This is a genomic window from Rhodanobacter koreensis, assembly GCF_054782855.1.
Genome location: NZ_BAAGRR010000012.1, coordinates 54,822 through 516,194 on the forward strand (window position 1 = coordinate 54,822; position 461,373 = coordinate 516,194).

A 461,373-nucleotide genomic window follows, 5' to 3' on the forward strand; every position below is an offset into this window, starting at 1 on the left:
CGGAAGTCTAGCTTGTCGCCACGGGCCGGCACGCGTGTGCGCAGCAGGCATAATGTGCCGGGCAATCACAGATGGATATCACGGCGCCATGCATTACAACCAGGACTGGATGGGCTACGGCATCGTCGGTGGTATCGAAGCCGGTGTGATTTCCGCGCTGGCGGGCCTGCTGCTGTTCGTCGTGTTCCACTGGCTGGGCCGCCGTAATGGCTGGGGCTACGGTCCGCAGATCGGCTGGTCGTTCCTGCTGGCCACCCTGCTCACGGCCAGCGGCGACCTGTCGGACCTGTTCTATTTCAACTACGCACCACTGCAGTCGCTGCCGCTGCTCAAGTTGAAGCTGGCACAGGTGCATGACCCGGACAGCATCGGCATGCGCGTGTTGTGCGAATTGCTCGGCGTGGCGCTGGGGATCTATGTCGGCTGGGTGGTGTGCAGCGGCAATGGGCGTCGAAGTTCCGGCGATCAGGGCAAGCCCGGCTGAGTTTTGCCCCTTCGCGGATAAAGTCTCAGCGTGGTGCCGATGCCATCGGTAGCCGATGCGAGAACATCCACGGCCACAGTTCCGGGGTGGCGTAGGCCGCCGGCCACGCGGCGTGGCCGACGCCGGGAAATTCGGTATAACGCACATCGTCGCCACGCGCCTGCAACGCGGCGTGCATGCGGTGCGATTCTGCCGGCGGCACCACGTCGTCGATGGCGCCGTTGAAGATCCACACCGGCAGCTTGCCGATGTGCCCGGCGACCCAGGCATAGGGATCGGTCACGCCGGCGGGAATGCCTTCCACATGCAAGTCGTCGTCGTTGGGGCGGCCGATGCCGCCGCAGATGATCGCGGCGGCGGCGAACATGCCGGGGTGATCCAGCGCGATCTGCCACGCACCGTAGCCGCCCATCGACAGGCCAGTGAGGTAGAGCCGCTGGCGGTCGCCATGGTAGGCCTTGACGCTGTCGTCCAGCGCCTGCAGAGCCATCTGTTCGATCTCGCCGTTCCAGGCGGTATCGTCCGGCGCCTGCGGGATCACCACCACGGCGTGGAAATCCTTGCCATGCTCCTTGAGCCATGGTGGCAGGCCCTGGCTGAGCTGATTGTGGTCGTCGCCGCCACGCTCGCCGCTGCCGTGCAGGAACAGCACCACCGGCCATGCCTGTTTGGCCGTCCAGCCGTCTGGAACGAATACCTGGTAGCGATAAGTCTTGCCGTGCAGGTCCAGCGAGCGTTCCACGAACGGTGGCGATGCACTGGCGTAGCCGGTGACGCTGGCGATCATCAGGCAGAGCAGCAGGGTGAGACGGCGCATGGTGGCATTCCTCGGCGGTGTTCCGGTTCGCGATGATGCATTGGACGCAGCAGGTCGCCGCGCAACGGGTACGCCCCAGCTTTGCCTACAGCAGCGGGTCGAACAATCGTGCCACATGCATCGCCACCCGGCGCAGATAGGGCGCGTCGAGGTATTCGCGTTCGTCGATGGCATGGGCGCGGCCGAAGTCGGCAGTCAGCATGGTCTCCACTTCGCCGGCAAACGCACGGTCGACGATCAGCGCACCGATCTCGAAATTGAGCCGGAACGAGCGGCTGTCCAGGTTCATGCTGCCGATCGCCGCGCTGTCGTGGTCGATCAGCAACGCCTTCTGGTGCAGGAAGCCGGGCTGGTAGCGGAACATGCGAATGCCGGTGCGTACCGCGTGGTGGGCATGCAGGGTGGAGGCGAGGAACACGGTACGGTGATCCGGACGAGCCGGGATCAGTACGCGTACGTCGACCCCGCGCAGCACCGCCAGCTGCAGTGCCGCACGCACCGAGTGGTCCGGCACGAAGTACGGCGTGCTCAGCCATACCCGTTCGCGCGCGGCGTTGATCGCCGCGGTGAAGAACAGCGAGCCGGTTTCCAGCTCGTCGGCCGGTCCGCTGGCCACCACCAGTGCACTGGCATCGCCATCGCCGGGTAGCGGCGACGGCATCGGTGGCAGGCTGCCGGTGATCCATTGCCAGTCGTCGGCAAAGCGTCGCTGCAGGTCGGCCACCACCGCGCCACGCAATTCCAGCTGGGTGTCCCGCCACGGCGCCAGCGGCGGCTTCAGGCCGAGGTATTCGTCGCCCACGTTGAGGCCGCCGACAAAAGCGCAGGTACCGTCCACCACCACGATCTTGCGGTGGTTGCGGAAATTCAGCTGGAAGCGGTTGCGCCAGCGGTGGGTAGCGAACGGGTGGATCGCCACGCCGCCCGCGCGCAGGGTGTCGACGTACTGCTGCGGCAGGTCATGGCTGCCGACGCCGTCGTAGAGCACGCAGACGTGCACGCCGGCGGCGGCACGCTGCAACAGCAGCTGTTGCAGGCGCCGGCCGAGGCCGTCGTCGTGGATGATGAAGAACTGCACCAGCAGACAGTTTTCCGCAGCGGCCATCGCGGCCAGCATGGCGTCGAATGCGGCGTCGCCATCGATCAGCAGGCGCAGCCGGTGACCGCCGCGGAACGGTTGTCTCTGCAGGGCGCTGATCGCGGCGAAGCGGGCACAGCCCGGATCGATGGCATGTCCGTCGGTGCTGGCCGAAGGCAGTGGCGCCGGTCGCCGCCTGCGCCCCGTGCGATAGCCCAGGAAACGGCTGGAACCGAGATACAGGTAAGGCAGCAAGGTGACATAGGGCAGCAGAAGCAGGCCGAGCGCCCAGCCGATCGCACCCTGCGGAGTGCGCGTGTACATCACGGCATGCATTGCCGCGAAAACGCCCAGCAGGTGCAGCAGCAGGATCCCGGCGGTAAGCATGCTGAGGGTCATGGCAGGCTGTACAGGCCGACTAGTCGCCCAGCAAGTGATCGGCGAGATTGCGGGCCTGCTGGCGGATCTCCGGCATGGCTGTGGACTCCCACAGCGTACCGCGTAGCAAGCTGCCGATGGCAAACAGATGCGGCCAGTGGCTGTCGCCATGGCGCAGGCGGCCCGCGCCATCGGCCTGCGCGCCGAGACCGAGCGGGTCTGCCGTGATGTGCGTGTTGGTCTGCAGTTGCCGTACCAGTCGATGCCGGGTGCGGCGCACGTCGGTATCCAGGCCGACGGTCTGGATCACCAGGTCGGCGCACAGCGTGCGTGTCTCGCCCGCGTGGCCCAGGGTCAGCTGCAGGACATCGTCGACCAGCTGCACCGATTGCACCCGGCCGCATTGGCGCTGCAGCTGGCCGGACTGTTCCAGTGTGGTGATCGACTCGAGTACCTGCGGCGGCATGCGGTGCCTGACGCGCTCCCAGATCCAGCGCGCATGGCGCAGGAAGCGTGCACGCTGTTCCAGTGGCAGCTCCTGCCACAGGCCGGAAGTATGCGGCCGCAGGCTGTCGATGACCGGGCGCCAGTCCGTCTCCTGTGCACACGCTTCGCGCAGCAGGTGCATCCAGCGATGGATTTCCGGCGCATCTCGCATCGCGGCGATCAGCTCGGCGCTGTCATCGGCCGGCGCGGCGGCCTTGTGCAGATGTGCCTCAGGCAGCAGGCCGTGGCGCGAGACCGCGATGAATTCGGTCTGCGGCCATTGCGCGGCAAGCTCGAGCAGCACGTCGACCGCGGTCAGTCCCAGTCCGATCAAAACCACCTTGCGCGGCGACGGTGAGATGCCCGGAGCACCGGCCAGCAGTGGCCATGGGTCCACCACATAACGGCCGCTGTCGAGTGCGGCGGCACTGACACCGCCCAGAGGCTGTGGCGGCAACGCGCCAAGCGCCAGTACGGCAGCATCCGCGTGGTGACTTTCCTCGCCGTGGATCAGTGTGACACCGTCGCTTTCGGGCACCAGTGCATCGATGGCGAACGGGATGATGTTGACGTCATGCCGATGGTTCTTGCCCTGCTGCAACGCGCGCGCCACCTCGGCTTCCAGATAGTCGCCATAACGGCGGCGCGGCAGGAAGTCGGTGCCGGTAATCGCCGGATCGTCGCGCTGCACGAAATCCAGGAAACCGCGCGGCTTGCCGGCAAACATGCTCATCGAGGCCGCACGCACGTTCAGCAGGTGGCGATCCGAGGTGGTGCCGTAGGCAACGCCGCGCGCCGGTGCGCCGGCAGCACCGGTATACCAGTCAAGATGCAGCGGCTGCGCCGGTTGGCGCTCCAGCAGTTCGCCGAGCAACGTAGCTGCCGCGGCACCGCCGCCGATGATGGCGACCCGTCGAAACATGGCATTCCCTGTGCGTTTGGTGTCGTGCAATCAGCCGCGCAGGCGGCCGGCAATGCTGCTGCGTTGTGGCTGCGCGATCCAGCCGCCGGCGGAGTCGGCCTGTTCGTAGGCAAAGAATTGCGCGAGATCACCGCCGTAGACATGCAGCGTCAGTGCCGTATCGTGCTGCGACAGGTTGCGGCAGCGATGGACGTGGGTATCGCTACCCTCGAACCAGGTGCCATCGCCAGGGCCGAGCCAGTCGCGGCCCAGCATGCGCAGGTCACCCGAGGCAGGGTCGCGCGTATAGGACTGCACCTCCAGCGCTCCGGCGAGGGCCACTTCCAGACCCCACAAGCCGGCGTGGTCGTGCACCGGGGTGAGATGGTTCGGTGGCCACGCCATTACCAGCACGCTGAGCGCAGGCTTGCTGCGCTCGGCCAGCAGCCAGCGCTCGAAGCCGCGCTGGCGCGCGCGCAAGGGGGCCAGGCGGTTGGCCAGCACGACTGCATGCTGATGTACCACGCAGCCCAGTTCGCGCGCCATCAAGGCCAGATCCGGTTGCTCGCTGCTGCCGTACTCGAGCGCGATGTTGCGCAGGGTTTTCAGGGTGCGGCTGTGCTTGCCCATGCATGAAACTCGACAGGGTGTGGAGATCAGTGGAGCATGGCTGCCGTTAAAGGCGTGTAAGACGCCGGCGGCTTTTTGCCATGACTTTTGCACCATGCGTCGGGCGCGTGCGACCTCCATGCTGGAGCTGCGCCGGCGGCCTGATCCACTTTCATGGTGGTGGTCAAGGCCGTTGCGCAAAGGCTGCGACGCGGCGCGTAGGTGCGTCGGCTCACGAGGTCGGGCTTGTGGTTGCCGTGGAAGGGCCCGGTCGGGCATGCGTTGCCGGCCGGGCCTTCCGTTTGCCGAGATCGTGAACAGGCTCTTGGCCTATTGTCCCTGCAGGGTGAAGCTCACCGGGACCTGTGCCCAGGCGCGCACTGCCTGACCGCTCACGATCGCCGGGTGAAAACGCCAGCCGGCCAGCACTTGCTCGCGTGCGCTGCGATCGAGCAGGGCATAGCCGCTGCTGCGTTCCACCTGCACATCCACCGGCTTGCCGGTTTCATCTACCAGCACGCGCAGCAGCACGGTGCCTTGCATGTGCTGGCGCAATGCCTGAACCGGAAACTGCAAGGGTGCCGAGAGATAGGCCAGGCTGGCTTCGATCGGCGGCGCGGTCACCACGGTACCGGGCAGGCTGCTGGCAGGGGCCAGGGTCGGCGTGGTGACCGGTGGCGCGGCGACGTCTCCCTCCGTGCTGGGCATCACTACTGGTGGCGCAGTCACCGGCATCGGTCGCACATGGACCTGTGGCAGGGCTGGCGGTTTTGGCAGTGGTTTCAGCTCCACCGGTGGCGGTGGCGGCAACACGGCCGGGGGATCGATGAAGCGGATCAGCTGCACCGGCGCCAGTTGATTGACTACGGCGAGCTGTGCGGAGGTGATCGGTCGAGAGGCGATCACGATGACGGCAAGGTTGAGCGCAATCGCGGCACTGAGCGCAGCGATGCGTGTACGGTCGGGACGTGGGCGACGAGCAACAGCCAGGCTTGCGGACGACATAAGCGACCTCCTGACGGTAGTTTGGGTTGTAGCGTCCGTCACGCTGCGCACAGGCAGGGGGATCGTGCGGCCGCGATGGCAGCGTATGCCTGTTGCGCGCCATGGCGCAAGTGGACGGCCGGACGTCCATATGCGGTCCGTACCAAGGTGGTATCGAGTGCAAGGTGATGCCGGTACGCCGGCATCAGGCTGTACGGATCGGCAAAAAAATGCCCCGCGGGGAGCGGGGCGGAACGCGGATGACAGGGGGGATGGATTGCATCCGCTCCGGCAGTTTCACTCCGGGCGCATGGGGTCAGCGTGCAATTGAAGTGAAAGAGGGTTTCACGCCGGGTCTTGCCCATGGGCGTGGCTTTCGGTGCCTTCGTCATCGAGTAATGCGGTCCATGGCAGCAGATGACCATGCACCGCGATATGCAATCGTGGGTACGCCGGGTAAGGTAGGGAACGTTGCACGCCACCGTTACTTCGTCAGGAGTCACCCATGTCCGCCACATCCGGCGCGGCCATCCCGCGCTACAGCTTCGGCGACGAACTGGCCAGCAGCGTCATTCATGGTATCGGCATCGTCCTCAGCATCGCGGGACTGGCTATGCTGGTGGCGTTTGCGGCGCTGCACGGCAACGCGCTCGCGGTGGTCGCCTGCGCCGTCTTCGGTACCTCGCTGGTGCTGCTGTATACCGCATCCACGTTGTACCACTCGATCTCCGTGGCGAAGGCCAAGCCGGCGCTGCGTGTGCTCGACCACATCGCGATCTATCTGCTGATTGCCGGCACCTATACTCCGTTCACCCTGATCGCACTTCCCGGCTCTTGGGGCCTGAGCTTGTTTGCCGCCGTGTGGACGCTGGCGCTGGCCGGCATCGCGCTGGAGCTCGGCTTGTTCAGGCGCTACCACAAGCTGGCCGTGCTGCTGTACGTGGGCATGGGCTGGATCGGCATGATCGCGTTCAAGCCGCTCAGCGCGCATCTGCAGACCGGCGGCATGCTGCTGCTGATCGGCGGCGGCGTGGCCTATACGCTGGGCGTGCCGTTTTACCTGTGGCGGCGATTGCCATATCACCACGCGCTGTGGCACATGTTCGTGCTGGCGGGCAGCGTGCTGCATTTCCTTGCCGTGCTGCTGTACGTGATTCCCGATACGGCGGCCTGAGCGTGCCGGCCGCGCTGGACGCTATGCGTCGTGACCTCGAGGACGCGGCCACCCATCTGGGCAGGCCGCACGACCTGCGCTTCAAGCCGATGTTCGGCGGTCTGATGGCGTATCTGGATGAAAAACCCTGCGCCTGGCTGACGATGGGAGGACTGGCCCTGAAGCTGGCGCCGGCCGACCAGTCCGCGCTGCTGCGGCTCGACGGCACTTCGCGGTTGATTGCAAAACCGGGCGCGGCGCCGAGCCGGCATTACATCGTGCTGCCGGCATCGCTGCACCACGACACGGCAGGCTTGGCCACATGGCTGGCAAGGAGCGCGGCGGGTGCAGCCTGCAACGTGCGCAGGTCCCGCCATTGAGCTGATGCTTCGCTCATGCGATGGCTGTGGGAAGCGCAGCCGTTCACCCGAAGAACAGCATGGCGACGCCGAACAGGCCGACCATCACGAACGAGAGCACAAGCTTGACCAGGGTGCCGAACAGCAGCCCCAGCCAGGTGCCGATGCCGACATGGGCCGAGCGCAGCACGCTGGTGCCGGAGGCGAGTTCGCCAGCGAGCGCGCCGAGGAACGGCCCGAACAGCAGGCCGGGGATGCCGAAGAACATCCCGACCAGGGTGCCCAGGCTGGCTCCCCATAGTGCCCGCTTGCTGGCGCCGACGCGTTTGGCACCGAGCGTGCTGGCGACGAAATCGACGATCACCCCGATGCCGCCCAGCGTGCCGATGATCAACAGCCACCACAGGCCGAGATGGCGATAGTCATCCACCGCGGCGACCAGCCAGATGCCGCCGAAGATCATCGGGATGCCGGGCAATGATGGCAGCACCGAACCGGCCAGGCCGCCGACGATCAGCAGCGCGGCGAGCGCATACAACGCGATATCCATCATCAGTGGTGTTCCGTCGCTACAGTCATGCCGGCATTGGAGCAGAAGCGGATGGGGAGGAGTGAGAAATGAACGGGAAAGCATCAAAGGCGCGATGCCTGCCTTGTTCCCCACTTTTCTCTACGTGTTCCTCGCAGGCTATTTCTCGACGAAGGCCCGCTCGATCACGTAGTCGCCCGGCTCGCGCGTGCGCGGCGAGGCCTGGAAGCCACGGCCGTCGAGCAGGGCGCACAGGTCGTCGAGCATCACCGGGCTGCCGCACAGCATCACGCGATCGGTTTCGGGGTTCAGCGAAGGCAGGCCGGTGACCTCGCTCATCACGCCGTCGGCGATCGCGTCGGTGATGCGGCCGCGGTTGCGGAAGGGCTCGCGCGTCACCGTGGGGTAGTAGATCAGCTTCTCGCGCACCAGCTCGCCGAGGTATTCGTGCCGCGGCAGTTCGCGCTCCAGGTAGTCCGCGTAGGCGAGGTCGTTGATGTGGCGCACGCCATGGGCAAGCACGATCCGGTCGAAGCGTTCGTAGGTTTCCGGGTCGCGGATGATGCTCAGGAATGGCGCCAGCCCGGTGCCGGTGCCGAGCAGGTACAGGTGCCTGCCGGGTTTCAGGTCATTCAATACCAGGGTGCCGGTGGGCTTGCGCGTGACGATCAGCGGATCGCCCCGTTTCAGGTGCTGCAGGCGCGAGGTGAGCGGGCCGTTGGCGACCTTGATCGAGAAGAACTCAAGGTGTTCCTCCCAGCTGGCGCTGGCGATCGAGTACGCGCGCATCAGCGGGCGTCCGTCCGCTTCCAGTCCGATCATCACGAACTGGCCGCTGTCGAAGCGAAAGCCGGGATCACGCGTGGTACGGAAGCTGAAGAGCGTGTCGTTCCAATGCTGCACGTCGATCACGTGCTCGGTTGCCATGGCCACCATGTCGGGTTGTCTCGTGTTGTTGCTGTTGCAGGGGTGATGTTCAGCCATATGCGGGCGATGGGGCTCTTTCGAGGAAAGAGCGGGCCGCATGCCTTGGCTCGTACCGGGATGATCGCGGCAATCGTGGCAAGGGTACGCGATTCGGCAGGGTTGCGCCCGTGTCGGCAGTCAGCGCAGGGTCATGACGATTCTTTTTTACTGCTGCACTGCCTGCGCCTAGTGCAAAGGCAATCCGCCGGCTGGCTACTTCGATATTCGGCCGGGTCGGTGTCATCATGGCGGCTCGGCGTGCCGGGTTCGCGTTGGTATTGCACATTATCGAAGCGGGAAGCCAAGTGTCCGCTCCGATTTTCCGAATTGAAAATCCATCAAGGATGTTTCGCATGCGGAATCTGGAAAGCACCAAGATCGCCATCGTCGGCCTGGGTTATGTCGGTTTGCCGCTGGCGGTGGAGTTCGGCAAGCATTACGACACGGTCGGTTTCGACATCAATGCGACACGCATCGACGAGTTGCGCGCCGGTCGTGACAATACGCTGGAAGTCGATGCCGACGAGCTGGCCACGGCGACGCGCCTGCGCTTCAGCGCCAGTCTCGACGACCTGCGCAGTTGCAACGTCTACATCGTCACCGTGCCGACGCCGATCGATTCCGCCAAGCGGCCGGACCTGACCCCGCTGATCAAGGCCAGCGAAACCCTCGGCAAGGTCCTCAAGCCGGGTGACACGGTGGTGTACGAATCGACGGTGTATCCGGGCTGCACCGAAGAAGTGTGCATGCCGATTCTCGAAAGAGTCTCCGGGTTGACCTATAACCACGACTTCTTTGCCGGCTACAGCCCCGAGCGGATCAATCCCGGTGACAAGCAGCATCGCGTCACCACCATTCTCAAGGTGACCTCCGGCTCTACCCCCGAGGTGGCGGACTTCGTCGATCGCCTGTACGGCTCGATCATCACCGCGGGCACGCACAAGGCCAGCTGCATCAAGGTGGCCGAGGCGGCCAAGGTGATCGAGAACACCCAGCGCGATCTCAACATTGCCCTGGTCAACGACCTGGCCATTCTGTTCAACAAGCTGGGCATCGATACGCTGGAGGTGTTGCAGGCGGCCGGTACCAAGTGGAATTTCCTGCCGTTCCGCCCCGGTCTGGTCGGCGGCCACTGCATCAGCGTGGACCCGTACTACCTGACCCACAAGGCGCAGGAAGTCGGCCACCATCCGGACGTGATCCTGGCCGGGCGCCGTACCAACGACGGCATGGGCCCGTATATCGCCAACGAAGTGATCCGGCTGATGGTATGCAAGGGCATCAATCCGGTGCACGCGCGCATCCTGCTGCTGGGCCTGGCGTTCAAGGAGAACTGTCCGGACCTGCGCAACACCCGGGTGGTCGACATCGTGGAGGCCTTGCACGGCTACGGTACCGAGGTCGACATTCACGACCCGTGGGTGAATGTGGCCGAGGCCGAGCATGAGTATGGCGTCCGCCCGGTGGCGCAGCCGCAGCCAGGCAGTTACGACGCGGTGATCATCGCGGTTGGTCACAGGCAGTTCGTCGCGATGGGCGTCGAGGGCATCCGTGCCTTCGGCAAGCCGGCGGCGGTGATCTACGACGTGAAATATGTGCTGCCGCGTGAAGCGGTGGACGGGAGGCTGTGATGGCCATTGCCGAAGTCGCATTGCCGCCGGCGCTGCAGGCGCGCGTACAGGGTGAGTCGTTGCCGTGGCTGGTCACCGGTGCGGCCGGGTTCATCGGCTCCAACCTGGTCGAGACGCTGCTCAGGTTGGGTCAGCAGGTCGTCGGGCTGGACAATTTCGCCACCGGTTATCAGCGCAATCTCGACGAGGTGCAGCAACTCGTCGGTGCGCAGGCATGGTCGCGGTTCCGCTTCATCAGGGGCGATATCCAGAACCTCGAGGATTGCCGCGCGGCCTGTGCGGGCGTGGGCCATGTGCTGCATCAGGCCGCACTGGGCTCGGTGCCGCGTTCGATCGAGGATCCGCTGGCCACACACGGGGCCAATGCCACCGGTTTCCTCAACATGCTGGTGGCTGCGCGTGATGCGGGTGTGGCCAGCTTCACCTATGCGGCGTCCAGTTCCACCTATGGCGACGAGCCCACCTTGCCGAAGGTCGAGGACAAGATCGGCCGGTCGCTGTCGCCTTACGCGGCGACCAAGCTGCTCAATGAAATCTATGCCGAGGTATTTGCGCGTTGCTACGGCTTCAAGGCCATCGGCCTGCGTTACTTCAACGTGTTCGGTCGTCGCCAGGATCCGGACGGTGCCTATGCGGCGGTGATCCCGCAGTGGATCGCGACGATGATTCGCGGCGAAGACGTGTTCATCAATGGTGACGGCGAGACCACCCGCGACTTCTGTTTCGTCGCCAATGCGGTGCAGGCGAACCTGCTCGCCGCGCTGTCTGCCGAGGAGCATCGTGACCTGGTCTACAACGTGGCCGTGGGCCAGCGCACCAGCCTGAACGAGCTGTTCGACGCGCTTGTCGCGCAGCTGGCGATGGAAGGTCGGCAGTATGCGCGCAAACCGGTCTATCGCGATTTCCGCGCAGGCGACGTGCGCCATTCACTGGCCGATATCGGCCGCGCCAATTCCCGCCTGGGTTACGAGCCCACGCACACGCTGCCGACGGGCCTGCGCGAGGCGATGCCATGGTATCTGGACTTCATCGCGCGGCACGATCACGCGTAAGTCCGGCGCAATCCCGGCGGTCCGATGAGCAGCCATGACATCGCGATGAATGACTTCGCACAGGTAGTGTCGGGCATCCTCGCGCGCACCGGTTTTGCTGCACCGGGTATCGGCGAGGCCTGTGTGCTGGTGGTCGACACTTCCGCGCTGGCAACGTACGCGGCGGTGGCAGAACGTATGCTCGATGCCGACGAACGCCATCGTGCCGCACGATTCCATTTCGAGCGCGACCGTTCGGTCTACCTGCTGGCGCATGCATTGTGGCGCATGGTGCTGGGGGTCTGCCTGGGTATGGAGGCGTCCGCAGTACCGCTGGTGCGGGCGCCGTGGGGTCAGCCGCAACTGCCGGATACGCCGCTTGCCACCAGTCTCAGCCACAGCGGTAACTGGGTGGCGATCGCCGTGGGCCATGCCGTTACCGTGGGCGTCGATATCGAGTGTTCGCCGGCGCGGATCGCGCTGAGTGATCTGTCGACGACAATCTGCACGCCGGTCGAAGCGGCGGACATGCAGGAACTGCCCGTGACGGTGCGTGAAGCAGCCCTGCTGGCGCTGTGGACACGCAAGGAGGCGTTGCTCAAGGCATTCGGTACGGGTCTGCTGGAATCTCCCTCGACGCTGCCGGCAGCCACAAGCGCGCCGGTGGCTCCGCCATCGAATTCTGCGCATCCACCGTGCCGGGTGTGCGAGCTGGATCTGCCGACGGGAGTGGCAGGAGCATTCGCGGCGCCGGTCACTGTTGGCCTATGCCGTTTGTACGTGCCGGCCGGTATAGGCGGCACGAATCATGCTTGTCACGAAATCAGCATGGATGAGCCGCCCTCAAACCCTTGATTGGCGCGGCTTGGCACAAGACGTGTATGGCTGTACGCGAGTCATGCTGTGAAACCCCGGCACCGGACATCCGCGATAAGGCGTAGACGTTCTGGATGCATGGACACCGTGCCGGAGCAGGCGATAACCTCGAAATCCACCTGCACGAGGGGCAGACGATTCGACGCGTGTGAGCGGAAGACGAGTTGAACGGGGGAGTGTCATGTACAAGTTCATGAGCAAGCACGCCACGCGCTGGCTCCTGTTGCTGGGCCTGGGCGAGTTCCTGTTGCTGGCGATTTCGCTGAATGTCGCGATGTACCTGCGCTATTTCCGGCATGCGGACGAACTGACGGAGTTTTCGCGGCATCTGCCCGAACGCTCGCTGATCTTCGGAGGCGTCCTCCTGCTCGGCCTGGCTGCACTGGGTCAATACCAGGCGCATATGCGTACCAGCTGGTTTGGCCTGCTGGCGCGCCAGGCCGTGGGCTTTGTCCTCGGTGGTTTCGGGCTCGTCGTGGCGTATTACGTCGTTCCCCAAGCCTATGTTGGCCGTGGTGTATTGAGTATTGCACTGGGGCTGGGTTTTGTTGCGGTAACCGGCTTCCGCGCGCTGTTTCTGCGTCTTGTGGACGTCGATGTATTCAAGCGACGCATACTGATACTCGGTGCCGGGACACGTGCCGCGCAGATCCACAACCACATGCGTCGACGCTCGGATCGACGTGGCTTCATCGTGGCGGGCTTCGTGCCACGGCCGGGCGAGAAAATTGTCGTACCAACCGAGCAGGTATGGGCTTCGGACACGCCCCTGCATGTCCTAGCCCAGCGTGAGCAGGTCGATGAGATCGTGGTCGGTGTCGACGATCGTCGCGGCGGTTTGCCGATCGAGGATTTGCTCGAATGTCGGCAGCTGGGCATTGATGTCACCGACATGACCACGTTTTTCGAACGCGAGGCGGGCCGCTTGCAGCTGCCGTTTACTGATCCATCCTGGTTCGTCTTCTCGGGCGGCTTCAATGCCACGCCGGTGCGTCTGCTCAGCAAGCGCTGTTTCGATCTGGGTGTCGCCTTACTGGTATTGCTGTTGACGTGGCCGCTGATGCTGCTGGTGGTGTTGGCGATTCGCATCGAATCAGGTGCCGGCCAACCCATTCTCTATCGCCAGGAACGCGTTGGCGCGCACGGCAGGACGTTCCATCTGATCAAATTCCGCAGCATGCGCACCGATGCCGAACTGGACGGCGTGGCGCGCTGGGCCAGCAAGAACGACGATCGCGTCACCCATGTCGGCCGGTTCATCCGCAAGGTGCGGCTGGACGAACTGCCGCAGTTGTGGAACGTGCTCAAGGGTGAAATGAGCTTCATCGGTCCGCGTCCCGAGCGTCCGCAGTTTGTTGCCGATCTGGCGCAGAAAATCCGTTACTACGATCTGCGCCACTGCCTGAAGCCGGGTCTGGCAGGGTGGGCACAGCTGCGGTTTCCCTATGGCGCCTCCGAAGACGATGCGGCCGAGAAACTCAAGTACGACCTGTATTACGTCAAAAACCAGAACCTGCTGTTCGACGTGCTGATCCTGATTCAGACGGTCGAGGTCGTGCTGTTCAGGCGTGGCGCGCGCTGATTGCCGAAAGGCTGATGCCGCTCGTTTCCAGCTCAGTCGCGCGTGTGCGCTGGATGCGCGGTGGCTGTCCTGAGCGGGTTCAGCGGCGAGCTGTACCAGTCCACGACTTTGCCGTTTTCGAAACGAATCCATGACGGCCCGTATTCCCAATGATCTGCGCCGCTGATCACGGGGTCACCCTGGATGGCGCGCACGGTACCGGTGTCCATGCCGAGTTCGAGCATGGAAGGCGCCGCCGCAGCTACCCGTTCACCAGAGGTGCCGTTCGCCGAGGCAAGCGGTTGAGATACGGTCGTGAATGGTCCGGATTCGCTATTCCATGGGAGCCATGCGGAATCCCACAGCAGCCACACGAGACCGGCTGCCACTGCCAATACAACCACCAGCCGGCGCGAGTGGCGTGGCGCAGGGGTAAGCGAACGCTGAGGTGAGGGCGGCTGGACGACAGTGTCTTGAGGCTGTCGCACATGCATGGCGCCCGGAAGGCGCCCGTGCCGACGCTGGAATTCCATCGCTGCACCGTATAGTGCGGTGAGCTGCTGCAGTCTCTCCGCCGCAATGACGTTATTGCGACCCCCGCCGTTTCGACGATCGGGATGCAGCACGGACACGCGGCGGCGATAAGCCTTTTTGAACTCGGCCAAATCGCAGCCGGGGTTCAATCCCAGGATCTTGTACAGATCGAGAAAATCGGTCTCGCGGGCCACGTCTCTCCCCCTGACACGCGGTGAATTGGATAGGTCGCGGCCTGACTCGCGGCCGCAGTCCACAGCATGCCGCATTTCCGGCCGGAAATTTCAACCAGGTTGGCCGGGATGTCAGTTCGCATCCCAGCTGCCGACGGGCCAGGTACTGGAATCGCCCACATCGTCGATGCTGACTGGCGCCAGCCGTGCAATGCGCACCGCGAGCGCACCATGGCGACGGGGTTCCCGCTCGAGTGTCGAGAGGATGTTGCCAAGGCCGGTCAGGTAGGCCTTCTTCGCCATGCGTTTGAGGCCGCGCAGGCCGGCAACAGGCGGGCAAATCTCATTGACGTAGCCGGACCAGTTCGAAGCATCGAACATGTTCTGGCAAATGGATATCGATGGTGTGAGAGCGCGTGCGGCATGCCACCAGCGGGAAGGGACGAAAACCATGTCGCCGGGGCGCAGCACGGTATGGTACTGGGTGGCCTTGGCGAATAAAGGAAATCGTTCGGGATCGGGGTGCTGCACATCCGGAATCAGCGATTGATTGGGTATGCCTGATTTCGGATACACATAGGCGGAATCCTCCGGAGGATAAAGAATGAATTCCTTGTCCCCGTAGATCTCGGTGATCGTTGCGTGCCCATTCTCGCCGTCATAGTGCAATATCGGGAAGTGGCCGCCGGTGCCGCCAATCAACAACTTGAGATAGCCGTCCGGCCGTCTCCATGGCCGCAGCATCAACGGGCTGGCCAGTCGCCGCGGAAATGCATAGGGATTCTGCGGTTCGAGATCGGGCAGCAGCTCCGGCAGATGCGGGCCGATGAACAGCCGGTACATGTAGGGTCCGGGGGCATCCTCGCGTGAGGCCAGTACGGCATCGATGAAGGCATCGAACGTCATCCGCTGGCTGTGGCTGACATTGACCTGCTTCGCACCGAACTGGTGCTTGAAGAATTCAGGGGTCCACTTGCCCATGGCCGGACATGCCCGCATCGCGTTTTCCACTACGACCGGCCGGTTCGTGGCCACGTATTCGCGCACGAAAGACGCATAGGGCAAGTCATCGGCACGAAGACGTTCCACCGCGACCCGGGTCTGCACCGAGGCAGCGCGAGCATCCGGATGGATGGCTGCGGTATTCAGCGGAGTGGCTCCTGCACGCCAAGCCGGGAGGGTCGCCAGATGGCCGACCGACTGATGCAACGTATCAATCGCGAATGACGCTACGCGGGCTTTTTTGCAGTGTCAATTCAGCAAATTCATGCGTCGAAAGTTGTCATGCAGGAGCATCGAAAGATCATGCGGAAAGCATTTTGTCGGGACTTTTCTGGTAGCGGCGCGGACGTCGAGCAGAGTCAATCAGCTCGACGCTGATCCGCATGACGAGGATCTGTTTCGATGTCGTCTCGCGCGATCGTGTCGCGGCCGACCCGGATGCCGCATGTCCTGCATGCACATGGATGGCGAGCGCGGTGTAGGCCATGCGCGAGATACCTGCCCGTCTCGCATCCTGACAAAATGGAACGCGCATCGACCCGACAAACCGACAAGGGGCTGCCTCATGCGCAATGATTCCGGGCGTCATGCTGCAAGACATCGCAACCTCCGCGAAGCCGTGGCTGCCGCGCTGCTGGCCACGGTGATTGGTGGCGCCCATGGCACGCCTTCCACCGATGCGCCGCTGCCGGCACTGGCTCCCGCATTGGGTGCGCATGCCTTGCTCGTGCAGACGGAGGGAAAGGGAAGCAGTCCGGCGGTCAGCAAGCCGATCGAGACCGCGGCAAGCGGCAGTTCGCTACTGGTTCTGGTCAGCAGCTATGCGAGCAATTCGGATGATCCGACCGACAGTTACTCGAATACGTGGAAGCAGCTGGGTCCCAGCGTCACCTACAACGGCTATGACGGCAAGTTCAACGCCCGGGCCTATGTGGCGCTTTCGGCCAGGGGTGGCGCCAACCACACGGTCAGCGTCACGAAGAGCGGTGATGCGGCGGGGGAGATCTCGGTGCCCATCATCGAGATCAGGCATGCCGGCGTACTGAAGGATGTCGCGCAGAATTACCCGGTCCCCGGGACCGTCGGCAGGGCTGCCAACAAGCTGGCGCGCGTCTGGCACGATGTCGCCGGCGACCCCTCGGTTTCCAGCACTGCGCTGACCAGCGGCAGCGTCACCACGACCGGACCGGCGACCCTGATCGCGGTGTGGTGGGGCGATGCCACCGTCTATTCGATGACGGCCGTGCCCGACAACGGGTTCAAGGTGATTGACAGCTTCCTGGAGTTGCCGCCGAACAGTGGCACGCAGTGTGCCGTGGCATTCAGGCAGGTGAAGGCGGCCGGCACCTACAGCGTCACCTGGACAGGCAGTCCGGCCCAGGGGGCGATCCTGTGGTTGTTCGCGTTCCAGTCCGGCGAATAGCCACTGCCGCTGGAGCGTAGGGCGAAACATCACATGGCGCGGTGCACGCCCAAGGATTCGGGTGCGTGCGCGTGAGGCAGGCTGCCGCGATGTGCCTCATGGCCTATCCCGGAGGGATTACCACATTTACCGCTTTGAATAGTGACACGGCCGTCACAGAAGCGGAAACTAACGGTCTCCGCAAAGGGATGGGGGGCGGAAATCATGAATGCCAGGGCCACTGGGCTCATCGATGCCGATTGGGCCGCGTTCGATCCATGGCGGCCCCAGGCGGTGCGGCATCGGTTGATGGAGCATCCATTGCTGCAGCCCGGCCAGCTGGTGGAGTTCGGCCGGCGCCTTGAGCGGGCGGCCCAGCTCTACTCGTTCAGCAACGACGCCACCGCAGCCGCGAATTTCAACGAGGTGGGAAGCACCCATCCGAACCGGAAGTCCGCGCAGGAAACCCTGCAGGACATCAGCCACGCCAAGGCATGGATGCTGCTCCGCCACGTGCAGGCTGATCCTGCCTATCGTGCGCTCGTCGACTCCGTACTCGATGAGGTCAAGCCGCAGATCGAGCACAAAGACCCCGGCATGTGCTACCGGGCCGGCTGGATTTTCGTGTCCTCGCCGCACACGGTCACGCCGTTCCACATCGACCGCAACCACGGCATCCTGCTGCAAGTGCGCGGCACCAAGACCGTCTATGTGTGGGACCCCGACGATGCCACGGTGGTCAGCGATCGCGCGCGTGACTGGTTCCATGGTCATCGCGAACTTGCCCTGGTGAAGTGGAACGAGGAGTTCCGCGCCCGCGCGCACGTATTCCACCTGCGGCCCGGCATGGGCGTGTACATGCCATTGACCAGCCCGCACATGGTCGAGACCAGTGACGAGCCATCCATCACCTTGAGCCTCAGCTACAACACCCAGGCCTCGCGTCGCAACGCGTTGCTGCACGTCGTGCGCGACCGCATGCGCGGGATCGGGATCGGGCTGCCCCCGGTCGGCCAGCGACCGTTGTTCGATGCATGGATGCATGCAGGTGCCCGCACTGCAGACGATTTGCGCAGATCCACCCGCCGCTGGTTCGGGCGGCCAACACGTTCCGATGGAGTGCCCTACGCCTCCGATGATTGAGTCCGATGGCCGGTTGGTCATCCCGATCGTCGGCAGGCACACAAGCAAGTTCGATGAGTATCCAGATCATGGCGCATGGCGATATGCAAAACATGGGGCTGCTCGATGTGCTGCCAAGCCAGTCCACGGGTGTGGGCGACGCGTGGCAGCATCGGCAGTACACGCTTGATGCTGCGTTGGCCACCGCGCTGGTTGACGCTGTGCGCCGACGTTCGATTGGTCCCGCACAACTGCTGAGTGCGGCCCTGGTGTTGGTCGAATCGCGCCTGACCGGTGCCGACTCAGTACTTGCGACAGCATGGGGAATGCATGGCGCCGCGCAGCGTTCCATTGAGACGCCGCGCAAGGGATCGCGCGATGCATGGCTCGAAATCAGTACGCGTCCGTTCGGCGAGCCGACAGATGCGCCGGCGCACAGTGCATGGTTCGTTCATGACGACGAAGCACTACTCGCTTCCAGTCAAGTGTCGGCACAACTGGCATGGCGACTGCACCTGGCGGGCGGAGCGCTGCTGCATGTCGATTTTCGCGGATCGCTGGATGAGGCGTCCGCTGACCTGCTTGCCGGCTGCGTCCTGCGCACCCTGGGTGCATTCGGGGTACCGCAGGATTGCGCGCTGGAATCGATCGACATTCTCGATCCGGCCGAACGCCATCGGCTCCTGGTCGAATGGAATGCCACCAACGTACCGCGGCGCGCCGAGGATACGGTGCATGGCCTGTTCGCGGCCGTTGCCGGGAAACATGCGGACAAGATCGCGGTGGTCGATGACCAGGACAGCCTCACCTATGCGCAGCTGGACCGGCGCTCGGACGGGCTGGCGGCGCGTCTGCGTGATGCCGGCGTTGCACCGGGTGCGATCGTGGGCGTGATGCTGGATCGCTCGGTCGACGCAGTAAGCGCGATTCTCGGCGTGTTGAAAGCGGGGGCGGCCTACCTGCCGCTCGACATGGCTTATCCGGAAGAGCGCGTGGCGTTCATGCTGGACGACGCCGGGGTGCGCGTCGTGGTGACTCCGCGCGTCGACCGGGTGTTGCCGCTCGCCGGCTCGATCATGCGTGTGGCCGTCGCGGGCGCGTCCGAGGAGGACATCGACGCAGCCTGCGCGCCCGTCGTGCTGGATGGCGACGCGCTGGCCTATGTAATGTACACCTCCGGCTCGACCGGTACGCCCAAGGGCGTGGAGATCCGGCATCGCTCGATCATTCGCCTGGTGTGCGGAGTCGACTACATCACGCTGGGTTCCGACACGCGGTTGTTGCATGCCGCTCCGTTGGGCTTTGATGCCTCGACGCTGGAGATCTGGGGTGCGCTGCTCAATGGCGGCTGCGTCATCGTGCATGACGAGGCCATCCCCACCGGCACCGGTCTCGCGCGCACCATTGCGCGGCACAAGGTCAGTACGGCATTCCTCACCACCGCGCTGTTCAATGCCATTGTCGATGTCGATCCGCGCCACCTGGCCGGATTGGATGAATTGTTCACCGGTGGCGAGAAGGTATCCGTCCGGCATGTGCGGCGGGCGCTGGATGCGTTGCCGGAAACGACCATCATTCATCCCTACGGCCCGACCGAATGCACGACGTTCACCACCACCTATCGCGTGCCGCGCGATCTCGCGCCTGATGCGCCCACGATTCCGATCGGCCGTCCCATCGCCGACACCCAGCTATATGTGCTCAATCAACGCATGGAGCTGCTGCCGATCGGCGTTGTCGGGGAGTTGTTCGTGGGTGGCGTCGGAGTCGCGCGCGGGTACCTGCGACGCCCCGAGCTGAGCGCCGAGCGCTTCGTTCCCGATCCGTTCGGCAATGAGGGCGAGCGCTTGTATCGCACCGGCGATCTGGTGCGCTATCTGTCGGACGGATGCATCGAATTCGTCGGTCGCATGGATGGCCAGGTCAAGATTCGCGGCTATCGCATCGAAACCGGGGAGATCGAGGCAGCGCTGGCACGCCATCGCTCCATCGGTGCCTGTGCCGTGATGGCGCGCGAGGATCAGCCCGGCCGCAAGCGCCTGGTGGCGTATTACGTGTGCATCCGCGGCAAGGTGACGGCACAGGCGCTGCGTGGTCATCTGGGCGTGAGCCTGCCTGAATTCATGGTGCCGGCGTGCTACGTGCGGCTTGACGCGCTGCCATTGACCGCCAATGGCAAGATCGACCGCCGCGCGCTGCCCGTGCCGGATTCCAGCCGGCCCCAGCTTGCCGTGCCGTACATGGATCCTGTCGGGTCCATGGAGCAGCAGGCATGCACCGTATTCGGCGAACTGCTCGGACTGGATCGCGTGGGTCGCGACGATAATTTCTTCGACCTCGGCGGCGACTCGCTGTCAGCCGTTCGTGCCGTCAATCAACTCAACAAGCTGGCGGCGCATGAATTGACCATGCTGGCGTTTTTCCAGAATCCCACGCCCGCGGCGCTGGTGGTGGCGATGGAGGGAAGGACGCAGGGCACGCCCATCACGCATCACATGTCACGCGGCGAGGGTGGTACCGATGCCGAGCCGGTCGCCATCATCGCGATGGCCGGGCGTTTCCCGGGCGCGGGTGACGTCGAGGCGTTCTGGCGCAACCTGTGCGAGGGCCGGGAATCGATCACGTTCTTTGGCGCCGACGAGCTCGACCCGAGCATCCCGCCGGAACAGCGTCGCGACCCGGCCTATGTGGCCGCACGCGGGATCATCGACGGCGTGGAGAACTTTGACGCCGCGTTCTTCGGCATCCCGCCGCGCGAGGCGGAGCTGATGGACCCGCAGCAGCGGATCTTCCTCGAGCTGTGCTGGGAATGCCTCGAGCGCGCCGGCCACGTGCCGGATGCGCACACGGCACCGGTCGGCGTGTTTGGCGGCATGTACCACGCCACCTATTTCCAGCGGCACCTCAGCACGCGACCGGATCTGATCGACAAGCTCGGCGACTTCCAGGTCATGCTGGCGAACGAGAAGGACTTCATTGCCACCCGTGTCGCCCACCGGCTCAACCTGACTGGTCCGGCGATCAGCATGAATACCGCCTGCTCCACGTCGCTGGTGGCGATCTGCCAGGCCTTCGACGCACTGCGCGCAGGTCGTTGTGCGATGGCCCTGGCCGGCGGTGCATCGATCACCTGTCCGCCACGCAGCGGCTATCTCTCCCAGGAAGGCACCATGCTTTCGCCGGATGGGCATACGCGCAGCTTCGATGCGGATGCGCGCGGCACCGTGTTCAGCGACGGCGCCGCGGTGGTGTTGCTCAAGCGGCTGTCGGATGCGATCGCCGACGGCAACCCGATCTATGCGCTGATCCGCGGCGGCGCGGTCAACAACGACGGCGCGACCAAGGCCAGTTTCATGGCGCCAAGCAGTGCCGGACAGGCGGCGGTGATCGCGATGGCCCACGCCGATGCCGGCGTCGAGGCGCGCAGCATTTCCTATGTGGAGGCGCATGGCACGGCCACGCCGATCGGCGATCCGATCGAGATCGAGGGCCTCACCAGCGCCTTCCGGCGCAGCACCAGCGACATCGGTTTCTGTCATGTCGGATCGGTCAAGAGCAATGTCGGCCACATGGTGATTGCCGCCGGCGCGGCAGGCGTGATCAAGACGGCATTCGCGCTGGCCGAGCAGCGGATTCCGCCGACCGTGCATTTCCAGTCGCCCAACCCGGGCATCGATTTCGCCGGCTCCCCGTTCGTGGTCAATCATCAATTGCAGGAGTGGCGGCCCGATGGCGCACCCTTGCGTGCGGGCGTCAGCTCGTTCGGTGTCGGTGGCACCAATGCACATGTGGTGATGGAGCAGGCGCCGCCGCAGCCGCCTTCCGATGCCGCGAGCGGGCCGCAACTGCTGCTGCTGTCGGCACGCACGGCCAGCGCGCTCGGCGCGGCGGTGACGCGGTTGACGGATCACCTGATCGCCCGGCCCGGGATCAACCTCGCCGATGTTGCATGGACATTGGCCGTGGGTCGCAAGGCCTTTGCGCATCGTGCAGTGGTGGTGGCCGAGGACATCGACACCGCCGTTGCCCGGCTTCGCAGTCCGGAAACCGCCGCCGCGGTGGCCCGCAGTCATCCGGCCCGCCCCAGCGACGTGGTGTTCCTGTTCCCCGGCCAGGGTGCGCAATACGCTGGCATGGGGCGCGAGCTGTATGCCAGCGAGCCGGCTTTCCGCAGTGCCTTCGATGCCTGCGCCGAAGCCTTGCTTGGAGAGCTAGGTTTTGATCTGCGCGAACGGGTCTTCGCCGACGATGCCGAGGCCTTGTTGCCCACGGCGGTCATGCAGCCGGCCACGTTCGCGATCGAATACGCGCTGGCCCAGTTGTGGATGAGCCTGGGCATCACGCCGGCGGCGATGGTCGGCCACAGCGTGGGCGAGTTCGTCGCTGCGACCCTGGCTGGCGTATTCGGACTGCATGATGCGCTGCATCTGGTCGCACGTCGCGGTGCGCTGATGCAGGCGCAACCGGAAGGCGGCATGTTGTCGGTGCGCCTGCCGCTGGCGGCGCTGCAGGCGCGCTTGCCGACCGATCTTTCACTGGCGGCGGAGAATGCCCCTGGCCTGTGCGTGGTCGCCGGGCCGCATGACGCGATCGCGCGGTTCCAGGCTGCGCTGGATGCCGACGGCGTTGCCTGTCGTCTGTTGAAGACCTCGCATGCGTTCCACTCGGCGATGATGGATCCGGTGCTGGCGCCATTCCGCGCCGAGGTGGCCAAGGCGGTACGCGGTGCACCCCGGTTGCCGATGGTGTCGACGGCGACGGGCGACTGGCTTGGCGCAGATCAGGCCAGCTCGGTTGAGTACTGGACGGATCACCTGCGCCGGCCGGTACGCTTTTCCACAGCGCTCGGTCGCGTGCTCGATGCACCTGCGCGGGTGCTGCTGGAAGTCGGGCCACGCGCCACGCTGAGCACCTTGGCGCGCCAGCATCTCGGCGCGCAGCGCAGCCAGGTGGTGGCCTTGTCGACCTTGGCCGACACGCCGGTGGCAGAGGTGGCGGCCTTCCGTCTTGCGGTCGGCCAGCTCTGGTGTCGCGGCGTGGCGATCGATCCGGCGCAGCTCGACCGGCGCGGGACACGCCATCGGGTGTTGTTGCCGTCCTATCCGTTTGAACCTCAGCGCTGCTGGGTCGAGGCCGTCGCGGCCAGTGCCCCAATGGCCGCCGGAGCCATGCCGGCGGCTGCCGCGGCGCCCACGCCTATCGAGGAACTCCCGATGTCGATTGCTCCAGCAGCACAGGCAGTACCCGCTGCCAATCGTCGGCCGCGCCTGATCGCGCAATTGAAGGCAGCCTTCGAGGATGTGGCCGGCATCGACCTGGCCGATACCGATGACGCGACCCATTTCATCGAGCTCGGTCTCGACAGCCTGATGCTGACGCAGATGGCGCTGCATCTTTCCAAGATGTTCCCGGTCACCATCACGTTCCGCCAGTTGATGACCGATTATTCGAGCATCGACCAGCTCGCCAGCCTGATCGACGAGCAGTTGCCCGCCGAGGCAGCGCCATCGCCGGCTGTGGCGCCGGTGTTGGCCGCCACCCCGGGACCAGTGCTGCCGGCACGGCCGGCGCAGGGGACAGCCATGAACAACGACTACGTGCAGCAGGTGATCGAGCAGCAGATGCAGCTGATGGCGCAGCAGCTGGCGCTGCTGGCCGGCCATGTCGGCGCTGCGGCTCCACTCGCGCCAGCCGCTCCGGTGCCTGCCGCCGTGGTCGCCGTGCCGGCCGTGGCCCCAGCACCGGCTGCCGCCACGCCTCCCGGTGACGAGGAAGCCGCACTCGCGCACACCAGGTACGACGTGAAGAAGGCTTTCGGCGCGATCGCCCGCATCGACACCGCCGGCAAGCTCGAATTGTCCGCGCGCCAGCAGGGTCGCCTCGACCAGTTCATCCAGCGCTATGTGACGCGGACGCGGAAATCCAGGGACTACACCGAGACCCACCGCCCGCACATGGCCGATCCGCGGGTGGTCAACGGCTTCCGGCCGCTGCTCAAGGAAATCGTCTACCAGATCGTGATCGGCCGCTCCAAGGGTTCCCATATGTGGGACCTGGATGGCAACGAGTACGTCGACGCGCTCAACGGCTTCGGCATGAGCCTGTTCGGCTGGCAGCCCGATTTCATCGTCGATGCCGTGCGCCGCCAGCTCGATCTCGGTTACGAGATCGGCCCGCAGCATCCGTTGTCCGGCGAGGTGGCTCGCCTGGTCTGCGAGATCACCGGGCACGATCGCGCGGCACTGTGCAATACCGGGTCGGAGGCAGTCCTGGGTGCGTTGCGCATCGCGCGCACGGTGACCGGTCGCAGCACGGTGGCGCTGTTCACGGGTTCGTACCACGGCATCATCGACGAGGTCATCGTGCGCGGCACGAAGAAGCTGCGTGCGGTACCGGCGGCGCCGGGCATCATGCGCAACACCGCCGAGAACGTGCTGGTGCTCGACTACGGCACGCCGGAATCGCTGGAAATCATCCGCACCCGCGCGCACGAACTGGCGGCAGTGCTGATCGAACCGGTGCAGAGCCGACGTCCCGACTTCCAGCCGGTCGAATTCCTCAAGGAAGTCCGCGCGATCACGGCAGCGTCGGGCACGCTGTGCATTTTCGACGAGATCGTCACCGGCTTCCGTGCGCATCCGGGCGGCACCCAGGCCCTGTTCGGCATCAAGGCCGACATCGCCACCTACGGCAAGGTCGTCGGCGGCGGTTATCCGATCGGCGTCATCGCCGGCAAGCGTGAATACATGGATGCGCTCGACGGCGGGGCGTGGCAGTTCGGCGACGATTCGGTGCCGACCGTGGGGGTTACCTATTTCGCCGGTACCTTCGTGCGCCATCCGCTCGCACTGGCGGCGGCCAAGGCGGTTTTGGAACACATGAAGGAGGCTGGTCCCGCGCTGCAGGAGCGCGTCAACGCACGCACGACGGCACTGGCCGACGAACTCAATGCCTTCTGCAGCGAAGTGGGTGCGCCGATCGCGATCAAGCAGTTTGCCTCGGTGTGGAAGACCCAGTTCCTGGAGGATCACCCGCTGCAGGATCTGCTGTTCGCGATGATGCGCAGCCGCGGCATCCACATCCTGGACAATTTCCCGTGCTTTTTCACCAGCGCGCATAGCGAGGAAGACTTCCAGCGCATCATCCAGGCCTACAAGGATTCGGTGATCGAACTGCAGGAGGCCGAGTTCCTGCCGCGGCGCACCGCGACCATCCACACGGTCATGGATGCGAATGCGCCGCCGCTGCCGGGTGCGCGACTCGGGCGCGACCTCGACGGCCGTCCGTGCTGGTTCGTGCCCAATCCCGATCAGGCCGGCAAGTTCATGAAGGTGGGCGGATGAACACGGCGAGCGAGTCCGCGCGGGTCGCGCTGACCGCCGTCGACTACGATCCGTTTGGTGCGGTCCCGCTGCTGCGCGTGGTGCCCAGCACCGAATCGCAGCGCGAGATCTGGCTGGCCGCGAAACTCGGTCCGGAAGCTTCGCTGGCCTACAACGAGTCGGTCACGCTGCGTCTGCGCGGCGCGCTCGATCGCGAGGCCCTGCACGCGGCACTGCAGGAGCTGGTCGACCGCCACGATGCATTGCGGGCGACGTTCGGCCCGGATGGCGAGACATTCTGCGTGCTCGAACGGCTCGCACTGGCGCTGCCGGAAACCGATCTGACCCCGCTGGCCGGCGAGGCACGCGACAGCGCGCTCGCCGAACACAAGCGCGGTGCCGTGGAAACGCCGTTCGTGCTCGAGCAGGGACCGCTGTTCCGTGCCGAACTGGTGTGCTGCGGCGCCGACGACCATGTGCTGATACTGACGGCGCATCACATCATCTGCGATGGCTGGTCGTGGTGGGTGATCGTGCGCGAGCTCGCCGCCCTGTATGCCGGGCGTCACGGGACATGGGTGGAAACGCCCCCGGCCACCGATTCGTTTGCCGATTTCGCGCTGGCCCAGGCAGCGCATCCGGACATCCGCGCGCTGGCCGCCGACGAGGCGTACTGGCTGGCACGTTATGCCGACGGTGCGCCGGTACTCGAGCTGCCGACCGACCGTCCGCGACCGCCGCGCCGCACGTTTGCCTCGGCGCGCGAGGATTACGTGCTCGATGCCGCCCTGCTCACGGCGATCAAGCAGCTCGGCGCGCATCGCGGGGCCAGTCTGTTCGCCACCTTGCTCGGCAGTTTTGCCGCGGTGCTGGCGCGGGTGGCCGGGCAAGCCGACGTGGTGATCGGCATTCCTGCCGCGGCACAGGCCCTCAATGGCCACCAGGACCTGGTCGGACACGGCGTGAACCTGCTGCCGCTGCGCTTCACGCCAGATCCGGCGATACCCTTTGCACAACTGCTCAAGGCGAACCAGGCCACGCTGCTGGATGCACTCGATCACCAGCAGTACACCTTCGGCACCTTGTTGAAGAAGCTCGGCATGGGCCGCGACCCGAGCCGGCTGCCGCTGGTCAGTGTGCTGTTCAACATCGACCAGGCACTCGACCACGAGGCGACCGCGTTCCCGGGGCTGGCGATGGAGTTCTCCAGTACCGCGCGCAGCTTCGAGAACTTCGAGCTGTTCATCAATGCGGTGCAGGAGCATGGCCAGCTGCGGCTGGAATGCCAGTACAACCGCGACCTGTTCGACGCCGCCACGGTGCGCCGCTGGCTGGCCGCCTACGAAACCCTGCTGCGCGCGGCCGTCGAGCGACCCGAGGCGATGCTTGGCGCGCTGCCGCTAGTGAGCGAATCCGCGCGTGGTGAACTGCTGGCACTGCAGCCGACGGCCACGCCATTCGACGTGGAGCGGCGTGCACACGAATTCTTCGAGGCGCAGTGCGACCGCACGCCCGATCGCGTGGCGGTGCGCGCGGGCACCACCGCGCTGAGTTATGCCGAACTCGAGCTGCGCGCCAACCGCATCGCCCATCTGCTGCGGGCGAACGGCGTGCGCCGTGGCGCGCTGGTCGGCATTGCGCTGGATCGTGGCATCGACATGGTGGCGGCCTTGCTCGGCGTCCTGAAGGCGGGTGCCGGCTACGTGCCGCTCGATCCGGGGTTCCCGCTGGAGCGCCTGAATTACATGGTCAGTGACGCGGGTCTCGCCGCCCTGGTCACGCAGAGCGAACACGCGGCGCGTTTCGATCTGCGCGGGCGACCGGTACTGGCGCTGGACCAGCTGGCCGCGGAACTGCAGCAGGCGGCGACCGCGCGTATCGGACGCGACACGGATGCAAGCACGCCGGAATCCGTGGCCTACGTGATCTACACCTCCGGTTCCACCGGCAATCCGAAGGGCGTGCTGGTGCCGCATCGGGCGACCGCCAATTTCCTCACCGCGATGCAGCAGGCACCGGGCATCGAGGCTGACGACCGGCTGGTGGCGGTGACCACGCTGTCGTTCGACATCGCCTTCATGGAACTGATGCTGCCGCTGGCCGTCGGCGCCCAGGTGATCGTGGCGAGCCGCGAGCAGGTTCGCGACGGCACCGCGTTGCGCACGCTCATCGAAACCAGTGAAGCGAACTACCTGCAGGCCACGCCGGCCGGCTGGCGCCTGCTGCTCGAAGCCGGCTGGCAGGGACACCCGCGCTTCAAGGCGGTGTCCGGCGGCGAGCCGCTGTCGCTGACGCTGGCCGATGCACTGCTCGCGCGTTGCGGCGAGGTGTGGAATGGCTACGGTCCGACCGAGGCCACGGTGTATTCGACCTTCTGGAAAGTCGAGAACCCGCGCGCCGGCATCGTGATCGGACGCCCGGTCGCGAATACCACGGTGTGGGTGCTGGACGAACAGCACCAGCTGTGTCCGATCGGCGTGCCCGGCGAACTCTGGATCGGCGGTGCCAGTGTCGCGCTCGGTTATCTCGAGCGGCCGGAACTGACGGCCGAACGTTTTGTCGCCGATCCGTATACCGATCGATCCGATGCGCGGCTCTACCGCACCGGCGACCGCGGCCGCTGGCTCGCCAACGGCACGATCGAGCATCTGGGCCGGATCGATTTCCAGGTCAAGCTGCGCGGCTTCCGCATCGAACCGGGCGAGATCGAAGCGAACCTCGCCGGCCAGCCCGGGGTGGCCCACGTGGTGGTCATCGTGCGCGAGGATGTGCCCGGCGATGCGCGGCTGGTGGCGTACCTGGTGGCTGCACCCGGGGCCGGCGTGAACGAGACCGCGTTGCGCGCGCACCTGCGGGACGTGTTGCCCGAATACATGATCCCGCAGCATTTCATCGTGCTCGATGCGATCCCGCTGTTGCCCAACGGCAAGATCGACCGCAAGCGCCTGCCGGCACCGTCGGCCGTCGCCGGCATGACTGCCGAACGTCTTGCTCCGCGCGACGAGCTCGAGCAGCGGGTGGCGGATGCCATGGCCAGCGCGCTCGGCAGCGGCCCGCTCGGCGTGGACGACAATTTCTTCGAGCACGGCGGCCACTCATTGCTGGTTGCCCAGCTCACGGCGCGGCTCAACCGCGACCTGAAGCTGGCGCTGCCCTTGCGCACCGTGTTCGAAGCCCCCACCGTGGCACGCCTTGCGGCAGCCATTCGCATGAACGATGGCGTTGGAGCATCCATGCCGCAACGATCGATCCCCCGCCTGCCGGATCGGCGGCGCGCACCGCTGTCGTCGATGCAGCAGCGGCTGTGGTATCTCGAACAGCTGCATCCGGGGCGCGTGGTCTACAACACGCCTTCCGCGCATCGCCTGCGCGGTCCGATGAACGAAGTCGCCTTCGAGCGTGCGTTGTGCGAGACGGTGCGACGCCAACCGGTGCTGCGCACGTCGATCGAGTCGAACGAGACATCGACGATGCAGCGCATCCACGACGATGTCGTGGTCAGCCTGCTGCCGGTGGAGGATCTGTCGGGCTTGCCGGAAGGGGCACGAGAGCCTGAATTGCAACGCCGTCTCGATGCGCTGATCGCCGAGCCGTTCGATCTGACCACCGCGCCGCTGTTTCGCGCACGGCTGTTCCGGCTCGGCGAGCAGGATCATGTGTTCTTCTTCATGACCCACCACATCATCTGGGATGGCTGGTCGTTCGATCTGCTGTATGAGGACCTGTCGCGTGCCTACGTCGCCTTCTGCGCCGATCAGCCGACGCCGCTGGCGCCCCTGGCGGTCGAATACGGCGACTTTGCCGCCTGGCACCGCGACTGGATGTGCGGCGACGAACTTGCCCGCCAGCTGGCTCACTGGCTGCAGCGCCTGAGCGGAACGCTGGAGCCGCTCGAACTGCCTGCCGATCGGCCACGGCCGGCACGCATGTCGGGTGCCGGCGCCACCGAATGGATCCGGCTGCCTGCCGAGAATCTCGCGGCCATTCATGCGCTGGGCCAGCGCGTGGAGGCGACGTCCTTCATGGTGCTGCTGTCCGCGTACTACGTTCTCCTGCATCGACTCAGTGGCCAGCGCGGCCTGATCGTCGGCACGCCGGTGCGCGGTCGCGACGCCGTCGACCTCGAGCCGGTGATGGGTCTGTTCGTCAATGCGCTGCCGTTGCGTGTGGAGCTTGATCCGCAGTCATCGTTCCTGGATGTCCTGCGCGCCGTACGCGGCGTGGTGCTGGATGCGTTCACTTGCCCCGACGTGCCGTTCGAGCATCTGGTGTCGTCGCTCAAGCTGCCGCGCGACGAAAGCCGGCCGCCGGTCTACCAGGCGATGTTCTCGTTCCAGGATGTGCGCCAACGCATCGGCACGTGGGGTGATCTCCGGCATGAGCACCTGCCGGTGTTCCAGCGCGGCGCGGCCGACGATCTGGGCCTGTGGTTCATCGAACAGGAGCAGAGCCTGCTGGGTGGCATCACCTACAACACCGATCTTTTCAATGCCGAGACGGCGGCGCGCTTCCGTGAATGCTACGAGACGCTGCTGGCGTCGGCGCTGCTGGATCCACAGCGGCCGGTTTCCCAGCTGGCCTTGTTGTCTGCTCATGAGCAGGACCGGCTGCAGCACTGGAATGCGACGTCCGTCGTGGTTGCGGATCGGTGCATGCATACGCTGGTCGAGGCGCAATGTGATCGTACTCCCGACCGCATGGCCATGCGCTGCGCCGACCATGCGTTGAGCTATGCCGAACTGGATGCGCGCGCCAATCGCATCGCACATGTGCTGCGCGCGCGCGGCGCCGCCAACGGGACCTTGGTCGGCATCGCGTTGGACCGCAGCATCGACATGGTGGCCACGGTGCTGGGCGTGCTCAAGACGGGTGCCGGCTACGTGCCACTCGATCCCGATTTCCCCGGCGAGCGTCTGGACTACATGGTCGAGGATGCAAACCTGGCTGCCCTGGTCACCCAGAATGGGCACGCGTCGCGGTTCGATCTGCGCGGACGTCCGGTGCTCGTGCTCGATCGCGATGTCGCGGAACTGGATGCGGCTCCGACGACGCGAATCGGTCACGATGCCGGCGCGGCGACGGCGGATTCGATCGCTTACGTGATCTATACCTCCGGTTCCACCGGACGACCCAAGGGTGTGGGAATCCCGCATCGTGCGGTGGCGAACTTCCTTGCCGGAATGATCGAACGACCGGGACTGCGCGCGGACGACCGACTGGTGGCGGTGACCACGCTGTCATTCGATATCGCGGTGCTGGAGTTGTTCGGCCCGCTCAGCGTGGGCGCCGAAGTGGTGCTGGCCCGGCGCGAGGATGCGCTGGACGGCGAAACACTCAGGAACTTGCTCGCGGCGAGCCGGGCCACGCTGATGCAGGCGACGCCGGTTACCTGGCGTGTGTTGCTGCAGTCCGGCTGGTCGGGGTCGCCTGGTTTTCGCGCCCTGTGCGGAGGCGAGGCACTGGCGCCGGACCTGGCCTCACAGTTGCTGGCCGGCTGCAGTGAGGTGTGGAATCTCTACGGGCCCACCGAAACCACGGTGTGGTCCACCTGCTGGCGAGTCGAGCGTCCCGAACAGGGCATCTCGATCGGTACGCCGATCGCCAACACCCAGGTATGGATACTCGACGCGCAGCACCAGCGCTGTCCGATCGGCGTGCCCGGTGAAATCTGGATCGGCGGAGCGGGTGTCGCTCTCGGTTACCGCCACCGGCCGGAGCTGACCCAGGAGCGTTTTGTCGCCGATCCGTTCTCGGATCAACCGGGTGCGCGCCTGTACCGAACCGGAGATCGTGGCCGCTGGTTGGCCAATGGCACGCTGGAGCATCTTGGGCGACTCGATTTCCAGGTGAAACTGCGTGGTTTCCGCATCGAGCTTGGCGAGATCGAGGCGGTGGCGCGCGAGGAGTCGGCGGTCAGCGACTGTGTCGCCGTGGCTCACGATGTCAGCGAACATGATCGTCGCCTGGTCTTGTATGTGGCCTCGGAGGATGCCGAAGAGGCGTTGCTGCCGCGGCTGCGGGCGCGGCTGGCGGCGCAGTTGCCCGGCTATATGCAGCCGCAGCACCTGGTTCGGCTGGCGACATTGCCGCAGACACCGAACGGCAAGATCGATCGCAAGGCATTGCCGCTGCCCGTGTGGAAGACCGGATCGTTCGCTGATGCCGAAGCGGCACCCATCGAGGATCCGCGCCAACGCTATCTGGCGACCGTCTGGTGCGAGCTCATCGGTGTGGAGCGAGTGCGGCCAAGCGACAATTTCTTCGATATAGGCGGTCACTCGTTGCTGGCGATGGAACTGGTCGCCCGTGTGCGGCGCGAGACCAAGGTGCGCTTGAACCTGCTCGATGTCGCCACCGGCACCATGGCCTCGCTGGCCATGGAACTGCCCGATGTCACCAGCGCGGAACCGAAAACCAGCTCGCTGGGTGCACGCCTGCGCCAGCTGCTGGGATTCCACTGACATGCATGCAACTCACCCGTTCGTTACCCGGGCACATGCTGCCCTCACCCGCAATCGGAGACTGCACTCGTGGTGATCAACGAAGATGACGTTCAGCCTGCGGGTATCCGTGGACGCCTGGGTGAGCTGTGCTATGCCAGCGGCTTGTTGCGGCCGTTGCAGCATGCACGTTTATACATGCGCCAGGATTTGCGCATTCTTGCCTATCACCGTGTGCTGACCTTGCCGGATTCGCGGGGGTTCGACTTCGACCTGGCCCTGATCAGCGCCTCGGTCGAACTTTTCCGCGAACAGATGCTGCTGCTGAAGCGGCGCTTCCGCCCGATGCGATTGAGCGATGTGGTCGCCGCGCTGGATTCGGGATCACGCCTGCCTGCGAATGCCGTGGTGGTGACGTTCGACGATGGCTATGACGACAACTACCACGTGGCGTATCCGATCCTGCGCGAGCTGGGCATACCGGCCACCTTTTTCGTGTCCACCGGACATATCGACAGCGGCCAGCCCTTCGCCTACGACTGGCTGGTGCACATGCTGCTGCGCACGTCGGCACAACAACTGGTGCTGCCGGAACTGGAGCTCGATGTGCCGATACCAGCCGAGCGTACGGCCCGTCGCGAACTTGGCGCCAGCGTGCTGCGGCACATGAAGCTGTTCGACGATGCTGCCCAGCAAGCGGCCATCGCGCGCATGGAATGCGAATGGCAGATGCCACGCGAGGCGGCACGGCCATCCGAGTGTCGGCCGATGAACTGGGACCAGCTGCGCGAAATGCATGCGGCGGGTTTCGAGATCGGTTCGCACGGCGTGCATCATCGGATGCTGGCGAAACTGCCACAGGATCAGATGGAAGAAGAGCTGATGGAGTCGAAGGCCTCGCTGGAGCGCGAGATCGGCGTGTCGGCCATGCTGCTTTCGTACCCGGTGGGTGGCGACCTGGCGTTTGATGATGGGGTAATCAAGGCGACCGCGGCGGCCGGCTATCGTGCCGCCTGCAGCTATATCTGCGGCACCAACCTGCACTCGGCGACGAACCGCTATGCGCTGTTCCGTTTGCCGGTCGAGCGTACGATGGGAATGGGCTGGTTCGCCGCGATGCTGACCTTGCCCGAGCTGATGGGGTATCCCACGGCAAGTCGCGCGGGCATCGCTGGACCGGTGCAAGCATGTTCCTGTTGAGTCTGCTCTATCTGGTGCTCACGATCATCCGGCCTCAGGACTACCTGCCTGGGCTGACAGGCGTGCCGGTGCTGCCGGTGGTGCTGGTGCTGGCATTCCTGGTCTGGCTGGGCTCCGCTGGCAAGACCTTCGCCGCGCCACAGTTCCTGATACTGCCGGTGTTCCTGCTGGTGCTGATGGTTTCCCAGGTCGTCAATGGCTGGACTGGTGGTGCGCTGGACGAACTGGCGAAGTTCGGGCCGACTGTGGTGGCCTTCTTCGTGCTTGCCACGTGCTGCACCAGTCAGCATCGGGTGACGGTCGCCATGTCGGTATTCGTGCTGTGCGCGGTCGTGCTCGCGCTGCATGGCGTGGAGCAGGCCGATACCGGCGTCGGCTGGACGGGCATACCGATCGGCGAGGATGGGCGCATCCAGTACGTGGGCATCTTCAATGATCCGAACGACCTCGGCTTGCTGTTCGCGGCGACCATGCCGATGGCGGTTTTCCTCAGCCGTCGCGGCGGTTTTTTCGGGCGCATCTTCTGGCTTGCCGCGACGGTACTGCTGCTCTACGGCACCTATCTCACCAATTCACGCGGTGCCATGCTCTCGGTGCTGGTCGTGGCCGGCATCTATATCTGGCGTCGCCGCGGCATGGTGACGGCGGGGGTGCTCGGCGTCATCGGACTGGCATGCATGCAGTTGCTGTCGTCACGCATGCAGGATCTCGATGTCGACGACGAATCGGCCTATGGGCGCGTGGATGCCTGGTATTCCGGGCTGCACATGTTCATGTCACATCCGGTGTTTGGCGTGGGCGCCGGAAATTTCACCGAGTACAACGACCTAACCGCGCACAACTCGTTTGTGCTGGTGCTGGCCGAGACCGGCTTCGTCGGATACATCCTGTGGCTGGCCTTCGTCAGCTATGCTTTCCTGATGATGCTTGCGGTGCTGCGCTACAAGCCGGGGACGGTCGCGGGTCCGGAGCAGACGGCCGATTGGCGTGGCGAGTGCGGGATCGCGTTTACTCTGCTGCTGTCGCTATGCGGCTTGTTCACCTCGGCGTTCTTCCTGAGTCGCAGTTATACGGTCGTGATGTATTTGCTGACCGCCGTAGTGGTCGGTTACTACATGGGGCTTCGGCAGCGCTTTCCGGAGCTTCCGGCCTTCAGGTTGTCCGAGAGCTGGTGGCGTTGGGTGCCGGCGGCTGTGGGAAGCATCGCCGTGATGTTCGTGGTGGTTGCCGTGTTGCTGCGCAGCGTATGACCGAGGCCGCCATGACGGTCATCATCGGAACGTCAGGTCTCCTCGTGACGCAGGTGATGGCGAGGTGCTGGTCGGGAAACGGGATGCCCGACGCAGGCGTGGAGAGGCATTCATGATCAGCAGTTGGTACGAGCCGGCTTTCCGTCGGGTGCTCTATCCGGTCTACGAGACCGGATTGCGCCGCCGTCGCACGCTGGCCTACCTCAACGAATATCAGCGCAATCAGTGGCTGGCTCCGGAACAGATTGCCGCGCTGCAATGGAGGCGGCTCAAGCTTCTGCTCGAACACTGCCAGCGCGAGGTGCCTTACTACCGCCAGCGCTGGCGCGAGCTTGGGATCACGGTGGCGGGTATCCGCAATCTCGACGACTACGCGCGCCTGCCGCTACTGACCAAGGCCGATATCCGCAACCACTTCGACGAGCTCAAGGCAGACTCCTGGCGCGAGCGCCTGCTGTATAAGGCCACCGGCGGCTCGACCGGCGAGCCCATGCGCTTCGGCTATACCCGCGAAAGCAACGATCGCCGCACGGCGGTGATGTGGCGCGGCTACGATTGGGCCGGATCGCGCATGGGGCGGCGCACCCTGTTCCTGTGGGGAGGGGCGGTGGGTGAGCCGACCCGCAGCCATCAGTTCAAGGATCGCCTGTACAACGCTGTGTTCGCGCGGCGCGTACTCAACAGCTTCCACATGACCGAGGCCAACATGGCGGAGTATGCCGACGCCATCGACAGCTACCGTCCCGACATCATCGTGGCCTATGTCGGACCGCTGCTGCGACTTGCGCAGTGGCTCGTCGCCAGCGGGAGAAAGATCTGGCGGCCGCAGGCGATCATCGGCGCAGCGGAAGCGCTGCACGAATTCCAGCGCCAGACCATCGAGCAGGCGTTCGGCTGCCCGGCCTACAACACCTATGGATGCCGCGAATTCATGCTGATTGCGTCGGAGTGCGAGCAGCGCCATGGCCTGCATGTGAATGCCGATCACCTGGTGGTCGAACTGCGCAAGCCACAAAACGCGCCGATGGATGCGCAGGCCGGCGAGGTGGTGATCACCGACCTGTTCAACTACGGCATGCCGTTCGTGCGCTACGCCAATGGCGACATGGCGACGGCATCGGCCGCCCGCTGTTCTTGTGGTCGCGGCCTGCCGTTGCTGGATCGGGTCGATGGCCGCGTGCTCGACACGATCCGCACGCCGGCCGGCCATGTGCTGCCCGGCGAATTCTTTCCGCACATGCTGAAGGACGTGAACGGGCTGGAGCGCTTCCAGCTGGTGCAGCGCCGGCTCGATCGACTCGACCTTGCGATCGTGCGCGGTGCCGGCTTCGACGATGCTTCGCTGGCCTATATCCGCCGCGAAGTCGCCAAGGTGCTGGGCGGCAGCGTCGAGCTGCATTGCCATTTCGTCGACGACATCCCATTGACGCGCAGCGGCAAGTTGCGCGTCACGGTTTCCGAATTGTCGCCGTGAACATCACCCACTTCGTCGAAAACCTGAATCGCGGCGGCCTGGAGCGCATGGTGCTGGAGCTGGTCAAGACCCAGCAACGGCAAGGGCATCGCTGCCAGGTCGTATGCCTGTTCGAGCGTGGTGCGCAGGCAGATGAACTGGACGCACCGGGTGTGCCGGTCAACGCGTGCGACAAGCGCCAGGGCCTGGACCTGCGGGCACTGGCACGGGCACGGCGCCTGCTGCGTGCCCATGCTACCGAGGTACTGCATACGCACAATGCGGTGGCGCATTACCAGGCGGTGCTGGCCAGTTGCGGCCTTGGCGTGCGCCACGTGATCAATACGCGGCACGGCATGGGTGGCAATCCGCGATCCGGGCGGCGCGAATGGTTTTATCGCCAGGCGCTGGCGCGCACGGATGCGGTGGTCACCGTTTGCGAGGCGGCGCGTCGCGATGCCATCGCACGTGGCATCGTGCCGCAACAGAAGGCGAGGGTGGTGCCGAACGGTATCCGGGTGGAATTGTTCTGGCGGGCTTCCGACGGCATGCGCCAACGCTTGCGGCAGACGCTGGGACTGCCGGCGCAGACGCAGCTGGTCGGCTCGGTGGGGCGGCTCAACTGGGCCAAGGACCAGGCCGGTCTGATCCGTGCATTTCACCAACTGCACGACCAGCAACCCGATACCGCGCTGGTGCTGATCGGTGACGGCGAGCTGCGTGCGGAGCTGCAGCGGCGTGCCATCGTCGAAGGTGTGGCGGGTCGCGTGCACTTTCTCGGTGATCGCAACGACGTGCATGAACTGTTGCAGGGGCTTGACCTGTTCGTGCTGTCGTCGCTGAGCGAAGGCTATTCGATGGCCTTGCTGGAAGCCTGTGCAGTGGGGCTGCCGATCGTGGCCACCGACGTCGGCGGCAACGGGGAAATCATCCGCGATGGCAGTACCGGCCGGCTGGTGCCGGCAAGTGATCCTGCGGCGCTGGCAACAGCCATGCTGACGCTGCTGCAGGAGCCCGGGCAGGCGGCTGCACTGGGCGATGCGGCGCGCCTGTGGGTCGAGCAGCATGGCTCGCTGGAGGCAATGGCGGAGCGTTATGCCGAGCTTTATCAGGGTCCAACGGACTGAATCATGCGATTGAAGATCCTGGTGCTGACCAACCTGTTTCCGACTCCTTGGGATCCGCTGCGCGGCGCGTTCAATCGCCAGCAGTTCGAGCGCCTGGGGCAGCGCCACGATGTCGATGTGCTCACGGCGGTGGATTTCCGCGAACGCCTGGCCGGTGTGCGCGGCGAGGTGAAGGTGCCGGGCTTGCGCACGGATCATTTTGTATTCGTGTATCCGCCGCGCATCGGCCGCTCGCTGCATGCGCTGTGCTGGCTGCTTTCGCTGCTGTGGCAACGCGGCAGCCGCCTGCGCGCCGCGCATTACGATTGCCTGCTGGTCAGCTGGGCCTATCCCGATGCTGCTGCCGCTGGCTGGTTGGCGCGGCGCCTCGGCATTCCCTATGTGGTCAAGGTGCATGGCAGCGATCTCAACGTGCAGGCCAACCATGCGTTGCGTCGACGCCAGATCCGCTCGGCCTTGCGCGGCGCCGCCGCGGTGATTGCGGTAAGCCGTGCACTCGCCGACAAGGCGGTGGCGATCGGCGCGGATGCGGCCAAGGTGCACGTGCTCTACAACGGCGTCGACAGCGAGCTGTTTTCGCCCGGTTCGCGCAGCGATGCGCGCGCACGGTTGCAGCTCGCGGCCGAGTCGCCATTGCTGCTGTACGTCGGCAATCTCAAGTCGAGCAAGGGCTGCCTCGATCTGCTGCAAGCGCTTCCTGCCCTATTGGCAGCACGGCCACAGGCACGCTTGGTTTATGTAGGAAATGGACCGTGCCGCACGGAATTGCTTGGGCGCGCCGCGGCGCTTGGTTGTGCCGGGCGGGTGGCGTTGGTCGGCGCCGTCGCGCATGCGTCGCTAGGCGACTGGTTCCGTGCCGCTGACCTGTTGTGCCTGCCGAGTCACAACGAGGGTGTGCCGAACGTGGTGCTTGAGGCGATGGCCTGCGGCACGCCGGTGGTGGCCACCCGCGTAGGCGGCATTCCGGAAGTCGTGCCCGAGTTTGCCGGAATCCTGGTGCCGGTGCGCGAGCGTAAAATCTTGTCGACGGCACTGATCGATGCCTGCGGGCGAATCTGGGACAACGCCGGCATCGCGGCACACGCCAGCCGCTTTCGTTGGGGAGATAATGTGGAAGAGCTCGACCGTATTCTGCAGGGCGCCGCCGGATCTCCCATCACCCTCGATTCGACTGCATGAACCTCAAGCCGAAAAAACAGCAATTGCTGAGCCTGTTGCCGGATGCGCTGGTACAGACGCATGGGCCACGCCATGGCAATGCCCGCTATCTCAGTTTCGATGATGGCCCGCATCCGGAGTACACGCCGCGGCTGCTGGATCTGCTGGGCGAATCCGGCGCTCACGCCAGCTTTTTTGTGGTGGGACGCAAGGCCGAGCTCTATCCGGCGGTGGTCGAGCGCATCGTGGCCGAGGGGCACCTGCTCGGCAATCACTCGTTCTGGCACCAACGGTTCGCGCAGATGTCGCTGCGTGAGCAAGTGGTCGAGCTTGACCGCACGGATGAGGTGCTTGCCGCGTTCGACCGGCGCGCCTGCCATCGCATACGACCGCCACAAGGTTGCCTGACGTTGCCCCTGCTGCTGCATCTGGCGCGCCGGCGCCGCAGCGTTGCCTACTGGTCCTACGACAGCCTCGACTATCAGCATCAGTCAGGCGCAGAACTGGCCGCGCGGATGCGTAACCAGCCACCGGCTGCCGGCGACATCGTGTTGATGCACGACGACAGTGACTGTGCGGGTGAGGCATTGAGCACGTTGTTGCCCCAATGGCGGGCCAGCGGACACGAATTCCGCGCGCTGTCGCCGGATGCTGCATGAGGATTCTCTATCATCACCGTACGCGTGGACGGCATGTCGAAGGCGTGCACATTCGCGGCATCGTCCATGCCTTGCGCGAACTCGGTCACGAGGTCACGGTGATGTCGTTCCCGGGCGCCGATCCCGAGCATGAGCCGGCTGCGCAGGCGGCCTCTGGCCGGGGTCGATTGGCCGGCGCAATTGCCCGGTTGCCCGGCGTGCTGTTCGAGATGCTCGAGCTCGGCTACAACCTGGTGACCTTGTTGCGCATGAGCGCAGCGATTCGCCGGTTGCGGCCACAACTGATCTACGAGCGTTACTCGCTGTTCCTGTTTGCCAGTGTCTGGCTGGCGCGGCGTCGGGGAATTCCGCTGGTCCTCGAGATCAACGACTCGGCCCTGGTCGAACGTGTGCGGCCGTTGCGCCTGCGGGGGTTGGCGCGACGCATCGAAGGCTGGTGTCTGTGCAACTGCACTGGCCTGGTATTCATTTCCACCTATTTCCGTGCGCAGGCCGAGGCGGCTTACGGAACGATTGCGCCGTCGGTAATTTCTCCCAACGCCGCCGACCTTGCGCGTTTCGATCCCGACCGATTCGATCGTGTACGCATGCGCGCCGAGCATGGCCTGGCTGATCGCGTGGTGTGCGGTCACATCGGCGTATTCGCGCACTGGCATGGTGTCGATGCGTTTGTCGATGCGATTGCCAAACGCCTGGCCGAGGCTCCGCAGCTGTCTCTGGTGCTCGTCGGCGACGGCCGCACCTTGCCGGTGGTGCGTGCGCTCGTGGCCGAGCGCGGGCTTGCCGACCGTGTGCTGCTGCCGGGCCGGGTGGCGCACGATGAAATTGCCGCCTGGATTGCCTGCATGGACTATGCGGTGCTCCCGGATTCGAACCAGTACGGCTCGCCGATGAAGCTGTTCGAGTTCATGGCCATGGGCGTGGCGGTGGTGGCACCCGATTACGCGCCCGTGGCGGAAGTGATCCGCGATGGACAGACCGGCTGGCTGTTTCCGCGCCGGGAGACTGGCATGTGTGTCCAGCGCGTGCTGGATCTGGCCGCGCGGGAAGACGAGCGGCATCGCGTCGGTGCCGCCGCGCGGGATTACATCGCACGCGAGCGCCAGTGGCGCAACAACGCCGAGCAATTGCTGACCTTGCTGCCCTCGGGAGCATCCAGTTGATGATGGCCATCGTCCTGCTGGTTCTCGTCCTGCTTTTCGTGCTGGCTGCGCTGGTGCTGCTGTGGGCCATTCGCGCACGCAATATGCAGATCTGGCTCGCCAGCTATCTGCGCCGCCGGCCGCCGTCGCCGCCTGCCAGCGGCCCGGTGCACGTGATGTTCTGCTTCGTCGACCACTTCGAGCCGGCCTGGGGGCGGGTCGATCTGGCCACCCAGCGCGAACGGGTCGATCGCTGGTGCCGCGACTACCGGCTGCTCGCCGCCGCCCATCGCGATGCAGACGGTCGGCCGCCACAGCACAGCTTCTTCTATCCCGAAGAGGAGTACCTCGAGGAGCACCTGCAGAAAATCGCTGCGCTGTGTGCGGAAGGTTACGGCGAGATCGAGATCCACCTGCATCACGATGACGATACCGCGGAAAACTTCAACGCGACGATCAGCCGTTTCAACGAGCTGTTGCACGAGCGCCACGGCGCATTGCCGCGCGATCCGCGCAGCGGCCAGCTGCGCTTCGGTTTCATCCACGGCAACTGGAGCCTGGACAACTCGCGCGCGGACGGGCGCTGGTGCGGTCTCAACAACGAGCTGATCCTGCTGCGCGAGCTGGGCTGCTATGCCGACTTCACCTTGCCGTCGGCCCCGAGCGATACGCAGACGCGCATGGTCAATGCGATCTACTACGCCACCGATGATCCGCTGCGGCCGAAGTCGCACAACACCGGTGAGCCGGTGCGGGTGGGCGGCAAGGCCAGCGGCGACCTGATGATCGTGCAGGGGCCGCTTGGGCTGAACTGGCGCGAGCGCCGCTACGGGATCATTCCGCGCATCGAGAATGCCGATGTGCGCCGTGCCTGTCCGCCGACCCCGGCGCGGGTGGACGCCTGGGTGCGCACCGGCGTGCATGTCGAGGGACGCCCCGAATGGGTCTTCGTCAAGGTGCATACCCATGGAACCCAGGAGCGCGACATGGATACGCTGCTGGGCGACGCGGCGCATCGCATGCACAACCATCTCGAGCAGGCCTATAACGACGGCACGAACCATGTGCTGCACTACGTCACCGCGCGCGAGGTGTACAACATCATCAAGGCGGCGGAAGCGGGTCATGCAGGCAATCCCGATGACTATCGCGACTACGAGTTGCCGCCACCGCCGGGCATAGCCGCCGCACGCGCCATGCGGAGCGCATGAGGGGACAGACAGTGAGCGGTGACCTGGTCAGCGTGATCATGCCGGTTTACAACGCTGCCGCGTGGCTGCGCCGGGCAGTCGACTCGGTGCTGGCGCAGAGTCATGCCAACGTGGAGCTGGTTGCAGTCGACGATGACTCACGGGACGAATCGCTGGCGATCCTCGAGACCTATGCGCGCGCAGATGCACGTGTGCGCATACAACGGCAACCGACCAACAGTGGCGTGGCATCAGCCCGCAACGCTGGCATTGCTGCGGCGCGTGGTGACTTCATCGCCTTCCTGGATGCGGACGACTGGTGGCATCCGGCCAAGCTGGAGCGGCAGCTGGCCGGCATGCACGAAAGCGGTGCTCTGATCAGCTATGCGGCGTACTGGCGGGTCGCCGAGGATGGCCGGGTGCTGGGGCAGGTGACGCCGCCGGCACGGGTCGATTGGCGCGACATGCTGGCCAGCAACTTCATCGGCAACCTGACCGGCATGTACGCACGCAGCCTGGGCGACGTGCCGTTCCGACGCATCGGTCACGAGGACTATGTGTTCTGGCTGGAGCAGGTGCGTCGCGCCGGGGTGGCGGTGCGTGTCGAGTCTGTCGAGCCGCTGGCCTGGTACCTGGTGCGCGAACATTCGCTGTCGGCCAACAAGCTGCGAGCCGCCGCATGGCAATGGGCGATCTATCGCCAGGTGGAGAAACTCGGCATGACGCGCTCGGTGGTGTGCATGTTCCGCTATGCATGGCATGCCCTGGCCAAGCGCAGGGGCACGTAACCGCCAGCGTGAGTGGGGGCTGTCCTGTCAGTCGTCTTTCTTCGACACGATCCACGCATCCGTGGTGGCCAGCACCTCTGGCGATTTCATCCGGAAGCGCTCGTCGATCTTCAGACTGTGGCTGCCAAGCAGCTCGCGTGATGGCAGGTGCGTCGTGGGTTCGGTGGCCAGGATCTGCTGCCCCGCCGACTCGAACAGGTTTACGAAGTCATCGTGGCGCAGCCGGTTCATGTACATGTAGCGGTTGCCGGCGTACCTGTCCCATTCGGCGTCGGAATACTGCAGGAAATTGACCGGGGAGATGCTGCCGTCCGAGTGCGAGAAGTGATCGGAATAATCGATGCGGTGAACAAACAGGCCGCCATCGCGGATGATCCGGCTTCCTTCCGCGAGGATCTTTTCCAGGATCGCCGGCGGGATATGCTCGAAGACGTTGAACGAGGTATGGAAGTCGATGCTGCCGGGGGGTAGTCCAGTTTGCGCGGCATCGCCCGGGGCGATGTACCGGATGTTGCACAATTCAAGCATGGCATCGATGTCGAAGCCGGCCTGCCGGTGCAGCTTCAGCAGCTCATCCAGCCGTTTCTGATCGAGCAAGGGGCCGAACAGGCGCTGCATGTCCGCACGGTTGTCCGCCATGTACTGCAGGCCTTCCATGACCAGCTCGGGCCTCACGTACGGATTCAGGTCGATGGTTATCGTGCCCTTCGCACCCATCAGCCAATACGCGAGGGGGGTGATGGGTGCGCGCCCCGTGCCGACTTCGAAGAAGGTTTTTCCGGTCGAGTCGTGGCCCAGTTTCCTGATCTGCTGCCAGGTCTCGATGCCGGCAGTCAGGCGGGAAACCGGATTCATCCTGCGCAACCCGCCGAAGTGCCGCTGGATCCAGAAATAGGCGGCATACGAGGATTGGGACGGGAGCAGCGAGACTGCGTTTTGGATACGGGCTTTCAGTTTCCAGTGCATCATCAGTCCCCTGAAAACTTCTTCGCCGCGGTGGCGCGCGATTTACGTTGCAGCCAGCGCAGGCAACGATAGGCCCAGCGCAGCGGCGTGATCATCTGGAAGCATATGCGCGGACCGATGCCGCGGATGACATGCAGGGAGCCACACGGGTTGTTCTGATCGGCGAGCACGCGCTTGTACTGGTTGTCGCCGTAGCCGAAGTCGATCGACTCGCCAGGATAACGCTCAAGGAGATCCTGGATCGCCTGGAAGACCAGGGCCGAGCCCACGCCAAGCTGGGCGAATTCCTCATCGTAACCCGTGTCATCGAGCAGGTAGCGGCCGCCAAGGCGATAACCATGCACATATGCAATCGGGCGCGTGCCGAGCATCAACACATGCCCGATCATGTGCCGATGGCGCGCCAGTTGCTGAAACAGTGCACGGCGCGCGGGCAGCTCCCAGTCGATGGCCAGTGCAGCCGCGTGCCAGCTGCGCGCGTATACCTGGTTCATCAGCCGGCAGTAGTCGTCAATCTGTTCCGGTGCATCGAAGATGCGCAGCTGCGCCTCCGTGCCGAGCTTCTTGTACACATTGCGCAGCCGGCGTGTCAGGTCATTGCGGCGCTTGGATCCAAGCTTGGTGAGGTACGCGGCGAGCGACTCTTGGGGCTGGATCGTCCAGTTCAGTTGATCGAGCAGGTTCGAGCGGATGCTGGCGAAGCGTTGCCGGCCTTGCGACAACGCGGTTGCCAGGCTATTCGGCAGCGCGGTCTCCTGGATATGAATGACGCGAACGGTTGGATCGCGCTGGAGTTCGGCAGCGATCGTGCTCTCGGCGCTCGCGCGGTCACGCGATACCGCGACGACGCCGGCTCCGAGCAGGCGCAGCAGGCGGCCCCGGTAGATCGGAAGCTGGTGTGCGCCGAATGCAACCCGGGTGATGCCTTGCCTGACGACAAATGGTGCATAGCCGATGATCCGGCCATGGTCGTCCCGGGCCAGCACGAGATGAAGCGAGGCCGTGCTGCCACGGCTCTCCAGTTCGAACAGCAGCCAGTCCGGATGCTGCACGATGCTGGACGCAGCGCCCGGCATTTCCGCCAGGCATGCAAGTTCGTCGCGCAGGCCGCGTAGTGCTGTCACGCTGTCAATGGTTGCCCACGGCAGCTGATCGTTCCCCAGAGCCGTCATGGCAGTGTCTTGCTCCATGGTCGGTGCAGGCCATTCAACAGGCGCATCAGCATCCTGCCGGGCAGGCCAAGACGGCTGGTGATCGTCGTCATCAGCCGATAGTCATCATCGGTCCAGTAGTGCACCAGGATGCTTGCCGGGACATACACGGCGACAAAGGCGCCGGCGCCTGCGATGAAGCCGTAATGGCTGGGCAGCAGTGCCGTGACCAGCCATGCCGCTGCGGTCGCGACAATGCCGACGCAGAACAGCCGTGCCATCGGGACCACCGGGATGCCGCCGGTAGTGGCGCGTCGCAGATAGAAGATGGCGAGTCCGAGTTCCGTGATGCGTGTACCGGCGTAGGTCAGCACGGCGCCCACCAGCCCGAAGTGCGGGATCAGGCTGATACCCAACACGGCATTGGCCACCAGGGCGATGATCGTGATGCGGATGCGGTCGTCCTGGCGATCGACCACCGTCTGGAATGCCGAGATGCTGTTGACGATAAGCAGCAAGCCGCCCAGGACCAGGATGGCCTCGATCGCCGGTATCGCGTGGACGTAGCGGTTGCCGTACATCAGGGTGACGATCTCGGGTGTCGTCACCAGGCCGAGACCGGCGATTGCAATGCCGACGGCCCAGTAGAAGCGGGTGGCCTCGGCGAGGAAGTGCGCGGCATGTTCCTGTCCATGCTGTCCGAACGACTTGGCCATGTATGGCAGCAGCGTGGAGGTGAGCCCCACCGAGAAAAGCTGTACCGCGCCACGGGTCAGGGTGAGGGCGATCGCAAAAAAACCGACCGCTGTCGTGGTGGCGAACGTATTGAGCAGGAACACCTCGATCGTGCTGCCCTTGAACGAGCCAAACAGGACCAGCACGGCGGTCAGGCGCAGATGGCGGTAGAGACGCGTGCCGGTGTCCTTCGGAATGGGGCCGCTCGCGTAGGGCCGGCAATATTTCCGATAGGCCAGACGGTTGAGCAGATTGAGGATCAGGCAGGCGATCGCGAAGATGGCGATGAAGGCGAGCAGCCCTGCATGCATGGTGGCGGCACCGATCACCAGTGCCACGCCAATCGCACCGCCAATCACGGTGGCGATGGCCTCCGGTTCGAAATGCTCCTGCCCCTTTTCGATCGCGACCAGCATGGCGTAGTTGGCCTTGGCCGCCACCGCCACGACCACCAGCACCGTTACCGGAAGCAGGAACTGGTTCCATTCGGTAGGCCTGACGATGATTGTCGCCAGCACGAACAGCGCCAGCACGATGAACGAGCTGGCATGCTGGAGCTGGCCGAGGCGGTGCGAGATGTGCGAGGCGATGCCCGGTTCACCGGCACCGTCGGCCTCGGCGATGAACTTGGTCGACGACGTCGTCAAGGCATTGTTGCTGCAGGTGATCAGCCAGCCGCACAGCCACACCGTGAAGGCGTAACGGCCGAAGTCGGCCGGCCCCAGCGCGCGCGCGATCCAGATGCTGACGACGAGACCGAGCGCGTACTCGATATAGGTCGAGACCGAGACGATGGTGACGCTGCGAAGTACGGCGAGGCGCTGGTTCATGCCGGTGACACCACGCAACAGGGCAGTGCTCCGGCCGACCTGCGACAGGGATCGCGAAAATGCGTGTGCAGCCGTATCCCGGATTGCTTCATGGCGTTGCATGTTCCGGTGTGGGCTGCGGCTCGCCACTGCCCGCGGGTTGACGGATCAGCCACTGGGCCACACCGCTGCCGCGATTGTTCCAGTTGAATCGCCGCAGCGTTTTGCTGCTGGCTGCACAGGCGATGTTGTAGGAAGGGGCGAGTTCGTCGAACCGCCGCTTCAGCGCCGCGCTTTGCTTCGGGTCGCGTTCGAAGTAGTAGGCCGCAGCGATGGGCAGCGCGAGTTCCACGTTGTGCGTATCGCTGTACCAGCCTTCGGAGTCCTGGATGGCTTCCAGCGCCTTGGTCGTTGCGTGCGCCGATGACCAGTACCAGGCGATCAGCCCGTTGGGCCCTGAGCAGGGGTCGCGCCAGTCGTGCGGCGTCACGAGGAGGTCCGGGCTGATCCATCCGTAATGCTCCAGGTAGCGGCCGAATCCGGTGATCATCTTCGGTATGCGCTTGTCACCGGTGACCAGCCACGCGTGCCACAGGCCGTCGATGATGTTTTCCGTCATCCACGGCGATGCTCCGCGCACGTCGGTTTCGGGGTTCCACGAGTCGTTTTCATGCAGGTTCCAGCTGTTGCGCCATGAGCCGTCGTTGCCGAGGCCATCCGGATTGTTCTGCTGGTGCGCGTAAAGCCAATCGAGGCGTTCGTTGATGCGGGCGAGATCGCGTGCTTCGCCGGTGAGCTCGTAGGCGCTCACGGTCTCCAGCAGGCCGAGGCCCACCAGACGTTCCGTGAAGTACTGCCCGGCATTGGTGTAAGGCCCGGGTTCGCCGCTCCAGCCGCCGTTCGCCCACAGCGTTGCCATGTCGTCGACCGTGTGGGCATCGTGTGCGCTGTCGTCCCCGGTCAGGGCGAGCGAAAGCAGGATCGGTTCCACATAGACATATTTCACGTCGCAGGGTTTGCCTCCGTACGACCATCCGCCGGCGCAGGACGGGCTCATCGGCAATCCATCGCGGCGAATGTATTTCATGTAGAAGTGATAGCTGAGGATGGCGGCTTGCAGATAGTCGAATCGACCCGTTCGAATATAGGCCTTGTACAAGGTGGTGGGGCGATCGAACAACCACGCCGTCGAGTCCTTGACGGGCAATTCGCGGGCCCACTCGAATTGCGTGGAAACATAATTGGCGTAGGGCTCATTCGAGGCGGCCGGCTGCTGGGGGCCGGCGATCAGCGACTGGCATAGCCATTGGGGCGTCAGGGTGGCCACGACCGTGGGCACCAACAGGTTCTGATCGCCGGCGACGAGGCCCTTGGCATACGGCCAGCCCGCAAGATCGAGCATGCGGGGCTTGCCGAGCGCGAAATAGAACGTGGACTCGTCCGTCCCCAGGTCGGCGTGGAATTGCACGCGCACGGCACGTACGCTGCCGTCCTTGAAGTGCCACTTCAGGGTTGTCTGGACGGCAGCGGGCACTTCCGTGCCACGGGCGTCGAGTATCCGCAGCATGCGGGGGTCACTGAGAACGCCGGGTGCGAACGGGATGCCGACGGACACCAGGACCGCCTTGTCGGCGCCGGCGTTCCGGTGCAGGACGATGCGCTGATTCCGCTGCGCATCGGGCGGCGTTGGACCACGGGCGGCATCAGTGTGACTGCCTGCAGGAGTGCCGGCCGCAACGGCTGGGTGGTGTCGGGCCCATGCGCTGGAATTCGCCGGCAGGGCGATGTACAGCGCCATCGCACTCAGGGCCAGCATCGCTGATCGCAGCATGCGCACGGTCACTTCTCCGCGAAACCACTATTGCGGAGCGCACGGGCCTGGATGCCAGGCGCGCCGCTGCGCTCGCCATGCCGACTCCTGTGCCGGACATGGCTGCCGATGACGAGGATAGTGTTCATCCCGAAGCACCCGCAGGGAGGTTGCGATGGAGCCAGTCTTCGATGAGGCCAAGCAGGTGGGTGCGGTCGACCGCGAGGACATAGGTATGGTCGGCCTCCTTTAGAAAACTCACGCTGACGTTCGGGTGAGTGCCTACACGGCCAAAGCATTCGCCGAATTGACGAAGATGGTTGAAGTATTTGCTTGCGCCACCGCTATAGATGAAGCACAGCTTCAGGCCGCGCTTCAGCATGTCTTCCAGGTCATCACGTACCTGCGCTGCCGGCGGAAAATCGACACCGAAAACCGGTGCGTCAACTTGCTGTGCTGCGCGCAGGCGGCGCGTGAGGAAGCGGGTGACACGGGCCGGGCTCAACAGTCGCGGCAAGTAATGGCGCACTCGGTAGCCAAGAGTGCGGTAGGCATAGCCATCGAGAAAGATCGCGCCGATGACCCTGGCATCGGTGCACGCCACCCGATGCGCGTTCACGGCGCCCGAGCATAATCCGATCAGCACGAAACGCGTGCAGCCGGCTTGTTCGTTCAGCAACGCCATGGCGTTGGCCACATCGGCGCGAACCTGCTGCTCGCGCGATTGCGACTCGCTGCTTGCGCCGCTGTCGCCCAGCGTGGACAGATCAAAACGCAATGTCGGATAGCCGCAGGCATTCAGGCGACGGGTCAACTCCACATGTAGCCGGAACGGTCCAATTCGATGCACCAGGCCGGCATTGAGCACGATCACGCCGATATTGCCGTGGAGCGATGCGGGCAGGCCCACCATGCCGATCAAATGCCGGGCACGACCGAATCGGTAGGCATGTTCCTGCATCAGCATGTACCCCGAAGGTGGTTGCACACGGTCTGGATCAGCTCATGCGAAAGGATCGCCAGTTCCAGGCGATCGAGGTCGTCCCAGGGTGTCGGGGGCTGCAGCGGTATCGCCGTCACGTTGGTTGCGGCAAGGCGAGTCCAGTCATGCGCCGATATGGCAGGCGAGGAGTCCAGCAACAGTGTCGGTATGGCTGGCGGTTCCGGGTGAAGCTCGATCAGTTGCTGGCGCAAACGGGCACCGACGGCAAAGCCGAGCCACTGGCCCGCGATATCCGCACTGGTCCGTGGCTTGATGAAACGTGTCGTGTCGCATTGCAACGCAACCTGCAGCGCATCGAGTCGAGCGACGTAGGCGGCGCCGTCGAGCACCGGGTCCCACATGACGAGTTCGACAAGATGTGCGGCTGTTGCAGCCGCGAGGGCGATACTGCCCCCGAGCCGGGCGCCGAAGGCGACGATACGGTCACATCGACTGAGTGTGCGCAATTGGTCGGCGGCGGCCAGGGTATCGTCGACGCATCGGGTCCAGTCGACATCCGCGCTGCTGCCGGCCGAATCGCCGCTGCCGTAATAGTCAAAACGCAGCACCGCGACACCTTCCGCGACGAGCGCGTGAGCCAGCTGCCGATAGAGTCGATGGCTGCGGACCAGATCCTGGCCGAATGGCGGGCACAACAAGACAGCTTTGGTGGCGGGGGCAGCGGCAGGATGGTAGATGCCGAACAACTCGTCGTTCGATCCGAAGTGGCATGGCAGTTCTGCTTCGGCCTGTGCCATTACCGTTTGTACACGATGCCGGCGTAGATTTCGCTTTCCCGATAACTCTGGTCCAGCGAATTGCTGTTGCGCCGTTGATGACTCAGTGAGACACGCCAGCTCCAGTGTGGTGTCCATTGTTCGGTCAGGTTGAGCCCGTAGCTGATGGTGTTGTCGCGCCTGTCGAGGGTCTGGTATTTCGTGCTTTCCTGAATGGCAAATGCCGACAGGGTGAGCGTTGGCCGGAGTCGATAGTCGATGGAGAAATTGCCGCCGTGGCCGCTCTGGTTGAAAGTCGGGCCGTTGAGGTAACTCAATTTGGTGTAGGACGGGGCCACGGAAACCGTGAATCGGTCGGCACGATAGGCATAGCCCAGTTCGACACTCCGCTCCAGATACACCTGTGAATTGATCGCAGTGTCGCCGGTGCTGATGCCACCCGTGGTCGGGACGACGATCTGGCCGATGCCGGGTTGCACCATCATGCTCTGTGCCGCATCGGAATATTGGCGAGCGGCAGCAACCGTGAAAGTGCTGCGCTCCGTGAAGCGCCAGTCCAGAGACACCCGCGCCAGCGGGCTCGACGCGGTCTGCGTACCTGCGCCGTCGAAATCAATCTGCGACCAGCCGAGTACGGCGTCGAGATCGAAGTGCGCCAGCTTGCTCACATATTCGCCATATAGCTCGTTGCGGGTGTAATCGGGACCGCCGCCACTATTGGAGAAAGCAATGCGCTGGCTCTCGATGTTGAGCGACAACACATCGGTGGGGTCGATATCCTTGAAGACGCGCAGTGCCGCCTGCCCGCGCTGCGAATTGAATTCATCGGTCTTCTGCGCGTAACTGTTGATATAGGTCAACTCTGCCTGCCCGCGCAGCGTGCCGCCGAGCTGGAAGTGCAGCGTGGGACCGAGCGCGAACACGTTCGTCTGCTGCTGGTTGTTCGGTGCATTGCTGACCAGCGAGTCGATCGGCTGGATTCCCGCGAAATCCTGCACGGTAAAATCCAGGCGTTGCGGTGACACGGTCCAGTTGGCCTGGCCGGCAAGCTGGACCTGTGTCTGGTTGTTGAATGTGTTGCCGAGAAAATCACGGTACTCGAGGTCGCCGGCGACATTGGCCTGGATGGTTGAACCCTGTTGCGTGTACGCGAAATTCAGGCCAGGGATCAATATGTTCTGGCTGATCGGGTCGGTCGTGCTCAGGGTGATGTTATTGCTGTGCTCGATGCCTGTATACAGCGTGTAGTCGAGTTGTCCGGCGAAGGCCGCGCCTGAGGCAGCGGCGAGCGCCAGCGTGGTGGTGCAGGCAAGCTTGATGGACGCTGGCATGTTCCCTCTCCCCCATGGATGCATCTGTGGCGGGTGTTTGGTGACGCAGCACTGCAGTAGTCGAATTCGGAGAGTCCCTTGTGCCTTGTCAGCACACCCCGGTTGCCATGTAGCCTTGCCCCTGTTGCATCGGCTGGGCGACTTCGTGGCTGCCTGACGACAGCCATGCGTGATCGGTGTTCAAGACTCCTGTCAGGGAGCGTGGTTGAACACCACTCCAGCAAGCTTGCTTGTATCGAAATGGGCGACGGCCTGACTGATCGTCGCCGGTGTGTCATGACCGTAACCTGCCACCACGACCACGAAGTCGGCCAGTTCGGACAGGATCCGTGCATCCGGTGATCCCTTGATCGCCGGTCCATCGAGAAAAAGATAGCGATCCGAGTAACGGCAGCGCAGCGAGTCGACTACTGCGCGCATGCGGAACGAGGAAAAATATTCGGCCACGTTTTCACGCAGCTTGCCAGCCGGCATCAGGCGAAGACGCGGGATACCGGTGTGGTAAAGCACCGATTTGATGCCATGCGCCGGATGTTCCAGATAGTCGATCAGGCCGCCGCTGACGGGGTTCACGCCCAGCGCCTCGTGCTGAACCGGATAGCGCAGGTTGCAGTCGATCAACAGGCTGGTTTTGGACTCGTCAAAGGCAAACGCGGTAGCGAGGTTGCGTGCGACGAAACTGCCCCCCGAACGCGGGCTTACCGATACCACCAGGGTCACGAAATTCTGTGCCCCGCCGAGCCAGAGCAGGCGCGTACGAATTTCGCGAAAGGCATCGGACTGTTTGCGGACGGATGCCTCGCGATGGATAAGCCGACGCTGCTCGAGCTGCAGCGGCGCCAGCGCGGCACTTTCCTGCATCTGCGCGATCGAATGACCGGCTGCATCGTGCGGGGCATGACTGCCGCTCGTGGCCTCCAGTTCGGGATCGCCGGGGAAGGCGAGCAGCTTGTCGTCATCTCTGCTGTTCATGCCATCCCCCTGAGCTTGAGTCCGAACAGAAGCAGGTAGGCCAGGACGACTACCAGAACGATTGCGACCAGAGACATGTTCCGCATGTGCTGGCGGCGGCGGTCCTGCGGCGTGGAGTAGAACGGGACCGCTGCCAGCACCATCAACCCGGTGGAGCGCTCCAGTTGCTCGACCGAGCGTACTCTCGGGTCGAATCGTGCAATGGCGAACAGCAGGCCGAACGGGATCGCCAGCGCGAGGACGATTCCCGCAATGGCGAAATGCATGAAGCGCAGGCCCGACGGGGTGAGTGGCATCACGGCGGGGTTCTGGATGAGGAACGTGAGGCCGCGCTGTTCGGCATCGAGGTTCATCGAGACGCGCGCGTTCTCGCGACGCTTGAGCAGATCCTGATAGACGTCGCGGTTAACGTTGTAATCGCGGGTCAGTTCGGAGGTCACGTTTTCCGAGTTGGCGATGCGGTTGCTGCGTTCCAGTTCGGACTGCAGCATGGCTTCGCTTGCGCTCATGCGCGCACTGGTCGCTGCAATGTCACTGCGGGTTGCCGAAACCTGGCTCTTCAGCTGCTGATAGAGCGGATTGAATTGCACGCCGTTGTCGAGTGTCGTCGGCGTACCCGCGAGGCGGGCGTTCTGCTTGCGCTGATCGGATTGGGCAAGCTGCTGCTGCAGATCCTGCATCTGGTGCCGGATACGGATCACGTCGGGGTACTCGGCGGTATAGGTCAGCAGCAGCTTGTCGAGCTGGGTCTGCAATTCGGCTAGCTGGGTTTGATAGATACCCTGGGTGGTCTGCACCGCGCTGACTTCGGATTCGCCGGACAGCTGCGCATTCAACGAGGCCTCCTGCGAGCGTTTTTCCATCAAGTCCATGCGCGTGTTTTCGATCTGGCTGCGCAGCTGGCTGATCCGCGAATTGGTATCGGCTTCGCTGCCGGGGCGTGCATCGGCGTTGGCATCCCGGTATGCCTTGAGCTTGTCCTCGGCGTCGGTCAGCTTCTTCCGGTAGGCCTCGACCTGGCTGTTGATGAATTCGTAGGCGTCGCGGCTCTCGCGTTGCTTGGAGGCCAGGCTCTCGCTGATGAACAGCTGGGCAAACCGCCGGGTGACGTCATAGGCCCGCTTGGGATCGGAGTCGTAGTAACTGATCGTGATCAGGTTGTCCTGTGACATCTGGACCCTGGTGCGGGCCTTGATGCCCTCGATGATGCGATCCTGCTCGATCGGCGCCGGATGGGCGGTCATCCAGCCGCCGGTGATCAGGACCTGGTCCATGACCTTGCGGCTGAAGATCACGTCGCGCGCGATGCCGGCGCGGTTCTTGTTGCCGGTGGTCGAGGCCGCTCCCTCCATCAGCGGGGTGATGATGCTGCTTTCCTGCGCAAGAATGGTGGTGGAGGCATCGTATTTCTTCGGCCATAGCACCCCAATTACCAGCGCGGCCAGTGCGATTGCCGCAAAAGTCAGGCCCATCGCAATCCGATGCCGCCGCGCTTCGCTCAGCAACACGGGCAGCATGCTTTCGAAAGGTACGAGTTCTCCGCTCATTCCATCCCCCTGGTCCCTTCAATCCCCGCGGTTTCAGAAAGCGCGTTGCTGCACGGTGATGACGTCGCCTGGCTGCAACGGATAATTGGTCGTCAAGTCGCCCTGCTGCAGGACCTTGTCGAGACGCACGGCGTAGGGCGTGGTGACGCCACCCTTGCTCTCGCGATAAAGCTCGGTGCGGTCGGGGGCGGCGAATTCGGTGGGGCCACCGGCCGCCAGCACGGCATCAAGAACGGTCATGCCCTGCCGGTACGGCACTGATACCGGCGTGCGCACCGCGCCGGTCACACGGACTCGCGACAGGTATTCATGGCTGCGCAATTCGGTCAGGATCACCGCGACCTGCGGGTCACGCACGAAGGCCTGGAGCTTGCCCTTGATCACGGTGGCCACTTCCTCGGGCGTGTGACCACCAGCCTTGACGTCACCGATCAGCGGCACGGTGATCATGCCGTCCGGGCGTACCGGGACGCTCACACTCAGTTCCGGGTTTTGCCAGACCGAAATCTGCAGCTGGTCATCCACGCCGATGTGATAGGAGGCCACGGCCTGGACGTCGGGATCGAGTGGCGGAGCCTTGTCCGACCCGGACACCGTGGCGCAGGCAGCCAGCATCGAAACGAGAAGCAACGCGAGGAGGCGGCAGAGACTCTTCATGGAGGTTTGACCATAGTCTGAGTTCACAAACGCTATCATAAGTCAATTGACGTGCGTCACGTTTATGGAAATTGATCTAGACAGTTTGGCCAGCATCGCGCCGGGTTGCTATCCGCTCTTCAAGCTGTGGATAACGTTCGTATGGATTGCATGGCTGTCTACCCGGGCCGCCGTCCGGGCGTGCACTTGCCGCAGGAAAGAGGGGGCAAGGTGGCGGCATGTCTTTCAGGCGCAACAGGACAACACGAGGGTTTTCGGCGAACATAGCTCCATGTTCGCCACCACTTCCCCCTGGACTATCCCCGCTGCACGGCGCGTTGACTGGCGCGTCTGTGTTGCCCCGATGATGGACTGGACCGACCGGCATTGCCGTTATTTCCACCGGCTGCTGTCACCGCGGGCGCGGCTGTATACCGAGATGGTGACGAGTGCGGCGCTGGTGCGTGGCAGGCAGCTGCGCCTGCTTGAGCACAGCCAGCAGGAACATCCGCTGGCGCTGCAGCTGGGCGGCAGCGAGCCGCGCGAGCTGGCGCAGGCGGCGCGTTTCGGTGCCGAGGCGGGTTATGACGAGATCAACCTCAACGTGGGCTGCCCGTCCGACCGGGTGCAGTCGGGCCGCTTCGGCGCCTGCCTGATGCGCGAGCCGGTGCTGGTCGGAGACTGTGTAAAGGCGATGCGCGATGCCGTCAGCATTCCAGTGACGGTGAAGTGCCGCATCGGCGTGGATGATCAGGATGACTATGCTGACCTGCAGCATTTCACCGAGGTCATGCTGCAGGCCGGTGTCGAGGTGCTGGCAGTGCATGCGCGCAAGGCCTGGCTGCAGGGCTTGTCGCCGAAGGAGAACCGCGAGGTTCCACCGCTCGACTACGAGCGGGTGTACCAGCTCAAGCGCGAGTTCCCGCAACTGGTTGTCGTCATCAACGGCGGCATTACCACGGTAGAGCAGGTGCAGGCGCACCTGACACGGCTGGATGGCGTGATGCTGGGCCGTGCGGCGTATCACGATCCGTACCTTCTGGCACAAGTCGAGGCGGCGTTGTACGGCGAGCCCTTGCCGCCACGTGATGACGTGCTGCGCCACCTGCGCCCCTACATCGAGGCCGAGCTGGCACGCGGCACCGCGTTCAAACACATCAGTCGGCATCTGCTGGGCTTGTACCAGGGTGAGCCGGGTGCCCGCGCGTTCCGACGCACCCTCAGCGAGGGTGCGCATCTGCCGGGTGCCGGCTGGGCCCTGCTTGAACAGGCGTTGGCGCCGTGCGCGGTGGCGGCGTGACAGCCGGCGGCCATCCGGTCAGTATTCAGCCGTGATTGCCTACGCTGGACGCTCCGGTTTGTGCCGGGCGGGATCTACACGCATGACGACGCACAAAAACTTCATCCTTGCTCTGTTCATATCGATACTGCCCGGCGTGGCGGCGACGGCCTCGGCCCAGTCGGGCGTGCCGACGGTGACCCTGGATCAGGCCGTGCTCAAGGTGCAGCAGGAGACCGGTGGCAAGGTGCTTTCGGCCGAGCAGCGCGGAGTTGGGCGCCGGCAGGAATACCGCATCAAGGTACTCACGCCGGATGGGCATGTGCGGGTGATGGCGGTTTCGTCCGAGGCGAGCAAGAATCCGGTAATGACACCATCAACCAAGAATCCGCCCGCCAAGAGCGCGGGCAGCAAGGAGAAACACTGATGCGCATCCTGTTGGTGGAGGACGAGGCGCCGTTGCGCGAGACGCTGGCGGCACGCCTGAAGCGGGACGGCTTTGCGGTCGATGCGGCGCAGGATGGCGAGGAGGGCATCTACCTCGGTCGCGAGGTGCCGTTCGACCTGGCGATCATCGACCTGGGCCTGCCGAAGATGTCCGGCATGGATCTGGTCAAGGCGCTGCGCGAGGCCGGCCAGCGTTACCCGATCCTGATCCTGACCGCGCGCGGCAGCTGGCAGGACAAGGTCGAAGGGCTGAAGTACGGTGCCGACGACTATCTGGTCAAACCATTCCATGTCGAGGAACTGCTGGCGCGCATCAATGCGCTGGTACGCCGCGCCAGCGGCTGGTCCAAGCCGATCCTGGCTTGCGGCATGATCAAGCTGGACACCACCGCGCAGACGGTGACGGTGGAAGGCAAGCTGGTCGACCTGACCAGCTACGAATACAAGGTGCTGGAATACCTGATGCTGCATGCCGGCGAGCTGGTCTCCAAGGCCGACCTCACCGAACACATCTACCAGCAGGATTTCGACCGCGATTCCAACGTGCTTGAAGTATTCATTGGCCGCCTGCGACGCAAGCTCGATCCGGAAGGCACCCTCAAACCCATCGAGACGGTACGTGGACGCGGATACCGCTTTGCCATCCCGCGCACCGACGGCGACGACGAATGAGCCGGAGTCGCCGCGTCAGCCGCTGTCACTGGCGGCTCGCGCGGCGATTGCCACGGGTTTCGTGCTGGCCGGCTTTCTCGGGCTGGTCGGGCTGACCCTGTCGCAGGCGAACAAGGAGCGCGCGCTGAGCGCGCTGCATGACCGGCTGCAGAATTACGTCATCGCGTACATCACCAATACCGACGTCAACCGCTACGGCAAGCTGCTGCCGCCATCGGCGGACACCTTGCCTGATCCGAATTTCCTGCGGCCCGGTTCCGGGCTGTACGCGGTGGCCGTGGGTGACCATGGATTCCACTGGGAGTCGTCGTCGTCGATCGGTCGCGACTTCAGTTTCCTGAAGCCGCTGGAGCCGGGCGAAAGCCAGTTCGTCGGTCCGATCGAGACGCGCATGGGCCGGCTCTACTACTACAGCTACGGCGTGGCGTGGGATACCGACGAGAAGAAATCGGTACGGCTCACCATGACGGTGGCGCAGACCGAGGAGCAGTTCGAGGGCGAAAATGCGGCGTACCAGCGCACGCTGGTGATCTGGCTGTCGATACTGGGCGTGATGCTGATCGTGCTGCAGCTGCTGCTGCTGCGCTGGAGCCTGACCCCGCTGCGCAAGGTGGCCAGCGACATGAGTCGGGTCGAACGCGGCGACAGCGAGCAGCTGGATAGTCAGTACCCGATGGAGTTGACCGGTCTGACCGAACGCATCAATGCCTTCATCACCAACGAACGCGAGCAGCGTACCCGCTATCGGCACACCCTGGCCGATCTGGCGCACAGCCTGAAGACGCCGTTGGCCGTGATCCGCTCGCAGCTGGAGTCGGCCACGGGTGACGATGCGTCGCGACGCAATGGCGTGCTGACGCAGGTGCGGCGGATGGACGAGCTGGTCGCCTACCAGTTGTCGCGCGCCGCCACGTCCGGCCGGCAGACCTTCGCCAGCGCCGTGCCGATCGCCGGTCATGCCGAGGATCTGGTGCAGAGCCTGGAGAAGGTCTATGCGGCGAAGAATGTCCTGTGCGAGTTCGATATCGATGACGACGCGGTGTTCTACGGGGAGCAGGGCGATCTGCTGGAGCTGATGGGCAACCTGCTGGAGAACGCCTTCAAGTGGGCAGGCCATCGCGTGCTGCTGGTGGTAAAGACACAATCGGCTCCCGGTCGCCAGCGCACGGGCCTGCGGTTGAGCGTGGAAGACGATGGCCCGGGCATCGCCGCGGACAAGATCGACAAGGTGTTGCAGCGCGGAGTGCGCGGTGACGAACGCGTGCAGGGGCACGGCATCGGCCTGTCCATCGTGCAGGACATCGTGCACGCCTATAACGGCGGACTGGTGGTGGATCGTTCGCCGGAGTTCGGTGGCGCACGTTTCACGGTGACCCTGGCGGCGAGTTGATGCGATGTTGCCGGGGCTCAGCGCGGGTGGCAAAAGCCTGGCGGCTCGCAGCCTTCGGCCGGCGAACGGCCGTAAAACGCCTCCAGCAATGCGGCGATGGCCGGTTCCACCTGCCGTAACAGTGCCGGCTGCGAGTAGTGCAGCTCGCTGACCACGGCGAAATATTCGCTCGCACTTTCCGTCGCGTAGTGATCGATCGGGCTGTCGTGACTGTCCGGTGGCATCTTGGCCAGGCGATCGTAGGCGAGCTGGAACTGCTCGATCCAGCGTCGCCGCGGGATCTCCACCAGTGGCGGTACGCCGTCGGGCGGTCCATCAAGCATGTCCAGCTTGTGCGCCATCTCGTGCACGACCACGTTGTAGCCGTCCCACGGCTGTTCCAGATCCAGCTGCACATCGGCCAGCGACAGCACCAGCGGGCCACGTTCCCACGCCTCGCCGATCTGCACCCCGTCACCCTCGGCAACCACGCCAGCGCGCTCGTCGTGATGATTGCGGCGCACCTTGAACTCGCCCGGATAGATCAGTACCTCACGCCAGCCGCGCAGGCTGGCAGACCCCTGCTGCAGCGCAGGCAGACAGGCCTGCATGGCAATCAGCAGGCGCCAGTAATCGTCCAGCACGGCGCCGGCCAGTGCATGAAAACGCTTGCGGGCGAGGAACAATGCGGCCAGTCGACGCAGTTGATGCTGCCGCTCTGGGTCCAGCCTGCGCGCCAGCGGGCAGGCTGCCAGCGCGCGCCGCCACAGCGGGTCGGCAATCGGTGTGGGTTCGAAGCGTGCCCGCAGTGATGACCACCAACGACCCGGCATGACGCCTGGCGCTACTGGATGGACCCGGGCAGCAGCGATTGCCAGCCGAGATGCGACCGGTGTGAAGGTGCGGGCACGGATGGTGCGCTGCCGGAGTGCTCGTTGCTGTTGCCAGGGGTGTTGCCGGAGGTGTCATTGCCGGTGTTGCGCGAGGGGGTGTCACGGGGCAATCCAAACACATCACCGCTGCTGCCGCTATCGCGTGAACTGGCGTTGTCGGTAGCCGTGTGCTGGGCGCTGTCCTGCTCCTGGGTGTCCAGGTTCGTTGCAACGGCATTCCCGATGCCGGCAAGGCACAAAGTGCAACCGATAAGCCAATGAATGGCGCGCATGGCGATCAAACTCCCTGACCCGCAAGCGAAGACCCCGGATCGTCTCAGAAACGTCGTTGTCGTGCCAGTGCTGCCGGCCGCATTCGGGCAGATTGGGGCGAGCGCGCCGGATACTGCGTCGAACCGCCCGGGCTAGAATCCGTGCATGTGCCTACTGCCCAGTTTCTTCACCCTTCGCGGCCGCCGGCCGGTTGCCATGTCCATGGGCGAGGTCGTCTGATGCAACCTGCGCAGTTGCTGGCCCTGCTTGCAGCAGGCGAGCCGGTCTCCGGCGCCGGCCTGGCCGAGCAGATCGGGGTGACCCGTGCGGCTGTCTGGAAGCAGATCGAGAGCTTGCGCGCGCGTGGCGTGCCGATCGAGGCACACGGCGCGGCCGGCTATCAGCTGCCGTGGCCGCTGCAGATGCTGGATGCCAAGCAAATCCGTGCGGCCATGCCGTCATCACTGCTACGCGAGCTGGGCGTGCTGGAAGTGCACTGGGAGCTGGACTCGACTTCCAGCGAATTGCAACGACGTGGAATTGCGGCGGAGGATCTCAGCGTGCTGCTGGCGGAAACCCAGACCGCCGGGCGCGGCCGACGTGGACGTACATGGTTGTCGCCGCCTGGGCTGAACTTGTATCTGTCCTGCCTCAAGCGCTTCGATGCGGGTTTTGCCGCATTGAGCGGCCTGTCACTGGCGATCGGGGTGATCGTGCTGCGCGCGCTGGAGCAACTGGGCATAGCCGGGGCCGGCCTGAAATGGCCGAACGACCTGCTGGCGATCTCCACTGGACAGCAGCGCGGCAAGCTGGGCGGCATCCTGGTCGAGCTGAGCGGCGAATATCAGGGGCCGTGTGCCGCGGTCATCGGTATCGGCCTCAATCTGCGCCTGACTCCGGCGCTGCATGCTCAGGCCGGGCAACCAGCCTGCGATCTGGCCACGCTGGCCGATGGCTCGCCGCCGGACCGCAATCGCATGGCCGCGGCGCTGATCGCCACGCTGGTGGAAGGTCTGCGGCAATTCGAGCGTGACGGTTTCGCCGGTTTCGTCGCCGACTATGCACGGCACGACCTGCTGCACGGCCAGCCGCTGCAGCTGAGTGGTGCGCTCGGGGTGTTCGAAGGCATCGGTGCGGGCGTGGATGCCCGTGGTGCGCTGCAGGTGCGTCTGGCCGACGGCAGTCTGCGCCGGATCGACAGCGCGGATGTCACGGTGCGCCGCGCATGAAGCTGCTGCTCGATCTGGGCAATACACGGCTGAAGTGGGCGCTGCAATCGCGGCCCGATACATGGCTTGCGCAAGGCGCGGTGGATTGGCATCCGGATATTGCCTCGGCGCTCGACCTGGCGTGGGCCGGCTTGCCGCGACCCGGCATGGTGGCGGCGGGCTCGGTGGTCGACGATCGGCGCGAGGCGCAGGTGAGTGCCAGCGTGGCGAGGCTCTTCGACCGCGTGCCGGACTGGTTGCGTACGCCAGCCAGCGCTTGCGGGGTACGCAACGCCTATGCCGAACCGGAGCGACTGGGCGTGGATCGCTTCCTGGCCATGGTGGCGGCACATGCCGACGGTTGCTCGCCGTGCGTGCTGGCGAGCGTGGGGACGGCGCTCACGCTCGATGCGCTGGCTGCCGACGGCCAGCATCTGGGTGGACTGATCGCGCCGGGGCCGCAGCTGATGCAACAGTCCCTGCGGGATGCGACCGCGCGGGTGCGGCCGGAACGGCCCGGCGAGATTCTGGAACTGGCCGACAACACCGCCGATGCAGTGGCCTCGGGTTGCTGGCAAGCGGCAGCGGCACTGATCGAACGTTTCACCTCGCGCATGACGAAGCGGCTGGGTGATGCGCCGACGCTGGTGCTGGGCGGCGGTGACGCTGCTGCCTTGCTGCCGCTGCTATCGTTGCCGGTGCGGTTGAGCCACGATGCTGTGCTGCGTGGCCTGGCAGTGTGGGCGGATACGCAGGTGGCGGCAGCAGGGCCCCGCTAGAATGACGGTTGTTGCCGGTGATGGGGGTTCGATGTTCCTGCGTCTGCTGTTTGTCCTGCTGAGCGCGCTCAATATCGCGGTGGGTGCCTGGCTGCTGCTGGGTCAGCCATATGCCCGCGGTGGCAACCCCACCGATCCCGGCGTGATGGAATTGCGTCTGCTCTCGGAATTGCCGGCGACACCTGCGAATGCGACCTCGGCGCCCGCTCCAGCGATCGCTCCGGCAGCAGGCACTTCGTCGCAGGCGATCAGCTACAGCTGCCTCGCGCTGGGCCCGTTCGCCACGCCACAGGATCTGCGCAATGCACGGCAGGCACTGGCCACCCAGGCCACGCGCATGCGTTCACGCCAGGAACAGGCCAGCCAGACCAGCGGCTGGTGGGTGTATCTGCCGGCAGCCGGCAGCCGGCAGCAGGCGCTGGAGCAGGCGCGCCAGCTTGGCGCGCACAACTTCAACGACTACTTTGTGGTCAGCTCGGGTGATCAACCCAATACCATTTCGCTGGGCGTCTTCAAGGACCCGGCCAATGCGCGCAAGCGCCGCGACGAGGTGATTGCCGCCGGCTTTCCGGCCCGCATGAGCGAACGCGGCGACAGCGTGCCCGAATACTGGCTCGATCTGGTGGTGGCCGATGGCAGCCATTTCGACTGGCACAGCCGCGTCGGCGTCAGCGGGATCGGTTCGCACAGCACCGGCTGCTTTTGAGCACGGACGGTGGAGCCTGCTAGAATCCCGGACCTTCGCCGGCATAGCTCAGTTGGTAGAGCAACTGATTTGTAATCAGTAGGTCCCCAGTTCGAATCCGGGTGCCGGCACCAAGAAGACCAGAGGCTTGCAGCGATGCAGGCCTTTTTGCTGGGCGAAATTCCGGAAATAGCCGGATTTCCAGTTCGGGTCTGCTCAGCGGTCATGCCGTACCAGGGTACCGCGTACACAGATTTGCTCCCACGCCAGTCACCGATGACCGACTCGGGTGTAGACACAGGCCGATGACAGCATGGCCAAAGATCGGACATAGAAAAGCCCGCCGGAGCGGGCTTGGCCATCTATGCCGGGGGAACGGCTTGGGATTACGCGCCTCACGGCGACAACAGCTACAGAGGTGACACAGTTCACATTTACTCATGTTGTGTGGCGTGACTTTGTGATTTTCATCACAAACTGAGTCTGGTGGCCTATGAGGCCTTTTGACCTTTCCATTCCCTGCGGATGATCACGGCAAGGCCATGGATATCGCTCGTGTTCAGTGCTTGGTGGCTGGTGCAGGCACAAGTCCGGTGGGTGATGCGACTGCCGGAGCCGTCGTTGCGGGCATGTTGCTCATGGGGTCGTTTGCCATCGACTTGGTGGCCTGGTCCATGGCCTTGTCACGTGCATCGGGTACAGCGGCCAGTTGTTGAGCGAGCTGCAGGTGGTTTTGGAGCGCGGGTAGCGTGGCCTGCACGAACTGGTGCAAGTCCGTGTCTTTCGTCTGCTTGCTTTCCTGAGTGAACAACTTCATCGCGGCCTGATGATTCTTGACCATGGCCTTCGACCAGGCCCGATCAAAGGCACTGCCGTTCTTCGTTTGCAGATTCCCGGTTTCTTTCAGCGTGTCTGGTGGAGCAGCCGTGGGCAGTGTTACCTGTTTGTTCTGGGCCAGTGCTTTCAGTTGGCCATTGGCCTTGGTGTCGTCGTCGACGATGCGTTGTGCCAATTGTCTGACCTGTGCATCGGAGGATTTGTTCAGCGCCATCTGACCCATCTGTACTTCGGCCAGGCCGTCGGCCGCGGCGTGCTGCAAGAATGTGCTGTCCTTGGCGCTGGTTGAACCCTTCATGCCGGATGAGTCATCGGGCTGGGCCATGGCTGCGCAACCCACACTCAGAAGCAACGCGCTGACGAACACCTGATGCAAATGCCGCGAGGTCATGCCTCTCTCCAATGACTGGAAAACCCAATAAGAGCGGATGGACCGAAAAGGGTTCGTGACGGTGGCCGATACCCAGGCTGAACGTTCCACGCACCCTTAACGGCTTCGTCGCGGATCGTGCACTTTGGCGTCGGCACGCTCTGGCAGACGCCAGCAAAGAGAGTCGGATCATGGAAACACTTTACGTAGTGCAGAGTTTTTACGAAGTGGATGGTGCCGTCCTGCCCGAAAAACCGGTACTGCACGGCATGGAGGAGTTCGCGCGTCGACGCGGTGAGCAGCTGGCTACGCAATGCGAGGGTGTGCTGGTATATGCACAGGAGGCGGACACGGATCGCGGCGAGTATTCGGATCCGGTCATCCTGGCGAAATACGGGCGTGTGCCGGACCCGCAGCAACAGAGTTTATGCGGCTATTTTTGAGCTGGAATTATTGACTCTGCCCAAAGGGATGCAGGCCATCAGCTAGAAGTCTTCGTTTGCTCGCTGGCGGTGCTGGCCATCCGAAGCCGTCCGGCGATGCCCGGGCCGCTTGTGTCAGGGCGTTGCGGCATGAAGAAAATGCGCACGAAGCGTAAAAACTTGCTAGGATCGATCGACGGTTGCACAGGGGCAGCCGGGGACAATCTATATGCATACGCTTCTCGCGCACTCCGCTTTCTGGCGTGCGGTGTCGCCGCTTGCAGGGATGCTGTCGGGGAAAATTGCAAAGGATACGAGGCCCGCGGCTGCGGGTACTGCAACCTGCTATGAACTTGTGACCTGGAGTCCGGGCGCGCGGTCGCGCCGCGAGGACGAACTGGCGCGAAGTCGCCAGGCTGGATCCAGCTGAGACCTGCCGCAGCTATCCGGCACGACCGTACTGGGCGGTCTCATCACCAACGCGGGGAAAATCGCCTGATCCAGGCGTGCGTGGCCATGCCGTCTTGAATGTGTCCCTGGCATGGAGTGATGGGTCTCTGGCTGCTTGATCCGGCGCGTGCATTGGCGACAGAGGCGCAGCAAGTCATCTGCGTACAGGTTGCGGTATTTCCGGGAGTTGCGCGGTGCCCGTTCCTGTATGGCTTCAGGGCGGGCCGTTCGATTCTTCGCATTCCGGTAAACTCCTGTCAGCTCCCGCCGGACCATGTCGCGGGTGCTTCTTCACGGGGCGATGGAGTTTGTCCTGAGGCAATGGCGCGTAGCCGTGCTTCACGAACCGTCGTCACCATATCGATGCCGGTGGTGCGCGATGGCGCCGACCTGCGCCATCCGGATGCTACAAGCGGACATACAAGCTGATGAACAAGCAGACCGTTTCATTGATCGGCGTACCGACCGATATCGGTGCGGGACATCGCGGTGCGGCCATGGGACCGGAAGCACTGCGGGTGGCCAATCTGGCGGCCAGGCTGGAGCGCCGCGGACTTGCGGTGGTTGATCGCGGCAACCTGCAGGGGCCACTCAATCCCTGGCAGCCACCTGCGCACGGTTATCGTCATCTGGATGAGGTGGTGGCCTGGAATACGGCCGTCTATGCGGCTGTTCATCAGGAACTGCAGTCCGGACGATTGCCGATCATGCTGGGCGGTGATCATTGCCTGGCGATTGGCTCGATCTCGGCAGTGGCTCGTCATTGCCATGACGAAGGCAAGCGGTTGTGTGTGTTGTGGCTGGACGCACATACCGATTTCAATACCGCACAGGCCACGCCGTCGGGCAACATCCATGGCATGCCGGTGGCCTGCCTGTGCGGCACCGGCCCGTCTGAACTCACCGGGCTCAGTGGCATCACGCCGGCCACCACGCCGGACTCGTTCCGTTACATCGGTATCCGTTCAGTGGACGAGGGCGAGAAGCAGCTGGTGCGCGAAGCGCGCATGAGTGTGTTCGACATGCGCCGCATCGACGAGATCGGCATGAAGGGCGTGATGGAAGAGGCGCTGGCCGGCGTCGACGGGAATACCCATCTGCATGTGAGCTTCGACGTGGATTTCCTCGATCCGAGCATCGCTCCTGGCGTGGGTACCACGGTACGTGGTGGTCCGGATTACCGCGAGGCGCAGTTGTGCATGGAGATGATCGCCGATACCGGGCGCATGGCGTCGCTGGACATCGTCGAGCTGAATCCGGCCTACGACAAACGCAACCAAACCGCAAAGCTGGCGGTGGACCTGGTCGAGTCACTGTTCGGCAAGTCCACCTTGCTCCGCTGAAGCGACAAGGAGCCGCCTGCATCCGGGCAGCTCTGGTCGGCGGGATGACGTAAACTGGGTTTTTACTTGCGCAACGCAACATGCAGACTCGAGTCCTCACCGGCATCACCACCACCGGCACCCCGCATCTGGGCAATTATGTGGGCGCTATCCGCCCGGCCATCGAAGCGAGCCGACGCGACAATGTCGATGCGTTCTTCTTCATGGCGGATTATCACGCGCTGATCAAGAGCGAGGATGCAGGACGGATCGAGCGTTCGCGGCTGGAGATCGCCGCCAGCTGGCTGGCTGCCGGCCTGGACCCGCAGCGGGTCACGTTCTACCGGCAGTCGGATATCCCGGAAATTCCCGAGCTGACCTGGTTCCTCACCTGCATCACCGCCAAGGGCATGCTCAACCGTGCGCATGCGTACAAGGCCGCAGTGGACCGCAATGCCGAGACCGGCGAGGACGCCGATGCCGGCATCACTGCCGGTCTCTACATGTACCCGGTGCTGATGGCGGCCGACATCCTCGCCTTCGATGCACACAAGGTGCCGGTCGGTCGCGACCAGATCCAGCACATCGAGATGGCACGCGACATCGGCCAGCGCTTCAATCACCTGCACGGCCGTGAGTTCTTCGTGTTGCCGGAGGCGCTGATCGAGGAGCACGTGGCAACCCTGCCGGGCCTGGATGGCCGCAAGATGTCGAAGAGCTACGACAACACGATCCCGCTGTTCGCCGGCGGCACGAAGCAGTTGCGTGAGGCGATCATGCGCATCGTCACCGATTCGCGCCTGCCCGGTGAACCGAAGGATCCGGACAGCTGCGCGCTGTTCACCATCTTCCGCGCGTTCGCCAGCGAAGCGGAGACCGCCGCGTTCCGGCAGGCCCTGCTGGAGGGAATCGGCTGGGGCGATGCTAAGCAGGTGCTGTACGAGCGCATCGAGACGGATGTGGCGCCGATGCGCGAACGCTATGAGGCGTTCATGGCCGACCCGGCGGCGATCGAGACGATCCTGCAGCAAGGCGCGCAGAAGGCGCGCGCAATCGCCACACCGAAGATTGCCGCCTTGCGTGATGCATTGGGGCTGCGTTCGGCCAGCACCGCCGTCGCGGTCACGCGACAGCCGAAGGCAGCGCCCAGACAGGACAAAATGCCGCGCTTCGCCAGTTTCCGCGACACCGATGGTAACTTCCGCTTTCGCCTGTTCTCCTCGGAAGGCGAGGAGCTGCTGCTGTCGATGCCGTTCGCCGATCCCAAGGCGGCCGGCGCGCTGCAGAAACGCCTCAAGACGCTGGGTGCAGCCAGTGCCGTGCTGCAGGTCGAATCGCAGGGGCTGACCCTGGAGCTCGATGGTCGCGTCGTGGCCAGCACACCTGATTATCGCGACGAGCCATCGCGTGACGCGGCAACGGCGCAGTTGCGCCACGCGCTGGACCAACTCGCCGCGCAGGACTGAGTGCCGCGCGGCAAGTGGAAGGAGTATTGATCGTGCGTTACCTGGCCATCCTGTTGCTTGCGCCGTGGCTGCTGATCCTGTGCTGGGCCTACTGGGCCTACCCGAAGAGCCTGCCGCGTCCGTCGGGTCGACGCATCTTCGATTTCGTGGCCTTGCTGCTGGCGGTCATCGCAGCGGTGCAATGTGCCTTGCTGGGTTTCGACATGGCTGAGTTGCCGACGATCGACCAGTTCGGTCGCGCCAGCGGCGGAATCTGGCAGCAGGTGCTGCCTGCGTTGTATGGCTACGGCGCCTTCGCTGCGGTATTGGGTCTGGCGATGTTCCTGCGACATGCGCGCTGGGGGCGTCGTCGCTAAGCCCTCCTGCGCTCCCGCGCGTTGCCGGCCATCAATCCCAGCGGTTCAAGTGTGGCCCGAACACTTTTCGTTGCGCCCGCACCACACAGAAGCGATGACCGCTGGGTGCCTCCATCACCCACCAGCGCTCGCGCACGAAAGCCACGCGTCGCGCTCCCAGCTTTTCCAGCCGACTGGCTTCCGCTTCCAGATCGTCGGTCTCGATGTCCAAGTGGACGCGACTGGCGTGCTCCACCTTCTGCAACAGGATGATCGGTTCGTCCTCCGCGGTCTGCAGCTCGGCGTACCTGCCGTCGCCATCCTGGTCCGGGCTGGCGACCGGCTTGCCCAGCGCCTGGCTCCAGAACGTGGTGGACGCGGCGAGATCGCCATTGCCGCAGTCGAGAACGAGGGTGCTGAGTCGGCTGTGGTGCATGATGGTTCCCGATGCAATGGAGTGACTGTTCTAGGCCCCTGCGCGTGAAACCGACGCAGTGCGACAATACATTCCATGATGCCGCTCAAATATCTCCAGGCGTACCCCACTACCTTGCAGGACAAGGTACGCCAGCTGATTGCGCAGCAGCGTCTCGGCGAGCATCTGGCCAAATACTATCCGGACCGCCATGCCGTGCAGAGCGACAAGTCGCTGTATGCCTACACGATGGACCTGAAACAGCAATATCTGAAGAATGCGCCGGGCATCGACAAGGTGCTGTACGACAGCAAGCTCGATGTGATCCAGCGGGCGCTGGGCCTGCATACCGCGATCTCGCGCGTACAGGGCGGCAAGCTCAAGGCGAAGAAGGAAATCCGTATCGCCGCCTTGTTCAAGGCCGCCGCGCCGGAGTTCCTGCAGATGATCGTGGTGCACGAGCTGGCACACCTGAAGGAAGTCGATCACAACAAGGCGTTCTACCAGCTGTGCCAGTACATGCTGCCGGACTACCACCAGCGGGAGTTCGACCTGCGCATGTATCTGACCTGGCGCGATCTTCCGGCGCCTGCCGATACTAGAACCGAGGACGAGCATGGATAGTGCGGCGTTACAGAAATACCTGCTGCGCCTGTTCGAGCGTCACGATGTCGAACTGGACGCGGACGAAGATGGCTGGCTGGTCACCGACGACGATTTCCCGGCGATCCGCGCCGAGTGGCACGAGGGCCTGGTCGGTGAGCCGGGTCGCCTCGATGTCGACGTGGTGCTGAGCGAGGAGCGCCGCATCGAGGAAAGTTTCGCCGGCGTCGGTGGCGGCGAAGACGGCTGTCGTGACGCCCTGCAGACGTTTGAACAGAACGCGTTCCACCTGCTGCTGGCCGCCTGCTGGTACGTCACCGACGACCGCAAGATGCAGATTGCCGCGTGGGACATCGGCGTGCGCACCTGGGACGTGTTCATCGGCCCGTTCAGCGTGCGCGGCGTGGCCGACGCGAGCATGCCGGCCGAGGCGCTGGTATCGATCGAGGCCGCATTGAAGCGCGAGGCGCTGACGCCGGAACTGCACTGGCTGCGACTGGTGCACAGTCATGCAGAGCAGGGCGATTCGCGTTCCGAGGTGCTGCTCGACAATGAGCTGTGGACGGCCGGAACGCTGGCGCTGACCGCGGTGGCGTGGCCGCGAGGCGGCGACTACAGCGCGCGTTGTTTCATGCTGCTGGACGTCCGCGACTATTGAAGGTCGTCATCGATCGCGTCGCCCGACGTCCTTGATGGTTCTCGTCGTTGTCCGCGGGGTGTCCGCGTGATGTAGTTGACTTAGTCAACTAATTGGATGCAGAGTGACCACTCACGCCGATGAGACATGTCATGCCTCCAAAAAAGCTGTTGAACGATCAAGTTGCGGCTGTTCGCGACTTCAACCGGTTCTACACCCGCCAGATCGGCGTACTCGATGAAGGACTGCTGGCCAGTCCTTATCCGCTGACGCAGGCACGGGTGCTGTTTGAACTGGGTACCCGCAAGGCCGTAACGGCGGCCGAGATCGGCGACGTGCTGGGCCTGGATGCCGGCTATCTCAGTCGCATCGTGCAGAACTTCGTCGCACAGGGATTCATCCGGCGCGAGCCTTCGAGCCGGGACGGCCGGCAGATGCTGCTCTCGCTCTCGGCGGAAGGAAAAAGAGCCTTTCGAGAGCTCGACCGGAAGTCGCATGACGTCACCGCCGCGCATCTGTCCGGGTTGTCGGCGTCGCGTCGCGAACGGCTACTGGCGTCGATGCGGGAGTTGCGGTGCACACTGTCGACGGACAACGACGCGGGCAAGCTGGTGATCCGCACGCATCGTGTCGGCGACATCGGCTGGGCGATCGAGCGCCACGGCCAGCTCTATGCCGATGAATTCGGCTGGAACGGTGACTTCGAGGCGCTGGTGGCCACGCTGTTTGCGCAGTTCGCCAGCCAGCATGATCCGGCGGTGGAGCGTTGCTGGATCGCCGAAGTGGATGGCGAGCGAATCGGCTGCGTGTTCGTGGTGCGCAACGCGGAAGACCCGAGCATCGCGCAGCTGCGCTGCCTGCTGGTCGATCCGAGGGGGCGCGGTCTGGGCGTCGGCAGGCGTCTCGTGGGCGAATGCCTGGCGTTCGCGAAAGTCGCCGGCTACGCCAGGATGCTGTTGTGGACCAACGATGTGCTGGTGTCGGCCCGTCGCATCTACGAGGCGGCGGGGTTTGCGCTCGTGTCGGAAGAACACCACCACAGTTTCGGTCATGACCTGGTCGGGCAGGTCTGGATGCGGGATCTTTGATGGAGCCTGTTCGAGGCAAGGCACGTGCAGCCCATGCGTTGTCCTCCGCTGGAACGGGTGGAGCTGAAGCTGCTGGCCGATGCGTGGAAGGGCGCCTGGTACAACTGATCGAGGGCGCGGGCGTCATTCCCACCGGCGACTGAATCGCGATCCGCCAAACAGACAGGGCGCCCACGGGCGCCCTGTCTGTTTCCGATGTTGCGTTGACTCAGTTCGGCAACGCGAGATCGTCCAGCATTGCCTTGAGGAAGCGCGCGGCCTCGCCACCGGTGGCGGCGCGGTGGTCGAAGGTCAGCGACAGCGGCATGCGGCGGTGCACTTCGATGCCGCCGATCACGGCGACCACGTCGTGGCTGAGCTTGCCGGCGCCGACGATCGCGACGGTCGGCGGCACCACCACCGGCGTCGCGTAGCGACCGGCGAACATGCCGAAGTTCGACAGGCTGATGGTGTAGCCCGACAACTCCGACGCCGGGATCGAGCGATCCTCGACCTGTGTGCGCAGGCGCTTGATGGCACCGCGAACGCCGGCACCGTCGAGCATGTCGGCATTGCGCAGCGCCGGCACGAACAGGCCGTCGTCGGTATCCACCGCGATGCCGATGTCCACGTGCGGATGCAGGGTGCGGGTCAGGTTCTTGCCGTCGAACCAGGCGTTCAGCGCCGGCACGGTCTTGCAGGCAAACACGATGGCGCGGATCAGGCGGGCGGTGATGTCCTGCTTGCCGATCCAGGCATGCAGGTCGGCATCGTCGACCAGGGTGGTCGGCACGACCTGGGCATGGGCGTCGGCCATCACGCGGGCCATGTTGCGACGCACGCCCTTCAACTGTTCCGGCTGGCCGCTGGCTTGTACCGACGGTGGTGCGGTACGCACCGGCTTGCCGGCGAGCGAGGTGGTGGTGCGTGCCGGCTCCGGCTGCGGCAGTTCGGGAGCCAGATGACGACCAGCGGACGCCGGTACGGCACCGAGTGCAGCTGAACCATTCGCGGCGGCGTCCTTCACGTCCTTCATCGTCACTACGCCGTCGGCACCACTCGGGCGCACGCGGGCGAGGTCGACCTTGAGCTTCTTCGCCAGCGCGCGTACGGCGGGTACGGCTTTCACGCCGCCGATACTGGCGGCCTGCTCGACATGCACATGACTGCCGCTGACCATGGCGCCGACCACGGTGCCTTCGTCTTCGCGATCGGCCTTCTTGTCGTTGCTCTCGATTTCGCCGCCGTCATCGGAGGCAACCACCTTGTGGCTTGCGTCCGCGGCCGGGCTGCCGACGCTCTTCTTCGGGCCGTGGTGGTGGCCGGTCGATTCGGCCTCGGCACGCTGCTTCGCGTTCGGGTCCGGTTCGAACTCGGCCAGTGCGGCACCGGTCTCGATGATGTCGCCGGGCGCGCCATGCAGCTTCGTGACCTTGCCAGTGTAGGGCGAGGGCACGTCGACGACCGCCTTGGCGGTTTCCATCGAGCATAGCGGCGCGTCGAGCTTGATGTTGTCGCCCACTTTGACATGCCATTCGACGACGGTGGCGTCGGGCAGGCCTTCGCCGAGGTCGGGCAGGTAGAACGTCTTGATATCAGCCATGGGATCGTGTCCGTTGAAGGTTAGCTGGCGGCCAGGGTGCGCTTGGCGGCGTCGACGACGCGCTCCACGCTCGGCAGGTATTTCATTTCCAGGCGGAACAGCGGGATGTGCGTGTCGAAGCCGGTGACGCGCTCGACCGGCGCGAGCAGGTCGTACAGGCACTCCTCGGACACGCGCGCGGCGATCTCGGCGCCGAAGCCGGCAGTCTTGGGGGCTTCGTGCACGATCACGCAGCGGCCCGTCTTTTGTACGGACTCAGCAATCGTGTCGAAGTCCAGCGGGGTCAGCGTGGCGACGTCGATCACCTCGGCGCTAATGCCCTGCGCGGCCAGTTCGTCGGCCGCTTCCAGCGCTTCCTTCACCTGCGCACCCCAAGTCACCAGGGTCACGTCGGTGCCGTCGCGCAACACGAAGCATACGTCCAGCGGCAAGGCCTCGCCGTCGTCCGGCACTTCTTCCTTGTACTGGCGGTAGATGCGCTTGGGTTCGAAGAACATCACCGGATCGGGATCGCGGATCGCGGCGAGCAAGAGGCCGTAGGCACGCGCCGGCGACGACGGCATCACCACGCGCAGACCGGGGATATTGGTGAACAGATGCTCGTTTGCTTCGGAGTGGTGCTCCGGTGCGCGGATGCCGCCGCCCCACGGCGCGCGCCACACGGCCGGCACGGTGAGACGACCGCGGGTGCGGTTGCGCATGCGTGCGGCGTGGCAGGCGATCTGCTCCATCATCGGATAGATGAAGCCCTCGAATTGCGCTTCGGCAACCGGCTTCATGCCCTGCACGGCGAGACCCACCGTGACACCGGCAATCGTGGTTTCGTCCAGTGGTGTATCGAGCACGCGCAGTTCGCCGAATTTTTCCTGCAGGCCCTGGGTGGCGCGGAACACGCCGCCGTTGACGCCGACGTCCTCGCCCAGCACCACGACGCTGTCGTCGTGGGCCATTTCGTAGGCGAGCGCCTGGGTGACCGCTTCGATGAGAGTGATTTGTGCCATGACTCAATGACCCCGGCTGCTATTGGGCGTGGTTTCAAGCGAGAGGACGTAATCGCGCTGCTTGGCGAGATCGGCGGGGACTTCGGCGAAGATGTAGTCGAACATCGCCGTGACCGGCTGCGTCTTGGTTTCGAGATACGCATTGACCTCGTTGTCCATCCACTCGTCGCACTCGGCCTTCCAGGCTTCTTCCTTCGCGTCGTCCCACACTTTCTTGGCCACCAGCCAATTGCGCAGGCGCTTCATCGGCTCCTTTTCCCAACCGTCCTTCACTTCCTGCTCGCCGCGGTAACGACGGGCATCGTCCGCGGTGGTGTGATCGCCCAGGCGATAGGTCACCAGCTCGAGCACACTGCCACCCTCGCCGTTGCGTGCGCGTTCCAGGGCGTCTTCCATCGCCTTGCGCACGGCGATGATGTCGTTGCCGTCCACCTGGATCGAGAACAGCCCGGCCGCGATGCCTTTCTGTGCCAGCGTCGGCGCGCCGGACTGGATCTTGCGCGGCACCGAAATCGCCCACTGGTTGTTGACGATCACCGCGACCAGCGGCAGGTTCTGCGCGCCGGCGATGTTGATCGCGCCGTAGAAGTCGCCCTTGGACGAACCGCCGTCGCCGATCGTGCAGACCGCCACGCGCTTCTCGCCGCGGATCTTGAACGCCAACGCCGAGCCGGCAGCGTGCAGGCATTGCGTGGCGATCGGCACCGACCAGGCGAAATCGTGGCGTGCCGGTTCCTTCTGGTAGTCGTTGCCGCGCTCGTCGCCGCCCCAGTACATGTACACCTCGCGCGGCTGCACGCCGCGATACAGCTGGGCGCCATATTCACGGTAGCTCGGTGCGTAGACGTCCTCGGGCTTCATGGCGCTGCCGATGCCGACATGCGCGGCCTCGTGGCCCAGGCACGAAGCATAGGTGCCCAACTTGCCGGTACGCTGCAAGGCGATCGACTTGGCGTCGAACACGCGGGTGGACAGCATCAGCTTGTACAGCTCGACCATGTGGCCGAGGTCCTTCGCGAACTCGGGCAGATCGTCACGGACCTGCCTGCCCTCGGCGTCGAGGTATTGCAGGTATTCGATTTCAAACTTGGCGGCGATGGTCACGACTCGCTCCGGAGTGAGGAAAGGGGATTGGGGGTGGCCGCATGCACCGGGATCGAGGCATGCAAACGACCGCACAAGACCGCACTTGATAACAGGCGGGCATGTTGCGCTGCAAGGTACGGCGCAGCATTCGTGCGCGTACGGAATGGCTGCCGCTGGCGGTCCGCAAGCTGTTTCCATGCCCGGCAACGAGCCGGCGAGCGAGGTGCCGGGCAGCCCTGCGTGGCGTGATTTCCTGCCGCACATCAAGACCGCATGGCGTGGCAACCGTTACCATGAACCTTTCGGGAGCACACGGAACACCATGGGCGACAACCAGCGCGACCTCGAGGCCGGCATCCAGACGGATCTGAACGGGCAGATGACCTACGGCGGCTACCTGCACCTGGACACCCTGCTGTCCGCGCAGCAGCCGTTGAGCCAGCCGCCGCATCACGACGAGATGCTGTTCATCGTGCAGCACCATGTTTCCGAGTTGTGGATGAAGCTGCTGATCCATGAGCTGAAGGCGGCGGTGGCGCATCTGCAGATTGACGACGTCGATGCCTGCCTGAAGATCCTGGCGCGGGTGAAGCAGGTCCAGCGTCAGCTGTTCGAGCAATGGGCGGTGCTGGAGACGCTGACCCCGTCGGAGTATCTGGAGTTCCGCGGCGTGCTGGGGCCGTCGTCCGGCTTCCAGTCGCTGCAATACCGGCAGATCGAGTTCCTGCTCGGCAACAAGAATGCGGCGATGCTGAAGGTGTTCGCGCACGATCCGGCGGCGCAGGCCATGCTGCGTGACGTGCTGGAGGCGCCCAGCCTGTACGACGAATTCCTGCGCTATCTGGCGCGGCGCGGCCACGCCGTGCCTTCGGCCCTGCTGCAACGCGACTGGACCCAGCCCTATCAGCGCAACGAGGCGTTGTTGCCCACGCTCAGGCGCATCTATGAGGAACGTGCGGATTTCTGGCCGGAATATCACTTGTGCGAGCAGCTGGTGGACGTGGAGGAGAGTTTCCAGCTCTGGCGTTTCCGCCACATGAAAACGGTGGAGCGGATCATTGGTCACCGTCGTGGCACCGGTGGTTCGTCCGGCGTGTCGTTCCTGAAGAAGGCGCTCGAACTGGAGTTTTTCCCCGAGCTTCTGGACGTGCGCACCATCCTCGGCAGCTGACTCCGCGGCGGTGCATTTGACGGCGTCGTGAGTGCCGGTTACATCTGCACGATCCACACCGTGGCAAACCAATTAGATCTGTTGGAAGCCATCCATCATTGACGATCGCCGGAATCGACGGCGACGAGCCAGGGAACCGCATGAGCCAGACCCTCGACGCCGGTAACGGCGACGCACCCGACTATCCGCAGCTGCTCGGCCATCCACGTCCGTTGTGGATGCTGTTCATGACCGAGTTCTGGGAGCGCTTCGCGTTCTACAGCGTGAGCTGGGCGCTGGCGCTGTATATCGTGGCGCAGTTCTTCCACGGCGATTCTTCGGGTCAGAGTTGGGCCAGCGGCATCTTTGGCGCCTACACGGCGCTGATTTATGGCACCGGCATCTTCGGCGGCTGGGTGGCGGACAAGCTGATCGGCTACCAACGCACGATCCTGCTCGGCGCGGCGGTGATGGCGGCGGGTCTGTTCACGCTGATGCTGCCGGAGCGGACGATGCTGCTGCTGGGGCTGGCGCTGGTGATCGTGGGCGACGGCCTGTTCAAGCCGAACATTTCCTCGATGGTGGGCCAGCTGTATGGCCGCGACGACCCGCGCCGCGACCGTGGCTTCACGCTGTTTTACATGGGTATCAATGCCGGCGCGTTCGTGGCGCCGTTGTTCACCGGCTGGCTGGCCAGTCATTTCACCGATACGCCGATGCAGCAGAACTACCGAGTGGTCTTCCTCGCCGCGGGCGTGGGCATGCTGCTGAGCCTGCTGTGGTTCTGGTTCGGTCGACGCCAGCTCAAGGGCGTGGGCCGGCCGGCGGCGGGCGCTGAAGGTCGGTTGCGCGTGTTGTGGGTGCTGCTGGGCGTGATCGTGACGGTGCCGGCGGTGTATTACCTGCTGTCCGGCGTGGGACCCGGTGGGCTGCAGTGGCTGCTGGGCCTGTTGTTCCTGGCAGTGGCGGCGATGCTGCTGATGGAGGCGGTGCGGCATGGCCGCGTGCAGACGCATCGCGTGCTGGCGATGCTGATCATCTTTGCCTTCAACGTGCTGTTCTGGATGTTCTATTACCAGCTCGGCACCTCGTTCAATTTCCTGGCGGAGAATCTGGTCGATCGCAAAATGTTCGGCGGCTGGGTGTTTCCGGTTGGCTGGTTTCAGTCGGTCAGTCCGCTCGCAATCATCGTGCTGGCGCCGCTGGTGACACTGGTGTGGGCGTGGCTCGCCAAGCGACGCCACGAGCCGTCGATCCCGCGCAAGTTCGGCCTCGGCCTGATCTTCAACGCACTGGGTTTCGCGGTGCTGGTGTACGCGCTGGCACGCCTGCTGAGCCCCGTCGGGTTGCTTCCGTTCTGGCCGCTGGCCATGTGCTACGTGATGCAGACCGCGGGCGAGTTGTGCCTGTCTCCGATCGGCCTGTCGATGGTGACCAAGCTGGCGCCGCCGCGACTGGTCGGTGTGGCGATGGGCGGCTGGTTCATGTCGTTGGCGGTGGGCGGCAACCTGTCCGGGCTGGTGGCCAGCCGCATCAGTGGAGAGAGCGGCATGACCGCGGCTTCGGCGCTCTCCGGCTTCACCTTCAGCTTCTGGTTGCTGGCTGGCGCCGGTGTGCTGCTGTTGCTGGTCTCGCCGCTGATCAACCGGTTGATGCATGGCGTGAAGTAGGTGGAGCGCACCTTGTGCATTCTCGTGTGCCCAAGTTGAGGGGCGAGACGCCGGTCTGGTTCGCTGCAGACGGCGGCCATTTGCGCGCCTTATCTCTTTTTGCTTGACCGCGGAGGCGACCCCAACTCGATGGGCCGACGCACTGCTGCCATGTCAATCGCCATGGAGGGTAATTACATGGATTGTGCGGGCGGGGGATGAGGCGAGATGAAGAATGTCGTCCTCTCCCTGCACGCGGGGGGAGGCATGCGGCATTTAAGGATTGGGCGGCATCAGCTTGTCTAGGATGCGCCGCAGCCATATGCGCTCCTCGTCATCGAGCTTCGCCAGTACCTCGCGCTCTCTCGCGCGCGCCATCGGTGCCACCTCGTCGTGCATGGTCCAGCCCGTTTCGGTCAGGCTCAGTACCGAGCGGCGCTTGTCACCGTCATGGATGCTGCGATTGACCCGCCCGGCCTCGACCAGCCGGGCCAGTGCCCGGCTTACTGCCACCTTGTCCATCGCGGTGCGCTCGGCCACCTCGCGTGCGGACAGGCCGTCGAAGCGCGCCAGCACCGCCATCACCCGCCATTCGGTCATCGAGATGTCGTAACGGCGCTGGTAATCGTCCGCGATCGCCTGGCTGATCGTGTTGGACAGGATCGACAGCCGATATGGCAGGAACTGCTCCAGTTGCAGCGGGGCGTGCTCGGCGGTGGCAGGGGCAGGCTTGCGCTTGACGGGCATTGCGGCGGTGTTCCTTGCAAATGGTTTCATATGTAACTATAACGTAGAGATTATCCCGATGGTGGCACGCTCCCGTGCCTGACATCGTGCACCGACAGACAGGAGAGCGCCATGAACGCCCAGCCGAATCTTGGCATGCAGGTCACCACATTCGAGAACCCGATGGGGATCGACGGTTTCGAATTCGTCGAATTTGCCGCACCGGCCGGGCGCGCCAACGAGCTGCACGACCTGTTCAAACGCATGGGCTTTACCGCGGTGCTGAAGCACACCTTGCGGCCGATCACGGTATACCGCCAGAATGGCGTGAACTTCCTGATCAACGAAGATCCGGATTCCTTCGCGGCGGACTTTGCCGGAAAGCATGGTCCCAGTGCCTGCGGTTTCGCGATTCGTTTCAAGAAGCCGTCGGCCGATGTGCTTGCCACCGTGCTCGGCAACGGTGGTGAGGCGATCGACCACAAGGAAGCGAGCAAGGCGGTCAACGCTCCGGTGGTGAAGGGCATCGGCGACTGCATGCTGTACCTGGTCGACCGTTATGGCAGCGCCGGCAGCATCTACGACGGCGACTACGCGCCGATCGACGGCGCCGATCAAAATCCGGCGGGCTTCGGCCTCACCTTCATAGACCATCTCACGCACAACCTCTATTTCGGCAACATGCAGAAGTGGTCGGACTACTACGAGCAGTTGTTCAACTTCCGCGAGATCCGCTACTTCGACATCAAGGGTGCCAAGACCGGCCTGGTATCCAAGGCGATGACCGCACCGGACGGCATCGTGCGCATTCCGCTGAACGAGTCGAGTGATCCGAAGAGCCAGATCAACGAATACCTCGACGCCTATCATGGCGAGGGCATCCAGCACATTGCCTGCTTCACCGACGACATCTATGGCACGGTCGAGAAGATGCGCGCCGCCGGCGTCGAATTTCTCGATACGCCGGATGCCTATTTCGAGGTGATCGATGTGCGCGTGCCCAACCATGGCGAAGACGTGCCGCGGCTGGCGAAGAACAAGATCCTGATCGATGCGGACCTGGAAACCAAGCGGCGCAAGCTGCTGCAGATATTCACCCAGAACGTGATCGGCCCGATCTTTTTCGAGATCATCCAGCGCAAGGGCAATGAAGGCTTTGGCGAAGGCAACTTCCAGGCGCTGTTCGAATCGATCGAACGCGATCAGATGAAGCGCGGCGTGCTGTAAGGGAGCAGCCTCCATGGAGACGATGGTCAGTAACGGATACCAATCCGGCTTCGGCAACGAATTTGCCAGCGAGGCGATCGCTGGAGTGCTGCCGCAGGGGCAGAACTCGCCGCAGCGAGTGGCGCATGGCCTGTATGCGGAGCAGTTGTCAGGTACCGCTTTCAGCGCGCCGCGTCATGCGAACCGGCGCAGCTGGCTGTACCGGATCCGTCCGGCTGCCGTGCACCAGCCATTCCAGCTGCTGGCGCATGCCACGCTCCACAACCGCTTTGACGAGGTGCCGGCGACGCCCAACCAGCTGCGCTGGAATCCGCTGCCGCTTGCGGGTACGCCGACCGATTTCGTCGATGGCCTGGTAACGCTTGCGGGCAACGGCGGCCCGGGCGAACAGGCGGGTGTGGGTATCCACGTCTATACGGCCAATCGTTCGATGCAGGGGCGGTTTTTCTACGATGCCGACGGTGAGCTGCTGATCGTGCCGCAACTGGGTCGCCTGCGACTGGCCACCGAGCTGGGCGTGCTGGAGATCGAGCCGCAGGAGATCGCGGTGATTCCGCGCGGCGTGCGTTTTCGCGTGGAGTTGCTGGATGACCAGGCCCGCGGTTACGTCTGCGAGAATTTCGGCGCGCTGCTGCGACTGCCGGATCTCGGTCCGATCGGCTCCAACTGCCTGGCCAACGCGCGTGATTTCCTCACCCCGCACGCGGCGTACGAGGACATCGACGGCGCGTTCGAACTGATCGCCAAGTTCCAGGGTGCGTTGTGGTCGGCGAAGATCGATCATTCGCCGCTGGACGTGGTCGCCTGGCACGGCAATTACACGCCGTACAAGTACGACCTGCGTCGCTTCAACACGATCGGCTCGATCAGCTACGACCATCCCGATCCGTCTATCTTCACGGTGCTGACCTCCCCCAGCGATAGCGCGGGTACCGCGAACGTCGATTTCGCGATCTTCCCGCCGCGCTGGCTGGTGGCACAGCACACGTTCCGCCCGCCGTGGTTCCACCGCAACGTCGCCAGCGAGTTCATGGGCCTGATCACCGGCGTGTACGACGCTAAGGCCGAGGGCTTTCTGCCCGGCGGCGCCTCGCTGCACAACTGCATGAGTGGGCATGGCCCGGATGCTGCCACGTTCGAGAAGGCATCAAACGCCGACCTGTCAAAACCGGACGTGATCGGTGGCACCATGGCCTTCATGTTCGAGACGCGCAAGGTGATCCATCCCACGCGGCAGGCGCTCGATGCACCCCAGCTGCAGCACGACTATCACGAGTGCTGGCAGGGTATCCGCAAGCATTTCAATCCGGAGCGCACATGAAGCAGGCAACCGTCGCGTTGGCATGTGTGCTCGCGTTGACAGCCTGTTCCAGTGAGCCGCCGCCGGGCCCGGCAGCAGTTCAGGGCAGGCCAAAATCGACCATGACGGCCGCGGAAGTGAAGGCGCTGCAGGCCCAGGACACACTGGGAAGTTACACTGGCTACGGCACCGCGCGCTTCGGCATGAATGAAGACGCGTTTCGCGCCGCGTGGCGGGCGGATCTGAACGGTGCGGTCGATCCGGGTGGCGACTGCTCCCTGCTGCAGCCGACGTGGAACACGGCATTGAGCGATTTCGATTTCATGTTCGATCATGGCCGTTTCGTGCGCTACGACGTGGGCACGCCGAAAGAGCTCGCGCCGGGTGGCGGCAAGGTCGGCATGAGCGTGGCGCAGATCCGCGCGCTTTACGGTTCCGGCCTGCAGGTGCTGCCGCACAAGTACCAGCAGAATGAGCAATACCTTCGCATCGCGGACGGCAAGGGCGATGTGCTGATTTTCGAAACGGATACCGGCGGGAAGGTGAGCCGGTGGCGTGTCGGCGTTCCACCGCAGATCGACAACGAAGACGGTTGCATGTGATGAGCGCAATCCCGGGAGCAAAGGCATGAAACTTGGCAGTCTCAAGGAAGGCGGCCGCGATGGCACGCTGATCGTGGTCAGTCGCGACCTCGGCCGCGCCGTGAAGGCGGGCGGCATTGCGCCGACGCTGCAGGCGGCGCTGGACGACTGGTCGAATGCCGCGCCGCGACTCAACGCGCTGTCGGACGCATTGAACGCGGGCAGCGCTGCCGACGCGTTCGCACTGGACATGACGGCACTCGCCTCGCCGTTGCCGCGTGCCTACGAGTTCGTCGACGGTTCGGCCTACCTGCCGCACGTCGAACGCGTACGCCGCGCACGCGGCGCCGAGGTGCCGAAGTCGTTCTACACCGATCCGCTGATGTACCAGGCGACCAGCGCCGGCTTTCTCGGCCCGCGCGATCCGGTGGTGGTGCCGAGCGAGGATTACGGCATCGACCTGGAAGCCGAGGTGATCGTGATCACCGACGACGTACCGATGGCGGTGACGCCGGCACAGGCGTCGGAACATATCCAGCTGGTTGGCCTGGTCAACGACGTGAGCCTGCGTGGGCTGATTCCGGGCGAGCTGGCCAAGGGTTTCGGTTTCCTGCAGAGCAAGCCGCGTTCGGCGCTGTCGCCGGTGCTGGTGACGCCGGATGAACTGGGCGACGCCTGGCAGGGCGACAAGCTGCACCTGCCGATGCGCACCTGGTTGAACGGCGCCTGGTTCGGCGAGGCCGAGTGCGGCGTGGACATGCAGTTCAGCTTTGCCGAGCTGGTCGCCCATGTGGCGAAGACGCGGCCGCTGATCGCCGGCACCATCGTCGGCTCCGGCACCATCGCCAACGAGGACACTAGCAAGGGCGCGTCATGCCTGGCCGAGCAGCGCACGGTGGAAACGCTGCGCGATGGCAAACCGAGTACGCCATTCCTGAAGTTCGGTGATAGCCTGTGCATCGATATCACCGATGCGACTGGTCACAGCATTTTCGGCGCGATCGAGCAGCGTATCGCACCGTTGCGGCCCTGATCCGTTCGTAGCCATGGATGCAGCTCCTGCCGACGCGGTATCCTGATCGCCCCACGCGACGCAGTGGGTTCATGCCCTGCGTCGTGGTGTTCCTCCCAACTCCGCCTGCAAAGGAACTCCCATGTCCCAAGTTACGCTCAAGGGTAATCCCATTACCGTTGATGGTGCATTCCCTGCCGTAGGCAACAAGGCCCCCGATTTCAAGCTAGTTGGCAAGGATCTCGCCGATGTTTCGTTGGCCCATTTCGCGGGCAAGCGCAAGGTGTTGAACATTTTCCCCAGCGTCGACACGCCGACTTGCGCGATGTCGGTACGCCATTTCAACGAGTCAGCTAGTCAGCTCGACAACACCGTGGTGCTATGCATCTCGGCCGACCTGCCGTTCGCACAGGCACGCTTCTGCGGTGCCGAGGGTTTGGATCAGGTGATCAACCTGTCGTTGATGCGTGGACACCAGTTCCTCAACGATTACGGTGTGGCGATTGCAAGTGGTCCGCTGACCGGTCTCGCCGCACGCGCGGTGGTGGTGGTGGACGAGCACGACGAAGTGATCCATACCGAGCTAGTAGGCGAGATTGCGCATGAACCGGATTACGATGCGGCCTTGAAAGTGCTTGGCTGAATCGTCGATTTATTTATCGAGAGAAACCCGGCTCTGACGGGGGAACTCAAAATTCGAGAGCTCGAAAATTTTGTTTTGCTCAAAATTACTTTGAGCTCTTGATCTCCGTCGATTACGAATAGGCTCCTTTGAAGGGCGATCGTAAGGATTCCGGCTTTGCCGCGAATACTTACTTGCTCAGCCTGTAGCGATTGTCGTCGAACATCACCGGCACCCAGGCGTAGCGCGGATTATCGTTTTCCACATCATTCACTGAATTGACTCGATATCCTGCGGCTATATAACTCAATGCTTTTCCCAGATGCGGATCAGGAATAGAATCCAGAACCAAGGCTTTCTGTGCTGATCCATCAGGTTTGAAAACGATCAGAAATTCAACGAAGCCAGCCCTGGGTGAGAGGTCAGCGAATTTCGAATTACCCGTTTCGGGCATATATTGACGCTGACGCTCGCTCGACGAAACCGGGTAGATGTCAGTGCCCGAATCGCGCATTTGCGCTGTCTTTATTCCTGCATTGATAGCGTTGTCGTAGTTAGCGATAAAAATGTTTACATTTTTGACTACGTCTGGAAGCTTTGCGCGATCAAATTTTTCGTCGATGCGTTCAATGAGCTCTGCTGTATATCCTGGAGATGGCCGCAATTTCTGAGGCAATAACGCTGCGTAGTGGCCGAAGATCTGCGCCCAGTTCATCGCTTCCAGATAATTATCGGTACTCAATTCTATCTCAGCCATCTTGGCCATGGCCAAGATTTCCCCATGTGTCGCGGCATTGCTCAGATAAAGTTGAGCTTTGACCACATCGCGCTTTACAGGTGATGCTGGCAGCTGTTGTCCTATGCGATATATAGAGCCCACTATATATTGCGATGGCGTATCTCCATCATTAGCTAATTTTTCAAAGGCAGAAAAAATATTTTGGCGTTCGTTGATTGGCGTATTGATATCTAACAGTAGAGCGGGATCAGGCCTTTTCGACACGTCAGATGGAACGGCCTTCAACATATCAGCGGCGTTCAACGATGCCGATTTGGTTGTTTCCGTTTTTGATGTTTGCGACTGGGTCACCGCGATCGTACCGAACGGAATCAATAGCGACGCGAGAAAGAAACCAGCCATTTTTTTCATATACGTTCCAAATGATTGCGTATAGTCAGAAAAGGCCGGCTTATTTGGCCGCGACGACCCGCACCATCTCCAGGCACTTGTTCGAGTAGCCCCATTCGTTGTCGTACCAGCTCACAAGCTTGACGAAGGTGCTGTCCAGCGCGATGCCGGCATCGGCGTCGAACACCGAGGTGCAGGTCTCGCCGCGGAAGTCGGTGGCGACCACCTTGTCCTCGGTATAGCCCAGCACGCCCTTCAGCGCGCCCTGCGACTGCGCCTTCATCTCGGCGCAGATTTCCGCATAGGTGGCAGGCTTTTCCAGCTCGCAGGTGAGGTCGACTACGGACACGTCCGAGGTCGGCACGCGGAAGCTCATGCCGGTGAGCTTCTTGTTGAGCTCGGGAATCACCACGCCGACAGCCTTGGCCGCGCCGGTGGACGACGGAATGATGTTCTCCAGGATGCCGCGGCCGCCGCGCCAGTCCTTGTTGCTCGGGCCGTCGACGGTCTTCTGGGTGGCGGTGGCGGCGTGCACGGTGGTCATCAGGCCGCGCTTGATGCCCCACTTGTCGTGCATCACCTTGGCGATCGGTGCCAGGCAATTGGTGGTGCAGCTGGCGTTGGAGATGATCGCCTCGCCCTTGTAGGTCTTGTCGTTCACGCCGTAGACGAACATCGGCGTGTCGTCCTTCGACGGTGCGGACAGGATCACCTTCTTCGCGCCGGCATCCAGATGCTTCTGTGCGGTGACCTTGTCGAGGAACAGGCCGGTGGATTCGATCACCACGTCGGCGTTCACCTCATTCCACTTCAGCGCGGCCGGATCGCGCTCCTGGGTCAGGCGGATGGTCTTGCCGTTGACCACCAGCTGGCCGCCTTCCATCTTCACGTCGCCCTTGAAGCGGCCGTGCACGGAGTCGTAGCGCAGCATGTACGCGAGGTAATCCGGTTCGAGCAGGTCGTTGATCGCCACGATCTCGATGTCGTTGCCGAAGTTCTGCACGGCGGCGCGAAGCACGTTGCGACCGATGCGGCCGAAGCCGTTGATACCGACCTTGATGGTCATGAGGGAGCGTCCTCCTGAGGCGATGATGGGCGGGCAACCGCAGGCCGCGGAGCCGGGGTTTCAGCCACAAATCATACAATGAAAGCAGTCAGGCTCGATCATCAGCTGTGGCAGACTTGGGGTTTTCAACCGGACGATCCCATGACCTCGTTACGCCGCTCCCTCGTCATCGCACTGGCCATGTTCGTGGTAGCGCCGCTGGCGCAGGCTTGGGGACCACTCGGCCACAGTGTCGTGGCGGAGCTGGCGCAGAGGCACCTGAGCCCGGCTGCTGAGGCCGAGGTCGAGCGCCTGCTGGCGCCGGAACACACCACCTCGCTGGCCGACATTGCCAGCTGGCCAGACCAGATCCAGGACGATCCGGCCCAGGCGGTGCTGTGGAAACAGACCCGCGGCCTGCACTACATCGATTTCGTCCATGGCGATTGCAACTATGTGCCGCCGCGCGATTGCAGGGACGGCCGATGCGTGGTTGCGGGGCTGCAGCACTACGTGGCCGTGCTGGGTGATCGCAGCCAGCCGGATGCAGCGCGTCGCGAGGCGCTGAAATTCGTGGTGCATTTTGTCGGCGACATCCATCAGCCGTTGCATGCCGGTTCGCGGGATGACAAGGGCGGCAACACCTACCAGGTGCAGTTCGATGGCAAGGGCAGCAACCTGCACAAGGTATGGGACTCGGGCATGCTGAAAACCCGTGGCCTCGACGTGCAGGTGTATGCGCAAACCCTGGATGCGCGTGGCCCGGTGGAGCTGCCCTTGCCGATCGCACCGCTCGACAACCCCTATGCACAATGGGCGGAGGAATCCTGCAGCATCACGGCGGGAGCCGGGTTCTATCCAGCCAGCCACAAGATCGATCAGGCCTATGTCGCTGCCGAATTGCCGGTGGCCGAGTTGCGCCTGCGCGAGGCTGGCCGACGGCTGGCCGAGGTGCTCAACCTCACGCTGGGCCATTGAGCGAAAGCGGCATTCGCTGGCCGCTGCGGATGAACCGGGTTCTGTTAGGCTCTGACGACAACTGCCAATTCCGTGAAGCAATGACTACCGATAGCCAAATGCGCCGTACCAAGATCGTCGCCACCCTGGGCCCTGCCACCGATGCTCCCGGCATGCTCGAGAAATTGATCGCCGAAGGCGTCGACGTGGTTCGCCTGAACCTGTCGCATGGCATTCCGGATGATCATCGTGCACGCGCCAACGCGGTGCGGGCGGCTTCCGCGGCAGCCGGGCGCGAGGTCGGTGTGCTGGCCGACCTGCAGGGGCCGAAGATCCGCGTCGAGACATTTGCGAATGGTCCGGTGGAGCTTGTCGATGGCGCCCCGTTCGTGCTGGATTGCCGTCCCGACGCACCGGCCGGCGATGCCGCGCGGGTCGGTGTCAGCTATTACGAATTGCCGCAGGACGTGCATGCCGGTGACGTCTTGCTGCTGGACGACGGACTGATTGCACTGACCGTGCTGGAGGTGGTCGGTGCCGAGGTGCGTTGCCGCGTGTTGATCGGCGGCAAGTTGTCCAATCGCAAGGGCCTCAACCGGCAGGGCGGCGGCCTCTCGGTCACCGCGCTGTCGGACAAGGACAAGGCCGATATCAAGCTGGCGGCAGAGATTGGCGCGGACTTTCTCGCCGTGTCCTTCGTGCGTTCGGCCGCGGACATGCACCAGGCGCGCCGGCTGTTGCACGAAGCCGGCGGCAGTGCGGCGCTGGTGGCCAAGATCGAGCGCGCCGATGCGATCCCGGTATTGGGCGAGATCATCGATGCCTCCGACGTGGTGATGGTGGCGCGCGGCGACCTCGGCGTGGAAATCGGTGATGCCGAACTGCCTGGCCTGCAGAAGAAGATCATCCGCGAATCGGTGCAGCGCAATCGCGCGGTGATCACCGCCACGCAGATGCTGCAGTCGATGGTGCGCTCGCCGATTCCGACGCGTGCCGAGGTGCTGGATGTCGCCAATGCGGTGATCGACGGCACCGATGCGGTGATGCTGTCGGAGGAAACCGCAGCAGGTGTACATCCGGACAAGGCGGTGGCGGCGATGCGCCGGATCTGCCTCGGTGCCGAACGCCAGTTCGAGCCGAAGGAGGATCTGGCCGGCGCCAGCCACCAGATGAACCGTACCGATCAGGCGATTGCCCTGGCCGCAATGGTGCTGGCCGGCCAGCTGGGTGTGCGGGCGATCGTGGCCCTGACCGAATCCGGTGCTACCGCGCAGTGGCTGTCGCGCTACCGCAGCGCGGTGCCGATCTACGGCATGTCGCCGTTCGCGGCCGCGCGTCGGCGCATGCAGGTGTTGCGCGACGTGCAGCCGGTGGAGTTCAGCCACGGCGAGAGGCAGAGCATGGCCTCCTCCACGCGCGCTGCGGTGCAGCTGCTGTTCGAGAAGGGCAAGCTGGCCGAGGGCGACAGCGTGGTGATCACCTACGGTGACCGTGTCGGCCACGTCGGCGGTACCAACACGCTGAAACTGCTCTCGGTCGGCGCCGACGGCATGGTCGAGAGCCTGCGCGACCTGTAAGGCTTGCCCGCGGCTGTCCGGCGTGCGGTCGCCGACCGCTGACGGACGCCGGGGCAGTTACACTCTGGGCCGACCGCAGCTTGTACTGGAGATCGCCATGAAAACGTCGTTTCGTCCGTTTGGCCAGGGCCTGTTGCTGGCGCTGGCGTTGGGTTTCGTGGCGCCGGTACTGGCGCAGCAGGCTCACAGGGTCGACCAGCAGAATCTCTATCGTTACTGGATCCTGATCAGCACCAAGGTGCAGATGGATGCGCCGAACAGTGGCCTTAACCTGGACAAGCCCGGTTGCGCCACAGTGACCTACACGATCGGCTCCGACGGCGTGCCGATGGACGTGCAGGTGGTCAAGGTGGTGCCCAAGAGCGATCTGGGTCCGGCCGCGCGCAGCGCGGTATCCAATTTCCGCTACGGTCCGTCGCTGACCAATCGCACCGGCGAACCGGTCGCCACCTATTACGTCGTGCCGTTCAATGCGCCTGCGGACCCGGCACAGCGCCAGCAGCTGATGGATGCCTGCAAGCTGCCCGGCTACGCACCGTAAGCCAGAGCGAGTGCCGACTCCCGGCCGCTTTTGGCAAACTGGCCTATAATTGCCGTTTTTAACCATGCCGCTTCGCCTGTGAGGCGGTTTCTATCTTGTGCGGGCGAACATCGCCCTCGCTACCGGAGTCGTCATGAGTATTGAAGATCTCGAAAGCATCGCCCTGGCGATGGTCGCGCCCGGCAAGGGCATCATCGCCATCGACGAGTCGACCAACACCATCAAGAAGCGCTTCGAGGCCGTCGGCATCGAGAACACCGAGGAAAATCGTCGCGCCTATCGTGAGCTGCTGCTGACCACGCCGGGCCTGAACGAGCACATCTCCGGCGCGATCCTGTACGACGAGACGATCCGCCAGTCGACCAAGGACGGCGTGCCGTTCACCCAGTTGATGAAGAAGCTCGGCATCATCCCGGGCATCAAGGTCGACAAGGGCCCCGTGCCGCTGGCCGGCTTCCCCGGCGACGTGGTCACCGAAGGCCTCGACGGCCTGCGCGAGCGCCTGCAGGAATACGCCAAGCTCGGTGCGCAGTTCGCCAAGTGGCGTGCCGTGATCAACATCAGCGAAGACAACCCCAGTTCCACCGCGATCGAGGCGAACTGCCATGTGCTGGCCCGCTACGCCGCGCTGTGCCAGGAAGCGGGCATCGTGCCGATGGTCGAGCCCGAAGTGATCATGGACGGCGACCACAGCATCGAAGTCAGCTACGAAGTGCACGAGGCGGTGCTGCGCAGCCTGTTCAATGCGCTGTACGAGCAGAACGTGATGCTGGAAGGCACCATCCTGAAGGTCAGCATGGTCATTCCGGGCAAGGAATCGGACGAGCAGGTCGATGTCGAGGAAGTGGCCGAGGCCACCGTGCGCGTGCTCAAGACCACCGTGCCGGCGTCACTGCCGGGCATCGTGTTCCTTTCCGGTGGCCAGACCGACCAGCAGTCCACCGCGCATCTGAATGCGATGAACCAGATCGGTCCGCACCCGTGGCCGCTGTCGTTCTCCTACGGGCGCGCCATGCAGCAGGCGGCGCTGAAGCTGTGGGCGAAGGACATGAAGGCGAACTACGCCGAAGCGCAGAAGACCGTGCACGCCCGCGCGCGCGACAACGGCCTGGCCGCGCTGGGCCAGTGGAACGGCTGATCGAACGAAAGCGCATCCAGCGAGCCGTCCAGGCGCGCTGAGGTACAAAAAAACGGGCGCCTCGCGGCGCCCGTTTTCGTTGCAGACCATGGATCAATCGATCAGAAGCGGTATTCCGCGCTGGCCGAGACCATGTCGGTGCTCAGGTCGACGTTGTGCTTCTTGGCGTCGAAGTAGTCGTAGTTCAGACCCACGCTGAGGTTGCTGGTGATGTTGTAGCCCACACCGGCGCCACCGTACCAGCTGTTGTCGCTCAGGCCCTTGTTGACCGGGTTGACGTCATTGCTGAGGCCGTGGCCCGTCCAGCTGTAGAGGCCGGCACGGCCGCTGATGTACCAGTTCGGGCTGAGGTTGAGGTGTGCATTGGCACCGGCGGTCCAGCCGTGCAGCTGGGATTTGCCCGGGGCAATCACCGGCTGGCTGTTGAAGACGTTCTTCGCGTGGATATTGCCCAGGTCGTTGTAACCCACTTCGGCGCCCAGCGAGAAGTTCGGCGCCAGCGACCAGCGGTAGCCACCATTGAGCGCATAGCCGGTGTCGTGGCCGTTGTCGTACGGACCCTGATTGATGGCGGTACGGCCGACATTGCCGTTGATGAACCAGCCACCGTTGTCGGCGGGCGCGCTCTGCGCAAAGGCGGCGGGAATGGTGAGGGTGCCGGCTGCAGCAAGAGCGAGGGCAAGTAGTGTCTTTTTCATGGAGAGTCTCCTTGTTATGACAAAAACGGTCGCCGGCCGGTTGGGGAAATGGGCGCGGCGCCGGATGTGGCCAAGCCGAAGCTTGGCAAGCACCGAACAGTTAGATGGAGCCGTTCGGGAAAGATTCAATACTTGTCAGTATAGTATTAAGGTTAAATTAAGTTTTACGTCGAAGATGCATCGGATGCGAAAGAAAACGGGCACCGGAGCGCCCGTTTCGTAGCACCACAGGCGGTAACGCCAGCGATCAGAAGCGGTATTCCGTGCTGACCGTATAGGCGCTCGTCTGCAACTCGACGTTCCTGCCCGTGCCGTTGTAATAGTCGTAGTTCAGGCCCAGGCTCCACTGCGGCGTGATGTTGTAGCCCACGCCGGCGCCGGCGTAGTACTGCGTGCGGTTGAACTGGGTGAACGTGGGGTTCGCGGTGTCGGTGAGGCCTTCGCCCTGCGCGTAGAACGCACCGCCGCGCAATTCGCCATACCAGCTCGGGCTGAGGTTGTAGCGCAGGTCGAGACCGGCGGTGGTCCCGCGCAGCTTCGACTTGACGGAGTCGTCACCGGCCTGACCACGGGCGCTGACGCGACCCAGATACTGGTAGCCGACTTCCACGCCGAGCGAGGTTTCCGGGTTGATTGCGAAGCGGTAGCCCCCCTTCACGCCACCGTCGGGTGCGCCGTTGTCATACGGGCCCTTGCTGAGGTCGGAGTAACCGGCGTTGGCGCCGACATACCAGCCTTGCTGGGCGGTGGGAGTGGTGCTCTGGGCTTGGGCGGCGGGGATGGCCACCAGGCCGGCGGCTGTGAAGGCAATGGCAAGTAGCGTCTTGTTCATGGGGGTATTCCTCTTGTTCTGGGTCCAGGCCGCGGGGCCTCGGGGAAAGGTGTGGCCGCGGCTTTGGCAGCTGCATGGGATTGCAGTGCCGGGCGATTAGATCGTGACGTGCCTGAAGGGTTTCAATACCGGATGGTTCAGAATTAAGCGCGAGTTAATGTCAAGCCACTGGGCGAGGACAAATCGACGCGCCCTCCGGCTGAAGTGCGGGCGACATATTCCCAGTGATCGGCGACAATGCCCGCTTTTCGCCGACGCCAGCCCGGAGAACGACCTGATGACCACCCGCCGCGAACTCGCCAACGCCGTGCGCGCCCTTGCCATGGACGCCGTGGAGGCGGCCAATTCCGGCCATCCGGGCATGCCGATGGGTATGGCGGATATCGCCGAAGTGCTGTGGAACGACTTCCTGCAGTTCAACCCGGCCAATCCGAAGTGGCCGAATCGGGATCGTTTCGTGCTTTCCAACGGCCACGGCTCGATGCTGCAGTACGCCTTGCTGCACCTGACCGGCTTCGACCTGCCGATCGAGCAGCTTAAGCGCTTCCGCCAGCTGCATTCGAAGACCGCCGGCCATCCGGAAGCCAGCGAAACTCCGGGCGTGGAAACCACCACCGGCCCGCTCGGCCAGGGTCTGGCCAATGCGGTGGGTTTTGCACTGGCCGAGAAGGTGCTGGCAGCGCATTTCAACCGTCCGGGCCACGACGTCGTCGATCACCACACTTATGTCTTCCTCGGCGACGGTTGCCTGATGGAGGGCATTTCGCACGAGGTCGCCTCGCTGGCCGGCACCTGGCAACTGGGCAAGCTGGTTGCGATCTACGATGACAACGGCATCTCGATCGACGGCGAAGTGCACGGCTGGTTCACCGACGACACCCCGGCACGCTTCGAGGCGTATGGCTGGAATGTGGTCCGTGGCGTCGACGGGCACGATGCCGAGGCCGTGAAGAAGGCGATTGCCGCCGCTACCGCGCAGGGCGACAAGCCCACCCTGATCTGCGCCAAGACCATCATTGGTTTCGGTGCGCCGAACAAGCAGGGCAAGGAAGAGAGCCACGGCGCCGCGCTGGGCAAGAACGAGATCGCTGCGGCCCGCGCACAACTGGGCTGGAACTACGCCCCGTTCGAGATTCCGGCCGAGATCTACGCCGGTTGGGATGCCAAGGCTGCCGGCAGCAAGCGCGAGCAGAGCTGGAACGATGCCTTTGCAAACTACGCCACTGCGCATCCGGAACTCGCCGCGGAGCTCAAGCGCCGTCTCGCCGGCGAGCTGCCGGCCGACTGGGCTGAGAAGTCGCAAGCCTATGTCGCCAAGCTGCAAGCCGAAGGCCCGGAAGTAGCGAGCCGCAAGGCCTCGCAGATGACGCTGGATGCGTTCGGTCCGCTGCTGCCGGAACTGATCGGCGGTTCGGCCGACCTGGCCGGCTCCAACCTCACCAAATGGAAGGGCAGCCTCGATGCCGCCACCGGCAACAGCTCGGACGGCAAGGGCAACTACATCTACTACGGCGTGCGCGAGTTCGGCATGAGTGCGATCGCCAATGGCGTGGCTCTGCACGGCGGCTTCATTCCGTACGACGCCACCTTCCTGGTGTTCTCCGACTATGCGCGCAATGCGGTGCGCATGAGCGCGCTGATCCCGGCGCATGCGATCCACGTCTATACGCATGACTCGATCGGTCTGGGCGAGGACGGTCCGACCCATCAGCCGGTCGAGCATCTGGCCTCGCTGCGCTACATCCCGAACAACCAGCTGTGGCGTCCGTGTGACGCGGTGGAATCGGCCGCATCGTGGAAGGCCGCGATCGAGCGCAAGGGCGCGCCGGCCTGCCTGGTCTTCTCGCGGCAGAATCTGAAGCATCAGCAGCGCAGCGCGCAGCAGGTCGCCGACATCATGCGCGGTGGCTACGTGCTATCCGATCCGCTGGACACGAAGTTCCAGGCGATCCTGATCGCCACCGGTTCGGAAGTGGAACTGGCGATGGAGGCGGCACGCACGCTGGCGCAGCAGAACGTGGCGGTGCGCGTGGTGTCGATGCCATGCACCGAGGTGTTCGACGTGCAGCCGCTGGAATACCGCGAAGGTGTGCTGCCCGGCTGGTGCCGTGCCCGCGTCGCGGTGGAAGCGGCGACGGCCGACTTCTGGTGCAAGTATGTGGGCCTGGACGGCGAGGTGGTCGGTATGACCACGTTCGGTGCCTCCGCGCCGGCGCCGCAGCTGTTCGAGCATTTCGGCTTCAGCGTGGCGCATGTGGTGGATGCGGTGAAACGCGTCATCCGCTGATCGCATCGTCGCAGAATGCAGAAAAGCCGCGGCGTGCCGCGGCTTTCTTGTGGCCTGGAAGGCGATCAGATTGTCAGCATATTGGCCAGTTCGTCCGGAGTGGCGGCAATCGCGTGAGCGCCTGCCTGTTCCAGTTCCGTGCGTGTGCCGAAACCCCACAACACACCAATGCCGCGAACATCATTGGCCAGAGCGCCTTTGATGTCGAAGCGGCGGTCGCCGATCATCACGGCGTCGATCGGCCTGACATCGAAGTCGCTCAGTGCCGTGGCGATCATCGAGGCCTTCTCGCTGTGAGCACTTCCGGGATCCGGGCCGTACAGGCGCAGGAAGGCATCGCCGAAGGGAAGATGGGCAACGATGGGTGCCGCGTGCTGGTGCGGCTTGCTGGTCACCACGGCCAGCCGGTGGCCGGCGGCAAGCAGTCGCTCGATCAGCGATTCGATGCCTGGATAGATCTCGTGCTCGCGCCAACCGTGCGTATCGAAACGTTCGTGGTAATACGCAACGGCGGCCTCGATCCGTTCGGCATCGTGGTCCAGCAACGGCGCGAAGCTGTGCCGCAACGGCGGCCCGATCCAGCCACGCAGTTCCTCATGCGTCGGCGCTGGAACGGCCAGCCGTGCCAGCGCATGTTTCACGCATGCCGTGATGCCATGCTCGGAATCGATCAGGGTGCCGTCGAGGTCGAACAGGCAGAGCATTACTTCGTGGCTCGCGCCTTCAGCGCGGTGACGGCCGGCAATTCCTTGCCTTCGAGGAATTCGAGGAAGGCGCCGCCACCGGTGGAGATGTACGACACCTGGTCGGCGATGCCGTACTTGTCGACCGCCGCGAGCGTGTCGCCGCCGCCAGCGATCGAAAATGCCTTGGAGTCGGCGATCGCGCGCGCCAGCGTCTCGGTGCCCTTGCCGAACGCGTCGAATTCGAACACGCCGACCGGGCCGTTCCATACTACGGTGCCGGCTTTGGCGATCAGCTCGGCGTAACGGGCTGCGGTCTGCGGCCCGATGTCGAGGATCAGCTCACCGTCGTTGACCTGGTCGACCGGTTTCACCGTGGCCGGCGCCTGCGCGGAAAACGCCGGCGCCACCACCACGTCGACCGGCATCGGCACTTCGACGCCGCGGCGCTTCGCATCGGCGAGCACCTTCTTCGCGGCGTCGATCAGGTCCGGCTCGTACAGCGAGTTGCCGATCGAATGACCCATCGCGGCGATGAAGGTATTCGCGATGCCGCCGCCGACGATCAGCTGGTCGACCTTGCCGATCAGATTGTCCAGCAGGGTCAGTTTGGTGGATACCTTGGAGCCGGCGACGATCGCCAGCAGCGGATGCGCCGGGTGTTCCAGCGCCTTGCCCAGCGCGTCCAGTTCCGCCGACAGCAGCGGACCGGCGGCGGCGATCGGGGCGAACCGGATCACGCCATGGGTGGAGGCCTGGGCGCGGTGTGCGGTGCCGAAGGCGTCCATCACGAAGATGTCGCACAGTGCGGCGTATTTCTTCGCCAGCGTCTCGTCGTCCTTGCCCTCGCCGATGTTCATGCGGCAGTTTTCCAGCAGCACCACTTCACCTGCAGCCACCTCGACACCGTCGAGGTAGTCGGCCAGCAGCCGCACCGGCGTGCCGAGCCTGTCGCCCAGCCACTGCGCCACCGGCGCCAGCGAGGATTCGGCATCGAACCGGCCTTCTTTCGGGCGGCCCAGATGCGACAGCACCAGCACCTTCGCACCGGCATCGCGAGCGGCCTTGATCGTGGGCAGGGCCGCATCGAGGCGCTGGGCCGACGTGATCTGGCCGTGATCGTCGATCGGCACATTCAGATCCTCGCGGATCAGGACGCGCTGGTCGCGCAAATCAAGGTCACTCATGCGGATGACTGACACGGCAGAACTCCAGTGATGGTTTGAAATCGCCACCGAGAGGCGGCAACCGGCTATTGTCCGGTGGCCCACGCGTCGATGCAAACGGCCATAGGCCAAAGCGGCAATTGTCGCCAGCCATCCGCGTGGCCCAAACTGGGGCTAGACTGCCACTTCCGTGCAAGGGGGCGAAGCATGACTACCGGTTTGGTGCTCTACGGCTACTGGCGTTCCAGCGCGGCCTATCGCGTACGCATCGCGCTGAATCTCAAGGGTTTGAGTTACGAAACGCGGCCGGTGCACCTGTTGCGCGACGGCGGCGAGCAGCATGCGGATGACTATCGCACGCTCAATCCGCAGGAGCTGATTCCCTGTCTGCTCGATGGCGACCGGGTACTGACCCAGTCGCTGGCGATCATGGAATATCTCGACGAGATGTATCCCGAGCCGGAAACGGCGCTGCTGCCGGTCGATGCGCGGGGGCGGGCGCAGGTGCGCGCGTTGGCCATGACGGTGGCCTGCGACATCCATCCACTGGGCAATCTGCGTGTGCTGAACCGGCTCGAATCACAGCTCGGTGCCGACGAGGCGCAACGTGCGGAATGGTCGCGGCACTGGATCGCCACGGGCTTCAAGGCGATGGAGGCGATGCTGGCCGACAATGCGGCAACCGGCCGTTACTGCCGCGGCGAGACTCCGGGCATGGCCGACGCCTGTCTGGTGCCGCAGTTCTACAACGCGCTGCGCTGGAAATTGCCGCTGGACGACTACCCGACCTTGCGGCGCATTCATCAGGCCTGCAGTGAACTGGATGCGTTCCGGCGGGCCGTGCCGGAAGCGCAGCCGGATGCGCCACCAGGCTAGAAGCCCATGCCGTACGGATCGTTGCCGGCCAATTCCTGATTGCTGCTGCCGCCTTCCGCGAGCCGGATCTTCAGCGCCAGGCCGTCGCGCGAATCGGACTTGTTGAGCGCCTCCTCCAGTTCCACGCGGCCTTCCTTGTACAACCGGTACAGCGACTGGTCGAAGGTCTGCATGCCTTCCTGCAGGCTGCGGTCCATCGCTTCCTTGATTTCGTGGATCTGACCGCGGCGGATCATGTCGCGGATCAGCGGGGTATTCAGCAGCACCTCGGCAGCCGGAATGCGGCGACCGTCCTTGCCGATCACCAGGCGCTGGCTGATCACCGCGCGCAGGTTCAGCGCCAGGTTCATCAACACGTTCTTGTGCGCCGATTCCGGGAAGAAGTTGAGGATGCGCTCCAGCGTCTGGTCGGCATTGTTGGAGTGCAATGTGGCAAGGCACAGGTGGCCGGTTTCGGAGAACGCGATGGCCGCTTCCATCGTATCGGTGTCGCGGATTTCGCCGATCATGATCACGTCCGGCGCCTCGCGCATCGCGTTCTTCAGCGCCTCGTGGTAGCTGTGCGTATCCAGCCCGACCTCGCGCTGGTTGACGATCGACTTCTTGTGCCGGTGCAGATACTCGATCGGATCCTCGATGGTGAGGATGTGGCCGGACGAGTTGGTGTTGCGCTGGTCGATCATCGCCGCCAGCGTGGTCGACTTGCCCGAACCGGTGGCGCCGACCACCAGGATCAGCCCACGCGGCTCCATGATCAGTTCGCGAAAGATCGACGGCAGCTGCAACTGGTCGATGCTGGGGATCTCGCTCTTGATCGCGCGGATCACCATGCCCACCTCGCCGCGCTGCTTGAACACGTTGATGCGGAAGCGGCCGGCTTCCTTCACCGCCAGTGCCATGTTGAGTTCGAGGTTGCGCTCGAACTGCGGCACCTGGCCCTCGTCCATCAGCGAATAGGCGATCTTCTTGACCATGCCGCCGGGCAGGCCGGTGTTGCCCAGTGGATAGAGTTTTCCCTCGACCTTGATGTTCACCGGGGCGCCCGTCGTCAGGAACATGTCCGACGCGCCCTTGTCTACCATAAGCTTGAGGAAGTAACCGATATCCACAAAAGTCCCCTGTTTCTGAAATGCGCGTTGCAATGATGGATTATGCCTGCCCACAATACGCTGCGACACACTACGAGGAATGTGACGGTGCACATCTTTTCCCTGCCGGCCGGGTCCCCCCGCCGCATCCGCGCGACTACGGTCGCCCTGGCGCTGACCCTGGCGCTGGCCGGCTGTGCCACGGTGCCCCCGCCGGATGATTCGATGAACATGGCGCAGACGCAGCTGCAGGCGGCGCGCGATGCCGGCGCGGCCGATTACGCGCCGGTCGATCTGGGTTTTGCGCAGGACAAGTTCCAGCAAGCCCAGGCGGCCATGGCCGAGCGCAAATATGTCGACGCGGCTGCGCTGGCCGAGGAGTCCCGTGCGGATGCCGACCTGGCTCGAGCCAAGGCGCGGTTGGGCGCGACCCGCGCGCAGATCCAGAGCAAGGTCCAGGAGAATTCCCGCCTGCGCGCCCAGGGCGAGCAGGCCGAGGCCGAGGCCCAGCAGCAGGAGGCGGCACCGGCCGCTGCCGGGTCTTCCAGTCCGGCACCGACCGAGGACATGCCGGCACCGGCTTCGTCCGTGCTGTCCGCACCACCTCCGGGTAGCGGTTTCCAGACCGTGCCCACCGACAACCAGCCGCCAGCCTCAAGCTCCAGCACCCAGGGAGGCCAGCCATGAAACGGTTCACCATCACGCTTGCCGCGATCGCACTGGTACTGGCGACCATGGGAGCCGCCCATGCCCGGCAGGACGACATCGACATCAGTCGCCTGACCAGCAGTCTTGACCAGCTGGCCAATGACCCCAGCCTGGGCAACTACGCCCAGGCCGAACAAGCGCGCGCGCGCGATGCGATCAACCGGCTCGCGCAAGCCGGTCGGCACGATCGGGCCCATGCGTTGTATCTGGCGGAACGGCGAGTGGATCTGGCCAAGACGGCCGCCCAGCTGCAGGACGCCCAGACCAAGTTGACCCAGCTCGACCGCGAGCACGACCAGATCATGCTCGACAACAGCCGGCGCGAGACGGAAATCGCGCGCCGCGAGCTGGAGCGCCAGCGCCTGCAGTCCCAGCTGGCCCAGGAAGAAGCCGCACGCCTGCAGGAGCAGGGGCAGGCCTATTCGCAGGCGGCCGATCAGGCGCGTGCGGAAGCCGACCAGGCGAAGAAGCTGGCAGCGGCGCAAGCCAAGGTAGCCAGGGCAGCCCGTCACGAAGCCGCGCTGGCGGCTGAGGCGGCGAAGGCGATGCGTTCGCAGATGCAGGATGGCAGCACGACGGACACCCCGGCGACCGCGCCGAAAAAGCACCCCAAGAAGTCCGACGGCCAGCCTTGAGCGGTAGTGCTCAAGGCTCCTGAGCCCCTATGGTCACTGGTTCGCGGGTGGCCGGCGGCTGGCTTGCCCGGGGCTTTAGTTACGTCAATGTAAAATATTGTTTTGACAGGTTTTTCGTCCTGATCAAGGCGATCGCCCGAACCTGTCTGCGAGGCTTGCACCACCCGGATCGGGGGAGTAGGGTCGGAGTCCCATGGGGCATTCCTGCCGCATGGGTCACTGACCTGAACCATGCATGCATTCCACGTTTTCCTCCCCTCCCGCTGACCGGTATTCCGGCACGGGACGTGGTTGCGCGCATGTGTTCAATTGTCTGCGGATGCCTCTGTCCGGGCACCGCATACCCACTCGTGAGGAGGTCGGACTATGTTTGAAAACCAGCAGCGTGAGGATGTCGAGGCATTGATGAAAGCCGATGCCGAGTTCCGCCGGCTCTACCAGCATCACAGACAACTTGACAGCAAGGTGCACGACGCCGACATCGGCGTACTTCCGATTGACGATGTCACCCTGGCCAGCATGAAGAAGGAGAAGCTGCTCGCCAAGGCACGACTCGAACGCATGTGGGCGGATCGGGCACACCTCATCCACTGAATCTGCGGTTTTACGCGAAGCGCGGCCCCGGGCTTTCCCAGATGTACAGGGAAAACGCCGGGGCCGCAGCGTTTCCGGTGTGTGTCTGGGGCGTGTGCTTGGGCGGCTCGGTTATCATGGCGGTCTTGCCGGGTCGACACGCTGCCTGCGTGACCGGCGTTCCTGAGCTGCGGAGCCCCCATGACGGTCCACCAGAGTGTCCTCGAACTGATTGGACGTACCCCGATGGTGCGCGCGCAGCGCCTGGACACCGGGCCGTGCGAGCTGTTCCTCAAGCTCGAGAGCGCCAATCCTGGTGGTTCGATCAAGGACCGCATCGGCCTGTCGATGATCGAGGGCGCCGAGAAGACTGGCCGGATCAAACCGGGCGATACCCTGGTCGAAGGCACGGCCGGCAATACCGGGCTGGGTCTGGCACTGGTGGCACAGCAGAAAGGCTACCGCCTGATCCTGGTGGTGCCGGACAAGATGAGCCGCGAGAAGATCTTCAATCTCAAGGCGATGGGCGCCGAGGTCGTGCTGACCCGTTCGGATGTGGCCAAGGGTCATCCGGAGTATTACCAGGACATGGCCGAACGCATCGCGCGCGAAACGCCGGGTGCGTACTTCATCAACCAGTTTGGCAACCCGGACAATCCAGCGGCGCACATCCAGACCACTGGCCCGGAAATCCTCGAGCAGATGGATGGCAAAGTCGATGCGGTAGTGCTGGGCTGCGGTTCGTCCGGCACCCTGAGCGGCCTGTCCAAATTCTTCGCCGAGCACTCGCCACAGACGGAAATGATCCTGGCCGATCCGGTCGGCTCGATCCTGGCGCAGTACATCAACGAAGGTACGCTCTCGACCAAGTCGGCAAGCTGGATGGTTGAAGGTATTGGCGAGGACTTTCTGCCCAGCATCAGTGATTTCACCCGGGTAAAGAAAGCCTATGCGATCTCCGACAAGGAGAGCTTCCTCACTGCGCGCGAATTGCTGGCCAAGGAAGGCATGCTGGGCGGCTCGTCCACCGGCACCCTGGTGGCTGCGGCGTTGAAATACTGCCGCGAGCAGGTCAGCTCGAAGCGGGTGGTGACCCTGGTCTGCGACACCGGCAACAAGTACTTGTCGAAGATGTACAACGACTACTGGATGCTCGACAACGGCTTCCTCGAACGCAAACAGCACGGTGACCTGCGCGACCTGCTGCTGCGCCCGTTTGCGCAGCGCGACACTGTGGTGATCGGTCCGAACGAACTGCTGATCACCGCCTATACCCGCATGAAGTTGTACGACGTGTCGCAGCTGCCGGTGATGGACGGCCACAGGCTGGTCGGCATCGTCGACGAATCGGATGTACTGATGCATGTGCATGCCGACGAGACGCGCTTCCGCGACCCGGTTTCCACCGCGATGATGACCAACCTGCAGATGCTCGCGGTGAGCGAGCCGATCGAGGCGCTGCTGCCGGTGTTCGAGCGTGGGCACGTGGCGATCGTGGTGGACGGCGAGCAGTTCCTGGGCCTGATCACCCGTATCGACCTGTTGAACTATCTGCGCCGGAAAGTGAACTAAGCCAATTGATGCGATGAAACATGCCGCGATGGATTGGCGTGTGTCACGAAAGCTGGCAGTAATGCAGCCTCGCCAGAATGGTTGTCTGTGACGGGGCCCGAAGCCTCGCCCCCATCATGAGGAGGATTCGCCCATGTGCGGAATTGTTGCTGCCACTGCCCAGCGCGACGTCGCGCCACTGCTGATCGTCGGCCTCAAGGCGCTGGAATACCGCGGTTATGATTCTTCCGGCGTGGCTGTGCTCGGCCAGGGCGAGATTCGCCGCGTGCGGGCCAAGGGCAAGGTGCGCGAGATGGAATCGCAGTATCTGGCCAATCCGTTCCCCGGGGGCACCGGCATCGCGCACACCCGTTGGGCCACGCATGGCGTGCCGAACGAGGCGAATGCGCATCCACATGTGGCCGGTCGCGTGGCGATCGTGCACAACGGCATCATCGAGAATTACGCGAACCTGCGTGCCGAGTTGCAGACGCGCGGCCACGTGTTCGGCTCGGACACCGATACCGAGGTGATGGCGGCGCTGATCGATGAACGCATCGGCCAGGGATTGAACCTGCGCGAGGCAGTGCTGGCCACCGTGCGCGAGCTGGAAGGTGCCTACGCGATCGCCGTCATCAGCCGCGACGAACCGGGCCGGGTAGTCGGCGCCCGCCGCGGCGCACCGCTGCTGGTCGGCGTGGGCATCGGCGAGAACTTCCTCGGCTCGGACGCGCAGGCGCTGATTCAGGTCACCAACAAGATGTTGTATCTCGACGAGGGCGACGTGGTGGAGATCACCCGCAACTCGGTGCAGATCTACGGTCTCGACGGGCACTCGGTCGAGCGCACGGTGCACGAGAGCGAACTGTCCACCGACGCAGTGGAACGCGGAGAGTATCGCCACTACATGCAGAAGGAGATTTTCGAGCAGCCGCACGCCGTGGCCAACACGCTGGAAGCGCGCCTTGGCCCGCACGGTGTGCTGCCGAACATCTTTGGCATCGACAGCGACGCACTGTTGCAGCGCACCCGCGGTCTGCACATCATCGCCTGTGGCACCAGCTATCACGCTGGCCTGGTCGCCAAATACTGGATCGAGGAATACGCAAGACTGCCGGTGAACGTGGAGGTGGCCAGCGAGTACCGCTACCGCGAGGCGGTGGTGTCGGCGGATACCTTGTTCGTCGCCATCTCGCAGTCCGGCGAAACCGCCGACACGCTGGCGGCGCTGCGCGAATCGCGCCGGCGCGGCTACCTCGGCACGCTGGCGATCTGCAACGTGCCCGAATCTTCGCTGGTGCGCGAGGCCGATCTGAAACTGATGACTCGCGCCGGTCCCGAGATCGGCGTCGCCTCGACCAAGGCCTTTACCACCCAGCTCGCTGGTCTGGCGCTGCTAGCGCTGGAACTGGCCCAGCGCAATGGCCTCGATCCGCAGCGTTACGCCGCGCTATGTGCGGAACTGCAGCACTTGCCGCGTGCGCTCGAGAATGCACTGAAACTGGAACCGGCGATCATCGAGCTGTCGGCCGAATTCATGCATCGCCAGCATGCGCTGTTCCTTGGTCGCGGCGTGCAGTATCCAGTGGCGATGGAGGGCGCGCTGAAGCTCAAGGAAATTTCCTACATCCATGCCGAAGCCTATGCCGCCGGCGAACTCAAGCACGGCCCGCTCGCGCTGGTCGACGAGAACATGCCGGTGGTGGCGGTGGCGCCGAATGGCCCGTTGCTGGACAAGCTCAAGTCCAACCTGCAGGAAGTGCGCGCCCGCGGCGGCCGCCTGATCGTGTTCGCCGACGGCAACGCCGGCATGGATGACATGGCCGGTCACGGTGCGATGTTGCGTGTGGAATCCGGTGGCAGCTTCATCGCACCGGCGGTGTTCACCGTGCCACTGCAGCTGCTGGCCTACCACGTCGCCGTGCTGCGCGGCACCGATGTCGATCAGCCACGCAATCTGGCCAAGTCGGTGACGGTGGAGTAACTCCAACGGGGCTGGTTTTAAACGCCGAAGATTTGCGTGATTCCAACGCGCACGGGGAATTGCACTCGGACTCTGAAGCGGCACCTATTTCGATCTACGCCGGCGCGTGATCCTCGTGGCGAGATTGCGGAGGCTGGTTGGGCGAATCACTGCGTAGACACCCGTGCATGCTGCGGCTGTGGTCAGCCAAAGCAGCCTGTTTGCAGCGGGGAGAGCTTGCCTGGATGCGATCTCGGCGAGATTCGCGGCTACTGCCAACAATAGTTGAACAGCTAGCATCACTCCGCACCAATTCAATTTCTTCAATAGCCGCGAAATGATCGCGGAAAGCCTGTCTATCTCCTTGATCGCCAATCCGTACTGCGTATCAAGACCTGCCATGTAGGCCACACGCTCACTGAAAGCCCCCATGAACTCATGCATGGCGTGAGGTGATGGCGACTGATTGGCCAGCGGTTGCTGCAATTGTTCGCTCAATCGCAGTGCCTGATCGACGAGGTTCGGATTGGTTCGCGGGTCCGCCGTGTGGAAGTCGGCGGGAACGTTCGAACTGTTGATGCGGTTGGTCAGTGGCTCGACGCACGCGGACATGAAGGGTTCGTCCAGGAATTCGAGTACGCCGCGGATGGCCCATTCAGGTCGGTGCACCAAATCGTCGTAGCGCAGTCTGTGGATGATTTGCGCGCCCAGCGCCTGCTCTGCCTGTACGCAAGCCTGCACGGTGCGCAACCAGTACTCGTAGGCCTGCTGCTCTGTCTCCACAAATGCAAGATCGTCGTCTGGCCTGAAATTCAGCAGTGAATCCACCACCGCTCTCACGTCGCGCACGATATGCACGAACTTCGCATTCGGAAAGAGCTTCTTGAGGCCGCAAATATAGAGAGAGTATTCGGGTGTTCCGTCGACCCAGCGCGACTTCGGCTCGGTTCTTGATCGCGATACATTGAAGGCGGAATGGATCTGCAGCGGGTTCTGTTTGGCGCTGCGCAGGCTGTTTTGTTCCAGGTGGTTACGGTGACGCAGTATCAGATCGTTGATGCTGTCACCGAACATGCTGAAAAATTCGTCGCGATCGACATTCAAGGCACCCAGCTGCGAGCGTTCTCCGCGCTTGCGTCCCATCTGGTACTGAACGCCGACATTCATCGCGAATTTGCCCATCCATACCGACTCTTCCTGCGGGAGGATGTTCGCGTGCTGACCGAGACACCAAGTGAGTATGCTCGTCCCGGATCGTGGCGAGCCGACCACGAAAATCGGCCCTTTGCCGTGCTTTGCATGGAAATCAGGCACGTGCGATCACCCCCTTGGCTATTCGGAATCAACGGGGAATTTCGCACACTTTGATGTATTTTGCGAAATCCTCGTGTCGATCCGATCGAGCTTCGCGGTCCTGTTCTTTTATGGAATCGGCTCAGGCACGACCATACACATCGTCAAAGCGCACGATGTCGTCCTCGCCAAGATAGCTGCCGGACTGCACCTCGATCAGCTCCAGCGACACCTTGCCGGGGTTGCGCAGACGATGCACGCTGCCGAGTGGGATGTAGGTGCTCTGGTTCTCACCGAGCAGGAATATCTTGTCGTCGCAAGTCACTTCAGCGGTACCGGAAACAACAATCCAGTGTTCGGCGCGATGATGATGCTTCTGCAGGCTCAGGCTGGCACCGGGCTTGACGACGATACGCTTGACCTGGAAGCGACTGCCGGCTTCAAGCGAATCGTAGCTGCCCCATGGGCGATGTACGACACGATGCAGCGAATGCTCGCTGCGACCGGAGGCCTTGAGCTGGTCAACGATGCGTTTCACATCCTGCGCGGCGTCGCGATGGGCAACCAGTGTGGCATCCGGCGTGGTCACCACAATCAGGTCGTCAATACCAACGGTGGCCACCAGGTGGCGGTCGTGCGATCGGAGCAGTGAGTTGCGGGTATCGATGCTGAGCGTATCGCCTTCGCGCAAGTTGCCTTGCGCGTCCTTGTCGCCAGTCAGCCACAGTGCCGACCATGAACCGATATCGCTCCAGGCGCAGCTGACCGGGATCACCGCGGCATGGCGGGTCTTTTCCATCACGGCGTAATCGATCGAATTGTCCGGCACCAGCGCAAACGCTTCGCGATCGATTCGCACGAAGTCGAGATCCACGGACGCCTTGGCGTGTGCGTTGCGCACGGCAGCCAGCATCGCCGGTGCGTGTGCGGCGAGTTCCTCCAGATAGCGTGTGGCCTTGAACAGGAACATGCCGGAATTCCAGTCATAACCGCCATCGGCGAGATAGGATTCGGCGGTGGCCTGGTCGGGTTTCTCGACGAACTGTTCCACCCGGTAACCGTCACTGCCGATGGCCTCGGCGCGACGGATATAGCCAAAGCCGGTTTCCGGGCGATCCGGGCGGATGCCGAACGTCACCAGCCAACCCTTTTCGGCCAGCGGCAACGCCTGTTTCACCGCTGCGACGAACCCGGCAGTGTCGCCGATCAGGTGATCGGCCGGCAGCACCAGCAGCAAGGCATCGGCATTGCGTTGCATTGCTTGCAATGCACCAAGCGCGATCGCCGGGGCGGTATTACGCGCCAGTGGCTCCAGTACGATGGTGGCGTTATCGATACCGGCTTCCAGCAACTGATCGGCAGCGAGGAACCGGTGATCCTCGCTGGCCACCACGATCGGCGCGCTCAAATCGGGCAACTGTTGAGTCCGTGCGATGGTCTGCTGGAACAGCGTGCCCTTGCCGGCCAGTGCGAGGAACTGTTTGGGCAGATTCTTGCGTGATATCGGCCACAAGCGGGTGCCGCTACCGCCGCTGAGGATGAGTGGTATCAACATGGCTCAGGATCCTGAAGTGGCCAACTGGCGGATAACTTCCCGCAGGCCGTGCTGCCAATCGGGCAGCAGAAAGTCAAAATGCTGCTGGAAGCTGCGATTGTCCAGCAGCGACCACGCCGGGCGCGAGGCAGGCGTTGGGAATTCGGCGCTGCTGATCGGAATGATCTGCGGTTGCCGCGTGATCAGGCCCTGCGCCCTGGCCTGCTCGAAGATGGCGCTGGCAAAGCCATGCCAGGTTGTGGCGCCGCTGGCGACCAGATGATGCGTGCCGCCGAGCTGTCGATGTTGTGCGGCGTCGGCGTGTCGCCAGCGGTCGAGTGCCGCCAGGCTGGCGTTGACGATCAGCATGGTGTCGGTCGGTGCGCCGTGCTGGTCGGCCACTACGCGCAGCTCGTCACGCTCGGCGCCCAAGCGCAGCATGGTGCGTAGAAAATTGTGGCCGTGCGCGGCATACACCCATGCAGTGCGAAACGTCAGATGGTTGGCGCCGCTGTCGCGCAAGGCGTGTTCGCCAGCCAACTTGCTGCGGCCGTAGGCACCCAGTGGGCCGGTCGGCGCATCGACGGCGTATGACTGCGGCTGATGACCGTCGAATACGTAGTCGGTTGAATAATGAATCACCAGCGCGCCGTGCGCCGCGGCCCAAGTGCCAAGAACACCCACGGATTCACCGTTGACACGGGTGGCTGGCGCTTCTTCCTGCTCGGCCCGATCGACCGCCGTATAGGCGGCAGTGTTGACGATCACATCAGGCCGCAGGCGATCAAGCAGAACGGGCAGTGACTCCGGAATGGACAGATCGGCAATCTCGCCGTGGCCGCCATGAGTCAGCACGCCGTCGCGGCTGGCGACGACGAGCTCACCGCGGGAAGCCAAGCCACCGTGATCGAGAAACGTGCGGCCAAGCTGGCCGTTGGCGCCAAGCAACAGCGTCTTCACGGCACGAAAACCGGCAATCGCTCGGGTGCGACATCCTTCAGCAACGGTGTCTTGCCGTCTTTCTCGGACAGCAATGGCTCGCTCAGCGGCCAGTCGATGCCAAGCCCGGCATCGTTCCAGCGGATGCCGGCATCGGCCTTGGCGTCGTACAGCGCCGTGCATTGATAAGTGAACGTGGCGAATTCGGACAGTACACAGAAGCCATGCGCAAAACCTTCGGGTACCCAGAAGTGGCGATGGTTATCGGCGGTCAGCATCACGCCAACGGATTGCCCGAACGTGGGCGAGCCGCGACGAATGTCCACCGCCACGTCGTACACTTCACCCTCGAGCACGCTGACCAGCTTGCCCTGCGGGTTGGGCCACTGGTAGTGCAGGCCACGCAGTACACCACGGGCGGAGCGCGAGACGTTGGATTGCACGAAGCGGTGGTCCACACCGGCCGCGCGGTACTTCGCCTCGTTGTAGCTTTCGTAGAAGAAGCCACGGGCATCGCCGAACACTTGCGGTTCCAGTATCAGCGCGCCGGGCAGGGTGGTTTCAATCACTTTCATCGTACGGGGCCTTGCTTGGTCAGTTGCTGCAGGTACTGGCCGTAACCGGTTTTGGCCAGTGGCGCGGCCAGTGCCAGCAATTGTTCCGTGTCGATCCAGCCGTTGAGGTAGGCGATTTCTTCCGGACAGCACACCTTGAGGCCTTGGCGATTCTCAATCGTCTCGATGTAGTTGCCGGCCTCCATCAACGATTCATGGGTCCCCGTATCGAGCCACGCAAAGCCTCGACCGAGCTGTTCCAGATGCAGCGAGTCGTCGTCGAGGTAGCAGCGGTTGAGATCGGTGATCTCCAGTTCACCGCGCGGCGAGGGCTTCAATGCCGCCGCGTAATCGCACACACGGCTGTCGTAGAAGTACAGGCCGGTGACCGCGTAGTGGGACTTCGGTTGGGGTGGCTTTTCCTCCAGCCCGATGACTTTGCCGGCGGCGTCGAACTCGGCCACGCCGTAGCGCTCGGGATCCTTCACCCAGTAGCCGAACACGGTGGCACCGTGGTCGCGCGCGGCGGCGCGCTTGAGACGCTCGGTGAAACCGTGGCCGTAGAAGATGTTGTCGCCCAGGACCAGGCAACTTGGCTTGCCGTCGATAAAGTCACGGCCAATGGTGAACGCCTGCGCCAATCCGTCCGGCGATGGTTGCACGGTGTAGCGGATGTCGATGCCCCATTGCGAACCATCGCCGAGCAGGCGCTGGAACATCGCCTGCTCGTGCGGGGTGTTGATTACTAGGACTTCGCGGATGCCGGCCAGCATCAAGGTGGCCAGGGGGTAATAGATCATCGGCTTGTCGTACACCGGCAGCAGCTGCTTGCTGACCGCGCGGGTGATCGGGTGCAGCCGGGTGCCGGAACCACCGGCGAGGATGATGCCTTTCTGGGTATGGCTCATGAGCCGAGACGCTCCATGCGATAGCTGCCGTCGAGTACGCGCTGTACCCATGGCTGGTTCGAGAGATACCAGTCCACCGTCTGAGCGATGCCGGTTTCAAACGTTTGCGACGGTCGCCAGCCCAGTTCGGTCTGCAGCTTGCTGGAGTCGATCGCGTAGCGGCGGTCGTGGCCGGGGCGGTCCCTGACATAGGTGATCAGCGACTCGCGCGGTCGGCCGTCGGTCAGGGGGGCTCGCGTGTCGAGCAGGGCACAGATCGTTTTCACCACCGCGATGTTCTCGCGTTCCGCATTGCCGCCCACGTTGTAGGTCTCGCCCACCCGGCCGGCCTCCAGTACGCGGTGGATCGCGCTGCAGTGGTCGCCCACGAACAGCCAGTCGCGGATGTTCCTGCCGTCGCCGTAGACCGGCAACGGCTCACCCGCCAGCGCTTTCTGGATCACCAACGGGATGAGCTTCTCCGGGAATTGGTATGGCCCGTAGTTGTTCGAGCAGTTGGTGGTCAGCACCGGCAGGCCATAGGTATGGTGGAACGCGCGTACCAGGTGATCGGAGGCGGCCTTGGAGGCAGAGTACGGCGAGTTCGGCGCGTACGGAGTGGTTTCGGTGAATTTGCCCTCGACACCGAGCGAGCCGTACACCTCATCGGTGGACACGTGCAGGAAGCGGAATTCATCGCGGGCTGCGCCTTCCAGGCCGCGCCAGTAGTCGCGCACACACTCCAGCAGGCCAAGCGTGCCGACCACATTGGTCTGCACAAACTCGGCCGGCCCGTCGATCGAGCGATCGACGTGCGATTCGGCCGCGAAGTTGACAATGGCGGCGGGGCGGTGTTCGGCCAGCAGCTTCGCCACCAGCGCCCGGTCGCCGATATCGCCTTGCACGAACGTGTGCCGGTTGTTGCCTTGCAATGTCGCCAAGGTATCTGGATTGCCGGCGTAGGTGAGCTTGTCCAGATTGACGACCCGCAGGCCACCAGCTACCGCCTGCAGTACGAAATTGGCACCGATGAAGCCTGCGCCGCCAGTAACGAGCAGCAATTCGGTGTGATGTGATGGGCTGTTCATCGAACTCTCTTTGGTGTCATATGGGCAACATTCGGACGCGGATGGTTCCGTCAATAGCAGATATCGTTGAACCGGTGGGCCGATATGCATGTATGCGGCAAACCGGTGAATAGTTTGCCATTAATTGGGGGTGAAGATTGAGAAACTGGCCGATGGTGGGTAACCGAAGTCCGGCGCTGCTTCAGCGTTGTGCAGTTTTTAGGCGAGGTGCAGGGTAAGAATGGAAACGGCAAGAATGTCGCTGTCGAGGCGCATCTGGACAAGACGTGACGTATTTTGGGAGCTTACCAAGCGCGATGTGTCCGCGCGCTATAGCGGATCTTTCTTCGGGCTGCTCTGGTCATTCTTCAATCCGCTGTTGATGCTGGCTGTCTATACGCTTGCGTTTCGCGTATTCCTCGGCATGCGGTGGCCGAACATGGAGTCTGGTGCTGATTTTTCGCTGATGATCTTCTGCGGCATGATCAACCACTCGCTGCTGGCCGAATGCATCATGCGTGCACCGGGCGTCATCGTCTCGCAGAGCAATCTGGTGAAGCGGGTGGTGTTTCCACTGACCATCCTGCCTTGCGTCATGGTGGCCTCGACGCTGTTCAATGCGCTTCTGAGCATGCTGGTGCTGCTGATCTTCGTGTTGATCTCGCAGCACACGCTCCATGCGACTGTGCTGTATCTGCCCCTGCTGTATGCGCCCTATGTGTTGTTGCTGTGCGGGGTGAGCTGGCTGATGGCGTCACTAGGCGTGTTCGTCCGCGATGTCACCCAGGTTGCCGGTGTGATCTCGTCCATATTGATGTTCCTGAGCCCGGTGTTCTATCCCGCATCGAGCCTGCATGAACCGTATCGCGGCTGGATTGCTCTCAACCCACTGACCCTGATGATTGAACAGACACGCCAGCTGGTGTTGTTCGGACAGTCGCCGGATTGGCATGCACTTGGCGTCTACAGCATGGTTGCGGTGGCTATATTGCTGCTCGGATATGTCTGGTTCCAGCGCACACGGGATGGATTTGCCGATGTCCTCTGAACCTGCTCTGGAGACATCGTCCGGCGAAGTGGTTATCGAGGCCCGTGCGCTGGGCAAGTGCTACCAGCTCTACGACAAGCCAGTGCATCGAATGCTGCAGAGCCTGATCGGTGGCAGGCAACGGTTCTATCGTGAATTCTGGGCACTGCGTGAAATCGATTTTGAGGTGCGGCGTGGCGAGACACTCGGCATCATCGGGCGCAATGGGGCCGGGAAATCGACCCTGTTGCAGCTGATCGCCGGCACGCTCAAGCCCACCGAGGGAAGTGCCGCCATTCATGGTCGTGTGGCTGCGTTGCTGGAACTGGGTAGTGGTTTCAATCCCGAATTCACTGGCCGTCAGAACGTGTATCTGAATGCGTCCATCCTTGGTTTGAGTCGCAGCGAAGTCGATGCCCGCATCGAGGACATCCTGGCCTATGCCGACATCGGCGAATTCGTCGACCAACCAGTACGCAACTACTCCACGGGCATGGTGATGCGGCTGGCATTCGCCGTGGTGACGCACGTGGATGCTGACATCCTGATCATCGATGAGGCGTTGGCGGTCGGCGATGCTTTCTTCATGCAGAAATGCATGCGTTATCTGCGCGAGTTCCGCAAGCGAGGCACCATGCTATTCGTCAGTCATGACGGTGGCGCGGTGACCAGCCTTTGCGACCGCGCGATCTGGCTGGAGCATGGTCGGGTGCAGTGTATTGGTGATGCCCGCAATGTCATGGAGGCCTATCTGGAAGCTTCCATTGTCGAACGTCAGGGCGGAGCGGGCGGGCGTGACTCCAGACCGAATGGTCGCGCCTACTTGGCGCCGGCGGAGCAGGTTGATTTCCGCCAAGAGCTGATGGATCGATCAGTCCTGCGTAATGACCTGCAAATCTTTCCCTTCAAGCCGGATGCTGATGGTTTCGGGGAATGCAAGGCGCATATTGTCCATGTCGCTTTTCGCAACGAGGCTGATGAGGTGCTGGCCATGGTGGTGGCTGGCGAAGGCGTGACTCTGGAAGTCAAACTGCAGGCAGAGAATGCGATTGACAACGTGATCGTAGGATTTTACGTGAAGGACCGGCTAGGCCAGCTGCTGTTCGGTGACAACACCGTGCTCAGCCATGAGGGTGACTTCGCCGTGAGTGGTGGCCAGGCCTTTCAGGCAAGTTTCCGTTTTGTCATGCCTCGACTGGTTCCGGGGGAGTACTTCATCACCGTAGGCGTGGCCGAGGGAACCCAGGAGCAATATGTAATCCAGCACTGGCTGCACGAGGCTTTGCGCTTCATGGCCACCGGCGGCACGCTGTCGTCCGGACTGATCGGCATACCGATGCTCGACGTACGATTGGAACGAATAACCCATGAGTCCTGATTTTCGCCTCGAAGAGCATCCACTGGTACTGATGAAGCCACGCATCGTGCCGCCTTACGGTTGGGTCGGACACATTCCGTTCGCCTATCTCGCCGTCGATCTCCTGCGGCCGCGTACCCTGGTCGAGCTGGGTACCCATTCGGGCAACTCCTATCTGGCGTTTTGCCAGGCGGTGCATGCTCTAGATCTGTCCTGTCGCTGTACAGCGGTGGATACCTGGCAAGGTGACGAGCATGCATTGCATTACGGCGAGCAGGTGTACCAGTCGTTACGGGCGCGGCATGACCCGCTGTACGAAGATTTCTCGCGGCTGCTACGTTCCCGCTTCGATGATGCAGCGGCAGAATTCGAGGACGGCAGCATCGATCTGCTGCATATCGACGGGCTACATACTTACGAAGCGGTACGACATGATTTCGAGACATGGCTGCCGAAGCTGAGTGATCGCGCGGTTGTGCTGTTACACGACACGGCCCAGCAAGATCGCGGATTCGGCGTCGGGCAATTCCTCGAAGAATTGTCGACCAGCTATCCATGCTTCAGTTTCAGGCATAACCACGGCTTGGGTATAGTTGCTGTGGGTTCGCAAGTACCTACAACATTCGTCGCGTTCATGCGGCATGCCGAAGCTTCGCCCGATTCGGTACGCAGCTTCTTCGAGGCCTTGGCAGGCACCTTGGTCGATGCCCATGGCTACCCGACGTCGGCTGCCGTGATCGAGCCGCAGCACGTGGTCTGTCATCTTTTCTACCGCCATCATGACGAGGCTTACGACGAAAGTCGCATGATTTCACAACCGGTCGATGTGTCCGATGACATCGTGGATCTGCAATTCCGGCTGCCTGCCGGCATTTGCCCGGATTACCTCAGACTTGATCCCGCCGATTTGCCAGGTGTCTACGGACTGAAGCGGGTCATGTTGCGGCAAACAGGCGATGTGGAAGGAAGGCTCCTGGATCAGTTGCCGGGCCGGCTAGGCCACATCAACGGAGAATTGCTCCCGGCCAACAATATGCACTCTCTTCGCATAGTCAGTTTCGATGGCGATCCGAACGTTGAATTCGAGGTTGGCAGTGCTCTCGTAGCAGGATCAGGCGATGAATCGCTGGAGGTGACCGTTCGGGTTGAATATGAGGTAGTGGTTTGCGATCCCGTTCTGCACTACTTGCTGGAACGGCAGGCGATGACCAGCATGCTCCAGCTCTCGCGTGCACGGGTGGACATACAGAACCTGTCCCGTGCGTTCTCGCGACAGGGAATGGAGACTCAGGCGGCTCTTGCCAGCAACCATGCAACTACGCAAGTTGCCTTGCAGAAGCTGCAGCAGGGTATCGATGAGCTTGCAAGGCGCGGCTTGTGGTCCCGGGTAAGAAGGGTCATCAAGGGTGGTCAGTAGGCAGAGTGACCTGAGCATGACGTCCACGTATCGAACATTGGGGAACCACTTGCGCGGCATCCTGCGGCGCTTGCGCAGACGATTGCATGGCATGGAGCTTGCGCTGCACCCGCTTGAGCAACTGGAGGCGGTGGCGGGCAAGCCGGGGCTATGGCAGGCCAGCGGCAACGATCCGAAGTTTGCCTGTGTGGCTGATGGTTTCCCGCTGATAGCCGGCTGGTACCGTCTTTCTGTCGAGCTGGAGGGCATGGAGGATGACCGGCTGGAGCCGATGCTGTATTTCGATTACGGCTATGGCATGCATGAGACCTGGTCGCTGTATCTGGGTTTCATTCGGTTTGGTGCGAGACGTCATGCAGGCGTCGTTCTGCTTCCGTCCGATGTGCAGCGATTGCGTTTCGATCCAGCCAATGTTCCATGCAAGTTCCGCGTGCAACACCTCGTGCTCAGACGGCTCAGTCGTGCCGGTGCGGCCTGGCACATGTTGTGCGCGGTCGCGAGGAGTCAGGGCGTACACGGTTCCGGCCGCGGCAGGCTGATGCTTGACCTCCTGCGAAAACTGGGGGAGCCCGGTGGGCAGCACGCTTTTGCGACATCGTTGCATGCGCTTTATGTCGGGCATGGAAGCATCAAGGCGCCCACCTACGAACGTTGGCTGAAGCTTTACGATCAGCCCGTCGCACCGATGCGGGCCATGTCTGGATTGCTGGTCTCGGTCCTGCTGCCCACCTTCAATACGCCGGAAATCTGGTTGCGGCGTTGTCTGGATAGCGTGCTGGCGCAGTCTTATCCGCACTGGGAGCTGTGCGTGGCCGACGATGCCTCCACTGAGCCTCAGGTCCGGACGGTGCTGGAAGAATACGCTGATCGCGCTCCCGACCGAATAAGGATCATCTGGCGCGAATGCAATGGCCATATTTCCGTAGCGTCAAACAGTGCACTGACCTTGGCACGGGGCGATTACGTGGCGCTCCTCGATCACGATGACGAGCTGCATCCCGATGCGCTGGCCACGATCGTCGAAGCGTTGCAGCGCAACCCGCAGTGGCAATTCGTCTATTCGGACGAGGACAAGATTGATGCTGACGGTCGTCGTTATGATCCCTACTTCAAGCCAGACTGGAATCCGGATCTTCTGCACGGGCAGAACTGCGTCAGCCATCTGGGCATTTATTCGCGTGAGTTGATGATTGAGCTGGGGGGATTCCGCGAAGGGCTGGAAGGCAGTCAGGACTGGGATCTGGCGCTGCGCTGCAGTGAGCGGCTGAGGCCGGAACAGATCGGCCATGTTCCCGTGGTGCTCTATCATTGGCGGGCGATCGCCGGATCGACTGCGCAAGGCGTGGATCAGAAAAACTATGCCCACGAGGCTGGTCGGCGCGCCTTGGGTGAACACTTCGAGCGTATCGGCATAGCAGCCAAGGTCATGGAGATTGACGGTATGCGGGGTGCCTTTCGTGTACGTCATCCGCTGCCCGACCCGTTGCCGCTTATCAGCATCATTGTGCCCACCCGGGATCGGTTGGATCTGTTGCGCCAATGCATGGAGTCGATCCTGGTGCGGACAACCTATCCGCATTACGAAGTTGTCATAGTCGACAACCAATCCGTCGAGGCGGAGTCGCTTGCCTATTTCGCCAGTTTCACCGATCACCCTCGGGTGCGTGTATGGCGGTACGACCAGCCTTTCAATTATTCGAGCATCAACAATGACGCCCTGCATGAGTGCCAGGGTGATCTGATCTGTCTGCTCAACAATGACATCGAGGTCATCACGCCGGATTGGCTCGAGGAACTGGCCAGCCATGCAATCCGTCCGCATGTGGGTGCGGTGGGGGCGATGCTGTACTACCCCAACGACACCATCCAGCATGCCGGGGTGATGACGGGAGTGCATGGCGTGGCGGCGCACCCTTACTGTGGTATGCCTAGAGGCCATTCAGGTCAGATGGCACGGGCGAAGCTGACTCAGACGATGAGTGCAGTTACCGCAGCCTGCCTGATGGTGCGACGGGGCGTCTATCAACAGGCGGGTGGTCTGGATACGTCCCTGCCAGTGGCTTTCAATGACATCGATTTTTGTCTGAGATTGCGCCAGCTGGGTTATGCCAATGTGTGGACGCCTTTTGCGGAGCTTTACCACCACGAATCCGCTTCGCGTGGACACGAAGATACGGCGGAAAAGCGGGCGCGTTTCATGAGCGAAGTGGAGTTCATGAAGCGACGCTGGGGCAACCAGCTGGAATGTGATCCGGCATACAACCCCAACCTCACACTCGCTGGCGAACCGTTCACGCTGGCTTTTCCGCCACGTGAATGGCGGCATGCGGAGACGAGGCCTGTATCTGTGGGAGCAGGGAGATTGAATGTGCCGCAACAAATCCGGATGTCGGCAGGCTGATGTCCTGGCTGACAAACCGGCGACCACGCATGTCCAGCCCTCTGTTGTGCATTGGCCACAGCCACGTGGCTTGTGTGGCGCGGGCCGCCGAGGCCGCGGGTACCTCCCTGCAGGCGTTGAATTTCTGGGAAATGCCTGGCGCCATCCAGCATGAAAACGGAACGTCGCGGCTGTCGGTGTTGCTCGAACAACGATTGAAGAAGCACACCGGGCCGGTTTTTTCAATGATCGGCGGCGCGGCGCATGGGGTGCTTGGCATGCTCGTGCATCCGCGGCGCTTCGATTTTGTGCTGCCTGCAGAACCGGCATTGCCGCTGGATCCTGCTGCCGAGGTGCTTCCGGCACTCGCAGTGCGGCACATATTGGAGTCGTTGATGGTCGACTACCTCACCATGATGTCGCAGGTTCATCGGCTTTGTGCCGGCCGACTGTTTCATCTCGAATCGCCGCCACCACTTGCCGATGCCCAGCGCATGCAGGCGGACATTCCATGGGGCATGTATCCAGGCATGTGCCACGAAATTTCACCGGCGCATTTCCGCTACAAGTTGTGGCGCCTTCATTCGCAGATCGTGGGCGACTGGTGCGCCAGGGCCGGGGCAACGTTTGTGCCTTGTCCGCCGCAGTCTGTTGACGAAAACGGCTTCATGCGCGAGTCGTATTATGGTGACGGTGCTCATGCCAATACGGCCTATGGCGAGCTGGTGCTGGAGCAGATGAGGCAGCTGGCATGAGCCATCCCTACCTGGACATTCCCGATCTACAGCGGTGGAGCCGGGCAATGGCAGGTCGCGCCGACGAGAGCATCGATCCCGTTTCCCCACCGCCATTCAAGATAGGGGTCGACAGTCGGGTGGTTACTGCGGGCAGCTGCTTCGCGCAGCACCTGGCACGTCATCTGCGCGAACAGGGCCATGCCTGTTTCGAAACCGAACCACCGCATCCGTTGCTGGCTCCTGCGTTGGCAGAAACCTTCAATTACGGCATCTATTCAGCGCGCTACGGCAACATCTACACCGCACGCCAGCTGCTTCAGCTATGGCAGCGTGCGACGGGGGCATTCGTGCCAGTGGACGACATCTGGGCAGGGGAGGCCGGGTGGTACGACCCTTTCCGCCCCGGCATCCAGCCCGACGGATTCAGCTCGGTACGCGAATATCAAGAGGATCGTCGCCAGCATTTCGCCGCGGTACGTCGGGCCTTTGGCGAGATGGACGTGTTCGTATTCACGCTCGGGCTCACCGAGTGCTGGGCCTCGCGCGAGGACGGTGCCGTCTACCCGCTGTGCCCCGGCGTGGCAGCTGGCAATTACAGCGCCGACCGGCATGTCCTGCTCAATCTTTCGGTCGACGAAGTGGTGGCTGATCTGCGTGCCTTCGTCGACGAGGTGCGTCGGGTGAATCCGCATATGCGGATGATCCTGACGGTGTCACCGGTGCCACTGGCGGCCACGGCCGAGCCACGGCACGTCTTGGCCGCTACCACTTATTCCAAGGCGGTGTTGCGGGTTGCAGCGGAGCAACTGTGCCGGTTGCCGGACGTGTATTACTTTCCGGCCTACGAAATCGTCAGCGCGGCAGGGCCGGCTTACTTTGCCGGGGACCGCCGCACACTGCATGAGCATGGTGTGCGTCAGGTGATGTCGCTGTTTTTCCGGCATGTGCTGGAGGCATTCCCGTCGATACCCGTCGTGGCTGCACATGACGACTTCTTGCAGCATGGGCAGGTGGTCGTCGATACGCTGTGCGATGAACAGCGACTGGATCCATCGCAAGGGGAAGCGGGCCGGCGGGAGAGTGGTGATGATCGAGCGTGACCGGCTGGAGGATGGATTCACGCATGCACGGGAACTGATGCAGTGCCAGCAGTTTGTCGAGGCGATTGCATGGTTGAACGCCTGTCATCGGCAGCAGCCCGAGGCGCGCTACGAAAGATTGCTGGCAGAGTGCCGCTACAAGGCATATCTGATTCAGCCACCGCAAACTGCCGTGAGGGGTCCATGGCCCTTGCCGGTAGTTGATCCTTTTGCCGATATCCATGGCGTGCCGGAGATTGATGCCAGTCAACTGAATGCCATCACGCTCGCTGCCGGCATTCGCTGCCATGGTGCGCTGCTGGTGCGTGGCTTGTTGCAGGAGTCGAAGGCATTGCAACTGGCAACCGGTGTGCAGCAGGCGCTGGCGGATTGTGCAGCATGGCACCGCAATGGCATGGGGCCATCCGACTCGCCATGGTATTCACGGCTGGCATTGCCCGACGACTGCGAGATTGAGCCAGCCCGTATCTGGGTAGAGGAAGCGAATGGCGTATGGACGGTCGATTCGCCGCGCATGCTGTTCGAGCTCGCCGAACTGTTCGCTTCGAGCGGAGCGGGTGCGGCCATCGCCGGTTACTTCGGCGAACGGCCGATGCTGTCGGTGGGCAAGTCGACCTTGCGTCGGGTGCCCGGCACGATCCGCACGGCTGATTGGCATCAGGACGGGGCATTCATGGGCAGCGACATCCGCAGCGTGAACGTCTGGCTCAGCCTTTCGCATTGCGGCGAGGACGCCTCGGGACTGGAGATCCTGCCACGGCGACTGTCCCAGGTGCTGCCGACCGGTAGTCATGGCGCATATTTCGACTGGTCGGTCGGGCCGGGCATGGTCGAAGAGGCTGCCGAAGGCATCGCTACGGTCAGCCCGATTTTCGCCCCAGGCGATGCATTGCTGTTCGACCACTTCTTTCTGCACCGTACCGGCATACCGGCGGCTATCGCAAAAGATCGTTACGCCATCGAATCATGGTTCTTTGCACCTTCGGCGTATCCGGCCCAGCAGGTTCCATTGTGGCTCTGAGTGGCACGCTGCGACGCTGTGTCACGCTGTCGCAGCATGGTTCCGGATCGACTGCTCCAGTTCCTCCAGTCGTTGCCGCTGTGCCTCGATCACCTCGCGGGCACGCTGCAGCGCATCGGTACGCCGACTGAGGCAAGTCTCGGTCTGGGACAGGATCGCGCGCAGATGCATGCCATCGGCTTCCAGCGCCAGGCAGGCTTCGAGCATGTTGTCGGCGCTGAAGAAACTGTCGATCAATGCCTGCAATGCGGAGGTCATCCGCGCCGCCGGTACCAGGATGCCAAGCCCGTTGAAGAACGGCAGCGTGCGGAAGGTGAATTCGGTGCCTGCGCTGGCGATATAATCCTCGATCGCAGTAAGCACCCCATTGCGCGGGCCGCCTTCGTGCAACGCGTTGGCCAGCACGCCATTCATCCCGTGCTCGACCAGTTCGGCTACGCCTGGCAGCATGCCGCGATAAGCGTAAGGGTGCTTCTGCGACGCTTCCAGATCGTCCGGGTTGTAGTACATGTCGCGCCTTGCATAAGGCCACGCGACATCGTGCGAGATCACGATCGGTGGCGCTTGGCCGGTCTGCTCGGCACGCGCATGCAGCTGGTTCAGTTCACTGTAGACGGTGGCCCAGTTGTGATCGCCGTCGATCAGCGCGACATCCGGTGTTTCCAGCTGGGGGATCGCCGCCACGCTCTTCAGCGGCAGGTAGCGGTATTCGGCCGGGCCGAATTGAGCCAGTACCTCATGCAGGCTGGCTCGCGGCGCTGGATCAATGATGTCGGCATGTGTGCCGGTGGCGCGGCAGTAGGCGAGGATGTTGACGGTGTTCCAGCCACGGTCCGCACCGATTTCCATGATTTTCCGCGGTTGCGCGGTTTCAATCAGCGGGCGGATGTAGCGTTGCCAGAAACGGTTCATTGCAGGTTCTCCGGAAGGGGCGGCTGGTCCGGTGCGATCATGTCCAGCGAGGCATCGTAGTTGGCAGCGGTGCAGGAGTCGCCCACCTTGCGCAGGTAGCCTGACGGGCAGGTGCTGATCAATTGCCGAGTCCAGCTGCGGTCGATCACGAACGGCGAATGGCCACCGGTGAATTCGCGAATGGCCTCCAGATGCTGATGCGTCGAATAGCCGAGCCATGGTTGCCCGAAAAGGGTACCCAGGCAGATCAGGTACGAACGGTACGAGACGAGCGCACCGTAATCGTGCAGCGTCGACAGCGAAAAATTCCCGGTCGGCCCCGTCGCCAGCAGCACCAGCACGGTTTCGGCGCTGCCGACCCAGTGGCGTGCCGTGGCGAGGACGTGCGGATCGCCTGGCAACCCCTGCAGGGCGGTGGCACGTGCCGGCCATGCCGGCATGGCCGAAGGCGGGTTGACATGCAGGATCCGCGACGCGGTGGCGTCGATCATGCCCAACATGCTGTCGATGAAGGCAACCAGCCCCGCTTCCGCACCTGCGACAATGACGGCGTCGGGACGGACCTGATGAATGATTTCCTGCAGGCTGACCAGATCGGCCGGTGCCACGCCAGCCGGCTGGCCGAGCCATCTGACCTCGCGTTGCAAGGCGCATTCGGCGTATACCGATTGCAGATGGGCTTGTGCGCCCTCGTCGAAATGTAGGGCCAGTTGCCCGGACCGAACCTGTTCGGTGATCCCCAGATGCATCGGCAACAATGTGCGCTGCCGCACGCCGGTGGCGAATTCCGAAGGCATGCGACCGCGAAAACTCAGGCGGGAACGGTGGACACCGGCAAAATCTTCGCCGCGAAGCGCGCGATAGGCGTTGGCATAGGCGCGCACGCGCGAATCCTTCTCCGCGTCGTCCACATTCGTGGTGGTGCCCCCATGGAACTGGTGGAAACTTGCTTCACCCAGCAGCGATACCAACGGGCCAGTCGTGGTATCGCTGGCGCGTCGCCACAAATCGAGGTTGGCAAAGCCACCGCCGGCCTGGTCGAATGCCTCGTCGAAGCCGCCGATGCGATCGTAGAGCGTGGTCGGCAGCATCAGGCAATTGCTTTCGCTGAGACCATCGAACCATGGTTCGGGATTTTCACCGATCGGGGCGCCGATGCGGAACAGCTCGTAGCCGTCGGCCGGCCAGCGGATCCGCTCGAACAACCGGTCCTCCTGTTCGCGGGTGTAGCCGGTCATGGCCAGCCAGCGCTGGTCGCCGCCGATAAACCAGTGCCGCAGGGCGACCACCGCGTCGGGATGCTCCTGCCAAGTCTGCCGTGCTTCATGGAATACGCCCGGGCTGAGCAGATGGGCGCCGTCGATCATCAGCGCCAGATAATCGCCGCGTGCCTGCAGCGCAGCCTCATTCAGTGCGGCGCATGGCGAGGTCAGCTGGCGGCTGGGACGCACCAACCGGAACTGGGGGCCGAAACCCGCGATCCAGTCTGGGTCCAGTGGTGGGTTGGAACCGTTGTCGATGCACAGCACCTCGTAACTGAGATCATCCGCACCGCGTTGATAATCCCGACCGAGCGAGGTCAACGTGCGTTCCGCCTCGCGCTGCATGTTGTAGAAGTTGACGATTACCGAAAGATCCACCTTGTCGGTCACGGCCCCGCGCTGCAGCGGCAGGACACCATGTGTTCGCGGCGCAGCAAGTGCTGCCCCACGGATGCGGAACGGCGACTCCAGCACCGGCACACCGGCACCAGCGATGCGAAGTTCCAGCACATGCAGTTGGCCGTTGCCGAGCGCTTCCGGCAGCGGCAGGTCGAACCCGCAGCAACCGTCACCCTGTTGCAGTTCGGCGATGTCGGCGCGCCATTGATTGGCCTCGAAGCGCAGCAGCTCATGATCACCTTCATGCAGGGACAGGGTCGGCGAGCCATTTGTCCCATCGAGCCAGCGGACCCATCCGCGGATACGAGTGGGTCCGCATTGATCCAGTGAGCCATGCAGGCGCGGAGTACCTATCGGCAGAGGCAGCACATCGATGATCTGGTCTGCGGACCACGACATCAGTGGTGCGGGAACCGTGAACGGACTGCCCGCGAGTTCCAGATCCGTGTCTCCGCCGGCGGCCGTGATCGTCAGGACGGTGCCGGGTGCAGGTCGTGGGTCGAGTGCGATGGCGAAGGCGCAATGGCCGTCGCGCTTGCCGGCCATGGCAAGGTCGGCGCGGAAGATTGCAGCGTCGGTGCTGCCCAGCAGCACGCCCGCTGCACGAACCTCAACTCGGAGATACGGCTGTTCCGGTCGGGTATCCCATGCCCAGCCGTGCAGCAGGCCGCCCCTCAAGCCGTCCACGACACCTTCTATCGTGGCGGATGGCATGGGATTGCGCTGGGTAGGGGTCATGAACACATCTCGCTGGTCGACAGCCGGGCTGACAGAGTGCCGTGGGCATGTCGCGCGCACTGCGGGAAGCGCTAAAGATCGCGTTTTCGGATGTGATACGCAATACGCCAGCGCATGTGCGAGGCAGGTCACGGTGCGCGGAGTGTACGAAACGCTGCAGTTCCAGACCGAAAGGTGTATCTGACTGAATGGATGAGCCATCCGCGGTTCAGCAAAGGCCCGTGTGCCTAGTAAGATAGGCGCTTTGCCCCTACGCCCTTTCACCGGATGCCATGACAGCCATGAAAAACCGCAGCAAGCCTGATGCACTCGGTCTGGGCACCCGCGCCATCCATGCCGGTCAGCACCCCGATCCCAGCACCGGCGCGATCATGACGCCGATCTACGCCACCTCGACCTATGTGCAGGAGAGCCCGGGCAAGCACAAGGGCTATGAGTACTCGCGCACGCAGAACCCCACCCGGATGGCATATGAGCGTTGCGTGGCGGATCTGGAAGGTGGCGTGGCCGGCTTCGCGTTTGCCTCGGGTCTGGCGGCTGCCGCAACGGTGCTCGATCTGCTCGATTCGGGCAGTCACGTCATCGCGATGGATGACCTTTACGGTGGAACTTACCGGCTGTTCGAAAAGGTGCGGCGGCGTTCGGCCGGGCTGGATTTCAGTTTTATTGACCTTAACGACGCCGGCGCCATGAAGGCGGCACTCAAGCCGAACACGCGGATGATCTGGGCGGAGACGCCGACCAACCCGATGCTGAAGCTGGTCGATCTGGCCAAGGTCGCTGCGTTCGCGAAGAAGCACGACCTGATCCTGGTGGTCGACAACACGTTCTGCTCGCCGATGATCCAGCGCCCGCTGGAATACGGCGCGGACCTGGTGCTGCATTCGGCCACCAAGTACCTCAACGGTCATTCCGACATGGTCGGCGGCATCGTGGTGGCCCGCAGCAAGGATCTGGCCGAGCAGATGGGTTTCCTGCAGAACTCGGTGGGCGCGGTGGCCGGACCGTTCGACTCCTTTCTTGCGATGCGCGGCCTGAAGACCCTGCATCTGCGCATGAAGGCGCATTGCGAGAGCGCGGGGGAACTGGCGAAGTGGCTGGAAAAGCATCCGGCTGTGGAGCGGGTGATCTATCCCGGTCTCAAGAGCCATCCGCAACATGCTCTTGCAAAACGCCAGATGGATGGCTTCGGCGGCATCATCTCGATCGAGGTGAAGGGTGGCCTGAAAAAGGCCCGACGTATGCTGGAGCGCTGCGAGCTGTTCGCGCTAGCCGAATCGCTGGGCGGTGTCGAGAGTCTGATCGAACACCCCGCCATCATGACGCACGCCTCGGTACCGGCTGCCAACCGCAAGCGGCTGGGCATCAGCGATGGGCTGATCCGGCTGTCGGTGGGCGTGGAAGATGTGATCGATTTGCGCGATGAGCTGACGCTGGCGCTGGATTGACGAACCTCGCATACGCTTACTCACATCATCATCGCGCAGTTTCAAAAGGCGGCTGTGCAGAGTGCCTTGTCAATCACCGTTCGTAGCCGGTCAACCATTGATCGAGTAGGGTAATTCAAACCTATGATTTCAGCTTACCGCCTCTTTGAACCTGTAGCACCTTATCGTGCTTTGGTTCGCCACTTTGCGTTGATTGTCCAAATGGCGCGGCGCGATATCGTGGGGCGCTATCGCGGATCATTCATCGGGTTGTTCTGGTCGTTCTTCAACCCGTTGTTGATGCTTTTCATCTACACATTCGTGTTCGGCGTGATTTTCAAGTCGCGTTGGAATGCTCAGGTGGGTGGGCATTTTCAGTTCGCCATCATTCTGTTTTCGGGATTGAACATCAATTCCATGTTTGCCGAATGCGCCAATCGTGCACCGATGCTGATCGTGGAGAACACCAACTTCGTCAAGAAGGTCGTTTTCCCTTTGGAAATACTTTCCTGGAGCACACTCGGTTCGGCGCTTTTTCATCTTTTTGTTTCTACGATCGTGCTATTGATCATCTCGTTGTGCGCCAACGGTAACGTCCCCTGGACGATCGTTCTGTTTCCCATTGTCGTTGCATGTTTTCTGCCATTCGTGGCTGGCACCATCTGGCTGCTGGCATCCCTTGGCGTCTTTCTGCGCGATCTCAAACAGGCGATTGGCATCATCACAACGGCGCTGATGTTCCTTGCGCCCATCCTGTATCCGAGGGAACTCATCCCTGAGCCGTATCGCGTCTGGATGAACCTGAATCCGCTGACGGTTATCGTGGAAGCCTCTCAGAATGTTCTTGTCTGGGGAAAGCCGCCGGTCTGGAGCCATTTGGGACTGTACGCCCTGGTGTCCTGCCTTTTTGCGTGGTTTGCCTTTGTATGGTTCGAGCGCAGCAGGAAGGGGTTTGCCGATGTCCTCTGACCAATTGAGCATCAGTGTCAATGGACTCAGCAAGCGCTATGAGATTTATGCGCAACCGGCCGATCGACTCAAGCAGATGATCCTGCCTCGTATCAGCCGGCTGGTCGGCAAGGAGCAGTTTGCCTATTTCAAGGAGTTCTGGGCCCTGCGCGACGTCAGCTTCGATGTGCGGCGTGGCGAGACCATAGGCATTATCGGGCGCAACGGCTCCGGAAAGTCGACGCTGTTGCAGATGGTGTGCGGCACGCTGCATCCGACGGCAGGTGCGGTGAACGTTTCCGGCCGCATTGCTGCCCTGCTGGAACTGGGTGCGGGGTTCAATCCCGAATTCACCGGCAGGGAAAACGTCTACTTGAGCGGCCTGCTCTACGGCATCTCCGAGGGAGAGTTGCGCAAGCGGTTCCAGTCGATCCTGGATTTTGCGGACATCGGCGATTTCATCGATCAGCCGGTGAAGACCTATTCCAGCGGCATGTATGTGCGGCTTGCTTTCGCCATTGCGGCTCACGTGGATGCGGATACGCTGGTGATCGACGAGGCGTTGAGCGTCGGTGACGTACGTTTCACACAGAAATGCATGCGCTTCCTGCGCGATTTCCAGCGCCGTGGTTCTCTGTTGTTCGTCAGCCATGACGTCACTGCCGTCACCAGCCTATGCAGTCGTGCAATCTGGCTTGATCACGGGCAACTCATGATGGATGGATCTGCTCGTGAAGTGGTGGAGCGTTATCTCGCCGAACAGCATGCTGCCGATCGCGCGTCATCAGGTGACCAAGTCGTTGTGCATGAGCACAGCGCTCCCGCGATTGGAGTCAGGGTTCAACTGGCGCCGAGCGGCGACATGCCCGCAGACGTGATCGATCCGCGCCAGGCGCTGCTGAATGGCCCGTCGGGTCGCAATCTAGTGGAGATTTTCGAGTTCGACCCGGATCAGGTGAGCAGCGAATTTGGTGCCGGAGCGGCGCGTATCGCGGACGTTCGGTTGCTTGATGCCGCCGGCGAGCCGCATCGCCTGATAACAAGTGGTGCGGTCGCCGAGCTGGCGATCGATGTGGAGGTGTTGAAGCCGCTCAGTGGTCCGATCTTCGGTTTCTATGTCAAGGACCGACTTGGTCAGCGCCTGTTCGGCGACAACACCTTCATCACCTATCATGACCGCCCATTGCAGGCGGCTCCCGGCACACGGTTGCGCGCCACCTTTCGCTTCCGCATGCCGATATTGCCCAATGGCGACTACTCCATCGATGCGGCGTTGGCGTCCGGCACACAGGGTGACCACACCCAGCAACACTGGGTTCATGACGCGCTGACCTTCAAGGCTAGCGAGAGCACAATGCGGTACGGACTTGTGGGAATTCCGATGCATGCCATCCAGATCGAACCGGTGGAGCGTGATCGATGAAGTTCACTGGCGAGCGCTACGTACCGACCGAGGCGGGTGAAATCCGCCACGAACACCTGCACCGTTATGCCTGGTGCCGGCTGCTGGCCGAAGGTCGGGACGTGCTTGATATCGCCTGTGGTGAGGGCTACGGCAGCGCCATGCTGGCGGCACATGCGAAATCGGTATGCGGTGTGGATATTTCCCCCGAGGCCGTTGCACATGCGACCGCCGCTTATGCCGGCATCGAGGGGCTGCGGTTCATCCCTGGCGACGCGGCAGCGATCCCGCTTCCGGATAACAGCATCGATCTGGTCGTTTCCTTTGAGACGATCGAGCACCATGATCGTCATGAGGAAATGCTTGCCGAAATTCGACGGGTGTTGCGTCCCGACGGCATTTTGATCATCTCTTCGCCCAACCGCGTGGTGTATTCCGAGCTTGCCGGCTATCACAACGAGTTTCACGTCAAGGAGCTCGATTTCGCCGAGTTCGACGCGGTCCTCAAGGCGCAATTCCCGACGGTGGAGTATTTCGGTCAACGCCTGGCGGTTGGTTCATCCATCTTCACGCTGGAGCCTGACAGCCACACAGTCACCGTCGACGCATTCACCGACACCGGTAGCGAGGTTGTCGAGCGTGCCGCCTCGCTCAATGACCCGATCTACTTCATTGCTGTTGCCGGCATGTCGGCTGAACAGTTGCAGCAAGAACTGCATCCGTCCGTACTGTTCTCCGAAGCGGAGGATCTCTATACGCATCATCGTGAGGTCGCCCGCTGGGCCGCCGGACTGGATGCGGAGACAGCCGAGCTGCGCGGTGCCCACGCGAATACCGTTGCGGATCACGAGAAGACCGTGAGCTGGGCCAGGAGCCTCGATATCGAGTTGACCGAATTGCGCAATGCGCATGCCCTGACCGTGGCTGAGCATGAAAAGGTTGCGGCCTGGGCGGGGCAGCTGGATGCGCAGCTGGCAACAGCCCATCAAACAATGGATGAGCGTACCCGTCAGCGGGATGTATTGACAGCGCAACTCAGCGACCTCAGCGAACTGCATGCGCTGCAGTCCAGGACATGTGATCAGCTGTCGTCGCAGAACCAGTCGCTACGGGTTGACCTTGCTTCCGCACGTGCCCAGTTGGACGAAATCAGGCAGTCCCGTTCGTGGAGAATCACGGCACCGTTGCGGCGTCTTGGATACATGGCCCGCGAAAGCCGGTCCACCATGCGAGCGGCGCAACGCGCCAAGTCGCGTGCAATCACCGCAGCTGCCGGCAAGTCAATCGCCGCCGTGGCGCCGCCTGCCGTCATCGACATTGCCGAGTTGCGGTTTCCGGTATTTGCCCAACCACTGGTCAGCATCGTCATTCCGACCTATGGACAGCTTGCCTACACCGTGGCCTGCCTGCGCTCCATTGCCGCACATCCGCCGAAAATACCGTTCGAGGTGCTGGTGATCGAGGACGCCTCCGGTGACGATTCGATGCGGATGCTCGCTGCGGTGTCCGGTCTGCGCTACGAGGAGAACCCGCAGAACCTGGGTTTCCTACGCTCCTGCAATCGCGCTGCCACGCTGATCCGTGGCCAGTACCTGTACCTGCTGAACAACGATACCGAAGTCACCCAGGGTTGGCTCGACGCCATGCTGGATGTGTTCAAGCGATTCCCTGATTGCGGCATGGTCGGCTCCAAGCTGGTGTACCCGGATGGCCGCTTGCAGGAGGCCGGTGGCATCATCTGGAGCGACGGGTCGGGCTGGAATTACGGCAGACTGCAGGATGCCGATGCGCCCGAATACAACTACGTGCGTGAGGTGGATTACTGTTCCGGCGCGTCGCTGTTGCTGCCGCGCACATTGTTCGAGCAGCTTGGTCGCTTCGACGAGCGTTACGTGCCGGCCTATTACGAGGATACCGATCTCGCGTTCAAGGTGAGGGAGGCTGGAAAGCGCGTGTATTACACCCCGCTTTCCACGGTGATACATCACGAAGGCGTGTCGCATGGCACGGACGAAAACGTGGGTATCAAGGCATATCAGGCGGAAAACAAGGAGCGATTCCATGCGCGCTGGGCCGCTACGCTGGAGCAAGCCCACTCCCCCAATGCGCAGAACGTCATCCGCGCACGCGAGCGGAATGCCCCGACCGGCACCATCCTGATCATCGACCATTACGTACCGCAGCCGGATCGGGACGCGGGCTCACGTGTGATGATGGAATTCATGCGCCAGTTCATCGACATGGGCATGAAGGTCATCTTCTGGCCGGACAATTTGTGGCGCATGCCCGTCTATACGGAGCAACTGCAGGCGATGGGGGTTGAGGTGATATACGGCAACCGCTGGGTGGGAGCCTTTGACAGCTTTATTGCCGACCGTGGCGGTGATATCGACCATGTACTGCTAAGCCGCCCCCATATTGCGGTCAACTATATCGATACATTGCGCAAGCACACGCAAGCCCGACTGAGCTATTTCGGTCACGATCTGCACTTCATGCGCCTGCGTCGCCAGCAGCAAACCACGGGAGATGGCCGGTTCGGCGTGGAAGCTGACGCCATCGAGCAGGTAGAGAGAGATCTATGGGGGCGTTGTGATGTGGTCATATACCCTTCAGAAGAAGAGGCCGCCGAGGTGCGTTCCCTGGCTCCCGGCGTCAAGGCCATGGCAGTACCGCTGTTCTGCTTTGATCAAGCTGCGGGTAGCGTGGAATCTGATCTGAGTGCGCGCCAGGGACTGCTGTTTGTGGCTGGTTTCGGACACCCGCCTAATGTGGACGCGGCATGCTGGCTGGTCGAGCAGATCCTGCCGCGGATCCGTGAGCGCTTTCCGGAGGTGTCGTTGCGGTTGGTCGGATCGAATCCCACAGCGGAAGTTGAAGCGCTTGTGTGCGATGGTATACAGGTCACGGGTTATGTCGATGACGCTACCTTGTTGTCGCTCTATCAGTCATCCCGCGTCGTGGTGGCGCCGTTGCGTTTTGGTGCCGGTGTCAAGCTGAAGGTACTCGAGGCCATGGCACACGGGGTGCCGATCGTGACGACGTCAGTGGGTGCCCAGGGATTGCCGGGCCTAGATGAGGTAATCCCCGTCACAGACGATCCGCAGAGGATCGCGGACGCGGTCGTCGCCCTGCTGGTCGATGACGATCACTGGTCCACCGTGTCGAAGGCAGCTAGAGATTACATAAGCAGCCGTTTCTCTGTCGAAGCGATGACGGTGGCCTTGAAAAGAATGCTCAATGAAGCCTGAGCCGCGGCGAACAGATGCCGCTGTCGTTGTCACTTGCAAGATTGAGATGTACAGGGGATATCGCAGCTCGTTGTGAACTGAGGGCAGGGCGGACACGCGTCAGCCGGTCATATCGTGCCCTGTTCGCCGCGCATGACTCATTGATCGTGCGGTGATGTCAATGCGATCGATTCATGGAAATAATAAGATTCTTCGACTCGTCCGGAAATTTTTTCGGCGGGTCGCAGGGTTCGGGGGCCAATGCAGGCATTTTGCCGCTGGCTGAAATAGGAGACGTTGTGTGAGAAAGTTCCTGAATGCCTGCGCCACGCCATTGACGCTGCTTGCCACTGGCGTAGCGATCTATCTTTTGACAAGCATGTATTTCCACGGTGCTGCGGTCATTTTCGGGCCGGACGCTGAAAACATTCTGGCGCCCTTGTTCTACGACATCAGCCGGTCCATTCATCAGCATGGGTTATTGGCTGGAATGTACGTCCCCGGCCAGTTCGCTGGCTTGTCATTGTGGAACACGCCATATTTTCACCCCCTGTATCCGTTCTATTTCAATTGGCTGGGGACGGACACCAGCATTTTTGACACCGTGGCCAGGCTAAGGCAGGTCAACTTCATCCACCTCTCCATCTATGGCGCAGGCTGTTATCTGCTTTGTCGGGAGATAGGTGTCCGGCAATGGCTTTCAGTGGCGATAGGTCTGGCGAGCCCATGGTTTCCGGCGGTGCAGAGCATGCTCCCATGGCCACAACTCCTCGCATCGTTTGCCTGGATACCATGGCTGCTGGCCTGCCAGATGCGCTTGTACAAGAACCCGGGAATTCTTTCCAGAAGCGCGGCGATCCTGGGGCTGGCCGTGACGTTTTCCCTGCTCGTCTATGCCCAGCCCGCACAGAACATGGTTCTGGCGGTGGTTGGGTCAGCAGCAATGTGGATATACATGACGGTCTCGACGTTACGAACCCAGCAGAAAAATGAGTGGAAGTTATTCCTCGGGACGACTTTCTCGTTGCTGATCGCTGCCGTGGTTATGTTCCTGCTGTGCGGCGAATATCTGTTGGGTGTGGTTACGTATCTTGGCAGGGCGATTCGATGGGTGAGTGGCGGCGTCATTATCGGTAGCCAAAGAGTTCCATTGGCGTCATTCAAGGAATATGCGCTGAAGGTCAGTGACGTTACCGCTCTGATGATTTACCACAGAGGTGACCCGACAACGCCCGGCAATCTTTATGTCGGTGCGGTCGTGACGCTGGGCGCCGTCATGGGATTTATCGCCAAGGGGCGCTATCGGACAGCCGGCGCCTTGTTTTTTTCTGCGGCTATAGCAGTGTTGTTTTGCTTCTTCATCTTCACGCCTGTTCTTCAATGGATCCCGATTGCAAACAAGGTGCGTGAGGTGAACTGGTGGACGTGTTATGCCGCAGCCGTCATGCTCCCGTTGGGCGGCTATGGGTTGCAGCAGTTGCTCGAATCGCAGACCACCGATGCGTTCAGCAGATATTTCAAGTGGTCGCCGATCCGAATGGTTGCTGCAGGATTTTTCCTGACGTTGTTGCTGATACTTGTATCGCACCCAGGATCAAGAGCGTTTGAAACCTTGCTGCTGTGCATCGGTTTCGGTGCGTTGATAGCATGCCTGGCACGCCCGGTCCTGACGCGTCGATTTCATCAGCCGCTGGCGATGGCGCTCGTCGTGATGAGCGCCATCGTGCCGCTTTCATCCTATGGCCGACTTTCGCCAAATGGACTGCTCCTGCTGCGGCTGGATCATGTCGAGACGCAGAATGAAGCAAGACAGATTGCGTCGAAAATATCGGATGGTGATGAATTCAGGTTCGGGGTAAGCCCGGATATTCCGAATTTCAAGAACTTCACAGTGACCTTGTCGAATCTTGGCTTGCGGGGAATCCGTGGCGATGAAAGCCCGCAACCGTACGACAAGTTTCGGCTCCTGTTCTTTCCAACGCCGGCCGTTTCCAGCCTGTACGGTGTGAAGTACCTGATCGTTCCGGGTTCGGTTCACGGTGCTGGCGATGTGCCGATTGACGCATCGATTTCGCTGCATACCAACCCTCACGCTCTTCCGCGCCTTTTCTTTGTGCAAGGTGGAGTGAAAGCAGTGGATTCACCGGTGGATGCCCTGTTGAATGTCAAGAATGATGGTGCATGGCATTTCTTCGTGCGATTGGGGGATCTGCCTGCCGGATTCGATCTTTCACCCTACGCTTCCGGCAATGCCAGTGTGTATTTCCCGGAGGTTTCTCGCAGCAGCGCAGTGGACACCGAGGCATCCATGGTTTCCAATGGCAGCGGACTGCTGGTGCTGAATGAAGATCCTGCGGGCCGCTGGCGGGGAACGATTGACGGCAAGATCGTCAAGCCATTCCGCATCAACGGATTCCAGACGGCGTTTCCCGTCACCGGGGCGGGCCGACATCAGTTTGTGATCACGCGCCCCGCACACCTTTTGTGAATGCATTTCACCGCCCACCACTTGCGGCAAATCAGAGGTCATGAAGTTTGACTCAGACAATGCGCAGTCGTCCCGTTTCAGGCCAGCACGCTGCTCGCGTGTTGGCCTGGTTGTTTGTCGTTCTGGCGGCACTCAATGCATTGCATTTTGTGTTGCGTGCGTCTAATCCGGTGATCGAGGCAGATGCCTGGTATTTTCTGGACGTGTTCCTGCGCAAGGCGATCAACGGCAGCCTTGTGCTTGCCGATTTTTTCGTCAAACGGAGCGCTGACGATCATGCACAGCCGTTGTTCAAACTGCTGCTGCTGTTCAACTGGCGTTATTTCGATCTGGATTTTGTCCTAGACGCGGTCGTCGGGCTGCTGGCAGCGGTTGCCTGCGCTTTGATCTACCATCGACTGGTGATTTCGGAGCGAATGCAGGGTCGCAGCGACAAGATGCGCTACCTGGCCTGGGTGACGATCTGCATACTACTGTTCTCGCTCAACAGCATCGGTGTGTGGACGTGGCCATTGGTTGCACTTGAAAACGTCACGACCTTGATCGTTTTGCTGTTCGTTCTGGCGGCCTGGCATGCTCATCGAAGCCAGCGTTACGTGGCGCTCGTGATTGCCACCCTGTTGCTTGGCATCAGCAGCGATGACAGTGCTCTGATCGCCGTGCTTGCCACGGGGCTGGCGCTGTTACTGGCCCAACTGAGCGATACGGCACAGCGGCATCGGTCCAGCTGGAAGACCTTTGCGGCGATCGGGCTATGTATGGCGTTGGTGCGAATCGGTTATGCGTGCTTGTCCACTTCGCACGGCTCAATGATATCCACTCTTCTCGATCCGCTCTATGAGCGTTTTCGGGAGGGTGGCTGGTGGCAGTGGATATTCCTGCCACTGGTTCTTCCGGTGTACTACCAGAATCCGTTGGGACCGGCGCATGCCCATGTCTGGATCGCCGTACAGGCGGTCATTGGCACACTGCTGTTTGCCGCGCACGTCCTGTTCTGGCGGCGGGCGTTGTGCTGCAAATACAACCTGGGTGTCTTCACTGCGGTCAGCACGATGCTGCTTACGTATGGCTGGGTGGCGGGAATCATCCTTTGGCGAGTTTCCCAGTTTGGCAACGAGTACCTTGAACAGCCGCGATATGTATTGCTGTATTCGGGGCACTTGATTGCGCTGCTTCTGATGTGGGCTTGCTCCACGGATCCGCGGCAGCGATCGTCCATCGGGTGGCAGCGGGCCAGTACGTGGATCCCGGTGGCAGGTTGCTTCTTCCTGCTGGCAGTACAGTTGCCACAGTCATTCGCCGCATGGCACATGCGTAAATACGAATGGGCTTATTACGCGGCGATGGCTCACCAGATCGACAACCTCACCAAGGACCCTGCACATGCCACTGACTGTGCGCAAGTACAGCCAGCCTGCGGTTTGTTGCCGGAGGCTCGCGGCAGCCTTACACAGTTGCTGAGCGAGAATCGACTCAATGTCTACTCGCCAAAAGTGCAACGGTGGCACAAGTATCTTCCGCCATTGTCACCAGTGCCGCACGAGGGGGTGGCAACAGCTCCGGATGTCGAAAGCACCACCGTGAAAAAGCTGTACTGATCATGCCTGCAGGTGTCAAGGCGACGATCGGCACGTTGAGTCGCCGATGCTGGTAAATGCAGGAAATGGAAATATCGAGTATCCGAAACGGAGTCGTATCCATGCAAGACGATCGCGGCATCAAACGAATCTTCACGTTCTCGTGGGCCTACAATCTTTTTCAAGACCTTGTCGGCGCCACGAAGGCGCGCAGATGGGTCAGTGAGCGTTTCTGGCAGGCCGAGGCGGGCCAGAAGATCGTGGATATCGGCTGTGGTCCGGGCAGCATCGTGCACATGCTGCCGACAGGCGTGAAGTATGTCGGCTTCGACATCAGCGACGAATATATCTCGAGCGCCCGCGCGAAGTTCGCAGGCGATCCGGACAAAATGTTCCTGGTAGGGGTGGCCGAAGACTATGTCGATCATCTCCCGGCGCCGATGCAGGGGGCTGATCTGGTCATCATCAATGGACTGCTGCACCATCTCGATGACAATGAAGCCCTGACGGCACTGAGGCTTGCGCGTGCCTCAATGGCACCGAATGGCAGGCTGGTTTGCCTGGAGGCCAGTTTCCTGATCAGCCAGGCTCCGATGGCGCGCTGGGTACTCAGCCAGGATCGAGGGAAGAACGTGCGCACCGAGCCGGAATGGAAAGCCTTGGTCGCCAAGGTATTCGAGAAGTCGGAAAGCTACATTCTCACGGGACTTCTGCGTATTCCCTATACGCTGATCGTCATTGAGGCGCGGCGCTAGGGCCGCCAGGCGACACGCCTGCGTTCGATGCCATCCGGATCGAATGGCTTGCGGGGCACGCGCTGCATTCGTCAGCTGTGAGGCTGACCGGCAATACCGTGAACGACATACTGTGCGCCAAACGGTATCCAGCCCATGGCTGGCTCGAGTGGGCGCAGGAAGCCGAGCAGGTGTGGAAAGAACACAATGTACCGGCAGCGGACATTGTCGAATGCCGCGTGCTTCACCAGGCCGAGCAATTCCGAACGTGGCAGAAGAATCGCGTCATCATCGAAGGAGCAATCCCGCACGGTCTTCAAGGTCAACGGATTGAGCATGTTGTGCTCGAAGACGAAAACGTGGCCGCCTGGCTTCAGCACTCGCCTGATCTCGCTCATCCAGTGGGTACGCTCGGCGGGCGGTATGTGATGGAAAACGCAGGCTGCCATGACGATGTCGAAGCTTTCGTCCTCATACGGGAGACGGGCGTTTTCGATGGTGCGGAACGTTGCTTCTTGGACATGGGATTCGGTGGCAAGCCGGATGCTTTCGCCTGACAGATCGGCACCATGCAGCGACGCCGTCGGAAATCCCTGGCGCAGATGCGTAATGGTATTGCCGACGCCGCAACCGAAGTCGAGAATGGACAGCGACTTCGTTCGAGCATCGTCCCCGAGCCATGCGGCCATGTATCCGGCCTTGTACGCCGCAAAAAACGCTGGGTCCTCACCGCTGACTCGTATGCTGGCTCGATGAAGATCCGTGTATTCCTCGGCGTACTGATCGAACTCGGGTTTGACTGACTTGTTCATGGTGATTCCGTCAAGGTATTGAGCATTGCTCAATTCGTGCGAATGATGGTTCGTGATGCCAGGAACGTCGCCGGTATCGTGAGCACAGCGACGGCGAGTGGTGCGAATCGCTGTGGCATATGCATCATTTCGACCAGGATCTTGAGCAGGACTAGGCCGAGCAGGAACTGCAGGAGGTAGACCAATGGATAACGCAACGCGGAACGCCACCGAATGGGTTGTCGAAACACGTAGAGCGCGCTGAATACATACGACACGATAATGCCGAGTACATATGCGATCGCATATGCCACTTCGTAGCGGAACCAGTGCAGCAATATCAGATAGCTGCCATAGCCAACGACGACATTCAATACTCCCCCAACCAGGAAGCGCAGCATTTCGCCTGCCCATGCACGATTCATGGATGGTCGACGAAGGCTGGCTAGGATCATTTTCAGCGAGTGGCGAGGCATTTCAACGGAGGGTCTTGGATGAAGTGTCGGAGATGATGGAGTTCAATGACCCCGTTTTTGGGCTGCTCGTCTCGCGGTCCACGACATATACTGGTCGCCGGAACGTCGCGCCCATCAGCCGGCCCACGTATTCGCCGACCACGCCGAGTATCAGCAACTGGATGCCGCATGCGAACAGCACTACGGACATCAGCGAGGCGTAGCCGGGATCGGTGATGCTGCCGCTCAGCCGGCCGTAGATCACGTAGAGCAGATAAAGGAAGCTGAGGCTGGCCAGTGCGGCACCGCCGAACGTCGCGATGCGCAGCGGCAGGTAGGAGAAAGTGACAAAAATATTGGCCGCATGCGAGAGCAGTTTGCGCATGGTATAGGTGCTTTCACCGTGCTGCCGCTGCTCGTGCGGCACACTGACGCTGCGTGTCGACGAGGTTAGCCAAGACAGCATGCCATCGATGTAGGGGCGGTTGAGGCCGAAACGATCGAGCTGCTTGGCCAGCGGCGCGTGGATCGCGCGGAACGAACAGTAATCTTCGTTGAGATCGGGGAACGCGCGCTTGAGCATGCGGCGCATCAGTTCCGAGCTCAGGTTGCGATAGGCAGCGTGGGTGCGCTTCGCGAAGACACCATAGACCAGCGGGTAGTCGTCGCCACCGGCCGCAAGCAGGGCGGGTACAGACTCGGGCGGATGCTCGAGATCGTCGTCCATCGTGACAATCCACTCACCACGAGCATGCGCGATGCCGCAGATGGTGGCCGCGTGCTGGCCGAAATTCCGGCCAAGGCGCAGTCCGCGCACGCGCGGGTATTGTGCGGCGACCGTGCAGATCACGCCCCAGGCTTCGGCTTGGCCGCGATCGTCGACCAGGATTACTTCATGATCGAGTCCCGCCGATTGCATGACCTGGTCGAGTCGGCGACACAGTTCGGGCAGGGCGGCGCTGCCACCGTAGACCGGTACCACGATGGATACGTCCACGGCGGTATCAGTAATCCTCTGGCTTGCGGAGTTGTCGTTCATCATGAAGTCGGTCATGTGCTGCGTGCCAAGGTGGGTGAGGCATCGCGAATGTTACGTCCTCGGTCGGCGGCATAATACTTGTCTATGACACGTTCGATGTAGCCATCACCCAAGTCGATGCCCAGCTCGGCGCTCAGGCTTTCGACCATGGCGGTGTCGATGACCATGGGCGTACCTTTCTCGACGTACGAGCAATTCGCGGTTCTGCCCAATACGCGTTCGAAGATTCCGACGATCTCGGGCATCCGCAGCGATCGGGTGGCGGCGATGGAAACGGCGGTCGCTTCGGTGGGCAGCTCGGCGGCCAGCATGACACCGATCTTGACGATGTCGTCGATGTCGATCAGGTTGCGCTCGGCATGTGCCCAGACTGTGAAGTGCTCACCGGACACGATGTGATCCCGCAGGAAATTGGTCAAGGTATGGTGGTTTTCCGTCCTGCCCACCACCTGCGGCAGACGGAGCACCAGCCCGTGTGGCGCGCAAAGCACCAGCGACTCCATCGAGCGCTTGTGCCGCATGTAGGGGGTGAGTTCCGACTCTACGGCGATGACGCCGCAGCTGCTGAAATAGATGAATCGCCTCACCTCGTTGTCCAGCCACTGGCGCAGCAGGGTCGCTTCGCGCGCGAATTCGCCGGGGTGCGTCTCAAGAGAATTGGACACCCCGGACGCAAAGACGATCACGTCGGAGCTCTCCCCGAAATGCGGCTCGAAGGCGCACGCCAGAAGTCCCTTGCCGACAATCATGGATGGAATCTCAGGGAGGCGATGTCGTTCATGGCCGTCCTCGTCGGACGAATCTGACGGGCGGGACGGTCATCCATGCGTGGCGTGGCGGTTCGGTTCGATTCGGTGGCATCGTGCGTCCCGATGGGATCCTGATGATTGGCTGTTGCGCGCCGCGTATTGATCTCATGCTAGCAGGGACGAAATTTCCGCCGTCTTCTCACGCATTAGCCCGGCATTGCCGCGCGATTCGATATTGAGGCGCAGCAGCGGTTCGGTATTGGAACTGCGCAGGTTGAACCTCCACTCGGGAAACTCGGCACTTACGCCATCGGTGAAATCGAGTGATGGATTGAGGGTGGCATATCGCGACATGACGCGCTCGGTGGCCTGCCGGGGGTCAGTCACGCGGAAATTGATTTCCCCGCTGCAGGGAAAGGCGTTCATCTGATCCTCCACCATTTCCGCCAGCGAGCAGCCAGTTTGCGACACCAGTTCGGCGGTCAACAGCCACGGAATCATCCCGGAGTCGCAATAAGCGAAGTCACGAAAATAGTGATGTGCACTCATCTCGCCGCCGTAGATGGCGTTCTCCGTGCGCATCCGCTCCTTGATGAAGGCATGGCCGGTTTTGCTTTGCACTGGAACGCCCCCGGCTTGTCGCACCATTTCGATGGTGTTCCAGGTAAGCCTGGGATCATGAATGACCTTGCCACCGGGATACTTCGCCAGTAATGCCTTGGCCAGCAATCCGACCAGGTAATAGCCCTCGATGAAACGGCCGTCTCCATCGAAGAAGAAGCAACGGTCAAAGTCACCGTCCCAGGCGATGCCGAAATCGGCGCCGTGAGCCCGTACCGCTTCAGCAGTTGCGCTGCGATTTTCCGGAAGCAGGGGGTTCGGGATGCCGTTCGGAAAATGCCCATCGGGCTCGTGCTGCAAACGAATGAATTCGAAAGGCAGGTGCGGCGCGAGCTGATCGATTACCGCACCGGCGCCGCCGTTACCCGCATTGGTCACGATCTTGAGTGGCTTGAGCGCCGTCTTGTCGACGTAACCGAGCAGATGCTGGATATAGGCGACCTTTGCCGGGGCTGCGGTATTTTTCCCACAGGTAAGTGCTTCGGCAAGGGTGCCATTGGCAGCCTTGTCGCGAATGGTGAACAGCCCGGTATCACCACTGATCGGGCGAGCGCCCTCGCGAACCAGTTTCAGACCGTTGTAATCCATGGGGTTGTGGCTGGCGGTGACCATGATGCCGCCGGCAGCATTTGAATGCTGGGTCTGGAAATAGACTTCCTCGGTACCGCATAGTCCGATGTCGATGACGTCACGGCCGCTGGCATTGATGCCTGCGGCCAACGCGTGCTGCAGTGCCGGGCTGCTCAGACGTATGTCGCGCCCGATGATCACCGGGCCCGGGCGGAGCATTTGCGCCGTGGCGTTGCCGATGCGGCGGGCAAGGTCTTCGTTCAGTTCGTCAGGAACCCGGCCGCGAATGTCATAGGCCTTGAAGCAATTCAAATCCATGGGCGTTCCGGGCGACCATCGCATGGTCATGTGCGAATGCGCGCTTGTCTAGGGCAGATCATCACAGCGGTTGCACGCACCACTTCATCGGATGACAAGTGTCGTGCGGTCGCCGATCGATAATAATATCAGTATTCTCAAAGCAGTTGGGCGACGATGACTCGATTCACTCCAGGGCGGGCCCGCGGCAGAATATGATCATGCTACACAAACTGTAGTGCCTTGACGACAACTTGAGGAGCGTTATGCCAACGCTTCTCGTGCAGGAAGGTCTTCGTGCTCGTTGGTGCTGAGCGTCAAGTTTCCGCCAGCCCGTGTGCCGAATCGAAGTATGGGCCTCAGGACTTCACCTGGCAGGTTGGGCCGCTTACGCGTACTTCATCAAGTGTTTCATTGCCGGCTTTGTTTTTGAGGATGAAGCTGGTGCCTGGGCGCGTCCATGGGCCTGTCTTGGCTTCGCCGCTGGCGCCGCCTTCAGTGAACAACCGGACATTAATGCCATCGTCGACATATACATCGACTGTATTGGCATCAGGATGCGTGCCGTGGAGATCCCATTTCACGGTGGCTTCGCTGGCGGGATCGCAGGACGCCATGGTGCCGGGCACTACGTTGATGAACCCGGCACTTCCGATCGCCGACTTGCCGGAGTCCACCGAGGCTGGCGGTGGCGGATTCGCTGCGGGCGATGGGCTCGGAGGAGGCGACGTGTTGGCGGGTTCTTGCTGACAGGCTGCGAGGGAGAAAATCAGGGGAACGAGCAACAGGAAGGGATGAATACGACGGATCATGGCTGTCTCTGCCGGGTGATGAGTCAAGGCTGCAGTATGCCATGCCGTGTTGTGTCGCAATGTGCGGGATCGGCAACTTCCCCGGCGGTCATGTTGCGCCGGATCAGTTCTGGTTGACCATCGTACAGACGCGTATCGTGGCAGGTAACCTTGCAGTGCTGGTCGACCGCTGCTGTTGCCTTGCTTGGATTTGATGCCGTTACTCGACGTCCCCGACGGCAAGTCTGAGTACCTGCTGGGCATGTTTGTAGAGATCAAGGTCAAGCGCATTGATGGCCATGAATTCGTCGTACAAGGACCCGCCGAGCAACAGGCGAATTCGATTGATCTGATCCTCCGCGGTGCCCTGCACGAGCTTTGTCGAATTTTCATGCAAATGCCTGAATTCAAGTCCAGGCAGGAGTGGTCCATACTTTTTCTGGAATACCTCTGCTGAGAGCGCGTACGACTCGACAATGCCGACGACTCCCCATGCCGTGAGCAAATTGCATGCTTGCTCCAGATCGTGTGGGCCGGCTTGTGCATCAAGAATATTTTCATCGCGCCAGGATGCGTCCGACAGATGAATTACCTGATAGTTGCGAATCACGACGCTGCCGCGCTCGTTGCGCAGAGCCCAGCGAATATAGTCCGCAAATCCCGCATCACGGGCGACATCACCGTATGGCTGGGACGAATCCTTGCGGGTGAACTCGTACACAGAGTGCGCGCGCAACAGCGGATGGCGCAAAAAAACTACCGGCAGGCAGCTGGCCCACGGTAGCGGCGGCCGTGCCAGGTGGCTTGATACGGCGACAAGGTGTTTATTGGCGGCCAGGAAATGCGATAGCTGGGTTGACGATTGGATGTCGTGAGCATGTGAACCTTCAAACTCGGCCCAAGCAGTACCGAATGAAGCTTTCAGACAGGCATCGACGCTACTTCCGGCGTTTTTGAAGATATGGTAGTGGACCAGAATGGTTCGGCTTGTCATTAGTTCTGGTGTCTGAAGATGAATGCACTGGCGACGCCTTCGAGGAACCTTGAATAACCCGTTTTGCCGTCATCCTGGCGTTCACCAGATGACGGCTTGGGGAATAATCCTCCGAGGTTCCCTTCAGTCGGCAGGCTTCAGTTCAGCGCCTGCTCCAGCTCCGGGATGATCTTGAACAGATCGCCCACCAGACCGAAGTCGGCGACTTCGAAGATTGGTGCCTCGCCATCCTTGTTGATCGCGACGATCGTGCCGGCGTCCTTGATGCCGGTAAGGTGCTGGATTGCACCGGAAATGCCGATCGCCATGTACAGCTCGGGGGCGATGATCTTGCCGGTCTGGCCGACCTGCAGGTCGCTGGGTACGTAGCCAGCGTCGACCGCGGCGCGCGAGGCGCCGACGGCGGCGCCGATCCGGTCGGCGAACTTGAAGATGATGTCGAAGTTCTCCTTCGAGCCCACACCGCGGCCGCCGGAAACGACCTTGCTGGCGCTCTGCAGATCCGGACGATCGCTGCTGCCCTGTTTGAGCTCGACGAAACGGGTATGCGTGGGCAATGTCGCGTCGATGGCCAGTGCCTCGATCGGCGCGCTGCTTGCACCGTTGCCCGCAGCCGGCCATGAAGCGGAACGGATCGTGGCAACCACGGTGTGGCTGGCATCGGCCTCGACCGTGATGATCGCGTTGCCGGCATAGATCGGGCGCTTGAAGGTGTGCGCGGCTTCCACGCTCATCACGTCGCTGACCTGGGCCACGCCGAGCAGGGCGGCAACGCGCGGGGCGACGTCCTTGCCGAACGTGGTGGATGGCACGAACACATGGCTGTAGCCGGCGGCTGCCTTGACGATCTGCGGCGCCAGTACGGCAGCCAGCGCATGCGCGTTTTCAGGCTTGGCGACGGTGAGCACGCGGCTGACGCCGTCGATCTTTGCCGCTTCGGCGGCGATCGCGTCGGGTGCGTCGGACAGCACCAGTACGTCGATAGCATCGGGCTTCACAGCTGCGGCGGCGCTCACGGCACGCGCGGTGGAAGAGTTGAGTTTGCCGCCCAGATGTTCGGCGATGACCAGAATCTTGCTCATGGAAGTTCCCTCAAATTTGGGACGCGGGGGCTTTTATTTGAATGTCCAACCATGGGTGGCTGGGGTTTGATCAGGGACGATCACAAGAGACCTTTCTGCTTCAGCGCCGCGACCAGTTCGGCGGCATCCTTCACCATCACGCCCTTGCTGCGCTTGGCCGGCGCCGCGTAGTGCGTGGTCTTCAGATGATCATGCGCCTCGACTCCGAGCGAGCCGAACTCGATCGTGTCGATCGGTTTGGATTTCGCCTTCATGATGTCCGGCAGCTTGATGAAGCGAGGTTCGTTGAGGCGCAGATCGGTGGTGATCACGGCGGGCAGTTCGGCCTCGATAACTTCCAGGCCGGCGTCGACTTCGCGGGTTACCGTGGCTTTGCCATCGCTGCCGTTATCCAGCGCGATCTCGACCTTGCTGGCGAACGTGGCCTGCGGGCGATCCCACAGCGCGGCCAGCATCTGGCCGGTCTGGTTGGCGTCGTCGTCGATCGCCTGCTTGCCCAGGATGACCAGCCCCGGTTGCTCCTTCTCGATCAGTTTGAGGAAGACGCGGGCGGCAGTCAGCGGCTGCACGGTGTCGGTGGTGGTGACATGGATGGCTCGGTTCGCCCCCATCGCCAGACCGTTGCGCAGATGCGCGGTTAGGTCGGCTGGGCCGATGCCGACCACCACGACTTCCGTGGCAACCCCCTTTTCGCGCAGGCGCAGCGCCTCTTCCAGCGCAATGTCGTCAAACGGGTTGGCGGACAGTTTCACACCGTCGGTAACCACACCGGTGCCGTCAGGTTTGACCTGGATGCGTACGTTGTAGTCCACGACGCGCTTGTAGCCGACCAGAATTTTCATCTGCGATTTCCTGCTTGTGAGCTGCCCTTGTCGGGGCGCGAATTGGCCATTCTACCCGGCATCAAACAATCGTATGAAGAGCAGGTTTTCCGAGTGTCGCGCGTCGTGGCGGATATCAGCCGCTGCGCCGCGCATACGGATACGCCCCGGTCGCGGTTTCGGGAAGCCCGGTCAAGCTGGCTGCGCTGGCCGTATTGAAGCCGCTGGCGCTCGCAGTCAGGCTGAACACACGCTCGATCGCATGCGCCAGGGTACCGTCGAGCTGGCCTGTCTCGGCCTCGAAATCCGCCACGTCAAGATGGGCGTCCAGCAGCAGGCGCAGTGCTGTCGGGCGCAACCAGAACATGCTGCCGGCAATGAAACTGTCGTGCTCGACCTGCGGCGCCGAAATGCCGAGACGGCGGGTGAGGTAGTCGACGTTGGCCTGGTTGGCGCCCCAGTAATAATCCAGTGGCTGCAGGTGGCCTTCGGCATGCACCAGGCCCAGCGTGGCATCGTCACGGAATGTCGCCAGGATGCGACCGGCTCGTTCGGGTGCGAGCAGCTTGTCGAGCAGCTCGCGGCGCCAGATCTCGCCGTCCTGGCGATGGGTGGAGCGTTTGCTGTGCAGCTTCAATACCGCCGTCACGCCTTCATCGAGCAAGCGGTTGGCTACGTGCAGGAACGGCAGGATATCGCGGCCGCGGTTTTCGAACACATCGATCTCGGCATCGAGATCCAGCTGCGCCACGCGTTCGCGCACCTGCTGTTCGCGCTCCTCGCTGGTGGTGAGGACTATGCGCCAGTCGATGCCGCTGGCGCGCAGCGCCGCAACCATCTCGTCCAGCAGGTCGGGATACCAGATGTGGATAACCGCGCACGGGCGCGTGTCTGCAGCAGGCACCGGATGTAACGCTGCGCGGGTGGCTTCCAGCCATGCATGGCCGAGTCGGGTATCCGGCTCCAGCACGGCGCCTTCGGCCCATTCATTCCATGCGTTGACGAATACCAGCGGCTGCGCGGGGAAGCGTCGCCTTGCCGTGGTGGTCGCGTGCCGCAGCCAGTCGCGGTAATCGCGCGGCGAAGCGTGCGCGAACACACGACCGCTACCGCTGCGTCGTGGTTCGTTGTCCCAGCCCGGATTGACGCCGGGGTAGCGTGGATACGCGGGATCGGGCTGTGCCATGGACTGACGCGCCAGCTCGCGCCAGTCGTGCACGTCGCCGCGGTACTCCGGATTGAGCAATTGCTGACGTGCGGTGATCGGTGCGAGTGTGGTGTTGTTCGGTGGAAATTCCACGGCTGTGTCGAAGCCGATGTCACGCGGATCGACGCGGTCGAAGCTCTGCACATAGGCGAGCTGGATTTCGCCGATGCCGTTCGCAAGACACCATGTGCGCCAGCGTGTGGCGGTGGCTTTTGGATCGGGCAGCAAGCCCGGGCGGTAGACCAGCAACAACGGTTTGCCATCCACGCGCAGGTAGCGCGGATCGGCCAGGTAATGCGCTACGTGCTCTATGAAGGCGAGATCATCGGCGGGGCTGTGGCGCTGGCCGATCAGGATGTCGTCGGCGCGGCCGTTCCAGCGGCGCGACCAGTTCTCGTTGGCCCAGCACAGACATAGCGGCAGGTCGAGCGTGGGATCGGCCAGCCATTGCTGCAGCGGCTGTTCCAGCAACGTCTTGCCACCGAACCAGTAGAAGTAGCTGCAGAACGCGCCGATGCCATATTCATGCGCCAGCAGCATCTGCTGGCGCATGACCTCGGGCTGGCGCAGGTCGTAGAACCCCAGTTCACCGGGTAACCGTGGCTGCGCTTGCCCTTCGAACTGCGGCAGCGCACGTGTCACGTTATGCCATTCGGTGAAGCCTTCGCCCCACCATGCATTGTTCTCCGGAATCGGATGGAACTGCGGCAGATAGAACGCCACCAGGGTGGCGGGCAGCGGCGTCGGCAGCTTGCCGCTGCGCCGGGGCATGTAGCCGATCGCGCGACCGGCGGCATGGGTCCGCAGGCGGCGCTCGGCCTGCGGCGAGGCCGCGAGCTGGCCGCGTGGTCCCGGTGGCAGCAGATCCATGTACCGATCCAGAAAGCGCTGGCGCAGCCGGTCACGCATGGCAACCGGCATCGGGGTCAACCGGAAGGTGGTGCGCAGTACGGAGAACAGACAGCGTTTGGCGAAGTCGCGGGAGGACATGACGGCCTATCGGTAGTGGTGTCCGAGCATCGCGGTTGGCACGACCGTGGTCAATCCAGCGCGCGATGCAGGGTGGCCGCAGCGGCGGCTGCGGAAAAGTGCTGCCGCACGTTGTCCAGGCCATGTTCGGACAGTTGTCGCCAGAGTGCCTCGTCGTGCTGCAGTCGCTGGACGGCGTTGACGTAGTCGCTGGCGTCGTCGGCCACCAGTACGTTGGTGCCGTCGGTCAATTGCATGCCTTCCACCGCGATCGTGGTCGCGATCACCGGCACGCCATGGCTCATCGCCATGTTGATCTTGCCCTTCACGCCGGCGCCGAAGCGCAGCGGCGCCAGCGAGGCCAGGCAGCTGTCCAGCCAGGGTGCCAGGTCGGCCACACGGCCGTGCAATTCGAGGCCCGGCGTAGCGAGTTCGCGTCGCGCGGTGTCTGGCAGGTCGCCGAATACATGCAGGCGGATGTCGGGCAGCGCTTCGCGCAGTCGCGGCAGGATCTCGCCGGCGATCCAGCGGATCGCATCGCTGTTCGGCGGATGACCGTAGCCGCCGATGAAGACCAGGTCCTTGCGCCCCGCATGCGGATGCCGGCAGCCGTGGACGTCGTGGATGTTGGACAGCAATTCCACCCGTGCCTGCGGCAGCATCTGCGCCAGCAGAGCCTGTTCGTGCGGGCTGACCACGAAGGTGACGTCGCATTGTTCGATCAGGGCCAGCTCGCTGCGCCGCGAAGCCTCCGCCTGACGACTCATGGTGGAGCTGCTGCTCAGTTCGGCGGCACGCTGCTCACGCAGGAAGTGCAGATCCACCGTGTCGAACAGCAACTTTGCCTGCGGTGCGTGCTTGCGCACCAGGTCGGTGTACTGGCCGGCCACGGTGTGCCGGCACAGGATCACCGCGTAGAGTTCGCTGCCGTGTTCGTTCAGCCAGCGCGGCAGGTCCGCGACCCACGGCCTGCACAGCACCTCGATGCCAAGAGCGCCGAGTGCATGGATCTCCTGCACGCTGGCGCGACCATCGTCGGGCAAAAAGCTGGTGGACCAGCCTTGTTCGTCAAGCAGATGCAGGATTGCGGACAGCCGAAGCGATCCGGAATCGCGCGCCGGTTCCGGTGTCATCGTGTCCACGACCAGGATGCGGCCACGCGCACGCCAGCGGACCGCGCGTTCCAATGGCGTGCCGATGGGTGGTTGTGCAGCAAGCACGGCCTTCCATTTATCGACGAACCTGCTCTGGTTGATCACCTGATGACGCTTGATGCCGCTGGCGAGGTCGGTGCCCGAGCTGATGCCTTCGCAATGGATGACCGTGCTGGCCGGTTCGTAATACACGCGCAGGCCGAGCTGGCGTACCGCGAACGCGAGATCGGTGTCCTCGTAATAAGCCGGTGCGTAACGGGCATCGAAACCGCCGATGTGCTGGAACACCTCGCGGCGAATCATCAGCGAGGCACCGGAAACGTAATCGGTCTCGCGGCGGTAGCGGAACGCCGGCGCATCGCGTGGTTCGAAGCGGCCGGTGGTCCAGCAACTGCCATCGGCGAACACCAATCCGCCCGCTTCCTGCAGGCGACCGTCCGGATAGACCAGCCGGCTGCCGGCGATGCCGCAGTCGGCGTGTTCGGTGAAGCAACGCAGCAAGGCATCCAGCCATCCGGATGTGACCTGGGTGTCGTTGTTGAGGAACAACAGGAACTTGCCGCGCGCCATTGCAGCGCCGGCATTGCAACTGCCAATGAAGCCGAAGTTGTGTGGATTGCGCAGCAACCGCAGGCCAGCGACCTTCGCCAGCACGCTGGCGCTGTCGTCGAGCGAAGCGTCATCCACCACGATCACCTCGAACGGTGCTTGTGCTCCGTGTCGTGCCAGCGAGCGCAGGCAGGCGAGGGTGTAGGCGAGCTTGCCGTGGATCGGGATGATGACGGAAACGTGCGGTTCTTCAGCTATCGGCAGCGCAAACGGTACAAATGCTTCGCCCAGCGGCAGCAGTGACAGGTCTTCGTCGAGCTCGGGTCGCGACTGGAACTCCTGGCGCATGCGGGCCAACGTGCCGCGCCAGCCACGCAGGGCAAAGCTGCCACGGGTACGTTGCAACAGATAATTGAGGCGCTTCAGTCGCCATGACAGATTGCCGATCAGCGGATTGCCCTCGACCGTTCAGAGATTCTGGTAATTCGGCCCCGAGCCACCTTCCGGCGTGACCCAGGTGATGATCTCGTACGGGTCCTTGATATCGCAGGTCTTGCAGTGCACGCAGTTGGCTGCGTTGATCTGCAGGCGCTTGCCGGCCTCGTCTTGCACGATCTCGTAGACATTGGCGGGGCAGAAGCGGGTGCAGGGGTTGCCGTATTCGGTGGTGCACTGGTCGATGCAGATGCTGGTGTCGGCGACGTGCAGGTGGATCGGCTGGTCCTCGTCGTGCTCGGTGGCGGCGAAGTAGACGCCGGCGAGGCGGTCACGCGGAGCGAGCGTGCGCTGCACGTAGTCACGCTTGGGTTCCTCTTGCGCGCCCAGCTTGTGCAGCGAGGACCAGTCGGTCTTGTTCTTCATCGTCCACGGCGAGATGCCGCCGGTGACGGTTTCCCAGGCGGCGTTGAACATGCCGAACCACAGGCCCTTCTTGAAGGCGGGCTTGATGTTGCGCACCTTCTTCAATTCGGCCATCACGTCCGAGCCGCGCAGCTTCGCGTCGAAGCCGGCCGGGTTCAGTTCGTTCGCGACCAGATGTTCGGCGGCGAGCATGCCGCTCTTGATCGCCTGATGCGTACCCTTGATCTTGGGCACATTGAGCAGGCCAGCGGTGTCGCCGATCAACAGTGCGCCGGGCATGTCGCATTTCGGCAGCGACTGGTAGCCGCCAGTGACGATCGCGCGGGCGCCAGCCGAGAGAATCGTGCCGCCTTCCAGCAACGATTTCATCATCGGGTGATTCTTCCACTGCTGGAACGCTTCCCACGGCTGGTAGTTCGGGTCGCTGTAGTCGAGCCCGCTGACGTAGCCGAGCGCGATGCGATCCTTGTCCAGGTGGTACAGGAAGCTGCCGCCATAAGTATGCGTGTCGGCCGGCCAGCCGAAGCTGTGCACGATCTTGCCGGGCGTGACGCGGCCGGCCGGCACCTGCCACAGTTCCTTGATGCCGATCGAGTAGCCCTGCGGATCGCTGTCCGCATCGAGCTTGAAGCGCTTGATCAGCTGCTTGGTCAGGCTGCCGCGGGCGCCTTCGGCGAGCACGGTGACCCTGGCCTTGATGTCGATGCCTTCGGTGTAGCCGGGCTTGTGTGTACCGTCCTTCGCCACGCCCATGTCGCCGATGCGCACGCCCGCGACCGAACCGTCCTCGTTATGGATGGTGTCGGCGGCAGCAAAGCCGGGGAACACGTCCACGCCCAGTGCCTCGGCCTGCGGCGCCAGCCAGGCGCACATCGCGCCGAGCGAGACGATGAAGTTGCCATGGTTCTTCATGCCCGGTGGCACCGGCAGCTTGCGGCCGCTGTCCTTGCTGAGCAGCCAGAACTCGTCCTCACCGGCCGGCACACAGATCGGCGGCGGGCTGTCGCGCCAGCCGGGCAGCAGCGCATCCAGCGGCTGGGGTTCGATCACCGCGCCGGACAGGATCTGCGCGCCGATGGTCGAGGCTTTCTCGATCACGCACACGTTCACGTCGGGCTTCAGCTGTTTGAGGCGGATCGCGAACGACAGGCCGGCCGGGCCGGCGCCGACGACAACGACGTCGTATTCCATGGTTTCGCGTTCGCTCATGGCGGGCTCCGTGATGCTGAGGCAGGTGCAGGCGGTTGCCGTGCGTGGCGGTGTGGATCAGACCGCCATTGTCCGGTTTCGCGCGCGATGCGGCAACGCGTGCTGCGCCACGGCTTGCAATCGTTTAACCGGGCGCGGCGATAATCGACGTATATAGAGAAGGAGCCTCCATGAATTCGATGCCGCCGATCGCCGATCTCGACCTTCGTCGGGCCTCGCTGTGCCAGCTGCTTCATTGGCTGGCGGCGGGGCGCGTACAGCCGCAGGCGCTGGCCGATGCCTACCAGCAGGCGATCGAGCGGATCAATCCCGATCTCAATGCCTATGTCGATCAGCGCTCGGGCCTGCTGCAGGAGCAGGCGCATATGGCCGATCGCCGTCGTCGTGACGGTGTGATCGGCCGGCTCGACGGCATTCCCCTGGCGCTGAAGGACAATTTCGACATGGCCGGCTGGCCGACCCGTGCCGGCCTGCCGGGGCGCGAGCGCCCGGTACAGGATGACGCGCATGTGGTGGCGCGGCTGCGTGCCTCCGGTGCGGTACTGGTCGGCAAGACCAATATGGATGAAGGTGCGCTGGGTGCGGTGACCGACAATCCGCATTTCGGCGCAACCCACAATCCGCATCGGCACGGTTACAGCGCCGGCGGCTCCTCTGGCGGGGCCGCCGCCGCGGTGGCGGCGGGGCTGGCGGTGGCAGCAGTCGGCTCGGACAGTCTCGGTTCGATCCGCATCCCGGCCAGCTATTGCGGTGTCTACGCGCTCAAGCCGACCCATGGTGAAATTTCCGCGCGTGGTCTGGTGCCGGCAGCGCGACGGCTCGATGCGGTCGGCCTGCTGGCGCGCAGTGCCGATGACCTCACGGTGTTGCTGCAGGTGCTGGCCGGTTATGACGCCGACGATGCACGCTCGCGCCGGCGCCGGGTCGCGTTTGCGTTGCCGGATTGGGAGCCGGGCAACCTGCGCGCGGGACTGTTGCCGAATCTGGCAGCGGTCGGCGTGCAGCCGGCCGTGATCGAAGTGTTCGAGGCGGCGCTGGCAAAATTGCCGCATGCCCTGGGCGACCGGCGCCGTGTGGATTTCGCCGATTGGGACTTTGCGCGCACACGTCGCGCCGGCCTGCTACTGATGGAGGCTGAGATGCTCGGTACCTTCGCCCCTGATCTGGCGAATACCGAACGCCCGGTGTCCACGCGCTTCCGCCACCTGCTCGGCTACGCGGCGAACAAGAGCGCTGCCGACTATGCCGTGGCCGATCGGGTGCTTGATGCGGCGACCCTGAAAATGCGCCGGTTGTTCGCCCAGGTCGACGTGCTGGTGTTGCCGACCACCCCGCAGGGCGCGTTTCCGCTGGATGGCCTGGTCCCCGATTCGCAGGCTGATCTGACCAGCTTCGCCAGCCTGGCTGGCTGCCCGGCGGTCAGCCTGCCGATGGGTACGTTGCCGGACGGCATGCCGATCGGCCTGCAGCTGGTCGGTGCACGCGGTTCCGACCTGCGCCTGCTGGAACTGGCCTCGGTGTGTGCGGCGACGCTGGATGTCGAGCCGACGTATCCGGTGATTGCCTGATCGATCGAGCGGTGCGCTGCCGGCATCGCTTGGATTGCCCGGGTTCGGCGGCGATAATGCAGGCCTTTCCCTGCAAGGCACGCCCGCGATGACCGAGAAGACCGTACTCAACGCCACCCATCGCGCGCATGGCGCGCGCATGGTCGATTTCGGCGGCTGGGACATGCCGATCAATTACGGCTCGCAGATCGAGGAACATCATGCGGTGCGCCGCGATGCCGGCATGTTCGACGTCTCGCACATGACGGTGATCGACCTGCACGGATCTCGTACACGCGAGTTCCTTCGCCACCTGCTGGCCAACAGCGTCGACAAGCTGAAGCACACCGGCAAGGCGCTGTACTCGTGCATGCTGAACGAGCAGGGCGGTGTGATCGACGACCTGATCGTCTATTTCTTCGACGAGGCGCACTTCCGCCTGGTGGTGAATGCATCCACACGACAGAAGGACCTGGCGTGGATCGAACAGCAGGCGCAGACATTCGGGGTGGAAGTGAAGGAGCGCCCTGACTTCGCGATGATCGCGGTGCAGGGGCCGCAGGCGCGCACGAAGGTACTTGGCCTGCTGCATGACGTCGATCGCCCACGCATCGAGAAGCTCGGCAAGTTTGCCGCTGCGGCCGCGCAGGGCCCCCACGGGATGCCGCTGTTCGTCGCGCGCACCGGTTACACCGGCGAGGATGGTTTCGAGATCATCGTGCCGAACGAGCATGCGGTCGCCCTGTGGGAGGCGCTTGCCGCCAGTGGCGTTGCGCCGGCTGGTCTTGGCGCGCGCGACACGTTGCGGCTGGAGGCGGGCATGAACCTGTACGGTCAGGACATGGACGAGACGGTTTCGCCGTGGGAGGCCAACCTGGGTTGGACGATCGCACTGGACGAAGGTCGCGCGTTCATCGGCCGCGCCGCGCTGGAGCAGCAGAAAGCTGCTGGCGTGCCGCGCGTGATGGTCGGGCTGGTGCTGGACGACAAGGGCGTGCTGCGCCACGGCCAGAAGGTGCTGACCGCGAATGGAGAGGGCGAGATCCTTTCCGGCAGTTTTGCACCGACCCTCAACAAGGCGGTGGCGTTTGCACGCATTCCGGCGGGCGCCGCCGGCGATGTGCGCGTCGACATCCGTGGCCGTGAAATACCGGTGCGGCTGGTCAAGTACCCGTTCGTGCGTGACGGCAAGCCCTGCGAAGGGATCTGAAGGGCCTGGCGCCGTCTATCATCCATGGCACGTTTTTCCCCGCGGCGGATGTGGCTAGAATCGCCGCTTGCACCTTCATCTGAACACAACGACTGGACCCGATCATGAGCGAGATTCCTGGCGATCTGAAATTCCTCAAGTCCCACGAGTGGGCCCGCGCCGAAGACGACGGCCTGGTTCGCGTGGGTATTTCCGACCATGCGCAAGGCCAGCTCGGTGACCTGGTCTATGTCGAGTTGCCGGAAATCGGCTCGGCCGTGAAGGCAGGCGCCGGCGCCGCCGTGGTGGAGTCGGTGAAGGCTGCCTCGGACATCTATGCACCGGTGTCCGGTGAGGTGGTCGAGGTTAACGAGCTGCTCAACGACAAGCCGGAAACCATCAACGAAGATGCCTACGGTGCCGGCTGGATCTTTCTGGTGCGCCCGAGTGATCGGGCAGAACTCGATGAACTGCTCGATGCGAACGAATACGAGGAACTGGTCGAGAACGACGACCACTGAGCATTCCGCCACCGCGTTGCCAAGTTGCCGGCCGCCCTGTGCGGCCGGCACTGTTTCCGGCGTACGTATCGATGCATGCAGCGGTCGATCATGTGAATTTGATTTGCATGCGCCGACTGATTTTTGCCGTGTCGTTTTTCAGGCAATCGGATGATGTTCTACGCGACGCGTGCGACCTCATCGGGACGTGCGTGAAGGAGAACTTCGATGAGAATTTTCGTGTGACCGGAGATCGCTCCGGCGGCGCATGGGTGTCTTCAGAGGGTATCTGCCGCGCCGGCCGGCGAATTTTTTCAACGCCTGGAAGGTCGATTTATCGACCCCAGTCGAGCCCCGTTCATCTGACATATTCGGCCCCAAGGGATATGAAAAAATGTCGTCGCGTGAACAGTGCATGCGAAGTGTTGTTTTCGTGCAATGGAATGCGATAAGCCTTGAAAGCCTTGCTGCATAAGGGTTTCGCCAAGTGTGTTGTTTTTGACGATATTTTTGTACGGACGTATGGACGTCCATACGAATGTACTCATGTGGCACCCGGAATCGTTGCTGTGACGGGCTTCATGGCGGCATGAGGGGTGGGTGAAGTGGTTTGATTTCATGGATAAAATCAATTGACAGCCGAAATATTCAGGGATAGCTTTCGCAACAGATCACGGGGAACGCGCGTTATGGCAACAGCAAAATTCATCAAGCCTTATGTCGAGCACGGTGAAAAGGCCAATGCAGTACGCAAGATCACTGTCTCGATTCCGCTACATGTCCTGCGGCGGCTTTCTGATTTGCGCACCCACCGCCAAGTGAACAATCTTCGGCACGCCACCAACAGCGACTTGTTGGTCGAGGCGTTCCTGCACGCTTTTACTGGGCAACCACTGCCAACTGATGAGGAGCTGAGACGAACTATGGCCACTGCCAAGAAATCCGCTGCAAAGAAACCGGCCGCCAAGAAGGCCGCCAAGAAATCCACCGTGAAGAAGGTTGCCAAGAAGCCGGCGGCCAAGAAAGCTGCCGTGAAGAAGGTTGCCAAGAAGCCGGCGGCCAAGAAAGCTGCTGCCAAGAAGCCGGCGGCCGCCAAGAAAGCTGCTGTGAGGAAGGTTGCCAAGAAGCCGGCAGCCAAGAAAGCTGCTGCCAAGAAGCCGGCGGCTGCCAAGGTGATGAAAGCCACCAAGACCGCCAAGGCCAAGAAGTAAGCAACACAGCTACACGCAATACCCAACAAGAAACGCAATCGACTTCTCTCCCCGCGGTGCCCAGCGCGGGGAGAGCACTTCGAGAAGCCTTCGTCCCGGCCTGGCCGGGACGCTTCGTTTCCGGGGTCGCCGATTCCGCCGTGGCTGCGGCCACCGCTTCCAGCCACCCCGGCCGATTGCTTCGATCCGAAGTCTTTCCGCCCCGTCGCGCTACATCAGCCCCTGCCGCAGATTTTTGCACCGTGCCGTGAAATCACGCACGATTTGCCGTGTTGCGCCATTGGAGTTACCTTTCCCACATCCGCGCCGCGGCGAGTCCGGGGGACTCGTCGCTCCTGGATCGACAGGGGGAAAAAGCGCGGGTATCTGTCGACACTCAGCGAGAGACCATGGATACCCGATACATACTCAATATGCGCCGGCATGCGCGAGGTGCCATCAGGCCCCTGTTCATTGCCATCATCGCCATCATTGCACTGCTTGCCGTGGGTGCCTGGTTCCTGATCATCAAGCCGCATCAGGAACTGATCATGGCGGATTCGGGCGGTCATCCGTCGACTCCGGTGTCCACGGCAACACGGGCTGCACCGCCACCGCCGGCGGACGTGGCCGCGATGGACGTCAACCAGTTGCTGACCGAAGCGCGCACGGCGATGAACGAGCAGCGCTACCTGGCGCCGACCGGGAACAATGCCTTCGAGTTCTATCTGCGTGTGCTGGTGAAGGATCCTGGAAACAAGGTGGCCTCCGACGCATTGCGCGAGACGTTCCCGTTTGCCGCAAACTCGGCCGAGCAGGCGATCAACTCGCGTGACTTCAATGAGGCGCAGCGTCAGATCGACCTGCTGGCCAAGGCCGATCCGACCAACTTCACGCTGACCATCCTGCGCTCCAAGCTGGACGCCCAGCGCAAGACGCTGGACAAGCAACAGCAGCAGGAGCTTGATCAGCAGAAGGCGCAACAATTGGCGGCGCAGAAGGCGGCGGCGGACAAGCAGGCTGCAGACCAGCTGGCCGAGCAGCAGAAGGCGCAGCTGGCCGAACAGCAAAAGGAGAAGCCGACGCATGCTGCACAACCGGCGAGCCAGTCGGCAGCGGCAGCCAAGCCGGCAGCCGGCGAGGCGACTGCCGAGGCTGCTGGTGGCACGACAGGTGGCGAGACCGCCGACGCGGTGCTTTTGAAGGGAGCTGACCCGACCTATCCGCCGTCGGCACTTCGTTCGCACCAGAGCGGCTGGGTCATGTTGTCGTTCTCGATCGGGCCCGATGGTCGAACCGATGACATACGCGTGGTCGATTCGCAGCCCAGGCATGTGTTCGATCGTGCGGCAACCGATGCGGTACACCGCTACCGCTTCAAGCCGGCGATGAAGGATGGTGTGGCGGTGTCCGCCACGCGCCAGCTGAAGATCGAGTTCAATCTCTGATCCCATGGCACTGACGGAAACGGCGCATGCATGCATGCGCCGTTTCCGTGTCGGGTATCGTGCCGCGCTCTGAGCGTGCTGCTTAGTGCTGGGCAGTTCGGCGTTTCTTCCTGGGAACACTCTTGCGAGGAGCGGCTTTGCGTGATGGGGTCGCGCTTTCGATGCCGGCCCAGTCCACGTGCGGCAGGCCGAGCAGGTCATCGAACACCATCGGCATCAATCCGCTCGGGGTCGGGCCGGTTGAATTCCACAATGTGACCACACCGGCGTTGTACTTCGGGAAGAAGCCGATCATGGTGCGATAGCCGGCTACTGCGCCGGCGTGAAAGATCAGGGTTTCGCCGCCGTACTGGTATACCCGCCAACCCAGCGCATAGTGCGCGTCGGTCAGCCTTGCGCTACGCCATGGCGTGGCACGCAGTTCGCTCGGCGTGGCGATTTCCGGCGTGTGCAGCACGTCGAGCAGTGATGTCGGCAGCACGTCCTGGCGGCCGCCCATCTGTGCGACCAGCCACTTTTCCATGTCATGCAGGCTGGCGTTGACACCGGCGGCGGGGGCCACGCGGTAATAGGTCTCACTTGGCTCGAACGGTATCCAGCCATGTGCGGAAGGGCGATGCGGACGTGCCCAGCTCGTGCTGGACTCGAGTGCGGCGCGGCCGTAACTCGCGGTGGTCATGCCCAGCGGATAGAAGATGCGCTTGTCGACCAGGCGGTAGAAGAAATCGCCGGTGCGTGCGAGCACCACGTCACCGATCATGCCGAACGCGACGTTCTGGTAGCCGTAGCACTGGCCTACACCGCAGACCAGGTCGACCTCGTCCAGCTTGCGCACCAGCTCCTCGTAGGAAATATCACCTTCGAGCATGTTGTCGTAGGTATTGTGCGGCAGGCCCAGTCGCTGCCCCAGGATGTCGGCTACGGTGGCCTCCGAGGCGGCCTGCATGTCCTTGAGCTTGAAGTACGGCAGCACGTCGACCAGCTTGGTGTCCCAGCTCAGCTTGCCGTCGTCCACCAGCAGGCCGGTGATCGCGGTCGCGAAGGCCTTGGACAGTGAGGCGAGCCGGAACACGGTGTCGGGCGTCACCGGTTCTTTGGTGGCTGCATCGGCGTAACCGACGGTGCGTTCGAAGACCACCTTGTCGTTGATCACCACGGCCGTGGCCAGACCGGCGACCGCATTGCGCTCGGCGAGCCGGTCCAGCCAGCGCTGATAGTCGGCGAGCGTGTTCTGGACACGCGCAGTTGGCAGCGTCTCCGTCGCGGCATGCGCATGGACCGGAATCGCCTGCGGCACAGCGCCGACCGTGGACGCACAGAGCGGCACGCAGGTCAGCCCGAGCGCAGTCGCGATCAACAGGAAAAACTTGCGAAACTGCATGGTAGTCTGGCGTGGTTCCGGCGTGGGGATGCGCCATTGGGTGGAGAGCGTGACGATGGGCCTGATCATTTTTCTGATTGTTGTCGTTCTGATTGTCTTGTACTTCGTGGGGATCTACAACGGACTGGTCACCTCGCGCAACGGCTACAAGAACGCCTTTGCGCAGATCGATGTGCAGCTGACCCGCCGGCACGACCTGATTCCCAACCTGGTGGAAACGGCGAAGGGTTATCTCGCCCATGAGCGCGGCACGCTCGAGGCGGTGATACAGGCACGCAATGCGGCGGTCAGCGGACTGGCAGGTGCCAAGGCCAACCCCGGCGACCCGACCGCGATGCAGCAACTTTCCGGCAGCGAAAATGCTTTGACACAAAGTCTGGGGCGTTTGTTCGCGCTCAGCGAGGCATATCCGGACCTGAAGGCCAACCAGACCATGATGCAGCTCTCCGAAGAGCTGACATCGACCGAGAACCGGGTCGCGTTCGCACGGCAGGCTTATAACGATTCCGTGCTGACCTACAACAACAAGCGCGAAGTGTTTCCCGCCTCGTTCGTGGCGAACAGCTTCGGTTTCGCCGCGGCCGAACCGTTGAAGGTCGAGGACCCGGCCGTGCGCGACGTGCCGAAAGTTTCCTTTACCTGATCGCTGCCATCGCGACGCGGGTCGCGGTGGTCACCCGGCGGGAGACCCGATGGATTTCTTTGCGCAACAGGCGCGCGTCCGCGGCAGCAGCCGGCGACTGGTCGCGCTGTTCGTGCTGGCGGTGGTCGCGATCGTGGCGACGATCGATGCGGTGGTGTGGCTCAGCATGGGCCACCACCCGATCGACGGCGAACCCGCAGCATCGAATCTGCCGCTGCTGTTCACCAGCAGCATCGTGGTGCTGGCCGGGATCGGGTTCAGTTCCCTGTTCCGCATCATGAGCCTGTCAGGCGGCGGCAAGTCGGTGGCGGAAAGCGTCGGCGCCGTGCCGGTGCCGCCGGATACGCGCGACCCGCAACTGCGTCAGTTGCGCAATGTGATCGAGGAAGTGGCGATCGCTGCCGGCGTACCGGTGCCGGATGTCTACCTGATGCAGGAAGAGCCGGGCATCAACGCGTTTGCCGCCGGTTACTCGGCATCCGACGCCGCGGTGTGCGTAACCCGGGGTTGTCTCGACAACCTCAGTCGCGACGAACTGCAAGGTGTCATCGCGCACGAGTTCAGCCATGTGCTGAACGGCGACATGCGACTCAACATCCGCCTGATGGGTCTGCTGTTCGGCATCATGGTGCTGGCGATCGCGGGGCGCCAGGTGGTGTGGTTCGGCGGCGGACGCGGCAACCGCAGGGGCGGCGGCGGTCAGGTCTGGATGATCGGGCTGGCGCTGATCGTGGTCGGCTATATCGGGTATTTCTTCGGGCGGCTGATCCAGGCGGCGGTGGCGCGTTCGCGCGAGTCGCTGGCCGATGCCTCGGCAGTGCAGTTCACCCGGCAGACCGACGGCATCGCCGGTGCGTTGAAGAAGATCGCGATCCTCAGCGAAGGGTCCGAACTGCAGGCGGCCAACAAGCAGGAAGTGGCGCACATGTTGTTCGGCGAGGCCGGCACGTTCAATGCGCTGTTTGCCACCCACCCGCCACTACTGGAGCGTATTCGCGCACTGGAACCCGGCTTTCGCGAAGAGGAACTGGTGCAACTGGCAACCTCGTTGCAGAAAACCGCGGTTGCGCCACCCATAGCATCCGCGATCAGCGAGGCAGCCAGCCCACTGGATATGCCGGGCTTCACCGTGCCGCCACCACTGCCGGCTGCATTGGCCGGTGCTGTTGCCGCGCGGGATGCCGGCGTGCCGAGCTTCGTGCATGCCGGCGTGGTGCATCGGAGCATACCGTCCAGCCTGATGGCTGCCGTGCAGCAGCCGGAATCGGCGTTGTCGGTGGTGCTGGCCCTGGCGACGTCGGCGCAGCCGGACCTGCAGGCGCGTCAGCGGCGGTTGATTGCCGACGGTTTTGGTGACGATGTGCAGCAGGCCGTGACGACGGTCTTCGCAGACGTCGAGGCGCTGGCGGCGGAGTTGCGCCTGCCGCTGGCGGCACTGGCGTTTCCCGCACTGAAACGATTGTCCGAGGGGCGCCGGCAGACCTTGTCGAGCACACTGGACGCCTTGGTACGGCTGGACGGCCGGGTCGATCTGGACGAGTACTGCCTGACTCGCCTGCTGCGTGTGCAGTTGTTCGAAGCGCAGCAGCCACGTCGGACACCACTGGACGGGCTGAAGAAATTGCCGGCCTGTCGCGACAGTGCCGCCCTGGTCTGTGCCGTAGTCGCTGCTTATGGAAGCGTGGATGAAGCATCGGCGCGTCGCGCGTGGCTGCTGGCGATGCAGCAGATATTCCCCGGCGCGACGATGCCGTGGCAGGCACCGCCGGCCGTCTGGCAGACGCCCTTCGAGCACGCGCTGGATGATCTGGATGGACTGATGCCAGCAGCCAAGGATCTGCTGATCCAGGGGCTGGCCTGCGCCATCCACGCCGATGGCGTGGTCAGCGTGGAAGAGGCGGAGCTGCTGCGGGTGATTTGTGCCAGCCTGCATTGCCCGCTGCCGTTGCAGACCGACACCTAGGCGCGCAGCTCAGCCTTTGCCGAGGATCAATGCGCTTGCCCGTTCGGCGATCATGATGGCGGGCGCGTTGTGTTGCCGGTAGGCAGGCTCGGCCTCATCGAAGCGTCGACCACGCGCAGGCCCGCCACGCCACGTACGCGCAGCTCGCTGTCGACCACGGCGCGATTATCCTTGCCCATGTTGCAGGTACCGACTGGGTGGTAGATGGTTTCCGCCCTGCGGCGGATGAAATCGGTGTACTCGGCGTCACTGTCGATGGGGCGTTCGGGGAAAACCGGCTCGCCGCGATAGGCATCGAGCGCAGGCTGAACGAGGATCTCGCGTGACACTCGCGCCGCTTCGATCATCCGGCTGCGCCGGATCGGCCGAGTGCAGGCGCAGGCGACCGTGCTCGCCGAGCAGGGCGGGCACGAAGTGGAACGGCAGATCGCAGCGCGCGTCCTCGGCAAGCCGGCTGCGCATGAAGCCGCGAGCTTCGGCGACATTGGAGCTGCCCAGGGCCTTGCCGCGCGGCCACCACAGGTGGCGCTGGTTGAGTGCGGGTTCCAATCCGGTGCACTGGCGTCCAGCAGCAGTACCTGCTTGCCAGGCTGTGCGCTGACCGGTTGGCCAGCACGCAGCCGGCCGAACCGGCACCGACGATCACGCAGTCGCAGCGGTCCATGGAACTCCGGCTTCATTGGATGATCGCGGGCACATGCTAGTCTTGCCGCGCCCCACGCTGGATGTGCCCGTGAGTTTGCCCCGCCAAACCGTTGTGGAACAAGCCGCCGCGCCGACACTGTCCGCGCTGGCGTTTTTTTTCGTGATGACCTCGTACTACATCATCCGGCCAGTCATGGGCCAGCTGAGCGGTGCGGTCGGCTCGCAGTCGCTGCCGCTGTTCTACGGCACGGTGTTCGTGGTGATGCTGCTGCTGACCCCGGTGTTCGGCATGCTGGTTGCGCGCTTCCGACGCAGGCAATTGCTTGGCTGGAGCTACAGTTTCTTCATCCTCTGCCTGCTCGCGTTCGTGCCTGCATTTGTGGCGCAGGATCGCATCGGTGCGCGCGAGTTGGGCGTGCTGTTCTTCGTCTGGGCCAGCGTGTTCAACCTGTTCGTGGTGTCGCTGTTCTGGAGCTTCATGGCCGACATCTTCAACAGCGGCAACGCGCGCCAAGTGTTTTCGCTTATCGCGCTCGGCGGCATGGCAGGCGCGATCTTCGGGCCGCTGGTGACCAAGCTTCTGGTGCAGCTGATCGGTGTGGCGCCGCTGTTGCTGGTGTCGGCGTTGGCGTTGGGCGTGGCGATGATGCTGCTACTGCAGCTTTCGGCGGAACATGATCGGCGAGCTGGCAGCCACGGCGGCGAGGCGATCGGCGGCTCGCTGTGGGCCGGCATCAGGGAGTTGTGGTCGCGGCCGTTCCTGCGCTACATGGCCTTGCTGATGCTGTTCGGCGATGGCATCGGCACGCTGGCCTATGCGCTGGTGGCCGACTACGCCAAGGCGCATTTCACCAGCACGGTGGCGCGCACGTCGTTCTACAACGACCTGGATCTTGCGACCAATCTGCTCGGCGCCGCACTGCAACTGAGCGTGACACCTTGGTTGCTGACGCGCCGCGGCGCCGGCTGGGGGCTGGTGGTGCCGTCGCTGGTGAATCTGGCACTTCTGGCTGGAATGGCGCTGGTCGGTGGCGGCAGCATTGTGCTTTTCAGTTACAGCGTGCCGTTGCTGGCGGCGATGCAGGTGATTACCCGTGGCTTCGCCTACGGCATGACCAAGCCGGCGGTGGATGCGCTGTATACGCGGGTACCGCGCGAGACGCGCTACAAGGGCAAGAACTTCGTCGAGACGGCCGTGTGGCGTTTTGGCGATGTGGTGGTGACCAGCGCCGTCAGCGGCCTGCGCCTGCTGGGCTGGGGCGTCGGTGGCCTTGCCCTGCTGGGTGCCGGCGTTGCGGCCCTGGCCACCGTGGTAGCCCGTCGTGCCGGATGGTCGCCCGATCTGGCGCCGGAAGGGCATCAGCAAATCGGCAAGTGAAGAGACATCGTCAAGCCGACTGGGCTTTCGTGTTGAGCCCCGGGATCTTCGTGCGTAAACCCCGATTCATGGCTCGGCTACAGGCTCAACTCGTGATGTAACGCTGCAGGTGCTCGATCTGCTCGGCCTGCGCGTCGATCACCGCCTTGACCAGATCGCCGATCGAGATCACGCCGACCACGGCGTTGCGCTGCACGACCGGCAGATGGCGGATGCGGCTGTCGGTGCACAGGCGCATGCAGTCAAATACATCGGTATCCGGGCCGACAGTCACCGGCTCGCTGCTCATGATGTCGGACACGGCGGTCTGCGAGGACGACCGGCCTTGCAGGATTACTTTGCGTGCGTAGTCGCGCTCCGACACCACACCAACCAGTTGCTCGCCGCGCATCACCAGCAAGGCGCCGACCCTGTGCTCGGCCATGCGCTTGATGGCTTCGAGTACCGGTGCTTCCGGTGTGATGCTGAAGATCGTGCTGCCCTTGCTTTCCAGCAGATGCTTGACCTGGCTCATGCTTGGACCTCCCGCCGGCCCCCGGGCGGGCCGTCTGCGGCGAGTCTAGCGCGGGCATCGGTCCGACGTGTAGTAAAGCCGTGAAGCCACGTCGTGGGCACGGTCGTCAGCGCGATTCGCGCGGCAGGCGTTGTTCCTCGATGAAGTACAACGGGCGGCGCTTGCTCTCGGCATAATTGCGTCCCAGGTATTCGCCAATCACGCCCAGCGCCAGCAGCTGCACACCACCAAGGAACAGGATCACCAGCATCAGGGTGGGATAGCCGCGTACCGGGTCGCCGTAGAGCAGGGCCTTGAGCAGCACAAGGGTGCCATAGACAAAGGCCAGCCCGGCGGCGGCCAGCCCGACCCAGGTAGCCAGTCGCAGCGGTGCGGTGGAGAACGAGGTGATGCCTTCGATCGCCAGTTGGCCCAGTCGCCAGTAGTTCCATTTGGTCGTGCCGGCCAGGCGTGGGTCGCGCAGGTACTGCACGGAAGTCTGCCGATAGCCGATCCAGCTGAACAGGCCTTTCATGAAACGCTGGCGTTCGCGCAGCTGGCCCAGGGCATCCAATGCGCGTCGCGAAAGCAGCCGGAAATCGCCGGTATCGCGTGGTATTGCCGTATCGGACAGTCGCTCCATGCTGCGATAGAAGGCGGCAGCGGTGAAGCGTTTCAAGCGGCTCTCGCCCTGGCGCGCACTGCGAGTGGCGTACACCACGTCGTACCCGGCCTGCCATTGCTCGACCAGGGCGGGGATCAGCTCGGGCGGGTCCTGCAGATCGGCATCGATCACCACCGCCGCGTCGGCGGTGACGGCATCGAGGCCGGCGGTCAGCGCGGCCTCCTTGCCGAAGTTGCGCGAGAGTTTGAGTGCGCCGGTGCGCGGATCGGCGGCGGTCAGCGATTCGATGATCGACCAGGTGTCGTCGCGGCTGCCGTCGTCGACATAGAGCACGCTGGCGTCGAGCGGCAACGCGTCGAGTACGTTCCACAGCCGCTGATGGAACAGCACCAGCACGGCCGACTCGTTATAGGCGGGAACGACAATAGTGAGTTGCGGCATGGGCAGGGCCAGCGAGAGAGGACTTCATGCTAACCAACTGCCCGCGCTCGGGCGAGGGTGTCGTTCAATGCGGCCGGCGTGGCGGCGCGTGGCCTTCGATGTAAGCCGGCCCACCGAGCTGATTCATTTGCTGCTGGATCCAGGCGGCACGTCGCAACACGTAGGCACTGGGGCGATCCGCACGCAAGCGGCGCGGATTGGGCAGCACCGCAGCCAGCCGCGCCGCCTGCGCCGGATCGAGCCGTGCAGGCGCGCCATGGAAGTAAACGTCGCTGGCCGCACCCACACCGTAGATGCCGTTGCCCAGCTCGGCGATGTTCATGTACACCTCGAGGATGCGCTGTTTCGGCCAGGTCAGTTCGATCAGTACGGTGAAATACGCTTCCAGGCCCTTGCGCACGAAGCTGCGGCCGTTCCACAGGAACAGGTTCTTGGCGGTCTGCTGGCTGATCGTGCTGGCACCACGCAGGCGCTTGCCGTCGTCGGCAGCGTCGATCGCATCGTGGATGGAATCGAAGTCGAAGCCATGATGATACGGAAACTTCTGATCCTCGCCGGCCACCATCGCCAGGGGTACCCAGGGCGAAACCCGGTTCCACGGTACCCAGTGCTGGCGTAGCTGGAAGTCCTTCTCGCCACGCACCCACGCGCCGAGCTGGCGCTCCAGCATCATTGCGGAGGTCCACGGCGGCACGAATCGCAGTACCAGCACCAGCAACCAGCTCAGCGCCAGCCATGCCAGGGCGAGCAGTGCCAGTGCGCGCAGCAGGCGGATCAGCAGGGGGCGGCGCAACAGAGTGGGCATGGCGATACGCAAGGGAGGGTCCGGGCAGTATAAAGGCGTTGTTCCAGTCGCCTTGCGCCCCCATTTGTGGCGCTTGACCTCAAGAGAGCACTGTTGTGGAAAACCTGCCCGTCGACGATGTGCTGCACCGCTTTCTGCTGGAACGTGCCGGTGTGCGCGGTGCGCTGGTACGGCTGGGGCCGGCCTGGCGCGAAGTGGCTGGACGTGCGGACTATCCGCCGGATGTGCATGCCGTGCTTGGCGAGGTACTGGCAGCCAGTGCGCTGCTGACCGGCAATATCAAGCTGGACGGCGCACTGTCGGTCGAGTTGAAAAGCACGGGTGCGTTGCGCCTGCTGTTTGCCGAGTGCACCGATCACGGCCGCCTGCGTGGTCTGGCGCGCTGGAATGAGCCGCTGCCCGAGCCGCTGGCGTTGAATGCGCTGCCCGATGCGGGTATGGCGATCACCATCGGCAACGTGGAGCGCGGCCAGCGCTACCAGGGTTTGGTCGACCTGCAGCATGCCGGCGTGTCCGAGGCACTGGAAAACTATTTCATCCAGTCCGAGCAGCTACCCGCACGCATCCTGCTGGCCACCAACGATGCGTATGCGGTCGGGCTGATGCTGCAGAAAATGCCGGACGAGGGTGGTCACCATGCCGCGCAGGATGACGATGCGTGGAACCGCATCGTGCACATCACCGCCACCCTGGGCATGGGGGAATTGCTGGCGACGGCACCGGAGCAATTGCTGTACCGGCTCTACCACGAGGAGTCGGTGCGTCTGTTCGAGCCGCGCGTGCTGGCGTTCGGCTGCAGCTGCAGCCGCGAACGGGTCAGCGGGATGCTGCGCTCGCTCGGTCGCGACGAAGTCGAGGCAGCCCTGGCAGCGCACGGCGACGAGATCGAGGTGATTTGCGAATTCTGCGCTCAGCGTTATCACTTCGATCGCATCGATGCCGAACTTCTGCTCAGCAACAACGTGGCTCCTGCCGCGCCGGATACCACGCAGTGAATCTGTCGGGCTGGGTCAACCGGGTTTGCCGTCGCTCAGACCCGCAGTAAGAGGTTGTCCTTGTTCAGCCAGGTTCTGGCTGGCTGGGGCGCCGCGAACAGGAAGCCCTGGCCATAGCGGCAGCCGACCCGAAGCAGGGCCTGTCGTTGCGATTCTTCCTCGATGCCCTCGGCAATCACCTTCATCTGCAGCGAGTCGGCGAGTACCTGGATCGCGCGTACCAGCGCGAGTCCCTGGGTTTCATCGTCACCTTGCGGCAGTTCGGTGATGAAGGAGCGATCGATCTTCAGTGTCTCGAACGGGTACTGGTGCAGGTAGCTGAGCGAGGAATAGCCGGTGCCGAAATCGTCCAGCGCGATGCCGATGCCGTGGCTGCGCAGGTTCTTCAGCATCTGCTTGACCTGGTTCGGGTTCTCCAGCAGCGCGTGCTCGGTGACCTCGATGCGGATGCAATGCGTGGGTACGGCATACTGCTCGAACAGCGCCAGCAGCCGCTGGTCGAGGTCGGCGGAACGGAAATGCCGACCGGAGACGTTGATGCTGATGAAGCCTTCGGTGCCGATCAACCGCACGGCCTGGGTGCAGACCTGTTCGAAGATCTGCCAGTCGATCGCCTCGGCGCAGCCGCATTCCTCGGCGATCAGCAGGAAGTCGTGTGGCGCCAGCAGGCCGCGCTCCGGATGATGCCAGCGCAGCAGTGCCTCGTAGCCGACGACGCGGCGGTCGTCGAGTTCGACGATAGGCTGGTAGAACGGCTCGAATTCGTTGCGGCTGAGCGCGTGGCGCAGGTCGCTTTCCATGTCCAGCAGCGACAGCGCCTCGCGCCGCAGGCGGTCGTCGAACAGCGCCGCGCGATGGCGTCCGCCGTCTTTCGCGTTGTACATCGCCGCATCGGCATCGCGCAGCAGTTCCTCCGGCTGCCGGTAGTGCGGACTGGACAGCGCAATGCCGATCGAGGCGGAGGTGAAGATCTCCTTGGTGCCAAGCCGGAACGGCGTCTGCAGTTCGTTGATGATGCGCTCGGCAATCAGCGTGGCCTTGCCGGTGTCGCTGATGCCCTCCAGCAGCACCGCGAATTCGTCGCCGCCCAGACGCGCGACCACATCGCGGGTTTTCAGGCAGGCGCGGATGCGGCCGCCGACCTGGAACAGCAGGTCGTCGCCGACCAGGTGTCCCACCGAATCGTTGATCACCTTGAAACGGTCCAGATCGATGAACAGCACGGCGAACTGCTCGCCCGGATTCGCGGCGCCACGCTGCATGGCTTGTTCCAGCCGTTGCAGCAGCAGGGTGCGGTTGGGCAACCCGGTCAGCGAGTCGTGCAGCGTTTCGTATTTCAGCCGGCGTTCGACCCGCTCGCGTTCGGCGATCTGTTCGCGCAGGTCGCGATTGGCCAGCGCCAGCGCGCGGGTGCGCTCCGTGACGCGGCGCTCCAGCCCGGCATAGGCCTGCCGCAACGATGAGGCTGCCTGCTTGCGCTGCAGTGCATTTGCGATGTGGTAACTGACGAAGGTCAGCAACTCCTGGTCGCGCTCGCTGTAGGTATGCTCGGGCGAATAGCTTTGCAAGGCCAGCACGCCCATCGCCTTGCCGCCCCATACCAGCGGCACGCCCAGCCAGCACACCGAGGGCGAGCCGAAATGGCTGATCTCGCCTGTCGCCACCAGACGGGCAATGTCCTGCGGGTGGGCCAGCAAGGGCTTGGCATGGCGCAGCACATACTCGGTTGCGCCACGACCGTGCGCGCGCGGTGGGCGCACGCTGTCGACGTCATCCACGGAGTAGGGGAAGGTCAGTTGCCCGCTCTCCTCATCGAGCAGGGCGATATAGAAGTTGCGCGCATACAGCAGGCCGCTGATCACCTGGTGCATGGTCGCATAGAATTTTTCCAGGCTCTCCGAGGTATTGGCCAGCTCGGCAATGCGGAACAGTGCTGCCTGCAGCCGCTCGCCGCGCTGGCGTTGCAGCACCTGCTGGCGCAGTACGCGGTTGGCCTCGCGCAGTGCGGCAGTGCGGTCGGTCACCCGGCGTCCCAGTTCGATATGCGCCTCACGCCGTTCCAGTGCGGTCTGCACATGCTGGGCCACGTAGTTCAGCAGCTCCAGATCCTGCTGCGAATAATGGGTATCGGCGCGGTAGCTTTGCACGACGATGCCACCGACCACGTTGCCGCCGCGCAACAACGGTACGCCCAGCCAGTGTTCGCAGCTCGGTCCGACCAGCATGAAATGATCGCCGAGCTGTTGTCTCAGCTCGTCGATCGAGCCCAACAGCGGCCGGCCCTCCTGCAGTAGGTTCCAGGTCAGGCTGTGCAGCACGTCACGCAGCGGCAGATCCTGATCGGGTGGTGGCGGGTCGGTGTCGGCGATGTCGACGTAATAGGGAAAGCGGATGGTATCGGTGGCCGTGTCGTACAGCACGATGTAGAAATTTTCGGCGTACATCAGGCTGCTGACGATGGCGTGCAGCGAATGCATCATCTCGGGCGTGTCATGCCCGGCACCGGCCTGTTCGGCGATCGCATAGAGCGCACGCTGCAGGCGTTCGGCCAGCGCAAGGCGCGTAATGGCTTCGTAGAGGCGGCTGGTTTCGGCCAGCTGGCGCAGTCGGGTATCGGCCAGTCGCCCCAGCCAGGACAGCGGGCCGCGCAGGCTGTCGGGCAGCGGCAGCTCGCTGGCTCCCAGTGTGAGCATCCGCGGGCCCTGGGGATCCTCTGCCAAGTCGAGTTGACCACTGCCTGACAGGTGACCAGTTTGCTCATCCATGCGGCGCCAGCGCAGCCGGCCGTGGATGCCGAGTTTGCCGAGTATCTGCTCGCAGATTTCCATCACGCTGGCAGCGTCGGCTGCCTCGAACAATTGTTCGACTGCCCCGTACAAGGCCGCAAGATCCCGCGCCACTGAAGGAGGCTGGGATGGGCGTATCGTCGGAGTGGCGCTCATCAGTGGAGTGGTCGTTTCCGGGACGATCCGGCAGGATCGACGTCAAGCGCCTTTATAGCGTGTAAGTCGGCCCTGTCGCCAGCGATCCGGTGTCCGGAACCCGCGCAAGGTCGGGCTGGTCGAAGCACCAAACCAGCATGTTTTTGTGCGTTTGGACCGGTTTGAGGGGGTGTTAGCAAAATGTAAAACGAGATATACTCGATCCCGGTTTCAGTTCTTGAATGAGTGGCTCACCCAAGTCATGCGTCGCCTCTGCGCCCTGCTGATCTGCCTGTTGCCGTTTGTCGCGGCCGGGCAGTCTGTGGGCGGTGATAACGTCATGGCTCAGCAGTTGCTGGCGCAGCCACCGGCTCAGACGGCCCAGACCGGACCCGGCGTGGTGCCGCTGTGGCGTGGCACCGATGGTCGCCTGCTGGCACTCAAGGCTGATCGCAGCATCGGCGCCGATGCCCAGCTTCAAAATGCACCGTTGGCGCTGCGAGCGTTCGACGCGACCACGGTCACGTCGACGGGGGTGCAGTACGGACTGGGTCCGAATCTGCAGGCTCATGCCGAGGTCAGCGAACACTCGTGGGTCAACCAGCCGTTGCGGGTCATCGGCAGCGAAGTCGGCGCCACCTATGCGGCAGGGCGCTACAGCCTCGGCGTAAGCGTCGGTACCAACAGTACGCCCGACAACAGCAGTGCACTATTGCCGAGGGTGCTGCCAGGTGTCGTTCCAGGTGTCGATGGCCTTACCGGTTTTGACAGCAGCTCACAGCTCAATGCGCGTGGCCGGCTTGCCCTGAGCAGCACCAGCGGGATCGATCTGGGCGCCAGCGTCGGTCGCATCCATCTGTTGCCAGGCAACCTGCTCGGCGTCAATACGCTGGATCAGAAGGCGTTGAGCTTTGGTGTGGATCACGGCTCGCTGAGTGGCGTCCTGATTGGCCGCACCATGCAACCGGATGCAAGTATTCCCGGCGGGCTGAATGCGGATCGACGCTGGAACAGCATCGATCTGGGCGTGACCTGGCACCTGCCGTGGCGTGGCTCACTGAGCGTCGGTGCGCAGAATCTGTGGTCCTCCGGCAGTCCCGCGAATACGCCTGCAGGCCCCGAGCCGGATCAGTCGCGTACACCGTATGTGCAGTATCACCAGGATCTTTGATTCCAACCTTGCGTGTGTCCGTTCACGCCCCCTGTTGACGCCGTCGCTCATCGACGGCGTTTTCGTTTGCAATGTGCTTGAACAGGTCGTTAGCTAGTCCTGTTTGTTAATGCGCAGATCGCCACTGAAGGTTTCGACGTTGATCGTGCCGCGACCATCGCCGAGGCGTGCATCCAGACTGCTGCCGGGGCCGTGCTCGGGTTTTTTCGGGGTACCGAAATCGCTGCGCAGATCACCGCTGAAACTGCTGGCGTGCAGGCTGCCTGAGGTGTTTGCGGGCAGTTGCAGCTGTACGTTGCCGCTCATGCTGTCGATGCCCAGACTACCGTCAGCAGCCAGGGGGCCGGTCAGCTGCACGTTGCCGGATACCGTGCTGAGCGTGAGTTTCTTCCACGGTCCTCCATCGGCCTGGATGCGCCCGGAAATGGTCTGCAGCTTCGCGTCGCTACCGAGTGCCGGCGCGAGGATGTCGCCGCTGACGGTCTGCAGGTCGGCCTGTTCGGCATGTCCGGCCAGCTCGATACCACCGCTGACGCTGTCGACTTTCAGTGCCGGCGTGCGTGCATTGATGCGCGCCCTGCCGCTGACGGTGTTGACCTTGATCGTGCCGCCGTCGATGCCGTCGATCACCAGCGGTGCGCTGATCACGCCGATGTCGAGCGAGGCGGCCCTGGGTACATGCAATTCCAGGTTAGTGGGTGCCATCCGATTGTCGCCGCTCCAGTTGAACCAGCCAGAACCACCTTGCGGCTCGACCTTGATGGTGAGGTTTTCGTTGCTGCCGGTGATCGCCAGCGGCTTGGCGCCTTCGCCGAGCTGACCGCCAACCTGCACTTCATTGCGATCCCATGCGGTCACGGTCACCGTGCCGGCGATATTGCTGACACTGACTTGGACGTTCGGTGTGGCTTCGTGGTTCAGTTGGATCGGCGTGCCGGCCAGAGCGTGGCCAACGCAGAGGCAGAGCAGCAGGGGAGTGAAGCGGACGGTTTTCATGATCATTCCTGGGGTTCAGCCGGCCTGGCCGGGCAGTTGGCGCAGTTGCATCTGCTGGTGTTCGGTACGGCTGAGCAGGCGCTGCAATGCGGGCGAGTCGGGGGCTTCCTGGATCGCCAGCTGCAGTTCCATGCGGGCGGCATCCAGCTCGACCGCGGCGCCTGCAAGACGCGGGTCAGCGGGCTTCCACGGTGTCGTTCCAGCGCTGGTCAGCGGGGTGGTGGTCGGTGCATGTCGCAGGTGCCAGCCGATGCCGCCGGCCAGCAGCACCGACGCGGCAAGACTGGCAGCCACCAGCCAGTGCGCTGGGTGTGCGCGTGGGTGTATGGGTGTGGCGGGTGGGCGGGCAGCATCGACATCGTCCAGCGCAGTCTCGATCGCGGCCCACAGGTCGCGTTGCGGCGCGAGCGGCTGTCGCAGGTCGCGCAATTGCCGATGCCATTCGAATTCGTTCATGACCCTTCTCCCAATGCCTTGCGCAACAGACCGCGGGCGCGGTGCAGTTGCGCTTTCGACGTGCCGACCGCCATGTCCAGTTCGCTGCCGATATCTTCGTGCCGCCAGCCCTCGATGTCGTGCAGCACCAGCACGGCGCGCGCGCGCGGCGGCAGCCGGCTGATCGCACGCTCCAGTTCCTCGCGCTCGGCGGCGCAGAACGGGGTCTCGCCGGGGTCGGGCAGCTGTTCGTTGTCGAGCATGCTGACCGGGTCGGCGCCGCGTGCACGGATGTCCATCAGCGCCACGTTCACCGCGAGCCGGTACAGCCACGTGCCGAACGCGCTCTCGTGACGAAAGCCCGGCAGCTTCTGCCACGCACGGATGAAGGCGTCCTGGGTCAGGTCTTCGGCGCGGGCGTGGTCGTAACCGGCCAGCCGGTAGACCGCACCATGCACACGACCGACATGCAGCCGGTACAGTCGCTGGAACGCGTTGCGATCACCAGTCGCTGCAGCGTGCACGTCATCGGTGTCGTTGGCTCCCGGCGGGGCAGGCGACATGGGGCTTCCAATGGCAGGGCAGGCAGCGATCATCTTGCCAGCTTGGATGCGCCGTTGCGCAAAAGGGTTTGCATCGTGGCCACGGCGCCGGTGGCATCACGCCGGCACGTGCGGGTCGCGGGAACCCGCACGTGCCGGCGTTCGATCAGGAGGCTGCGGTTTCGCGCTGCGGCTGCACGTCGTTGGCGAGCGCACTGGCCACGCGCTGCTGCTCCTTGCGCAGGCGCTCGGGCAGCTGCGGCGTGAAGCTGTCGAGGTAGTCGCCGATGGCGGCGAGTTCGAGCTGCCAGCCGGTATTGTCCACATCGAGCAATTCGCCGAGGTGGGCGCGATCGAGCGTGACGCCGTCCAGCTTCAGTTCGGCAGCGGCCGGCAGGATGCCGATCGGTGTTTCGACGCCGGCCACGCGACCCTCGACGCGGTTGATCATCCACTCCAGCACGCGCAGGTTGTCGCCGAAACCGGGCCACAGGAACTTGCCGTCCTTGCCCTTGCGGAACCAGTTGACGTGGAACACCTTCGGCAGCTTCGCCCCGGGCTGGTCGAACGACAGCCAGTGCGCGAAGTAATCGCCGTAGTGGTAGCCGCAGAACGGCTTCATCGCCATCGAGTCGCGGCGCAGCACGCCGACCGCACCGGTGGCGGCGGCGGTGGTTTCGGAGCCCATGGCGGCGCCCATCAGCACGCCATGCGTCCAGTCGCGGGCCTCCATCACCAGTGGCAGCAGCGACGGCCGGCGGCCGCCGAACACGATCGCGCTGATCGGCACGCCCTGCGGTGCTTCGGCCTTTTCCGACCAGGTCGGGCATTGCTTCGCGCTGACGGTGAAGCGTGAGTTCGGATGCGCGGCCGGGCCGTTGGCGGGATCGTAAGGACGCCCCTGCCAGTCGGTGACCGGCGTGCCGGGCAGGCCTTCCCACCACGGCTGGTTGTCGGCGGTGACGGCGACGTTGGTGAAGATGGTGTCGTGCGAGATGCTCTTCAGCGCATTGGGATTGGTGCTGTTGCTGGTGCCGGGTGCGACGCCGAAGAAACCGGCTTCCGGATTGATTGCATACAGACGTCCATCCGCACCCGGGCGCATCCAGCAGATGTCGTCGCCGACCGTCCAGACCTTCCAGCCATCCTGACGATAACCTTCGGGTGGAATCAGCATGGCGAGGTTGGTCTTGCCGCAGGCAGACGGGAAGGCGGCGGCGATGTAATGCGTTTCGCCTTGCGGGTTCTCGATGCCGACGATCAGCATGTGTTCGGCCAGCCAGCCTTCGCTGCGGGCCTGGTGGCTGGCGATGCGCAATGCATGGCATTTCTTGCCCAGCAGCGCGTTGCCGCCGTAACCGGAGCCGTAGGACTTGATCGACAGCTCGGCCGGGAAGTGCATGATCCAGCGACGCTCGGGGTCGAGTTCTCCCTTGGAATGCAGGCCCTTGATGAAGCGCCCTTCGCGCTCGATGCGCGCCTGCGCGGCGGCGCCCATGCGGGTCATGATCTTCATGTTGGCGACCACGTACGGGCTGTCGGTGATCTCCACGCCGCAGCGGGCCAGCGGCGAATCGATCGGGCCCATGCAATACGGGATCACATACATCGTGCGGCCTTCCATGCAGCCGTCGAACAAGGCATCGATTTTCGCGTGCGCTTCGGCCGGGTCCATCCAGTGGTTGTTCGGGCCGGCGTCTTCCTGCTGCGGGTGGCAGACCAGGGTGAGATGTTCGACGCGGGCCACGTCGGTGGGGTGGGAGCGATGCAGATAGCAGCCCGGATGGGTCTGCTGGTTCAGCTCGATCAGGGTGCCGTCGGCCAGCATCTGCTGCACGAGCGACCGGTATTCGGCATTCGAGCCATCGCACCAATGGATCTCTCTGGGGCGGGTTAGTGCCGCCGCCTCATTCACCCAGTGCTCGAGTGCTTCCAGCTTGCTCGCCATCGTGTCCCTCTAAGGTCTTAAGAAAAAAAAGAGTTGAAACGGTAGTTTACGCGAACTGGTATTGCAAGGTTCCGCGCAGCAAAAAACGGCGCCAGATGGCGCCGTGTGGGTACAGTCGTGGGGTGTATCAGGCCGGGATCAGGGTCGCGATCATGTGTTCGACGTAGGCGTCGAATTCCTCGTGATTGATCCGCGGCAGCCCCAGCGTGAAGTTCAGCTGCAGGAAACCGACGTAGGCGGCGTAGGTCAACCGTGCCCGGTTCAGTGCCTGGGTCGCAGGCAAGCCAGCCTCACGGTAGGCGGTGTTCAGAAACTCCATGCGCCGTTGCGACACGCGTGCCATCACCGGCACCACCTGCGGATGATCCAGCGCCTTCAACAACGCGGCATAGACGCGATGCGGCTGCAGTTCGTGCGCGACGCGGCGAAACAGCTCGGGCAGGCGCTTGCGCGGGTCGGCGATCTGTTCGATCTGGCCGAGTACCTCGCGTTCGCCGTATTGCTCCCAGCGCTCCAGCGCGGCTTGCAGCAGGGCTTCGCGGGTGCGGAAATGCCAGTAGAAGCTGCCCTTGGTCACACCCAGCTGGCGCGCCAGGGCCTCCACGGCCAAGGCGCCGACACCTTGTTCGGCGATCAGGTGCAGGGCGGCGAGTTCCCAATCCTCGGCCGACAGGCGGGTACGTTCTGGCTTGCTGCTGACATTCATTTGCGTATGGTAGCGATACCCTGCGGGTTTGTAATCTGCACGAAGCAAGGTGTTTGAATTGCCTGGATATTTGCCGCAGGCAAGGCGGTCGCGATGCGCATGTATTGACGGCGCTTGCCGGGGCAATCCATACTCATCCGTATGGTTAACCCGACTCACGCCTCGGCTGTGCACAGCCGTTTCCCTGCTGCCGACCTGAATCTGGCGGTGGAGACGTATCGCCCGGACGGTAGTCCGACGCTGCTGTTCGCGCATGGTTTCGGCCAGACCCGTGGTGCCTGGAATGGTGCGGCCACGGCGCTGGCGGCCGCGGGCTGCCGCTGCGTGACATTCGACAGCCGCGGCCATGGTGAAAGCGACCGTGTGCCCGGTGGCAACTATCACATGGATCAGTTTGCCGACGACCTGCAACGACTGGCCGCGGCGCAGCCGGAGCCGCCGATCCTGGTGGGGGCCTCGATGGGTGGCCTGCTCGGAATCGTGATCGCCGGCGAGGTGCGTCCGGCACCCTTCCGCGCGATGGTACTGGTCGACATTACGCCGCGCTGGGAAACGGCCGGAGTGGAACGCATCCTCGCCTTCATGCAGGCGCATCCGGACGGCTTTGCCAATTACACCGAGGCCTCCGAACAGATTGCCGCCTATCTGCCGCAGCGGCGCGAACGCAAGAGCGAGGAACAGCTACGCCCGCTGCTGCGCGAAGGTGCCGATGGCCGCTTGCGCTGGCACTGGGATCCGGCCTTGCTGGCCGGCGATCTGGTGCAGGAGAGTGAACGTTACCAGCCACTCCTGCAGGCGGCGGCGGCGAAGATCGATGTGCCCGTGCTGCTGCTGTCGGGTGCGCGCAGCGATGTGGTGTCGCGCACCACCGTCGACGAATTCCTGCAACTGGTGCCGCATGCGCAGCATGTGGAACTGTCGCATGCCACCCATATGGTGGCGGGCGACGCGAATGATGCGTTCACGCGCGAAGTCGTGCACTTCGTGCAAAGCCTGGATCCATCAGCTGACCGGTTGCGTGCCGGCGCTGTTCAACCGTGATGAGGTGCTGAGATGTCCGTGATACTGACCTTGCTGGCGGCGCTGATAGCCACCGGCGCCTGTGCCTACCATCGCAGCAGTCTGCGCATCTGGGCTATCGCCACACTGGCCACCACGCTGGTGGTCGGTCTGCTGGCCGGAGCGATATGGACAATGATCATCCTGTTGATCATCGAGGCGGCGATTGCCGTACCGCTGCTGCTGCCGGATTTCCGTCGCCGTCAGATCAGCGCGCCCCTTCTGAAGATGTTTGCCAAGGTCACGCCGAAGCTGTCGGAAACCGAGCAGACTGCACTGGAGGCGGGCACGGTCGGTTTCGAGGGCGAACTGTTCTCCGGCAAGCCGGACTGGCATGAGCTGCTCAAGCAGCCGAAGCCCGAACTGAGCGTGGAGGAGCAGGCCTTCCTCGATGGTCCGGTGGAAGAGCTGTGCGGGATGATCGACGACTGGCAGATCACCCACGAGCTGGCCGACCTGCCGCCGAACGTGTGGGAGTTCATCAAGAAGAACCGCTTCTTCGGCATGATCATCCCGAAGCAGTACGGCGGCCTGCAGTTCTCCGCGCTGGCGCACTCGGCGGTGCTGCAGAAACTCAACAGCATGTCGGCCACGGTAGCCTCGACGGTGGCGGTGCCGAACTCGCTCGGGCCGGCCGAGCTGCTGCTGCACTACGGCAGCGACGAGCAGAAGAACCACTACCTGCCGCGCCTGGCAGTGGGCGAGGAGATTCCCTGCTTCGCGCTGACTGGCCCGTACGCCGGCTCCGACGCCACCTCGATTCCCGACATCGGAATCGTCTGCAAGCAGGTCGTCGATGGCGTCGAGACGCTCGGCATCCGGCTCACCTTCGACAAGCGCTATATCACGCTGGCGCCGGTCGCCACGGTAGTCGGGCTGGCCTTCCGCATGTATGACCCCGAGCACCTGCTCGGCGACAAGGAGGATCTCGGCATCACCCTGGCACTGCTGCCACGGTCCACACCGGGGCTGCAGATCGGCCGTCGCCATTTCCCGCTGAACATCCCGTTCCAGAACGGCCCGATCCACGGCAAGGACATCTTCGCGCCGCTGTCGGTGCTGATCGGCGGCCCGCAGATGGCCGGCCACGGCTGGCGCATGCTGGTCGAGTGCCTGTCGGTGGGTCGTGCGATCTCGCTGCCGTCCAACGCCACCGGCGGCATGCGTGCCTCGGCGCTGGCCACCGGCGCGTATGCGCGCATGCGCAAGCAGTTCGGCTTGGCGGTGGCCCGCTTCGAGGGTGTCGAGGAGGCGCTGGCGCGTATCGGCGGTCTGACTTATGCCACCGCGGCGCTGTCGCGCGCCACTGCGGCGGCGGTCGACCGCGGCGAGAAGCCGGCGGTGCCGTCGGCGATCGCCAAGTACCACGCCACCGAGTGGGCGCGGCAGATCGCCAGCGACACCATGGACGTGCATGGCGGCAAGGCGGTGCAGCTGGGGCCGAAGAACTACGCCGGCCGCGGCTGGTCCAGCGTGCCGATCGCGATCACGGTGGAAGGCGCGAACATCATGACGCGCAGCCTGATGATCTTCGGCCAGGGGGCGATCCGCTGCCATCCGTACGTGCTGAAGGAAATGCAGGCGCTGTCGATCACCGACCGCGGCGAGCAGCTGAAGACGTTCGACCGCCTGCTGTTCGGCCATATCGGTTTCGGCATCTCCAACGCGGTGCGCAGTCTCGCGATGGGCCTGACCGGTGCACGCATCGGCGAGACAGCCGGCGACGCCTATACCCGCCGCTACTACCGCAAGCTCGACCGCTATTCCGCCGCACTGGCGTTGTGCGCCGACGTGTTCATGGGCGTGCTCGGCGGCAAGTTGAAGTTCAAGGAGAAGTTGTCGGCGCGCCTGGGTGATGTGCTGAGCTACCTGTATATCGCCAGCAGCATGCTCAAGCGCTACGAGGATACCGGCCGGCCGGAAGCGGATCGTCCGTTCCTGGCCTGGGGCTTCCACGAGTGCATGTGGCTGATCCAGAACGCGCTGGACGGGGCCATCCGCAACTTCCCGGTGCGTCCGGTGGCGTGGCTGCTGCGCGCGCTGGTGTTCCCGCTGGGTCGTCGTGAAGTGCCGCCGTCCGACCGTCTGGGCCGACGTGTCGCCGCGCTGCTCACCGCGCCGAACGACGCGCTCGATCGTCTCACCGACTGGGTCTACACCACGCCGACGGCGAACAATACGGTCGGCCGCATGAAGGCGCTGTTGCCCGACGTGATCGCCGCCGAGCCGGTCGACCGCAAGTTCGGCAAGGCGCTGAAATCCGGCCAGTTCAAGTCGCACGACTACATCGAGCAGCTCGCCGAGGCGCAGCAGGCAGGAGTGATTTCCGCGGCCGAGGCCGACCTGCTCAGGCGCGTGCGCGAGGGTGTGTTCGAGTTCATCTCGGTGGACGATTTCGACACCGATGAGCTGCGTGCGTTCAAGACACGAGCCGATGCGAAAGGCCCGGCCAGCGCCGCGTAAATCGAACTGAGCGATCCGGCCCGTCCCGCGGGCCGGTTTTTTTTCGGGAGCGGGTCGATGAGTGCATCCGTGTTGTCGCTGTACCGCCGCATCACGCGCTGGCCGGCGGGCCACTGGATCTTCTCGCGCCTGATCTGCCTGAAGGCGCCGTACTTCGGCACCATCGCGCCGCGCTTCGTGGCACTGGAGCCGGGCCGTTGCGGGGTGCGCATCCGTGATCGCCGCCGCGTGCACAATCACATCGGCACCGTGCATGCGATCGCGTTGTGCAACCTGGCCGAGCTCAGTGCCGGCGTGATGACCGACGCGACGATCCCGCCAGACATGCGCTGGATTCCCAAGGGTATGAGTGTCGAGTATCTGAAAAAGGCAGCAGGTACCCTGCATGGAGTCGCCATGCCGGAGGTCGCGGCACGAACTTCGAACGACGGTTATGAATGGCCGGTCACCGTGCAGGTCACCGATGCCGTCGGCGAGGCGGTTTTCCGGGCGCGCGTCATGATGTGGGTATCACCGCGCAAACACGCTTGAGCATGCTGGCAGGCTGCAGAGTGATGCTCAGCCTGCCAGCACACAGCGGTTCTTGCCGGCGCGCTTGGCCTCGTACATGGCGCGGTCGGCGCTCTGGATCAGCTGCTCGTCGGCATCGGGACGATCGTCGGGCAGATAAGGCGCGATGCCGATGCTGGCGCCAATCCGGACATCGATCGAACGGCCATTGACGCGCAATGCGTAGGGCTCGCCGAGCGCCGAGCACAGTTTCTGGCATAGCTGCATGGCTCGCTGAGGATCGTCGATCTCTTCCAGGATCAGCACGAATTCGTCACCGCCCACCCGGGCCACCGTGTCGTTGCCGCGCAGGTGCGCCGACAGCCGTGTGGCGATTTCCTGCAGCAGCGCGTCGCCGGCAGGATGGCCATGGGTATCGTTGACGCCCTTGAAGCCATCGATGTCGATGCAGGCCAGCGCAAAGCGGTCGTGGTGGCGGTGCGCACGCTGGATCGCGCCGAGCAGCCGGTCGTGGAACAGCATGCGGTTGGGCAGGCCGGTCAGCATGTCATGACTGGCCTGATGGCGGACCATCGCCTCGATCCGTTCGCGTTCGGCAATTTCCCGGGTCAACTGCTGGTTGCGCTCGGCCAGCTCAGCCATGGTCTGTTGCAGTTCGGCGCGTGCCGCATACAGCTCCAGGAACACGCGCACCTTGGACTGCAGGATCACATCGTTGATCGGCTTGGCGATGTAATCCACCGCGCCTGAGCGGTAGCCCTTGAGCCGGTTCAGGTCGTCGGCATAGGCGGCGGTGACGAAGATGATCGGCGTCTCGCGCAGTTGCTCGGCCTCGCCGAGCAGGGAGGCGACCTCGAAGCCGTCCATGTCGGGCATGTTGATGTCGAGCAGGATCAGCGCGAATTGATGGTCCAGGCACAGCGCCAGCGCCTCATTGCCGCTGCGTGCCTCGAAGAGCTGCGCACCGCTCTGCGCGAGCAGGCGGCGCATCGCGACCAGATTGGCGTGCGTATCGTCGACGACCAGGATTTTCGGCAGCATCACGTTCATGTCAGGCAAAGGCGGTTGAGCAGCGGAGCAATCTGCTCCAGTGGCAGGCAATGGTCGGCACCGGCGATGTCCAGCGCGGCCTGTGGCATCGCTGCCGCTTCGGCACTGGCAGGCGTCTGCACCACGGCGATGCCGCCGTTGGTGCGGATCTGCGCCAGGCCATCGGCACCGTCGCGGTTGGCACCAGTTAGCACCACGCCGATCAATCCCGCGTGATAGACGTCGGCAGCGGAACTGAACAGCACGTCGATGGATGGCCGTGAAAAACACACCGGCTCGTCCACCGACAGCGCGAAGTGCCGATCGTGCTCCAGCAGCAGGTGATAGCCACCCGGCGCCACATGCACGATGCCGCCAGCGGCCAGCTGCCGCTCGGCCGCTTCGATGACGGGCAGCGCCGAATGGCTGGCAAGCAGCCCGGACAGTACGCCGGCACCACTGGCGGTATGGCAGCACACCAGCAGGGTTTGTGGCAGCCGCGGATCCAGTGCGGCCAGCAGGAGCTTGAGCGCGTTGAAACCGCCTTGCGAGCAGCCGATCGCGATCGCCTCAGGTCGCTCCATCATGCGCCTCCGGGGTAGGTCGTGCTGCGCCGATACAGTCGCAGGTTTGCATCGACGGCGCTGAAATCGACTGCCACCGAGGCGAAGTCCAGCGATTCGCGCAGCCCCAGGCAGAGATGGCCGCCGCGCACCAGGCTGTCGCGGAAAAGTCCCAGCGTGCGATTCTGCAGCGGATTGGAAAAATAGATCAGCACATTGCGGCAGAGCACCAGATGCGCTTCGCAGAACACCTTGTCGGTCACCAGATTGTGATTGGCGAACGTGATGTGGCGACGCAGTCGCTGGTTCAACTTGATGAAGTCGTAGCGGGCGCTGTAATAACTGGCCAGTGACTGGTTGCCGCCGGCCAGCAGGTAATTGCGCGACCACTGTTGCGCATCCCTGGCCGGATAGATGCCTTCCTGGGCACGTTGCAAGGCATCGGGATTGAAGTCGGTGGCGAAGATGTGACTGCGTTCGTACAGGCCGGCTTCCTCCAGCAGGATCGCCAGCGAGTAGACCTCCTGCCCGTGTGCACAGCCGGCCTGCCAGATGGTGATCTGCGGATACGAAGCCAGTACCGGCAGCACGTGCTCGCGCAAGGCGAGAAATACCTGCGGATCGCGGAACATCTCCGACACCGGCACCGAGAGCCCCTGGATCACCAGGGGCAGGAAATCCGGCTCGTGCAGCAGGCGCGCGGTGAGCCCACTGATGCTGCCGCAGCGATGGGTATGCACCAGCTGGCGCACGCGCCGCGTCAGCGATGCCGAGGCGTACTGACTGAAGTCGTGGCCGTGCCGGCGTTTGAGCGCCTCCACGAACAGGTCCAGTTCGATCTGTTCCAGTTCGGCATCGTGGGGCGGCACCGGCATGGCGATCAGCGATGCAGCCAGACGCGCATCATCGACCCGAGCTTGTCGATGTCGATCGGCTTGGACAGGTAATCGCTGGCGCCCATCTCCAGGCACTTCTCGCGGTCGCCACGCATCGCCTTGGCGGTCAGCGCGATGATCGGCAGTGTGGCGAAACGTGCCTGTGCGCGGATCGCCCGGATCGTCTCGTAGCCGTCCATCGCCGGCATCATGATGTCCATCAGCACCAGTTCCGGCGACTCGTCATCCGCCAGCGCCTTCAGCGCCTTCTGGCCGTCCTGCGCCATGCTCACCACCAACCCCCAGCCGCGCAGCACCTTGGACAGCGCAAACAGGTTGCGCATGTCGTCATCCACCAGCAGCACTCTGCGGCCGGTCAGTTCGGCAGTCGCGGGTGATGGCTTGCTGCCGCCGCTGCGCCGTGGCGCATGCTGGATGCTGTGCAGGAACAGGCTGACTTCGTCGAGCAGGCGTTCCGGCGAACGCGCGCCCTTGACCACGATCGAATCGGTGTACTGGCGCAGCAGCAGGTTTTCCTCGCGGCTCAGATCGCGGCCGGAGTACACCACCACCGGCGGCACGCCGCCGGGTTCCTTCGAAAGTCGCTCAAGCAACTCCAGGCCGGACATGCCGGGCAGGCCGAGATCGAGCACGATGCAGTCGTAGCGGATGTGTGCGGTCTTCTGCAATGCGTCCTCGGCTGTGCCCACCTCGTCGATCAGCACGTTGTCGGCGGCCAGCATGGTGCGCACCGCGGTGCGCGAGTCGGGCTCGTCATCGACGATCAGCAGATGACGCTGATGACCCTCGGCGGAATGCAGCAGGCGCTTGAACGCGGTATCGATCGCGGCCCGGCTGACCGGCTTGGTCAGGAAGCCGACCGCGCCGTGGCCGAGTCCGCGCGTGGCATCGTCGGTGGCGGAGATGAAATGCACCGGAATCGTCCGCGTGGACTCGTCCGCCTTGAGCTGGTCGATCACCGCCCAGCCGTCCATCGTCGGCAGCATCACATCGAGCAGGATGCCAGTGGGATGGTGCTCGCGTGCCAGCTGCAGGCCGGCCTCGCCATCGCCTGCCGCCAGTGCGCGGTAGCCCTTGCGATGGATCATGTCGATCAGGATGCGTGCGAAGGCGGGGTCGTCCTCGATCACCAGGATCGTGGTCTGGCCCGGTAGCAGCGAGCCGCGATCGTCGTCGACGGCATCTGGCAGCAAGTACGGCGATGCCGGCCGTGCCAGTGGTTTTGGCCGGGTGGACGGTGCGCTTTCGCCAGCACCGAGCGATGGCTCGGGCGGCGCTTCCGGCAGCAGCACGGTAAAGCGGCTGCCGCGGCCGCTTTCGCTATGCAAGGTGATGTCGCCGCCCAGCAGCGTGGCCATCCGCCGCGAAATCGCCAGGCCGAGCCCGGTACCGCCGAACTGCCGGCTGGTGCCGGCATCGACCTGCTCGAACGCATTGAAGATGCGCTGGAACTTGTCGGCCGGGATGCCGATGCCGGTATCGCTGATCGTCAGCGCGATCAGCGGCTGCTCCTGCAGCGCGAGGGGCACCATGATTTCGCTGGTGGGGCGGCCGATGTGCACGCCGACGCTGCCGTGCGCGGTGAACTTGAACGCGTTGCTGAGCAGGTTGTTGGCGATCTGCTCGAGCTTGGTGCCGTCGGTCCGCAGCATGGCCGGCAGGCCGGGCTCGATATCCAGCGTGAAGCCGAGCCCCTTTTCCTCGGCGACGTGCGCAAACGTGCGCCTGAGCCGCTGCTCCAGGCTGGCCAGCGGCAGTTCGTCGATGACCAGCTCCATCTTGCCTGCCTCGATCTTCGACAGGTCGAGAATGTCGTTGATCAGGTGCAGCAGGCTGGTGCCGGCATCGTGGATGATATGCGCCGATTCGATCTGCTCCTCGTCGAGATTGCCGCTGTCGTTGTCGGCCAGGCTGCGCGAGAGGATCAGCAGGCTGTTCAGTGGCGTACGCAGTTCGTGCGACATGTTGGCGAGAAATTCGGACTTGTACTGGCTGGCCCGCGCGAGCTCGGCAGCCTTGTCCGCGGTCTCCTGCTGCAGATCCTCCAGCACGTGCTTCTGCCGGTTGAGGCTGTCGGTCTTCTCGCGCAGTTCCTCGTTGGAGGCCTGCAGTTCCTCGGCCTGCAGACGCAGTTCTTCCTCCGAGGCGATCAGCCGTTCGGACTGCTCCTCCAGCTCCGCGGTCTTGGCCTGCAGGGCCTCGTTGTTGTCGCGCAGCACTTCCTTCTGCTGCCGCATCACCAGTTCCGACACGCGCAGTTCGTCAGCCTGCTCCTGGGTCTGCAGCAGGAGGTCATGCGTGCTGATGGCGCGGTTGAGGTTCTCCAGCGCCAGCCCGACGATCGGCAGCAGTTCCTCCAGCAGCTTCAGCTGCAGCGGCGCGAACGCCGTGAAGCTGGCCAGCTCCAGTACGCCGATCAATGTGTCCCGATAGAGCACGGGCAGGATCGCGACGTGGCGGGGCAGCGCGTCGCCGGTAGCGGAGTCGATGTGCAGATAATTTTCCGGTACGTCGTCGAGCATGATCGGCTTGCGTTCGATCGCACATTGGCCCACCAGCCCCTCGCCAGGCAGGTAGTGGTCGGCGGTACGGTTGCTCAGGCGCAGACCGTAGCTGCCCAGCAGGTCGAGCCGGTGGCGCGCATCGTCGAACGAGTAGAACAGCCCGACCCCGGCCTTGCACAACGGCACCAGCTCGCTGGTCAGCCACTGTGCGAATTCCTTGTGGGTGGTGGCCTGCTGCAGCACATGGGAAATGCCCGATACCTGCGACTTGATCCAGGTCTGTGCCCCGGTATCCAGCACCATCTGCTTGAATACCTGCAGCGCGCGGGCGATTTCGCCAACCTCGTCACGGCGGTCGAGCCGGCCGATTTCGAACTCGTGGTCGTGATTGGCCAGCCGGGTCATCTGGTCGGTCAGTCGCCGCAGTGGCCGCGTGACCAGGCGCGCGGTCAGGTTGATCACCATGATCCCGAGCAGGATGCCCAGCAGGGCTGCGATGGCGCTGATGGCCTGGGTTCTGCTCAGCGTACTGTTCAGCGCCTGGCTGCGCGTGGCGAGCAGCTGGCTCTCCTCGCCGATCATCTGGTTGACGGCGTCGTTCAGATCCTCGACGCGAACCGTGCGATGTTCCAGGTAGTTCGACTGGATGTTCCGAAGCTCCTGCGCCACTGCCACCGGGTCGGCAGTCTTCAGCTGGGCAATCGGATTGATCGCATTTGCAGTGACCTCACGCCGCCACTGTGCGGCCAGCGTCTCCAGGTTATCGATGCGCGACTGTTGCAGCGCGTTGTCAGCGGTCAGTTGGCGCAGATGGGCGATGCGGTTGTGCAGATCGTCCGCGCCGCTGTTGAACATGGCCAGCTGGTCCGCGTGCTGCATCAGCATGTAGCCGCGTGCGCCGATCTGGCTGGTCTGCAAGGCGTGCTGTACCTGATTCAGCTCAAGCAACACCTGATAAGTGTGGACGGTCCAGTAGCGGTTGCTCTCCTGTTGGCGCAGCGAGTGCAGCGTCACCACGCTGGTCAGCAGGAACAGGCCCAGCAGCAGCGCGACCGCGAACAGGATCTTGCGTTGCAGCGGTTGATCGGCAAGCCAGGAGAATTTCGATTGGGTCGGTTTCATGCACGGGCCATCGCGGTTCAAGGGGCAACCTGTCACGGGACCACTGGAAGTGATCCTGTCCTTGACAGGGTAGCCGGTGCAACCGCCAGGCCATAGCCGGTTGCCGCGTAGCCGGGTCAGCGGTGGCCGGACCCGTGCAGCCAGCGCTGCCAGGGTTTGCATGGCAGTATCGAGCCCCGGCGCCATGCCACGACCAGCAGGGCCGCCGTGAGCAGCGAGCAGACGGCAAGTGCGACCACCGAGGCCTCCGCACCGAACACGCCGCCGCTCAGCCAGTCCGGTCCGGTGCGATGGGAGATCAGCCAGCCCTTGCTGGCCCCACCCGAAACGGGGATGCCGTAGACCGTGCCCTGCATGATGTTCCACGCCGCGTGCAGGCCGATACAGGCCCAGAGCGAACGGGTGACGTGGTAGATCATGGCCAGCAGCAGGCCGGCCTCGATCGCGATAGCCGCCGAGCTCCACAGCGTGGCGCCGGGGTTGAAGATGTGGGCGGCGCCGAAGAACAGCGCGGAAATCGCCAGCGCCCACCAGGTACCGAGCCCTTCCTCGACAATGCGGAAGATCACGCCGCGGGCGATGATCTCCTCGCCGATGCCGGCACCCATGCCGGCCACCAGCACACCCGGCAGCCAGTCCACCTGCGGATCCGTGCCGGTGACGTGGTAGCTGCCTGCGAGCCACAACACGCCGACCACCACGCTGAACAGCACGGCGCCCGTGACGAGGCCGGCGAGGCCCCAGCTCGGGATGGCGCGTGGCGACAGTTCGCACATCGGCCGCCGTTCGATCAGGCGAACCAGGATCGCGTAGCCGAGCAGCGGCGGCAGCAGTTGCATGCTCAGGGTTGCCAGCGCGTGGTGCAGCGGATCGGCGGTTTTCAGGGTCCAGCCCAACGCGACCACGGCCGCATGCGTGATCATGCCGAAGCCGATCAGCATCGCCGCAAAGAAGATGATCCGCGCGATAGGCGAGAGCACCAGCCAGCGCTGCCAGCCCGGTACGTTCGATGGTGTGGCGAAGGCGAGCTGTCCGGTCTGCATGCGTCGATCCGCGCGAGGTGAGGTGGACAGGCTAACAGTGCTGTAGCTCCGGCCCCAATGGCACAAGTCACATGCCGGGCGCTCGGGGGGCTAGAGCTCTACCGACGCCGCATGTTCGCGTGTATTGGAGAAGCGCACCTGCGGCCAGCGCTCCTGCGCCAGCTGCAGGTTCACCCGGGTTGGGGCGATGTAGACCAGCTCGCCGGCACCGTCGATGGCCAGGTTCATCGCATTCTTCTCGCGGAACTCGGCCATCTTCTTCTCGTCGTCGCAGTGCACCCAGCGCGCGGTGGTCACCGTCACCGGCTCGAAGCTGGCATCGACGTTGTATTCGTCCTTGAGCCGGTAGGCCACCACGTCGAACTGCAGCACGCCGACCGCACCGAGGATCAGGTCGTTGCTCATCAGTGGCCGGAAGAACTGGGTGGCGCCTTCCTCGGACAGCTGGGCCAGGCCCTTCTGCAGTGCCTTCATCTTCAGCGGGTCGCGCAGCCGCGCACGACGGAACAATTCCGGTGCGAAGTTCGGGATGCCGGTGAAATTGATCGCCTCGCCTTCGGTGAAGGTGTCGCCGATGGTGATGGTGCCGTGGTTGTGCAGGCCGATCACGTCACCCGGGTAGGCGGTCTCCACGATCTCGCGATCGCTGGCCATGAAGGTCAGCGCGTTGGCAATGCGGATGTCCTTGCCGGTACGTGTCTGCACCATCTTCATGCCGGCACTATAGGTGCCCGAGCACACGCGCATGAACGCCACGCGGTCGCGGTGCGCCGGGTCCATGTTCGCCTGGATCTTGAACACGAAGCCGGTCAGTTTCTCTTCCTCCGGCTGCACCTCACGCCCGAGCGTGCCGCGTGGGCGCGGCGAGGGCGCATGCTCGACGAAGAAATCCAGCAGCAGCTGCACGCCGAAGTTGTTCACCGCCGAACCGAAGAACACCGGTGTCTGTTTGCCGGCGAGATATTCGTCCATGTCGAATGCGGGCGCGGCGCCCTGCACCAGTTCCAGTTCCTCACGCAGTTCGCGCATCGCCTCGTCGCCGACCTTCTCCAGCAGGCCGGGCGCATCGAGGCCCTTGAAGATGGTCGAATCCTGCCGCGTGAAGTTCTTGCCCGGCTCGAAGATGTGCACTTCGTCCAGCAGCAGGTGATACACGCCCTTCAGCCGCTTGCCCATGCCGATCGGCCAGGTCACCGGCGCGCAGGCGATGCCGAGCACCGACTCCACCTCGTCCAGCAGTTCGATCGGCGAACGGCCCTCGCGGTCGAGCTTGTTGATGAAGGTCATGATCGGCGTGTCGCGCAGACGGCATACCTCCATCAGCTTGATCGTGCGTTCCTCCACGCCCTTGGCACAGTCGATCACCATCAGCGCCGAATCCACCGCGGTCAGCACGCGATAGGTGTCCTCGGAGAAGTCCGCATGTCCCGGCGTATCGAGCAGGTTGACGATCTTGCCCTCGTACGGGAACTGCATCACCGACGAGGTCACCGAGATGCCGCGCTCCTTCTCCAGCGCCATCCAGTCCGAGGTCGCATGGCGAGCTGCCTTGCGACCCTTCACCGAGCCGGCCATCTGGATCGCACCACCGAACAGCAGCAGCTTTTCGGTCAGCGTGGTCTTGCCCGCGTCAGGGTGACTGACGATGGCGAAGGTGCGGCGACGGCGGGTTTCTTGGAGATGCGGGGACATGGAGGGCAGGTCGGCTGGAACGCGAACCGTCAATTGTAGCTTGGATCGCCCGGCCGGACCCCGTGCAGTCACCCGGCACGTCGTCGCAGACTGGCTGAGGGTAGCGGTGCCCAGCATGGCCGCAGGATGAGTCTCGGATGTTGGGGGCGCTGGCACTTCCCCCAACCTGCGCACTCCATGGCGATGGTTCCAGGCGGCTAGTGATGATGGTTCGCGTCGTCATCGCCGGCGGGGTTTCCGCCCATGCCCAGGCCGCCTGATCCACCGCCACCAGCCATGCCCTTCGTGCCGCCACCTTTTGCACTGTCTTTCGCAGCGCTGTCGCCCTTGCCACGTGGGCTGAGCACCCGGGTAGGGCCCTGCCTCGGAATGGACAGGTGTGCCGGTACCGGTTCCAGATCCAGAACCCGGCGGATGAAGTCGCGCAGCGAAATGACCAGCTCGGCCGTGTGCGTAGGCCGGCCCGCGGCAAGTTCCGTGGCAGCCCTTGCGGCGAGTTCCACCTGTTCCTCCGTGCCCAGGAGGATGATGTCGGACAGCGCGGCCTCGACCGCATCGCGGATCCGTCGTGAGCGTTCGACGCTTGGCCATTCGCTTGCAGACGGCAGATCAGAGGTCGCGCGTACCCGGTCTTCCGCCTTGGCGTCGACGACCGGTTCACTCCTGCGCCGCAGATCGCGCAGGTGGGTAGGGTCGACCACGAGATTGCCGGTGAAGGATCCGCCCAACGTCTTGTACGCGGCAATGAGCGTGCGCAGGCGTTCGTTGATCTGCCGATTCTCGCGCTCGCGCCGCTGCTGGATCACCTGCATCGCCAGCAGGCGTATGCCAACGCCGATCAGGGTGATCACCGACAGCCCGAGCAGCGTCGAGAGAAGCGTATGCCAGGAACTGAAGTCCAGATTGCGCATGCTGTGTTTCCAGAGACCTGGTGACCAAATCCATGGTCGGGAACCGATTCCTGCTCGCGCTGCCGCCGGGCGCAGCCGACCGGACGAAAGGGCGATGCCTTATTTCGCCAGCCTCGTCAGCAGGCTGTGCCAGAAATCCAGCGCTGCCGGTATCTCGGACGCCAGCAGCTTCTCGTTGAGGCCGTGGGCGAAACTGTCGTTGGGTTTGGCGAAGGTGGGGTCGACGCCGTAGCTGGGCACGCCGGCATTGCGGAAGTACATGCTGTCCGAGGCGCCGGCGGACATCCCCGGTACCACGTCCAGTCCCGGGTAGCGCTCGTGGATGGTGGCGGTGACGGCAGCCATCACGTCGGGACGCAGCGGAGAGGCCGGGCTTTCCACCGGCGGAGGTGGCTGCACGGTGATCTTCACGGTCGGGTCCGCAATCACCTTGGTGAGCGCGGCCTGGACCGTGGCGATGCTTACACCGGGGAAGATGCGGCAATTGATATTGGCGGTGGCGCGCTGCGGCAGCGCGTTGAGGGCGTGGCCGCCATCCAGCATGGTGGCTACGCAGGTGGTGCGCAGCTGGCCGACATAGGCAGGATCGGCCGAGATGGTGGCGGCGGCCTTGGCATCGTCCGGGTGAGTGGCGAACTGCCTCATGGCCTGGGCGAGCGGGCCGCTGGTATGTGCGCCGATGGCTTTCAGCGAGGCGAGGGTGATCTCGTTGTGCTGCACCGGGAATGCATAGGCCGCGACATGGTCGAGCGCCCTGGCCAGCCGGTAGATCGCGTTGTCCGGTGTCGGCTCGCTGGAATGACCGCCGGGCGAGGTGACCGTGAGCTCGAAGTCCGCATAGGACTTCTCGGCGGCCTGCACTTCGTAGACCACCGGCTTGAGGTGGGCATCGTAGGTGCCGCCGCCGGCATCCGCGTTGAGCAGGAATTCGGCATCGTGGTAACGCTTCGCGAGTTCGCGGGTGGAGGCCATTTCGGTCTCCTCATCGCCGGAGAACACCAGGACCATTTCACGGTCGGGCACGAAGCCCTCGCGCTTGAAGCGCATCATCGTCTCCACCAGCGCGATGACATTGGTCTTCATGTCGGCGGTGCCGCGGCCGTAGATGTAGCCGTTCTCCTCGATCAGCTTGAACGGATCGCGGGTCCAGTCGGCCGGATTGGCCGCGACCACGTCCATGTGCCCGGAGAGCAGGATCGGCTTGCCCTTGCCGCTGCCGCGGTAATGCGCCACCAACGCGGCGGTGTGGCCGACCGGGATGATCTCGATGTCGGTCTTGGCGAAGCCGGCCGACTCCAGTTTGGCAGCGAGATAGTTGGCAAATGCGGGTACCTGATCCTTGCCTTCCTCGGTTCGCGTGGCGATGGCATGGCGCAGCATGTCCATGGTTTCCGGCATGACTTGCGCGGTGGTTTCAGCGGCGGCCCGGGGCATGTGGGCGATCGCCAGCGCAAGACAGGCGGTCAGGCAGGTATGACGCATCGACATGAAGGTATTCCCCGGGGCAGTGGTGGTAGTCCCGGAGTATCGGCCAATGGATGCGAGCGGGCCAGCGGCATGCGCCGTTCCCGGATCGCGAGCTGACGAGCCTCGTCCGCCGCGCCGGAAGAGCCTGTTCAAGCCGCCATCGTCATTCCGGTTTGGCCAGCCATTCGGCTGTGGAAGCCGCCGGATTGACGGCTCTTCAATCCTGCGAGGCCTCTCGCATCACCTGGGTCACCGCATCGGCGACGACTTGTGGCTGATCGAGCTGGATGTCGTGCGATGAGGATGGCACCAGCCTCAGTTCGCCACGTTTCGACGTGGCGACGATCGCCTCCTGGGTCTTGTCGCGCGCAGCTTCCAGCATTTTCCGATCGGAATCGTTCGCCGGCATGTCTGCGTAGGTGTTCGCCGCCTTCAGCACGATCAAGGGCAGCGAACCGTGCGATTCCTTCGGCGATACCGGCTGCCTGAAGACGCTGACGTTTTCCTGCAACTCGGAGATCAGGGTGCGCCAGTAGACCGGGCGCAGCTTGTAATTGCGCATTGCGGCGTTAACAGCTGGGCTTGCCCAGCTGGTGGGGCCGCCCAGGCAGTGTTCCAGTGCCGGTGGCGGCGTGGCCAGCGTGCCGTCCACGGCGCCCTTCAGACATTGTGCGAGAAAGGCGAATCGTCGGGTGGCCAAGTCGTCGTCCGCCTTGACCCACGCCGGCGAGAACGCAGCGATGTGCTGGGCTGGCGGATCGAGCAGGACCATGCCGCTGACATCGGCGGGATTCAACTCGGCATAACGTCGGACGATATTGCTGCCCAGTGAATGCCCGACCAGGATCACCGGCGTGCTGATGCCGGCCGCATGGATCAATGCGTGGAGGTCGGCAACATCGGCGTCGAGGCCACGCGGCAACGGACCTTCATCGCTGAATCCGTAGCCGGCGCGGTCGTAGGAGCACACCCTGACCAAGGGGGCCAGCAGTGGTTGCAGCCGGAACCAGGTCACCGAGTCGGCATGCGCTCCGGCCTCCAGCAAGACGGTTTGCGATCCATGGCCGGAGCAGCGCAGGTTGAGCTGCCTGTTGCCGCCGATGGAAACCAGGTTTCCCGCCCGCGCATAGCTGTCCGGCGTCCGCTCCGGCTGGGCGGTGGCCGCTGCCTGCGAGACCGTGGCGGTCGTCAACGACAACGCCATTCCTGTGGCGAGCCTTTTCCACAATGATTTTCGATTCACGAGATCACTCCCTCCCTAGACGGGTCATCGCTTGATGGTTCGCGTGGATGGTTGGAGCTTGCGTGCCGGGCGCAAGTTCCCGTCGACCGGCATGGTTCGCACCGCCTCGCCCATATCGGCATACTGGCCTCCGACTCCCGGGCCGTCGGGGAGTGCCGTCGAAAAGGTGTCGAGATGCGCCTGGTTCGTCGGCGGCGGCGCGAGGGCACGAAATGGGAAGGCAGCGGATTGCCGACGATGTGCGGCGACCCGCTCATGGTCATGTCATCGGCAGCGGGGCGGGATCTGCGAATGAAACATCTATTTCTGTCGTTCCATGGACGCATGTCGCGTTCGAGCTTCTGGTTGTGCGCGCTGTTGGCATGGGCGGTTTTCGTCACCTTGTTCGTCGGGATTGACGGCATGTTCGGGCACCGCACTACGCTGCTGCTCTACCCACCGTTCTTCTGGGTCCTGCTCGCACTGATGACCAAGCGCCTGCATGATCGCAACAAGCGCGGCGCGTGGATCCTTCTGGTGGCGATACCGATCTTCGGACCGCTGGTGTTGATCACGGAACTGGGCTTTCTGCGTGGAAGCATGGGCGACAATCGTTTTGGCGCCGACCCGGTGGAATCCTTTCCTGACTATCAGACGGTCAAGTGAAGAAGATGACGCCCATGACCGAATCCCGGCAGATCATCAACGATGTCACCGGCCTCAATCCCGTGCCGGTCTGGGCGGTGGTCACACCTACCAGCATCGAGGAAGTGCAGTCGGCGATCCGGCGCACCACCGGCCCCATCTGCATCGGTGGTGGCCGCTTCAGCATGGGTGGGCAGATTGCTAGCCCCGGCAGTCTGCACATCGACATGCGCAAGATGTGCGGCGTGGTGAGCTTCTCGCTGATGCAGCGCACGGTGCGCGTCCAGGCCGGTGCGCGCTGGTGCGATCTGCAGCGCTTTCTGGATCCGCATGACCTGTCGATCAAGATCATGCAGAGCTATGCCAATTTCACCGTGGGCGGTTCGCTCAGCGTCAACGTGCACGGCCGCTACGTGGGACAGGGGCCGTTGATTCTGGCGGTGCGCAGCATCACGATCGTGCTGGCTGGCGGCGAGTGCGTGCACGCCTCGCCTGCCGACAATGCGGAAATCTTTTACGGCGCCATCGGCGGCTATGGCGGACTCGGTGTGATCGTCGAGGCGGAGCTCGACCTGGCGCAGAACACACGCGTGGAGCGGGTGGCGCAGAAGCTGCCGGCACATCATTATCTCGGCCATTTCAACGAGCACGTGCGCAACGCGCCCGGGACGGTATTCCACAACGCGGACCTCTATCCGCCGCAGTTCAAGCGCGCGCGCTCGGTGAGCTGGGTGGAGACCGGCAACCCGGTCACCGTGCCGTTCCGGCTGGTGCAGACGCGGACCGCCTATCCGTTGCAGAGCTACTTCATCTGGGCCGTTTCCGAGACGCCGCTGGGCAAGTGGCGCAAGGAGTTCCTGATCGATCCGCTGCTGTACCTGCGCAAGCCGGTGCACTGGCGCAACTACGAGGCCGGTGCCGATGTCGCCGAGCTGGAACCACGCTCGCGCAGGTTCCGGACCTTCGTGCTGCAGGAATACTTCGTGCCGGTCGAGCGCTACGAGGCTTTCGTGGCAGCGATGGCCGAGATCCTCTGCCGGCACCGGGTCAACGCGCTCAACGTCTCGGTGCGCCATGCGATGCCCGACCCCGGTTCGCTGCTGGCCTGGGCGCGCGGGGAAAGCTTCGCTTTCGTGCTGTACTACAAGCAACGCACCCGCGCCAATGCGAAGAATCGGGTGGCCGTGTGGACGCGCGAGCTGATTGATGCCGCGATCCGCTGCAACGGCAGCTACTACCTGCCGTACCAGGTGCATGCGACGCCTGAGCAATTCCATCGAGCCTATCCACGGGCGCAGGATTTCTTCGCGCTCAAGCGCAGGCTCGATCCCGATTTCCGTTGGCGTAACGTGATCTGGGATACCTACTACGCACCGACCCTCATGGAGGAGACACCCATGGCGCCGCCGCCCGGCGGCGAGTTCCATCGCGTGTTTGGCGATGTCGGCTACCACGACGGGTTCTACCGCTTCCTGCAGAACGTGTACCACCTCTATCCGGAGGACCGCTTCCACGCGCTGATCAGGCAGGCCTGCGTCGAGCACGGCACGGACGAAGCGGTCTACCGCGCCATACAGCGCGGCTTGCCGGGCATCAAGCCGGTGCTGTCCGAACTGACGTTCGCGGTGCCCGCCCTGCTCAAGCAGAAGCGCGAAATGGCCCGGCAGACGCTGCAACTGCTGGGGCCGCGCCGCGAGATCGACGGCTACGCCGAGATCGGCACCACCGGGCGCTACATCAGCCAGCTGCGCAAGCAGGCAAACGTGCATGGCGATGTCGTGCTGATCAACGACGTCGCGCCGACGATGTCGCCGGTGGACATTCTGGAACGCGGTGGCATCCGCGCACTGGGGCGTTTCGTGCCGATGAACGACTACGCACCGATTCCGGACGAGTCCGTGGCCGATGCCAGCCTGGATGTGGTGACCTGCTACATCGGGCTGCACCATGCGCCGCCGCAGGCGCTCCCCGCGTTCATCCGGTCGATCTGGCGGGTGTTGCGGCCGGGCGGTGTGTTCATCCTGCGCGACCACGACGTCACCTCGGCAGCGATGGATGACTTCGTCTCTCTCGCGCATACGGTCTTCAATGCGGGGCTGGGGCTGGCCTGGGAAGCAAACCAGGCCGAGCCGAGGTATTTCGAATCGGTCGCCACATGGGTCGAACGTCTCACCTGCGAGGGGTTTGTCGACAGCGGCGAGCGTCTGCTGCAGGCCAATGATCCCTCGGACAATGTGCTGATGGCGTTCACCAAGCCCGCCCGTGAGGTCACGCCATGAAGCCGGGGTGCATGCCGCCGTGGATCAAGGTCGTCGTTGCGGGCTTGGGACTATGGATGCTGGCGCTCGGCGTCTGTGCCATGCCAGGCGCGCCTGGCGACGTGACGCCGCCGGAGCATCGGCGCGGGGCCGAGCAAACCTTTCTGACCTACCCCGAATGGTTCCTGGTGTTCAGCCCGGCCGAGTACGCCGACTTCGTCCGCGATCACGATCCCAGCGACTTCCCCTTCCTCGGGCATATCGGCGAGTTCTGGCAAGCCTACGGCGCGGTTTATCGCGCGACGCGCGACCGTTATCCGATGAACTGGGGCTATCACGCGATGATCATGGTCATCGGCACCAGCACCACGGTCGAGTACGGGATCCGTTCGGCCTACGAGACCCTGGTGGGCCGGCTGACCGAGCTGACGCGCACCCACGGCCCCGCTGAGGAGGATCGTTACGCCGCACGCGTGGCGCAGGAGTACGTCGACTTCATCCGCGTCGAGCCCTGGTACAAGTTCGATTTCGCGGGAAAGCTGAAGGGCCTGTGGGTGGACACCGCGCTCTGGGGTCCCGACGCCTTGCGCAAGTGGGAGCGCAAGTACGCATTGACGACGGAGTACGGAGTAAAGGCCGGTTACGGCTGGCTGATCGGCAAGCTCACCGCCGAAGCCTACGACGCGCCGCTCCCGGTCACCGCCGTGATGCTGGATCGCATGCCACGGGACGACCGTCGCGCGATGCCCCGGTTGCAGGTGCTGGCGAGGGAAGCCGACGGTAGCGTGCTCGCCACGGTACCGCGTTACCAGGCCTTCACCGACTATGCGCTTGTCCTCGCGAATCAGGGCGTGCGGGTCACCGAAGTGGCCGGCAACCGGGGGCCGATCCTGGTCAGTCTGATCGTGCCGACGTCGTGGTCGCCCCATGTTTCGCTGGGCAGTGTGCTGTTCACCCAGCCGGTTCTGACGCGGCCAGGTCGCCGTCGCCTGGTGCTGACGCCGCCGGTGGGCTCATTGACGGCCTTGCTTCGCGCTGCGCAGGATGCCGGACTGCTCGTCGAGCACATCTACGACTACTAGTGCCGGAGCGGTTCACCCGGCAAGCGGCCAGGCTGCGGAATAAAAAATGTCAACTATCAAGCTTTTCGCGCGCATCACGCGAAGCTTGAAACCTTTGGTAGCACAATAGGTTAGCTCGACTTCTGACCGCCTTCGGAGACTGAGGCGTGGTTAGCTGGGAGCTACATAGAAGCGTTGACAAAGAAAGCCAAGGCGAACTGTAGGGGCAGCTTGCCGGCAAACGGCAGGCTTGCTCAATCATGAGTAGCTCACCCTCCATCCTGTCCAGAACGAAGAACGTATGGCGTTTGGCTGTGTGACGAAACCTTCGGCAAAGATGGAATGTGAGGTGTTCGAGGGAGTAATGCCAACCAGGTTTCAGGGGACGTGACCGTGTTCGTGCTCTGCTTCTTGAGCTTTCATGGCTCGCGCGATGGCCAGGAAGTCCGCTTGGTTGATTCCGAAGTCCCGCGATCACTGAACATTTCGCTGTAAGTTCGGGGGCTAAATACGCCGTGGTATGGCCTCCGCAAAAAAGTCGGTGACCCGTCGCACACGCGCCGGTACAAACCGGCGTCTCGGCCAGACGAGGCTTATGTCTCTGGCGTCGCCTATAAATTCGTCGAGAACGGTGATGACGTCTGGATGCCGGAGATCATCGGCAAGAGAGATCTTGGCAAACCGGCCGATTCCCACGCCAGCTAGAACACCAGCCCTGATCGTTTCGACACTGTTGGACGTGAGATTTCCGCGGACGGACACGCTAACCAGACCTTCTGGTCCTACAAAAGACCAATGCGTTGACTCCGCCGAGCCGCGATATAGAAGGCAATTGTGATCGACGAGTTCGGTGGGATTCTTTGGCATTCCGCGTTGCTCGAAGTAGCGACGGGATCCAACGCATACGAGGGGCGTGCTGGCCACGCGTCTGGCAATCGCGTCGGGATCGTTGACGGGCCCCACCCGGATCGCCAGATCAATTCCATCTTCCACCATGTCTCGCACGAAGTCCGAGAGAATGAGATCGACCTGAAGGCCAGGGTTGAGCGATAACAGGTCGGGGATAAGCGGCAAAATATGAAGACGGCCGAAAGTACCTGATGCAGCGATCCTGATCAGACCCGAGACATTGTGCGTGCTGCTGGTCAGTTCGCTGTCGGCGTCATCCATCTCGTCAAGCAGCGGTTTTGCCCGGTCGTAGTATCTCTGTCCTTGATCCGTCAGGGTCACGCTGCGCGTACTTCGGTTAAATAACGCCACCCCGAGGCGTCTCTCGAGCGCGCCGATAGCCTTGCTGATGGCCGACTGTGAGTCGCCGGTTCGACGTGCGGCGGCGGTAAAACCGCCTGCTTCAACCACGGCTATGAAGGCGTTCAATTCGTGGAATCGATCCATATTAATTCCTCCTTGGAATTAATGTTATGGCAATTCAAGCCATTATCAGTGGTTCCGACATCACCCACAATCCAGCTTTCTCCACATGTTGAAGGACTGGTGTCATGAATATCGATCTCACTGGACGCAAGGCCGTCGTTACCGGGTCAACGGCGGGTATCGGCCGAGCCATTGCAGAAGGGTTGGGGCGCGCAGGCGCCGCGGTCGTGATCAACGGCCGCACAGAGAAGCGCGTCTCCACGGCGCTTCGGGAGCTTCGCGAACTCTTGCCAAAGACGGAGTTTGCCGGCGTCATCGCCGATCTTGCGACCCCGGAAGGCGCGGCGGAGTTGTTCGCTCAGGCGCCGGATGCGGACATTCTCGTCAACAATGTGGGTACTGGGCGTCCGAAGTCCTTCTTCGAAATTGAGGACAGCGAGTGGATCGATCTCTTCGAACTTAACGTCATGAGCGGCATTCGCGCCTCCCGCCACTATGTGCCGAACATGACGAAGCGCGGCTGGGGGCGCGTCGTCTTCATCAGCAGCGAGTCCGCGCTTGCCATCCCCAAGGACATGATCGACTACGCCACGACCAAGACCGCCCAACTCGCCATTGCGAGGGGCTTGGCCGAGGTGGTCGGCGGAACGGGCGTCACCGTTAATTCGGTTCTTCCGGGTCCGACGAATTCGGAGATCATGGGTGGTTGGGCGCAGGCGAACGCAGATGCGCAAGGCATTACGCGTGAGGAAGCCGAGCAGCAGTTCCTGAAAACGCATCGCCCGACCACGCTCCTCAATCGCTTCGCGACAACCGAAGAAGTCGCAAACCTGGTCGTCTATGTCTGCTCGGAGCAGGCGTCGGCGACAACAGGCACTTCCTTGCGTGTCGACGGCGGTGTCGTTCGGACAATTGCATAGGGCGCACGCTTTTTCACTCGCTCATCCCGGAGTTCGACGGCCTGCGCCTGGGATTGTGCCGCATCGACAACGGACTTGGTGAGTTCGATCTTAGCCATGACGACTCCTCGGAAAGACCCGATTCCCAGGAGCCTGATAGGGGCCAAGAGCAGGAAAGCCAGGTCGAGTTTCGGAAAGCACCGACATAGATTGAACTCATCTAAGTTATTGATAAATCTTCTGTATTTTGCTTTGTCGTAGTCCAGCAAAGTACGGTGCTGGAGTCATCCTGAAATAAAAAAGCCCGGAGATTGTTCTCCGGGCCTTTTTATTCCGCAGCCTGCCGCAAGGCTGACGCTGACGTGAAAACAAAACTTACCGCGCCTCCTTCTCCATCAGCTTCTCGACCATGCTGGCCGGCACTTCCTCGTAATGATCGAAGATCATCGAGAAGTTGCCGCGGCCGCTGGTGGCCGAACGCAGGAAGTTGATGTAGCCGAACATCTCGGACAGCGGCACGAAACCCTGCACGAAGGCCGACGTACCCTTCTGGCCCTGGTCGGAGATGCTGCCGCGGCGGCGGTTGATGTCGCCGATGACGTCGCCGAGATAGGTGGCCTCGGTGACCACTTCCAGGCTCATGATCGGTTCCAGCAGCTTGGGCTTGGACAGCTTCTGCGCTTCGCGGAAGCAGGCGCGGCCAGCGATCTCGAAGGCCAGTGCCGAGGAGTCGACGTCGTGGTACTTGCCGTCGATCAGGCGCGCCTTGAAATCCACCACTTCGTAACCGGCGATCTGACCTTGCAGCGATTCAACCTTGATCGCGTGCTCGACTGCCGGGATGTATTCGCGCGGCACGCGGCCACCGACGACCTCATCGGAGAACACCACGCCGCTGCCGGATTCGCCCGGCTCGAAGATCATCTTCACTTCGGCGAACTGGCCCGAACCGCCGGACTGCTTCTTGTGCGTGTAGGTGTGCTCGACGGTCTGGCCGAAGGCTTCGCGGAAGCTGACCTTGGGCTTGCCCATGTTGGCTTCCACGCCCAGCTCGGTGCGCATGCGGTCGATGGTGATTTCCAGGTGCAGCTCGCCCATGCCCTTGAGCACGGTCTGGCCGGTTTCCTGGTCCACTTCCATGCGCAGCGACGGATCGGCCTTGACCATCTTGTAGAGCGCGGTCGACATCTTGTCGACGTCGCCGCGGGTCTTCGGCTCGACCGAGACGCTGATCACCGGGTCGGGGAAGCGCATGCGCTCCAGCAGGGCGGGATGCGCCGGATCGGACAGCGAATCGCCTGTCTCGGTGTCCTTCATCGAGACGAACGCGCAGATGTCGCCTGCGCGCACCTCGTCGATTTCCTTGGTCGCGTTGGCCTGCACTTCCACGATGCGGCCCACGCGCTCCTTCTTGCCGCGGGTGACGTTCTGCAGCGTGTCGCCCTTCTTGATGACGCCCGAATAGATGCGGCAGAAGGTCAGCGTGCCGAACTGGTCGTTGATGACCTTGAACGCCAGCGCGCGCGCCGGTGCGTCGTCGCGCACTTCCTGCTCGCCGATGACATTGCCGTCCTCATCGACGATCGAGATGCCGCCGTTCTCGCCCGGGTACGGCATGTAGTCGACCACGGCGTCGAGCAGCTGCTGCACGCCCTTGTTCTTGTACGACGAGCCGCAGAACACCGGCACCAGCTTGCCGGTGACGCAGCCCTTGCGGATGCATTCCTTCAGCTTCGCCGGATCGTGCTCGCCGGTCTCGATCAGATGCCCGAAAGCGTCGTCGTCCATCGCCAGCGCGGTCTCCAGCATTTCCTCGCGCAGCTTCGGCAGCTGGTCGATCCAGTCGTTGTCGACGGTGGAACCGAACTTAAGACGGTTCCTCGCTTCCTCGAAAGACACGGTTTCCCAGGTGCTGTCCTTGTCGTCCGACGCCCAGATGTAGGCCACGTTGGCGACCAGGTCGGCCATGCCGCAGAACTCGTCGCTGCTACCCAGCGGAACCTGGCACAGCAGGGCCGGCGCATTCAGGCGCTCGCGGATGCCCTTCACGCAATGCGCGAAGCTGGCGCCGATGCGGTCCATCTTGTTGATGTAGCACACGCGCGGCACGTTGTACTGGTCGGCCAGGCGCCAGTTGGTTTCGGTCTGCGGTTCCACGCCGGCCACGCCGTCGAACACTACCACCGCGCCGTCGAGCACGCGCAGCGAACGGTTCACCTCGATGGTGAAGTCCACGTGTCCCGGGGTGTCGATCACGTTGATCTGGTGACCCTTCCACTCGGCCGTCACCGCCGCCGACTGGATGGTGATGCCGCGCTTGCGCTCCTGCTCCATGTAGTCGGTGGTGGTCGAGCCCTTGCCATCCTTGGTGTCGTGCACGTCGACGATCTGGTGCTTCTTGCCGGTGTAATACAGCACGCGCTCGGTGGTCGTGGTCTTGCCTGCATCGATGTGCGCGATGATGCCGATGTTGCGGTAGAGGTTCAGGGGTTTTTGACGGGCCACAGTCTGGATTCCGGAAAGTTGTTGTGTGGGGCAAGCGTGAGGAGGACAGCGACATGCTGTCCGTGAAGGTGCTTTTCAATGTGCCAGCGACCGGGAACGGAATGACGCCAGTCCTGGCAGGCAGGGCGCGAGAGGCACGACACGATAACCGATGGGGCCGCCACACTCACGTGATTGGCTCGGATGATGGGCCGCGGATACGCGTCATCGGCTTGCACAGCCTTCGACATGGCCATCGCCGGTCTCGCGCTGATGCCTCGTTTCCCCAGGGCGGCTTTCGCAGCGGGATCGACCCTCCGGGCGTTGCGCCCGGTTTCCGGGTGGTCGGTGCCCGGCTCAGCCCGGATCGGCGTTGAAGTGGGTGTCGTTCCAGGCCGGGCTGCCCAGCTGGCTCAGCAGGATGGCGGTGCGCACGGTGAAGTTGTTCCAGCTCGGCAGTGCGGCAATCTCCAGCCAGTCGGCCCACTCGGGTTCCGTGGACTGCCGGGCCCGGTCCGAAGCCTGCTTCCGGCCGGCAACGATCGCATCCCTCACCTCGGGCATGATCCCGAGGAAGTGGCGCAGCGTGGCTTTCTCGGCTTCGGAGAGGCGGCTTTCCGGTGATTCGACCAGCCACATGCAGGCCATTTCCATTTCCCACTCGTACTCGGAGGCCAGGAACCAGGTGAACGCATCGCCTTCCGCCCTGCCGGAGGCGATGGCGCTGGCGTGTTCGTGAAACGTCCGCAAGGTGGATGCAAAGCGGTCCGCTGCCTTGTGCGGGATCTCTGTATTCGCCAGCATGTGCCAACCCTCCGCAGAATGCGCCGAATGACGCGACGGCATGGATATGCCTCGGGGTGCACCCACCCGCTGCCCTGTCCAATGAAAGTTCGAGCAAGAGCGATGCCAGCTGCCCGGCATATTGCGCCGGATGCCCAACTTGCCGGCTGAAATGGTGAGACTGCAGGGCTTATCCGGCCATCGCCGATCGGAGTCCGGTCGAGTCGTCCATCCGCACAGGGGCGTCATGCGGACTCGTGGCGTCACATTCTGCCGGAAGATGACGTCAGTCCATGTTGCCGAAATTCAACATAAACCTCATAAATGCGCCGAGGGGTTCGCTCGGATGCGCGATCTGGATCTCCAGGATCCACGGCCCGCTGGATGGGGATCCATCCAGATCACCGAGGTCACCGGGTTTTTTTCGCAGGCGTACCGCGTCTGGGTTTCGTCTTGTCGTGGATAGGCCGCGAAAAGCAGCCGATGACGACGGTGCGATCAGACACCATCAGTGCGTAGCAGATCGCAAAGAGTCCGGCGCTGCATGAAATCATGCCCGGGCAAGGCGACTGGTTACAGCTCGCCCATGCGAAAGATCAGGTGGCAAGCAGGTCGGTCAGAGCCTCGGTCAACTGCCTTGTGTCGTAGGGCTTCTGCAAGGTCTTTTCGTTGCGCCAGACTTCGGGCAGGTCCCCCTCGCCGTAACCGGAGGAAAATACAAATGGAATGCCGCGACGACGCAGCACCATGGCCACGGGGTAACTGGCTTCGCCGGCCAGGTTGATGTCGAGAATGGCCAGGTCGATCGGCGCAGACTCGGCCAGCTCCAGGCATTTGGCCAGGCGCGCAGCCTTGAGCACGCGGTAGCCCGAGGCATTCAGGCGATCCTCCAGCATCATCGCCAGCATCATCTCGTCTTCGGCGAGCAGGATGCAGGGCAGGTTGCTGTCTGTGGTCATCAGGAAACTACCTCGAGTGGTACATCGATGGTGCAGGTCACACCGCTGGGGGGAAATGCGAGCGTCACCTCACCATCCAGTTCATACGGCACGCCTTCATCGATCAGGCGTGAACCGAAGCCACGGTGTGTGGGTGGCTTGACGGCCGGGCCGCCGGTTTCCGTCCACTGCAGCAGCAACCATGGACGTTGCCCCTTCATGCGTATCGACCAGGTGACGGTCACCAGACCTTCGGGCACCGACAGCGAGCCGTACTTGCCGGCGTTGGTGGCCAGTTCGTGCAAGGCCATGCTCAGCGCCAGCGCCGGCTTGGGCAACAGGTGGATGTCTTCACCGTGCAGATGCACGCGTGCGTCGTCCCCGCGTGCGTCGCTGTCATGTCGGTAGGGCGCCAGTTCATTGTTGATCATTCCAGCCAGCGACGCGCCGAGCCATGCATCCTGTGCCAGCAGGTTGTGCGTGTGCGACAGCGCCAGCAGCCGCGACAGGAAGCTTTCCGTGAAAGTGGGCAGATCCGGCGCGTTGACGATGGTCTGCTGGGCAATTGCCTGCACCGTGGCGAGGGTGTTCTTCACCCGATGGTTGAGTTCGGCCATCATCATTTCCGTGTGCCGTTCCGCGCGCATGCGCTCGGTCACATCGCGTGCGATCAGCTTGCCGGCGAACATCATGCCGTCCTGGTCGCATACCGGCGAGTAGCTGATCGCCAGCGGTACCGACGTACCGTCCGGCCGCACCCAGGTCATGTCGAACTCGGCCAGCCGTGTCGGCCGCTCGTGGCTGATGAAAAACTTCCTGGTTTCCTCGGAAGGTTCCGGCGGCAGCAACATGTTCAACGGCTGGCCGACCGCCTGCTCGGCCGACAGCCCGAAGATGCGTTCGGCGCTGGCGTTCCAGCTGCTGATCCGTTCGTCCAGCGAAAAGCCGAAGATCGCGTCGCGCGAGGAGTTCACGATCGCCGCCAGTCGGGCGTGCTCGCTGTTCAGCTGCTGGCTCTCGGTGATGTCGACGAAGGTCAGCACCACCCCGTCGACGACATTGTCGACCGTCAGGTAGGGGCGCATGCGCAACAGGAAGGTCGGCGCCTCGTCGACGCCGCGCAACATGCGTTCGGTCACCGCCAGGTCGTGCAGCACCTGCGCCACGTCGCTTTTCAGTTCCGGATAGTTGATGCGCGGCGAGATCTCGGTGATCGGGCGCCCTTTGTCGCCGTCACGCAGGTGGAACAGCTCGGTCATCATCGGCGTGTAGCTGCGGATGCGCAGCTCGCGGTCGAGGAAGATCGTTGCGATGTGCGTGCTGTCGAGCAGGTTACGGATGTCGTTGTTGAGCCGGTTCAGCGCCTCGTTCTTGCTGTTGAGCTCGGCGTTGACGGTCTGCAGCTCCTCGTTGATCGATTGCATCTCCTCGGTCGAGGTTTCCAGCTCCTCATTGGCGGACTGCAGTTCCTCGTTGACCGACTGGTATTCCTCGTTCGCCGATTTCAGTTCTTCGCTGGCCGTTTCGTGCAGGTCGACGGCGGCATGCAATTGCATGCGCGTGCCGCGCAATTCGTCCTCCAGTGCCTGGATGCGCGTGAGCTCGCTGCCGGGGTTACCATCCGCCGTCGGCTCGGTCGAGTGCGGCGCAGGTTCGAGCTCATGAAAGGCAACCACGCACATCTCGACCTTGCCGTCATCACGGAGCTCATCCTGGCCCAGCGGCTCCACGATCAGCCGCAACGATCGCTTATGTCCATTGAGCAGGAGAGTCAGCCCATCGTGGATCACCTGCTTGCCGCTGGCAAAGGCCTGCAGCGCTGCCGCGCGCACGGCGCCGCGCAACGGCTTGTCGAGCAGCTGGAACAGGTTGAGGCTGGCCGCGCCGGTCGATGGTGCCAGGTAACGCCCCGTGTCACCGCCGAAGCGCAGCACGTCGTGACTGGCGTTGATCACCACATAGGCCGGCGACCACGGCTCCAGCGCCTGGCGCGCCTGCTGAGCGATCGGATCTTCCACATGTCGCGGCGTGGGATGCTCGGTACTGCTGAAGTGGCGCGGATGCATGCTGACGAAATCTCGTGGGCGTGTATGTGCGTCATCGCGGCGCACGTACAGCCGCTGCTTCTTGTCCAGCTCGGTGAACAGGCGCGCGTTCCGTGCCAATCGTTCCGACGGACCAAGCAGCAAGAAGCCGCCGGGTCGCAGCGCATAGTGGAACGACTGCACCAGCCGCTCCTGCAGATCGTTGTTGAGATAGATCAGCAAATTGCGGCAGGAGACCAGGTCCATCCGCGAGAACGGCGGATCCTTGATCACGCTGTGCGGCGAGAAGATGCACATCTCGCGGATCTGCTTGACCACGCAATAGTCCTCGCGATCCTGGGTGAACCAGCGCTCGAGGCGCTCGGGCGAAATGCCGTTCAGCGGTGCCCGGTAACGGCCGGCGCGGGCGCGGTCGATCGCCTGATCGTCGATGTCGGTGGCGAAGATCTTCACTTTCAGGCCGCGCTGCGAGCCCATCGCCTCGCGCAGCAGGATGGCGATGGAGTAGGCCTCCTCGCCGGTGGCGCAGCCGGGAACCCAGACCCGCAGTACATCGTCGCTGGTCTTGCCCGCCAGCAGCGATGGGATCGCGATGTTGCGCAGTGCGTCGAACGCGATCGGGTCGCGGAAGAACTCGGTCACTCCGATCAGGAACTCGCGGAACAACAGCTCGTGTTCGTTCGGATGCCCGCGCAGGTGCTCGATGTAATCCATCACCGTCTCGGCCTGCACTACGAGCATGCGCCGTTGGATCCGCCGCATCAGGGTCTTTTCCTTGTACTGGCTGAAGTCGTGGCCGACTTCGGCGTGCAGCAGTCCGCAGATGGTTTTCAGGTGCGCCGCCACGTCGCCGCGAACACCGTCGGCTCCCTTCTTCTGCTGCGCGGCATGCATCTGCTTCTGATAGGCGAGCAGCCGTGCCGGCATGTCGGATACCGGCATGACGGCGTCAACCAGCCCGGTAGCCACCGCATTGGCGGGCATGCCGATCATCGCTTCGTGGTCGAAACCGGATTGCGCCAGCGCCAGTCCGCCGTGATCCTTCACCGCACGCAGTCCCTGCGCACCATCACTGCCGGTGCCGGCCAGCACCACGCACACCGCGCAATCGCCCTGATCCTCGGCCAGCGACGTGAAGAACGTATTGATCGGCCAGCGATGCTCGCGCGGCGGCGCGGGCTTGCTCACCTGCAGCACGCCGTCGGCAATGGTCAGGGTGGCGTTCGGCGGAATCACATAGACGTGCCGCGCCTCGACACGCATGCCGTGGGTCGCTTCGAGCACCGGCATGGTGGTGCTGCGACCGATCAGTTCGGCCAGCAGGCTGTTGTGATCGGGCGCCAGATGCTGCACCAGCACGAAGGCCAGTTCGACATTCGCCGGCATGTGCGTGAAGAACGCCTTGAACGCCTCCAGTCCGCCCGCCGAAGCACCGATGCCGACGATCATGGTGCCGGTCGGTGGCGACTTGCGGTTTTTTGCCGTCAGCGCGCCCTTGCCGGCGATCGCGGCGGGAGGGGGTACTGGCTTCAGATACGACGGCATGCGGTACAGCCTGAACTCCAGGCAACGCCTGGGTGAGGCTGCAGCATAGCGCGCATGGCGTTCACCCCGGGTGATTGCAGTGCGGGTGTGCAGCTGTTGTGCGCGCACGGATCAGCGTGTCAGCAGATCCTCGTAGAACGCACCGAACGGCTCGCCCGGATGCGCGATCTGGATTTCCAGGATCCACAGTCCGCTGGATGGCGATGCTTCCAGATCACCGAGGTCACCGCCCTTGTGGATCGCATGCGGAAAGTCGCTGACCCGGTGACCCTTGACCGCGTGGTTGAACCGCCAACCCATCGCCGCGGCACGCTCGCCGGCAAACGCATACAGCGCCTGGCCGCCCAGTCCCTGCGTGCGCCACGCGTCAGCCACTTCGCCGAACAGCGCACGCGCTGCATCCGCGCAAGCCTGTCGCTCCGGTGCGTGACCCACCACAAACGTATCGCCCACATCACCCTCGTGTCCGTCGAATACCAGTCCGAGGTCGATGAAGTAGCTGTCGTTCTCGCCCAGTCGCACGCTGGGGTCCGAGCGCTGTCGATAAGTCTTGGTGGTGTTCGGTCCGATGCGGATCAGCACCGGATGCCACAGTCGCTCGAAGCCGAGTTCGCGGAACACCTCGGTTGCTTCGAGCTTTGCTTCGTCCTCGCTGATACCTGGCTGCATGCGCTCACGGATACCGTGCAGCGCAGCCCAGGTTTTTTCGCGGGCGCGTTGCATCAGGTCGTGATCGAAGCGTTGTCCGACAGCTTCGCGAGAGGGAGTCGTCATGAGTGTCTGTTCGGTCAGGCCAGTTGGACGAGTACCAGTCCGATCGCAGCCGGCAATGCCTGTATCCACAGAATCTTCCGGCCCGCGGTCAATCCGCCGAAGATGCCGGCGACCAATACACATGCGAGGAAGAATGCTTTCACGCCGAGGCCGGCGCTGCCGAGGTAGAGGCCCCAGGCCAGCCCCGCGGCCAGGAAGCCGTTGTAGAGACCCTGGTTGGCGGCGAGTGCTTTCGACTGCTCGGCGAATTCCGCGGTGATGCCAAAGGCGCGACGACCCGCGGGCCTGGTCCACAGGAACATTTCCAGGATCAGGAACCACAGGTGCAGCAGCGCGATGACGGCGATCACGATGTTTGCGGCGATGGACATGGCACTCCCCTTGAGTGGTTGATCGCGGCGTTCCATGGCTGGTCCGCCGTGGCGGCAGTGTCGCAGCCGGACCGGCTCATCGCAAACCTGCAATACGACAGGGGCAGGCTAGGTCAATGCGGGCAGTAGATTGAAATCCGCAATAAAAAACGGATCCATGGAAACCATGAATCCGTTTGCAAGGGCACGGCAAGAAAGCCGTGCCCTTGGTCAATCAGCTTCAGTGCTGCTGGTGGACGATGCTGGTGATCGCGCCGGTGCTTTCGTCCACCAGCAGGTAGTCACCATTGTCACCACGTACCCAATGGGATCCTTCCGTGGGTTCGTTCAAATGCTCGGTCTGCCACTTCTCAACGACATAGTTGTTGCCGCGATATTCGGTAGGTACCACGCCGCCTTCCTTGTACCAGGTGGTGTTGGCGCCGTGGACATGCTGCACGGTCGTGGTGACCGTTTTGGTGGTTTGAACCGTGCCGGCGCTTGGATCGTCGGACTGCGCTGCCATTGCTGCACCGGATGCCAGCAGGGCTGCACACATGGCCAAGACAAGTTTCGTTTTCATGAAATGCGTCCTTTATGGAATGCCAAGCTTGTGGCGGAGCCACAGGTCAAGGACAGCGGCAAATGTCAGCGCACGCACCTGACGGAGGTGAAACCGTACCGAAGGCATGGCTACTGCGGATGCAGCATCGCAAGCCGCAGGCTCTTTGCATGTGAATTTCGCGGCAGTGCGCCGTTCACGCGCGGACGATAGTCGCGCATGCGCTGGATCTTTCCATGGGCGCGTGGAATGCGTGGCTCAGGTCTGCGGGAGCGAGTTGGATTCCAGTATGGATACTGGAGCGTTGGCTGTCACGATGACCGGCCGGCCCAGTTGCCGCAGCCAGCGATAGTGCGACGCGATGCCGGCAGCGAACGTGCGATGCTCGCGATAGGTCACGCCGTATTCGCGGCAGGCGTCTTCCACCACGCGCGCAACCCGCGGGTAGTGCACGTGCGAGATGCGCGGAAACAGGTGGTGCTCCACCTGGAAATTCAGGCCGCCGATCAGCCAGCCGAGGATGCGGTTGCCGCGTGCGAAATCCACCGTGGTTTCCAGCTGATGGATCGCCCATGGCGTATCCATTTGCTGGCCGCCTTCCCTGGGCACGGGAAACGCGGCCTCTTCCACCACATGCGCCATCTGGAACACCAGCGCCAGCAACACGCCGGCGACGGCGGCGGTCACCGTGTAGAACAGCAGCACGGCGCCGATCGAATGGGAGGCCAGCGGCAGTCCGAACGCAAGGATGAAGAACGCCAGCTTGCCGACCACGAACACGGTCAGATCCCAGCCGCGCGGCCGCGCGAACGGACGTTCGCCAACGGTGCCAGTGATCATGTCGCGGAAATCCCCGTACAGATGCCAGCGGATGGCAGTGACGCCGTACAGCACCCACAGGTAGAAGTGCTGCCAGCGATGCCACGGCCGCCGCGGCTGCAGCGGCGACAGGCGTCCCAGCACGCCGAGGTCGATGTCGCTGTCATGGCCGGCAATGTTGACCCAGGTGTGGTGGAAGCGTGCGTGCTTCCACTGCCAGATGTACGAGCTGCCGCCCACGACATCCAGCGTCATCGCCATCAGCCGGTTGATCCAGCGGCGCTCGGAATACGCCTGATGGCCGCCGTCATGCATGATGTTGAAGCCGATCCCGGCGGTCGCGATGCCGAGCACGATGCTCAGCAACAGGCCCTGCCATACGCTTGTCGCAAAGAGCACGAGTGCCACATAGGCGAGCGCGAACACACCCAGAATGATCGCGGTCTTCAAATACATCTGTGCGCTGTCGCGCTGGCGGCCGCCGCTGTGCTTGAACTCGGCGTCGACACGTCGGCGCAGTTCGCGATGGAAAGAGTTGTCACCGCTGAACTTCAGCCGCTCCTCGATGGCATGGCGTGGCAAAGGGGATGCAGCATTGTCCCTGCGATGAGATGAATCGAGGGACATGGATCTACCTTGTGAATAATGATGTGGCCTGCATCATGACAGGTGTGACGTAACGCGGATGTTGATGGCCGTTCCAGCAAATTCGCGGCTTGCGCGGGGTATGCCGTGCGTGCCCTCCATCATCTGACGATGTCGTAACAATTACAGCGATGAGTGGGCGGTTATGCGGAGGCCCTGAACGTCACCACCAGCACATCGCGATGGGCTGGCTGCGCCGGATCGAGCGGCGTTACCGCGGTGACGCCGTGGCAGACGCGGGCGTCGTCGACCAGCGCGGCATCCAGTGCATGGGTGAGCGTGAAGCTGCCCAGCAGGCTGCCGTCATGGGCATGGATGGTGGTGGTGCCGCTCTCGATGTTGCTGCGGTCGACCAGCAGCACCAGCACGTAGTCGACGCCGTCGCGGTGCACGCCTTCCGGCGTCGGTTCAGCCGCTTCGCCGGCGCGTGCCTCGATGCGGAACTGATGTACCTCGATATGCCAGTGGCGTGTTGCCGGCGCCAGTGCGCCGAACAGTTCCCGGCTGAAGGCGAGGATGCGGCGCAGGCTGGCCCCGTCGGCGATGGTCGGCAGCACCGGTTCGAACCAGCGCTGGATGTCACCTTGCAAGGAGTTGTGGGCGAGGCTCTGGTAATGCGGCTGGTGTGGCTCGCGACGGATCTCGCCGGTTGCGTCGGCAGCGAAAACGGCATGCCGGCGGCGGCGGTGGCGGCCGCGCGTGGCGAGATAGGTGTCGGGCGCCAGGTCATTCCAGCTGGCGGCGAAGGCGATCCAGTCACCCAGCGCCCGGGCCTGCAGCAGGTCGCGCATGCGGTCGGCGGTGGCGAAGGCAAAGCCATCGCGTTGCAACTGGTTGTGCAGGAGGGACACATCGGGGGAGGGGGTCATGTGGATACGTTAGCAGGGCCGGGATGAAGCAGCGCTGGCCCAGCAGGGCAGGGATGGGCCGAGTCTGCCCGCAAGACGGGTAGCCGGGTATTGCGGCCGTCGAATTTGTTTATGGGCGGTGCGAAACCGGCCCTGCAAGCAAGGGCGAGGTTCTCCGGACATGAGTGGCTCCTTGCCCGTGGTTACCGGCATGGCCGTGGAAATGGACGAGTCGCCGGCAAAGCCGGGACGGTGCCGCGAGGTTCCGGACCCGTGGAACTGCCCCGAATGATGACTGAAAGGCCGGAAGGCTGCTGTTTAAGCCCTATGGGCTACTCATATGACAAACGAGCATATATACGTTTAGATGTTTAGACGTCTATTGACACAAGAAAACAAGACGTTCAATATCCGCCCTACTCATCGAGACCGGCTGAGGGACAGGCCCTTTGAAGCCGGGGCAACCTGCGGAGCGTTTCCGCCACGGTGCCAACTCCTGCGGAGGTGCTTCGGCACCGACCGGTAGATGGGCGTCATCCGTATCGCAGCGATCCGCTGCCGATTCCGGGCAGGCGACCTTTCCGGTACCGCGCAGGACGATGCCTACCGGAGAGCGAGATGACCTTCCTGCCCGAAACACGCCATGTCGAGACCAGCCACGCCGCGTTTGCCGAAGGCCTAGAGCCGTCGCGGCACGCGCGCCCGCAGCTGACCGCCCAGCGCAGCACGCGGCGGCTGCAGCTCACTCCGAAATACGGCAGCGGCCCGCGCGAGGTTGAGGTGCGCTACCTGTGGTGCGGCGCGCCGGATGCACCGACGCTGATCGTGCAGGGCGGCATCTCGGCCAGCCGCGATGTCACCGCGCTGGATGGCGACAGTGCTCCGGGCTGGTGGCAGGCACTGGTCGGCGCCGGGGCGGCGATCGACCTGGATCGCTGGCGCGTACTGGCGATCGACTGGCTGACCCCGGCCGAGCTGGGCGTCGACTCGGTATCCAGCGAGGATCAGGCCGCCGCGCTGGCCGCCTTGCTGCAGGCGCTGGCGATCCCGCAGGCGCATGCCTTCGTCGGCTCCTCCTACGGCGCGATGGTGGCGCTGGCCTTCGCGGCGCGCCATCCGCGCTGCGTCGATCGGCTGCTGTTGCTGGCCGGCGCGCACCGGCCGCACCCGCTGGCCACCGCGCAGCGCAGCGTGCAGCGCGGCATCGTGCGGCTCGGCCAGTCGACCGGGCGGGTCGACGAAGCGTTGGCATTGGCGCGCCAGCTGGCGATCACCACCTACCGCGGCAGCGGTGAATTCGGCCGGCGCTTTGCCGGCGGCCCGGAATGGCGCGACGAGCGCTTCCATTTCCCGGTCGAGGACTATCTGGAGCATCAGGGTCGCCGCTTCGTCGAGCGCTTCGATGCGGATCGTTTCCTCGCCCTGTCCGAATCGATCGACCTGCATGACGTGACGCCGGAGCAGATCCCCACGCCGGCCACGCTGATCGGTTTCCCGTCCGACCGGCTGGTACCGCTGGCCGATCTGTGCGAACTGCAGCGCCGCTTGCATGGCCCGGCCACGCTGGAAGTGGTCGAGTCGCCATACGGCCACGATGCCTTCCTGAAGGAACCCGAGCAGCTCGCGCCGCTGTTGCGCGAAGCGCTGGCCTGATTCACGACCTCATTCATTGCGAGCAAGACCCGGAGATCCATCATGAGCGAGCCCACTCCCTGTACCCGCGCCGTGCGCGCCGGCATCGAAAGCGACACCCAGCACGGCGCCGTGGTGCCGCCCTTGCACCTGTCGACCAACTACAGCTTTCAAGGCCTGGGCGGCAAGCGACCGTACGATTATTCGCGCAGCGGCAACCCCACCCGCGACCTGCTCGGCAATGCGCTGGCGGAACTGGAGCAGGGCGCCGGCGCGGTGGTGACCTCCAGCGGCATGTCGGCGGTGGCGCTGGCGCTGGAGCTGGTGCCGGCCGGCGCGAAGGTGCTGGCGGCGCACGATTGCTACGGCGGCACCTGGCGCCTGCTGGATGCGTGGGCGAAGAAGGGTCGTTTCAGCGTCGAGTTCGCCGACCTGACCGACAGCGTGTCGCTCGCCGCGGGTCTGGCGCAGAAACCGGCGTTGGTCTGGGTGGAGACGCCGTCCAATCCCTTGCTGCGGATCACCGACATCCGCCACGTGGCGCAGGCCGCGCACGCGGTCGGCGCGCTGGTGGTGGTCGACAACACCTTCCTGTCCCCCGCCCTGCAGCAGCCGCTGCTGCTCGGCGCGGACGTGGTGGTGCACTCCACCACCAAGTACATCAACGGCCATAGTGACGTGGTCGGCGGCGCAGTGGTGGCGCGTGAGCCGGCGGTGTTCGAGCAGCTGAAGTGGTGGGCCAACTGCAACGGCCTCACCGGCGCGCCCTTCGACAGCTATCTCACCCTGCGTGGCCTGCGCACGCTCAATGTGCGGTTGCGTCAGCACCAGGAAAATGCCGAGCGTATCGCCGCGCAGCTGGATGTCCACCCGGCCGTGCGCAAGGTGTATTACCCCGGCCTCGCCAGCCATGCAGGCCATGCCCTGGCCGCGCGTCAGCAGCAGGGTTTCGGCGCCATGCTCAGCTTCGAGCTGGAAGGCGACGTGACCCAGATCGAGGCCTTCGTCGACGGCTTGCAGTATTTCTCGCTGGCCGAGTCGCTGGGCGGGGTGGAGAGCCTGATCGCGCATCCGGCATCGATGACGCACTCGTCGATGGCGGTAGAGGCGCGCCATGCCGCGGGTATCGCCGACAGCCTGCTGCGGCTGTCGGTGGGCATCGAGGATGGCGACGACCTGCTGCGCGATCTTGACGCAGCATTGCTGCGCGCCAGCGCCGTGGATAAATCGAAACGCCGGGTGATTGCATGAGCGCGGTACTCGATCCGGTAGCTATTGCGGGAACGGCTTCAGCCGTGACTTCCCCGCGCACCGTCATCGGGGCTGAAACCACGCGCACAAGCGCTGCTTCCGCCATTGCGATCGTGTTGCTGGGCACCGGCGTGGTCGGTGGCGCGCTGCTGAAGTTGCTCAATACACCTGCTGCTGCTGGTGTGCGACTGGTCGGCGCGGCCAATTCGCGTCGCCAGCAGACTGCTGTCGCCAGCCTCGCCAACCGCAACCTGCGCGAGCAATTGAACAACAGCCAGGGCGACGCGCGCGACAACGCCAGCCTGCTGGCGGCGCTCGATGCCAGCGGCGCGACGGCGAAGGTCATCGTCGATGCTACCGCCAGTGCCCCGCTGGCATTGCGGCACGCCGAGTGGCTGGCGCGCGGCTACCACGTGGTCACCGCGAACAAGGCGCTGGCCGGCGGCGAATTGTCCGGCTGGCGCGCGCTGCAGGCGGCAACGATCCAGGGCGGCCGCTACGGCGACTCGGCTACCGTCGGTGCCGGCTTGCCGGTGCTGTCCACCCTGCGTCGCCTGCGCAACTGCGGCGATGCGCTGCTCACGCTGGAAGGCGTATTCTCCGGCTCGCTGTCATGGCTGTTCAATCAGTACGACGGCAGCCGTCCGTTCTCCGAACTGCTGCACGAAGCGCGCAGGCTCGGCTACACCGAGCCTGATCCGCGCTCGGATCTTTCCGGCGAGGACGTGGCGCGCAAGCTGCTGATCATTGCGCGCAACGCCGGCTTCTCGCTCGGCACCGACGAAGTGGATGTACAGGGCCTGGTGCCCGAACCGCTGCGTGCGCTGGATACCGAAGCCTTCCTCGCCCGGCTGGAGGAACTGGACGAACCACTCGCGCGGCTGCATGCCGAGGCGAAGTCCCGCGGCAACGTGCTGCGCTTCCTCGCCCGGCTCAATCAGCGTGGTCGTGCTCGTGTCGGGCTGGTGGAAGTGCCGCTCACTCATCCCGCCGCTCGCCTCTATGGCACCGACAACCAGTTTGCACTCACCACCACCCGCTACAACACCCAGCCATTGGTGATCCAGGGGCCGGGCGCAGGACCGGAGGTGACGGCACAGGCGCTGCTGGGGGATGTGCTGGCCCTGATCTGAGGTCGCGCCGGGTGCAACTATGCCAGCCCAGGGAAATACCGTGCTGCTGATGCTCGGGTAGTCGCCATGGAGTGCATTCATGGCTGTTGCTTTGGACTTACGGGCTGACGGACACCGGTCCGCCAAGATGCAGCGCTCCGGCCACCTCGCTCGCGACCCTCCAGGCATTCCCTTGCGGCTCGCTCGCATAGTGCTGGCTGCCGTGGTTCCACGTATTGCCCATCGCATACCAGTCGAGCCGAATCGCGGGCCGACCGGTGCGCAACGCCGTGTCGAGCGAGGCGAAGTAGCGCTTCCAGCGCGGCAGGTAATAGTCGCGGATAAGCCCGGCCCAGTCCTTGTTGCCGTAGTCGTGGAGATCGGCGCCCTCGCTGGCCTTGCGCTCGCCCCAGGTGGTCAGGATCGAGCGCGCGTCATGGTCGAGTCGCGCCAGCTCATCCGCGCTGGACGCCCACATCGGCACCCGCGCCAGCCAGCCGCCGAGCAGGAACCATCGATTGCTGGCCAGCAACTGGTCCTCCAATTGCATCAGCTGGAGCCAGCGCGCGGTCAGCGCCTCGAAGCGTTGCCGATCCTTGCTGTCGTAGGCGGTCTTGATCTGCGGCAGCAGGATGCGGCTTTCGTTGGCCAGGGTCTGGCGGGCGATATCGACCAGGTCGTACTGGTAGGTCTCGCTGCTGCGCAGTGCGGGTGCCACCTGCAGCATCTCGGGCAGCGCGCGGGCGAAGGCCTGCGGATCGTAGCGCATCGCCTCGGGCGACCAGTGCGATGCGCGGTTGGTGGTCAGGCTGGGCTGGGCGTCGAACAGCGATTCCTGCGCCGCATCGCGCTCGCTGTTGAATTCGACCTTGTCGATGCGGATGTCGTAGGCGGTATCGAGCAGGATCTTCCATGCAGCCAGCGCATGCGGATCGGCCGCACCGTAGCGGCGGCGCACGTAGTCGGCGGTCCACTGGCTCAGGTCGACCGGCGCGCTGCGCCAGGCCATCTCGGTGAACAGATCGAAGGCGAACGGGTTGGTGTTCATGCCCTCGGTGAACAGCGCGGTGCCGACCATGTTCGGGTTGGTTCGTCTGATCCGCTGCAGGCGTATGGTGATGTTGCGGGTATCGGCGCCCAGGGTGGTGCGGCCGCCGAATTCCCACAGGCCGCCGAACAGGAACGGGGCATCCTGGAAATCCCTCTCGCGGTCGTCGCGCGGCATGCGGTCATGATCGATGTCGATGACGAACAGATGTTTGCGGTCGACTCCGGCCAGCAGATCCTGGCGCGGGTTGCCCTGCCAGGCCAGCATCATCCAGTAGGCGCCCGGATGCGCTTTTTGCAATGCCGCCTGCACGTCGCGCGCGGCCTCGGGTACCGGCACGTCGCCAGAGCTGCCGCCTTCCTGGAATACCTCCATGTCGTAGATGCTGCTGTCGCCGAACAGCTCGTGCTGGTGGCGGTAGTACGACGCAGCAATCTTCGCGAACATGGGGTCGCGCGGATCGAGCCAGCCGGGCCGGGTGAAACCGGCCCATTCGCCCTGCGGCAGCACATGCGCGGCGGGGAATTTTTTCTCGAAGTCGGCCGGCACGATGCCGTAGAAGCCCGGCAGCACCGGGGTGATGCCCAGCTCGCGCAGGCGCGCGATGATCTGCCGTGCCGACTTCACCCGCTTCGTCATCAGCGCTTGGCTGATCGGTCCGTCGAAGCAGCACAGGTTGCCCATCAGCTGCCAGTTCTGGTGTGCCGGCTGGGTGATCCAGGCGCGGATATCGCGGTCGGAATAGCCGAAATCGCGGAAGGTTTCATACAGCACGGTATCGCTGCCACGCTCGACGATCATCGCGTTGATCCCCGACAGCGCCAGCACGTCGATCTCGCGCTGCCAGCGCGGCCAGTCCCAGTACGCCATGGTGTAGCCGTCGGTGTTCTGGTTCAGCGCGTAGCGGTAGCGGTACGGCGTTTCTTGCTCGATCGTCACCGGCGGCAGCGGCAGCCTGCGCGGCAGGCCGAGCCGGTCCCCGTTCGGCGAGAGCTGCACTTGCGCCACATATTTCAGATACCAGTTGACGCCGAACAGCAGTGCGCTGGTGCTGCTGCCCTCGACCTTGACGCGGCCGTCCGCGTTGGCGATGCGGAATCGCTCGTGGCCGTCCTTCGGCGCGAGGGCTCCCAGCTCGATCTGGGCAGCTTCATCCGGCAACAGCCGCTGCAGCACGCACTCGGCCGGGCGAAGATCGAAGCGTGGTCCGTCCTCGGCCTGGGTCGCGGATACCAGAAGCAACAGGCCCGACAGGAACAGGAGAAGCGTGGCAGCAGAGCGCATGGGCCCCAAGCATAGACCCCATGGCTCGCGCGGATCACCCTGGCGCACGGCATTCCCGCCAGGTGTCGTGCACCAATAAGTCGTGCGCCAATAAAAAACGCGCGGCTCGTCACCGCGCGTTCCTTCTGTCGGGGCTCGAGGCTCAGTGGCCGGTGACCCGTTCCGCCGTCGCCTCATCCGGCGGCACCAGCGGTGCGTCCGGATCGACGTGTGCTTCGAGTTGCGCCGCTTCCACCGAAGGCGTGCGCCAGCCGGACTTCACGCCCCACACATAGAACACCAGGCCGATCGCCGCTACCACGGCCAGGTCGACGCCGTACGACAGGTAGCCTTGGCCGCCGAACATGGTGCTGCCACCCCATGAAACGAGCGCCAGCGTCGGCAGGTAGAACACCAGCCACCATGCTCCCTTCATCTGCCGGCCGAAGTCGTGCCAGCCGTTCCTGGCCTGGTAGTACAGGTACACCGGCAACGCCACCACCATCAGCAGGATGATCTCGCCGGTCAGCGGCCACTTGGCCCAGTACAGCAACTCGGTCGACATGATGAAGGCGATGCCGGCGAGCACGGGCAGGCCGAGCAGGCGGAACGGGCGGTGCAGTTCCGGCGCGGTGCGGCGAAGGGTCATCACGCTGACCGGGCCGGTCAGGTACGAAATGATCGTCGCCACCGAGATTACCGCCGCGAGCGTGCCCCAGCCGCGGAAGAAGAACAGGAACAGAAAGGACACCACCAGGTTCAGCCACATGGCCGGACGCGGTACGCCCCACTTCGGATCGATCCTGCCGAGAATCCTGGGCAAGGTGCCATTGCGCTCCATGCCATAGATCATCCGTGCTGTGGTGGCGGTATAGGTCATGCCGGTGCCGCTGGGGCTGACGAAGGCATCGGCGTAGAGCAGGATAGCCAACCAGTTCAGGTTGACGATCACCGCCAGCTGCGCGAACGGTGAGCTGAAATCGATGCCATGCCAGCCGGCCTGCGCCAGCATCTCCCGCGGCACTGCGCCGAGATAGGCCACCTGCAGGATCACGTAGACGACGGTGGCCAGCAGGATCGAGCCCACGATGGCGAAGGGAATGCTCTTGCCCGGATTGCGTGCCTCGCCCGCGAGGTTCACCGGGCTCTGGAAACCGTTGAAGCTGAACACGATGCCGGCGGTGGCCACGGCGGTGAGGATCGCCGCAAAGTCGTTCACATGCGCATCGCCGTGAATGCCGACCGAGAAATTCTCCGCATGGAAGCCACTGGCGATCAGCGCGATGCCGGTCGCCGCCGGCACCACCAGCTTGAATACGGTGATCGCGGTGTTGGAGTGGGCGAACAGCTTCACGCTCCAGAAGTTCAGCAGGAAGTAGACGATCACCAGGGCGGCGGCGATCGCCAGTCCGACATGCGACAGCTCGCCGTGGCTGCCGGGGATGTGGTGGTACAGATCCTGCGCCCACGGCCACTTCCAGCCGGCCATGTATTGCACCGAAGCCTCGGCCTCGACCGGGATCACCGAGACGATGGCGATCCAGTTCGCCCATGCGGCGATGAAGCCGACCAGCGAACCATGGGAGTAATGGCCGTAGCGCACCATGCCGCCGGACTCGGGGAACATCGCGCCCAGCTCGGCGTAGGTCAGCGCAATCGCCATGATGATCGCCGCACCCAGCACCCACGCCCAGATCGCGCCGGGGCCGGCCAGCTTGGCCGCGTTCCAGGCACCGAACAGCCAGCCGGAACCGATGATCGAACCGAGGCCGGTGAGCATCAGGGCGAACGGGCCGACGTCGCGGCGGATGGATGAGGACATGCAAAGCTCCTGTACGGGCGTCGGATGCGCCAAAAGAGGTCGATGGTTACAGAGTAACCGCCCCATGTCACCCGTCGCAGGTCATGCCCGCTGCCGCGGGGCGGCGCAGGGACGACAGACAGCGCTGACCTTGGCGAAGTACGTTTTGCCCATTGCAGCAAGCGGCACGCCCTTTCATGGCGCGGAACCATGGCTCGCGACGTGCGGCATCTGACGACATCGCCCAAACGAAAACGGGCCGCTCGAGGCGGCCCGTTTCCGTGCAACATACCGGCGCGGGCTTACTTCAGCCCGGCGTCCTTGCGCAGTGCTTCGGCGCGGTCGGTCAGCTCCCACGAGAACGCGGTGAAGGCATTGCCGTTGGCGTCCTTCATCTGGTGCGGGGTGCGGCCGAAGTGGCCGTAGCTGGCGGTCTGCTGGTACATCGGGTGGATCAGGTCGAGCATCTGCAGGATGCCGTACGGGCGCAGGTCGAAATGCTTGCGGATCAGCTTCTCGATCTTCTCGTCACTGATCTTGCCGGTGCCGAACGTGGTCACCGAGATCGAGGTCGGATGCGCCACGCCGATCGCGTAGCTCACCTGCACTTCGCAGCGGTCGGCAATGCCGGCGGCCACGATGTTCTTGGCCACGTAACGTGCGGCGTAGGCGGCCGAACGGTCGACCTTGGACGGATCCTTGCCCGAGAACGCGCCACCACCATGGCGGGCCCAGCCGCCGTAGGTGTCGACGATGATCTTGCGACCGGTCAGGCCGCAGTCGCCCACCGGGCCGCCGATCACGAACTTGCCGGTCGGGTTGATATGGAACTTGGTGCCCTTGTGCAGCAGCTTCGCCGGCAGCACCGGCTTGAGAATGTACTCGCGCACGGCCTCGATCAGGTCTTTCTGCTTCACGTCCGGATCGTGCTGGGTCGACAGCACCACGGCGTCGATGGCTGTCGCCACGCCGTTCTCGTAGCGCAGGGTGACCTGGCTCTTGGCGTCCGGGCGCAGCCACGGCAGCGGCGAGTTCTTCTTCTTGCGGACCTTGGCCTGCTGCTCGACCAGGCGGTGCGAGTAGTAGATCGCCGCCGGCATCATGTCCTTGGTTTCGTTGGTGGCATAGCCGAACATCAGGCCCTGGTCGCCAGCGCCCTGTTCTTCCGGCTTCTTGCGGTCCACGCCCTGGTTGATGTCCGGCGACTGCTTGCCGATCAGGTTGATCACGCCGCAGGTCTCGCCGTCGAAGCCGACGTCGCTGGAGTCGTAGCCGATGTCGACGATGACCTTGCGAGTGATCGCTTCGAGGTCGATCCATGCGTCGGTGGTGATTTCGCCGGCAACGATCGCCACGCCGGTCTTGACCATGGTTTCGCAGGCGACGCGGGCGCGCGGATCCTGCGCGACGATCGCGTCGAGCACGGCATCGGAGATCTGGTCGGCGACTTTGTCCGGATGGCCTTCGGAGACCGATTCGGAGGTGAACAGGTAGTTGGACATCGCGGTATATATCCCTTTGTACGGATAGAAAGATAAATGAAGTCGGGCATGATACATCCCCGCTCCCGGTTTTGCAGCCCGCGGCGATTCTGACCGCTTTGGGGTTAGGCGCATGTTCAGCCGTTTGGACGGCTGTTCGGGCTTTTCGGCCCTTGCCGCCGCCCGGTTGGGGCAGCAGCTTGCAGAAGCGGCTCCAGCCGCGATGCTGTAACCGCTCCCGCAGGTGCAATGGCCAGACTACCCGGGGGTTACCTTCAACTCGCTACGCAACTGCCGCGCGCAGTCCACCATGTGGCGCAAGGCCTGCTCCGCCTCGGGCCAGCCGCGGGTCTTCAGCCCGCAGTCGGGGTTGATCCACAGTTGCTCGGGCTGCAGCACGTCCAGCGCCTTGTGCAGCAGGTCGAGCATTTCCTCGGCCTCGGGCACACGCGGCGAGTGGATGTCGTACACGCCCGGGCCGATGCCGTTCGGGTAGCGGAAGCGCACGAAAGCATCGAGCAGTTCCATCCGCGAGCGGCTGGTCTCGATCGAGATGACGTCGGCGTCCATCGCCGCGACCGCCTCGATGATGTCGTTGAACTCCGAGTAGCACATGTGGGTATGGATCTGCGTGGCGTCACGCACGCCGCCGGCGGTGATGCGGAAGCACTCCACGGCCCAGGCCAGATAACTCGGCCAGTCGGCACGGCGCAACGGCAGGCCTTCGCGCAAGGCAGGCTCATCGATCTGGATCACGTGGATGCCGGCGGCTTCCAGGTCATGCACCTCGTCGCGCAAGGCCAGCGCGATCTGCCGGCAGACGGTTTCACGTGGCAGGTCGTCGCGCACGAACGACCACTGCAGCATGGTCACCGGGCCGGTAAGCATGCCCTTCATCGGCTTGTCGGTCAGGGATTGCGCGTAGCTGGACCAGCGCACCGTCATCGGTGCGGGGCGGGCGATATCGCCATAGATCACCGGTGGCTTCACGCAACGCGAGCCGTAGCTTTGCACCCAGCCGAGTCTGGTGAACAGGTAGCCGTCCAGTTGCTCGCCGAAATACTCGACCATGTCGTTGCGTTCGGGCTCGCCGTGCACCAGCACGTCCAGGCCGATGTGTTCCTGGAAGCGCACGACGCGCTCGATCTCGGCCTCCAGCAGCGCATCGTAGGCAGCATCGTCGAGCCGGCTGGCGCGATGCGCGGCACGTGCCTTGCGCAGCTCGTCGGTTTGCGGGAAGGAACCAATCGTGGTGGTCGGCAATGGTGGTAAGGCCAGCGTTTCGGACTGCGTCACCCGGCGTATCGCGTAGGCGGAGCGGCGCAAGGGGGCCTGCGGGCCGAGCATGTGCAGACGGCTGCGCACCTTCGTGTCGACCACGCCTGGCACCTGCGCCTGTGCGGCGAGCAGGGCCTGCTGTGCAGCGAGTGCGGCATCGGCTTCCGGCACGCCGACCAGTGCATCGGCATACACCCGCAGCTCCTCGATCTTCTGCCGGGCAAAGGCCATCGGTGCAAGACGCTGCGGATCGAGCGTGGTTTCCGCCTCGATATCGATCGGTACATGCAGCAGGGAGCAGGACGGCGCGAGCCACAGGCGTTCGCTGCCGATGCGCGCCTGCGCCTTGCGCAGCAACGGCAGCACGCGTTCGGGACGGCTGCGCCAGATGTTGCGGCCGTCGATCACGCCGACGCTGAGAATGCGGCCGGCGGGCAGGGCGTCAAGCACGGCATCGAGCTGTTCTGGTGCGCGTACCAGATCAATGTGCAGACCGTTCACCGGCAGGGAGGTGGCCAGCGGCAGGTTGTCGCCCAAGGCGCCGAAGTAGCTGGCCAGCAGCAGTTGCGGCGTGCGTGCTTCGGCCAATACCGCATAAGCACGGCGATAAGCGGCGTGGTCATCGTCATCCTGGTCCAGCACCAGGCAGGGCTCGTCCAGTTGCACCCAGTCGGCGCCGGCGTCGGCCAGTCGTCCCAGCAGTTCGACGTAGACCGGCAACAATGCATCGAGCAAGGCCAGGCGATCGCTGCCGTCCACGCTCTTGGACAGCAGCAGGAACGATACCGGGCCGAGCAGCACCGGGCGTGCCCGGTGACCTTGCGCCCGTGCTTCAAGAAACTCCGCCAGTGGCTTGTCACTGGCTAGCGCGAAGCGCTGGCCCGCTTCCAGTTCCGGTACCAGGTAGTGGTAGTTGGTATCGAACCACTTGGTCATTTCCAGCGCGTGCAGGTCATGGCCGTTGCGCTTGTGGCCGCGCGCCATCGCGAAATAGCCGTCCAGGGGATTTTCGGCGAAGACCGGTCGATAGCGTGACGGAATCGCGTCGAACAGCACGGCTGTGTCGAGTACATGGTCGTACAGGCTGAAGTCGTTGCATGGCACCGCATCGGCGCCGGCATCCACGGCCAGTTGCCAATGTCGCCGCCGCAACGTGCGAGCGGTGTCGAGCAGGGCTTCTTCGCTGGTTTCACCGCGCCAGTGCGATTCGAGCGAGCGCTTGAGCTCGCGTTTGAGGCCGATGCGCGGAAAACCCGAGTAGGTAACGTGTGACATGAGATTCCTCTTGCATGAAGGGCAAAGAGGAACGAAGGGTGGCCAGCAATAGTGCTTTACAAAATCGCCGAACCGTTGACCTTCGCCCCCGCGGGCGAACCGGTACTGCCGCGGGGCACGCGAAGCCAGCGCGGCGGCCGTGAGGGCGTCGACGCGCAGGCTCCGGCGTTCCCCCGCGGAAACACCAGGTCGGACGGAAACGCGCAGGCGCTTCCGGCTGAGGCAGGTATTCGGGCTCGTGGACGTAACGCTCGGCCTACTGTCCGTCGCTTCCCGGATGCATCGCACCCAGTGCCTGTGACGGAGGTCGTTTCCACATACCGCTGCGGGGCAGCGCCGGATTCACACCGGCTTCCCTTTATGTCATCTCTTCATACGGATGAAGAGATGACTACCATCAGCGTGGCGAAATCTAATCGTACGGACGCCCGGAGTCAAACGACCATGGATCTTTGTGGGAGCGGCTTCAGCCGTGATGGCGGCAGGCGTCGAAGGAGGGGTAGTCGCAGCTGAAGCCGTTCCCGGAGTTCAGGCGGCGAGGCGTTCGCCACTGGCCAGCGCGGCGAAATAGTCGCGGGTCAGACGCAACTGCTCGGTGGCTGTTTCGGCGCGGTTGACCACCTGGCGGAACGCCGCGTTCTCCGGGCGATCCTTCGCATACCAGCCCAGATGCTTGCGTGCGATGCGCACGCCGGCCAGTTCGCCGTAGAACGCATAGAGCTGTTCGAGATGACCGAGCAGGATCGTGGCGACTTCGGCCGGCTCAGGTTCCGGCAGCACTGCACCGGTGGCGAGGAAGTGCGCGAGCTCGCGGAAGATCCATGGCCGGCCCTGCGCACCACGGCCGATCATCAGTGCGTCGGCGCCGGTCACGTCGAGTACGTGGCGCGCCTGTTGCGGCGAGTCGACGTCACCGTTGGCCAGCACCGGAATGCGCACGGCAGCCTTCACCGCGCCGATGGTGTCGTACTCGGCCTCGCCCTCGTATTTGTCGGCACGGGTGCGACCGTGCACGGCAAGCGCGGCAATGCCCGAGTCTTCGGCGATGCGCGCGATGTTCAGCGCGTTGCGGTTCTGCCGGTCCCAGCCGGTGCGGATCTTCAGGGTCACCGGCACGTCGACCGCATCGACCACCGCCTTGACGATGCGCGCGACCAGCGGCTCGTCCTGCAGCAGGGCCGAGCCCGACCACACGTTGCAGACCTTCTTGGCCGGGCAGCCCATGTTGATGTCGATGATCTGCGCGCCGTTGGCGACGTTGAAACGGGCCGCTTCGGCCAGCATGGCCGGGTCGTAGCCGGCGATCTGCACGCTGACCGGCTCGGGCTCGCCGACGTGGTCCATCCGTTGCAGCGACTTGCGCGTATGCCACAGGCGCGGGTCGGCGTTGGTCATCTCCGACACGGCCAAGCCTGCGCCGAGCCGCTTGCACAGCAAGCGGAACGGCTTGTCGGTGACGCCTGCCATCGGGGCGAGCACCACGGGCGGGTCGATGTGGTAGGGGCCGATGCGCATCCGCGCATTGTAGCTGGCCGGGCCGCTGCGAGCCCGGGCGTCAGTGCGTAGGCAGGACCTGCAACGGTTGCGCCTGGTGCCTGTGCCTGAACAGCGGCACGAACAGGAGCGCCATGACCAGCGAGTAGCCGGCGAAGGCCAGCCAGATGCCATGCCAGTCCTTGCAGATGGCGACGGTGTCGTCGCAGGCGTGGTTGGTGAAGAAGCGGTCGATCATCCAGCCCGCGATCAGGCTGCCCAGCACCGCGCCCACACCGTTGGTCATCAGCATGAACAGGCCCTGCGCGCTGGCGCGGATCTTCGGATCGGCCTGGCCCTCGACGAACAGCGAGCCGGAGATGTTGAAGAAGTCGAACGCCATGCCGTAGACGATGCAGGAGAGCACGATCATCCACAGACCGCCGGCCGGGTTGCCGAAGCCGAACAGGCCGAAGCGCAACACCCACGCCAGCATGCTCATCGTCATCACCGCCTTGATGCCGAAGCGCTTGAGGAAGAACGGGATGGTGAGGATGAAGGCGGTTTCGGAGAACTGCGAGATGGAAATGATGATGGTGGAGTACTTCACCGTGAGCAGGTTCGCGTAGTCCGGCACCTTGACGAAGTCGCTAAGGAAGGCGTCACCGTAGGCGTTGGTGAGCTGCAGCGCCGCGCCCAGCAGCATGGCGAAGACGAAGAACACCGCCATGTTGCGGTTCTTGAACAGCACGAACGAGGTGAGGCCGAGCCGATCCATCACGCTGCGGCTGTGCGCGGCATCGAGCTTGGGCGGGCACTTGGGTAGCGTGAAGGCGTACAGGCCCAGCAGTAGCGAGGCGCCCGCTGCCACGTGGAACTGCGCGGCGGAGGCCTTGAAGCCCAGCAGGCTGGTTGTCCACGTGGCGGCGATGAAACCGACGGTGCCCCACACGCGGATCGGCGGATAGGTGCTCACCACGTCCAGCCCTTCCTGCTTCAGCGCGTTGTAGGCCACCGCGATGGAAAGCGAGATGGTGGGCATGTAGAAACACATGTACAGCAACACCACCCAGAACATCTGCTGCGGATTGCCCGCATGCGGAATCGCGAGCAGCACCGCCGCACCCATGATGTGGAACAGACCGTACAGGCGTTCGGCATTGATCCACTTGTCCGCCACGATGCCCGCCAGCGAAGGCATGAACAGCGAGGCGATGCCCATCGTCGAGAAGATCGCGCCGAAGCTGGTGCCCGACCAGTGCAGGGTCTGGAACCACCACGTGCCGATGGTCAGCAGCCATGCGCCCCACACAAAGAACTGCAGGAAGTTCATGGCAACAAGACGGAGCTTGAGATTCACGGGCAGATATCCGGCATGCATTCCCCCTGACATAGCCGAGGGAACCGCCCCGTGGCCACCAGCCGGGGCAGGTTAGAGGAAGCCGCGGGGAACGGGCAAGGCGCGCCGCAGCGTCCATGCGGCATGCTGGCTCAATCGGAAGTGTCTAGTGCAGCGATCACGCGCTCGCGCAGTACCGGTATCAGCTCCGTCTCGAACCAGGAATTGCGCACCAACCACAAGCGGTTGCGCGGACTTGGATGCGGCAGTGGTAGATGACCTTGCGCGAGATGCTCTCGCCAGGCCTGCACGGTATCGGTGAGGCGCGTGCCGCGCGGCACGCCGAGGATGCCGGCCTGCGCGTACTGGCCGATCACCAGGGTCAGCCGCACCTGCTTCAGCAGCGGCAGCAAGCGCAGATGCCAGGTGGGTGCGCACTCCGGCCTCGGCGGCAGGTCGCCACCGCGACCGGTGCCGGGGAAACAGAAACCCATCGGCACGATCGCGATGCGGCTGGCGTCGTAAAACGTGTCGCGGTCGATGCCCAGCCACTCGCGCAATCGCTCGCCACTGACATCATTGAACGGTATGCCGGTGTCATGCACCTTGCGCCCCGGCGCCTGGCTGACGATCAGCAGGCGTGAGGTGGCCGACGCCTGCAACACCGGGCGTGGGCCCAGCGGGAGATGTGCTTCGCACAGTCGACAGGCGCGGATGTCGACAAGCAGTTGGTCGAGCGATTCAGCCACGCGACGCCTCCAGAATGCACGACAGCGCATGATCAAACCAAAGCTCCTCCCCCTGCGCGCAGGGGGAGGTCGGGAGGGGGTAGGCGGGCTTGCCGCGAGGTTGGTTGACTCCTCTCCAGCCATCTCCTGCGACCGAAGGAAGCCCCATGGTGACTAGCAAGGGAAGGAGAGTTGCGTAGCAACGCCGGGATCGCGGTTTCACGGCAGCAACTTGCCCGGATTGAGGATGCCGTCCGGATCGAACGCCGTCTTGATGTTGCGCATCAGGTCCAGCGTGGAAGCTTCCAGCGCCAGTGGCATGAACTCGCGCTTGATCATGCCGATGCCGTGTTCGCCTGAAAGCGTGCCTTCCAGCGAAATCACCAGCGCGAACACCTCGGCGAGGCAGGCATGCGCGCGCTCGCGCTCGGCGTCGTCGCGGGGCAACAGGTTCACATGCAGGTTGCCGTTGCCCGCGTGGCCGAAGGTGACGATCAATACGTCATGCTTCGCCGAAAGCTGCTTGATGCCGTCGACCAGCTCGGGCAGGTGGCTCACCGGCACCACCACGTCCTCGTTGATCTTGTTCGGCGAGATCGTGCGCTGCGCCGGCGACAGCGCCTTGCGTGCCGACCACAGTGCACTGGTCTCCGCGGCGCTTTCGGCGATGCGCAGTTCTTCCAGGCCGTCGCCACGCGCAGCCTGCGAAACGGCAGCCACGGCCGAAGGCAACGTCTCCGCTTCGCCATCCACCTCGATCATCAGCATCGCGCCGGCCAGCGGCACGCTGTCGCCGCCATGCGCATGCGCCAGCTTCAGCGCCACGTCATCGATGAATTCCAGCGCGCATGGCGTCACCGGCTGCGCCATGACCCGCGCCACCGCGCGTGCCGCCGCGCCGACATCGCGATAGGTGGCGCGCAAGGTGCGCACTGCCGACGGTTTCGGCGTGAGTTTCAGGGTGGCCTCGGTGATCAGTGCCAGCGTGCCTTCCGAGCCGATCAGCAACCGGGTCAGGTCGTAGCCGGTGGCGCCCTTGCTGGTATACGTGCCGCATCGAAACCCTTCGCCATTGCCGGCGACCGCGCGCAGTCCCAGCGTGTTCTCGCGCGGACTGCCGTATTTCACCGTGCGCGGACCCGCCGAATTGCAGGCGAGGTTGCCGCCGATGCTGCACCAGGGCGCGGACGACGGATCGGGCGGCCAGAAGAAACCGTGCGGCAGCAATGCCTGCTGCAAATCGCCATTCAACACGCCCGGCTCGACCACCGCAAGGCGATTGTCCGGATCGATGCGCAGGATCCGGTTCATCCGCTCGAAGCTCACCACCACGCCACCATCCACCGGCACCGTGGCGCCGGTGGTGTTGCTGCCGCGACCCCGCGCAATCACCGGCACCCGGTGTGCGCGACATGCCCGCGCCAGCGCCTCGACCTGCGCATGCTCGACCGGAAACACCACCGCATCAGGCAGCGCATGCAGGCGCGAGTTGTCGTACGAGTAGGCAATCCGCTCGGCTTCGCCGATGGCAAGCGCATCGGCGGCAAAGATGGTGCGAAGGTTGTCGAGCAAGGCGGATGGCAGCGTCATGTGACCAGTCTAACGCTGAACCGGTTGTGGACCTGGTGCATACATGAGTGCATGCCAATGGGGCACCTCGCGCAACCTTGTCGTCATTCCGGCGAAGGCCGGAATCGCATTGCGAGGGAGAAGATTCGAATTGAACAGCCAGCCCCGCCCCTTGGTTTCAGGGTGGTCCCGGGCTTCACAAGAATGACGTCACGACGAGGTTTTCGAGGTTCCCTGAATGGCCAGCATGGGTATCTCGACCTTTGGCAGAAGCAGTGAAATACCGGTCCTAGTAATAGCGAATCTTCTCGCACATCACCGGATGAGGTAGCGGGCGAGGTCTCTTGGTGGTTGGCGTGAACCACTAGCGTCCCGAGGCAATCTAGCCACTGTTCGTTGACATGGCATCAGCGTTCGCCTACACGGTCGCCTGCCATTTCCCGATAGCCGTCCTGTCGCCCTGGCTGCAAATTGATCTGGCCCGGAAGTCTGGTTCCTCGCCGATGCACCGAGCGCCCCGAGTCGCGGCAATCCCCCTTGCCCGGTTCACTGGCCCCCCGAAAGGGGGGCTTTCTCTATGCAGAGGTGCTTCGCATGGTCGTCTATACCCTCAAGCAAGCCGATGACGGGGAATGGAGCATCTGCCGCATGGGCAGTGCACTGTTCACCCAGACGCAGCTAGGTCCAGCAATCAAACTGGCGCGTAAAGCCGCCCGCGATGAGCACTGCCGCAGCGGCCAGCCGACGTGCGTTGAAATGCGCGGGCTTGGTTCGCCAATAAGGTTGGGATATTTCGACCAGGACGGCAGCGCCACAGCAGCCTGAGTGCACACCATGGATGAAAAGATCAACCTTGACGACCCACTAAGCCGTGCGCACTGGTGTGGTTGCTTCAGCTGCAGCGACCAGGAGCTGATCGAGGCAGTGCGGGCCACGGATAGCGATGAGGTCGGTGCGGTCGGGCTATACCTCGCCACGCGGTACTCGCTGGAAACCCTTGAAACTTCGGGTGGCTCCTGAGGCACTACCTTCCTGGATAGCTCGCCCCCTAGAGCTACGAATTGCGCCCTTCTGGGGCGTTTTTTTGGCGTACTTCGAGTGGCATCGTCGCTGTGGCTGTTTCCTCTCCTGAACATGGTAGACGAAACGGATCAGAGCTACTTTCTCGCGCGCGTATCGGGCGCCGACCCAATTTATTGTAACGTGCGCTGAGGCCGTCCACTCTTGATCGAACGGTCGATTATCAAGGTCAGTACTCTTGGCGAGTCTGGTTAGTTCCTTTCAAGTCATTTAATGATGAGGAGTTCCAGCATGGCATGGCTCTTGTGGCTTGAAGGGCACCCTGGACTGGCGGGATGGATCCAGGGTGTCGGCAGCTTGATAGGGCTGGCTATCGCCATTTGGGTTCCGAAGAACATCGCTCAGAAGGCCGAGAAGCGTCAGCTTGTTGAGGCGAGGTACAAGGCTATGGGAATGGGTCTGGCCGTTCGCTATGAACTTCGCCGTATCAAGTTCCCCTTGGATGCGATCCTTGCCCAATGGCCTGAAGGGTCGGACATGCCAGAGCTCATCGGGCAGCGGGACGGTGGTCGAAGCGAGATCTTCGAGTACTTCAATTTTCCTCCGGAACTCGCAGGACTCTATGGTGGGCTCCACGAACTGGAGTACGCCGCCTACGACTCCATCATGGCAATTGCTAGGGCGGAGGAGGTGAAGCAGACGCTCAACACCATTGAAATCGGTCGGGATGTTTACGACCTCGAGAATTCAGCCGAACTTGAGCACCGATTGCGATCCCTGATTCAAGAATGTCTTGTTCACGTAGACGCGGCCATCGCTAAGGTTGGACTCTTACTCGACGAGTCGCGCCATTGACATGAAAGAAATGCCTGATTGCAGTTGGCTGAGTCAATGATCCCAGGGAGTCGCGCCGTATGGTGACGAAGTCCAGCACGCATGGAATACGCCGCGACGCTGGGCGTGATCGATGTTCGACGGTGACCACCATCAGGCGCCAAATACTACACGGAGTAGTGTCGGGCGTAAGGCGCGACCTCGGGCATAATCCACTCTATCTACCCAGGAAATGTGCTCACCGATGAAGCCACACGACTTGGTTGCCAAATGGAAATCGGACGGCGGCAAGCGCCACGATGCCCAAGTGTTCTTTGAGGACCTTTGCTGACCGGTGATCCTTCGCCAGTTGTTCGAGCTGAACCAGGAGCGTTCATGAGAGAGGGCGCAACGAATGATGCGGCAACGCCGGAAGTGCTGCAGGGACCTACCAATGGTGAACCTGTCAAGCCGCCAGCGCCTGCTTCGACACCCAGAAACTCCTTTATCAGGACGAGATGGCAGCGAATTCGCGGCTGGCTGTACTGGCTCTTCCCGAACTGGGGTGCGGTCAATAGGGCCGACCTCTCGTACGAGCGGTCGCATGACGCTGAGGAAAACGAGAAGACCTTAGTGCCCACGGACTTGGAGCTTCGCGTGCCAATGGTTTGGGGCTGCGAGCTCTATGGGCCCGCGGAGATCAATGACCTCTACGCGGGATTGCAGAAATTAGGGTGGGGGATCGCTTACCGAGTAGGCGATAAAGGCGGGATCGAGAAATGGATCAAGCAGAACCGCGCTTACGGACGACAAGGCGGATGGCTCAATGGCGGACATGTAGTTGGTCGCGGCGAGCGGAGCAAATACATCGGGATCACCAATCATGCGTCGCTCCCCGATGGCGTTTCGTCATTGGATATACAGGTATTCCAATTGTCACCGTCCCTGACCGGGGTGCTGGTGGGGTTTCGATTGGATGATACGTTGGCGCGACGCTATGAGGATGAGATCAACTGCGAACGCACGACATACCGCAAACGGATATCCCGATCGAGGTCCATTTCGATCATTGGGCCGCTTAACCAAAAACATGATGCGGTTGCTCATGTGCGATCGGCCTTGCGTCAATTGGTGGGGAATTGGTACAAGCAACATCTACCCGGATATTTCTCCGCCCAAGATCGGGAAACGGTGTTACCGATCATGGAAATGCTGGCGGTCAAGGAGGGCCCTATTCTTCATGAGCCATCCGATGCGCCGCGCGGATTTGCTCAGAGTTGGCGATGTCTCCTGAGTAATGTATTCCCATCGCAGACGTGGACCTGTCAACAAAACGACGGGATTCAACTTGCCATGGGCGACGAATGGGAGGAGGAGCAAGCGCGGCTCATCACCGTAGCACTCGACGAGTCCAGATTTTCCGAAGATTCCATGAAGACGTATGGAGGAAAGTCCTCTGACTCCCTCATTTATGTTTGCGGCGAGGTATTGCGTTACATCCTGCCGCACGTTGCGACTATGGAGTATTTGAAGGAGCAGACGCGGTATCTGAACATCAATCGTGAACAACTCAAGATGGCCCGGGCCGGGCGAGCCAATCTCAGCCGCACCCTGCGCGCGATCAGTCAGTTCTTCGATCAAACCCTGGGCGTTCCTGCCCTAGCGCGAGAAATAGCGAAGAAGTCTAAAAGACCGGGTTGGTATCGCCACGAGATCGCTTTGTTCACCGCGCCGGGTTGGGGATCGCAAGCGGCGCCGCGACAGCTTTCAGATGACCTTCAATCGAGCACCTACATCATGGCATCACGCCTAGCCGAGGATGAAGTCGTCATGCGTGGTCACTTCGAGCAACTGTCCTCGATTTTGAGCATCCACGAAAGCATTAAGGTGCAACGCCGGATGGAATCCTTAACTGTCGTGGCTTTGGTTGTAGCCGTGTTTTCATTGTTGGCCGCGCTCGCGGGCCCGCACACAGTGACTGAATGGTTGAAGAGTATTTGGAAGAATGATTTATCTTCATTCTGATGTGAGGCGTAACTAAGACAGGTCGAGGACTTCCGCTGGCCGTTGCAGGGTCTGCAAGCTGGGCTAGTGGACGAGGTCTCCTAGTAGCTGACGCGGACCGGTAATGTCCCGGGGCAATCTAATGCAATCGCGGCCTTCCCTTTACGCCGGGGGCTGCAGCAGCTCGACGATATCCACTCCCAGAGCCTGAGCTAGTCGCTCAAGGCCGTCGATGGAGATGTTGGTAACGCAGCGTTCGAGTTGCGAGACATATGTGCGGTGGAACTGCGCCAACTCAGCCAGTTCCTCTTGGCTCAATTCTTGGGCCGTGCGTAAGCGGCGAATATTCACTGCAGCACGGGCGCGTGCTTTTGGCAGGGATCGTGGCGAGGACTTTGGAGGCATGCCTCCAGCCTGACCATCTACCGGCTTACGTTCTACAGATTATATATCTACTTCTTTTAACTCTACATCCCGCCTGGGCAGCGTGAACGCTATTAGACAGTCGCGTTGTGCAACGCGGGCGGCTGTTGCCTTCAATGGAGGCCGCGTATTCCTTGCGCGTCGCGCTGAGCCGGACACCCGCATGCGGCCCTCAGTTTCCTTCACAGGCTAGACAGCCTTTGGAGCGTGAGCATTTCAATTGGCTGCGCTTTCGTTGGGACCGCTACCGCTAAGGTGCCATTCCTCTACGCAGGGGGCTGAAGTAGCTCGGCGGTATCTACGCCCAGAGTTCGAGCGATCCGCTCAAGGCCATCGATAGAAATGTTGGCCTTGCAGCGCTCGAGTTGCGACACGTATGTGCGATGGAGTTCCACCAACTCACCGAGTTTCTCTTGGCTCAACCCCTTGGCTTTGCGTAGGCGCCGAACGTTTGCTGCCACGTGAGAGCGGGTGATTGATGGGAGTGAGTGCAAAGACTTGGTAGGCATGAGGCTAAGCCTCTACCTCTACTGTCTTGCAATCTACAGAATATATATCTACTGTATATATACTACATTTTAACCATGGCAGTAGAGCTTGCGACTGATCGGCTCGACGCGCCATCGGCGTAAGCCATGCACGAAACAGATCTTGCCCGACGACTTTGCCAACTCCGGATCACCACCGGATCGGCAGACCAAGAGGGCCAACCAAGGGGAAAGGAAGCATGAAGACAAGCACGCTACGCACCGCCATTTCCATCGCCTTGCTCATCGTCGGCCCCGGCACGGGCGAGTGGGCCATGGCCCAGGACGCCACGACAGACACGACTGCGCAGGGTAGGGCGCCAGTGACCAAGGCACCGGCCAAGACGCAGCCGAAAAAGTCGACCGACAAGTCCGCAGCGCCAGCGACAACCAACCTGCAGACCGTGACCGTCACCGGCACGCGCATCCGCGGTGGCACCACGCCATCGTCGGTCATCACGATCGGTAGCGAGCAGATCCAGCAGGAAGGTTTCGCGGATCTCGGCGAGGTGATCCGCAGCGTGCCCCAGAACTTCTCCGGCGGGCAGAACCCGGGTGTCGCGGCAGGCGCAGCGGCAGGCGGCCCCAGTGATCAAAACATTACGGGAGGTTCGGGCCTCGATCTGCGCGGCTTGGGACCGGACGCTACCTTGACGCTGCTCAACGGTCGTCGCTTGTCCTATGGCGGGTTTTCCCAGGCGGTGGATATCAGCGCCATTCCTGTCGAGGCCGTGGAGCGCATGGAGATCGTGCCGGACGGTGCCTCGGCCATCTATGGCTCCGATGCGGTGGGTGGCGTGGCGAATGTGATCCTCAAGCGCGACTTCGATGGCGTGACCGTCGGCACGCGCTATGGCGGCGCCACCGACGGCGGGCTGATCACGCGTGAATACAACGCCACCGCCGGCACCACCTGGGCCACGGGTGGCTTGATCGTGGCGGGGGAGAAAACCTCCAACGATCCGATCTACTCGGACCAGCGTGATTACACCAAATCGATGTACCGGCCTTCCACGCTGTGGCAGGACAACGATCTGCGCAGCGGTTTGCTTAGCCTGCATCAGTGGTTGGGGGATGCCGTCGAATTGCAACTGGATGCGCTCAGGAGCGAGCGTGACATCATGACGGCGCAGGCCTACGCCAGCGTTTACTTCCCCTACCAGGCAGGAACGAATACCACCCTGATAGCGCCCAGTCTCGAAGTGCAGCTGCCGAATGACTGGACGCTCACACTCGACGGGGCCGGAGGGAAAGACAAGACGTCATTTGCCCAACCGACGGTGAGCAGGGTGACAGGGGCCATCACCGCAAACAGCCTTGGCGCGTACAGCAACAAAAGCCGGACTTATGAGATAGGCGCGGAAGGACCCTTGTTCACGCTGCCCGGGGGCGAGGCGAGGTTGGCCACCGGTGCAGGTTATCGATACAACAGCTTTCTGAACTCGAACATCAGCGGCAACACGATCAACGCCGATGGCGACGAGAGCAGTCGCTTTGCCTATGCCGAGTTGAGCCTGCCATTGGTCGGGCCGGAGCAGGGCATCGGCGGGATCGAGCGACTTGAGCTGACAGGCGCGGTCCGCACTGAGGATGGCGATTACGGCACGGTGACCACCCCCAAGTTGGGTGCGACCTATTCGCCCAATGCCGATTTCTCGTTGAAGACCTCATGGGGCAAGTCGTTCAAGGCGCCCACACTCATGCAGCGGTATTCCACTCAGACCGCCATTTACTATCCGGCGGCGACGTTCGGGAGCGCCGGTTATCCGACGGATGCCACGGTGTTGTGGCTGGCGGGTGGAAACGCGAACCTGCATCCGGAGCGAGCCCGGACGTGGAGTACCACCTTGGCGTTTCATCCGGAGGCGCTGTCCGGACTCGATATGGAACTGACCTGGTTCGATGTCGACTATACCCAGCGCATCCTGCAGCCCATCACTACTTACGATGTGTTTGGCAATCAGACGTACGCCGATTTCGTCGATTACGATCCGACCGAGGCCGCGCAGGCGACGGCGCTTGCAAGCACCAGCAACTTCTACAACTACGTTGGCACGCCATACGACGCCAGCAAGGTCGTGGCGATCATCGATGGCCGGTATGTCAATGCATCCAAGCAACAGATCAAGGGGATCGATCTGTCAGGTTCGTACCGAATCGACTTGGGTACGGGGCAGTTGACGTTCCGCGGCTCGGCCAGTTGGTTGGACAGCACTCAAGCTCTGACAGCAGCGCAAAGCCCTTACGACCTGGCCGGCACGTTGTTCTACCCGGCCAGGATAAACAGCCGAATCGGTGCGGTCTGGCAGCAGGGCGGCTTCACCGCCTCGCTGTTTGGCAACTACAAGAGCGGCGTGACCGACACTGTCGACGGCAGCAAGGGCGCCTCGTTCACTACCTTCGACGCCACGCTGCGCTACGACACCGGCGCGCGCGACGACGCATGGTCGAACCTGGCCTTGGAGTTGTCGGCACAGAACCTGCTCGATCGTGCGCCGCCGTTGTACGCGGTCACTTCGTTGACGTATGCGCCTTACGACTCGACCAACTATTCAGCGGTCGGCCGCTTTCTGAGCGTGTCTGTGTCCAAGCACTGGTGATGCTCGCCGGGTGCCGGTGGCGGCCGGCACCCCGATCGCGGGAGAGGGGGAACTATGTCCACGTTGAAGTGCGCCATGCGGCACCTGCTCGTTGCAGGTGCCTTGTTCGCGGTTTTCGTGTCCATTTGCCATGCGGACGTCGTTTCGCCTCGTCAGCTTCTGGAGGTGGCCGATATCGCGAGTCCGACGATGTCGCCGGACGGCCGCAGCGTGGCGTTTCGGGTCGAGCAGGCGTCGGTGGAGCGAAATACCTACGACACTGTGTGGTACGTGCAAGGCATGAGTGATGCATGGCCCAGGCGCGTCGCCGATGGCGGCGTTCCGTTGCGCGACTCCGCGGGCGAATCGTTGCCCTCCAAGGTGCTGTGGTCCCCCGACAATCGCTGGATCTACTTCCGCGCCCTGTTCGACGGAAAGATCGATGTGTGGCGTGCGGCGGCGGACGGCTCGGGCGCGGAACCCATGACGCATGACGCGGCGGACGTGCGCGATTTTGTATTGAGCGAGGGCGGGCGTGCGCTCAAGTACAGCATCGGTGCGACTCGCGAGGAGGTCCGGTCGGCGGAGCGGGCCGAGTACGACCAGGGCATTCACATCGACGCTTCCGTGCCGATTGGTCAGGGACTTTTCCGCTCCGGTTATGTCGAGGGGCGCATGGCGACGCAGCGCTACGGAAAGGTCTGGTTCGATCGTGTTTCACTGCTGGCCGATGTCCCCGATCACTGGAAAGCAGTGGATCTGCAGAAGCAGGTAACGCGGGATCTGGACGCTACCGACGTGGGCGATCCAGAAAAGCGATATCCCGACGCCTGGGTTCTGTCGCGTTCGCCGGAAGACGATCGGGTGGCCATCTTGACCCGCATGGGTGCGCGGAACGGCTTGCTTTTCAAGCCGGAGGTCAGGTTGTCGGCGAAGCTGCCCGATGGCTTGCGTGAGAAGGTGTGTGAGGCGGCATTGTGTACCGGCAAAGCCATCACGGGGATTCAATGGCGCCCCCACAGCGATGAGGTGCTGTTTACCGTTTCAGATCCGGATGTGGGAGGGGCGCAATCCATCTATCGCTGGAATGTCAGATCCGGTGCGGTACTTCCGGTAGCGCATTCACCCGGGTTGCTCAATGGTGGGCGGGACGCTTCCAGCAAATGCGGGGCTTCCTTTGCCGCGATGGTATGTGTGAGCGCGACAGCCAGTCAGCCGCCGCGCCTGGAACGAGTCGATCTGGAGACGGGATCTCGCCAGACCCTGTTCGACCCTAACGCCGCGCTCGCACAGACGATGGTGAGATCCGGCTCGGTGAGGCTGTTGCGTTGGAAGGATGCGAAGGGCCAGTTGTTCACGGGGCAGTTCTACGCAGCGAAGAACCTTTCAGGAGCCGCGCCTCCGCTGTTCGTGGACTACTATCGATGCGCGGGATTCGTGCGTGGTGGCATCGGCGATGAGTGGCCGTTCGTGAGCTTGGCGGCGTACGGAATATCGGCGCTTTGCATCAATGCCGCTCCTTATGTTGTCGATCCCGTCGTCAGGTTTGATAGCGGCGTTGCCGCTGTTGAAGGGGTAGTAAAACTTCTGTCGGCAAGCGGCGAGATCGATTGCACCAAAGTGGGCATGGGCGGATTGAGCTTCGGAAGCGAGGTCACGATGTGGGCCGCCATGAAGTCGCGGCTTCTGGCGGCTGCCTCAATCAGTTCCGTGTCGGTGTCGCCCAATTACTATCTGTTTGGATCCCTGAAAGGGAACTTGTTTACGCGCGGATTGAAGGAGCTCTGGAAGCTGGGCTCGCCGGAGGAAACGCCAGCGCGATGGCATGTGCTGTCTCCGGCGTACAACCTGGACAGAATATCTGCACCGGTTCTCTTTCAGATGTCCGAGCAGGAGTACATGCAGGCGACCGACTATGTCATACCCATGATCACGAAGAGCATGGCGGACCTTTACGTATTTCCCAACGAGCCGCATCAGAAATTCCAGCCGAGGCACAAGCTCGCGGTTTACACGCGCAATGTGGATTGGTTTCGATTCTGGTTGCAGGGGTATGAGGATGCTGATCCTTCCAAGGCTGCCCAGTACGCGCATTGGCGTGCCCTGCGGGAGCGTACAAGGCAGGCACAGTCCTCGGCTCCAGCTTGCAAGGCGCGGGTTAGGAGTTAGGCATGATTCCGGGTCCAGTTCTCGATCATGCACAGGTTGAATATGCGTATGAAGGAACGGTCGCGAGCAGGCAGTTGGCTGTCCAAGAACAGGTTCAGCTTGTGCGAATCCAGCAGGCCGTGCGACTGGAGATAGCCATCCAGAAGAAATCGGCGGATGGTCTCTTTGTTCCTGCTGTATATCCCTGCGGTGTAGTTCATAAAGGTGCCCTTGCTGCGCCGCTCCAGCACGTCCTGCGGAAGTTGCGTGGCGAATGCGGATCGGGCTACGGCCCGGTTCTGGCCTCCCGATATCCACATCCAGGAGGGGATGCGGAGGCAGGCCTCCATCACTGGTTGAGAGAGCAGCGGCATTCGTACCCTTCGGTGACCAGCTCGGAGCGTGGCATCAGCAAACATCTGGTTGCCGGCGAGGTCGAAGATCCGTTCCCGATCGCCGGGAAGGGCATTCGTTGGCGCACTGAACCATGGGTGTAGTTCCAGAGCAGGAGCCAGGTCAGTCTGTGCCAACAATGAATAGTCTGGTTTGCAGGCCGGTCTGGGGCGCAGGCACAGCTTCCTTAGCGTCAGCCGTGAGGCTTTTGCCACTGTGCATCCATGTAGCCTGGACAGATCGATGATGGCGTGGCACCCCGCTGCTAGGCCGCGTTCCCGAAAGGCGTCGGCGGCTGGAGCAGCCGATGTCAGATAACAGAAGGTCGTATCGCCACCGCTGCCGGAGAAATGGCTGTGAACGTTTTGATGGCCTGCCTCTTCATCCATGGCGCGAGCAACAGCTCGGCTCAGTGCCCAGGCTGCTGGCCTCAGTGAGTGGCTCGGCAACGGGAAATCGATGTCTGCTGCATGGAAGTCGAGCCGTTGTTGCAGGAGCTCGACGCCAAGCTTCTCGGCGATCTGACTGGCATATCGGCGTTCGTCGGCGCCGGGCAGTGGCGTGACTGCGGTGCAGCAGGTGACCCGCGCTCGCGCCCCCGCAAGGCTGGCGCCGACGATCGAAGAATCCAGGCCGCCCGAGAGCTCAAGGAGCAGCGATCGATCGGTCCCGGCCATGGCCTGGACCACCATGGCTACGACTTCTCTGATCGTTTTCGCCGCCGCTACGGGGTCGCTATGTCGCTGGGCAAGGGCGACGAAGGTCCAAGGGGACCAAGCCAGCGTGGTGCATGTTGTCTCGCCATTGAGTGTAAGCATGCAGCCGGGGAGCAGTTCGCTGATGCCGGCAAGACCGGTGCGGGAGATTTTCATGTGCGGATAGATCAAGCAGTGACGCACGAAGTCCCAGTCGATCTGATCGCGATGCAGGCCAAGTTTTGACGCGATCGCCAAGTCGGAGGTGATGAATCCGTTCCCGTTCTGCAGCGAGTAAGCGCATGCCATGCCGCCGGATGGGTCCCGCATGAGAGTGGTGCCCTCGGCACGCTGCTCGGCAGGCAGGAACAATAGGTACTCGCCCCAGTAGCGGTCGAGAAGATGTTGTCGAAGTGCCGACTGTGTCGGCAGATGTTGAAGAACCGCCAGATCCGTGACTGGCCTGCCATCCCTGTCATACAGGTCGCCGAGAAGCATTCCGCCACCGGGTAAGTGCAAGGCGGGGGTCTCTTTGGTTGCAAACAGTGCAACGCAACCCACGCGGCCTCGGCACTCCATGGCCAGGTTACGCAATGGATCTGCGATAGACCATCCGGAGCCTTCCGGGTTGCCGGCAAAGTTGCCGGACAAGGCGATGTAGCGGTAGGGCATCAGATCACCCGAATAGGGACATGGGCCTGGGCCGTTCCCACGGTTTCGTTCAATACCAGCGGGCCGTGCTGCACCCAGGCATGGGCGGAAAACGGATCGCAGGCCACGCCCATGACAAGCTGGGCATGCAGGCCACGCTTGGCCAGGAACCTGACCATCGACAATGAGTCGATCAGACAGCAGGTTTCGATGGGTACGTAGGGCCGTACGCGGTTGAAGGCGGTCGCGGCTTCCGACAGGCGTTTCTGGAATTCGGCTTCGTCCTGGACAAGTGGCGATGTTCTGGTATGGCGGTAATCGCTCAGGGCTTGGAGAATGGGCTTCAAGCGCCGTACTTTCAGTTGCCAACGCATTATGGCAACGATAAGAAAGACATCTCGCACCACATCGAGAGAGACGTGCCTGTTGGGGCAGGGCGTTTCAAGCGTGCTCTGGCTCGGGAGGGCAACGCCCGCTGCGGTTCCTCCGTGCGATACCGCTGTGGTCTGCGAGAGCAGGCTGTGTTTGACCAGTCCACCGACGTCGATGTCCGCGTCGTCAGGAGCTTCCAGATAGCTGAGAAATCTGTGTTCCAGCGCCCTGGACAGTTGGAAGTAGCGGTCGTGCTGTATGTCCAGGAAAAACAGCCGGCCATCGAGTTCGCAGAACGATATGTCCGCATTCAGATGCCAGGTCATCGTCGCCTCCCGGGAGGGGCGCGCTTTTCAGCGCGCCCTGGGGTTTAGTCTTCGGAAATCCCCGGATTGATCGGGCCGCCGTTCGGCTCGGTAGAGCCGGTGGGTCCCTGAGTTTCGACGCTGGCAACGCCGAGCACGATGACGTCTTCCGACGTGTTGGTACGGATGTTCTCGTTCGTGTTCATCTCGATCTCCTGCGGTTACGTCATGGCAGTCCCATGACGCGAGCAGCGTAGGAATCGGAAATTTTGATTTTCAAATGATTATTGTGCTGTCATCCGGTAATTATTTCGGAAGCGTGATGGTCGTCTCGCCATGCCGGACTCTGCTTCGACGCCTCCTCGGCTGCAGCGCCTGCTCAACCGGGCCGTCGACCGCCTTTTCGGTGGCGGATCGGATGCCCAAACCCGGGCGAATCAGCGGACCGAATTCTGGGACGAAGCCGTCGATGCCGTTGGGAATCGACTGAGCGTGCGGATGACCGCGCCCAATATCTATGCTTTGACCGTCGACACAGCCTTGGAGATTGCCGGACATTTGTTTTGTCGGCGTCGGATCGTAGCGGTTACTTCACGCCCTTGATGTTGCTGAGTGCCGGATTCATTGTTTCCAAGCCTAGCGTGCTGGTGTGGATCTCTGCGGCGAGCATGGCCGGATCAATCCGTTGCCCGGGTGCGTAGCGCCTTCACCACAGGGCGCGTTTGACCTTCCGTACACGAATCCACTCTTGGAGTGGATTGCATCCATATGCTGAACTCCATGTCTGCGGGTGGTTTCCTGAGTTGGAAGTACAAGGATTTTATGTCACGCAAAGGATCGGACTTTTCGCGGGAATCCAGGTCTTCATAAACTCCCTCCTCCCCCCTCCCTTGCGTAGAGATCCGCAATATTTTACGGCTGGATAACCGAAAAAGGGGAAAGCTGTAAGAGCACCAAAACGGAGTCGGTTGGACTGCCCCTGATTTCTCGGACGCAACACAAAGCTAAGGGCGCCGCCGAACTTGCTACGCATCCTGATCACCGTGCTGACATTGATCACAAGAGCTCTGGCCAAGTGTGCGAAGCATGGTGGAGCGTGGCCCTGCTAACTCCGGGCGGTATCGTAAAAACTTGCTTGTTGACACCTGTGTGCCGTTTCACTAATCGTAAAAGCATGTCGGCGCGCAACGCGCAGGCTTATGGGGACAATTACGATGCGTGCACGTTGGCAAGGAAGCTGCCTGTGGGCAGCGTTGATGCTGGTGCTGTCGGGCTGGTGCCATGCGCAGTCGGCTGGTGCGAATACCCCAGAGGCTGAATACAAAAACCTGATCACTGTCCATCAAGAGATCCAACCACTCGGGGCTCACCCCTTTGGTGAACAGATGGATCTGTACAGCGGGGCGCTGTCCTTTGAGGTGACCGACATCAATGCGCCTGGTAACGGTCCAGAGCTTACGTTGAGCCGATTACTGAAGATGGCAGAAGATGCTAGTGATAGCGATGGTATACAGCGCCCATTTGGCGAGTGGGATCTTGACATTCCTCGTATTGAGACAAACACGGGATTCCAAACCAACGTCTTGGGATGGGTTGTCCTCAGTAATGGAAGTGCCGGCTATCTTGATCGGTGCACACAGTTCAGAGCACCCCCGCCAGTCAATCCGCTTGTTCTGGGTAATGCATGGAATCCACCTCAATGGTGGTATGGCTATCACTTGATTGTTCCTGGGCATGGCGACCAGCTTCTGTTGGAGAGCATTAGCGGCTCGCACACGCCCACCATCAGTGGATCAAGCTTTCCTATCGTCACCAAACAGGACTGGATGATTTCTTGCGGCGTCACGGCAAGCGATGGTGGCGAGGGGTTCTTGGCGATTGCGCCGAATGGTACGCGCTATACCTTCGCGCATCTGGTCTATCGCGGCATGCCATATTTGCAAGAACCGGTTACGGCCACGGGCGGAGCCGTAGGCGTGCATCCCATGACAGCGGGGTCGACCAACATTTTGGCCCGTCGCGACGCCTCCATGTATGTCACGCAGATCGAGGATCGTTTTGGCAATACGCTGACCTATAACTGGAATGGTGACAACCTCAGCAGCATCGTTGCGAGTGATGGGCGGACGTTGACCCTTAGCTATATTTCGGGCACCTCGCTGATCTATACCGCCACTCTTCAGTCGCCGAATTCTTCTCTGGCGCGTACTTGGACTTACAGCTACAGCGGCGCCAATACGTCTATGCCTTCACTGAGTGGGGTGCAACTCCCCGATGGAAGCGCATGGAAGTACCAAATTGGCAATCTCGAATTGGCCACTTTGCAGACGCAAAATGCGAGCTGTCAGTCGGCGCCGAATTTGCTCTCCCAGGCTGTGACCGGCAACATGACCCATCCCTCGGGATTGACGGCCACCTTCACCATAACGCCCATCTTGCATGGGCGTTCCTATGTACCCCAGAGTTGCTGGGGCATTTCGGGAGGGGGGCCTTCGGAATCTTATGCCACCATCCCGAATACGTACTACCAGTTTTCATTGACCAAGGAAGTGCTCTCGGGGGCTGGCATTCCCACGGAAACCTTCACTTGGAACTACTCGGCGCCCAACCAGAGCTGGCTTAGCGATTCGTGCGCAAGCAGTAATACCTGCCCATCCACGGTGTACACGGACGTAGTTGACCCGGATGGTCACGACGTGCGCTACACCTTCAGCAATCGCTACGACGCTACGGAAGGGCAACTACTACGCACGGATTACTACAGCGGTGCCGCAGGCACCTCGCTGCTTCGCTCGGAGGTTAACACCTACGCCAACCCTACGGGCGGCCCGTGGCCAGCGGAATATGGATTCGACATCCAAACGCGCACCAACCAAGCGCAAGTCACGGAAGTATCGCCACTCCAGCAGCGCCAGATCACTCAGAACAGTGGTGACACGTATACCTGGTATGCGGCGGCGTTCAACCCCTACGCGCAAGCCACGGATGTGAAGCGTTACAACTCAATCGCCGGGCAGCAACCGATCGAGGAGACCACGACCTACCTCAACGACACGAATCTCTGGGTCTTGGGCTTGCCCCAGACAGTGACCAACGTGGGCACCGGCGAGGTGGAATCGTCCAACACCTACTACTCGAACGACACGCTGAAATCACGCGCGCGCTTTGGCGAGACGCTGATGAATTACACCTTCAACAGCGCCGGGCAGCTGGCTAGTTTCACCGACGGAAACAACCACACGACCACCCTGGGTAATTATTACCGAGGTATCCCGCAATCGATCAGTTATCCGGACAATACCAGCGAGAGTCTGGTCGTGGATGATTTCGGCCAGATCAGCAGCCTGACCGACCAGGCTGGCTATACCACCAGCTATTCCTACGATTCGGTAGGACGGATCACCGGTATTACCTATCCCTACAATAGCAATGTCGACAGCGCCCACTGGTCTCCGACCGCCTTTAGCTATGTGTTTGTCGCCAGTAACGAGCGCGGGGTCGACAGTTCCGGCACGGGTCACTGGCGACGCACGACTACCACCGGCAATGCGTCCACGGTGACGTATTTCGATGCGATGCTGCGTCCGCTGCTCAGTGACACGTCGATCATCGGGACTGCCAACTCGGACATAAGTACTGCTGATGCCTACGACTGGCAAGGTGAGACCACCTTTACCTCCTATCCAGTAGCTGGTGCGCCGGCCCTGTCTGCCATTACTGCCGGCACGCACTCTACCTATGATGCACTGGAGCGATTGACCCAAAGCCAGCAGGATTCCGAACTGGGCACATTGACCACAACCATCGCATACCTGGTCGGTGCCGGCCAGCAGCTCACCGATCCCAAGGGCAACGTCACCACGTCCTACTACCAGGTGTTCGATCAGCCCAGCGATAGCGCCGTGATCCAGGTGCTGGCGCCTGCCGGCATTACCCAGACGATTGCCCGTGACGTGTACGGCAATCCGCTGTCGATCACCCAGTCGGGCCTTTACGGCACCGAGAACGACAGCGTAACCAAGACGCTGACCTATGACAGCTACCACCGGCTGTGTCGCAGCACTGAGCCAGAGAGCGGCAGCACCGTAATGAGCTACGACGGCGCCAATAACGTGGCATGGAGCGCGGCGGGCCTGGCCATTACCGGCACCGGCTGCGGCCAGGCTCAGGCCACTGCTGCGGCCCAGACCGCGCGCACCTACGACGCGATGAATCGGGTGCTAACCATCACGCCGCCAACGGGTACGCAGAGCACCACCTACACCTATGACCCGTTGGGCCATACCGCCAGCGCCACCTCGGGCAATAACGTCTGGTGGGCTGTCTACAACACACGGGGTCAGATCACCGGAGAGGCCTTGTGGGTGAGTGGCCAAAGTGCATGGGGCGTTGGCTATGGATACGATGCCTACGATCACCTCTCGGCCATCGGTTACCCCGGGAGTACCAGCGAGAGCATCCTCTATGCCCCTGATGCGTTGGGCCGTCCCACGCAGGCGGGAAGCTACGCCAGCGGTGTGCAGTATTTCCCCGATGGCAACGTGCAAGGTTATACGCTCGGCAATGGCATCACGGCCCTTGTGCAGCAAAACGTACGCCAGTTGCAGTCCAATCTCAGTTATGCCTTAGGTGGTACACCGCGCCTGAACGAAGCATATGTCTATGACAAGGATGCTAACCTCACATCGATCACCGACCTGGTCAACGGCCAGAACACCCAGACGCTGGGGTATGACGCACTGAATCGGTTGACCTCGGCAAGTGCACCGAATGAATGGGGCACACAAACCTACGCCTATGACGCACTCAACAATCTGCGCCAAAACGTGGGCAACGGTTGGCCGTACAACATGAATATCGATGCGAACAATCGCCTAACCAGCTTAACGATTGGCAACTCATTGTTCGTGACCTACCAGAACGACGCGCGCGGCAACCGCAGTGGGCTGACCTATAACGGCAGTACAACGAGCTACACGTTCGACGCAAAGAACCAATTGCTGACCGTGTCGGGTACGGCTAGCTATGCCTACGACGCCGCGGGTCGACGGGTAGAAAAGACTTTGACCGGTACGGGAGCGTCCACTTTCAGCTTCTATAATCACGCTGGTCAGCTGATGTACGCCTACGATGCCACCAGCGGTCTGGGCACAAATTATATCTACCTCGACGGTAAGCTGATCGCGCGCCATCAGGGCAGCACAATCACTTACCTCCTGACCGACCGTCTGGGCAGCTCGGTGCGAGAGACTAACACCAGTGGCACTATAACGGCGACTCCGATTTATGAGCCGTACGGTGCCCTGTACAGCGGGCCAAATCAGACCCAGCCGGGCTTCACTGGGCATGTGCGTGATCCGGAGACGGCGTTTGTGTACATGCAGGCGCGTTTCTACGATCCGCTAGGGCACATGCTCAGCGTGGATCCAATCGCGCCGAGCCCGGGCAACGTCTACAGCTTCAATCGGTATGCGTATGCGAACAACAATCCGGTCATGCATACTGATCCGGATGGACGGCAAAGCACCGATGCTTGCTCAGTCGTTCAATGTATTTCGGTCAATATGAACGGCACGATACAGAGAGTCCCTTCCGCAGTAGGTGCGCAAGAATTTCTAGCGCAAGGATCAGGTTCAAGTATTTCGGATTACACAAACACAAGCCTACCTAGCCGAGTTGATACCGCAAAGGGTTTGGACAAAGTTAGTTTGGGGGCCACAGCAGTTGCGTATGCAACTGCGGCAGACCTACCTCCTGTGGCAGCGGGGGCAGGTGTAGTCGACGTATCGGCTGCGTTTGGCGCGTTCCTTCTTGCCCCGACTTGGCCGCGTGCTGGGAACGTACTTACAGCAGGCGCATTTGGTATGTTGAAGGCCACAGCGAAAGGCACAGAAGCAGCAGTTCGGTCTGTCGAGCAGGCTGAGCAAGCGAATCGAGGGCTGACAATTCTTAAAGAGGCGCAGCCGTCGTCTACAGATGCTACTTCTCCGTCCCCGCCTCCTCCGATCACACAAACATCGACCTCGACAGCGGCTGGGAATAATTAGGAGTAGCTTTTGAAGCGTTCATTATCAATTCTTTACTTGTCCTTAAGCGCGTTAGCAGGGTTCTTGGCTTTCTCTGCTATTCCTTTGTATTCAATTGGTATGCTGGTATGTCTAGCACTTGCTTGGTTTGCATATAAGCAGATAATAATAAAGAAAAATCGCGTAATACTTATTGTTGTTTCCTCGGTAGATATTGTAATTGGATTTTTCGTAGGAAGATTTTTCCCGGATCCCCTCGGGGTGTCAGGGACAGGGCTTACTATCCTATTTACAGTGTGGATAATAAATGCCTGCTTAGTAATGCAGATGTATAAGAATGAGGCAAGAAAAGATAAAGATTAGTTCTAGGTCGTGATTGAAGTTCTTCTGCAACATCTTTGCAGGTGACCTGCTTCCATAGAGCCGTACCACTCAAAGTTGAGTAAGGTCCGTCAACCTGACGAGGACGGACATGCGCACCAGTCAACTCACTACGACGCCCCCGTTTTTGAGTGGCGCGGCGCACTGGAGTCCAATCCGATCAGGTCGCATCAAACGCCCCGCGCAGCCACTCGCCATGCGCAGCATCAGGTGGCCCGTCATAACTCATCACATCGAAGCGACTGGGACGTCGCGCGTGCTGCGGATGGGCAGCGAGCCAGTGTTGTGCGGCGAGGATCAGCCTGGCCTGCTTGCTGGCGGTGATCGATGCGGCGGCATCGCCGTGACTGGCGTCTTTGCGATAGCGCACCTCGACGAACACGACGGTGTCGCCGTCGCGCATCACCAGATCCAGTTCGCCGTGGCGGGTGTTGTAGTTGCGTGCCAGCAGGGTCAGTCCGGCACGTTCGAGTTCGACGCAGGCGCGTTGCTCGAAGGTGTCGCCGGCGGCACGCATCAACCGGGGATGGTGCCGCTCGACGAGGCGCTTGCCGGGACGGAGCTGGACGGCGCCGGTGCGGTGTCGGCGGGTGGTGCATTGGATGGCATGTCATCCGTCTGCAGGCTGCCGCTCAGTGGCCGCGCTATGCCATCCTGGAACTTCGCCCAGATCAGTACGCGGCGGATGCGACCGAACTGGTCGGCGGTGAGCTGGCCGCTGGCACCGGGCATGTAGCTGCCCGGGTGCGTGCGCAACCAGTCGAGATATGGCACCAGGTTCCACGCATCCATGCCGAACGCGAACAGTCGCGCGGTGCCACCGTTGGCGGAAGGTAGCTGGGCGGCGATGTCGTCGCGGTTCGGCAGGCCCGGCTGTGCGTCGAACAGCCACGGAGAATCGCAGAACTCCACGCCATCGAGGTCGCGGTTCGCGGTGGCGTCGTCGCTGCCGGCATAGACATGCGAGGTGGCGAACACCGGGAGGTGGATGTTCGCGATCTGCAATTGCGGTATCAGCATGCGTGCCTGGTTCGGCCGCATGCTGATGAAGATGCCAGTGTCGTTGCCGGCACCGGTATCCGTATCCGCCGGTGTCGGTGCGGTGGTGCTGGCAGCAGGGGCAGGGGCGGAGTTGCCATGCGGAATGTTCAGTCCGCTGACCGCGTTGGTGAAGCTGGTCAGGGTGAGCATGCCGTCGAGCTGGCCACCACGGGCAGCCAGCTCGGCCTTGAATGCCGTGGCGGCGCGCTGGGCGAAATCGTCGTTGGAGACGAGCACGTAGGCGTGATGCAGGCCGCGCTCGATCATGTGATCGGCAACCTGGGCACCTTCGGTCTCCGGCAGCAGGCCGAATTCGCTGGTGTCGCCGGCGGGCAGCTGGCGGTTGTCGGGATGGTTGAGTGCGAGCAACGGTACCGGCAGCTGCGCCTGGCCAAAGACTGCGGCGACTTCGCCGCGGGTCAGCGGGCCGACCACCAGATTGGCGCCGTCACTGACCGCCTGCTGATAGGCCTTGATGGCGCCATCGGCGGTGCCGTGACTGTCGTACACACGCACGATCGGGCGCGGCGCATGGTTGCGTCCGGCATCGAGGTAGGCCGCGAAGAAGCCTTCGCGGATCGGGGTGCTCGCGGCCGCGTAGTTGCCGTCGCTAGGCAGCAGCAGGGCCAGCTGGGCGGGCGCCTTGTAGCCTTCGCGCACGTTCGCATTGGCACCGGGCAGCAAGGTGCCGACCGGTTGCTGCAGTTCGGGCTGCGGACGCGCCACGGCGACGCCTCGCCGGCTCAGTGCCTCGTTGATCCACGACAGCATGCGGTCGCCCGGTTTCATCGCGGCGGCGCGTTGCTTGAGCGAATCGATGTCCACCTTGCCGAGCAGATCGAGAATTTGTCGGCGGTTCTGGGTGTGGTCGAAGCCGCTGAGCTGGTCATCCATCTGCACGCGTGTGCGCGCGGCGCCCCAGTTGTCGCCGCTGGCCTGCATGGCGCGGGCGCGCAGTTCCAGCAGGCGCAGCTGCATTCTGGCCGGCACGATGACGTTCGGTTGGGTGGTAAGTTGCAACGCGGTCTGCGCATCGTTTTTGCCGAGTGCCAGTTCGGCGCGCAGCAGATCGAACTGAAGTGGCTCGTCACCGCTGAGGCGCTGACGCTTGATGCTGTCCAGGGTGGGCCCGGCGCGCTCGATCTGGCCTTCCTGGCGCCAGGCTTCGGCGGCCTGCAGGCGGTAGCTGTCGGCGTGGCCGGGAGATTGCGTGGCCAGCGTCAGGTAGGCCTGTGCGGCCTGATCGAACTGGCCTTGCTGCGCCAGTGCGGCGGCACTCTGTGCAGCGGCGATTTCCGCCGGCGAGCGCTGGACGTTCATCGGCACACAGGCGGCCAGCGCAAGTGCAAGCAGCAATCCGGTCGCGGCGGTGCGCATGAGGCGCATGGGAGGTCCCTTGTTCGTCATGGTCGTCAATGCGCGATCATAGCGGATTGGATTGTCGCCTCGCGGTGCAGGAGTTCTCGGAATGTCATCAGTTCAGCCAGGTTGCCTGTGGGTGGTCGCCACGCCGATCGGTCATCGCGACGACCTGTCCGCGCGCGCCATCGAGACCTTGCGTGCGGTGGCGGTGATCGCTGCCGAGGACACCCGGCACAGTCGGCCGTTGCTGGTACACCACAATATCGATACGCCGCTGATCGCCCTGCACGAGCACAACGAGCGCGACGCGGTGGAGGCGATCGTGCGGCGGTTGCAGGGCGGCGACTCGGTGGCGCTGATTTCCGACGCAGGCACGCCGCTGATCAGCGATCCGGGTTTTCGCCTGGTGCGTGCCGCGCGCGCTGCAGGTATTCGCTGCATCCCGGTGCCGGGTGCCTGCGCGGCGATTGCTGCGCTGTCGGTGGCGGGGTTGCCCAGCGACCGTTTCGTGTTCGAGGGGTTCCTGCCGCCGAAGGCCGCCGCCCGGCGCAGCCGCCTGCAGGAGCTGGCTGGTGATGTGCGTACAGTCATCTTTTATGAGTCGTCGCATCGCGTGGCCGAGAGTCTGGTCGACATGCGTGATGTATTCGGGGCCGCGCGTGAGGCCGTGCTGGCGCGCGAACTGACCAAGATGTTCGAGACGGTGCTGGGCGAGCCGCTGGCGGAACTGGTGGCACGTGTCGCGGCCGATCCCGACCAGCAGCGCGGCGAGTGCGTGATCCTGGTGGCCGGACGCGGCGAGGAAGCGGATGCCAGGCTCGCCGAAGGCCAGCGCATCTTCGCGATCCTGCGCGAGGAGCTGCCGCCGGCGAAGGCCGCGAAGATGGCGGCGGCGATTACCGGCGCTCCACGCAAACTGCTCTACGAGGGCTGACGCATCACGTGGAGTACAATCGCCGGTGGAGTCGGCCGGACAGTCGCGTCGCGCGCAAGCGCATCGAGGAAAGTCCGGGCTCCGCAGGGCAGAGTGCCAGGTAACTCCTGGGCAGCGTGAGCTGACGGCCAGTGCAACAGAGAGCAGACCGCCGAACGGCATCTTCGGATGTGCGTGGTAAGGGTGAAAGGGTGCGGTAAGAGCGCACCGCGTACGGGGCCAACGCCGTACGGCACGGTAAACCCCACTCGGAGCAAGACCAAATAGGGGAACGATAACGCGGCCCGCGTTGTTCCCGGGTAGGTTGCTGGAGCCAGACGGCGACGTCTGGCCGAGAGGAATGACTGTCGCGTCGCAAGACGTACAGAACCCGGCTTACAGGCCGACTCCACCTATTCCCGTATGCCCCGGCGCGGCGACATCCGCGTCGGGGTGATGTGGGAACACCCGGAATGAACGCCGGTTCATCCCCGACTTCCCCGAAAACCACGAATGCCTTCAATCGGGCGGTATGACAGCACGCATACCAAAATAAAAAATCCCCTGCTTTCAAACACCTTGAAGAGGTTTGTGAGAAAACGCTGGAATTACCGTCACAACTTCGCCTTTCTCTTTGATTCTCAAGAGATTTCCCTTGACAGTCTCATGGGGCGAGATTATCGTGGGTTCCGGTGTGAAATCGTGGGTTTTAGTGGAGTCATTTGATCGTGTTCCAAGGCGAAACCGCCATCACTGTAGACGACAAGGGCCGTCTGGCCATTCCGACCGCGTATCGAGAGTTGGTTGCGGGCGAGTGCGGCAATCGTCTGGTGATTACCTACAACCCGTTCGAGCCGGGCTGCCTGTGGCTGTTCCCGCAAGCCGAATGGGAGCAGGTGCGCGATCAGGTGAATGCACTGCCCAAGGTCAAGGCGGCTCATCGCGACATGCAGATGAAGCTGGTCGGTGCCGCCGCCGAGGTCGAGCCTGATGGCGCGGGCCGGGTGCTGCTTCCAGCCAGCCAGCGTACGGCCGCCGGCATCGAGAAGAAGGCGGTGCTGCTGGGCATGGGCAACAAGTTCGAGCTTTGGAGCGAACAGGCCCACCTGGCCAAGATCCGCCAGAGCATCGGCGAAGACGACATCACAGACGAAATGGCAGTTCTGCGCCTGTAACCGGCAATGGTCGGTGCAGTGGAATCGGGTTGGACGGGGCGGGAGTGCGGTATGGCCGAGCAGTTGCGGCACATCCCGGTGATGCTGGGTGAAGCGGTGGAGGGTTTGTCCGTGCAGTCTGACGGGCGCTATCTCGATGGAACGTTCGGACGTGGTGGTCATGCCCGCGCCGTACTGTCGCGCCTCGGCCCCGCAGGTCGGCTGCTGCTGATGGATCGTGACCCCACGGCGATCGCCGCGGCCCAGGCTGAATTTGCCGGCGATACGCGCGTGGCGATCCGGCATGCCAATTTCTCCAGTCTGGCCGAGTGGGACGAAACGGCGGGCGGCCTCGACGGCGTGCTGCTGGATCTGGGCGTGTCTTCACCGCAGCTCGACGAAGCGTCGCGCGGCTTCAGCTTCATGGCGGATGCGCCGCTGGACATGCGCATGGACACCACGCAGGGCGAGAGCGCGGCGGATTTCCTGGCGCATGCCGACGAGCGCGAGATCGCCGACGTGCTGTGGACCTACGGCGAAGAGCGCCACAGCCGGCGCATCGCTCGTGCGATCGTCGAGGATCGCGCCACCACGCCATTCACCCGTACCGGCCAGCTGGCTGCGCTGATCGAGCGCGTGGCTGGTCGTCGCGAGCCGGGCAAGCATCCGGCCACGCGCAGCTTCCAGGCGTTGCGCATTCGTGTAAATGGCGAGCTGGATGCGTTGCAGAAAGGTTTGAATGCCGCGTTGGAGCGGCTCAGGCCCGGCGGCCGGTTGTCGGTGATCAGCTTCCATTCGCTGGAAGACCGTGCGGTGAAGCTGTTCATCCGAGATCACTCCGGACGCGTGCAAAACAGCCGGCGCGGACCGCCGGTAGCTACGGTACCGGCGCGCCTGGCGGCGGTCGGCAAGGCGCAGTTTCCGTCGGAGTCGGAGATCGCGGTGAATCCGCGTTCGCGCTCGGCGGTGCTGCGGGTGGCGGAGAAGCTATCTGAAGGAGGCCGCGCATGAAGGTGATCGGCGGCCTGTTCATGCTGATCCTGCTGGCGGCTGTGCTGGCCAGCGCGCTCGGTGTGGTGTGGACGCGTCACGAGAGCCGCGTGCTGTTCGTCAACCTGACCGCGCTGCAGAACCAGCGCGACGAATTGAATATCGAATACGGCCAGCTCGAGCTGGAACAGGCCACCTATGCCGAGCCGCGTCGCATCGACGACGAGGCGCGCCAGCGGCTGGGCATGGTCGATCCGCGCCCGCAAGACATCAGGTTGTTGCACTGATGCGCTGGCGCGATCACAGCACACCCTCCCGGCAAGGTCGCCGCCACAGTGCCGCTCCCAGTGCGCGCAGGCGCATGGTGGTGGTGGTCGGTCTGCTGGGCCTGGCCTCGCTAGGGCTGGTCGCGCGCGCGTTCGACCTGCAAGTGGTGCGCAAGCAGTTCTACCAGCGCCAGGGCGATGCGCGCTTCCTGCGCGAGATGGAGATCAAGGTATCGCGCGGCACCATCTTCGACCGCAATGGCGAACCACTGGCGGTGTCGACGCCGGTGATGTCGATCTGGGCCAATCCCTCCGAGGTGCTGGACAACGCCGAGCGCATCCCTGCGCTGGCCAAGGCACTGGGTGCCGACCCGGACACCATCAAGCAGTATCTCGAACAGCGCGCGGATCGCGAGTTCGTCTATCTGCGCCGGCAGATGTCGCCGGCGGCGGCGCAATCCGTGCTGGACCTGAATGTCCCCGGCATCAACGGCCAGCGCGAATTCAAGCGCTACTACCCGTCCGGCGAGGTGACCGCGCACGTGCTTGGCTTCACCAATATCGACGACCACGGCCAGGAAGGCCTGGAACTGGCCTATGACGACTGGCTGGCCGGCAAGCCGGGCGCCAAGCGCGTGATTCGCGACCGCATGGGGCATGTGGTGGAGGATGTCGAGCAGGTGCGTGCGCCGAAGCCCGGACAGAACCTCACGCTCAGCATCGACCGCCGCATCCAGTTCCTTGCCTACAACGAATTGAAGAGCACGCTGGAAAAGTCGCAGGCCGATTCCGGTTCGATGGTGATCCTCGACGTGAAAACCGGCGAAGTGCTGGCGATGGTCAACCTGCCGACCTACAACCCGAACTCGGTAAGCGGCAGCAAGCCCGAGCAGCGGCGCAATCGCTCGATGACCGACGTGCTCGAGCCGGGTTCGACGATCAAGCCGATCCTGATGGCGGCGGCGCTTTCCAGCGGCAAGTACACGCCGACTGGCCCGCTGATCGACACCACCGGCGGCCACTGGTTTTTCCAGGGTCACGACATCCACGACACGCACAACTACGGGTTGCTGTCGCCGACCGGGGTGATCACCAAGTCGAGCAACGTCGGTGCCGCACATATCGCGATGACGCTCGACACGAGCCTGATGTACGACACCTACCGCGCGTTCGGTTTCGGCAACAGCACCAACAGCGGGTTTCCCGGTGAGGCCTCCGGTTATCTGCAGGTCGGGGTCAAGTGGCGGCCGCTGGAAAAGGCGATCCTGGGTTACGGCTACGGCCTCAACGTGACCGTGCTGCAGCTGGCCAACGCCTACGCGACGATCGCCGACGGCGGCGTCATGCACTCGCCGACCTTCATCAAGGGCGGCGACAACGACGCCAAGGTGATCATCGACCCGCAGATCGCGCACGAACTGGTCGGCATGCTGGAGACCACCACCCAGCCGGGCGGCACCGCGGCGCCGTATGCGTGGATCGCCAATTACACGGTGGCCGGCAAGACCGGCACCGCGCACAAGGCCACCGCGGGCGGTTATTCGAAGGACAACTACGGCGCAGCATTTGCGGGCATGGTGCCGGCGACCAATCCGCAGCTGGTCGCTGCGGTGGTGGTCGACAATCCGCGCAAGGGCAGTTACTACGGCGGCCTGGTGTCGGGGCCGGTCTTCGCCAAGGTCATGTCCGGCGCGCTGCGCCTGCTCGACATCCCGCCGGACAACATCGGCCGCTGGTATGTCGGCGGACCCCTGCAGTCTCCGGACGGCCTGACCGGCAGCAAGCCGCCGACGGCACCGAACATCGAGGACGCGCCGGTCGAGGATGCGACGCCATGAGCACCGGCCACCTCGATCAACTGTTGCTGGGGATTGCCGATGCGCAGGTAGCTGCGATGCCGGGCGTCGGCCGCATCGTGCTGTCCGGGCTGACGCTCGACTCGCGCCGCGTGCGCCGCGGCGATGCCTTTTTCGCGCTGCGTGGCACGCAGGGTCATGGCATCGAGTTTGCTGCCGGCGCGGTGCAGCGCGGTGCCCAGGTGGTGCTGGCCGAGGCGCCGGCCGTCGAAGTCGCGCCGCTCGACGTGCCGTTGCTGTGGATCGATGACCTGCATGCCCAGGTCGGCGAAATCGCCGCGCGTTTCTATGACCGCCCGGCCGAGGCGTTGCGCGTGGTCGGCGTCACCGGTACCAATGGCAAGACCTCGTGCGTGCAGCTGCTGGCGCAGGCGCTGAGCCTGCTCGGTCATGGCGCGGCCACCATCGGCACGCTTGGCACGGGCCTGCACGGCCAGCTGCGCGAAGGCGAGCGCACCACGCCCGACGCGATCAGTGTGCAGGGCCTGCTGGCGGAATTCCGCGAGACCGGCGCCAGCCATGTGGCGATGGAAGTGTCGTCGCACGCGCTGGAGCAAGGTCGCGTCGCCGCGGTGGATTTCGAGGTGGCGGCCTTCACCAATCTCACCCGCGACCATCTGGACTATCACGGCAGCATGGAGGCGTACGGCGCAGCCAAGGCGAAACTGTTCGCATGGCCGGGGCTGCAGGCGGCCGTGATCAATATCGACGATACCTTCGGGCGTGAACTGGCGGCGCAGCTGCTGCCCGGCGTGAAGCCGCTGCGTTTCAGCATGGTTGATGAAGCCGACGCCGAGATTACCGCCAGCGCCATCGTCACCTCGGCCGAAGGGTTGGCATTCCGCCTGCGCACGCCATGGGGCACGCATGCGCTGAGCAGTCATCTGCTGGGTCGTTTCAACGTGGCGAATCTGCTCGTCGTGGTGGCCTGCCTCGGGGCGCTGGGCGAATCGTTCGAGCGGATCGTGGCCGCGGTCGAGCAACTGCAGCCGGTCAACGGCCGCATGAGCCGGATCGGTGGCCGGCAGGGTTTGCCGCTGGTGGTGGTCGATTACGCGCATACGCCGGACGCGCTGGAGCAGGCATTGACCGCCGTGCGGGCGCATTGCGCCGGACGGCTGATCTGCGTGTTCGGTTGCGGCGGCGAGCGTGATGCCGGCAAGCGCCCGCTGATGGGCGAGATCGCTGCAAGGCTGGCGGATGTCGCGATCGTCACCGACGACAATCCGCGCGGCGAGGATGGCGATGCCATCGTGGCGCAGATCGTCGCCGGCATGACGGCGTCACGCGCGATGACGGTCGAGCGCGATCGTGCCACGGCAATCGGCCAGGCGCTGCAGATCGCGCAGTCCGGCGATGTCGTGCTGATCGCCGGCAAGGGTCATGAGAGCTACCAGGAAGGTGCGGCCGGCAAGCGGCCGTTCGACGACCTGGCGGTGGCGCACGCGGCACTGGAACGGATCAGCCGGGAGCCGCGCACATGATGCGGCTGAGCACGATTGCCGTGTGGACCCATGGCCAGTTGTCCGGCGGCGATGTCGACATCGGCAGTATCGAGGTCGGCGGTGTCGCCATCGATACCCGCAAGCTGAAGCCCGGCGACTTGTTCGTGGCGATCAGGGGCGAACGGGTGGACGGCCACGATTATCTGGCCGATGCCGCGGCGCGCGGCGCGGTGGCCGCGCTGGTGACACGCAAGGTCGACAGCGAGTTGCCGCAAGTGCTGGTGGGCGATACCGGGCTGGCGCTGGGTGATCTGGCCAGTGCGGTGCGCGCGCAGCGTGACGTGCGTGTGGTCGGCATCACCGGCTCCAACGGCAAGACCACCGTGAAGACGCTGGTCGCATCGATCCTGTCGAGGCATGGTCGTACGCATGTCAGCGCGGGCAATTACAACAACGAGCTGGGCTTGCCGCTGAGCCTGCTGGCGATGCCGCAGGATGCCGAATACGCGGTTTTCGAGATGGGCGCCGGCAAGCCGGGTGACATTGCGTATCTGGCCGCCATCGCACGGCCCGATATCGGCCTCGTCACACTCATTGCGCCGGCGCATCTTGAGCGGATGGGCAGCATCGAGGGCGTGGCCGAAACCAAGGGAGCACTGTATCAGTCGTTGCCGGTCGACGGTATCGCGGTCATCAACGCCGACGATGGCTTTGCCAGTTTCTTCAGCGGGCTCGCCGGTGCGCGCAAACAGCTGCGCTTCGGCCTGGACCATGCGGCGGATGTCGGTGCGGACATCGTCGAGCAGCGCGTCGACGGTTCGCGCTTCGTGCTCAGCACGCCAGGCGGCGATGCCGAGGTGGCGCTGCCGCTGCCCGGTCGCCACAACATTGCCAATGCATTGGCGGCAGCGTCGGTCGCACTGGCACTCGAGGTGCCGCTGGACACCATCGTCGCCGGACTGGAGCAGGTATCGGGAGTCGCCGGTCGGCTGCATCGCGAGGTGACGGCTGGAGGCTGGACGCTGATCGACGACAGCTACAACGCGAATCCCAGCTCGATGGCAGCGGCGATCGACACGCTGCTGCTGGCCACCGGCGAGCGCTGGCTGGTGCTGGGTGACATGGCCGAGCTGGGCGCGGATGCGCGCATGTTGCATGCGGGCATCGGTATCCGTGCCCGCGAACGCGGTGTCGACCGGCTGTTCGCGGTCGGCCCGCTCGGTGCGGCCACGGTCGAGGCATTTGGTGCGCGCGGCGAACATTTTTCCGACAAATCGGCGTTGGTTGCCGCGCTGCAGGCGCAGTTGCACGGCGGTGTCACCTGCCTGGTGAAGGGCTCGCGTTCGGCCGGCATGGAACAGGTGGTGGCAGCGCTCGGTGGTCATCCGGGCCATGCGGACAAGAACAAGGGAGGTGCCTCCGATGCTGCTTGAACTGGCCGACTGGATGGCACGGCATTTCACCGCGCTGCATCTGTTCCAGTACATCACCTTCCGCACGATCATGGCGGCGCTCACCGCGCTCGCGATGTCGCTGCTGTGCGGGCCGTGGCTGATCAACCGGCTGGCTGCCCTGAAGGCCGGGCAGGTGGTACGCAGCGACGGTCCGCAGACGCATCTGGTCAAGGCCGGCACGCCGACCATGGGCGGCGTGATGATCCTGCTCTCGGTCAGCGTGGCCACCTTGCTGTGGGCCGATCTGCGCAACCGCTATGTCTGGGTGGTGCTGGCGGTGATGCTGGCGTATGGCGCGATCGGCTTCTACGACGATTACCGCAAGCTGGTGCTGAAGGACAGCCGCGGGCTGGCCAGTCGCTGGAAGTATTTCTGGCAGTCGGTGTTCGGCCTCGGTGCCGCGGTGTTCCTCTATTACAGCGCGCCGCAGGCGATCGGCACGCTGCCGGTGGCGGAGACCGCGTTGTATGTGCCGCTGTTCAAGCACGTCGTGGTGCCGATGGGCCTGTTCTTCGTGGTGGTGACCTATTTCATGATCGTCGGCTTTTCCAACGCGGTGAACCTCACCGATGGACTGGATGGTCTGGCGATCATGCCGACCGTGCTGGTCTCCGGCGCGCTCGGCGTGTTCGCGTACCTGGCCGGCAACAAGTTGTTCTCCGAATACCTCGGCATCCCGTCGATTCCGGGTGCCGGCGAACTGGCGATCTTCTGCGGCGCGCTGGCCGGTGCGGGACTGGGGTTCCTGTGGTTCAACACCTATCCGGCGCAGGTCTTCATGGGTGACGTCGGTGCGTTGGCGATGGGCGCGGCACTTGGTTGCGTCGCGGTGATCGTGCGGCAGGAAATCGTGCTGCTCGTGATGGGCGGCGTGTTCGTGATGGAAACCGCGTCGGTGATGATCCAGGTCGCCAGCTTCAAGCTCACCGGCAAGCGCGTGTTCCGGATGGCGCCGATCCATCACCACTTCGAATTGAAGGGCTGGCCGGAGCCGCGGGTGATCGTGCGCTTCTGGATCATCAGCGTGGTGCTGGTGCTGGTCGGTCTTGCCACGTTGAAGGTGCGCTGATGTTCGGCTTCGACACCACCCAGGCAAAACGCCGGCAGGGGCCGCGCGGCAGCTTCGACCTGTGGCTGCTGGTCGCGCTGATCGGGCTGGCCAGCGTCGGCGTGGTGATGGTGGCCTCCAGTTCGATCGCGGTGGCAGACAGCCAGCACCTGGGCGCGTTCTACTTCCTGAAGAGGCATCTGCTTTTCCTGAGCATTGGCATGTTCGCGGCGGGTATCGCGATGCGTACCGAGCTCAAGCTGCTGGAGAAGTATGCATTTCCGCTGCTGGCGCTCGCATTCGCGCTGCTGCTGGCGGTGTTCGTGCCGCACCTTGGCATACGCCTCAACGGGGCACGGCGCTGGTTGAACCTGTTGGTGACCACGTTCCAACCGGTCGAGGCGGTAAAACTCATTCTGGTGGTGTACATCGCCAGCTATCTGGTGCGTCATCGCGAGAACGTGGAGACACGCTTCCTCGGTCTGATCAAGCCGATCGCCGTGGCCGGTGTCGTCGTGCTGCTGCTGCTGGCGCAACCGGATTTCGGTTCGGCCACGCTGGTGATTGCGGTGAGCATCGCGATGGTCTGGCTCGGTGGCGCGCGGCCGATCTTCCTGTTCATCATGGGCCTGCCGCTGATGCCGTTGCTGTACATCGCGGCGACCGGCGAAAGCTATCGCATGAAGCGGCTGACCTCGTTCATGGATCCGTGGAAGGATCCGTTCAACGACGGCTTCCAGCTGACCCAGTCGCTGATGGCGATCGGGCGTGGCGAGTGGGATGGCGTGGGGCTGGGTTCCAGCGTGTTGAAGCTGTCCTATCTGCCGGAGGCGCATACCGATTTCATCTTCGCCGTGATCGGCGAGGAACTCGGTCTGGCCGGTGTGCTGCTGGTGATGGGCCTGTTCGCGCTGGCGGTGGGTCGCGGCCTGTATCTGGGCCTGAAGGGCGTCGAGATCGGCCAGCGTTTTGCGGGCTATGTCGCGTTTGGTACGTCGCTGATGCTGGCGATGCAGGCGATCGTCTCGGTCGGTGTGAATCTCGGTGCGCTGCCGACCAAGGGGCTGACCTTGCCGCTGATCAGCTACGGCGGTTCGTCGATGGTGCTGACCTGCGCCATGGTCGGCGTGCTGCTGCGCGCCACGTTCGAGGTCAACCGCGCGCTGGATGCGCGACAGATGGCCACGCGCATGCCGGCGGCCGTGGCCGCGGTCGATGCGAATGTCGCGGCACCGCCGCGCGAGGCGGTGACCGCATGACGACGTCGGCACCCGTGCTGATCATGGCTGGCGGTACCGGCGGCCACATCTTCCCCGGGCTGGCGGTGGCCGACTGCCTGCGTGCGCAAGGTGTGCCGGTGGTATGGCTGGGTGCAGTTGGCGGCATGGAGACCAAGGTGGTACCGGCGCATCGCATCGAGCTGCACACGGTGGCGGTCGGCGGCCTGCGCGGGAAGGGCATCAAGACCCGGTTGCTGGCACCGCTGATGTTGTTACGTGCGTTGATGGCATCGCTGACCGTGCTGCGCAAGGTGAAGCCGCGCAGCGTACTGTCGATGGGCGGCTACGTGGCGGGTCCCGGCGGCATGGCCGCGTGGCTGCTGCGGCGGCCGTTGCTGGTGCACGAACAGAATCGCGTAGCCGGGTTCACCAATCGCAAGCTGGCGGGATTTGCAAAGCGCGTGCTGGCCGGTTTTGCCGATGCATTGCCGCAGGCCGAGTGGGTCGGCAATCCGGTGCGTGATGCGATCGCGGTGCTGCCGCCGCCAGCCGAACGCATGGCTGGCCGCGACGACAGGCCGCGCCTGCTGGTGCTGGGCGGCAGTCTCGGTGCTCGTGCGTTGAATCTGGCCGTGCCGCAGGCGCTGGCCCAGCTCACCCCGGCGCAGCGTCCCGAGGTGGTGCATCAGTGCGGTACGCGTGGCCTCGACGAGGCGCGTGAGGCGTATGCAAAGGCCGGTGTCGAGGCGCAGGTGGTGGCGTTCATCGACGACATGGCGGGCAGTTACGGTTGGGCCGATCTTGCCGTCTGCCGCGCCGGTGCGCTGACCCTGGCTGAACTTACCGCGGCCGGACTCGGCGCCGTGCTGGTGCCGTTCCCGCATGCGGTGGATGACCACCAGACGCGCAATGCCGAAGTGCTGGTGGCGATCGGTGCTGCCGAATTGATGCAGGAGAGTGAGCTGGACGTACAGATACTGGCGCAGCGACTGGAATCGCTGCTGGGTGATCGTCGCCGTTTGCAGGTGATGGCCGAGGCTGCGCGCACGCTGGCGAAACCCGACGCGGCGCAGGTCATTGCGCGCGCCTGCATGGAGGTGGCCGCATGACGCCGCGTCGCCTGCATGCGCATGAGGACCTGATGAGCACGTTCAAGCGCGTGCACTTCATCGGCATCGGTGGCGTCGGCATGAGCGGCATCGCCGAGGTGCTGCACAACCTCGGTTACGCGGTGTCCGGCTCCGACCGCGCGAACTCGCCGACCGCGCAGCGGCTGCAGCAGCTGGGCATCAGCGTGCATGTCGGGCATGCCGCCGAGCACATCGGCGATGCCGACGTGGTGGTGACTTCGAGCGCGATCAAGCAGGACAACCCGGAGCTGGTTGCCGCGCGCGCCGCACGCATTCCGGTGATCCCTCGCGCGGAAATGCTGGGCGAACTGATGCGCTTCCGCCGCGGCGTGGCGATCGCCGGCACGCACGGCAAGACCACCACCACCAGCCTCACCGCCAGCGTGCTGGCCGAGGCCGGCTATGACCCGACCTTCGTGATCGGCGGCCAGCTGAATGCTGCCGGCGCGAATGCGCGTCTTGGCACGGGTCAGTATCTGGTCGCCGAAGCCGATGAATCCGATGGCTCGTTCCTGCTGCTGTCGCCGGTGATCGCCGCGGTCACCAACATCGATGCCGATCATCTGGAGAACTACGGCGGCGATTTCGCCCAGGTGAAGAAGGCGTTCGCCGATTTCCTGCACCGCTTGCCGTTCTACGGTCTGGCGGTGTTGTGCATGGACGATCCGGAAGTCGCCGAGCTGGCGAAGTCCACCACGCGCCGCGTGATGACCTACGGCATCGATACCGTCGACGCTGACGTGCGTGCGCTGAACCTGACCCAGCACGGCTTCGAGATGCATTTCGACCTGCTGCTGCCGAACCGCGCCGAAGCGTTACCGGTGAAGCTGAACCTGCCGGGCCGGCACAACGTGCTCAATGCGCTGGCCGCCGCCACGATCGGCTGGCAGCTCGGCGTCGAGGCCGAGGCGCTGGCGCATGCGCTGGAGCATTTCCAGGGCGTCGGCCGGCGCTTCCATCGCCGCGGCGAGATTGCGCTCGACCAGGGCAGCGTGCTGCTGGTCGACGATTACGGCCATCACCCGCGCGAACTCGCGGCCGTGTTCGCCGCCGCCCGTGGCGGCTGGCCGGAGCGTCGACTGGTGGTCGGCTTCCAGCCGCATCGCTACAGCCGTACGCGCGACCTGCTCGACGATTTCGCCAACGTGCTGGCCGAGGCCGACGTGCTGGTACTGACCGACGTCTACCCGGCTGGCGAGGCGCCGATCATCGGTGCCGATGGTCGCGCACTGGCGCGCGCCGTGCGCGCACGCGGCAAGGTCGATCCGGTGCTGGTCGAGCATCCGCGTGATCTGAAGGAAACCCTGCCGGCGCTGCTGCGCGACGGCGATCTGTTGCTGCTGCTCGGTGCCGGCGACATCGGCACGGCGGCGGTGGAGCTGGCGCAGGCCGGCCATCTGAGGACAAGCAAGTGAGTGTCACGGCAAACAAAATCAATGATCCCGCACAATTCGGTCGCGTCGCCGTGGTGATGGGTGGCAGCTCGGCGGAGCGCGAGGTGTCGCTCGACTCCGGCCGCAACGTGCTGGCCGCGTTGCGGGCCCGCGGCATCGACGCACATGCGATCGACGGCATCCCCGCGCTGCTGGATGCGCTGCGTGCCGGCCACTTTGCGCGCGTGTTCAACATCCTGCACGGCCAGCACGGCGGTGGCGAGGATGGCGTGCTGCAGGGCGCGCTGGAGTCGCTCAACGTGCCGTATACCGGTTCGGGCGTGCTGGGCTCGGCGCTGTCGATGGACAAGACGCGTTCCAAGCGCGTGTGGCAGTCGCTGGGTCTGTCGACGCCGACCTTCGCGGCGCTTCCGCGCGGCTCGGATGTGCATGCGGCAGCACGGCGCGTCGGCTTCCCGTTGATCGTGAAGCCGGCTTGCGAAGGTTCCAGTGTCGGCGTGACACGCGTGTTCGCGGAGAAGGACCTGGATGCGGCGGTCGCGCTGGCGGCGAAGTATCCGGGCGACTTGCTGATGGAAACCCTGATCGAGGGCGACGAGCTCACCGTCGCCATCCTGGGTCGCCAGGTATTGCCCAGCATCCATATCGTGCCGAAGGCGGCGTTCTACGACTACAACGCCAAATACGTGGCCGAAGACACCCAGTACCTCTGCCCGGGCCTGGAAGGTGCAGCCGAAGAAGAGCTGCGCGCACTGTCGCTGGCAGCGTTCGATGCACTGGGTTGCGCCGGCTGGGGTCGGGTCGACGTGATGCGCGATCGCAATGGCCGCAACTGGCTGCTGGAAGTGAATACCGCACCGGGCATGACTTCGCACTCGCTGGTACCGAAGGCGGCCGCGGTGGCCGGCATCGACTATCAGGAACTGTGCTGGCGCGTGCTCGAGACCAGCTTCCGGGAGGGCGCGTGAAGGGAGCCATCCGCCTCGTTGCCTGGTGTCTGGCCGTCGCGCTGGTCGCGCTGCCGATCGTCGGCGTGTTGCGTGGATGGTTTGCGGCTGGCCGCTGGCCGGTGACCCGGCTGACCGTGCAGGCCGAGTTCAAGCACGTCAACGAAGACGAGATCCGCGCGGCAGTGCTGCCGCGGCTGGGCAAGGGCTTCTTCGCGCTCGATCTCGATGCCGTGCAGAAGGCGGTGGCGGCGTTGCCATGGGTGGAGTCGGCGGAGGCGCGCAAGCGCTGGCCGGACACCTTGCTGCTGCGCATCTACGAGCGCCAGCCGTTCGCACGCTGGAACGACAAGCAGCTGATCAGCCGCCAGGGCCAGGTATTCGACGCGCCGGGTATGGATGACACCAGCGGCCTGCCGAGCCTGCGTGGTCCGGATGCGCGGCTGGCCGAGGTGGTGAGTTTCTATGCCGACACGCAGAAGGCTTTTGCCGGCACCCATCTGCAGATCACCGGTGTCGCCCTGACCGAGCGCGGTAGCTGGAGCGTCACCACCGCCAGCGGCGCGCAGATCGTGATCGGTGATCGCGAGCAGGCCGGACGCCGCCTGCGTCGTTTCCTCGATGTCTATCCGCAGCTGATGGCCGGCCATACCGACGGCTTTGCTTATGCGGACCTTCGCTACACCAATGGATTTGCCGTGCGCTGGCCGCAAGCGGCCGCCGTCAACGCTGGAGGTTCGCCCCGCACATGAAGACTCGTAACGACAAACAACTGGTGGTCGGGCTCGATATCGGTACCTCGAAAGTGGTGGCGATCGTCGGCGAGTACGAGCCGGGCGAGCCGATCACCGTGATCGGCATCGGCACCCATGTATCGCGCGGCATGAAGCGCGGCTCGGTGGTCGACATCGAGTCGACCGTGCACTCGATCCAGCGCGCCGTGGAAGAGGCCGAACTGATGGCCGGCTGCGACATCCGTTCGGTCTACGCATCGATCTCCGGCAGCCACCTGGAAACCCGCAACTCGCATGGCAACGCGGCGATCCGCGACCGCGAGGTGACCGCCGGCGATCTGGAGCAGGTGCTGGAAGCGGCCAGTGCAGTGGCGATCCCGGCCGACCGCAAGGTGCTCTACAAGGAATCGCAGGAATACCGCATCGACGGCCAGGATGGCATCCGCGCGCCGATCGGCATGAGTGGCGTACGGCTGGAAGCAAACGTGCACCTGGTCACCGGTGCAGCGGCGGCGGTGCAGAACGTCACCAAGTGCATCCAGCGCTGCGGGTTGTCGGTGGACGAGTTGGTGCCGTCCGCGCTGGCCAGCGCCAAGGCCGTGCTGACCGACGACGAACGCGAGCTCGGCGTATGCCTGGTCGATATCGGCGCCGGCACCACCGACATCGCGATCTATACGCAGGGCTCGATCCGCTATACCGCTTCGCTGCCGGTCGGTGGCGATCAGGTCACCAGCGATATCGCCTACGGCGTGCACACGCCGACCGCGCATGCGGAGGAGATCAAGATCAAGTACGCCTGCGCACAGACCGGGCTGGCGCATGCCGAGGAAACCATCCAGGTACCCAGCGTCGGCGATCGTCCGCCGCGCCGGCTCGCGCGGCAGTCGCTCGCGCAGAGCGTGCAGGCGCGCTACGAGGAAATCTTCGAGATGGTGCAGGACCAGCTGCGCCGCTCCGGCTACGAGAGCCTGGTCGCCGCCGGTGTGGTGCTGACCGGAGGCGCCTCGAAGATGGAAGGTGCGCTCGAACTGGCCGAGGAGATCTTCCACAAGATGGTGCGCATCGGCGTGCCGCAGCAGATCGAGGGCCTCGGCGAGGTCGTCTCCAGTCCGCTGCATGCCACCGGCGTAGGCCTGCTGCTGCACGGTGCGCGTGCAGGCGGTATGCGCGCCAGCGGACCGGTGGGCGGCAGCGTTGGTGGTCTGGTCGGCAAGTTGCGCGGCTGGATCACCAGGAATTTCTGAGGACGGATCACTGATTTTTTAGGCGATGCAGGAAGCGCCGCCACGGGCAGAAGGATTGGGCCCACCACCATGGAGCGACAGGAGTCGCGTTCCCTGGTTACAACGACAACAACTCTACGGAGGACGGGAAATGTTTGAACTGATTGATAAACTCGCACCCAATGCAGTCATCAAGGTGATCGGCGTGGGCGGTGGCGGTGGTAATGCCGTGGCCCACATGCTCAATTCCAATATCGAAGGCGTCGAGTTCATCGTCGCCAACACCGACGCGCAGGCGATGACCAGCTGCGGTTCGCGGACCCACCTGCAGCTCGGTGGCAACGTGACCAAGGGTCTCGGTGCCGGCGCGAATCCCGAGGTCGGCCGTCAGGCCGCGCTCGAAGATCGTGAGCGGATCGAGGCAATGCTCGAAGGCGCCGACATGGTGTTCATTACCTGCGGCATGGGCGGTGGTACCGGCACCGGTGCGGCGCCGGTGGTGGCACAGCTGGCCAAGGAAAAGGGCATCCTGACCGTGGCGGTGGTGACCAAGCCGTTCCCGTTCGAGGGCCGCCGGCGCATGCAGGTCGCCCTGAAGGGCATCGAGGACCTGTCGCAGCACGTGGACTCGCTGATCACGGTGCCAAACGAGAAGCTGCTCAGCGTGCTCGGCCGCGATGTCACCCTGCTGAATGCGTTCAAGGCCGCCAACGACGTGCTGCAGGGCGCCGTGCAGGGTATCGCCGACCTGATCACCGCGCCAGGCCTGATCAACGTCGACTTTGCCGACGTGCGCACGGTGATGTCCGAGATGGGCCTGGCGATGATGGGCTCGGGTACCGCCCGTGGTGACGACCGCGCCCAGGCGGCGGCCGAGGCGGCGATCAAGAACCCGCTGCTGGAAGACGTCAACCTCAATGGTGCCTGCGGCATCCTGGTCAACGTCACTGCCGGTCCGAACCTGACCATGCGTGAATTCGACGAAATCGGTCGTATCATTCATGACTTCGCCAGCGAAGACGCCACCGTAGTGATCGGCACCTCGCTCGATCCGGAAATGAAGGACGATGTGCGTGTCACCGTGGTGGCTACCGGCCTCAACCGTGCCGTCGCCTCGCGCCAGCAGCCGCCGATCCGCATGGTCGAGACGCAGCAGATGCAGATGCGCCCGCGCCCGGTGGTGCTGCGTACCGGCACGGGCAACGAAGTGATCGACTACGTTAACCCGGAGGTGACGACGGTCAGCAACACGAGCCGCACCGAAGCAGCCGCACAGGGCAAGGGCAATGATCCGGGCTTCGATTACCTGGACATTCCGGCGTTTTTGCGGCGCCAGGCCGATTGAGGTTGATTCAATCAGGTTAAGGCAATGCGAAAAAATTGAACGAATGTCCGTTGCGCAGGTCAGTCCTCCAACGTGTCTGATCCAACTGTTCGCAGATTGGGTCAGGTGGCGCCCCGGTCGGTTGTTTTGGCCATGGGTGGCAGATGAGGGCTGATTGCCATCGGATCGATGCTCGCTAGTGATAGCAGCAAGACTGTGCGTCCGGATGACGCATGACCCGTTGCGCGGGCTTGACCCGTGTCAGCTGGTTCGACGCCCTTTGCCGGACTCCCGTCCCCGGCCAAGGGCGCCGTGTCGATCCACTGGATGGCGGCAAGAGCAGTCCTGGAAGTCCACGTTGATCCAATATGAAAGAAGCATGAAGACTTAATCATACTGTACGGTGCGGTTTGCTATTGCCACAGGTTAAAACTGTGTTAGCATCCGCCCCTGATTGGCTGCTGCCTCCACGGGTACCAACAACAATGATCAAGCAGCGTACGCTCAAAAACATCATCCGGGCCACCGGCGTTGGTTTGCACACCGGTGACAAGGTGTACATGACGCTGCGTCCCGCCGCACCCAATACCGGCATCGTGTTCCGTCGTACGGATCTCAATCCGCCGGTGGACATTCGTGCACGCCAGGACAATGTCGGCGATACGCGTTTGTCGACCACGCTGGTGAATGGTGATGCACGTGTTTCCACAGTCGAGCATCTGCTCTCGGCCATGGCTGGTCTGGGCATCGACAATGCCTACGTCGACCTGTCGGCACCGGAGGTGCCGATCATGGACGGCAGCGCCGGCCCGTTCGTTTTCCTGCTGCAGTCGGCCGGCATTGAAGAGCAGAACGTGGCCAAGCGCTTCATCCGCATCAAGAAGCCGGTGAAGGTGCAGGATGGCGACAAATGGGCCAGCTTCGAGCCGTTCGAAGGCTTCAAGGTCGGTTTTTCGATCGACTTCAATCATCCGATCATCAGCAAGCGCACCTCGAGCGCCGAGATCGATTTCTCCACGACCTCCTTCGTCAAGGAAGTGAGCCGTGCGCGCACGTTCGGTTTCATGCGCGACATCGAGACGATGCGCGAGCAGAACCTGGCGCTGGGTGGCTCGATGGACAACGCCGTGGTGCTGGATGACTACCGCGTGTTGAACGAGGACGGCCTCCGTTACGAGGACGAGTTCGTCAAGCACAAGATCCTCGATGCGATCGGTGATCTGTACCTGCTCGGCCACAGCCTGATCGGTGCCTATCACGCGCACAAGTCCGGTCACGAGCTGAACAACAAGCTGCTGCGCACGCTGATGGCCGATGCAGCGGCATGGGAAGAGGTCAGCTATCAGGATGATCCGGCCACGTCGCCGATCTCCTACGCGCATCCGGCGCAGGCGATCTGAGTCCCGGGTCAGCTCCTTCCGGATCACCCTTTACAGAAACGGCCGTGTCGCGAGACATGGCCGTTTTTTGTGATACGCATCACATTTTGACCGCGCTGTGCTTCACGCATCCATGACATTCGGAGTTATTCCTTAACAAACCGCATGCTATAAACCCACCACCGGAAAACGGGCGGTACGCTTCAGTCCGTATCCTGGCAGGGGGAATCAGCGGTTTCGGCGAAGGACGCCAACTCTAGGAACAGCACTCGCAATTCGGGGTCTGTGAGTGATGCGGCAGCGGCCCGAAGATGGCTGGCTGCTGCAGGCGAAAGCGGTTTCGACCGGTCCGGCACGATGTTGGCCGGTGGTTGGGGGGCCACTTTCACGGTGACTGAACTGGCGCAGGTGCCGATGGCACGTGCGGTGGCAAGGATCTGCGTCTGCATCAGACGCAGGCGCGATGCCCAAGCCGGTGAGGACGCCAGAAAGACGAGGCGGTCGTGGCGCAGGTCGGCGAATCTCACCTGCTCGCGCAACGGCGATGGCAACGTCTGGCGTAGTGCGCGGTCCAGTGCTTCCAGCGCGCCGGCCTTTCTGGCCAGTGTCGCGAAGGAGCCGCAGTCGACGAGGGACTTCGGTCCGTTGCCGGTACGGCGGGAAATGACTGGGGCGGCGCGCTGCATGGTGCCGGAATTCGATGTTGGAAAGACATGCAAATCATACTCGTATCACGTGCCAGAAAATTGCCGAAGACTCTTGATCTGGCTGACCGGCGCCTGCGCTGGAAGCTGTTTTCGGCACTGGCCATAGGAGTACTCGGCTTTGTCGGACTTGGTGTGGCGCTGGCACTGACGGTCGCCAGCCCGCGTGATCGGGCCTTGACGGAAATTCATGATCTCCAGCAACAGATCAGGCAGCAGAACACGCAGTTGAGCGGGGTGCGCGAGGATGCCCAGCGCGGGCTCGATGCGCTGGCCGTCAAGCTGGGCCAGTTGCAGGCCCAGTCGACCCGGTTGAATGCGCTCGGCGAGCGCCTGGTCCAGGTCGGCAAGCTCGATGACGGCGAGTTCAATTTCGACCAGTCGCCGGCGATTGGCGGTGTCGAGGATGTCAGCGGCAGCGCCTATGCCCTGCCGCCGGCGCTCGACAGCAGCATCAATCAGCTGGCCGGCCAGCTCGACACTCAGCAGGCGCAGCTGTCGGCGCTGCAAAGCCTGCTGCTGGACGCCCGGATCGAGTCGAATCTGAAGCCGACCGGGATGCCGGTGCAGGGTTATATCTCATCCTATTTCGGTGTGCGTGCGGACCCGTTCGATGGTCGTTCGGCGCGGCATACCGGCATCGATATCGCCACTCCGTTCGGCACCCCGGTGCATGCCGTCGCCGAAGGCATGGTGACGTTTGCCGGCGTACGCAGCGGCTATGGCAACGTGGTCGAGATCGATCACGGCAATGGCTACATGACCCGCTATGCGCACAACAGCGCACTGGATGTGCACCCCGGCCAGCACGTGCAGGTGGGCGACGTGATCGCCCAGGCTGGCTCCACCGGGCGCTCGACCGGGTCGCATGTGCATTTCGAGGTCTGGTACGGCGGTCGCGTGGTCAATCCGCTGGCGTTCGTGCGCAATCACCGGTAACCCCGTCTTCGGTTCGCCGTCCCTTGAATCCGGTCGCGGCCGGTGCCATTACGGTGACTCGCCCGGTGGGTGGCGCCCGTGCTTGGCACCGCCCCTTGGCAGACCCGCCTGCATGGGCTTCCTGCGTAGGCCTGCCTACATGAGCATGTAGTAATATGCCCGATTGGCCCGTGACTGCAGCGGGCATCCTGTTTCCCTATCCGGAAGATCGATGTTCAATCGTGCCCTGACGAGCCTGTTCGGTAGCCGCAACGATCGCGTACTGCGCCAGCTTTCCCGTACCGTTACCCGTATCAATGCGCTGGAACCGGAGTTCGAGAAACTCAGTGACGATGCCCTGCGCGGCAAGACCGCCGAGTTCAAGCAGCGGGTTGTTGCGGGCGAGTCGCTGGACAAGCTGCTGCCGGAGGCGTTCGCGGTGGTGCGCGAGGCGGCCAAGCGCACGCTCGGCATGCGCCACTACGACGTGCAGATGATCGGCGGCATGGTGCTGCACTCGGGCAAGATCGCCGAGATGCGCACCGGCGAAGGCAAGACCCTGGTCGGCACGTTGCCGGTGTACCTCAACGCGCTCGCCGACAAGGGTGTGCACGTGGTCACCGTCAACGATTACCTGGCCCGGCGCGACTCCGCGCAGATGGGCAAGCTGTACAACTTCCTCGGCCTGAACGTGGGCGTGGTGTATCCGGGCATGGATCACGCCGACAAGCACGCAGCCTATGCCGCCGACATCACCTACGGCACCAACAACGAATTCGGCTTCGATTACCTGCGCGACAACATGGCGCTGAGCAAGGAGCAGCGCTACCAGCGTGGCCTGCACTACGCGATCGTCGACGAGGTCGACTCGATCCTGATCGACGAGGCGCGCACGCCGCTGATCATCTCCGGTCCTGCCGAGGACTCCCCGCAGCTCTACCTGGCGGTCAACAAGATCGTGCCGCGCATGATCCGCCAGCAGGAAGAGGAGGGCGAGGGCGACTACTGGGTCGACGAGAAGCAGAAGCAGGTGCACCTGTCCGAAGCGGGCATGCAGCATGCCGACGAGCTGCTGCGCGAAGCCGGGGTGATCGAGCAGGACAGCGGCCTGTACGACTCGAAGAATCTGGCGGTGGTGCATCACCTCAACGCGGCGTTGAGAGCCAACGGCATCTACCAGCGTGACGTGGATTACATCGTGCGCGACGGCGAGGTGATCATCGTCGACGAGTTCACCGGCCGCACCTTGCAGGGCCGTCGCTGGTCCGATGGCCTGCACCAGGCGGTCGAGGCGAAGGAGGGCGTGCCGATCCAGCGCGAGAATCAGACGCTGGCCACGGTGACATTCCAGAACCTGTTCCGCATGTACAAGAAGCTGGCCGGCATGACCGGCACGGCCGACACCGAAGCGTTCGAATTCCAGAGTATCTACGGCCTGGAGGTGGTGGTGATCCCCACCCACAAGCCGATGATCCGCAAGGACAACTCGGACATGATCTTCCTCGCGCAGGATCCGAAATACCGCTCGGTGATCGAGGACATCAAGGATTGCCACAAGCGCGGCCAGCCGGTGCTGGTCGGTACCACCTCGATCGAGGTGTCCGAGCTGCTGTCCGGCATGCTGAAGAAGGCCGGGGTGCCGCACGAGGTGCTCAACGCCAAGCAGCACGAGCGCGAGGCGCATATCGTGGCGCAGGCCGGTGCGCCGGGCCAGGTGACGATCGCCACCAACATGGCCGGTCGCGGCACCGACATCGTGCTTGGCGGCAGCCTCGATGCCGCGATGACGGCGTTGCCGGAAGACGCCAGCGAGATGGATCGCCAGCGCGTCAAGACCGAATGGAAGAAGCTGCACGAACAGGTGCTTGCCGCCGGCGGCCTGCACATCATCGGCACCGAGCGGCACGAGTCGCGGCGCATCGACAATCAGCTGCGTGGCCGTTCCGGCCGCCAGGGCGACCCGGGTTCCTCGCGCTTCTACCTGTCGCTGGAAGACAACCTGCTGCGCATCTTCGGCGGCGAAGGCCTGGTCCGCTGGATGAAGCGGTTCGGCATGAAGGACGACGACGCGCTGGAAGATCGCATGATCAGCCGGCAGATCGAGAAGGCCCAGCGCAAGGTCGAGCAGCACAACTTCGACATCCGCAAGCACCTGCTGGAATTCGACGACGTCGCCAACGACCAGCGCAAGGTGATCTATCGCCAGCGCGACGAGCTGCTCGAAGGCGACGATGTGTCGGCCACCGTCGCCGACATCCGCGAGGATGTGGTGCAGTCGATGGTGCGTGCGCACGTGCCGGCCGACAGCATCGATGAACAGTGGGACCTGGCCGGGCTCGATCGCGAGCTGGAAGGCGGGTTCGGCCAGTCGTTCGATATCAAGCACTGGGTCGAGCAGCAGCACGAGGTCGATGCCGGGATGATCCTCGATCACTCGAGCAGCGCGGTCAACGGGCTGTTCCAGGCCAAGGAGGCGCAGATCGGCGCCGACACCATGCGCCAGCTGGAAAAGCACATCATGCTGACCGTGGTCGACAACGCCTGGAAGGATCACCTGTCCAACATGGACTACCTGCGCCAGGGTATCTACCTGGTCGGCTATGCGCAGCAGGATCCGAAGCAGGCATTCAAGCGCGAATCGTTCCGGCTGTTCTCCGAAATGCTCGATCGGATCAAGGCCGAGGTGGTGCAGATGCTGGCGCGGATCCGCATTCGCAGCGAAGAGGAAGTCGCCGCGATGGAGGCCGAGCAGCAGCGACTGGCCGAGCGTCTGCAGAAACAGATGCTGGCCACCGGTGGCGGTGCGCCGATGGATGCGTTCGGTGCCGGTGATCCGCTGCAGGGGCAGGCCGGCGAGCCGCGACACCTGCCACAGGACGGCCCCAAGATCGGCCGCAACGATCCATGCCCGTGCGGCTCGGGCAAGAAGTACAAGCATTGCCACGGCCAACTCGCCTGAGTCGAGGCGGTACCCATGAAAAACCCCGCCGCGGCGGGGTTTTTCATGGGTACCGGGGATCAATCCTCGACGCCCGGCGGTCGCTTGCGATGCGGCTCGGCGTTGACCGCGATGTACTGTGGTTCCTCGCCATCCAGCCGCAGTGCGGTGAGCTGGCCACCCCAGACACAACCGGTGTCGATGGCATGCACGCCGAGTCCGGCGAAGCGGCCAAGCGCCGACCAGTGGCCGCAGACGATGCGGGTGTCGCGACGGCGCATGCCGGGCACTTCGTACCACGGATACAGCCCCGGCTTCTGGGTGCCCGGAATATCCTTGGCCTCGAAATCGATGCGGCCGTTCACATCGCAGTAGCGCATTCGGGTCATGGTGTTGATCGTCGCGCGCTGGCGATCCAGCCCCTGCAGTCGGCTTGACCATACGGCGGGGCGATTGCCGAACAGGTTGCGCAACAGGCGTGGATGGCGCGGGCTGGACAGTTCGCGTTCGACATCCTGGGCGGCCCGCTGAGCCTGTCGCAGCGTCCACATCGGTGCCAGCCCGGCATGCACCATCGTCCAGTTGAGCTGCTCATCGTGGTGCAGTAGCTTCTGCGAGCGCAGCCATTCGAACAGCACGGGCGCGTCCTCGGCGAACAGCACCTCGCGCAATTCCGGATTCACCCGTGCCTGCGCATCCGGGCGCCGCTGGGCAATCGCCAGCAGGCTCAAGTCGTGATTGCCCAGGGTGACCACGCTGTGTTCGCGCAGGCCGTGGATCAGCCGCAATGTGTCCAGTGACTGGCCACCGCGATTGACCAGGTCGCCACAGAACCAGAGTTGATCCCGGGCCGTATCAAAACGCAGCTTGTCGAGCAGACGTTGCAGTTCGGGATAGCAGCCCTGCACGTCGCCGATTGCATAGACAGCCATCAGTGCAGCGTGCGCGGAATGGACAGGGTGAAGGTCGGAATCGGCGCATCGAACTGGGTGCCGTCGTCGGCCAGCATCTGGTAGCTGCCGCCCATGGTGCCCACCGGAGTCTCCAGCACGGCGCCCGAGGTGTATTCGTAATCGTCGCCGGGCCGCATCCACGGTTGCTCGCCGACCACGCCATCACCGCGCACTTCCTCCACCTTGCCGTTGGCGTCGGTGATCATCCAGTGACGGGTGAGCAGGCGCGCCGGCATGTCGCCGGCATTGCGCAGAGTGACGGTGTAGGCGAAAACGTAGCGATTGTCACCGGGCTTCGACTGGTCCGGAACGAAGCGGGTTTCGACCTGCACGTCGATCGTGTAGGAAGGTTTTTCAGTCATGCACCGATTGTAAGGCCTGCCGTCGCGAATGGGGCGACGCTACTGCAATCGGCCGTTAACAAGACCTGCCGTGAACAGGAGCGGAAATCAGAGGCTGCCGTAGACCTTGGCCAGTCGCACGAAGTCGGTCGGGGCAAGTGTTTCGGCGCGCGCCTTGGGGTCGACGTCGGCGCGGCGGATCGCGTCGCCGTCCATCAGTTGTCGCAGTGCATTGGCGAGGGTCTTGCGTCGTTGTCCGAACGCGGCCTTGACCACTGCATACACATGCCCGGGTTGCGCATCATGCAGCTCATTGGCAGGTAGCGGTAGCAGCCGCACCACGGCGGATTCCACCTTTGGTGGTGGCCGGAACGCTTCCGGCGGCACATTGAACAGCGGTTCGACCCGGCAGGCCAGCTGCAGCATCACGGACAGCCGCCCGTACACCTTGCTGCCCGGTTCAGCGGCCATCCGGTCGACCACTTCCTTCTGCAGCATGAAGTGCATGTCCTGGATGGCCGCAGCGTGCTCGACGCAATGAAACAGGATCGGGCTGGAAATGTAGTAGGGCAGGTTGCCGGCGATACGCAGGCGTGGCACGCCATGGCTGTGCGCCAGCGCGGTGAAGTTCACCTTCAACACGTCGGCGTGGATGATGTGCAGTTCGCCCACGGCGGCGGCGCGTGCCTGCAGGCCGGGAATCAGGTCGGTGTCCAGCTCGATGGCGGTGAGTCGGTGGGCGGCGGCCAGCAACGGCAGCGTCAGCGCACCTTCGCCGGGGCCGATCTCGACCAGGAAATCCTGCGCCTGTGGCGCGACCGCACTGACGATGCGGTCGATGTAGCGACGATCATGCAGGAAGTGCTGGCCGAAGCTTTTCTTGGGGCGGGCGTTCATAGAGACCGGAAAGAGTGGAGAGGAGCGAGGAGTGAGTAAAGGCCGGAGCGGTTCACTCGTTTCCGGCTCCTCTGGACTCGTTTCTACGCCGGACCAGGTCGATGGCCATGGTAGCAGCGGCGATCAGACTGGCCGGGTCGGCGCGCCCACTGCCGGCCAGATCCAGCGCGGTGCCGTGATCGACCGAGGTGCGGATGAACGGCAAGCCGAGCGTAAGGTTGACGGTGCGGTCGAACGCCTCGCTCTTCAGCATAGGCAGAGCCTGGTCGTGGTACATCGCCAGCACCGCGTCATAGTGCGCGCGCTGCGCCGGCACGAAGGCGGTGTCGGCCGGCAACGGGCCGAGCAGGTGCATGCCTTCTGCACGCAACGCGTCCAGCACCGGGATCAGGATATCGATCTCCTCACGCCCGAGATGGCCGCTTTCACCGGCATGCGGATTGAGGCCCAGCACGGCAATGCGGGGTTCGGCAATGCCGAACTTGTGGCGCAGCTCGGCGTGCATGATGTGCAGCGTGCGCGTCAGCGATTCACATGTGATGGCCGCGGATACCGCAGCCAACGGCAGATGCGTGGTCGCCAGCGCCACCCGCAATTCGGGGCTGGCCAGCATCATCACCACGTCGGCATGTGTGCGTTCGGCAAAGAATTCGGTGTGCCCGCTGAAGCGGATGCCGGCATCGTTGATCGTGGACTTCTGCAGCGGTGCGGTGACCACGGCATCGTAGCGACCAGCGTTGCAGCCATCGGCCGCCTCGGCCAGCGTGGTCAGCACATGCCGTGCGTTGCGTGGATCGGGCCGACCCGGTACCTCGGTGGCTCCCAGCGGCACATGATGCAGACGCAGGGTGCCGGGGCGCCGCTGCGTCTGCGTACCGCCGTCATCGTCGACCAGTTCGATGCTGGCGCCACAGCGTGCGGCAGCACGCTGCAGCAGGGCGCGATCGGTGATGGCGACCAGATCGGCCGCCAACGGGCTGGCGGCCAGGCGAATCAGCAGTTCCGCACCGATACCCGCCGGCTCACCGGCAGTCACCGCGAGTCGGGGGAGGTGGGTGCCCAAACCGGCTTACGGCGAAGCGTTGGTGGCGGCGGCCTGGCTGCCTGTATCGCGCAGTTCGGGCACCAGAATGTTGATGTAGGCGTTGGCGCGCAGGTCGCGCAGGTAATCGTCGTAGACCTGCTCGGACTTGCGGTTGCCGATGGCCTGGCGTGCCTGATCGCGCGCAAGCTGCACGGTCTGGTCGCTCTGGCGGGTACCGAGGCGCTCCAGGATGTGCCAGCCGGCCTCGCTCTGGAACGGCGGCGAAACCTGGTTGTCCTTCAGTCCGTCCAGCTGCTTGGCGATGATCGAGCCCCACTGGTCCTGCGGGAACCAGCCCATGTCGCCGCCGACGTTGGCGGTGGTGTCGTCCTTGGAGTATTCCTTCGCCAAAGCCGCGAAATCTTCATGCTTGTTGACGATGCGGTTGTACAGATCCTTCGCCTGTTGTTCGGCCTGCGCCGGGGTCACCAGTTCGCTCGGTTTGATCAGGATCTGTCGCGCATGGAATTCGGTGACCATTGTGCGGTTGTTTTGGCGCTGGTCGATCAACTTGAGGATGTGGAAGCCGGTCGGACCGCGCAGGGCGGCGCTGACATCGCCGGGTTTCATCGACTCGATCGTGTCGGCGAAGGCCGGCGGAATCTCGTCCATCCGGCGCCAGCCGAGATCGCCGCCGTCCAGGGCATCCGGCGCGTCGGAGTAGCGGATCGCCGCGGCATGAAAGTCCATACCGCCCTTGATCGCGGCGAGCGCCTGCTCGGCCTTGGCCTGGCTGGCCTGGATCGCGGCGGCGTCGGCGCCGCCGGGAATGCTGACCTGGATGTGTGCCAGATGTACTTCACCGGCCTTGTAAGTCGGGCTGTTCAGCAGGTTGTCGATTTCGCTGTCGGTGACCGAGACCGAATCGTGCACCACGCTCTGGTGCAGGCGCTGCACTGTGATCTGGTCGGCCAGCTGTTCGCGGAAGGCCGCAAAGCTGTCCCCGGTTTGTTCCACCGCCGCACGCAGCTGATCAGGGGTCATCTTGTTCTGCTGGGCCACGCCGGCAACCGCCTGGTCGACATCCTCGTTGGAAATGCGGATGCCCTGATCTCCCGCCTTCTGCAACTGCAACCGCATCAGCACCAGCCGATCGAGCACCTGCTGCTGCAGCACGTTCATCGGCGGCAACTGCCCGGGCTGGCTGGCGTATTGCTGCTGGATCGAGCGCACGGCGCTGTCCAGCTCGCTCTGCAGGATCACGTCATCATTGACGACGGCCACGATGCGGTCCAACTGCTGGCTGGACGGCGCGGCCGGAGTCAGCAGCTGGGCATGAACGGGGAGCATGCTCGCGAGTGCGAACAGGAGAAGTGCTATGGATTGCTTCATCAGTGAAAGCCGGTGACTACTGCGATTATTGATAGCCGAGAATATCACGGCGCAAAAGGGAGTCGATCTGGCCGCCCGTCGAGCCAAGCCCCTTGAAGACCACCTCGAACATGATGGCATTGTCGCGGAGGTTGATATTGCTGCCCGCAGGAACCGGGAGCACCCCGTAATAATTCTGGTTTACGTAGTTGCGGTCGACCAGCCGCAAGGTGACGCAACAGCTGTCGTATTCCACGCCAGCCATCGCATCGACCGTCCCGGTCGGTGCAGCGATCATGTTCTTGATCGGGACCGCATAGGTCCACGAACCGAGCAGCCGCCAGCGATCGGACAGCGGGTAGACCGCGGAAACGCTGTATTGTTCCATCAGGCCGCGGCGGTAGTGGTACGAGAAATTGAGGATGCCGTCGTTGCCCAGACGGTGCTGCAGTTCCAGTGAACCCATGTCGGTAACCCGGCTGTTCGGATTCCATTGGTACTCGCTGCTCACGCGCCAGCGGTCGCTGAGCTGCAGGTCAAGCTGGGCCACATAGTCCGAGCCGGACCAGTCGGTGACGGCGGGTACGGTGTTGGATCCGTTGGGCAGTTGCACCCGCTGGGGGGTGAAGTAGCGGATCTGCCCGAAACTGGCCGACAGCCGCTCGACGCCCTCGTCGTCCAGCAGGCGGGTGGTGATCGCTCCGGTAAGGTTGTTCGCGTTCATCTGGCGATCCGCGCCGGAGAACTGGTTCGGCGAGAACAGCTGCCAGTAATCGAACGACATCAGACTGCTGTCGAACAGCGGCAGGTTGTTCTGGTTGCGGTACGGCACGTACAGGTAGTACAGCCGCGGCTCCAGGGTCTGCGTGTAGCTTTCGCCGAACAGCGAGGTGCTGCGGTCGAACACCAGTCCGCTGTCGAGGCTGACGATCGGCAGCGAGCGGCTGGGTGACTTCTGCGTGAACGGCGAGGTCGTGCCGCTGCCAAGCAGCCCGTAATATCCGTAATCCTGGTAGTCGCCGCTCAGCTGGTAGGCGGTGTAGCGATAGGCCAGTTTCGGTCGCACGAACCACGCCGAGGTACCGAAGTCGCCCGCAAGATAGGGGTAGAGATCAAGACGTTCGCCTTCGACGTTTTGATTTTTGCTGAATACCGCCGCGGTATCGTCCATGCCGAACTGCAGCCAGCGCGTCAATGGCACGTTCATGCTGAAATTCGCGTAGGGCAACTGCTGGTAGGGCAGCGAGGCATCGGTCGCGAACGGGTTGGTGTTCTGGTAGACCGTGCCACCGAACGAGGCATTCCACCACTTACCGCCGGTGACGATGGCGGCATTCGAAGTCAGCGCGTAGATCACGGTGTGCGAGAACGCGTTGCCGTAGTCGTACAGGTAGCTGCTATCCGACGCATGGTTGTAGGAGCCGATGAATGTCCAGCCAGTCCACAGGCTCGTGGTGTCCGTGTAGTCGATCAGATAGCGGGAGGTGCCTTGGGTATTGGCCAGGCCGTCACTTGTACCGTGGTCGTTTGGCACGTATTCCACATTGAGCTGGCCCTTGCTGCCAGGCGTCAGATAGCGGAACTCGCCGGCCAGCATCGGTCCGCGCGAGGTATACAGGCGCGGGTCCAGCGTGGCGTCATAGTTCGGTGCCAGATTCAGGTAGTACGGCGTGCTGATCTCGAAGCCGGAACGGCTGCTCTTGCCAAAGGTCGGATACAGGAAGCCGCTCTTGCGCCGGTGATCGACCGGGAAGCTGAAGTACGGCAGGTACAGGAACGGCACCTTGCCGATCCGCATCGTGGCATTGCGCGCCACGCCAACGCCGGTGTCCTTGTTGATCGTGATGGTCTTGCCGCGGAACTCCCACACATGGTGACCAAGGTCGCAGGTGGAATAGGTGGCCATCGAGTAGCGGGTGTGCTGGGCGTCCAGCATCTGGCCCTGCTGCGCCACGCCGTTGCCGCGTGAATCCAGCATCTGGTAGCGCACGTTGTCGGCGAGGCCGCGGCTGTCGTTGGTGTTGCCGCGCATGTGGGTGCCGGCCATCAACTGGCCGGCTTCCTGGTAGCGAACGTTGCCGCGGGCGTCGTAGTCGGTGGTGTCGTCGTTATAGTCGATCGTGTCGGCCTGCAGTCGCTGGTCGTCACGGGTCAGCCAGGCATCACCGGCCAGGTGGTAGACCGTCTGGTTGGAGCTGTCGACAAACTTTGCCCGGACATATGCCGGACTGGTGTCGCGCAGGTCCGAATCCTGCGGCAGGGTCGGGTCGTAGAACTCCAGCATGGCGTTGGGTCGGCACATAGCGTAGCTGTATGGCCGCGGCGCGCAGTGGAACGAGCCCAGCGGGCACACTTGTTCGGCCCCGTCCAGCGAGGTCTTCGGCTTCTGACTACCCTTGGCATCGGCTTGGCCACCGATCAGGGCAAGGGCTGCGGCAACCGCCAACAGGCGGCGAGGAGGGAACTTGGACGTCACAATGCAAGTCTGCCGGCTTTGAAGGCTCGTTAAGCTAGCAGAAAGACCCCGCGGGCGGCAGGCAAACCTTTATCCGGGCAGTGAGAGGATTCAGCATGGGTGGGCAGAAATTGAGCAGGACCGACGCAGAGTGGCGCGCCGAGCTGACCCCGGAGCAGTACGCAGTGTGCCGCTGTTCGGCCACCGAGCCACCCTTCAGCGGAAAGTGGTATCGCCATCAGGAAGCCGGTACCTACACCTGTGCGGCCTGCGGCGCGCGATTGTTCGGCTCGGACAGCAAGTACGACGCAGGTTCGGGTTGGCCCAGTTTCTTCCAACCATTGATTCCCGCCGCCGTGGCCAGCCATGACGACAACAGCCATGGCATGCAACGCATCGAGGCCCGCTGCGCGCACTGCGATTCGCACCTGGGCCACGTGTTTCCTGACGGCCCCGGGCCGACCGGACTGCGCTACTGCATCAATTCAATGGCACTGGGGTTCGAGCCGGCTTTGTAAGTGCTCTTGTCAGGGTTTCCCGTGCAGTCGCGGTGAGAAAATGCATGGATAAGCGGGGCGTTAATCATCAAGCGCAGCTGCATGCGCGCTCACGCAGGCGGCCAGCGCGACGAGGTCGTAACCGCCTTCCAGCGTGGAGATCAGTCGGCCACCGGCGTGCGTGCCGGCCAGCGCCACCAGGCGCTCGGTGATCCAGGCGTAGTCTTCCTGCCCCAGCCGTATATCCGCCAGCGGATCGTTGCGGTGCGCATCGAAGCCGGCCGAGACCAGCACCAGCTGCGGCTTGAACGCATGCAGCCGAGGCAGCAGCACGCCATCCCACAGCTCGCGGAATTCGTGTGAACCCGCGCCGGGCGACAGCGTGCCGTTGACGATATTGCCAACCCCGCGTTCGTCCTCGCGCCCACTGCCCGGGTAGAGCGGCGACTGGTGGCTGGAGGTGAACAGCACCCGTGGCTCGCGTTCGAAGATGGCCTGCGTGCCATTGCCGTGGTGCACGTCGAAGTCGGCTATCGCCACCCGTTTCAGGCCGTGCATGGCCAGCGCATGAGCGGCGCCCACGGCGATATTGTTGAACAGGCAGAAACCCATGGCCTGGTCGCGTGTCGCATGGTGGCCGGGTGGTCGCACGGCGCAGAACGCGTGCCGGGTTGCGCCGGACAGCACGGCATCCACCGCGGCCACCATGGCACCGGCAGCGCGCAGGGCGGCCTCGGTCGACCCAGGCGACATCGCGGTGTCCGCGTCCAGCCATTCCGTGCCCTGTTGCGGTGCGCTGGCCAGGATCCGGTCGACATGCTCGGAAGAATGCACCCGCAGCAGCTGCTCGCGGGAGGCCCGGGGCGCCTCGATCCGGTCGAGTGCGGCGTGGCGGTCGTGATCCAGTGCCTGCAGCACCGCGCGCAGTCGGGCCGGTTGCTCGGCATGGCCCGGCCCGGGATCATGCTGCAGGCAGGCAGGATGGGTATACAGCCGCAGCATGCGGCGGTTTATCCGGCAGGCTGCGGCTTGCGGCGGCGCTCGTGTTGCCAGAGCACTTCGCCGTGGCCGCTGGCGCGCGCCAGCACGCGCGCGATCACGAACAATAGATCGGACAGCCGGTTGAGATAACGCTGCACCTGCGGGCGCACCGTCTCGGCCCGTGCCAGCGCGATCACCTCGCGTTCGGCGCGGCGGCATACGGTGCGTGCCAGATGGCAGCACGCGGCAGCCATGCCACCGCCCGGCAGGATGAAATCCTTCAGCGCCGGCAATGGATCGTTGAAGCCATCCAGCACCTGTTCCAGCCGCTCGATGTCGGCATCCTCGATCATCGCCATGCCGGGAATGCACAGTTCACCGCCGAGATCGAACAGGGCGTGCTGCACCTGGCCGAGCACATCGACCACCGCGGAATTGACGCCATCGGCAGCCAAGACCATGCCGATCGCGCTGTTCAGCTCATCTACCGTGCCGTATGCGGCCACGCGCAGCGAATCCTTGGCTACCCGCGAACCATCACCCAGGCCGGTGCTGCCGTCGTCACCGGTGCGCGTATAGATTTTCGAGAGGCGATTGCCCATCGCTGGTCAGCGTGTCGCTTCAGCGCGGCAGATCGGGTTGGTCGGCATGCTTCAAGGCGCGACCCAACTGGATGGCCAGCACGTGCAGCACGGCGCCGATACCGACATACAGGGCGGTGGTCTGCAGGAAGGGCAGGTACCAGTCTCCCAGGTTGGCAAACCAGCTGCCGAAGCTGCGTGGCAGCGGCACGCTGTTGCTGAGCCAGTAGAAGCTGCCATTGGAGAGCAGGTAGCACGCGGCCCAGCTCACGATCAGTGCGACCAGGGCGAGTCCCAGCGTGGGCAGGCGCAGGCCGAGCTGGTGCTTCGCCAGCCAGCTGCCGCCCAGCCACAGGCTGAAGTACGAGGGGATCAGGAACCAGTAGGCCATCGATACGCAGTAGTGGCTCCAGAAGTCGATGCCCTGGCCGTTGATCACCAGATAGTCGATCAGCACCGCCTCGGCCATCAGCAGCGGGAATGCCCAGCGGCCGGCCCCACGCAACCAGAAGCCGGCCAGGAAGAAAATGCCCCAGGAGGCATCCGGCAGCGCATCGAAATGATGCAGCAGCGAATGATGCTCGCGGGTGACTGCCATCACCAGGGCGAGCGCCAGGAGGATGCCGAGGCGTTGGGTCAGTGTCTTGACCATGAGGGATTCCATGTGGGCGTCTGAACAGGTCGCTAGTCTAGCCCAATGCACTGCGACGAAGGCAGTCTCGACGCGTATCATCACGGCATGAATGCCCCAGCATCTCCTGCCTCGAACGAATCCGGCGTCCTGATCATCGGTGGTGGTCTGGTCGGTGCCAGCCTGGCGATCGCGCTGGATGTGGCCGGTATCGCGGCCACCCTGATCGAAACCGCCGCGCCACGCATCGACGCCCAGCCCAGTTACGACGAACGCAACCTTGCACTGGCACGGGCTACCGTAAACGGACTCGACGCGATCGGCGTATGGCGTCATGCCGCCGCACGTGCCACGCCGATCCGGCATATCCGTGTCAGCCGTGCCGGCGAATTCGGCAGTGCGCGCATCGATGCGGACCGACAAGGCGTCGACGCGCTGGGCTGGACCTTGCCGGCACGAGAACTCGGCGCGGCCCTGCTGCACCGGCTGGACGAATGTACCCGGCTGACCCGGCTCGCACCGGCCACGGTGTCAGCGCTGCAACCGCTGGCCGAGGGCTGGCGTGCGCAGGTCCGCAGCGCCGACGGCGTCCGCAACATCGACACGCCACTGCTGGTGGGTGCCGACGGCACCGGCTCGTTCGTGCGTGCACAACTCGGCATCGACGCCGAGCGGCACGATTACAGGCAGACGCTGTTCGTGTGCACGATCACGCCGGAACGTGATCATGCCAATTGCGCTTATGAACGCTTCGCCGATGCCGGTCCGATCGCCTTGCTGCCGTTGGCCGAACGTCGCTGCGGGCTCGTGCTCACGGTGGCTGCCGACGAGGCGGATGCGGTCGCCGCACTGGACGATGCGGCCTTCATCGAATTGGCGCAACGGCGTTTCGGCTGGCGTCTGGGTCGATTGAGTCGACCCGGCAAGCGTCATCCGTTTGCCATTCATCGCGTGGCCGCACGGCAGTTGACCGGGCCGCGTGCGGTGCTGGTCGGCAATGCCGCGCAGACCGTACATCCGATCGGTGCGCAAGGTTTCAATCTGGGCTTGCGTGACGCGCTGACACTGGCCGAACTGGTGGCAGCGGCTCCCGACCCGGGAGCCTCCGGCCTGCTGGAACGCTATGCCGCGCGACGTGCGCCGGATCGCGAAGGCACCATGGCGATGAGTCATGGTCTGGTGCAGCTGGCCTGCCTCCCGCAACCGCTGCTGGCGCCGTTCCGCTCGCTGGCCCTGCTGGCCTGCGATCGCGTGCCGCCACTGCAACGTGCACTGGCGCGGCGTGGCATGGGTTTTCGCGGCGAGCCGCCGCTGGCGGTGCTGGAGCGGCTGCCGTGAATACACCGGCGCAGGAAGCCTCGGTCCGCCGCCGCGCGTCGCCGCTGGATATTGCCGTGGTGGGCGGCGGGATGGTTGGTGCAGCCGCTGCACTGGCGCTGGCACGCGCCGGCTTCAGCGCCACATTGCTGGAGGCGCGTGCGCCGACGGCGTGGAACGCGGAAGACGAAGTGGATCTGCGCGTGGTCGGCCTGGCACCGTCGTCACTGGCGCTGCTGGATGATCTGGGCGTCTGGACGTCCATACGCGATGCGCGCGCGGGCCCATATGCTCACATGCACGTATGGGATGCCGGGAGCGGGGCGGCGATCGACTTCGATGCCGCCCGTGAAGGGCGCGACCTGCTTGGCTACATCGTCGAGAACAATCTGGTGCAGTGGACGCTCTGGCAGGCGCTGGAAGCGGCTGGCGTGCGCCGCCTGTGCCCGGCCGAGGTGAAAGGCTTCGAGGCGCGCGAGGATCGTATTCAGCTGGAACTGGCCGATGGCGGGACATTGGCTGCCGCGCTGCTGGTGGCCGCCGATGGCGTGGCCTCGCCGCTGCGCCAGCTGGCCGGCATCGGCACGCGCGGCCGTGACTACGCGCAACGTGCGGTGGTGGCGCATGTACGTACCGAGCGGCCGCACGAAAGCACGGCGTGGCAGCGCTTCCTGCCAAGTGGGCCGCTGGCATTGTTGCCGCTGACCGACGGGCGCAGCTCGATCGTGTGGTCGCTGCCCGAAGCCGAAGCCCGGCGTGTGCTGGCGCTGGACGAACAGGCCTTCCTCGATGAACTCGGCGTGGCCAGCGATTTCCGATTGGGCCGGATCGTCGCGACCACACCGCGCGCCGCGTTCCCGCTGAAGCTGCAGCTGGCCGAGCGTTATCAGTCGGAACGCTTCGTGCTGCTGGGGGATGCCGCGCATGCCGTGCATCCGCTGGCCGGACAGGGCGTGAACCTGGGTCTGCGCGACGTGGTCGAGCTGCGCGATACCTTGCTCGCTGCGCGTACCGCCGGTCGGGACATCGGCGCCGAACACGTGTTGCGCCGATACGCTCGCCGCCGGCGCAGTGCCGATACGCTCGATGCGCTGGGCTTCGATGCACTGGCGCGGATCTATGCGTGGCAGTCGCCGGCGCTGGTCACTGCCCGCGGGCTGGGCGTGCGCCTGCTTGACCATCTGGTGCCATTGAAGCGGCGCATTTCGGAGCACGCGGCAGGATTTTGAGTTTCTCTTCCCCTGCCTGCAGGGGAAGCATCTGCAAACCCACCGGAGGATTCAACACATGCGCATCATCCGACTTGGCTGTCTGCTGTTGCTGATCAGTTTCAGTTTTGCCACGCAGGCGAAGATGGTGCAGCGCCCGGTCGAATGGACGCTGGATGGCACGCGCTTCCACAGTGTGCTGGTCTACGACGATGCGAGCGCGGCAAAGCGGCCCGGCCTGGTGATGGTGCCGAACTGGTATGGCATCAATGACGCGGCCGTGCAGAAGGCCGAGATGATCGCCGGCAGGGATTACGTGATCCTGCTCACCGACATGTATGGCGCCAGCGTGCGCCCGCAGCAAGGTAATGCCGAGCAGGCGCAGGCCGCGGTGAAGCCGCTGTATGGCGATCGCACGCTGATGCGCAAGCGGATGAGCGAGGCACTGGCCCAGCTGAAGGCGCAGGCGGCCAGCGCGCCGATCGATACCGGCAAGCTGGCTGCGATCGGCTTCTGCTTCGGTGGCTCGGCGGTGCTGGATCTGGCTCGCAGTGGCGCGGATATCGCCGCCGTGGTGTCCTTCCATGGCGGTCTCTCTACCGACAATCCATCGCTGGCAAAGAACATCAAGGCACGCGTGCTGGCGATGAACGGTGCCGACGACAAGGGCACCATGCCGGACGCGGACAAGTTCATGGACGAGATGCGTAGCAGTCCGGCCGACTGGCAGTTCGTGGTCATCGGCCATGCCGTGCACTGCTTCACCGAAGTGGGCGAGAATTCGCCGGGCTGCCGCTACGACGCACGTGCCGCCGCACGCAGTTACAGGCTGATGCACGACTGGTTGCGGGCGGCTTTTGCCGGGACACCGTGATGCAGGCGGGAGCGACTGAAGTGGCTCTCGAAATTCAATTGCACGTGGCCTCGAAGTTGCGCTGGCCCGCGAAGCCGGTTGAATCAATCGGCCTTGTCGCGTTCGCGCATCGCATCCATCGTCAGCGCCGCCAGTTGGCGCAGCCGCGTACTGCCGGCGTCGGCAAGCAGTTCCTTCAGGCGGGCGCCGGCATCGTGCTGATCCAGCGTGTGACGTTCGGCGAACGAGGCGGCCAGTGCGCGGCCCATGCTGTCGAAGATCAGCGCATAGGCGAAAGCATGCAGCACGCCGCCACCGAGTGTGCCGAGGCCAGGGAAGGCTTTCAGCGCGTTGCCGGCGACGGCCAGCACGATCGAGCTGCCGGTGCGCAGGGTCAGTCTGGCCTGCTGCACGAAGTCCTCGATCTGCACGTCGCTGATTTTCACGCCATACAACTCGGCAAGGGCACGGGTGAGACCGGTGGCGAGCACCCCCTGGATCACCAGGTCGCTGCCCGGCGCGATCGCGGCCAGGGCGCCGACGATGGCGCGGCGGGCGTACTTGCGCACGATGCGTTGCGCCTCATCGGCCCGGGTCTGAATCTCCAGCGCGCCGGTGCGTTCATGCAGGCCGGCCAGCACCGCGTGTTCGCGCAGATCCTCCAGCCCTTCGGCGCCCGGTGCGGTGAGCCGGTCGAGTGCCTGCAGCAACGGTTCGATCGCGGGTTTGCGCTGGCGTTCGACTGACTCGGTGCTGCCATCGACGAGCTGGCGCTGGTAACGCTCGCTGCCGCCGGCACTGATCGCCAGCACCGCGTCGGCGATGCCGCGTGACTGCTGGCGCAGGCGACCCAGCAGCTGTTCGCGTTCAGCCGGTGTCCACTGGTCGGCCTTGTTCAACACCAACAGCAATGGCTTGCCGAAATCGGCGAGCCATTGCATCTCGTCAGCCTGGCTGCGGTTGAGATCACCGGCGCATAGATAAACGACAGCGTGGGCGCGCAGAGCCTCCTCGCGAGCCAGGGTTTCATGCACCTCGCCACCCGTCTCGCGACTGCCGGGCACATCCGCGAGCACCAGCATGCGGCCGCCCGGCAGTTCGCTATCGTAATGACCGACTTCACGGGTCGTGCCGCCGCGTATATCGCTGGTGACATGGGCATGGGGCGCCAGTGCACGGATCAGGCTGGACTTGCCGGTGGAGATTTCGCCGAACAGCGCCACGTAGACGCGGGCGCTGGCACGGCGGCGGTCGAGTTCGCCAAGTTCGGAGGCGAGCGCACCGGTATCCGCGCCGCGCTCGCGCAGCTGGCCGATGCGTTGCTCCAGGCTGCTGCGATCGGGGGCCGGCACGGCGCGCCGCCGCCGTCGCGGGCGCAGCAGCCACCACAGCACCATCAGGCCGGCGGCGGCGAACAGCACGAGTACGCCGCCCAGGGTCCATTGCAGCCATGTCGGCAACGCCAGGAATCGTTGTGCCAGCGCCAGCGCACGTTCGGCAGCCGCAAACAGCAGCCACAGCAGCGCGGCTACAGCCAGTGCAGTAAACAGCAATCGCGGTCGACGGGACATGGCGGCAAGTGTAGCGGGTGGGTTTCCGTGCTCGCCGCAGGCTGCCGGTTTTGGCATGATCGGGGACACGGGCCGGGATCCGCGCCCGATGCCGGTGGATTGCGGCGTCTGACCGGGAGCATGAAGGGGACTCATGGGGGCGGTTTTTCTGCTGGGTATGCTGGTCTTGCTGGGTGCCTCCGTGCCCGTGCCGGCGATGCCTGCGACTCCAGTGCCGGCTCCGACGGCTCCGGTAACTGTTGCGACACCCGCGGCGCGGGCCGATCCGCTGCCGACACCGCAGTTCAGGCGCTACAGCGTGGCCGACGGTCTGCCCAGTACCAATGTCTATGCAGTGGTGCAGGATCGCGATGGCGCGATCTGGTTCGGCACCAAGGGTGGACTGGCGCGTTTCGATGGCGTCGAGTTCAAGGTGTTCCGTCACGCCGAGAACGATCCGGGCTCACTGTTCAACAACGGCATTGCGACGCTGCAGATCGACCGGCAGGGGCGCTTGTGGGCCGCGGGCCTTAATGCGGGTTTGAATCGCTACATCCCTGCCACCGACCGGTTCCTGCACTGGGGGCATGATCCGGCCGATCCCGCCAGCCTCGCCAGTGATCGCGTATGGGCCATCGCGCAGACCGCCGATGGCAGCCTGTGGGTCGGCAGCGAGGGTGGCCTGGATCACTTGCGACCGGACGAACGTGGCTTCGAGCATGTGGTCAATCCGCTGCTGGGTGCGCAGCCTGCGGATTTCGGCACGGTTGCCGCCCTGTACGCCGATCCGCAGCAGCGGCTGTGGATCGGCAGCAGCCACGGTGTGTTCGTGCGTGAGGCCGATGGGCAGATACGACGTGTGTTGCCGGAGGACCCGAAGCAGACGATGGACGCATGGCGCATCGAAGGTGATGGCGACGAGGTGCGCATTGCCGTCACGGATGGCCTGGTGATCATCGGCAAGGACGGCCTGGCACACCGTTTTGCCGCGTCGGTGATCCCCTCCACCAATGTGATGGGCAGTGTCCGCGACAACGCGGGCCGCTTGTGGATCGGTACGCAGAAAGGCCTGTTCCTGCAGGCACGGACGGATGGCCCGGTGACCGCGGTGACCGATCAGCCGGCGCTCTACGGCAACCTGCCGGGCAGCTGGGTATGGCAGCTCATGGTCGATCGCGAAGGTGGCCTGTGGGCGGTCCTGTTCGATGGCGGCGTGGCCTATCTGGCACCGGGCTGGAACCGGTTCAGCCGGTTCACCCATATTCCCGACGATCCCACCAGCCTGCGCGATTCGGTCGCCACGACCATGGCGCGCGGCAAGGATGGTCGTCACGTCTGGGTTGGCGAGCGTGGTGGCCGGATCGACCGGCTCGATCCGCTGAGTGGCCGGGTCGAGCATGTGCTGTCCGGTCTGCATGGCGATGTGATCGGCATGACCGAGGACGCCAGGCAGCGCATGTGGGTGGCCGTGCAGGGTGCGTTGTACCGCGTCACGGACGGGAAGGTCGAACAGGTCGATCCGGGAGGTGCGTTGATGCAGCGTCCACTGGAGGTCGAACCCGGCCCGGATGGTCAGATGTATGTGCGCACGTTTGGCCGTGGAGTGTTCCGCATCGATCCCGAGACGCTGGCGGTGGTGCGGATTCCCATGGACGGACCGGGCGACAAGGTGTTGTGGGGCAGCCAGATGACCCTGAAGAATGGTATCTTCTGGTACGCCAGCGACGGCGGCATGCTGCGCTTGAACGCCGCCCATGATCGCTTCGAGATGGTGCCCGGCGGGCCAGTCGGGCAATCGGTCGATGCGTTCGATTTCGGCAAGGATGGCATGTGGATAGCGAACGCAGACGGGCTGGCGTTCTACCGTTACAGCGGAAACGGATTGGTGCTGGATCGGCGTATCGACGCGGCGCACGGCTGGCCTTCGGTCAATGTCACCGACCTGCACGTGGACGCGGTGGGGCGCGTGTGGGTCTTCGGCCATGACGGTCTGTGGTACTTCGATCCGGGTACGGGACGATTCCGCTCGTTCGGTCTGCAGGATGGCTTGACCAATGGCGAGTTCTCCCGTGGTTTCGCCTACATGCCCGGCGGCTACATCTACGCGGCCACCCTCGGCGGCGTGATGGCCTTCGATCCGGATCGGGTCAGCCCGCAAGTGGGTCAGCCCGAGTTGGCGATCACCCATGTCAGTGTGCGCCGCCATGGCGTGACGCAAACGTTGCCGATCAGCGAACGGCCGCTGGAGATCGGCTGGCAGGATAGCCAGCTCACGGTCGAGGCACGCGTGTTTTCCTATGTGGATCCATCCGCCAATCATTACCGTTTCCGGCTGAGCGGTTTCGACAATGGCTGGGTCGATACCGGCAGCCGCGGCGAGCGGGATTTCACCGGACTGGGTGCCGGTGACTATGCGCTGGACGTGATGGCATCCGGTGCGCGTGGTGTCTGGACGCATCAGTCCACACCACTGCGCATCCACGTGCAGGCACCGCCGTGGATGCGCTGGTGGGCGTGGCTGGTCTATGTCCTGCTGCTGGCATGGGTGGTGTGGATGATCCTGTTGGCGTGGCGTCGCCGGCTGGCGCAGCGTCACCGGATCCAACTGGCCGAACAGCGTCGCAGCCTGGCCGAGCAGGCCAGCGCGGCCAAGACCCAGTTCCTGGCCACGCTCAGTCACGAGATCCGCACGCCGATGACCGGTGTGATGGGCATGGCCGAACTGCTGCAAAGTACGCCGCTCAATCAGCAGCAGCATGACTACGCGGATGCCATGCAGCGCTCCGGCAGCATGCTGCTGAAACTCCTCAACGATGCGCTGGATCTGGCGCGCATCGAGGCCGGCAAACTGGAGCTGGAATCGGCGCCCTTCGATCCGCGCCAGCTGGTGAGGGAAGTGGCGCAGCTGGAACGCGGGCTGGCGCAGTCCAGACATGTTCGCTTCGAGCTGGAAATCGCCGACGATCTGCCGGCGCTGGTAGTCGGCGATGCGATACGCATCAAGCAGGTGCTGCTGAACCTGGCGAACAATGCGTTGAAGTTCACCGAACGCGGCAGCGTGACCCTGCACGCGCAACGGGCCGGCGAAGATCTGCGATTCAGCATCAGCGACACCGGGCCCGGCATTCCCGAAGCCAGCCAGGCGCGGCTGTTCCAGCGCTTCGAGCAGGAAGACGGTCCGCAGCGTCGTGCAGGCAGCGGGTTGGGACTGGCGATCTGCCGCGAACTGGTGGGCATGATGGGCGGCAGCATCGAGCTGCAGTCGCAGCTCGGGCACGGCAGCACGTTTCATGTGCGCCTGCCACTGCATGCACCGGTCCCGACGGCCTCGTCGGCGCTCATGCCGGCGCATGTGAGCGACGATCGTTGTCACCGCCTGCTGCTGGTGGAGGACGATGCGATCGTCGCCGCCGTCATCTGTGGGCTGTTGCAACGGCAGGGGCATGCCGTGGTGCACGTCGTCAACGGCCTCGCCGCGCTGGCTGAGCTGGAACAGGGACAATTCGACGCGATCCTGCTGGATCTGGATCTGCCTGGTGTCGACGGCTTCCAGGTCGCCCGGCTGATCCGGCTGCGCGAATCTGAGGGTTGCAATGTGCCGATCGTGGCGGTGACTGCGCGCTCCGGCGGCGAGGACGAGGCGCACGCCCGGGCGGCGGGTATGGATGGATTCCTGCGCAAGCCATTGACTGGTGAACAGCTGGCCGATGCGCTGTCCCAGGTCGTGGTGACCGCCGTGCCGCCCGTCTCCGGTTGCGCCTGAGCTACATGTCGTTCTTGTAAAGTTCGAAACCGCGCTGCTGGTATTCGCGCCAGCGCGTGCGCGAACCATCGCGCTCGGCCGGGTCGGCAGCCACCACTTCCAGCACGCGCTGACAGCGACCGCCAGGGCAGTTCTCGCGCAGGTTGATCACCAGCGGACGGTCCTCGCTGTCGATGCCTGGCGGCACGATCAGTACGGCGGTCTGCGCGTCGTCGTCGTCGCCGGCCAGCTGATGCGGAATCAGCGCATCGTCGTCGAATGCCCACAGCAGCTCATCGAGCGCCTCGGCTTGCGCATAGTCGCGGGTCAGGATCAGCGTTGGCTGCTGCGATGCGAACGCCTTCTTCGCCAGCTCGCAGACCAGCAGCAGGGGCTGCTCGCGAAAGCGCGGCTTGTCGATCAGGTAGAAGTCGGCGCGTGGCATCGAGTGACGTTACTCAGCCTGCGCGGTCGATCAGCCACTGCGCCAGCAATGCAACCGGCCGCCCGGTCGCCAGACCCTTGCGACCTTCGTCCCAGGCGGTGCCGGCGATATCCAGATGGGCCCAGCGTTGACCGTCGGTGAAGCGCGACAGGAAGCAGGCAGCAGTGATCGCACCGGCACTCTTGCCGCCGATGTTGGCGACGTCGGCGAAACCCGAGTCGAGCTGTGCCTGGTAGTCGTCCCACAACGGCAGGCGCCAGGCACGATCAAGCGTCTGCTCGCCGGCGGTGAGTAGTTCGGCGGCGAGATCATCGTGCTTGCTCATCAGGCCGGTGGCGTGCTTGCCGAGAGCGATGACACAGGCGCCAGTGAGCGTGGCGGCATCGATCAGCGTATGCGGCTGGAACGTCTGTGCGGTGTAGGTCAGCGCGTCGCACAGGATCAGGCGGCCTTCGGCATCGGTGTTGAGCACTTCGATGGTCAGGCCGGACAGGCTGGTCAGCACGTCACTGGGGCGGTAGCTGTCACCGTCGGGCATGTTCTCCACGCTCGGCACCACGCAGACCAGGTTGAGCTTCAGGCCCATCTGCACGGCGGCCACGAATGCACCGAGTACGCCGGCGGCGCCACCCATGTCGAACTTCATCTCTTCCATGCCGGCACCGGGCTTCAGGCTGATGCCGCCGGAGTCGAACGTGACCCCCTTGCCGACGAATGCGTAGGGCTTGTCGCCCTCGTTGCCACCCTTGTACTCCAGCACGATCAGCCGGGGCTTGTTGACCGAGCCGCGGCCTACCGCCAGCAGCGAGCCGAAGCCGAGCCTTTCCATCTCGACCTCGTCGAGCACCTTGCAGCTGACCTTGTCCCTGCCTGCGGCAAAGGCCTGTGCCTGCCCGGCGATGTAGCTCGGGTTGCAGATGTTCGGCGGCAGGTTCGCCAGGTCGCGGGCGAAACGCACGCCTTCGGCGATCGCAAGCGCCTGGTCGAGGCCGCCCTGCGCTTCGTCGCCGGCGGCGAAGATGAGCGAGCCGAGTTCCGGCTGCTTGCTCTTGTCGCGCGGCTTGAACGTGGCGGTGTAACGGTAGGCGGCGTGATCGCTCGCCAGGGCGGCGGCGCGCACGCGCCAGGCGCTGTCGTGGCCCGGCACGTCCACTTCGGTCAGATAGGACACCGCATCGGCGAGCGGCAGCTTGCCCACGGCACGCGCCGCTTCGATGTTGACCTTCTGGAAACGGGCCGCGTCGAACGATTTCTGCGAACCCAGCCCGACCACCAGTACGCGCTTCGCCGTCACCCCGGCCGGCGCAAACAGCAGGGTGGTGCTGCCGGCCTTGCCGCTGATGTCACCACTCTCCACCTGACGCTTGATCAGGCCACCGGTGGCGCTGTCCACCCGTGCGGCGGCGCTGGTCAGCATGCCGTGTTCGTACACGCCGACCAGTACGCAGGCGGCATCGACGGTTTCGGGGGCGGCGGTGCCGAGGCTGAACTGGAGTGTCATCGCGATGGTTCCTGCATGAGCCCGGCCATGGCCGGACAGGCTAGACTTGTGGTTTGTCGGCCCGATCGGCCGAATGGATCAAGCGGACAAGTTTATCGCATGCTGAGCATTCTCGACCGCTATTTCCTGCGCGAGCTGGGGCAGACCATGCTCGCCACCGCGATTGTGCTGCTGGCCATCATGTCCGGCACCACCTTTGCGCAGGTGCTGAAGCAGGTGGCCAACGGCAGCTTCCCGGCCAGCGTGATGTTCCAGGTGCTGGGCCTGAACATGATCGAGGGGCTGCCCACCCTGCTGCCACTCTCGGCCTTCCTTGGCGCGTTGTATGGCCTCGGCCGCATGTATCGCGAAAGCGAGATGCACGTGCTGGCTTCTTCCGGTATGGGGGCAAGCGGCCTGCTGCGACCGATGACGCTGTTGGCGGTGTTGGTGGCGGTGTTGGTGGCGGTGGTGTCGCTGTGGCTCGGCCCATGGGCTTACCGCACTTCCGACGCGCTGGTGTCGGCGGCGAACCGTTCGGTGATCGCTGCTGGCCTCGATGCGGGCCGCTTCACGCCACTTCCGAACCGGGGGGGCATCATCTTTGTCGACACCCTGAGCCGTGACGGCAGCGTGCTCGGCAATACCTTCATTGCCGCCGAGCGTACCGACAAGGACGGCACCCGCAAGATCAAGCTGATCACCGGCAAGCACGGCCAGATGTATCAGGAAAGCAGCGGCACCGACCGTTTCCTGGCGATCTACAACGGTTGGCAATACGAGATCCCGCTGGGTGCCGACAACTGGCGCAAGATGCAGTACGAGCGCAACGACACGTCGCTGTCCAATGTGCAATCCGACAGCACGACCGAGGATCCCGCGGCGAGCCTGGATACCTCAGCGTTATGGGGCGCTGACAACGCCGACGCGCGCGCCGAATTTGCCTGGCGCACCATTGCGCCAGCCATGAGCCTGGTGTTGTTGATGCTGGCACTGCCGTTGTCGCGGCAGAGTCCGCGTGAGCCGCGTTTCGGCCGTCTGTTGCTGGCGGTGCTCAGTTTCTATGTGTATTACCTGCTGCTGGCGCTTTGTCGCGGACAGCTTGCCAAGGGTCACTGGCACCATGCCACGCCGATGTGGATCGTGAGCCTGCTGGTCTTCGCGTTCGCTGCCTGGATGTTCCGCAGCCAGTATGTCGCGCGCAAACCGAGCAGGGCGGTGGCCCGATGAGTGCCATGCGGATCAAGCGTGTTGACTGGCTGGTCGGCATCACCGTGCTCAGTTCGTTGATGATGGTCTGGCTGGTACTCACCGGCTTCGATGCGGTGCTGCATTTCCTGCAGCAGCTCGGCAACATCGGCAAGAACGGTTACACGTTGACCAACGCGATCGTGTACATACTCGTCACCACGCCGCGGCGGCTTTACGAGATGTTCGGCAATGCGGCGCTGATCGGTGGTCTGCTCGGGCTGGGTGGCCTGGCCGCCACCGGCGAGTTGACCGCATTGCGTGCGACCGGCATGTCCAAGCTGCGTATCGCGACATCTGCGGTCGGTATCGTGGCGGTATTGATGGTCGGAGTGGTAATCCTGGGCGAAACCGCCGCGCCATGGGGCGACCAGCAGGCACAGGCGATGGACCTTCGCCTGAAATCGTCAGGCAGTATCGGTTCGACCAGCAGCGGTTTGTGGGCGCGCGATGGCGATCGCTTCATCAATGCCAAGAGCAGTCTGCTGCGGCAGGTGAACGGGCATGATGCGATACAACTGGCAGACGTTCGGGTGTTCACCCTGACGCCAGACGGGCAGCTGAGCCGTTTCGACTGGGCCAAGACGGCCGAGCACAATGGCAAGCAATGGGTGTTCGATCAGGTACGCAGTACCACGCTGGACGAGCATGGCACGCACACCACCACGGCAGTCAACGAGCATTGGGAGTCACGACTCGATCCGAGTGTGCTGGAGCAGTCATTGATCCAGCCGCAATATCTGGCCATGCGCGACCTGCGTCGCAACATGCTCTATCTGGAAACCAATGGCGAAAGCCCGGGCGTGTACGCCGTTGCGTTCTGGGGACGTGCGCTATATCCGTTGAACGTGCTGGTGCTGGTGCTGTGCGCGATGCCATTCGCATTCGGTGCGTTGCGTTCGGGCGGTCTGGGCAAGCGCATGTTTCTCGGCATGTTGCTGGCGATCGGCTGGTATTTCCTGCAGAAGGCGATGGTCAGCTTCGGTACGGTCTACGGTATTCCGCCGCTGGTGGCCAATCTGCTGCCGGCCATGGTCCTGGCATTGGCGGCGTGGCTTTATTTCCGCAAGCATGCCTGATGATTTCGGGCGGGCTCACTGCGACGACCTAATCCAGCATGGCGAGTGATTCGGGGGTTTCGATGTCGACGTTGGTGATCGCCTGCGCATCCGGTGCGAACTTGCCGTCCTGGGCCAGTTGCGCGAACAGGCCGCCGTGTTCAATCAGCTCATCGAAGCGCCCTTCTTCGACCAGTCGCCCCTGATCCAGCACCAGGATCAAGTCGGCGTTGCGCACGGTGGACAGCCGGTGTGCGATCACGAAGGTGGTACGGCCCTGGGTCAGCGTATCCAGGGCGCGCTGGATGCGTGCCTCAGTGGCGTTGTCGAGTGCGCTGGTGGCCTCGTCGAGTACCAGGATCGGCGCATCCTTCAGCATGGCGCGGGCGATCGCCAGGCGCTGGCGCTCGCCACCGGACAGTGAGCGGCCGCGTTCGGCAACGAGGGTCTCCAGCCCTTCCGGTTTGTTGGCGATGAACGTGGCCGCTTCGGCCGCGGCGACGGCCTGCTCGATCTCGGCGAGGTCGGCATCGGGCTTGCCCACGCGCAGGTTGTCCAGGATCGAGCGATAGAACATGCCCGGATCCTGGAATACCACGCCGATGTTCTGGCGCAGCGAATCGAGCGTGACCGCACGGATGTCATGTCCATCGATGCTGATGTGTCCGCTGGACGGATCGTAGGCGCGGTAAAGCAGGCTGAGTGCGGTGGTCTTGCCGGCGCCGGTCGGGCCGACTAGGGCGATCGTGCTGCCGGCGGCAGCACGGAAGCTAAGCCCGTGCAGCGCCGGCTGCACCGGGTCGTAGCCGAAGCTGACCTGGTCGAACACCACTTCGCCGCGCACGCGCGGCAGCTCGATCGCGTCGGGTGCCTCGACGATCGCCGGGCGCTGGTCGAGCACGAAGAAGTAGTCGTGCAACGACTGGGTCTGGAAGAACAGGCCGGAGATGAAGCTGGCGAACTGCTCCAGTCGGCCGATCAACATCAGCGAAAAGCCGACGAAGCTGACGATGCCACCCACCGTCACTTCGCCGCGCGCATGCAAGGTGGTGCCGAGTGCGAAGATCGCCACGATGGTCAGCGTGCTGGCTGCCCGGTTCAGCACCGACAGGATCGCCCAGCCGCGCAGCACCGGATACTGCGCCGCCAGCACGCGCGTCATCATCTCCTTCAGCGCGGCGGCTTCGGCGCTGAGGCGGGTGAAGCTCTGCACCACGGTGACATTGCCGAACACGTCGCCGGCGCGCGTGGCGATCTCGTGGTGCAGTTCCTCCACCTCGCCCTGCGCCTTGTGCGTGCGTTGCACTGCGACCGCATTGGATACGGCGAAAATGACCATCAACGAGATCATCAGCAGGGCCAGCTTCCAGTTCATCGCCAGCGCGATCGGGATCATCACGAAGATCGACAGCAAGGTGGCGAGGTGTTCGCGGAAGAAGCTCAGCCACAGGTTGAACAGGTTGCTGACGCCGTTGTTCATGATCCGCGCGAGCCGCCCGGTGTGATGTTCGCCGTGGAACGCCAGCGGCAGTGCCGCGGCATGTTCGAAGAATGCGGCGATCGCGGCCAGTCGACGCCGATGCGCGAGCCGGTCGGCATGCAGCGATACCCATACGCTGGCCAGCACGCCACCGAAGCCGGCCAGCGCCCACAGCGCGATCAATCGCGGCGCGTGGCTGGCATCCGGTGCCGCGAGGGCATCGACCACGCGGCCAAACAGCATCGGCTCGAGGAAGTACACGCCGGCCAGCGCGAGATTGGCCAGCGCCAGTGTGATCGCCAGCTTCCGTTCGGGCGCGAGCAGCCCAAGCACGCGCATGTAGAGACGCAGGATGGACACGACGACAGAACCCCATGGATGCGTGATGGCACGCTGCGAATTTCGCCATGCTACTACTGCTGCCCGGCTGAATCGGGCCCTTCAGCCGGTGTTTGTCGCGACGACGGCTTGCCCGCGTCGGCGTGACCGATCAAGCTGATGCGGTTGCCCGAACGAGAGGATATGCCGTGGATGTGATCGACCTGCGCAGCGACACCGTGACCCGCCCGACCCCCGCGATGCGCGCGGCGATGCTGGCCGCGGAGGTCGGCGATGACGTCTACGGCGAGGACCCCACGGTCAATGCGCTGCAGCAGCGGTTGGCTGACGAGCTCGGTTTTGATGCAGGCTTGTTCGTCCCCAGCGGTACGCAGTCCAACCTGCTGGCGCTGTTGGCACATTGCGAACGCGGTGACGAGTATCTGGTCGGCATGGATGCGCATACCTACAAGTTCGAGGGCGGCGGAGCAGCCGTGCTTGGCTCGATCCAGCCGCAGCCGATCGTGCAGGCGGCGGATGGCAGCCTGCCGCTGGAACGCATCGAGGCAGCGATCAAGCCGGTCGATCCGCACTTCGCGCGCACCCGTGTGCTGGCCTTGGAGAACACCTGGCACGGTCGTACGCTGCCACTGGATTACCTGACAGCCGCGCATGATGTGGCCCGTTCGCACGGATTGGGGCTGCATCTGGACGGCGCGCGCCTGTACAACGCGGCAGTGGCCTGCGATGTGCCGGCGCGGGAGATCGCGCGGCATTTCGATACCGTATCGATCTGCCTGTCAAAAGGGCTCGGCGCGCCGGTCGGTTCGGTGCTGGTCGGTTCGCATGCGCTGATCGACAAGGCGCGCCGCTGGCGCAAGGTGACCGGCGGCGGCTGGCGCCAGGCCGGCATCCTTGCGGCGGCAGGCCTGCATGCGCTGGATCATCATGTCGCCCGACTGGCCGAGGATCACCGGCGCGCGGCGTATCTGGCCGGTCGCCTGCGCGAGGTCGCCGGCATCGACCTGCTCGGGCAATACACCAACATGGTGTTCGTCGATGTGCCGGCCGAACGGTTGCGCGAACTGGACGTCCATCTGAAAGAAGCGGGCATCCGCATAAGCATCGGCTATCTGCCTACGCTGCGGCTGGTGACGCATCTGGATATCGATGACGGCGGTGTCGAGCGTACGGTCGATGCCTTCGCGGCATTCTTCAATCGCCGCTGAAGTGCCGTTGCAAAGCAGTGCTGCCGCTGGCCGTGATCAGTGGAACAGCAGATTGACCGCGACCAGGGTGACGATCAGCACCAGCAGGGTCAGCGGGGCACCGACGCGCAGGAAGTCCCTGCCCTTGTAGCCGCCAGGGCCGGTGACCATCATCAGCGCCGGATGGCCGGAGCTGAGCAGGAAGGTATTGGACGAGGACACCGCAACGATCAGTGCATAGGCGGATGGGTTGCCACCGGTGGCGACCGCTACGCTGATCGCGATCGGCACCATCATCACGGTCGCACCGACATTCGACATCACCTGCGAGAACAGCAGGGTCAGTACGGCCAGCGACAGTTGCAGCACCCAGTGCGAGGCATGTCCAAGATGCTGCAGCACGACCTGCGCGATCCACGCGGCAGTGCCGGTGGAATCCATCGACCAGCCCAGCGGAATCAGGCAGGCAGTCACGAAGATCGTCTTCCAGTTGATCGCCTTGTACGCCTCGTCCATGTTCAGCACGCCGGTGAGCAACATGCCGATCGCGCCGGTCATCATCGCCACCGACAGGTCGAGGTTGGTGAACAGCGCCAGGCACTTGGCCAGCACGAAGAAGCCCACCGCCTGCCAGATCTTGCCGGGGCGCTGTTCTTCCTTCGGGATGTCGGTGACGACGACCAGGTCCTTGTCCTCGGCCGCCAGCGACAGGTCGCGCCAGTTGCTGTGCAGCACCACGGTGTCGCCGGCGCGCAGGGTCACCCCGCGCACGTCATCGCGAAATACCTGGTCGCCGCGGGTCACCGCCAGCACCGAAATGCCGAAGCGCTTGCGCAGGCGCAGGTCGCCGATGGTCTGCTTGATGAAGCGCGAGACCGGTGGGATCACCACTTCGGAAATGCCGGCGCGGGTCGGGTTGAACTGCTCGCCGAGCTGGCGCATGCGGGTCGACAGCCGGCACAGCTGATTGTTGGCAAACTGATTCAGCTGGTCGCGCGGGCCGAGCACGCCGAGTACCGAACCGACCCAGATCACGTGATCGGCCGGTGGTGCCATGCGTGCGTCGTTGCCACTCTTGATCGCCAGGATCAGCGGCGCACCGTGCAGTTGTTCCACTTCGCCGATGCTCATGCCGACCAGCGGGCTTTCCGCGGTGACGGTGAGCTCGGCGGTCTCGCCGCCGATGCCGTAGGTTTCGGCGAAGTAGCTCTCGGTGCGGCCGGGCGTCACCTTCAGCCGTTCGTCCTCATGCCCGGGCAGCAGCTTGCGGCCGAAGAAGTAGAAGTACGCCACGCCGAGCAGGGCCAGCGCCAGGCCGATCGGGGTGACGCTGAACAGGCCGAACTTCGGGATCGTGTGCGCGCCCGGCGGCAGGTTCATGTTGGCGCTGGCGATCAGGTCGTTCAGCACGATCAGCGGCGAGTTCGCGATCAGCGTGGTGTTGGTCGCGGTGAGAATGCAGAACGCCATCGGCAGCAGCAGGCGCGACAATGGCACACCGGTGCGCGCGGACAGGCGGCTGCTGACCGGGATCATCAGTGCGGCCAGCGCCTGGCTGGGGATCACCGCGCTGAACAGGCTGGCGACCAGGTTGATCACCACGCCGAGGCGCGATTCCATGCCACGCGCCATGCGCATCACGAAGCGGGCGGTGAGGTTGAGCACGCCGGCGCGATCCAGCCCCTCGCCCATGATCATGATCGCGATGATCGCGATCACCGCATTGCCGGCGAAGCCGTTGAACACGCGGTCGGAGGGGATCAGGCCGGTCAGGCCGATCGCCACCACCACCAGCAGCGCCACCATGTCGGCGCGGATCCACTCCAGCACCAGCATCAGCATGGTGAAGCCCACCAGCCCCAGTACCAGGATCATTTCGGGGGTGAGCGAAAGTCCCACTAGCTGACGTCCCGGAAGGATGGCGGGTTACGGCGGATACGGCGGGGCAGTGGAAGCTTCACGCTGCGTCGATTCGTCCCTGTGTGGATTGCCGCAGTATAAGCGGGCCAGCCTGACTGCTGGTGAATCGGAGCGCTGCCAAAGCCATGGGGTCTGTGCGACTCACGATGGAAGAGGCGATCCATGGCCGCTTCGAAGTCGTCATTCCGGCGCAGGCCGGAATCGCTCTCGGAATAGCGGGCAGGTAGTGCCCGTCTGGCTCGTGCCAGGTGCTTCAAGGGCGGACATGGTCCACCGCGTCCGGCTCAAGCTTTGCGGTACAGCAGATCCCACACGCCATGACCGAGCTTCAGGCCGCGTCGTTCGAAGTGGGTCTCGATGCGCCACGCCGGTTTCTCGGCGTACTGGCCCGGTGCGACGGCATTGCGCCAGTCCGGCGCGGCTTCCATGACCTCAAGCATGTGTCCGGCATACGGCTGCCAGTCGGTGGCCAGGTGCAGCAGGCCGTCCGGCGCCATGCGCGAGGCCAGCAGGGCGACGAACTCCGGCTGGATCAGTCGGCGCTTGTTGTGGCGTTTCTTGTGCCATGGGTCCGGGAACCAAATGCGAGCCTCGGCGAGTGTGCCGGGCGCGATCTCGTGTTCGAGCACTTCCACCGCATCGTGCTTGTACAGCCGCACATTGCTCGCCTCGCGTGCGGCCAGTGCGTTCATCAGGCGGCCGACACCGGGGCCGTGCACCTCGATGCCGAGAAAGTCGCGGGCGAGATCGTGCTCGCTGGCCCAGGCCAGTGCCTCGCCATTGCCGAAGCCGATCTCCATCACCAGCGGCGCCTGGCGGCTGAAATGCGCGCTGAAATCACGCGGAGTGCCGCCGTAATCGATGCCGAAGCGTGACCACAGCGTGTCGAACGCGCGCTGCTGCGCCGGCGTCATGCGCCCTTCGCGCAGCACGAAGCTGCGGATGCGGCGCATGTATTCCGGCGCGGTGCCGTCGTGGTCGCGGTGTTCGCTCATGCCCGTTCAGCCGATCGTGCCGTCGATCGGCGAGGACGCCGAGGCGTAGCGCTTGCGCGGGATGCGACCGGCACGGAAGGCAGCGCGTCCGGCCTGGATTGCCAGCTTCATTGCATGCGCCATCAGCACCGGATCCTTCGCGCCGGCAATCGCGGTGTTCATCAGCACACCGTCACAGCCCAGTTCCATCGCGATGGCCGCGTCCGATGCAGTGCCCACACCCGCGTCGACGATGATCGGCACCTTGGCGTTCTCGATGATCTCCAGCAGGTTGTAACGGTTCTGGATGCCGAGGCCCGAGCCGATCGGCGCGGCCAGCGGCATCACCGCGACGCAGCCGATCTGCTCCAGCCGCCTGGCCAGGATCGGATCATCGCTGGTGTAGACCATCACCTCGAAGCCGTCGGCGACCAGGATCTCGGCGGCCTTCAGCGTTTCCACCACGTCGGGGAACAGCGTGCGCTGGTCGCCGAGCACTTCGAGTTTCACCAACTGATGGCCGTCCAGCAGTTCGCGGGCGAGCTTGCACGTACGCACGGCGTCGACCGCGTTGTAGCAGCCGGCGGTGTTCGGCAGCAGGGTGAACTCCTCCGGCGGCAGTGCATCGAGCAGGTTGGGCTGACCGGCATCCTGGCCGATGTTCACGCGACGGATCGCCACGGTGACGATCTCGGCACCGGCGGCCTGCGAGGCGGCGCGGGTCTCGTCGAAATCCTTGTACTTGCCGGTGCCGGTGAGCAGGCGCGAGCCGTAGCTTTTGCCGGCGATGATCAGCGGATCGGCGATGTCGTGGGTCTTGCGATTCATGGCGATGCCTTGGGTGCGGGCGGGCGTGGCGGTGGGACGGTGAAGCGAGGCGACGGAAATTCAGCCGCCACCGATGGCGTGGACGATTTCGAGCTGGTCGCCATCGGCCAGGAGGTGGGTGGCGTGCAGGCTGCGCGGCACGATTTCATGGTTGAGTTCCACCGCCACCCGTCGGCCCGCGTAGCCGGCCTGTTCCAGCAACTGGGCAACGGTGGTGGCGGGGGCGCAGTCGCGCGGCTGGCCATTGAGCGTGATATGCATCTGCGCATTGTAGCGGCTGTGGCGGTGGGCACCGAATGCCGTAATGCGTCGACGAGCGAAATCCCGCGCGGGCATGGGGTGTTGTCGATTAAGCTGGCCGCCACCTGCGATTCATGCGGCGTTCGGTCCGTGATGGCGTGCTGCAACGTGTTGCATGGCAGGCGGGTTTCTGGTTCGGTGTGGTAGCTTCACGGCGCCGGCTTTCCAACGGCGCGTGCCACGCGTTACCATCCGCCGGCCAGAGCGGGTGTAGCTCAATGGTAGAGCTGTAGCTTCCCAAGCTACTGACGAGGGTTCGATTCCCTTCACCCGCTCCATTCCCCGATCCCCACCGAGCAACTCCGAACCCTTATGGCGGATCTGATTACCACGGATCTGATCATCTTGGGTTGGCGCGAGCGGCTGGCCCTGCCGCAGTTGGGCATCGACCTGCTCAAGGCCAAACTTGATACCGGCGCGCGCAGCAGTTCGCTGCATGTCGATACTCTCGAGGAATTCCGGCGCGGCGACGAGACGTGGCTGCGTTTCACCATGCATGTCGGCCGGCGCCAGCCGGTACATGTGTGCTGCGAGGCACCGGCGCTCGACCGGCGTGCCGTGACCGACACTGGCGGGCGGCGCACCGAGCGCTGGTTCATTCGCAGCGAGGTGCAACTGGCTGGCCAGAGCTTCAGCACCGACATCAACCTGACCGATCGACGGCATATGCTGTTTCCGCTCTTGCTCGGCCGCAGTGCCCTGAGCGGGCGCTTTGTGGTCGATCCGGCACGTTCCTATACCCAGTCGCGGCCACTGACGGTGGCTAGAGACCTTTCATGACGATCCGCGTATGAAGATTGCAATCCTGTCGCGCAATACGCGCCTGTATTCGACCAAGCGGCTGGTCGAGGCCGGTCGTGAGCGCGGTCACGTGGTGCGCGTGCTCGACCCGTTGCGCTGCTATGTACGTATTGCACCCGGTGCCGTGGCGATCCGCTACAAGGGCAGGGAAGTGCGCGACATCGACGCAGTGATTCCGCGCATCGGCACCACCAGCACCTTCTACGGCACCGCCGTGTTGCGCCAGCTGGAAATGATGGGCGTATACACACCGAACCCATCGGATGCGGTGCTGCGTGCACGCGACAAGCTGCGCTGCCTGCAGATCCTCGCCGCGCAGGGCATCGACATGCCGGTTACGGTATTCGGCGACAACCCGGACGATACGGCCGACGTGCTGGCCCTGCTCGGCGATCCGCCGCATGTGATCAAGCTCAACGAAGGCAGCCAGGGCACCGGCGTGGTGCTGGCCGAGAAACGCAGCGCATCGCAGAGTGTGATCGAAGCGTTCCGCGGTCTGTACGCGAACTTCCTGGTGCAGGAGTTCATCGCCGAAGCCAAGGGCAGCGACCTGCGCTGCTTCGTGGTCGGCAAGAAGGTGGTGGCGGCGATGCAGCGCGACGCCAGCCCGGGCGAGTTCCGCGCCAATCTGCATCGCGGCGGCACGGCGATGGCCGCGACGCTCAGCGCAGAAGAAAAACGCATCGCAATACGCGCAGCCGGTGCGCTGGGACTGGGTATCGCTGGTGTCGATCTGTTGCGCTCCAATCGCGGGCCGCTGCTGCTTGAGGTGAATTCCTCGCCGGGTCTGGAGGGTATCGAGGCTGCCACTGGGGTCGACGTAGCCGGCGCGATCATGGGCCTGTTACTTGCACAGGCCGGTGACGCGGCGCCAGGCGCGCGTACGCGCCGGAGCGCATTACGAAACGTTTAGTACGAAGATCTTCGTTGACATTGTTCTGTTAGCTGACCTAGCATCCATTGCAGGATGATCAGGCGTCGGGTGCTCCCCGCCGGGACACCACCTGATCCGGGGAGGATCAGGCATGAAACGGAAGCCTTGGTTGATGGGTGCAGTGGTGGCAGCAGCACTGCTGCAGGCGAGTGCGGTTTGCGCTTACAAGACGGAAGTCCTCGTAAAGGCCGATAACAAGGACGACTTCGCCACACTGGTTGTGGCCGTGCGTCAACAGATGCAGCCCGGGGGGCGCTACGAATTTGTCGACGCACGTGAACGCGAGACGGTCGAGACGAATCTGGCTGCCATGCAATCGTTGCTGGATAAATACGGCACAGTTGCGCAGATGGACATGAGCGCGAAAATACAGCTTTTCAACGATCAAGAAGTCGTCAACGCCATTCTGACGCGGAGAGACGACGAACGTTTGGTATGTGAGTCGGTACCTCCCTTGGGGTCCCATATACCGAGGACGAGCTGCCGCACTTATCGCGAAATTGAGACAGAGCGTCGCGATATCCAGAATTTGAAGATGCAAATGCTGCAGGTACCGGCGATCAGGGCCAAAAAGGGAAATGGTTGAACCGGGAGCCACTTGCCACCGCATGGCGAGCAATTCAATGCGCTTGCATTTCAGCACAGGACCGTCGGTATTGAAGGCCTGATCCGGCTTGGCTTGCGTACCAATGATGGCGAACTGGAGATCCTGCGTGTCCTGTGGAGCAGCCATGCTGCGCCGGTGCGAAAAGTGTGTAAGCCCCTCGTCCCGATGTCTGCCGTGGTTACACCGCACGCTGAGACTTTTCCAGGTGAAGCATTCCAGGCACTCGGCGCACGCTGCGAAACGTCTTGCAGTTTGTTGAACAGGCTTCACGGTAATGGATCGCACGGACGCGCCGCGGGCATGTCAGTCGGCGCAATACATTACGAAGCAATTAGTACGAACATCTTCGTTGACAGCGCTTGGTCAGCTGGCCTAGCATCCGGCGCAGGATGATCGGGTGTGGGGTGCTCCGTGGGAGCGCAACCTGATCCGGGGAGAGTGGGGCATGAAACTGAGGTCCTGGTTGGTGGGTGCGGTCGTGGGGGTGGCGTTGCTGCAGGCGAGTGCTGTTTATGCCAAGACGGAAGTCATCGTGAAGGCCGAGAACAAGAGCGACTTCACTGCGGTGGTGGCGGCCGTGCATCAGCAGATGCAGTCCGGTGGACGCTATGAATTCGTCGATCAGAATGAGCGCCAGAAGATCGATGCGAGCTTCGCCGACATGCAGTCGCTGTTCGACAAATACGGTACCGTTGCGCAGATGGATCAGAACACGAAAGTCCAGCTGTTCAACGACCAGGAGGCAGTCAATGCGATTCTGACCCGTCGTGACGACAAGCGGCTGGTATGCGAGTCAGTGGCGCCGATCGGCTCCCACATACCGAGGACGACCTGCCGCACTTATCGCGAGATCGAACTGGAGCGTAGCCAAACCCAGCAAATGCAGCAGCAAATGCTGCAGGTGAACACCCCCAGGGGTGGCAAGGGTTGAACGTCATGTGGCCTGCCATCGTCGTGATGGCAGGCCATGGCATTCAGAGAACCGGGGTGTCGGCATGAGGACGCAATCTTCAACCAGTCCCAGACCCACCGAGGGTGAACTCGAGATCCTGCATGTCTTGTGGGCACACGATGCCTGCACCGTACGCGAAGTGCACGATGTACTCCGTCCCGATATCGGCACGGGCTACACCACGACGCTGAAGCTGTTGCAGGTGATGCATGCCAAGGGACTGGTCGAGCGCGATGACACGCAACGCGCGCATGTATACCGTGCAGCGGTCAGCAAGGAGCGCACCCAGAAGCGGTTTCTGCTGGACATGGTGCAACGGGTGTTCGAGGGCTCGTCCTCGCAACTGGTGCTGCATGCGCTTGGCAGCCAGCATGCCAGTCGCCAAGAGTTGCGCGAGATCCGCAGCCTGTTGAACAAGCTCGACAAGGATGCATCGTGATGGACGCGCTGCCGGTGATGCTTGCCAGTGTTCGGGTGGTCGGCTGGACCCTGCTGCACTCGGTCTGGCAGGGCGCGCTGTTGGGCCTGCTGTATGCATTGGTGCGCACGCTGCTGCCTCGCGGCGAGGCGCGTTACCGTTTCGGCATGGCCATCCTGCTGGCGCTTGCCATGTGCCCGCTGCTGACGCTGTGGCGGCTGCTGGAAGCGGTGCCGTCGATCACGTCGACGACCGCCGTTGTGGTGACCCCTTCCATGAATGGCGCCAATGTCGCGTCCAGCACGATTCCATGGACATGGGATGCCGGTCTGGATGCGTTGCTGCCATGGCTGGTGCTGGCGTGGTCATGCGGCGTGCTGCTGCTGTCGCTGCGGGCATGGCGGCAATGGCGGGGGCTGAAGGCGCTCGTGCGCATGGCCGGGCTGATACCGGAGTGGCAAGCCCGGGTCGCCGCGATGACCGCGCGCTTCGGCCTGCACCGGCACGTCACGGTGTTGTGCAGCAAGGTCATTGCCACGCCGGCGGTGGTTGGCTGGGTGCGTCCGGTGATCCTGTTGCCGTTGGCCGTCGTGTGCAATTTCCCGGCGGCACAGATCGAGTTGATCCTTGCCCACGAACTGGCGCATTTGCGGCGCTGGGATCCATTGGCCAATCTGCTCCAGGTGATTCTCGAGACGTTGTGCTTCTATCATCCTGTGGTGCACTGGATATCGCGCGACGTGCGCAACGAACGCGAGATCTGCTGCGACAAGCTGGCGCTTTCGATCAGCGGCGGCAGCCGGCGCGAATTCGTGACGGCGTTGGCCGAGCTCGGTGAATTGCGCGAGCGGCATGCTTCGTTGCTGCTTGCAGCCAGTGGTGGCGTACTGCTGGATCGCGTGCAGTACATGCTACTGCCGGAACGCAGGGGTACGCCGATGCGCACGCCTGCACGCTTCGTGGCCATGCTGCTGGGTGCTGCCCTGGTGGCTCTCACCCTGCAGCTCGAGTGGAAACAGAATCATCTGCAGCGGAACCTGACAGATGCAATGACGCAACTGCAATCTGTGTTGACCTCACGTGGGTTGTCGCTGGCACATGTCGACATCAGCTGGCATCCGACCGATCTGACGTTGAGACACGCCGAGGCGCTGCGACCGCTGGATGATGCATCAAAGGTTCCCAACAGTGCGGCTGTCGGCATTGTGTTACCGGTGGTGCCGGCTGCCGTACTGCCGTCGCATTTACCGTCATTGCGGATTGCCGATCTTTCACTGGTACGGCAGGTTGGGCCAGCGGTGGTGACTGATGAGCCGAATATTGTTGCTAGGCCATCTGCCGGGCAAGCACCCACGCCAATCCGCATCCGACAACCGGTTTACCCGAGCGCCGCACTCATGGCCGGCATCGAGGGGCAAGTAGTGATCGAATTCAGTCTCTCTGCCGATGGAGGTGTGGAGAATCCCCGAGTGGTCAGCGCCCAACCGGCGGGCGTATTCGACCAGGCTGCGATCGATGCGCTGCGTGCGTGGAAATATGCCTTGCCTGAGGCTGGCCCGACATCCCGACGGTATCGTCAGACCATGGCATTCACATTGAATGCAAGCGACGCCGGAGGCGCGAATTCAAAACTGCGGGCTGATCGGAAAATTCAGGCGCATGCGTATTGTCAGATCGTTACGGGAACGCATATTTGCCGGGAGCCCGATGCGGCGGGAGTGCATATCAGTTCCATGGTTGACCGGCCGTCGGGCTCCTGAGCTGAAGCCATCCCCTTGCTCTCATGCGCCGTGCAGGACCATTCGATGTGCTTAACGACGAAGTGAGTACGGGTTAACTGCGCTATAACCCGGTACCCCCTATAAAGCAGGCACTGTTTTTTGCATGGCACTCAGTCGTTGAGGGCGGGTGGCGGCAGATGATGGTATCGGGGCAGTAGCTTGGGCCCAGGTGTGGCGGCGGCGAGTCGCTCATCTGGGCCTTTTTCTTGCCCGTTCGAAGGCGCGTTCAGCTTCGTGTCGCAGTCGGCGCGCTTCGTTCACGCAAGCTTGTTAAGCTTGCACTTACAGCCGTCCCTTATGTCGGCTGCGCAGGAGTGACACATGCGCGTTCTGGTGATTGAAGATAACAGCGATATCGCGACCAACATCGGCGATTATCTGGAGGATCGTGGCCACGTGGTGGATTTCGCCGGCGACGGCGTGACCGGCCTCCATCTGGCGGTAGTGCACGATTTCGACGTGATCGTGCTGGATCTCACACTGCCTGGCATGGATGGCCTGGAGGTGGCCCGCAAGCTGCGCCACGAGGCGCACAAGCAGACCCCGATCCTGATGCTGACCGCGCGCGATGCGCTGGAGCAGAAGCTGACCGGTTTCGAATCCGGTGCCGACGATTACATGACCAAGCCGTTCGCCCTGCAGGAACTGTCGGCGCGGCTGGAGGTGCTGGCGCGCCGCGGCAAGGGGCCGCAGAGCCGCGTGCTGAAAGTGGCCGACCTCACCTTCAACCTCGATACGCTGACGGTTAATCGCGAAGGCAAGTCGATCCAGTTGAACCCGATTGGCCTGAAATTGCTGCAAGCACTGATGGAAGCGAGCCCGTCGGTGGTGACAAGGCAGGATCTGGAGCAGCGCGTGTGGGGCGAGGAACTGCCGGACAGCGATTCGCTGCGCGTGCATATCCATGGCCTGCGTGCAGCGATCGACAAACCGTTCGAGAAGCCGCTGATCCACACGCGGCACGGCATTGGCTATCGGATGGTCGAGCCGGATGCAGTCCAGGCGTAAGCTTCGCTTTCGATTGGTCGTTTCCTTCGCGCTGTTCGGTTTCGGCCTCAGCGCGTTGTTTGCCGTGGCTGCGTTGAATATCCGCGCCAAGGTGGAGGATCAGCTGGTCACCTCCTCGATCCAGCAAGATGTGGATCATGCTGTGGAGCAGGTGCACAAGGATCCCAGCAAGCCTGCCGGCTCGGAGCTGATCGAGGCATGGATGCGCAGTGACCGCACCCTCTACAACATGCCGCTCGCCTGGCAGGGGCTCGACAGCGGCGTGCACGACATCTACGAAACGGGCACCGACGGCAATACGCATCATTACAAGCTTGCTGTGCGTCGGAAGTACGGCCTGATTGGTTTCATCCGCTATGACGTCACGCGCGAAGAGCTGGGCAAGCGGCAATTGCTGATCAGCGTGATCGGCGCGGTGTTCCTGTTCGGCCTGCTTTCGCTGGCAATCGGCCTATGGCTGTCGCGCAAGGTGCTCAAGCCGGTCAGTGAACTGGCCAACCGCCTGCGCGATTTCCGCAAGACCGGTAACGCTGAACCATTGGCGCTGCATTTCGCCGACGACGAAGTGGGCGAGCTGGCGCATGCACTGGATGAATATTCGGCGCGGCTCACGGCGATGGTCGAGCGTGATCGCGAGTTCAATTCCGACGTAAGCCATGAGCTGCGCACGCCGCTGGCGGTGATCGCCAGCACCACCGAGCTGCTGCAGGGTTCGCCGGACCTTACCGAAAAGCTGAGCGAACGGCTGAAGCGTATCGAGCGTGCCTCGCGTCAGGCGACCGAACTCATCGAGGCCTTGCTGCTGCTGTCACGCGCCGAACGGCGTGGCCCGACCCGTGGCGAAACCACCGAGGTCGGCAAGGTGGCGGCCGACGTGATCGAAAGCCAGCGCCCGCAGATGCGCGGCAAGCCGCTCACCATCGACCTCGCCGTCAGTGAACCGGTCAGCATCAATGCACCCGCTTCCGTGCTGTCGGTGGCGCTGACCAATCTGATCGGCAACGCGATCAAGTACACGCTGGAAGGCAACGTGCGTGTCGAAGTGGGCAACGGACGCATCGAGGTGGTCGACACCGGCCCGGGCATCAAGCCGGAGGATGCCGAGCGCCTGTTCCAGCGTGGTGTGCGCGGTGAGGGTGCCGGTGGTAGTGGTGCAGGGCTCGGTCTGGCCATCGTGCGTCGATTGTGCGAGCTGTATGGTTGGGACGTCTCGATGCGCCCGCGCAGCGATGCCAATGGTGCGATCGCCAGCATCGTATTCAGCTGAGCATGGCCGATTGACGAAAACGCCCCGCATGGCGGGGCGCTTTGGTGGGTCCGTCGGAAAATCTCAGACCGATTCCAGCCAACCCCACTTGTCGTGGGTGCGGCCGTCGAACAGGCCGAAGAACAGTTCCTGCAGGCGGCGTGTCACCCGGCCGGCCGTACCGTTGCCGATCTGCTTACCGTCGACCGAGCGGATCGGGGTGACTTCGGCAGCGGTGCCGCACATCAGGATCTCGTCGGCCAGGTACAGGTATTCGCGCGGCAGGTCGCGCTCGACGACTTCGATCCCGTCCTCGCGGGCCAGCGTCTTCAGCGTGTCGCGGGTGATGCCGGTGAGGATCGAGGCACTGGCCGGCGTCGTGTGCAGCACGCCGTCGAACACCAGGAACAGATTCTCGCCGGCGCCTTCGCTGAGCAAGCCACTGGAGGCCAGCGCGATGCCTTCGCCGAAACCGAGGCGGCGAGCCTCGCGTGCGATCAGCTGGCCTGACAGATAGTTGCCGCCGGCCTTGGCGCCGGCCGGAATGGTGTTCGGTGCGAAACGCTGCCAGCTGGAGACACAGGCCGTGATGCCGTTTTCCAGTGCTTCCGGCCCGAGGTACGGACCCATCGGCCATGCCGCCACGGCGACATCGATCGGGGTTTCTGCGGACAGCCCGAAACCGCCGAGGCCCCGGTACGCGACGGGTCGCAAGTAGGCGGCACCAAGGCCGTTCTTCCTGATCACCTCGCGGCAGGCTGCCGCCAGTTCATCGACCGAACAGGGCAGTGTCATGTCGTAGATCTTGGCCGACTGGTACAGCCGGTTCAGATGATCGGTGAGCCGGAAGATCGCCGCACCATCGGGCGTGGTGTAACTGCGGATGCCTTCGAATACCGACGAGCCGTAATGCAGTGCGTGCGACATCACATGGGTGGTTGCCTCGGCCCATGGCTTGATGTGGCCGTTCTGCCAGATCCACTCGGGGTATTGCTGCGCCATGTCGGTTCTCCAATGGGGACTGCGCATGATACCCGCTACCGCTCAGTCCGCGTTGCGCAACCACAGGCACCCGGCACGGTGCACGATCTCGAAACGCAACTCGTGAGGGTTGCCGCTGCCATCGTTGCCGGCTGTGTGCAGTACCAGCTGATTGCCGGCCGCTGGCGCATCGGATGAGGCCGCGCTGCTGCCGGCTGCTGCCGGCGGATTGCTGCCGGAGGGCGCCGGATCATCGGCTGGACTGACATCGAGTAGTGGCTGCTTCATCAGGGCGTCCAGCGAACGGATATCTGCAATCGCAGCGCCGCGACCATACCCGCCCCACAGCATCAGGCCAGCCATCCGGTTCGCGTCGCGGCTGGCGAACGCATCGATCACGCGCTGCCGCAATTTACCGAAGTTGGCCGCGCACAAAACGGTGGGCGCCTCGACGGGCTGATTGCTGGTACCGCTCACTGTGGCCTTGGGGCTGACTGGCGTGGCCTGCAATGCGGCGCAGGGCTGATCGGTGAACAGCGGGTTGCCATCGGCACCGATACAGCGGTGAATCTCGGTCTGTGCCGCGGCTGGCGCGGCCCAGACGAACAGGGCGAGATACAGCAAGGCAGATAAACGGTGCATGGCACCAGCATACGCGTCCGCTGATTCAGGAAAGCTGCTGCAACACCGATTGCGTCGCCCTGGCGCGGTTGAGCGTGTAGAAATGCAGCCCCGGTGCGCCGCCATCCAGCAGGCGCCGGCACAGTTGCGCCACCACTTCGGCTCCCAGTGCACGTACTGATTCGGCATCGTCGCCATGCGCCTGCATGCGCTTGGCGATCCAGCGTGGAATCTCGGCGCCGCACATGTCGGAAAAGCGTTTCAGCTGGCTGTAATTGGCGATCGGCATGATGCCCGGCACGATCGGCACGTTCACGCCGAGCCTGCGCACGTCATCGACGAAACGGAAATAGGCATCGGGATTGAAAAAATACTGAGTGATCGCGCCATTCGCACCGGCATCGATCTTTGCCTTGAAATGCTGGAGATCGAGCAGGGCATCATCAGCCTGCGGATGGATTTCCGGGTATGCGGCAACCTCGATGTGGAAGTGATTGCCGCTGTGTTCGCGGATGAAGGCCACCAGTTCGGCGGCATAGTGGAAATCGCCTGACGTTGCCATGCCCGAGGGCAGGTCGCCGCGCAGCGCCACGAGGCGCCGGTAGCCGGCAGCGCGATAAGCGTCCAGCAGCTCGGTGATTTCCGCCCGTGTACCGCCCATGCAGGACAGGTGTGGTGCCACGTTCAGTCCATGCTGCTGGTGCAGCCGGGCCACGGTGTCACCGGTATAGCTGAGCGTGGAGCCACCGGCACCGAAAGTGACCGAGGCGTATTCCGGCTGGTGCGCCTTCAGGGCTTGCGCGGCGCGATCGAGCTGGACGCGCTGTTCGTCGGTCTTGGGCGGGAAGAATTCGAAGCTGATCGCCGGCATCGTGCGGGTTCCTGGTGAACGATGCCGATCAGTATATATCTCTATCTCGCGATGAAGCGATATAAGAATGTGGGGCGATTGCCATTAGTACCCGAAACGTCGCCGCAGGCGATGTCCCATGACTTGTCGAACAACCGACAGGCCGGGGCCGGGATCGTCGAAACGGAAGGAATGGTAATGAGCGCGCGCCCATTGCAGCAGGATTCTTGGCAGCGACCCACGGGCTGCCGCTTTCTGTGCCCATACCGTACTGATGTCCTTGTGCAGATCCACGCAGCCGATGCCGGCCGCGTAGTCCCTTGAGGCTACCGTTACCGGTAACCCAAGAGCGTCCTGATAGGCCATCTCGCAGACATTCACGCCACAGCGAGCGGCGAATTCGACATACGTCCAGGCGCGCGTGTTGACTTCGAGGATCCGGAACTGGCCGTCTCTCGTGTCACGCTTGAATTCCGCGCTGAAGATGCCGCGGTAGTCCAGCTTGGAAAGCAGCGAGGCCATGTTTGTGACCGGCGTCTGCAGGCTGGCGAGCGGGATGCTTTGGCAGTAGGAACTGTTGCCGAAATCGGGTGGGGAAATGCGGATTCGCCGGCGCGTAAACAGACCGGTCAGGGTGCCGCTCGCGTCACGGAAGCCATCGACGAAATAGTGATCGGCCGATGAGCCGGGCACGTATTCCTGCACCATCAACTTGAAACCCTGTTCGTGCAAGCGTTGCCAGGCTTGGTAGATGTCGTCCTTGCGCTTGACCCATATCCCCTTGACACCGACGACATCGCTGAATTTCTGCGAGTTGACCGGTTTGATGAAGACCCGGTCAAGGCCGTCGAACGGAATCGCGTCGATGTCGGAGACGGAGTCGATGCGGAATGTGGGTGGATGCGGGATATCGGTACCTTCAAGGAAGGCGGCGAAGCGCGACTTGTCCTGCAGGATTTCCTGCGATTGACGCGAACTGGTGCTTACCCGGAAGCGCGCACCCAATTCACTTTGCGGCATGTCGGCCAGCCACAGGGCGGTGTCGTCGGCGCCCGGGATCAATACCGCTTCTGCCAGCGGCATGTTGCGCAGCACGTCGTAGGCATCCGGGCCGATCGAGCCATCCCATGCCGTCGGCCCGGGCGTGGGTCGGTACCACCGTGAGCGCGTCACATGGTCGCCCGGCGGGCAGGCGACATACGCGGGTACGCCCGCCAGATGCAGGCAACGCAAGATTCCCAGCGCGGTCGGTCCACGGCCCAGCACGATCGCGGGCACGCGACGATAATCAGGAGCCCCCATTTCCGTCATCCCGATTTCAGAATACCAGCGCCATGTATACGCTGCCCGCTGGCGCTTGCAAGTGCATCCAAGTGCTTGTAAACGAAACGAAAAAACACAACGCAAGATTTGACGAAAACCGAATGTCTTGCGCCTTCAAATTGCGTTGAATTTGCAAACTGTCCCGGGTTCTGGACGGCCAACTGCTCGCAGTCGCGCGAACGTCCCTGCAGGGAAACGTCGTGCTCCTGGAACTGCCGGAACAGGTTCAGCGTTGCAGCGATGAGCGTCAAAAACAAAAAGCGCGCGGCCGAGGCCGCGCGCTTTTTGATGATCCTGCCTATCCGCTGGCAGGGACAGGGCTCAGTAGCGGTAGTGATCCGGCTTGTACGGGCCTTCCACCGGCACGCCGAGGTAGCCGGCCTGCTCCTTGGTCAGCGTGGTCAACTTCACGCCGATCTTTTCCAGATGCAGGCGAGCGACTTCCTCATCCAGCTTCTTCGGCAGGATGTAGACCTTGGCCTCGTACTTGTCCTTGTTCGCCCACAGGTCGATCTGCGCCAGGGTCTGGTTGGAGAACGAGTTGGACATCACAAAGCTCGGGTGGCCGGTGGCGCAGCCAAGGTTGACCAGGCGGCCTTCGGCCAGCAGGAAGATCGCGCGGCCATCCTTGAACACGTACTTGTCGACCTGCGGCTTGATGTTGATCTTCTCGACGCCCGCCATCGCGTTCAGCGCATCGACCTGGATCTCGTTGTCGAAGTGGCCGATGTTGCAGACGATCGCCTGGTCCTTCATCGACTTCAGGTGGTCCAGCGTCAGCACGTCCTTGTTGCCGGTGGTGGTGACGTAAATGTCACCGCGGCCAAGGGTGGATTCGACCGTGTTGACCTCGAAGCCTTCCATCGCCGCCTGCAGCGCGTTGATCGGGTCGATCTCGGTGACCACGACGCGCGAACCGTAGGCCCGCAGCGAGTGCGCGCAGCCCTTGCCCACGTCGCCGTAGCCGCAGACCACGGCCACCTTGCCGGCCAGCATCACGTCCATCGCGCGCTTCAGGCCGTCGGCCAGCGATTCGCGGCAGCCGTACAGGTTGTCGAACTTGCTCTTGGTCACCGAGTCGTTGACGTTGATGGCGGGGATCAGCAGCGACTTGGCCTCGGCCAGCTGGTACAGGCGGTGCACGCCGGTGGTGGTCTCCTCGGAGACGCCCTTCCAGTCCTTGACCACGGTGTGCCAGTAGCCAGGGCGCTCCTTGTGCACGCGCTTGAGCAGGTTCTTGATCACCTGTTCCTCGTGCGAGGAGGCCTTCTCGTCAACCCACTTGGAACCATTTTCCAGCTCGTAGCCCTTGTGGATCAGCAGGGTCACGTCGCCGCCGTCGTCGACGACCAGCTGCGGGCCGAGGAAGCCGCCCTTGCCGTCGGGGAACGAGAGCGCGTCCAGCGTGCAGTCCCAGTATTCCTCCAGCGTCTCGCCCTTCCAGGCGAACACCGGCGTGCCGGTCGCGGCGATCGCGGCGGCGGCGTGGTCCTGGGTCGAGAAGATGTTGCACGAAGCCCAGCGCACATCGGCGCCGATGTCCTTCAGCGTTTCGATCAACACGGCAGTCTGGATCGTCATGTGCAGCGAACCGGTCACGCGCACGCTCTTCAGCGGCAGGGTGGCGGCGTGTTTCTTGCGGATCGACATCAGGCCCGGCATCTCGTGCTCGGCGATGTCCAGCTCCTTGCGGCCCCAGTCGGCGAGCGTGATGTCGCGGATCTTGTAGTCGTGGGCGGTTTCTTTGGTAACGGCGTTCATGGATGTCTCCGGTTAGTGCGAGGCTTCTTCGAAGAGCCCGGCCATGCATGACCGGTTTCCTGCGAAGGAACTCGCGTACAAGCAACCGGGCGCCGTTGTGGAACGTGCCGCGCCGAGCCTGGCCGCTTTGACCACGGGGATCCGTGGTCACGAACGGTCGCAGCGCCCCTCGGCGGGCAGTACAAGCCCGTTATTGTAGCGGCACTGGCCCGCGGATGCCTCCTGCGTCGCAATTCGGTAGTCTGGCCGTTCACCCAGCACCGTCCCAGCCCCGGAGCACTGCATGGAAGAAAGCCGCGAATCCGAGTTCCTGCCGCATGATGGCCCCCTGCGCGAGGACGTCAGCCGACTCGGTGCGATGGTCGGGCGCATGCTGGCCGAGCAGGGTGGCACGGTCTTCTTCGAACGGGTCGAACAGGTGCGCATCGCGGCGATCCGCCGCCGTCGCGAAGGCGCTTCGGTGGGCGAGCTGGCCGATTCGTTGACTGGCCTCGATGCACGCGATGCCGAAGCGCTGGCACGCGCCTTCGCTGCCTATTTCCAGGTAGTGAACACGGCCGAGCGGGTGCACCGCATCCGCCGTCGCCGCGATTACCAGCGCGAGGGAAGCGCGCCGCAGCCGGAGTCGCTGCTCGACGTGCTGGGTCGGCTGAAGGCGCAGGGCGTCAATGCGGATGAATTGCTGGGCTGGCTGGATCGGTTGTGGATCGAGCCGGTGTTCACCGCGCACCCCACCGAGGCGGTGCGCCGCTCGCTGCTGGAAAAGGAGCAGGCGATCGTGCGCTCGCTGATCGACGGTTTCGACCGGGACCGCACGCCGCAGGAGCGCAAGGAGGACGACGACCGCATCTACATGGCGCTGTCTTCCGGCTGGCAGACCGCCGAGGCCTCGGCGGTACGGCCTACCGTGCAGGACGAGCACCACCACGTCGGGTTTTACCTGGCCAATCCGATCTATCGCATCGTACCGGCGCTCTACGAGTCGCTGGCCGAGGCGCTGCAGTCCGTTTACGGCGTGGCGGCGAAGCTGCCGCAGCTGCTCGGTTTTGCCACCTGGGTCGGTGGCGACATGGACGGTAACCCGAATGTCGGTGCAGAGACCATCGCCGCCAGTCTGGCTACCCAGCGCACCCATGTGATCGAGCATTACGTGGCCGATGTGGCCGCACTGGCACGATTGCTCAGCCAGACTGAAGGTCGCGCGGCGGTCGACGCGCGTCTGCAGCAGCGCCTGGACGATTACCGGGCACGCTTTCCCGCAGCCGCGCAGAGAGTGCGGCCGCGCCATGCGGACATGCCGTACCGCAGCCTGCTCACCGTCATCGGAGCCCGTCTCGAGGCGACCCTCCACGACGATCATGCGGAAGGCTATACGTCCGTCGCCGAACTGCTTGACGACCTGCAGCTGATCGCCGCCAGCCTGGTCGATCATCACGGCCTGCACGCCGGCGCCTACGCGGTGCAACGATTGATCCGTCGCGTGCGCACGTTCGGCCTGCATCTGGCGCGGCTGGACGTGCGGCAGGATTCGCGGGTGCACGACGATGCCCTGGCCGAGCTGTACGGTGACGCGGCATGGCCGCAGCTCGATCCCGGCGAACGTGCGCGCCGGCTGCGCGACCATGCCAGTGGCAAGGCGCGCTTCCCGATCAGCCACGCCGACGTGGTGATGTCGCTGTACGACGTGTTCGCGACCTTGGGCGATGCACGCCGCCGCTACGGCCGTGAGGCGGTTGGGCTGTATATCATCAGCATGGCGCGCTCCGCTGCCGACGTGCTTGCCGTGCTGGCGCTGGCGCGCTACGGCGGGCTGGTCGAGGGCGATGACGTTCCGCTCAACATCGCGCCGCTGTTCGAGACCGTCGACGATCTGAAAAACGCACCGGATACCTTGCGTGCCCTGCTCGACGATCCGGTCTATCGCCAGCATCTGGCGGCGCGCAACAACCAGCAATGGGTGATGCTCGGCTATTCCGACAGCGGCAAGGATGGCGGCACGCTCGCCTCGCGCTGGGGACTGCAGCGTGCCCAGGTGGAGTTGCTGGAGGTGGCGAACGAAGCCGGTATCCAGCTGGCGTTCTTCCATGGCCGTGGGGGCTCGGCCAGTCGCGGTGGCGCGCGCATCACCCCTGCGCTGATGTCGTCGCCGCGTGGCGCGGTGGCCGGCGTATTGCGGGTCACCGAGCAGGGCGAGGTGATCCATCGCAAGTACGGCATCCGCGCGCTGGCGCTGCGCAACCTTGAACAGACTGTCGGCGCCGTGCTGCGTGCTTCGCTGCGTCCGCGCGAGACCGAAGTGCGCGAGGAACGCTGGCGCGAACAGATGAATCAGTTGTCGGCGAGCAGTCGGCGGGCCTATCGCGCCTTCGTCGATCGCGAACACTTCGTCGACTATTTCCGGCATGCCACGCCGATCGACGTGATCGAACGGATGACGCTCGGCTCGCGTCCGTCCAGCAGGCGCAGCATGCGCGGTGTGCAGGACCTGCGCGCGATCCCGTGGGTATTCGCCTGGACCCAGTGCCGCTCGATCATCACCGGCTGGTACGGATTGGGCACGGCGCTGAAACAAGGCGCCGCCGAGTTCGGCGAAGCGGCGCTGATCGAGATGGCGAGCGACTGGCCGTTCTTCAGCAACCTGCTGGATGACGTCGAGATGGTGCTGGCCAAGTGCGACCTGGACATCGCCGAGGCGTTCTCGAAACTGTCCGGTCCGCTGCACGACGAATTCTTCGGATTGATCCGTGACGAGTTTGAGCGTACCCGGCATTGGCTGTTGCGGCTCAAGGGGGGCAACGCCTTGCTGCAGGGTCAGCCACGTCTCGCTGCCTCGATCCGCCTGCGCAACCCTTACGTCGATCCGATGAGCCTGTTGCAGGTCGATCTGCTGCGGCGCTGGCGTGCTGACGATGGCAAGGACGATGCCTTGTTGCAGGCGCTGGTGGCCTGCGTCAACGGTGTATCGCAGGGGCTGCAGAACACCGGTTGATGCCGGTGCGCCGGCGCCCGGTCAGCCGTCCAGTTCGCTCCAGCGTGCGTAGGCCGTCTCCAGTTCCGTCTGCAATTTCGCGACGGCTTCGTTCGCCCTGGTGATCGCTGCGCTGTTCTGCTTGAAGAAGTCCGGCACGGTCATCGCCTCGCCGTGTGCAGCAATCTCGGCCTCGAGTTGCTCGATGCGTTTCGGCAGCTGATCCAGCTCGCGCTGATCCTTGAAGCTCAGTTTGCGTTTGGATGTTGCCACCGCCGGCGCGGGCTCGTTGCGGATCAGGCCCGGCTTGGCGGCCGCTGCAGCCGCCGCCATGGCGGCATTCGGCCGCTGGCGCAGCCAGTCGGTGTAGCCGCCCACGTATTCGCCGATCTGGCCGTTGCCTTCCAGCACCAGGGTGCTGGAGACCACGTTGTCGAGGAAGGCTCGATCGTGAGAGACCAGCAGCAGGGTGCCCTGGTAATCGGTGAGCAGTTCTTCCAGCAGTTCGAGTGTTTCCACGTCGAGATCGTTGGTCGGTTCGTCCATCACCAGCAGGTTGGACGGCTGCGCGAACAGCTTGGCCAGCAGCAGACGGTTGCGCTCGCCGCCGGACAGTCGGGTGATCGGTGCACGTGATCGTTCGGGCGAGAACAGGAAATCCTGCAGGTAACCCACGATGTGCTTGCGCTGGCCATTGAGTTCGATGAACTCGCGACCTTCGGCCACGTTATCCAGTGCGTTGAGCGTGTCGTTGAGCTGCAGGCGATGCTGGTCGAAGTAGGCGACCTGGATGCCGGTACCCAGTTCCGCCGTGCCGCGCTGCGGTTTCAGTTCGCCAAGCATGATCTTCAGCAGGGTGCTTTTGCCGGCGCCGTTCGGGCCGATGATGCCGATGCGGTCGCCACGCATGATCGTGGTGGACAGATCATCGATCAGCACGCGGCCGTCGTAAGCCTGGTGCACGTGTTCGAGATCGATCACCTTCTTGCCTGACGACTGCGCGTTGGCCGCGGTCATCCTGACGTTGCCGCTGAGATTGCGCCGCTCGGCACGCTCGACGCGAAGCGCCTTCAATGCGCGCACGCGGCCTTCGTTGCGGGTGCGCCGGGCCTTGATGCCCTGGCGGATCCACACTTCCTCCTGCGCCAGCTTCTTGTCGAACAATGCGTTCGCCTGTGCTTCGGCATGCAGGCGTTCCTCGCGCCGGCGCAGGTAGTTGTCGTAGTCGCCGGGCCAGTCGGTCAGCGCGCCGCGGTCGATCTCGACGATGCGCGTGGCCAGTGCGCGGAGAAAACTGCGGTCATGCGTGACGAACAGGATGCTGCCGTCGAACTGCTTGAGGAAGTTCTCCAGCCAGCCGATCGCCTCGATGTCGAGATGGTTGGTCGGCTCGTCCAGCAGCAGCACGTCGGGCTTGCGCACCAGTGCCTGCGCAAGCAGTACGCGCCGCTTCATGCCGCCGGACAGGGCGGCGAAATCGGTGTCGGCCGGCAGTTCGAGCTTGGTGATCACTTCGGTGACGCGGCGATCCAGGTCCCAGCCGTGCCGTGCCTCTATTTCGTGCTGCACGTCGCCGAGTGCATCGAAATCGCCTTCGTGCAGCAGGTGGTGATAGCGGGCGAGCAGGTGGCCTAGATCACCCAGCCCGTCGGATACCACGTCGAACACCGTGCCTGCGGTGCCTTGTGGCACCTCCTGCGCCATGCGCGCAATCACCACGCCATTCTGCACTCGCACTTCACCGTCGTCGGCATGCAGCTCGCCGGCGATCAGTTTCATCAGGGTGGATTTGCCTTCGCCGTTGCGGCCGACGATGCATACGCGCTCGTTGCGTTCGATCGAGAGATCCACGTGTTCGAGCAGGAGGGGGCCGCCGATACTGAAGTCGACGCGCTGAAGCTGGATTAGGGACATCCCGCCATTCTAGCGGTTGCCGGTCGGAAAGCCGCCTCGGCCGGCAACGGCCACCCGTGCGAGCCATGGCCTGCCTGCCCTGGCAGGCGTGCCGGACAACCTATTGGAAAACATGTGTTTGGCCTGGGTAATTCGTGCACTATCTATGTATATTTCGCCGGTTACGTATTAAGGTAGCGTCCACGCGGGGTGATGCTGCGGTTCAAGAACTGAGGAAACCGGGTTGGCAATCGAGTTCAAAAAACCAGCGCGGTGGCTGGACCGGCTTCGAGGTATGTTCGTGGCGCTGTTCCTGTGCGGCTTCGGCAGCTTTGCCGGCGTGGCCCATGCCGGCTACGCCGCCATTGTCGTCGATCCGGCGACGGGCCAGGTTTTGAACGCGGTCAACGCGGATGAGCAGAACTATCCGGCTTCGCTGGCCAAGATGATGACGCTTTACCTCACCCTGCAGGCGCTGGAAAGCGGCAAGCTGAAGCTCGACCAGCAGTTGCCGGTTTCGGCCTGGGCCGCCTCCAAGGCGCCAACCAAGCTTGGCCTGCGTCGCGGCCAGACCATTTCGGTGGGCGATTGCATCCTCGGCATGATCACGAAATCGGCCAACGATGCCGCGACCGTGGTGGCCGAAAGTCTCGGTGGCTCCGAGGACCATTTCGCCGACTTGATGAATGCCCAGGCCGCCCGTCTCGGCATGGCCCATACCCATTTCGACAATGCCTCCGGCCTGCCCGATCCGGCCAGCGTGACGACGGCGCGCGACATGGTGACGCTGGCCATGGCGCTTTATCACGATTACCCGCAGTACACGCACTATTTCGCGACCAAGGAGTTCATGTTCCGCGGGCAACTCGTGCGTGGCCACAACCGCTTGATGGACCGCTATCCGGGCATGGACGGGCTGAAGACCGGCTTCACCGACGCGTCCGGCTTCAATCTCGCCTCGACCGCGGTCAGGGACGGCCAACGCCTGTTTGGCGTGGTCATGGGAGGGCATACCGCGGCAGCCCGCGACCACTTGATGGCCCGGCTGCTGGACGACAGCTTCGATCATCAGCAAACCCCTGCGGTCCTGGTCGCCCAGGCCGCTGGTGTCGGTCCCAGCATGACTCGCCGGGTACTGGCCGCACTGTCGCCCATCGGAAACGCCGAGGCCGAATCCGTGCCGGTGCGGCAGCGCCATCATCGCCGTGGCAAGCGTACCCTTGCAGCCAGCGGCGGCTGCACTCCGCATCGGGGCGTGACCTGTCCTCGCCGCAACCAGGCACATCATCCGGCACATGCCACGACGACCCGGCTCGCTCGTCGCAACGGTAAGCAGAAGGTTGCCGCTGCCTCGCGTCACGCCGACCTCGCCAAGGCCCCTTGATGCTGCATGCCAGGCCGGTACAGCAGGGACACGATGGGCGTCCAGCGGCGTAATCCCGTTAACAATCAGCCTGAATCAGCAACAGGCCGCGCAATGCGGCCTGTCAGCGTCGTGTCACGGCACCTTTGACTCGTGCAGGACGCGACTGTATCGCCGGACCCTCATCCTGCTTCCGTGCGCGATCGAACTTGCGGATGAAGTCACGTACCTGTGGATAGACCGTCTCGCGCCAGCGGCGGCCGCTGAAGATGCCGTAGTGGCCGGCGCCGGCGATCACCTGGTGGGCGCGCCGCGTGGTCGGGATGCCGCTGCACAGATCGTGCGCGGCCTGGGTCTGGCCGAGGCCGGAAATATCATCCAGCTCGCCCTCTATCGTCAGTAGCGCGCTGCGCTTGATCGCGGCCGGATTCACCCGTTCGCCAGCGACATCCCACAGCCCGCGTGGCAGCAGAAACTGCTGGAACACCTTGTCGATGGTATCGAGATAGAACTCGGCGGGCATGTCGAGCACGGCGTTGTATTCGTCGTAGAACTTGCGGTGCGATTCGGCATCGTCGAGGTCGCCGCGCACCAGGTCCTGGTAGAAATCCCAGTGCGAGTTGAGGTGGCGACCGGGGTTCATCGCAATGAACCCGGCGTGCTGCAGGAAGCCGGGATAGACCTCGCGACCGCGGCCGGGATAGTTCGGCGGCACGGTGTGGATCACGTTGCCCTTGAACCACGACAGCGGCTGGTTGGTAGCCAGGTTGTCGACGCTGGTGGGGCTGCGCCGCGTATCGATCGGGCCACCCATCATGGTCAGGCTGCGCGGGGTGTCCTCGCCGCGTGCGGCCATCAGCGACACCGCCGCCAGCACCGGCACGGTCGGCTGGCATACCGAGATCACGTGCAACTGGCTGGCGCCGATGTGCCGGATGAAGTCCTCGACATAGGCGATGTAGTCGTCCAGCCCGAAGCTGCCTTCGGCCATCGGTACCATGCGCGCATCGACCCAGTCGGTGATGTAGACCTTGTGGTCACGCAGCAGGGTGCGCACGGTGTCGCGCAGCAAGGTGGCGTGATGGCCGGACAGCGGTGCGACCACCAGCACCACCGGGTCGCCCTTCATCTTCTCGATGGTGCCCGGATCGTCGCTGAAGCGCTTGAAACGCTTGAGCTGGCAGAACGGTTTGGCCAAGGCGACCCGCTCGATCACCGCGATCTCGTGGTCGTGCGCGGTGGCGGTATGCAGGTCGAACTCGGGTTTCTCGTAATCCTTGCCGAGCCGGTGGATCAGCTCGTAGCCGGCGGCCATGCGCTGGGCGCCGGGCACTTGCGCAAACGGACTGCTGTTGTCGTTGAGCATGCTCGCGTTGGCCTGCGCGAAGTAGCTCAGCGGGCCTAGGAAGGCACGCTGCCATTCGTGGATTTGATAAAGCATCGTAAGAAGGTAGCCAAGGATGAAAACGCTTCCATCTTAGCGCCGTTTGAGCTCTTGTGGTGCGCCGCCGCAAACGCTTGCGCCAGATCAATCAGTGACTTGGCCGGAAGCAGGGCGAAAACTGCAGCGCAACAGCACCTCGTCGACCCCCTGCGTATCACCCAGCCCGGCGCGCCATTGCAGGGGCTTCTGGAGGCGCAGGCCGAGCGGCATGAACACCCGGTTGTACCACCACATCGCGCGCTCGCGCCGGTGGGTCAGGTACCACTGGCCGAGGTCGAGCAGGCGTGAGGATTTCGGCTGCATGCCGTAGACCGCGCTGTATTCGATGGTGAAATCATGCTGGGCGAGCCGGTCGACAATCCGGGCCGGCTCGTAGCGACGGCAGTGGCCGACGAAATCATCGAACGCGGTCCATGCCTCCGGATGCAGGGGCACCGACAGCAGCAGCTTCGCGCCGGGCGCCGCCACGCGGCTCAGCTCGGCCAGTGCACGGTCGTCGTCGGCCACGTGCTCCAGGATGTCGAGTGCGCAGATCAGGTCGAAGCTGGCGTCCCCGCAGGGTAGCGCGCCGATCATGCCGTGCACGGTATCGGCGCCGCGCTCGTGCAGGCGTTGCAGCGCGGCATGGCTGAGGTCGACGAAGCAGGTGCCGTCCAGCGGCAGGCGCGGGCGCAGGCCGGGTGCCACTTCCAGCCGGCGCGGCGCGGCGGCGGCCAGTTCGTGCAGCAGCGGCCAGGTGTTGAAACGCTCCGGTCCGATCAACCTGGCGTCGGCCCACAGTGATTCGTAGAAGCCGCGGTTGGCGCGGATCAGCTCGCTGTCGCTGCGGTTTTCGGTAGAGCTCGAGCTGATGGGCATCACCGGATTGAATATGTTGCGTGCTGAGCGAAATGTGAAGCCGACGAGGCAATCGAAGCCCCGCAAGGGTTGCCTGCACTCGCTCAGTCGAGCTGGCGGATCTCGGTGTGTGCGGCGAGATCATGCAGCGCCCGTCGACGCGGATCGAACAGCGCCACCACAAACCATGAAGCCCACACGACCAGCAGAACCCACAATGTCGGCGACAGCCCGAGCGCCGGCTCCAGCATCAGCATGATCAGCGGCGCTGCCGCCACCAGCAAACGGATCACGGCCTGCTGCAGCGACGGCGGGCCGCCATCGTCGCCGGTGACCCGGATCCGCCAGGGGCGCATGCCCACCGTCTGTCCGCCGCGCCGCCACGAGCTGATGAAATACAGCGCCACGACCAACGCCTGCAACACCTGGTACCACAGCGGAATCACCGTCGTGGCGCCAGTGCGGATCAGCTGGCCGCGAGTGGCCAGCTGGCACAGCAGACCGACCACCATCACGATAGCCACCACGATCAGCAGGTCGTAGACCAGGGCAAGCAGGCGGCGCCACAAGGGGCAAGGAAGATCGGCGCGAAGCAGGTCGGTGGTGTGCAGCGTGGTGGGCATCGGTCGCGGTTCGCTTGCGTAGTGCGCGCGCAATGCCCAGCATCGTGCGCATGAAGAAGGAAGAAAGCGGTACCAGTATCGCCGAACCGGACCGGTCGAGCATAAGCACGTTTCTTGAACGGGTATGGTCGGAGGACGGTCTGGCCGATCGCACACTGGAAGCCTACCGACGCGACCTGGAAGCTCTGGCGCGCTGGCTCGCCGCACGCGGGCGCAGTCTGCACACTGCGCGGCGCGAGGATATTTCCGCCTATCACGGGATGCCGTCGGTGGCGGTGCGCTCGATCGCGCGACGGCAGTCGGCGTTCCGTCGCTACTATGCATTCCTCGCGCGCAGCGAACCGGACTTTGTCGATCCGACCCTGCTGATCGAACGGCCGAAGATGCCGCGCAGCTTGCCCAAGGCACTGGCCGAGCGCGAAGTTGAAGGCTTGCTCAACGCGCCGGACCAAACCACCCTGCTGGGCCTGCGAGACCGCGCGATGCTGGAGCTGATGTATGCCTCGGGTCTGCGCGTGTCCGAACTGGTCGAATTGCCGTTGGCGGCGCTGAACACCCGGCAGGGCGTGTTGCGGGTCACGGGCAAGGGCGGCAAGGACCGGCTGGTACCGGTGGGCGAACTGGCGTTGGAACACATCGGCGCGTATCTGGCCGGTGCACGGCCGGCGCTCGCGAAAGGTCGCCAGCCGGTAGCGCTGTTTCTAAGCAGGCGCGGCGAGGGCATGACCCGGCAGATGTTCTGGACACTGGTGAAACGCTACGCGCTGACCGTCGGCATCCATGCCAAACGCATATCGCCGCACGTGCTGCGACATTCGTTCGCCACCCATCTGCTCAATCACGGCGCCGATCTGCGTGCCTTGCAGATGCTGCTCGGCCACAGTTCGCTCAGCACCACGCAGATCTACACCCTGGTGGCGAAGGAAGGTCTGAAACGTTTGCACGCGCAGCACCATCCGCGCGGTTGAGACTGCCCCGACCGGGGTTCGGCCGGCCGGCTGTGCGAGAATGGGTCGAATGCTCCGCCAGCATATGCGGAACGGAAGGAATGAGGTTGCTGATGTTGAAGAAGCTGTTGCTGGCGCTGTGCGTCGGCGGATTTGCATGCAGTGCCGGTGCGGCCGAGGTGGCCGCCGTTGCGGGGCCAGCGGTGACGCCGGCCGCCGAGCAGATGGTGCGGCAGGTGATTCGCGGCCTGTCGACGAAGGTCCAGGTCGACTCGATCGAGCCGGCGTCGATCCCCGGTTTCTATCAGGTGATTGCCTCCGGCAAGATGGTCTACATCAGCGCCGATGGTCGCTATATGCTCGACGGCGACCTGGTCAACCTGGGTCAGCACACGAATGAGAGCGACGCTGCCTGGGCGCGCTTCCGCAAGGCCGAGCTGGCCAAGGTGCCAGTTGCCGAGCGCATCGTGTTCGCGCCGCCGCATCCGAAATACACGGTGACCGTGTTCACCGACGTCACCTGCGGTTTCTGCCGGGCGCTGCACGAACAGATTGCCGGGTTCAACAAGGCCGGCATCGCGGTGGAATATCTGGCGTGGCCACGTGAAGGCGTGACTTCCACCTCCGGCAAACCCACGCCGACCTATACCGAGATGGTGTCGGTATGGTGCGCGACCGACCGCAAGGCGGCGTTCACTGCGGCGAAAGAGGGCATCAAGCCGAAGGCGGCCAGCTGCGCCAATCCCGTCAAGGACGAGTTCAACCTGGGTTTGAAGCTGGGCGTCGACGGCACGCCCACGATCTACGGCCCCGATGGCCGCATCCTTGGCGGTTACGTCACCCCGGAACAACTGCTGCAGGCCTTGCAGGCCCCGGGCTGAAGCCGTTCCGCGGCGGCTTTCGGCGGACGGCTATGCCGTATTGCAGCATAGGTTAGAATAGGCGTTTCCATCGCATAGTGCCGTTCCCCGCATGATCGCACTCGACGGGCAGAACGCCCTCTCGCCGTTCCGCCTCGAACGTCTCAATGCCCGCCTGGATGCCCTGCATCGTGGCGTGCGCGTGCAGGCGTCGTGGTTCGTCTATTTCATCGATACCGACACCGCGCCGGAAGGAGCACTGCGCCAGCGGCTGCTGGCCGTGCTGGAGGCGAAGGACGGCGCACCGGAACCGGCCACGCTGTGGGTAGTGCCGCGACTGGGCACGATCTCGCCTTGGTCGAGCAAGGCGACCGACATCCTGCATGGTGCCGGCTTCGGTGTTGCGGGTTCCGATATCCGCCGGGTGGAACGGGGGCTGGCCTGGCAGGTCTCCGGCCTGCCTGATGCGGGTGCGCCGAGCCACGATGCCATCATGGCGGTGCTGCACGATGCGATGACGCAGTCGGTGCTGAGCCGCATCGAGGATGCGCAAGGCCTGTTTCTGGCCGGATCGCCCGGTGACCTGGTGCATATCGCTCGTGGTGCCGATCCGCGCGCCGCCCTGGCCGAGGCGAATGCACGGCTGGGCCTGGCTCTGGCCGAGGACGAGATCGAGTATCTGGTCGACCGTTACGCCGAGCTGGGCCGCGATCCCACCGATGCCGAACTCTTCATGTTCGCGCAGGCGAATTCCGAGCACTGCCGGCACAAGGTGTTCAACGCCAGCTGGACGGTGGACGGCGACGAACAGGACAAGAGCCTGTTCGGCATGATCAAGCACACCCACCAGCATTCGCCCGCGCACACGCTGTCCGCCTATTCGGACAACGCGGCGGTGATCGAGGGCAGCGTCGGCAGGCGTTTCTTCGCCGATCCGGCCGATGGCGTGTTTCGCGGTCACGAGGAACGCATCGACTACGCGATCAAGGTGGAGACGCACAACCATCCGACCGCGATCGCGCCGTGGCCCGGTGCGGCCACCGGCGCCGGCGGCGAGATCCGCGACGAGGGCGCCACCGGCCGCGGCGGCAAGCCGAAGGCCGGCCTCACCGGTTTCTCGGTCTCCGACCTGCGCATCCCGGGGCATCCGCAGCCGTGGGAAGTGAATCGCCCGCTGCCGCCGCGGATGGCCAGCGCCTTCGAGATCATGCGCGACGGCCCGCTCGGCGCCGCGGCGTTCAACAACGAATTCGGCCGTCCCTGCCTGGGCGGCTATTTCCGCAGCTACGAGCACGAGACGGGCGAAGCCGGTCTGCGCCGTGGCTACGACAAGCCGATCATGCTGGCCGGCGGCCTCGCCAACCTGCGTCCCGGCGATGTGCTGAAGCGTGCGGTGCAGCCGGGCAACAAGGTGATCGTGCTCGGCGGCCCGGCGATGCTGATCGGGCTCGGTGGCGGCGCCGCCTCGTCGGTCGCCTCCGGTGCATCGAGTGCGGAACTGGATTTTGCCTCGGTGCAGCGCGACAACGCCGAGATGGAACGGCGCTGCCAGGAAGTGATCGACGCCTGCTGGCGCCGTGGCGAAGCCAATCCGATCGTCAGCGTGCACGATGTCGGCGCCGGCGGCCTGTCCAACGCGATTCCCGAATTGCTCAACGATGCCGGCGTCGGCGGCGTGATCGATCTGTCGAAAATCCCCTGCGACGATCCTTCGCTGTCGCCGATGCAGGTGTGGAGCAACGAGTCGCAGGAGCGCTACGTACTGGCGATCGGCGTGGAAAACCTGGCCGAATTCGAGGCGATGTGCGTGCGCGAACGTTGTCCGTACGCCGTGGTTGGCGACGCCACCGTCGAACGCCAACTGGTGCTGACCGATCCGCATCGCGGGTTGACCGTGATCGACCTGCCGATGGACGTGCTGTTCGGCAAGCCGCCGCGCATGCATCGCGATGCGAAGCGGATCAAGCCACGCGTCGACCTGCTGCCGGATCTGTCCGGCATCGGCATGGACGAGGCGTTGTTGCGCGTGCTGCGCCTGCCCACCGTGGGCAGCAAGAGTTTCCTGATCACGATCGGCGACCGCACCGTGGGCGGTCTGAATCATCGCGACCCAATGGTGGGGCCATGGCAGGTGCCGGTGGCCGATTGCGCAGTAACCATCGCCGACTTCAACGGCTATGCCGGCGAGGCGATGGCGATGGCCGAGCGCGCGCCGGTGGCGCTGCTCAACAGTGCCGATGCGGCGCGGCTCGCGGTCGGCGAGGCGATCACCAACCTGGCTGCCGCGCAGATCGCCAGTCTCGGCGAGATCCGCCTGTCCGCGAACTGGATGGCGGCCGTGAACCATCCGGGCGAGGACGCCGCGCTGTTCGATGCGGTGAAGGCGATCGGCATGGAGCTGTGTCCGCAGCTGGACATCTCGATCCCGGTCGGCAAGGACTCGCTGTCGATGCAGACCGTGTGGCAGGACGGCGATACACCGCAGCGCACGGTGTCGCCGGTATCGCTGGCGATCACCGGCTTCGCGCGCGTCACCGACGTGCGCCGCACGCTCACCCCGCAGCTGCGGCTCGATCGCGGCAATTCCGAACTGTGGCTGATCGATCTGGGCGCCGGACGCGACCGTCTCGGCGGCTCTTCGCTGAGCCAGGTATTCAACCGCAGCGGTGGCGTGCCGCCGGATCTGGACGATGCGAAGCGGCTGAAGGCTTTGTTCGAGCTGGTGCAGGAAGCGAACGCGGGCGGCCTGCTGCTGGCCTATCACGACCGTTCCGACGGCGGTGTCATCACCACCTTGCTGGAGATGGCGTTCGCCGGTCACTGCGGACTGGAGATTCGCCTGGATGGCTGGGCCGAGGCGGCGCTGCGTGCGCTGTTCAACGAGGAGCTCGGTGCAGTGATGCAGGTGGCCGAGGCGAACCGCGAGGCGTTCGAGGCACTGCTGGTCAAGTACAGCCTGGCCGGCATGAGTCATCGTATCGGTCGGCCGAAGGAGAAGCTCGGCATCAAGCTGTTTCTCGGTGGCGACACCTTGTTCAAGTGGAACTGGGTCACGCTGTTCAAGGCGTGGAACGAGACCAGCCACGCGATGCAACGCCTGCGCGACAATCCACAGAGTGCCGATGCGGAGCAGGAATGGCGACTCGACGATGCCGATCCGGGCATCACGCCGAAACTCACTTTCAGTCCTGCGGAGGATGTCGCGGCGCCTTACATCGGCAGCGGCGCGCGACCGCGCCTCGCGGTGCTGCGCGAGCAGGGCGTCAACGGCCAGGTCGAGATGGCGGCGGCGTTTACCCGCGCCGGCTTCGATGCGGTGGACGTGCACATGTCCGACCTGGCCAGCGGCCGGATCAAGTTGGCCGACTTCCGCGGCCTTGCCGCCTGTGGCGGTTTCTCCTACGGCGACGTGCTCGGGGCCGGCCGCGGCTGGGCCACCTCGATCCTGTACAACGAGATGCTGCGCGAGCAGTTCGCCGCGTTCTTCGCGGACGAGACCAAGTTCGCGCTGGGCGTGTGCAACGGCTGCCAGATGATGGCGCAGCTGAAGGACATCATCCCCGGCGCACAGCACTGGCCGAAGTTCCTGCGCAATGCGTCGGAGCAGTACGAATCGCGCCTGGTCACGCTGGAGGTGCTCGATTCGCCGAGCATCTTCTTCAAGGGCATGGCCGGCTCGCGGATTCCGGTGGCGGTGGCGCATGGCGAAGGCCGCGTCAGTTTCCCGCAGGCATGCAGCCCGTCGAAGGCGAGCGGCGCGGTGCGCTTCGTCGACAACCGCGGCAAGCCGACCGAGAACTTTCCGCTCAACACCAACGGCTCGCCGGGTGGCCTGGCCGGCTTCACTGCCGCCGATGGCCGCGTGACGATCATGATGCCGCATCCCGAGCGCGTGTTCCGCAGCGTGCAATTGAGCTGGCATCCGGACAGCTGGGGCGAGGATTCGCCGTGGATGCGCATGTTCCGCAATGCCCGCGTGTGGTGCGGCTGATCGCCCATCGCGCAACAAGGCGCTGAGCGATGGCCTGGCGCCAAGGGTCGACGTGGAACATCCTGTGGCCAATGCTGGCGTGGGTTGTGTTGCTGGCCTTGCTGCCGTGGTGGCTCGGCCTGCCGTTGCTGCTCGCGCTGACGACGGGCCTGCTGGTGTTGCCGCAGCGCCTGGACGAATACGCGCCGTTGATCCGTCGCGGCTTGCGCTGGGGACTGCCCGGCGTCTTGTTTGCGCTGCAACGGGCCCTGGGTGGTGACGCATTCGCCTGGGGTGCGGCACTGCTCGGCACACTGGCCGGTTATACCCTGCTGGCCGGGCTGGAGGCGTGGCTGGATCGAGGGCGTCGCCGTGCATCGGTGACGCCGGCAGCCACGTCGGCCGAGTGGCCCGAACTGGCGTTGGCACCGATCGGGCCGGCCGCCGATATCATCGAGCTGCAGTTGCCCGAGTGGCAGTCGGGTGATGCCGGACTGATCGATCCGCGCGGCAACGGCATCGCTTGCCATCGTGCAGGTGGTTATCGTTTTGCCGATGATCGCGTGATTGACGGTGTTTTCATGCGTGCCGCCTTCAGTCCGACGGGACGCTGGTTCGCCGCAGGCACGGAGCGTGATCGCGGCGTCGTGTTGTGGGATCGCGATCGCGATCGCCAGCATCGCCTGCGCGACTGGCAATTGTGCGGCTGGTACCGCGAACAACCGTGGCTGGTCCGGCACGAGGGCGACATGCCGCTGGCGCTGTCGTCCGTGCTCGGACACGACGACGAGGATTGATTTCCGCCTGGTTGGTCGATGCCGTGTCGGCGCAGTTTCCGATTTCCATGTACCGGACGGTTTTCCTGTCACGCGTCTCCGCGCATACTTGCGCGATGGATTCTTCGGCTTATCAACGCTCGCCGTTCTCGCTGGCGCTCAGTGTCATCGTGGTATCCGCCGACAGTGGCCCGGCCTTGCGCGAATGCGTGCGCCAGTTGCTGGCCAGCAGCCTGTCGCTGGAGCTGATCCTGATCGACAATCATTCCCGTGACGGCATACCGTCTGCGATCGAGCGGGCCTATGCGCACGATGCGCGACTCAAGGTGGTCTACAACCATCGGAACATCGGCTTCGGCCCGGCGGTAAACCTCGCCGCCAGGCAGGCTCGCGGTCAGGCGCTGCTGGTGCTCAATCCCGATTGCCTGCTGCAGGAAGAGGATCTGCAACATTTGCTGGCCCTGCTTGCGGCAAAGCCGAAAGCAGGCCTGATCGGTGCGGTAGTGTGCGATGCCGATGGTCTTCCCGATCCGGCTTCCTGGCGGCGTGATCCGCTGTTGCGGCGCTCGCTCAACAGCATGCTCGGTCGCCCTGGCGAAAAGGTCAATGTAGATCAGGAGATTCCCGCTGAAGTGATCGAGACCGAGGCCATCTCGGGGGCCCTCATGCTGCTGCCGCTGTCGATGTTCCAGCGTCTGGGCGGTTTCGACGAAAAGTACTTCCTGCACTGCGAGGATCTCGACCTGTGCCGCCGCGTGCGTGACATCGGCTATCAGGTGCTGCTGGCCGGCGACATCCGCGTACTGCACGGCAGGGGCAGTTCCAGCCGGCACCGGCCGGTGTTCGTCAGCCGTCACAAGCACTTCGGCATGTGGCGCTGGTTCCGCAAACACGATCCGGCTGCGCGCAATCCGCTGGTCGCCGGCGTGGTCTGGCTGGGCATCTGGGCACATTTCCTGCTGCAGATTCCGGCTCAGCTGTGGCGCCGACTGTCGCGCCGATGAGTACGCCCCGACGCATTGCAGCGCTGGCGACCCTCGGTCTGCTGGTGATGACCGCGGTATGGGGTTCGACCTTCGTGCTGATCAAGGACGTGGTCGCGCGCATGCCGGTGGCGGATTTCCTCGCTGTGCGTTTCTCGGTCGCGGCGCTGGCGATGCTGGCGCTGTTTGCCCGCCCGGTGCTGCGGCTCGGTCGGCACCAGGTCATGCGCGGCCTGCTGCTCGGTGTCGTCTACGGCGCAGGTCAGCTGCTGCAGACCTGGGGACTGTCGCTGATCGCGCCCAGTGTCAGCGGTTTCGCCACCGGCATGTATGTGGTGTTCACCCCGATCCTGGCGATGTTGCTGCTGCGCCAGCGCATGGCCGGCGTGGTGTGGCTGGCGGTGCTGCTGTCCACCGCCGGGCTGGCGCTGCTCTCGCTCAACGGCGTCTCGGTCGATCTGGGCGTATGGCTGACCCTGGCCTCGGCCGCGCTGTACGCCTTGCACATCGTGTTGCTCGGCCAGTGGTCGCGCCGGGGCGAGGCATTCGGTATGTCGGCCGTGCAGATGGTGGCGATTGCCGTGGTCTGCCTGCTTGCCACCACGCCGCGCGGACCGACGCTGCCACCGGACCACGGCGCATGGTTCGCCGTGCTGTACATGGCGCTGGTCGCCGGTGCTGGCGCGATGCTGATGCAGACCTGGGCGCAGTCGCACCTGCCGGCTACCCGCGCGGCGATCGTGATGACCACCGAGCCGGTATTCGCTGCCGCGTTCGCGGTGGCCCTGGGCAGCGATGTGCTGAGCTGGCGCATGCTGCTCGGTGGCGGGCTGATCCTCGCGGCGATGTACCTGGTCGAGTTGATGCCGCGGCGCGACGAGCGCACCGCCAACCTGCCGGCTGAAGCGGTGCATCACGAGGTGTAGGAGGCTGGCCGCGGGCAGGCCGCGATCAGGGTTCCGGATGTCAGCTTCGTGGACGCGGCTGCAGTGCGATGCGTACGAGGTAGACGATGATGGCCACATTGCCCACCAGCGTGGCCAGCTTGAGCCAGCCGAAGCGATGCAGCGTTTCGTAGAGCTCCAGCGGAATCAGCGAACCGGTGGCAATTACCGTGAACCATTCCGCCCAGTGCTTGCCCAGCCACAGCCCGATGCCTTCGATGGCGAACAGCACGGCATAGCCCAGCGCGACCAGGCCGATGGCGACGAACTTGCTCGGCCCGAAATCCTGCAGCACGCCGACCAACCTCCAGCGCAGCCCGTTGCTGTCGGCCAGGGAGAGATGCTCCAGCCAATGCACCAGGCGCTCGAAATTCTGCTGGTGATCAAGATGAAACGCCGCGACGGCGACCAGTACCAGGCACAGGGTCTTGATGATCTCGTACACCGCGATGATGCGCAGCCCCGGATGGCGCTGCGCAGGCAGGCCGACCGGTGCGGCGGCGAGGTCGGCGGTGGTGCTGTCGGATTCGGACATACGGGGATGAACAGGCGGACAAGCCGTCTATTGTGCGCGTCCGGGCGTAAATGGCCAATGCGCTCGGCACTGCTGCGGAGCGCGCGCGGCAGCCATCCATGGATGAAGGGTGCACGAATCAGCAGCAGCGCCCACCTGTGCCCTTGTAGCGTGCCACCTGGCGCTCGCGGAAGAACGCCTTGTAATCGGGTATCTCCCTTTCGGGATGATGCTCGCGCAAGTGCTTCACGTAGGCATCGTAGTCGGGCACGCCGCAGCAGAGGCGGGCAGTCTGTACCGCCCACTTCCAGCCTGATTTGAGTGCCTGCATCGGCATGTTCATCAGCGCATCCTCAGCCGGCGACCCTGCTGAGGGCCACGTACGGTTCCTCGTGCGCAGTCGGGTGGTTGCTGCGCCAGGCCCGTGCGAGGGCATGCAGCGAGAACAGCGTCATGACCACGATCAGCAGCATGAACAATCCGGTGAGGGCCATGTCGACGTAGTTATTGGTGGCGATCTGCTGCATTGCAGCCGGTGTCTTCGCTGGTGCCAGCAGCTGGCCCTGCTGCAACGCGGTCGAGTACTTCTGCGCGGCTGCCGTGAAGCTGATCGGGCCGCTGAGCTTCTCCCAGCCGGCAGCGAGCGTGCAGGTGATCAGCCAGATCGCAGGAATGCCCGGCACCCATACGTAGCGCTCGCGCTTGAGTTTCACCACAACCACGGTGGCCAGCATCAGCGCGATCGCGGCGAGCATCTGGTTGGCGATGCCGAACAGCGGCCACAACGTGTTGATGCCGCCCAGCGGGTCGACCGCGCCCTGGTACAGGAAATAGCCCCACAGGCCCACGCAGATCGCGGTGGCGAGCAGGTTGCCGGTCCACGACTCGGTGGCCTGCAGCGGCTTGTGGATCAGCCCGGCGATCTCCTGGATCATGAAGCGGCCGACACGGGTACCGGCATCGACCGTGGTGAGAATGAACAGCGCCTCGAACAGGATCGCGTAGTGGTACCAGAACGCCATCATGCTTTCGCCGGGGATGATGTTGTGCAGCAGCTGGGCCATGCCGACCGCCAGCGTCGGTGCGCCGCCGGCACGGCCAAGTACGGTGGTCTCGCCGATGTTCTTCGCGGTCTGCAGCAATTCGTCCGGCGTCACCACGAAGCCCCACTGGCTGATCGTGCTGGCGGCCTGTTCGACGGTGGTACCGACCAATGCACCCGGCGAGTTCATCGCGAAATACACGCCCGGGTGCAGCGCGGAAGCGGCGATCAGCGCCATGATCGCCACGAACGCTTCCATCAGCATGCCGCCGTAGCCGACCAGCCGTGCCTGGCCCTCGTTGGCGAGCAGCTTGGGCGTGGTGCCGGAGGCGATGATCGAATGCCAGCCCGATACCGCGCCGCAGGCGATGGTAATGAACAGGAACGGGAACAGGTTGCCCTGGAACACCGGCCCGGTGCCGTCGATGAACTTCGTCACTGCTGGCATCTGCAAGGTCGGCGCGGCCAGGAAGATCGCCAGCGCGAGCAACACGATGGTGCCGATCTTGAGGAAGGTGGACAGGTAGTCACGCGGCGCCAGCAGCAGCCACACCGGCAGTACCGAGGCGCAGAAGCCGTAGGCGATCAGCAGCCACGCCAGCGCTTTCGCGTCGAAATCGAACATCGGTGCCAGTGTCGGCGAGGCGGCCACGTGCGCGCCATACCAGATCGAGGCGAGCAGCAGCACCAGGCCGATCAGCGACACTTCGAGAATGCGCCCAGGGCGGAACCAGCGCAGGTAGGCGCCCATCAGCAAGGCGATGGGAATCGTGCATGCCACGGTGAAGGTACCCCAGGGGCTGTGCGTGAGCGCCTTGACCACCACCAGCGCGAGCACCGCCAGCACGATCATCATCAGCACCAGCACGCCGAACATGGCGACCACGCCGGGGACGGGACCCAGTTCCTCGCGCAGCATGTGGCCGAGCGAGCGGCCGTCGCGGCGCAGCGACAGCCCCAGGATCATGAAATCCTGCACCGCACCGGCGAACACCACGCCGAACAGGATCCACAACGTGCCGGGCAGGTAGCCCATCTGCGCGGCCAGCACCGGGCCGACCAGCGGGCCGGCCCCGGCGATCGCGGCGAAATGGTGGCCGAACACCACCCACTTGTCGGTGGGCACGTAGTCGAGGCCATCATTGCGCAGTACCGAGGGTGGCGCGCGGCTCGGATCCAGCCGCAGCACGGAATGCTCGATAAATTTGCCGTAGAAACGGTAGCCGATCACGAAGATCGCAATCGAGGCGGCGACCAGCCAGATCGCATTGATCGGCTCGCCGCGGCGCAGCGCCACCACACCCAGACAGAACGCGCCGATGATGGCGATGGCGACCCACATGATCTTGCTGGCCGGGCTCGGCCGGGGAATGGCGGCTTGCATCAGTGGCTTCTCCTCGAACGGATGCTCCAAGAGTCGTCCGGTCCGCCATGGGGGTCAATGCCAAAACGGTTTGCCGGGCATTAGCCATTGGTCGAATAGGCCGGTGTGGATGGTCATGTCTGCGGATTACCGCGGGGGGTACACTGACTTTCCTGTCGATCACAAGGAGTTCGATATGCGCATCACGGTCCGCTACGGCCTGCTCGGCCTCGTTCTCGTCGCCGCCACCTTGCCGGTCAGTGCCGCCGGATCCGGTCAATTCAAGGATCTGTTGAACAAGGTCAAGCAGTCGTCACCCGTGTCCAATTCGTCGCAGCTTGGCAGCGGCCTGCCGAACAGCGACATCGCTTCCGGCCTCAAGGAAGCGCTGGCCAAGGGCACCACCAATGCGATCAACAGCCTCGGTCGCAATGACGGCTTCTGGAAGAACGCCAAGGTGCGCATTCCATTGCCTGGCAAGCTGGAACAGGCCGGCAACCTGGCGCGCAAGCTGGGGCAGGGCGCCAAGGTCGACGCGTTCGAGCTGAGCCTGAATCGCGCGGCAGAGAAGGCCGTGCCGCAGGTGGCAGACATCTTTGGCGATGCCATCCGCAAGATGACCTTGAGTGATGCGCGCGGCATCCTCACCGGTGGCGACCATGCTGCCACCGATTTCTTCCGCCGCGTCGCCGGCGATGCGCTGACCGCGCGCATCCACCCGATCGTGGCCAAGGCCACCGCCAGCGTCGGTGTCACCGAGAAGTACAAGGAGTTCACCTCCGGCAGCGGTGGTGGCGGTCTCGGCGGGGCACTGGGTTCGCTCGGCTCGCTCGGCGCAGGCCACAAGTCGGGCAGCGGCGGCAGCCCGATCGATCTGGATAACTATGTGACCGGCAAGACACTGGATGGCCTGTTCACCATGATCGGCGAGGAGGAGCAGTCGATCCGCCACAATCCGGCCGCGCGCAGCACCGACCTGCTGAAGAAGGTGTTCGGCGGTTGAAGCCGCATGCGGGTTCAACCAGTCGGTACAAGGCTTTGTCCGGTGTTGTTCAGTTGAAGTGCCGGGTGGCACCACTTGCACTGGCACCGCATCGACCATAGTTCATCGGATAACAGCGTTCGAACACGAGGCTCCACATGATCCGCGACATCCTGAAAATGGGCGATCCGCGCCTGCTGCGTATCGCCCCATCGGTACCCGACGCGATGCTGGGCAGCGCGGAACTGGATGCGCTGATCGCCGACATGTTCGACACCATGCATGCGGCCGATGGCGTCGGCCTTGCCGCGCCGCAGATCGGCGTCGACCTGCAGCTGGTGATCTTCGGCTTCGACAGCAACGAGCGTTACCCCGATGCACCGGCGGTGCCACGCACGATCCTGCTCAACCCGGTGATCACGCCGCTGTCGCAGGACATGGAGGAAGGCTGGGAAGGCTGCCTGTCGGTGCCCGGCCTGCGCGGCGCGGTGAGTCGCTACTCGCTGATCCGCTATGAAGGCGTCGACCCGAAAGGCCAGCGTATCGAACGCACTGCCGAGGGGTTTCACGCCCGCGTGGTGCAGCACGAATGCGATCATCTGATCGGCCGGCTGTACCCCTCGCGCATCACCGACTTCAGCAAGTTCGGCTACACCGACGTGCTTTTCCCCGGACAGGACATCGGAGACGAGTGATATGCGAGCGATCTGGAAAGGCACGGTACTGGCTGAAAGCGATGACACCGTCGTCGTCGAGGGCAATCACTATTTTCCTGCCGATGCGTTGAGCCAGGAGCACTTTCGCGCCACGGAGCATCAGAGCATCTGTCCGTGGAAAGGCACGGCCAGCTATTACGACGTGATCGTGGATGGCGAAGTGAATGCCAATGCCGCGTGGTATTACCCGACGCCGAAAGAGGCCGCCAGCGAGATCAAGGGCCGCGTGGCCTTCTGGCGCGGGGTGGAAGTCACCCCATGATTCCCGCACGCCGGCATGGATGCGGCGACGCCTGTACATGGATGATGCTGCTCTTTGACGACAGGGCGGCCGATGTCACCGATTGAATCCATGCAGCCGCCGATGACTGACGGTGCAGATGCGCGACCTGCGAAGGCGCACCGCAATCCCGGCATCGACCTGCTGCGTGGCCTGTCCATTCTCTTTGTCATCCTCAATCACCTCGGCCTGCGCATTCCACTGAAGAAGACCGCGCTGGCCGATGTGCTGCCGACGTGGTTCCTGAGCCGGCTGAACTACAACGGCTACGAGGCCGTGTTCGTGTTCTTCGTCATCTCCGGTTTTCTGATTGCCGGCAATGCGTTGCAACGCTGGGGTGGCCTGGAGCGGATCGATTTGCGTGCGTTCTATGCACGTCGCTTCGCCCGCATCGTGCCCTGCCTGCTGGTGCTGATCGCCGTGCTCGCCGTGTTGCATCTGCTGGCGGTGCCGGATTACACGATCGTTCGCCCCGGGCAGTCCCTGCCGGGAGCCATCTGGGCCGTCATCGGTCTTCATCTGAACTGGTACGAAGGGCACACCGGCTACCTGCCGGGCAACTGGGACGTGCTGTGGTCGCTGTCGATCGAGGAAGTGTTCTACATCGGCTTTCCGCTGGCTTGTCTGCTGACGCGCCGACGCTGGGTGCTGGTACCGCTGCTGACCCTGCTCGCGCTGTCGATGCCATGGACGCACGCCGCCTTGCGCGGCAACGAGATCTGGCAGGAAAAGGCCTATCTGCCGGGAATGTCGGCGATCGCGATCGGCGTGCTGGGTGCGCTGCTGGCATCGCGCTCCGGAACGCTTCCGGCGCGCACGACCGTCTTGCTGGGCTGGCTGGGTGCGATCGGTCTGGTGGCGGCGACGATCGACGGGGCGCTGATGTGGCATCTGCTGCGCGACGGCTACATGCTGCTGCTGGCGCTCTCCGCGCTGTGTCTGCTGCTGGCCTGCGAGCAACGCCAGCGCCGCGGGGACTGGCACCCATGGCGGGCGCTGGACTGGCTGCGATCATGGGGGCGGCTCAGTTACGAGATCTACCTCAGCCACATGTTCGTGGTCTTTGCGATGGTGCGCCTGTCCAAACTCGCTGGTGGCGACATGCGACTCGGCTTCCTGTGGTATCTGCTGACACTGCCGTCGTGCTGGCTGCTCGGTGCGATGGTGGAGCGCTGGCTGTCGCTGCCATGCGAGCGCTGGCTGCGTCGCCGGCTGACCAAGCCGATGCGCATAGAGTCGGATGCATCACGTCCAACAACCGCTGAACTCCCGGTAGCGTAAGCTGCACGAGAGCGGCTATCCGCTCGGGAGAAGTCCGGTGAAGAAAGAAGATGAAACGCACATGCAGATTGTCTCTGCGGATATCAGTTCGGAATCGCTCACCGGCATGGTGATCTTCCGGCCGCATTGCGTATCGCGTGCGGGTCGCAACCTGCCTGAAACCAGCAAGACCGGAAACTGGTATGCCTTGCGGCCGGCCGAAGTGCGCAGCTTTGCGCGCGCGCTGCTGGACGCGGCCGATGCTCTGGACCTGAAGGTGAAGATGTTGCAGGCGGCCAAAACAGCGGCCGGATGATCGAAACCCTGCGCGAGCTGACGCACAAGGTGTTCAGCCGTGACGGTAACGATTGATCGTGTCGCGCAGTTCCTGCGTGGCGATGCGCGCGGCCTCGGCGAAATTCTCGCCGTTGCCGGCGTAGAGAATCGCGCGAGAGGAGCTGATCAGCAGACCGTTGCCATGGCTGGTGCGACCGTTGCGTACCACGGCTGCGACATCGCCGCCCTGCGCACCGATGCCAGGTACCAGCAGAGGCATCTCGCCAATCAATGCACGTACCTCGCCGAGCTGTTCCGGCCAGGTGGCGCCGGTGACCAGGGCGCAGTTGCCGTGGGTGTTCCAGTCGCGCGCGATGATCCGTGCCACGTGCTGATAGAGCGGTTTGCCGCCGACGTCGAGATCCTGCAGATCGGCGGCACCGGGATTGGATGTGTGGCAGAGCAGGATCACGCCCTTGTCGGCGCGATCGAGGAACGGCTGCACCGAATCGCGACCGAGATACGGATTGAGTGTCACCGCATCGGCCCGGTAGCGGTCGAATGCTTCGGCGACGTAATGCTGCGTGGTACTGCCGATATCGCCGCGCTTGGCGTCGAGGATCACCGGCACGTCCGGATGCTGCACGTGAATGTGCGTGATCAATCGTTCCAGCGCGCCCTCGGCACGCAACGCAGCGAAGTGGGCGATCTGCGGCTTGTAGGCGCAGACCAGATCGGCAGTGGCGTCGACGATGGAGCAGCAGAATTCGAAGACTGCATCCGGACTACCCTGCAGATGCGCGGGAAACTTCGACGGTTCCGGATCGAGGCCGACACAGACCAGCGAGTTGTTGCGGGCCCATGCTTGTTGCAGTGATTGCATGAAACTCATCATCGCGCTCCCGCCGTACCCTTTGGCTCGTCATTCCGGCGCAGGCCGGAATCCAGTCAAGCAAACCGTGCGAAGCACACCATATCGGTGTTAGCAGGCTCGGACGCTACAGTCACTGGATTCCGGCCTGCGCCGAAATGACGTTACTTTTGTAACGCTTACGCCAGCTTCTTGTACTTCACCCGATGTGGCTTGGCGCCCTCATCGCCGAGGCGGCGCTTCTTGTCGGCTTCGTACTCGTTGTAGTTGCCGGGGAAGAACTCGACGTGCGAGTCGCCCTCGAACGCCAGGATGTGCGTGGCGATGCGATCGAGGAACCAGCGGTCATGCGAGATCACCATCGCGCAGCCGGGGAATTCCAGCATCGCGTCTTCCAGTGCACGCAGCGTCTCGACGTCCAGATCGTTGGACGGCTCGTCGAGCAGCAGCACGTTGCCGCCCTGCATCAGGGTCTTGGCCAGGTGCAACCGGCCACGCTCACCGCCGGACAGGCTGCCGACCATCTTCTGCTGGTCGACACCCTTGAAGTTGAAGCGGCCGATATACGCGCGTGACTGCAGCTCGTACTTGCCGATGGTGATGATGTCGGCACCGTCGGACACTTCCTGCCAGACGTTCTTGTTCGGGTCGAGCGAATCGCGCGACTGGTCGACATACGCCAGCTGCACCGTGTGGCCGAGCTTCACCTCGCCGCTGTCCGGGGTTTCCTTGCCGGTGATCAGCTTGAACAGGGTGGACTTGCCGGCACCGTTGGCGCCCATCACGCCGACGATCGCACCCGGCGGCACCTTGAACGACAGATCGTCGATCAGCAGGCGGTCGCCGAACGACTTGCTGACGTTCTTGAACTCGATCACTTCCTGGCCCAGGCGCTCGCCCGGCGGGATGTAGAGCTCGTTCGTTTCGTTGCGCTTCTGGTACTCGACCGAGTTCAGTTCCTCGAAGCGGTTGATACGCGCCTTGCCCTTGGACTGACGGCCCTTGGCGGCTGAACGTACCCACTCAAGCTCGCGCGCCAGCGCTTTCTGGCGCCCTTTCTCGGCGGCCTCTTCGCGGGCGAGACGCTCGCTCTTCTGTTCCAGCCAGTCGGTGTAGTTGCCCTTCCACGGAATGCCGCGGCCGCGGTCGAGTTCCAGAATCCATTCGGCGGCGTGCTCGAGGAAGTAGCGATCATGGGTGACCGCCACCACGGTGCCGGGATAGTTCTGCAGGAACTGCTCCAGCCAATCCACCGATTCGGCGTCCAGATGGTTGGTCGGCTCGTCGAGCAGCAGCATGTCAGGCTTGGACAGCAGCAGGCGGCACAGCGCGACGCGGCGCTTCTCGCCACCGGAGAGCGGGCCGATCTTGGCTTCCCACGGCGGCAGGCGCAGCGCGTCGGCGGCCACTTCCAGCTGGCGCTCGAGTGCATGTGCGTCGTTCACTGCGAGGAGGTTCTCCAGCTCCTGCTGTTCCTTCGCCAGCTTGTCGAAGTCGGCGCCTTCCTCGGCATAGGCGGCATAGACCTCGTCCAGGCGCTTCTGCGCATCGAAGATCACCGCGACACCTTCCTCGACCGCCTCGCGCACGGTCTTTTCCGGGTCCAGCTGCGGTTCCTGCGCCAGGTAGCCGACCTTGATGCCTGGCTGCGGTCGCGCCTCGCCCTGGAAGTCGGTATCCACGCCGGCCATGATCTTCAGCACCGTGGACTTGCCCGCGCCGTTCAGGCCGAGCAGGCCGATCTTCGCGCCCGGGAAGAAGCTGAGCGAGATGTCCTTGATGATCTGACGCTTCGGGGGGACGATCTTGCTGACCCCGTTCATGGTGTAGATGTACTGCATGTCAACTCCGGGAGGCTGTGCTGCGGCAGACGCCCGTCGGGCGCCCGCAAACCCCGCATTATAGCGGTTACACCGGATTTCCGCGGCTCAGGTCGCCGATTTGCGGCGCCGAGGCGGAGCCGGTGCCGGTGCCAGGCCGGCCAGCAGCAGATCGAGCAACTGGGCGAACGCGGCATCCTCGTCCGATGCACCCCACAGATGGGCCATGCCGGGGTAGTGGAAGCGCGAGGTAGCGTTGAAGATCGCCAGCGCGGTGGTTTGCGCATCCACCTTGCGGAAGTCGCCGCTGGCCACCCCGGCAGCAACGATCGAGGCGATCTGCAGCAGCAGGTGCTCGACGTGCTCGCGGATCACTTCGCGCGCATCCGCCGCCAACGCACCGTAAGTGGCGAACAGTTCGGGTTCGCCCAGCGCCTTTTCGCGCTTGGTCTCGCGCAGCGCGGCCAGCCACTGGCGCAGGCGTGCCGGCGGTGCGGTGCGGCTGGCGGCGATCGCCTGCAGCGGCGCCATCAAGCGTTCCAGCCAGACGCGCAACACCGCGTCGCGCAGTGCCGCCTTGCTGGCGAAATGACGGTACACGCTGCCGTGGCTGACCCCGAGCGCCTGCGCCACGTCGACCACGGTCGCCTTGCCGGGGCCGTAGCGGCGCAGCACTTCTTCGGCGGCAGCGAGAATACGTTCGGGAGTCAGCGTGGAGTCGTTCATGCCGCGGATTCAAGCACGTCGAGGCAGGCGCTGACGAGCTCGTCGGCCACGTAGCCCAGGGGAATGCGGCCCAGCACGTGCTCTGTGGCACCACCTTCGAAGTCGATCCAGCCGCTGTTGAACCCGTCCAGCATGGCAATGCGCGGCCCCGTGCGCCCGGCCGGCATGCCCTCGTCCTCGAAGCGCGCCGACCACTGCTCGCGCGACACCGCGACCGTCTCGATGTCATGCTCGAGTACGGCAGCCAGCGCTTGCGCCATGTCGAGGGGGCTGTAGCGCCGCGGGCCTTCCAGCTCGATCACCCGGCGCCCGTGCCACGTTTCGATAAGCGTGCTGGCGATGGTGCGGCCGATGTCGTCGGTGGACACCATCGGTATTGCGCGATCGAGCGGCTGCAGATAGCTGGCGAGGCGGCCCTCACGCTGCGCCAGCGACACGTCCCAGCGCAGGTTCTCCATGAACCATGCGGCGCGTACATGGGCGCGTGGCAGGGACAGCGAGTCGAGTGCCTGTTCCAGCAGGTGCAGCTGGGTGATCAGGCCCAGGTCCCGCTCGTGCTGGGCGCCGATCGACGACAGCGCTACCACCTTCGGCGGCTGTGCCCGGTGCAGTGCGGTGGTCAGCGTCTGCACCAGGGCGCGCGGCTCGGCGAAATCCGGGCTCGGCGCGAAGTTGGCCGGAAGCATCGCGAACACGCCCTCGACGTTATCGAACGCGGCGGCCAATGCCTCCGCGTCGGACCAGTCGGCGATGGCGGCTTCGGCGCCGCGCGTGACCCAGGCCGCGGCCTTGCTTTTGTCGCGCACGATGGCGCGCACGCGCTGACCGTTGTCCAGCAAGTGCCTTGCGGTGGCGCTGCCGACCTGGCCGGTAATGCCCATGATGGCGTACATGCGATGTTCCTCGGATCTGGGATGGGAAAGAGGTGCCGTGCTTCAGCGTTCGCTGTCGAGCATGGCCATTTGCGCGGCGGCGTAGCGATCGCCCGCGGCGGCGTCGGGCGGTACGGCGCGCTCGATCGCGGCGAGGTCTCCGGCATCCAGCGGGACCTCGAGCGCACCCAGTGCCTCGGCAAGGCGCTCGCGGGTGCGCGCGCCGACCAGCGGCACGATGTCCTCGCCACGCGCCAGCACCCAGGCGATCGCCAGTTGCGCGACGCTGCAGCCGCGCGCGTCCGCCAGGCCGCGCAGCACGTCGACCAGTTGCAGGTTGTGTTCGAGGTTGCCAGCCTGGAAGCGTGGGCTGTGCTGGCGGAAGTCGCGTGCGTCTCCGCCGCGCTCCTTCGTCCAGTGGCCGCTGATCAGGCCGCGCGACAGCACGCCGTAGGCGGTGACGGCGATGCCCAGCTCGCGGCATGTTGGCAGGATCGCCTGTTCGAGGCCGCGCGAGATCAGCGAGTACTCGATCTGCAGGTCGGTGACCGGTAGTACCGCGTGGGCGCGACGGATTGTTTCCGCGCCCACCTCGGACAGGCCGAGGTGGCGCACGTAGCCAGCCTGCACTAGCTCGGCGATCGCGCCCACGGTGTCCTCGATCGGCACGTTCGGATCGAGCCGTGCCGGGCGGTAGATGTCGATGTAGTCGGTGCGCAGGCGCTTCAGCGAATACGCCAGTGCGGTCTTCACCGCTGCCGGACGTGAGTCGAAACCCAGCCAGGCGCCGTCCGGTCCGCGTTGTGCGCCGAATTTCACGCTCAGCTGGTAACCGTCGCGCGGGCGGCCGGCCAACGCGTCGCCCAGCAGCATTTCATTGTCGCCCATGCCGTAGAAGTCGCCGGTATCGAGCAGGGTGATGCCGGCATCCAGCGCAGCATGCACGGCGGCGATGCTTTCGCTGCGATCGGTCTTGCCGTAGACATCGGACATGCCCATGCAGCCGAGGCCGAGGGTGGAGACCTGCGGGCCGTTTCGGCCCAGGGCGTGGTGTTTCATGGTGGCGTGCCTGCGAGGAGAGGGGAGTCGATAGTAATTATTTGAATGACAGATTTCAATATTTGTCATTCAAATATTCATGCGATGGCCTCGCCGAACGCCGCATCGGTGGCCCGGAATGCCCGCCGGAGCTACACTTTCCGACTTGCCCGCCCGCCACTTCACGAGGTCAGAATGTTCCCCAAGGACTGCACGATTGCCGGTTATGACGCTGAACTGGCCAAGGCCATCGCCGACGAAGGCCGGCGTCAGGAGGATCATGTCGAACTGATCGCCTCGGAGAACTACGCCAGCCCGCGCGTGATGGAAGCGCAAGGCTCCAAGCTCACCAACAAGTACGCCGAGGGTTATCCCGGCAAGCGCTACTACGGTGGTTGCGAATACGTGGACATCGCCGAGAGGCTGGCCATCGAGCGGCTCAAGCAGCTGTTCGGCGCCACCTACGCCAACGTGCAGCCGCATTCCGGCTCGCAGGCGAACCAGGCGGTGTATCTGGCGCTGCTGCAGCCGGGCGACACCATCCTCGGCATGAGCCTGGCGCATGGCGGCCATCTCACCCACGGCGCCAAGGTCAACATTTCGGGCAAGCTGTTCAACGCCGTGCAGTACGGCGTCGATGCCGATGGCCGGATCGACTATGACGAAGTGCAGCGCCTGGCCACGGAGCACAAGCCGAAGATGCTGGTCGGTGGCTTCAGCGCCTACTCGCAGGTGGTCGACTGGGCGCGCATGCGCCAGATCGCCGATTCGGTCGGCGCGCTGTTCTTCGTCGACATGGCGCACGTCGCCGGCTTGATCGCCGCCGGCGTATACCCGAGCCCGCTGCCGCACGCGCACGTGGTCACCTCGACCACCCACAAGACCTTGCGCGGCCCGCGCGGCGGCATCATCGTGGCCAAGGACGCTGGCGAGGAGATCGAGAAGAAGCTGCAGTCGATCGTGTTCCCCGGCATCCAGGGCGGCCCGCTGATGCACGTGATCGCCGCCAAGGCGGTGGCGTTCAAGGAAGCGCTGGAGCCCGCGTTCAAGGACTACCAGGCCCAGGTGGTGAAGAACGCCAAGGCGATGGCCAAGACCTTCATCGAGCGCGGCTACAAGATCGTTTCCGGCGGCACCGAGAACCACCTGATGCTGGTCGACATGATCGGCAAGGACGTCACCGGCAAGGACGCGGAAGAGGCGCTCGGCAAGGCGCACATCACGGTGAACAAGAACGCCGTGCCGAACGATCCGCGCAAGCCCTTCGTCACCTCCGGCCTGCGCGTCGGTACCCCGGCCGTCACCACTCGCGGCTACCTGGAAGCGGATGTGACCGAGCTGACCCAGTGGATCTGCGACGTGTTGGATGCGCCGGGCGACGAGGCGGTGATCGCCAAGGTACGTGCGAACGTGACCACGCAGTGCAAGAAATACCCGGTCTACGGCTGAGTCTGCACGCATGCATGCGCTGCAGATCGGGCTGATCGGCGACCGCCATGACGACGTGGTCGCCCATCGCGCCATTCCGCTGGCTCTGGGAATGGCGGCCGAATCTTGTGGTGCAGAGATCGAGCCGGTCTGGGTGCCGACCGAGCAGGTCGGTGACGGTGCCGCGCTGGCGGAGTTCGACGGCCTTTGGTGTGTCCCGGCCAGCCCGTATCGCAGCATGGAAGGCGCGCTCACTGCGATTCAAGTGGCGCGTGAGCGACACATTCCATTCCTGGGCACCTGCGGCGGCTTCCAGCATGCGGTGATCGAATACGCGCGCAATGTGCTGGGCTGGATCGACGCGGAGCATGCTGAAACGGCACCGCAAGCGCAGCGTCAGGTGATCGTGCCGCTGCTGTGTTCGCTGGTCGAGGTCACCGATGCGGTGCAGCTCGTCGCAGGTTCACGGCTGGCAAAGGCCTATGGAACAGCCTCGATCGTCGAGGGTTATCACTGCAACTACGGCTTGAGTCCGGATTTCCGCCATGCGCTTGCCGGCGGCCCGCTCCACATCAATGCGGTGGACGATGCTGGCGACGTACGCGGCATCGAGCTGGATGATCATCCCTTCTTCGTCGCCACGCTGTTCCAGCACGAACGCGGTGCGCTGCAGGGGCGATTGCCACCTGCGGTACGTGCTTTCGTGCAGACGATGGTCGACACTTACTGAACATGCACTGCCCCTTTTGCCAGCACGAAGACACCCGCGTGATCGATTCACGCCTTACCGAGGACGGCAGCACGGTGCGTCGTCGCCGCGAGTGTCCGCAATGCAGCGAACGCTTCAACACGTTCGAGACGGCGGAATTGAAGCTGCCGGCGATCGTGAAGAGCGGCGAGCGGCGCGAAGCGTTCGACGAACGCAAGCTGCGGGTGAGCTTCGAGCGTGCGCTGCAGAAGCGACCGGTGGCCAGTCATGACGTAGACACCTCGGTGCGCACCATCATCAACGACCTGCGCCGCAGCGGCGAGCGCGAGATAGCGTCGCGCCAGCTCGGCGAGCTGGTGATGCGCGAGCTGAAGAATCTCGACCAGGTCGCCTACGTGCGTTTCGCCTCGGTTTATCGCAAGTTCGAGGACGTGCAGGCGTTCCGCGAGGAGATCGAGAAGCTGGAACGCGACCTGCCCGGACTGGAAGGGTTGCAGTTACCGCTGCTTGAAAGCGTCAAACGCGGCAAGTGAGTGGAGCCGACCGCGCATGGTGACGCTGGATCGCTTCCGCGAACTTGCCATGCAACTGCCGCTGGCGGAGGAGGTCGATCACTTCGGTACGCCATCGTTCCGTGTGCGCGGCAAGATCTTTGCGCAGTTTTCCCGCCGCGATGACCGCGCCATTCTCAAGTTTTCCCTCGACGAAATCGACGCGCTGCGCATGTCGGCCGACGATCTGTTCGAGCCCGACCCGAGCTGGGGCAAGCATGGCTGGACGCATGTGCGTATTGCCGGGATGGAAGAGACCTGGGTGAATCAGTTGCTGCGCGATGCATGGCGACGCGTCACGCCGAAGAAGTTTCACCCCGAGCTGGAATCCGGCCCATGAACACGGCCGCCTTCTCTGCGCTTGATCACGCGCATATGGCGCAGGCGCTGCGGCTGGCCGAGCGCGGCCTGTTCACCACGCAGCCCAATCCACGTGTGGGCTGCGTGATTGCACATGGCGCGGAAATCGTCGGCGAAGGCTGGCATCAGCGTGCCGGCGAGCCACATGCGGAAGTGTTCGCGCTGCGTGCGGCGGGTGAGCGTGCGCGTGGGGCGACCGCCTACGTGACACTGGAGCCGTGCGCGCATCAGGGGCGCACACCGCCGTGTGCTGATGCCTTGATTGCTGCTGGTGTGGCGCGGGTGGTCGTCGCCGCCGAGGATCCGTTCCCCCAGGTGGCAGGGCGCGGCATCGGCAAGCTGCGCGCGGCCGGCATCACGGTCGATGTGGGCTTGATGAGTGAAGCGGCGCGCGAGCTGAATATCGGCTTCTTCAGCCGGATCGAGCGTGCCCGGCCGTGGGTACGGCTGAAGCTGGCGATGAGCCTGGACGGTCGCACGGCGCTGGCCAATGGCGAGTCGAAGTGGATCACCGGCGAGGCTGCGCGCGCCGATGTGCAGCGCTGGCGCGCGCGCAGCTCGGCGATCCTCAGCGGCAGCGGCACGGTACTGGCCGACGACCCGCGACTCACCGTGCGCCTGCCCGGTGACGAGGAGTGCATGCCGCCATTGCGCGTGATTCTGGATCGTGGCTTGCGCACCCCGGCAGGTCGCCACGTGCTGGATGGTTCGGCACCCACGCTGGTGCTGCATGGCGCGGCAGCGTTCTGTGCGGACCGGCGCTTCGAGCGCGTCGAGCTCATGGCGGTGCCCATGTCCGGCGAGGTGCTCGACCTGCGCGCCGTACTGGCGCTGCTGGCCGGACGCGGCTGCAACGAAGTACATGTCGAAGCCGGTCCCACGCTTTGCGGCGCATTGTTCGCCGCAGGTCTGATGGATGAGCTGTTGTTGTATATCGCACCGTTGTTGCTGGGCGACAGCGCGCGCCCATTGCTGCAGCTGCCCGCGCTCAGCGACATGGCGAACCGTTGGCAGCTGCGGACGGTCGAGCAGCGCCAGCTTGGTCACGACTGGCGACTGCGCTTGCGCCCGCTCTGAGTGTCGACTGTGCGCGGCGGTGAACGCTGCATTTCGGTGTGCGTCGCCAGACGGCTGGTGCGTCGGTGCTAGACTGCGCGAGCCGGCCTGGTCGGCAAACACCAACATAGCGTCTTCAGGGCGGGGCGAAATTCCCCACCGGCGGTGGGTTGAAGGGTTCATCCCCGACAACGAGCCCGCGAGCGCCTTGGTCCGGTCCGTGATGGGCGATCCGTCATGGAGCAGGGCCAAGGGTCAGCAGATCCGGTCAGATGCCGGAGCCGACGGTTGGAAGCTGGCGACAGTTTCCTCACAGTCCGGATAAAGAGAAGACGGTCGGATGCGTGGCCTTGCGGCCGTGCGTCGGCCTCATGCCTTGGGGCGTTTTTCGCTTGCTGTCCAATGCGGGAAACGTTTCATGAAATCGAGCCTGTTCATGCGGAACATCGCCCTCCTACAGGAGGTGCGCTGATGTTCACCGGCATCATTCAATCCGTCGGCCGCATTGCGCGGCTCGAGCCGCGCGGCGGCGACGTGCGGCTGGCCGTCGATACGGCCGACCTCGATCTCACCGATGTGCAGCTGGGCGATTCGATTGCCGTGTCCGGCGTGTGTCTCACCGCGGTCACGCTGGAGGCGCGCGGCTTCAGCGCGGATGTCTCCAACGAGACACTGTCGCTGACCTCGCTGGGCAAGCTGAAGGCTGGCGACCCGGTGAACCTGGAGAAGGCATTGCGGTTGGCCGACCGGCTCGGCGGCCATCTGGTTTCCGGTCATGTCGATGGTCTCGGAAAGGTGGTATCGATCACCCCGGACGGTCGTTCGCAGCGCTGGACGTTCGAGGTGCCCGCGTCAATATCGCGCTATATCGCGGCGAAGGGCTCGGTCTGCATCGACGGCACCAGCCTCACCGTCAACGAGGTCGCCGGTCATCGCTTCGGCGTCAACCTGATTCCGCATACGGTCGAGCACACCGCCTTCCATGTGCGTCGCGTCGGTGACGCGGTGAATATCGAGGTGGATGTGGTGGCGCGCTACATCGAACGGCTGCTGTCCAGCGGCGAGACGCCGCGGCTGGACGAGGCGTTCCTCAAGCAGCACGGCTTCGCGTGAATCCCTTCACCGTCATTCCAGCGAAAGCTGGAATCCAGTGCCTTGACTGATGCGCCGGGGCACTGGATTCCGGCTTTCGCCGGAATGACGATTCCCCCCTCGTTCCCCATTTTCCGTTCACTGGATCCTGCCCATGAGCTTCAACACCATCCCAGAAATCCTCGAAGACATCCGCGCCGGTCGCATGGTGGTGATCCTCGACGACGAGGATCGCGAGAACGAAGGTGATCTGATCATGGCCGCACAGATGGTGCGGCCGGAAGACATCAACTTCATGGTGCGCGAGGCGCGCGGACTGGTCTGCGTCACGCTGACCGAGCAGCGTACCCGCCAGCTTGGGCTGCGTCCGATGGTGAGCGACAACACCTCGGCCTACCACACCAATTTCACCGTTTCGATCGAGGCGGCCGAGGGTGTCACCACCGGCATCTCCGCGCACGACCGCGCACGCACGATCCAGGTGGCGGTGAAAGCCGATGCGAAGCCGCAGGATCTGTCGCAACCGGGCCACATCTTTCCGCTCACCGCGCAGCCCGGCGGCGTGCTGACCCGCGCCGGGCATACCGAGGCCGGTTGCGATCTGGCCGCGCTCGCAGGACTGGAGCCGTCCGCGGTACTGATCGAAGTACTGCATGAGGACGGTTCGATGGCACGCCGTCCCGAGCTGGAAATCTTTGCGGCCAAGCATGGCCTGAAGATCGGCTCGATCGCCGACCTGATCCGCTATCGGCTGGAAACCGAGAAGACCGTGCAGCGTGTGCACGAGGAGCAGGTCGAGACCGAATTCGGCCCGTTCCGCCTGGTCGCCTACCGCGATGCGATCCGCCACGGCCTGCACTATGCGCTGGTGCGCGGCAAGGTGGATGACGGCGCGCCGGTGCTGTCGCGCGTGCATGTGCGCAACACATTGTCGGACGTGCTCCACCTGAAGCGCGACGATCTCGGCCTTACCGTCACCGCCGCCTTGCGCCGCATCGCCGACGAGGATCGCGGTGTGCTGCTGGTGCTGTCCGGCGAGGACACGCCGGATGCGTTGCTGGCCCGGCTCAACCGCCAGCCCAGCACGCAGGCCCCGGAAGAGGTACAGCAGCAGGAGTGGCGTCAGCTGGGTCTGGGGGCGCAGATGCTGGCGGACCTGGGCGTGCACCGGCTGCGTGTGCTCGGCACGCCGCGCAAGCTGGTGGGTCTGGCCGGGTTCGATCTGGAAGTGGTCGAGTACGTGTAGCCTCGTGCGGGACATGGCCTCGCCACGACGAAGCCATGTCTGGCCATCCATACTCAAGCCCTCCCATCAACGACGACACGCCATGTCCGATATTGCCATCCGCCTGATCGCTCCCTCCGGCTATCCGCACGACCGTGCGGCGATGATCCGTGGAGTCGCGCGCTTGCAGGCCGTGGGCTGCCAGGTCAGCGGACTCGATGCGCTTGAGCGCACCGAGCTGCGTTACGCCGGTGGCGACGCGCAGCGCGTGACCGATCTCAATGGGCTGACGACCTGCGAGCAGTTGCCCGATGTCGTGCTGTCGATCCGCGGTGGCTACGGCGCCACGCGACTGCTGGAGCAGGTCGACTACGCTGCCTTGCGCGAGCGTCTAGGCGGCACGAATACGGTGCTGGTCGGCCACAGCGACTTCACCGCGCTGCAGATGGCCTTGCATGCACAGAGCGGGCTGGTCACCTTCGGCGGCCCGATGCTGGGGCCGGATTTCGGCGCCGCAGCCTTCAGCGATTTCACCTGGCAGCATTTCTGGCACACGATCACCGCGCCGCAGGCCAGCGAAAGCTGGAGTGCAGGCGGTGAAGTGGAACTGGATGTCGAAGGGCCGCTGTGGGGTGGCAATCTCGCCATGCTGTGCAGCCTGCTCGGCACGCCGTATTTCCCCGGCATCCATGGTCGTGGGATCGACGGCGGCATCCTGTTCGTCGAGGATGTCGGCGAGCCGCCGTTCCGCATCGAGCGGCTGCTGTACCAATTGCATCTGTCCGGTGTGCTGGATCGGCAGCGCGCCCTGTTGCTGGGTGATTTCAGCCAGTGCCGGCCCAGCCATTACGACAACGGCTACGACCTCGCTGCCGGGTTTGCCCAGATCAGCAAGCTGACGCACGTGCCGGTGATCGCCGGCCTGCCGTTCGGCCATGAGCCGGACAAGTTCACCTTGCCGTTCGGAGTGCCGGCACGGCTGCGTGTATCCGGTGGTCAGGCACGGCTGGATTTCCATGGTTACCCCCATCTCGACCGATCGGCGCCGGCCAGTCCGCCCGAAAACCCGTAGAATGACCGGCCCGCTTGGGCTCGCCCACAGGAAACCGTTTCATGAAGATCATCGAAGGCGATTTCGCCACACCGAAAGGCCGTTTTGCCATCGTTGCCGGCCGTTTCAACGGCTTCGTCGTCGAGCCGCTGGTGGCTGGTGCGCGTGACGCGCTGGTACGCCATGGCGTGAAGGACGACGCGATCGAGCTGATCCGCGTACCGGGTGCCTGGGAAATCGCACTGGCCGCTCACAAGCTGGCGAACTCCGGCAAGTATGCCGCGGTGATCGCGCTGGGCGCGGTGATCCGTGGTTCCACGCCGCATTTCGACTACGTCGCCGGCGAATGCGCCAAGGGTCTGGCGCTGGCCGCCCACAGCTCCGGCGTGCCGGTGGCATTCGGCGTGCTGACCACCGACAGCATCGAGCAGGCGATCGAGCGTTCGGGTACCAAGGCCGGCAACAAGGGCGCCGATGCGGCGGTCGCTGCGCTTGAAATGGTCAATCTGTACGGGAAGCTGTGATGAACCAGCGCCCGGAAGGCATCGATCTGGCCGCGCGTTCGCGTGCGCGCCGCCGCGCCCTGCAGGCGCTGTATGCGTGGCAGATGAGCGGCAGCCACATGAACGCGGTGATCGACCAGTTCCGCCACGAGCAGGACATGGAAGTGGCCGACCTCGAATACTTCGAGGATCTGCTGCACGGCGTCGAGACCAACGTCGATGCACTCGATGCCTGCCTGCGCCCCCATATCGACCGCGAGGTCGCGCAGATCGATCCGATCGAGCGCGCCGCCTTGCGCCTCGCCACCTACGAACTGAAGTTCCGTCCGGACGTGCCGTACCGCGTGATCATCAACGAGGCGATCGAGGTCACCAAGCGCTTCGGTGCCGACCACGGCCACAGCTACGTCAATGGCGTGCTGGACAAGCTGGCTGCCGAATTGCGCACGGTCGAGAAGCGCGGCTGATGTCTTCCGCCGTGACGGGTTCGTCGTCGATCGAGCGGGTGCCGCTGATCGAGACCGAGCGGCTGCGGTTGCGCGCCCATCGGGCCGAGGACCACGCCGGTTGCCTGGCCATCTGGTCCGATCCGGAAGTGGTCCGCTACATCGGCGGCCGGCCGTTCACGACCGAAGAAGTCTGGAAGCGCCTGCTGCAGTACGTCGGGCTGTGGAGCCTGCTTGGCTACGGCTACTGGGCGGTCGAGGAAAAGCACAGCGGTCGTTACATCGGCGATATCGGCTTTGCCGATTTCAAGCGCGACATGCAGCCGTCGCTGCAGGGCATGCTGGAATTCGGCTGGGTGCTGGCGCCGCAGGCGCATGGCCAGGGCTATGCGAGCGAGGCGGTGGCGGCGATCACGGCGTGGAGCCAGGTGCATCGCCCTGAACTTCGCGTGGTATGCATCATCTCGCCGGAGAACCTGCCCTCGATCCGTGTGGCCGAGAAGGCCGGCTTTCGCCTCTGGCAACAGACGGTCTACCACGACAGTCCCACCCTCGTTTTTACCCGTTAGCCAGTTTCCTGCCGGGCGATTCGTTGATGGAATTCGATCTGATTGAACTGATCCGTCGGCACACGGCGCAGCCGCGCGACGATGTGCGGCTGGGCATCGGCGATGACGCCGCGGTGCTTGCGATGCCGGCCGGTCAGGAGCTGGCGGTGGCGATCGACACCCTGGTCGAGGGAGTGCATTTCCCGCAGGGCACGGCGGCAGCCGACATCGGCTGGAAGGCGCTGGCGGTGAACCTGTCCGATCTTGCCGCGATGGGCGCGAGTCCGGCATGGGCGCTGCTGGCACTGACACTGCCGACGGCCGATGCCGCTTTCGTCGAGGGCTTTGCCGAAGGCTTCGCCCGGCTGGCGCAATCGCACCGGCTGGCCTTGGTCGGCGGCGACACCACCCGCGGGCCACTCTGCATCAGCGTAGCGGTGCACGGCTTCGTGCCGCCGGGCAAGGCGCTCACGCGCGCCGGCGCATGTGCCGGCGATGCCGTGCTGGTCACCGGCACGCTGGGCGATGCCGCGGCAGGGCTGCACGCCCTGCAGCATCCATGGCGCGACGACGACCCGCGCAGCAGCCAGCGCGAGTTCCTGATCGGACGGCTCAATCGTCCGGTGCCACGCCTGGCGGCCGGCGCCGCCTTGCGCGGCCAGGCGAGTGCGTGTGTCGACGTATCCGACGGTCTGCTTGCCGATCTCGGACACATCTGCGCGGCCAGCGGCGTCGGTGCGGAGATCGAGGCGGCGTTGCTGCCGCGTTCGTCGGCGCTGCTGGGGCTGCATGACGAGGCCACGGCGCTGCACTTCGCGCTCGGTGGTGGCGACGATTACGAATTGTGTTTCACCGTGCCGATGCAGCGGCTGGCCGACGTGCAGGCGGATCTGTCGCGCCTTGGTTGCGGCGTGACGCGCATCGGCCGCATCGTGGGAGGCGAGGGCGTGCGGGTGCGCGCTGCGGATGGCACATGGCTGAGTGTGGACCGATCGGGCTGGGAGCATTTCACTTGAACGCCAGGAAGACTCTCAGCGCTGAACAACGCCGCGTACTACTGGCCACGCCGGCCGGTTGGCTGGCCTGCGGCTTCGGTTCGGGACTCACGCCGGTGGCGCAGGGCACGTTTGGTTCGCTGGCGGCGCTGCTACCGTGGCTGCTGCTGCGCGAGCTGCCGCTGCCGATCTATCTGGTCGTGCTGCTGTTCGGCTTCGCCATCGGCGTGTGGGCATGCAACGTGGCCGGACGCACACTCGGCGTCGACGATCACCGCAGCCTGGTGTGGGACGAATTCATCGGCCAGTGGATCGCACTGACCCCGTTATTGATTCCCGCGCTGCTGCCACCCGACGGATTCGCATGGTGGATGCTGCTGGCCGGCTTCGCGCTGTTCCGTCTTTTCGACGTGTGGAAGCCATGGCCGATCAGCTGGCTGGATCGGCACATCAAGGGCGGCATGGGGGTGATGGTCGACGATGTGGTGGCTGGCATCTTTGCTGCGATCGTGCTGGCGCTGGGGCTGCTCCTGCTGCACTGAAAGCCGCATCAGGATCCGGCGCGGAAGGATCCCGTCATGGCCGGAGTGGCGGTAGAAGGCAGGCAGCCCAATCCACGCAAGGTCGTTTCGACCGCCTGGTCCAGTTCCGTATGCGGTTCGGCGCCGAGCAGCCTGACCAGCTTGCGGTTGTCCAGCTGCAGCGGAAGCTGCCACAGATAACGCATTTCGCGCAGTTCGCGGAACAAGGTGACGAACGGTGTGGCGAGGGTCGCAAGCCACCACGGGAAGGGGCGTACGGGCAGTTCCGGATGGCCGGCGGCATGCCCGATCGCGTCGCCCATGGCATTGCCATCCACCCAGTGACCACCGAAATGGAATCGCTCGAACGCGGCCAGTTCGCTCTCACGTTCGAGCAGACGCGCGATGGTTTCGCCGACATCGGGCAGATAGGCCCAGGCGTGGCGCAACTCGCGCTGGCCCGGATAGCTCATCGAACGAACCGGTTGTCCTGGTTTCACCATCGCCGCGAACCAGTTGTTGCCGGCGTGCGGACCGAAGAAATCGCCACAGCGCAGGATCAGCGAACGCACACCATCGTCTGCCGCTTGCTGCAGACGGCGTTCCATTTCCACCCGGATCGCGCCCTTGCGCGTCAGCGGTTGCTGCGGCGAGGTCTCGTCCAGCAGCGGCAGCGCGTCCGGGCCGTAGTTGTAGACGGTGCCGGGCAGCACGATGCGTGCACCGGCAGTGCGCGCGGCGGCGATCGTATTGTCGAGCATCGGGAGCACCAGCTTGTCCCAGTCGCGATACCCCGGTGGGTTGACCGCATGGACGATCACCTCGACGCCGCGCGCGGCCTGCATCACGTCGCCAGCATGCATGGCATCGCCGGCGATCCATTCGATACCCGCCGACAACTGCGGTCTGGCGCTGTCGCGCACCAAGGCGCGTACCTTCCAGCCGCGACGCAGCAGCGCCGCTGCGATCTCGCCGCCGGCACCGCCGGTGGCGCCGAGTACCAGAGCCTTGCGTGATGTGTTCATGACGTTCTCCTGTGGAAGGTGGTGGCTCCAGCATGGGCGTGGCAGATATGAAAGAAAATTCACCATGAGCGAACTTCTGCTATACATAAATGCATGGCCATCGACGAACCCGGCTGGGAGCTGTACCGATCCTTCCTCGCGGTAATGCGCGAAGGCAGCCTGTCGGCTGCGGCACGGGCACTGGGCATGACCCAGCCCAGCCTGGGGCGCCACATCCGGCAGCTGGAAGCAGACCTCGGCGTGGCGTTGTTCACCCGCTCGCCGCAGGGGTTGACGCCAACCGATCTTGGCCAGGAACTGGTCGCGCATGCACAGGCGATGGCGGCAGCATCCGCTGCGCTGCGCCGTGCCGCCTCGGGCAGCAGCCATGGCATACGCGGAGTGGTGCGGGTCACATGCAGCGAGGTGATCGGCGCGGAGGTGCTGCCACCGATGCTGGCCGATTTTCGCCAGCAGCATCCGGGCATCGTGATCGAGTTGTCACTGTCCAACCAGACCGAGGACCTGCTGCGCAAGGATGCGGATATCGCCGTACGCATGCTGCGTCCCGCCCAGAGTGCGCTGGTGGCGCGTCGGATCGGGCGGATTCCGCTGGGCCTGCATGCGCATCGGCGTTATCTGAAGGCACATGGCCTGCCACACACACTGGCGGAGTTGTCACAGCACGCGATCATCGGTTTCGATCGCGAGACACCGGCCTTGCGCGCGATACGCAGCCAGCTGCCGTTCGGTCGCGAGGACTTTTCGCTGCGCAGCGACAGCGACCTGGCGCAACTGGCAGCGATCCGTGCCGGTTACGGTATTGGCGTGTGCCAATGTGCGATCGCCCGACGCGACCGCAACCTGGTGCACCTGTTGCCGCAGGCGTTCGCGTTCAATCTCGACACCTGGCTGGTGATGCACGAAGACCTCAAGGCGAGCCGGCGCACGCGCCTGCTCTTCGATCATCTGGCGCAGGCGTTGATCGCCTACGCCGGTGATGTCGATTAGGTGCGCAGGCGCTCAGCCGCCCGCCTCCAGCACGATGCGGTAACGCGCCTTGCCGGCTTCCAGATGGGCGAGCGCGTCGTTGACCTTGCCCATGGGAAACATCTCCACTTGCGGGCGGATGTCGTGGCGCGCGGCAAACGCGAGCATGCGGGCGATGTCGACCGGCGAGCCGGTGGGTGAGCCGGAGACCTCGCGCTGTTTGCCGATCAGGCTGAATGCCGGCACCGGGATCGGTTCCAGCACCGCGCCAACCACGTGCATGCGGCCCTTCGGTGCGAGGGTATTGAGCAAGGCGTTCCAGTCCATCGGCACGTTGACGGTTACCAGCAGCAGATCAAGTGAGCCGGCGATTGCCTTGATCGCTGCGGCGTCACGGCTGGCGACGACGTGGTGCGCACCGAAGCCGCGCGCCTCGTCCGCCTTGGCCGCGGTGGAGGTGAACGCGGTGACCTCGCAGCCCCAGGCGGCGGCGAACTTGACGGCCATGTGGCCGAGCCCGCCGATGCCGACCACGCCGACGCGTGTAGTGGGCTTGATGTCGTAGGCAAGAAACGGTTTGAGCACGGTGATGCCGCCGCACAACAGCGGGCCGGCGCTGGCGAGGTCGATGCCTTCGGGCAGCGGTATTGCCCATGCCCAGTGTGCGCGCACCTTGTCGGCGAAACCGCCGTGGTGGCCGCCGATCGTGGCTACCGATTGTGCGCACAGGTTCTGGTCGCCGGACAGGCATTGCCGGCAATGCATGCAGCTTTCCGCGGTCCAGCCGATGCCGACGCGCTGGCCGAGCATCAGCCCCTTCGCCTGAGCGCCCAGTGCGGTGACCCGTCCGACTACCTCGTGACCGGGGATGAACGGGTAGCGCGAGCCGCCCCATTCGTTGTGAATCATCGACAGGTCGGAGTGGCAGATGCCGCAATAGTCGACAGCGACCTCGACTTCCTCGGCACCCAGCGCGCCCACGTCGAACGTGGTCAATTCGAGCGGTTGATCGGCGGCCATGGAGGCCCAGCCTGTGATCGATGACATGACGGACTCCAGCGAATGGGAAAGCACCAAGGCTACGCCGATGTGCCGTTGGCGACATGGTCTTCCGCGCAATGATTGGACGCGGCAAGCCGAGTGTTGGCATGCTGGCGGTCTTCCCCGTTACCGGAGCATCCCCATGCTTTATCGCCGCCTCGGCCGAACCGGCCTGCAACTGTCCGCACTGTCTTTCGGCGCCTGGGTCACCTTCGGCAGGCAGGTGGGTCGTTCGCAGGCGCGTGACTTGCTCGCGCTGGCGCATGATCGCGGCGTCAACTTCTTCGACAACGCCGAGACCTACAACAACGGCGTGGCCGAGCAGGTGATGGGCGACGTGCTGGCCGATCTGCGCTTCCCGCGCGACAGTTACTGCGTGTCCAGCAAGGTGTTCTTCGGTGCGTACGACAAGCCGCTGCCGACCCAGCGCGGGCTGTCGCGCAAGCATGTGATCGAGGCCTGTCAGCAGGCGCTGCAGCGCCTGCGCGTGGATTATCTGGATCTGTACTTCTGCCATCGGCCCGATCCGGATACGCCGATCGAGGAAACCGTGGCGGCGATGGATACGCTGATCCGCCAGGGCAAGGTGCTGTACTGGGGCACCAGCGAATGGCCGGCCGAGGCGATCCATGAAGCACACCGGATCGCGAAGGAGAATCACCTCTACGCGCCGGTGATGGAGCAGCCGCAGTACAACCTGCTGCATCGCGAGCGGGTCGAAGTGGAGTACGCGCCGCTGTATGCCGCCTACGGCATGGGCACCACGATCTGGTCCCCGCTGGCATCCGGCCTGCTGAGCGGCAAGTACAACGACGGCGTGCCGGCCGATTCGCGACTGACCCAGCCGGGCTACGAATGGCTGCGCGAGAGCGTGCTCGGCCACGGCAACGAACGCATCGGCAAGGTGCGCGCACTGCAGCCGATCGCCGATGAGTTGGGCGTGAGCCTGGCGCAACTGGCGATCGCCTGGTGCCTGCTCAATCCGCACGTCTCCACCGTGATGCTCGGCGCCAGCCGGCGCGAGCAGCTGGAACAGAACCTGGGCGCGCTGGATCTCCTGCCACGGCTGGATACGGGCATCGCGCGACGCATTCTGCAGGCGGTTGGCCATAGCTGATTGCGGTGCCGCGGAGGTTCGCGGTGTGAATGGATTGACAGTTAAATGAGAATCATTATTATTTAACTGTCGCCCACTTCCCGCGGAATCTGCCATGTCGACGCCTGCGCCCTCGTTGTCCCCACCGTTGCAGCCGTTGGCCGCGCCGCGGCGATCTGTTTCCATGCCGGCTATTGCCGCGGCCACGCGGCATGTCACCAGCCAGTCGCTGCTGGCTGGCGGTCGCGAGCTGGTGATCCAGCATCAGGGTGGCGAGTACCGCCTGCGGTTGACCCGCAACGACAAGCTGATCCTGACCAAGTAAGCGCTTGCCTGCTGTTCGATGCCACGGCTGCCGGATGGCATCGTGCGTTCATCAAGCCTGTCGCCAGCGCAGTCCGCGAGGACGCCAGCCGGGCTGCATCTATCGGAGGTTCCGATGTTCGGTCCGTTGATTCACCGGTTGCAGGAATGCTGCCCGCCCGCCGACACAGCGACGATCAGCCGACGCTGGTTGCAGCTGGCGCCGGCATGGCTGGCCAGGCATCTGCCCGCGCTGGGCGACGTGCTGTACGAGCCGATGCGCTCGGGCAGGGCGGCAACGTGCGAGCTGCCGCGTGGCCTGCTGGTCGAGTCGATGCCGCTGATCCCGTTGCTGCAGGGGCAGCGGCTGGCGGCCGTCAGCACGATTACCGTCGAGGGACCACGCGAATGGATAGAGTGCGTGGATGGTGACGACCGACTCCGCGCACGATTGCACCTGCTGCCGGACACCGATTACCTCGCATGGGATGCGCTGCTGGATCATGCCGAGCCAGCCAGCGCACCCATCTCGAAGCGCTGGTCGCATGCGTGCCAGCCGGCCGGTGCGCAGCTGCTGCATTTCCATATGCGCCGGCTGGCCGGACTGGATGTACTGGGCAGTGCGGCGGTCATCAGGGTGTCGCCGCTGAGCCGGCAACTGATCGAGCGGATTGCCCGTGCCGAAACGCGGGCATGGCGTCCGGCGGCGAGCGGCTGAATTGCCATCGCGGGCGTTCGTCCGGTTGTCCGTGCAGTGTCCGCGGACACTCGATTCCATTCGAGTTGGCATCACAAGTCACTGAAAATCAATCATTATTTTCGACCATTCCGGCTGGCACACGGATTGCAACGATCCGTATGCAACCGCGCTGTCCGCGGTCAGGAACGGCATGATGATTCGCGATACTTCTGCACAAGACCGCATGGTCGAGGTCAAACCCAACCGCAAGCGCCGGTTGATTCTGCTGGGCGTCGGCGTGGCCGTGCTGGCGTTGCTGGTGTGGCTGGCACCGGGCATCGGCCGGCTGTTTTCCGCCTCTGCCTCGGTCAGCAGCTCGCGGCTGGCATTCGCGACCGTCGAACGCGGCCCGTTCGTGCGCGACATTGCTGCCGAGGGCAAGGTGGTCGCGGCAGTCAGCCCCACCTTGTACGCCACCTACGGCGGTGCGGTAACGCTGCAGGTGCATGCAGGCGATACGGTGAAGAAGGGGCAGGTGCTCGCCGTGATCGACAGCCCGGAGCTGCACAACAAGCTGGCGCAGGAGCAATCCAAGGCCGATGCCATGCAGGTCGATTATCTGCAGGCACAGGTCGACGCACGTACCAAGCGCAGCGATCTGCAGAAGGCGTTCGACAACGCGCAGATCGACGAGAAGAGTGCGGAAACCACGCTGGACCGCACGCAGAAGGCATTCGCCGCGGGCGCAGCCAAGGGTGTCGAGGTCGACCAGGCCAAGGACGTGCTGGAAAAGGCGCGCATCACGCTGGCGCATGCCAAGTCCGACCTGGGCATGAACAACGACAGCCTGAAGTTCAACATCCAGTCGAAGAAGCTGGCCCACGACAATCAGATGCTGGTGGTGCAGGACCTGCAGCGCCAGGTCGACGACCTCAACGTGAAGTCGCCGGTCGACGGCCAGGTCGGACAGCTGTTCATCGCCGAACGCGCCACCGTAGCCAAGGATGCCCAGTTGGTCAGCGTGATCGATCTGTCCGCACTGCAGGTGGAAATGCAGGTGCCGGAGAGCTTTGCGCGTGATCTCGGTATCGGCATGTCCGGCGAGATCAGCGGCAACGGCAATGTCTGGAAGGGCCTGGTCAGTGCGATTTCGCCCGAGGTCGTCAATGGCGAAGTAGCGGCGCGGCTGCGCTTCGACGGCCAGACGCCGAAGCAGTTGCGCCAGAACCAGCGCCTGTCGGTACGCGTGCTGCTGGACAAGCGCGACAACGTGCTGACCGTGCAGCGCGGCTCGTTCGTCGACGAATCCGGCGGCAGCTATGCCTACGTGGTGCGCAACGGCATCGCCACGAAAACCCCGATCCGCGTCGGTGCCAGCAGCATCGACAAAGTGGAGATCCTCGATGGCCTGAAGGAAGGCGACCGCATCGTGATCTCCGGCACCGACAGCTTCAAGAATGCACAGACGGTTGCGATAAGCAACTGAGTGCGGGGAATCGGGAATGACGCCAGATTGATGCTTTTCCCGATTCCCGATTCCCGATTCTCCATTCACAGCTCCAACCACCGAGGAACAACCATGCTGAAGATGACTCACCTGTCCAAGGTCTACCGCACCGAAGTGGTGGAGACCTATGCGCTGCGCGATTTCAACATCGACGTGAAAGAAGGCGAATTCGTCGCCGTCACCGGCCCGTCCGGTTCCGGCAAGACCACCTTCCTGACCATCGCCGGCCTGCTGGAAACCTTCAGTGGCGGCGAGTACCACCTCGACGGCATCGAGGTAAGCAACCTCAACGACAACGCCCGCTCGAAGATCCGCAACGAGAAGATCGGTTTCATCTTCCAGGCCTTCAACCTGATTCCCGACCTCAACGTGTTCGACAACATCGAAGTGCCGCTGCGCTATCGCGGCATGAAGGCGGCCGAGCGCAAGCAGCGGATCATGGAGTCGCTCGAACGTGTCGGTCTGGCATCGCGCGCCAAGCATTACCCGGCCGAACTGTCCGGCGGTCAGCAGCAGCGCGTGGCGATCGCCCGTGCGCTGGCCGGCTCGCCGCGCCTGCTGCTGGCCGATGAACCGACCGGCAACCTGGATACACAGATGGCGCGCAGCGTGCTCGAACTGCTCGAGGACATCCATCGCGAAGGCGCCACCATCGTGATGGTCACGCACGATCCCGAACTGGCTGCACGCGCGCAGCGCAACGTGCACATCATCGACGGCCAGGTGGTGGATCTGTCCGAGGACCCGCGCTTCCACACCGCTACGCAGCTGCACAGCGAAGCCCATTCGGGTTGATGCCATCCATCTGCACCGAGCCATTCATCGATTGCGAGAACCATCCATGCGTGTGAAGTTGTTGCCCCTGTTGCTCTGCATCGCCCTGGCGCCGCTGCCGGGTCATGCCGAAGACCTGATGGATGCCTACCGTCAGGCCGTCGCCAACGACCCGGTGGTGAGCACCGCCGACGCGGCGCGCCTGGTGGTGGCCGAGAACGTGCCGCAGGCACGTTCGGCCCTGCTGCCGCAGTTGTCGGTCGGGTTGGGGCTGGAACAGATCCGCGGCGGTGGCAGCAATGGTTCCGTTACCGGTCCCAACGGCAACATCGTGGATACCGGCTCGAGCGGCTACACACGCGAGCGCGATCTCAGCGGCACGCTCAGCCAGCCGATCATCAACCTGTCGGCCATCGCCAACCTCCAGGCCGCCCATGCAAGCAGGGATTCGGGCGACCAGACCTACCAGGCCGCACTGCAAAACCTCTATGTGCGCGTTTCCAGTGCCTATATCAATGTGCTGATCGCGCAGGACAACCTCGACGTCTACCGTTCCTACGAGGACGCCTACAAGCAGGAGTTCAACCAGTCCAGCGTGCGCTTCAAGAATGGCCTGGCAATGGCGTCCGACGTGAGCCAGTCGCAGGCTTATTACCTGTACATCAAGTCCCAGCGGATCACCGCACAGGACACTTTGAAGGACGCGCAACGCGGACTCGAACAGATCACCGGCCAGCCGACCGGCACGCTGAAGAAGCTGCGCGAGGATCTGCCGATGCAGGCGCCGGTGCCGGCCAATGCCCAGGCCTGGGTCGATGCCGCCCTGCAGAGCAATCCGGTCATTCTCGCCGCGCGCTACGCGGTGAAGGCCGATGAGCATCGGGTGTCGGCGGCGCGTGCCGGACATCTGCCCACGCTCAACGCCACCGTGCAATACGGCAAGTTCGGCACCTGGTCCAGCGCGGTGCCGGGCGCCGCGTCCTACGGACCGGGTGTGACCACGATCGGCCTGACACTGAATGTGCCGATTTTCAGTGGCGGACTTACCCAGTCGCAGGTGCGCCAGGCGATTGCCCAGCGTGACGAAGATGCCGGCACGCTGGAGAGCCAGCGCCGCCAGGCGGCACGCGATGCGAACAACTACTACAACCTGGTGGTGGATGGCATCGATCAGGTAGATGCCGCGCGCACCTCCGTGGAGGCGGCGCGCAAGTCTCTCGCGTCGATGCGCGCCGGCTACGAGATCGGTACGCAGAGCCTCACCAACGTGGTGTTCGCGATCGAGCAGCTGGCCAACGTACAGACCGAATACACCGTCGTGCGTCACCAGTTCATCCTCAACAAGCTGCTGCTCAAGCAGGTTGCAGGCACCGTGGACATCCACGACCTGGAAGACATCAACCGGTTGCTGCAATGAACGCCGGCCCATCCAGCAGCGCATGGCGCACGGAATATCGGCACCCACGCGGAGGCATGAGCCATGTTCGGCTACTACCTTGAACTGGGCCTGCGCAGCCTCAAGCGCAACCCGGCGCTCACCGCGTTGATGGTGATGGCGATCGGCTTCGGTGTGGCCGCGTCGATGGTCACGTATTCGGTGTTCCGTGCGGTGTCGGGCAACCCGATTCCGGACAAGTCCGCACGGCTGTTCACGCCGCAGATCGACGGCTGGGGGCCGCAGCAGAACCTCAAGGGCGAGCCGGCGGAGGCGCTGAACTACATCGACGCCATGGCGCTGCGGGATGCGCACGTAGCGAAGCGCCAGACCATGCTGTATCCGGTGCAACTCGCGGTGATGCCGGATGGCGGCCGCGATCTGCCCTTGAACGCGAGCGGCTATGCCGTGGACAGCGACTTCTTCCCGATGTTCGAGGTGGCGTTCCGCTACGGCAGCGGCTGGAGTGCGCAGGACGACGTGGCGCGTGGCGCCGACGTGGTCATCAGCGGCGAACTCAACCAGAAGCTGTTCGCCGGTGCCAACAGCGTGGGGCGCACGATCAACCTCGGCGGCCACGACTACCGCGTGCTGGGCGTCACCAGCCACTGGAACCCGCGCCCGCGCTTCTACGACCTGTTCAGCATCAGCGGCTTTGCCGACGAGCCGGACTTCTACCTGCCGTTCACCCGCGCGCTGGATCAGCACATGTACACCGGCGGTCGCAACAGTTGCCGTGGCCGGCTCAGCTTCACCAACTGGACGGATTACACGCAGAGCAACTGCGTGTGGATCACGCCATGGGTGGAACTGGACAGCCCCTCCGAAATCGCCGGCTACCGCAGCTTTCTCACCCACTACGCCGCCGACCAGCAACATGCCGGACGGTTCAACTGGGCGCCCAATGTGCGCCTGCGCGACGTGATGCAGTGGCTCGACTACGAACGCGTCGTGCCGCCCGAGAGCCGCATTTCGCTGATTGTGGCGCTGGGCTTCTTCCTGATCTGCCTGGTCAACACCATCGGCTTGCTGCTGGCGAAGTTCCTGCGTCGCGCCGGCGAAATCGGCGTGCGTCGTGCACTGGGTGCCTCGCGGCGGGAGATTTACACGCAGTACCTGATCGAGGCGGCCACGGTGGGTCTGGCCGGTGGCGTGCTGGGCTTGCTGCTCACTGCGCTGGGCGTGTCCGGCGTGGGCGTCCTGTTCCGTCCGGAAATTGCCAAACTGGCGCAGTTCGATTTCTCGCTGGTGGGCCTGACTTTGGTCGTTGCCATCGTCGCCACCATGCTGGCGGCGTTCTATCCGGCGTGGCGCGCGGCACACGTGCAGCCCGCCTGGCAGTTGAAGTCGAGCTGAGGAGAATGCCATGACCATCCAGATCAGGCCCATCCTCACCGCACTGCGCCGACACAAGGCGGGCACCTTGCTGATCGCACTGCAGATCGCGTTGACGCTGGCCATCGTGTGCAACGCGCTGTTCATCATCCACCAGCGGCTGAGCAACCTGTCCGAAGCCAGCGGCGTGGACGAGTCCAGCGTCTTCGTCATCGCCAATCAATGGGCTGCCGACTGGTCGACGCCGCAGGTCGATGCGCAGGTGCGCGCCGACCTTCTCGCGCTGCGCCAACTGCCTGCCGTACGCGATGCCGCACCCGCCAACGGTTACCCTCTGCATGGCAGCGGCTCGGACAACTTCGTCACCATGACGCCCGACCAGGTCGAGCCGACCACCGATGCCGCGGTGTACACCGGCGACGAGCATTTCATCGGCTCGCTGGGCCTGAAGCTCGTCGCGGGGCGCAATTTCCGCCCTGACGAGGTCATGGTGATGGGTACCCAGCAGGCCGTCATTCCACCGACGGTGATCGTGAGCAAGGCGCTGGCCGACCGCTTGTTCCCCGATGGCAACGCACTGGGCAAGAGTTTCTACGCGATGGGTGCCACGCCGAGCACCATCGTCGGCATCGTCGATCCGCTGCACCGGCAGGGTGTGGATCAATGGAACAACGGTTATGCCGGGCAGGCGCTGATCTGGCCGATACGGGCGGATGATTCGCGCGGCATCTACTACATCGTGCGCGCCAAATCTGGCCAGCTGGCCGAAGCCATGCGCGAGGCGCCCAGGGCGCTGTACGCACAAAGCCGCCTGCGCATCATCGACCCGAAGGACGGCATCCAGGACTACGCCACCATCCGTCGCAAGGTGTTCGACAGCGACCGCGGCATGGCGATCCTGATGGGCATCATCTGCGTGGTGCTGCTGGCGATCACCGCCGCGGGCATCGTCGGCCTCACTAGCTTCTGGGTGGGTCAGCGCCGCAAGCAGATCGGCGTGCGGCGTGCACTGGGAGCGCGGCAGAGCGACATCCTGGCGTATTTCCTCACCGAGAACCTGCTGATCGGAGCGATGGGTGTGCTGATCGGCGCGGTGCTGGCGCTGGTCATCAACCTCTGGATGATCACCCACGTCGAGATGGCTCGGCTGCCGCTGACCTATGTACTGGCCGGCGTGGTCATGCTCTTGCTGCTCGGTCAGGGCGCGGTGCTGGCGCCGGCGCTGCGCGCTTCGCATGTATCGCCGGTGGAGGCAACGCGTTCGGTATGAGCGTCTGAAGAGAAGGCAGGGTCGTTCCCGTCTGTGCGGGAACGACGAAAAAAGAAATCACCGCTGAGAGTGTCAGTCGGTTCAATCGATGGAGCTCCTTGATATGTTCACCTACTACCTCGAACTGGCCTTGCGCAGTCTGAAACGCAGCCCCGGCCTGACCGCGCTGATGGTGCTGACCATTGCCTTTGGCGTGGCGGCATCGATGACCACCTATTCGGTGTTCCGCGCGGTATCCGGCGATCCGATCCCATGGAAATCGTCGAAGCTGTTCGTGCCGCAGATCGACATGTGGGGGCCGAACGGGCGCGGCAGCGACGGCGAGCCGCCGAATGCGATGGACTACAACGACGCGATCACCCTGATGCGCGATCACCGCGCCAGGCTGCAGTCGGCGATGTACCAGATTTCACCGTCGATCGTGCCGGCGGATGCCAGCAAGCATCCGATCAACGTCAGTGGCCACGCGGTGTACAGCGAGTTCTTCCCGATGCTGGACGTGCCGTTCCTGTACGGCAGCGGCTGGAGTGCCGACGACGACACGCAACGCGCCGCGGTGGTGGTGATCAGCAGCAAGCTCAACCAGAAGCTCTTCGGCGGCAGCAACAGCGTGGGCAAGACCGTCAACGTCGAAGGCAAGGACTATCGCGTGGTGGGCGTGCTGAACGACTGGAACCCGCAGCCGCGCTTCTTCGACGTGGTCAACAGCGGCGGGTTCTCCACCGGTGTCGAGGACGTGTTCCTGCCGTTCCAGCGCGCCATCTCGGTAGGCATCCCCAACGACGGCAATACCAATTGCAACGCGGTGCCGACCGAATCGGGCTTCGTCGGCCTGCAGCATTCCCCTTGCGTGTGGATCGCCTACATGGCCGAGCTGGACGACGCGGCGGCGGTAACGGCCTACAGGCAGTATCTCGATGGCTATGCGCACGACGCGCAGCAGTCCGGCCGCTTCGGCTGGGCGCCGAACAACCGCCTGCGCGACCTGCCGGCGTGGCTGGACAACCAGCACGTCGTGCCCAGCGATACCAAGGTGTCGCTGCTGGTGGCGCTCGGCCTGCTGCTCGCATGCCTGGTCAATACCGCGGGCCTGCTGCTGGCGAAATTCCTGCGTCGCAGCAGCGAGATCGGCGTGCGTCGCGCACTGGGGGCACCGCGCATGGCGATCTATGCGCAGTTCCTGGTCGAGGCCGGCATGATCGGCCTGGCCGGTGGCGTGCTGGGCCTGCTGCTGACCGGTGTCGGCGTGGCCAGCGTGGGCTGGGTATTGCCGAAGGACATCGCCGCGCTGGCGCGGGTGGACTTCTCGTTGCTGCTGATCACCCTGCTGGTCGCCGTCATCGCGACCACGCTGGCCGGACTCTATCCCACCTTCCGTGCTTCACGCGTGCAACCCGCGTGGCAGCTCAAGAGCAATTAGTGCGCTGTCCCTGCGCATGAAAGCGGCCGTCCATGGCCGCACTCCTCAACAAAAGCCGGTTCCATAGGGCAGTGTGAAAAGGAACACGAACATGACCATGCATCCCATTCTTGCGGCTTTGCGCAAACACAAGGCCGGCGTCGTGCTCATCTCGCTGCAGATCGCGTTGACTTTGGCGATCGTCTGCAATGCGGTGTTCATCATCGGCCAGCGTATCGAGCGGGTGAACCGGCCCACCGGCCTCGACGAGAACAACCTGTTCCTGGTCTCCCAGCAATGGGTGGGCGCGCCCGGCGGGGACGATCCTGCCGGCGTGGAGAAACTCGACGTGATGCAGCGCGAAGACCTCGCTGCGTTGCGCAACCTGTCCGACGTGGCTTCGGTGTCGCCAAGCAATTCGATACCGTTGCTCAATTCCTCGTGGACCGGCTCGGTGTCGGTCAAGCCCGGACAGCGACTGGGCGACAAGAGCGGCACGCGTACGGCGTATTACTTCACCGACGATCAGGTGTTCCCCACGCTGGGTTTGCGCCTGGTCGCCGGACGCGCGTTTACTGCCGCAGACGTGCAACACCAGGGCGCCCGCGACCAGCGCGACCGTCCAGTCATCATCGTGACCCAGGCGCTTGCCGACAAGCTGTTCCCGCAGGGCAATGCGGTGGGCAAGGTGATCTATTCGGACGGAAGCAGCTCGCCGAGCACCATCATCGGCGTGGTCGAGCGCATGCAGATACCGGCCAGCGGCAGCTGGGGCAATGATTTCACCTGGTACTCGACCCTGGTGCCGACGCGGCTGGATTCGAACTTCGCACGTTACGTGGTGCGGACCAAGCCCGGCCGGCTCGATGCCGCGATGCATGCCGTGCCGGCCGCGCTGTATGGGGTGAACCCGATGCGCGTGCTCGACGACGACAGTGTCAAATCCTTCGCCGACATTCGCGCCAGTGCGTATCGCGCCGATGTCGGCATGGCGATCCTGATGGGCGTGGTTTGCCTGATCCTGCTCTGCGTTACCGCCGCCGGCATCGTCGGGCTCACCAGCTTCTGGGTTGGACAGCGCCATCGGCAGATTGGCGTGCGGCGTGCCCTAGGTGCCCGCAAGATCGACATCCTGCACTACTTCCAGATCGAAAACCTGCTGATTGCCGGCGTCGGCGTGGTGCTGGGCGTACTGCTGGCGGTAGGTCTCAACGTCTGGCTGATGACGCATTACGAGATGACGCGCATCCCGGTGCTGTACGTGCTGACCGGGGTGCTGGCGATGCTGGCGATCGGGCAGGCCGCGGTCTTCGTGCCGGCCCGGCGTGCTTCCAATGTGCCGCCGGTGGTGGCGACCCGGGCGGTTTGATGACAACCCTTCTCTCTTCTGTCGCTGACGGAAGCGGGTTTCATGTGCAGGAGTAATGGGTGCATGTGCGATTGTTTCCTTGAACAGGCTCCACGGTGCGCAGCATGAAAGTGCATCCGATCATCGCTGCCTTGCGCATGCACAAGGCCGGTGTGGTGCTGATTGCGTTGCAGATCGCGCTGACCCTGGCGATCGTCTGCAATGCGATCTTCATCATCGGCCAGCGTATCGAGCGGGTGAACCAGCCCACCGGCATGCACGAAGAGGGTGACCTGTTTCTGATCACCCAGCAGTGGGTGGGTGCGCCCAGTGCAGATGATCCAGCTGGGCTGCAAAAGCTCGACAGCATGCAGCAAACGGATCTGGCCGCCTTGCGCAGCCTGCCTGACGTAGCTTCGGCGGCGCCGATCCGTTCGCTGCCATTGCTTCGTTCCGGTTCGGTCGGAGGGATCGGGCTGAAGCCCTTGCAGCAAAAGGACACCATCGACGCGAATTACTACTATGGCGACGAGCAGGCGTTGCCAACCCTGGGCCTGCAGCTGATCGCAGGCCGTGCATTTACTGCCGCCGATGTCCAGCACAAGCCCATGCGCGACCAGGGCGAGCCGGTGCTCGCGATCATCACCAAACCGGTTGCAGACAAACTGTTCCCGAAGGGCGATGCCGTAGGCAAGGTGATCTATCTCGACAGCAGCAGCACACCAACCACCATTGTCGGCGTGGTCGCGCGACTGCAGAGCTCAGTCGATACCGTAGGCAGCAGCCTCACCTGGTATTCGGCCCTGTTCCCGGTCCGGCAGGATGCGAATTTCTCGCGCACCGTGGTACGTGCAAAACCGGGACGGCTGGAAGCGGCGATGCGCGCCGTACGGCCCGCACTGTATGCGGTCAATCCCATGCGTGTGATCGATGATGATCAGGGTGTGCGTTCCTTCGCGGATATCCGTGCCGATGCTTATCGAGCCGACCTTGGGATGGCGATACTGATGAGTGTGGTCAGCCTGATTCTGCTCAGCATCACTGCCGCCGGCATCGTTGGCCTTACCAGCTTCTGGGTCGGCCAGCGACAGCGGCAGATCGGCGTGCGGCGCGCATTGGGGGCACGCAAGATCGACATCCTGCATTACTTCCAGCTTGAGAACCTGCTGATTGCCGGCATCGGTGCCGCGATCGGCATCTTGCTCGCGATCGGTCTCAATCTGTGGTTGATCACCCGCTTCGAGATGGACCGCATGCCGGTGATCTATGTGCTTGTCGGCGTGCTGGCGGTACTGGCGCTGGGGCAGGGCGCGGTCTTCGTGCCGGCCCGGCGTGCTTCCAACGTGCCGCCGGTGGTGGCGACGCGGGCAGTTTGATTCTGGGTCCGCCTTCCGCGAAAGGGAGGGGAGTTCAAGGGGAATTCGAGCATGTTTACCTATTATCTGGATCTCGCTCTGCGCAGCCTCAGGCGCAACAAGGCACTCACCGCGCTGATGGTGCTGGCGATCGCGCTCGGCATCGGCGCCAGCATGACCACGTTGACCGTGCTGCATGTGCTGTCCGGTGATCCGCTGCCAGGCAGGAGCGCACAGCTGTATTACCCGCAGGTCGATCCGCAGGACATCAAGGGCATGTATCCGAGCAAGGAGCCGCCGGATCAGGTCACCCTGATCGATGGTCTGAACCTGCTGCATGCCGCACGCGCGGATCGGCAGGCACTGATGTCGGGTGGTTCGGTGCCGCTCCAGCCCGAACAGTCTTCACTCGATCCGTTCTACGTGGAGGCGCGATACACCACGGCGGATTTCTTCGCGATGTTCGACGCGCCGTTCCTGTACGGCCATGGATGGGCCGAGGCGGAAGGCGAGGCCAAGGCGCGCGAGGTGGTGATCGCGAAGTCGCTCAACGACAAGCTGTTTGCCGGCGCCAACAGCGTGGGCCGCACGCTGCGCATGGCAGGTACCTCGTTCCGCGTCGTCGGCGTGCTCGACAGCTGGCAGCCGAACCCGCACTTCTACGATCTGAACACGGGATCCTATGCCTATGGCGAACAGGTGTTCCTGCCGTTGCAGACCATGCTGGAGCTGCGGCTTGATCGCAACGGATCGAGCGACTGCTGGGGCAATGGCGGCGGTGGCGTCGGCAGCATCCTGCCTTCGGATTCCTGCGTGTGGCTGCAGTTCTGGGCGCAGCTGGACAGTCCGGCGAAGGCCGCCGCGTATAAGGAGTTTCTGGTGCACTACTCGCAGGACCAGAAGGCACTGGGTCGTTTCCAGCGTGCGCCGAACGTGCGCCTGCGCAACGTGATGCAGTGGCTCGATTACCAGATGGTGGTGCCCGACGACGTGCGCCTGCAGAACGGGCTGGCGTTCGGCTTCCTGCTGGTGTGTCTGGTCAACACGGTCGGCCTGATGCTGGCCAAGTTCATGCGCCGCGCGTCCGAGCTGGGCGTGCGCCGTGCGCTGGGAGCCTCGCGGCGCGCGCTGTTCGCGCAGCTGCTGATCGAATCCGGCGTGGTCGGTCTGGTCGGTGGAGTCGGCGGCCTGCTGCTGGCGCTGTTCGGCTTGTGGCTGGTGCGGCAGCGGCCCTCGGACTACGCCGCGCTGGCGCATCTGGACCTGAGCATGCTGTTCACCACCTTCGTGCTGGCGGTATGCGCCACCCTGCTGGCCGGGCTGCTGCCCGCCTGGCGCGCCTGCCAGATCGCGCCGGCCCTGCAACTGAAGAGCAACTGAGGCGAGCCATGGACATTCTCCCGATCCTTTCCACGCTGCGCCGGCACAAGCTCACGTCCTGGCTGCTGGTTCTGGAAATCGCGTTGACCTGCGCCATCGTCTGCAACGCGGTGTTCCTGATCGGCCAGCGCCTGCAGCGCATGGACATGCCCAGTGGCGTGGCCGAACACGAGCTGTTGCAGATCCAGGTGGCCGACGTGACGACACCGTCCAATCCGTATGCCCGCCTGGCAGAGGACGTGGCCGTGTTGAGGCAGGTGCCGGGGGTGATCTCGGTGGCTTCCTCCAACCAGGTGCCGTTCGGCAGCTCGTCGTCGAACGGCAATATCCGGCTCGACCCGGCGCAGCCCGATCGCACGCTCAACGCCACCACCTATTTCGGTGAAAACCTGGTGCAGACGCTGGGTACGCGGCTGGTGTCCGGGCGCGATCTGCAGTCCGATGATTTCGTCGACGTGGAGACCGCGATGAAGGGGCTCAGCACGGGCGACAGCAAGAGCCTGCCACACGTGACCTTGATCACTCAGACTCTCGCCGAGCGGCTGTGGCCCGGACAGAACCCGCTGGGCCGCATCATCTATCTCACGCCCACGGTGGGTCTGCGGGTGGTCGGCGTGGTGGATAGCCTGGCGCGGCCGAATGCCTACGACGAGGCCAAGGCGCAGTACACCATGGTCGTGCCGCTGCGCATGGGAGCGAGCAAGGACCAGAGCTACCTGATCCGCACCCGGCCGGAAGACCGTGCCAACGTGCTGGCCGCCGCGCTGGCCGCACTGAAGAAGGCCGATCCGCAGCGTGTGGTAACCACCAAACGCAGCTTCGATGAAGTGCGCCGGAAGTTCTTCCAGGACGACCGCGCGATGGCCGGCATGCTGGTCGGCGTGATCGCGGCGTTGCTGATCGTCACCGCGCTGGGCATCGTCGGACTGGCCAGCTTCTGGGTGGCGCAGCGTCGCCGCACCATCGGCGTGCGCCGCGCGCTCGGCGCCACCCGCGGCAACATCCTGCACTACTTCCAGACCGAGAATTTCGTGTTGGCCACGTTCGGCATCGCGCTCGGCATGGTGCTGGCCTACGGCATCAACCTGTTCCTGATGAGCCACTACGAATTGCCGCGGCTTCCGGGCATCTATTTTCCGGTGGGCGCCGTACTGCTGTGGCTGATCGGCCAGGTCGCCGTACTCGGTCCGGCGCTGCGTGCGGCGGCGGTGCCGCCGGTGGTGGCGACAAGGTCGGTGTGATGCATTCAGCGAATGGAGCTTGATACATGTTTGCCTACTACCTGGATCTGGCAGTGCGCAGCCTGAAGCGCAACAAGGTACTCACCGCGCTGATGGTGATCGCGATTGCAGTCGGTATCGGCGCCAGCATGACCACGTTGACGGTGATGCATCTGCTGTCCGGTGATCCGGTGCCCACGCGCAGCGGTACGCTGTTCTATCCGCAGGTCAATCCGGATCCAGGCCCGCGCCAGAAACAGCCTTACGACATGATGGACTACCGTTCCGCCGTCGATCTGTGGAGCGCCCATCGCGCCGACCGGCAGGCGCTGGTCACCAGCAGCCAGTTACGACTGACTGCGCCGCAGGTGAACCTGCCGCCGCTGATGGCGCAGATGCTGTCGACCACGGCGGATTTCTTTCCGATGTTCGACGTGCCTTTTCGCTACGGCAACGCCTGGACCGCGCAGGATGATGCCGCGCGTGCGCGGGTGGCGGTGATCTCGTCCGATCTCAACAGCAAGCTGTTCAATGGTGCCAACAGTGTGGGACGCACGCTGCGGCTGAAGGACACGGATGTGCGCATCATCGGCGTGCTGGCGCCATGGCGGCCATCGCCACAGTTCTACGACGTGGCGGGTGGGCGCTTCTCCAACGGCGATACGGCGGGCTTCTACAGCCGGCCGGAGGATGTCTTCGTGCCGTTCCAGAGTTCGCTGGAAATCAATGCCGGCGGCTTCCAGCCGTTCACCTGCTGGAGCATGCCGGACGACACGGTGCACCTGCAGACCTCGCCTTGCGTGTGGGTGGCGTTGTGGGTGCAGTTGAACAGTGCAGCGAAGGTCGGCAGCTACAGACGCTTCGTGGCCGATTATGCGGCTCAGCAGAAGGCCTTGGGCCGCTTCGTGCACGCCGACGACACGCAGTTGCGCAGCCTGATGGGATGGCTCGACTTCAACCAGGTGGTGCCCAGCGATGTGCGCCTGCAGACATGGCTTGCGTTTGCCTTCCTGCTGATTTGCCTGTTCAACACGGTGGGCCTGTTGCTGGCGAAGTTCCTGCGCCGTGCCGGCGAGATCGGCGTGCGCCGTGCGCTGGGTGCGAGTCGTGCGGCGGTGTTTGCGCAATGCCTGGTCGAGGCCGGCCTGATCGGTCTGCTTGGCGGCGCTGGCGGTCTGCTGCTGACCTTGCTCGGCCTGTGGCTGGTACGCAGCCAGCCGGTCGAATATGCCGATCTGGTGCATCTGGATACGACGATGTTCCTGGTCACGTTCGCACTGGCCATCGCCGCCAGCCTGCTGGCCGGTTTGCTGCCGGCGTTACGTGCCAGCCGCATGGCACCCAGCCTGCAACTGAAGACGCTCTGAGGAAGACATCATGCAGATCAAGCCCATCCTCGCCGCCCTGCGTCGCCATCGCCTGGCCAGCATCCTGATCGCACTGGAAATCGCGCTGGCTTGCGCGGTGCTGTGCAATGCCTGTTTCCTGATCGTCAGCCGCGTGCAGCAAACCCAGGTCGATAGTGGTGTCGACGAGAACGCATTGGCTGCGTTGAAACTGACCGGTTATGACGAAACGAGGGGCGTCGATCTCAACGCGCGCATACTCAGCGGCCTCGCCAAGCTTCCCGGCGTGCAGTCGGTCAGCGTGATCAATGCGGTGCCGTTCGGTGACCATGCCGGTACCGCCGGCATCACGACGGATCCTGATGGCAAGCGTTCTGGTGGCGTGGTGGATTTCTACGTCGGCGGCCCGGGCAGCTTCAAGGCGCTTGGCTTGCAACTGGTCGCCGGCAGCGAGCCACAGGCCGGTGACTACCAGCCAGTCAAGAACTTCGTGCCGGACAACGCTACCGTGTGGGTGACGCGTGCGCTGGCCGAACACCTGTGGCCGGGCCGCGATCCGCTTGGCAAGGACTTCTGGAGTGGCAAGCTCCACTTTCGCGTGGGCGGGGTAGTGGCGCACCTGGCACGTCCCTACGGCGGCGAAGGTGGCCCGAGCACGATCGAATGGTCGGTGTACGCGCCAGCCCAGCCGGGCGCTCAGCTTGCGGGCGTGTACCTGCTGCGCGCCGATCCCGCGCAATTGCCGCGGGTGCTGCGCGACGCGCGGGCCGCGATCGCCACCATCGCGCCCGATGCAGTGCTCGACAGCAAGGCCAGCCAGACCGTAGGTAGCCTGCGTGAAAACTATTTTCGACAGGATCGTGTCATGGCCGGCATCCTTGTCGGCGTGATCGCCTCGCTGCTGCTGGTCACGGCACTGGGCATCGTCGGCCTCGCCAGCTTCTGGGTCGCGCAGCGGCGTCGACAGATCGGCATCCGTCGCGCATTGGGCGCCAGCCGTGGCGACATCCTGAATTACTTCCAGACCGAGAATTTCCTGATCGTCACGTTCGGCATCGTGCTGGGCATGCTGCTGGCGTTCGCCTTGAACCTGCTGTTGATGACGCATTACGAATTGCCGCGGCTACCGCTGTATTACCTGCCGATCGCCGCATTGATCTTGTGGGGACTGGGCCAGCTGGCCGTACTCGGTCCGGCGCTGCGCGCAGCGGCCGTGCCGCCGGTGGTGGCGACACGATCGGTGTGAAAGTTTGAATGTCGCTCCTCCCGGCGGCCCGGGAGGAGCCTGCACGACAACGCAAAGGATCAACCATGTTCGGCTACTACCTCGATCTGGCTCTGCGCAGCCTCAGGCGCAACAAGGTGCTGACCACGCTGATGGTGCTCGCGCTGGCGCTGGGCATCGGTGCCACGATCACCACGCTGACCGTGCTCAAGCTGTTGTCGGGTGATCCGTTGCCGCAGAAGAGCACGCAGTTGTTCTATCCGCAACTCGACCCCTATCCCAGGGACCAGCCTTTCTCGCGCAGCGGGAAAAGGTTGCCGTGGCTCATGAGCTATGTCGATGCCATGAATCTGCTGCATGCCCGCAAGGCGGAGCGGCAGGCGGTGATGGCGTTGTCGCAGGTCAAGGTGACGCCGCAGACACAGGACGGAAAACCGTTTTATGCCGACGGGGTGATAACCACATCCGACTTCTTTCCGATGTTCGACGCACCGTTCCAGTACGGCGCAGGCTGGGCTTCTGCGGATGACGAAAGCCGTGCACAGGTGGTGGTGATCGCGGGTCTCCTCAACGACAAACTGTTCGGAGGGACGAACAGCGTGGGGCGCACGATCCGCATCGAGGATCACGACTTCCGCATCATCGGCGTGTTGCGGCCCTGGGCGCCGCAGCCGCGCTTCTATGCGCTACATCTGGGCGGCCGCGATTACGGCAAGGGCGACGCGGTGTTCATGCCGTTGCAGGGTGCGCGTGCAGACGGCATAACGCCGAACACGGTCATGTCGTACGGGCCGGAGCATACCGACATGCAACATCTGGAGACCGCCCAGAGCATCTGGCTGGGCATGTGGGTGCAATTGTCCAGTGCCGACGAAGCCCCGGCCTACAAACTGTTCCTGGGCAACTACGCGCAGCAACAGGTTGCACTGGGGCGGTTCCAGCGATCCAGGGTGGCCTTGTCGGATCTCATGTCATGGCTGCGCAACGAACAGGTGGTGCCCGATGACGTGCGTCTGCAGGCTGGACTGGCACTCGGCTTCCTGTTGATCTGCGTGGTGAATACGGTGGGCCTGCTGTTGGCCAAGTGTCTGCGCCGCTCGCGCGAGATCGGCGTGCGTCGTGCATTGGGCGCTTCGCGTGGCGCGATCTTTGCGCAGTTCATGGTCGAGGCCGGCATCGTCGGCCTGGCCGGCGGTGTGCTGGGTCTGGGCTTCGCCGAGCTGGGCTTGTGGGGCATCCGCCACCAGCCGGCGCAGTACGCCAGCCTTGCGCATCTGAATCTGTCGATGTTCCTGTTCACCTTCGTGGTCGCGCTGGTTTCCAGCCTGGTCGCCGGCCTCTTGCCCGCATGGCGGGCCTGCGCGGTCGCGCCTGCTCCGCAACTGAAAGCTAGTTGATGCGCTTTCCCTGCGCGTGAAAGCGGCCATCCATGGCCGCACTTTTCAAGGAACTGCAACATGGAAATCCGTCCGATACTCGCCAGCCTGCGCAAGCACCGTATCCCGGCCGTGCTGATCGTGCTGGAGATCGCGCTGGCCTGCGCGGTGCTCTGCAATGCCGTCTTCATGATCGGCCAGCGCGTGGCCAGCATCCACTGGTCGAATGCGATCGACGAACAGGGCATCTCGGTGGTCACCGTGAATGGCGCCGATCCGAAACTCGCCGCCAGCGAGATTCCGCGCAATCTTGCCGCCCTGCGCGGCATCGCCGGCGTCACGGCGGTGGCCGCGGCAACCAGCATGCCGCTGGACCAGAATCCGGCCCTGTCACCCTTCGTCACCAAGCCTGATACGCAAACCACGGTGAACACCTCGGTGTATTTCATCGGCAGCGACGGCGAGCGGGCCATGGGGCTGCGCCTGCTGCAAGGCCGATGGTTCAATGCAGATGAATACGCCGGCAGCGGCTTCAGGAATTTCAGTTCCACCGGTCATGTCGCGCTGATCACGCAGAGCGATGCGAACAGGTTATGGCCACGACAGAGCGCATTGGGCAAGACCCTGTATAGCAACGCCGCAAGCTGGACGGTGGTAGGTGTGGTCGCCGATGTACTGGCACAGGATCCCAAGTTCAGCGGCGCCGGGGGCATGTATTCCAGCGTGTTCTATCCGCTGCAGCCGGACGGGGTGATGGGCGACTACGTGTTGCGCAGCACACCGCAGGATCGCGAGCGTGTCGTGCGTGAGGCGGTGCAGGTGCTGGGCAAGCTGCAGCCGGGTGCCGTAGTGGAAGGGAAGACCTACGCCGGCATGCGTTCCGACTATTTTGCCGATACCAACAGCATGGTGTGGATGCTGGTGCTGGTGTGCGTGGTGATGCTGGCGGTGACCGCGTTCGGCATCGTCGGCCTGACCAGCTTCTGGGTGCAACAGCGGCGGCGGCAGATCGGCATCCGCCGTGCCGTGGGCGCCACGCGCGGACATATCCTCAGCTATTTCCGCACCGAGAATTTCCTGCTCAGTACGGCTGGCGTATTGGCTGGCATGGTGCTGGCTTTCGGCATCAACCTCTATCTGATGAAGCACTACGAGATGAGTCGCATGCCCTGGTATTACCTGCCGGGGAGCGCCGTCGCGCTGTGGCTGCTGGGCCAGCTTGCCGTGCTCGGCCCGGCACTGCGTGCGGCGGCCGTGCCGCCGGTGGTGGCGACGCGGTCGGCGTGAGAACCGTGCTATCCGGCACGGGATATCGAGTTTCATGCAAGTCACAATGATGTTCATAAGTCCATGAACACGCCCCGGAGAATGAGCCTGATGAAGACCTTGCCATTGCTGATCTGCGCGAGCCTGCTGGGCTCGGTGACCGTGATTTCATCCGTACAGGCAGCGCCGGCGGCGCAGGCTGCGCAGACGGATGTAGCTACCCGGGTGAAGGCGCTCAATGCGCTGCTGGCCGAGCAGTGGCAGCACACGCTGCAGAACAGTCCCGAGTTCGCGACGATCCTCGGCGACCTGCGTTACAACGACCGCTGGAGTGACCTCTCGCTGGCGCACGCGGCGGCCGAGAACAAGGTGACCGCGGATTTCCTGAAGCGTTTCGAGGCGATCGACACGAGCGGGTTCTCCGACACCGACAAGCTCAACCAGCAATTGATGGTGCGCCAGCTCAAGGACAGCCTGAAGAGCTACGACCTGAAGCTGAACGAGATGCCGCTGGACCAGATGAGTGGCGTGCATATCCAGTTGGCGGGTTTCGTCAGCTCGATCCCGTTCGACAATACGAAGGAATACGAGGATTACGCGGCGCGCCTCAAGGCGGTGCCGAAAGCCTTCGACCAGGTGATCGACGTGGCGAAGCAGGGCATGCGCGACAAGATGATGCCGCCTAAATACCTGCTGGAGAAGGTCGTCACCCAGATCGACAGCATCGAGAAGCCGGCCGGCATGGACAGCGTGTTTGCCGAACCGCTGAAGCATTTCCCGAAGTCGATGTCCGCGGCCGACCAGAAGCGCGTGCGTGACGAGATTCTTGCGGCGATCGACCAGGACGTGCGCCCGGCCTATCGCAAGCTGAGCGGGTTCGTGGCGAAAGATTACGCACCACATGGACGCGCCCAACCTGGCGTATGGGACTTGCCGAACGGCGACGCGATCTATCGGTTCGACGTGGAGCAGATGACCACGACCGACGAGACACCGCAGCAGATCCATGAGCTGGGCCTGGCCGAGGTCAAGCGGATTGAGGGCGAAATGACCAAGATCGCCAAATCGCAGGGCTTCTCCGATCTGGCCAGCTTCCGCGCCTCGCTGAAGACCAACCCGAAGACCCACGCCACTTCGCGCGAGGACATCCTCAACCGCTATCGCGGCTATCTGGCGCAGATGCAGCCGGAGTTGCCCAAGCTGTTCGGCATGTTGCCGAAGACCAAGGTCGAAGTGGTGCCGGTGGAGGCGTTCCGCGAGAAGGAGGCTGCTGCCGCCGAGTACCACCAGGGCACGCCGGACGGTTCGCGGCCCGGGCAGATCTTCGTCAATACCGGTGATTTCGCGAATCGCAGCGTGCTGACGATCGAGTCGACCTCGTATCACGAAGGCGTGCCGGGCCATCATCTGCAGATCTCGATCGCGCAGACCCTTCCCAAGTTGCCGCCGTTCCGCCAGCAGGCCGGTTATACGGCCTACATCGAGGGCTGGGCGCTGTATTCGGAGCAGTTGGGCAAGGACATCGGCTTCTACAAGGATCCGCTGTCCGATTACGGCCGCCTGTCCGACGAGCTGCTGCGCGCCGACCGCCTCGTGCTCGATACCGGCGTGCACTACAAGCACTGGACGCGCCAGCAGATGGTGGATTTCTTCCACGCGCATTCCAGCGAGGATGAGCCCGATGTGCAGGCCGAGACCGATCGCTACATCACCTGGCCGGGTCAGGCGCTGGCCTACAAGACCGGCGAGCTGAAGATCCTCGAGCTGCGTGCGCGCGCCAAGAAGGAGCTGGGCGACCAGTTCGATATCCGTGCGTTCCACGACGAGATCCTGGGCGGCGGCGCGCTGCCGCTGGACGTGCTGGATACCCGCGTCAACGACTGGATTGCCGCGGTGAAGGCCGGCAAGGCGCCGGCACATCCGGTGGCGTCATGAGATGTGCCCCGCTCCGGCGCTGTCCGGAGCGGGGCGGCAACATGCCGGGAATGCCGACGGCGACACGGTCGACAGGTTGCATAGTCCGCAAGTCATGGCAACCTTTATGGCCGGAGCGGCATCCATGTCCGCATGTGCAGAAGAAAGATGCGAACCGTACTGATCATTGACGACAACCCGGCCGTGGGCGAGGCGCTCTCGCTGGCGCTGTCGCTGCATGAGATCCGCCCGCTTACCGCGTTGACGCCGGAGGACGGGTTGGCGCTGTTGCAGCGCGAAGCGGTCGATGTGGTGATCCAGGACATGAACTTCACCACCGACACCACGTCGGGGGAGGAGGGCGTGGCGCTGTTCCGTGCCATCCGTGAACGGCATGCCGATCTGCCGGTGATCCTCCTTACCGCCTGGACGCATCTGGAAACCGCGGTGGAGCTGGTCAAGGCCGGCGCGGCCGATTACCTGGGCAAGCCGTGGGACGATCACAAGTTGCTGGCCACGGTGGAAAACCTGCTGGAGCTGTCCGAGTCCACCCGCGAAGTGACGCGCGGCCGGCGCGAGCGCCGCCAGCGACGCGAACAGCTGCAGCAGAAGTACGACCTGGACGGGCTGGTGTTCGCCTCCGAGGCGATGGCGCGGACGCTGGAGCTCGCTTGCCAGATCGCCCGCTCGGATGTGCCGGTACTGATCACCGGCCCGAACGGCACCGGCAAGGAGCGTATCGCGTCGATCGTGCATGCGAACTCGGCGGTGAAGCGCGGCGCGTTTGTCGCGGTGAACTGCGGTGCGTTGCCAGGTGAACTGATCGAGGCCGAACTGTTCGGTGCCGACGCCGGTGCCTACACCGGGGCGAACAAGGCGCGCGAGGGGCGCTTCGAACTGGCCGACGGCGGCACCTTGTTCCTCGACGAGATCGGCAACCTGCCGCTGCCGGGTCAGATGAAACTGCTGCGGGTGCTGGAGACCGGCCAGTTCGAGCGGTTGGGTTCCGGTCGCACCCGGCAGGTCAAGGTGCGCGTGCTTTCCGCCACCAATGCCGATCTCAAGGCGATGATCCGCGCCGGCACGTTCCGCGAGGATCTGTACTACCGGCTCAACGTGATCGAGGTGAACCTGCCGCCGCTGGCCGAGCGCAGCGACGACATCCTGCCGCTGGCGGAATTCTTCCTGGACGGCCGTGCCGAGCTCGGCGATGCCGCGCGTGAGGCCTTGCTGGGCTACCCATGGCCGGGCAACGTTCGCGAGCTGAAGAACGCGATCGAGCGCGCCGCGCTGCTCACGGGCAACGGTCCGATCACGCCCGAGCTGCTCAATCTACCGCAGCATGTCGCAGCCGTGGCACGCAACCTCGACGAGCCCAGCCGTGAAGCGGTGGAGATCGCCCTGCACAAGGCCGATGGCGTGGTCAGTCGCGCCGCGCAGAACCTGGGCTTGTCACGCCAGGCGCTGTACCGGCGGATGGAGCGCTATGGTCTGGCCACACCTGCCTGAGGCGTAGGCATTGATCAATTTTTCAGGGATGCTGTGGCCATGCGACCGCTGATTACCCTCAAGGTACGCCTGACCCTGCTGCTTGGCGTGGCGGCGCTGGCCGGTGCGTTGATCTATGCCGGCGTCACCCAGTGGCCGCTGCCGCAATTGCTGGCATGGTCGCGCAGCGACCATGGCCTGAAGCTGCTCGCGTTCAATCAGTTGAGCGTACTGGGCGGGATGCTGGTGACCGTGCTCTTGCTGTTGCCGCTGGCGTTCTGGCTGGCTGGCCTGGTGATGGCGCCGGTGAGCCGTCTGCTGCGCGCGCTGGAAGGTGCAGTGGCCAGTTATCGCGATGGCGACTTCAGCTTTTCCATCGGGGTGAACCGGCGCGATGAACTGGGTGGATTGATCCGCATGCACAACGCGCTGGGACAGACCCTGCGTGACCAGCGCCAGCATCTCGTGCAGCGCGAGCTGCTGCTGGACACGGTGGTGCAGAACACGCCGGTGGCACTGGTACTGACCGATGCAGCCGGCCGCGTCGCCTACTCGAACATTGCCTCGCGGCATCTGTTCAACGAAGGGCGCAGCCTGAACGGGCTGGATTTCACCGAGCTGCTCGCCGACGCACCCGAGGCACTGCGCAAGGCGGTGGAAAGCGGTGAGGATGCCTTGCTCAGCGTGGAGATGGACGGCAGCGAGGAAACCTTCCATCTGTCGCAGCGTGCGTTCCGGTTGCAGGGTCGGCCGCATCGGCTGCACCTGTTCCGGCGCATGACGCGTGAACTGTCGCGGCAGGAAGTGGCGACCTGGAAACGGGTGATCCGGGTGATCAGCCACGAGCTCAACAATTCGCTGGCGCCGATCTCCTCGCTGGCGCATTCCGGTGCGGAGCTGGCGCGGCGCGGACAGACCGAGCGCCTGCCCGGCGTGTTCGCCACCATCGGCGAGCGTGCGCTGCACCTGCATGGATTCATCGCGGGCTATGCCAGTTTCGCCAAGCTGCCCACGCCGCAGCCGGTGCCCGTGGCGTGGGCGCGGTTCCTGGAGGGGCTGGCGCTGCATTGCCAGTACCGGCTGGCCACGCCGGTGCCGACCGAGCCGGGCCATTTCGATGCGGTACAGATCGAGCAGGTGCTGATCAACCTGATCAAGAACGCGCACGAATCGGGCGGTGCGGACGACGAGGTGACGCTGTCCATCACGGACCTTGGCCGCGAGTTGCGCATCGAGGTGGCCGACCGTGGCCCCGGCATGAGCGAAACCGTGCTGGCGCAAGCGCTGTTGCCGTTCTATTCGACCAAGCGTTCGGGTACGGGCCTGGGCCTCGCGCTGGCACGCGAGATCTCCGAGGCACATGGTGGCCGGATCCTGCTGGCCAACCGCGAAGGTGGCGGCTTGCGGGTGAGTCTGCTGCTGCCGCAGGGGGCGTCGAGATAGCGGCTGGCTCGCCTATACTCCAGTCTTCATCAGGGAATGGAGTAAGCCATGGGACAGTTGCTTGCGCTGGTCATTGTGTTCGTCGTGGTCGTGGGTATCGCCAAGCTGGTGCGCATCGTGCCGCAGGGCTTCGAGTGGACGGTGGAAACCTTCGGCAAATACACCCGCACGCTCAGCCCGGGGCTGCATTTCCTGATCCCGATCTACCAGGCGGTCGGACGCAAGATCAACATGATGGAGCAGGTGCTCGACGTGCCCAGCCAGGACGTCATCACCAAGGACAACGCCGTGGTGCGCGTCGATGGCGTGGTGTTCTACCAGGTGCTGGATGCGTCCAAGGCCGCCTACGAGGTGTCCAACCTGGAGCAGGCGTCGCTGGCGCTGATCATGACCAATATCCGCACCGTGCTCGGCTCGATGGACCTGGATGAATCCCTCAGCCAGCGCGATGCGATCAACGCCAAGCTGCTCAAGGTGGTCGACGAGGCGACCCATCCGTGGGGCGTCAAGGTCAACCGCATCGAGATCAAGGACATCGCACCGCCGCGCGACCTGGTCGACGCGATGGCGCGGCAGATGAAGGCCGAGCGCGAGAAGCGCGCCAACATCCTCGATGCCGAGGGTTTCCGCCAGGCGGCGATCCTCAAGGCCGAGGGCGAGAAGCAGTCGGTGATCCTCGCCGCCGAGGGCGAGAAGGAGGCCGCATTCCGCGCCGCCGAGGCACGCGAACGTTCGGCCGAGGCGGAGGCCAAGGCCACCACGATGGTGTCCAACGCGATCGCCGGCGGCAACGTCAATGCGTTGAACTACTTCGTCGCCAACAACTACGTCGAGGCCCTGAAGGAAATGGCGAAGTCGCCGAACCAGAAGATGCTGCTGCTGCCGGTCGAGGCCACCGGCATCCTGGGCTCGCTGGCCGGCATCGCCGAGCTGGCAAAGGAGTCGCTGGGCCAGCAGCAGAAATCGGTGGCGGTCCAGCCGCCGCTACGTTGAGGTGGCCGCCATGTGGGAGCTTTCCGCGCATTACCTGTGGTGGATCCTCGCGCTGCTGCTGATCGCCGGCGAGGTGCTGCTGCCGGGCTATTTCATGTTGTGGATCGGCCTGGCGGCTGCGGCGATGGGCGTGGTGCTGTGGGTCGTGCCATCGCTGGGACTGCTGGCGCAGGCGGTGCTGTTTGCCCTGCTGGCACTGGCCGCCTGCCTGCTCTACGCGCGCCTGCTGCGGTCGAAGCTGGAGCGTCGCGAGCCGGGCAGCGAACGCCTGAACCGTCGTGGCGAGCAGATGATCGGCCAGCGTTACGAGTTGATCGAGCCGATCATCAACGGCCGCGGCAAGGCCCGCGTCGGCGATGGCCAGTGGCTGGTCAGCGGACCGGACCTGCCGCTGGGTACCACGGTGGAAGTGCTTGCGGTCGATGGCACCACGCTGAAGGTGCGTGCCGCGACATGAATGCCGGCGATTTCCCCGGCGGACGGCAGTTCGCCACCACGGCGTTGAATACCCGCATGGCGTTCCTGCTGGAGCTGGCGCGTCGGCTGCATCAGTACGGCACCTCCGCGCCACGGCTGGAGATGGCGATCGGCCGCGCTGCGCAGCGAATGGGGCTGGTCGCTGATGTGTGGTCCAGCCCCACCGCGATCATCATTTCCTTTGCCGACCTGGCCCAGGGCGAGGAGGGTGTGGCGCAGAGCACCCAGGTAATGCGGCTGGCGCCCGGCGAGGTGAACCTGGCGAGGCTGTGCGAGGCCGATGAAATCGCCGACCGTGCCATTGCCGGCGAACTGGATCTGCGCGAGGGCTTTCATCGGCTGCGTGCGCTGGGGCGGCCCGATACGCGTCGGGAGAAGATCGGCGTGATCGCCAGCTACGGATTGTCTGCCGGCAGCATTGCGGCGCTGTTCCTGCACAGTTCGTGGGTGGATGTGGTGGTCGCCGGCGTGATCGGCCTGGTCATCGGCGGCATCACCTTGCTGGCAGGTACCCGGCCACGGCTGGCGGTGGCCAGTGACGCGATCTGCGCGCTGGTGGCCACAGCGGTGACGATCGTGGTGAGCGCGTTCGTGGTGCCGCTTGCGATCAAGTCGGTGGTGCTGGCCAGCCTGATCATCCTGGTTCCGGGCATGTCGCTGACCACGGCGGTGCGCGAGATTTCCAGCCAGCACCTGGTTTCCGGCATGGCGCGCATGGGCGGTGCCATGTCGACCCTGCTCAAGCTCACCTTCGGCACGATAGCGGCCACCCAGCTGTGTGCCGCACTGGGCATCCATGCGCGTGATTTCGCATTGCCGGCACTCCCGGCATGGACCGATTACCCGGCGCTGCTGGTGGCGGCGATCGCGTTTGCGATCCTTTTCCGCGCGGCCCGACGCGACTGGCCGGTAGTCATCGTAGCGGTGATCGTGGGTTATCTGGCCACACGCTGGGGTGGCGAGATTTCGGGTTCGCTGCCGGCAGCGCCGTTTGGCGTGTTCCTCGGCGGATTGTTGCTGAGCGCCTTCGCCAATATCTATGCAAGATATGCGCAACGGCCGGGCGCGGTGGTGCGCGAACCGGGCATCCTGTTGCTGGTGCCGGGCAGCGTCGGTTTCCGCAGCATGTCTTTCATGCTCGAACGCGATACGTCGCTGGGCATGGATACCGGATTGCTGCTGCTGACCTTGCTGGTAGCACTGGTTGGCGGTCTGATGTTTGGCGACCTGCTGGTCTCTCCGCGCCGCTCTTTATGAAAAGCAGCTGATCGAATCCTGCGACCTTGCTGTCGCGAAAGCCCTGCAGGTCGCGAACCCGCCCGGCACATTTGCCCTCTCCCTGCGGGAAAAGGTTGGGGTGAGGATTCTAGGCTTGCGCGATCCATGGCTTTCCAAAATAAAAAACGCCGGCGCGAGGCCGGCGTTTTGCGTAGATCGGCAGAATGAATCGGCGATCAGATCGCCAGATCCTTTTCTTTCTTGCCGGCTTTCAGCGCGTCGCTGAACCAGTGCGGACGCTTGCCGCGACCGGACCAGGTCTGCGCCGGGTTGGCCGGGTTGCGATATTTCGGTGCGACCGTACCGGTGCCGCGCTTGGCCTTGCCGCGCGTGCTGCCGAAAATGTCCTCGAAGGTATAACCCTCGGCCTTGATCAGCGCGTGTACTTTCTCGCGCAATTTGACGACCTTCTCCTTGCGCAGTTCATTCTGGCGAACCTGCGCCTTGCTGATCAGGTCATTGAGCTGGGTATGATTGAGGTTCTTGATATCGACGGCCATGATTGACTCCCGGGGGATCGGTAATTGAATTGAGTGGTCTGGCTCGGATTTCGCTATTTATTCTGGGGAGTTGAGCTCGACGCGGTACAGCGGGCCCGATTCTCGCTGATTTGCGCAATAGTTGTAAAGCATTGAACTTGGTCCGAAGTTACTTTCGCATTAAATGTGATTAATCACGATCCGTGATTTTAATAAACAGTGCCGGGATTATGCCGTTTGTTATTTCCGAATACGGAAACGGCCGCACGAGGCGGCCGTTTCACGGGACAAAGCGGATGCGGTGACTGTTCAACCCAGCAGGGCGAACAATTCCTCTTCGCTGACCGAACGGCTTTCGCTTTCGTCGCGGGCGCGGTATTCCAGCGTGCCGGCAGCCACACCGCGCTCACTCACCACCACGCGGTGCGGGACACCGATCAGCTCCATGTCGGCAAACATGCCGCCCGGACGCAGGCCGCGATCGTCCAGCGCGGTCTCGATGCCGTGCTGGCTGAGCCGCTGGTACAACGCTTCGGCTGCTTCGTTCACGGCCGGCACGTTGCGCTGATTGATCACGCATACCACGACGCGCCACGGCGCCATCGCCTCGGGCCAGCGGATGCCGGCCTCGTCATGACGCTGCTCGATCGCGGCGGCGACGATGCGGCTGACGCCGATGCCGTAGCAGCCCATGGTCATCAGCTGGGCCTTGCCCTGGTCGTCCAGCACCGTGGCCTTGAGCGCCTCGGCGTATTTCTGGCCGAGCTGGAATACGTGGCCAACCTCGATGCCGCGAGCGATGTGCAGCACGCCCTTGCCATCGGGCGACAGGTCACCCTCGACCACATTGCGCAGATCGGCGATGCGTGCAACCCGCGCATCGCGGTCCCAGTTGGCACCGGTGCAATGGCTGCCGTCCGCATTGCCGCCGCAGACAAAATCAGCGAGTACCGCGGCATCGCGGTCGACAATGACGGGGATGGAGTCCGGCAGGCCGACCGGCCCGATGAAGCCGGGGCGGGTGCCGGTGGCGGCGAGGATTTCCTCTTCGCTGGCCAGCACCGATTCGTCCGGCAGCTCGGCCAGCTTGCCGGCCTTGACCTCGTTGATCTCGTGATCGCCGCGCAGACACAGCGCAACCAGGCCATCGCGGCCACGCACCAGCAGGGTCTTTACGCATTGCTGCGGCGATACCTTGAGGAAGCCGGCGACTTCGTCGATGGTCTTCTGGGTGGGGGTATCGACGCGTTGCAGGGCGGCAGCGGGAGCCGGACGCTCGACGGTTGGCGCCAGGGCATCCGCCTTTTCGATATTGGCGGCGTAATCGGAACCGTCGGAAAACGCGATGGCGTCTTCGCCGGAATCGGCCAGCACCTGGAATTCGTGGCTGGCATTGCCGCCAATCGCGCCGGTATCCGCCTGCACGGCGCGGAAGGTCAGTCCGAGCCGGGTGAAGATGCGGGTATAGGCCTGATACATGGCCGCATAGGTTTCCGCCAGCGATTCCTGGGTGAGATGGAAGGAATAGGCATCCTTCATCAGGAATTCGCGTGCGCGCATCACGCCGAAACGCGGACGGATCTCGTCGCGGAACTTGGTCTGGATCTGGTAGAACAAAACCGGCAGCTGCTTGTAGCTTTTCAGTTCGTTGCGGGCGAAGTCGGTAATCACTTCCTCGTGGGTCGGGCCGTAGCAGAACTCCTGCTGCTTGCGATCCTTGATTTTCAGCAACTGGCCGCCGAATTTCTGCCAGCGGCCGGTTTCCTCCCACAATTCCTTCGGCTGGATCGACGGCATCAGCATTTCGATCGCGCCGGCGCGGTTCATTTCCTCGCGCACGATCGCTTCCACCTTGCGCAACACGCGCAAGCCCAGCGGCGACCAGGTGTACAGGCCCGAGGCGAGCTTGCGGATCATGCCGGCGCGCAGCATCAGCCGATGGCTGGCGATTTCGGCGTCGGCAGGGACTTCCTTGACGGTGGCCAGATGGAATTGGCTGAGGCGCATGCGGGCAGTTCCGGCGTGATAAAGACGCCCATTGTAGCGGTCTGCCGCCACCGTCGCTGGCCACAACCCGGTGCCGGCAGGCGAAAGCCGCCGGCACCGTGACACGGGCGATCGGTTATTTGCTTTGGCAGTACTGGTCGTATTGCGCCTGTGTGGTACCGGCCTGCTGCTTGCGCTGGTCGTCGTCGAGCGCGGTGGTCTTGCCATTCACCTGCATGACCACCGGAGCGCTGCCCTGCAGAGCAGCGAGATTGGATTTCAACGACACGCAGAATTTGCTGCGGTTTTCCGGTGTATCGGCCACCGGTGCGGTGGCTGATGTGGCAGTGGCTTCGCTGTTTGCCTGGGCGGCGGCCGGGGTGGCCGGGGCGGCGATGGGGTCCACCGTGCCGGTGGTCGTCACCTGCTTGTATTTGGTGCCCTGCGGTGGCGCATCCTGCGAGTAATGCACGGTGCCGCTGGCATCCGTCCATTTGTAGACCTGGGCGGTGGCCAGCGGGGCCAGCAAAAGCAGCGCCACAGCGATCAGCGAACGGTGCATGGTGTTCTCCATATCAGGGGTCATGCCGGCGGACGATTTCCTAGTATCCCTTGTTATCACTCCGGCTGCCCGGACTCAAGCAGCCGATGGTTTACACTGCGCGTATCCCGTCACGGTCCTGATTCATGAGCGAGCCCATGCCAGTTCGGCCACCCCGTCACCGGGGTATTTACCTGCTGCCGAACCTGTTTACCACCGCTGCGATGTTCGCGGGTTTCTACGCGATTATCGCCAGCATTGGCGGGCGTTATACCGAGGCGGCGATAGCGGTGTTCATTGCTGCGTTGCTGGATGGCCTGGATGGCCGGGTGGCACGCATGACCGGTACGCAGAGCGAATTCGGGGTGCAGTACGACTCGCTGTCCGACCTGGTCAGCTTCGGGCTGGCACCGGCGCTGGTTATGTATACGTGGTCGCTGTCGTCATTGCAGGACTTCGGACCGCTGTGGGCCAAGCTGGGCTGGGCCGCCGCCTTCGTCTATGCCGCCTGCGCCGCGTTGCGGCTGGCGCGCTTCAACACCCAGGTCGGGGTGGCCGACAAGCGCTATTTCCAGGGGCTGGCCAGCCCGGCTGCCGCGGCCGTGTGCATGTCGTTCGTGTGGAGCGCGGAAAAGTCCGGTTTTTCCGGTGACGACCTCTGTTTCGTCACTCCGGTGATCGCCGTGGTCGTGGGCCTGCTGATGGTCAGCCGGTTCCGCTACTTCAGTTTCAAGTCACTGCCGATGGGTGACAACCAGCGCGTGCCGTTCGTCTGGATGGTCGGTGCGGTGCTGCTGCTCGCCTTGCTGATTCTCGACCCGGCGCGGGTGTTGTTCGTCGGCTTCACGATCTATCTGTTGTCCGGCCCGGTATGGACGATCTGGGGACTGGCCACGCACCGTCGTGCAAGGCGCGGTATGCCATGAACCTGTCGTTGCGCCAACCCATCAGTACCGACCGTCGCGAACGCGTCCTGCGTGCACTGGGCGTGACGCCATGGGTGTGCCGCGGCACGTCCACGGTGTCGGCTGATCACGCCGGACCGGTTCGGACGGAGAGCCCGGTAGCCGGCGCGCCGGCGGGTGTCGCCTGCGCGGTGGTCCTGCCGGAGGGCTGCAGTGCGCGTGAACTCGACCTGCTGGGACGTGCGCTGAACGCGTGCGGAGCGACGCTGGCGCGCGCTGCGCGGGTTACGGTGTACGCCGGACAGCTTGCCACCGACGTACCGGAGGCGCGGGCCTATCTGGTGTTTGGCGAAGCGCAGGCTCATGCGCTGGGGCGCAACCTGTCAGCGGCGGTGCTGCATCGTGCGCAGATCGTGCTGGCCGACGAGCCGGCGCTGGTGCTGACCAGCGCGGCGGCGAAACGGCGGTTGTGGAACGCACTGCGCAGCGTGCGCCGTGCGCTGGCCATGCTGGAGCACTGAAGCCATGGCCGCGGTAGTCCGGCCTGTTGCCCAGGTGCGCGCCATGCGCATCGACGATCTGGACGTGGTCAGCGCGATGGAAGCCGCCTCCTACGACTACCCGTGGTCGCACGGCATCTTCAATGACTGCCTGAAAGCCGGCCATCCGTGCTGGGTGTTGAGCCTGGACTCGACCATCGCCGGTTACGGCATCCTGTCGATGGGAGCAGGCGAGGCACATGTACTGAACATCTGCATTGCACCGGAATATCGCGGTCGCGGGCTGGGCCGCCATCTGCTAGGCCGGTTGCTGGACATTGCGCGCTGGAACGGCGCCGAGCGCGTATTCCTGGAAGTGCGGCCATCGAATCCGCTGGCCAGGGCGCTGTACGAGTCGGTGGGTTTCAGCGAGATCGGCCGGCGGCCACGCTATTACCCGGCTCGCAATGGCCGCGAGGATGCCATCGTGATGGCGCTCGAGATTGCCGCAGGCAATCTCGAGAAATAGATAAAGGCGCTGTTGACTTTCCACTCATGGCAGCAGAGAGGAACGTGCAGCAGGCAAACCCCCGAGATGCCAAACGTCACCCCAGCTTCTGCGCCTGCTCGCGCAGTGCCGTCAGCGTGGTATTCCAGTCGGCAATGCGCTGGCGTTCCTGTGCGACCACGTCGGCAGGAGCATTGGCGACGAAGTTGGCATTGCCGAGTTTGCCTTCGCACTTCCTGATCTCGACTTCGATGCGGCTGATTTCCTTGGCCAGGCGCGTCTTCTCGGCGCCGAGGTCGATCAGGCCGGCAAGCGGGATCAGCACGCGCAGCGTGCCGACCACGGCAGCGGCGGCAGCGGGTTCGTCGGCGCCGCGTTCGATCCACTGTGGCGCTTCGGTGCGGGCGAGGAAGGCGATCTGGGCGGCGAACTTCGCCACGCGGGCACGATCTCCGGCGTCGCCGTCGGCGAGCAGCAGCGGGATCGCCTTGCCGGGCGAGATGTTCATTTCCGAGCGGATCTTGCGGATGCCGCTCAGCACGTTCTTGAACCACTCGATCTCGGCCGTCGCGTCGTCGTCCGCTGCGATCTCGTCCGCACGCGGCCACGGCCGCTGCATCAGGCTGTTGTCGGTCAGCTTGAGCTTCGGCGCCACCCCCTGCCAGATTTCCTCGGTGATGAACGGAATGATCGGATGCAGGGCGCGCAGCACGCTTTCCAGCACCACCAGCAGAGTGTGGCGGGTCGACGCTGCGGCGGTTGCGTCGTCACCGTTCAACGCAGGCTTCGACAGTTCCAGGAACCAGTCGCAGTATTCGTTCCAGACGAACTCATACAGCGACTGCGCTAGCAGGTCGAAGCGATAGCTGACGAAATGCTGCTCGACTTCGCTTAGGGTCTGTTTCAGGCGTGTGAGGATCCAGCGCTCGGCCTCGGTCACAGGCGCGCCGGTCGGTGCCGCAATCTCGCCTTCCGGCAGGTTCATCAGCACAAACCGCGCCGCATTCCACAGCTTGTTGCAGAACGCCTTGTAGCCTTCGGCTCGCCTGATGTCGAAGTTGATCGTGCGGCTGTAGCTGGCCAGCGCGGCGAAGGTGAAACGCAATGCATCGGTACCGATCGCCGGGATGCCGCCGGGGTAATCCTTGCGGACACGCTTCTCGACCTTCTCGCGCACCTGCGGTATCAGCAAAGACTTGGTGGATTTCGCCACCAGTGGTTCCAGCTCGATGCCGTCGATCAGGTCCAGCGGATCCAGCGTGTTGCCCTTGGACTTGGACATCTTCTGGCCTTCCGCATCGCGTACGATGGCGTTGATGTAGACCTCGCGGAACGGTACCTGGCCGGTGAAGTACCTGGTCGCCATCACCATGCGGGCGACCCAGAAGAAGATGATGTCGAAGCCGGTGACCAGCACGGCGCTGGGCAGGAAGATCTTGTCCTGTTCCCAGTTCGCGACGACTTCGCCGCGCTCGTTCTTCACCGGGCCATTCGCCGGCCAGCCGAGCGTGGAGAACGGCCACAGCGCCGAGCTGAACCAGGTGTCGAGTACGTCTTGATCTTGGTGCAAGCGTTCGGACCAACCAAACTGCAGTAGCTTCTGATCGATTTCTTCATTTGTATCGCCAGCCTGAAGCCCTGCTTTTCTAGGTACTTCGCCGTTCTCATTGGCATTGAACCATTGCACATGAGCGTCGTAAGCAGACTCGGCTACGTAGAGGTGCTTGTGCTTGTCGTACCAAGCAGGAATTCGGTGTCCCCACCATAGCTGGCGGCTGATGCACCAGTCCTGGATGTTGTCCAGCCACTGTGTATACGTGGTCGCCCAGTTCTCCGGGACGAACTTGATCTCGCCCGAACGCACCGCATCCAGCGCCGGCTGGGTGATCGCCTTGCGGCCGCCTGGACGGCCATCTTTCTGCACATCGGAGGTGAGGTCGACGAACCATTGGTCGGTCAGCATCGGCTCGATTACTGCGTCCGAACGATCGCTCACCGGCACCTGCAGTTTGTGCGACTTGGTTTCGACCAGCAGGCCGGCGGCTTCGAGGTCGGCGAGTACGCGCTTACGCGCGTCGTAGCGGTCCAGCCCGCGATATTTTTCCGGTGCGTTCTGGTTGACCTTGGCGGCCAGCGTGAAGATGGTGATCGGCGCCAGCTTGTGGCGCTGGCCGATCGCGTAGTCGTTGAAATCGTGCGCCGGGGTGATCTTCACGCAACCGGTGCCGAAATCCTTGTCGACGTAGTCGTCGGCAATCACTGGAATCTCGCGATCGGTCAGCGGCAGCTTCAGCATCTTGCCGACCAGATGCGCGTAGCGCTCGTCTTCCGGATGCACGGCAACGGCGACGTCGCCCAGCATTGTCTCCGGACGGGTGGTGGCCACAACCACACTCTCGTCGCTGCCCACGACTGGATAACGGATCGACCACATGTGGCCGTCGCGCTCGACGTTGTTCACTTCCAGATCGGAGACGGCCGTGCCCAGCACCGGGTCCCAGTTCACCAGCCGGTTGCCGCGGTAGATCAACCCCGCGCGATACCAGTCGATGAACACCTTGCGCACCGCGGCCGACAGCCCCTCGTCCATGGTGAAGCGCTCGCGCGACCAGTCGGCGGCGGCGCCAATGCGGCGCATCTGGTTGGTGATGGTGGAGCCGGACTCCTCCTTCCACTTCCACACGCGCTCGACGAAGGCGTCGCGCCCGAGGTCATGCCGGGTCTGGTCCTCGACCGCCAGCTGGTTCTCGACGATCTTCTGGGTGGCGATGCCGGCGTGGTCGGTACCGACCTGCCACAGCGTGTTCATGCCGCGCATGCGCTGGTAGCGCACCAGCATGTCCATCACCGTCTGCTGGAACGCATGCCCCATGTGCAGCGTGCCGGTGACATTCGGCGGCGGCAGCAGGATGCAGTACGGATCGCCCTTGCCCGATGGCTTGAACGCGCCGCTGGCCTCCCAGCGCGCATACCACGTCGACTCGATCTGGGCGGGTTCGAAACTCTTTTCCATGGGGACTCGCGATGGCGCGCCGCAAAGAGCACGCGCAGGTGGTGTAGAACGGCCATTGTACGGGTGAGGGCGGGGGCTGCCAAAACGGCCCCGGTGCTGGCAGCCCAGGCCATGGGCATGGTGGGTCCCGGTGTAGCGAATCAGTTTGCCTTTCCCGGCAGAGCCGGCTGGTCTTGTCGGGAAAGGAAGCAAGGCCTGGTAAACAGAAAACTTCGGGTTTGCCGGGGCGCAGGTGGTTTCAGTCGACGACGAACAATTTCGCGCCAATGGGGGTGGAAGACCGGTGTGGCTCGGCGTTGTCGGCAACCTGATAGCTCATGCCGGGGGTGAGCATGAACGTACGGCCATCTTCCAGTTCGGTATGCAGTTCGCCTTCGAGGCATAGCAGGATGTGGCCCTTGACGCACCAGTGGTCCGCCAGATAGCCCGGGGTGTATTCCACCATCCGGACCCGCAGACTGCCAAAATGCTGCGTGCGCCAGTAAGCGCGGCCGCTGGTGCCGGCGTGTTCGGTTCGCTCGATGTCCGACCAGTCGGTGGTGCCGAAGGGGATGTCGGAGAGCTGCATGGAGAAACCTTGTGGAGAAGGTGACGACAGTCGGCCCGATGTCGGGAAAGCGTCAGGTACGCAACGTGTGCCCGTACGCGTGCACTTCATCCACCAACACCTTCACATGCTCCGGATCGACTTCCGGCGTAATGCCGTGGCCGAGGTTGAACACATGGCCGGGGTGGTTGCCGTAGCTGTCAAGCACGGCGCGGGCTTCGCGGCGGATCACGTCGGGGCTGGAGCGCAGGATCGCCGGGTCGAGGTTGCCTTGCAGCGCGATCTTGCCGGCAACGGCCTTGCGTGCGCCGGCGAGGTCGATGGTCCAGTCGACGCCGAGCGCTGCGCAGCCGGTGCCGGCCATCTCGGCAAGGTGCTGGCCGGCGCCCTTGGAGAACAGGATCACCGGCAGTTCGCGTGATGCCGGATCCGCTTTCAGTGCGGTAACGACCTGGGTCATGTAATGCAGCGAGAATTCGCGGAACGGGGCCGGACCGAGCAGGCCGCCCCAGGTGTCGAACACCATCAGCGCCTGCGCGCCGGCGGCGGCCTGGGCGATCAGGTAGGCGGCGACGGCTTGCGCCAGCGTGTCGAGCAACTGGTGGGCGAGCTTCGGCTCGTTCCAGCACATCGCCTTGAGCGTGGCGAAATCCCTCGATCCCTGGCCTTCGACCATGTAGCAGGCCAGCGTCCACGGGCTGCCGGAGAAGCCGATCAGCGGCACGCGGCCATCGAGTTCCCGGCGGATCAGGCGTACTGCGTCCATCACGTAGCGTAGTTCGCCGTCCATGTCGGGTACGGCGAGTCTGGCGATGTCGGCCGCTGTGCGCACCGGATGCGCGAACTGCGGGCCTTCACCCTGCGCGAAGCTCAGGCCGAGACCCATCGCATCGGGGATGGTGAGGATGTCGGAGAACAGGATCGCAGCGTCGAGGTCGAAGCGTTCCAGCGGCTGCAGGGTCACTTCGCAGGCGAACTCGGGGTTCTGTGCCAGTCCCATGAAGCTGCCGGCACGTTCGCGGGTGGCGCGGTACTCCGGCAAGTAGCGGCCGGCCTGACGCATGACCCAGATCGGCGTGGTATCGGTGGGCTCCCGGCGCAGGGCGCGCAGGAAGCGGTCGTTCTTCAGCGGGGCATTCATCAAAATCAACGTCCGTACGGGCCTTCGAGGCCTTGGGCAAACATCAGGCGGAACCCGCGCTTGAGCTGGGCATCGCGGGCTTTCTCGAACGCGCTGACGGCTTCGTCGCGCTCCAGGTACTGCTCGCGTTTCATGGTCGCGCGGCCGCCCTGTGTGCCGGATTCGCGGTACAGCGTCCAGCCGCCGAGCAGATCCTGCTCCAGCGTGATCTGGACGTAGCGTGGTGCGTCGGCAGTGCCGGGCACGGTTTGCAGGTAGAGGCGCATGGGTTCCAGGCGGGCTTGTGCGGCAAGGTATGCCGCCAGCCCGACATTCTAGAAGGCTGGCGACTTGGTAGCGAGCGTGCAGATGACGCAGGGCCCGGCAGGGCCTGGTTATGGCTGGGTGGCAGCCTGCAAAACGGCCAGTACATCGGTTTCGGCGACGCCGGAGACAATTTCCGCGTGGCCGACGTCGCGCCACAGAATCAGCCGCAGCACGCCGGCGGTGTTCTTCTTGTCCAGCCGCATCAGCGCAAGCAGCTGTTGCGCATCCATGCCGGACGGGATGGCGGTGGGCAGGCCGAGCTTGTCGAGCAAGTGTTGCAGCCGCGAAGTACTGGCGCGCTCACTCATGCCGAGTCGCTCGGACAGCTGCGTGGCCAGCAGCATGCCGATCGCGACGCCTTCACCGTGCAGCAGAGTGGTGTAGTGCCCGGCAGTCTCCAGCGCATGGCCGAAGGTGTGGCCGAGGTTGAGCAGGGCGCGCTCGCCTTGTTCGGTTTCGTCGCGGGCGACCACGCCGGCCTTGTAGCGCACCTTGCGCGCGATCGCCTCCAGCACGGTGCCGGAATCGCGCGCGGCCAGCGCGTCGGCGTGCTGCTCCAGCCAGGTGAAGAAGGCTTCGTCGCCGATCGCCGCGCCCTTGATCACCTCGGCCAGCCCTGCGCGGTACTCGCGCTCGGGCAGCGTGTCCAGTGTGTCGATATCGGCGATTACGGCGCGCGGCTGGTGGAATGCGCCGGCAAGGTTCTTGCCGACCGGCAGGTTCACGCCGGTCTTGCCGCCCACGGAGGAGTCGACCATCGCCAGCAGGGTGGTCGGCATCTGGATGAAGTCGATTCCGCGCATCCAGCAGGCGGCGGTGAAGCCGGCCAGATCGCCGACCACGCCACCACCGAGAGCGATCACGCAGGCGTCGCGGGTGGCGCCGAGTTGGCCCAGTGCCTCCAGCGCGCGGCCGACATTGGCAAAGCTCTTGTGCGCTTCGCCGTCATCGAGCAGGAACGATGACCAGTGCAGGCCGTCCAGTCCCTGCGCCACGCGCTCCAGATACAGCGGTGCCACGGTGGTATTGCTGATGACCAGCGCATGCCGGCCGCGCAGCATGGCGCGCCAGCGGGTGTGGTCGGCGAGCAGCTCACGACCGATCCATACCGGATAGCTGCGTTGACCGAGTGCGACGGTAAGCGTCTGGAGTGCCGGCTGGTTCATGCGGTCTGCTGGTGCCGAGTGTTGGGTGGGTGTTGCCAATGCTGATCGATCAAGGCGATACAGCGTTCGCTGGCGGCGATGACGCTGCCGTGTTCGCCGGGGACGGCCAGATCGGCCAGGTCACGGTACAGCGGCTCGCGAATCTGGGCCATCGTCTCCAGCCGTTCGCGCCGGTTGGGCACGGCGAGCAGCGGGCGGCGATGGTCGCGCTCCAGTCGCTCCAGTTGCTGCTCGATGCTGGTTTGCAGCCACACCACATAGCCGCGCTCGTGCAGATGCTGGCGGTTATGTTCGGCCAGCACGATGCCGGCACCGGTGGCGAGCAGCACGCCGTTGCGTCGGCTGCATTCGTCCAGCAAGGCGCTTTCACGCTGGCGGAAACCCGCCTCGCCCTCGATCTCGAACACCGTGCTCACGTCCACGCCGCAATGGCGCTCGATCTCCTGGTCGAGATCGACGAAGGGCAGTCCATAATGTTCGGCAAGCCGGCGCCCGATGGACGTCTTGCCGGCACCGGTCGGGCCGATGATGAAAAGGTTGTGCGACGGATTCATGGGTAGATGCTAACAGGGCGGATTCGACGGCTGTGGTGAAGGAATCGGCGGTGAGCGAGCGGATCTTGCTGGCGGGTTGTGGCGACCTTGGCCTGCGTGTGGCGCAGCGCCTGCGGGCGGCGGGCAACGAGGTGTGGGCCTTGCGGCGCCGGCCGCTGGTAGCGGACGACAGCGGCATCCGCTGGCTGCGCGGCGACCTGACCCGGCCCGAAACCCTGCGCGAACTGCCTGCCGGCATCACCCAACTGGTCTACCTGCCGACACCGGACCAACGCGATGCGGCGGCCTATCGCCGTACGTTCGTGGACGGCTTGCGGCACCTGCTCGATGCGCTCGATCACGCGTCATTGCAGCGCGTGCTGCTGGTTTCCTCCAGTGCGGTGCATGGCGAGCACGCGGGCGACTGGATCGACGAATACACGCCGCCCGCGCCGCCTGGATTCAACGGCAGTGTGCTGCTGGAAGCGGAACAAGAGCTTGCCATGCAGCCGGTATCTTCGGTCGTTTTGCGACTGGCCGGCTTGTACGGGCCGGGTCGGCTTCAGCTGATCGAACGCCTGCGCGCGGGTCAGCTGCAGGTACCGCGCGCCCACCCGCACTGGGCCAACCGCATCCATGTCGACGATGCCGCCGCGGCGATCGTGCATTTGCTGTCGCTGGTCGATCCGCTGCCGCTGTATCTTGGTGTGGATGACACGCCGCTGCCGCTCGATGTGCTGTACGACCACCTGTCTGCCTTGCTCGGTGTGCCGCCAGCCGCCGATGGCCCGGCACCGGCTGGCATCGGCAGCAAGCGGCTCAGCAATGCGCGACTGCGTGCCAGTGGCTTCGTGCCGCACTGGCCGGACTCGCGCGACGGTTATGCTGCCTTGCTTGATACCTGAGCATTCCTCAACTCACGGAGAGCGCGCATGACCCACTCCATTCCGCATCATCAGGTCAGTACCGGCAACGAGATCATCGGTTGCCGCATCGTGCGTTCGTTCGGCATCGTGCGCGGCATCACGGTGCGTTCGCGCAGCGTGATCGGCAACCTCGGCGCGGCTCTGCAGACCCTGGTCGGTGGCAATATCTCGATCTATACCGAACTGTGCGAGAAGGCGCGCGAGGAAGCGTTCGAGCTGATGCTGCAGCACGCGGCGGCGATGGGCGCGAATGCGGTGGTGGCGATGCGTTACGACGCCAACGACGTGGCGGAAGGCGTCACCGAGGTGCTCGCCTACGGCACGGCAGTACAGGTGGAGCCTTCGGCGTAGCGCATGATCCGGAGGGCAGCCAGGGGTTGAGCGTGCCCCTGCTCAGGAGTGGTTGAGCCCGGTCACATGCCGTTGCTCGTCGTATTCGACACAGGTGTCGGCCAGCGCCGGCAAGGTGGCCAGGGCGTGCCGGCTCAGGCGTTCGAAGTGCGCCAGGAACCGTTCCATCGCCGTGGCATCCATTGCCAGCGGTGCATGCCGTGCGAGCAGGTCGTGTTCCTGCTCGCCGCGCCACTCGCGAACGATCTCCCAGCTTGGCGCGTGCAACACGATCAGCGCGTCGAACTTGCGCCATAGCGGCTGGTAGCCGCGCAGCTGCTTGTTGACCCAGTGCCGCCAGCTGCCGTCGGCATCTTCGATACGCTCCAGTGCGTTGACAGGCGTGGCCAGCGCTGCCTGCAACTGCGGCCGGATGCCCAGTGCCCAGCCTTCCACGATGACCAGCTTCGGCGGTCGCGTGACGCGTGGCCAGCGGGATGGCGGTATGCGCGTGTCGCGGCCCTTGTCGAAACGCGGATGTGTCACCGGCAGCTTGTCCGACGCCTGCGGCAGCGCGGAAAGCACCGACAGCATCAGTTCGATCTCGTGCGTGCCGGGCACGCCGCGTGTGCGCAGCAGCGGGTGTATCTGATGCGCCAGCGCCTCACGATCGCTGCGGGAGTAATAGAAATCGTCCAGCGACAGCACTTCGGTGGCCCAGCCACGTGTCTCGGCCTGCATTTTCATGACCCGGGCCAGCGTGCTCTTGCCGCTGCCCTGCAGGCCGGACAGGCCCAGGATGTACGGTCGTCGCGAGCGGGCAATGCGCCCGGCGTACTGGTCGAGCAGGTGACCGGCGAGTGCTTCGTTCTGCATGCTTGCGAGAGACGCCATCAGCGTCGCACCGTGTTGCACGAAGGCCATCCCGCGACGGCGGGGCCGTGCCGGCGGCCTGTCCCTGCAACGGATTTTCTCCAGGCGGCGCAAGAACATGCCGCGGCAGCAAATATTGCCGTCGACCAATTCGTCGCAACCATGCAGGATGAGTGGGGCATTGCATTATTATCAGTCGGGTTCATCCGCGCCATGATGGCGCGTGTCGGCCACGATGCAAAAGGAAAGTTTCAGACGCCATGCTCAATCCCGAGATCCTGGATACCTTTCAGAAGCTGCTGGACGAGGCCAAGGCCAGCGGTGACCGTGAACCGACGGCGATGAACCTGGCCACCGTCGACAGCTCCGGCCGCGTCGCCTCACGCATCGTGCTGCTGAAGGGGGTCGACGAACGCGGCTTCCGTTTCTACACCAATTATCAGAGCGACAAGGGCAGCCAGCTGGAGGCGCATGCGCAGGTGGCCCTGTGCTTCCACTGGAAACAGTTGCGCGAAGGCGTGCAGGTTCGGGTGGAAGGCGCCGCGCGCAAGCTGCAGGAGGAGGAGTCGGACACTTACTTCGCCAGTCGTCCGCGCGGGAGCCAGATCGGTGCCTGGGCCTCGCTGCAGTCGCAGACACTGCCTGATCGCGAGACGTTCGAACAGCGACTGGTTCGCTACGAACACGAATTCGACGGACACGTGGTGCCCCGCCCGCCACACTGGGGCGGCTATGTGGTGGAGCCGGACACGCTGGAGTTCTGGTACGGCGCCGAATTTCGCTGGCACGAGCGGGTGCGCTGGAATCGCCACGGCCAGACCTGGACCAGTCGGCTGCTTTACCCATGACACGTCCGGTGCCCGCCATGCACGTCGCGCAGGATGGTTTCACCGTGCATACGCGCGGTCGCAGCTTCAGCGACATTACGCGGCAAGTGGGCGACGTGGTAGCGGCCAGCCATGTACAGACGGGAATGGCGAACATCTTTACCGCGCACACCAGTTGTTCGCTGTTGCTTGGTGAGAATGCCGATCCGGCGGTGCGCGATGATCTGGAGCGCTGGTTCGCCCGTGCGGTACCCGATGGCGACGCGATCTTCCAACACGATGCGGAAGGCCCCGACGACATGCCGGCACACGTCCGTTCGATCCTCACCGGCGTCAGCCTCACCGTACCGGTGCATGGCGGCAAGCTGCTGCTGGGTACCTGGCAGGCCATCTATCTGTGGGAACACCGGATCGATCCGCATCAGCGCAAGGTCATGGTGACCGTGCTGGGACATTGAGCACGTGACCGGCCACGTCGTCGTGCCAGACCATTTTCCGCAGCGCATCGTCTGCCTCACCGAGGAGCCGACCGAAGTACTGTACGCGCTTGGCGAGCAGGATCGCATCGTCGGCATCTCCGGTTTCACTGTGCGGCCACCGCGGGCGCGCAAGGAAAAGCCCAAAGTCTCCGCCTTTACCAGTGCGAAGATCGGCGAGATCCTGAAGCTCGAACCCGACCTGGCGATCGGTTTCTCCGACATCCAGGCCGACATCGCGCGCGAGCTGATCAAGGCCGGCGTCGAGGTGTGGATCAGCAACCATCGCAGCGTGGATGGCATCCTCGCCTACATCCGGCGGCTGGGCGCGATGGTCGGCGCACATGCAAAGGCCGAGGCGTACGCGCAGCGCGCCGAACAGCACATCGCCGAGATGCGCGCGGCTGTAGCGAAGCTGCCACGTCGGCCCAGGGTGTATTTCGAGGAGTGGGACGAGCCGATCATCACCGGCATCCGCTGGGTTGCGGAGATCATCGGCATCGCCGGCGGCGACGACTGCTTTCCCGAACTCGCCCGCGAGCCGCTGGCGAAGCAACGCATCCTGCCGAATGGCGACGAAGTGGTGCGGCGCGCGCCGGACATCATCCTCGGCTCATGGTGCGGCAAGCGCTTCCGTCCCGAACGCGTTGCGGCACGGCCGGGCTGGGACACGATCCCGGCCGTCCGCAACGATGACCTTCACGAGATCAAGTCACCGATCATCCTGCAGCCGGGACCGGCGGCGCTGTTCGATGGACTCGACGCGATCCACCGGATCATCGTGGAGTGGGCACTGCGCTGAGGCTTTCTGTTTTGTGGTTGCGCGATGTTTTTGTAGGAGCGGCTGAAGCCGCTCCAGCAACGGTGCGAATCAGATGCCCATGGCCAATCGGGAGCCTAGATCCATCAAGGGTGCGGCGATCAACAGGCGCGCAAGCAGCAGCACGATCATCACTGCCATCGGTGCGAAGTCGATGTTGCCGGCGATCAGCTTGCCGCGCAGCGGACGCAGCAGCGGTTCGAGAATCGTGCCGGCCAGACGCAGCAGCGGTTGTCGGCGGTCCACGGCAAACATGCTCAGCAGCGACCAGCCAAACAGCAGCACGATGTAGAACAGCAGGACGAAGTCGAGCAGTTCGGCCAGTGCCAGTACCAGCAGGCCGATGGGATGTGGCATCACGCCGAGCAGGACAAACAGCAGCAGGCGCATCAACAGCATGGCCAGCCACGCCAGCAGCAGGGCGGCCAGGTTGATCCGGCGCCAGTTCGGCAGCACGCGCCGGATCGGTGCCAGTACCGGGTTGGTGGTGCGGTAGATGAACTGGCTCAGCGGGTTGTTGAAATCGGCACGGCAGGCTTCGGCCAGTACACGCAGCAGCAACAGCGTGACCACCGCCTGAAAAGCAAGGACGATCAGCAAGGACACGGCATTCAGCAGGTAGCTCACGACAGGTTATCCAGTTGGGCAGCCAGTTCCTCGCCACGCCGGGTGGCGGCGGCGACGGCGTGGGCGACGATGCGCGGCAGGCCATCGGCGCCGAAACTTTCCAGCGCGGCCTGGGTGGTGCCGTTCGGTGAGGTGACGCGTTGACGCAGCACCGCCGGATCCTCGCCACTCTCGACCAGCATGCGGCCGGCGCCGAGGCAGGTCTGCGCGGCGAGCGCGCGTGCGGTGCTGCGTGGCAGTCCCTGTGCGACGGCGGCGGCTTCCAGTGCCTCGACCAGGGCAAAGAAATATGCCGGGCCAGAGCCGGACAGGGCGGTGACGGTGTCCATCAAGGATTCGTCGTCGATCCAGCGGGTGATCCCGGCAGCATCGAGGATGTGCTGCGCCTGCGCCTTCTGGGATGGACTGACCCGTCCGTTCGCGCACAGGCCGGTGGCACCGGCGCCGATCAGCGCCGGCGTGTTCGGCATGCAGCGCACGATCGGCAGCCCGGTGCCGAACCAGCGTTCCAGCTGGTCCAGCCGCACGCCGGCGGCAATCGAGATCAACAACGGCCGGTTGCGCAGCAGGGTGTCGCGCAGTTCGGTGTGGATCGCCGGCATGATCTGCGGCTTGACCGCAAGCAGGATAACCTCGGCTTGCGCCACCGCGAGCCGGTTTTCGGCGTAGCAGGCGACCCCAAATTCGCGACCCAGCGTCTCGCGCGCTTCGGCCAGCGGTTCGGCCACGCTGATGGTGGCTGCCGCCACGCCGGTTTTCAGCAGGCCGCCGATCAGGCTGCGCGCCATGTTGCCGCCGCCGATGAAGGCAAGTCGTGTCATGCAGGTCTTCCTCACTGGTCCAGACCGCGTACCTTACCGGAGCCGGTATCGTAGCGAAGCAGTTTTATGGGTACCCGCCGTTGCGGATGGGATTTGTTCGATGGCCAGGGTAATGGCCAGGTGACGATTTTTAGACCGTGTGCGCAAACCGGGTCGACAGTTTGCATGTCGGCGCCGGAAAAGACTGGTCGCACAGCCGGTTGCGCGAGTAGTATCGACGCAGCTACAGGGGGATTCGGGTAGTTCGTTCGGATGGTCCCATGGCGCCTGCGCCATGCGCTGCGGCGCACCATGCCTGCGAATATCATCGGTCCCTGTTGTGGCATCCGAATTCATGCCATCCAGACGATCGGTTGAGGGGAACGACAGATGGACATTGCCGAACTGCTTGCATTCTCGGTGAAGAACAAGGCCTCGGACTTGCACTTGTCCGCCGGGCTGCCACCGATGATCCGCGTTGACGGCGATGTGCGCCGCATCAACATTCCCGCGCTTGAACACAAGCAGGTGCATTCGCTGATCTACGACATCATGTCGGACAAGCAGCGACGCGACTATGAGGAATTTTTCGAAACCGACTTCTCGTTCGAGATTCCCGGGCTGGCGCGCTTCCGCGTCAACGCGTTCAACCAGAACCGCGGCGCCGGTGCGGTGTTCCGTACCATTCCGTCGGAAGTGCTGACCCTGGAGGATCTCGGTTGCCCGCGCATCTTCAAGGAGCTGATCGAGCAGCCACAGGGCCTGATCCTGGTGACCGGTCCGACCGGCTCGGGCAAGTCGACCACGCTGGCGGCGATGGTCGATCACGTCAACAAGAACGAATACGGCCACATGCTCACGATCGAGGACCCGATCGAATTCGTGCACACCTCGCAGAAGTGCCTGGTCAATCAGCGCGAAGTGCACCGTGACACCCACGGTTTCAACGAGGCACTGCGCTCGGCGCTGCGTGAGGATCCGGATTACATCCTGGTCGGCGAGTTGCGCGATCTGGAAACCATCCGGCTGGCACTGACCGCCGCGGAAACCGGCCACCTGGTCTTTGCCACCGTGCATACCAGTTCGGCGGCGAAGACGATCGACCGCATCATCGACGTGTTCCCTGCTGGCGAGAAGCCGATGGTGCGCTCGATGCTGTCCGAGTCGTTGCGCGCGGTGATCTCGCAATCGCTGCTGAAGAAGGTGGGCGGCGGCCGTATCGCGGCGCATGAAATCATGGTCGGCATCCCGGCGATCCGCAACCTGATCCGCGAGGACAAGGTGGCGCAGATGTATTCGTCGATCCAGACCGGCCAGCAGTTCGGCATGCAGACGCTGGACCAGTGCCTGCAGGACCTGGTCAAGCGCGGCCTCGTGACGCGCCAGCAGGCTTCCGGTTACGCCAAGAACAAGGACAGCTTCAAGTAACGCCGGGAAGCGCGGAGTGGGGCCGACCACGCAATCGCCGCCCCCGCTTTGCTCTACGCTCCCAGTACCCCGTTCCCTGTCTCCGGAGGAGGCCCGCCATGAGCGATTTTGATTTCACCTCGTTCCTCAAACTGATGGTGCACAAGAAGGCCTCCGACCTGTTCATCACCGCCGGCGTGGCACCGTCGATGAAGGTACAGGGCCGCATCGTGCCGATCACGCAGAGTCCGCTCAGCGTGCAGCAGGCGCGCGACATGGTGCTCAACGTGATGACGCCGGGCCAGCGCGAGGAGTTCGAGAAGACCCACGAGTGCCAGTTTGCGATTTCCGCGCAGGGCGTGGGCCGTTTCCGCGTGTCGTGCTTCTACCAGCGCAACTGCGTCGGCATGGTGCTGCGCCGGATCGAGTCGAAGATTCCGACGCCGGAGGAACTGAACCTGCCGCCGGTGATCAAGCAGCTGGCGATGACCAAGCGCGGCATCATCGTTTTCGTCGGCGCCACCGGTTCGGGCAAGTCCACCTCGCTGGCGGCGATGGTGGGCTACCGCAACCTGAACTCGACCGGCCACATCATCACGATCGAGGATCCGATCGAGTACGTGCACAAGCACGAGGGTTGCATCATCACCCAGCGCGAAGTCGGCATCGACACCGACAGCTGGGACAACGCACTGAAGAACACCCTGCGCCAGGCGCCGGACGTGATCATGATCGGCGAGGTGCGCACCCGCGAGGGCATGGATCACGCGATCGCCTTCGCCGAAACCGGCCACCTGGTGCTGTGCACGCTGCACGCCAACAACGCGAACCAGGCGATGGACCGCATCCTGCACTTCTTCCCGGAAGACCGTCGCCAGCAACTGCTGATGGATCTGTCCTTGAATCTGAAAGGCATCGTGGCGCAGATGCTGATCCCTACGCCCGACGGCAAGGCGCGTCGGGTCGCCGTGGAAGTATTGCTGGGTACGCCGCTGGCGCAGGATTACATTCGCCAGGGCGAGATCCACAAGCTCAAGGAACTGATGAAGGAGTCCACCCTGCTCGGCATGAAGACGTTCGACCAGAGCCTAGTCGAGCTGTATCACGCCGGCGAGATCAGTTACGAGGACGCGCTGCGTTACGCCGACAGCTCCAACGAGGTGCGTCTGCGCATCAAGCTGGCGCAGGGTGGCGATGCACATACGCTGTCGCAGGGGCTGGACGGCGTGGAACTGGAAGAGACCCGCGATGCGCACAATTTCGGCGGTGGCACCAATCTGCTGAATCGCTGAAGTCCGTCACCGGTTGCAAAAAGGAAAGGAGCCTTGCGGCTCCTTTCCTTTTTCAGGCGACACCGGGATCTACTGTGCCGGTGCGGCGCTGACCGTCAGGCCGCTGGCGTCGACGTTCTTGACGCCCTTGACGTGCTTGGCCACGCGTTCGGCATGCAGTTTTTCCTTCTCCGTGGCGACGTTGCCACTCAGCGTCACCACGCCGTCGCTGGTCGACACCGAAATATCGGTGGCCTTGATGCCCTTGGTGGTGCCGAATTCGGATTTCACCTTGGTGGTAATCCATGCATCGGCCGCCTTGTCCGGCACGGTCTGGTTGTCGGACGACTTCTGCATGGAGCCAGTGTCCTGAGCGGCAGCCTGACCAAACGGTGCTGCTGCGAAGGCGAGCATCAGGCCGGTGGCAAACACGCTGTTGCGGATCATCGAACGGGTATGCATGACAATCTCCTGCTGGGTGAAGGTCGGTCGGCAACGACAGCTGTTGTCGATTTCCTCATCCATCCCAACAGCCGGAACGTGAATGTCGCGTGGCTGCGGCCGAGGCCGATTCAGCGGGCGATTACCAATGCGAACGACAGGTCATGAGGATGTTGGCCAGATGTTCGACATGAGGTGATCGCGCATGAAAAAACCGGGGCGCCGCCGCGCCCCGATTCCGGTGTTGATCACGGCAACGGCTTACTTCAGGACAGTCTGGGTGTTGAACACCATGCCATCGTTGTCGACATGCATTTCGGCATCGATGCTGTTGACGCGTTCGGCCTGGGCCTTCATCGCGGCGAACTGTGCCTTCGACCGGGCTGCGTTGGCGGCTGCCTGCGCGGCTTCATCGGAGCTGTCGCCGTCGATGGAAGGCTCGTCGCTCTTGTTGAGCGCGGCTGTCGCGGCGGCCAGGCTGTCGACCTTCTGTTCCATCAACTGCAGCCAGTTCAGGTACATCGCGCCGCTCAGGTGCATGCGGGTCATGCGACCGGCATCGCCGGCGGGATCCCTCAGTGTGTCGGCGAGTTTGGCATCCTCGCCGGCGCCAATGCCCAGAGCGAGTGCCTTGTCGCTCATCGCGATCCACGCCGACTGGCCCAGGATGGTGAGCATGTCCTTCGGCAGTGGCAGCGGCTTGCCGTCGCTGGCGGGTTTCAGCTGCGCCAGGGCTGGCACCATCATCTGGCCGGTTGCGAGCAGGCCGGAAGGATTGTTGCTGCCCAGCACGATGCGGCCGCTGAAGCTCGGCAGGGCAGAACCCTGGCCGGGCACCAGGGTATCCAGCACGATGCGCAGGCCGAGCATGTCGCCGAACGGCGGGATGGCCGCCTTCTGCATGGCCGGGCCGAGCTTGGCGAAGCTGTCGTTGAGATCGGTCAGGGCAGGACAGGTGAATGGTTTGGCGACCACGGCGTCAGCCTGGTCGGACCAGAACGAGCGCAACTGAGCGACCGGCAGCGCGAGGCTCAGGTCAAACGGTGCGGTACCGGCACTGCCCAGTCCGGGCAGGTCCACCTTGAGACCGGTGAAGGCCTTGCTGATGTCGCCGGCCAGCGCCACGTCGAACCGCACGTCCTGGTGCTTCGTGTCGAGCCGGGTATAACCGAAGCTGACGGCCGGCACGCGTGCGGCGATGCGCGCGGCATCGGTCGTGCAGCTTGGCGGAGTCTGCAACTGATTGGCGACCGGTTCGCCGGTCTTGGCGGATTCGGCCTGTGCACGTGCCTTGAGGATCGCGCCGACCAGCGGATCCTTGCCGCCGATCGCCAGCGGCAGGGCACGGGTCAGGTCCAGGTCGCCGACCATCCACTTCTGGTAGCCCCTGGCCTTGGCCAGCGTGTCCAGACGGCCATCGTCCTGCAGACTCTTTTGCGGCCGGTCCAGGCCAAGTGCCTCGCGCAGCATGGCGGGCGAGACATCGGCCGGCAGCAGCGCGGCTACCGCCTGTTTGCCAACGGTGGCGAGGATCACCTCGGTACCCGACGCGGCGAACACATACTTGCGGTAGCTCTGCGTACCGATGCTGGCCACATCGAGCTTCTTGCCGTAGGCGGTTTCCAGCCGGCCGATGAAGCCTTCAAATGCCTTCGGGTCGCTCAGGTCGAAACGCATGACCGGTGCCAGGCCGATCCCGTAGAACGCCGAGAGCCCCTTGATGTTGAGGCCGGCACCGTCGGCGAAACTTTCCACGGTCTTGCCGTTGAATTCGGCACTCAATGCACGCAGCAGGCGCGCGCCGTCAGGGTCCTTCGCCGCGAGACGATCGGCCAAGGCATTGATCTGGGCGAGCTGCGAGGGCAGCTGTGCATCGGCCTGGGCGAGCAGGGCCGTGCGGGTGTCGTCGTCCAGCACGTCCAGATTGGCCACGACATACGGCGTGTCCGCCGGTACGAAGGCCAGTGGTGCATCCTTGTCCTTGTGTCCGCAGGCCGCCAGCATGGCGCCGGCAAAGCCCAGCGCGATGAGTCGCGTCGTCGATCGCATGTTGATCCCCAAGATGGTGAGTGTCACGCGGCATATTATGCCCGCTTTGGCGGATTGCCGCGGTGCGACATTCCTGGCCTGGCGCCGCTGGATCGGGAGTGCTGCGTTGGCGGCGGATACTCAGCGAGCGAGTACCTCATTCAGTACGGCCATGCGCACGAACACGCCGTTGCCGACCTGTTCGAGGATGCGCGACTGCGCGCCGTCGGCCACGTCCGGGGCGATCTCGATGCCCCGGTTGATCGGCCCGGGATGCATCACCAGGCAGCCCTTGGCGGCACAAGCCAGACGACGCTGATCCAGCCCATAGTGGGCGAAGTAGGCTGCTTCATCCGGCAGGTCGATCGCGGCCATGCGTTCCTTCTGCAGGCGCAGCATGATCACTGCATCGGCACCTTCGATCGCCGCATCGAAATCGTCGAAGTGCCGGCAATGCGGAAATTCCTCCATGGCCGGCATCAGGGCAGCCGGGCCGCACAGGCGGATCTGCTGCACGCCCAGCGTGTGCAGCGCATGGATATCCGAACGCGCCACGCGCGAGTGTTTGATGTCGCCGCAGATCACCACAATGAGGTTCTCGAAATCCGGCCGGTGCTGGCGGATCGTCAAGGCATCCAGCAGGCCCTGGGTGGGATGTGCGCGGTTGCCGTCGCCAGCGTTGATCACCGACACACCGCTCATCGCGTGACGCACCAGCTCGTCCGGCGTGCCCGATTGCTTGTGGCGCACCACGATCGCGTCCAGATGCATGGCCTCCAGCGTGTGCAGCGTGTCGAACAATTCCTCGCCCTTGCTGGTGGAAGAGAAACCGAGGTCGAAATTGATCACATCCGCACCGAGCCGGCGCGCGGCCAGCTCGAACGAGGTGCGGGTACGCGTGGACGGTTCGAAGAACAGGTTCAGCACGGTGCGCCCGGCCAGCACGTCAAGCTTGCGGGTGCCGTGTGCACAGGCATCGCGCAGCGCTTCGGCACGATCGAGCAGGCGCTCGATCGTCTCGCGCGGAAGATTTTCCAGGGTGGTCAGGTGGCGCAGGCGTGGGCTCATGGCGGCAGGTCTGGAGAGGGATGGTGGGAGTCAGGGGGTGATGACGTCGGCAGGCAAGGCATCGGCGCCACCCAGCCAGCGTTCCACGATGATCGCGGCGGCTTCGGCATCGATCGTGGCGGCATCGCGCCGCCGCTTGAGTCCGGCGGCGCGGGCGGCGGCGAATCGTTGGGCGGCCTCCTGCGAGCTGTGCCGTTCGTCGACCAGCACGACAGGCAGGCCATAGCGCTGTTGCAGCTGGACGGCAAACCGGCGGGCATTGCGACTGGCGGCCTGCTCGCCACCATCGAGGGCCAGCGGCAGGCCGACGATCAGGGTATCCGGCAGCCATTCCCTGCGCAGGCCGTCGAGCTGCTGCCAGTCCGGCTCGCCATCCTTTACCGCGACGGTGGTCAGTCCGCGCGCACTGGCGGTGAAGGCATTGCCGATGGCCACGCCGGTCAGGCGGCTGCCGACATCGAAACCGAGCACACAGCTCATGCGTGGCCCGCATAGCCGGACAACTGGCGTGGATCGACCCCGACCAGGCCGGCGGCGGCGCTCCAGCGTTCTTCCAGCGGTGTGTCAAATACCACCCGGCCGCAGGCTTCGGCGGTGAGCCAGGCGTTGGCCATCAGCTCCTGCTCCAGCTGGCCGGCATCCCAGCCGGCGTAACCGAGCACCATGATGGCCTGGCGCGGGCCATCGCCGGCGGCCATCGCCACCAGGATGTCGCGTGAAGTCGTGACCGACCAGTCGGCATTGACCCGGTAGCTGGATTCCCAGTCGCCGGGTTCGCGATGCAGCACGAAACCGCGCTCCTGCTGCACCGGGCCGCCGATCAACACGGGCGCGTCGGCCAGTTCGCTGTCCGTGCATTCGAGCCGCATCTGCGCCAGCACGTCGCCGAAGCGATACTCGGACAGCTGGTTCACCAGCAGTCCGACTGCACCATCCTCATCGTGCTGGCACAGCAGGGCCACGCCGCGGGAAAACGGTGGTTCGGCCAGACTCGGCATGGCAATCAGGAAATGCCCGGTGAGTGTGTTCGGCGCGGTGATGCTCATGCCGGTCATTGTAAGCCCGGCCGGCGGCAAGTCGTGCGAACGGCGGATGCCGGTGCGGTTATTTGTTGCGCAGCACGTCGCCCGGCAGGAACTGCCAGGTGCGCGTGATGTAAAGCTCGTCCACCTGGGCATCTTTCGGCAGCGGCGGGAAAGGGGCGGCCAACCGCACGATGCGTTCGGCAGCGGCATCCAGCAGGGGCTGGCCGGAACTCTTGATGACGGTAATGTTCTTTATGCCGCCGTCGCGGTTGAGTCCGACGGTAAGCAGCAGGTCACCATACAGCTTGCGCCGGCGCGCTTCGTCGGGGTAGTTCAGGTTGCCGATTCGCTCCACCCGGTCCGACCAGCCGCGCATGTAGCTGGCGTAGACGTATTCCTTCGTATTGGCCGAGATGAATTTCTTTTTCGGCCGCTTGGCCAGCGCCTCGGTCTGCGCACGCAGTTCGGCGGCCAGCTGGGCGATCGCCTGCTGCCGCTTCAGTTCGGCCGCGGTCGGGGTCTGGTCCTCGGGATCGACCTGGGTCTGCGCGGTATCGCTGGTGACGCTGAAGTCGGTGGCGCCGCTGGTGGTGACCATCCGGGTCGGCGTGGCCTCCCGCGGCTGTGGCGTGGCCGCATCGACCGGCTGCGCCGCCGTGCCTGGATCGGGCTTGGGCAGCGCACCGGAGAATATCTGCGACGGTCGCGCGGCGCGGTCACTCTGGCCGCCACCGCTGTTGTTGGCCTGGGCCAGGAAATCCGCCTTGTCCGGGGCCTGCTGGTTCGCCACGTTGACCAGGGTCACATCCAGCGTCGGCAGGCTGGGACTGGGCTTCACGAAATGAAACGTGATGCCCAGCAACAGCACGCCATGCAACAGCAGTGAAAACAGCAGGGTGGCGCCGATGGGATCCGGCGCGGTGGAGACAGTTGCAGAGGTGCTCACGCGGTACGCTTTCCGATGACGTGCTGCTCGATGACGTCGAACAGCTGACCGGCAATGTTAAGCCCGAACTGGGCGTCCAGCTCACGCACGCAGGTCGGGGATGTGACGTTGATCTCGGTCAGGTAGTCGCCGATCACGTCCAGCCCGACAAACACCAGGCCGCGGCGGCGTAGGTCGGGCGCCACCTGGGCCACGATCCAGCGGTCGCGCTCGGACAACGGCACGCCGACGCCGCGACCACCGGCGGCGAGATTGCCGCGGAATTCGTTGCCCTGCGGGATGCGCGCCAACGCATACGGCACCGGTTCACCATCGATGATCAGGATGCGCTTGTCGCCGGCGGTGATCTCCGGGATGTATTTCTGCGCGATCGTCAGCTGCCGTCCCGTGCCGTGCGCGTCGCCATCGAGCAGGGTTTCCAGCATCGAGTTGAGGTTGCTGTCGCCGGCCTTGACCCGGAAGATGCCGCGCCCGCCCATGCCGTCCAGCGGCTTCAGCACCACCTCGCCGTGTTCGGCCGCAAAGCGACGCAGTTCGCCGGCATCGCGCGAGACCAGGGTGGGCGCGATGCACTGCGGAAAGGTCAACGCGTAAAGCTTCTCGTTGCAGTCGCGCAGCGAGCGCGGATCGTTGATCACGCTGACGCCGGCGCGCTGGGCCGCTTCCAGCACCATCGTGTCGTAGATGAACTGCGCGTCGACCGGCGGGTCCTTGCGCATCAACACCACGTCGAGTTCACCAAGCTTGCGCCACTGCGCATGCCCCAGCGTATGCCACTGCCGCGGATCCTCGCGCACGTCGAGCGGAGTTGTCCGTGCCCAGGGGATGCCATCGCGCAGGGCCAGGTCACCCTGTTCGAAATAGTGCAACGCGTGGCCACGCCGCTGTGCCTCCAGCAGCATCGCGAAGGTGGTGTCCTTGGCGATTTTTATCGCGCCGATGGGATCCATCAGCACGCCGATCGAAAGGGGCATTGCGGTTCTCCGTGTGTGGCCGGGTACGGTCGCGCATGCAGGCAGGCGCGCCTCGTGAGGCATCTATACTAAATGCGATGGTTGGCGAGGAGTTTGCGGGGTGACCTGTCGGACGGGATCCGATGCTGTCGCGGGCGGCCCGATGGTGCCACTATGGGTCACTTTGTGAAGCAGCCCCAAGTATTGCTTGACAGTCTCGGCGGGCAGGCAGTAAACAACAAAGCCTTGGATACACTGCCGCAGAGCGGGTATCGGGTGATTCGTTTCGAAACTTTTTACATGCGCACCGCGCGGCATGGCTGTTGCATGTCTTGGTGTCTATCCTGAGCTCGGGCCGGGCCGCAGGGGGGAGTAGTGAATTTGAACGTGAGTGCTAATGGCTTGGCGGGTCTCAAGGTCATGGTGATCGACGACTCCAAGACCATCCGTCGCACGGCGGAAACCTTGCTGATGAAGGAAGGTTGTGACGTGCTGACTGCTGTTGATGGTTTCGAGGCGCTGGCCAAGATTTCCGACCAGAAGCCCGCCATCATCTTTGTCGACATCATGATGCCTCGGCTGGATGGTTATCAGACCTGCGCGCTGATCAAGAACAATCCGCTTTTCCGTGCCACGCCGGTGATCATGCTTAGCTCGAAGGACGGGCTGTTCGACAAGGCCCGCGGGCGCATCGTGGGTGCCGAACAGTATCTGACCAAGCCGTTCACCCGGGACGAACTGCTCGGTGCCATCCATCGCCACGTCAGTACGGTATCGAGCCACTGACTGCAGATTCTGAGGGGGACCTGTGGCCAATATTCTCATCATCGACGATTCGCCGACCGACGTGCGCGTGTTCACCACGCTGCTGGAGCGTGCCGGTCATCAGGTAGCCGCCGTCGGAACCGCCGAGGAGGGCATCGAGCGTGCGCGCGCCGAGCTGCCACACCTGGTCATCATGGACGTGATCATGCCCGGCATGAACGGCTTCCAGGCGACACGGACATTGACCCGCGACCCGGTCACGTCGGCCGTGCCGATCGTGATGATCACCACCAAGTCGATGGAAACCGATCGGGTATGGGGCCTGCGCCAGGGTGCCCGCGCGTTCATCACCAAACCGGTGAACGAGAAGGAGCTGCTGGCCTGCATCAACGATCTGCTGCCGAGCGCGACATGAACCAGTCCGTCAATCGCACCCCGTTCGAAATCCTGGCCCGCTACGAGCGGCTGTCGCTGGCGCACGCTTCCGACACGCAGGACAAGCTGGAGGCGCCCGGATTGTGGCGCGGCATCGGTTTCCGCGTCGGTACCCGCATGCTGGTCAGCAGCATCGACGAGATCAATGAATTGCTGGCCGTGCCCACGCTGACTCCGGTGCCGGGCACCCAGCCATGGCTGCTCGGGGTGGCCAATGTGCGCGGCAATCTGGTGCCGGTGGTCGATTTCGGCCGCTTCCTGTTTGGCGACCGCACGCAGCATTCCGAGCGTACCCGCCTGCTGGTGGTGCGTCAGGGCAGCGGCAACGTGGCGCTGCTGGTCGACGAGGTGTTCGGCCAGCGCACCGTGGACGAGCAGCAGCGACGCGAGGCCGAGCGCGAGGATGATCCGCGGCTGATCCGTTTCGTCGACAACCGGGTGGGCGAGCAGCAGCTGGCGGTTTTCAGCATGAACCGGCTGGTGCGCGCACCGGATTTCCGGCAAGCGGCGGCCTGAGCGGCGCGTGATTGAAGGGCCGGTGCCGATCGTGGCCGGAGACTTGGAACAACATTTCCCTGGCCAGCAGCCGCCCGATGATGCGGAGCCGGCAACGTACAGTTAGACGGATGAGGTGAACATGAGCACTACAGGGGGCGTCAGCAGGGAACGGGGTTACACCGCACTCATTGTCCTGCTGCTGATTGCGATTGGTCTTGCGGCGTTTGACTTCTGGCGGCTGAACATCAAGAACGACGAGGACCGCCAGGCCATCGCGCTGACCACGCAGATCCAGGTGCTGTCACAGCAGACGGCCAAGTTCGCGCTGGAATCGGCAGGCGGCAACACGGACTCCTTCAAGGAGCTCGAGAGCACCCGCAACTCCATCGATTCGGCCGTGAAGCGACTGGACAAGGGCGATCCGACGGGCGGCATGCAGGCCTACGCCGACAACAACGCCACGCCGGCCGGTCGTGCCGTCAGTGCACTCGACGCCTCGTGGCAGCAGCTCGACACCGATATCGGCAAGATCCTCTCCAACAAGGCGGTCGTGCTCGACTCGGGACAGCGCGCGGACACGCTGTCGCAGCAGATGCCGTTGCTCAACTCGAGCATGGAACAGGTGGTCAACATCCTGCAGCAGCGCAACGGCAGTTCCGAGCAGATGCTGGGCACCTCCCGCCAGATGCTGTCGGCTGACCGCATCATCCGTCGCGTGCAGGAAGTGCTGCAGGGTGGCGACAACGCCCAGTCGGCGGCCGATGGCCTGTCCCGCGATGCACAGTTGTACGGCAGCGTGCTGAAGGGCCTGATCGAAGGCAGTCCCGACAGTGGCGTGAAGCCGGTCGGCGACGCCAATGCACGCAAGATCCTCACCGACATGGATGCCAGCTGGGCCAAGCTGACCGACCCGGTGGCCAAGCTGGCGGCGGCGGCGGGCAACATTGCCGACGTGAAGCACGCCGGCAACCAGGCCTCGCTGGATTCGCAGACCGTGCTGTTGCGCGCCAACGACTTGTCCGAGCAGATCGGCAAATTGCCGTTGCGCCGGCTGTTCCCGAACGTGTGGTGGGGTTTGTTCGGCGCGATTGCGGCCGTGGCGTTCGCCCTGCTGCTGGTGATCACCCTGGTGGGCGACCAGCGCCGCCGGTTCGCCAGCAGTACCGAGCTGAACCAGCGCAACCAGGAGGCGATCATGCGCCTGCTGGATGAAATGGGCTCGCTGGCCGAAGGCGATCTGACCGTCAAGACCACCGTCACCGAGGACATCACCGGCGCCATCGCCGACTCGGTGAACTACGCGATCGACGAGCTGCGATCCCTGGTGACCACCATCAACGAGACCTCCGAGCAGGTGTCGTCGTCGGCACAGGAAACCCAGACCACCGCGCGCCATCTGGCCAACGCGGCGGAGCAGCAGGCGCAGCAGATCAGCTCGGCGACCTCGGCGATCAACCAGATCGTGAGCTCGATGGACATCGTGTCGAAGGACTCCGCCGAGTCGGCCGACGTGGCCGAGCGCTCGGTGAAGATCGCCTCGCACGGCGCCGAGGTGGTGCGCGAAACGATCTCCGGGATGGACTCGATCCGCGACCAGATCCAGGAAACCTCCAAGCGCATCAAGCGCCTGGGCGAATCCTCGCAGGAGATCGGCTCGATCGTGGAACTGATCAACGACATTGCCGAACAGACCAACATCCTCGCGTTGAACGCGGCGATCCAGGCGGCTTCGGCCGGTGAGGCAGGCCGAGGTTTCGCGGTGGTGGCGGACGAAGTGCAGCGACTGGCCGAACGCTCGACCAGCGCGACCAAGCGTATCGAGACGCTGGTGCAGACGATTCAGTCCGACACCAACGAAGCGGTGAACTCGATGGAACAGACCACCGCTGAGGTGGTGGCCGGTGCGCGCAAGGCGGAGGACGCCGGCAGCGCGCTGGGTGACATCGAGCGTGTTTCGCACGACCTGTCGGCGCTGATTCAGAACATCTCCAGCGCGGCGCGCCAGCAGTCCGCGGCGGCGACCGATATCTCGCATTCGATGAACGCGATTCAGGAAATTACTTCGCAGACCTCGCAAGGTGCGAGCCAGACGGCCGACTCGATCGGTACGTTGGCGCAGCTGGCAAGTGATCTGCGGCGCTCGGTGGCTCACTTCAAGCTGCCGGGTTGACATCAGGATTTATGACGGGGGGCAGTCTCGTTGGTTGCGTGATGCCTGCGTTGCGCAACCGTTGAGAGAGGCGCATGAGACTTCAAGACCACATCGATTTCACCACCCTCCAGTGGGTCAAGCCGGAGCTCGACGATACCTTGTCGAACGCCCGCGAGGCCCTGGAGTCCTACGTCGACAATCCGGGCAAGCGCGACTTCATGCGCACCTGCGCGGATCATCTGCATCAGGTGCACGGCACCTTGCGGATGGTCGAACTGTATGGCGCGGCGATGGTGACCGCGGAGATGGAAACGCTCGCCATCGCGCTGCTCCAGGAGCATGTCACCCATCGCGAGGAAGCCTATGCCGCGCTGATGCGTGGCCTGATGCAACTGCCCGACTACCTCGAGCGCCTGTCCAGCGGCCATCGCGATGTGCCGGTGGTGCTGCTGCCGCTGCTCAACGACCTGCGTGCCAGCCGCGAGCAGGAGCCGCTCTCCGAATCGGCGATGTTCCACCCCAATCTCGACGCGTTCCTGCCGGAGCAGGCGCCGGCCGCGATGAGCGAGGCATATGCCGAGGCGCATCGTGGCGAACTGGTGGACCTGCGCCTGCGCTTCCAGCAACAGTTGCTGGGCTGGTTCCGCGGACAGAATGCCGCGCAGCAACTGGTCGGCATGCGCAAGACCCTGCTGGCGATCACCGCGCGCTGCCACCACGTGCATGGCCGTCGCCTGTGGTGGATTGCCGCCGGCGTGCTGGAAGGCCTGGAGCAGGGCGCGCTCAAGGGTCAGTCCGGTGAAATACGCCAGTTGATCGGCAAGGTCGACCGCAACATCCGCCTCCTGATCGAACAGGGCGAAAACAGCCTGCGCGGCGGCGAAGCGGACGAGGTGGCCTGCAAGCTGCTCTACATCGTGGCCCAGGCCAAGCAGCGCAGCCCGCAGATGGAACTGCTGCGCACGACCTATGCACTGGACAGCCTGCTGCCCGGTGCCGGTGAACTGGAGCACGCGCGTGGCTCGATGTCCGGGCACAACCGTGCCTTGCTCGATTCGGTATCGCGCGCGCTGAAGGATGACCTGCTGCGCGTCAAGGAAGCGCTGGATCTGTTCCTGCGCCAGCAGGACGGCGATCCGGCACAGCTCGCGGCGCAGGGCGAGGTGCTCGAGCGCGTCGGTGACACGCTGGGCATGCTGGCGCTGGCCGTGCCGCGCCGCGTGGTCAATGAACAGCGACGGGTGCTCGACGAGATCGCAAACCGCTTGCGTACGGCCGACGAAGACACCCTGCTCGATGTGGCCGGTGCCCTGTTGTATGTCGAGGCGTCGCTGGACGATCACATCGAGAGCCTGGGTTCCGAGGACGAGTCGACTGCCGGTGTCGCCGCACACGGGTTGCCGCGCAGTGAAGCATTGGGCGTCGTCACGACCCTGATGCAGGAAGCGATCAGCAATACCAGCAAGATGAAGGACGCGATCGTTGCCTTTGTCGAGTCCGGCTGGGAGCACGACCGTCTGGCCGGCACACCGGCCCTGATGGACGAGGTGGCCGGTGCCATGCGCATGCTGTCCGCCACGCGCACGGCAGAACTGGCGGAAGGCGTGGGCCGTTTCGTCGGCTACGAATTGCTGGAGGATCGGCGCGTGCCCAGTGGGGCGCAGATGGATCATCTGGCCGATGCGCTCGCGGCGCTGGAGTATTACCTGGAGGCCGCGCGTGAACATCGCGGCGGCCTGGAACACATCCTCGACGTGGCCGAACACAGCCTTGGCCTGCTCGGCTACTGGCCGCTGCCGGCGGTGCGTGAGCCGGCAGCGGCGACGGTTGTCGCAGCTGTGGCGAAGGCAGACACCGATCACGCCTTCGGCCACGAGGAGCATCCGGAACTCTCCGAATCCGTCAGCCTGCTCCCCGGCGACGATCTGGGTCATCTGTTCATCGGCCAATCCGTGCCGCATGACGCCCCTGTCCACAATCTGGACGGACTGCGACTGGCACAGACCGAGGCGACCGCGCCAGCCGTGCTGGAGGGAGACGCGTCGGACCGGCAGGATGGCGACTGGATCGACATCGAGGAAGAGGTTTTCGAACAGGTGCCGGTCAGCGATGCGCTGGCAGCCAACACCCACTTCAACGCGAACGCGGAAGGTATCGACGACGATATCCGCGAGATCTTCCTGGAGGAAATGCAGGAGGAGATCGACAACCTGCGCAGTGCCGAGAGCGCCTGGCTCGCCGATCCGGCCCAGATTTCGTCGCTGATCGGCATCCGCCGCTCGTTCCATACGCTCAAGGGCTCCGGCCGGCTGGTCGGTGCCGGTGTGCTCGGCGAGTTTGCGTGGAAAGTGGAGGACATGCTCAACCGGGTGCTGGACAACACGATCCAGCCACACGAAGGTGTGCAGGCCGTGGTGCGCCATGCCATCGACGCGTTGCCCCAGTTGCTGGCAGCGCTCAAGGGTGACGGTGCACCGACGGCACCGCTAAGCGCCATCATGAAGGCAGCCGAGCAAGTGGCCGCGGGCCAGCCGGCGCGCGTGGAGGATTACACCTCGTCCGCCACCGAAATGGTGCGGCGCGTGGTGCGTCGGCGCGTGCCGCGTCTCGATGAAGCAGTGCAGGCCGTGCCGGAAGCGGGCGTGACCGATGCCCACAGCATCGGTGCCGAACATGCGGTCACCGAGCCGGCGTCCGGCATTGCCTTGCCGGTGATGCCGCCGGTCGATCCGGTGCTGCTGGAGATCCTGCGCAGCGAGGTCGCGCAATACCTGCAGACCATTCGCGCAGCCATCCAGCGTGGCGGCAACGAGTTGCCGATCGGCGAAGAACTGCTGCGTGCCGTGCATACGTTGCATGGTGCCATCGCGATGGTCGACATTCCGTTGCTGACCCAGCTGCTGTCACCGCTGGAAGGGTTGTTCAAGCGCCTGCGTGCGGCCAATCTGCCGCTGTCGGTCGATGGTGTGAACCTGCTCGGCCAGTCGGTCGACGTGGTCGATCACGTGATGGGCCAGTTCGATGTGGCCGAGCCGCACCTGCCCAACGTGGATGCGCTGACGGCACAGATCATCGCCATGCGTGACCGCTATCCCGAATCGCAGGTGGCACATGTGGTGTTCGAACCGCATCCGGGCGAGCTGGAGCCATCAGCGGAAATCGCTGCCCCGGCGCATGCCGGCGAGGACGAGGAGGCAACGACAGCCGCGCTGGATGGCAGCACGGGCAAGCTCGTCGCCGAGCCATCGGATGAGGCAAGCACCGGGACGTCGTCGGATGCCGGTCGACCGGCGGAGATTCATCCGGACGACGCGCGCCATGCCGAGCTTGCTGCCGAACTGGTCGCCGCCCTGGGCGCGTTCGAACCGGGCGTAGCTGCTGTCGAACACGCTGCCGCTGAGAAGGCGGCGGAAGAAGCCAGGCAGGCAGAAGTCGAGAAGCGTGCGGCAGAGCAGGCTGCAGCCGAGAAGATCGAGGCGGAACGGTTGGCCGCCGAGAAGCACGCTGCCGAGCAGGCAGCGGCGGAAAAGATCGAAGGCGAGAAGCTTGAGGCCGAGCGCCTGGCCGCCGAGAAGCATGCTGCTGAACAGGCGGCAGAAAAGGTCGAAGCGGAGAAGCTTGAAGCCGAACGGTTGGCTGCCGAGAAGCATGCTGCCGAACAAGCAGCGGTAGAGCAGGCGGCGGCAGAAAAGGCCGAAGCCGAGAAGCTCAAGGCCGAACGATTGGCCGTCGAGAAACATGCTGCCGAACAGGCGGCGCACGCTGCTGCCGCGCATGCAGCCGACAGTTCCGATGCCGTGGAGGCCGGTGCCGAGCCGGCGCAAGAGTCGGCCTATGCCCTGGCGGGATCCGGCCTGATCGACGCCGACCTGCTGGAAGTGTTCATCGACGAGGCGCGCGAAATCCTCGATCACGCCGATGGCGTGCTTGCTCACTGGCATGCCGAACCGGCCGAGCTGGCTCATGTGGCAGAGCTGCAGCGCGACCTGCATACGCTCAAGGGCGGTGCGCGGATTGCCGGGTTGTCGTCGGTGGGTGACCTCACCCACGCGATCGAGACCCTGCTCGAGAAGCCGATTCGTGACGCGGAAAAGACCGGCCCGCTGATTGCCGCGCTGGAGGCGAGTTTCGATCAGCTGCATGCGCTGACCCAGCAGGTATCGCAGGGCCAGACGCCCGAGTACCCGCAGGCCACGATCGATCGTTTGCTGGGCATGGCCGGCGAGCATGCCCTGGCCGACGACGGGGCGCTGGCGACCACCGTCATGCCCACCCTGACGCCGGCGCCAGCGCGGGCTGCACCGGTTCCGGTGGTGCCGAGCTCGCTGGAAGGCCTGGAACTGCCCGAGCTGTTGCCGGAAGAGGAGGAAGAGGTTCGTTCTCCGCAGGAACAGATCCGCGTCCGCGCCGACCTGCTCGACAACCTGGTCAACCACGCAGGCGAAGTGGCGATCTACCGCTCGCGCCTCGAACAGCAGGTGGCGGGCTACCGCTTCAACCTGGTCGAGCTGGAACAGACCGTGGCGCGTCTGCGCAGCCAGCTGCGCATGCTGGAGATCGAGACCGAGGCGCAGATCATCGCGCGCTTCCAGCGCGAGCACCGCGAAGCTGGCCTGGCGGCATTCGATCCGCTCGAGCTCGACCGTTATTCGCAGCTGCAGCAGTATTCGCGCGCACTGGCCGAGTCGGTCTCCGATCTGGTGTCGATCCAGAGCATGCTGGACGAACTGACCCGACAGGCCGAGACCCTGCTGATCCAGCAGTCGCGCGTCAGCACCGAACTGCAGGACGGCCTGCTGCGCACGCGCATGCTGCCGTTCGACACGATGGTGCCGAACCTGCGCCGTACGCTGCGACAGGCCGCACAGGAGCAGGGCAAGAGTGCCCAGCTCTACGTGGATGGTGCGCACGGCGAAATGGATCGCAACCTGCTCGATCGCATCAAGGCGCCGTTCGAGCACATGCTGCGCAACGCGATTGCGCATGGCATCGAGACCCCGGCCGAACGCCGCAAGGCGGGCAAGCCGGCCGAAGGCTCGGTGCATATTCAGGTCGCCCGCGAGGCCACCGAGGTGGTGATCCGGGTCAGCGATGACGGCCGCGGGCTGAACCGCGAGGCGATCCGCAAGCGCGGCATCGAACGCGGCCTGCTGCGTGCCGACATCAAGCCGACCGACAACCAGCTGCTCTCGCTGATCACCCAGCCAGGCTTCTCGACCGCCAGCAAGGTCACCCAGTTGGCCGGCCGCGGCGTCGGCATGGACGTGGTGGCGAACGAGATCAAGCAGCTCGGCGGTTCGCTATCGATCGATTCGGAAGAAGGCAAGGGCAGCACCTTCGTCCTGCGCCTGCCGTTCACGCTCGCCGTGACCCAGGCCATCCTGGTGCGCATCGGCGAAGCGACCTTCGCGATTCCGATGACCTCGGTACAGGGCGTGGCGCGGGTCAACCCGGACGATCTGGCGACGCTGCTGGCCGAGGAGGAGCCGTCGTTCCAGTATGGCAACGAGGCTTATGGCATCCACGATCTGGCCGAGTTGCTGGGCTTGCCGCCCGGGCTGCCGGCCGAAGGTGAGCAGCAGCCGCTGCTGCTCACCCGAGCCGGTGATCTGCGCGCCGCGATCCGCATCGACGCCGTGCTCGGCTCGCGTGAAATCGTGGTCAAGTCGGTGGGTCCGCAGATCAGTTCGGTGCCCGGCCTGCTCGGCGCCACGATCATGGGCGACGGTTCGGTGCTGATCATTCTGGATCTGGCACCGCTGGTTCGCCATGGCATCACGCGCCGCATCCAGCGTCTTTCCGACGGTCTCAGCGCGGTGCAGGCGCCGGTGATCGAGGAAGTCCGGGTACGTCCGCTGGTGATGGTGGTGGACGATTCGATCACCATGCGCAAGGTCACCAGCCGTGTGCTGGAACGTCACGAATACGAGGTCAGTACGGCGAAGGATGGCGTCGATGCAGTGGAGAAACTGCACGAGCGCGTACCTGACCTGATGCTGCTCGATATCGAGATGCCGCGCATGGACGGCTACGAGCTGGCCACCCACATGAAGGCCGATCCGCGGCTGCGCAACGTGCCGATCATCATGATCACCTCGCGCAGCGGCGACAAGCATCGCCAGCGGGCGTTCGATATCGGCGTCGATCGCTATCTCGGCAAGCCTTATCAGGAAGCCGAGCTGCTGGTGCAGATCAACGAGGTGCTGGAGCAGCGGGCGGCGGAGCCGGTCCATGACTAATACGACGCCGGCGGTCGCCCTGCTGTTCGACGATACCGAACTGGGTGGCCAGTTGCGTGAAGCCTTGCATGAACGTGGCGCACGGATTGTCCACGAGGGTGGCGTTTCCAGTCTCGACCGGACGCTGTTGCATCAGGTCGGTGCCGACGTACTGGTGGTCAACCTGGACGACAGCGCCGACGATGCACTCGATCACCTGTATGAGCTGATCGATGGTGACCGGCCGCGGGTGGTGTTCAACGATGCACAGGCCAGCCGCAAGCTGGTCGGCTGGGATCGCGCACGCTGGGCGCGGCATCTGGCGGTCAAGGTGCTGGCGGCAGGCGACATCGATCCGCCGCGCCCGGAGGATGCCCGCAGCATCGAGACACCGTCGCAAGTCGAGCCGGTCGAATCCGCACTCATTGCGACGGCTCCCATCACGACGGCTCCGGCTGAAGCTCCGGTCGAAGTTGCGGCGGAAGCGCCGGTCGCACCATGGGCTGCCGAGGTTGAAGAATCCGCACCAGTTGCCGGACCTGAACACGAACCGGCGTTGCCTGAGCCGGATTTCCTGCCACATGCCGGCCTGGATGATCAGCACGAGAAGGTAGCCAGTGCCGAGTCGGAAAGCCTCGCGGCGGAACTGGAGGCCTTGCTGGCTTCCGATGAACTGCCGGCTGGTGACGAGGATGCATCCGGTCCCGGCCTGCGCTTCACCGGTGACGAGGAGCTGCCGCCGTTGCACGACGGCAATTTCGGCATGCCGATGGCTGCAGCGGAGGTGCCTGCGAGCTACCACGACGCGTCATCCGCGGTTGCCGCAGCATACGCCGAGCTGCCGGCGGCCAGCCGGGTCGATCATTTGCGGCTTGTATCGCAGACCGATCTGCCGGTGATGACGATATCGACTTTGGCGGATGAACCCGTTCACGCCGGGACGGAAGCAGCGGTGGTCAGTGCACCTGACAGCTGGGCGTTGCTGGATGACGACGCGCTGCCCGCCGAGTCTGCCAGGCCCGATGCCGCTGCATTCGGCATCGAGAAGTTGAGTGCTGCCGATTTCCTCGCGCCGGATGTCGAGTCGGTTGCGCCAGAGATCGAGCCGGTGATGAGCCTCGAACTGGTGTCGATCGAGGAAGCGATCGCCCCGAAACAGTACGTGCATGTACATGACCATGAGATGGTCCTCGATGAACTGGGGGGCGCCTTGAGCCGGCTCGTGCTGCTGGGGGCTGCGATCAGCGGTGTGGATTCCGTCTGCAGTTTCCTCGCTGCGTTGCCCGCAAGCTCGCGATTGACCTTCCTGCATACCCAGCATCTGGCCGAGCAGCAGTCGGACGCGGCGCTGGTGGAGCGGCTGACGGCGCATTGCCCGCTGCCGGTGCGGCTGGCCGTGCAGGGTACCCGCGCTGCACAGGGCGAGGTGCTGGTGGTGCCGGCAGGGCAACAGGTGCAGCTGCGCCGGGACGGCAGGATCGAGTTGCAGACGATCGTCTCGGACCAGCCGCAAGGCCCGTCGATCGACGCCAGTTTCACCATGGCGGCAAATGCGTTCGGTCGCGACGCGGTAGCGATCGTGTTCGCGGGTCGAGCGAACGATGCCGTTGCCGGTTCGCAGGCAATCCATGATCGCGGCGGCCAAGTATGGGTAGAGTCGTCGTCCGGCGAGCATTTCGCCGATATGGTCAGCGGCATCTTCGCCGAACGACTGGTCAGTTTTTCCGGTACGCCGCCTGAGCTGGCGACGCACCTGATCGAGGTATTTCCATGAGTGATCCGCTGCCGCGTGAAATTCGCTGCGTGCTGGTGCCGGTAGGCAACCAGCGTCTGCTGCTGCCCAATGCCACCATTGCCGAGGTGATTACCCAGAGCAAACCCGAGCCGGTGGCCGATGCGCCGCACTGGTTGCTCGGGCGCATCGCCTGGCGTGGCTGGCGAGTGCCGCTGGTATCGTTCACGCAACTGGCCGGCACGGAAGAGGGCGATGCCGAACTGAGCGTGCGCGTGGCCGTGCTGAAAGCGCTCGGCGGCAATCCCAAACTGCCGTTCATCGCCGTATTGACCCAGGGCTTCCCGCGCCTGACCACGTTGAACGCCGAGCTGATCATTCCCACCCATGACGGCAGCGAGCTGCCGGCGGGTGTGCGCGCGCAGGTGCTCGTGCGGGATGACGTTGCGATGATCCCCGATCTGGAATGGATCGAGGCCGAATTGCTCCGTCTGCTCGACAAGGCGGATGCCGCTGAATTGGTGGAATCCGGCGAACCGTCCGGGTCATCCGAAAGCGAAGGCTGAAAGCGGATCGGCGAAGGCCTAGCCGTCGCCGTGCAATGCCTGCAGCGCGGCCAGAGCAGCTAATCCGGCGGTTTCCGTGCGCAGGATGCGCGGGCCCAGTCGCAGTCCATCGAAACCGGCAGCCGTCAACACGCTGATATCGCGTTCACCCAAGCCACCTTCCGGGCCCACGACCAGCAAGCCACCGGCCGCGGCGAAGCGCAGTTCGCGGGATGTGCGCGTGGCTTCCGGCAGCAGGGCCAGGCGCAGTGCACCATCCTCGGCCAGGCTATCCAGCCACGTCGGCAGCGACAGCGCTGGCGTGATCTCGGGCAATCGTGCACGGCCGCTCTGCTCGCAGGCACTGGCAGCCACCGCACGCCAGTGCGCCAGCCGCTTTTCCGCACGAGCGGCATCCAGCTTCACCTCCGAACGCTCGGTCAGCAACGGCACGATGCGCGCCACACCGAGCTCGGTGGCCTTCTGCACGATCAGATCCATTTTCTCGCCGCGGGCGACGCCCTGTGCCAAGGTCAGCGGCAGGGGGGATTCGTTGGCGAGAATTTGCCGCGCATCCACCCGCGCCACGACTTCGCGCTTGCCGACGGCCTGGATGGTGGCCGGGTAATCGCTGCCGTCGCCATTGAACAGGGTCAACGGATCGCCCGCGACAAGGCGCAGCACGCGCGCTACGTGCTCGGCGGCCTGTGCCGGCAACGCCAGTTCGGCATTGACGGCAAGCGGGAGGGTGACATGGATGCGGATGGTGCGCATGCGTGCGTCGCGATCATGCAAAAACACAAGCATAACGGAGGCGACCGGGTGCAGGCGTTCAAGCCGCAGCGGCCAGTCGCCGAGCTGAATGCCGGCGAGATGCCCGCACGGCCCGGCTTGCTTGCCGGCGGTGATCGGGGGAGGATGAGGAGGCACTCATGCAGGTACCAACGAGGTGTACGCCATGCTCAAGACAATTGTCATTTCGCTCGCACTGGCCGTCAGCCTCGGCGTCAGCGCACTGGCTGTCGCCCAGAGCGTGTCCCCTCGGGTGACCAACCCGGGTGACGAGACGCCTTCCAGCCAAGCCAATACCACCCAGGATCATCAGGTGATCAAGCCGGGTGACCGTCAGTGCATCCGCAATACCGGCAGCCTGATTCCGGCGAAGAAAGGGCAATGCCTGCAGGGTGTGTCCGGGCGCAGCTATTCACGGCAGGATCTGCTGAACACCGGCCAGATCAATAACGCCCAGGCACTGCGCATGCTCGATCCGTCCATTCATTGAAGCAATGTTTCAGTGAGGCGGTGGTTCAGTCCGTCAACGCACGTTCGATGCCGGCAATCGCCACGTCCACCAGCAGGTCGATCTCGGCCTCGCTGACGACATAGGGCGGCATGAAATACACCACATCACCGAGCGGGCGCAGCAGCACGCCATGCTGAAGTCCATGCAGGTAGACGCGCAGGCCGCGTCGCTCCATCGCCGGAAACGGACGCCGGCCGGCCTTGTCGGCGACCAGTTCGATGGCAGCGATCAGGCCGGTCTGGCGTATGTCGGCAACATGCGGGCGATCGCGCAACGGTTCCAGGCGGCGTGCCAGATGCATGGCGAGCGTGCGGTTGCGTTCAAGCACCGGTTCGTCACGGAAGATCGCCAGCGTCTCCAGCGCCACCCGGCAGGCCAGCGGATTGCCGGTGTAACTGTGGGAATGCAGGAAGGCCTTGCCTGCACTGTATTCCGCGTAGAACGCTTCGTAGATCCGGCTGGTGGTGAGCACGGCTGACAGCGGCAGGAAGCCCCCGGTAAGTCCCTTCGACAGGCACATGAAATCCGGTGACACGCCAGCCTGCTCGCAGGCGAACAGCGTGCCGGTACGACCAAAGCCGACCGCGATCTCGTCGGCGATGAAATGCACGGCGAACTCGTTGCACAGCGCACGCAGACCGCTCAGGTAACCGGGGTGATACATGCGCATGCCGCCGGCACATTGCACCAGGGGCTCGACGATCACTGCGCAGGTCTCGTGCGCATGGTGTTCGAGCAACGCACGCAGTTCGCCGAGACGACGTGTGGCGGTTTGCTCGGGTGACTCGCCAGTCTCGCCTTCATAGGCGTCTGGCGAGGGCGCCAGGAAGGGCGTCAGCAGCAGCGGCGCGTAGGTCTTGCGGTACAAAGCCACGTCACTGACCGACAGCGCGCCCAGCGTCTCGCCGTGGTAGCTGCCGGTGAGCGCGATGAAGCGGGTCTTCTCGCCGTGACCCTGATTGAGCCAGTAGTGGAAGCTCATCTTCAGCGCCACTTCGATCGCTGCCGAGCCGTTGTCGGCATAGAACACGCGATCCAGCCCGGGCGGTGTGATGCGCACCAGTTCCTCGGCCAGCTCGATCGCCGGCTCATGGGTGAAACCGGCAAAGATCACGTGTTCCAGCCGTTGTGCCTGGTCCGCCAGTGCGGCGGCGATGCGCGGATTGGCATGACCGAACAGGTTGGTCCACCACGAGCTGATGCCGTCCAGATAGCGCCTGCCATCGGCATCGATCAGCCACGCACCTTCGCCGCGCACGATCGGCACCATCGGCACGCTTTCGTGATCATGCATCTGCGTACAGGGATGCCACAGATGTTTCAGGTCGCGCGTGGCGAGCGCGGCATTGCTGCTTGTGAAGGTGGTCATCCGGCTATCATCGGTGCTCCGCGGTGGGCGCTCAAGCCTGCATGGGATCATTCCGGGAATCGACGTTTGAAGTGCCTGCGAAAATGCCTGCTTGGCCTTGGTGTGCTGATGCTTGTGGCGGCGTTGCTGCTGTGGTTTCTGCCCGTGCGCTGGGTGCTGCCGTGGATCGAGCCGCAACTGCACGGCTTGCGCCTGCAACAGTTGCAGGGCTCGCTGTGGGATGGCCGGGCCGGGCAGGTGCTGGCTGCGGATGGTCGCCCGTTGGGGCGGCTGCAATGGAAGCTGTCACGGTGGGCGCTGCTCGGACAGGCGCAGGCCCGACTGGATTTTCAGGGGCCACAACTCGATTTTTCCGGCGAGATGCAGCGGTTGCCCGAACAACGGGTCGAATGGCGCGGAGTGAACCTGCATGCCGTACTTGCGACATGGCCGGCCCACGTCAATCTGCCGCTGGGGCAGCCGCGCGGTGAACTGCAACTGACCGTCGAGCATGCCATCTTGCAAGGTGGCTGGCCGTTGCAATTGCAGGCGCAGATGCAATGGCAGCATGCCGTCATGCACACGAGAAATGGCAATGTTGCCCTGGGTGATCTGCGGGGGCAGGCGCAGGCGCAGAATGGTGTGATACAGGCGCAATGGCATGATGATGAGCAGGGTCCGTTGCAGGTCGAGGGCCAGTTGCAGCTGAGTCCGCTCGGCTGGCGACTGGACGCCACGTTGCGCGCGCGACAGACTGATCCGGTATTGCGTCATTGGCTGGCCGGGCTGGGGCAGCCGGACGCCGATGGCAAGATACATATCCAGCACAGTGGCGGACTGGCGGGCACCTTGCCCGGTACGACTGCCACCCACCAGGGCACGAAACCACCATGAATTCCGAGATGGCCGTGTCGGCATTGACCGCCGCGCGCGAAGCGGCTGCCGCTGCCGCTGAAGTGATCCGCCACTACTGGCGCCGCGGCGTTGAAGTAGAGATAAAGCCGGATGCAACGCCGGTGACCGTCGCCGACCGCGAGGCCGAACGTGCGATCCGCCAGATCCTGCAGGCGGCGTTGCCGCAGGCGGCGATCTATGGCGAGGAATTCGGGCTTGAAGGCGATCGTGGGGGCCTGCTGTGGCTGGTCGATCCGCTCGACGGCACCAAGAGCTTCGTGCGGCGTACGCCGTTCTTTTCCACCCAGATTGCCTTGATGGATGGCGACGAACTGGTGCTCGGTGTATCCAGTGCACCGATCTATGGCGAAACGATGTGGGCCAGCAGGGCTGGCGGTGCATGGCTCGATGGCGAGCGCGTGCGCGTGGCGGATACCCATGCGATCGATGAGGCATCGGTTTCCACCGGCAATATCAAGACGCTGACCGCCGATACGTGCTGGAACGCACTGGGCGCGCTGATCCGCGACAGCAATCGCATCCGTGGCTACGGCGATTTCTGTCATTACCACCTGCTGGCGCGCGGTTCGCTGGATCTGGTGATTGAATCGGACGTCAACATCCTCGACATCGCTGCACTGGCGGTGATCGTGCGCGAGGCTGGCGGTGTATTCACCGATCTGGAGGGCGCGCCGTTGACGTTGGACACGCGCAGCGTGCTGGCGGGTACACCGGCGATCCACCAACAGGCGCTGCGACGGCTACGCAGAGACACCGGCAATGCGCCTTGAGTGCCTGCGTCGAGCCGGCCGCCGCGCTAGAATGGCCGGATGCGCAAACCACCGATCATTCACGCCACGCGTGACGTCGCCGACAGCCACTTCCTGCATGTCGAGCAGCTCGACCTGGAGTTTTCCAACGGCGAACGCCGCACTTACGAGCGGCTGAAGGGCGGCGGCCTGGGCGCGGTGATCATCGTGCCGATGCTCGATGACGAGACCGTACTGCTGGTGCGCGAATACGGCGCCGGCGTCGGCCGTTATGAACTCGGCCTGCCGAAGGGCCGGCTGGACCAGGACGAGACCGCCGAGCAGGGCGCCGAGCGCGAGCTGAAGGAAGAGATCGGCTACGGTGCGCGCCGACTGAAAATCCTGCACAACCTGTCGCTGTCACCCTCGTACATGACGCACATGGCGCATGTGGTGCTGGCGCAGGACCTGTATCCCGAGCGGTTGGTCGGTGATGAACCCGAGGAACTCGATGTGGTGCCGTGGAAGATGTCCGAACTGCATACCCTGCTCGCTCGCGATGACGTGACCGAAGGGCGCTCGATCGCCGCGCTGTTCATGGCCCGCGAATATCTCGCGGGACGCTTTCAGCGCGCATGAGTACGGTTCCCGCATTTGCCCGCCAGATTGGCGAGATCGCCCGTGCCGCCGGCGAAGCGATCCTGGCGATCTACCACAGCGATTTCGCGGTGCAGACCAAGGCGGACGCCTCGCCGCTGACTGCCGCGGATCTCGCTGCGCAGCAGGTCATCATGGCCGCTCTGGCGGCGCTCGATCCGGTGTTGCCGGTGTTGTCGGAAGAGGCCAAGGCGCTGGCCTGGTCGGAACGCAAGCACTGGTCGCGTTACTGGCTGGTCGATCCGCTGGACGGCACCCGCGAATTCGTGAAGCGCAACGGCGAGTTCACCGTCAACATCGCGCTGATCGACGACTGCCAGTCCGTGCTGGGCGCGGTATTGGCGCCGGTGACCGGCGAACTGTACGTGGCCGAACAAGGGCGTGGTGCATGGCTGCAAAAGCATGCGGGTGGCGACTGGCAGCGCATCCAGGTCCGTGAGCTGGCGCAGCCGCCGGTACTTGCCGGCAGCCGCTCGCATGGCAGCCTGCAGGACAGCATGCTGCAGGCCCTGCTGGGCGCCGACCATCAACTGGTACCGCTCGGCTCCTCGCTGAAATTCTGCCTGATTGCGCGTGGCGAAGCGGACGTCTATCTGCGCCTCGGTCCCACCAGCGAGTGGGATACTGCGGCGGCGCAATGCGTGCTGCAGGAAGCCGGTGGCGCGGTGATGGATCTGCAGGGGCGAGCGTTCCGCTATAACCGAGGCGAGTCGCTGCTCAATCCCGAATTCATCGCCGTGGGTGACCCTTCGGTCGACTGGGCTGCCCGATTGCACGCTGCCGGCTGTGAATGACCCGGTGACCGACGACCAGCGCTACAGCCTGGACGACCTGCTCGCCATCATGGCGCGCCTGCGCGATCCGCAAGACGGTTGCCCGTGGGACGTGCAGCAGGACTTCGCCTCGATCGCGCCCTACACCATCGAGGAAGCCTACGAGGTGGCCGACGCGATCGATCGCCGGGACTGGCCCGATCTGCGCGATGAGCTGGGCGATCTGCTGCTGCAGGTGGTGTTCCACGCACGGATGGCGCAGGAGGCGGGGCTGTTCGACTTTGCCGATGTCGCCGATGCAATCAGCCGCAAGATGCGACGGCGCCATCCGCATGTGTTTGGCGACGTGCGCTATGCCGATGTCGAGGCACAGAAACAGGCGTGGGAAGACATCAAGACGGCCGAACGCAGCAGCAAGGGCGAGCCGGCCGATACCAGCGCACTGGCCGGCATTTCATCGGGATTGCCGGAATGGAAGCGTGCGTTGAAGCTGCAGCAGCGTGCAGCCAGCACGGGTTTCGACTGGTCCGATCCACAGCCGGTGCTGGCCAAGCTGGCCGAGGAAGTGGACGAGGTGCGTGCCGAGTTCGCGAATGGCGCGGACCCGGCACGACTGGAAGATGAAATCGGCGACGTGCTGTTCGTGATGGTGAATCTGGCACGCCATGCCAGGGTCGATTTCTCGCGTGCCCTGCGTCATGCCAACGCGAAATTCGAGCGGCGTTTTCGCCAGATGGAACAGTTGGCGGCCGATGAAGGCAGCGCGTTCGGAGAGCGTACGCTCTCCGAACAGGAGCAGCTGTGGCAGCGTGCCAAGGCATTCGAGCGCGAGCCTTGACACGGAGGGGTGGCCCCGACCATCGCGCGGCTCGCAGCGGAGCGACCTTCGTCATGCTTGCAACCCTTTTGCCGTCGGCCGCATCCCATGCCTGTTGCCCATCCTCAGGAGAGTCACCATGCGTCGTCTTTTTACCGCAGCCCTGTTGCTGACCCCGTTCGCTGCGTTCGCCGCGACCTCGTGCAAATACGAGGCGCCGCGCAATCTCCAGCTCGACCTGACCGGGGTTCGTGCTGTTCAGATCGGGGTGCACAACCAGAACCTGCACCTGACGGGCAGCGACAGTATCAAAGGCCTGGCCCTGACAGGCCGCGCCTGCGCCTCGGACAAGACGTTGCTGGATGGGTTGCAGATCACCCAGCGGCGCGAAGGCGATCAGCTGCTGCTCGACATTGGTGGCGAGAATCACATCAGTTTCAACCTGTTCGGCAGCTCCTACGCGAACCTCGATGTCACCGTGCAACTGCCGACCGGCCTGCCGGTGACGGTCAGCGTAGGTTCGGGCGACGCCGATGTCAGCGGCCTGCAGCAGTTGCAAAGCACCGTCGGCTCGGGTGATCTGCACGTCCGCAAGGTATCCGGCAGATTCGCCACCAGCGTGGGTTCCGGCGATGTCGATGCCACCGATATCGGTAGCCTGGAACTGGGTTCGGTCGGTTCGGGTGACTTCAAGGCCACCGGTATCGCCGGCGACGCCAAGGTCGGCAGCATCGGTTCGGGCGATGTGGTGTTGCGCAAGATCAATGGCAGTGTGCGTGCAGATACGCTGGGTTCCGGCGACCTTACCGTGAGCGATGTCGCTGGCGATTTCAGCCTCGGCGCGAAGGGCAGCGGCGACGTCAGCCACAGCGGCGTCAAGGGCAAGGTCAGCGTGCCGAAGGACGACGATTGAGGCAGGCGGTTCAGCCCAGCCAGCGCCAGGCCAGATAGACCAGCGGTGCACTCACCAGCAGGAAGGGCACCGATACGAGGTGAAACAGCCGCAATCCTTGTGGCTGTTTTGCCAGGCGCAGCGCGATCAGGTTTGCCAGTGAGCCGATGGCCAGGCCGAAGCCACCCACGTTCACCGCGACTGCCAGCGCGATCGCGTCGGGAGTCCGGTCGAGCAGCAATACCGTTGACGGTACATTGCTGATCAGCTGCGAGGCGAGGATGCCGCTGAGATACAAGGTCAGCGGCTGGCTGAAATCGAGCCGGTCCAGTGTGAGGTGCACCAGCGGCAGCTCGGCGAAATGTCCGAGTCCCAGGAAGATCGCGGCGAATGTCAGCAACAGCAGCCAGTCGATCCGCGCCAGGCTCGAGCGCGCCAGCAGCGCGAACAACACCAGCAGCAGAGCGGCACCCAGTGGTGCGTGGCGGTATTCCATCAGCACCACCATCCCTGCCAGTGCCGCGATCGAGCACGCACCGAGCCGTCCCGAAGTCACCTGGCCGTCGATCCGATCCGGCGTCAATTCGATCCGGTCGCGTGGCAGCCACAGCAGGGTGAAGGCTGCCAGCAGGGCAAACATCACGGTGGCGGCCGGTAACATGGCCACGGTGAAATGCAGGAACGGCATAGACGAGTGTTGCCACAACAACAGGTTCTGCGGGTTGCCGATCGGGCTCAGCGTGGAGCCTGCGTTCACCGCCAGTGCCTCCAGCACCACCATGCGTCGCACCGGCAGATTCGATATGCCGCCGATCGCCAGTGTCAGCGGAACGATCAGGAACAAGCTCACGTCGTTGGTCAGCACCATCGACAGCATCGCCGTCGCCGTTACCAGCAGCAGGCCAAGGCTGCGCAGTGAATGCGCCCGTGCCACAACCGCGGCCGAGGCATGCTGCACCAGTCCGCTATCGCGGATGCCCTGGATGGCGATCAGCAGTCCCATCAGGCCGGCCAAGGTCGGCAACTGCAACCAGTGCCGGTACTTCACCAGCGGCTGCGGGTCGAACACGGCCAGTGCGATCGTCAGTGCGGTGAACAGCAGCAACAACCATTCGGCCTGCAGTTTTTGCACCCACCATGATCGCGTTGCAGACGAGGCCTTCGCCATACTCATCCGTCAGCGTCCGGCCGAGAAGCGCATCACCACTCGCTGAGTCCTTCAATCTCGTACAGCTTCTGCCAGCTTGGCCGTGCACGTACCAGGTCGGCCAGCCGCTTCAGCGCGGGCCACCCGGTCGCCGTGCGCGGCATGTTGCGTGACCAGCGCATCAGCATGGTCAACAGCAGGTCGACACCCGAGAATTCCTGGCCGAGCAGATAGGGGCCATGCGCAGCGAGTTGCGCATCCAGCAAATCCCATACGCCTTCGATCTTGCGTTGCAGGGCGGCACGCACTTCCGGGGCATGTTCGGTCGCACCCAGTTCCGACGGGTAGAACCAGAAGCGGTATATCGACATCAGCGTGTTGCTGAGATAGACGATCCACTGCTGCCACGCCGCGTGTTCGGGCGTACCCGGTGCCGGTGCCAGTTTCGCTTCCGGATGGCGGTCGGCCAGCACCATCAACAAGGCTGCCGATTCCGACAACGGTCGGCCGTCGATCACCAGGGTCGGTACCACGCCGCGCGGGTTGAGCTTCAGATAGGCCGGGTCGCGCTGCGCACCGCTATCGACATCGACCAGTCGCAATTCATGCGGCGCACCGATCTCCAGCAGTGCCAGATGCACCACCATGCTCGCGGTGCCGGGGGAGTAGTAGAGCGTATACATGGAGGCTCCGTCAGTGTGCAGGATGCCGTGATCTTGGCTGCCGCTCAGCCTTCGCGCAACAAACGCATCGGCGAAGTCCGCGTCACCTTCCGTGTCCCGGCCAGTCCCAGCAGCATGACGATGAACGCGGCGCCAAGGGCGGCGGACGCAAGCGGCCACAGCGGTGGCACGAAGCCATCGATGTGAAATACCGCATGGCCCAGCCACAGTCCTGCGCCGGCGGCACCGAACGCGGCGGTCAGACCGGCGATCAGGCCGAGCAGGGCGAATTCGCAGGCGGCGGCGATGCGCAATTGATTGCGGCGTGCACCGAGCGTGCGCAGCAAGGCGGCTTCATGCCGTCGCTCGGCCGCGCTGGCGGCGAGTGCGGCGGCCAGCACCAGGGCGCCGGCGAGCAGGCTGAAGCCGAGGATCCAGCGCACGGCGTTGCCGACGCGATCAACGATTTCACGCACGCGGTCGAGCAGTGAGTCGACATCGACCAGGCTGAGGTTGCTGTAGTCGCGTGACAACTGCGCCAGTTGCACGGCATGGCCACGCGGCAGATGGAAACTGGCCAGCCAGGTATGCGGCAGGCTGCTGGCATGCGCCGGATCGAGCAGCAGGAAGAAGTTGACTCGGAACGAACTCCAGTCGACCTTGCGAATGCTGCCGACGCGGGCATCGAGGCTGCCTTCGCCGACGTTGAAGCTCAGCGTGTCGCCTACCTTCAGCGCAAGCATGTCGCGCCACATCGTGTCGATCGAGACCTCGGCCTGCGCCGGGTGTGCTCCGCCCCATTGCCCGGCGACCAGCTGATTCGAGGGCGGCAATTCATCGGACCATGACAATCGCAGCTGGCGATCGGTCCAGTCCTTGGCCCGTTCATCGGCAAAGCGCAGTTTGTCGATCGGCCGACCGTTGATCGCGGTGAGCTTGCCGACGGCCAGCGGCATCATGTTGAGTTTGTCGCCACCGATGCGGGCCAGGGTCTGCTCGAAACCGGCGCGCTGGTCGTCCTGAAGGTTCAGCGCGAACCAGTTCGGTGTATCCGCCGGCAGCTCCTGCCGCCAGCCCTGCAACAGCGCGGGTGCAACGATCGCGAGCAGCAGCAGGGCGCACAGCCCCAGGCTGAGCGCAGTGGCCTGGATCAGGCTCAGCGTGCGTCGCCGCGCCAGCGCGGCAAGCCCGAGTCGCAGCGCTGGATGCGCGCCGGGTGCGATGCGGCGTGCCAGCCACAGCAGCAGCGCGGCCAGCAGTGCGGCCACCACCGCCACGCCGGACAGGCTCGCGGCGAGGATGCCGGCCAGCTTGAGCGAATCGCTCTGGCTCCAGATGAGGCCCAGCGCGACCAGTACCGGAATCAGGTACAGCGCGTCGAAGCGCCGCGCGCGCGCCGCCATGCTCTGGCGGAACACTGCCACCGGCGGCACGTCCGCCAGGCGCACCAGCGGCGGCAATGCAAAGCCGGCGAGTACGGCGATACCCATCGCGGCGGCGGCGAATGACGGTGCCAGCGGCAGCACGGTCGGCACACTGCTGAACAGCTGGCTGGCGAACAGCCACGCCAGCTGTGACAGCCCAAGCGCCAACAACAGGCCGAGAGCGGCAGCGGGCAGGGCGAGCGCGCCGAGCGTACCGAGCAGCAGTCCCAGCACGCGTCGGCGTGACGTGCCGAGCGCGCGCAGCAGGGCGACTTCAGCTGTCTTGCGCCGCGCGTAGCGCTGTGCGGAGAGCGCGATGGCCACACCGGCCAGCAATGCCGACAGCAGTGCGGTAAGGCGCAGGAACGCGCCAGCGCGATCGAATGCGCTGCGCATGCGCTCCTGGGTCTGCTCCGGGGTGATCAGTTCGGCCCCCTGCGGCAGGGTGGTCGACTGCGCCCAGTCGCGCCAGCTCTGCACCGCCGTTGGCTCGCCCGCCAGCAGCAGGCGGTGGCGGGCACGGCTGCCGACGCCGAGCAGCCCGGCCTGTTCGGCATCGACCAGGCTCATCAGCGCGCGTGGTGCCAGCGCAAGCAGTTCGCCGCCGTCGGGCTGGCGCAGCAGCTCGGCGGCAATCGTCAGTTCACGGCCGCCCAGCTGCAACGGCTGACCGACCTTGAGATTCAGCGCGACCAGCGCGCGATGGTCGAGATAGACCTGGCCAATGGTCGGCGCGTGACCGTTGTAGGAGTGTCCTGCTGCATCGGCCAGCTCCAGCGTGCCGCGCAGCGGATAGCGCGGATCACTGGCCTGCACGTCGAGCAACTGGCTCTGCTGATGGGCGAACGCCACGCTGGGGAAGCTCGCCGTGCGCGTGCTCTGCAGGCCGCGCCGACGGGCCTCGACAAGAAAGGCTTCCGGTACGGTCTGTGGCGACGACACGCCGATGTCGCCGCCGATCAGTTCGGCGGCGCTGGCCAGCATGCCGCGCTCGATCCGCGTCGCCAGGGTGGCGACCACGCCGAGCGCGACCACCGCCAGCACCAGCGAGGTGGCCAGCGTGCGCAGTTCCGGCAGGTGCCATTCACGGCGCAGGCTGCGCAGGGCAAGCAGGAGAAGTCTCATGCGTGTGCGCTCGTGCCGGACAGCACGGTGCAGCCTTCCTCCAGCTCGATCCGCCGATCGCAGCGTGCGGCCAGCGTCGCGTCGTGGGTCACCAGTACCAGGGTGGTGCGGTGATCGCGGTTCAGCGCAAACAGCAGGTCGCAGATGTGGTGGCCGGTGCGCTGGTCGAGATTGCCGGTGGGCTCATCCGCGAACAGCACGCGCGGGCCGTGCACGAAAGCGCGAGCGATCGCCACGCGCTGTTGTTCGCCACCGGACAACTGGGCCGGGTAGTGCCGCCGCCGCGGGGTCAGCCCGACCGCTTCCAGCGCTTCGCGTGCGCGTTGCCGGGCCGCACTGCTGCCTTCCAGCTCCAGCGGCAGCATCACGTTTTCCTCGGCGGTGAGGGCCGGCAGCAGGTGGAACGACTGGAACACGAAGCCGACCAGCCGCCGGCGCAGGTCCGCCCGCGCCTCCTCGTCCAGCTGCTCCAGTGCATGACCATCCAGCTGGATGCCGCCGCCGCTCGGCGTGTCCAGTCCGGCCAACAGGCCGAGCAGGGTGGTCTTGCCGGAGCCGGAGGCGCCGACGATGGCGAAGCTCTCGCCGGTGCGGATCTGCAGGCTGACGTTGCGCAGGATGTCGAGCCTACCCTCGGGACCGCTGACCGACTTGCTAACATCGCAGGCCTCGAGAAGTGGACTGGAAGAATCACTCATGCGTCGATGCCTTTGGTTGTGGGTACTTCTGTTCGGCATCGGCAGCGCGCAGGCGGCGACGCCGAAAACCATGCTGGACAAGACCGTACTGGTGCTGGGTGATTCGCTGTCCGCCGCGCACAACATCCCGATCGAGTCCGGCTGGGTGCATCTGCTGGATGCGCGTGTGGGCAACATGGTGCCGAAGTGGACCGTGGTCAATGCCAGCATCAGCGGTGAGACGTCGCTGAGCGGGCGCCACCGCCTGCCGGCATTGCTCGCGAAGTACCACCCGGCGGTGCTGGTGCTGGAGCTGGGTGCCAACGACGGCCTGCAGGGGCTGCCGCTGCCGGCCCTGCGCGACAACCTGGCGGCCATGCTGGACATGGCGCAGCAGGCGAAGGTGCGCGTGCTGCTGCTGGGCATCGAGCTGCCGGTGAACTACGGCCCGCAGTATCGCGACGGCCTGCGGGCGGTCTATGCAGAGCTGGCGCGTACCCGGCACGTCGCCCTGGTGCCGTTCCTGCTCGATGGCATCGCGCTCGACCCCGCGATGATGCAGGACGATGGCCTGCATCCGGTGGCCAGTGCGGAGCCGAAGGTGTTCGACACGGTCTGGCGACAGTTGCGGCCGCTGCTGCATTGAGCGCCAACCCGAACCTGTTCTGAACCACCGGTGGCTGATTTCACGCGACCATCACTCCGCAACCGTTTATCTCTTCACATATGTGAAGTGAATGGAGGTGGGACGACATGACGATGCATGACGAGCAAGCGGGACTGATTCTTCTGGTCGAGGACAATCGCCAGATAGCCGAAATGGTCGGCGAGTTCCTGGAGCGGCGTGGCTACTCGGTCGACTATGCCGCCGATGGCGTCAGCGGCCTGCACCTGGCCGTGTCGAACAGCTACGACGTGATCGTGCTGGACCTGATGCTGCCCGGTCTCGACGGGCTGGAGGTCTGTCGCAAGCTGCGCCGGGAGGCCAAGAAATCCACGCCGGTGCTGATGCTGACCGCGCGCGATACGCTGGAGGACAAGCTGGCAGGCCTCGAGGCAGGCGCCGATGACTATCTGGTGAAGCCCTTCGAGGTGCGTGAACTGGAAGCGCGTCTGCGTGCGCTGATCCGCCGCGATCGCCGCCAGGTGTCCACCGAGGTGCTTACCGTGGGCGACATGACGCTGGACACCGCCACCTTGCGGCTGACCCGCGAAGGCCAGGAGCTGGTGGTTTCGCCGATCGGCCTGAAGCTGCTGGCGATCCTGATGCGCGAGTCGCCGCGGGTGGTCAGCCGCCGCGATATCGAACGCGAGATCTGGGGCGACACGCTGCCAGATTCGGACACCTTGCGCTCGCATCTGTACAACCTGCGCCGGGTTATCGACAAACCCTTCGCGCGGCCCCTGTTACACACCATCCATTCGGCCGGTTATCGCCTCGCCGACCTTGAATCGGAGGTGGCGTCGACCGCCCAGACGGCGTGAAACCGATGCGGCGAAAGAGGGTCATGGACAGCAGGGTCAAAGCACTCCATTTTCAGGTTGGGGCCTTCCGCCGGCGTATCGCGTGGGTATTCGGGCTGCAGTTCGTGGCCGTGGTGATCATCTGCGTCATGGGCATCTACGGCGTCGCCCCGGCGCCGGCGGTGATTGCCGCGATCGTGATCACCACGGTGCTTGCCTGGATCGCGACCCGCCGCGAGTGGCGGCCGGTGCGGGCGCTGGCCCGGCTGGTCAACCGCTGGGATGGTCAGCAACCCGGACCCGAGTCGCTGCGGCTGGATCAGCTGTCTGCCCACAGCGATGCCGATGTCGCCTCGCTGGCGCGTGGACTGCAAGGCTTCGCCAATCGCATCGCCGGCTACAACCAGCGCGAGCGCAACTTCACCCGCGACGCCAGCCACGAACTGCGCAGCCCGCTCACGGTCATCAAGATGTCGGTCGACATGCTCGCCGACGAAGAGCACATCAGTGAATTCGGCTCCCGTTCGGTGCGGCGGATCAAACGCGCCACGCTGGAGATGGAGGCACTGGTCGAGGCGCTGCTGATCCTTGCGCGTGAATCGGACGCCGGCCTCGATCGCGAGTGCTTCATCGTCAATGACGTGTTGCGGCAGGAGCTGGAGTCTGCCCGTGAAGTGCTGGCCGGGCGGCCGATCGAGTTGCAGCTGGAGGAGCCCGCGCACTTTGCGCTGCAGGGTTCGTCGCGGGCCTTCGCGGTGCTGTGCTGGCAGCTGATACGCAATGCCTGCCAGCAGATCGAGCAGGGTCGCGTGGTGGTCACCGTCCTGCCTGGCGTGGTCAGTGTGAGTGGTCCTGTCGACACGCCCGTGCCCGGCGCCCCGTTGCGCGTGCATGGCGCCGATCGGCACGGTTTTGAACTGGCAATCGCGCAGCGCATCAGCGATCGCTTCGGCTGGCCGCTGGAGCTGCAGAGGCGTTCGGGACAAGGAAACAGCGCCCGCATCCGCTTTCCGCAGCCGCTACCCGAAGCTGCGGTCAGGGACACGCAGCAGTAATCGTGCCGGGTGGCGAGCGGACTCGGATAATCCGTGCTCGGATAATCGTGTTCAGGACGGGTGGTAGCTCACCAGCTCCATCACGGTGTCGCCGCCATCATGCTGCGACAGCTTCACCGGCAGCGGATAGCGGCCCGGCACGTACCACGCGCTGAACCCACGGTCGGCGTCTGTGCGATCGATACGCATGGCATTGAAACTGCCAGCCGGGACCTTGACCGGTTCGCGGCCAGTGACCTTGAAGTTCTGCGTCTGCACGTCCTGACGCACCGCCACCGGCAACGTGACCTGCTGCTTGCCGTCACGCAGCGCCAGGCCGAGTGCCAGCGGCGTGGTGTTGCGCTCCACCATGCCGGGCCGGGCCGGGTAGGTCTGCGGACCCTTGCCCTCGTCGACCGTCACCTGATGCGTGGCCCAGTCGACCGCCATATGCCGCTGCTTGTTCTTGATCGACGCGACCAGCTGGTAGTCGTAGCTGATGGCCTCGGGGACATCGCCGTTCCAGCGGAAGCGCGAGGTTTCCGTGACGTTGGCGCCGAGCATGGCCGCCAGGCCGCCGGTGCCCTTGACGTCCTTGCGATAGGTCCATTCACCATGACCGCCAGCGCGCAGGCTCACGGTGGCGACGCCGATCGGCTCACCGCCTTGCAGCACGTTGTAGGTGGCGGTGAAGCCGGTGGGCGTGGCGGCAGTGGTGGCATGCGCACCGAGCAGCAGGCCAAGGCCGAGGAGGGGGGCAAACAGCGAGCGGATAGTCATGCGCCGAGTCTGCCGGCTCCGGGCTGAACCGTGGATCACTCCGCGGACAGACATCCCTGATCGTCCAGTACCAGCGGCGCCAGCAGCGGTTGACCGTCGAGCCGAGGTGCGTGGCCATCCCATTGCAGTCGATGGCTGGCCAGCAGGCGCAGTACGGCTGGCAACAGCTGGTGTTCCAGCGGAAGCAGCCGTTGCGCCAGCCGGTGTTCGTCGTCACCGGGCTCGATCGCAAGGCGTGCCTGCGCGATCACCGGGCCGCCATCCAGCTCGGCAGTGACGAAATGCACGCTGGCACCATGTTCGCAGTCGCCCGCGTCCAGTGCACGGCGATGCGTATGCAGGCCGCGGTATTTTGGCAGCAGCGAGGGGTGGATGTTGATCATCCGGCCGACCCACGGGCGTAGCGCCTCGCCATCGAGGATGCGCATGTAGCCGGCCAGCACCAGCAACTCGGCGCCACTGGCGGCGATGCGGGCGAACAGATCGAGATCGAATGCGCGTCGGTCCGGGTAGCTGCGCGGATCAAGCGCCAGCGTGGTGATGCCGGCGACTTCGGCCAGCCGCAGTGCGCCGGCGGCAGCCTTGTCGCTGCCGACCAGCACGAAATCCACCGGCAATTCGCCTCGTTCACGCGCGGCGAGGAGGGCGGCAAGGTTGCTGCCGCGCCCGGAAGCGAGCACGGCGACACGTGGCAGTGACGTGGTCATCGACAGCGCTGCGGGCGTGGTCAGCCGATCCTCACGCGCTCGTCGCCCTGTGCCGGCACGATGCTGCCGATCACCGAGCTGGCCAGGCCATGCTTCGCCAGCAGGGCAGAGGCCGCGGCCACCGCGTCGTGGGGCAGGATCACGGTGAAGCCGATGCCGCAGTTGAACGTGCGCCACATTTCCTCGCGCGCCACGTTGCCTTCGCGCATCAGCCAGTCGAATACCGGCGGCAGAACGATGGCCGAGGCGTCCAGCGCGATGCCGAGACCGTCCGGCACCACCCGGATGATGTTTTCCTTCAGGCCACCGCCGGTGATGTGGGCCATGCCATGGACTCCGCCCGCCTTGATCAGCTCCAGCATCGACTTGACGTAGATCGTGGTCGGTGCCATCAGCGCGTCGGCCAGCTTCACGCCGCCGAGATCCAGATCTAGAGGGTTGCCTGCACGCTCGAGAATGCGGCGGATCAGCGAATAGCCGTTCGAGTGCGGGCCGGACGAGGCCACGCCGAGAATCACGTCGCCGGCGACGATCGCCTCGCCGCTGAGCATCTGCGATTTCTCCACCGCACCCACGGTAAAGCCGGCCAGGTCGTATTCGCCCGGTGGATACATGTCCGGCATTTCGGCGGTCTCGCCACCGATCAGTGCGCAGCCAGCCAGTTCGCAGCCTTTGGCGATGCCGCCAACCACGGCCACGGTGGTGTCCACGTCCAGCTTGCCGGTGGCGAAGTAGTCGAGGAAGAACAGCGGTTCGGCGCCCTGCACCAGTACGTCGTTGACGCACATGCCGACGAGGTCGATGCCGATGGTGTCGTGACGACCGAGGATCTGCGCCAGCTTCAGCTTGGTGCCGACGCCATCGGTACCGGAGACCAGCACCGGCTCCCTGTAGCGCCCGCTCAGATCGAACAGGCCGCCGAAGCCGCCCAGTCCGCCCATCACCTCGGGGCGGAAGGTGCGCTTGACCAGCGGCTTGATGCGTTCGACCACGGCATTGCCGGCATCGATATCGACGCCGGCGGCGCGGTAGGTGAGGGCGTCAGACATGGCGGAAACCGGCGTGGATGAAACGGCCAAGTTTAGCAGCTTGTGACACCGCTGCTGACCAGCAATCACCGGTTCGGTGACGGCTCCGATGGACGCTGGGGGCGTGATTGGGCAGACTTCCGACAGCTTTCCTCCGAAGATACCGCCTCCATGCGCCTGTCCCGCCTGTTGATCGTCACCCTGCTGCTGGGTTTTGCCACGCTGCCGGCGTTGCGCGCGCAAACGGCCGGCTCGCCGTATTCGGTCACCGTGCCGGTGGTCGATACCAGCGCCGCCCAGCGTGACCAGGCATTTGCCACCGCCCTCGGGCAGGTGCTGACGCGGGTTGCCGGTGGTCAGGATCTGCGCAGCAACGCCGGTTACGCCGATGCGCTGGGCAAGGCCGGCTCGATGGTGCAGAAATTCCAGTACCAGCGTGCTGCGACCGGGCTGGCCCTGGCCGTGGATTTCGAGCCGGGTTCGGTGCGCCGGCTGGTATCGCAATTGGGTGTGGCCAGCGCAGGCATCAAGCCACCGGTGCTGCTGCTGGTGGATGGCACCGATGGAAACCTGCTGGATCAGTCCGCGCTGGCCAGCCTCGCTGCAGCGGCTACCGCACGCGGCACCAATGTGGTGTATCCCGTGGCGGGCAACACCCTGGATACGGCCAAGGTTGCCACGGCCGACCCCGCCGCGTTGGCAGCGATCGACCAGCAGTACCACACTGGTCTGGTGCTGCTCGGCAAGCTGCACGACGGTAGCGCCGACTGGACACTGATTTCCGGTGGCCAGGCGCAGCACTGGAGCAGCCAGGGCGCCACCGAGGACGCCGTGCTCGGGGCAGCCGGCAACAGCATGGTCGATCGCATCGGCAGGCAGCTCAATGTCGTCGGTGCCGGCACCAGCGAGGGCAAGCTGTGGGTGAGCGGGCTGCATTCGGCGATGGACTACGCGAACCTGCTGGCCGTCTTGCGCGCCGATCCGTCGGTGCGCCAGGTGACGACACTGGGTGCGCAGGACGACAGCGTGCTGCTGTACGTCAAGGCATCCCTGCCACTGAGCGGACTGGCGGCGAACCTTGCCGCCGGTGGCCGCCTGCTGTTGCAGAGCGAACCGCATCCGGGCGCCGACGCCAACCTGCGCTGGATGCATTGATCTGTATGCGGATCCCTCGCGAAAACCGCCCACCCGTGGGTGGGCTCTTCAGGAAAACCCGTTTCTTTCCGAGGCATTTGTGTGAATCCTGATAATTCACGACGCTGGCAGATGCTCGCCATCGTGGCGGTCATCGTCTATCTGCTCTGGCTGCTGGCGCCGATGCTGATGCCGTTCGCGGTCGCCGCCATGCTGGCCTATCTGGGCGATCCGCTGGCCGACCGGCTGGAGCGGCTCGGACTGAACCGTTCGTGGGCGGCCACCATCGTGTTCATGGTGCTGCTGATCGCGGTGGGCGGCGTGCTGTTGCTGCTGATTCCGTTGATCGCGCGGCAGATCGAGAACCTGATCGAGAACCTGCCGCACTACGGTGCGTGGGCCCAGAACGTCGCGTGGCCGTGGCTGCAGGCGCGCCTGCATCTGGATCCGCACATGTTCGACAGCGACAGCCTGCTGGCTGCGATCAAGGCGCACATCGGCTCGATCGGCGGCGTCGCCTCGACGGTGCTGGGCAAGGTGTCGCGATCCGGGTTGGGCATCGTGCTATGGCTGACCAATCTGGTGCTGATCCCGGTGGTGGCGTTCTACCTGCTGCGCGACTGGGACCGGCTGGTCGCCACCATCGACCGCATGCTGCCGCGTTCGATCCAGCCCACCATCGCCCATCTGGCGCACGAGTCGGACAAGGTGCTGGGCGCGTTCGTGCGCGGCCAACTGCTGGTGATGCTGGCGCTGGGTGTGTTCTACGGTACCGGCCTGACGCTGGCGGGACTGAGCGTGGGTCCGCTGATAGGCATGGTCGCCGGCCTGCTCAGCTTCGTGCCGTACCTGGGCTTCATCGTGGGTTTCGCCGGCGCGATCATCGCCGCGCTGGTGCAGTACGGCGACTGGACGCACGTGCTGATCGTGTGCGGCGTGTTCGTCGTCGGCCAGCTGCTGGAAGGCTACGTGCTGGTGCCCAGGCTGGTCGGTGAAAAGATCGGCCTGCATCCGGTGGCGGTGATCTTCGCGGTGCTGGCGGGTGGCGAACTGTTCGGCTTCCTCGGCGTGCTGCTGGCGTTGCCGGCGGCGTCGGTGATCATGGTGCTGCTGCGTTACCTGATGGAACGCTACCGGATGAGCGAGCTGTATACCGAGGAGGGACCGGACGATCCGGTCATCGCCGAGGTGGACGTCACGGTGCATCGCGACGGCGAGGTCGAAACCAGCACCGTGGTCGAGCCAGTGCAGGACGACCAGGCCAAACCATGATTCCGCAGTTGCCGCTGGCCCTGCGCTGGCCGCGCCGCCAGCGCTTCGAACATTTCCACGCCGGTGCCAATGCTGCTGCGCTGGCCGCGGTGCAGGCACTCGCACTCGAGCCTGGCGCGCCGTGGATCTATCTGCACGGCGCCAATGGCAGCGGTCGCAGTCATCTGTTGATGGCGGCGTGCCAGGCGGCCGCCGCCATGGGAAGACGCGTGCAATACCTGCCACTGGCAACGCTTGACGATCATGCAGCGGCGTTGCGCGGTGTCGCCGGCAGCGAACTGCTGGCGCTGGACGATCTAGGCGCGATCGCCGGCAACCGCGAAGCGGAACACGCATTGTTCGACCTCTACAATCGCGCCCGTGCCGAAGGCAGCGCACTGCTGTTCGCTGCCGATACCACGCCGGCCCGGTTGGGTATCGGTCTGCCCGACTTGCGCTCGCGTCTCGGTGCTTGCACCCAGTTCGCACTCAAGCCACTCGACGACGACGAACGCCGTACTGTGCTGAAAGCACAGGCGGCCTCGCGTGGCATCGAACTGGACGACGGCGTACTGGACTGGCTGTTCGCGCGTTATGCGCGTGATCTGGGTGCGTTGCTCGATCTGCTGGACAAGCTGGATGTGGCGTCGCTGGCAGCGCAACGGCGCATCACGATCCCGTTCCTGCGTGGCTTTCTGCGCGAAGCCGCACCCTGAAACAGCAAAGGCGCCATGGGCGCCTTTGCTCGTGCAGCCGCGTTGAGAACGCTCAGGTCTTGAGCAACGCCGGCGTCGCCTGCTGCCCGATTGCATCGACCATGGCCTTCGCCACGTTGAGGTTGCCGGCAATGATGTTGCCGCTGGCGGGAATGCCGTCGCGGCCGGCGAAATCGCAGTAGCGACCACCGGCTTCGTGCACCAGCAGTACGCCTGCAGCCATGTCCCACGGCTTCAGGCCGATCTCGAAATAGCCGTCGTAGCGGCCGGCGGCGACGTAGGCCAGATCGAGTGCGGCGGAGCCGGAGCGGCGGATGTCTTCGGCCTGGCCGAGGATGGCGCGCGTCATGTCGAGTTGCGGACCCAGGTGTTCGCGCTGGCGGAACGGGAAGCCGGTGGCGATCATCGCGCCGCCGAGATTCTCGCGCTTGCTGACGCGCATGCGACGGTCGTTGATATAGGCGCCATCGCCCTTGCTGGCGGTGTACAGCTCGTCGCGCAGCGGATCGAACACTACGGCATGAACCGGAACGCCCTTTTCCAGCAGCGCGATCGAAACGCTGAAGTGCGGGATGCCGCGCAGGTAGTTGTGGGTGCCGTCGAGCGGGTCGATCACCCAGGTCAGCGGACCCTTGCCGATCGCACCGCTTTCCTCGGCGAGGATCGCGTGGTCGGGATAGGCGCGGCGCAGTTCCTTGATGATCTCCGCCTCGGCCAGCTTGTCGACCTCGGAGACGAAGTCCAGTTGCTGCTTCTCGACGATATTGAGGCCGTCGATGCGGTTCATGTAGCGCAGGATCACGTTGCCTGCAGAGCGCGCGGCACGCGCCGCGATCGTAACGTGGGGTCTGGGCATGGCTTCGACTTTGGGAAAAGAGCAGGGTTGCGGCCGGCGATTCTAGCAGAGGCGGGGCCTCCGGGCTTGATTGCCATTGCGGGGGATGCCTGGACAACGGGGCCTTTCGCCGGTTGATCCACTATCCTTGCCGATCACTTCATACCCAGCCAGCCGCGCATGACTACCGCCACCGACCTCGCTTCCCAGCTTCGTTTCGTGCTGGTGCGCACCTCGCATCCGGGCAATATCGGCAGCGCGGCGCGGGCGATCCGCACGATGGGTTTCGGGCGGATGGAACTGGTGGCACCGCATCGTTTTCCGGACGTCGAGGCGAATGCGCTGGCCGCCGGTGCGGACGATGTACTGGCCGGTGCCGGCATCCATGCCGGCCTGGTCGACAGCCTCGCCGGCAGCAGCCTTGCACTGGGACTGTCGGCGCGCCGGCGCGGCGTGAACCTCCCCGAGATCTCGCCGCGCGAGGCGGCGCAGCAGGCGCTGGCCGCGGCGGCCCGTGGCGAGCAGGTGGCGCTGGTATTCGGCAACGAGCGCACCGGACTGGAGAACGACGAACTGGCGCGCTGCCACGCGATGGTGCGGATCCCCAGCGTGGACGATTTCAGTTCGCTCAACCTGTCACAGGCGGTGCAGGTGATGGCTTACGAGCTGCGCGTGGCGATGCTCGGCGAAGCACCGGCACCGTTGCCGCCGGTACATGACGAACCGCCGGCCGATGCCACGCAGATGGAGCAGTTCTACCGCCATCTGGCGCAGACGCTGGATGACATCGAATTCCACAAGGGGCGCGAGCCGACCACGATCATGCTGCGCCTGCGCAAGCTGTTCCAGCGGGCGCAGCCGGACGAGCGCGAACTGCGCGTGCTGCACGGTATCCTCGCCGACGCACAGCGCATGGCGGGCATCGCGAACGGACGGATCCCCAGCAGCAAATAATCGAAGGCTGGCGCGCTTACACCCCGTGAAGCTGGGGCAGTGTGTGTTCCTGCAAAAAAGCGGAGCCGTTGCTGGCTCCGCTTTTTCAGATCGCGCAGACGACGGGATCAGGCCAGATTGCTGGCAGCGAAATCCCAGTTCACCAGGTTCCAGAACGCCTCCAGGTACTTCGGACGGGCGTTGCGGTAGTCGATGTAATAGGCGTGTTCCCACACGTCCGTGGTGAACAGCGGCTTGTCGCTGCCGGTGATCGGTGTGGCGGCGTTCGAGGTGTTGACGATGCCGAGCGAACCGTCCGGGCGCTGCACCAGCCAGGTCCAGCCGGAACCGAAGTTGCCGGTTGCCGACTTGGTGAATTCTTCCTTGAACTTGTCGAACGAGCCAAACGCCTTGTTGATCGCGTCGGCCAGCTTGCCGCCCGGTGCGCCGCCGCCCCGGCCCTGAGGAGCGCTGGGGCTCATCGAGTTCCAGTAGAACGTGTGGTTCCAGATCTGCGCGGCGTTGTTGAACACGCCACCGGACGATTTCTTGATGATCTCTTCAAGCGCGGCACCAGCAAACTCGGTGCCTTCGATCAGCTTGTTGAGGTTGGTCACGTAGGCCTGGTGGTGCTTGCCGTAGTGATACTCCAGCGTTTCGGCGGAAATATGCGGCTCCAGTGCATTCTTCTCGTACGGCAGCGGGGGGAGTTCGATCGCCATGAGTGGCTCCTTGACGGTGGCTGGGGAGGTGGGTCGGCGCAGCGGGCGGCAGCCGACGGCTGACTGATACAATATCGGTCTGTCTGCATTGTAAAGATGAAACACCGAACTATGGACATCAACGAGCAAATCCGGGCCACCCTGGCCGAGTACCCCATCGTGCTTTTCATGAAAGGCACGCCGGAGTTTCCCATGTGCGGCTTTTCCAGCCGCGCCGCGCGGGCGCTGTCCGAAGCCGGCGCCGTGTTCCATGCGGTGAACGTGCTGGCGGACCCGCAGGTGCGCGCCGCGCTGCCGCATTTCGCGAACTGGCCCACCTTCCCGCAGCTGTTCATCCAGGGCGAGCTGATCGGCGGCTGCGACATCATCGAGGATCTGAACTCCGCCGGTGAGCTGGCGCGCATGGCCAGTGACGTGACCGGAGCGGCACATTGATGAGCCTGCCTGTTGTCCGATCGCCGGAGGCCTGGATGCCGGCCGTCGATACGCTGGCCGATCGCGTGGTGCTGGTGACCGGTGCCTATGGCGGTCTGGGTGCTGCCGTGGCGCGTGCGGCGGCGCGTGCCGGCGCCACCGTGGTGATTACCGGCAAGCGCAAGCGCCAGCTGGAACAGCTCTATGACGCCATGCTTGCCGAAGGTCTGTCCGAGCCGGTGATCCATCCGCTCGACATGGAGGTCGCCACTCCGCGCGAATACACAGCACTGGCCGAAGGGCTGGAGCGCGATCTCGGCCGGCTCGACGGCATCGTGCACTGCGCTGCCAGCTTCACCGGACTTACTCCGCTGGCGATGCACAAGCCGGACGACTGGCTGCGCGCACTGCACGTGAATGTCTCGGCACCGTTCGCGCTGACCCAGGCCTGTCTGCCGTTGTTGAATCAGTCCAGCGACAGTGCAGCGGTGTTCGTGCTGGATAATCCGGACTTGCTGCAGCGCGCGCACTGGGGCGCCTACGGTGTATCGAAGGCGGCACTGGAGCGGTTCGTGGCGATCCTGCACGAGGAAAACGACAGCGGCCCGCTGCGTGTCCACGCCATGCTGCCGGCACCGATGCGCACGGCGCTGCGGCGGCAGGCATATTTCGGCGAGGACATCATGCAGCGTCCGTTGCCCGATGCCACCGCCGTCGCCGCGATCTACTTGCTGAGCGCGCAGGCACTGCCGGCGCGTGGTGCCGTGCTGGATCTGCGTATCGACTGAATGAAGGTGCCGCGCCGCCGGCGCGGTCATGGACTGGCGAGGATGGAGTCGAGATGGAAACGCAGATGACCACGTTGTCCGCGGGAATCATGTTGTTTCTTATCATGGATCCGCTGGGCAATATTCCGTTCTTCCTCAGTCTGCTCAAGGACGTGCCGCCGAAGCGCCGACGCCGGGTGATGGTGCGCGAGTTGCTGATCGCCCTGGGCGTGCTGCTGGCGTTTTTGTTCGGTGGCCAGCACATTTTGCAGCTGCTGCAGCTGAAGCCGGATTCGATCAGCATTGCCGGCGGCATCGTACTGTTCCTGATCGGCATCCGCATGGTGTTTCCACCAGCCGACGGCGGCGGCATCTTCGGCAAGCCCGGCGAAGGTGAGCCCTTCATTGTGCCGATGGCGATTCCCGGCGTTGCCGGTCCGTCGGCGATGGCGGCACTGCTGCTGCTGACCAATACCCAGCCGGGCCGTACCGCTGACTGGATGATCGCCCTGTTGCTGGCCTGGCTGGCCACATCGGTGATCCTGCTCAGCGCCACCTATCTGTTCCGCTGGCTCGGCGAGAGCGTGCTGACCGCGCTGGAACGCGTGATGGGCATGCTGCTGATTGCGTTGTCGGTGCAGATGTTCATGGCCGGCGTGGCGTCATTCCTGCATCTGGCCATCTGAACGGAGGCGCCCGAAGCCGCGGTGGTATCGCGCGGAGCGCGGCAGGCGCTTCACATCATCGACCGGTTGTCACAATCGACCTTCAGGATGGAGGCAGTCGATTCGAGGATACGGTCATGCTGAGCATCGAACAGTCTCTGGTCGAGCGCCTGCCCTGGCTGGCGCAGTACCCCGCCATCCGTCGCCCCGTGGCTGGCATGCTCGGGCGATTGGCCGATCAAGACGGTTTCAATCGCGTGCTGGACCTGGTCGGGGCGGTCGAGGGTTTCGACTTTGTCGAGCAGGTGCTGGATGTGCTCGGCACCAGTTATCACATCAATCTGCGCGAGCGCGAACACATTCCGCTGGATGGCCCCTTGCTTGTGGTGGCCAATCATCCGTTGGGCATGCAGGATGCGCTGGCTCTGTTGCAGCTGATCGGTTCGGTGCGCACGGATGTGCGCATCCTCGGCAACGACTGGTTGGCGACGGTGCCACAGCTGGGCAAGCTGCTGTTGCCGGTGGATGTATTCGGCAAGGGTGCTGCATCGCAGCTGCGCGGCATCTATCGCGCGCTCGACAACGGTGAGGCGCTCATCGTGTTTCCTGCTGGCGAGGTATCGCGTATGCGTGCCGACGGTGTCCGTGACGGGCGCTGGTCGGACGGTTTTGCTCGACTGTCATTGCGCCGCAAGGTGCCGGTTTTGCCGGTGCATATCGCGGCACGCAATTCGACGATGTTCTACGGCATGTCGATGCTGGCCAAGCCATTGAGTACGGCGATGCTGCCCCGCGAAGCGGTGGCGTCCGGCAGCCGGCGCATCGGTTTCAGCATCGGTGCGCTGGTCGCGGCCAGTGAGCTCGAACAGCGCAGTGGCGGTTCGTCGAAACAGGCGGCCATGCTCATGCGCCGGCATGTCTACCGGGTCGGCCGACATCGTGGCCTGATCTTCGGCGGGCAGGCGCCACTGGCGCATCCGGAGCCGGCCGAACAGGTCGCAGCCGAACTGGTGCAGGCGGAAAAGCTGGCCGAACTCAACGATGGCAAGCAGGTGTTGTTGCTCAAGGGGAGTGTCGACAGCGTTGTACTGCGCGAGATCGGTCGACTGCGCGAGCTGACCTTCCGCAAGGTCGGCGAAGGCACCAGCGCACGACGCGATCTGGACGCCTGCGATCCGCACTACGAGCATTTGCTTTTGTGGGATCCAAAGGCCTTGCGGATTGTCGGCTCCTACCGTCTCGGTCATGGCGGCCGGTTGATCGCCGAGCGTGGCCTGGCCGGGCTGTATACCTCCAGTCTGTTCAATTATTCGCCAGCGCTGGAATCGCGACTGGCGCAGGGGCTGGAACTGGGGCGCAGTTTCATCGCTCCGGCGTACTGGCGCTCGCGCGCACTGGATCAGCTGTGGCAGGGCATCGGTCTGTATCTTCAGCGCCACCCGGAACTGCGTTATCTGTTTGGCCCGGTCAGCATGTCGGTCAGCCTGCCGCGAGAGGCCCGGGAATGGATCGCCGCGGCACACCAGTATTATTTCGGCGCACCGGGGCTGGCTTCAGCCAGACAGCCGTTCGTGATCTCGGCCGAGGTCGTCCGTGGCGTGCAGCAGGCGGTGGAAGGGCTCGATGCGCCTGCTGGCCTCGGCAAGCTCAAGCATCATCTGGATGCGCTGGGTGTCAGCCTGCCGGTGCTGTATCGCCAATATGTCGATCTGGTCGAACCGGAAGGTGTGCAGTTCCTCGACTTCGGCGAGGATCCGGGTTTTTCCGGCTGCGTGGATGGGCTGGTGATGCTGGACCTTGCCGCGCTCAAACCGGCCAAGCGGGCGCGCTATCTCGGCAGGGCGGCCTGATAGCGGTGCTTTCCGCAGGGTGCGCGCCTCGCGTCATGATCGTGTCGCCCACGTGCAGAGAACAGGCCTGGAAGCATCACCGGCAATGAGACCGCAATGCATGGCGCAGCATGCTGATGTCAGCGTGCCAAACATGGTGTGCCGGCGCGACCAGCGAGTGTGGATGGCACGGCCGTTTGGCCAAGGTGCCAATGGCTGGAAATGTTGTAAAATTGTTGTAAGGTAAATCAGGGACGATAGCGGAGTGCCTTCAGCAGCTACCAGTCACGATTAGCAAGAGCTGATCGCAAATAAATTCGAAAAGCAGGCGTTTTTCTGCCCGACTGGCATGTCGGGTTTTTTTGTGCCCGAGTTTTACGTTTTTTCTTTCGGTTCGGAGAGGCGTTTGTCGCCATAACCTGCGATTTTGCGTCGCCTGAAAAGATCTGCCGCTGGCTAACGCGTCCACTGGGAACACGGCGCGTTCCGGAAGTTCCCGACATCGCTGGGCGGGGAGTTCAGCGATCCGGACGGCCACGGAAAGGTTGCCATGCGATCGGCTGCCGAACCGGTCATTCATTTGTTTGAACTTGCGAGATGGAATCCATAATGAAACGAACCTATCTATCCGTATCAATCGCGCTGGTTTTTGGCATGGCGTCATCGATGGCGCTGGCACAGAGCACGGCGGATCAGACCAATGCCGGCCAGGTTGCCACGCCCACGCCCGCACAGCGAGCCAGTGCGTCGAGCACGTCCAACACGACGACCTCGAATGACACCAAGCGCGTGCAGCAGCTGAGCTCGGTGCAGGTCACGGCACAATCGCTGTCGCTGGGTGGTGGCCTGATGTCGGTGCAGACCGCGCCCAAGGCGGTTTCCACGATCACCCGCGATGCGATCGTCAAGGCGGCGCCGGGCGGCACCTTCGTGCAGATGATCGACAGCATTCCGGGCGTCAACGCCTCCACCGACGATTACACCGGTCTCGCCAACGGCAACTACAGCGTCCGCGGCTTCACCAGCGACGAGATCGGCACCACCGTCAACGGTGCCCCGATCAACGACAGCGGCAACTACAAGGTCTATTCGACCGAGTACGGCGACGCCGAGAACTATGGCGACATCACCGTGCTGCAGGGCTATCCGGACGTGGACACGCCGATCGGCGGCGCAGCTGGCGGGTCGATTGCCTGGGTCACCATCGACCCGTCACATACGGCCGGCGTGGACTTCAGCCAGACGTTCGGCAGCAATGATTACAGCCGCACCTTCTTTCGTCTGAATACCGGCGATACGGGTCCGGTGCGTTCGTGGTTGTCCTACTCCAACAACAGCGCCGACCTGTGGCGTGGTCCCGGTGAGCAGAACGTGACCAAGGTGGACGGCAAGTCGCTGTGGACCATCGACGACAACAACTCCATCTCGGCATCCTTCCAGTACAACCGCGAGTTCACTGACGAATACCAGAGCCTGACCAAGGCGCAGGCTCAGCAGGATTACAACCAGAGCTACAACCCGACGCTGACGGGCAACACGACCACCGACAAGAATTTCTACCTGCTGCACACCAATCCGTTCCGCAGCTGGCTGGTCAGCATGGATGGCGAGTTCAAGCTGAGCGACAACCTGCGTCTCTCGGTCGTGCCTTACTTCCAGTATGGCTTCGGTGGTGGCGGCGGCGGCGCCGTGTTCACCGAGTCGACCTCCACGGTCAACGAGTATCAGTATGCCAACCAGGACCTCAACGGCGACGGCATCATCGGCGGCAAGAACAACAAGGCCCTGGCGTATTCGCTGAGCACCTCCTACACGATGCGCCCTGGCGTGATTGCCAAGCTGAACCAGGACTTCGGCGAGAACAACAGCCTCGAGTACGGCGTGTGGTGGGAACGTCCACGCCAGGAACAGAGCCAGGTCTTCACGCCGGTCGACCCGGCTACGGGAGTTCCTTCCGACAACTGGGCCCGGACCGACCTGATCCGCTATCCGGATGGCACGATCCAGAGGACCTACAACGAATACACGAACACCGAGACGCGCAAGGTATTCGCCACGGACACCTGGACGCCGAATGACCAGTGGACCATCACGGCAGGTGCCTCCTACCTGTGGGTCGAGCGCACTGGCTGGGACTATGAGTACCCGGGTTCGGTAAAGGGCTACGACGCGCAATACGGCATTTCCGGTGTCAGCTCGACCTTCCACAAGGTGAGCCCGACCGCTGGCGTCAAGTATCAGCTGAATGACCAGAACCAGTTCTACTTCGGCTGGGGCAAGACGTTCCGTGCACCCATCAACGGCGCCGTCCTGCAAAATGGTGCCTCGGCAAGTTACCCGGGTCAGACGGCGCCGACGGGCAGCTTCCTCAACAAGCCTGAGACGGCGAGCACGGCCGATCTGGGCTGGCGTTTCTACAACGACACGTTCTCGGCCAGCGTCGACGCCTATGCATCCAATCTCAACAACAAGCAGATATCCGGCTTCGATGAGGTGAGCTTTGCAACGGTGTATCTGTCGCTGCCCAAGGTGCACATGCGTGGTGTGAACACCGAGGCCAGCTACAAGATCACGCCAAGCTGGACGCTGTATGGTTCTTATGCGTACACCAAGGCGACTTTGGAGGATGACCTCAATTCGTCAGGTGACGGCATCTACGCCACCCAGGGCAAGACCCTGCTGAATACGCCGAAGAACATCGGCTTCGTGCGGTTGAGCTACGACCAGGGGCCGTTCTGGGCCAGCCTGGACGAGAAGTACCGTGGCCCGATCTGGGGCGACTGGTCCAACACGCAGAAGGTGGGCGGCTATGCCACGCTCAACCTCAGCGCGGGTTGGAAGTTCCAGGACTTCTCGTCGTGGTTCACCAAGCCGTACATCAAGCTCAACATGTTCAATCTTGCCGATCGTCAGGCGCTTACCAACGCCAACAATATCGGCGCGTTCCTCGCCGCCAATCCGACCAACATCAAGGACCAGAATGGCACGACCCTGTATGCGTCGGAGCCTTACTACTCCCTGCTTGAAGGTCGTACGGTCATGGTGACCTTCGGTGCCTCGTTCTTCTAAAACGTAAGTCACGCACCACGGCAGGCATTGCGTGGTCCGCCAGGCCGGCACCTTCGGGTGCCGGCTTTTTTGTTGCCGGCAACTCCTTGGCAAGTCAGCAAAAAATTTCGAATATGGCAAATAGTTACGAAATTGTAATATTCTTCTCGTAACTTTAGCGCGGTCTGACCACGCCAAGCACTTCGCTCGGTCAGTTCCTTCAGGGAAAAAAGAGAAAAACCATTGTCTTGCCGGGAACACCCCTGGTGGCGAGAGGTTTCGCTTGTTGCCCTGATTCGTCATTTATTGCGAACCACCATGGGGTCGATGTTCGATGAAAAGCACTATTCGCGCAAAACTGCTGCCGGTGGCCATCGCCGCGCTGCTTGCCTCCTCGCCACTCCTGGCGCAGGACACTTCTTCCGCCATCTCCGGCCGCGTGCTGGATGCCAGTGGCCAGCCGCTGGCAGGCGCCACCGTGCAGATCGTGCACGAGCCGTCCGGCACCACCAAGGTCACGACGACTGACGCGGATGGCCGCTATGCCGCACAGGGTCTGCGCGTGGGTGGACCGTTCGATGTGACCGTGTCCAAGGACGGCGTGACCAAGGTCGAGCAGGACAACGTGTATCTGCAGCTGGCCCAGGAAACCCCGGTCAACCTGATGATGGCTGGCGGCGCGGAGGCGAAGGACGCCAAAAATCTGGCGGGCGTGACCGTATCGGCGAATGCATTGGCGCAGACGTTCTCGTCGGACAACAAGGGCATCAGCACGAATGTTTCGCGTGCCGAGCTGGACGCCCAGCCGACTCCGGGGCGCTCGATCCAGAACATCGTGCGCATGGATCCGCGTGTGGTCATCACCGACCGCGCCCGTGGCGAGATCTCGGCCAACGGCCAGAACAGCCGCTACAACAACATCACCGTCGACTCGATCAGCGCCAACGATCCGTTCGGCCTGAACGCGAACGGCCTGCCCACGCTGGCCACGCCGATTTCGCAGGACACGATCCAGGAATACAACATCTCCACCGCGAACTACGACGTGGCCAACCGCCGCGGTCTGGGCGCCACGGTGAATGCGGTGACCAAGAGCGGCACCAACGATTTCCACGGTTCCGTCTACTACGTGTTCCAGAACGACAACATGATCGGCGACAACCAGAACGACAAGCCGTACACCGGCTTTTCGCGTGCCTGGACGGGTGGCGCCACCGTCGGCGGCCCGATCGTCAAGGACAAGCTGTTCTTCTTCGCCTCGTATGAAAAAAGCACGCAGATCGGTCCCGGCAGCCCGTACGGCCCGGCCGACTCCGGCGCGGCATCGCCGATCGCCGGCCTGACCTCCGCGCAGGTCCAGCAGATCCGTGACGCCGCGGCGACCTACGGCCTGACCGACATCGGCACGGTCGGCGGTGGCAATTCGAACCTGCTCGACAAGCGCTACCTGGCCAAGATCGACTGGAACATCAGCAACGATCACCGCGCCAGCTTCACCTACACCGAGACCAAGGAAAACAAGCCGATCATCACCGGCAGCACGACCAACCTGGTGCTCTCCAGCGGCTGGTACAAGACCTCGGTCGACAACAAGAACTATGCGCTGCATTTCTATGACGACTGGTCGGACATCTTCTCAAGCGACACCACGGTGTCGTTCTCCAACTTCGTGCAGAACCGCGGCCCGTACAACGGCACGCCGATGCCCGACATCAGGATCTATCCGGTGGCCTACGGTGGTCCGTCGGTGGAGTTCGGTACCGAGTATTCCAGCCAGGCCAACGTGCTCAAGGTGAAGACCCTGAATGCGGCGTGGGCCGGTACGCTGTTCCTCGGCGACCACACACTGAAGGGTGGCGTCGACTTCGAGAAGGACACCTACTACAACCTGTTCGTGCAGAACCTGTTCGGCAGCTACACCTTCGAGGATTCCAAGGCCAGCGGCAGTACGCCGGCGATGAATGGCTTGCAGAATTTCCTGGCCGGCAACTACTACCAGTACTACTACAACCGTCCGGCGAATGGACTGGACCTGGCACAGACCGCGGCCGGCTACGGCCTGAAGCAGTATGGCGTGTTCCTGCAGGACACCTGGCAGGTCAACAAGCAGTTGTCGGTGCAGTACGGCGTGCGCGTCGACATCCCGCTGATGAGCGACCGGCCGCTGTACAACGCCGCGTTTGCCGCCGCACCAGGTGTCGTCGGTGGCACTGGCGCCAACAGGAACCAGGCCACTGGCGGCTTCGGCCGCACCAACCAGACCAACATCAACGGCAACCGGGTGGTGCAGCCGCGTGTTTCGTTCAACTACGCCTTTGATACCGAGCGCATGACCCAGCTGCGTGGCGGCGCCGGCCTGTTCGTGTCCAACCCGCCGGGCGTGTGGATCGGCAACATCTTCTCTAACTCCGGCATCACCCAGACGCAGTTCAACTGCGGTCCGACCCAGAAGGCCCCGTGCAACGCCAACCTGCCGGTATTCAGCCCGAATCCATATGCGCAGAATGACGGTCCGATCGGTTCTGGCGCAATGACGGTCAACACGGTTTCGCCGGGGTTCCAGATTCCCAGCGCGTGGAAGCTCAGCCTGGGCTTCGACAAGGAACTGCCGTGGTGGGGCCTGGTGGCGACTGCCGACTACCAGCACATCATCCAGCGCGATGCGATCTGGTATCAGGCGATCAACCTGGGCGCACCCACCGGGCAGTTGCCGGATGGCCGCAATACCTACTACAAGCTGGTCAACGGTGATCCCAAGGCCAGCGGTCAGCAGTCGGTCTACAACTCCAACCCGGCGTTCAGCGCCAACACGATCAACCTGGCCGACAGCAACCGCGGCAAGGCCGACAGCCTGACCTTGCAGTTGAAGAAGTCGTTCAGCGACGAGTGGGCCGGCATGATCGGCTTCACGTGGAGTCGCGCCACCGAGGTGAACCCGGGCACGTCGAGCGTGGCGTCGTCGAACTACAAGTACAACTACGTCGCCAACTCGAACGAGAATGTCGCCAGCGTGTCGAACTACTCGGTGCCAAAGCGGGTGATCGCCTCGTTGAACTGGCAGCACCACTTCTTCGGCGACTATGTGACCAGCGCCAGCGCGTTCTTCGATGGCCACTCGGCATACCCGTACAGCTGGTCGTTCGGCAACGACGCCAATGGCGACACCTTCACCAACGATCTGGTCTTCATCCCGAAGCCGGGCCAGGTGGAGTTCCGTCCCGGCACCGATCCGGCCTTGATCCAGCAGTTCTACGACTACATCCAGCACAACGATTATCTGAAGGATCATCAGGGCCAGATCGCCAAGCGCAATGGCGATCGCGCGGGCTGGATCAACCAGCTCGACCTGAGCTTCAGTCAGGAAATCCCGGGCCTGTTCAAGGGCAACAAGGGCCTGGTCAGGCTGGACGTCTACAACTTCACCAACCTGCTGAACAAGAACTGGGGCATCGAGAAGCGTGTGGCGTTCCCGGGTGGTCGTGCGCTGGCCGATTTCTACGGTGTCGATCCGACGACCGGCAAGTACATCTACAACATCGACTGCGGCAGCGGTACGGGCAAGGCTCCGGCCACCTGCACCAACTACAGCCAGAACGGTCATTACAGCCCGTTGACGGTGCCAACCTACATCAACAATGGCGACGACCTGGCCCAGCGCTGGGCCGTGCAGTTGACGGTGAAGTACGCCTTCTGATCCATCGGTTGGCTGATACGGTGGCCGGCGCCCTTATGGGCGCCGGCTTTTTTGTGCGCGCTTGACGATAGGGAGACGGCGCGTGAAGCTAACCGGTCCGCCAACGATTGATGGCGGAATGCATGCCGCGGACGAGCGGTCAGGAGAAGGATCCGGATGAACGATACAAACACCGCCGCGCGCGACAAGTCAGCCACGGTCAGCGCGCGCATCTCGCCGGTCGGCGGGCTGGACATTCTTTCCCGCAACGAGGTGGCGCGGCTGCGCGGCGCGAGTGACTCGGGCCTGCATGCCTTGCTGCGCCGTTGCGCGTTGGCGGTGCTCACCTCGGGCAGTATCAGCGACGATCCGCGCGCGATTCTCGAGCAATACCCGGATTTCGACATCCAGGTACAGCAGCAGGATCGCGGCATCAAGATCGAGCTCAGCCACGCCCCGGCACAGGCCTTCGTGGATGGCCAGATCATCCGCGGCATCAACGAGCTGCTGGTGGCGGTGGTGCGCGACATCGTCTATGTGTCGACCCAGCTGGAGCAGATCGGCTTCGATCTGGATGGCTCGGCCGGACTGACCCAGGGCGTGTTCGAGATCCTGCGCAATGCGCGCATCCTGAAGCCGCACATCGATCCCAACCTCGTGGTGTGCTGGGGTGGTCATTCGATCTCGCGCGAGGAATACGACTACACCAAGTCGGTCGGCTACCAGCTCGGCCTGCGCGGGCTGGATATCTGCACCGGCTGCGGACCCGGCGCGATGAAAGGGCCGATGAAGGGCGCGACCATCGCGCATGCCAAGCAGCGGCGCCGACACAACCGCTACATCGGCATCACCGAGCCGGGCATCATCGCGGCCGAGTCGCCGAACCCGATCGTCAACCACCTGGTGATCATGCCGGACATCGAGAAGCGGCTCGAGGCGTTCGTGCGCATGGGACACGGCATCATCGTGTTCCCGGGAGGCGTCGGCACGGCCGAGGAAATCCTCTACCTGCTGGGCATCCTGCTGCACCCGGACAACGCCGGCACGCCATTCCCGCTGATCTTCACCGGGCCGAGGCAGTCGGCGGCATATTTCGAGCAGATCGACCGTTTCCTGCGTCTGGCTCTTGGCGACGAAGTGGCCAAGCACTACCAGATCATCGTGGATGATCCGGCGGCCGTCGCGCGTTCGATGATCAAGGGCATCGACAAGGTGCGCAATCACCGGCTGGACACCAAGGATGCGTTCTTCTTCAACTGGGCATTGCAGATTCCGCTGGTGTTCCAGACCCCGTTCCGTCCCACTCATGAAGCGATGCGTGCGTTGCAGATCCGCCATGGCCGGCCGCTGCATGAGCTGGCGGCGGATCTTCGCCGGGCCTTCTCCGGCATCGTCGCGGGCAACGTGAAGGAGGAGGGCGTGCAGGCGATCGAGCAGTCCGGTCCGTTCGATATCGACGGCGATGCGGACATCATGCGCGCACTGGACAAGCTGCTGCAGGCGTTCGTCGATCAGCACCGCATGAAGCTTCCCGGCGGTGCGGCTTACGTGCCATGTTATCGAGTACTCACGCGCTGATAACTCGCCCGCTTGTTCGCCCACAATGGCTTGACAGCTGGCCGTAGCCCCGACAAACTACGCAGCTCACGCCCGAATAGCTCAGCTGGTTAGAGCACTTGACTGTTAATCAGGGGGTCGCTGGTTCGAGTCCAGCTTCGGGCGCCATATACGGAAAGGGCTGCGAGTGATTCGCAGCCCTTTCTTTTGCCTGGCGTTTGACCTTTTGTCTACGCCTGAGCGGCTCATCCTGCCCTGTGGCCCCCAATTTCACCCGGCAATGCTTGCGAGTGTTTTGCCTTCGCAGCGGCCCGATGGGCCCGGGCGTGCGCGTCGTCACCCGCATTGAGGCCGGATTTTCGCGCAGATCGTGGCAGCGAACATCCGGCAGCCCGGCGTGCACTTTCACGGCTCGTCACGATGCCCGAAACCCGCTCGATGTGCGGGCAGCACCATCGAGAACGGGAAGCAGCGGCATGCCGCGAAGCCGATGCCAGGGTCGAAACGCGCTTCGGGCGCGGCAGGGTCGCGGCCTGCCGGTGTCGAATTCGTGAGCGTGCAGTTTTCTTTCTTCCTGCCTTGAATCCACTGACGGTCGGCTGCGGTCAGCGGGATAGTGCGCATGTATCGCCTGGTTGCACGGGCCATTGTCGTTTCACGTTGCAATTTGTTTAGTTCATATATACATTTAAAATTCAAATACGAATTGATGACACGATCGAGCGTCGCATATCCCGCGCGCAGGAGACATTCCGCCAGTTGGATAGGCACCTGCAGACTCTGGTCAGGGCGCTCGCGGTCGATTCGGCCAAGTGCCGGACTGGCGCAGTTGGAAGCATTCTTGTGCCGGGTTATTGGCGACAGGCAAGGACTGCATGTCGGTGAAAGGGAAGCGTGCCAGTTCACCTGATCCATCCATACAGGCAGCATCATGGTCGAGCCGGTCGCCAGCACAAGCGGAGAGAGGTCGATTGGCGGCTTGCCGGGCGGCCCGCTGAAGCTTTCCACGCTGTCGTTTGGTGGCGCACCGATCGGCAATCTCTATCAAGGTGTCGATGAAGCGGTTGCGGCAGAGGCGGTGGAGCGAGCCTGGCAGCTGAAGGTGCGACATTTTGATACCGCGCCCTACTATGGTTATGGCCTGAGCGAGGTGCGGCTTGGCCATGTGCTGTCGGGCTTTCCGCGTGACAGTTTCACCCTGTCCACCAAGGTTGGCCGACTTATCGAGGATGCCTCCGGCAGCACCGGTCACGACGGTTTTGCCGTGGACGGCAAGCGAGCGATATTCGATTACAGCCGTGATGGCATCCTGCGTTCGGTCGAAGCCAGCCTCAAGCGGCTGCGGACCGATCGCATCGACATCCTGCTGCTGCACGATATCGGTGAACTGACTCATGGCGAGCGGCATCCGGCGATCCTGCAGCAGGCTCTGGCCGAAGCTTTGCCGACGATGGCCGAACTGCGCACGCAAGGCGTCTGCCGTGCCATCGGGATTGGTGTCAATGAAGAGGCAGTGTGCCTGCAGGTGATGCCGTGCTTCCGACTCGACGCGATCATGCTTGCCGGACGCTATACCTTGTTCGAGCAGGCGCGCAGCGAACGGGTGATGGCGATGGCTCAGCAGCAGCACGTGGCGATCCTTGCCGCCGGCCCGTACAACTCCGGTCTGCTCGGTGCGCCGGGTGCGCCCGGGCATACCTACGATTACGTGCCGGCCAGCAAATCGGTACGGGCGAGGGCGCAGCGGTTCTACGACATTTGCGCGGCCACTGGTGTCGACATGGGTGCGGCGGCGCTGCAGTTTCCGCTTGTGCATCCGGCGGTGGTGACGGTGGTCTGCGGCCTGCGCTCCGCCGATGAAGTTGCCGTATCCGTGCAGCGCCTGGAGCAGCGGATACCCGCGGACACCTGGCAACAATTGCGCAACGCGGAATTGCTCGGTGCGCAAACCCGGGTGCCTGCATGATCCTTGACGCACACCAGCATTACTGGCTGCTGGACCGCGGCGACTATGGCTGGCTCGAACAGGCACCTGCGATTCTGCAGCGGGATTTTCTTCCCGCAGATATCCGTGGCGAGCGGATATCTGCGGGCGTCAGCCAGTGCGTGCTGATCCAGGCTGCACCCAGTGAGGCGGAAACCCGTTATCTGTTCGGGCTGGCGCGCGCGGATGAGCATGTCGCCGGTGTCGTCGGCTGGGTCGATTTCGAGGCCGATGATGTGGCTGCGCGTATCGCGGCCCTGGTACGCGATGGCAACGGGCTGCTGGTGGGCTTGCGGCCGATGGCGCAGGACATGGCCGATCCGCAATGGCTGGCGAGACCATCGCTCGACGCTGCCTTCGATGCCATGCAACAACATGACTTGGCGTTCGACGCGCTGGTCGTCCCTGCGCAATTGCGCGCGCTGGATACGCGACTGGCGCGCGAGCCGCTGCTGCGCGTCGTGCTTGATCACGCAGGCAAGCCCGATATCGCCAATGGCCGCTTTCACGAATGGGCGAGACAGATCGACCGGCTCGCCGGTGACGGCCGGCTGCATTGCAAGCTTTCCGGCCTGCTGACTCAACTGGAAGCGAAGCTGCCGGACAACGCCATCGACGACTATGTCGGCCACCTGTTCGCCCGTTTCGGTGCCGAGAGATTGCTGTGGGGAAGTGACTGGCCGGTCGTCACGTTGCGTGGCGACTATGGGCATTGGCTCGCACTCGCCCAGACGTATACACGAGCGCTTGCCCCTGCTTTTGAAGAGCATGTTTTTGGCGGCAACGCTCGGCGCTTCTATCGACTGGATCGCACCTCGCAACCTGATCCTGCAACCCACGGACAATCAGCATGACCATTACCGAAACCCTCGAATCACGCCGCGCAAGCGGTCGCCTGGCCGGCAAGCGCGCGTTGCTGACCGCTGCTGGCGCCGGCATCGGTCGTGCCACGGCGATCGCCTTCGCCGATGCCGGTGCCGAGGTGCTTGCCACCGATCTGGATGCCCGTGCACTGGAATCGCTGGCCAGCGAGCATCCCGATATCCGCACGAAGCGGCTGGATGTGACCGACCCTGCGGCCGTTGCCGCGCTTGCCGGCCAGCAGGCATTCGACGTGCTGTTCAATTGTGCCGGCTACGTGCATGCCGGCACGATCCTGGATACCGACGAAGCCGACTGGAGACGCTCGTTCTCGATCAATGTCGACAGCATGTTCCACCTCTGTCGCGCGGTGTTGCCTGGCATGCTCGAGCGAGGCCGCGGCAGCATCATCAACATGTCCTCGGTCGCGTCCAGCATCAAGGGCGTGCCGAACCGCTTCGCCTACGGCGCCACCAAGGCCGCGGTGATCGGGCTGACGCGTTCGGTGGCGGCGGATTTCGTCTCGCGCGGCATTCGTTGCAACGCAATCTGCCCGGGCACGGTGAAGACACCGTCGCTTGGCGATCGCGTGCGTGCGATGGGCGGCGACGAGGCCGCCGCATGGCGCAGTTTTGCCGACCGGCAGCCGATGGGCCGTCTGGGTGCGCCTGAGGAAATCGCGGCCCTGGCCGTCTATCTCGCTTCCGACGAATCGGCGTTCACCACGGGCACGGTGCACGTGATCGATGGCGGCTGGTCGAATTGACGAGGAGCAACGGATGAAACTTGTACGCCATGGCCAGTCCGGTGCCGAGAAACCGGGCCTGATCGATCGCGACGGCGTGTTGCGCGATCTGTCCGATATCGTTGCTGATATCGCGCAACAGGTGCTCAGCCGCGAACAGCTGCGCCAGTTGGGCGCCATCGATACGGCCGCGCTGCCGGTCGTGCCGGGCAGGCCGCGCCTGGGGGCGCCGGTTGGCGGTGTCGGCAAGATGATCTGTGTCGGCATGAACTACGCCGATCACTGCGCGGAAACGGGCGCACCGCTGCCCGAGCAACCCGTGCTTTTCATGAAATCGACCACGGCGATCGGCGGTGCATTCGACGATGTGGTCATTCCGCGCGGCTCGATCAAGACCGACTGGGAAGTGGAGCTGGGGGTGGTGATCGGCGAGGTCAGCCGTGACGTGCCGGTGGAACAAGCGCTCGCCCACGTCGCCGGCTACATGGTGATCAACGACCTGTCCGAGCGCGCGTTCCAGCTGGAGCATGGCGGCCAGTGGGTGAAAGGCAAGAGCTGCGATACCTTCGGTCCGCTCGGACCGTGGCTGGTCACGGCCGACGAGGTGGGCGACCCGCAGAACCTCGGCCTGTGGCTGGAGGTCAACGGCCATCGCTACCAGACCAGCAATACCCGCAACATGGTGTTCGGCGTGGCGCAGCTGGTCAGCTACATCAGCCGCTACATGACGCTGATGCCCGGTGATGTGATCAGCACCGGCACGCCGGCCGGCGTCGGTCTGGGTCTGCATCCGCCGACCTATCTTCGCCCCGGTGACGTGATCGAACTGGGCATCGACAAGCTCGGTTCACAGCGGCAACAGGTTCGTGCGCATCCTGCGGATCTCGCGCCTGCCCATTGACTCTCTTGAACTGCCCGGCCACGGGAGGCCGATCGACCATGGCAAAGATCACCGCGCTGGAAACCCATGACGTGAGATTTCCGACCTCGCGTGATCTCGACGGTTCGGACGCGATGAATCCGGATCCCGACTATTCGGCGGCCTACCTGATATTGCGCACGGATACGCCGGATGCGCTGGCCGGTTACGGGCTTGCGTTCACCATCGGCCGCGGCAACGAAGTGCAGGTCGCGGCCATCGACACCTTGCGACCGCTGGTGGTCGGCCTCGATCTGGCGGCCGTGCTCGATGATCTCGGCGGCTTCGCCAGCCGCTTGATCGGCGATTCGCAACTGCGTTGGCTGGGCCCGGAAAAGGGCGTCATGCATATGGCGATCGGCGCGGTGGTCAACGCGGCGTGGGACATGGCGGCAAGGCGTGCCGGTCAGCCGCTGTGGCGGTTCATCGCGGAGATGTCACCGGAATCCATTGTCGATGCGATCGACTTCCGCTACCTCAGCGATGCACTGACCCGCGACGAGGCACTGGCGATGCTGCGAGCGGCGGAACCGCACAAGCCGGCGCGCATGGCGCAGCTCATCGCCGAGGGCTATCCGGCTTATACGACGTCGCCGGGCTGGCTCGGTTACAGCGATGAAAAGCTGCAACGGCTGGCACGCGAGGCTGTCGCCGATGGTTTTCGCACGATCAAGCTCAAGGTCGGCCTGCGCGTCGAGGACGACGTGCGCCGATGCCGGCTGGCGCGCGAGGCGGTGGGTGCCGAGGTCGGCATCGCGATCGACGCCAACCAGCGCTGGGATGTGCCGCTGGCGATCGCGTGGTTGCAGCAGCTCACCGAATTCGACCTGGCCTGGATCGAGGAGCCGACCAGTCCGGACGATGTGCTCGGGCATGCAGCGATCCGCCGTGGCGTGGCGCCGATCCCGGTATCCACCGGCGAGCACACGCAGAACCGGGTGATGTTCAAGCAGCTGTTTCAGGCTGGTGCGGTGGATCTGGTGCAGATCGATGCGGCCCGCGTGGGTGGTGTCAACGAGAACCTGGCGATCCTGCTGCTGGCCGCAAAATTCGGTGTACGTGTATTCCCGCACGCGGGAGGCGTCGGGTTGTGCGAGCTGGTGCAGCACCTGGCGATGGCCGACTTCATTGCCATCAGCGGCAGCAAGGAGGATCGTGCCATCGAATTCGTCGACCACCTGCATGAGCACTTCGTCGATCCGGTGACGATCCGCCGTGGACGCTACATCGCGCCGCAGGCGCCGGGGTTCTCCGCACAGATGCATCCCGGTTCGGTGGCTTCCCATCTCTTTCCGGATGGCCCGGTATGGCGGACCACCGCCGACGTCGTGGAGGTCTGACTGCCATGGCTGCTCCCATCATCACCAACGTCATGGATTTGCGCGAGCTCGCCAGGCGCCGCGTGCCGCGTACGTTTTTCGAATACGCCGATCGCGGTTCCTACGACGAGCTGACCTTGCACGAGAACGCCCGCGCACTGGATCGCATCAAGCTGCGTCAGCGGGTGATGGTCGACGTCGACCGGCGCTCGCTGGCGACCGACATCATCGGCCAGCCAGCCTCGCTGCCGCTGGCGATTGCGCCCACCGGCCTGACCGGACTGCAACATGGCAGCGGCGAAATTCATGGTGCGCGCGCGGCGGCGAAGGCGGGCATTCCGTTCTGTCTCAGTACCATGTCGATCTGTTCGATCGAGCAGGTGCGCGCCGCCACTGACAAACCGTTCTGGTTCCAGGTCTACGTGATGCGCGATCGCGGCTTTACCCGCGAGCTGATCCAGCGTGCGCGTGCAGCCGGCTGCCCGGCGCTGATGCTTACCGCCGACCTGACCGTGCAGGGTCAGCGTCATCGCGAGATCAAGAACGGCCTGGCCGTGCCGCCCCGCCTCACCTGGCGCAATGCGCTCGATATCGTCAGCAAGCCGCGCTGGGCGTGGAACGTGTTGCGTGCGCCGAGTCGCTCGTTCGGCAATCTGCAGGGCCGCATCGGCGGCGACAGTCTCACCACGCTGGCGCAATGGATCGCCAGCCAGTTCGATCCCACCCTGAGCTGGAAGGATCTCGAGTGGATCCGCGAGGTCTGGCCCGGCAAGCTGATCATCAAGGGCATCACCGATCCGCGCGACGCATTGATCGCCGCCGAACACGCGGTGGATGCGATCGTCGTTTCCAATCATGGCGGGCGTCAGCTCGACGGTGCGCCAGCCTGTATCGAAACGCTGCCGGCCGTGGTGCAAGCCGTGGGTGATCGCCTGGAGGTGTCGTTCGACGGCGGCATCACCAGCGGCCAGGATCTGCTCAAGGCGCTGGCCTGCGGTGCGCGCGCCGGGCTGATCGGCAAGGCCTTTCTGTACGGACTGGGCGCGATGGGCGAGCATGGCGTCACGCAGGTCATCGAGATCATCCGTCGCGAGCTGAGCACCAGCATGGCACTGACCGGGCAGACCGATGTGCGGCATATTTCGGCCGATACCATCTGGAAAGGATGACCGGCGCGCTACGACGGACGGATTCGCGCCGAGAGGGCTTGCCGCAGCGAGAACATCGATACCATGCGAACCCACTTTTCACCGGGTCCGGCGAACGGTAGCGGCTGCTGGAATTTCCACATCAAGTGTTCCCACGCCTGCACGCGTGGATTGCCCGCATCGACTGCCGCCTTGCTGTCCGCAGAGAAGTCATCCGGCACATCCATGACCATCACGAGGCGGTTGCCGGCACGCAGGATTTCAAGCTCGCGTATGCCGGCAGCTCGAATCGAATCGACGATGTCCGGCCAGATCCGTTCCGGCCGGTGCCAGTCTTCGTATTCGGCGATCAGTGCGGGATCGTCGCGCAGGTCGAGGGCGTAATAGAGATGCGGCATGTCGATGCCTCAAGCGCTGCGTGCGTTGCGGGAGTGCAGGGCGAATCCGAAGATCACCGCAAAGCATGCCAAAGGCACGACCATCGCCCTGGGAATGCCGGCCATGTCGGAAACCGCTCCCATCAGCGCCGTCAGCATCGCGCCGCCGATGATCGCCATCACCAGCAGCGAGGAGCCAAGCTTGCGGTCGTCGTCGTCGAGGCCGCCGAGACCGAGCACGAAAATCGTCGGATACATCACGGACATGAAGAAGCTCGCGGCGACCAGCGCATAGACGCCGATGTGTCCGGGCATGGCAACGGCCATGCCGCACAGCAGGATGTTGATCATGGCGAACAGCGCCAGCAGTTTGCGTGGCGCGAAAAAACGCATCAGGGCGGTGCCGACGAAACGCCCCAGCATGAATGCCACCAGCGAAGCCGTCAGAAAATCGGCGGCGTTCTTTTCCGGCATGCCGGGAAGTGTTCCCTGGGTATAGCGGATCAGATAACTCCACACGCCGACCTGCGCGCCGACGTAGAAGAATTGCGCGATGACGGCGAAAAGGTAATGCGTGTTGCGCAGCAGGCGCTTGATATGGGCGGTGCCGCTCTTGCTGTCGGCGGCATGCTCGGTAGTGGCGGGGAAGCGCGCGAGCGCGATCAGCAGCGCAAACACGATGACGACCAGGCCGATCACCAGGTACGGGGTCTGCACCGCCGCCGATTCCGCGCTGAAATAGGCCTGACGAGCCGCCGGCGCCATGGTCGCCAGCTCGGTGGGCGTATGTTCAACGCCGGAAAAGATGAAGTAGCGACCGACCAGCACACCGGTGATCGAGCCGAGCGGGTTGAACGATTGCGCGAAGTTGAGCCGTCGCGCAGCGCCTTCGGGTGGCCCGAGCACGGTGACCAGCGGATTCGCCGAGGTCTCGAGGAACGCGAGGCCGCTCGCGATCACGAACAGCGCGCCCAGGAACAGCGCATAGGTATGGGTGGCTGCCGCGGGATAGAACAGCAACGCGCCCAGTGCGTAGAGACCGAGGCCGATCAACAGCGCGCCCTTGAAGCCGAAGCGGCGCATGCACAGGCCGGCCGGGATCGCCAGCAGGAAGTAGCCGAGATAAAACGCGCTCTGCACGAGGCCGGCCTGGAAATCGGAAAGCTCGAACGCACCCTTGAATTGCTTGATCAGGATGTCATTGAGGTTGTTCGCCATGCCCCAGAGGAAAAACAGGCTGACGATCAGGACCAGCGTCGAGGTCGCGGTCTTGGTCATGGAGTACGCATCGCTGTTGCGCATCGTCGTTTCGTCGGCGTACTGCATGCTCGCCCCCCGATGGGTTGCAGGTCCGCTTGAGCTTCAGCCCGGAAGGACGCGCTGCTGGTCCGGCACGTTGATGGCGGATCGTTTGCCAACCGTCACACCACCCCGATGGCCTGTCTCGATCTTCAAGATTTTCCCATCCCGCTTGTTCGACGCAGAAGGCTGGAAGATACTAACTTGCATTTTGTTGTGTTGTAAATATGAAATATAATTTTGCATGTGATACTTAATTTGCATCTGCCGGGCACTTTGGAGAATCCGTTCTTCCCCGTCATTCCCCGCCTTCGCGGGAATGACGCCGTCGGAAGGTTTTTCGAGACGCCTAGTCGTTGCATCGAGCCGCTGGAAAGAGTCGCGAAATATGACGAATGCTTCCAAGTATCGTGCCCCGGCCCTCGACAAGGGGCTGGATATTCTCGAGCTGCTTGCGCGTGCGCAGGCGCCTCTCAGCATGACCGAGATTGCGAGTGGCGTCGGTTACTCGAAAGGCGAGATCTTCCGCATGTTGCAGGTGCTGGAAGGGCGCAGCTACATCGCCCGCGAAAGCGATTCGACTTATGCGCTGACCAATCGGCTGTTCATGCTGGGCATGGAGCGGCCAAACACCAAGACCCTGGTCGAGGCGGCGCTGCCCGTGATGCACCGGCTTGTCGATGAAGTTCTGCTGCCCTGCCACCTG

General features: G+C 63.9%; 394 protein-coding genes, 3 tRNA genes, 1 other RNA gene, 1 pseudogene and 4 riboswitches (1 of these 403 cut by a window edge). Of the genes and pseudogenes, 227 read left to right on the forward strand and 172 right to left on the reverse strand.

Annotated elements, in window-relative coordinates:
- The first annotated feature begins 88 nt into the window (after positions 1-88).
- On the forward strand, positions 89-484 hold the full coding sequence (locus tag ACYVKM_RS13910; protein ID WP_460878212.1) for a hypothetical protein: 396 nt from the start codon (positions 89-91) through the stop codon (positions 482-484).
- Positions 485-509: 25 nt separating this feature from the next.
- On the opposite strand, the gene ACYVKM_RS13915 is transcribed toward ACYVKM_RS13910, so the two are convergent.
- The 5 genes from ACYVKM_RS13915 to ACYVKM_RS13935 form a co-directional block, all read right to left on the reverse strand.
- On the reverse strand, positions 510-1,301 hold the full coding sequence (locus tag ACYVKM_RS13915) for a carboxylesterase family protein (protein ID WP_460878213.1): 792 nt from the start codon (positions 1,299-1,301) through the stop codon (positions 510-512).
- Between the two features lie 85 nt (positions 1,302-1,386).
- Positions 1,387-2,778, reverse strand: a complete 1,392-nt coding sequence (cls, locus tag ACYVKM_RS13920; RefSeq protein ID WP_460878214.1) for a cardiolipin synthase — start codon at positions 2,776-2,778, stop codon at positions 1,387-1,389.
- A gap of 19 nt (positions 2,779-2,797) precedes the next feature.
- Positions 2,798-4,165: an FAD/NAD(P)-binding protein gene (locus ACYVKM_RS13925; RefSeq protein ID WP_460878215.1), complete on the reverse strand. Its 1,368-nt coding sequence runs from the start codon at positions 4,163-4,165 to the stop codon at positions 2,798-2,800.
- Between the two features lie 30 nt (positions 4,166-4,195).
- Positions 4,196-4,774 carry a cysteine dioxygenase gene (locus tag ACYVKM_RS13930; protein WP_460878216.1) on the reverse strand — a complete coding sequence of 193 codons (579 nt, stop codon included), beginning with the start codon at positions 4,772-4,774 and terminating at the stop codon, positions 4,196-4,198.
- Positions 4,775-5,083: 309 nt separating this feature from the next.
- Positions 5,084-5,758: an energy transducer TonB gene (locus ACYVKM_RS13935; protein ID WP_460878217.1), complete on the reverse strand. Its 675-nt coding sequence runs from the start codon at positions 5,756-5,758 to the stop codon at positions 5,084-5,086.
- 484 nt (positions 5,759-6,242) lie between these two features.
- Between ACYVKM_RS13935 and trhA the strand changes: the two genes are divergently transcribed.
- Positions 6,243-6,911 (forward strand): PAQR family membrane homeostasis protein TrhA, encoded by a 669-nt coding sequence (trhA, locus tag ACYVKM_RS13940; protein ID WP_460878218.1) that lies wholly within the window; start codon positions 6,243-6,245, stop codon positions 6,909-6,911.
- 2 nt (positions 6,912-6,913) lie between these two features.
- Positions 6,914-7,270 (forward strand): TfoX/Sxy family protein, encoded by a 357-nt coding sequence (locus ACYVKM_RS13945; protein ID WP_460878219.1) that lies wholly within the window; start codon positions 6,914-6,916, stop codon positions 7,268-7,270.
- Positions 7,271-7,313: 43 nt separating this feature from the next.
- Here the strand turns inward: ACYVKM_RS13945 and ACYVKM_RS13950 are convergent, their stop codons facing one another.
- A complete protein-coding gene (locus ACYVKM_RS13950; protein ID WP_460878914.1) occupies positions 7,314-7,799 on the reverse strand; it encodes a DUF456 domain-containing protein in 486 nt (161 codons plus the stop codon).
- Positions 7,800-7,937: 138 nt separating this feature from the next.
- Positions 7,938-8,714, reverse strand: coding sequence for a ferredoxin--NADP reductase (locus ACYVKM_RS13955; protein WP_460878220.1), 777 nt, complete (start codon positions 8,712-8,714; stop codon positions 7,938-7,940).
- Positions 8,715-9,097: 383 nt separating this feature from the next.
- Between ACYVKM_RS13955 and tviB the strand changes: the two genes are divergently transcribed.
- The 4 genes from tviB (at position 9,098) to ACYVKM_RS13975 (ending at position 13,864) form a co-directional block, all read left to right on the forward strand.
- Entirely contained in the window at positions 9,098-10,375 is a 1,278-nt protein-coding gene (gene tviB, locus ACYVKM_RS13960; RefSeq protein ID WP_460878221.1) for a Vi polysaccharide biosynthesis UDP-N-acetylglucosamine C-6 dehydrogenase TviB, read from the forward strand.
- The gene (locus tag ACYVKM_RS13965) at positions 10,375-11,427 is read left to right on the forward strand and encodes an SDR family oxidoreductase (RefSeq protein ID WP_460878222.1); all 1,053 of its coding nucleotides are present in this window, start codon (positions 10,375-10,377) and stop codon (positions 11,425-11,427) included. The genes tviB and ACYVKM_RS13965 overlap by 1 nt, the downstream gene beginning before the upstream one ends.
- A gap of 24 nt (positions 11,428-11,451) precedes the next feature.
- The gene (locus ACYVKM_RS13970; RefSeq protein WP_460878223.1) at positions 11,452-12,261 is read left to right on the forward strand and encodes a 4'-phosphopantetheinyl transferase family protein; all 810 of its coding nucleotides are present in this window, start codon (positions 11,452-11,454) and stop codon (positions 12,259-12,261) included.
- Positions 12,262-12,463: 202 nt separating this feature from the next.
- Positions 12,464-13,864, forward strand: coding sequence for a TIGR03013 family XrtA/PEP-CTERM system glycosyltransferase (locus ACYVKM_RS13975; RefSeq protein ID WP_460878224.1), 1,401 nt, complete (start codon positions 12,464-12,466; stop codon positions 13,862-13,864).
- 32 nt (positions 13,865-13,896) lie between these two features.
- On the opposite strand, the gene ACYVKM_RS13980 is transcribed toward ACYVKM_RS13975, so the two are convergent.
- From ACYVKM_RS13980 to ACYVKM_RS13990, 3 genes are all read right to left on the reverse strand, one after another.
- Positions 13,897-14,571 carry a J domain-containing protein gene (locus ACYVKM_RS13980; RefSeq protein ID WP_460878225.1) on the reverse strand — a complete coding sequence of 225 codons (675 nt, stop codon included), beginning with the start codon at positions 14,569-14,571 and terminating at the stop codon, positions 13,897-13,899.
- 111 nt (positions 14,572-14,682) lie between these two features.
- A complete protein-coding gene (locus ACYVKM_RS13985) occupies positions 14,683-15,759 on the reverse strand; it encodes a cupin-like domain-containing protein (protein ID WP_460878226.1) in 1,077 nt (358 codons plus the stop codon).
- 94 nt (positions 15,760-15,853) lie between these two features.
- A complete protein-coding gene (locus ACYVKM_RS13990; protein WP_460878227.1) occupies positions 15,854-16,039 on the reverse strand; it encodes a hypothetical protein in 186 nt (61 codons plus the stop codon).
- A 78-nt stretch (positions 16,040-16,117) separates the two neighbouring features.
- Here ACYVKM_RS13990 and ACYVKM_RS13995 point away from each other — a divergent pair, with 78 nt between their 5' ends.
- From ACYVKM_RS13995 to ACYVKM_RS14055, 13 genes are all read left to right on the forward strand, one after another.
- Complete coding sequence (locus ACYVKM_RS13995) at positions 16,118-16,975, forward strand: hypothetical protein (protein ID WP_460878228.1); 858 nt, start codon at positions 16,118-16,120, stop codon at positions 16,973-16,975.
- Between the two features lie 204 nt (positions 16,976-17,179).
- On the forward strand, positions 17,180-18,097 hold the full coding sequence (locus ACYVKM_RS14000) for a cupin-like domain-containing protein (protein ID WP_460878229.1): 918 nt from the start codon (positions 17,180-17,182) through the stop codon (positions 18,095-18,097).
- A 53-nt stretch (positions 18,098-18,150) separates the two neighbouring features.
- On the forward strand, positions 18,151-25,419 hold the full coding sequence (locus ACYVKM_RS14005; protein ID WP_460878230.1) for a hybrid non-ribosomal peptide synthetase/type I polyketide synthase: 7,269 nt from the start codon (positions 18,151-18,153) through the stop codon (positions 25,417-25,419).
- The gene (locus ACYVKM_RS14010) at positions 25,416-31,859 is read left to right on the forward strand and encodes an amino acid adenylation domain-containing protein (RefSeq protein WP_460878231.1); all 6,444 of its coding nucleotides are present in this window, start codon (positions 25,416-25,418) and stop codon (positions 31,857-31,859) included. The genes ACYVKM_RS14005 and ACYVKM_RS14010 overlap by 4 nt, the downstream gene beginning before the upstream one ends.
- A 69-nt stretch (positions 31,860-31,928) precedes the next feature.
- Positions 31,929-33,038 carry a polysaccharide deacetylase family protein gene (locus ACYVKM_RS14015; protein WP_460878232.1) on the forward strand — a complete coding sequence of 370 codons (1,110 nt, stop codon included), beginning with the start codon at positions 31,929-31,931 and terminating at the stop codon, positions 33,036-33,038.
- Complete coding sequence (locus tag ACYVKM_RS14020; protein WP_460878233.1) at positions 33,026-34,288, forward strand: O-antigen ligase family protein; 1,263 nt, start codon at positions 33,026-33,028, stop codon at positions 34,286-34,288. Before ACYVKM_RS14015 ends, ACYVKM_RS14020 begins: the two co-directional genes overlap by 13 nt.
- A gap of 112 nt (positions 34,289-34,400) precedes the next feature.
- Complete coding sequence (locus tag ACYVKM_RS14025; protein WP_460878234.1) at positions 34,401-35,762, forward strand: phenylacetate--CoA ligase family protein; 1,362 nt, start codon at positions 34,401-34,403, stop codon at positions 35,760-35,762.
- Positions 35,759-36,868: a glycosyltransferase gene (locus ACYVKM_RS14030; protein ID WP_460878235.1), complete on the forward strand. Its 1,110-nt coding sequence runs from the start codon at positions 35,759-35,761 to the stop codon at positions 36,866-36,868. The genes ACYVKM_RS14025 and ACYVKM_RS14030 overlap by 4 nt, the downstream gene beginning before the upstream one ends.
- 3 nt (positions 36,869-36,871) lie before the next feature.
- A complete protein-coding gene (locus tag ACYVKM_RS14035; RefSeq protein ID WP_460878236.1) occupies positions 36,872-38,047 on the forward strand; it encodes a glycosyltransferase in 1,176 nt (391 codons plus the stop codon).
- Positions 38,044-38,685, forward strand: a complete 642-nt coding sequence (locus ACYVKM_RS14040) for a polysaccharide deacetylase family protein (RefSeq protein ID WP_460878237.1) — start codon at positions 38,044-38,046, stop codon at positions 38,683-38,685. The genes ACYVKM_RS14035 and ACYVKM_RS14040 overlap by 4 nt, the downstream gene beginning before the upstream one ends.
- A complete protein-coding gene (locus ACYVKM_RS14045) occupies positions 38,682-39,848 on the forward strand; it encodes a glycosyltransferase family 4 protein (RefSeq protein ID WP_460878238.1) in 1,167 nt (388 codons plus the stop codon). Before ACYVKM_RS14040 ends, ACYVKM_RS14045 begins: the two co-directional genes overlap by 4 nt.
- The gene (locus ACYVKM_RS14050) at positions 39,848-41,038 is read left to right on the forward strand and encodes a hypothetical protein (protein WP_460878239.1); all 1,191 of its coding nucleotides are present in this window, start codon (positions 39,848-39,850) and stop codon (positions 41,036-41,038) included. Before ACYVKM_RS14045 ends, ACYVKM_RS14050 begins: the two co-directional genes overlap by 1 nt.
- The gene (locus tag ACYVKM_RS14055) at positions 41,035-41,805 is read left to right on the forward strand and encodes a glycosyltransferase family 2 protein (RefSeq protein WP_460878240.1); all 771 of its coding nucleotides are present in this window, start codon (positions 41,035-41,037) and stop codon (positions 41,803-41,805) included. The genes ACYVKM_RS14050 and ACYVKM_RS14055 overlap by 4 nt, the downstream gene beginning before the upstream one ends.
- 27 nt (positions 41,806-41,832) lie before the next feature.
- Here the strand turns inward: ACYVKM_RS14055 and ACYVKM_RS14060 are convergent, their stop codons facing one another.
- From ACYVKM_RS14060 to ACYVKM_RS14105, 10 genes are all read right to left on the reverse strand, one after another.
- A complete protein-coding gene (locus tag ACYVKM_RS14060; RefSeq protein WP_460878241.1) occupies positions 41,833-42,660 on the reverse strand; it encodes a methyltransferase domain-containing protein in 828 nt (275 codons plus the stop codon).
- 113 nt (positions 42,661-42,773) lie between these two features.
- Positions 42,774-43,943, reverse strand: a complete 1,170-nt coding sequence (locus ACYVKM_RS14065; RefSeq protein ID WP_460878242.1) for a GNAT family N-acetyltransferase — start codon at positions 43,941-43,943, stop codon at positions 42,774-42,776.
- Positions 43,940-45,487, reverse strand: coding sequence for an oligosaccharide flippase family protein (locus ACYVKM_RS14070; protein WP_460878243.1), 1,548 nt, complete (start codon positions 45,485-45,487; stop codon positions 43,940-43,942). The genes ACYVKM_RS14065 and ACYVKM_RS14070 overlap by 4 nt, the downstream gene beginning before the upstream one ends.
- A gap of 88 nt (positions 45,488-45,575) precedes the next feature.
- Positions 45,576-47,309, reverse strand: a complete 1,734-nt coding sequence (locus ACYVKM_RS14075; protein WP_460878244.1) for a hypothetical protein — start codon at positions 47,307-47,309, stop codon at positions 45,576-45,578.
- A gap of 112 nt (positions 47,310-47,421) precedes the next feature.
- Positions 47,422-48,237 (reverse strand): alpha/beta fold hydrolase, encoded by an 816-nt coding sequence (locus tag ACYVKM_RS14080; protein WP_460878245.1) that lies wholly within the window; start codon positions 48,235-48,237, stop codon positions 47,422-47,424.
- Positions 48,237-49,133, reverse strand: coding sequence for an alpha/beta fold hydrolase (locus tag ACYVKM_RS14085; protein WP_460878246.1), 897 nt, complete (start codon positions 49,131-49,133; stop codon positions 48,237-48,239). The genes ACYVKM_RS14080 and ACYVKM_RS14085 overlap by 1 nt, the downstream gene beginning before the upstream one ends.
- A complete protein-coding gene (locus ACYVKM_RS14090) occupies positions 49,016-50,326 on the reverse strand; it encodes a surface lipoprotein assembly modifier (protein WP_460878247.1) in 1,311 nt (436 codons plus the stop codon). The genes ACYVKM_RS14085 and ACYVKM_RS14090 overlap by 118 nt, the downstream gene beginning before the upstream one ends.
- A gap of 192 nt (positions 50,327-50,518) precedes the next feature.
- Positions 50,519-51,298, reverse strand: a complete 780-nt coding sequence (locus tag ACYVKM_RS14095; protein ID WP_460878248.1) for a P-loop NTPase family protein — start codon at positions 51,296-51,298, stop codon at positions 50,519-50,521.
- Entirely contained in the window at positions 51,295-52,845 is a 1,551-nt protein-coding gene (locus ACYVKM_RS14100; protein ID WP_460878249.1) for an XrtA system polysaccharide chain length determinant, read from the reverse strand. The genes ACYVKM_RS14095 and ACYVKM_RS14100 overlap by 4 nt, the downstream gene beginning before the upstream one ends.
- A gap of 33 nt (positions 52,846-52,878) precedes the next feature.
- Entirely contained in the window at positions 52,879-53,502 is a 624-nt protein-coding gene (locus tag ACYVKM_RS14105; protein WP_460878250.1) for an XrtA/PEP-CTERM system exopolysaccharide export protein, read from the reverse strand.
- Between the two features lie 271 nt (positions 53,503-53,773).
- Here ACYVKM_RS14105 and dusA point away from each other — a divergent pair, with 271 nt between their 5' ends.
- From dusA to ACYVKM_RS14125, 4 genes are all read left to right on the forward strand, one after another.
- The gene (gene dusA, locus ACYVKM_RS14110) at positions 53,774-54,781 is read left to right on the forward strand and encodes a tRNA dihydrouridine(20/20a) synthase DusA (protein ID WP_460878251.1); all 1,008 of its coding nucleotides are present in this window, start codon (positions 53,774-53,776) and stop codon (positions 54,779-54,781) included.
- An 82-nt stretch (positions 54,782-54,863) separates the two neighbouring features.
- Positions 54,864-55,187, forward strand: a complete 324-nt coding sequence (locus tag ACYVKM_RS14115; protein ID WP_460878252.1) for a PepSY domain-containing protein — start codon at positions 54,864-54,866, stop codon at positions 55,185-55,187.
- A complete protein-coding gene (locus tag ACYVKM_RS14120; RefSeq protein WP_077439428.1) occupies positions 55,187-55,879 on the forward strand; it encodes a response regulator transcription factor in 693 nt (230 codons plus the stop codon). Before ACYVKM_RS14115 ends, ACYVKM_RS14120 begins: the two co-directional genes overlap by 1 nt.
- Positions 55,845-57,269 (forward strand): ATP-binding protein, encoded by a 1,425-nt coding sequence (locus ACYVKM_RS14125; RefSeq protein ID WP_460878253.1) that lies wholly within the window; start codon positions 55,845-55,847, stop codon positions 57,267-57,269. Before ACYVKM_RS14120 ends, ACYVKM_RS14125 begins: the two co-directional genes overlap by 35 nt.
- A 17-nt stretch (positions 57,270-57,286) precedes the next feature.
- On the opposite strand, the gene ACYVKM_RS14130 is transcribed toward ACYVKM_RS14125, so the two are convergent.
- Positions 57,287-58,081, reverse strand: coding sequence for a M90 family metallopeptidase (locus ACYVKM_RS14130; protein WP_460878254.1), 795 nt, complete (start codon positions 58,079-58,081; stop codon positions 57,287-57,289).
- An 11-nt stretch (positions 58,082-58,092) separates the two neighbouring features.
- The gene (locus ACYVKM_RS14135; RefSeq protein ID WP_460878255.1) at positions 58,093-58,413 is read right to left on the reverse strand and encodes a hypothetical protein; all 321 of its coding nucleotides are present in this window, start codon (positions 58,411-58,413) and stop codon (positions 58,093-58,095) included.
- Between the two features lie 219 nt (positions 58,414-58,632).
- Between ACYVKM_RS14135 and ACYVKM_RS14140 the strand changes: the two genes are divergently transcribed.
- From ACYVKM_RS14140 to ACYVKM_RS14155, 4 genes are all read left to right on the forward strand, one after another.
- Positions 58,633-59,622 carry a biotin--[acetyl-CoA-carboxylase] ligase gene (locus tag ACYVKM_RS14140; RefSeq protein WP_460878256.1) on the forward strand — a complete coding sequence of 330 codons (990 nt, stop codon included), beginning with the start codon at positions 58,633-58,635 and terminating at the stop codon, positions 59,620-59,622.
- Entirely contained in the window at positions 59,619-60,380 is a 762-nt protein-coding gene (locus ACYVKM_RS14145; protein WP_460878257.1) for a type III pantothenate kinase, read from the forward strand. Before ACYVKM_RS14140 ends, ACYVKM_RS14145 begins: the two co-directional genes overlap by 4 nt.
- A gap of 31 nt (positions 60,381-60,411) precedes the next feature.
- Positions 60,412-61,086, forward strand: coding sequence for an SPOR domain-containing protein (locus ACYVKM_RS14150; RefSeq protein ID WP_460878258.1), 675 nt, complete (start codon positions 60,412-60,414; stop codon positions 61,084-61,086).
- Between the two features lie 37 nt (positions 61,087-61,123).
- A tRNA-Thr gene (locus tag ACYVKM_RS14155) sits at positions 61,124-61,199 on the forward strand.
- A gap of 425 nt (positions 61,200-61,624) precedes the next feature.
- Here ACYVKM_RS14155 and ACYVKM_RS14160 read toward each other — a convergent pair.
- Complete coding sequence (locus ACYVKM_RS14160; RefSeq protein ID WP_460878259.1) at positions 61,625-62,293, reverse strand: DUF4142 domain-containing protein; 669 nt, start codon at positions 62,291-62,293, stop codon at positions 61,625-61,627.
- 170 nt (positions 62,294-62,463) lie between these two features.
- Between ACYVKM_RS14160 and ACYVKM_RS14165 the strand changes: the two genes are divergently transcribed.
- The 4 genes from ACYVKM_RS14165 to ACYVKM_RS14180 all read left to right on the forward strand — a co-directional run bounded on the left by ACYVKM_RS14165 (position 62,464) and on the right by ACYVKM_RS14180 (position 66,288).
- Positions 62,464-62,715, forward strand: a complete 252-nt coding sequence (locus tag ACYVKM_RS14165) for a hypothetical protein (RefSeq protein WP_460878260.1) — start codon at positions 62,464-62,466, stop codon at positions 62,713-62,715.
- An 857-nt stretch (positions 62,716-63,572) separates the two neighbouring features.
- A complete protein-coding gene (rocF, locus tag ACYVKM_RS14170) occupies positions 63,573-64,487 on the forward strand; it encodes an arginase (protein WP_460878261.1) in 915 nt (304 codons plus the stop codon).
- A gap of 80 nt (positions 64,488-64,567) precedes the next feature.
- Positions 64,568-65,932, forward strand: a complete 1,365-nt coding sequence (locus ACYVKM_RS14175; protein ID WP_460878262.1) for a tryptophan--tRNA ligase — start codon at positions 64,568-64,570, stop codon at positions 65,930-65,932.
- Between the two features lie 32 nt (positions 65,933-65,964).
- Positions 65,965-66,288, forward strand: coding sequence for a hypothetical protein (locus tag ACYVKM_RS14180; RefSeq protein ID WP_460878263.1), 324 nt, complete (start codon positions 65,965-65,967; stop codon positions 66,286-66,288).
- 31 nt (positions 66,289-66,319) lie between these two features.
- Here ACYVKM_RS14180 and ACYVKM_RS14185 read toward each other — a convergent pair whose 3' ends face one another.
- Positions 66,320-66,703 carry a VOC family protein gene (locus ACYVKM_RS14185; RefSeq protein ID WP_460878264.1) on the reverse strand — a complete coding sequence of 128 codons (384 nt, stop codon included), beginning with the start codon at positions 66,701-66,703 and terminating at the stop codon, positions 66,320-66,322.
- A gap of 75 nt (positions 66,704-66,778) precedes the next feature.
- On the opposite strand from ACYVKM_RS14185, the gene ACYVKM_RS14190 reads away from it, so the two are divergent.
- The 3 genes from ACYVKM_RS14190 (at position 66,779) to ACYVKM_RS14200 (ending at position 69,010) form a co-directional block, all read left to right on the forward strand.
- Entirely contained in the window at positions 66,779-67,306 is a 528-nt protein-coding gene (locus tag ACYVKM_RS14190) for a M48 metallopeptidase family protein (protein ID WP_460878265.1), read from the forward strand.
- Entirely contained in the window at positions 67,299-67,943 is a 645-nt protein-coding gene (locus ACYVKM_RS14195) for a DUF6348 family protein (protein ID WP_460878266.1), read from the forward strand. The genes ACYVKM_RS14190 and ACYVKM_RS14195 overlap by 8 nt, the downstream gene beginning before the upstream one ends.
- A 131-nt stretch (positions 67,944-68,074) precedes the next feature.
- The gene (locus ACYVKM_RS14200; protein ID WP_460878267.1) at positions 68,075-69,010 is read left to right on the forward strand and encodes a bifunctional helix-turn-helix transcriptional regulator/GNAT family N-acetyltransferase; all 936 of its coding nucleotides are present in this window, start codon (positions 68,075-68,077) and stop codon (positions 69,008-69,010) included.
- 208 nt (positions 69,011-69,218) lie between these two features.
- On the opposite strand, the gene ACYVKM_RS14205 is transcribed toward ACYVKM_RS14200, so the two are convergent.
- The 3 genes from ACYVKM_RS14205 to pdhA are packed head-to-tail and all read right to left on the reverse strand — an operon-like array spanning position 69,219 to position 72,697.
- The gene (locus ACYVKM_RS14205) at positions 69,219-70,592 is read right to left on the reverse strand and encodes a dihydrolipoamide acetyltransferase family protein (protein ID WP_460878268.1); all 1,374 of its coding nucleotides are present in this window, start codon (positions 70,590-70,592) and stop codon (positions 69,219-69,221) included.
- Positions 70,593-70,612: 20 nt separating this feature from the next.
- On the reverse strand, positions 70,613-71,593 hold the full coding sequence (locus ACYVKM_RS14210; protein ID WP_460878269.1) for an alpha-ketoacid dehydrogenase subunit beta: 981 nt from the start codon (positions 71,591-71,593) through the stop codon (positions 70,613-70,615).
- Positions 71,594-71,596: 3 nt separating this feature from the next.
- A complete protein-coding gene (gene pdhA / locus ACYVKM_RS14215; RefSeq protein ID WP_460878270.1) occupies positions 71,597-72,697 on the reverse strand; it encodes a pyruvate dehydrogenase (acetyl-transferring) E1 component subunit alpha in 1,101 nt (366 codons plus the stop codon).
- Positions 72,698-73,001: 304 nt separating this feature from the next.
- On the opposite strand from pdhA, the gene ACYVKM_RS14220 reads away from it, so the two are divergent.
- Complete coding sequence (locus ACYVKM_RS14220) at positions 73,002-73,850, forward strand: tryptophan 2,3-dioxygenase (protein WP_460878915.1); 849 nt, start codon at positions 73,002-73,004, stop codon at positions 73,848-73,850.
- A 140-nt stretch (positions 73,851-73,990) separates the two neighbouring features.
- Positions 73,991-75,499 carry a peptide MFS transporter gene (locus ACYVKM_RS14225; RefSeq protein WP_460878271.1) on the forward strand — a complete coding sequence of 503 codons (1,509 nt, stop codon included), beginning with the start codon at positions 73,991-73,993 and terminating at the stop codon, positions 75,497-75,499.
- Positions 75,500-75,754: 255 nt separating this feature from the next.
- Here ACYVKM_RS14225 and ACYVKM_RS14230 read toward each other — a convergent pair whose 3' ends face one another.
- Entirely contained in the window at positions 75,755-76,225 is a 471-nt protein-coding gene (locus ACYVKM_RS14230) for a MarR family winged helix-turn-helix transcriptional regulator (protein WP_460878272.1), read from the reverse strand.
- Positions 76,226-76,360: 135 nt separating this feature from the next.
- Here ACYVKM_RS14230 and hppD point away from each other — a divergent pair, with 135 nt between their 5' ends.
- The 5 genes from hppD to tpx all read left to right on the forward strand — a co-directional run bounded on the left by hppD (position 76,361) and on the right by tpx (position 80,967).
- The gene (hppD, locus tag ACYVKM_RS14235; protein WP_460878916.1) at positions 76,361-77,431 is read left to right on the forward strand and encodes a 4-hydroxyphenylpyruvate dioxygenase; all 1,071 of its coding nucleotides are present in this window, start codon (positions 76,361-76,363) and stop codon (positions 77,429-77,431) included.
- Between the two features lie 13 nt (positions 77,432-77,444).
- Positions 77,445-78,752 (forward strand): homogentisate 1,2-dioxygenase, encoded by a 1,308-nt coding sequence (hmgA, locus tag ACYVKM_RS14240; protein WP_460878273.1) that lies wholly within the window; start codon positions 77,445-77,447, stop codon positions 78,750-78,752.
- Positions 78,749-79,333 (forward strand): lectin, encoded by a 585-nt coding sequence (locus tag ACYVKM_RS14245; RefSeq protein WP_460878274.1) that lies wholly within the window; start codon positions 78,749-78,751, stop codon positions 79,331-79,333. Before hmgA ends, ACYVKM_RS14245 begins: the two co-directional genes overlap by 4 nt.
- 25 nt (positions 79,334-79,358) lie before the next feature.
- Entirely contained in the window at positions 79,359-80,345 is a 987-nt protein-coding gene (locus ACYVKM_RS14250) for a fumarylacetoacetate hydrolase family protein (protein ID WP_460878275.1), read from the forward strand.
- A gap of 121 nt (positions 80,346-80,466) precedes the next feature.
- Entirely contained in the window at positions 80,467-80,967 is a 501-nt protein-coding gene (tpx, locus tag ACYVKM_RS14255; protein ID WP_460878276.1) for a thiol peroxidase, read from the forward strand.
- A 169-nt stretch (positions 80,968-81,136) separates the two neighbouring features.
- On the opposite strand, the gene ACYVKM_RS14260 is transcribed toward tpx, so the two are convergent.
- Together ACYVKM_RS14260 and gap are read right to left on the reverse strand one after the other, a co-directional pair.
- A complete protein-coding gene (locus ACYVKM_RS14260) occupies positions 81,137-82,096 on the reverse strand; it encodes a hypothetical protein (protein WP_460878277.1) in 960 nt (319 codons plus the stop codon).
- Positions 82,097-82,136: 40 nt separating this feature from the next.
- The gene (gene gap, locus ACYVKM_RS14265; protein WP_460878278.1) at positions 82,137-83,141 is read right to left on the reverse strand and encodes a type I glyceraldehyde-3-phosphate dehydrogenase; all 1,005 of its coding nucleotides are present in this window, start codon (positions 83,139-83,141) and stop codon (positions 82,137-82,139) included.
- Between the two features lie 141 nt (positions 83,142-83,282).
- Between gap and ACYVKM_RS14270 the strand changes: the two genes are divergently transcribed.
- The 4 genes from ACYVKM_RS14270 to ACYVKM_RS14285 all read left to right on the forward strand — a co-directional run bounded on the left by ACYVKM_RS14270 (position 83,283) and on the right by ACYVKM_RS14285 (position 87,333).
- Entirely contained in the window at positions 83,283-84,098 is an 816-nt protein-coding gene (locus ACYVKM_RS14270; RefSeq protein ID WP_460878279.1) for a S1/P1 nuclease, read from the forward strand.
- 80 nt (positions 84,099-84,178) lie between these two features.
- Positions 84,179-85,654 carry a pyruvate kinase gene (pyk, locus tag ACYVKM_RS14275; protein ID WP_460878280.1) on the forward strand — a complete coding sequence of 492 codons (1,476 nt, stop codon included), beginning with the start codon at positions 84,179-84,181 and terminating at the stop codon, positions 85,652-85,654.
- Between the two features lie 97 nt (positions 85,655-85,751).
- Positions 85,752-86,195 carry an energy transducer TonB gene (locus ACYVKM_RS14280; RefSeq protein WP_460878281.1) on the forward strand — a complete coding sequence of 148 codons (444 nt, stop codon included), beginning with the start codon at positions 85,752-85,754 and terminating at the stop codon, positions 86,193-86,195.
- Positions 86,196-86,328: 133 nt separating this feature from the next.
- Positions 86,329-87,333 carry a class I fructose-bisphosphate aldolase gene (locus ACYVKM_RS14285; RefSeq protein ID WP_460878282.1) on the forward strand — a complete coding sequence of 335 codons (1,005 nt, stop codon included), beginning with the start codon at positions 86,329-86,331 and terminating at the stop codon, positions 87,331-87,333.
- 101 nt (positions 87,334-87,434) lie between these two features.
- Here ACYVKM_RS14285 and ACYVKM_RS14290 read toward each other — a convergent pair whose 3' ends face one another.
- Together ACYVKM_RS14290 and ACYVKM_RS14295 are read right to left on the reverse strand one after the other, a co-directional pair.
- Positions 87,435-88,031, reverse strand: a complete 597-nt coding sequence (locus ACYVKM_RS14290) for a porin family protein (protein WP_460878283.1) — start codon at positions 88,029-88,031, stop codon at positions 87,435-87,437.
- A 247-nt stretch (positions 88,032-88,278) separates the two neighbouring features.
- Entirely contained in the window at positions 88,279-88,863 is a 585-nt protein-coding gene (locus ACYVKM_RS14295) for a porin family protein (RefSeq protein WP_460878284.1), read from the reverse strand.
- A 277-nt stretch (positions 88,864-89,140) separates the two neighbouring features.
- Here ACYVKM_RS14295 and tkt point away from each other — a divergent pair, with 277 nt between their 5' ends.
- On the forward strand, positions 89,141-91,150 hold the full coding sequence (gene tkt / locus ACYVKM_RS14300) for a transketolase (protein ID WP_460878285.1): 2,010 nt from the start codon (positions 89,141-89,143) through the stop codon (positions 91,148-91,150).
- A gap of 65 nt (positions 91,151-91,215) precedes the next feature.
- Here the strand turns inward: tkt and ACYVKM_RS14305 are convergent, their stop codons facing one another.
- Entirely contained in the window at positions 91,216-91,854 is a 639-nt protein-coding gene (locus ACYVKM_RS14305) for an HAD hydrolase-like protein (RefSeq protein WP_460878286.1), read from the reverse strand.
- Positions 91,854-93,020, reverse strand: a complete 1,167-nt coding sequence (locus ACYVKM_RS14310; protein ID WP_460878287.1) for a phosphoglycerate kinase — start codon at positions 93,018-93,020, stop codon at positions 91,854-91,856. Before ACYVKM_RS14310 ends, ACYVKM_RS14305 begins: the two co-directional genes overlap by 1 nt.
- A gap of 186 nt (positions 93,021-93,206) precedes the next feature.
- Between ACYVKM_RS14310 and maiA the strand changes: the two genes are divergently transcribed.
- Positions 93,207-93,875, forward strand: coding sequence for a maleylacetoacetate isomerase (gene maiA, locus ACYVKM_RS14315; RefSeq protein ID WP_460878288.1), 669 nt, complete (start codon positions 93,207-93,209; stop codon positions 93,873-93,875).
- Here the strand turns inward: maiA and ACYVKM_RS14320 are convergent.
- On the reverse strand, positions 93,872-94,957 hold the full coding sequence (locus ACYVKM_RS14320) for a PilT/PilU family type 4a pilus ATPase (protein ID WP_460878917.1): 1,086 nt from the start codon (positions 94,955-94,957) through the stop codon (positions 93,872-93,874). The two genes, maiA and ACYVKM_RS14320, sit on opposite strands and share 4 nt — an antisense overlap.
- A gap of 114 nt (positions 94,958-95,071) precedes the next feature.
- Here ACYVKM_RS14320 and ACYVKM_RS14325 point away from each other — a divergent pair, with 114 nt between their 5' ends.
- The 5 genes from ACYVKM_RS14325 (at position 95,072) to glmS (ending at position 100,414) form a co-directional block, all read left to right on the forward strand.
- The gene (locus ACYVKM_RS14325) at positions 95,072-95,650 is read left to right on the forward strand and encodes a DUF4398 domain-containing protein (protein ID WP_460878289.1); all 579 of its coding nucleotides are present in this window, start codon (positions 95,072-95,074) and stop codon (positions 95,648-95,650) included.
- The gene (locus ACYVKM_RS14330) at positions 95,647-96,306 is read left to right on the forward strand and encodes a hypothetical protein (protein ID WP_460878290.1); all 660 of its coding nucleotides are present in this window, start codon (positions 95,647-95,649) and stop codon (positions 96,304-96,306) included. The genes ACYVKM_RS14325 and ACYVKM_RS14330 overlap by 4 nt, the downstream gene beginning before the upstream one ends.
- Positions 96,307-96,672: 366 nt before the next feature.
- The gene (locus ACYVKM_RS14335) at positions 96,673-96,900 is read left to right on the forward strand and encodes a YdcH family protein (protein ID WP_460878291.1); all 228 of its coding nucleotides are present in this window, start codon (positions 96,673-96,675) and stop codon (positions 96,898-96,900) included.
- Positions 96,901-97,080: 180 nt separating this feature from the next.
- Entirely contained in the window at positions 97,081-98,451 is a 1,371-nt protein-coding gene (locus ACYVKM_RS14340) for a pyridoxal-phosphate dependent enzyme (protein ID WP_460878292.1), read from the forward strand.
- A 133-nt stretch (positions 98,452-98,584) separates the two neighbouring features.
- The gene (glmS, locus tag ACYVKM_RS14345; protein ID WP_460878293.1) at positions 98,585-100,414 is read left to right on the forward strand and encodes a glutamine--fructose-6-phosphate transaminase (isomerizing); all 1,830 of its coding nucleotides are present in this window, start codon (positions 98,585-98,587) and stop codon (positions 100,412-100,414) included.
- 84 nt (positions 100,415-100,498) lie between these two features.
- On the opposite strand, the gene ACYVKM_RS14350 is transcribed toward glmS, so the two are convergent.
- The 6 genes from ACYVKM_RS14350 to rfbB form a co-directional block, all read right to left on the reverse strand.
- On the reverse strand, positions 100,499-101,707 hold the full coding sequence (locus ACYVKM_RS14350; protein WP_460878294.1) for a sulfotransferase family protein: 1,209 nt from the start codon (positions 101,705-101,707) through the stop codon (positions 100,499-100,501).
- Between the two features lie 121 nt (positions 101,708-101,828).
- Complete coding sequence (locus tag ACYVKM_RS14355; RefSeq protein WP_460878295.1) at positions 101,829-103,241, reverse strand: mannose-1-phosphate guanylyltransferase/mannose-6-phosphate isomerase; 1,413 nt, start codon at positions 103,239-103,241, stop codon at positions 101,829-101,831.
- A 3-nt stretch (positions 103,242-103,244) separates the two neighbouring features.
- Complete coding sequence (rfbD, locus tag ACYVKM_RS14360) at positions 103,245-104,180, reverse strand: dTDP-4-dehydrorhamnose reductase (RefSeq protein ID WP_460878296.1); 936 nt, start codon at positions 104,178-104,180, stop codon at positions 103,245-103,247.
- A complete protein-coding gene (rfbC, locus tag ACYVKM_RS14365; RefSeq protein ID WP_460878297.1) occupies positions 104,177-104,734 on the reverse strand; it encodes a dTDP-4-dehydrorhamnose 3,5-epimerase in 558 nt (185 codons plus the stop codon). Before rfbC ends, rfbD begins: the two co-directional genes overlap by 4 nt.
- Complete coding sequence (gene rfbA, locus ACYVKM_RS14370) at positions 104,731-105,621, reverse strand: glucose-1-phosphate thymidylyltransferase RfbA (protein ID WP_460878298.1); 891 nt, start codon at positions 105,619-105,621, stop codon at positions 104,731-104,733. Before rfbA ends, rfbC begins: the two co-directional genes overlap by 4 nt.
- Positions 105,618-106,688 carry a dTDP-glucose 4,6-dehydratase gene (gene rfbB / locus ACYVKM_RS14375; RefSeq protein WP_460878299.1) on the reverse strand — a complete coding sequence of 357 codons (1,071 nt, stop codon included), beginning with the start codon at positions 106,686-106,688 and terminating at the stop codon, positions 105,618-105,620. The genes rfbA and rfbB overlap by 4 nt, the downstream gene beginning before the upstream one ends.
- A 235-nt stretch (positions 106,689-106,923) precedes the next feature.
- On the opposite strand from rfbB, the gene ACYVKM_RS14380 reads away from it, so the two are divergent.
- From ACYVKM_RS14380 to ACYVKM_RS14410, 7 genes are read left to right on the forward strand one after another with little or no spacing between them, the layout of a single operon-like run.
- The gene (locus ACYVKM_RS14380) at positions 106,924-107,715 is read left to right on the forward strand and encodes an ABC transporter permease (protein ID WP_460878300.1); all 792 of its coding nucleotides are present in this window, start codon (positions 106,924-106,926) and stop codon (positions 107,713-107,715) included.
- Positions 107,705-109,072, forward strand: coding sequence for an ABC transporter ATP-binding protein (locus ACYVKM_RS14385; protein WP_460878301.1), 1,368 nt, complete (start codon positions 107,705-107,707; stop codon positions 109,070-109,072). Before ACYVKM_RS14380 ends, ACYVKM_RS14385 begins: the two co-directional genes overlap by 11 nt.
- Entirely contained in the window at positions 109,062-110,468 is a 1,407-nt protein-coding gene (locus tag ACYVKM_RS14390) for a class I SAM-dependent methyltransferase (protein WP_460878302.1), read from the forward strand. The genes ACYVKM_RS14385 and ACYVKM_RS14390 overlap by 11 nt, the downstream gene beginning before the upstream one ends.
- Positions 110,469-110,517: 49 nt before the next feature.
- Positions 110,518-112,869, forward strand: coding sequence for a glycosyltransferase family 2 protein (locus ACYVKM_RS14395; RefSeq protein WP_460878303.1), 2,352 nt, complete (start codon positions 110,518-110,520; stop codon positions 112,867-112,869).
- Positions 112,870-112,898: 29 nt separating this feature from the next.
- Positions 112,899-113,603: a hypothetical protein gene (locus ACYVKM_RS14400; protein WP_460878304.1), complete on the forward strand. Its 705-nt coding sequence runs from the start codon at positions 112,899-112,901 to the stop codon at positions 113,601-113,603.
- The gene (locus tag ACYVKM_RS14405; protein WP_460878305.1) at positions 113,600-114,685 is read left to right on the forward strand and encodes a GSCFA domain-containing protein; all 1,086 of its coding nucleotides are present in this window, start codon (positions 113,600-113,602) and stop codon (positions 114,683-114,685) included. The genes ACYVKM_RS14400 and ACYVKM_RS14405 overlap by 4 nt, the downstream gene beginning before the upstream one ends.
- Positions 114,672-115,706 carry a phytanoyl-CoA dioxygenase family protein gene (locus ACYVKM_RS14410; protein ID WP_460878306.1) on the forward strand — a complete coding sequence of 345 codons (1,035 nt, stop codon included), beginning with the start codon at positions 114,672-114,674 and terminating at the stop codon, positions 115,704-115,706. Before ACYVKM_RS14405 ends, ACYVKM_RS14410 begins: the two co-directional genes overlap by 14 nt.
- A 21-nt stretch (positions 115,707-115,727) precedes the next feature.
- Here the strand turns inward: ACYVKM_RS14410 and ACYVKM_RS14415 are convergent, their stop codons facing one another.
- Both ACYVKM_RS14415 and ACYVKM_RS14420 read right to left on the reverse strand, forming a co-directional pair.
- Positions 115,728-116,618 carry a class I SAM-dependent methyltransferase gene (locus ACYVKM_RS14415; RefSeq protein ID WP_460878307.1) on the reverse strand — a complete coding sequence of 297 codons (891 nt, stop codon included), beginning with the start codon at positions 116,616-116,618 and terminating at the stop codon, positions 115,728-115,730.
- Positions 116,615-119,017 carry a CmcI family methyltransferase gene (locus tag ACYVKM_RS14420; RefSeq protein WP_460878308.1) on the reverse strand — a complete coding sequence of 801 codons (2,403 nt, stop codon included), beginning with the start codon at positions 119,015-119,017 and terminating at the stop codon, positions 116,615-116,617. Before ACYVKM_RS14420 ends, ACYVKM_RS14415 begins: the two co-directional genes overlap by 4 nt.
- A 281-nt stretch (positions 119,018-119,298) precedes the next feature.
- Between ACYVKM_RS14420 and ACYVKM_RS14425 the strand changes: the two genes are divergently transcribed.
- The 7 genes from ACYVKM_RS14425 (at position 119,299) to ACYVKM_RS14455 (ending at position 130,844) form a co-directional block, all read left to right on the forward strand.
- Positions 119,299-120,465, forward strand: coding sequence for a trans-sulfuration enzyme family protein (locus ACYVKM_RS14425; RefSeq protein WP_460878309.1), 1,167 nt, complete (start codon positions 119,299-119,301; stop codon positions 120,463-120,465).
- A gap of 123 nt (positions 120,466-120,588) precedes the next feature.
- The gene (locus ACYVKM_RS14430; RefSeq protein WP_460878310.1) at positions 120,589-121,413 is read left to right on the forward strand and encodes an ABC transporter permease; all 825 of its coding nucleotides are present in this window, start codon (positions 120,589-120,591) and stop codon (positions 121,411-121,413) included.
- The gene (locus tag ACYVKM_RS14435) at positions 121,367-122,815 is read left to right on the forward strand and encodes an ABC transporter ATP-binding protein (RefSeq protein ID WP_460878311.1); all 1,449 of its coding nucleotides are present in this window, start codon (positions 121,367-121,369) and stop codon (positions 122,813-122,815) included. Before ACYVKM_RS14430 ends, ACYVKM_RS14435 begins: the two co-directional genes overlap by 47 nt.
- Positions 122,812-126,045, forward strand: coding sequence for a glycosyltransferase (locus ACYVKM_RS14440; protein WP_460878312.1), 3,234 nt, complete (start codon positions 122,812-122,814; stop codon positions 126,043-126,045). The genes ACYVKM_RS14435 and ACYVKM_RS14440 overlap by 4 nt, the downstream gene beginning before the upstream one ends.
- A 280-nt stretch (positions 126,046-126,325) precedes the next feature.
- Positions 126,326-128,512, forward strand: a complete 2,187-nt coding sequence (locus ACYVKM_RS14445; RefSeq protein WP_460878313.1) for a hypothetical protein — start codon at positions 126,326-126,328, stop codon at positions 128,510-128,512.
- A 59-nt stretch (positions 128,513-128,571) separates the two neighbouring features.
- A complete protein-coding gene (locus ACYVKM_RS14450; protein WP_460878314.1) occupies positions 128,572-130,110 on the forward strand; it encodes a hypothetical protein in 1,539 nt (512 codons plus the stop codon).
- 101 nt (positions 130,111-130,211) lie between these two features.
- Positions 130,212-130,844 (forward strand): class I SAM-dependent methyltransferase, encoded by a 633-nt coding sequence (locus tag ACYVKM_RS14455; protein WP_460878315.1) that lies wholly within the window; start codon positions 130,212-130,214, stop codon positions 130,842-130,844.
- Between the two features lie 71 nt (positions 130,845-130,915).
- On the opposite strand, the gene ACYVKM_RS14460 is transcribed toward ACYVKM_RS14455, so the two are convergent.
- The 12 genes from ACYVKM_RS14460 to ACYVKM_RS14515 all read right to left on the reverse strand — a co-directional run bounded on the left by ACYVKM_RS14460 (position 130,916) and on the right by ACYVKM_RS14515 (position 144,982).
- Positions 130,916-131,635, reverse strand: coding sequence for a class I SAM-dependent methyltransferase (locus ACYVKM_RS14460; RefSeq protein ID WP_460878316.1), 720 nt, complete (start codon positions 131,633-131,635; stop codon positions 130,916-130,918).
- Between the two features lie 29 nt (positions 131,636-131,664).
- A complete protein-coding gene (locus tag ACYVKM_RS14465; RefSeq protein WP_460878317.1) occupies positions 131,665-132,039 on the reverse strand; it encodes a GtrA family protein in 375 nt (124 codons plus the stop codon).
- 52 nt (positions 132,040-132,091) lie between these two features.
- Positions 132,092-133,066, reverse strand: coding sequence for a glycosyltransferase family 2 protein (locus ACYVKM_RS14470; protein WP_460878318.1), 975 nt, complete (start codon positions 133,064-133,066; stop codon positions 132,092-132,094).
- A gap of 53 nt (positions 133,067-133,119) precedes the next feature.
- Positions 133,120-133,857 (reverse strand): NAD-dependent epimerase/dehydratase family protein, encoded by a 738-nt coding sequence (locus tag ACYVKM_RS14475; protein ID WP_460878319.1) that lies wholly within the window; start codon positions 133,855-133,857, stop codon positions 133,120-133,122.
- A 165-nt stretch (positions 133,858-134,022) separates the two neighbouring features.
- Positions 134,023-135,366 carry a phosphohexomutase domain-containing protein gene (locus tag ACYVKM_RS14480; RefSeq protein WP_460878320.1) on the reverse strand — a complete coding sequence of 448 codons (1,344 nt, stop codon included), beginning with the start codon at positions 135,364-135,366 and terminating at the stop codon, positions 134,023-134,025.
- 338 nt (positions 135,367-135,704) lie between these two features.
- Positions 135,705-136,157 carry a hypothetical protein gene (locus tag ACYVKM_RS14485; RefSeq protein WP_460878321.1) on the reverse strand — a complete coding sequence of 151 codons (453 nt, stop codon included), beginning with the start codon at positions 136,155-136,157 and terminating at the stop codon, positions 135,705-135,707.
- A 199-nt stretch (positions 136,158-136,356) separates the two neighbouring features.
- Entirely contained in the window at positions 136,357-137,130 is a 774-nt protein-coding gene (locus tag ACYVKM_RS14490) for a hypothetical protein (RefSeq protein WP_460878322.1), read from the reverse strand.
- A gap of 137 nt (positions 137,131-137,267) precedes the next feature.
- Positions 137,268-138,212: an electron transfer flavoprotein subunit alpha/FixB family protein gene (locus ACYVKM_RS14495; protein WP_460878323.1), complete on the reverse strand. Its 945-nt coding sequence runs from the start codon at positions 138,210-138,212 to the stop codon at positions 137,268-137,270.
- 80 nt (positions 138,213-138,292) lie between these two features.
- Complete coding sequence (locus tag ACYVKM_RS14500; protein WP_460878324.1) at positions 138,293-139,054, reverse strand: electron transfer flavoprotein subunit beta/FixA family protein; 762 nt, start codon at positions 139,052-139,054, stop codon at positions 138,293-138,295.
- Positions 139,055-139,169: 115 nt separating this feature from the next.
- Positions 139,170-141,230 (reverse strand): glycoside hydrolase family 99-like domain-containing protein, encoded by a 2,061-nt coding sequence (locus tag ACYVKM_RS14505; RefSeq protein WP_460878325.1) that lies wholly within the window; start codon positions 141,228-141,230, stop codon positions 139,170-139,172.
- A gap of 50 nt (positions 141,231-141,280) precedes the next feature.
- Positions 141,281-143,317, reverse strand: coding sequence for a glycosyltransferase (locus tag ACYVKM_RS14510; RefSeq protein ID WP_460878326.1), 2,037 nt, complete (start codon positions 143,315-143,317; stop codon positions 141,281-141,283).
- Between the two features lie 63 nt (positions 143,318-143,380).
- On the reverse strand, positions 143,381-144,982 hold the full coding sequence (locus ACYVKM_RS14515; RefSeq protein ID WP_460878327.1) for an electron transfer flavoprotein-ubiquinone oxidoreductase: 1,602 nt from the start codon (positions 144,980-144,982) through the stop codon (positions 143,381-143,383).
- A 170-nt stretch (positions 144,983-145,152) separates the two neighbouring features.
- Between ACYVKM_RS14515 and ACYVKM_RS14520 the strand changes: the two genes are divergently transcribed.
- From ACYVKM_RS14520 to ACYVKM_RS14540, 5 genes are all read left to right on the forward strand, one after another.
- Complete coding sequence (locus ACYVKM_RS14520) at positions 145,153-146,550, forward strand: amidase (protein ID WP_460878328.1); 1,398 nt, start codon at positions 145,153-145,155, stop codon at positions 146,548-146,550.
- An 88-nt stretch (positions 146,551-146,638) separates the two neighbouring features.
- Positions 146,639-147,739 (forward strand): glycine cleavage system aminomethyltransferase GcvT, encoded by a 1,101-nt coding sequence (gcvT, locus tag ACYVKM_RS14525; protein ID WP_460878329.1) that lies wholly within the window; start codon positions 146,639-146,641, stop codon positions 147,737-147,739.
- A gap of 104 nt (positions 147,740-147,843) precedes the next feature.
- On the forward strand, positions 147,844-148,239 hold the full coding sequence (gene gcvH / locus ACYVKM_RS14530; RefSeq protein ID WP_460878330.1) for a glycine cleavage system protein GcvH: 396 nt from the start codon (positions 147,844-147,846) through the stop codon (positions 148,237-148,239).
- A gap of 668 nt (positions 148,240-148,907) precedes the next feature.
- Positions 148,908-149,429 carry a met regulon transcriptional regulator MetJ gene (gene metJ, locus ACYVKM_RS14535; RefSeq protein WP_460878331.1) on the forward strand — a complete coding sequence of 174 codons (522 nt, stop codon included), beginning with the start codon at positions 148,908-148,910 and terminating at the stop codon, positions 149,427-149,429.
- 389 nt (positions 149,430-149,818) lie between these two features.
- Positions 149,819-150,856 carry an energy transducer TonB gene (locus ACYVKM_RS14540; RefSeq protein WP_460878332.1) on the forward strand — a complete coding sequence of 346 codons (1,038 nt, stop codon included), beginning with the start codon at positions 149,819-149,821 and terminating at the stop codon, positions 150,854-150,856.
- An 82-nt stretch (positions 150,857-150,938) separates the two neighbouring features.
- Here ACYVKM_RS14540 and ACYVKM_RS14545 read toward each other — a convergent pair whose 3' ends face one another.
- Positions 150,939-152,237, reverse strand: a complete 1,299-nt coding sequence (locus ACYVKM_RS14545) for a serine hydrolase domain-containing protein (protein WP_460878333.1) — start codon at positions 152,235-152,237, stop codon at positions 150,939-150,941.
- Between the two features lie 55 nt (positions 152,238-152,292).
- On the opposite strand from ACYVKM_RS14545, the gene ACYVKM_RS14550 reads away from it, so the two are divergent.
- Both ACYVKM_RS14550 and ACYVKM_RS14555 read left to right on the forward strand, forming a co-directional pair.
- Entirely contained in the window at positions 152,293-152,880 is a 588-nt protein-coding gene (locus tag ACYVKM_RS14550) for a LemA family protein (protein WP_460878334.1), read from the forward strand.
- Between the two features lie 49 nt (positions 152,881-152,929).
- Positions 152,930-154,843 carry a M48 family metallopeptidase gene (locus ACYVKM_RS14555; RefSeq protein ID WP_460878335.1) on the forward strand — a complete coding sequence of 638 codons (1,914 nt, stop codon included), beginning with the start codon at positions 152,930-152,932 and terminating at the stop codon, positions 154,841-154,843.
- A gap of 9 nt (positions 154,844-154,852) precedes the next feature.
- Here ACYVKM_RS14555 and ACYVKM_RS14560 read toward each other — a convergent pair.
- Positions 154,853-155,362: pseudogene (locus ACYVKM_RS14560) on the reverse strand (GMC oxidoreductase); the annotation flags it as partial.
- A 214-nt stretch (positions 155,363-155,576) separates the two neighbouring features.
- Here ACYVKM_RS14560 and ACYVKM_RS14565 point away from each other — a divergent pair.
- A complete protein-coding gene (locus tag ACYVKM_RS14565; RefSeq protein ID WP_460878336.1) occupies positions 155,577-156,866 on the forward strand; it encodes an NTP/NDP exchange transporter in 1,290 nt (429 codons plus the stop codon).
- 85 nt (positions 156,867-156,951) lie between these two features.
- Here the strand turns inward: ACYVKM_RS14565 and ACYVKM_RS14570 are convergent, their stop codons facing one another.
- From ACYVKM_RS14570 to mtgA, 3 genes are all read right to left on the reverse strand, one after another.
- Entirely contained in the window at positions 156,952-157,380 is a 429-nt protein-coding gene (locus tag ACYVKM_RS14570; RefSeq protein WP_460878337.1) for a CBS domain-containing protein, read from the reverse strand.
- A 106-nt stretch (positions 157,381-157,486) separates the two neighbouring features.
- Entirely contained in the window at positions 157,487-158,425 is a 939-nt protein-coding gene (locus tag ACYVKM_RS14575) for a glycosyltransferase family 2 protein (protein WP_460878338.1), read from the reverse strand.
- A 64-nt stretch (positions 158,426-158,489) separates the two neighbouring features.
- A complete protein-coding gene (gene mtgA, locus ACYVKM_RS14580; protein ID WP_460878339.1) occupies positions 158,490-159,230 on the reverse strand; it encodes a monofunctional biosynthetic peptidoglycan transglycosylase in 741 nt (246 codons plus the stop codon).
- 95 nt (positions 159,231-159,325) lie between these two features.
- Between mtgA and hslO the strand changes: the two genes are divergently transcribed.
- Positions 159,326-160,225 carry an Hsp33 family molecular chaperone HslO gene (gene hslO / locus ACYVKM_RS14585; RefSeq protein WP_460878340.1) on the forward strand — a complete coding sequence of 300 codons (900 nt, stop codon included), beginning with the start codon at positions 159,326-159,328 and terminating at the stop codon, positions 160,223-160,225.
- Positions 160,226-160,260: 35 nt separating this feature from the next.
- Here hslO and ACYVKM_RS14590 read toward each other — a convergent pair whose 3' ends face one another.
- Positions 160,261-163,167, reverse strand: coding sequence for a putative bifunctional diguanylate cyclase/phosphodiesterase (locus ACYVKM_RS14590; RefSeq protein WP_460878341.1), 2,907 nt, complete (start codon positions 163,165-163,167; stop codon positions 160,261-160,263).
- A gap of 241 nt (positions 163,168-163,408) precedes the next feature.
- On the opposite strand from ACYVKM_RS14590, the gene ACYVKM_RS14595 reads away from it, so the two are divergent.
- The gene (locus ACYVKM_RS14595) at positions 163,409-164,317 is read left to right on the forward strand and encodes a hypothetical protein (protein ID WP_460878342.1); all 909 of its coding nucleotides are present in this window, start codon (positions 163,409-163,411) and stop codon (positions 164,315-164,317) included.
- A gap of 93 nt (positions 164,318-164,410) precedes the next feature.
- Here the strand turns inward: ACYVKM_RS14595 and ACYVKM_RS14600 are convergent, their stop codons facing one another.
- From ACYVKM_RS14600 to ACYVKM_RS14620, 5 genes are all read right to left on the reverse strand, one after another.
- The gene (locus ACYVKM_RS14600) at positions 164,411-165,313 is read right to left on the reverse strand and encodes a DUF4097 family beta strand repeat-containing protein (RefSeq protein WP_460878343.1); all 903 of its coding nucleotides are present in this window, start codon (positions 165,311-165,313) and stop codon (positions 164,411-164,413) included.
- Between the two features lie 15 nt (positions 165,314-165,328).
- Positions 165,329-165,769, reverse strand: coding sequence for a hypothetical protein (locus tag ACYVKM_RS14605; protein ID WP_460878344.1), 441 nt, complete (start codon positions 165,767-165,769; stop codon positions 165,329-165,331).
- A complete protein-coding gene (locus ACYVKM_RS14610) occupies positions 165,766-166,311 on the reverse strand; it encodes an RNA polymerase sigma factor (RefSeq protein WP_460878345.1) in 546 nt (181 codons plus the stop codon). Before ACYVKM_RS14610 ends, ACYVKM_RS14605 begins: the two co-directional genes overlap by 4 nt.
- A 145-nt stretch (positions 166,312-166,456) precedes the next feature.
- Positions 166,457-168,238, reverse strand: coding sequence for a phosphoenolpyruvate carboxykinase (GTP) (locus tag ACYVKM_RS14615; protein WP_460878346.1), 1,782 nt, complete (start codon positions 168,236-168,238; stop codon positions 166,457-166,459).
- 127 nt (positions 168,239-168,365) lie between these two features.
- Positions 168,366-168,944, reverse strand: a complete 579-nt coding sequence (locus ACYVKM_RS14620; protein WP_460878347.1) for a TetR/AcrR family transcriptional regulator — start codon at positions 168,942-168,944, stop codon at positions 168,366-168,368.
- Between the two features lie 141 nt (positions 168,945-169,085).
- Between ACYVKM_RS14620 and ACYVKM_RS14625 the strand changes: the two genes are divergently transcribed.
- From ACYVKM_RS14625 to ACYVKM_RS14635, 3 genes are read left to right on the forward strand one after another with little or no spacing between them, the layout of a single operon-like run.
- Positions 169,086-169,985, forward strand: coding sequence for an alpha/beta fold hydrolase (locus ACYVKM_RS14625; protein WP_460878348.1), 900 nt, complete (start codon positions 169,086-169,088; stop codon positions 169,983-169,985).
- A 12-nt stretch (positions 169,986-169,997) separates the two neighbouring features.
- Entirely contained in the window at positions 169,998-172,466 is a 2,469-nt protein-coding gene (locus ACYVKM_RS14630; protein ID WP_460878349.1) for an acyl-CoA dehydrogenase, read from the forward strand.
- A gap of 57 nt (positions 172,467-172,523) precedes the next feature.
- Positions 172,524-172,997 carry a hotdog fold domain-containing protein gene (locus ACYVKM_RS14635; RefSeq protein ID WP_460878350.1) on the forward strand — a complete coding sequence of 158 codons (474 nt, stop codon included), beginning with the start codon at positions 172,524-172,526 and terminating at the stop codon, positions 172,995-172,997.
- Between the two features lie 27 nt (positions 172,998-173,024).
- Here the strand turns inward: ACYVKM_RS14635 and ACYVKM_RS14640 are convergent, their stop codons facing one another.
- From ACYVKM_RS14640 to ACYVKM_RS14680, 9 genes are all read right to left on the reverse strand, one after another.
- Positions 173,025-174,017, reverse strand: a complete 993-nt coding sequence (locus ACYVKM_RS14640; protein WP_460878351.1) for a diguanylate cyclase domain-containing protein — start codon at positions 174,015-174,017, stop codon at positions 173,025-173,027.
- 5 nt (positions 174,018-174,022) lie between these two features.
- Complete coding sequence (locus ACYVKM_RS14645) at positions 174,023-174,592, reverse strand: chemotaxis protein CheB (protein ID WP_460878352.1); 570 nt, start codon at positions 174,590-174,592, stop codon at positions 174,023-174,025.
- Positions 174,589-175,443, reverse strand: coding sequence for a CheR family methyltransferase (locus tag ACYVKM_RS14650; protein WP_460878353.1), 855 nt, complete (start codon positions 175,441-175,443; stop codon positions 174,589-174,591). Before ACYVKM_RS14650 ends, ACYVKM_RS14645 begins: the two co-directional genes overlap by 4 nt.
- Before the next feature lie 5 nt (positions 175,444-175,448).
- Positions 175,449-179,090: a response regulator gene (locus tag ACYVKM_RS14655; RefSeq protein ID WP_460878354.1), complete on the reverse strand. Its 3,642-nt coding sequence runs from the start codon at positions 179,088-179,090 to the stop codon at positions 175,449-175,451.
- A 116-nt stretch (positions 179,091-179,206) separates the two neighbouring features.
- Entirely contained in the window at positions 179,207-180,133 is a 927-nt protein-coding gene (locus tag ACYVKM_RS14660) for a lysostaphin resistance A-like protein (RefSeq protein ID WP_460878355.1), read from the reverse strand.
- A 90-nt stretch (positions 180,134-180,223) separates the two neighbouring features.
- Positions 180,224-181,825, reverse strand: coding sequence for a peptide chain release factor 3 (locus ACYVKM_RS14665; RefSeq protein WP_460878356.1), 1,602 nt, complete (start codon positions 181,823-181,825; stop codon positions 180,224-180,226).
- A 197-nt stretch (positions 181,826-182,022) separates the two neighbouring features.
- Positions 182,023-182,736: a hypothetical protein gene (locus ACYVKM_RS14670; RefSeq protein ID WP_460878357.1), complete on the reverse strand. Its 714-nt coding sequence runs from the start codon at positions 182,734-182,736 to the stop codon at positions 182,023-182,025.
- 99 nt (positions 182,737-182,835) lie between these two features.
- A complete protein-coding gene (locus ACYVKM_RS14675) occupies positions 182,836-184,224 on the reverse strand; it encodes a M20/M25/M40 family metallo-hydrolase (protein WP_460878358.1) in 1,389 nt (462 codons plus the stop codon).
- 196 nt (positions 184,225-184,420) lie between these two features.
- The gene (locus ACYVKM_RS14680) at positions 184,421-185,407 is read right to left on the reverse strand and encodes an alpha/beta hydrolase (protein ID WP_460878918.1); all 987 of its coding nucleotides are present in this window, start codon (positions 185,405-185,407) and stop codon (positions 184,421-184,423) included.
- Between the two features lie 213 nt (positions 185,408-185,620).
- Here ACYVKM_RS14680 and ACYVKM_RS14685 point away from each other — a divergent pair, with 213 nt between their 5' ends.
- Genes ACYVKM_RS14685 through ACYVKM_RS14695 form a run of 3 tightly spaced genes read left to right on the forward strand, consistent with a single transcriptional unit; the run spans position 185,621 to position 189,410 of the window.
- Complete coding sequence (locus tag ACYVKM_RS14685) at positions 185,621-186,091, forward strand: DUF805 domain-containing protein (RefSeq protein ID WP_460878359.1); 471 nt, start codon at positions 185,621-185,623, stop codon at positions 186,089-186,091.
- Positions 186,092-186,105: 14 nt separating this feature from the next.
- On the forward strand, positions 186,106-188,349 hold the full coding sequence (locus tag ACYVKM_RS14690; protein ID WP_460878360.1) for an FAD-binding protein: 2,244 nt from the start codon (positions 186,106-186,108) through the stop codon (positions 188,347-188,349).
- Positions 188,346-189,410: a hypothetical protein gene (locus tag ACYVKM_RS14695; protein WP_460878361.1), complete on the forward strand. Its 1,065-nt coding sequence runs from the start codon at positions 188,346-188,348 to the stop codon at positions 189,408-189,410. Before ACYVKM_RS14690 ends, ACYVKM_RS14695 begins: the two co-directional genes overlap by 4 nt.
- A gap of 483 nt (positions 189,411-189,893) precedes the next feature.
- Here ACYVKM_RS14695 and ACYVKM_RS14700 read toward each other — a convergent pair whose 3' ends face one another.
- The gene (locus ACYVKM_RS14700; protein ID WP_460878362.1) at positions 189,894-190,784 is read right to left on the reverse strand and encodes a LysR family transcriptional regulator; all 891 of its coding nucleotides are present in this window, start codon (positions 190,782-190,784) and stop codon (positions 189,894-189,896) included.
- Between the two features lie 104 nt (positions 190,785-190,888).
- On the opposite strand from ACYVKM_RS14700, the gene ACYVKM_RS14705 reads away from it, so the two are divergent.
- On the forward strand, positions 190,889-191,683 hold the full coding sequence (locus ACYVKM_RS14705; protein ID WP_460878363.1) for an SDR family NAD(P)-dependent oxidoreductase: 795 nt from the start codon (positions 190,889-190,891) through the stop codon (positions 191,681-191,683).
- Between the two features lie 354 nt (positions 191,684-192,037).
- On the opposite strand, the gene fusA is transcribed toward ACYVKM_RS14705, so the two are convergent.
- From fusA to ACYVKM_RS14750, 9 genes are all read right to left on the reverse strand, one after another.
- Positions 192,038-194,167 (reverse strand): elongation factor G, encoded by a 2,130-nt coding sequence (gene fusA / locus ACYVKM_RS14710; protein ID WP_460878364.1) that lies wholly within the window; start codon positions 194,165-194,167, stop codon positions 192,038-192,040.
- Between the two features lie 336 nt (positions 194,168-194,503).
- Complete coding sequence (locus ACYVKM_RS14715; RefSeq protein ID WP_460878365.1) at positions 194,504-194,950, reverse strand: hypothetical protein; 447 nt, start codon at positions 194,948-194,950, stop codon at positions 194,504-194,506.
- Positions 194,951-195,525: 575 nt separating this feature from the next.
- A complete protein-coding gene (locus ACYVKM_RS14720) occupies positions 195,526-195,888 on the reverse strand; it encodes a response regulator (RefSeq protein WP_460878366.1) in 363 nt (120 codons plus the stop codon).
- Positions 195,888-199,457, reverse strand: coding sequence for a chemotaxis protein CheB (locus ACYVKM_RS14725; RefSeq protein ID WP_460878367.1), 3,570 nt, complete (start codon positions 199,455-199,457; stop codon positions 195,888-195,890). The genes ACYVKM_RS14720 and ACYVKM_RS14725 overlap by 1 nt, the downstream gene beginning before the upstream one ends.
- Positions 199,458-199,568: 111 nt before the next feature.
- Positions 199,569-200,231, reverse strand: a complete 663-nt coding sequence (locus ACYVKM_RS14730; protein ID WP_460878368.1) for a M24 family metallopeptidase — start codon at positions 200,229-200,231, stop codon at positions 199,569-199,571.
- Between the two features lie 14 nt (positions 200,232-200,245).
- On the reverse strand, positions 200,246-200,602 hold the full coding sequence (locus tag ACYVKM_RS14735) for a DUF1304 domain-containing protein (protein ID WP_460878369.1): 357 nt from the start codon (positions 200,600-200,602) through the stop codon (positions 200,246-200,248).
- A 220-nt stretch (positions 200,603-200,822) separates the two neighbouring features.
- The gene (locus ACYVKM_RS14740; protein WP_460878370.1) at positions 200,823-201,164 is read right to left on the reverse strand and encodes an RcnB family protein; all 342 of its coding nucleotides are present in this window, start codon (positions 201,162-201,164) and stop codon (positions 200,823-200,825) included.
- Positions 201,165-201,401: 237 nt separating this feature from the next.
- Positions 201,402-202,544, reverse strand: a complete 1,143-nt coding sequence (locus ACYVKM_RS14745) for a fatty acid desaturase family protein (RefSeq protein WP_460878371.1) — start codon at positions 202,542-202,544, stop codon at positions 201,402-201,404.
- A gap of 206 nt (positions 202,545-202,750) precedes the next feature.
- Positions 202,751-203,476: a 2OG-Fe dioxygenase family protein gene (locus tag ACYVKM_RS14750; protein ID WP_460878372.1), complete on the reverse strand. Its 726-nt coding sequence runs from the start codon at positions 203,474-203,476 to the stop codon at positions 202,751-202,753.
- Positions 203,477-203,872: 396 nt separating this feature from the next.
- Positions 203,873-203,988: riboswitch (SAM riboswitch) on the forward strand.
- A gap of 85 nt (positions 203,989-204,073) precedes the next feature.
- Between ACYVKM_RS14750 and metX the strand changes: the two genes are divergently transcribed.
- Genes metX through ACYVKM_RS14765 form a run of 3 tightly spaced genes read left to right on the forward strand, consistent with a single transcriptional unit; the run spans position 204,074 to position 207,471 of the window.
- Entirely contained in the window at positions 204,074-205,108 is a 1,035-nt protein-coding gene (gene metX, locus ACYVKM_RS14755) for a homoserine O-succinyltransferase MetX (protein WP_460878373.1), read from the forward strand.
- Positions 205,109-205,150: 42 nt separating this feature from the next.
- Positions 205,151-206,338, forward strand: a complete 1,188-nt coding sequence (gene metB / locus ACYVKM_RS14760; protein WP_460878374.1) for a cystathionine gamma-synthase — start codon at positions 205,151-205,153, stop codon at positions 206,336-206,338.
- Positions 206,339-206,382: 44 nt separating this feature from the next.
- Positions 206,383-207,471 (forward strand): homoserine dehydrogenase family protein, encoded by a 1,089-nt coding sequence (locus ACYVKM_RS14765; RefSeq protein ID WP_460878375.1) that lies wholly within the window; start codon positions 206,383-206,385, stop codon positions 207,469-207,471.
- Between the two features lie 97 nt (positions 207,472-207,568).
- Here the strand turns inward: ACYVKM_RS14765 and ACYVKM_RS14770 are convergent, their stop codons facing one another.
- The 8 genes from ACYVKM_RS14770 to ACYVKM_RS14805 form a co-directional block, all read right to left on the reverse strand.
- The gene (locus tag ACYVKM_RS14770) at positions 207,569-209,782 is read right to left on the reverse strand and encodes an alpha-N-acetylglucosaminidase (protein WP_460878376.1); all 2,214 of its coding nucleotides are present in this window, start codon (positions 209,780-209,782) and stop codon (positions 207,569-207,571) included.
- Between the two features lie 142 nt (positions 209,783-209,924).
- Positions 209,925-211,583: an APC family permease gene (locus tag ACYVKM_RS14775; protein WP_460878377.1), complete on the reverse strand. Its 1,659-nt coding sequence runs from the start codon at positions 211,581-211,583 to the stop codon at positions 209,925-209,927.
- Between the two features lie 281 nt (positions 211,584-211,864).
- Positions 211,865-213,064: a methionine adenosyltransferase gene (gene metK, locus ACYVKM_RS14780; RefSeq protein ID WP_460878378.1), complete on the reverse strand. Its 1,200-nt coding sequence runs from the start codon at positions 213,062-213,064 to the stop codon at positions 211,865-211,867.
- A gap of 237 nt (positions 213,065-213,301) precedes the next feature.
- On the reverse strand, positions 213,302-215,596 hold the full coding sequence (gene metE, locus ACYVKM_RS14785) for a 5-methyltetrahydropteroyltriglutamate--homocysteine S-methyltransferase (RefSeq protein WP_460878379.1): 2,295 nt from the start codon (positions 215,594-215,596) through the stop codon (positions 213,302-213,304).
- 204 nt (positions 215,597-215,800) lie between these two features.
- Positions 215,801-216,011, reverse strand: a riboswitch (cobalamin riboswitch).
- A 113-nt stretch (positions 216,012-216,124) separates the two neighbouring features.
- Positions 216,125-217,111 carry a tRNA dihydrouridine synthase DusB gene (gene dusB / locus ACYVKM_RS14790; protein WP_460878380.1) on the reverse strand — a complete coding sequence of 329 codons (987 nt, stop codon included), beginning with the start codon at positions 217,109-217,111 and terminating at the stop codon, positions 216,125-216,127.
- Between the two features lie 40 nt (positions 217,112-217,151).
- A complete protein-coding gene (locus ACYVKM_RS14795; RefSeq protein WP_460878381.1) occupies positions 217,152-218,429 on the reverse strand; it encodes a nucleoside permease in 1,278 nt (425 codons plus the stop codon).
- A 131-nt stretch (positions 218,430-218,560) separates the two neighbouring features.
- Positions 218,561-219,157, reverse strand: a complete 597-nt coding sequence (locus tag ACYVKM_RS14800; RefSeq protein WP_460878382.1) for a uracil-DNA glycosylase family protein — start codon at positions 219,155-219,157, stop codon at positions 218,561-218,563.
- 198 nt (positions 219,158-219,355) lie between these two features.
- The gene (locus ACYVKM_RS14805) at positions 219,356-220,726 is read right to left on the reverse strand and encodes an FAD-binding oxidoreductase (RefSeq protein WP_460878383.1); all 1,371 of its coding nucleotides are present in this window, start codon (positions 220,724-220,726) and stop codon (positions 219,356-219,358) included.
- Positions 220,727-221,299: 573 nt separating this feature from the next.
- Between ACYVKM_RS14805 and ACYVKM_RS14810 the strand changes: the two genes are divergently transcribed.
- The 4 genes from ACYVKM_RS14810 to ACYVKM_RS14825 all read left to right on the forward strand — a co-directional run bounded on the left by ACYVKM_RS14810 (position 221,300) and on the right by ACYVKM_RS14825 (position 224,563).
- Positions 221,300-221,530, forward strand: coding sequence for a hypothetical protein (locus ACYVKM_RS14810; protein WP_460878384.1), 231 nt, complete (start codon positions 221,300-221,302; stop codon positions 221,528-221,530).
- A gap of 9 nt (positions 221,531-221,539) precedes the next feature.
- Positions 221,540-221,725: a DUF3606 domain-containing protein gene (locus ACYVKM_RS14815; protein ID WP_460878385.1), complete on the forward strand. Its 186-nt coding sequence runs from the start codon at positions 221,540-221,542 to the stop codon at positions 221,723-221,725.
- A gap of 291 nt (positions 221,726-222,016) precedes the next feature.
- The gene (locus ACYVKM_RS14820) at positions 222,017-222,580 is read left to right on the forward strand and encodes a hypothetical protein (protein ID WP_460878386.1); all 564 of its coding nucleotides are present in this window, start codon (positions 222,017-222,019) and stop codon (positions 222,578-222,580) included.
- A gap of 354 nt (positions 222,581-222,934) precedes the next feature.
- A complete protein-coding gene (locus ACYVKM_RS14825) occupies positions 222,935-224,563 on the forward strand; it encodes a hypothetical protein (protein ID WP_460878387.1) in 1,629 nt (542 codons plus the stop codon).
- Between the two features lie 141 nt (positions 224,564-224,704).
- On the opposite strand, the gene ACYVKM_RS14830 is transcribed toward ACYVKM_RS14825, so the two are convergent.
- Complete coding sequence (locus tag ACYVKM_RS14830; RefSeq protein ID WP_460878388.1) at positions 224,705-224,947, reverse strand: helix-turn-helix domain-containing protein; 243 nt, start codon at positions 224,945-224,947, stop codon at positions 224,705-224,707.
- A gap of 284 nt (positions 224,948-225,231) precedes the next feature.
- Positions 225,232-225,474 (reverse strand): helix-turn-helix domain-containing protein, encoded by a 243-nt coding sequence (locus ACYVKM_RS14835; RefSeq protein WP_460878389.1) that lies wholly within the window; start codon positions 225,472-225,474, stop codon positions 225,232-225,234.
- 293 nt (positions 225,475-225,767) lie between these two features.
- On the opposite strand from ACYVKM_RS14835, the gene ACYVKM_RS14840 reads away from it, so the two are divergent.
- Complete coding sequence (locus ACYVKM_RS14840; protein WP_460878390.1) at positions 225,768-228,092, forward strand: TonB-dependent receptor plug domain-containing protein; 2,325 nt, start codon at positions 225,768-225,770, stop codon at positions 228,090-228,092.
- 75 nt (positions 228,093-228,167) lie between these two features.
- On the forward strand, positions 228,168-230,240 hold the full coding sequence (locus tag ACYVKM_RS14845; RefSeq protein WP_460878391.1) for an Atxe2 family lasso peptide isopeptidase: 2,073 nt from the start codon (positions 228,168-228,170) through the stop codon (positions 230,238-230,240).
- Here the strand turns inward: ACYVKM_RS14845 and ACYVKM_RS14850 are convergent.
- From ACYVKM_RS14850 to ACYVKM_RS14865, 4 genes are all read right to left on the reverse strand, one after another.
- The gene (locus ACYVKM_RS14850) at positions 230,237-231,979 is read right to left on the reverse strand and encodes an asparagine synthase-related protein (RefSeq protein ID WP_460878392.1); all 1,743 of its coding nucleotides are present in this window, start codon (positions 231,977-231,979) and stop codon (positions 230,237-230,239) included. The two genes, ACYVKM_RS14845 and ACYVKM_RS14850, sit on opposite strands and share 4 nt — an antisense overlap.
- A complete protein-coding gene (locus ACYVKM_RS14855; RefSeq protein WP_460878393.1) occupies positions 231,979-232,656 on the reverse strand; it encodes a lasso peptide biosynthesis B2 protein in 678 nt (225 codons plus the stop codon). Before ACYVKM_RS14855 ends, ACYVKM_RS14850 begins: the two co-directional genes overlap by 1 nt.
- A gap of 44 nt (positions 232,657-232,700) precedes the next feature.
- A complete protein-coding gene (locus ACYVKM_RS14860; protein WP_460878394.1) occupies positions 232,701-232,841 on the reverse strand; it encodes a benenodin family lasso peptide in 141 nt (46 codons plus the stop codon).
- A 100-nt stretch (positions 232,842-232,941) separates the two neighbouring features.
- Positions 232,942-233,193, reverse strand: a complete 252-nt coding sequence (locus tag ACYVKM_RS14865; RefSeq protein ID WP_460878395.1) for a hypothetical protein — start codon at positions 233,191-233,193, stop codon at positions 232,942-232,944.
- Positions 233,194-233,849: 656 nt separating this feature from the next.
- Between ACYVKM_RS14865 and ACYVKM_RS14870 the strand changes: the two genes are divergently transcribed.
- Both ACYVKM_RS14870 and ACYVKM_RS14875 read left to right on the forward strand, forming a co-directional pair.
- Entirely contained in the window at positions 233,850-238,682 is a 4,833-nt protein-coding gene (locus ACYVKM_RS14870; protein ID WP_460878396.1) for an RHS repeat domain-containing protein, read from the forward strand.
- 9 nt (positions 238,683-238,691) lie between these two features.
- A complete protein-coding gene (locus ACYVKM_RS14875; RefSeq protein WP_460878397.1) occupies positions 238,692-239,024 on the forward strand; it encodes a hypothetical protein in 333 nt (110 codons plus the stop codon).
- Positions 239,025-239,202: 178 nt separating this feature from the next.
- On the opposite strand, the gene ACYVKM_RS14880 is transcribed toward ACYVKM_RS14875, so the two are convergent.
- Positions 239,203-239,559: a YraN family protein gene (locus ACYVKM_RS14880; protein WP_460878398.1), complete on the reverse strand. Its 357-nt coding sequence runs from the start codon at positions 239,557-239,559 to the stop codon at positions 239,203-239,205.
- A complete protein-coding gene (locus tag ACYVKM_RS14885) occupies positions 239,559-241,469 on the reverse strand; it encodes a penicillin-binding protein activator (protein WP_460878399.1) in 1,911 nt (636 codons plus the stop codon). The genes ACYVKM_RS14880 and ACYVKM_RS14885 overlap by 1 nt, the downstream gene beginning before the upstream one ends.
- Before the next feature lie 82 nt (positions 241,470-241,551).
- Between ACYVKM_RS14885 and rsmI the strand changes: the two genes are divergently transcribed.
- The 17 genes from rsmI (at position 241,552) to lpxC (ending at position 259,946) form a co-directional block, all read left to right on the forward strand.
- Positions 241,552-242,379, forward strand: coding sequence for a 16S rRNA (cytidine(1402)-2'-O)-methyltransferase (gene rsmI / locus ACYVKM_RS14890; protein ID WP_460878400.1), 828 nt, complete (start codon positions 241,552-241,554; stop codon positions 242,377-242,379).
- A gap of 27 nt (positions 242,380-242,406) precedes the next feature.
- Positions 242,407-242,773: RNase P RNA component class A (gene rnpB / locus ACYVKM_RS14895), an RNA gene on the forward strand.
- Between the two features lie 313 nt (positions 242,774-243,086).
- A complete protein-coding gene (gene mraZ / locus ACYVKM_RS14900) occupies positions 243,087-243,533 on the forward strand; it encodes a division/cell wall cluster transcriptional repressor MraZ (protein WP_460878401.1) in 447 nt (148 codons plus the stop codon).
- A gap of 51 nt (positions 243,534-243,584) precedes the next feature.
- Positions 243,585-244,523 (forward strand): 16S rRNA (cytosine(1402)-N(4))-methyltransferase RsmH, encoded by a 939-nt coding sequence (gene rsmH, locus ACYVKM_RS14905; protein WP_460878402.1) that lies wholly within the window; start codon positions 243,585-243,587, stop codon positions 244,521-244,523.
- A 5-nt stretch (positions 244,524-244,528) separates the two neighbouring features.
- On the forward strand, positions 244,529-244,789 hold the full coding sequence (ftsL, locus tag ACYVKM_RS14910) for a cell division protein FtsL (protein ID WP_168170861.1): 261 nt from the start codon (positions 244,529-244,531) through the stop codon (positions 244,787-244,789).
- On the forward strand, positions 244,789-246,606 hold the full coding sequence (locus ACYVKM_RS14915) for a peptidoglycan D,D-transpeptidase FtsI family protein (RefSeq protein WP_460878403.1): 1,818 nt from the start codon (positions 244,789-244,791) through the stop codon (positions 246,604-246,606). Before ftsL ends, ACYVKM_RS14915 begins: the two co-directional genes overlap by 1 nt.
- Positions 246,603-248,108 (forward strand): UDP-N-acetylmuramoyl-L-alanyl-D-glutamate--2,6-diaminopimelate ligase, encoded by a 1,506-nt coding sequence (locus ACYVKM_RS14920; RefSeq protein WP_460878404.1) that lies wholly within the window; start codon positions 246,603-246,605, stop codon positions 248,106-248,108. Before ACYVKM_RS14915 ends, ACYVKM_RS14920 begins: the two co-directional genes overlap by 4 nt.
- Positions 248,105-249,502: a UDP-N-acetylmuramoyl-tripeptide--D-alanyl-D-alanine ligase gene (locus tag ACYVKM_RS14925; RefSeq protein WP_460878405.1), complete on the forward strand. Its 1,398-nt coding sequence runs from the start codon at positions 248,105-248,107 to the stop codon at positions 249,500-249,502. Before ACYVKM_RS14920 ends, ACYVKM_RS14925 begins: the two co-directional genes overlap by 4 nt.
- Entirely contained in the window at positions 249,492-250,592 is a 1,101-nt protein-coding gene (gene mraY / locus ACYVKM_RS14930) for a phospho-N-acetylmuramoyl-pentapeptide-transferase (RefSeq protein WP_460878406.1), read from the forward strand. Before ACYVKM_RS14925 ends, mraY begins: the two co-directional genes overlap by 11 nt.
- The gene (gene ftsW / locus ACYVKM_RS14935; RefSeq protein WP_460878407.1) at positions 250,592-251,830 is read left to right on the forward strand and encodes a putative lipid II flippase FtsW; all 1,239 of its coding nucleotides are present in this window, start codon (positions 250,592-250,594) and stop codon (positions 251,828-251,830) included. The genes mraY and ftsW overlap by 1 nt, the downstream gene beginning before the upstream one ends.
- Entirely contained in the window at positions 251,827-252,900 is a 1,074-nt protein-coding gene (gene murG, locus ACYVKM_RS14940; RefSeq protein ID WP_460878408.1) for an undecaprenyldiphospho-muramoylpentapeptide beta-N-acetylglucosaminyltransferase, read from the forward strand. Before ftsW ends, murG begins: the two co-directional genes overlap by 4 nt.
- Positions 252,897-254,336, forward strand: coding sequence for a UDP-N-acetylmuramate--L-alanine ligase (gene murC / locus ACYVKM_RS14945; protein WP_460878409.1), 1,440 nt, complete (start codon positions 252,897-252,899; stop codon positions 254,334-254,336). The genes murG and murC overlap by 4 nt, the downstream gene beginning before the upstream one ends.
- Positions 254,333-255,283: a D-alanine--D-alanine ligase gene (locus ACYVKM_RS14950; protein ID WP_460878410.1), complete on the forward strand. Its 951-nt coding sequence runs from the start codon at positions 254,333-254,335 to the stop codon at positions 255,281-255,283. The genes murC and ACYVKM_RS14950 overlap by 4 nt, the downstream gene beginning before the upstream one ends.
- Positions 255,280-256,014: a cell division protein FtsQ/DivIB gene (locus tag ACYVKM_RS14955; RefSeq protein ID WP_460878411.1), complete on the forward strand. Its 735-nt coding sequence runs from the start codon at positions 255,280-255,282 to the stop codon at positions 256,012-256,014. The genes ACYVKM_RS14950 and ACYVKM_RS14955 overlap by 4 nt, the downstream gene beginning before the upstream one ends.
- Complete coding sequence (gene ftsA / locus ACYVKM_RS14960; protein ID WP_460878412.1) at positions 256,011-257,243, forward strand: cell division protein FtsA; 1,233 nt, start codon at positions 256,011-256,013, stop codon at positions 257,241-257,243. The genes ACYVKM_RS14955 and ftsA overlap by 4 nt, the downstream gene beginning before the upstream one ends.
- 130 nt (positions 257,244-257,373) lie before the next feature.
- The gene (gene ftsZ, locus ACYVKM_RS14965) at positions 257,374-258,567 is read left to right on the forward strand and encodes a cell division protein FtsZ (protein ID WP_460878413.1); all 1,194 of its coding nucleotides are present in this window, start codon (positions 257,374-257,376) and stop codon (positions 258,565-258,567) included.
- 464 nt (positions 258,568-259,031) lie between these two features.
- A complete protein-coding gene (gene lpxC, locus ACYVKM_RS14970; RefSeq protein WP_460878414.1) occupies positions 259,032-259,946 on the forward strand; it encodes a UDP-3-O-acyl-N-acetylglucosamine deacetylase in 915 nt (304 codons plus the stop codon).
- Between the two features lie 182 nt (positions 259,947-260,128).
- Here lpxC and ACYVKM_RS14975 read toward each other — a convergent pair whose 3' ends face one another.
- Positions 260,129-260,611 (reverse strand): DciA family protein, encoded by a 483-nt coding sequence (locus tag ACYVKM_RS14975; RefSeq protein ID WP_460878415.1) that lies wholly within the window; start codon positions 260,609-260,611, stop codon positions 260,129-260,131.
- 27 nt (positions 260,612-260,638) lie between these two features.
- Between ACYVKM_RS14975 and ACYVKM_RS14980 the strand changes: the two genes are divergently transcribed.
- Both ACYVKM_RS14980 and secA read left to right on the forward strand, forming a co-directional pair.
- Entirely contained in the window at positions 260,639-261,568 is a 930-nt protein-coding gene (locus ACYVKM_RS14980) for a M23 family metallopeptidase (protein ID WP_460878416.1), read from the forward strand.
- A gap of 211 nt (positions 261,569-261,779) precedes the next feature.
- Positions 261,780-264,506, forward strand: coding sequence for a preprotein translocase subunit SecA (secA, locus tag ACYVKM_RS14985; protein ID WP_460878417.1), 2,727 nt, complete (start codon positions 261,780-261,782; stop codon positions 264,504-264,506).
- A gap of 59 nt (positions 264,507-264,565) precedes the next feature.
- Here secA and ACYVKM_RS14990 read toward each other — a convergent pair whose 3' ends face one another.
- From ACYVKM_RS14990 to ACYVKM_RS15015, 6 genes are all read right to left on the reverse strand, one after another.
- Positions 264,566-265,417 carry a symmetrical bis(5'-nucleosyl)-tetraphosphatase gene (locus ACYVKM_RS14990; RefSeq protein ID WP_460878418.1) on the reverse strand — a complete coding sequence of 284 codons (852 nt, stop codon included), beginning with the start codon at positions 265,415-265,417 and terminating at the stop codon, positions 264,566-264,568.
- Positions 265,417-265,800: a Co2+/Mg2+ efflux protein ApaG gene (gene apaG / locus ACYVKM_RS14995; RefSeq protein ID WP_077441104.1), complete on the reverse strand. Its 384-nt coding sequence runs from the start codon at positions 265,798-265,800 to the stop codon at positions 265,417-265,419. Before apaG ends, ACYVKM_RS14990 begins: the two co-directional genes overlap by 1 nt.
- An 87-nt stretch (positions 265,801-265,887) precedes the next feature.
- Positions 265,888-266,676 (reverse strand): 16S rRNA (adenine(1518)-N(6)/adenine(1519)-N(6))-dimethyltransferase RsmA, encoded by a 789-nt coding sequence (gene rsmA / locus ACYVKM_RS15000; RefSeq protein ID WP_460878419.1) that lies wholly within the window; start codon positions 266,674-266,676, stop codon positions 265,888-265,890.
- A gap of 52 nt (positions 266,677-266,728) precedes the next feature.
- Positions 266,729-267,712: a 4-hydroxythreonine-4-phosphate dehydrogenase PdxA gene (gene pdxA, locus ACYVKM_RS15005; RefSeq protein ID WP_460878420.1), complete on the reverse strand. Its 984-nt coding sequence runs from the start codon at positions 267,710-267,712 to the stop codon at positions 266,729-266,731.
- A gap of 33 nt (positions 267,713-267,745) precedes the next feature.
- Positions 267,746-269,092, reverse strand: coding sequence for a peptidylprolyl isomerase (locus ACYVKM_RS15010; protein ID WP_460878421.1), 1,347 nt, complete (start codon positions 269,090-269,092; stop codon positions 267,746-267,748).
- 25 nt (positions 269,093-269,117) lie between these two features.
- Positions 269,118-271,547, reverse strand: coding sequence for an LPS-assembly protein LptD (locus ACYVKM_RS15015; RefSeq protein ID WP_460878422.1), 2,430 nt, complete (start codon positions 271,545-271,547; stop codon positions 269,118-269,120).
- A gap of 95 nt (positions 271,548-271,642) precedes the next feature.
- Here ACYVKM_RS15015 and msrB point away from each other — a divergent pair, with 95 nt between their 5' ends.
- A complete protein-coding gene (msrB, locus tag ACYVKM_RS15020; protein WP_460878423.1) occupies positions 271,643-272,044 on the forward strand; it encodes a peptide-methionine (R)-S-oxide reductase MsrB in 402 nt (133 codons plus the stop codon).
- 60 nt (positions 272,045-272,104) lie between these two features.
- On the opposite strand, the gene ACYVKM_RS15025 is transcribed toward msrB, so the two are convergent.
- Genes ACYVKM_RS15025 through ACYVKM_RS15035 form a run of 3 tightly spaced genes read right to left on the reverse strand, consistent with a single transcriptional unit; the run spans position 272,105 to position 274,237 of the window.
- A complete protein-coding gene (locus ACYVKM_RS15025; protein WP_460878424.1) occupies positions 272,105-273,025 on the reverse strand; it encodes a histone deacetylase family protein in 921 nt (306 codons plus the stop codon).
- An 8-nt stretch (positions 273,026-273,033) separates the two neighbouring features.
- Positions 273,034-273,606 carry a cob(I)yrinic acid a,c-diamide adenosyltransferase gene (locus ACYVKM_RS15030; RefSeq protein ID WP_460878425.1) on the reverse strand — a complete coding sequence of 191 codons (573 nt, stop codon included), beginning with the start codon at positions 273,604-273,606 and terminating at the stop codon, positions 273,034-273,036.
- A 19-nt stretch (positions 273,607-273,625) separates the two neighbouring features.
- The gene (locus tag ACYVKM_RS15035) at positions 273,626-274,237 is read right to left on the reverse strand and encodes a hypothetical protein (RefSeq protein ID WP_460878426.1); all 612 of its coding nucleotides are present in this window, start codon (positions 274,235-274,237) and stop codon (positions 273,626-273,628) included.
- A gap of 87 nt (positions 274,238-274,324) precedes the next feature.
- On the opposite strand from ACYVKM_RS15035, the gene ubiH reads away from it, so the two are divergent.
- Genes ubiH through ACYVKM_RS15050 form a run of 3 tightly spaced genes read left to right on the forward strand, consistent with a single transcriptional unit; the run spans position 274,325 to position 277,615 of the window.
- On the forward strand, positions 274,325-275,554 hold the full coding sequence (ubiH, locus tag ACYVKM_RS15040; protein WP_460878427.1) for a 2-octaprenyl-6-methoxyphenyl hydroxylase: 1,230 nt from the start codon (positions 274,325-274,327) through the stop codon (positions 275,552-275,554).
- A complete protein-coding gene (locus tag ACYVKM_RS15045) occupies positions 275,551-276,762 on the forward strand; it encodes a UbiH/UbiF/VisC/COQ6 family ubiquinone biosynthesis hydroxylase (protein ID WP_460878428.1) in 1,212 nt (403 codons plus the stop codon). Before ubiH ends, ACYVKM_RS15045 begins: the two co-directional genes overlap by 4 nt.
- A 58-nt stretch (positions 276,763-276,820) precedes the next feature.
- Positions 276,821-277,615 (forward strand): dienelactone hydrolase family protein, encoded by a 795-nt coding sequence (locus ACYVKM_RS15050; RefSeq protein ID WP_460878429.1) that lies wholly within the window; start codon positions 276,821-276,823, stop codon positions 277,613-277,615.
- An 83-nt stretch (positions 277,616-277,698) separates the two neighbouring features.
- Here the strand turns inward: ACYVKM_RS15050 and ACYVKM_RS15055 are convergent, their stop codons facing one another.
- On the reverse strand, positions 277,699-279,165 hold the full coding sequence (locus tag ACYVKM_RS15055) for a GTPase (RefSeq protein WP_460878430.1): 1,467 nt from the start codon (positions 279,163-279,165) through the stop codon (positions 277,699-277,701).
- 133 nt (positions 279,166-279,298) lie between these two features.
- On the opposite strand from ACYVKM_RS15055, the gene ACYVKM_RS15060 reads away from it, so the two are divergent.
- Positions 279,299-282,907 (forward strand): hybrid sensor histidine kinase/response regulator, encoded by a 3,609-nt coding sequence (locus ACYVKM_RS15060; protein ID WP_460878431.1) that lies wholly within the window; start codon positions 279,299-279,301, stop codon positions 282,905-282,907.
- Position 282,908: 1 nt separating this feature from the next.
- Here the strand turns inward: ACYVKM_RS15060 and ACYVKM_RS15065 are convergent, their stop codons facing one another.
- The gene (locus tag ACYVKM_RS15065) at positions 282,909-283,331 is read right to left on the reverse strand and encodes a DNA polymerase III subunit chi (protein WP_460878432.1); all 423 of its coding nucleotides are present in this window, start codon (positions 283,329-283,331) and stop codon (positions 282,909-282,911) included.
- Between the two features lie 13 nt (positions 283,332-283,344).
- Complete coding sequence (locus ACYVKM_RS15070) at positions 283,345-284,832, reverse strand: leucyl aminopeptidase (protein ID WP_460878433.1); 1,488 nt, start codon at positions 284,830-284,832, stop codon at positions 283,345-283,347.
- Positions 284,833-284,931: 99 nt separating this feature from the next.
- On the opposite strand from ACYVKM_RS15070, the gene lptF reads away from it, so the two are divergent.
- On the forward strand, positions 284,932-286,041 hold the full coding sequence (lptF, locus tag ACYVKM_RS15075; protein WP_460878434.1) for an LPS export ABC transporter permease LptF: 1,110 nt from the start codon (positions 284,932-284,934) through the stop codon (positions 286,039-286,041).
- Positions 286,038-287,138: an LPS export ABC transporter permease LptG gene (gene lptG, locus ACYVKM_RS15080; RefSeq protein ID WP_460878435.1), complete on the forward strand. Its 1,101-nt coding sequence runs from the start codon at positions 286,038-286,040 to the stop codon at positions 287,136-287,138. The genes lptF and lptG overlap by 4 nt, the downstream gene beginning before the upstream one ends.
- A 28-nt stretch (positions 287,139-287,166) precedes the next feature.
- Here lptG and ACYVKM_RS15085 read toward each other — a convergent pair whose 3' ends face one another.
- A complete protein-coding gene (locus tag ACYVKM_RS15085; protein ID WP_460878436.1) occupies positions 287,167-288,957 on the reverse strand; it encodes a glucan ABC transporter ATP-binding protein/ permease in 1,791 nt (596 codons plus the stop codon).
- A 167-nt stretch (positions 288,958-289,124) separates the two neighbouring features.
- Here ACYVKM_RS15085 and ltaE point away from each other — a divergent pair, with 167 nt between their 5' ends.
- On the forward strand, positions 289,125-290,144 hold the full coding sequence (gene ltaE, locus ACYVKM_RS15090) for a low-specificity L-threonine aldolase (RefSeq protein ID WP_460878437.1): 1,020 nt from the start codon (positions 289,125-289,127) through the stop codon (positions 290,142-290,144).
- 36 nt (positions 290,145-290,180) lie between these two features.
- Here ltaE and ACYVKM_RS15095 read toward each other — a convergent pair whose 3' ends face one another.
- From ACYVKM_RS15095 to thiS, 4 genes are all read right to left on the reverse strand, one after another.
- Positions 290,181-291,998: an SLC13 family permease gene (locus ACYVKM_RS15095; RefSeq protein WP_460878919.1), complete on the reverse strand. Its 1,818-nt coding sequence runs from the start codon at positions 291,996-291,998 to the stop codon at positions 290,181-290,183.
- Positions 291,999-292,327: 329 nt separating this feature from the next.
- A complete protein-coding gene (trmB, locus tag ACYVKM_RS15100) occupies positions 292,328-293,038 on the reverse strand; it encodes a tRNA (guanosine(46)-N7)-methyltransferase TrmB (protein WP_460878438.1) in 711 nt (236 codons plus the stop codon).
- 6 nt (positions 293,039-293,044) lie between these two features.
- A complete protein-coding gene (locus ACYVKM_RS15105; protein WP_460878439.1) occupies positions 293,045-293,845 on the reverse strand; it encodes a thiazole synthase in 801 nt (266 codons plus the stop codon).
- A gap of 60 nt (positions 293,846-293,905) precedes the next feature.
- Positions 293,906-294,181: a sulfur carrier protein ThiS gene (gene thiS / locus ACYVKM_RS15110; protein ID WP_460878440.1), complete on the reverse strand. Its 276-nt coding sequence runs from the start codon at positions 294,179-294,181 to the stop codon at positions 293,906-293,908.
- Positions 294,182-294,349: 168 nt separating this feature from the next.
- On the opposite strand from thiS, the gene ACYVKM_RS15115 reads away from it, so the two are divergent.
- The 9 genes from ACYVKM_RS15115 to ACYVKM_RS15155 all read left to right on the forward strand — a co-directional run bounded on the left by ACYVKM_RS15115 (position 294,350) and on the right by ACYVKM_RS15155 (position 301,913).
- Positions 294,350-294,423: transfer RNA gene (locus ACYVKM_RS15115), tRNA-Gly, on the forward strand.
- A gap of 34 nt (positions 294,424-294,457) precedes the next feature.
- Complete coding sequence (locus tag ACYVKM_RS15120) at positions 294,458-294,925, forward strand: ATP-dependent zinc protease family protein (RefSeq protein WP_460878441.1); 468 nt, start codon at positions 294,458-294,460, stop codon at positions 294,923-294,925.
- A gap of 10 nt (positions 294,926-294,935) precedes the next feature.
- Positions 294,936-295,859 carry a 30S ribosomal protein S6--L-glutamate ligase gene (gene rimK, locus ACYVKM_RS15125; RefSeq protein WP_460878442.1) on the forward strand — a complete coding sequence of 308 codons (924 nt, stop codon included), beginning with the start codon at positions 294,936-294,938 and terminating at the stop codon, positions 295,857-295,859.
- 112 nt (positions 295,860-295,971) lie between these two features.
- On the forward strand, positions 295,972-296,466 hold the full coding sequence (locus ACYVKM_RS15130) for a hypothetical protein (RefSeq protein WP_460878443.1): 495 nt from the start codon (positions 295,972-295,974) through the stop codon (positions 296,464-296,466).
- A 466-nt stretch (positions 296,467-296,932) separates the two neighbouring features.
- Positions 296,933-297,418 carry a hypothetical protein gene (locus ACYVKM_RS15135; RefSeq protein WP_460878444.1) on the forward strand — a complete coding sequence of 162 codons (486 nt, stop codon included), beginning with the start codon at positions 296,933-296,935 and terminating at the stop codon, positions 297,416-297,418.
- Positions 297,419-297,482: 64 nt separating this feature from the next.
- On the forward strand, positions 297,483-297,878 hold the full coding sequence (locus tag ACYVKM_RS15140; protein ID WP_460878445.1) for a BlaI/MecI/CopY family transcriptional regulator: 396 nt from the start codon (positions 297,483-297,485) through the stop codon (positions 297,876-297,878).
- Between the two features lie 146 nt (positions 297,879-298,024).
- The gene (locus ACYVKM_RS15145; protein WP_460878446.1) at positions 298,025-299,617 is read left to right on the forward strand and encodes a TonB family protein; all 1,593 of its coding nucleotides are present in this window, start codon (positions 298,025-298,027) and stop codon (positions 299,615-299,617) included.
- A 342-nt stretch (positions 299,618-299,959) separates the two neighbouring features.
- A complete protein-coding gene (locus tag ACYVKM_RS15150; RefSeq protein WP_077441131.1) occupies positions 299,960-300,646 on the forward strand; it encodes a response regulator transcription factor in 687 nt (228 codons plus the stop codon).
- Positions 300,630-301,913 carry a sensor histidine kinase gene (locus ACYVKM_RS15155; protein ID WP_460878447.1) on the forward strand — a complete coding sequence of 428 codons (1,284 nt, stop codon included), beginning with the start codon at positions 300,630-300,632 and terminating at the stop codon, positions 301,911-301,913. Before ACYVKM_RS15150 ends, ACYVKM_RS15155 begins: the two co-directional genes overlap by 17 nt.
- A 63-nt stretch (positions 301,914-301,976) precedes the next feature.
- Here the strand turns inward: ACYVKM_RS15155 and ACYVKM_RS15160 are convergent, their stop codons facing one another.
- The 5 genes from ACYVKM_RS15160 to ahcY all read right to left on the reverse strand — a co-directional run bounded on the left by ACYVKM_RS15160 (position 301,977) and on the right by ahcY (position 307,428).
- The gene (locus ACYVKM_RS15160) at positions 301,977-302,894 is read right to left on the reverse strand and encodes a branched-chain amino acid transaminase (protein WP_460878448.1); all 918 of its coding nucleotides are present in this window, start codon (positions 302,892-302,894) and stop codon (positions 301,977-301,979) included.
- Positions 302,895-302,936: 42 nt separating this feature from the next.
- The gene (locus ACYVKM_RS15165; RefSeq protein WP_460878449.1) at positions 302,937-303,515 is read right to left on the reverse strand and encodes a DUF4124 domain-containing protein; all 579 of its coding nucleotides are present in this window, start codon (positions 303,513-303,515) and stop codon (positions 302,937-302,939) included.
- Between the two features lie 25 nt (positions 303,516-303,540).
- Positions 303,541-304,365: a methylenetetrahydrofolate reductase [NAD(P)H] gene (gene metF / locus ACYVKM_RS15170; RefSeq protein WP_460878450.1), complete on the reverse strand. Its 825-nt coding sequence runs from the start codon at positions 304,363-304,365 to the stop codon at positions 303,541-303,543.
- 84 nt (positions 304,366-304,449) lie between these two features.
- Positions 304,450-305,751, reverse strand: a complete 1,302-nt coding sequence (locus tag ACYVKM_RS15175; protein WP_460878451.1) for a carboxylate--amine ligase — start codon at positions 305,749-305,751, stop codon at positions 304,450-304,452.
- Between the two features lie 237 nt (positions 305,752-305,988).
- A complete protein-coding gene (gene ahcY / locus ACYVKM_RS15180) occupies positions 305,989-307,428 on the reverse strand; it encodes an adenosylhomocysteinase (RefSeq protein ID WP_460878452.1) in 1,440 nt (479 codons plus the stop codon).
- 80 nt (positions 307,429-307,508) lie between these two features.
- Positions 307,509-307,605, reverse strand: a riboswitch (S-adenosyl-L-homocysteine riboswitch).
- A gap of 106 nt (positions 307,606-307,711) precedes the next feature.
- Between ahcY and ppc the strand changes: the two genes are divergently transcribed.
- A complete protein-coding gene (ppc, locus tag ACYVKM_RS15185; RefSeq protein ID WP_460878453.1) occupies positions 307,712-310,417 on the forward strand; it encodes a phosphoenolpyruvate carboxylase in 2,706 nt (901 codons plus the stop codon).
- Positions 310,418-310,438: 21 nt separating this feature from the next.
- Here ppc and ACYVKM_RS15190 read toward each other — a convergent pair whose 3' ends face one another.
- Positions 310,439-312,310 carry an ATP-binding cassette domain-containing protein gene (locus tag ACYVKM_RS15190; protein WP_460878454.1) on the reverse strand — a complete coding sequence of 624 codons (1,872 nt, stop codon included), beginning with the start codon at positions 312,308-312,310 and terminating at the stop codon, positions 310,439-310,441.
- 274 nt (positions 312,311-312,584) lie between these two features.
- Between ACYVKM_RS15190 and ACYVKM_RS15195 the strand changes: the two genes are divergently transcribed.
- Positions 312,585-313,673 carry a D-alanyl-D-alanine carboxypeptidase family protein gene (locus tag ACYVKM_RS15195; RefSeq protein WP_460878455.1) on the forward strand — a complete coding sequence of 363 codons (1,089 nt, stop codon included), beginning with the start codon at positions 312,585-312,587 and terminating at the stop codon, positions 313,671-313,673.
- Positions 313,674-313,776: 103 nt separating this feature from the next.
- On the opposite strand, the gene ACYVKM_RS15200 is transcribed toward ACYVKM_RS15195, so the two are convergent.
- From ACYVKM_RS15200 to ACYVKM_RS15210, 3 genes are all read right to left on the reverse strand, one after another.
- Positions 313,777-315,093 carry a polyhydroxyalkanoate depolymerase gene (locus tag ACYVKM_RS15200; RefSeq protein ID WP_460878456.1) on the reverse strand — a complete coding sequence of 439 codons (1,317 nt, stop codon included), beginning with the start codon at positions 315,091-315,093 and terminating at the stop codon, positions 313,777-313,779.
- Between the two features lie 87 nt (positions 315,094-315,180).
- Positions 315,181-315,954, reverse strand: a complete 774-nt coding sequence (locus ACYVKM_RS15205; RefSeq protein ID WP_460878457.1) for a class I SAM-dependent methyltransferase — start codon at positions 315,952-315,954, stop codon at positions 315,181-315,183.
- An 83-nt stretch (positions 315,955-316,037) separates the two neighbouring features.
- Positions 316,038-316,556, reverse strand: coding sequence for an RDD family protein (locus ACYVKM_RS15210; RefSeq protein WP_460878458.1), 519 nt, complete (start codon positions 316,554-316,556; stop codon positions 316,038-316,040).
- A 50-nt stretch (positions 316,557-316,606) separates the two neighbouring features.
- Here ACYVKM_RS15210 and xerD point away from each other — a divergent pair, with 50 nt between their 5' ends.
- The 6 genes from xerD to ACYVKM_RS15240 all read left to right on the forward strand — a co-directional run bounded on the left by xerD (position 316,607) and on the right by ACYVKM_RS15240 (position 325,018).
- Positions 316,607-317,524, forward strand: coding sequence for a site-specific tyrosine recombinase XerD (gene xerD / locus ACYVKM_RS15215; RefSeq protein ID WP_460878459.1), 918 nt, complete (start codon positions 316,607-316,609; stop codon positions 317,522-317,524).
- A gap of 92 nt (positions 317,525-317,616) precedes the next feature.
- Positions 317,617-318,384, forward strand: coding sequence for a DsbC family protein (locus ACYVKM_RS15220; RefSeq protein ID WP_460878460.1), 768 nt, complete (start codon positions 317,617-317,619; stop codon positions 318,382-318,384).
- Positions 318,385-318,475: 91 nt separating this feature from the next.
- Positions 318,476-322,354, forward strand: a complete 3,879-nt coding sequence (purL, locus tag ACYVKM_RS15225) for a phosphoribosylformylglycinamidine synthase (protein ID WP_460878461.1) — start codon at positions 318,476-318,478, stop codon at positions 322,352-322,354.
- Between the two features lie 29 nt (positions 322,355-322,383).
- Positions 322,384-323,130, forward strand: a complete 747-nt coding sequence (locus ACYVKM_RS15230) for a hypothetical protein (RefSeq protein WP_460878462.1) — start codon at positions 322,384-322,386, stop codon at positions 323,128-323,130.
- A gap of 95 nt (positions 323,131-323,225) precedes the next feature.
- Complete coding sequence (locus tag ACYVKM_RS15235) at positions 323,226-324,113, forward strand: glycosyltransferase family 2 protein (RefSeq protein WP_460878463.1); 888 nt, start codon at positions 323,226-323,228, stop codon at positions 324,111-324,113.
- Positions 324,110-325,018 (forward strand): DMT family transporter, encoded by a 909-nt coding sequence (locus ACYVKM_RS15240; protein ID WP_460878464.1) that lies wholly within the window; start codon positions 324,110-324,112, stop codon positions 325,016-325,018. Before ACYVKM_RS15235 ends, ACYVKM_RS15240 begins: the two co-directional genes overlap by 4 nt.
- 40 nt (positions 325,019-325,058) lie before the next feature.
- Here the strand turns inward: ACYVKM_RS15240 and ACYVKM_RS15245 are convergent, their stop codons facing one another.
- The 3 genes from ACYVKM_RS15245 to ACYVKM_RS15255 form a co-directional block, all read right to left on the reverse strand.
- A complete protein-coding gene (locus ACYVKM_RS15245) occupies positions 325,059-325,571 on the reverse strand; it encodes a DUF2127 domain-containing protein (RefSeq protein ID WP_460878465.1) in 513 nt (170 codons plus the stop codon).
- Positions 325,572-325,689: 118 nt separating this feature from the next.
- A complete protein-coding gene (locus ACYVKM_RS15250) occupies positions 325,690-325,893 on the reverse strand; it encodes a YbdD/YjiX family protein (protein WP_460878466.1) in 204 nt (67 codons plus the stop codon).
- Between the two features lie 10 nt (positions 325,894-325,903).
- Positions 325,904-327,976 (reverse strand): carbon starvation CstA family protein, encoded by a 2,073-nt coding sequence (locus tag ACYVKM_RS15255; protein WP_460878467.1) that lies wholly within the window; start codon positions 327,974-327,976, stop codon positions 325,904-325,906.
- A 175-nt stretch (positions 327,977-328,151) separates the two neighbouring features.
- Here ACYVKM_RS15255 and ACYVKM_RS15260 point away from each other — a divergent pair, with 175 nt between their 5' ends.
- From ACYVKM_RS15260 to ACYVKM_RS15280, 5 genes are all read left to right on the forward strand, one after another.
- A complete protein-coding gene (locus tag ACYVKM_RS15260; RefSeq protein ID WP_460878468.1) occupies positions 328,152-328,958 on the forward strand; it encodes a DUF4197 domain-containing protein in 807 nt (268 codons plus the stop codon).
- 137 nt (positions 328,959-329,095) lie between these two features.
- Entirely contained in the window at positions 329,096-329,632 is a 537-nt protein-coding gene (gene def / locus ACYVKM_RS15265; RefSeq protein ID WP_460878469.1) for a peptide deformylase, read from the forward strand.
- A 1-nt stretch (position 329,633) separates the two neighbouring features.
- Positions 329,634-329,915 (forward strand): DUF427 domain-containing protein, encoded by a 282-nt coding sequence (locus ACYVKM_RS15270; RefSeq protein ID WP_460878470.1) that lies wholly within the window; start codon positions 329,634-329,636, stop codon positions 329,913-329,915.
- 102 nt (positions 329,916-330,017) lie between these two features.
- A complete protein-coding gene (locus ACYVKM_RS15275) occupies positions 330,018-331,214 on the forward strand; it encodes an acyltransferase family protein (RefSeq protein ID WP_460878471.1) in 1,197 nt (398 codons plus the stop codon).
- Positions 331,215-331,275: 61 nt separating this feature from the next.
- Entirely contained in the window at positions 331,276-331,509 is a 234-nt protein-coding gene (locus ACYVKM_RS15280) for a hypothetical protein (protein WP_460878472.1), read from the forward strand.
- A gap of 33 nt (positions 331,510-331,542) precedes the next feature.
- Here the strand turns inward: ACYVKM_RS15280 and pyrF are convergent, their stop codons facing one another.
- From pyrF to ACYVKM_RS15305, 5 genes are all read right to left on the reverse strand, one after another.
- Positions 331,543-332,361 carry an orotidine-5'-phosphate decarboxylase gene (gene pyrF, locus ACYVKM_RS15285; RefSeq protein ID WP_460878473.1) on the reverse strand — a complete coding sequence of 273 codons (819 nt, stop codon included), beginning with the start codon at positions 332,359-332,361 and terminating at the stop codon, positions 331,543-331,545.
- Positions 332,362-332,519: 158 nt separating this feature from the next.
- Complete coding sequence (gene ettA / locus ACYVKM_RS15290; RefSeq protein ID WP_460878474.1) at positions 332,520-334,181, reverse strand: energy-dependent translational throttle protein EttA; 1,662 nt, start codon at positions 334,179-334,181, stop codon at positions 332,520-332,522.
- Between the two features lie 87 nt (positions 334,182-334,268).
- The gene (locus ACYVKM_RS15295) at positions 334,269-334,886 is read right to left on the reverse strand and encodes a TetR family transcriptional regulator (protein WP_460878475.1); all 618 of its coding nucleotides are present in this window, start codon (positions 334,884-334,886) and stop codon (positions 334,269-334,271) included.
- A complete protein-coding gene (locus ACYVKM_RS15300) occupies positions 334,883-335,779 on the reverse strand; it encodes an NmrA family NAD(P)-binding protein (protein WP_460878476.1) in 897 nt (298 codons plus the stop codon). The genes ACYVKM_RS15295 and ACYVKM_RS15300 overlap by 4 nt, the downstream gene beginning before the upstream one ends.
- 42 nt (positions 335,780-335,821) lie before the next feature.
- Positions 335,822-336,817, reverse strand: coding sequence for an aldo/keto reductase (locus tag ACYVKM_RS15305; protein ID WP_460878477.1), 996 nt, complete (start codon positions 336,815-336,817; stop codon positions 335,822-335,824).
- A 174-nt stretch (positions 336,818-336,991) separates the two neighbouring features.
- Between ACYVKM_RS15305 and glyA the strand changes: the two genes are divergently transcribed.
- From glyA to ACYVKM_RS15370, 13 genes are all read left to right on the forward strand, one after another.
- Positions 336,992-338,245: a serine hydroxymethyltransferase gene (gene glyA / locus ACYVKM_RS15310; protein WP_460878478.1), complete on the forward strand. Its 1,254-nt coding sequence runs from the start codon at positions 336,992-336,994 to the stop codon at positions 338,243-338,245.
- Between the two features lie 10 nt (positions 338,246-338,255).
- A complete protein-coding gene (locus tag ACYVKM_RS15315) occupies positions 338,256-338,954 on the forward strand; it encodes a CTP synthase C-terminal region-related (seleno)protein (protein ID WP_460878479.1) in 699 nt (232 codons plus the stop codon).
- Positions 338,955-338,956: 2 nt separating this feature from the next.
- Positions 338,957-339,466 (forward strand): transcriptional regulator NrdR, encoded by a 510-nt coding sequence (nrdR, locus tag ACYVKM_RS15320; RefSeq protein WP_460878480.1) that lies wholly within the window; start codon positions 338,957-338,959, stop codon positions 339,464-339,466.
- Between the two features lie 16 nt (positions 339,467-339,482).
- Positions 339,483-339,824, forward strand: coding sequence for an MmcQ/YjbR family DNA-binding protein (locus tag ACYVKM_RS15325; RefSeq protein ID WP_460878481.1), 342 nt, complete (start codon positions 339,483-339,485; stop codon positions 339,822-339,824).
- A 35-nt stretch (positions 339,825-339,859) separates the two neighbouring features.
- Positions 339,860-340,921, forward strand: coding sequence for a bifunctional diaminohydroxyphosphoribosylaminopyrimidine deaminase/5-amino-6-(5-phosphoribosylamino)uracil reductase RibD (gene ribD / locus ACYVKM_RS15330; RefSeq protein ID WP_460878920.1), 1,062 nt, complete (start codon positions 339,860-339,862; stop codon positions 340,919-340,921).
- A 107-nt stretch (positions 340,922-341,028) separates the two neighbouring features.
- Positions 341,029-341,238, forward strand: a riboswitch (FMN riboswitch).
- 133 nt (positions 341,239-341,371) lie between these two features.
- Positions 341,372-342,013: a riboflavin synthase gene (locus ACYVKM_RS15335; protein ID WP_460878482.1), complete on the forward strand. Its 642-nt coding sequence runs from the start codon at positions 341,372-341,374 to the stop codon at positions 342,011-342,013.
- Between the two features lie 133 nt (positions 342,014-342,146).
- Entirely contained in the window at positions 342,147-343,238 is a 1,092-nt protein-coding gene (ribBA, locus tag ACYVKM_RS15340) for a bifunctional 3,4-dihydroxy-2-butanone-4-phosphate synthase/GTP cyclohydrolase II (protein ID WP_460878483.1), read from the forward strand.
- A gap of 82 nt (positions 343,239-343,320) precedes the next feature.
- Positions 343,321-344,289, forward strand: a complete 969-nt coding sequence (gene ldcA / locus ACYVKM_RS15345) for a muramoyltetrapeptide carboxypeptidase (RefSeq protein ID WP_460878484.1) — start codon at positions 343,321-343,323, stop codon at positions 344,287-344,289.
- Between the two features lie 41 nt (positions 344,290-344,330).
- A complete protein-coding gene (gene ribH / locus ACYVKM_RS15350; RefSeq protein WP_460878485.1) occupies positions 344,331-344,792 on the forward strand; it encodes a 6,7-dimethyl-8-ribityllumazine synthase in 462 nt (153 codons plus the stop codon).
- Positions 344,792-345,238: a transcription antitermination factor NusB gene (gene nusB, locus ACYVKM_RS15355; protein ID WP_460878486.1), complete on the forward strand. Its 447-nt coding sequence runs from the start codon at positions 344,792-344,794 to the stop codon at positions 345,236-345,238. Before ribH ends, nusB begins: the two co-directional genes overlap by 1 nt.
- Positions 345,238-345,786, forward strand: a complete 549-nt coding sequence (locus ACYVKM_RS15360; RefSeq protein WP_460878487.1) for a GNAT family N-acetyltransferase — start codon at positions 345,238-345,240, stop codon at positions 345,784-345,786. Before nusB ends, ACYVKM_RS15360 begins: the two co-directional genes overlap by 1 nt.
- Before the next feature lie 26 nt (positions 345,787-345,812).
- Positions 345,813-346,781 (forward strand): thiamine-phosphate kinase, encoded by a 969-nt coding sequence (gene thiL, locus ACYVKM_RS15365; RefSeq protein ID WP_460878488.1) that lies wholly within the window; start codon positions 345,813-345,815, stop codon positions 346,779-346,781.
- Positions 346,778-347,302, forward strand: a complete 525-nt coding sequence (locus tag ACYVKM_RS15370) for a phosphatidylglycerophosphatase A family protein (protein WP_460878489.1) — start codon at positions 346,778-346,780, stop codon at positions 347,300-347,302. The genes thiL and ACYVKM_RS15370 overlap by 4 nt, the downstream gene beginning before the upstream one ends.
- 8 nt (positions 347,303-347,310) lie before the next feature.
- Here the strand turns inward: ACYVKM_RS15370 and ACYVKM_RS15375 are convergent, their stop codons facing one another.
- Positions 347,311-348,306: an NAD-dependent epimerase/dehydratase family protein gene (locus ACYVKM_RS15375; RefSeq protein ID WP_460878490.1), complete on the reverse strand. Its 996-nt coding sequence runs from the start codon at positions 348,304-348,306 to the stop codon at positions 347,311-347,313.
- A 93-nt stretch (positions 348,307-348,399) separates the two neighbouring features.
- Between ACYVKM_RS15375 and ACYVKM_RS15380 the strand changes: the two genes are divergently transcribed.
- The gene (locus ACYVKM_RS15380) at positions 348,400-349,296 is read left to right on the forward strand and encodes a LysR family transcriptional regulator (protein ID WP_460878491.1); all 897 of its coding nucleotides are present in this window, start codon (positions 348,400-348,402) and stop codon (positions 349,294-349,296) included.
- 12 nt (positions 349,297-349,308) lie between these two features.
- Here the strand turns inward: ACYVKM_RS15380 and ahr are convergent, their stop codons facing one another.
- Positions 349,309-350,322 (reverse strand): NADPH-dependent aldehyde reductase Ahr, encoded by a 1,014-nt coding sequence (gene ahr, locus ACYVKM_RS15385; protein ID WP_460878492.1) that lies wholly within the window; start codon positions 350,320-350,322, stop codon positions 349,309-349,311.
- 136 nt (positions 350,323-350,458) lie between these two features.
- Here ahr and ACYVKM_RS15390 point away from each other — a divergent pair, with 136 nt between their 5' ends.
- The 23 genes from ACYVKM_RS15390 (at position 350,459) to ACYVKM_RS15500 (ending at position 378,202) form a co-directional block, all read left to right on the forward strand.
- Positions 350,459-351,433, forward strand: coding sequence for a potassium channel beta subunit family protein (locus ACYVKM_RS15390; RefSeq protein ID WP_460878493.1), 975 nt, complete (start codon positions 350,459-350,461; stop codon positions 351,431-351,433).
- Between the two features lie 94 nt (positions 351,434-351,527).
- The gene (locus tag ACYVKM_RS15395; protein WP_460878494.1) at positions 351,528-351,737 is read left to right on the forward strand and encodes a hemin uptake protein HemP; all 210 of its coding nucleotides are present in this window, start codon (positions 351,528-351,530) and stop codon (positions 351,735-351,737) included.
- 114 nt (positions 351,738-351,851) lie between these two features.
- A complete protein-coding gene (locus ACYVKM_RS15400; protein WP_460878495.1) occupies positions 351,852-352,433 on the forward strand; it encodes a hypothetical protein in 582 nt (193 codons plus the stop codon).
- 175 nt (positions 352,434-352,608) lie between these two features.
- A complete protein-coding gene (locus ACYVKM_RS15405; RefSeq protein WP_460878496.1) occupies positions 352,609-353,880 on the forward strand; it encodes an efflux RND transporter periplasmic adaptor subunit in 1,272 nt (423 codons plus the stop codon).
- A 93-nt stretch (positions 353,881-353,973) separates the two neighbouring features.
- The gene (locus ACYVKM_RS15410) at positions 353,974-354,696 is read left to right on the forward strand and encodes an ABC transporter ATP-binding protein (RefSeq protein WP_460878497.1); all 723 of its coding nucleotides are present in this window, start codon (positions 353,974-353,976) and stop codon (positions 354,694-354,696) included.
- A 46-nt stretch (positions 354,697-354,742) separates the two neighbouring features.
- Entirely contained in the window at positions 354,743-356,092 is a 1,350-nt protein-coding gene (locus ACYVKM_RS15415) for a TolC family outer membrane protein (RefSeq protein ID WP_460878498.1), read from the forward strand.
- Positions 356,093-356,155: 63 nt separating this feature from the next.
- Positions 356,156-357,466, forward strand: coding sequence for an ABC transporter permease (locus ACYVKM_RS15420; protein ID WP_460878499.1), 1,311 nt, complete (start codon positions 356,156-356,158; stop codon positions 357,464-357,466).
- Positions 357,467-357,476: 10 nt separating this feature from the next.
- Positions 357,477-358,715 (forward strand): ABC transporter permease, encoded by a 1,239-nt coding sequence (locus ACYVKM_RS15425; protein WP_460878500.1) that lies wholly within the window; start codon positions 357,477-357,479, stop codon positions 358,713-358,715.
- A gap of 103 nt (positions 358,716-358,818) precedes the next feature.
- The gene (locus ACYVKM_RS15430) at positions 358,819-360,135 is read left to right on the forward strand and encodes an ABC transporter permease (RefSeq protein WP_460878501.1); all 1,317 of its coding nucleotides are present in this window, start codon (positions 358,819-358,821) and stop codon (positions 360,133-360,135) included.
- Between the two features lie 91 nt (positions 360,136-360,226).
- Positions 360,227-361,483 (forward strand): ABC transporter permease, encoded by a 1,257-nt coding sequence (locus ACYVKM_RS15435; protein WP_460878502.1) that lies wholly within the window; start codon positions 360,227-360,229, stop codon positions 361,481-361,483.
- A 104-nt stretch (positions 361,484-361,587) separates the two neighbouring features.
- Positions 361,588-362,838, forward strand: a complete 1,251-nt coding sequence (locus ACYVKM_RS15440) for an ABC transporter permease (protein WP_460878503.1) — start codon at positions 361,588-361,590, stop codon at positions 362,836-362,838.
- 51 nt (positions 362,839-362,889) lie between these two features.
- Positions 362,890-364,197 carry an ABC transporter permease gene (locus ACYVKM_RS15445; RefSeq protein ID WP_460878504.1) on the forward strand — a complete coding sequence of 436 codons (1,308 nt, stop codon included), beginning with the start codon at positions 362,890-362,892 and terminating at the stop codon, positions 364,195-364,197.
- A gap of 8 nt (positions 364,198-364,205) precedes the next feature.
- The gene (locus ACYVKM_RS15450; RefSeq protein WP_460878505.1) at positions 364,206-365,438 is read left to right on the forward strand and encodes an ABC transporter permease; all 1,233 of its coding nucleotides are present in this window, start codon (positions 364,206-364,208) and stop codon (positions 365,436-365,438) included.
- 26 nt (positions 365,439-365,464) lie between these two features.
- Positions 365,465-366,784 carry an ABC transporter permease gene (locus ACYVKM_RS15455; protein ID WP_460878506.1) on the forward strand — a complete coding sequence of 440 codons (1,320 nt, stop codon included), beginning with the start codon at positions 365,465-365,467 and terminating at the stop codon, positions 366,782-366,784.
- Between the two features lie 10 nt (positions 366,785-366,794).
- Positions 366,795-368,009: an ABC transporter permease gene (locus ACYVKM_RS15460; protein WP_460878507.1), complete on the forward strand. Its 1,215-nt coding sequence runs from the start codon at positions 366,795-366,797 to the stop codon at positions 368,007-368,009.
- Positions 368,010-368,074: 65 nt separating this feature from the next.
- Positions 368,075-369,385: an ABC transporter permease gene (locus ACYVKM_RS15465; protein WP_460878508.1), complete on the forward strand. Its 1,311-nt coding sequence runs from the start codon at positions 368,075-368,077 to the stop codon at positions 369,383-369,385.
- Positions 369,386-369,445: 60 nt separating this feature from the next.
- Positions 369,446-370,651 (forward strand): ABC transporter permease, encoded by a 1,206-nt coding sequence (locus ACYVKM_RS15470; RefSeq protein WP_460878509.1) that lies wholly within the window; start codon positions 369,446-369,448, stop codon positions 370,649-370,651.
- Between the two features lie 90 nt (positions 370,652-370,741).
- Positions 370,742-372,565: a DUF885 domain-containing protein gene (locus ACYVKM_RS15475; protein WP_460878510.1), complete on the forward strand. Its 1,824-nt coding sequence runs from the start codon at positions 370,742-370,744 to the stop codon at positions 372,563-372,565.
- A 147-nt stretch (positions 372,566-372,712) separates the two neighbouring features.
- Positions 372,713-374,053: a sigma-54-dependent transcriptional regulator gene (locus ACYVKM_RS15480; RefSeq protein WP_460878511.1), complete on the forward strand. Its 1,341-nt coding sequence runs from the start codon at positions 372,713-372,715 to the stop codon at positions 374,051-374,053.
- A gap of 39 nt (positions 374,054-374,092) precedes the next feature.
- The gene (locus ACYVKM_RS15485; protein WP_460878512.1) at positions 374,093-375,475 is read left to right on the forward strand and encodes a sensor histidine kinase; all 1,383 of its coding nucleotides are present in this window, start codon (positions 374,093-374,095) and stop codon (positions 375,473-375,475) included.
- A 48-nt stretch (positions 375,476-375,523) separates the two neighbouring features.
- Positions 375,524-376,468 carry an SPFH domain-containing protein gene (locus ACYVKM_RS15490; RefSeq protein WP_460878513.1) on the forward strand — a complete coding sequence of 315 codons (945 nt, stop codon included), beginning with the start codon at positions 375,524-375,526 and terminating at the stop codon, positions 376,466-376,468.
- Between the two features lie 10 nt (positions 376,469-376,478).
- Positions 376,479-376,925: an NfeD family protein gene (locus ACYVKM_RS15495; RefSeq protein WP_460878514.1), complete on the forward strand. Its 447-nt coding sequence runs from the start codon at positions 376,479-376,481 to the stop codon at positions 376,923-376,925.
- On the forward strand, positions 376,922-378,202 hold the full coding sequence (locus tag ACYVKM_RS15500; RefSeq protein ID WP_460878515.1) for a threonine/serine exporter family protein: 1,281 nt from the start codon (positions 376,922-376,924) through the stop codon (positions 378,200-378,202). The genes ACYVKM_RS15495 and ACYVKM_RS15500 overlap by 4 nt, the downstream gene beginning before the upstream one ends.
- A 197-nt stretch (positions 378,203-378,399) precedes the next feature.
- On the opposite strand, the gene ACYVKM_RS15505 is transcribed toward ACYVKM_RS15500, so the two are convergent.
- From ACYVKM_RS15505 to ACYVKM_RS15515, 3 genes are all read right to left on the reverse strand, one after another.
- Positions 378,400-378,723, reverse strand: a complete 324-nt coding sequence (locus ACYVKM_RS15505; RefSeq protein ID WP_460878516.1) for an H-NS histone family protein — start codon at positions 378,721-378,723, stop codon at positions 378,400-378,402.
- A 288-nt stretch (positions 378,724-379,011) separates the two neighbouring features.
- The gene (locus ACYVKM_RS15510) at positions 379,012-380,709 is read right to left on the reverse strand and encodes a proline--tRNA ligase (protein WP_460878517.1); all 1,698 of its coding nucleotides are present in this window, start codon (positions 380,707-380,709) and stop codon (positions 379,012-379,014) included.
- Positions 380,710-380,824: 115 nt separating this feature from the next.
- A complete protein-coding gene (locus tag ACYVKM_RS15515; RefSeq protein WP_460878518.1) occupies positions 380,825-381,250 on the reverse strand; it encodes a DUF4124 domain-containing protein in 426 nt (141 codons plus the stop codon).
- Positions 381,251-381,375: 125 nt separating this feature from the next.
- On the opposite strand from ACYVKM_RS15515, the gene ACYVKM_RS15520 reads away from it, so the two are divergent.
- The 3 genes from ACYVKM_RS15520 to rimI are packed head-to-tail and all read left to right on the forward strand — an operon-like array spanning position 381,376 to position 383,142.
- Positions 381,376-382,155: a CDP-alcohol phosphatidyltransferase family protein gene (locus tag ACYVKM_RS15520; RefSeq protein ID WP_460878519.1), complete on the forward strand. Its 780-nt coding sequence runs from the start codon at positions 381,376-381,378 to the stop codon at positions 382,153-382,155.
- Positions 382,152-382,655 (forward strand): hypothetical protein, encoded by a 504-nt coding sequence (locus tag ACYVKM_RS15525; protein WP_460878520.1) that lies wholly within the window; start codon positions 382,152-382,154, stop codon positions 382,653-382,655. Before ACYVKM_RS15520 ends, ACYVKM_RS15525 begins: the two co-directional genes overlap by 4 nt.
- 4 nt (positions 382,656-382,659) lie before the next feature.
- On the forward strand, positions 382,660-383,142 hold the full coding sequence (gene rimI, locus ACYVKM_RS15530; RefSeq protein ID WP_460878521.1) for a ribosomal protein S18-alanine N-acetyltransferase: 483 nt from the start codon (positions 382,660-382,662) through the stop codon (positions 383,140-383,142).
- Between the two features lie 76 nt (positions 383,143-383,218).
- On the opposite strand, the gene ACYVKM_RS15535 is transcribed toward rimI, so the two are convergent.
- The 6 genes from ACYVKM_RS15535 to ACYVKM_RS15560 all read right to left on the reverse strand — a co-directional run bounded on the left by ACYVKM_RS15535 (position 383,219) and on the right by ACYVKM_RS15560 (position 389,848).
- A complete protein-coding gene (locus ACYVKM_RS15535; protein ID WP_460878522.1) occupies positions 383,219-386,134 on the reverse strand; it encodes a valine--tRNA ligase in 2,916 nt (971 codons plus the stop codon).
- 238 nt (positions 386,135-386,372) lie between these two features.
- Positions 386,373-386,702, reverse strand: coding sequence for a DHCW motif cupin fold protein (locus ACYVKM_RS15540; protein WP_460878523.1), 330 nt, complete (start codon positions 386,700-386,702; stop codon positions 386,373-386,375).
- Between the two features lie 52 nt (positions 386,703-386,754).
- Positions 386,755-387,822, reverse strand: coding sequence for a uroporphyrinogen decarboxylase (hemE, locus tag ACYVKM_RS15545; protein WP_460878524.1), 1,068 nt, complete (start codon positions 387,820-387,822; stop codon positions 386,755-386,757).
- 5 nt (positions 387,823-387,827) lie between these two features.
- Positions 387,828-388,088, reverse strand: coding sequence for a WGR domain-containing protein (locus tag ACYVKM_RS15550; protein ID WP_460878525.1), 261 nt, complete (start codon positions 388,086-388,088; stop codon positions 387,828-387,830).
- Between the two features lie 108 nt (positions 388,089-388,196).
- On the reverse strand, positions 388,197-389,294 hold the full coding sequence (gene aroB / locus ACYVKM_RS15555) for a 3-dehydroquinate synthase (RefSeq protein ID WP_460878526.1): 1,098 nt from the start codon (positions 389,292-389,294) through the stop codon (positions 388,197-388,199).
- Entirely contained in the window at positions 389,291-389,848 is a 558-nt protein-coding gene (locus tag ACYVKM_RS15560; RefSeq protein ID WP_460878527.1) for a shikimate kinase, read from the reverse strand. The genes aroB and ACYVKM_RS15560 overlap by 4 nt, the downstream gene beginning before the upstream one ends.
- A 50-nt stretch (positions 389,849-389,898) precedes the next feature.
- Here ACYVKM_RS15560 and ACYVKM_RS15565 point away from each other — a divergent pair, with 50 nt between their 5' ends.
- Both ACYVKM_RS15565 and ACYVKM_RS15570 read left to right on the forward strand, forming a co-directional pair.
- Positions 389,899-390,732 (forward strand): NAD-dependent epimerase/dehydratase family protein, encoded by an 834-nt coding sequence (locus ACYVKM_RS15565; RefSeq protein WP_460878528.1) that lies wholly within the window; start codon positions 389,899-389,901, stop codon positions 390,730-390,732.
- Between the two features lie 27 nt (positions 390,733-390,759).
- Positions 390,760-391,104: a YbjQ family protein gene (locus ACYVKM_RS15570; protein ID WP_460878529.1), complete on the forward strand. Its 345-nt coding sequence runs from the start codon at positions 390,760-390,762 to the stop codon at positions 391,102-391,104.
- A gap of 42 nt (positions 391,105-391,146) precedes the next feature.
- On the opposite strand, the gene ACYVKM_RS15575 is transcribed toward ACYVKM_RS15570, so the two are convergent.
- Positions 391,147-391,977: a kinase gene (locus tag ACYVKM_RS15575; protein ID WP_460878530.1), complete on the reverse strand. Its 831-nt coding sequence runs from the start codon at positions 391,975-391,977 to the stop codon at positions 391,147-391,149.
- 239 nt (positions 391,978-392,216) lie between these two features.
- Here ACYVKM_RS15575 and pdxH point away from each other — a divergent pair, with 239 nt between their 5' ends.
- The 3 genes from pdxH to ACYVKM_RS15590 are packed head-to-tail and all read left to right on the forward strand — an operon-like array spanning position 392,217 to position 394,061.
- Complete coding sequence (gene pdxH, locus ACYVKM_RS15580; protein ID WP_460878531.1) at positions 392,217-392,804, forward strand: pyridoxamine 5'-phosphate oxidase; 588 nt, start codon at positions 392,217-392,219, stop codon at positions 392,802-392,804.
- Entirely contained in the window at positions 392,801-393,241 is a 441-nt protein-coding gene (locus ACYVKM_RS15585; protein ID WP_460878532.1) for a secondary thiamine-phosphate synthase enzyme YjbQ, read from the forward strand. The genes pdxH and ACYVKM_RS15585 overlap by 4 nt, the downstream gene beginning before the upstream one ends.
- Positions 393,242-393,263: 22 nt before the next feature.
- A complete protein-coding gene (locus ACYVKM_RS15590; RefSeq protein WP_460878921.1) occupies positions 393,264-394,061 on the forward strand; it encodes a cobalamin-binding protein in 798 nt (265 codons plus the stop codon).
- A gap of 69 nt (positions 394,062-394,130) precedes the next feature.
- On the opposite strand, the gene ACYVKM_RS15595 is transcribed toward ACYVKM_RS15590, so the two are convergent.
- Both ACYVKM_RS15595 and proC read right to left on the reverse strand, forming a co-directional pair.
- On the reverse strand, positions 394,131-394,706 hold the full coding sequence (locus ACYVKM_RS15595; protein WP_460878533.1) for a YggT family protein: 576 nt from the start codon (positions 394,704-394,706) through the stop codon (positions 394,131-394,133).
- On the reverse strand, positions 394,703-395,527 hold the full coding sequence (gene proC, locus ACYVKM_RS15600; RefSeq protein WP_460878534.1) for a pyrroline-5-carboxylate reductase: 825 nt from the start codon (positions 395,525-395,527) through the stop codon (positions 394,703-394,705). Before proC ends, ACYVKM_RS15595 begins: the two co-directional genes overlap by 4 nt.
- 369 nt (positions 395,528-395,896) lie before the next feature.
- Between proC and ACYVKM_RS15605 the strand changes: the two genes are divergently transcribed.
- Both ACYVKM_RS15605 and ACYVKM_RS15610 read left to right on the forward strand, forming a co-directional pair.
- Complete coding sequence (locus ACYVKM_RS15605) at positions 395,897-396,934, forward strand: type IV pilus twitching motility protein PilT (RefSeq protein WP_460878535.1); 1,038 nt, start codon at positions 395,897-395,899, stop codon at positions 396,932-396,934.
- Between the two features lie 98 nt (positions 396,935-397,032).
- Entirely contained in the window at positions 397,033-398,205 is a 1,173-nt protein-coding gene (locus ACYVKM_RS15610; protein WP_460878536.1) for a PilT/PilU family type 4a pilus ATPase, read from the forward strand.
- Positions 398,206-398,274: 69 nt separating this feature from the next.
- On the opposite strand, the gene ACYVKM_RS15615 is transcribed toward ACYVKM_RS15610, so the two are convergent.
- From ACYVKM_RS15615 to gshB, 7 genes are all read right to left on the reverse strand, one after another.
- Positions 398,275-398,646 carry a BON domain-containing protein gene (locus ACYVKM_RS15615; protein WP_460878537.1) on the reverse strand — a complete coding sequence of 124 codons (372 nt, stop codon included), beginning with the start codon at positions 398,644-398,646 and terminating at the stop codon, positions 398,275-398,277.
- Positions 398,647-398,886: 240 nt separating this feature from the next.
- Entirely contained in the window at positions 398,887-400,674 is a 1,788-nt protein-coding gene (locus ACYVKM_RS15620) for a hypothetical protein (RefSeq protein ID WP_460878538.1), read from the reverse strand.
- A gap of 120 nt (positions 400,675-400,794) precedes the next feature.
- Positions 400,795-401,721, reverse strand: coding sequence for an aspartate carbamoyltransferase catalytic subunit (locus tag ACYVKM_RS15625; RefSeq protein ID WP_460878539.1), 927 nt, complete (start codon positions 401,719-401,721; stop codon positions 400,795-400,797).
- A 30-nt stretch (positions 401,722-401,751) separates the two neighbouring features.
- Complete coding sequence (ruvX, locus tag ACYVKM_RS15630; RefSeq protein ID WP_460878540.1) at positions 401,752-402,201, reverse strand: Holliday junction resolvase RuvX; 450 nt, start codon at positions 402,199-402,201, stop codon at positions 401,752-401,754.
- The gene (locus ACYVKM_RS15635; protein WP_460878541.1) at positions 402,198-402,767 is read right to left on the reverse strand and encodes a YqgE/AlgH family protein; all 570 of its coding nucleotides are present in this window, start codon (positions 402,765-402,767) and stop codon (positions 402,198-402,200) included. Before ACYVKM_RS15635 ends, ruvX begins: the two co-directional genes overlap by 4 nt.
- A 58-nt stretch (positions 402,768-402,825) precedes the next feature.
- A complete protein-coding gene (locus ACYVKM_RS15640) occupies positions 402,826-403,692 on the reverse strand; it encodes an energy transducer TonB (RefSeq protein WP_460878542.1) in 867 nt (288 codons plus the stop codon).
- Entirely contained in the window at positions 403,689-404,666 is a 978-nt protein-coding gene (gene gshB, locus ACYVKM_RS15645) for a glutathione synthase (RefSeq protein WP_460878543.1), read from the reverse strand. The genes ACYVKM_RS15640 and gshB overlap by 4 nt, the downstream gene beginning before the upstream one ends.
- 399 nt (positions 404,667-405,065) lie before the next feature.
- Between gshB and pilG the strand changes: the two genes are divergently transcribed.
- The 7 genes from pilG to ACYVKM_RS15680 all read left to right on the forward strand — a co-directional run bounded on the left by pilG (position 405,066) and on the right by ACYVKM_RS15680 (position 417,011).
- The gene (gene pilG, locus ACYVKM_RS15650) at positions 405,066-405,431 is read left to right on the forward strand and encodes a twitching motility response regulator PilG (protein ID WP_460878922.1); all 366 of its coding nucleotides are present in this window, start codon (positions 405,066-405,068) and stop codon (positions 405,429-405,431) included.
- A 22-nt stretch (positions 405,432-405,453) separates the two neighbouring features.
- On the forward strand, positions 405,454-405,825 hold the full coding sequence (locus ACYVKM_RS15655; RefSeq protein ID WP_460878544.1) for a response regulator: 372 nt from the start codon (positions 405,454-405,456) through the stop codon (positions 405,823-405,825).
- Complete coding sequence (locus ACYVKM_RS15660) at positions 405,822-406,361, forward strand: chemotaxis protein CheW (RefSeq protein WP_460878545.1); 540 nt, start codon at positions 405,822-405,824, stop codon at positions 406,359-406,361. Before ACYVKM_RS15655 ends, ACYVKM_RS15660 begins: the two co-directional genes overlap by 4 nt.
- Before the next feature lie 121 nt (positions 406,362-406,482).
- Positions 406,483-408,513 (forward strand): methyl-accepting chemotaxis protein, encoded by a 2,031-nt coding sequence (locus ACYVKM_RS15665; protein WP_460878546.1) that lies wholly within the window; start codon positions 406,483-406,485, stop codon positions 408,511-408,513.
- A 74-nt stretch (positions 408,514-408,587) separates the two neighbouring features.
- Positions 408,588-414,734 (forward strand): Hpt domain-containing protein, encoded by a 6,147-nt coding sequence (locus tag ACYVKM_RS15670; protein WP_460878547.1) that lies wholly within the window; start codon positions 408,588-408,590, stop codon positions 414,732-414,734.
- On the forward strand, positions 414,727-416,487 hold the full coding sequence (locus ACYVKM_RS15675; RefSeq protein WP_460878548.1) for a chemotaxis protein CheB: 1,761 nt from the start codon (positions 414,727-414,729) through the stop codon (positions 416,485-416,487). The genes ACYVKM_RS15670 and ACYVKM_RS15675 overlap by 8 nt, the downstream gene beginning before the upstream one ends.
- Positions 416,484-417,011 (forward strand): chemotaxis protein CheW, encoded by a 528-nt coding sequence (locus ACYVKM_RS15680; RefSeq protein WP_460878549.1) that lies wholly within the window; start codon positions 416,484-416,486, stop codon positions 417,009-417,011. Before ACYVKM_RS15675 ends, ACYVKM_RS15680 begins: the two co-directional genes overlap by 4 nt.
- An 18-nt stretch (positions 417,012-417,029) precedes the next feature.
- Here ACYVKM_RS15680 and ACYVKM_RS15685 read toward each other — a convergent pair whose 3' ends face one another.
- Entirely contained in the window at positions 417,030-417,764 is a 735-nt protein-coding gene (locus ACYVKM_RS15685; RefSeq protein WP_460878550.1) for a 16S rRNA (uracil(1498)-N(3))-methyltransferase, read from the reverse strand.
- A 184-nt stretch (positions 417,765-417,948) separates the two neighbouring features.
- Here ACYVKM_RS15685 and ACYVKM_RS15690 point away from each other — a divergent pair, with 184 nt between their 5' ends.
- A complete protein-coding gene (locus ACYVKM_RS15690; RefSeq protein ID WP_460878551.1) occupies positions 417,949-418,272 on the forward strand; it encodes a hypothetical protein in 324 nt (107 codons plus the stop codon).
- Positions 418,273-418,297: 25 nt separating this feature from the next.
- Here the strand turns inward: ACYVKM_RS15690 and ACYVKM_RS15695 are convergent, their stop codons facing one another.
- Entirely contained in the window at positions 418,298-419,662 is a 1,365-nt protein-coding gene (locus ACYVKM_RS15695; RefSeq protein ID WP_460878552.1) for an adenosylmethionine--8-amino-7-oxononanoate transaminase, read from the reverse strand.
- Positions 419,663-419,728: 66 nt separating this feature from the next.
- Here ACYVKM_RS15695 and ACYVKM_RS15700 point away from each other — a divergent pair, with 66 nt between their 5' ends.
- The 6 genes from ACYVKM_RS15700 (at position 419,729) to ACYVKM_RS15725 (ending at position 424,444) form a co-directional block, all read left to right on the forward strand.
- Complete coding sequence (locus tag ACYVKM_RS15700; RefSeq protein ID WP_460878553.1) at positions 419,729-420,535, forward strand: type II secretion system protein N; 807 nt, start codon at positions 419,729-419,731, stop codon at positions 420,533-420,535.
- Complete coding sequence (locus ACYVKM_RS15705) at positions 420,532-421,326, forward strand: inositol monophosphatase family protein (protein WP_460878554.1); 795 nt, start codon at positions 420,532-420,534, stop codon at positions 421,324-421,326. Before ACYVKM_RS15700 ends, ACYVKM_RS15705 begins: the two co-directional genes overlap by 4 nt.
- A gap of 39 nt (positions 421,327-421,365) precedes the next feature.
- The gene (nudE, locus tag ACYVKM_RS15710; RefSeq protein ID WP_460878555.1) at positions 421,366-421,923 is read left to right on the forward strand and encodes an ADP compounds hydrolase NudE; all 558 of its coding nucleotides are present in this window, start codon (positions 421,366-421,368) and stop codon (positions 421,921-421,923) included.
- The gene (gene cysQ / locus ACYVKM_RS15715) at positions 421,920-422,735 is read left to right on the forward strand and encodes a 3'(2'),5'-bisphosphate nucleotidase CysQ (protein ID WP_460878556.1); all 816 of its coding nucleotides are present in this window, start codon (positions 421,920-421,922) and stop codon (positions 422,733-422,735) included. The genes nudE and cysQ overlap by 4 nt, the downstream gene beginning before the upstream one ends.
- Before the next feature lie 4 nt (positions 422,736-422,739).
- Positions 422,740-423,552 (forward strand): nucleoside triphosphate pyrophosphohydrolase, encoded by an 813-nt coding sequence (gene mazG / locus ACYVKM_RS15720; protein ID WP_460878557.1) that lies wholly within the window; start codon positions 422,740-422,742, stop codon positions 423,550-423,552.
- A gap of 118 nt (positions 423,553-423,670) precedes the next feature.
- A complete protein-coding gene (locus ACYVKM_RS15725) occupies positions 423,671-424,444 on the forward strand; it encodes a DUF4097 family beta strand repeat-containing protein (protein ID WP_460878558.1) in 774 nt (257 codons plus the stop codon).
- A 10-nt stretch (positions 424,445-424,454) separates the two neighbouring features.
- Here the strand turns inward: ACYVKM_RS15725 and ACYVKM_RS15730 are convergent, their stop codons facing one another.
- The 4 genes from ACYVKM_RS15730 to ACYVKM_RS15745 all read right to left on the reverse strand — a co-directional run bounded on the left by ACYVKM_RS15730 (position 424,455) and on the right by ACYVKM_RS15745 (position 429,479).
- Positions 424,455-425,546, reverse strand: coding sequence for an SLC13 family permease (locus ACYVKM_RS15730; RefSeq protein ID WP_460878923.1), 1,092 nt, complete (start codon positions 425,544-425,546; stop codon positions 424,455-424,457).
- Between the two features lie 77 nt (positions 425,547-425,623).
- Positions 425,624-426,253, reverse strand: coding sequence for a glutathione S-transferase family protein (locus ACYVKM_RS15735; RefSeq protein WP_460878559.1), 630 nt, complete (start codon positions 426,251-426,253; stop codon positions 425,624-425,626).
- Between the two features lie 44 nt (positions 426,254-426,297).
- Positions 426,298-428,781, reverse strand: coding sequence for an ABC transporter permease (locus ACYVKM_RS15740; RefSeq protein WP_460878560.1), 2,484 nt, complete (start codon positions 428,779-428,781; stop codon positions 426,298-426,300).
- Complete coding sequence (locus ACYVKM_RS15745) at positions 428,778-429,479, reverse strand: ABC transporter ATP-binding protein (RefSeq protein WP_460878561.1); 702 nt, start codon at positions 429,477-429,479, stop codon at positions 428,778-428,780. Before ACYVKM_RS15745 ends, ACYVKM_RS15740 begins: the two co-directional genes overlap by 4 nt.
- Here ACYVKM_RS15745 and ACYVKM_RS15750 point away from each other — a divergent pair.
- From ACYVKM_RS15750 to ACYVKM_RS15760, 3 genes are all read left to right on the forward strand, one after another.
- Positions 429,478-430,104 (forward strand): arylesterase, encoded by a 627-nt coding sequence (locus tag ACYVKM_RS15750; protein WP_460878562.1) that lies wholly within the window; start codon positions 429,478-429,480, stop codon positions 430,102-430,104. The genes ACYVKM_RS15745 and ACYVKM_RS15750 overlap by 2 nt on opposite strands.
- A 107-nt stretch (positions 430,105-430,211) precedes the next feature.
- A complete protein-coding gene (locus ACYVKM_RS15755; protein ID WP_460878563.1) occupies positions 430,212-430,943 on the forward strand; it encodes a response regulator transcription factor in 732 nt (243 codons plus the stop codon).
- Between the two features lie 23 nt (positions 430,944-430,966).
- Positions 430,967-431,977: a sensor histidine kinase gene (locus tag ACYVKM_RS15760; protein ID WP_460878564.1), complete on the forward strand. Its 1,011-nt coding sequence runs from the start codon at positions 430,967-430,969 to the stop codon at positions 431,975-431,977.
- Between the two features lie 51 nt (positions 431,978-432,028).
- Here ACYVKM_RS15760 and ACYVKM_RS15765 read toward each other — a convergent pair whose 3' ends face one another.
- From ACYVKM_RS15765 to purM, 3 genes are read right to left on the reverse strand one after another with little or no spacing between them, the layout of a single operon-like run.
- Complete coding sequence (locus tag ACYVKM_RS15765) at positions 432,029-432,736, reverse strand: DUF3108 domain-containing protein (protein ID WP_460878565.1); 708 nt, start codon at positions 432,734-432,736, stop codon at positions 432,029-432,031.
- A 35-nt stretch (positions 432,737-432,771) separates the two neighbouring features.
- A complete protein-coding gene (gene purN / locus ACYVKM_RS15770) occupies positions 432,772-433,443 on the reverse strand; it encodes a phosphoribosylglycinamide formyltransferase (protein WP_460878566.1) in 672 nt (223 codons plus the stop codon).
- Between the two features lie 20 nt (positions 433,444-433,463).
- Positions 433,464-434,492, reverse strand: a complete 1,029-nt coding sequence (purM, locus tag ACYVKM_RS15775; RefSeq protein WP_460878567.1) for a phosphoribosylformylglycinamidine cyclo-ligase — start codon at positions 434,490-434,492, stop codon at positions 433,464-433,466.
- A 150-nt stretch (positions 434,493-434,642) separates the two neighbouring features.
- On the opposite strand from purM, the gene ACYVKM_RS15780 reads away from it, so the two are divergent.
- The 3 genes from ACYVKM_RS15780 to hda all read left to right on the forward strand — a co-directional run bounded on the left by ACYVKM_RS15780 (position 434,643) and on the right by hda (position 437,572).
- A complete protein-coding gene (locus ACYVKM_RS15780) occupies positions 434,643-435,626 on the forward strand; it encodes a DUF2066 domain-containing protein (protein WP_460878568.1) in 984 nt (327 codons plus the stop codon).
- Positions 435,627-435,737: 111 nt separating this feature from the next.
- The gene (locus ACYVKM_RS15785) at positions 435,738-436,877 is read left to right on the forward strand and encodes an AI-2E family transporter (RefSeq protein ID WP_460878924.1); all 1,140 of its coding nucleotides are present in this window, start codon (positions 435,738-435,740) and stop codon (positions 436,875-436,877) included.
- Positions 436,874-437,572, forward strand: a complete 699-nt coding sequence (hda, locus tag ACYVKM_RS15790; RefSeq protein WP_460878569.1) for a DnaA regulatory inactivator Hda — start codon at positions 436,874-436,876, stop codon at positions 437,570-437,572. Before ACYVKM_RS15785 ends, hda begins: the two co-directional genes overlap by 4 nt.
- A 52-nt stretch (positions 437,573-437,624) precedes the next feature.
- Here the strand turns inward: hda and ACYVKM_RS15795 are convergent, their stop codons facing one another.
- A complete protein-coding gene (locus ACYVKM_RS15795; protein ID WP_460878570.1) occupies positions 437,625-438,428 on the reverse strand; it encodes an inositol monophosphatase family protein in 804 nt (267 codons plus the stop codon).
- Positions 438,429-438,587: 159 nt separating this feature from the next.
- Here ACYVKM_RS15795 and ACYVKM_RS15800 point away from each other — a divergent pair, with 159 nt between their 5' ends.
- Entirely contained in the window at positions 438,588-439,361 is a 774-nt protein-coding gene (locus tag ACYVKM_RS15800; RefSeq protein ID WP_460878571.1) for an RNA methyltransferase, read from the forward strand.
- A gap of 107 nt (positions 439,362-439,468) precedes the next feature.
- On the opposite strand, the gene ACYVKM_RS15805 is transcribed toward ACYVKM_RS15800, so the two are convergent.
- Positions 439,469-440,062 (reverse strand): superoxide dismutase, encoded by a 594-nt coding sequence (locus ACYVKM_RS15805; RefSeq protein ID WP_460878572.1) that lies wholly within the window; start codon positions 440,060-440,062, stop codon positions 439,469-439,471.
- 111 nt (positions 440,063-440,173) lie between these two features.
- Between ACYVKM_RS15805 and grxD the strand changes: the two genes are divergently transcribed.
- From grxD to ACYVKM_RS15845, 8 genes are all read left to right on the forward strand, one after another.
- A complete protein-coding gene (gene grxD / locus ACYVKM_RS15810) occupies positions 440,174-440,497 on the forward strand; it encodes a Grx4 family monothiol glutaredoxin (RefSeq protein ID WP_460878925.1) in 324 nt (107 codons plus the stop codon).
- On the forward strand, positions 440,497-441,264 hold the full coding sequence (locus ACYVKM_RS15815; protein ID WP_460878573.1) for an SDR family NAD(P)-dependent oxidoreductase: 768 nt from the start codon (positions 440,497-440,499) through the stop codon (positions 441,262-441,264). The genes grxD and ACYVKM_RS15815 overlap by 1 nt, the downstream gene beginning before the upstream one ends.
- 65 nt (positions 441,265-441,329) lie before the next feature.
- Positions 441,330-441,929, forward strand: coding sequence for a YhgN family NAAT transporter (locus ACYVKM_RS15820; RefSeq protein ID WP_460878926.1), 600 nt, complete (start codon positions 441,330-441,332; stop codon positions 441,927-441,929).
- 116 nt (positions 441,930-442,045) lie between these two features.
- Positions 442,046-443,758, forward strand: a complete 1,713-nt coding sequence (gene olsF, locus ACYVKM_RS15825; RefSeq protein ID WP_460878574.1) for a bifunctional ornithine lipid synthase OlsF — start codon at positions 442,046-442,048, stop codon at positions 443,756-443,758.
- A 633-nt stretch (positions 443,759-444,391) separates the two neighbouring features.
- Entirely contained in the window at positions 444,392-446,806 is a 2,415-nt protein-coding gene (locus ACYVKM_RS15830) for a TonB-dependent receptor (protein WP_460878575.1), read from the forward strand.
- A gap of 313 nt (positions 446,807-447,119) precedes the next feature.
- Entirely contained in the window at positions 447,120-450,479 is a 3,360-nt protein-coding gene (locus ACYVKM_RS15835; RefSeq protein ID WP_460878576.1) for a TonB-dependent receptor, read from the forward strand.
- 156 nt (positions 450,480-450,635) lie between these two features.
- Positions 450,636-452,036: a nucleotide 5'-monophosphate nucleosidase PpnN gene (ppnN, locus tag ACYVKM_RS15840; RefSeq protein ID WP_460878577.1), complete on the forward strand. Its 1,401-nt coding sequence runs from the start codon at positions 450,636-450,638 to the stop codon at positions 452,034-452,036.
- A gap of 70 nt (positions 452,037-452,106) precedes the next feature.
- Positions 452,107-452,183, forward strand: a tRNA-Asn gene (locus ACYVKM_RS15845).
- 237 nt (positions 452,184-452,420) lie between these two features.
- Here the strand turns inward: ACYVKM_RS15845 and ACYVKM_RS15850 are convergent.
- Positions 452,421-453,023, reverse strand: coding sequence for a hypothetical protein (locus tag ACYVKM_RS15850; RefSeq protein WP_460878937.1), 603 nt, complete (start codon positions 453,021-453,023; stop codon positions 452,421-452,423).
- Between ACYVKM_RS15850 and ACYVKM_RS15855 the strand changes: the two genes are divergently transcribed.
- The 6 genes from ACYVKM_RS15855 to ACYVKM_RS15880 are packed head-to-tail and all read left to right on the forward strand — an operon-like array spanning position 452,947 to position 459,012.
- Positions 452,947-453,981, forward strand: a complete 1,035-nt coding sequence (locus ACYVKM_RS15855; RefSeq protein WP_460878578.1) for an aldo/keto reductase — start codon at positions 452,947-452,949, stop codon at positions 453,979-453,981. The two genes, ACYVKM_RS15850 and ACYVKM_RS15855, sit on opposite strands and share 77 nt — an antisense overlap.
- Positions 453,978-454,853, forward strand: coding sequence for an amidohydrolase family protein (locus ACYVKM_RS15860; RefSeq protein WP_460878579.1), 876 nt, complete (start codon positions 453,978-453,980; stop codon positions 454,851-454,853). Before ACYVKM_RS15855 ends, ACYVKM_RS15860 begins: the two co-directional genes overlap by 4 nt.
- Positions 454,850-455,626 (forward strand): SDR family oxidoreductase, encoded by a 777-nt coding sequence (locus ACYVKM_RS15865; RefSeq protein WP_460878580.1) that lies wholly within the window; start codon positions 454,850-454,852, stop codon positions 455,624-455,626. Before ACYVKM_RS15860 ends, ACYVKM_RS15865 begins: the two co-directional genes overlap by 4 nt.
- 13 nt (positions 455,627-455,639) lie before the next feature.
- Positions 455,640-456,506, forward strand: a complete 867-nt coding sequence (locus ACYVKM_RS15870; RefSeq protein WP_460878581.1) for a fumarylacetoacetate hydrolase family protein — start codon at positions 455,640-455,642, stop codon at positions 456,504-456,506.
- A gap of 38 nt (positions 456,507-456,544) precedes the next feature.
- Positions 456,545-457,864, forward strand: a complete 1,320-nt coding sequence (locus tag ACYVKM_RS15875) for an L-fuconate dehydratase (protein ID WP_460878582.1) — start codon at positions 456,545-456,547, stop codon at positions 457,862-457,864.
- Between the two features lie 5 nt (positions 457,865-457,869).
- Positions 457,870-459,012 carry an alpha-hydroxy acid oxidase gene (locus tag ACYVKM_RS15880; RefSeq protein WP_460878583.1) on the forward strand — a complete coding sequence of 381 codons (1,143 nt, stop codon included), beginning with the start codon at positions 457,870-457,872 and terminating at the stop codon, positions 459,010-459,012.
- An 8-nt stretch (positions 459,013-459,020) separates the two neighbouring features.
- Here the strand turns inward: ACYVKM_RS15880 and ACYVKM_RS15885 are convergent, their stop codons facing one another.
- The 3 genes from ACYVKM_RS15885 to ACYVKM_RS15895 are packed head-to-tail and all read right to left on the reverse strand — an operon-like array spanning position 459,021 to position 461,072.
- Entirely contained in the window at positions 459,021-459,389 is a 369-nt protein-coding gene (locus ACYVKM_RS15885; protein WP_460878584.1) for an L-rhamnose mutarotase, read from the reverse strand.
- 9 nt (positions 459,390-459,398) lie between these two features.
- Positions 459,399-460,694, reverse strand: a complete 1,296-nt coding sequence (gene fucP / locus ACYVKM_RS15890) for an L-fucose:H+ symporter permease (protein WP_460878585.1) — start codon at positions 460,692-460,694, stop codon at positions 459,399-459,401.
- Between the two features lie 36 nt (positions 460,695-460,730).
- Positions 460,731-461,072 (reverse strand): hypothetical protein, encoded by a 342-nt coding sequence (locus ACYVKM_RS15895; RefSeq protein WP_460878586.1) that lies wholly within the window; start codon positions 461,070-461,072, stop codon positions 460,731-460,733.
- Here ACYVKM_RS15895 and ACYVKM_RS15900 point away from each other — a divergent pair.
- On the forward strand, positions 461,056-461,373 hold the beginning of the coding sequence (locus ACYVKM_RS15900; RefSeq protein ID WP_460878587.1) for an IclR family transcriptional regulator. Its footprint extends 432 nt past the window's final position; 318 of the gene's 750 nt are visible here — the first part of the coding sequence; the start codon lies at positions 461,056-461,058; its stop codon lies off the right edge, out of view. The two genes, ACYVKM_RS15895 and ACYVKM_RS15900, sit on opposite strands and share 17 nt — an antisense overlap.

Excerpts from the sequence above, each read along its gene's own strand:
- ACYVKM_RS14660 (WP_460878355.1), bottom strand. The coding sequence starts at position 180,133 with ATGCAGACCGGACAGCTCGCCTTCGCCACACCATCGAACGTACCGGGC.
- ACYVKM_RS15065 (WP_460878432.1), bottom strand. The coding sequence starts at position 283,331 with ATGCCACGCGCCGACTTCTACCTGATCGACAAGCCGCGCTTTCGCGAG.
- ACYVKM_RS15240 (WP_460878464.1), top strand. The coding sequence starts at position 324,110 with ATGAGTACGCCCCGACGCATTGCAGCGCTGGCGACCCTCGGTCTGCTG.
- ACYVKM_RS14285 (WP_460878282.1), top strand. The coding sequence starts at position 86,329 with ATGAGTATTGAAGATCTCGAAAGCATCGCCCTGGCGATGGTCGCGCCC.
- ACYVKM_RS15400 (WP_460878495.1), top strand. The coding sequence starts at position 351,852 with ATGTTCGGTCCGTTGATTCACCGGTTGCAGGAATGCTGCCCGCCCGCC.
- pyrF (WP_460878473.1), bottom strand. The coding sequence starts at position 332,361 with ATGAGTTTCATGCAATCACTGCAACAAGCATGGGCCCGCAACAACTCG.
- hda (WP_460878569.1), top strand. The coding sequence starts at position 436,874 with ATGATTCCGCAGTTGCCGCTGGCCCTGCGCTGGCCGCGCCGCCAGCGC.
- ACYVKM_RS15070 (WP_460878433.1), bottom strand. The coding sequence starts at position 284,832 with ATGACACTCCAGTTCAGCCTCGGCACCGCCGCCCCCGAAACCGTCGAT.
- ACYVKM_RS14460 (WP_460878316.1), bottom strand. The coding sequence starts at position 131,635 with ATGAACAAGTCAGTCAAACCCGAGTTCGATCAGTACGCCGAGGAATAC.
- ACYVKM_RS14060 (WP_460878241.1), bottom strand. The coding sequence starts at position 42,660 with ATGAATCCGGTTTCCCGCCTGACTGCCGGCATCGAGACCTGGCAGCAG.
- ACYVKM_RS14590 (WP_460878341.1), bottom strand. The coding sequence starts at position 163,167 with ATGAGCGCCACTCCGACGATACGCCCATCCCAGCCTCCTTCAGTGGCG.
- ACYVKM_RS15830 (WP_460878575.1), top strand. The coding sequence starts at position 444,392 with ATGGCGTCATCGATGGCGCTGGCACAGAGCACGGCGGATCAGACCAAT.
- ACYVKM_RS14405 (WP_460878305.1), top strand. The coding sequence starts at position 113,600 with ATGAGCCATCCCTACCTGGACATTCCCGATCTACAGCGGTGGAGCCGG.
- ACYVKM_RS15315 (WP_460878479.1), top strand. The coding sequence starts at position 338,256 with ATGCATGCGCTGCAGATCGGGCTGATCGGCGACCGCCATGACGACGTG.
- ACYVKM_RS15435 (WP_460878502.1), top strand. The coding sequence starts at position 360,227 with ATGACCATGCATCCCATTCTTGCGGCTTTGCGCAAACACAAGGCCGGC.
- purN (WP_460878566.1), bottom strand. The coding sequence starts at position 433,443 with ATGACCACGTCACTGCCACGTGTCGCCGTGCTCGCTTCCGGGCGCGGC.
- ACYVKM_RS14440 (WP_460878312.1), top strand. The coding sequence starts at position 122,812 with ATGAAGTTCACTGGCGAGCGCTACGTACCGACCGAGGCGGGTGAAATC.
- tviB (WP_460878221.1), top strand. The coding sequence starts at position 9,098 with ATGCGGAATCTGGAAAGCACCAAGATCGCCATCGTCGGCCTGGGTTAT.
- ACYVKM_RS14925 (WP_460878405.1), top strand. The coding sequence starts at position 248,105 with ATGATGCGGCTGAGCACGATTGCCGTGTGGACCCATGGCCAGTTGTCC.
- ACYVKM_RS15735 (WP_460878559.1), bottom strand. The coding sequence starts at position 426,253 with ATGTATACGCTCTACTACTCCCCCGGCACCGCGAGCATGGTGGTGCAT.
- ACYVKM_RS14105 (WP_460878250.1), bottom strand. The coding sequence starts at position 53,502 with ATGAAGAGTCTCTGCCGCCTCCTCGCGTTGCTTCTCGTTTCGATGCTG.
- ACYVKM_RS14625 (WP_460878348.1), top strand. The coding sequence starts at position 169,086 with ATGGTTAACCCGACTCACGCCTCGGCTGTGCACAGCCGTTTCCCTGCT.
- ACYVKM_RS14100 (WP_460878249.1), bottom strand. The coding sequence starts at position 52,845 with ATGAGCGGAGAACTCGTACCTTTCGAAAGCATGCTGCCCGTGTTGCTG.
- ACYVKM_RS15155 (WP_460878447.1), top strand. The coding sequence starts at position 300,630 with ATGCAGTCCAGGCGTAAGCTTCGCTTTCGATTGGTCGTTTCCTTCGCG.
- ACYVKM_RS15685 (WP_460878550.1), bottom strand. The coding sequence starts at position 417,764 with ATGCGCACCATCCGCATCCATGTCACCCTCCCGCTTGCCGTCAATGCC.
- ACYVKM_RS14610 (WP_460878345.1), bottom strand. The coding sequence starts at position 166,311 with ATGTCGCCTGCCCCGCCGGGAGCCAACGACACCGATGACGTGCACGCT.
- ACYVKM_RS14855 (WP_460878393.1), bottom strand. The coding sequence starts at position 232,656 with ATGACCTGGCATCTGAATGCGGACATATCGTTCTGCGAACTCGATGGC.
- ACYVKM_RS14645 (WP_460878352.1), bottom strand. The coding sequence starts at position 174,592 with ATGATGGAGCGACCTGAGGCGATCGCGATCGGCTGCTCGCAAGGCGGT.
- grxD (WP_460878925.1), top strand. The coding sequence starts at position 440,174 with ATGGACATCAACGAGCAAATCCGGGCCACCCTGGCCGAGTACCCCATC.
- ACYVKM_RS15300 (WP_460878476.1), bottom strand. The coding sequence starts at position 335,779 with ATGTACGCCATCATGGGCATTACCGGCCAGGTCGGCAGCGCCACCGCA.
- ldcA (WP_460878484.1), top strand. The coding sequence starts at position 343,321 with ATGTCCGATATTGCCATCCGCCTGATCGCTCCCTCCGGCTATCCGCAC.
- ACYVKM_RS15030 (WP_460878425.1), bottom strand. The coding sequence starts at position 273,606 with ATGGGCAATCGCCTCTCGAAAATCTATACGCGCACCGGTGACGACGGC.
- ACYVKM_RS14295 (WP_460878284.1), bottom strand. The coding sequence starts at position 88,863 with ATGAACAAGACGCTACTTGCCATTGCCTTCACAGCCGCCGGCCTGGTG.
- ACYVKM_RS15610 (WP_460878536.1), top strand. The coding sequence starts at position 397,033 with ATGAGCGATTTTGATTTCACCTCGTTCCTCAAACTGATGGTGCACAAG.
- ACYVKM_RS14320 (WP_460878917.1), bottom strand. The coding sequence starts at position 94,957 with ATGGTAGACAAGGGCGCGTCGGACATGTTCCTGACGACGGGCGCCCCG.
- ACYVKM_RS15360 (WP_460878487.1), top strand. The coding sequence starts at position 345,238 with ATGTCTTCCGCCGTGACGGGTTCGTCGTCGATCGAGCGGGTGCCGCTG.
- ACYVKM_RS15455 (WP_460878506.1), top strand. The coding sequence starts at position 365,465 with ATGTTTGCCTACTACCTGGATCTGGCAGTGCGCAGCCTGAAGCGCAAC.
- ACYVKM_RS14775 (WP_460878377.1), bottom strand. The coding sequence starts at position 211,583 with ATGTCCTCATCCATCCGCCGCGACGTCGGCCCGTTCGCCCTGATGCTC.
- ACYVKM_RS14210 (WP_460878269.1), bottom strand. The coding sequence starts at position 71,593 with ATGGCACAAATCACTCTCATCGAAGCGGTCACCCAGGCGCTCGCCTAC.
- ACYVKM_RS15205 (WP_460878457.1), bottom strand. The coding sequence starts at position 315,954 with ATGCCCATCAGCTCGAGCTCTACCGAAAACCGCAGCGACAGCGAGCTG.
- ACYVKM_RS15835 (WP_460878576.1), top strand. The coding sequence starts at position 447,120 with ATGAAAAGCACTATTCGCGCAAAACTGCTGCCGGTGGCCATCGCCGCG.
- ACYVKM_RS15820 (WP_460878926.1), top strand. The coding sequence starts at position 441,330 with ATGACCACGTTGTCCGCGGGAATCATGTTGTTTCTTATCATGGATCCG.
- ACYVKM_RS14160 (WP_460878259.1), bottom strand. The coding sequence starts at position 62,293 with ATGACCTCGCGGCATTTGCATCAGGTGTTCGTCAGCGCGTTGCTTCTG.
- ppnN (WP_460878577.1), top strand. The coding sequence starts at position 450,636 with ATGAACGATACAAACACCGCCGCGCGCGACAAGTCAGCCACGGTCAGC.
- ACYVKM_RS15245 (WP_460878465.1), bottom strand. The coding sequence starts at position 325,571 with ATGTCCGAATCCGACAGCACCACCGCCGACCTCGCCGCCGCACCGGTC.
- cysQ (WP_460878556.1), top strand. The coding sequence starts at position 421,920 with ATGAGTACGGTTCCCGCATTTGCCCGCCAGATTGGCGAGATCGCCCGT.
- ACYVKM_RS14185 (WP_460878264.1), bottom strand. The coding sequence starts at position 66,703 with ATGCACCACAGCCGACTCAGCACCCTCGTTCTCGACTGCGGCAATGGC.
- ACYVKM_RS14230 (WP_460878272.1), bottom strand. The coding sequence starts at position 76,225 with ATGCCCGTCAAGCGCAAGCCTGCCCCTGCCACCGCCGAGCACGCCCCG.
- ACYVKM_RS15880 (WP_460878583.1), top strand. The coding sequence starts at position 457,870 with ATGGCTGCTCCCATCATCACCAACGTCATGGATTTGCGCGAGCTCGCC.
- ACYVKM_RS14620 (WP_460878347.1), bottom strand. The coding sequence starts at position 168,944 with ATGAATGTCAGCAGCAAGCCAGAACGTACCCGCCTGTCGGCCGAGGAT.
- ACYVKM_RS13965 (WP_460878222.1), top strand. The coding sequence starts at position 10,375 with ATGGCCATTGCCGAAGTCGCATTGCCGCCGGCGCTGCAGGCGCGCGTA.
- ACYVKM_RS14290 (WP_460878283.1), bottom strand. The coding sequence starts at position 88,031 with ATGAAAAAGACACTACTTGCCCTCGCTCTTGCTGCAGCCGGCACCCTC.
- ACYVKM_RS14600 (WP_460878343.1), bottom strand. The coding sequence starts at position 165,313 with ATGAAAACCGTCCGCTTCACTCCCCTGCTGCTCTGCCTCTGCGTTGGC.
- murC (WP_460878409.1), top strand. The coding sequence starts at position 252,897 with ATGACGCCGCGTCGCCTGCATGCGCATGAGGACCTGATGAGCACGTTC.
- ahcY (WP_460878452.1), bottom strand. The coding sequence starts at position 307,428 with ATGAACGCCGTTACCAAAGAAACCGCCCACGACTACAAGATCCGCGAC.
- ACYVKM_RS15885 (WP_460878584.1), bottom strand. The coding sequence starts at position 459,389 with ATGCCGCATCTCTATTACGCCCTCGACCTGCGCGACGATCCCGCACTG.
- msrB (WP_460878423.1), top strand. The coding sequence starts at position 271,643 with ATGGGTGGGCAGAAATTGAGCAGGACCGACGCAGAGTGGCGCGCCGAG.
- ACYVKM_RS14250 (WP_460878275.1), top strand. The coding sequence starts at position 79,359 with ATGAAACTTGGCAGTCTCAAGGAAGGCGGCCGCGATGGCACGCTGATC.
- ACYVKM_RS14650 (WP_460878353.1), bottom strand. The coding sequence starts at position 175,443 with ATGCCGGTGCCGCCCCACGATGCCGAACTGGAACAGATCGAACTGGAC.
- ACYVKM_RS15035 (WP_460878426.1), bottom strand. The coding sequence starts at position 274,237 with ATGGTCAAGACACTGACCCAACGCCTCGGCATCCTCCTGGCGCTCGCC.
- ACYVKM_RS14270 (WP_460878279.1), top strand. The coding sequence starts at position 83,283 with ATGACCTCGTTACGCCGCTCCCTCGTCATCGCACTGGCCATGTTCGTG.
- ACYVKM_RS14380 (WP_460878300.1), top strand. The coding sequence starts at position 106,924 with ATGTCGCTGTCGAGGCGCATCTGGACAAGACGTGACGTATTTTGGGAG.
- ACYVKM_RS15445 (WP_460878504.1), top strand. The coding sequence starts at position 362,890 with ATGTTTACCTATTATCTGGATCTCGCTCTGCGCAGCCTCAGGCGCAAC.
- ACYVKM_RS15010 (WP_460878421.1), bottom strand. The coding sequence starts at position 269,092 with ATGAAGCAATCCATAGCACTTCTCCTGTTCGCACTCGCGAGCATGCTC.
- ACYVKM_RS15295 (WP_460878475.1), bottom strand. The coding sequence starts at position 334,886 with ATGAACGACTCCACGCTGACTCCCGAACGTATTCTCGCTGCCGCCGAA.
- ACYVKM_RS15440 (WP_460878503.1), top strand. The coding sequence starts at position 361,588 with ATGAAAGTGCATCCGATCATCGCTGCCTTGCGCATGCACAAGGCCGGT.
- ACYVKM_RS14335 (WP_460878291.1), top strand. The coding sequence starts at position 96,673 with ATGTTTGAAAACCAGCAGCGTGAGGATGTCGAGGCATTGATGAAAGCC.
- ACYVKM_RS15615 (WP_460878537.1), bottom strand. The coding sequence starts at position 398,646 with ATGCATACCCGTTCGATGATCCGCAACAGCGTGTTTGCCACCGGCCTG.
- rsmI (WP_460878400.1), top strand. The coding sequence starts at position 241,552 with ATGTCATCAGTTCAGCCAGGTTGCCTGTGGGTGGTCGCCACGCCGATC.
- def (WP_460878469.1), top strand. The coding sequence starts at position 329,096 with ATGATCCGCGACATCCTGAAAATGGGCGATCCGCGCCTGCTGCGTATC.
- ACYVKM_RS14195 (WP_460878266.1), top strand. The coding sequence starts at position 67,299 with ATGGATAGTGCGGCGTTACAGAAATACCTGCTGCGCCTGTTCGAGCGT.
- thiS (WP_460878440.1), bottom strand. The coding sequence starts at position 294,181 with ATGCCCGCGCGGGATTTCGCTCGTCGACGCATTACGGCATTCGGTGCC.
- rfbC (WP_460878297.1), bottom strand. The coding sequence starts at position 104,734 with ATGAAAGTGATTGAAACCACCCTGCCCGGCGCGCTGATACTGGAACCG.
- ACYVKM_RS14540 (WP_460878332.1), top strand. The coding sequence starts at position 149,819 with ATGGATACCCGATACATACTCAATATGCGCCGGCATGCGCGAGGTGCC.
- ACYVKM_RS14020 (WP_460878233.1), top strand. The coding sequence starts at position 33,026 with ATGTTCCTGTTGAGTCTGCTCTATCTGGTGCTCACGATCATCCGGCCT.
- pyk (WP_460878280.1), top strand. The coding sequence starts at position 84,179 with ATGACTACCGATAGCCAAATGCGCCGTACCAAGATCGTCGCCACCCTG.
- mtgA (WP_460878339.1), bottom strand. The coding sequence starts at position 159,230 with ATGCCCACTCTGTTGCGCCGCCCCCTGCTGATCCGCCTGCTGCGCGCA.
- ACYVKM_RS15500 (WP_460878515.1), top strand. The coding sequence starts at position 376,922 with ATGAATGCCGGCGATTTCCCCGGCGGACGGCAGTTCGCCACCACGGCG.
- ACYVKM_RS14305 (WP_460878286.1), bottom strand. The coding sequence starts at position 91,854 with ATGCTCTGCCTGTTCGACCTCGACGGCACCCTGATCGATTCCGAGCAT.
- metE (WP_460878379.1), bottom strand. The coding sequence starts at position 215,596 with ATGTCACACGTTACCTACTCGGGTTTTCCGCGCATCGGCCTCAAACGC.
- ACYVKM_RS15750 (WP_460878562.1), top strand. The coding sequence starts at position 429,478 with ATGCGTCGATGCCTTTGGTTGTGGGTACTTCTGTTCGGCATCGGCAGC.
- ACYVKM_RS15670 (WP_460878547.1), top strand. The coding sequence starts at position 408,588 with ATGAGACTTCAAGACCACATCGATTTCACCACCCTCCAGTGGGTCAAG.
- ACYVKM_RS15510 (WP_460878517.1), bottom strand. The coding sequence starts at position 380,709 with ATGCGCCTCAGCCAATTCCATCTGGCCACCGTCAAGGAAGTCCCTGCC.
- ACYVKM_RS15675 (WP_460878548.1), top strand. The coding sequence starts at position 414,727 with ATGACTAATACGACGCCGGCGGTCGCCCTGCTGTTCGACGATACCGAA.
- ACYVKM_RS13930 (WP_460878216.1), bottom strand. The coding sequence starts at position 4,774 with ATGGGCAAGCACAGCCGCACCCTGAAAACCCTGCGCAACATCGCGCTC.
- ACYVKM_RS15495 (WP_460878514.1), top strand. The coding sequence starts at position 376,479 with ATGTGGGAGCTTTCCGCGCATTACCTGTGGTGGATCCTCGCGCTGCTG.
- ACYVKM_RS14130 (WP_460878254.1), bottom strand. The coding sequence starts at position 58,081 with ATGCCGGGTCGTTGGTGGTCATCACTGCGGGCACGCTTCGAACCCACA.
- ACYVKM_RS14595 (WP_460878342.1), top strand. The coding sequence starts at position 163,409 with ATGCGTCGCCTCTGCGCCCTGCTGATCTGCCTGTTGCCGTTTGTCGCG.
- ACYVKM_RS14615 (WP_460878346.1), bottom strand. The coding sequence starts at position 168,238 with ATGGCGAGCAAGCTGGAAGCACTCGAGCACTGGGTGAATGAGGCGGCG.
- ACYVKM_RS14135 (WP_460878255.1), bottom strand. The coding sequence starts at position 58,413 with ATGCGCGCCATTCATTGGCTTATCGGTTGCACTTTGTGCCTTGCCGGC.
- ACYVKM_RS14050 (WP_460878239.1), top strand. The coding sequence starts at position 39,848 with ATGATGGCCATCGTCCTGCTGGTTCTCGTCCTGCTTTTCGTGCTGGCT.
- ACYVKM_RS14145 (WP_460878257.1), top strand. The coding sequence starts at position 59,619 with ATGAAGCTGCTGCTCGATCTGGGCAATACACGGCTGAAGTGGGCGCTG.
- gcvT (WP_460878329.1), top strand. The coding sequence starts at position 146,639 with ATGACCGAGAAGACCGTACTCAACGCCACCCATCGCGCGCATGGCGCG.
- ACYVKM_RS15420 (WP_460878499.1), top strand. The coding sequence starts at position 356,156 with ATGTTCGGCTACTACCTTGAACTGGGCCTGCGCAGCCTCAAGCGCAAC.
- ACYVKM_RS14090 (WP_460878247.1), bottom strand. The coding sequence starts at position 50,326 with ATGCCAGCGTCCATCAAGCTTGCCTGCACCACCACGCTGGCGCTCGCC.
- ACYVKM_RS14425 (WP_460878309.1), top strand. The coding sequence starts at position 119,299 with ATGAAAAACCGCAGCAAGCCTGATGCACTCGGTCTGGGCACCCGCGCC.
- ACYVKM_RS14280 (WP_460878281.1), top strand. The coding sequence starts at position 85,752 with ATGAAAACGTCGTTTCGTCCGTTTGGCCAGGGCCTGTTGCTGGCGCTG.
- dusA (WP_460878251.1), top strand. The coding sequence starts at position 53,774 with ATGTTCGCCACCACTTCCCCCTGGACTATCCCCGCTGCACGGCGCGTT.
- ACYVKM_RS14045 (WP_460878238.1), top strand. The coding sequence starts at position 38,682 with ATGAGGATTCTCTATCATCACCGTACGCGTGGACGGCATGTCGAAGGC.
- ACYVKM_RS15190 (WP_460878454.1), bottom strand. The coding sequence starts at position 312,310 with ATGTCCCTAATCCAGCTTCAGCGCGTCGACTTCAGTATCGGCGGCCCC.
- purM (WP_460878567.1), bottom strand. The coding sequence starts at position 434,492 with ATGTCTGACGCCCTCACCTACCGCGCCGCCGGCGTCGATATCGATGCC.
- ACYVKM_RS15120 (WP_460878441.1), top strand. The coding sequence starts at position 294,458 with ATGGCGGATCTGATTACCACGGATCTGATCATCTTGGGTTGGCGCGAG.
- ACYVKM_RS15465 (WP_460878508.1), top strand. The coding sequence starts at position 368,075 with ATGTTCGGCTACTACCTCGATCTGGCTCTGCGCAGCCTCAGGCGCAAC.
- ACYVKM_RS13950 (WP_460878914.1), bottom strand. The coding sequence starts at position 7,799 with ATGGATATCGCGTTGTATGCGCTCGCCGCGCTGCTGATCGTCGGCGGC.
- ACYVKM_RS15620 (WP_460878538.1), bottom strand. The coding sequence starts at position 400,674 with ATGCGATCGACGACGCGACTCATCGCGCTGGGCTTTGCCGGCGCCATG.
- ubiH (WP_460878427.1), top strand. The coding sequence starts at position 274,325 with ATGAATGCCCCAGCATCTCCTGCCTCGAACGAATCCGGCGTCCTGATC.
- ACYVKM_RS14140 (WP_460878256.1), top strand. The coding sequence starts at position 58,633 with ATGCAACCTGCGCAGTTGCTGGCCCTGCTTGCAGCAGGCGAGCCGGTC.
- ACYVKM_RS15765 (WP_460878565.1), bottom strand. The coding sequence starts at position 432,736 with ATGACTATCCGCTCGCTGTTTGCCCCCCTCCTCGGCCTTGGCCTGCTG.
- ACYVKM_RS14700 (WP_460878362.1), bottom strand. The coding sequence starts at position 190,784 with ATGGATCGATTCCACGAATTGAACGCCTTCATAGCCGTGGTTGAAGCA.
- ACYVKM_RS15255 (WP_460878467.1), bottom strand. The coding sequence starts at position 327,976 with ATGCAAGCCGCCATTCCCCGGCCGAGCCCGGCCAGCAAGATCATGTGG.
- metF (WP_460878450.1), bottom strand. The coding sequence starts at position 304,365 with ATGCCGGCGATCAGCTTCGAATTCTTCCCGCCCAAGACCGACGAACAG.
- ACYVKM_RS15575 (WP_460878530.1), bottom strand. The coding sequence starts at position 391,977 with ATGGCGTCTCTCGCAAGCATGCAGAACGAAGCACTCGCCGGTCACCTG.
- ACYVKM_RS14220 (WP_460878915.1), top strand. The coding sequence starts at position 73,002 with ATGGGCGACAACCAGCGCGACCTCGAGGCCGGCATCCAGACGGATCTG.
- metJ (WP_460878331.1), top strand. The coding sequence starts at position 148,908 with ATGGCAACAGCAAAATTCATCAAGCCTTATGTCGAGCACGGTGAAAAG.
- ACYVKM_RS14500 (WP_460878324.1), bottom strand. The coding sequence starts at position 139,054 with ATGAAAATTCTGGTCGGCTACAAGCGCGTCGTGGACTACAACGTACGC.
- ahr (WP_460878492.1), bottom strand. The coding sequence starts at position 350,322 with ATGTCATCGATCACAGGCTGGGCCTCCATGGCCGCCGATCAACCGCTC.
- ACYVKM_RS15200 (WP_460878456.1), bottom strand. The coding sequence starts at position 315,093 with ATGCTTTATCAAATCCACGAATGGCAGCGTGCCTTCCTAGGCCCGCTG.
- rocF (WP_460878261.1), top strand. The coding sequence starts at position 63,573 with ATGAACAAGCAGACCGTTTCATTGATCGGCGTACCGACCGATATCGGT.
- ACYVKM_RS14865 (WP_460878395.1), bottom strand. The coding sequence starts at position 233,193 with ATGTCCGGCAATCTCCAAGGCTGTGTCGACGGTCAAAGCATAGATATT.
- ACYVKM_RS14245 (WP_460878274.1), top strand. The coding sequence starts at position 78,749 with ATGAAGCAGGCAACCGTCGCGTTGGCATGTGTGCTCGCGTTGACAGCC.
- ACYVKM_RS15800 (WP_460878571.1), top strand. The coding sequence starts at position 438,588 with ATGACTACCGCCACCGACCTCGCTTCCCAGCTTCGTTTCGTGCTGGTG.
- ACYVKM_RS15480 (WP_460878511.1), top strand. The coding sequence starts at position 372,713 with ATGCGAACCGTACTGATCATTGACGACAACCCGGCCGTGGGCGAGGCG.
- ACYVKM_RS15415 (WP_460878498.1), top strand. The coding sequence starts at position 354,743 with ATGCGTGTGAAGTTGTTGCCCCTGTTGCTCTGCATCGCCCTGGCGCCG.
- rimI (WP_460878521.1), top strand. The coding sequence starts at position 382,660 with ATGGCCGCGGTAGTCCGGCCTGTTGCCCAGGTGCGCGCCATGCGCATC.
- ACYVKM_RS14725 (WP_460878367.1), bottom strand. The coding sequence starts at position 199,457 with ATGCCGTCGTATCTGAAGCCAGTACCCCCTCCCGCCGCGATCGCCGGC.
- ACYVKM_RS14035 (WP_460878236.1), top strand. The coding sequence starts at position 36,872 with ATGCGATTGAAGATCCTGGTGCTGACCAACCTGTTTCCGACTCCTTGG.
- ACYVKM_RS15760 (WP_460878564.1), top strand. The coding sequence starts at position 430,967 with ATGGACAGCAGGGTCAAAGCACTCCATTTTCAGGTTGGGGCCTTCCGC.
- ACYVKM_RS15430 (WP_460878501.1), top strand. The coding sequence starts at position 358,819 with ATGTTCACCTACTACCTCGAACTGGCCTTGCGCAGTCTGAAACGCAGC.
- ACYVKM_RS15780 (WP_460878568.1), top strand. The coding sequence starts at position 434,643 with ATGCGCCTGTCCCGCCTGTTGATCGTCACCCTGCTGCTGGGTTTTGCC.
- gcvH (WP_460878330.1), top strand. The coding sequence starts at position 147,844 with ATGAGCGAGATTCCTGGCGATCTGAAATTCCTCAAGTCCCACGAGTGG.
- ACYVKM_RS15550 (WP_460878525.1), bottom strand. The coding sequence starts at position 388,088 with ATGCGCCTCTACCTGCAAACCGTGCCCGGCACTGCCGACGCACCACGC.
- ACYVKM_RS14520 (WP_460878328.1), top strand. The coding sequence starts at position 145,153 with ATGAATTCGATGCCGCCGATCGCCGATCTCGACCTTCGTCGGGCCTCG.
- ACYVKM_RS14495 (WP_460878323.1), bottom strand. The coding sequence starts at position 138,212 with ATGAGCAAGATTCTGGTCATCGCCGAACATCTGGGCGGCAAACTCAAC.
- ACYVKM_RS14640 (WP_460878351.1), bottom strand. The coding sequence starts at position 174,017 with ATGCTGCCGAAAATCCTGGTCGTCGACGATACGCACGCCAATCTGGTC.
- ACYVKM_RS14735 (WP_460878369.1), bottom strand. The coding sequence starts at position 200,602 with ATGTCCATCGCCGCAAACATCGTGATCGCCGTCATCGCGCTGCTGCAC.
- ACYVKM_RS15570 (WP_460878529.1), top strand. The coding sequence starts at position 390,760 with ATGACCCACTCCATTCCGCATCATCAGGTCAGTACCGGCAACGAGATC.
- ACYVKM_RS14675 (WP_460878358.1), bottom strand. The coding sequence starts at position 184,224 with ATGTCGATGCGTCATACCTGCCTGACCGCCTGTCTTGCGCTGGCGATC.
- ACYVKM_RS14095 (WP_460878248.1), bottom strand. The coding sequence starts at position 51,298 with ATGAACAGCAGAGATGACGACAAGCTGCTCGCCTTCCCCGGCGATCCC.
- ACYVKM_RS14430 (WP_460878310.1), top strand. The coding sequence starts at position 120,589 with ATGATTTCAGCTTACCGCCTCTTTGAACCTGTAGCACCTTATCGTGCT.
- ACYVKM_RS15795 (WP_460878570.1), bottom strand. The coding sequence starts at position 438,428 with ATGCCCAGACCCCACGTTACGATCGCGGCGCGTGCCGCGCGCTCTGCA.
- ACYVKM_RS13995 (WP_460878228.1), top strand. The coding sequence starts at position 16,118 with ATGCGCAATGATTCCGGGCGTCATGCTGCAAGACATCGCAACCTCCGC.
- ACYVKM_RS14720 (WP_460878366.1), bottom strand. The coding sequence starts at position 195,888 with ATGACCACAGACAGCAACCTGCCCTGCATCCTGCTCGCCGAAGACGAG.
- ACYVKM_RS15625 (WP_460878539.1), bottom strand. The coding sequence starts at position 401,721 with ATGAGCCCACGCCTGCGCCACCTGACCACCCTGGAAAATCTTCCGCGC.
- ACYVKM_RS15505 (WP_460878516.1), bottom strand. The coding sequence starts at position 378,723 with ATGGCCGTCGATATCAAGAACCTCAATCATACCCAGCTCAATGACCTG.
- ACYVKM_RS15375 (WP_460878490.1), bottom strand. The coding sequence starts at position 348,306 with ATGAACACATCACGCAAGGCTCTGGTACTCGGCGCCACCGGCGGTGCC.
- ACYVKM_RS15560 (WP_460878527.1), bottom strand. The coding sequence starts at position 389,848 with ATGAATCCGTCGCACAACCTTTTCATCATCGGCCCGACCGGTGCCGGC.
- ribBA (WP_460878483.1), top strand. The coding sequence starts at position 342,147 with ATGAGCTTCAACACCATCCCAGAAATCCTCGAAGACATCCGCGCCGGT.
- ACYVKM_RS14485 (WP_460878321.1), bottom strand. The coding sequence starts at position 136,157 with ATGATCCGTCGTATTCATCCCTTCCTGTTGCTCGTTCCCCTGATTTTC.
- ACYVKM_RS14840 (WP_460878390.1), top strand. The coding sequence starts at position 225,768 with ATGGCCCAGGACGCCACGACAGACACGACTGCGCAGGGTAGGGCGCCA.
- ACYVKM_RS15665 (WP_460878546.1), top strand. The coding sequence starts at position 406,483 with ATGAGCACTACAGGGGGCGTCAGCAGGGAACGGGGTTACACCGCACTC.
- ACYVKM_RS13955 (WP_460878220.1), bottom strand. The coding sequence starts at position 8,714 with ATGGTGGCCATGGCAACCGAGCACGTGATCGACGTGCAGCATTGGAAC.
- ACYVKM_RS15160 (WP_460878448.1), bottom strand. The coding sequence starts at position 302,894 with ATGGCGCAGCAATACCCCGAGTGGATCTGGCAGAACGGCCACATCAAG.
- ribD (WP_460878920.1), top strand. The coding sequence starts at position 339,860 with ATGGCGCAGGCGCTGCGGCTGGCCGAGCGCGGCCTGTTCACCACGCAG.
- ACYVKM_RS14885 (WP_460878399.1), bottom strand. The coding sequence starts at position 241,469 with ATGCGCCTCATGCGCACCGCCGCGACCGGATTGCTGCTTGCACTTGCG.
- ACYVKM_RS15060 (WP_460878431.1), top strand. The coding sequence starts at position 279,299 with ATGGGGGCGGTTTTTCTGCTGGGTATGCTGGTCTTGCTGGGTGCCTCC.
- ACYVKM_RS15515 (WP_460878518.1), bottom strand. The coding sequence starts at position 381,250 with ATGCACCGTTCGCTGATCGCTGTGGCGCTGCTTTTGCTGGCCCCGCTG.
- ACYVKM_RS15325 (WP_460878481.1), top strand. The coding sequence starts at position 339,483 with ATGGTGACGCTGGATCGCTTCCGCGAACTTGCCATGCAACTGCCGCTG.
- ACYVKM_RS14990 (WP_460878418.1), bottom strand. The coding sequence starts at position 265,417 with ATGGCTGTCTATGCAATCGGCGACGTGCAGGGCTGCTATCCCGAACTG.
- ACYVKM_RS14115 (WP_460878252.1), top strand. The coding sequence starts at position 54,864 with ATGACGACGCACAAAAACTTCATCCTTGCTCTGTTCATATCGATACTG.
- ACYVKM_RS15815 (WP_460878573.1), top strand. The coding sequence starts at position 440,497 with ATGAGCCTGCCTGTTGTCCGATCGCCGGAGGCCTGGATGCCGGCCGTC.
- cls (WP_460878214.1), bottom strand. The coding sequence starts at position 2,778 with ATGACCCTCAGCATGCTTACCGCCGGGATCCTGCTGCTGCACCTGCTG.
- ACYVKM_RS15395 (WP_460878494.1), top strand. The coding sequence starts at position 351,528 with ATGTCGACGCCTGCGCCCTCGTTGTCCCCACCGTTGCAGCCGTTGGCC.
- thiL (WP_460878488.1), top strand. The coding sequence starts at position 345,813 with ATGGAATTCGATCTGATTGAACTGATCCGTCGGCACACGGCGCAGCCG.
- ACYVKM_RS15660 (WP_460878545.1), top strand. The coding sequence starts at position 405,822 with ATGAACCAGTCCGTCAATCGCACCCCGTTCGAAATCCTGGCCCGCTAC.
- ACYVKM_RS14085 (WP_460878246.1), bottom strand. The coding sequence starts at position 49,133 with ATGGACACCACACTGGAGCTGGCGTGTCTCACTGAGTCATCAACGGCG.
- ACYVKM_RS15270 (WP_460878470.1), top strand. The coding sequence starts at position 329,634 with ATGCGAGCGATCTGGAAAGGCACGGTACTGGCTGAAAGCGATGACACC.
- ACYVKM_RS14070 (WP_460878243.1), bottom strand. The coding sequence starts at position 45,487 with ATGAACCAGCGCCTCGCCGTACTTCGCAGCGTCACCATCGTCTCGGTC.
- ACYVKM_RS15025 (WP_460878424.1), bottom strand. The coding sequence starts at position 273,025 with ATGCTGCGGCTGTATACCCATCCTGCCTGCCTGCAGCATGATCCCGGG.
- ACYVKM_RS15425 (WP_460878500.1), top strand. The coding sequence starts at position 357,477 with ATGACCATCCAGATCAGGCCCATCCTCACCGCACTGCGCCGACACAAG.
- ACYVKM_RS15785 (WP_460878924.1), top strand. The coding sequence starts at position 435,738 with ATGCTCGCCATCGTGGCGGTCATCGTCTATCTGCTCTGGCTGCTGGCG.
- ACYVKM_RS14005 (WP_460878230.1), top strand. The coding sequence starts at position 18,151 with ATGAGTATCCAGATCATGGCGCATGGCGATATGCAAAACATGGGGCTG.
- ACYVKM_RS15460 (WP_460878507.1), top strand. The coding sequence starts at position 366,795 with ATGCAGATCAAGCCCATCCTCGCCGCCCTGCGTCGCCATCGCCTGGCC.
- ACYVKM_RS15150 (WP_077441131.1), top strand. The coding sequence starts at position 299,960 with ATGCGCGTTCTGGTGATTGAAGATAACAGCGATATCGCGACCAACATC.
- ACYVKM_RS15195 (WP_460878455.1), top strand. The coding sequence starts at position 312,585 with ATGTTCGTGGCGCTGTTCCTGTGCGGCTTCGGCAGCTTTGCCGGCGTG.
- lptF (WP_460878434.1), top strand. The coding sequence starts at position 284,932 with ATGCTGAGCATTCTCGACCGCTATTTCCTGCGCGAGCTGGGGCAGACC.
- ACYVKM_RS15870 (WP_460878581.1), top strand. The coding sequence starts at position 455,640 with ATGAAACTTGTACGCCATGGCCAGTCCGGTGCCGAGAAACCGGGCCTG.
- ACYVKM_RS14385 (WP_460878301.1), top strand. The coding sequence starts at position 107,705 with ATGTCCTCTGAACCTGCTCTGGAGACATCGTCCGGCGAAGTGGTTATC.
- murG (WP_460878408.1), top strand. The coding sequence starts at position 251,827 with ATGACGACGTCGGCACCCGTGCTGATCATGGCTGGCGGTACCGGCGGC.
- ACYVKM_RS14010 (WP_460878231.1), top strand. The coding sequence starts at position 25,416 with ATGAACACGGCGAGCGAGTCCGCGCGGGTCGCGCTGACCGCCGTCGAC.
- ACYVKM_RS15390 (WP_460878493.1), top strand. The coding sequence starts at position 350,459 with ATGCTTTATCGCCGCCTCGGCCGAACCGGCCTGCAACTGTCCGCACTG.
- ACYVKM_RS15235 (WP_460878463.1), top strand. The coding sequence starts at position 323,226 with ATGGATTCTTCGGCTTATCAACGCTCGCCGTTCTCGCTGGCGCTCAGT.
- nusB (WP_460878486.1), top strand. The coding sequence starts at position 344,792 with ATGAACCAGCGCCCGGAAGGCATCGATCTGGCCGCGCGTTCGCGTGCG.
- ACYVKM_RS15635 (WP_460878541.1), bottom strand. The coding sequence starts at position 402,767 with ATGAGCATCACCGCGCCGAACACACTCACCGGGCATTTCCTGATTGCC.
- ACYVKM_RS14630 (WP_460878349.1), top strand. The coding sequence starts at position 169,998 with ATGTCCGTGATACTGACCTTGCTGGCGGCGCTGATAGCCACCGGCGCC.
- ACYVKM_RS15055 (WP_460878430.1), bottom strand. The coding sequence starts at position 279,165 with ATGTCCCGTCGACCGCGATTGCTGTTTACTGCACTGGCTGTAGCCGCG.
- lptG (WP_460878435.1), top strand. The coding sequence starts at position 286,038 with ATGAGTGCCATGCGGATCAAGCGTGTTGACTGGCTGGTCGGCATCACC.
- ACYVKM_RS14420 (WP_460878308.1), bottom strand. The coding sequence starts at position 119,017 with ATGACCCCTACCCAGCGCAATCCCATGCCATCCGCCACGATAGAAGGT.
- rfbA (WP_460878298.1), bottom strand. The coding sequence starts at position 105,621 with ATGAGCCATACCCAGAAAGGCATCATCCTCGCCGGTGGTTCCGGCACC.
- ACYVKM_RS14835 (WP_460878389.1), bottom strand. The coding sequence starts at position 225,474 with ATGCCTACCAAGTCTTTGCACTCACTCCCATCAATCACCCGCTCTCAC.
- ACYVKM_RS14330 (WP_460878290.1), top strand. The coding sequence starts at position 95,647 with ATGAAACGGTTCACCATCACGCTTGCCGCGATCGCACTGGTACTGGCG.
- tpx (WP_460878276.1), top strand. The coding sequence starts at position 80,467 with ATGTCCCAAGTTACGCTCAAGGGTAATCCCATTACCGTTGATGGTGCA.
- ACYVKM_RS15230 (WP_460878462.1), top strand. The coding sequence starts at position 322,384 with ATGGCCTGGCGCCAAGGGTCGACGTGGAACATCCTGTGGCCAATGCTG.
- ACYVKM_RS14705 (WP_460878363.1), top strand. The coding sequence starts at position 190,889 with ATGAATATCGATCTCACTGGACGCAAGGCCGTCGTTACCGGGTCAACG.
- ACYVKM_RS15095 (WP_460878919.1), bottom strand. The coding sequence starts at position 291,998 with ATGATCCTGGTACTGGGGCTGGTGGGCTTCACCATGCTGATGCTGGTG.
- ACYVKM_RS15585 (WP_460878532.1), top strand. The coding sequence starts at position 392,801 with ATGACACGTCCGGTGCCCGCCATGCACGTCGCGCAGGATGGTTTCACC.
- ACYVKM_RS13990 (WP_460878227.1), bottom strand. The coding sequence starts at position 16,039 with ATGGCCTACACCGCGCTCGCCATCCATGTGCATGCAGGACATGCGGCA.
- apaG (WP_077441104.1), bottom strand. The coding sequence starts at position 265,800 with ATGACTGAAAAACCTTCCTACACGATCGACGTGCAGGTCGAAACCCGC.
- hemE (WP_460878524.1), bottom strand. The coding sequence starts at position 387,822 with ATGAATGCCCCGCTGAAGAACGACCGCTTCCTGCGCGCCCTGCGCCGG.
- rsmA (WP_460878419.1), bottom strand. The coding sequence starts at position 266,676 with ATGAACGCCCGCCCCAAGAAAAGCTTCGGCCAGCACTTCCTGCATGAT.
- ACYVKM_RS14690 (WP_460878360.1), top strand. The coding sequence starts at position 186,106 with ATGACCGAATCCCGGCAGATCATCAACGATGTCACCGGCCTCAATCCC.
- ACYVKM_RS13935 (WP_460878217.1), bottom strand. The coding sequence starts at position 5,758 with ATGTCGTCCGCAAGCCTGGCTGTTGCTCGTCGCCCACGTCCCGACCGT.
- tkt (WP_460878285.1), top strand. The coding sequence starts at position 89,141 with ATGACCACCCGCCGCGAACTCGCCAACGCCGTGCGCGCCCTTGCCATG.
- ACYVKM_RS14390 (WP_460878302.1), top strand. The coding sequence starts at position 109,062 with ATGAGTCCTGATTTTCGCCTCGAAGAGCATCCACTGGTACTGATGAAG.
- ACYVKM_RS14820 (WP_460878386.1), top strand. The coding sequence starts at position 222,017 with ATGGCATGGCTCTTGTGGCTTGAAGGGCACCCTGGACTGGCGGGATGG.
- ACYVKM_RS14450 (WP_460878314.1), top strand. The coding sequence starts at position 128,572 with ATGCGCAGTCGTCCCGTTTCAGGCCAGCACGCTGCTCGCGTGTTGGCC.
- ACYVKM_RS14205 (WP_460878268.1), bottom strand. The coding sequence starts at position 70,592 with ATGGCTGATATCAAGACGTTCTACCTGCCCGACCTCGGCGAAGGCCTG.
- ACYVKM_RS14415 (WP_460878307.1), bottom strand. The coding sequence starts at position 116,618 with ATGAACCGTTTCTGGCAACGCTACATCCGCCCGCTGATTGAAACCGCG.
- ACYVKM_RS14915 (WP_460878403.1), top strand. The coding sequence starts at position 244,789 with ATGCGCTGGCGCGATCACAGCACACCCTCCCGGCAAGGTCGCCGCCAC.
- xerD (WP_460878459.1), top strand. The coding sequence starts at position 316,607 with ATGAAGAAGGAAGAAAGCGGTACCAGTATCGCCGAACCGGACCGGTCG.
- ACYVKM_RS14355 (WP_460878295.1), bottom strand. The coding sequence starts at position 103,241 with ATGTTGATACCACTCATCCTCAGCGGCGGTAGCGGCACCCGCTTGTGG.
- ACYVKM_RS14055 (WP_460878240.1), top strand. The coding sequence starts at position 41,035 with ATGAGGGGACAGACAGTGAGCGGTGACCTGGTCAGCGTGATCATGCCG.
- ACYVKM_RS15605 (WP_460878535.1), top strand. The coding sequence starts at position 395,897 with ATGGACATTGCCGAACTGCTTGCATTCTCGGTGAAGAACAAGGCCTCG.
- proC (WP_460878534.1), bottom strand. The coding sequence starts at position 395,527 with ATGACACGACTTGCCTTCATCGGCGGCGGCAACATGGCGCGCAGCCTG.
- ACYVKM_RS15140 (WP_460878445.1), top strand. The coding sequence starts at position 297,483 with ATGAGGACGCAATCTTCAACCAGTCCCAGACCCACCGAGGGTGAACTC.
- ACYVKM_RS15305 (WP_460878477.1), bottom strand. The coding sequence starts at position 336,817 with ATGAAACACCACGCCCTGGGCCGAAACGGCCCGCAGGTCTCCACCCTC.
- olsF (WP_460878574.1), top strand. The coding sequence starts at position 442,046 with ATGCTGAGCATCGAACAGTCTCTGGTCGAGCGCCTGCCCTGGCTGGCG.
- ACYVKM_RS14165 (WP_460878260.1), top strand. The coding sequence starts at position 62,464 with ATGGAAACACTTTACGTAGTGCAGAGTTTTTACGAAGTGGATGGTGCC.
- ACYVKM_RS13970 (WP_460878223.1), top strand. The coding sequence starts at position 11,452 with ATGAGCAGCCATGACATCGCGATGAATGACTTCGCACAGGTAGTGTCG.
- ACYVKM_RS15130 (WP_460878443.1), top strand. The coding sequence starts at position 295,972 with ATGAAACGGAAGCCTTGGTTGATGGGTGCAGTGGTGGCAGCAGCACTG.
- dusB (WP_460878380.1), bottom strand. The coding sequence starts at position 217,111 with ATGCGCATCGGCCCCTACCACATCGACCCGCCCGTGGTGCTCGCCCCG.
- ACYVKM_RS14805 (WP_460878383.1), bottom strand. The coding sequence starts at position 220,726 with ATGACGCTGCCATCCGCCTTGCTCGACAACCTTCGCACCATCTTTGCC.
- ACYVKM_RS14685 (WP_460878359.1), top strand. The coding sequence starts at position 185,621 with ATGCGCCTGGTTCGTCGGCGGCGGCGCGAGGGCACGAAATGGGAAGGC.
- ACYVKM_RS14670 (WP_460878357.1), bottom strand. The coding sequence starts at position 182,736 with ATGCGCAATCTGGACTTCAGTTCCTGGCATACGCTTCTCTCGACGCTG.
- ettA (WP_460878474.1), bottom strand. The coding sequence starts at position 334,181 with ATGCAGTACATCTACACCATGAACGGGGTCAGCAAGATCGTCCCCCCG.
- nrdR (WP_460878480.1), top strand. The coding sequence starts at position 338,957 with ATGCACTGCCCCTTTTGCCAGCACGAAGACACCCGCGTGATCGATTCA.
- ACYVKM_RS14150 (WP_460878258.1), top strand. The coding sequence starts at position 60,412 with ATGTTCCTGCGTCTGCTGTTTGTCCTGCTGAGCGCGCTCAATATCGCG.
- ACYVKM_RS15695 (WP_460878552.1), bottom strand. The coding sequence starts at position 419,662 with ATGACCACCTTCACAAGCAGCAATGCCGCGCTCGCCACGCGCGACCTG.
- ACYVKM_RS14465 (WP_460878317.1), bottom strand. The coding sequence starts at position 132,039 with ATGAATCGTGCATGGGCAGGCGAAATGCTGCGCTTCCTGGTTGGGGGA.
- ACYVKM_RS14550 (WP_460878334.1), top strand. The coding sequence starts at position 152,293 with ATGGGCCTGATCATTTTTCTGATTGTTGTCGTTCTGATTGTCTTGTAC.
- ACYVKM_RS14770 (WP_460878376.1), bottom strand. The coding sequence starts at position 209,782 with ATGCGCTCTGCTGCCACGCTTCTCCTGTTCCTGTCGGGCCTGTTGCTT.
- ACYVKM_RS15050 (WP_460878429.1), top strand. The coding sequence starts at position 276,821 with ATGCGCATCATCCGACTTGGCTGTCTGCTGTTGCTGATCAGTTTCAGT.
- ACYVKM_RS14665 (WP_460878356.1), bottom strand. The coding sequence starts at position 181,825 with ATGTCCCCGCATCTCCAAGAAACCCGCCGTCGCCGCACCTTCGCCATC.
- ACYVKM_RS14400 (WP_460878304.1), top strand. The coding sequence starts at position 112,899 with ATGTCCAGCCCTCTGTTGTGCATTGGCCACAGCCACGTGGCTTGTGTG.
- ACYVKM_RS15470 (WP_460878509.1), top strand. The coding sequence starts at position 369,446 with ATGGAAATCCGTCCGATACTCGCCAGCCTGCGCAAGCACCGTATCCCG.
- mraY (WP_460878406.1), top strand. The coding sequence starts at position 249,492 with ATGCTGCTTGAACTGGCCGACTGGATGGCACGGCATTTCACCGCGCTG.
- ACYVKM_RS14040 (WP_460878237.1), top strand. The coding sequence starts at position 38,044 with ATGAACCTCAAGCCGAAAAAACAGCAATTGCTGAGCCTGTTGCCGGAT.
- ACYVKM_RS14850 (WP_460878392.1), bottom strand. The coding sequence starts at position 231,979 with ATGCCCTACCGCTACATCGCCTTGTCCGGCAACTTTGCCGGCAACCCG.
- ACYVKM_RS15105 (WP_460878439.1), bottom strand. The coding sequence starts at position 293,845 with ATGAATCGCAAGACCCACGACATCGCCGATCCGCTGATCATCGCCGGC.
- ACYVKM_RS14225 (WP_460878271.1), top strand. The coding sequence starts at position 73,991 with ATGAGCCAGACCCTCGACGCCGGTAACGGCGACGCACCCGACTATCCG.
- ACYVKM_RS13915 (WP_460878213.1), bottom strand. The coding sequence starts at position 1,301 with ATGCGCCGTCTCACCCTGCTGCTCTGCCTGATGATCGCCAGCGTCACC.
- ppc (WP_460878453.1), top strand. The coding sequence starts at position 307,712 with ATGGAAGAAAGCCGCGAATCCGAGTTCCTGCCGCATGATGGCCCCCTG.
- ACYVKM_RS15680 (WP_460878549.1), top strand. The coding sequence starts at position 416,484 with ATGAGTGATCCGCTGCCGCGTGAAATTCGCTGCGTGCTGGTGCCGGTA.
- ACYVKM_RS15275 (WP_460878471.1), top strand. The coding sequence starts at position 330,018 with ATGACTGACGGTGCAGATGCGCGACCTGCGAAGGCGCACCGCAATCCC.
- ACYVKM_RS14845 (WP_460878391.1), top strand. The coding sequence starts at position 228,168 with ATGCGGCACCTGCTCGTTGCAGGTGCCTTGTTCGCGGTTTTCGTGTCC.
- ACYVKM_RS13910 (WP_460878212.1), top strand. The coding sequence starts at position 89 with ATGCATTACAACCAGGACTGGATGGGCTACGGCATCGTCGGTGGTATC.
- ACYVKM_RS15855 (WP_460878578.1), top strand. The coding sequence starts at position 452,947 with ATGGTCGAGCCGGTCGCCAGCACAAGCGGAGAGAGGTCGATTGGCGGC.
- ACYVKM_RS15410 (WP_460878497.1), top strand. The coding sequence starts at position 353,974 with ATGCTGAAGATGACTCACCTGTCCAAGGTCTACCGCACCGAAGTGGTG.
- ACYVKM_RS15210 (WP_460878458.1), bottom strand. The coding sequence starts at position 316,556 with ATGCCCACCACGCTGCACACCACCGACCTGCTTCGCGCCGATCTTCCT.
- ACYVKM_RS14480 (WP_460878320.1), bottom strand. The coding sequence starts at position 135,366 with ATGGATTTGAATTGCTTCAAGGCCTATGACATTCGCGGCCGGGTTCCT.
- ACYVKM_RS14475 (WP_460878319.1), bottom strand. The coding sequence starts at position 133,857 with ATGATTGTCGGCAAGGGACTTCTGGCGTGCGCCTTCGAGCCGCATTTC.
- ACYVKM_RS14120 (WP_077439428.1), top strand. The coding sequence starts at position 55,187 with ATGCGCATCCTGTTGGTGGAGGACGAGGCGCCGTTGCGCGAGACGCTG.
- ftsA (WP_460878412.1), top strand. The coding sequence starts at position 256,011 with ATGAAGACTCGTAACGACAAACAACTGGTGGTCGGGCTCGATATCGGT.
- ruvX (WP_460878540.1), bottom strand. The coding sequence starts at position 402,201 with ATGAGCTGTGTGCTCGGTTTCGATGTCGGCAGCCGCCTGACCGGCGTG.
- ACYVKM_RS15165 (WP_460878449.1), bottom strand. The coding sequence starts at position 303,515 with ATGCACCGTTTATCTGCCTTGCTGTATCTCGCCCTGTTCGTCTGGGCC.
- ACYVKM_RS15260 (WP_460878468.1), top strand. The coding sequence starts at position 328,152 with ATGCGCATCACGGTCCGCTACGGCCTGCTCGGCCTCGTTCTCGTCGCC.
- ACYVKM_RS15690 (WP_460878551.1), top strand. The coding sequence starts at position 417,949 with ATGCTCAAGACAATTGTCATTTCGCTCGCACTGGCCGTCAGCCTCGGC.
- ACYVKM_RS15755 (WP_460878563.1), top strand. The coding sequence starts at position 430,212 with ATGACGATGCATGACGAGCAAGCGGGACTGATTCTTCTGGTCGAGGAC.
- ftsW (WP_460878407.1), top strand. The coding sequence starts at position 250,592 with ATGTTCGGCTTCGACACCACCCAGGCAAAACGCCGGCAGGGGCCGCGC.
- ACYVKM_RS15525 (WP_460878520.1), top strand. The coding sequence starts at position 382,152 with ATGAACCTGTCGTTGCGCCAACCCATCAGTACCGACCGTCGCGAACGC.
- rsmH (WP_460878402.1), top strand. The coding sequence starts at position 243,585 with ATGGCCGAGCAGTTGCGGCACATCCCGGTGATGCTGGGTGAAGCGGTG.
- ACYVKM_RS15405 (WP_460878496.1), top strand. The coding sequence starts at position 352,609 with ATGATTCGCGATACTTCTGCACAAGACCGCATGGTCGAGGTCAAACCC.
- ACYVKM_RS14410 (WP_460878306.1), top strand. The coding sequence starts at position 114,672 with ATGATCGAGCGTGACCGGCTGGAGGATGGATTCACGCATGCACGGGAA.
- ACYVKM_RS14815 (WP_460878385.1), top strand. The coding sequence starts at position 221,540 with ATGGATGAAAAGATCAACCTTGACGACCCACTAAGCCGTGCGCACTGG.
- ACYVKM_RS14810 (WP_460878384.1), top strand. The coding sequence starts at position 221,300 with ATGGTCGTCTATACCCTCAAGCAAGCCGATGACGGGGAATGGAGCATC.
- ACYVKM_RS14490 (WP_460878322.1), bottom strand. The coding sequence starts at position 137,130 with ATGACAAGCCGAACCATTCTGGTCCACTACCATATCTTCAAAAACGCC.
- ACYVKM_RS15380 (WP_460878491.1), top strand. The coding sequence starts at position 348,400 with ATGGCCATCGACGAACCCGGCTGGGAGCTGTACCGATCCTTCCTCGCG.
- ACYVKM_RS14575 (WP_460878338.1), bottom strand. The coding sequence starts at position 158,425 with ATGCCGCAACTCACTATTGTCGTTCCCGCCTATAACGAGTCGGCCGTG.
- ACYVKM_RS15865 (WP_460878580.1), top strand. The coding sequence starts at position 454,850 with ATGACCATTACCGAAACCCTCGAATCACGCCGCGCAAGCGGTCGCCTG.
- ACYVKM_RS15535 (WP_460878522.1), bottom strand. The coding sequence starts at position 386,134 with ATGGAAAAGAGTTTCGAACCCGCCCAGATCGAGTCGACGTGGTATGCG.
- ftsZ (WP_460878413.1), top strand. The coding sequence starts at position 257,374 with ATGTTTGAACTGATTGATAAACTCGCACCCAATGCAGTCATCAAGGTG.
- ACYVKM_RS15450 (WP_460878505.1), top strand. The coding sequence starts at position 364,206 with ATGGACATTCTCCCGATCCTTTCCACGCTGCGCCGGCACAAGCTCACG.
- ACYVKM_RS15490 (WP_460878513.1), top strand. The coding sequence starts at position 375,524 with ATGGGACAGTTGCTTGCGCTGGTCATTGTGTTCGTCGTGGTCGTGGGT.
- gap (WP_460878278.1), bottom strand. The coding sequence starts at position 83,141 with ATGACCATCAAGGTCGGTATCAACGGCTTCGGCCGCATCGGTCGCAAC.
- ACYVKM_RS14870 (WP_460878396.1), top strand. The coding sequence starts at position 233,850 with ATGCGTGCACGTTGGCAAGGAAGCTGCCTGTGGGCAGCGTTGATGCTG.
- ACYVKM_RS15335 (WP_460878482.1), top strand. The coding sequence starts at position 341,372 with ATGTTCACCGGCATCATTCAATCCGTCGGCCGCATTGCGCGGCTCGAG.
- ACYVKM_RS14695 (WP_460878361.1), top strand. The coding sequence starts at position 188,346 with ATGAAGCCGGGGTGCATGCCGCCGTGGATCAAGGTCGTCGTTGCGGGC.
- ACYVKM_RS14025 (WP_460878234.1), top strand. The coding sequence starts at position 34,401 with ATGATCAGCAGTTGGTACGAGCCGGCTTTCCGTCGGGTGCTCTATCCG.
- ACYVKM_RS14830 (WP_460878388.1), bottom strand. The coding sequence starts at position 224,947 with ATGCCTCCAAAGTCCTCGCCACGATCCCTGCCAAAAGCACGCGCCCGT.
- ACYVKM_RS14310 (WP_460878287.1), bottom strand. The coding sequence starts at position 93,020 with ATGAGTGACCTTGATTTGCGCGACCAGCGCGTCCTGATCCGCGAGGAT.
- ACYVKM_RS14260 (WP_460878277.1), bottom strand. The coding sequence starts at position 82,096 with ATGAAAAAAATGGCTGGTTTCTTTCTCGCGTCGCTATTGATTCCGTTC.
- maiA (WP_460878288.1), top strand. The coding sequence starts at position 93,207 with ATGACTACCGGTTTGGTGCTCTACGGCTACTGGCGTTCCAGCGCGGCC.
- lpxC (WP_460878414.1), top strand. The coding sequence starts at position 259,032 with ATGATCAAGCAGCGTACGCTCAAAAACATCATCCGGGCCACCGGCGTT.
- ACYVKM_RS14860 (WP_460878394.1), bottom strand. The coding sequence starts at position 232,841 with ATGAACACGAACGAGAACATCCGTACCAACACGTCGGAAGACGTCATC.
- ACYVKM_RS14880 (WP_460878398.1), bottom strand. The coding sequence starts at position 239,559 with ATGCGTGCCGCCGGCGACACCTTCGAGCAACGCGCCTGCGTCGAACTC.
- ACYVKM_RS15145 (WP_460878446.1), top strand. The coding sequence starts at position 298,025 with ATGGCCATCCTGCTGGCGCTTGCCATGTGCCCGCTGCTGACGCTGTGG.
- fucP (WP_460878585.1), bottom strand. The coding sequence starts at position 460,694 with ATGCAGTACGCCGACGAAACGACGATGCGCAACAGCGATGCGTACTCC.
- pdxH (WP_460878531.1), top strand. The coding sequence starts at position 392,217 with ATGCTCAATCCCGAGATCCTGGATACCTTTCAGAAGCTGCTGGACGAG.
- ACYVKM_RS14505 (WP_460878325.1), bottom strand. The coding sequence starts at position 141,230 with ATGTCCTCCCGCGACTTCGCCAAACGCTGTCTGTTCTCCGTACTGCGC.
- ACYVKM_RS14750 (WP_460878372.1), bottom strand. The coding sequence starts at position 203,476 with ATGACCCCCTCCCCCGATGTGTCCCTCCTGCACAACCAGTTGCAACGC.
- ACYVKM_RS14715 (WP_460878365.1), bottom strand. The coding sequence starts at position 194,950 with ATGCTGGCGAATACAGAGATCCCGCACAAGGCAGCGGACCGCTTTGCA.
- ACYVKM_RS15220 (WP_460878460.1), top strand. The coding sequence starts at position 317,617 with ATGTTGAAGAAGCTGTTGCTGGCGCTGTGCGTCGGCGGATTTGCATGC.
- ACYVKM_RS13925 (WP_460878215.1), bottom strand. The coding sequence starts at position 4,165 with ATGTTTCGACGGGTCGCCATCATCGGCGGCGGTGCCGCGGCAGCTACG.
- ACYVKM_RS15745 (WP_460878561.1), bottom strand. The coding sequence starts at position 429,479 with ATGAGTGATTCTTCCAGTCCACTTCTCGAGGCCTGCGATGTTAGCAAG.
- ACYVKM_RS14200 (WP_460878267.1), top strand. The coding sequence starts at position 68,075 with ATGCCTCCAAAAAAGCTGTTGAACGATCAAGTTGCGGCTGTTCGCGAC.
- aroB (WP_460878526.1), bottom strand. The coding sequence starts at position 389,294 with ATGAACCAGCCGGCACTCCAGACGCTTACCGTCGCACTCGGTCAACGC.
- ACYVKM_RS14730 (WP_460878368.1), bottom strand. The coding sequence starts at position 200,231 with ATGACGACTCCCTCTCGCGAAGCTGTCGGACAACGCTTCGATCACGAC.
- ACYVKM_RS14455 (WP_460878315.1), top strand. The coding sequence starts at position 130,212 with ATGCAAGACGATCGCGGCATCAAACGAATCTTCACGTTCTCGTGGGCC.
- ACYVKM_RS14975 (WP_460878415.1), bottom strand. The coding sequence starts at position 260,611 with ATGCAGCGCGCCGCCCCAGTCATTTCCCGCCGTACCGGCAACGGACCG.
- ACYVKM_RS14680 (WP_460878918.1), bottom strand. The coding sequence starts at position 185,407 with ATGGCGTTGTCGTTGACGACCGCCACGGTCTCGCAGGCAGCGGCCACC.
- ACYVKM_RS15485 (WP_460878512.1), top strand. The coding sequence starts at position 374,093 with ATGCGACCGCTGATTACCCTCAAGGTACGCCTGACCCTGCTGCTTGGC.
- ribH (WP_460878485.1), top strand. The coding sequence starts at position 344,331 with ATGAAGATCATCGAAGGCGATTTCGCCACACCGAAAGGCCGTTTTGCC.
- metB (WP_460878374.1), top strand. The coding sequence starts at position 205,151 with ATGAGCGAGCCCACTCCCTGTACCCGCGCCGTGCGCGCCGGCATCGAA.
- glyA (WP_460878478.1), top strand. The coding sequence starts at position 336,992 with ATGTTCCCCAAGGACTGCACGATTGCCGGTTATGACGCTGAACTGGCC.
- ACYVKM_RS14980 (WP_460878416.1), top strand. The coding sequence starts at position 260,639 with ATGCAAATCATACTCGTATCACGTGCCAGAAAATTGCCGAAGACTCTT.
- ACYVKM_RS14555 (WP_460878335.1), top strand. The coding sequence starts at position 152,930 with ATGGATTTCTTTGCGCAACAGGCGCGCGTCCGCGGCAGCAGCCGGCGA.
- ACYVKM_RS15805 (WP_460878572.1), bottom strand. The coding sequence starts at position 440,062 with ATGGCGATCGAACTCCCCCCGCTGCCGTACGAGAAGAATGCACTGGAG.
- ACYVKM_RS15740 (WP_460878560.1), bottom strand. The coding sequence starts at position 428,781 with ATGAGACTTCTCCTGCTTGCCCTGCGCAGCCTGCGCCGTGAATGGCAC.
- ACYVKM_RS15135 (WP_460878444.1), top strand. The coding sequence starts at position 296,933 with ATGAAACTGAGGTCCTGGTTGGTGGGTGCGGTCGTGGGGGTGGCGTTG.
- ACYVKM_RS15725 (WP_460878558.1), top strand. The coding sequence starts at position 423,671 with ATGCGTCGTCTTTTTACCGCAGCCCTGTTGCTGACCCCGTTCGCTGCG.
- rimK (WP_460878442.1), top strand. The coding sequence starts at position 294,936 with ATGAAGATTGCAATCCTGTCGCGCAATACGCGCCTGTATTCGACCAAG.
- purL (WP_460878461.1), top strand. The coding sequence starts at position 318,476 with ATGATCGCACTCGACGGGCAGAACGCCCTCTCGCCGTTCCGCCTCGAA.
- ACYVKM_RS15705 (WP_460878554.1), top strand. The coding sequence starts at position 420,532 with ATGAATTCCGAGATGGCCGTGTCGGCATTGACCGCCGCGCGCGAAGCG.
- ACYVKM_RS14545 (WP_460878333.1), bottom strand. The coding sequence starts at position 152,237 with ATGCAGTTTCGCAAGTTTTTCCTGTTGATCGCGACTGCGCTCGGGCTG.
- ACYVKM_RS15520 (WP_460878519.1), top strand. The coding sequence starts at position 381,376 with ATGAGCGAGCCCATGCCAGTTCGGCCACCCCGTCACCGGGGTATTTAC.
- ACYVKM_RS14570 (WP_460878337.1), bottom strand. The coding sequence starts at position 157,380 with ATGAGCCAGGTCAAGCATCTGCTGGAAAGCAAGGGCAGCACGATCTTC.
- ACYVKM_RS14515 (WP_460878327.1), bottom strand. The coding sequence starts at position 144,982 with ATGAGCGAACGCGAAACCATGGAATACGACGTCGTTGTCGTCGGCGCC.
- ACYVKM_RS14175 (WP_460878262.1), top strand. The coding sequence starts at position 64,568 with ATGCAGACTCGAGTCCTCACCGGCATCACCACCACCGGCACCCCGCAT.
- ACYVKM_RS14635 (WP_460878350.1), top strand. The coding sequence starts at position 172,524 with ATGAGTGCATCCGTGTTGTCGCTGTACCGCCGCATCACGCGCTGGCCG.
- metK (WP_460878378.1), bottom strand. The coding sequence starts at position 213,064 with ATGTCCAACTACCTGTTCACCTCCGAATCGGTCTCCGAAGGCCATCCG.
- trmB (WP_460878438.1), bottom strand. The coding sequence starts at position 293,038 with ATGAGCGAACACCGCGACCACGACGGCACCGCGCCGGAATACATGCGC.
- ACYVKM_RS15475 (WP_460878510.1), top strand. The coding sequence starts at position 370,742 with ATGAAGACCTTGCCATTGCTGATCTGCGCGAGCCTGCTGGGCTCGGTG.
- ACYVKM_RS14655 (WP_460878354.1), bottom strand. The coding sequence starts at position 179,090 with ATGAAACCGACCCAATCGAAATTCTCCTGGCTTGCCGATCAACCGCTG.
- pilG (WP_460878922.1), top strand. The coding sequence starts at position 405,066 with ATGGTGATCGACGACTCCAAGACCATCCGTCGCACGGCGGAAACCTTG.
- ACYVKM_RS14190 (WP_460878265.1), top strand. The coding sequence starts at position 66,779 with ATGATGCCGCTCAAATATCTCCAGGCGTACCCCACTACCTTGCAGGAC.
- ACYVKM_RS14920 (WP_460878404.1), top strand. The coding sequence starts at position 246,603 with ATGAGCACCGGCCACCTCGATCAACTGTTGCTGGGGATTGCCGATGCG.
- secA (WP_460878417.1), top strand. The coding sequence starts at position 261,780 with ATGTTCAATCGTGCCCTGACGAGCCTGTTCGGTAGCCGCAACGATCGC.
- ACYVKM_RS15540 (WP_460878523.1), bottom strand. The coding sequence starts at position 386,702 with ATGCAGCTCTCCGACATCCCCTTCGGCACCACCGACTGGTCGGACATC.
- ACYVKM_RS14825 (WP_460878387.1), top strand. The coding sequence starts at position 222,935 with ATGAGAGAGGGCGCAACGAATGATGCGGCAACGCCGGAAGTGCTGCAG.
- ACYVKM_RS15860 (WP_460878579.1), top strand. The coding sequence starts at position 453,978 with ATGATCCTTGACGCACACCAGCATTACTGGCTGCTGGACCGCGGCGAC.
- ACYVKM_RS14000 (WP_460878229.1), top strand. The coding sequence starts at position 17,180 with ATGAATGCCAGGGCCACTGGGCTCATCGATGCCGATTGGGCCGCGTTC.
- trhA (WP_460878218.1), top strand. The coding sequence starts at position 6,243 with ATGTCCGCCACATCCGGCGCGGCCATCCCGCGCTACAGCTTCGGCGAC.
- ACYVKM_RS14340 (WP_460878292.1), top strand. The coding sequence starts at position 97,081 with ATGACGGTCCACCAGAGTGTCCTCGAACTGATTGGACGTACCCCGATG.
- metX (WP_460878373.1), top strand. The coding sequence starts at position 204,074 with ATGACCTTCCTGCCCGAAACACGCCATGTCGAGACCAGCCACGCCGCG.
- ACYVKM_RS15250 (WP_460878466.1), bottom strand. The coding sequence starts at position 325,893 with ATGAACATGCCGATGCAGGCACTCAAATCAGGCTGGAAGTGGGCGGTA.
- ACYVKM_RS14605 (WP_460878344.1), bottom strand. The coding sequence starts at position 165,769 with ATGAACGAATTCGAATGGCATCGGCAATTGCGCGACCTGCGACAGCCG.
- ACYVKM_RS14065 (WP_460878242.1), bottom strand. The coding sequence starts at position 43,943 with ATGACGGCTCTGGGGAACGATCAGCTGCCGTGGGCAACCATTGACAGC.
- ACYVKM_RS15280 (WP_460878472.1), top strand. The coding sequence starts at position 331,276 with ATGCAGATTGTCTCTGCGGATATCAGTTCGGAATCGCTCACCGGCATG.
- ACYVKM_RS15875 (WP_460878582.1), top strand. The coding sequence starts at position 456,545 with ATGGCAAAGATCACCGCGCTGGAAACCCATGACGTGAGATTTCCGACC.
- ACYVKM_RS14740 (WP_460878370.1), bottom strand. The coding sequence starts at position 201,164 with ATGAAAACGAAACTTGTCTTGGCCATGTGTGCAGCCCTGCTGGCATCC.
- rfbB (WP_460878299.1), bottom strand. The coding sequence starts at position 106,688 with ATGAACAGCCCATCACATCACACCGAATTGCTGCTCGTTACTGGCGGC.
- hppD (WP_460878916.1), top strand. The coding sequence starts at position 76,361 with ATGCAGGTCACCACATTCGAGAACCCGATGGGGATCGACGGTTTCGAA.
- nudE (WP_460878555.1), top strand. The coding sequence starts at position 421,366 with ATGCGCAAACCACCGATCATTCACGCCACGCGTGACGTCGCCGACAGC.
- ACYVKM_RS13975 (WP_460878224.1), top strand. The coding sequence starts at position 12,464 with ATGTACAAGTTCATGAGCAAGCACGCCACGCGCTGGCTCCTGTTGCTG.
- gshB (WP_460878543.1), bottom strand. The coding sequence starts at position 404,666 with ATGCCCCTTTCGATCGGCGTGCTGATGGATCCCATCGGCGCGATAAAA.
- ACYVKM_RS14080 (WP_460878245.1), bottom strand. The coding sequence starts at position 48,237 with ATGCAGGAACATGCCTACCGATTCGGTCGTGCCCGGCATTTGATCGGC.
- hmgA (WP_460878273.1), top strand. The coding sequence starts at position 77,445 with ATGGAGACGATGGTCAGTAACGGATACCAATCCGGCTTCGGCAACGAA.
- glmS (WP_460878293.1), top strand. The coding sequence starts at position 98,585 with ATGTGCGGAATTGTTGCTGCCACTGCCCAGCGCGACGTCGCGCCACTG.